The sequence below is a fragment of the Rhizobium sp. YS-1r genome (assembly GCF_000757525.1).
GTDB classification, from domain to species: domain Bacteria; phylum Pseudomonadota; class Alphaproteobacteria; order Rhizobiales; family Rhizobiaceae; genus Neorhizobium; species Neorhizobium petrolearium.
On the sequence record NZ_JPYQ01000006.1, the window covers coordinates 170661 to 632033 of the forward strand.

Annotated in this window: 429 protein-coding genes, 2 tRNA genes, 2 other RNA genes, 4 pseudogenes and 1 riboswitch (1 of these 438 cut by a window edge); of the genes and pseudogenes, 230 read left to right on the top strand and 207 right to left on the bottom strand. The window is 60.9% G+C overall.

Going from position 1 to position 461373, the window contains the following annotated elements; genetic code table 11:
• Positions 1–22 precede the first annotated feature (22 nt).
• Positions 23–1570 carry an SPOR domain-containing protein gene (locus tag JL39_RS05240; RefSeq protein WP_081952757.1) on the top strand — a complete coding sequence of 516 codons (1548 nt, stop codon included), beginning with the start codon at positions 23–25 and terminating at the stop codon, positions 1568–1570.
• A gap of 89 nt (positions 1571–1659) precedes the next feature.
• Positions 1660–1929 carry a hypothetical protein gene (locus JL39_RS05245; RefSeq protein WP_037147021.1) on the top strand — a complete coding sequence of 90 codons (270 nt, stop codon included), beginning with the start codon at positions 1660–1662 and terminating at the stop codon, positions 1927–1929.
• A gap of 79 nt (positions 1930–2008) precedes the next feature.
• On the opposite strand, the gene JL39_RS05250 is transcribed toward JL39_RS05245, so the two are convergent.
• Positions 2009–2446 carry a DUF1489 family protein gene (locus JL39_RS05250; RefSeq protein ID WP_037147024.1) on the bottom strand — a complete coding sequence of 146 codons (438 nt, stop codon included), beginning with the start codon at positions 2444–2446 and terminating at the stop codon, positions 2009–2011.
• A 70-nt stretch (positions 2447–2516) separates the two neighbouring features.
• Complete coding sequence (locus JL39_RS05255; protein ID WP_037147026.1) at positions 2517–3917, bottom strand: L-serine ammonia-lyase; 1401 nt, start codon at positions 3915–3917, stop codon at positions 2517–2519.
• 525 nt (positions 3918–4442) lie between these two features.
• Between JL39_RS05255 and JL39_RS05260 the strand changes: the two genes are divergently transcribed.
• Complete coding sequence (locus JL39_RS05260) at positions 4443–5141, top strand: DUF599 family protein (protein WP_037147029.1); 699 nt, start codon at positions 4443–4445, stop codon at positions 5139–5141.
• Between the two features lie 16 nt (positions 5142–5157).
• Positions 5158–6153, top strand: a complete 996-nt coding sequence (locus JL39_RS05265; protein ID WP_037147031.1) for a DUF1624 domain-containing protein — start codon at positions 5158–5160, stop codon at positions 6151–6153.
• Positions 6154–6156: 3 nt separating this feature from the next.
• Here JL39_RS05265 and JL39_RS05270 read toward each other — a convergent pair whose 3' ends face one another.
• Positions 6157–6543 carry a MerR family DNA-binding transcriptional regulator gene (locus JL39_RS05270; RefSeq protein ID WP_037147032.1) on the bottom strand — a complete coding sequence of 129 codons (387 nt, stop codon included), beginning with the start codon at positions 6541–6543 and terminating at the stop codon, positions 6157–6159.
• 62 nt (positions 6544–6605) lie between these two features.
• A complete protein-coding gene (gene mgtE / locus JL39_RS05275) occupies positions 6606–8021 on the bottom strand; it encodes a magnesium transporter (RefSeq protein WP_037147033.1) in 1416 nt (471 codons plus the stop codon).
• 186 nt (positions 8022–8207) lie between these two features.
• Here mgtE and JL39_RS05280 point away from each other — a divergent pair, with 186 nt between their 5' ends.
• The 3 genes from JL39_RS05280 (at position 8208) to JL39_RS05290 (ending at position 9585) form a co-directional block, all read left to right on the top strand.
• On the top strand, positions 8208–8699 hold the full coding sequence (locus JL39_RS05280) for a peptide deformylase (protein WP_037148463.1): 492 nt from the start codon (positions 8208–8210) through the stop codon (positions 8697–8699).
• A 65-nt stretch (positions 8700–8764) separates the two neighbouring features.
• Positions 8765–9022, top strand: a complete 258-nt coding sequence (locus JL39_RS05285; protein WP_052182684.1) for a BON domain-containing protein — start codon at positions 8765–8767, stop codon at positions 9020–9022.
• Between the two features lie 65 nt (positions 9023–9087).
• Positions 9088–9585, top strand: coding sequence for a BON domain-containing protein (locus tag JL39_RS05290; RefSeq protein WP_052182685.1), 498 nt, complete (start codon positions 9088–9090; stop codon positions 9583–9585).
• Here JL39_RS05290 and JL39_RS05295 read toward each other — a convergent pair.
• Both JL39_RS05295 and lipB read right to left on the bottom strand, forming a co-directional pair.
• Positions 9582–10004, bottom strand: a complete 423-nt coding sequence (locus JL39_RS05295; RefSeq protein WP_037147037.1) for an OsmC family protein — start codon at positions 10002–10004, stop codon at positions 9582–9584. The genes JL39_RS05290 and JL39_RS05295 overlap by 4 nt on opposite strands.
• 10 nt (positions 10005–10014) lie before the next feature.
• Complete coding sequence (lipB, locus tag JL39_RS05300) at positions 10015–10734, bottom strand: lipoyl(octanoyl) transferase LipB (RefSeq protein WP_037148467.1); 720 nt, start codon at positions 10732–10734, stop codon at positions 10015–10017.
• Between the two features lie 176 nt (positions 10735–10910).
• Here lipB and JL39_RS05305 point away from each other — a divergent pair.
• From JL39_RS05305 to JL39_RS05360, 12 genes are all read left to right on the top strand, one after another.
• Positions 10911–10995: transfer RNA gene (locus JL39_RS05305), tRNA-Leu, on the top strand.
• 119 nt (positions 10996–11114) lie between these two features.
• Positions 11115–12035: a DMT family transporter gene (locus tag JL39_RS05310; RefSeq protein ID WP_037147038.1), complete on the top strand. Its 921-nt coding sequence runs from the start codon at positions 11115–11117 to the stop codon at positions 12033–12035.
• Between the two features lie 100 nt (positions 12036–12135).
• Positions 12136–12846 carry a hypothetical protein gene (locus JL39_RS05315; RefSeq protein WP_037147040.1) on the top strand — a complete coding sequence of 237 codons (711 nt, stop codon included), beginning with the start codon at positions 12136–12138 and terminating at the stop codon, positions 12844–12846.
• An 87-nt stretch (positions 12847–12933) separates the two neighbouring features.
• The gene (locus tag JL39_RS05320) at positions 12934–13551 is read left to right on the top strand and encodes a GNAT family N-acetyltransferase (RefSeq protein ID WP_037147042.1); all 618 of its coding nucleotides are present in this window, start codon (positions 12934–12936) and stop codon (positions 13549–13551) included.
• 106 nt (positions 13552–13657) lie between these two features.
• Entirely contained in the window at positions 13658–14785 is a 1128-nt protein-coding gene (locus JL39_RS05325; protein WP_037147045.1) for an S-(hydroxymethyl)glutathione dehydrogenase/class III alcohol dehydrogenase, read from the top strand.
• A 113-nt stretch (positions 14786–14898) separates the two neighbouring features.
• The gene (locus tag JL39_RS05330) at positions 14899–15318 is read left to right on the top strand and encodes a YciI family protein (RefSeq protein WP_037147048.1); all 420 of its coding nucleotides are present in this window, start codon (positions 14899–14901) and stop codon (positions 15316–15318) included.
• A 199-nt stretch (positions 15319–15517) separates the two neighbouring features.
• Complete coding sequence (locus JL39_RS05335; RefSeq protein WP_037148469.1) at positions 15518–15706, top strand: YegP family protein; 189 nt, start codon at positions 15518–15520, stop codon at positions 15704–15706.
• Positions 15707–15758: 52 nt separating this feature from the next.
• The gene (locus JL39_RS05340; protein WP_037147050.1) at positions 15759–16205 is read left to right on the top strand and encodes a YaiI/YqxD family protein; all 447 of its coding nucleotides are present in this window, start codon (positions 15759–15761) and stop codon (positions 16203–16205) included.
• Between the two features lie 18 nt (positions 16206–16223).
• Complete coding sequence (locus JL39_RS05345) at positions 16224–16886, top strand: DUF1345 domain-containing protein (RefSeq protein ID WP_037147053.1); 663 nt, start codon at positions 16224–16226, stop codon at positions 16884–16886.
• Between the two features lie 20 nt (positions 16887–16906).
• Positions 16907–17740, top strand: coding sequence for an S-formylglutathione hydrolase (gene fghA, locus JL39_RS05350; protein WP_037147056.1), 834 nt, complete (start codon positions 16907–16909; stop codon positions 17738–17740).
• A 164-nt stretch (positions 17741–17904) separates the two neighbouring features.
• A complete protein-coding gene (locus tag JL39_RS32405; protein ID WP_227702909.1) occupies positions 17905–18060 on the top strand; it encodes a hypothetical protein in 156 nt (51 codons plus the stop codon).
• Positions 18057–18320, top strand: a complete 264-nt coding sequence (locus JL39_RS05360; protein WP_037147062.1) for a DNA-binding protein — start codon at positions 18057–18059, stop codon at positions 18318–18320. The genes JL39_RS32405 and JL39_RS05360 overlap by 4 nt, the downstream gene beginning before the upstream one ends.
• A 1-nt stretch (position 18321) precedes the next feature.
• On the opposite strand, the gene JL39_RS05365 is transcribed toward JL39_RS05360, so the two are convergent.
• The 5 genes from JL39_RS05365 to crcB are packed head-to-tail and all read right to left on the bottom strand — an operon-like array spanning position 18322 to position 21731.
• Positions 18322–18810, bottom strand: a complete 489-nt coding sequence (locus JL39_RS05365; RefSeq protein WP_037147064.1) for a hypothetical protein — start codon at positions 18808–18810, stop codon at positions 18322–18324.
• Positions 18811–18867: 57 nt separating this feature from the next.
• Complete coding sequence (locus tag JL39_RS05370) at positions 18868–19659, bottom strand: ATP12 family chaperone protein (RefSeq protein WP_037147067.1); 792 nt, start codon at positions 19657–19659, stop codon at positions 18868–18870.
• A 12-nt stretch (positions 19660–19671) separates the two neighbouring features.
• On the bottom strand, positions 19672–20325 hold the full coding sequence (locus tag JL39_RS05375) for an HAD-IA family hydrolase (RefSeq protein ID WP_037147070.1): 654 nt from the start codon (positions 20323–20325) through the stop codon (positions 19672–19674).
• Positions 20325–21314 (bottom strand): RluA family pseudouridine synthase, encoded by a 990-nt coding sequence (locus JL39_RS05380; protein ID WP_037147073.1) that lies wholly within the window; start codon positions 21312–21314, stop codon positions 20325–20327. The genes JL39_RS05375 and JL39_RS05380 overlap by 1 nt, the downstream gene beginning before the upstream one ends.
• Before the next feature lie 39 nt (positions 21315–21353).
• On the bottom strand, positions 21354–21731 hold the full coding sequence (crcB, locus tag JL39_RS05385) for a fluoride efflux transporter CrcB (protein ID WP_037147076.1): 378 nt from the start codon (positions 21729–21731) through the stop codon (positions 21354–21356).
• A gap of 122 nt (positions 21732–21853) precedes the next feature.
• On the opposite strand from crcB, the gene JL39_RS05390 reads away from it, so the two are divergent.
• A complete protein-coding gene (locus tag JL39_RS05390; RefSeq protein ID WP_152601052.1) occupies positions 21854–22132 on the top strand; it encodes a hypothetical protein in 279 nt (92 codons plus the stop codon).
• Positions 22133–22147: 15 nt separating this feature from the next.
• On the opposite strand, the gene JL39_RS05395 is transcribed toward JL39_RS05390, so the two are convergent.
• Entirely contained in the window at positions 22148–22627 is a 480-nt protein-coding gene (locus tag JL39_RS05395) for an Lrp/AsnC family transcriptional regulator (RefSeq protein ID WP_037147078.1), read from the bottom strand.
• Positions 22628–22767: 140 nt separating this feature from the next.
• Here JL39_RS05395 and JL39_RS05400 point away from each other — a divergent pair, with 140 nt between their 5' ends.
• On the top strand, positions 22768–23184 hold the full coding sequence (locus tag JL39_RS05400) for a DUF2000 domain-containing protein (protein ID WP_037147081.1): 417 nt from the start codon (positions 22768–22770) through the stop codon (positions 23182–23184).
• 55 nt (positions 23185–23239) lie between these two features.
• Here the strand turns inward: JL39_RS05400 and JL39_RS05405 are convergent, their stop codons facing one another.
• Together JL39_RS05405 and JL39_RS05410 are read right to left on the bottom strand one after the other, a co-directional pair.
• Positions 23240–24235, bottom strand: a complete 996-nt coding sequence (locus tag JL39_RS05405) for a copper chaperone PCu(A)C (RefSeq protein ID WP_037147084.1) — start codon at positions 24233–24235, stop codon at positions 23240–23242.
• 77 nt (positions 24236–24312) lie between these two features.
• Positions 24313–24711, bottom strand: a complete 399-nt coding sequence (locus tag JL39_RS05410) for a hypothetical protein (RefSeq protein ID WP_152601053.1) — start codon at positions 24709–24711, stop codon at positions 24313–24315.
• A 194-nt stretch (positions 24712–24905) separates the two neighbouring features.
• A riboswitch (glycine riboswitch) is annotated at positions 24906–24993 on the top strand.
• A gap of 154 nt (positions 24994–25147) precedes the next feature.
• Here JL39_RS05410 and gcvT point away from each other — a divergent pair.
• The 4 genes and pseudogenes from gcvT (at position 25148) to JL39_RS05430 (ending at position 30323) form a co-directional block, all read left to right on the top strand.
• Entirely contained in the window at positions 25148–26284 is a 1137-nt protein-coding gene (gcvT, locus tag JL39_RS05415) for a glycine cleavage system aminomethyltransferase GcvT (protein WP_037147088.1), read from the top strand.
• A gap of 168 nt (positions 26285–26452) precedes the next feature.
• Entirely contained in the window at positions 26453–26815 is a 363-nt protein-coding gene (gene gcvH / locus JL39_RS05420; protein WP_037147092.1) for a glycine cleavage system protein GcvH, read from the top strand.
• Positions 26812–29675: pseudogene (gcvP, locus tag JL39_RS05425) on the top strand (aminomethyl-transferring glycine dehydrogenase). Before gcvH ends, gcvP begins: the two are co-directional and overlap by 4 nt.
• A 204-nt stretch (positions 29676–29879) precedes the next feature.
• Positions 29880–30323, top strand: coding sequence for an SRPBCC family protein (locus JL39_RS05430; protein ID WP_037147095.1), 444 nt, complete (start codon positions 29880–29882; stop codon positions 30321–30323).
• 780 nt (positions 30324–31103) lie between these two features.
• On the opposite strand, the gene dusA is transcribed toward JL39_RS05430, so the two are convergent.
• Positions 31104–32150, bottom strand: coding sequence for a tRNA dihydrouridine(20/20a) synthase DusA (dusA, locus tag JL39_RS05435; RefSeq protein ID WP_037147098.1), 1047 nt, complete (start codon positions 32148–32150; stop codon positions 31104–31106).
• A 143-nt stretch (positions 32151–32293) separates the two neighbouring features.
• Between dusA and JL39_RS05440 the strand changes: the two genes are divergently transcribed.
• Both JL39_RS05440 and JL39_RS05445 read left to right on the top strand, forming a co-directional pair.
• On the top strand, positions 32294–32980 hold the full coding sequence (locus JL39_RS05440) for a fumarylacetoacetate hydrolase family protein (RefSeq protein ID WP_037147102.1): 687 nt from the start codon (positions 32294–32296) through the stop codon (positions 32978–32980).
• 36 nt (positions 32981–33016) lie between these two features.
• Complete coding sequence (locus JL39_RS05445; protein ID WP_037147105.1) at positions 33017–33544, top strand: gamma carbonic anhydrase family protein; 528 nt, start codon at positions 33017–33019, stop codon at positions 33542–33544.
• A gap of 12 nt (positions 33545–33556) precedes the next feature.
• Here the strand turns inward: JL39_RS05445 and JL39_RS05450 are convergent, their stop codons facing one another.
• From JL39_RS05450 to JL39_RS05460, 3 genes are read right to left on the bottom strand one after another with little or no spacing between them, the layout of a single operon-like run.
• Complete coding sequence (locus JL39_RS05450) at positions 33557–33994, bottom strand: Fur family transcriptional regulator (protein WP_037148474.1); 438 nt, start codon at positions 33992–33994, stop codon at positions 33557–33559.
• Positions 33994–34818: a metal ABC transporter permease gene (locus tag JL39_RS05455; RefSeq protein WP_037147109.1), complete on the bottom strand. Its 825-nt coding sequence runs from the start codon at positions 34816–34818 to the stop codon at positions 33994–33996. The genes JL39_RS05450 and JL39_RS05455 overlap by 1 nt, the downstream gene beginning before the upstream one ends.
• Positions 34811–35725, bottom strand: coding sequence for a metal ABC transporter ATP-binding protein (locus tag JL39_RS05460; RefSeq protein ID WP_052182688.1), 915 nt, complete (start codon positions 35723–35725; stop codon positions 34811–34813). Before JL39_RS05460 ends, JL39_RS05455 begins: the two co-directional genes overlap by 8 nt.
• Before the next feature lie 96 nt (positions 35726–35821).
• Between JL39_RS05460 and znuA the strand changes: the two genes are divergently transcribed.
• Positions 35822–36808, top strand: a complete 987-nt coding sequence (gene znuA, locus JL39_RS05465) for a zinc ABC transporter substrate-binding protein ZnuA (protein WP_037147112.1) — start codon at positions 35822–35824, stop codon at positions 36806–36808.
• A gap of 149 nt (positions 36809–36957) precedes the next feature.
• On the opposite strand, the gene JL39_RS05470 is transcribed toward znuA, so the two are convergent.
• The 10 genes from JL39_RS05470 to JL39_RS05515 all read right to left on the bottom strand — a co-directional run bounded on the left by JL39_RS05470 (position 36958) and on the right by JL39_RS05515 (position 48915).
• Complete coding sequence (locus JL39_RS05470) at positions 36958–37296, bottom strand: RcnB family protein (RefSeq protein ID WP_037147115.1); 339 nt, start codon at positions 37294–37296, stop codon at positions 36958–36960.
• 126 nt (positions 37297–37422) lie between these two features.
• Positions 37423–39033, bottom strand: a complete 1611-nt coding sequence (locus JL39_RS05475) for a glycoside hydrolase family 43 protein (RefSeq protein WP_037147119.1) — start codon at positions 39031–39033, stop codon at positions 37423–37425.
• A 56-nt stretch (positions 39034–39089) separates the two neighbouring features.
• Positions 39090–40133 (bottom strand): L-glyceraldehyde 3-phosphate reductase, encoded by a 1044-nt coding sequence (gene mgrA / locus JL39_RS05480; protein WP_037147122.1) that lies wholly within the window; start codon positions 40131–40133, stop codon positions 39090–39092.
• 62 nt (positions 40134–40195) lie between these two features.
• Positions 40196–41329 carry a Gfo/Idh/MocA family oxidoreductase gene (locus JL39_RS05485; RefSeq protein ID WP_037147125.1) on the bottom strand — a complete coding sequence of 378 codons (1134 nt, stop codon included), beginning with the start codon at positions 41327–41329 and terminating at the stop codon, positions 40196–40198.
• A 24-nt stretch (positions 41330–41353) separates the two neighbouring features.
• Entirely contained in the window at positions 41354–42115 is a 762-nt protein-coding gene (locus JL39_RS05490) for a sugar phosphate isomerase/epimerase (RefSeq protein WP_037147128.1), read from the bottom strand.
• Positions 42116–42138: 23 nt separating this feature from the next.
• Positions 42139–44571, bottom strand: coding sequence for a glycoside hydrolase family 2 protein (locus JL39_RS05495; RefSeq protein WP_037147130.1), 2433 nt, complete (start codon positions 44569–44571; stop codon positions 42139–42141).
• Positions 44572–44626: 55 nt separating this feature from the next.
• Entirely contained in the window at positions 44627–45739 is a 1113-nt protein-coding gene (locus JL39_RS05500; protein ID WP_037147133.1) for an ABC transporter ATP-binding protein, read from the bottom strand.
• Positions 45740–45745: 6 nt separating this feature from the next.
• Entirely contained in the window at positions 45746–46690 is a 945-nt protein-coding gene (locus JL39_RS05505; protein WP_037147138.1) for a carbohydrate ABC transporter permease, read from the bottom strand.
• Positions 46683–47585, bottom strand: a complete 903-nt coding sequence (locus JL39_RS05510; RefSeq protein ID WP_037147141.1) for a sugar ABC transporter permease — start codon at positions 47583–47585, stop codon at positions 46683–46685. Before JL39_RS05510 ends, JL39_RS05505 begins: the two co-directional genes overlap by 8 nt.
• A gap of 94 nt (positions 47586–47679) precedes the next feature.
• Positions 47680–48915, bottom strand: coding sequence for an ABC transporter substrate-binding protein (locus JL39_RS05515; RefSeq protein ID WP_037147144.1), 1236 nt, complete (start codon positions 48913–48915; stop codon positions 47680–47682).
• A 415-nt stretch (positions 48916–49330) separates the two neighbouring features.
• On the opposite strand from JL39_RS05515, the gene JL39_RS05520 reads away from it, so the two are divergent.
• On the top strand, positions 49331–50383 hold the full coding sequence (locus tag JL39_RS05520) for a LacI family transcriptional regulator (RefSeq protein ID WP_037147147.1): 1053 nt from the start codon (positions 49331–49333) through the stop codon (positions 50381–50383).
• A gap of 40 nt (positions 50384–50423) precedes the next feature.
• Here JL39_RS05520 and gndA read toward each other — a convergent pair whose 3' ends face one another.
• Positions 50424–51854, bottom strand: coding sequence for an NADP-dependent phosphogluconate dehydrogenase (gene gndA, locus JL39_RS05525; protein ID WP_037147152.1), 1431 nt, complete (start codon positions 51852–51854; stop codon positions 50424–50426).
• 220 nt (positions 51855–52074) lie between these two features.
• Here gndA and JL39_RS05530 point away from each other — a divergent pair, with 220 nt between their 5' ends.
• The 3 genes from JL39_RS05530 to JL39_RS05540 all read left to right on the top strand — a co-directional run bounded on the left by JL39_RS05530 (position 52075) and on the right by JL39_RS05540 (position 53678).
• Entirely contained in the window at positions 52075–52836 is a 762-nt protein-coding gene (locus JL39_RS05530) for a helix-turn-helix domain-containing protein (protein ID WP_037147155.1), read from the top strand.
• Between the two features lie 67 nt (positions 52837–52903).
• Positions 52904–53311 (top strand): polyketide cyclase, encoded by a 408-nt coding sequence (locus tag JL39_RS05535; protein ID WP_037147158.1) that lies wholly within the window; start codon positions 52904–52906, stop codon positions 53309–53311.
• Between the two features lie 10 nt (positions 53312–53321).
• Positions 53322–53678, top strand: a complete 357-nt coding sequence (locus tag JL39_RS05540; RefSeq protein WP_037147161.1) for a VOC family protein — start codon at positions 53322–53324, stop codon at positions 53676–53678.
• A 3-nt stretch (positions 53679–53681) separates the two neighbouring features.
• Here the strand turns inward: JL39_RS05540 and JL39_RS05545 are convergent, their stop codons facing one another.
• The 8 genes from JL39_RS05545 to JL39_RS05580 all read right to left on the bottom strand — a co-directional run bounded on the left by JL39_RS05545 (position 53682) and on the right by JL39_RS05580 (position 61084).
• Positions 53682–54389, bottom strand: a complete 708-nt coding sequence (locus JL39_RS05545) for a PAS domain-containing protein (protein ID WP_037147163.1) — start codon at positions 54387–54389, stop codon at positions 53682–53684.
• A gap of 186 nt (positions 54390–54575) precedes the next feature.
• Positions 54576–55505 (bottom strand): lipid A biosynthesis lauroyl acyltransferase, encoded by a 930-nt coding sequence (locus JL39_RS05550; protein WP_037148477.1) that lies wholly within the window; start codon positions 55503–55505, stop codon positions 54576–54578.
• Between the two features lie 6 nt (positions 55506–55511).
• Positions 55512–56540, bottom strand: a complete 1029-nt coding sequence (locus tag JL39_RS05555; protein WP_037147166.1) for a zinc-binding dehydrogenase — start codon at positions 56538–56540, stop codon at positions 55512–55514.
• Positions 56541–56599: 59 nt separating this feature from the next.
• A complete protein-coding gene (locus tag JL39_RS05560; RefSeq protein WP_037147169.1) occupies positions 56600–57886 on the bottom strand; it encodes a beta-ketoacyl-ACP synthase in 1287 nt (428 codons plus the stop codon).
• An 11-nt stretch (positions 57887–57897) separates the two neighbouring features.
• Entirely contained in the window at positions 57898–59100 is a 1203-nt protein-coding gene (locus JL39_RS05565; RefSeq protein ID WP_037148479.1) for a beta-ketoacyl-ACP synthase, read from the bottom strand.
• Positions 59101–59230: 130 nt separating this feature from the next.
• On the bottom strand, positions 59231–59704 hold the full coding sequence (locus JL39_RS05570) for a 3-hydroxyacyl-ACP dehydratase FabZ family protein (RefSeq protein ID WP_037147172.1): 474 nt from the start codon (positions 59702–59704) through the stop codon (positions 59231–59233).
• Between the two features lie 18 nt (positions 59705–59722).
• Positions 59723–60007, bottom strand: coding sequence for an acyl carrier protein (locus tag JL39_RS05575; protein ID WP_003495848.1), 285 nt, complete (start codon positions 60005–60007; stop codon positions 59723–59725).
• Positions 60008–60109: 102 nt separating this feature from the next.
• Positions 60110–61084 (bottom strand): nucleoside hydrolase, encoded by a 975-nt coding sequence (locus tag JL39_RS05580; RefSeq protein ID WP_037148481.1) that lies wholly within the window; start codon positions 61082–61084, stop codon positions 60110–60112.
• Between the two features lie 179 nt (positions 61085–61263).
• Here JL39_RS05580 and JL39_RS05585 point away from each other — a divergent pair, with 179 nt between their 5' ends.
• The gene (locus tag JL39_RS05585; RefSeq protein ID WP_037147175.1) at positions 61264–62049 is read left to right on the top strand and encodes a TSUP family transporter; all 786 of its coding nucleotides are present in this window, start codon (positions 61264–61266) and stop codon (positions 62047–62049) included.
• On the opposite strand, the gene cobU is transcribed toward JL39_RS05585, so the two are convergent.
• On the bottom strand, positions 62046–62567 hold the full coding sequence (cobU, locus tag JL39_RS05590) for a bifunctional adenosylcobinamide kinase/adenosylcobinamide-phosphate guanylyltransferase (protein ID WP_037147178.1): 522 nt from the start codon (positions 62565–62567) through the stop codon (positions 62046–62048). The two genes, JL39_RS05585 and cobU, sit on opposite strands and share 4 nt — an antisense overlap.
• Positions 62568–63365: 798 nt before the next feature.
• Between cobU and JL39_RS05600 the strand changes: the two genes are divergently transcribed.
• The 5 genes from JL39_RS05600 to JL39_RS05620 all read left to right on the top strand — a co-directional run bounded on the left by JL39_RS05600 (position 63366) and on the right by JL39_RS05620 (position 68001).
• Positions 63366–64361, top strand: a complete 996-nt coding sequence (locus JL39_RS05600) for an ABC transporter substrate-binding protein (protein WP_037147183.1) — start codon at positions 63366–63368, stop codon at positions 64359–64361.
• A gap of 210 nt (positions 64362–64571) precedes the next feature.
• Positions 64572–65480 (top strand): proline/glycine betaine ABC transporter permease, encoded by a 909-nt coding sequence (locus tag JL39_RS05605; protein ID WP_037147186.1) that lies wholly within the window; start codon positions 64572–64574, stop codon positions 65478–65480.
• Positions 65473–66567: a glycine betaine/L-proline ABC transporter ATP-binding protein gene (locus JL39_RS05610; RefSeq protein ID WP_052182690.1), complete on the top strand. Its 1095-nt coding sequence runs from the start codon at positions 65473–65475 to the stop codon at positions 66565–66567. The genes JL39_RS05605 and JL39_RS05610 overlap by 8 nt, the downstream gene beginning before the upstream one ends.
• Positions 66568–66620: 53 nt before the next feature.
• Entirely contained in the window at positions 66621–67634 is a 1014-nt protein-coding gene (bmt, locus tag JL39_RS05615; RefSeq protein WP_037147188.1) for a betaine--homocysteine S-methyltransferase, read from the top strand.
• Positions 67635–67650: 16 nt separating this feature from the next.
• On the top strand, positions 67651–68001 hold the full coding sequence (locus tag JL39_RS05620; protein WP_037147191.1) for a hypothetical protein: 351 nt from the start codon (positions 67651–67653) through the stop codon (positions 67999–68001).
• Here JL39_RS05620 and JL39_RS05625 read toward each other — a convergent pair.
• Positions 67998–68672 carry a 4Fe-4S dicluster domain-containing protein gene (locus JL39_RS05625; protein WP_037147194.1) on the bottom strand — a complete coding sequence of 225 codons (675 nt, stop codon included), beginning with the start codon at positions 68670–68672 and terminating at the stop codon, positions 67998–68000. The two genes, JL39_RS05620 and JL39_RS05625, sit on opposite strands and share 4 nt — an antisense overlap.
• A gap of 101 nt (positions 68673–68773) precedes the next feature.
• Complete coding sequence (locus tag JL39_RS05630; RefSeq protein WP_037148484.1) at positions 68774–70348, bottom strand: trimethylamine methyltransferase family protein; 1575 nt, start codon at positions 70346–70348, stop codon at positions 68774–68776.
• Between the two features lie 257 nt (positions 70349–70605).
• On the opposite strand from JL39_RS05630, the gene JL39_RS05635 reads away from it, so the two are divergent.
• Entirely contained in the window at positions 70606–71307 is a 702-nt protein-coding gene (locus JL39_RS05635) for a B12-binding domain-containing protein (protein WP_037147198.1), read from the top strand.
• A gap of 32 nt (positions 71308–71339) precedes the next feature.
• Here the strand turns inward: JL39_RS05635 and JL39_RS05640 are convergent, their stop codons facing one another.
• Positions 71340–71453, bottom strand: coding sequence for an entericidin (locus JL39_RS05640; protein ID WP_233470280.1), 114 nt, complete (start codon positions 71451–71453; stop codon positions 71340–71342).
• Between the two features lie 65 nt (positions 71454–71518).
• Here JL39_RS05640 and JL39_RS05645 point away from each other — a divergent pair, with 65 nt between their 5' ends.
• From JL39_RS05645 to JL39_RS05665, 5 genes are all read left to right on the top strand, one after another.
• Entirely contained in the window at positions 71519–72154 is a 636-nt protein-coding gene (locus JL39_RS05645) for a DUF1638 domain-containing protein (RefSeq protein WP_037148486.1), read from the top strand.
• 54 nt (positions 72155–72208) lie between these two features.
• The gene (locus JL39_RS05650; RefSeq protein ID WP_037147205.1) at positions 72209–72985 is read left to right on the top strand and encodes a formyl transferase; all 777 of its coding nucleotides are present in this window, start codon (positions 72209–72211) and stop codon (positions 72983–72985) included.
• 90 nt (positions 72986–73075) lie between these two features.
• Complete coding sequence (locus JL39_RS05655; protein ID WP_037148488.1) at positions 73076–73378, top strand: virulence factor; 303 nt, start codon at positions 73076–73078, stop codon at positions 73376–73378.
• A 53-nt stretch (positions 73379–73431) separates the two neighbouring features.
• The gene (locus tag JL39_RS05660) at positions 73432–74391 is read left to right on the top strand and encodes a methyltetrahydrofolate cobalamin methyltransferase (protein ID WP_037147208.1); all 960 of its coding nucleotides are present in this window, start codon (positions 73432–73434) and stop codon (positions 74389–74391) included.
• 33 nt (positions 74392–74424) lie between these two features.
• A complete protein-coding gene (locus JL39_RS05665) occupies positions 74425–76455 on the top strand; it encodes an ASKHA domain-containing protein (RefSeq protein ID WP_037147214.1) in 2031 nt (676 codons plus the stop codon).
• A 42-nt stretch (positions 76456–76497) separates the two neighbouring features.
• Here the strand turns inward: JL39_RS05665 and JL39_RS05670 are convergent, their stop codons facing one another.
• Positions 76498–77394, bottom strand: coding sequence for a LysR family transcriptional regulator (locus tag JL39_RS05670; protein ID WP_152601054.1), 897 nt, complete (start codon positions 77392–77394; stop codon positions 76498–76500).
• Positions 77395–77605: 211 nt separating this feature from the next.
• Here JL39_RS05670 and JL39_RS05675 point away from each other — a divergent pair, with 211 nt between their 5' ends.
• Positions 77606–77815 carry a hypothetical protein gene (locus JL39_RS05675; RefSeq protein ID WP_037147219.1) on the top strand — a complete coding sequence of 70 codons (210 nt, stop codon included), beginning with the start codon at positions 77606–77608 and terminating at the stop codon, positions 77813–77815.
• A 226-nt stretch (positions 77816–78041) separates the two neighbouring features.
• Positions 78042–79070: a GlxA family transcriptional regulator gene (locus JL39_RS05680; RefSeq protein ID WP_037147222.1), complete on the top strand. Its 1029-nt coding sequence runs from the start codon at positions 78042–78044 to the stop codon at positions 79068–79070.
• A gap of 18 nt (positions 79071–79088) precedes the next feature.
• Here JL39_RS05680 and JL39_RS05685 read toward each other — a convergent pair whose 3' ends face one another.
• The 4 genes from JL39_RS05685 to JL39_RS05700 form a co-directional block, all read right to left on the bottom strand.
• On the bottom strand, positions 79089–79697 hold the full coding sequence (locus tag JL39_RS05685) for a GGDEF domain-containing protein (RefSeq protein ID WP_052182692.1): 609 nt from the start codon (positions 79695–79697) through the stop codon (positions 79089–79091).
• Between the two features lie 14 nt (positions 79698–79711).
• On the bottom strand, positions 79712–80563 hold the full coding sequence (locus JL39_RS05690) for a response regulator (protein WP_037147225.1): 852 nt from the start codon (positions 80561–80563) through the stop codon (positions 79712–79714).
• Positions 80564–80717: 154 nt separating this feature from the next.
• Positions 80718–83231, bottom strand: coding sequence for an FAD-dependent oxidoreductase (locus JL39_RS05695; RefSeq protein WP_037147228.1), 2514 nt, complete (start codon positions 83229–83231; stop codon positions 80718–80720).
• 142 nt (positions 83232–83373) lie between these two features.
• Complete coding sequence (locus tag JL39_RS05700; RefSeq protein WP_052182693.1) at positions 83374–85872, bottom strand: mechanosensitive ion channel domain-containing protein; 2499 nt, start codon at positions 85870–85872, stop codon at positions 83374–83376.
• Positions 85873–86027: 155 nt separating this feature from the next.
• Here JL39_RS05700 and JL39_RS05705 point away from each other — a divergent pair, with 155 nt between their 5' ends.
• Complete coding sequence (locus JL39_RS05705) at positions 86028–86279, top strand: GlsB/YeaQ/YmgE family stress response membrane protein (protein ID WP_037147231.1); 252 nt, start codon at positions 86028–86030, stop codon at positions 86277–86279.
• A 92-nt stretch (positions 86280–86371) separates the two neighbouring features.
• On the opposite strand, the gene JL39_RS05710 is transcribed toward JL39_RS05705, so the two are convergent.
• The 3 genes from JL39_RS05710 to JL39_RS05720 form a co-directional block, all read right to left on the bottom strand.
• Positions 86372–86929, bottom strand: coding sequence for a DUF924 family protein (locus tag JL39_RS05710; RefSeq protein ID WP_037147234.1), 558 nt, complete (start codon positions 86927–86929; stop codon positions 86372–86374).
• A 12-nt stretch (positions 86930–86941) separates the two neighbouring features.
• On the bottom strand, positions 86942–87433 hold the full coding sequence (locus tag JL39_RS05715) for a heme-degrading domain-containing protein (RefSeq protein ID WP_037147236.1): 492 nt from the start codon (positions 87431–87433) through the stop codon (positions 86942–86944).
• A 166-nt stretch (positions 87434–87599) separates the two neighbouring features.
• The gene (locus JL39_RS05720; RefSeq protein ID WP_037147240.1) at positions 87600–87962 is read right to left on the bottom strand and encodes a response regulator; all 363 of its coding nucleotides are present in this window, start codon (positions 87960–87962) and stop codon (positions 87600–87602) included.
• A 183-nt stretch (positions 87963–88145) separates the two neighbouring features.
• Between JL39_RS05720 and JL39_RS31905 the strand changes: the two genes are divergently transcribed.
• The 8 genes from JL39_RS31905 to JL39_RS05755 all read left to right on the top strand — a co-directional run bounded on the left by JL39_RS31905 (position 88146) and on the right by JL39_RS05755 (position 96904).
• Positions 88146–88289 (top strand): hypothetical protein, encoded by a 144-nt coding sequence (locus JL39_RS31905; protein ID WP_161784738.1) that lies wholly within the window; start codon positions 88146–88148, stop codon positions 88287–88289.
• Positions 88290–88321: 32 nt separating this feature from the next.
• Complete coding sequence (locus JL39_RS05725) at positions 88322–89719, top strand: cytochrome c (RefSeq protein WP_037147243.1); 1398 nt, start codon at positions 88322–88324, stop codon at positions 89717–89719.
• A complete protein-coding gene (locus JL39_RS05730) occupies positions 89716–90216 on the top strand; it encodes a (2Fe-2S)-binding protein (RefSeq protein ID WP_037147246.1) in 501 nt (166 codons plus the stop codon). Before JL39_RS05725 ends, JL39_RS05730 begins: the two co-directional genes overlap by 4 nt.
• Positions 90216–92468: a molybdopterin cofactor-binding domain-containing protein gene (locus JL39_RS05735; RefSeq protein ID WP_037147249.1), complete on the top strand. Its 2253-nt coding sequence runs from the start codon at positions 90216–90218 to the stop codon at positions 92466–92468. The genes JL39_RS05730 and JL39_RS05735 overlap by 1 nt, the downstream gene beginning before the upstream one ends.
• Before the next feature lie 190 nt (positions 92469–92658).
• The gene (locus JL39_RS05740; RefSeq protein ID WP_037147252.1) at positions 92659–93159 is read left to right on the top strand and encodes a cupin domain-containing protein; all 501 of its coding nucleotides are present in this window, start codon (positions 92659–92661) and stop codon (positions 93157–93159) included.
• Between the two features lie 231 nt (positions 93160–93390).
• A complete protein-coding gene (locus JL39_RS05745; protein ID WP_152601055.1) occupies positions 93391–93771 on the top strand; it encodes a hypothetical protein in 381 nt (126 codons plus the stop codon).
• 88 nt (positions 93772–93859) lie between these two features.
• A complete protein-coding gene (gene secD, locus JL39_RS05750) occupies positions 93860–96400 on the top strand; it encodes a protein translocase subunit SecD (RefSeq protein ID WP_037147256.1) in 2541 nt (846 codons plus the stop codon).
• A gap of 66 nt (positions 96401–96466) precedes the next feature.
• Entirely contained in the window at positions 96467–96904 is a 438-nt protein-coding gene (locus JL39_RS05755; RefSeq protein ID WP_037147258.1) for a YqaA family protein, read from the top strand.
• Here the strand turns inward: JL39_RS05755 and JL39_RS05760 are convergent.
• The 3 genes from JL39_RS05760 to JL39_RS05770 form a co-directional block, all read right to left on the bottom strand.
• Positions 96891–97526: a TetR family transcriptional regulator gene (locus tag JL39_RS05760; RefSeq protein WP_037147260.1), complete on the bottom strand. Its 636-nt coding sequence runs from the start codon at positions 97524–97526 to the stop codon at positions 96891–96893. The genes JL39_RS05755 and JL39_RS05760 overlap by 14 nt on opposite strands.
• 10 nt (positions 97527–97536) lie before the next feature.
• Positions 97537–98205: a methyltransferase domain-containing protein gene (locus tag JL39_RS05765; protein WP_037147262.1), complete on the bottom strand. Its 669-nt coding sequence runs from the start codon at positions 98203–98205 to the stop codon at positions 97537–97539.
• Positions 98206–98426: 221 nt separating this feature from the next.
• A complete protein-coding gene (locus JL39_RS05770) occupies positions 98427–99110 on the bottom strand; it encodes an HAD-IA family hydrolase (RefSeq protein WP_280114083.1) in 684 nt (227 codons plus the stop codon).
• 170 nt (positions 99111–99280) lie between these two features.
• Here JL39_RS05770 and JL39_RS05775 point away from each other — a divergent pair, with 170 nt between their 5' ends.
• Positions 99281–100051: an SDR family oxidoreductase gene (locus tag JL39_RS05775; protein WP_037147264.1), complete on the top strand. Its 771-nt coding sequence runs from the start codon at positions 99281–99283 to the stop codon at positions 100049–100051.
• A gap of 64 nt (positions 100052–100115) precedes the next feature.
• Here JL39_RS05775 and JL39_RS05780 read toward each other — a convergent pair whose 3' ends face one another.
• The 3 genes from JL39_RS05780 to JL39_RS05790 form a co-directional block, all read right to left on the bottom strand.
• Positions 100116–103298 carry a multidrug efflux RND transporter permease subunit gene (locus tag JL39_RS05780; protein ID WP_037147266.1) on the bottom strand — a complete coding sequence of 1061 codons (3183 nt, stop codon included), beginning with the start codon at positions 103296–103298 and terminating at the stop codon, positions 100116–100118.
• A 125-nt stretch (positions 103299–103423) separates the two neighbouring features.
• Positions 103424–104608 carry an efflux RND transporter periplasmic adaptor subunit gene (locus JL39_RS05785; protein WP_037147268.1) on the bottom strand — a complete coding sequence of 395 codons (1185 nt, stop codon included), beginning with the start codon at positions 104606–104608 and terminating at the stop codon, positions 103424–103426.
• Between the two features lie 56 nt (positions 104609–104664).
• Positions 104665–105414, bottom strand: a complete 750-nt coding sequence (locus JL39_RS05790; RefSeq protein WP_052182694.1) for an alpha/beta hydrolase fold domain-containing protein — start codon at positions 105412–105414, stop codon at positions 104665–104667.
• 221 nt (positions 105415–105635) lie between these two features.
• Here JL39_RS05790 and JL39_RS05795 point away from each other — a divergent pair, with 221 nt between their 5' ends.
• Together JL39_RS05795 and JL39_RS05800 are read left to right on the top strand one after the other, a co-directional pair.
• Positions 105636–106571 (top strand): LysR family transcriptional regulator, encoded by a 936-nt coding sequence (locus JL39_RS05795; RefSeq protein WP_037147270.1) that lies wholly within the window; start codon positions 105636–105638, stop codon positions 106569–106571.
• A 116-nt stretch (positions 106572–106687) separates the two neighbouring features.
• A complete protein-coding gene (locus JL39_RS05800) occupies positions 106688–107884 on the top strand; it encodes an MFS transporter (RefSeq protein ID WP_052182695.1) in 1197 nt (398 codons plus the stop codon).
• Between the two features lie 47 nt (positions 107885–107931).
• Here the strand turns inward: JL39_RS05800 and JL39_RS05805 are convergent.
• From JL39_RS05805 to JL39_RS05840, 8 genes are all read right to left on the bottom strand, one after another.
• A tRNA-Lys gene (locus JL39_RS05805) sits at positions 107932–108007 on the bottom strand.
• Between the two features lie 234 nt (positions 108008–108241).
• Positions 108242–109159 (bottom strand): PhzF family phenazine biosynthesis protein, encoded by a 918-nt coding sequence (locus JL39_RS05810; RefSeq protein ID WP_037147272.1) that lies wholly within the window; start codon positions 109157–109159, stop codon positions 108242–108244.
• Positions 109160–109224: 65 nt separating this feature from the next.
• Positions 109225–109977, bottom strand: coding sequence for a DNA mismatch repair protein MutT (locus JL39_RS05815; RefSeq protein WP_037147275.1), 753 nt, complete (start codon positions 109975–109977; stop codon positions 109225–109227).
• Complete coding sequence (locus JL39_RS05820; RefSeq protein ID WP_037147277.1) at positions 109974–111083, bottom strand: endonuclease/exonuclease/phosphatase family protein; 1110 nt, start codon at positions 111081–111083, stop codon at positions 109974–109976. Before JL39_RS05820 ends, JL39_RS05815 begins: the two co-directional genes overlap by 4 nt.
• A gap of 51 nt (positions 111084–111134) precedes the next feature.
• Positions 111135–112175 (bottom strand): ABC transporter ATP-binding protein, encoded by a 1041-nt coding sequence (locus tag JL39_RS05825; RefSeq protein ID WP_037147281.1) that lies wholly within the window; start codon positions 112173–112175, stop codon positions 111135–111137.
• Positions 112163–113857 (bottom strand): iron ABC transporter permease, encoded by a 1695-nt coding sequence (locus JL39_RS05830; protein ID WP_037147284.1) that lies wholly within the window; start codon positions 113855–113857, stop codon positions 112163–112165. Before JL39_RS05830 ends, JL39_RS05825 begins: the two co-directional genes overlap by 13 nt.
• A 12-nt stretch (positions 113858–113869) precedes the next feature.
• Complete coding sequence (locus tag JL39_RS05835) at positions 113870–114853, bottom strand: ABC transporter substrate-binding protein (protein ID WP_037147287.1); 984 nt, start codon at positions 114851–114853, stop codon at positions 113870–113872.
• A 152-nt stretch (positions 114854–115005) separates the two neighbouring features.
• Positions 115006–116229 carry a PLP-dependent aminotransferase family protein gene (locus tag JL39_RS05840; protein WP_037147291.1) on the bottom strand — a complete coding sequence of 408 codons (1224 nt, stop codon included), beginning with the start codon at positions 116227–116229 and terminating at the stop codon, positions 115006–115008.
• Between the two features lie 181 nt (positions 116230–116410).
• Here JL39_RS05840 and JL39_RS05845 point away from each other — a divergent pair, with 181 nt between their 5' ends.
• Positions 116411–117094, top strand: coding sequence for a hypothetical protein (locus tag JL39_RS05845; RefSeq protein WP_037147294.1), 684 nt, complete (start codon positions 116411–116413; stop codon positions 117092–117094).
• A 62-nt stretch (positions 117095–117156) separates the two neighbouring features.
• Here JL39_RS05845 and ilvC read toward each other — a convergent pair whose 3' ends face one another.
• From ilvC to JL39_RS05860, 3 genes are all read right to left on the bottom strand, one after another.
• Positions 117157–118176 (bottom strand): ketol-acid reductoisomerase, encoded by a 1020-nt coding sequence (gene ilvC, locus JL39_RS05850; protein WP_037147297.1) that lies wholly within the window; start codon positions 118174–118176, stop codon positions 117157–117159.
• A gap of 39 nt (positions 118177–118215) precedes the next feature.
• Positions 118216–118854: a TetR/AcrR family transcriptional regulator gene (locus tag JL39_RS05855; RefSeq protein WP_037148499.1), complete on the bottom strand. Its 639-nt coding sequence runs from the start codon at positions 118852–118854 to the stop codon at positions 118216–118218.
• 132 nt (positions 118855–118986) lie between these two features.
• Entirely contained in the window at positions 118987–119895 is a 909-nt protein-coding gene (locus JL39_RS05860) for an AraC family transcriptional regulator (protein ID WP_037147300.1), read from the bottom strand.
• Positions 119896–120104: 209 nt separating this feature from the next.
• Here JL39_RS05860 and JL39_RS05865 point away from each other — a divergent pair, with 209 nt between their 5' ends.
• Positions 120105–121151, top strand: a complete 1047-nt coding sequence (locus JL39_RS05865) for an NAD(P)-dependent alcohol dehydrogenase (RefSeq protein WP_037148501.1) — start codon at positions 120105–120107, stop codon at positions 121149–121151.
• A 53-nt stretch (positions 121152–121204) separates the two neighbouring features.
• Here the strand turns inward: JL39_RS05865 and JL39_RS05870 are convergent, their stop codons facing one another.
• Positions 121205–121561, bottom strand: a complete 357-nt coding sequence (locus JL39_RS05870) for a helix-turn-helix domain-containing protein (RefSeq protein ID WP_227702977.1) — start codon at positions 121559–121561, stop codon at positions 121205–121207.
• A gap of 202 nt (positions 121562–121763) precedes the next feature.
• On the opposite strand from JL39_RS05870, the gene JL39_RS05875 reads away from it, so the two are divergent.
• From JL39_RS05875 to JL39_RS05885, 3 genes are all read left to right on the top strand, one after another.
• The gene (locus JL39_RS05875) at positions 121764–122648 is read left to right on the top strand and encodes an SDR family oxidoreductase (RefSeq protein WP_037147306.1); all 885 of its coding nucleotides are present in this window, start codon (positions 121764–121766) and stop codon (positions 122646–122648) included.
• An 85-nt stretch (positions 122649–122733) separates the two neighbouring features.
• Complete coding sequence (locus JL39_RS05880) at positions 122734–123450, top strand: aspartate/glutamate racemase family protein (RefSeq protein WP_037147309.1); 717 nt, start codon at positions 122734–122736, stop codon at positions 123448–123450.
• Positions 123451–123507: 57 nt separating this feature from the next.
• Positions 123508–124455 carry a helix-turn-helix domain-containing GNAT family N-acetyltransferase gene (locus tag JL39_RS05885; protein ID WP_037147312.1) on the top strand — a complete coding sequence of 316 codons (948 nt, stop codon included), beginning with the start codon at positions 123508–123510 and terminating at the stop codon, positions 124453–124455.
• A 58-nt stretch (positions 124456–124513) separates the two neighbouring features.
• On the opposite strand, the gene JL39_RS05890 is transcribed toward JL39_RS05885, so the two are convergent.
• A complete protein-coding gene (locus JL39_RS05890) occupies positions 124514–125266 on the bottom strand; it encodes a pyridoxine 5'-phosphate synthase (protein WP_037148503.1) in 753 nt (250 codons plus the stop codon).
• A 342-nt stretch (positions 125267–125608) separates the two neighbouring features.
• Between JL39_RS05890 and JL39_RS05895 the strand changes: the two genes are divergently transcribed.
• Positions 125609–126307, top strand: coding sequence for a MerR family transcriptional regulator (locus tag JL39_RS05895; RefSeq protein WP_037148505.1), 699 nt, complete (start codon positions 125609–125611; stop codon positions 126305–126307).
• Here JL39_RS05895 and JL39_RS05900 read toward each other — a convergent pair whose 3' ends face one another.
• The 3 genes from JL39_RS05900 to JL39_RS05910 all read right to left on the bottom strand — a co-directional run bounded on the left by JL39_RS05900 (position 126308) and on the right by JL39_RS05910 (position 128387).
• Positions 126308–127435, bottom strand: coding sequence for an ATP-dependent RecD-like DNA helicase (locus JL39_RS05900; RefSeq protein WP_037147314.1), 1128 nt, complete (start codon positions 127433–127435; stop codon positions 126308–126310).
• A 116-nt stretch (positions 127436–127551) separates the two neighbouring features.
• Positions 127552–128028 (bottom strand): SRPBCC family protein, encoded by a 477-nt coding sequence (locus JL39_RS05905; protein WP_037147317.1) that lies wholly within the window; start codon positions 128026–128028, stop codon positions 127552–127554.
• Positions 128025–128387, bottom strand: a complete 363-nt coding sequence (locus tag JL39_RS05910) for a metalloregulator ArsR/SmtB family transcription factor (protein WP_037147320.1) — start codon at positions 128385–128387, stop codon at positions 128025–128027. The genes JL39_RS05905 and JL39_RS05910 overlap by 4 nt, the downstream gene beginning before the upstream one ends.
• Before the next feature lie 148 nt (positions 128388–128535).
• Between JL39_RS05910 and JL39_RS05915 the strand changes: the two genes are divergently transcribed.
• Genes JL39_RS05915 through JL39_RS05925 form a run of 3 tightly spaced genes read left to right on the top strand, consistent with a single transcriptional unit; the run spans position 128536 to position 130242 of the window.
• On the top strand, positions 128536–128910 hold the full coding sequence (locus tag JL39_RS05915) for a lipoprotein (RefSeq protein ID WP_037147323.1): 375 nt from the start codon (positions 128536–128538) through the stop codon (positions 128908–128910).
• The gene (locus tag JL39_RS05920) at positions 128894–129460 is read left to right on the top strand and encodes an RNA polymerase sigma factor (protein WP_037147326.1); all 567 of its coding nucleotides are present in this window, start codon (positions 128894–128896) and stop codon (positions 129458–129460) included. Before JL39_RS05915 ends, JL39_RS05920 begins: the two co-directional genes overlap by 17 nt.
• Positions 129457–130242, top strand: a complete 786-nt coding sequence (locus JL39_RS05925) for an anti-sigma factor (RefSeq protein WP_037147328.1) — start codon at positions 129457–129459, stop codon at positions 130240–130242. The genes JL39_RS05920 and JL39_RS05925 overlap by 4 nt, the downstream gene beginning before the upstream one ends.
• An 11-nt stretch (positions 130243–130253) precedes the next feature.
• Here the strand turns inward: JL39_RS05925 and JL39_RS05930 are convergent, their stop codons facing one another.
• From JL39_RS05930 to JL39_RS05945, 4 genes are read right to left on the bottom strand one after another with little or no spacing between them, the layout of a single operon-like run.
• Entirely contained in the window at positions 130254–130625 is a 372-nt protein-coding gene (locus tag JL39_RS05930; RefSeq protein ID WP_037147331.1) for a nitrile hydratase accessory protein, read from the bottom strand.
• Positions 130612–131271 carry a nitrile hydratase subunit beta gene (gene nthB, locus JL39_RS05935; protein ID WP_037147333.1) on the bottom strand — a complete coding sequence of 220 codons (660 nt, stop codon included), beginning with the start codon at positions 131269–131271 and terminating at the stop codon, positions 130612–130614. Before nthB ends, JL39_RS05930 begins: the two co-directional genes overlap by 14 nt.
• A complete protein-coding gene (nthA, locus tag JL39_RS05940; RefSeq protein ID WP_037147336.1) occupies positions 131268–131891 on the bottom strand; it encodes a nitrile hydratase subunit alpha in 624 nt (207 codons plus the stop codon). Before nthA ends, nthB begins: the two co-directional genes overlap by 4 nt.
• Before the next feature lie 11 nt (positions 131892–131902).
• Entirely contained in the window at positions 131903–132496 is a 594-nt protein-coding gene (locus JL39_RS05945) for a LysE family translocator (protein WP_037147339.1), read from the bottom strand.
• Between the two features lie 171 nt (positions 132497–132667).
• Between JL39_RS05945 and JL39_RS05950 the strand changes: the two genes are divergently transcribed.
• Positions 132668–133510 carry an aldo/keto reductase gene (locus tag JL39_RS05950; RefSeq protein WP_037147342.1) on the top strand — a complete coding sequence of 281 codons (843 nt, stop codon included), beginning with the start codon at positions 132668–132670 and terminating at the stop codon, positions 133508–133510.
• Here JL39_RS05950 and JL39_RS05955 read toward each other — a convergent pair.
• From JL39_RS05955 to JL39_RS05965, 3 genes are read right to left on the bottom strand one after another with little or no spacing between them, the layout of a single operon-like run.
• Positions 133507–134514: a capsular biosynthesis protein gene (locus JL39_RS05955; protein ID WP_037147345.1), complete on the bottom strand. Its 1008-nt coding sequence runs from the start codon at positions 134512–134514 to the stop codon at positions 133507–133509. The genes JL39_RS05950 and JL39_RS05955 overlap by 4 nt on opposite strands.
• A 45-nt stretch (positions 134515–134559) precedes the next feature.
• Positions 134560–135132 carry an acetolactate synthase small subunit gene (gene ilvN / locus JL39_RS05960; RefSeq protein WP_037147347.1) on the bottom strand — a complete coding sequence of 191 codons (573 nt, stop codon included), beginning with the start codon at positions 135130–135132 and terminating at the stop codon, positions 134560–134562.
• A 48-nt stretch (positions 135133–135180) separates the two neighbouring features.
• Positions 135181–136974, bottom strand: coding sequence for an acetolactate synthase 3 large subunit (locus JL39_RS05965; RefSeq protein ID WP_037147350.1), 1794 nt, complete (start codon positions 136972–136974; stop codon positions 135181–135183).
• A gap of 397 nt (positions 136975–137371) precedes the next feature.
• On the opposite strand from JL39_RS05965, the gene JL39_RS05970 reads away from it, so the two are divergent.
• The gene (locus JL39_RS05970) at positions 137372–139474 is read left to right on the top strand and encodes an ATP-binding protein (protein ID WP_037147353.1); all 2103 of its coding nucleotides are present in this window, start codon (positions 137372–137374) and stop codon (positions 139472–139474) included.
• Here JL39_RS05970 and miaA read toward each other — a convergent pair whose 3' ends face one another.
• On the bottom strand, positions 139475–140368 hold the full coding sequence (gene miaA, locus JL39_RS05975; protein ID WP_037147357.1) for a tRNA (adenosine(37)-N6)-dimethylallyltransferase MiaA: 894 nt from the start codon (positions 140366–140368) through the stop codon (positions 139475–139477).
• On the opposite strand from miaA, the gene serB reads away from it, so the two are divergent.
• Together serB and JL39_RS05985 are read left to right on the top strand one after the other, a co-directional pair.
• Complete coding sequence (serB, locus tag JL39_RS05980) at positions 140369–141259, top strand: phosphoserine phosphatase SerB (protein WP_037147359.1); 891 nt, start codon at positions 140369–140371, stop codon at positions 141257–141259.
• The gene (locus JL39_RS05985) at positions 141256–141849 is read left to right on the top strand and encodes a GNAT family N-acetyltransferase (RefSeq protein ID WP_152601056.1); all 594 of its coding nucleotides are present in this window, start codon (positions 141256–141258) and stop codon (positions 141847–141849) included. The genes serB and JL39_RS05985 overlap by 4 nt, the downstream gene beginning before the upstream one ends.
• A gap of 2 nt (positions 141850–141851) precedes the next feature.
• Here the strand turns inward: JL39_RS05985 and JL39_RS05990 are convergent, their stop codons facing one another.
• The 4 genes from JL39_RS05990 to JL39_RS06005 all read right to left on the bottom strand — a co-directional run bounded on the left by JL39_RS05990 (position 141852) and on the right by JL39_RS06005 (position 146403).
• Positions 141852–143480, bottom strand: a complete 1629-nt coding sequence (locus JL39_RS05990; RefSeq protein ID WP_037147363.1) for a Do family serine endopeptidase — start codon at positions 143478–143480, stop codon at positions 141852–141854.
• Between the two features lie 220 nt (positions 143481–143700).
• Positions 143701–144639 (bottom strand): protease modulator HflC, encoded by a 939-nt coding sequence (locus JL39_RS05995; protein ID WP_037147366.1) that lies wholly within the window; start codon positions 144637–144639, stop codon positions 143701–143703.
• Positions 144636–145733, bottom strand: a complete 1098-nt coding sequence (hflK, locus tag JL39_RS06000) for an FtsH protease activity modulator HflK (protein WP_037147369.1) — start codon at positions 145731–145733, stop codon at positions 144636–144638. The genes JL39_RS05995 and hflK overlap by 4 nt, the downstream gene beginning before the upstream one ends.
• A gap of 139 nt (positions 145734–145872) precedes the next feature.
• Positions 145873–146403, bottom strand: a complete 531-nt coding sequence (locus JL39_RS06005; protein ID WP_037147371.1) for a dihydrofolate reductase — start codon at positions 146401–146403, stop codon at positions 145873–145875.
• 178 nt (positions 146404–146581) lie between these two features.
• Here JL39_RS06005 and JL39_RS06010 point away from each other — a divergent pair, with 178 nt between their 5' ends.
• Positions 146582–147346, top strand: a complete 765-nt coding sequence (locus tag JL39_RS06010) for a response regulator (RefSeq protein WP_052182696.1) — start codon at positions 146582–146584, stop codon at positions 147344–147346.
• Between the two features lie 178 nt (positions 147347–147524).
• The gene (adhP, locus tag JL39_RS06015) at positions 147525–148562 is read left to right on the top strand and encodes an alcohol dehydrogenase AdhP (RefSeq protein WP_037147373.1); all 1038 of its coding nucleotides are present in this window, start codon (positions 147525–147527) and stop codon (positions 148560–148562) included.
• A gap of 40 nt (positions 148563–148602) precedes the next feature.
• Here the strand turns inward: adhP and JL39_RS06020 are convergent, their stop codons facing one another.
• Positions 148603–150117, bottom strand: a complete 1515-nt coding sequence (locus JL39_RS06020) for a bifunctional aminoglycoside phosphotransferase/ATP-binding protein (RefSeq protein ID WP_037147377.1) — start codon at positions 150115–150117, stop codon at positions 148603–148605.
• A gap of 96 nt (positions 150118–150213) precedes the next feature.
• Positions 150214–151695: a pyruvate kinase gene (locus JL39_RS06025; protein ID WP_037147380.1), complete on the bottom strand. Its 1482-nt coding sequence runs from the start codon at positions 151693–151695 to the stop codon at positions 150214–150216.
• Positions 151696–151751: 56 nt separating this feature from the next.
• On the opposite strand from JL39_RS06025, the gene JL39_RS06030 reads away from it, so the two are divergent.
• The 4 genes from JL39_RS06030 to JL39_RS06045 all read left to right on the top strand — a co-directional run bounded on the left by JL39_RS06030 (position 151752) and on the right by JL39_RS06045 (position 159293).
• The gene (locus JL39_RS06030) at positions 151752–152813 is read left to right on the top strand and encodes a bifunctional enoyl-CoA hydratase/phosphate acetyltransferase (RefSeq protein WP_265105686.1); all 1062 of its coding nucleotides are present in this window, start codon (positions 151752–151754) and stop codon (positions 152811–152813) included.
• Positions 152810–154009: an acetate/propionate family kinase gene (locus JL39_RS06035; RefSeq protein WP_037147385.1), complete on the top strand. Its 1200-nt coding sequence runs from the start codon at positions 152810–152812 to the stop codon at positions 154007–154009. The genes JL39_RS06030 and JL39_RS06035 overlap by 4 nt, the downstream gene beginning before the upstream one ends.
• A 90-nt stretch (positions 154010–154099) precedes the next feature.
• Positions 154100–156490, top strand: a complete 2391-nt coding sequence (locus JL39_RS06040) for a phosphoketolase family protein (protein ID WP_037147388.1) — start codon at positions 154100–154102, stop codon at positions 156488–156490.
• A gap of 133 nt (positions 156491–156623) precedes the next feature.
• Complete coding sequence (locus JL39_RS06045) at positions 156624–159293, top strand: HAD-IC family P-type ATPase (protein ID WP_052182697.1); 2670 nt, start codon at positions 156624–156626, stop codon at positions 159291–159293.
• Between the two features lie 114 nt (positions 159294–159407).
• Here the strand turns inward: JL39_RS06045 and JL39_RS06050 are convergent, their stop codons facing one another.
• Positions 159408–160238 carry a universal stress protein gene (locus JL39_RS06050; RefSeq protein ID WP_037147393.1) on the bottom strand — a complete coding sequence of 277 codons (831 nt, stop codon included), beginning with the start codon at positions 160236–160238 and terminating at the stop codon, positions 159408–159410.
• A 161-nt stretch (positions 160239–160399) separates the two neighbouring features.
• On the opposite strand from JL39_RS06050, the gene JL39_RS06055 reads away from it, so the two are divergent.
• The 5 genes from JL39_RS06055 (at position 160400) to mgtA (ending at position 168579) form a co-directional block, all read left to right on the top strand.
• Complete coding sequence (locus JL39_RS06055; protein WP_037147396.1) at positions 160400–160873, top strand: NUDIX domain-containing protein; 474 nt, start codon at positions 160400–160402, stop codon at positions 160871–160873.
• Between the two features lie 216 nt (positions 160874–161089).
• Positions 161090–162103 carry an HlyD family efflux transporter periplasmic adaptor subunit gene (locus JL39_RS06060; RefSeq protein WP_348270561.1) on the top strand — a complete coding sequence of 338 codons (1014 nt, stop codon included), beginning with the start codon at positions 161090–161092 and terminating at the stop codon, positions 162101–162103.
• A 12-nt stretch (positions 162104–162115) separates the two neighbouring features.
• Entirely contained in the window at positions 162116–164860 is a 2745-nt protein-coding gene (gene rbbA / locus JL39_RS06065) for a ribosome-associated ATPase/putative transporter RbbA (RefSeq protein WP_037147399.1), read from the top strand.
• Between the two features lie 2 nt (positions 164861–164862).
• Complete coding sequence (locus JL39_RS06070; RefSeq protein ID WP_037147402.1) at positions 164863–165975, top strand: ABC transporter permease; 1113 nt, start codon at positions 164863–164865, stop codon at positions 165973–165975.
• Positions 165976–165990: 15 nt separating this feature from the next.
• Entirely contained in the window at positions 165991–168579 is a 2589-nt protein-coding gene (gene mgtA / locus JL39_RS06075; RefSeq protein WP_244446839.1) for a magnesium-translocating P-type ATPase, read from the top strand.
• Positions 168580–168605: 26 nt separating this feature from the next.
• Here mgtA and thyA read toward each other — a convergent pair whose 3' ends face one another.
• Both thyA and JL39_RS06085 read right to left on the bottom strand, forming a co-directional pair.
• Complete coding sequence (gene thyA / locus JL39_RS06080; RefSeq protein WP_037147405.1) at positions 168606–169523, bottom strand: thymidylate synthase; 918 nt, start codon at positions 169521–169523, stop codon at positions 168606–168608.
• Between the two features lie 153 nt (positions 169524–169676).
• Complete coding sequence (locus tag JL39_RS06085; protein ID WP_037147409.1) at positions 169677–170570, bottom strand: NAD(P)-dependent oxidoreductase; 894 nt, start codon at positions 170568–170570, stop codon at positions 169677–169679.
• A 133-nt stretch (positions 170571–170703) separates the two neighbouring features.
• Between JL39_RS06085 and ssrA the strand changes: the two genes are divergently transcribed.
• From ssrA to JL39_RS06100, 4 genes are all read left to right on the top strand, one after another.
• Positions 170704–171073, top strand: a transfer-messenger RNA (tmRNA) gene (gene ssrA, locus JL39_RS30840).
• Positions 171074–171192: 119 nt separating this feature from the next.
• Positions 171193–171705, top strand: coding sequence for an SspB family protein (locus tag JL39_RS06090; protein WP_037147413.1), 513 nt, complete (start codon positions 171193–171195; stop codon positions 171703–171705).
• Between the two features lie 17 nt (positions 171706–171722).
• The gene (locus JL39_RS06095) at positions 171723–171926 is read left to right on the top strand and encodes a DUF4169 family protein (protein WP_037147415.1); all 204 of its coding nucleotides are present in this window, start codon (positions 171723–171725) and stop codon (positions 171924–171926) included.
• Positions 171927–172041: 115 nt separating this feature from the next.
• Positions 172042–172257 (top strand): ribbon-helix-helix domain-containing protein, encoded by a 216-nt coding sequence (locus JL39_RS06100; RefSeq protein WP_037147418.1) that lies wholly within the window; start codon positions 172042–172044, stop codon positions 172255–172257.
• 12 nt (positions 172258–172269) lie between these two features.
• Here JL39_RS06100 and JL39_RS06105 read toward each other — a convergent pair whose 3' ends face one another.
• Together JL39_RS06105 and JL39_RS06110 are read right to left on the bottom strand one after the other, a co-directional pair.
• Entirely contained in the window at positions 172270–175971 is a 3702-nt protein-coding gene (locus JL39_RS06105; protein ID WP_037147420.1) for an AsmA family protein, read from the bottom strand.
• A 72-nt stretch (positions 175972–176043) separates the two neighbouring features.
• Positions 176044–177459 carry an FAD-linked oxidase C-terminal domain-containing protein gene (locus JL39_RS06110; RefSeq protein ID WP_037147423.1) on the bottom strand — a complete coding sequence of 472 codons (1416 nt, stop codon included), beginning with the start codon at positions 177457–177459 and terminating at the stop codon, positions 176044–176046.
• Positions 177460–178367: 908 nt separating this feature from the next.
• Here JL39_RS06110 and JL39_RS06115 point away from each other — a divergent pair.
• From JL39_RS06115 to JL39_RS06130, 3 genes are all read left to right on the top strand, one after another.
• Positions 178368–178886 (top strand): hypothetical protein, encoded by a 519-nt coding sequence (locus JL39_RS06115; RefSeq protein ID WP_052182698.1) that lies wholly within the window; start codon positions 178368–178370, stop codon positions 178884–178886.
• 798 nt (positions 178887–179684) lie between these two features.
• Positions 179685–180761 (top strand): D-alanine--D-alanine ligase family protein, encoded by a 1077-nt coding sequence (locus JL39_RS06125; protein WP_037147425.1) that lies wholly within the window; start codon positions 179685–179687, stop codon positions 180759–180761.
• Positions 180762–180865: 104 nt separating this feature from the next.
• Complete coding sequence (locus JL39_RS06130; protein WP_037147426.1) at positions 180866–181705, top strand: NAD(P)-dependent oxidoreductase; 840 nt, start codon at positions 180866–180868, stop codon at positions 181703–181705.
• Between the two features lie 12 nt (positions 181706–181717).
• Here JL39_RS06130 and JL39_RS06135 read toward each other — a convergent pair whose 3' ends face one another.
• Both JL39_RS06135 and JL39_RS06140 read right to left on the bottom strand, forming a co-directional pair.
• The gene (locus JL39_RS06135) at positions 181718–184912 is read right to left on the bottom strand and encodes an efflux RND transporter permease subunit (RefSeq protein ID WP_037147428.1); all 3195 of its coding nucleotides are present in this window, start codon (positions 184910–184912) and stop codon (positions 181718–181720) included.
• On the bottom strand, positions 184909–186117 hold the full coding sequence (locus JL39_RS06140) for an efflux RND transporter periplasmic adaptor subunit (protein ID WP_037147430.1): 1209 nt from the start codon (positions 186115–186117) through the stop codon (positions 184909–184911). Before JL39_RS06140 ends, JL39_RS06135 begins: the two co-directional genes overlap by 4 nt.
• Before the next feature lie 273 nt (positions 186118–186390).
• On the opposite strand from JL39_RS06140, the gene JL39_RS06145 reads away from it, so the two are divergent.
• The 4 genes from JL39_RS06145 (at position 186391) to JL39_RS06155 (ending at position 192169) form a co-directional block, all read left to right on the top strand.
• On the top strand, positions 186391–188880 hold the full coding sequence (locus tag JL39_RS06145) for a UvrD-helicase domain-containing protein (RefSeq protein ID WP_037147432.1): 2490 nt from the start codon (positions 186391–186393) through the stop codon (positions 188878–188880).
• Between the two features lie 4 nt (positions 188881–188884).
• Entirely contained in the window at positions 188885–189556 is a 672-nt protein-coding gene (locus JL39_RS31480; protein WP_152601057.1) for a hypothetical protein, read from the top strand.
• 386 nt (positions 189557–189942) lie between these two features.
• A complete protein-coding gene (locus tag JL39_RS06150; RefSeq protein ID WP_037147436.1) occupies positions 189943–190944 on the top strand; it encodes an NAD(P)-dependent alcohol dehydrogenase in 1002 nt (333 codons plus the stop codon).
• A gap of 79 nt (positions 190945–191023) precedes the next feature.
• On the top strand, positions 191024–192169 hold the full coding sequence (locus tag JL39_RS06155; protein ID WP_037147439.1) for an amidohydrolase: 1146 nt from the start codon (positions 191024–191026) through the stop codon (positions 192167–192169).
• Between the two features lie 21 nt (positions 192170–192190).
• Here JL39_RS06155 and JL39_RS06160 read toward each other — a convergent pair whose 3' ends face one another.
• Entirely contained in the window at positions 192191–193552 is a 1362-nt protein-coding gene (locus JL39_RS06160) for a DUF2778 domain-containing protein (RefSeq protein WP_052182700.1), read from the bottom strand.
• Positions 193553–194001: 449 nt separating this feature from the next.
• On the opposite strand from JL39_RS06160, the gene pncA reads away from it, so the two are divergent.
• From pncA to JL39_RS06180, 3 genes are all read left to right on the top strand, one after another.
• On the top strand, positions 194002–194628 hold the full coding sequence (pncA, locus tag JL39_RS06170; protein ID WP_037147445.1) for a bifunctional nicotinamidase/pyrazinamidase: 627 nt from the start codon (positions 194002–194004) through the stop codon (positions 194626–194628).
• A gap of 313 nt (positions 194629–194941) precedes the next feature.
• On the top strand, positions 194942–195661 hold the full coding sequence (locus JL39_RS06175) for an AzlC family ABC transporter permease (protein ID WP_037147448.1): 720 nt from the start codon (positions 194942–194944) through the stop codon (positions 195659–195661).
• A 1-nt stretch (position 195662) separates the two neighbouring features.
• Complete coding sequence (locus JL39_RS06180; protein ID WP_037147451.1) at positions 195663–195977, top strand: AzlD family protein; 315 nt, start codon at positions 195663–195665, stop codon at positions 195975–195977.
• Between the two features lie 3 nt (positions 195978–195980).
• Here the strand turns inward: JL39_RS06180 and JL39_RS06185 are convergent, their stop codons facing one another.
• Positions 195981–197813 carry an aminopeptidase P family protein gene (locus JL39_RS06185; protein ID WP_037147455.1) on the bottom strand — a complete coding sequence of 611 codons (1833 nt, stop codon included), beginning with the start codon at positions 197811–197813 and terminating at the stop codon, positions 195981–195983.
• A 259-nt stretch (positions 197814–198072) separates the two neighbouring features.
• On the opposite strand from JL39_RS06185, the gene JL39_RS32085 reads away from it, so the two are divergent.
• Entirely contained in the window at positions 198073–198246 is a 174-nt protein-coding gene (locus tag JL39_RS32085) for a hypothetical protein (protein WP_037147458.1), read from the top strand.
• 200 nt (positions 198247–198446) lie between these two features.
• Here JL39_RS32085 and JL39_RS06195 read toward each other — a convergent pair whose 3' ends face one another.
• The 3 genes from JL39_RS06195 to JL39_RS31910 form a co-directional block, all read right to left on the bottom strand.
• Positions 198447–199325 (bottom strand): 50S ribosomal protein L11 methyltransferase, encoded by an 879-nt coding sequence (locus tag JL39_RS06195; protein ID WP_037147461.1) that lies wholly within the window; start codon positions 199323–199325, stop codon positions 198447–198449.
• Positions 199326–199400: 75 nt separating this feature from the next.
• Positions 199401–200000, bottom strand: coding sequence for an SCO family protein (locus JL39_RS06200; protein ID WP_037148523.1), 600 nt, complete (start codon positions 199998–200000; stop codon positions 199401–199403).
• Between the two features lie 136 nt (positions 200001–200136).
• Positions 200137–200298 (bottom strand): hypothetical protein, encoded by a 162-nt coding sequence (locus JL39_RS31910; RefSeq protein WP_161784740.1) that lies wholly within the window; start codon positions 200296–200298, stop codon positions 200137–200139.
• 289 nt (positions 200299–200587) lie between these two features.
• On the opposite strand from JL39_RS31910, the gene JL39_RS06205 reads away from it, so the two are divergent.
• The 3 genes from JL39_RS06205 (at position 200588) to JL39_RS06215 (ending at position 203557) form a co-directional block, all read left to right on the top strand.
• Complete coding sequence (locus tag JL39_RS06205) at positions 200588–202549, top strand: methyl-accepting chemotaxis protein (protein WP_037147464.1); 1962 nt, start codon at positions 200588–200590, stop codon at positions 202547–202549.
• 1 nt (position 202550) lies between these two features.
• On the top strand, positions 202551–203018 hold the full coding sequence (locus tag JL39_RS06210; protein WP_037147467.1) for a chemotaxis protein CheW: 468 nt from the start codon (positions 202551–202553) through the stop codon (positions 203016–203018).
• 209 nt (positions 203019–203227) lie between these two features.
• Positions 203228–203557 (top strand): hypothetical protein, encoded by a 330-nt coding sequence (locus tag JL39_RS06215; protein ID WP_037147471.1) that lies wholly within the window; start codon positions 203228–203230, stop codon positions 203555–203557.
• A 56-nt stretch (positions 203558–203613) separates the two neighbouring features.
• On the opposite strand, the gene JL39_RS06220 is transcribed toward JL39_RS06215, so the two are convergent.
• Positions 203614–204111, bottom strand: coding sequence for a CreA family protein (locus JL39_RS06220; RefSeq protein WP_037147472.1), 498 nt, complete (start codon positions 204109–204111; stop codon positions 203614–203616).
• Between the two features lie 79 nt (positions 204112–204190).
• Complete coding sequence (locus tag JL39_RS06225) at positions 204191–204781, bottom strand: 3'-5' exonuclease (RefSeq protein WP_037147475.1); 591 nt, start codon at positions 204779–204781, stop codon at positions 204191–204193.
• A gap of 272 nt (positions 204782–205053) precedes the next feature.
• Here JL39_RS06225 and JL39_RS30845 point away from each other — a divergent pair.
• Positions 205054–205492, top strand: a pseudogene (locus tag JL39_RS30845) (GNAT family N-acetyltransferase).
• A 3-nt stretch (positions 205493–205495) separates the two neighbouring features.
• On the opposite strand, the gene ligA reads toward JL39_RS30845, so the two are convergent.
• From ligA to JL39_RS06365, 28 genes are all read right to left on the bottom strand, one after another.
• Positions 205496–207655: an NAD-dependent DNA ligase LigA gene (gene ligA, locus JL39_RS06235; RefSeq protein ID WP_037147478.1), complete on the bottom strand. Its 2160-nt coding sequence runs from the start codon at positions 207653–207655 to the stop codon at positions 205496–205498.
• Positions 207656–207737: 82 nt separating this feature from the next.
• On the bottom strand, positions 207738–208265 hold the full coding sequence (locus JL39_RS06240) for a DUF6886 family protein (RefSeq protein WP_037147480.1): 528 nt from the start codon (positions 208263–208265) through the stop codon (positions 207738–207740).
• Positions 208266–208271: 6 nt separating this feature from the next.
• Positions 208272–209945, bottom strand: a complete 1674-nt coding sequence (gene recN, locus JL39_RS06245; RefSeq protein WP_037147483.1) for a DNA repair protein RecN — start codon at positions 209943–209945, stop codon at positions 208272–208274.
• Between the two features lie 24 nt (positions 209946–209969).
• Positions 209970–210836, bottom strand: coding sequence for an outer membrane protein assembly factor BamD (locus JL39_RS06250; RefSeq protein WP_037147486.1), 867 nt, complete (start codon positions 210834–210836; stop codon positions 209970–209972).
• 184 nt (positions 210837–211020) lie between these two features.
• Entirely contained in the window at positions 211021–211977 is a 957-nt protein-coding gene (gene lpxC, locus JL39_RS06255; protein WP_037147489.1) for a UDP-3-O-acyl-N-acetylglucosamine deacetylase, read from the bottom strand.
• Positions 211978–212232: 255 nt separating this feature from the next.
• On the bottom strand, positions 212233–213993 hold the full coding sequence (gene ftsZ, locus JL39_RS06260) for a cell division protein FtsZ (protein WP_037148525.1): 1761 nt from the start codon (positions 213991–213993) through the stop codon (positions 212233–212235).
• Between the two features lie 87 nt (positions 213994–214080).
• Entirely contained in the window at positions 214081–215412 is a 1332-nt protein-coding gene (gene ftsA, locus JL39_RS06265; protein ID WP_037147492.1) for a cell division protein FtsA, read from the bottom strand.
• Positions 215409–216332, bottom strand: coding sequence for a cell division protein FtsQ/DivIB (locus tag JL39_RS06270; RefSeq protein ID WP_244446851.1), 924 nt, complete (start codon positions 216330–216332; stop codon positions 215409–215411). The genes ftsA and JL39_RS06270 overlap by 4 nt, the downstream gene beginning before the upstream one ends.
• Positions 216329–217255: a D-alanine--D-alanine ligase gene (locus JL39_RS06275; protein WP_037147499.1), complete on the bottom strand. Its 927-nt coding sequence runs from the start codon at positions 217253–217255 to the stop codon at positions 216329–216331. Before JL39_RS06275 ends, JL39_RS06270 begins: the two co-directional genes overlap by 4 nt.
• Positions 217256–217625: 370 nt before the next feature.
• A complete protein-coding gene (gene aqpZ, locus JL39_RS06280; RefSeq protein WP_037147502.1) occupies positions 217626–218312 on the bottom strand; it encodes an aquaporin Z in 687 nt (228 codons plus the stop codon).
• 242 nt (positions 218313–218554) lie between these two features.
• The gene (murB, locus tag JL39_RS06285; RefSeq protein ID WP_037147505.1) at positions 218555–219529 is read right to left on the bottom strand and encodes a UDP-N-acetylmuramate dehydrogenase; all 975 of its coding nucleotides are present in this window, start codon (positions 219527–219529) and stop codon (positions 218555–218557) included.
• The gene (gene murC / locus JL39_RS06290) at positions 219526–220941 is read right to left on the bottom strand and encodes a UDP-N-acetylmuramate--L-alanine ligase (protein ID WP_037147507.1); all 1416 of its coding nucleotides are present in this window, start codon (positions 220939–220941) and stop codon (positions 219526–219528) included. Before murC ends, murB begins: the two co-directional genes overlap by 4 nt.
• On the bottom strand, positions 220938–222095 hold the full coding sequence (gene murG / locus JL39_RS06295; RefSeq protein ID WP_052182703.1) for an undecaprenyldiphospho-muramoylpentapeptide beta-N-acetylglucosaminyltransferase: 1158 nt from the start codon (positions 222093–222095) through the stop codon (positions 220938–220940). Before murG ends, murC begins: the two co-directional genes overlap by 4 nt.
• A gap of 6 nt (positions 222096–222101) precedes the next feature.
• On the bottom strand, positions 222102–223256 hold the full coding sequence (gene ftsW / locus JL39_RS06300; RefSeq protein WP_037147510.1) for a putative lipid II flippase FtsW: 1155 nt from the start codon (positions 223254–223256) through the stop codon (positions 222102–222104).
• Between the two features lie 3 nt (positions 223257–223259).
• Positions 223260–224678, bottom strand: coding sequence for a UDP-N-acetylmuramoyl-L-alanine--D-glutamate ligase (murD, locus tag JL39_RS06305; RefSeq protein WP_037147513.1), 1419 nt, complete (start codon positions 224676–224678; stop codon positions 223260–223262).
• A gap of 7 nt (positions 224679–224685) precedes the next feature.
• Positions 224686–225789, bottom strand: a complete 1104-nt coding sequence (mraY, locus tag JL39_RS06310) for a phospho-N-acetylmuramoyl-pentapeptide-transferase (protein ID WP_037147516.1) — start codon at positions 225787–225789, stop codon at positions 224686–224688.
• Between the two features lie 28 nt (positions 225790–225817).
• Complete coding sequence (locus JL39_RS06315) at positions 225818–227251, bottom strand: UDP-N-acetylmuramoylalanyl-D-glutamyl-2,6-diaminopimelate--D-alanyl-D-alanine ligase (protein WP_037147519.1); 1434 nt, start codon at positions 227249–227251, stop codon at positions 225818–225820.
• A complete protein-coding gene (locus JL39_RS06320) occupies positions 227248–228708 on the bottom strand; it encodes a UDP-N-acetylmuramoyl-L-alanyl-D-glutamate--2,6-diaminopimelate ligase (RefSeq protein ID WP_037148529.1) in 1461 nt (486 codons plus the stop codon). Before JL39_RS06320 ends, JL39_RS06315 begins: the two co-directional genes overlap by 4 nt.
• A 58-nt stretch (positions 228709–228766) precedes the next feature.
• Complete coding sequence (locus JL39_RS06325; protein ID WP_037147522.1) at positions 228767–230512, bottom strand: penicillin-binding protein 2; 1746 nt, start codon at positions 230510–230512, stop codon at positions 228767–228769.
• Complete coding sequence (locus JL39_RS06330) at positions 230512–230973, bottom strand: hypothetical protein (RefSeq protein WP_037147525.1); 462 nt, start codon at positions 230971–230973, stop codon at positions 230512–230514. The genes JL39_RS06325 and JL39_RS06330 overlap by 1 nt, the downstream gene beginning before the upstream one ends.
• A 4-nt stretch (positions 230974–230977) precedes the next feature.
• Positions 230978–232003, bottom strand: coding sequence for a 16S rRNA (cytosine(1402)-N(4))-methyltransferase RsmH (gene rsmH / locus JL39_RS06335; RefSeq protein WP_037147528.1), 1026 nt, complete (start codon positions 232001–232003; stop codon positions 230978–230980).
• Positions 232004–232017: 14 nt separating this feature from the next.
• A complete protein-coding gene (mraZ, locus tag JL39_RS06340) occupies positions 232018–232452 on the bottom strand; it encodes a division/cell wall cluster transcriptional repressor MraZ (protein WP_037148531.1) in 435 nt (144 codons plus the stop codon).
• 473 nt (positions 232453–232925) lie between these two features.
• Positions 232926–234020, bottom strand: a complete 1095-nt coding sequence (locus JL39_RS06345) for an acyltransferase (protein ID WP_244446840.1) — start codon at positions 234018–234020, stop codon at positions 232926–232928.
• A gap of 155 nt (positions 234021–234175) precedes the next feature.
• Positions 234176–234612: RNase P RNA component class A (rnpB, locus tag JL39_RS30485), an RNA gene on the bottom strand.
• Positions 234613–234652: 40 nt separating this feature from the next.
• Positions 234653–235843: an FAD-dependent oxidoreductase gene (locus tag JL39_RS06350; RefSeq protein WP_037147533.1), complete on the bottom strand. Its 1191-nt coding sequence runs from the start codon at positions 235841–235843 to the stop codon at positions 234653–234655.
• A 70-nt stretch (positions 235844–235913) separates the two neighbouring features.
• Positions 235914–236501, bottom strand: coding sequence for a transglycosylase SLT domain-containing protein (locus JL39_RS06355; RefSeq protein WP_037147536.1), 588 nt, complete (start codon positions 236499–236501; stop codon positions 235914–235916).
• A 231-nt stretch (positions 236502–236732) separates the two neighbouring features.
• A complete protein-coding gene (locus JL39_RS06360; RefSeq protein ID WP_037147538.1) occupies positions 236733–237500 on the bottom strand; it encodes an N-acetylmuramoyl-L-alanine amidase in 768 nt (255 codons plus the stop codon).
• Positions 237497–238240, bottom strand: a complete 744-nt coding sequence (locus JL39_RS06365; RefSeq protein WP_037147541.1) for a DnaJ family molecular chaperone — start codon at positions 238238–238240, stop codon at positions 237497–237499. The genes JL39_RS06360 and JL39_RS06365 overlap by 4 nt, the downstream gene beginning before the upstream one ends.
• A gap of 323 nt (positions 238241–238563) precedes the next feature.
• On the opposite strand from JL39_RS06365, the gene JL39_RS06370 reads away from it, so the two are divergent.
• The 3 genes from JL39_RS06370 (at position 238564) to JL39_RS06380 (ending at position 241652) form a co-directional block, all read left to right on the top strand.
• Positions 238564–239775 carry a pyrophosphate--fructose-6-phosphate 1-phosphotransferase gene (locus tag JL39_RS06370; RefSeq protein WP_037147544.1) on the top strand — a complete coding sequence of 404 codons (1212 nt, stop codon included), beginning with the start codon at positions 238564–238566 and terminating at the stop codon, positions 239773–239775.
• A 39-nt stretch (positions 239776–239814) separates the two neighbouring features.
• Positions 239815–240450, top strand: coding sequence for a hypothetical protein (locus JL39_RS06375; protein WP_037147547.1), 636 nt, complete (start codon positions 239815–239817; stop codon positions 240448–240450).
• A gap of 101 nt (positions 240451–240551) precedes the next feature.
• A complete protein-coding gene (locus JL39_RS06380) occupies positions 240552–241652 on the top strand; it encodes a lytic transglycosylase domain-containing protein (protein ID WP_052182704.1) in 1101 nt (366 codons plus the stop codon).
• A 21-nt stretch (positions 241653–241673) separates the two neighbouring features.
• Here the strand turns inward: JL39_RS06380 and JL39_RS06385 are convergent, their stop codons facing one another.
• Positions 241674–243023: a serine hydrolase gene (locus JL39_RS06385; protein WP_037147550.1), complete on the bottom strand. Its 1350-nt coding sequence runs from the start codon at positions 243021–243023 to the stop codon at positions 241674–241676.
• A gap of 157 nt (positions 243024–243180) precedes the next feature.
• Here JL39_RS06385 and JL39_RS06390 point away from each other — a divergent pair, with 157 nt between their 5' ends.
• The 5 genes from JL39_RS06390 (at position 243181) to JL39_RS06410 (ending at position 248384) form a co-directional block, all read left to right on the top strand.
• The gene (locus tag JL39_RS06390; RefSeq protein ID WP_037148535.1) at positions 243181–244428 is read left to right on the top strand and encodes a DUF3419 family protein; all 1248 of its coding nucleotides are present in this window, start codon (positions 243181–243183) and stop codon (positions 244426–244428) included.
• Complete coding sequence (locus JL39_RS06395) at positions 244428–245096, top strand: class I SAM-dependent methyltransferase (RefSeq protein WP_052182705.1); 669 nt, start codon at positions 244428–244430, stop codon at positions 245094–245096. The genes JL39_RS06390 and JL39_RS06395 overlap by 1 nt, the downstream gene beginning before the upstream one ends.
• Positions 245097–245240: 144 nt before the next feature.
• Positions 245241–246050, top strand: coding sequence for a GH25 family lysozyme (locus JL39_RS06400; protein ID WP_037147554.1), 810 nt, complete (start codon positions 245241–245243; stop codon positions 246048–246050).
• A 116-nt stretch (positions 246051–246166) separates the two neighbouring features.
• Positions 246167–247369 (top strand): lytic murein transglycosylase, encoded by a 1203-nt coding sequence (locus JL39_RS06405; RefSeq protein ID WP_037147557.1) that lies wholly within the window; start codon positions 246167–246169, stop codon positions 247367–247369.
• An 85-nt stretch (positions 247370–247454) separates the two neighbouring features.
• Entirely contained in the window at positions 247455–248384 is a 930-nt protein-coding gene (locus tag JL39_RS06410) for a DMT family transporter (protein ID WP_037147560.1), read from the top strand.
• A gap of 413 nt (positions 248385–248797) precedes the next feature.
• Here the strand turns inward: JL39_RS06410 and metF are convergent, their stop codons facing one another.
• From metF to ettA, 4 genes are all read right to left on the bottom strand, one after another.
• A complete protein-coding gene (gene metF, locus JL39_RS06415; protein ID WP_037147563.1) occupies positions 248798–249685 on the bottom strand; it encodes a methylenetetrahydrofolate reductase [NAD(P)H] in 888 nt (295 codons plus the stop codon).
• Positions 249686–249698: 13 nt separating this feature from the next.
• On the bottom strand, positions 249699–250694 hold the full coding sequence (locus JL39_RS06420; protein WP_037147566.1) for a metalloregulator ArsR/SmtB family transcription factor: 996 nt from the start codon (positions 250692–250694) through the stop codon (positions 249699–249701).
• 172 nt (positions 250695–250866) lie between these two features.
• Complete coding sequence (locus tag JL39_RS06425) at positions 250867–253167, bottom strand: methyl-accepting chemotaxis protein (protein WP_052182706.1); 2301 nt, start codon at positions 253165–253167, stop codon at positions 250867–250869.
• 227 nt (positions 253168–253394) lie between these two features.
• Positions 253395–255044: an energy-dependent translational throttle protein EttA gene (gene ettA, locus JL39_RS06430; RefSeq protein WP_037147569.1), complete on the bottom strand. Its 1650-nt coding sequence runs from the start codon at positions 255042–255044 to the stop codon at positions 253395–253397.
• 141 nt (positions 255045–255185) lie between these two features.
• Here ettA and JL39_RS06435 point away from each other — a divergent pair, with 141 nt between their 5' ends.
• From JL39_RS06435 to JL39_RS06450, 4 genes are read left to right on the top strand one after another with little or no spacing between them, the layout of a single operon-like run.
• Positions 255186–256151, top strand: coding sequence for an alpha/beta hydrolase (locus JL39_RS06435; protein WP_037147570.1), 966 nt, complete (start codon positions 255186–255188; stop codon positions 256149–256151).
• 54 nt (positions 256152–256205) lie between these two features.
• Entirely contained in the window at positions 256206–257171 is a 966-nt protein-coding gene (locus tag JL39_RS06440; RefSeq protein WP_037147573.1) for a DMT family transporter, read from the top strand.
• Position 257172: 1 nt separating this feature from the next.
• Positions 257173–258375, top strand: coding sequence for a CaiB/BaiF CoA-transferase family protein (locus tag JL39_RS06445; RefSeq protein WP_037147577.1), 1203 nt, complete (start codon positions 257173–257175; stop codon positions 258373–258375).
• Positions 258372–260033, top strand: coding sequence for a thiamine pyrophosphate-binding protein (locus JL39_RS06450; RefSeq protein ID WP_037147581.1), 1662 nt, complete (start codon positions 258372–258374; stop codon positions 260031–260033). The genes JL39_RS06445 and JL39_RS06450 overlap by 4 nt, the downstream gene beginning before the upstream one ends.
• A 140-nt stretch (positions 260034–260173) precedes the next feature.
• Here the strand turns inward: JL39_RS06450 and JL39_RS06455 are convergent, their stop codons facing one another.
• The 3 genes from JL39_RS06455 to JL39_RS06465 form a co-directional block, all read right to left on the bottom strand.
• The gene (locus JL39_RS06455) at positions 260174–260515 is read right to left on the bottom strand and encodes a RidA family protein (RefSeq protein ID WP_037147585.1); all 342 of its coding nucleotides are present in this window, start codon (positions 260513–260515) and stop codon (positions 260174–260176) included.
• A 66-nt stretch (positions 260516–260581) separates the two neighbouring features.
• Positions 260582–260920: a TIGR01244 family sulfur transferase gene (locus JL39_RS06460; RefSeq protein ID WP_037147589.1), complete on the bottom strand. Its 339-nt coding sequence runs from the start codon at positions 260918–260920 to the stop codon at positions 260582–260584.
• 76 nt (positions 260921–260996) lie between these two features.
• Positions 260997–261836, bottom strand: coding sequence for a DUF4432 family protein (locus tag JL39_RS06465; RefSeq protein WP_037147591.1), 840 nt, complete (start codon positions 261834–261836; stop codon positions 260997–260999).
• A gap of 240 nt (positions 261837–262076) precedes the next feature.
• Between JL39_RS06465 and JL39_RS06470 the strand changes: the two genes are divergently transcribed.
• Entirely contained in the window at positions 262077–263420 is a 1344-nt protein-coding gene (locus tag JL39_RS06470; RefSeq protein WP_244446852.1) for a L,D-transpeptidase, read from the top strand.
• A 167-nt stretch (positions 263421–263587) separates the two neighbouring features.
• Here JL39_RS06470 and JL39_RS06475 read toward each other — a convergent pair whose 3' ends face one another.
• From JL39_RS06475 to JL39_RS06500, 6 genes are all read right to left on the bottom strand, one after another.
• On the bottom strand, positions 263588–264304 hold the full coding sequence (locus JL39_RS06475; protein WP_037147596.1) for a ParA family protein: 717 nt from the start codon (positions 264302–264304) through the stop codon (positions 263588–263590).
• Positions 264305–264520: 216 nt separating this feature from the next.
• Positions 264521–265666 (bottom strand): iron-containing alcohol dehydrogenase, encoded by a 1146-nt coding sequence (locus tag JL39_RS06480; RefSeq protein ID WP_037147598.1) that lies wholly within the window; start codon positions 265664–265666, stop codon positions 264521–264523.
• Positions 265663–267048, bottom strand: coding sequence for an aldehyde dehydrogenase family protein (locus JL39_RS06485; protein WP_037148540.1), 1386 nt, complete (start codon positions 267046–267048; stop codon positions 265663–265665). The genes JL39_RS06480 and JL39_RS06485 overlap by 4 nt, the downstream gene beginning before the upstream one ends.
• A 38-nt stretch (positions 267049–267086) precedes the next feature.
• Entirely contained in the window at positions 267087–268457 is a 1371-nt protein-coding gene (locus tag JL39_RS06490) for a glutamine synthetase family protein (RefSeq protein ID WP_037147601.1), read from the bottom strand.
• Between the two features lie 63 nt (positions 268458–268520).
• A complete protein-coding gene (locus JL39_RS06495; RefSeq protein ID WP_037147603.1) occupies positions 268521–270020 on the bottom strand; it encodes an amino acid permease in 1500 nt (499 codons plus the stop codon).
• Between the two features lie 131 nt (positions 270021–270151).
• Positions 270152–270931 (bottom strand): N-formylglutamate amidohydrolase, encoded by a 780-nt coding sequence (locus tag JL39_RS06500; RefSeq protein ID WP_037148543.1) that lies wholly within the window; start codon positions 270929–270931, stop codon positions 270152–270154.
• A 169-nt stretch (positions 270932–271100) separates the two neighbouring features.
• Between JL39_RS06500 and JL39_RS06505 the strand changes: the two genes are divergently transcribed.
• The 5 genes from JL39_RS06505 (at position 271101) to JL39_RS06525 (ending at position 276032) form a co-directional block, all read left to right on the top strand.
• Positions 271101–271991: a MurR/RpiR family transcriptional regulator gene (locus JL39_RS06505; RefSeq protein ID WP_037147606.1), complete on the top strand. Its 891-nt coding sequence runs from the start codon at positions 271101–271103 to the stop codon at positions 271989–271991.
• Between the two features lie 134 nt (positions 271992–272125).
• Positions 272126–273229 (top strand): ABC transporter substrate-binding protein, encoded by a 1104-nt coding sequence (locus JL39_RS06510; protein WP_037147608.1) that lies wholly within the window; start codon positions 272126–272128, stop codon positions 273227–273229.
• 68 nt (positions 273230–273297) lie between these two features.
• Positions 273298–274173, top strand: a complete 876-nt coding sequence (locus tag JL39_RS06515) for an ABC transporter permease subunit (protein ID WP_037147610.1) — start codon at positions 273298–273300, stop codon at positions 274171–274173.
• Complete coding sequence (locus JL39_RS06520; RefSeq protein WP_037147612.1) at positions 274170–274958, top strand: ABC transporter permease; 789 nt, start codon at positions 274170–274172, stop codon at positions 274956–274958. The genes JL39_RS06515 and JL39_RS06520 overlap by 4 nt, the downstream gene beginning before the upstream one ends.
• Positions 274959–274970: 12 nt before the next feature.
• Positions 274971–276032, top strand: coding sequence for an ABC transporter ATP-binding protein (locus JL39_RS06525; RefSeq protein ID WP_037147615.1), 1062 nt, complete (start codon positions 274971–274973; stop codon positions 276030–276032).
• Positions 276033–276206: 174 nt separating this feature from the next.
• Here the strand turns inward: JL39_RS06525 and metH are convergent, their stop codons facing one another.
• A complete protein-coding gene (gene metH / locus JL39_RS06530) occupies positions 276207–279980 on the bottom strand; it encodes a methionine synthase (RefSeq protein ID WP_037147617.1) in 3774 nt (1257 codons plus the stop codon).
• Positions 279981–280155: 175 nt separating this feature from the next.
• Here metH and JL39_RS06535 point away from each other — a divergent pair, with 175 nt between their 5' ends.
• The gene (locus tag JL39_RS06535) at positions 280156–281412 is read left to right on the top strand and encodes an AGE family epimerase/isomerase (protein ID WP_037147619.1); all 1257 of its coding nucleotides are present in this window, start codon (positions 280156–280158) and stop codon (positions 281410–281412) included.
• Positions 281413–281495: 83 nt separating this feature from the next.
• Positions 281496–281981: an MgtC/SapB family protein gene (locus JL39_RS06540; RefSeq protein WP_037147622.1), complete on the top strand. Its 486-nt coding sequence runs from the start codon at positions 281496–281498 to the stop codon at positions 281979–281981.
• A gap of 4 nt (positions 281982–281985) precedes the next feature.
• Here the strand turns inward: JL39_RS06540 and JL39_RS32410 are convergent, their stop codons facing one another.
• Both JL39_RS32410 and JL39_RS06550 read right to left on the bottom strand, forming a co-directional pair.
• A complete protein-coding gene (locus JL39_RS32410) occupies positions 281986–282399 on the bottom strand; it encodes a response regulator (RefSeq protein ID WP_227703099.1) in 414 nt (137 codons plus the stop codon).
• A 526-nt stretch (positions 282400–282925) separates the two neighbouring features.
• Positions 282926–284467, bottom strand: a complete 1542-nt coding sequence (locus tag JL39_RS06550; protein ID WP_037147626.1) for a UbiD family decarboxylase — start codon at positions 284465–284467, stop codon at positions 282926–282928.
• A gap of 156 nt (positions 284468–284623) precedes the next feature.
• On the opposite strand from JL39_RS06550, the gene JL39_RS06555 reads away from it, so the two are divergent.
• From JL39_RS06555 to JL39_RS06575, 5 genes are all read left to right on the top strand, one after another.
• On the top strand, positions 284624–285604 hold the full coding sequence (locus JL39_RS06555; RefSeq protein WP_037147629.1) for a tripartite tricarboxylate transporter substrate binding protein: 981 nt from the start codon (positions 284624–284626) through the stop codon (positions 285602–285604).
• Positions 285605–285875: 271 nt separating this feature from the next.
• Positions 285876–287393, top strand: a complete 1518-nt coding sequence (locus JL39_RS06560; RefSeq protein ID WP_037147631.1) for a PAS domain-containing sensor histidine kinase — start codon at positions 285876–285878, stop codon at positions 287391–287393.
• Positions 287380–288000 carry a response regulator FixJ gene (gene fixJ / locus JL39_RS06565; protein ID WP_037147634.1) on the top strand — a complete coding sequence of 207 codons (621 nt, stop codon included), beginning with the start codon at positions 287380–287382 and terminating at the stop codon, positions 287998–288000. Before JL39_RS06560 ends, fixJ begins: the two co-directional genes overlap by 14 nt.
• Positions 288001–288111: 111 nt before the next feature.
• The gene (locus JL39_RS06570) at positions 288112–288456 is read left to right on the top strand and encodes a hypothetical protein (RefSeq protein WP_052182707.1); all 345 of its coding nucleotides are present in this window, start codon (positions 288112–288114) and stop codon (positions 288454–288456) included.
• 184 nt (positions 288457–288640) lie between these two features.
• Positions 288641–289240 (top strand): helix-turn-helix domain-containing protein, encoded by a 600-nt coding sequence (locus JL39_RS06575; RefSeq protein ID WP_227705149.1) that lies wholly within the window; start codon positions 288641–288643, stop codon positions 289238–289240.
• Between the two features lie 63 nt (positions 289241–289303).
• On the opposite strand, the gene JL39_RS06580 is transcribed toward JL39_RS06575, so the two are convergent.
• The 5 genes from JL39_RS06580 to JL39_RS06600 all read right to left on the bottom strand — a co-directional run bounded on the left by JL39_RS06580 (position 289304) and on the right by JL39_RS06600 (position 294580).
• Positions 289304–290041, bottom strand: coding sequence for a copper homeostasis protein CutC (locus JL39_RS06580; protein ID WP_037147636.1), 738 nt, complete (start codon positions 290039–290041; stop codon positions 289304–289306).
• A gap of 1 nt (position 290042) precedes the next feature.
• Positions 290043–291017: an ROK family protein gene (locus tag JL39_RS06585; protein WP_052182708.1), complete on the bottom strand. Its 975-nt coding sequence runs from the start codon at positions 291015–291017 to the stop codon at positions 290043–290045.
• A complete protein-coding gene (locus JL39_RS06590; RefSeq protein ID WP_037147639.1) occupies positions 291014–291892 on the bottom strand; it encodes an ABC transporter permease in 879 nt (292 codons plus the stop codon). Before JL39_RS06590 ends, JL39_RS06585 begins: the two co-directional genes overlap by 4 nt.
• Positions 291892–292812 carry an ABC transporter permease gene (locus JL39_RS06595; RefSeq protein ID WP_037147642.1) on the bottom strand — a complete coding sequence of 307 codons (921 nt, stop codon included), beginning with the start codon at positions 292810–292812 and terminating at the stop codon, positions 291892–291894. The genes JL39_RS06590 and JL39_RS06595 overlap by 1 nt, the downstream gene beginning before the upstream one ends.
• Positions 292813–293044: 232 nt before the next feature.
• On the bottom strand, positions 293045–294580 hold the full coding sequence (locus JL39_RS06600) for an ABC transporter substrate-binding protein (protein ID WP_037147643.1): 1536 nt from the start codon (positions 294578–294580) through the stop codon (positions 293045–293047).
• A gap of 144 nt (positions 294581–294724) precedes the next feature.
• On the opposite strand from JL39_RS06600, the gene JL39_RS06605 reads away from it, so the two are divergent.
• A complete protein-coding gene (locus JL39_RS06605) occupies positions 294725–295858 on the top strand; it encodes an ROK family transcriptional regulator (RefSeq protein ID WP_037147645.1) in 1134 nt (377 codons plus the stop codon).
• Positions 295859–295881: 23 nt separating this feature from the next.
• Positions 295882–297324, top strand: a complete 1443-nt coding sequence (locus JL39_RS06610; RefSeq protein WP_037148551.1) for a M81 family metallopeptidase — start codon at positions 295882–295884, stop codon at positions 297322–297324.
• Between the two features lie 29 nt (positions 297325–297353).
• On the opposite strand, the gene JL39_RS06615 is transcribed toward JL39_RS06610, so the two are convergent.
• Positions 297354–298274, bottom strand: a complete 921-nt coding sequence (locus JL39_RS06615; RefSeq protein ID WP_037147648.1) for a LysR family transcriptional regulator — start codon at positions 298272–298274, stop codon at positions 297354–297356.
• A gap of 120 nt (positions 298275–298394) precedes the next feature.
• Here JL39_RS06615 and mdlC point away from each other — a divergent pair, with 120 nt between their 5' ends.
• Entirely contained in the window at positions 298395–301478 is a 3084-nt protein-coding gene (mdlC, locus tag JL39_RS32765; RefSeq protein WP_200883917.1) for a benzoylformate decarboxylase, read from the top strand.
• Positions 301479–301564: 86 nt separating this feature from the next.
• Here the strand turns inward: mdlC and JL39_RS06630 are convergent, their stop codons facing one another.
• The 4 genes from JL39_RS06630 to JL39_RS06645 all read right to left on the bottom strand — a co-directional run bounded on the left by JL39_RS06630 (position 301565) and on the right by JL39_RS06645 (position 304916).
• Positions 301565–302023, bottom strand: a complete 459-nt coding sequence (locus JL39_RS06630) for a DUF3237 domain-containing protein (protein ID WP_037147650.1) — start codon at positions 302021–302023, stop codon at positions 301565–301567.
• An 8-nt stretch (positions 302024–302031) separates the two neighbouring features.
• On the bottom strand, positions 302032–303327 hold the full coding sequence (locus tag JL39_RS06635; protein ID WP_037147652.1) for a TRAP transporter large permease: 1296 nt from the start codon (positions 303325–303327) through the stop codon (positions 302032–302034).
• Positions 303324–303824, bottom strand: coding sequence for a TRAP transporter small permease (locus JL39_RS06640; protein WP_037147655.1), 501 nt, complete (start codon positions 303822–303824; stop codon positions 303324–303326). The genes JL39_RS06635 and JL39_RS06640 overlap by 4 nt, the downstream gene beginning before the upstream one ends.
• A 72-nt stretch (positions 303825–303896) precedes the next feature.
• Positions 303897–304916, bottom strand: coding sequence for a TRAP transporter substrate-binding protein (locus tag JL39_RS06645; protein ID WP_037147657.1), 1020 nt, complete (start codon positions 304914–304916; stop codon positions 303897–303899).
• Positions 304917–305571: 655 nt separating this feature from the next.
• Between JL39_RS06645 and JL39_RS06650 the strand changes: the two genes are divergently transcribed.
• A complete protein-coding gene (locus JL39_RS06650) occupies positions 305572–306960 on the top strand; it encodes an FAD-linked oxidase C-terminal domain-containing protein (RefSeq protein ID WP_052182709.1) in 1389 nt (462 codons plus the stop codon).
• A 196-nt stretch (positions 306961–307156) separates the two neighbouring features.
• Here JL39_RS06650 and JL39_RS06655 read toward each other — a convergent pair whose 3' ends face one another.
• The 4 genes from JL39_RS06655 to JL39_RS06670 all read right to left on the bottom strand — a co-directional run bounded on the left by JL39_RS06655 (position 307157) and on the right by JL39_RS06670 (position 312848).
• Entirely contained in the window at positions 307157–308563 is a 1407-nt protein-coding gene (locus JL39_RS06655) for an aminomethyltransferase family protein (RefSeq protein ID WP_037147659.1), read from the bottom strand.
• 195 nt (positions 308564–308758) lie between these two features.
• On the bottom strand, positions 308759–309853 hold the full coding sequence (locus tag JL39_RS06660) for an ABC transporter ATP-binding protein (RefSeq protein ID WP_037147662.1): 1095 nt from the start codon (positions 309851–309853) through the stop codon (positions 308759–308761).
• Between the two features lie 82 nt (positions 309854–309935).
• Positions 309936–311702 (bottom strand): iron ABC transporter permease, encoded by a 1767-nt coding sequence (locus JL39_RS06665; RefSeq protein ID WP_037147664.1) that lies wholly within the window; start codon positions 311700–311702, stop codon positions 309936–309938.
• An 84-nt stretch (positions 311703–311786) separates the two neighbouring features.
• Entirely contained in the window at positions 311787–312848 is a 1062-nt protein-coding gene (locus tag JL39_RS06670) for an extracellular solute-binding protein (protein WP_052182710.1), read from the bottom strand.
• 534 nt (positions 312849–313382) lie between these two features.
• Here JL39_RS06670 and JL39_RS06675 point away from each other — a divergent pair.
• From JL39_RS06675 to JL39_RS06735, 13 genes are all read left to right on the top strand, one after another.
• Entirely contained in the window at positions 313383–314288 is a 906-nt protein-coding gene (locus tag JL39_RS06675) for a LysR family transcriptional regulator (protein WP_037148561.1), read from the top strand.
• 240 nt (positions 314289–314528) lie between these two features.
• On the top strand, positions 314529–315608 hold the full coding sequence (locus JL39_RS06680) for an amidohydrolase family protein (protein ID WP_081952733.1): 1080 nt from the start codon (positions 314529–314531) through the stop codon (positions 315606–315608).
• 3 nt (positions 315609–315611) lie between these two features.
• Complete coding sequence (locus tag JL39_RS06685) at positions 315612–316715, top strand: amidohydrolase family protein (protein WP_037147667.1); 1104 nt, start codon at positions 315612–315614, stop codon at positions 316713–316715.
• A gap of 14 nt (positions 316716–316729) precedes the next feature.
• Entirely contained in the window at positions 316730–317854 is a 1125-nt protein-coding gene (locus tag JL39_RS06690) for an amidohydrolase family protein (protein WP_052182711.1), read from the top strand.
• Positions 317851–318957, top strand: coding sequence for an amidohydrolase family protein (locus tag JL39_RS06695; RefSeq protein WP_037147669.1), 1107 nt, complete (start codon positions 317851–317853; stop codon positions 318955–318957). Before JL39_RS06690 ends, JL39_RS06695 begins: the two co-directional genes overlap by 4 nt.
• Positions 318958–318959: 2 nt before the next feature.
• Positions 318960–319373 (top strand): Rieske (2Fe-2S) protein, encoded by a 414-nt coding sequence (locus JL39_RS06700; protein ID WP_037147673.1) that lies wholly within the window; start codon positions 318960–318962, stop codon positions 319371–319373.
• A 39-nt stretch (positions 319374–319412) separates the two neighbouring features.
• Positions 319413–320432, top strand: coding sequence for an extracellular solute-binding protein (locus JL39_RS06705; protein ID WP_037147675.1), 1020 nt, complete (start codon positions 319413–319415; stop codon positions 320430–320432).
• 178 nt (positions 320433–320610) lie between these two features.
• A complete protein-coding gene (locus tag JL39_RS06710; RefSeq protein ID WP_037147677.1) occupies positions 320611–322221 on the top strand; it encodes an ABC transporter substrate-binding protein in 1611 nt (536 codons plus the stop codon).
• A gap of 43 nt (positions 322222–322264) precedes the next feature.
• On the top strand, positions 322265–323254 hold the full coding sequence (locus JL39_RS06715) for an ABC transporter permease (RefSeq protein WP_037147678.1): 990 nt from the start codon (positions 322265–322267) through the stop codon (positions 323252–323254).
• Complete coding sequence (locus tag JL39_RS06720) at positions 323251–324081, top strand: ABC transporter permease (RefSeq protein ID WP_037147681.1); 831 nt, start codon at positions 323251–323253, stop codon at positions 324079–324081. The genes JL39_RS06715 and JL39_RS06720 overlap by 4 nt, the downstream gene beginning before the upstream one ends.
• Complete coding sequence (locus JL39_RS06725; protein WP_037147684.1) at positions 324078–324860, top strand: ABC transporter ATP-binding protein; 783 nt, start codon at positions 324078–324080, stop codon at positions 324858–324860. The genes JL39_RS06720 and JL39_RS06725 overlap by 4 nt, the downstream gene beginning before the upstream one ends.
• Complete coding sequence (locus tag JL39_RS06730; protein WP_037147686.1) at positions 324857–325654, top strand: ATP-binding cassette domain-containing protein; 798 nt, start codon at positions 324857–324859, stop codon at positions 325652–325654. The genes JL39_RS06725 and JL39_RS06730 overlap by 4 nt, the downstream gene beginning before the upstream one ends.
• Positions 325644–326738, top strand: coding sequence for an aminotransferase class V-fold PLP-dependent enzyme (locus JL39_RS06735; protein ID WP_037147688.1), 1095 nt, complete (start codon positions 325644–325646; stop codon positions 326736–326738). The genes JL39_RS06730 and JL39_RS06735 overlap by 11 nt, the downstream gene beginning before the upstream one ends.
• Here JL39_RS06735 and JL39_RS06740 read toward each other — a convergent pair whose 3' ends face one another.
• Genes JL39_RS06740 through JL39_RS06750 form a run of 4 tightly spaced genes read right to left on the bottom strand, consistent with a single transcriptional unit; the run spans position 326739 to position 331331 of the window.
• A complete protein-coding gene (locus JL39_RS06740; RefSeq protein WP_037147691.1) occupies positions 326739–328295 on the bottom strand; it encodes a VOC family protein in 1557 nt (518 codons plus the stop codon).
• Complete coding sequence (locus JL39_RS32770) at positions 328292–328420, bottom strand: hypothetical protein (RefSeq protein ID WP_265105687.1); 129 nt, start codon at positions 328418–328420, stop codon at positions 328292–328294. The genes JL39_RS06740 and JL39_RS32770 overlap by 4 nt, the downstream gene beginning before the upstream one ends.
• Complete coding sequence (locus tag JL39_RS06745) at positions 328421–329419, bottom strand: TRAP transporter substrate-binding protein (protein ID WP_037147693.1); 999 nt, start codon at positions 329417–329419, stop codon at positions 328421–328423.
• Between the two features lie 16 nt (positions 329420–329435).
• Complete coding sequence (locus JL39_RS06750) at positions 329436–331331, bottom strand: TRAP transporter large permease subunit (RefSeq protein ID WP_081952734.1); 1896 nt, start codon at positions 331329–331331, stop codon at positions 329436–329438.
• Between the two features lie 259 nt (positions 331332–331590).
• Here JL39_RS06750 and JL39_RS06755 point away from each other — a divergent pair, with 259 nt between their 5' ends.
• Positions 331591–333444 (top strand): ABC transporter ATP-binding protein, encoded by a 1854-nt coding sequence (locus JL39_RS06755; protein ID WP_200883918.1) that lies wholly within the window; start codon positions 331591–331593, stop codon positions 333442–333444.
• Positions 333445–333455: 11 nt separating this feature from the next.
• Entirely contained in the window at positions 333456–335354 is a 1899-nt protein-coding gene (locus JL39_RS06760) for an ABC transporter ATP-binding protein (RefSeq protein WP_037147696.1), read from the top strand.
• An 80-nt stretch (positions 335355–335434) separates the two neighbouring features.
• Here JL39_RS06760 and mmsB read toward each other — a convergent pair whose 3' ends face one another.
• The 6 genes from mmsB to araD1 form a co-directional block, all read right to left on the bottom strand.
• Positions 335435–336625, bottom strand: a complete 1191-nt coding sequence (gene mmsB / locus JL39_RS06765; protein WP_037147698.1) for a multiple monosaccharide ABC transporter permease — start codon at positions 336623–336625, stop codon at positions 335435–335437.
• Positions 336625–338184 carry a multiple monosaccharide ABC transporter ATP-binding protein gene (gene mmsA, locus JL39_RS06770; RefSeq protein WP_037147700.1) on the bottom strand — a complete coding sequence of 520 codons (1560 nt, stop codon included), beginning with the start codon at positions 338182–338184 and terminating at the stop codon, positions 336625–336627. Before mmsA ends, mmsB begins: the two co-directional genes overlap by 1 nt.
• A 146-nt stretch (positions 338185–338330) precedes the next feature.
• On the bottom strand, positions 338331–339362 hold the full coding sequence (gene chvE / locus JL39_RS06775; RefSeq protein ID WP_244446853.1) for a multiple monosaccharide ABC transporter substrate-binding protein: 1032 nt from the start codon (positions 339360–339362) through the stop codon (positions 338331–338333).
• A 122-nt stretch (positions 339363–339484) separates the two neighbouring features.
• A complete protein-coding gene (locus JL39_RS06780; RefSeq protein WP_037148571.1) occupies positions 339485–341329 on the bottom strand; it encodes an IlvD/Edd family dehydratase in 1845 nt (614 codons plus the stop codon).
• A 2-nt stretch (positions 341330–341331) separates the two neighbouring features.
• A complete protein-coding gene (locus JL39_RS06785) occupies positions 341332–342258 on the bottom strand; it encodes a Gfo/Idh/MocA family oxidoreductase (protein WP_037147705.1) in 927 nt (308 codons plus the stop codon).
• A gap of 9 nt (positions 342259–342267) precedes the next feature.
• The gene (gene araD1 / locus JL39_RS06790) at positions 342268–343260 is read right to left on the bottom strand and encodes an AraD1 family protein (RefSeq protein ID WP_037147708.1); all 993 of its coding nucleotides are present in this window, start codon (positions 343258–343260) and stop codon (positions 342268–342270) included.
• Positions 343261–343591: 331 nt separating this feature from the next.
• On the opposite strand from araD1, the gene ytfQ reads away from it, so the two are divergent.
• From ytfQ to JL39_RS06815, 5 genes are all read left to right on the top strand, one after another.
• Positions 343592–344551 (top strand): galactofuranose ABC transporter, galactofuranose-binding protein YtfQ, encoded by a 960-nt coding sequence (gene ytfQ, locus JL39_RS06795; RefSeq protein WP_037147710.1) that lies wholly within the window; start codon positions 343592–343594, stop codon positions 344549–344551.
• A gap of 104 nt (positions 344552–344655) precedes the next feature.
• Positions 344656–346182: a sugar ABC transporter ATP-binding protein gene (locus JL39_RS06800; protein ID WP_037147712.1), complete on the top strand. Its 1527-nt coding sequence runs from the start codon at positions 344656–344658 to the stop codon at positions 346180–346182.
• Positions 346182–347216, top strand: a complete 1035-nt coding sequence (locus JL39_RS06805; protein ID WP_037147715.1) for an ABC transporter permease — start codon at positions 346182–346184, stop codon at positions 347214–347216. Before JL39_RS06800 ends, JL39_RS06805 begins: the two co-directional genes overlap by 1 nt.
• Positions 347213–348199, top strand: a complete 987-nt coding sequence (gene yjfF, locus JL39_RS06810; protein ID WP_081952735.1) for a galactofuranose ABC transporter, permease protein YjfF — start codon at positions 347213–347215, stop codon at positions 348197–348199. The genes JL39_RS06805 and yjfF overlap by 4 nt, the downstream gene beginning before the upstream one ends.
• A complete protein-coding gene (locus JL39_RS06815) occupies positions 348200–348943 on the top strand; it encodes a FadR/GntR family transcriptional regulator (RefSeq protein ID WP_037147717.1) in 744 nt (247 codons plus the stop codon).
• 2 nt (positions 348944–348945) lie between these two features.
• Here JL39_RS06815 and JL39_RS06820 read toward each other — a convergent pair whose 3' ends face one another.
• From JL39_RS06820 to JL39_RS06840, 5 genes are all read right to left on the bottom strand, one after another.
• Complete coding sequence (locus tag JL39_RS06820; protein WP_037147718.1) at positions 348946–350094, bottom strand: M20 family metallopeptidase; 1149 nt, start codon at positions 350092–350094, stop codon at positions 348946–348948.
• Between the two features lie 220 nt (positions 350095–350314).
• Complete coding sequence (locus JL39_RS06825; RefSeq protein ID WP_037147720.1) at positions 350315–351175, bottom strand: shikimate dehydrogenase; 861 nt, start codon at positions 351173–351175, stop codon at positions 350315–350317.
• Positions 351176–351237: 62 nt separating this feature from the next.
• Positions 351238–352248, bottom strand: a complete 1011-nt coding sequence (locus JL39_RS06830; protein WP_037147721.1) for a TRAP transporter substrate-binding protein — start codon at positions 352246–352248, stop codon at positions 351238–351240.
• Positions 352249–352318: 70 nt separating this feature from the next.
• Positions 352319–353599, bottom strand: a complete 1281-nt coding sequence (locus JL39_RS06835; protein ID WP_037147722.1) for a TRAP transporter large permease subunit — start codon at positions 353597–353599, stop codon at positions 352319–352321.
• An 11-nt stretch (positions 353600–353610) separates the two neighbouring features.
• On the bottom strand, positions 353611–354174 hold the full coding sequence (locus tag JL39_RS06840; protein WP_037147723.1) for a TRAP transporter small permease: 564 nt from the start codon (positions 354172–354174) through the stop codon (positions 353611–353613).
• Positions 354175–354467: 293 nt separating this feature from the next.
• On the opposite strand from JL39_RS06840, the gene JL39_RS06845 reads away from it, so the two are divergent.
• Positions 354468–355115: a TetR family transcriptional regulator gene (locus JL39_RS06845; RefSeq protein ID WP_037147725.1), complete on the top strand. Its 648-nt coding sequence runs from the start codon at positions 354468–354470 to the stop codon at positions 355113–355115.
• A 54-nt stretch (positions 355116–355169) separates the two neighbouring features.
• Here JL39_RS06845 and JL39_RS06850 read toward each other — a convergent pair whose 3' ends face one another.
• On the bottom strand, positions 355170–355931 hold the full coding sequence (locus JL39_RS06850) for a DUF922 domain-containing protein (protein ID WP_348270558.1): 762 nt from the start codon (positions 355929–355931) through the stop codon (positions 355170–355172).
• Between JL39_RS06850 and JL39_RS06855 the strand changes: the two genes are divergently transcribed.
• The 6 genes from JL39_RS06855 (at position 355915) to JL39_RS06880 (ending at position 361497) form a co-directional block, all read left to right on the top strand.
• Complete coding sequence (locus JL39_RS06855; protein WP_037147727.1) at positions 355915–356556, top strand: TetR family transcriptional regulator; 642 nt, start codon at positions 355915–355917, stop codon at positions 356554–356556. The genes JL39_RS06850 and JL39_RS06855 overlap by 17 nt on opposite strands.
• Positions 356557–356717: 161 nt before the next feature.
• Entirely contained in the window at positions 356718–357560 is an 843-nt protein-coding gene (locus JL39_RS06860) for a metallophosphoesterase (protein ID WP_037147728.1), read from the top strand.
• 22 nt (positions 357561–357582) lie between these two features.
• Positions 357583–358878 carry an ABC transporter substrate-binding protein gene (locus JL39_RS06865; RefSeq protein ID WP_037147729.1) on the top strand — a complete coding sequence of 432 codons (1296 nt, stop codon included), beginning with the start codon at positions 357583–357585 and terminating at the stop codon, positions 358876–358878.
• A gap of 76 nt (positions 358879–358954) precedes the next feature.
• Positions 358955–359905 (top strand): sugar ABC transporter permease, encoded by a 951-nt coding sequence (locus JL39_RS06870; RefSeq protein WP_037147730.1) that lies wholly within the window; start codon positions 358955–358957, stop codon positions 359903–359905.
• A complete protein-coding gene (locus JL39_RS06875) occupies positions 359895–360755 on the top strand; it encodes a carbohydrate ABC transporter permease (protein WP_037147732.1) in 861 nt (286 codons plus the stop codon). Before JL39_RS06870 ends, JL39_RS06875 begins: the two co-directional genes overlap by 11 nt.
• 1 nt (position 360756) lies before the next feature.
• Entirely contained in the window at positions 360757–361497 is a 741-nt protein-coding gene (locus JL39_RS06880; RefSeq protein WP_037147733.1) for a tyrosine-protein phosphatase, read from the top strand.
• A 10-nt stretch (positions 361498–361507) separates the two neighbouring features.
• Here the strand turns inward: JL39_RS06880 and JL39_RS06885 are convergent, their stop codons facing one another.
• Both JL39_RS06885 and JL39_RS06890 read right to left on the bottom strand, forming a co-directional pair.
• A complete protein-coding gene (locus JL39_RS06885) occupies positions 361508–362467 on the bottom strand; it encodes a trypsin-like peptidase domain-containing protein (protein WP_037147734.1) in 960 nt (319 codons plus the stop codon).
• A 100-nt stretch (positions 362468–362567) separates the two neighbouring features.
• The gene (locus JL39_RS06890; RefSeq protein WP_037147736.1) at positions 362568–363365 is read right to left on the bottom strand and encodes an NAD(P)-dependent oxidoreductase; all 798 of its coding nucleotides are present in this window, start codon (positions 363363–363365) and stop codon (positions 362568–362570) included.
• A gap of 185 nt (positions 363366–363550) precedes the next feature.
• Here JL39_RS06890 and JL39_RS06895 point away from each other — a divergent pair, with 185 nt between their 5' ends.
• The 8 genes from JL39_RS06895 (at position 363551) to JL39_RS06930 (ending at position 371717) form a co-directional block, all read left to right on the top strand.
• Positions 363551–364303 carry a FadR/GntR family transcriptional regulator gene (locus tag JL39_RS06895; RefSeq protein ID WP_037147737.1) on the top strand — a complete coding sequence of 251 codons (753 nt, stop codon included), beginning with the start codon at positions 363551–363553 and terminating at the stop codon, positions 364301–364303.
• Positions 364304–364377: 74 nt separating this feature from the next.
• A complete protein-coding gene (kdgD, locus tag JL39_RS06900) occupies positions 364378–365283 on the top strand; it encodes a 5-dehydro-4-deoxyglucarate dehydratase (RefSeq protein WP_037147738.1) in 906 nt (301 codons plus the stop codon).
• A gap of 4 nt (positions 365284–365287) precedes the next feature.
• The gene (locus tag JL39_RS06905) at positions 365288–366424 is read left to right on the top strand and encodes a mandelate racemase/muconate lactonizing enzyme family protein (protein ID WP_037147740.1); all 1137 of its coding nucleotides are present in this window, start codon (positions 365288–365290) and stop codon (positions 366422–366424) included.
• Positions 366424–367299, top strand: a complete 876-nt coding sequence (locus tag JL39_RS06910; RefSeq protein WP_037147741.1) for an amidohydrolase family protein — start codon at positions 366424–366426, stop codon at positions 367297–367299. Before JL39_RS06905 ends, JL39_RS06910 begins: the two co-directional genes overlap by 1 nt.
• A gap of 54 nt (positions 367300–367353) precedes the next feature.
• Positions 367354–368328: a TRAP transporter substrate-binding protein gene (locus JL39_RS06915; protein WP_037147742.1), complete on the top strand. Its 975-nt coding sequence runs from the start codon at positions 367354–367356 to the stop codon at positions 368326–368328.
• Positions 368329–368414: 86 nt separating this feature from the next.
• Positions 368415–368936, top strand: coding sequence for a TRAP transporter small permease (locus tag JL39_RS06920; RefSeq protein ID WP_037147744.1), 522 nt, complete (start codon positions 368415–368417; stop codon positions 368934–368936).
• Positions 368936–370216 (top strand): TRAP transporter large permease, encoded by a 1281-nt coding sequence (locus tag JL39_RS06925; RefSeq protein WP_037147746.1) that lies wholly within the window; start codon positions 368936–368938, stop codon positions 370214–370216. The genes JL39_RS06920 and JL39_RS06925 overlap by 1 nt, the downstream gene beginning before the upstream one ends.
• A gap of 67 nt (positions 370217–370283) precedes the next feature.
• A complete protein-coding gene (locus tag JL39_RS06930) occupies positions 370284–371717 on the top strand; it encodes an aldehyde dehydrogenase family protein (RefSeq protein ID WP_037147747.1) in 1434 nt (477 codons plus the stop codon).
• A gap of 72 nt (positions 371718–371789) precedes the next feature.
• Here JL39_RS06930 and msrA read toward each other — a convergent pair whose 3' ends face one another.
• The 9 genes from msrA to JL39_RS06975 form a co-directional block, all read right to left on the bottom strand.
• Entirely contained in the window at positions 371790–372314 is a 525-nt protein-coding gene (gene msrA, locus JL39_RS06935; protein ID WP_037147749.1) for a peptide-methionine (S)-S-oxide reductase MsrA, read from the bottom strand.
• 85 nt (positions 372315–372399) lie between these two features.
• Positions 372400–373581, bottom strand: coding sequence for a mandelate racemase/muconate lactonizing enzyme family protein (locus JL39_RS06940; protein ID WP_037147750.1), 1182 nt, complete (start codon positions 373579–373581; stop codon positions 372400–372402).
• A 9-nt stretch (positions 373582–373590) separates the two neighbouring features.
• Positions 373591–374502, bottom strand: a complete 912-nt coding sequence (locus tag JL39_RS06945; RefSeq protein ID WP_037147751.1) for a dihydrodipicolinate synthase family protein — start codon at positions 374500–374502, stop codon at positions 373591–373593.
• Positions 374499–375335, bottom strand: a complete 837-nt coding sequence (locus tag JL39_RS06950) for a carbohydrate ABC transporter permease (RefSeq protein ID WP_037147752.1) — start codon at positions 375333–375335, stop codon at positions 374499–374501. The genes JL39_RS06945 and JL39_RS06950 overlap by 4 nt, the downstream gene beginning before the upstream one ends.
• Before the next feature lies 1 nt (position 375336).
• Positions 375337–376269 (bottom strand): sugar ABC transporter permease, encoded by a 933-nt coding sequence (locus tag JL39_RS06955; protein WP_052182712.1) that lies wholly within the window; start codon positions 376267–376269, stop codon positions 375337–375339.
• A gap of 205 nt (positions 376270–376474) precedes the next feature.
• Positions 376475–377746 (bottom strand): sugar ABC transporter substrate-binding protein, encoded by a 1272-nt coding sequence (locus JL39_RS06960; RefSeq protein WP_037147753.1) that lies wholly within the window; start codon positions 377744–377746, stop codon positions 376475–376477.
• Between the two features lie 85 nt (positions 377747–377831).
• A complete protein-coding gene (locus JL39_RS06965) occupies positions 377832–378638 on the bottom strand; it encodes an SDR family oxidoreductase (RefSeq protein ID WP_052182713.1) in 807 nt (268 codons plus the stop codon).
• Positions 378635–379729, bottom strand: a complete 1095-nt coding sequence (ugpC, locus tag JL39_RS06970; protein ID WP_037147754.1) for a sn-glycerol-3-phosphate ABC transporter ATP-binding protein UgpC — start codon at positions 379727–379729, stop codon at positions 378635–378637. Before ugpC ends, JL39_RS06965 begins: the two co-directional genes overlap by 4 nt.
• 38 nt (positions 379730–379767) lie before the next feature.
• Positions 379768–381492: an SMP-30/gluconolactonase/LRE family protein gene (locus JL39_RS06975; RefSeq protein ID WP_052182714.1), complete on the bottom strand. Its 1725-nt coding sequence runs from the start codon at positions 381490–381492 to the stop codon at positions 379768–379770.
• A 142-nt stretch (positions 381493–381634) separates the two neighbouring features.
• Between JL39_RS06975 and JL39_RS31490 the strand changes: the two genes are divergently transcribed.
• The 5 genes from JL39_RS31490 (at position 381635) to JL39_RS07000 (ending at position 386055) form a co-directional block, all read left to right on the top strand.
• The gene (locus JL39_RS31490) at positions 381635–382786 is read left to right on the top strand and encodes a mandelate racemase/muconate lactonizing enzyme family protein (protein WP_161784741.1); all 1152 of its coding nucleotides are present in this window, start codon (positions 381635–381637) and stop codon (positions 382784–382786) included.
• 30 nt (positions 382787–382816) lie between these two features.
• Positions 382817–383740 (top strand): 2-dehydro-3-deoxygalactonokinase, encoded by a 924-nt coding sequence (locus JL39_RS06985; protein ID WP_052182715.1) that lies wholly within the window; start codon positions 382817–382819, stop codon positions 383738–383740.
• Between the two features lies 1 nt (position 383741).
• Positions 383742–384671, top strand: coding sequence for a 2-dehydro-3-deoxygalactonokinase (locus JL39_RS06990; protein ID WP_037147757.1), 930 nt, complete (start codon positions 383742–383744; stop codon positions 384669–384671).
• Between the two features lie 14 nt (positions 384672–384685).
• On the top strand, positions 384686–385306 hold the full coding sequence (locus tag JL39_RS06995) for a 2-dehydro-3-deoxy-6-phosphogalactonate aldolase (protein WP_037147758.1): 621 nt from the start codon (positions 384686–384688) through the stop codon (positions 385304–385306).
• Between the two features lie 98 nt (positions 385307–385404).
• On the top strand, positions 385405–386055 hold the full coding sequence (locus tag JL39_RS07000; protein ID WP_037147760.1) for a class I SAM-dependent methyltransferase: 651 nt from the start codon (positions 385405–385407) through the stop codon (positions 386053–386055).
• A gap of 110 nt (positions 386056–386165) precedes the next feature.
• On the opposite strand, the gene JL39_RS07005 is transcribed toward JL39_RS07000, so the two are convergent.
• Positions 386166–387017 (bottom strand): MurR/RpiR family transcriptional regulator, encoded by an 852-nt coding sequence (locus JL39_RS07005; protein WP_037147763.1) that lies wholly within the window; start codon positions 387015–387017, stop codon positions 386166–386168.
• Between the two features lie 233 nt (positions 387018–387250).
• On the opposite strand from JL39_RS07005, the gene murA reads away from it, so the two are divergent.
• From murA to JL39_RS07055, 10 genes are all read left to right on the top strand, one after another.
• Positions 387251–388507, top strand: coding sequence for a UDP-N-acetylglucosamine 1-carboxyvinyltransferase (murA, locus tag JL39_RS07010; protein ID WP_037147765.1), 1257 nt, complete (start codon positions 387251–387253; stop codon positions 388505–388507).
• Positions 388504–389385, top strand: coding sequence for an N-acetylglucosamine kinase (locus JL39_RS07015; RefSeq protein ID WP_037147768.1), 882 nt, complete (start codon positions 388504–388506; stop codon positions 389383–389385). Before murA ends, JL39_RS07015 begins: the two co-directional genes overlap by 4 nt.
• A 180-nt stretch (positions 389386–389565) precedes the next feature.
• Positions 389566–390489, top strand: a complete 924-nt coding sequence (murQ, locus tag JL39_RS07020) for an N-acetylmuramic acid 6-phosphate etherase (RefSeq protein ID WP_037147770.1) — start codon at positions 389566–389568, stop codon at positions 390487–390489.
• A gap of 73 nt (positions 390490–390562) precedes the next feature.
• Entirely contained in the window at positions 390563–392086 is a 1524-nt protein-coding gene (locus tag JL39_RS07025; protein ID WP_037147771.1) for an ABC transporter substrate-binding protein, read from the top strand.
• 34 nt (positions 392087–392120) lie between these two features.
• Positions 392121–393083, top strand: coding sequence for an ABC transporter permease (locus JL39_RS07030; protein ID WP_037147774.1), 963 nt, complete (start codon positions 392121–392123; stop codon positions 393081–393083).
• Positions 393083–393922, top strand: coding sequence for an ABC transporter permease (locus JL39_RS07035; RefSeq protein ID WP_200883919.1), 840 nt, complete (start codon positions 393083–393085; stop codon positions 393920–393922). Before JL39_RS07030 ends, JL39_RS07035 begins: the two co-directional genes overlap by 1 nt.
• Positions 393919–395658: an ABC transporter ATP-binding protein gene (locus JL39_RS07040; protein WP_037147777.1), complete on the top strand. Its 1740-nt coding sequence runs from the start codon at positions 393919–393921 to the stop codon at positions 395656–395658. Before JL39_RS07035 ends, JL39_RS07040 begins: the two co-directional genes overlap by 4 nt.
• 10 nt (positions 395659–395668) lie before the next feature.
• A complete protein-coding gene (locus JL39_RS07045) occupies positions 395669–396700 on the top strand; it encodes a serine hydrolase (protein WP_244446841.1) in 1032 nt (343 codons plus the stop codon).
• A 10-nt stretch (positions 396701–396710) separates the two neighbouring features.
• Complete coding sequence (locus JL39_RS07050; protein ID WP_037147779.1) at positions 396711–397826, top strand: anhydro-N-acetylmuramic acid kinase; 1116 nt, start codon at positions 396711–396713, stop codon at positions 397824–397826.
• Between the two features lie 47 nt (positions 397827–397873).
• Positions 397874–398794: an EamA family transporter gene (locus JL39_RS07055; RefSeq protein WP_037147781.1), complete on the top strand. Its 921-nt coding sequence runs from the start codon at positions 397874–397876 to the stop codon at positions 398792–398794.
• A 9-nt stretch (positions 398795–398803) separates the two neighbouring features.
• Here JL39_RS07055 and JL39_RS07060 read toward each other — a convergent pair whose 3' ends face one another.
• From JL39_RS07060 to JL39_RS07075, 4 genes are read right to left on the bottom strand one after another with little or no spacing between them, the layout of a single operon-like run.
• Positions 398804–399547 carry an ABC transporter permease gene (locus tag JL39_RS07060; protein ID WP_037147783.1) on the bottom strand — a complete coding sequence of 248 codons (744 nt, stop codon included), beginning with the start codon at positions 399545–399547 and terminating at the stop codon, positions 398804–398806.
• A complete protein-coding gene (locus JL39_RS07065; protein ID WP_037147785.1) occupies positions 399544–400482 on the bottom strand; it encodes an ABC transporter ATP-binding protein in 939 nt (312 codons plus the stop codon). The genes JL39_RS07060 and JL39_RS07065 overlap by 4 nt, the downstream gene beginning before the upstream one ends.
• Positions 400479–401690, bottom strand: a complete 1212-nt coding sequence (locus tag JL39_RS07070) for an ABC transporter permease (RefSeq protein WP_152601061.1) — start codon at positions 401688–401690, stop codon at positions 400479–400481. Before JL39_RS07070 ends, JL39_RS07065 begins: the two co-directional genes overlap by 4 nt.
• A gap of 28 nt (positions 401691–401718) precedes the next feature.
• Positions 401719–402630: an ABC transporter substrate-binding protein gene (locus JL39_RS07075; protein ID WP_037147788.1), complete on the bottom strand. Its 912-nt coding sequence runs from the start codon at positions 402628–402630 to the stop codon at positions 401719–401721.
• Positions 402631–402861: 231 nt separating this feature from the next.
• Here JL39_RS07075 and JL39_RS07080 point away from each other — a divergent pair, with 231 nt between their 5' ends.
• Positions 402862–403185: a DUF6665 family protein gene (locus JL39_RS07080; protein WP_037147790.1), complete on the top strand. Its 324-nt coding sequence runs from the start codon at positions 402862–402864 to the stop codon at positions 403183–403185.
• A 39-nt stretch (positions 403186–403224) separates the two neighbouring features.
• Here the strand turns inward: JL39_RS07080 and groL are convergent, their stop codons facing one another.
• From groL to JL39_RS07095, 3 genes are all read right to left on the bottom strand, one after another.
• Positions 403225–404853, bottom strand: a complete 1629-nt coding sequence (gene groL, locus JL39_RS07085; RefSeq protein WP_037147792.1) for a chaperonin GroEL — start codon at positions 404851–404853, stop codon at positions 403225–403227.
• A 44-nt stretch (positions 404854–404897) separates the two neighbouring features.
• Positions 404898–405212, bottom strand: coding sequence for a co-chaperone GroES (locus JL39_RS07090; protein WP_037147794.1), 315 nt, complete (start codon positions 405210–405212; stop codon positions 404898–404900).
• A 244-nt stretch (positions 405213–405456) separates the two neighbouring features.
• Positions 405457–405681, bottom strand: coding sequence for a hypothetical protein (locus JL39_RS07095; RefSeq protein WP_037147796.1), 225 nt, complete (start codon positions 405679–405681; stop codon positions 405457–405459).
• Positions 405682–406020: 339 nt separating this feature from the next.
• Between JL39_RS07095 and JL39_RS07100 the strand changes: the two genes are divergently transcribed.
• The 3 genes from JL39_RS07100 (at position 406021) to JL39_RS07110 (ending at position 411028) form a co-directional block, all read left to right on the top strand.
• On the top strand, positions 406021–407769 hold the full coding sequence (locus JL39_RS07100) for an ABC transporter ATP-binding protein (RefSeq protein WP_037147798.1): 1749 nt from the start codon (positions 406021–406023) through the stop codon (positions 407767–407769).
• Positions 407770–407811: 42 nt separating this feature from the next.
• Positions 407812–408696 (top strand): AraC family transcriptional regulator, encoded by an 885-nt coding sequence (locus tag JL39_RS07105; RefSeq protein ID WP_037147800.1) that lies wholly within the window; start codon positions 407812–407814, stop codon positions 408694–408696.
• 166 nt (positions 408697–408862) lie between these two features.
• Entirely contained in the window at positions 408863–411028 is a 2166-nt protein-coding gene (locus JL39_RS07110) for a TonB-dependent siderophore receptor (protein WP_037147802.1), read from the top strand.
• Between the two features lie 53 nt (positions 411029–411081).
• On the opposite strand, the gene JL39_RS07115 is transcribed toward JL39_RS07110, so the two are convergent.
• The 4 genes from JL39_RS07115 to JL39_RS07130 are packed head-to-tail and all read right to left on the bottom strand — an operon-like array spanning position 411082 to position 416457.
• Positions 411082–412731, bottom strand: a complete 1650-nt coding sequence (locus JL39_RS07115) for a urocanate hydratase (protein WP_037147804.1) — start codon at positions 412729–412731, stop codon at positions 411082–411084.
• Between the two features lie 10 nt (positions 412732–412741).
• A complete protein-coding gene (locus JL39_RS07120; protein WP_037147806.1) occupies positions 412742–413830 on the bottom strand; it encodes a DUF917 family protein in 1089 nt (362 codons plus the stop codon).
• A 12-nt stretch (positions 413831–413842) separates the two neighbouring features.
• On the bottom strand, positions 413843–415078 hold the full coding sequence (locus JL39_RS07125) for a Zn-dependent hydrolase (protein ID WP_037147808.1): 1236 nt from the start codon (positions 415076–415078) through the stop codon (positions 413843–413845).
• On the bottom strand, positions 415075–416457 hold the full coding sequence (locus JL39_RS07130) for an amidohydrolase family protein (protein ID WP_037147809.1): 1383 nt from the start codon (positions 416455–416457) through the stop codon (positions 415075–415077). The genes JL39_RS07125 and JL39_RS07130 overlap by 4 nt, the downstream gene beginning before the upstream one ends.
• Positions 416458–416610: 153 nt before the next feature.
• On the opposite strand from JL39_RS07130, the gene JL39_RS07135 reads away from it, so the two are divergent.
• Complete coding sequence (locus JL39_RS07135) at positions 416611–417813, top strand: LysR family transcriptional regulator (protein WP_037147812.1); 1203 nt, start codon at positions 416611–416613, stop codon at positions 417811–417813.
• Here JL39_RS07135 and JL39_RS07140 read toward each other — a convergent pair whose 3' ends face one another.
• Together JL39_RS07140 and hemN are read right to left on the bottom strand one after the other, a co-directional pair.
• Entirely contained in the window at positions 417814–418998 is a 1185-nt protein-coding gene (locus JL39_RS07140) for a cytochrome-c peroxidase (RefSeq protein ID WP_152601062.1), read from the bottom strand.
• A 192-nt stretch (positions 418999–419190) separates the two neighbouring features.
• Positions 419191–420543: an oxygen-independent coproporphyrinogen III oxidase gene (hemN, locus tag JL39_RS07145; RefSeq protein WP_037147814.1), complete on the bottom strand. Its 1353-nt coding sequence runs from the start codon at positions 420541–420543 to the stop codon at positions 419191–419193.
• 202 nt (positions 420544–420745) lie between these two features.
• Here hemN and JL39_RS07150 point away from each other — a divergent pair, with 202 nt between their 5' ends.
• The 4 genes from JL39_RS07150 to JL39_RS07165 are packed head-to-tail and all read left to right on the top strand — an operon-like array spanning position 420746 to position 423193.
• The gene (locus JL39_RS07150) at positions 420746–421015 is read left to right on the top strand and encodes a DUF2249 domain-containing protein (RefSeq protein WP_037147816.1); all 270 of its coding nucleotides are present in this window, start codon (positions 420746–420748) and stop codon (positions 421013–421015) included.
• Positions 421016–421027: 12 nt separating this feature from the next.
• Entirely contained in the window at positions 421028–422383 is a 1356-nt protein-coding gene (locus JL39_RS07155) for a hypothetical protein (protein WP_052182716.1), read from the top strand.
• The gene (locus JL39_RS07160) at positions 422383–422904 is read left to right on the top strand and encodes a DUF2249 domain-containing protein (protein WP_037147818.1); all 522 of its coding nucleotides are present in this window, start codon (positions 422383–422385) and stop codon (positions 422902–422904) included. The genes JL39_RS07155 and JL39_RS07160 overlap by 1 nt, the downstream gene beginning before the upstream one ends.
• A complete protein-coding gene (locus JL39_RS07165; RefSeq protein ID WP_037147820.1) occupies positions 422897–423193 on the top strand; it encodes a metal-sulfur cluster assembly factor in 297 nt (98 codons plus the stop codon). Before JL39_RS07160 ends, JL39_RS07165 begins: the two co-directional genes overlap by 8 nt.
• 32 nt (positions 423194–423225) lie before the next feature.
• Here JL39_RS07165 and JL39_RS07170 read toward each other — a convergent pair.
• From JL39_RS07170 to nirK, 5 genes and pseudogenes are all read right to left on the bottom strand, one after another.
• Positions 423226–423474, bottom strand: a pseudogene (locus JL39_RS07170) (ATP-binding protein); the annotation flags it as partial.
• A 295-nt stretch (positions 423475–423769) separates the two neighbouring features.
• Positions 423770–424216 (bottom strand): pseudoazurin, encoded by a 447-nt coding sequence (locus JL39_RS07175; protein WP_037147823.1) that lies wholly within the window; start codon positions 424214–424216, stop codon positions 423770–423772.
• 105 nt (positions 424217–424321) lie between these two features.
• A complete protein-coding gene (locus tag JL39_RS07180; RefSeq protein ID WP_037147826.1) occupies positions 424322–425017 on the bottom strand; it encodes a Crp/Fnr family transcriptional regulator in 696 nt (231 codons plus the stop codon).
• Positions 425018–425171: 154 nt separating this feature from the next.
• Positions 425172–426080, bottom strand: a complete 909-nt coding sequence (locus JL39_RS07185; RefSeq protein WP_037147827.1) for an SUMF1/EgtB/PvdO family nonheme iron enzyme — start codon at positions 426078–426080, stop codon at positions 425172–425174.
• Positions 426081–426174: 94 nt separating this feature from the next.
• Entirely contained in the window at positions 426175–427308 is a 1134-nt protein-coding gene (gene nirK, locus JL39_RS07190) for a copper-containing nitrite reductase (RefSeq protein ID WP_037147829.1), read from the bottom strand.
• Positions 427309–427489: 181 nt separating this feature from the next.
• Between nirK and JL39_RS07195 the strand changes: the two genes are divergently transcribed.
• The 4 genes from JL39_RS07195 to JL39_RS07210 all read left to right on the top strand — a co-directional run bounded on the left by JL39_RS07195 (position 427490) and on the right by JL39_RS07210 (position 433766).
• Positions 427490–428704, top strand: coding sequence for an NnrS family protein (locus tag JL39_RS07195; RefSeq protein WP_037147831.1), 1215 nt, complete (start codon positions 427490–427492; stop codon positions 428702–428704).
• Between the two features lie 123 nt (positions 428705–428827).
• Entirely contained in the window at positions 428828–429511 is a 684-nt protein-coding gene (locus tag JL39_RS07200; RefSeq protein WP_052182717.1) for an FkbM family methyltransferase, read from the top strand.
• Between the two features lie 1141 nt (positions 429512–430652).
• Positions 430653–431519, top strand: coding sequence for a hypothetical protein (locus JL39_RS30465; RefSeq protein WP_052182718.1), 867 nt, complete (start codon positions 430653–430655; stop codon positions 431517–431519).
• Positions 431520–431531: 12 nt separating this feature from the next.
• Entirely contained in the window at positions 431532–433766 is a 2235-nt protein-coding gene (locus JL39_RS07210; RefSeq protein ID WP_037147833.1) for a hypothetical protein, read from the top strand.
• Between the two features lie 22 nt (positions 433767–433788).
• Here the strand turns inward: JL39_RS07210 and JL39_RS07215 are convergent, their stop codons facing one another.
• The gene (locus JL39_RS07215; RefSeq protein WP_244446842.1) at positions 433789–434535 is read right to left on the bottom strand and encodes a S24 family peptidase; all 747 of its coding nucleotides are present in this window, start codon (positions 434533–434535) and stop codon (positions 433789–433791) included.
• A 70-nt stretch (positions 434536–434605) separates the two neighbouring features.
• Here JL39_RS07215 and JL39_RS07220 point away from each other — a divergent pair, with 70 nt between their 5' ends.
• Both JL39_RS07220 and JL39_RS32775 read left to right on the top strand, forming a co-directional pair.
• Positions 434606–434938 (top strand): helix-turn-helix domain-containing protein, encoded by a 333-nt coding sequence (locus JL39_RS07220; RefSeq protein ID WP_037147837.1) that lies wholly within the window; start codon positions 434606–434608, stop codon positions 434936–434938.
• 2 nt (positions 434939–434940) lie between these two features.
• Positions 434941–435069 (top strand): hypothetical protein, encoded by a 129-nt coding sequence (locus tag JL39_RS32775; RefSeq protein ID WP_280114085.1) that lies wholly within the window; start codon positions 434941–434943, stop codon positions 435067–435069.
• Positions 435070–435149: 80 nt separating this feature from the next.
• On the opposite strand, the gene JL39_RS32095 is transcribed toward JL39_RS32775, so the two are convergent.
• Positions 435150–435380: a hypothetical protein gene (locus tag JL39_RS32095; RefSeq protein ID WP_200883930.1), complete on the bottom strand. Its 231-nt coding sequence runs from the start codon at positions 435378–435380 to the stop codon at positions 435150–435152.
• Between JL39_RS32095 and JL39_RS07225 the strand changes: the two are divergent.
• The 29 genes and pseudogenes from JL39_RS07225 to JL39_RS07365 all read left to right on the top strand — a co-directional run.
• Positions 435286–436008, top strand: a pseudogene (locus JL39_RS07225) (AAA family ATPase); the annotation flags it as partial. The gene JL39_RS32095 and the pseudogene JL39_RS07225 overlap by 95 nt on opposite strands.
• Positions 436005–436301: a hypothetical protein gene (locus JL39_RS07230; protein WP_037147839.1), complete on the top strand. Its 297-nt coding sequence runs from the start codon at positions 436005–436007 to the stop codon at positions 436299–436301. The pseudogene JL39_RS07225 and the gene JL39_RS07230, both read left to right, overlap by 4 nt.
• Entirely contained in the window at positions 436298–436606 is a 309-nt protein-coding gene (locus JL39_RS07235; RefSeq protein WP_037147841.1) for a hypothetical protein, read from the top strand. Before JL39_RS07230 ends, JL39_RS07235 begins: the two co-directional genes overlap by 4 nt.
• 33 nt (positions 436607–436639) lie before the next feature.
• Positions 436640–437290, top strand: a complete 651-nt coding sequence (locus tag JL39_RS07240; RefSeq protein ID WP_037147843.1) for a DUF3164 family protein — start codon at positions 436640–436642, stop codon at positions 437288–437290.
• Positions 437291–437702: 412 nt separating this feature from the next.
• Positions 437703–438344 (top strand): regulatory protein GemA, encoded by a 642-nt coding sequence (locus JL39_RS07250; RefSeq protein ID WP_037147847.1) that lies wholly within the window; start codon positions 437703–437705, stop codon positions 438342–438344.
• Positions 438337–438735, top strand: a complete 399-nt coding sequence (locus JL39_RS30470; RefSeq protein ID WP_052182719.1) for a hypothetical protein — start codon at positions 438337–438339, stop codon at positions 438733–438735. The genes JL39_RS07250 and JL39_RS30470 overlap by 8 nt, the downstream gene beginning before the upstream one ends.
• 100 nt (positions 438736–438835) lie before the next feature.
• Positions 438836–439567, top strand: a complete 732-nt coding sequence (locus tag JL39_RS07260) for a TIGR02594 family protein (protein ID WP_037147848.1) — start codon at positions 438836–438838, stop codon at positions 439565–439567.
• Position 439568: 1 nt separating this feature from the next.
• Positions 439569–439856: a hypothetical protein gene (locus JL39_RS07265; protein WP_052182720.1), complete on the top strand. Its 288-nt coding sequence runs from the start codon at positions 439569–439571 to the stop codon at positions 439854–439856.
• Positions 439853–440242 carry a hypothetical protein gene (locus JL39_RS07270; protein ID WP_037147850.1) on the top strand — a complete coding sequence of 130 codons (390 nt, stop codon included), beginning with the start codon at positions 439853–439855 and terminating at the stop codon, positions 440240–440242. Before JL39_RS07265 ends, JL39_RS07270 begins: the two co-directional genes overlap by 4 nt.
• Before the next feature lie 16 nt (positions 440243–440258).
• Positions 440259–440447 carry a hypothetical protein gene (locus JL39_RS07275; protein WP_037147852.1) on the top strand — a complete coding sequence of 63 codons (189 nt, stop codon included), beginning with the start codon at positions 440259–440261 and terminating at the stop codon, positions 440445–440447.
• Positions 440444–440668, top strand: a complete 225-nt coding sequence (locus JL39_RS07280) for a TraR/DksA C4-type zinc finger protein (RefSeq protein ID WP_037147853.1) — start codon at positions 440444–440446, stop codon at positions 440666–440668. Before JL39_RS07275 ends, JL39_RS07280 begins: the two co-directional genes overlap by 4 nt.
• Complete coding sequence (locus tag JL39_RS07285; protein WP_037147855.1) at positions 440665–440991, top strand: DUF2730 family protein; 327 nt, start codon at positions 440665–440667, stop codon at positions 440989–440991. The genes JL39_RS07280 and JL39_RS07285 overlap by 4 nt, the downstream gene beginning before the upstream one ends.
• On the top strand, positions 440988–441296 hold the full coding sequence (locus JL39_RS07290; protein WP_037147857.1) for a hypothetical protein: 309 nt from the start codon (positions 440988–440990) through the stop codon (positions 441294–441296). Before JL39_RS07285 ends, JL39_RS07290 begins: the two co-directional genes overlap by 4 nt.
• 1 nt (position 441297) lies before the next feature.
• The gene (locus JL39_RS07295; RefSeq protein ID WP_037147859.1) at positions 441298–441888 is read left to right on the top strand and encodes a DUF3486 family protein; all 591 of its coding nucleotides are present in this window, start codon (positions 441298–441300) and stop codon (positions 441886–441888) included.
• Complete coding sequence (locus tag JL39_RS07300) at positions 441885–443549, top strand: hypothetical protein (protein ID WP_081952743.1); 1665 nt, start codon at positions 441885–441887, stop codon at positions 443547–443549. The genes JL39_RS07295 and JL39_RS07300 overlap by 4 nt, the downstream gene beginning before the upstream one ends.
• Before the next feature lies 1 nt (position 443550).
• Positions 443551–445041 carry a DUF935 family protein gene (locus JL39_RS07305; protein ID WP_037147861.1) on the top strand — a complete coding sequence of 497 codons (1491 nt, stop codon included), beginning with the start codon at positions 443551–443553 and terminating at the stop codon, positions 445039–445041.
• A complete protein-coding gene (locus tag JL39_RS07310; RefSeq protein WP_037147863.1) occupies positions 445034–446278 on the top strand; it encodes a PBECR2 nuclease fold domain-containing protein in 1245 nt (414 codons plus the stop codon). The genes JL39_RS07305 and JL39_RS07310 overlap by 8 nt, the downstream gene beginning before the upstream one ends.
• Before the next feature lie 94 nt (positions 446279–446372).
• Entirely contained in the window at positions 446373–446819 is a 447-nt protein-coding gene (locus JL39_RS07315; protein ID WP_037147865.1) for a hypothetical protein, read from the top strand.
• A gap of 143 nt (positions 446820–446962) precedes the next feature.
• A complete protein-coding gene (locus JL39_RS07320) occupies positions 446963–447475 on the top strand; it encodes a phage virion morphogenesis protein (protein WP_244446843.1) in 513 nt (170 codons plus the stop codon).
• Positions 447476–447705: 230 nt separating this feature from the next.
• Positions 447706–448824: a hypothetical protein gene (locus tag JL39_RS07325; protein WP_037147868.1), complete on the top strand. Its 1119-nt coding sequence runs from the start codon at positions 447706–447708 to the stop codon at positions 448822–448824.
• 11 nt (positions 448825–448835) lie between these two features.
• The gene (locus JL39_RS07330; RefSeq protein ID WP_037147869.1) at positions 448836–449213 is read left to right on the top strand and encodes a hypothetical protein; all 378 of its coding nucleotides are present in this window, start codon (positions 448836–448838) and stop codon (positions 449211–449213) included.
• A gap of 30 nt (positions 449214–449243) precedes the next feature.
• The gene (locus tag JL39_RS07335; protein WP_037147871.1) at positions 449244–450176 is read left to right on the top strand and encodes a major capsid protein; all 933 of its coding nucleotides are present in this window, start codon (positions 449244–449246) and stop codon (positions 450174–450176) included.
• A 99-nt stretch (positions 450177–450275) separates the two neighbouring features.
• On the top strand, positions 450276–450866 hold the full coding sequence (locus tag JL39_RS07340; protein WP_037147873.1) for a hypothetical protein: 591 nt from the start codon (positions 450276–450278) through the stop codon (positions 450864–450866).
• Positions 450867–450869: 3 nt separating this feature from the next.
• On the top strand, positions 450870–451298 hold the full coding sequence (locus JL39_RS07345) for a DUF1320 domain-containing protein (RefSeq protein WP_037147875.1): 429 nt from the start codon (positions 450870–450872) through the stop codon (positions 451296–451298).
• Entirely contained in the window at positions 451298–451729 is a 432-nt protein-coding gene (locus tag JL39_RS07350) for a hypothetical protein (RefSeq protein WP_037147877.1), read from the top strand. Before JL39_RS07345 ends, JL39_RS07350 begins: the two co-directional genes overlap by 1 nt.
• 1 nt (position 451730) lies before the next feature.
• Positions 451731–451895 (top strand): hypothetical protein, encoded by a 165-nt coding sequence (locus JL39_RS31915; RefSeq protein WP_161784742.1) that lies wholly within the window; start codon positions 451731–451733, stop codon positions 451893–451895.
• On the top strand, positions 451888–452817 hold the full coding sequence (locus JL39_RS07355; RefSeq protein WP_037147879.1) for a hypothetical protein: 930 nt from the start codon (positions 451888–451890) through the stop codon (positions 452815–452817). The genes JL39_RS31915 and JL39_RS07355 overlap by 8 nt, the downstream gene beginning before the upstream one ends.
• A gap of 29 nt (positions 452818–452846) precedes the next feature.
• Complete coding sequence (locus tag JL39_RS07360) at positions 452847–453299, top strand: hypothetical protein (RefSeq protein WP_037147881.1); 453 nt, start codon at positions 452847–452849, stop codon at positions 453297–453299.
• Positions 453300–453403: 104 nt separating this feature from the next.
• Positions 453404–453658: a DUF1799 domain-containing protein gene (locus JL39_RS07365; RefSeq protein ID WP_200883920.1), complete on the top strand. Its 255-nt coding sequence runs from the start codon at positions 453404–453406 to the stop codon at positions 453656–453658.
• Between the two features lie 13 nt (positions 453659–453671).
• Here the strand turns inward: JL39_RS07365 and JL39_RS32280 are convergent, their stop codons facing one another.
• Entirely contained in the window at positions 453672–453914 is a 243-nt protein-coding gene (locus tag JL39_RS32280; protein ID WP_210165742.1) for a hypothetical protein, read from the bottom strand.
• Positions 453915–454122: 208 nt separating this feature from the next.
• Here JL39_RS32280 and JL39_RS07370 point away from each other — a divergent pair, with 208 nt between their 5' ends.
• From JL39_RS07370 to JL39_RS07395, 6 genes are all read left to right on the top strand, one after another.
• Positions 454123–456255, top strand: coding sequence for a phage tail protein (locus JL39_RS07370; protein WP_210165743.1), 2133 nt, complete (start codon positions 454123–454125; stop codon positions 456253–456255).
• Positions 456255–456899 carry a hypothetical protein gene (locus tag JL39_RS07375; RefSeq protein WP_037147884.1) on the top strand — a complete coding sequence of 215 codons (645 nt, stop codon included), beginning with the start codon at positions 456255–456257 and terminating at the stop codon, positions 456897–456899. Before JL39_RS07370 ends, JL39_RS07375 begins: the two co-directional genes overlap by 1 nt.
• Positions 456899–457519 (top strand): hypothetical protein, encoded by a 621-nt coding sequence (locus tag JL39_RS07380; protein ID WP_037147886.1) that lies wholly within the window; start codon positions 456899–456901, stop codon positions 457517–457519. Before JL39_RS07375 ends, JL39_RS07380 begins: the two co-directional genes overlap by 1 nt.
• Positions 457520–457648: 129 nt before the next feature.
• A complete protein-coding gene (locus JL39_RS07385; protein WP_037147887.1) occupies positions 457649–458068 on the top strand; it encodes a hypothetical protein in 420 nt (139 codons plus the stop codon).
• 4 nt (positions 458069–458072) lie between these two features.
• Positions 458073–460880: a phage tail protein gene (locus JL39_RS07390; RefSeq protein WP_052182722.1), complete on the top strand. Its 2808-nt coding sequence runs from the start codon at positions 458073–458075 to the stop codon at positions 460878–460880.
• On the top strand, positions 460877–461373 hold the 5' portion of the coding sequence (locus JL39_RS07395; RefSeq protein ID WP_037147889.1) for a hypothetical protein. Its footprint extends 1015 nt past the window's final position; the window shows 497 of its 1512 coding nt (coding positions 1–497); its start codon is at positions 460877–460879; the stop codon falls past the right edge of the window. The genes JL39_RS07390 and JL39_RS07395 overlap by 4 nt, the downstream gene beginning before the upstream one ends.

Consider the following 461373-nt stretch of genomic DNA (forward strand, 5'->3'; position numbering starts at 1 on the left):
GCGTCCGGACGTGAATGGCGTGATGCAAGCGATGAGTGCGGCAGTGTCGAAAACTAAGTTCTCTGCCTCCTTTCCCAAGGATGGCGCAACGGTCCCGGGATATTTTCTCGGTTATCTCTTCACCCTGATTCTGGCGGTTTCGATCTTTGCTGCGCCTGCGGAAGCGGCGCCGAAATACGCCGGTATCGTCGTGGATGCCAAGACCGGCAAGGTTCTCTATTCGGAAGATCCGGACGGTCTGCGATATCCCGCGTCGCTCACCAAGATGATGACGCTCTATCTCACCTTTGAAGCGCTTGAGGCCGGTCGCCTCAGCCTTGACGCGAAAGTGCCTGTATCCGCCAACGCGGCTTCCGAGCCGCCCTCCAAGCTCGGTGTCCGTGCCGGCGGCTCCGTGACCGTCGATCAGGCGATCCGGGCTCTCGTCACGCGCTCCGCAAACGATATCGCGACCGCGCTGGGTGAGTTCCTCGGTGGCTCCGAGGATCGGTTCGCTCAGATGATGACAAGGAAGGCCCGCGCCCTCGGCATGACGCGCACCACCTATCGCAATGCCCATGGCCTGCCGAATACCGCGCAGATGACGACGGCCCGCGATCAGGCAAGGCTTGGCATCGCGCTCCGCCAGCATTTTCCGCAATATTACGGCTATTTCTCCATCCGCAGCTTTAATTTCGGCAAGCAGGTGATCGGTAACCATAACCGTTTGGTCGGCAACGTGAAGGGCGTCGATGGTATCAAGACCGGGTACACCCGCGCCGCCGGCAGCAATCTGGCGACTTCTGCTCAGCTCGACGGCCGTTCGATCGTCGCCGTCGTGCTCGGCGGCCGTTCGAGTGCTGCCCGCGACGCGACGATGCGCAAGCTCGTTGCCGAATATCTGCCGAAGGCTTCGAGTGGCGGCAACAGCAACCTGATCGCCCAGGCTGCTCCGTCGGCGCCTGTGCCGGTCGCCCCTGTGCGTTCGGCTCCCACCATCGCCGCCACGCAGTCGGAGGCGCGTCAGATGGCGGCCCTCGATCTGCCGAACAGTGGTCCGATGCCCGGTGCGCGCTACAAGGAACAGCCGGCTGCTGCGGAGACTTCGGCCGTCGCCTCGGCCTATGCCGCTGAGCCCAGTCAAAAGAAGGTGATCAGCCAGGCTATGAACACGGCAATGGCCGGCGTGGCAGCCGTCCCGACGCCCGCGCCGGAATATATACCGGCCCGCGCCGAGAATGTTGGTGCTTCCAGCACCGGTAGCGCCACCGTTGACGAAGTCACCACTGCCTCGACGAAGACATCAGCAAAGGCCACCAGGTCAAACGCCGCCGGCGAGACACCGAGCGGCTGGGTGATCCAGATCGGCGCTTCGCCCGATCAGAAAATGGCGGAGAATCTCCTGCAGAATGCGCAGGACAAGGGCGGCAAGGTACTGCGTTCCGCCAAACCCTTCACCGTCGCCTTCAACAGCAACAGCGGGCAGATCTATCGCGCCCGGTTTGGGGGCTTTGATGACCAGAAGACCGCTGTGGATGCCTGCAACGCTTTGAAGAAAAAGGGCATCAACTGCTGGGCTTCGCTCCAGTGAACTGCTGGCGATAGCCAGGCACCAAGAATGTCCGCGGCGGTTCGCCGCCGCGGCGGAATCTCGAAAGTAATGCGTAAACGGGGTTTCCGATGGGAATGAACGAAAACAGCGTGGAATTCGCCTTCAGGTCCTCGCCAAGGGCCAGAGCAAGGGGCGTTGCCCTCAATCCGCTTCATGAGGCGGCCATGCGGCTTGCGGGTATGGGGCTTAGCCGTTCAAAGGAAAAGACGCGCGATCTCGTCGCCATGTTGCTCAGCCATGGCGCCCGCGCCTGGCGCCAATCTCAGCCGGAGGCGCATATCCATCTTCATGTCGGTATGCGCTCCGGCCGGGCACCGGTGCGTCTCAAGCTTCGCTAGTGGATCGTTCTGGAATCTGCATCCAGATGTTGCGGACTCCAGATAGAATGTCGGGATCAATGGTCACTGGCTGCTGCAGTCAGAGAAGCCCGAGTTCGGCGAGTTCTCGTCTGAGCTCTTCCGGCAGCGCTGCAACGCCCTCGCCCATCTTGCCGAGATCGCGTGGCGCTTCCTCATCCTTCAGGTAGCGCCAGCCCTGGAAAGGCCGCTTCGGCTGCGGCGCCGTCTCGATCACTTCCGGACCGAGAACGAGATGACAGCGCTGGATGCCGTCGCCGCCGGTGAAGGTCTCGATATTCATGAGCTTTTGGCGGGCCAGCACCTGTCCCTTGATCACCCAGTAAAGGGAGCCGCCTTCGAGAAGTTCCTCGATGCGTTTCGGAACCATGCGTGTCGTATGAACGCTGTGCGGTTCAAGGCCGGCGGCCATCGCATTGAGCGAGCGCTCGGCTACCCACTCTCTGAGATCCTGGATTGAATCCGCGCCGACACAAAGTTTGATCAGATGAAGAGCCATGGATTTGTTGAAAACCTATTGGCATCGGAGGTCAAGTTTTTGCTCCGTTGCTCCACAGCGGCGAAATGAATCAACACTCGACGACGTTGACGGCAAGCCCGCCGGTCGAGGTCTCCTTGTATTTCTCGCTCATGTCGTTGCCGGTCTGCCGCATGGTTTCGATGCAGGCGTCGAGCGGCACGAAATGCGTGCCGTCGCCCTTGATGGCAAGTGACGCGGCCGTTACCGCCTTGACGGCGCCAAGCGCGTTGCGCTCGATACACGGAACCTGCACTAAGCCGGCGACAGGATCGCAGGTCATGCCGAGATGGTGCTCGAGTGCGATTTCCGCAGCATTCTCGATCTGCTCCGGCGAGCCGCCCATGACCGCGGCAAGGCCCGCAGCCGCCATCGCGGCCGCCGACCCCACCTCGCCCTGGCAGCCGACCTCCGCGCCCGAGATCGAGGCATTGTGCTTGATGATGCCGCCGACCGCCGCCGCCGTCAGCAGGAAGTTGCGGATATCCTCCGGCGTCGCATCCTCATGGAAATGCAGGTAGTAGCGGACGGTTGCCGGGATTACCCCCGCTGCACCATTGGTGGGGGCGGTGACGACACGCCCGCCGCCGGCATTCTCTTCATTGACCGCCATCGCATAGACGGAGAGCCAGTCGTTGGCGAGCAGCGGGTTCAGCCGGTTGCTGCGCCATTCCTCGTTGAGCTTGTCGTGAATCGCCTTCGCCCGGCGCTTCACCTTCAATCCGCCCGGCATGATGCCTTCGACCTTCAAGCCCCGGTCGATGCAGCTTTTCATCGCGTCCCAGATGCGGTCGAGGCCGGCATTCAGTTCGGCAGCGCTGATCTTTGTCTCTTCGTTCGCGCGTTTCATCTGGGCGATCGTCAGGCCTGAGCCGCGCGCCATTTCGAGCATCTGCTTTGCCGTCGAGAAGGGATAAGGCACCCGTGCATCGCCCGATGATTTCAGCGAGGTGCGCATGGCTTCCAGTTCGGTGTCCGTCACGACGAAGCCGCCGCCGATCGAATAGTAGATGCGCTTAAGGAGCAACCGTCCATCGCGATCCAGCGCGGAGAAACTCATGCCGTTGGCATGGCCGGGCAACGGCTGTTTCTTGTCGAAGATGAGATCGGTTTTCGGCTGGAACCGATAAGGCGGATGTCCGGGCGGCGTCACGCGTCCCGTCCGCTCCACCTCGGCAATGATCTCGTCCATCCTGTCCGGATCGACACTTGCCGGCTCTTCGCCCATCAGGCCGAGGATCACTGCCCTGCCCGTCCCGTGTCCGATGCCTGTAAAGGCGAGCGAGCCGTGCAGGCTCACCTTGAGGCTCGCGACCTGCGCACCGGCGGGGCGCGGCCATTCGTTCGACAGGATCAGCGCCAGGAAACGGTACGCCGCCGACATCGGTCCCATCGTGTGGGAACTGGACGGGCCGATACCGATCTTGAAGACGTCGAAGACGGAGAGGAACATGATAATCCGCGCGGAGATACGATGTTGGCAAAGTCTATGTCAGACAGCCGGAATGTTCCAGCGATTGCCCGACATCGGGTTTGATGCCCGCGACATGAGGCAAAAATAGAAACGGCGCGGTTTGAATACCACGCCGAAAGGCCAAAATCCCGCCCGAAAGATTAAGATGAGATCGCGTCTGCAGGTCAGAAGGCGCCGAACAGATAGGCAAGGGCCATCGCACCGGCAAATCCCACGAGGGCCTTGAATGTCACGCCCCAGCAGGATTTCTGAGCAGTCTCTTCCATGTTGTCTCCAGGTTCTTGCCGCATGAGATAACGTCCTCTCCGGATCGTTATGACTAACGGTCTATTAAATTCCCGCCGGCTTCGCAATGAGAAAAATGGCGGAAAAAAGACCGAAATCGCATACCTGCTATGAATTAACGTTTCAAGGTTGTTCGCCGTTCCGGACGCGTACTTGCCGTGACAACCGAAACAACGCATGACGAAAAGAGATGGACGATTCTTCTGCCTGGTGAGGCCCATGACGATCGCCGACTACATTGCTCTGGCTCTTTTCGCCCTTCTCTGGGCTGTCTATTCCTGGATAACGGCGGGATCGGGCGCCCGCTTCTTTCCGCGCGCCAGCCTGAACCGCGCGATGGCCGAACGCCGCAAGCGGTGGATCTACAATTCACTCCGGCGCGATCTGAAGATGATTGACACTCAGATTTTAGCAGGCTTGCAGAATGGCACGGCCTTCTTCGCTTCGACCTCGATTTTCGCGATCGGCGGCTGCTTTGCCCTGCTTGGCGCAACGGACCAGGTGGAAGCCGTCTTCAGCAATCTGCCCCTCGTCGCCTATAGCGGTCGCACCGCTTTCGAGATCAAGGTGGCCGGTCTCACCTTCCTGTTCGGTTACGCATTCTTCAAGTTTGGCTGGTCCTATCGTCTCTTCAATTATTGCACCATTCTCTTCGGTGCACTGCCGATGATGAGCGACACGAATATCGATCCGGCGGCGGCAGAGCGGGCCGCCGATCAGGTCGTGCGGATGAACACCATCGCGGCCAAGCACTTCAATGCGGGGCTCCGGGCGCTCTTTTTGTCGATCGGCTATCTGGGCTGGTTCGCCGGGCCCTATATGTTCATGGCGATGACCTTGTTCGTGATTTTCGTGCTCGCACGCCGGCAATATTTTTCCGAGGCCCGGCTGGCGATCATGGATCGCGACGTCCTCTAATGCGGAAAGACCGCCAGTGACCGTTGCAGAAAGCCAGAATCCCGCGCCTAAAATGCCCCGTATCACGCTGATCGACACGCTGCGCGGTTTGGCGCTGATCGCCATGGCGACCTATCACTTCACCTGGGATCTCGAGTTCTTCGGTTATCTCGATCCCGGCACGGCGACCCAGGGTTTCTTTCGGGTCTATGCCCGGTCGATTGCCAGTTCCTTTCTGTTCCTCGCCGGCGTCAGCCTGGTTCTGGCGCATTTTCCGACGATCCGCTGGTACTCCTTCTGGAAGCGCTTCGCCATCGTTGCCGGCGCGGCGATCGCGATCAGCATCGCGACGCTGGTCGCTTTCCCGAATGAGTGGATCTATTTCGGCATCCTGCACAATATCGCGCTGTCGAGCCTGATCGGTCTGGCCTTCCTGCGCCTGCCCGCGCTGGTCACGGGCGCAGTCGTCGTCCTGATCGCCGCCGCAATGATCATCGACTACAGCCTTGCGCCGGGGCTGCTCGATTCGGCGGCCTTCAACACCCGGTTCCTGAGCTGGCTCGGTTTTGCCGAAATCCCTCCGCGCTCCAACGACTACGTGCCGCTCTTTCCGTGGGTGGCAGCATTGCTGGCCGGTGTCGCTGTCGCCCGCTCGGCAATCTCCATGAACTGGCTGCCGCGGCTTGCCGCAATCCAAACGAAGCCGAATCTTCTTTCAAAAGCCGGACGCCACAGCCTGATCATCTATCTCGTGCACCAGCCGGTTCTGATCGCACTCGTCTATCTCGTCTCGCTCGTCCATCCCGCTCCACCGCCGGACCCCCGACAGAGCTATATGCTGAGCTGTGAAGCCGGTTGCAACAGGCAGGCGAACGATCGGGCGCTTTGCGAGCGCTTCTGCGGCTGCACGGCCGACCGTCTCATGGCACAGTCGCTCATCATCCCGCTGCAGACCGGCACGATCGCCCCTCAGGACGACCGTGTCCAGGCAATTGCCGAGGAATGCTCCATCGGCCTGCAGTTATCTGATTGAATATCACGTTCCGACGCCAATTTCGGCAAGCCGCGTCAGGCAGGCTTCCTCGACGTTGTTGAGTTCAGCGAGCGTATCATCGATGTCCTTGCGCTTTTGGCGCAGCTCCTCGCGTTTCTCGTCGACGCGCTTCATCAGGAGCTTGAGTTGCCCCATCTCGCCCGGCGGCTCCTTGTAGACCTGGATGATTTCGCGGATCTCGGCGATCGTGAAGCCGATCCTGCGGCCCCGCAGGATCTCCTGGATGAGCCTCCTGTCCGCCGCCCTGAAAAGTCGCGTGCGACCCCGGCGCTCCGGATGGATAAGGCCTTCATCCTCGTAGAAACGAAGCGTGCGGGTCGAGACCCCGAATTCGCGCGTCAGTTCCGTTATGCTATAATATTTGTTCACAACCGTATCCTGTTACCCATCCGCCCAAAATAATTGACTTTTACGTAACAGTCAATTTTCGCTCAGTTCAGCAGCCAGAGGGTTGCCAGTCCCAGGAACGAGAAGAAGCCGGTCGTGTCGGTAACGGCGGTGACGAAGACGGCGGACGACACCGCCGGGTCGGCGCCGGCCCGGTCCAGGACCAGCGGAATCATGATTCCGGCCATGGCGGCTGCGAACATGTTGATCAGCATGGCGGTGGCGATCAGCCCGCCGATATGCACGTTGTGGAACCAAAGACCCGCCACGATGCCGACGAGGCAGCCGATGACGATCCCGTTGATGAGGCCGACGCCTGCTTCCCGTCGCGCGACGCGCCAGGCGTTATGGATGTCGAGATTGCGGGTGGCGAGTGCCCGCACGGTGACGGTCATCGTCTGCGAACCGGCATTGCCCCCCATGCCGGCGACGATCGGCATCAGGATCGCAAGCGCCACGACCTGCTCGATCGTCGCCTCGAAAAGCGAGATCACCGAGGCCGAAATGAAGGCAGTGAAGAGGTTGACGAGCAGCCACGGCACGCGCGAGCGCGATGTGTCGGTGACCGAGTCGGAGAGTTCTTCGTCGCCGACGCCCGAGAGGCGCATGATGTCCTCTTCCGCCTCTTCCTGGATGACGTCGACCACGTCGTCGATGGTGAGCACGCCGACCAGCCGCCCGTTCTCGTCCACGACGGCGGCCGAAAGAAGGTCATACTGCTCGAAGATCTGCGCCGCCTCCTCCTGGTCCATGTCGGCGGGAATCGGATGATTGGTCTCGCGCATGATCGTCTCGATCTTGATCTGACGCTTGGTGCGCAGAATCCTGTCGAGATCGATGACGCCGAGCAGCTTGAATGTGGGATCGATGACGAAGATCTGCGTGAAACTCTCCGGCAGGTCCTCCTCATCGCGCATGTAGTCGATCGTCTGGCCGACGGTCCAGAACGGTGGCACGGCGACGAATTCCGTCTGCATGCGCCGGCCGGCGGACTGTTCCGGATAATCGAGCGCCCGCCTGAGCCTCACCCTTTCGGTGAACGGCAGCTGCGCAAGAATCTCTTCCCGATCCTCGTGGTCGAGGTCTTCGAGAATGTAGACGGCGTCGTCCGAATCGAGATCGCCGATCGCGGCCGCGATCTGGTCGTTCGGCATCTGGTCGACGATTTCGAGGCGGATCGCCTCGTCCACCTCGGTCAGCGCGGTGAGGTCGAAATCCTTGCCAAGCAGCCTGACCAGCGCCTGGCGCTGTTCGGGCAGGATCGCTTCGAGAAGATCGCCGAGCTCCGATTCGTGCAGGCGGGCAACGTGGCTCCGCAGGAAGAGCACGTCGCGGTCGGCGATCGCCGCCCCCACCATCGCTAGGAAATCGGCGCGGATCGAACCGTCTTCGGAATAGATATCGTCGCCGGCCTCGTCGGTATTTGTGCGCAGGCGGTCGTCTTCGCCGATATCGCTCATCTGCCGCCCTCGCTGCTCGTATCCGACAAAAGGAGAATGGCGGCTGAAAGCATATTGTCAACAACCGGATAGCTCTATCCGATGCTATTGCTCGTGCCACCGGTTTTCCTGCTAGAACAATTGGCGGCGCGGGTCCAGCCGGCACTGCAACGCACCGCATGGAAGATGCTCGAAGGGAGTGAAGACATGGCCGTCTGTCCGATCCTGAAATATCCCGATCCGGGCCTTGCCAGATCCTGCCAGCCGGTCCGTGTCTTCGATGAAAATCTCAAAGCCCTCGCCCATGATCTTCTCGATACGATGAGGGCGGCGCCTGGCGTCGGAATCACCGCCGCCCACATCGGCATCTTCACCCGCCTCGTGGTGCTGGAATTGTCGAAGGAGATCGGCCCCCGCTTCTATGCCAATCCGGAGATCCTGGCTCTTTCGGAGGAAACGATGCGACACATGGAAGGCAGCGTCTCCATGCCCGGCGTCACCGACGAGATCGAACGCCCGCGTAAAATCCGTTTCCGCTATCAGGATATCGACGGGGCCTTCCATGAGGAGGAAGCCGAAGGCTTCTACGCCGTCTGCATGCAGCACGAGATCGACCAGCTCGGCGGCATCTTCTGGCTGAAGCGGCTTTCTCGCCTGAAGCGGGAGCGTCTGATCCGCAAGTGGGGCAAAGGAAAATAACCCATCGAGGCGAACCAAAATCGCATCCACTCGTTTTCCGGTCGCAGCAAGCAGGAGCTACGGCCATGAATCCAACTGCAGACAAGACAGCAGCCGAACTGGAACGACAAGTCTCCGAAAGGCTGGCAAATCTTCCCGATGTCGACGCGTCCATGATCGAACCGCATGTCGAAGGAACAAGGGTGATCCTGGAGGGTTCCGTCGATACCGTGTTTTCAGCACGCAAGGCGGTGCTGAGTGCGGAAACCGTGGATGGCGTCCACGATGTCGAAAGCCATCTGACGCTCACGGGCAACAAGGATGGCGCGTCAGGGCGTCATTGATGCTATACTGTCCGGCGCACCAGGCAGTGCGCCGGGGCCGGGATTGCAGGCGACAGGAGATGACCATGCCGGGCAAGAAAAAGGCTGACGACATTTCCCGCGAAGAAGATTTTCGCGACTACGACGACCGAAATATCGATGAGGGCTGGCCCTATGACGATGACCCCGGCGCAGACGGCCGGCCGATCGACAACGCCGCCTATGGCCAGCCGGCTGCCAATTTCGATACCGAGCAGAATCGCGGCTATCGTGTCGACGAAGCGGATTTCGACGGTCTGGAGGAACGTGTCGTCGATAGCATCCATCCTGGCACCGAAGGCCTTGAAGATGCGGATGATATGGAAGAGCGCGTAACGGACGCGATCGAAAATCTCGACCTGATCGATATGGACTCGATCGACGTGCATGTCGACGAGGGCCGGGTGACGCTGGAAGGCGTGGTTGACGATGCGGCGACCTCCCACAGGATCGTTCGCACGGCACAGGGCGTTTCCGGCGTCCGTCACGTCGTCAATAATCTCCGGCTCGAGGGCGTCGACAGCCGCATTCCCGATGAAGACTAACCGATCTCGACGGAAAACTCGGGCGAGCTTTTCAGTGTATTGCTGACGGTGCAGATTTCTTCGGCCATGTGGATGATCTCTGCCTTCTGCTCGACGGCAAAATCCCCTTCGACACGGAAATCCACGATGAAGCGGGTAATCCGTGAAGGACCCTCATGGGCCTTTTCACCGGTCACATGCGCCCTCACCTCCGCAAGCTTGTCGAGAACGCCGAGCTTGCTTGCCGCGATCCGGCCGCTGAGCACGAGGCAGGCGGCAAGCGAGGAGAACATCAGGTCGAGCGGATTGAAGCCTGGTTCCGAAGCACCCGTCACGACCTCCACCTGGCCGTCCGTCTCGCTTGTCACCTGTGGGTGACCGGTGCGTCCGAGCACCGCCGTCGCGCCGATCGGGCGGGCCTTCACTTTCAGTTCCACCATTGCCTTCTCCTTACCGCTCCGAAATCGTCTGCCCGAAAATTTCCTCGAACGCCTCGCGCAGCCTCATGTCGACATCGGCCATCATCACCGGCAGGCCGAGATCGACGAGGCTCGTGACACCATAGGCGCTGATCCCACAGGGCACGATGCCGGAGAAGTGCGAAAGGTCCGGATCGACATTGAGGGACAGGCCGTGGAAGCTCACCCAGCGGCGAAGTCGGATGCCGAGCGCGGCGACCTTGTCCTCGGTCATCGAGCCGTCTGGCAGGCGCGGCTTTTCCGGTCGGCGTACCCAAACGCCGACGCGGTCCTCGCGCCGCTCGCCGCGCACGTTCATCATGTCGAGCGTGCGGATCACCAGCTCTTCCAGCGCCGCCACATAGGCGCGCACGTCCTGCCGCCGGCGCTTGAGGTCCAGCATCACATAAGCGACCCGCTGGCCGGGGCCATGATAGGTATATTCGCCGCCGCGGCCTGTGGAAAACACCGGGAATCGGTCAGGCTCGATGAGATCGGCGGAATTGGCGCTGGTGCCGGCGGTGTAGAGCGGTGGATGTTCGAGCAGCCAGACGAGTTCGTCTGCGCGCCCGTCGGCGATCGCAGCAACCTCCTGCTCCATTTCGGCCACCGCCTCCTCATAAGGCACGAGCCCATCGGAAATCCGCCAGCGTACGGGAGGAGAACCGGGCTTCGGCAGCATGGAAAGATCAAGGTCGGTGCGTGTCAGCATGGAGGTCTTCTGGCAAAAACGACGGGAGGCGGCAAGGGCCGGTTTCCCGGCCGCTTCCATATAGGCATTTCAACTGCCGATTTTTATCCTTCAAAAATCTGTCACGGCACACTTGTGCCCGCGAAATCGTTTTGCTACATGCTGCCCCGCCGGCGCAAGTCGGCACCTACCACGATGCGGTCGTGGCGGAATTGGTAGACGCGCAGCGTTGAGGTCGCTGTGGGGCAACCCGTGGAAGTTCGAGTCTTCTCGACCGCACCAGACAAACCCGCTTCGGCGGGTTTTTTGCTGTCCGGGCCTGTCTTTCGCCCCATGTGCCAGCCGCTTGAAGATCGTCACCCGCTGTGATTTGAAGAAGACTGTTCTTCGAAAGCGCCGGCATGCCCCCGTCCACATCCGAAAATCCCTTGAAGGGCATGGCCATCATGGCCACCTGCATGGTCATCCTGCCGACGATGGACGCGATCGCCAAATACATGGCGACGTTCGAGGCCATGTCGCCCGGCCAGGTGACGTTCTACCGATTCTTTTTCCAGCTCGTCTGCATCCTGCCGCTGGTTCTCCTCACCAGTACGGCCGTCTTCAGGGCGAAGCGCCCCTGGATGAATCTCTTCCGCGGCGTGCTGCATGCGGCGGCGAGCCTCATGTTCTTCGTCGCGGTCAAATACATGCCGCTCGCCGACGTCTTCGCCATCTATTTCGTCGAGCCCTTCATGCTCACCATGATGTCGGCGATCTTTTTGGGAGAAAAGGTCGGTTGGCGGCGCTGGTTGGCGATCGTCGTCGGTTTCGGCGGCGCCATGATCGTCATCCAGCCGAGCTATGCGATCTTCGGCTGGACGGCGCTTCTGCCGGTGATCTGTGCCTTCCTCTATACGCTTTACCTCTTCCTGAACCGGGCGATCGGCGAAGCCGATTCGCCGCTTGTCATGCAGACCATGGCGGGCGTCGGCGGCACGCTCTTCATGGCGGCAGCACTCGGCCTGGGCGACCGTATGGGCGGGGCGGATTTCACCCCTTCCCTTCCCGGCTCCTGGTTCGGACTTTTCCTGCTGATACTGCTCGGTTCGATCTCCGGTTATATGCACCTGCTGGTCGTTCGCGCCTTCCGCCTGGCGCCGCTTTCGCTGCTCGCACCCTTCCAGTATTTCGAGATCATCTCCGCAACGGTATTGGGATACGCCCTCTTCGGCGACTTTCCGACGGCCTCCAAATGGCTCGGAATAGCGATCATCGTCGCCTCCGGCCTCTTCATCATCTGGCGGGAACGGCTCAAATCGAAACAGGCCGAAGCCCTTTAACGGTTTCCTTGAACGCCGGTTAACTCCGCTCCTTTCAGCACTCTCAACTTCTTTTCCGTATGCTCCACATGCAGTTTCATGATGAAACGGGGAGAGGAAGATGAGCGGGTTCCGCTTTTCTTTTCCGGCATGCGTCATCGCCGGGAAGGGTCGGATCGTGGCCGACGATGTTTTGATGCTGCGCAAATACGCGTTTCCAGATGGCATCCGCTCCTCCAATGACGCGCTTGCGCTTTTTGCGCTGAACGAGGCTTGTCCCGAGTCGGGTCCTGAATGGACCGCCTACTTCATCGAGAGCCTGACGATGTTCCTCGTCTACGGAAGTACGCCAGAGGGTGTCATCGATGATGGCAAGGCGGCTTGGCTGATGCGCACGATCACCACTGACGGCGCCATCCATTCCGCTCTTGAACTGGAACTCCTGCTGCACACGATGGAAGTTGCATCCGAAGTGCCGGAAAGCCTTTCCGCCTTCGTGCTCGATCAGGTCCGCCTGGCTCTCGGACCGGATCCCCGCGGCGCTTATCACGCAGGCCGTCCTGCTGCTGAAGGCATCTCGGCTTACGATCTCGCCTATATCTGGCGCGTCCTGCGCGGTGCCCTGGAACGCGGCCGGCTGGTGCTTTCGCCACTTGAAGCACTGGTGCTGCGCGAAATCGATCGCCTTGCCGCCCCCTCCGATCACCATCCCGCCTGGCGCGAGATGATGGCGGCGGTTGTGATGGTCGAAAGGCCGAAGGAGATGCTGCGCGCGAAGCGGTGGCTGGCAATCGATGACCGACATCTTCTGGACGAACATGTTGCCGCATAAACTGCCCTGGGCTTGCCTTTCGGCCGGTCGATTGTCGCGCCAGAGCCACGCCATTGACATTCGAGCGTGAACTGGCTCCAAAGCGGCATGAAGACCGAAAATCCTCCGCTTCCTTCCGGCTATTCCGCCGTCCCGCCCGGCAAGCTCGCAAATGTCGAGACACGACTCGAAATGTTTGCGCGGCCCCCTGCAAAAGCCGCACCTGAGACTGATGCATCGCTTGTCCTCAAGCGCTGGCTATCTCCCGAGATAGAGGCTTACCGTGCGCTTTTCCGCGCGGTCGGCGAGGATTGGATGTGGGTTTCCCGCCTCGTCATGGCCGATGACAAACTTGCTGCCATCCTGAGGGATCCGCAAGTCGAAGTCTTCAGGCTGATGGACGGCGATCGCGCCATCGGCTTGCTGGAACTGGATTTCCGCGAAGAAAGCGAATGTGAACTGACCTTCTTCGGTCTCGTCGCGGACGCCATCGGCAAGGGTGCCGGCCGCTTCCTGATGGATCGTGCAATCGAAATCGCCTGGTCACGTCCCATTCGTCGCTTCTGGGTGCATACCTGCACTTTCGATCATCCCTCTGCGGTAAAATTCTACCAGCGTTCCGGCTTCCGGCCCTATGCCTTCATGGTCGAAGTCATCGACGATCCGCGCCTTGTGGGCCTGATGCCGAAAAATGCAGCAGCGCATGTGCCGCTGATTGAGTTCTAGTACGCTCACCAATTCCGACCGAGGGCGGTTCCTTACGGCTTGAGCCGCAGCACCTCCCCGTGCGAAGGTCCGCCCGGATTCGAAAAGTACCTAAGGGAGAGACAAGATGGATGTCCGTGCCGCCGTTGCCGTCCAGGCTGGAAAACCACTCGAAGTGATGACCGTTAAGCTCGAAGGCCCGAAGGCCGGCGAGGTGCTGGTGGAGGTCAAGGCGACCGGCATCTGCCACACCGACGATTTCACGCTCTCCGGTGCCGATCCGGAAGGTCTCTTCCCGGCCATCCTCGGCCATGAGGGCGCCGGCATCGTTGTCGACGTCGGCCCCGGCGTCACCTCGGTGAAAAAAGGCGACCACGTTATTCCGCTCTACACGCCGGAATGCCGCGAATGCCCTTCCTGCCTGTCACGGAAGACGAATCTCTGCACGGCGATCCGCTCCACCCAGGGCCAGGGCGTCATGCCGGACGGCACTTCGCGTTTCTCGATCGGCAAGGACAAGATCCATCATTATATGGGTTGTTCGACCTTCGCGAACTACACCGTCCTGCCGGAGATCGCTGTCGCCAAAGTCAATCCCGACGCTCCCTTCGACAAGATCTGCTATATCGGTTGCGGCGTCACGACCGGCATCGGCGCGGTCATCAATACTGCCAAGGTCGAGATCGGATCGACCGCGATCGTCTTCGGCCTTGGCGGCATCGGCTTGAACGTCATCCAGGGACTTCGCCTTGCCGGAGCCGACATGATTATCGGCGTGGACCTGAACAACGACAAGAAGGCCTGGGGCGAACGTTTCGGCATGACCCATTTCGTCAATCCGAAGGAGGTCGGCGACGATATCGTGCCTTACCTCGTCAACATGACGAAGCGCGGCGCGGACCAGATCGGCGGTGCCGACTACACGTTCGACTGCACCGGCAATACCAGGGCGATGCGCCAGGCGCTGGAAGCCTCGCATCGCGGTTGGGGCAAGTCGGTCGTCATCGGGGTTGCCGGCGCCGGCCAGGAAATCTCCACCCGTCCGTTCCAGCTTGTCACCGGCCGTAGCTGGATGGGAACCGCCTTCGGCGGTGCGCGCGGCCGCACCGACGTGCCGAAGATCGTCGACTGGTACATGGAAGGCAAGATCGAGATCGATCCGATGATCACCCACACCATGCCGCTCGAAGACATCAACAAGGGTTTTGAGCTGATGCATGGCGGAGAATCCATCCGCAGCGTCGTGATCTACTGACGGAAAAGCCGCGTTTCGGAAAAAATCGTGGCAGGAATGTCTGCTTAACCTCACCTCGTTCGTCATCGGTACAGAAGTCAATGAAGGCTTCTGTACCGAGAGGAGAGAAGACGATGCGCGTTATGGTTATAGTCAGAGCCACCAAGGACAGCGAGGCAGGGATCCTGCCTTCGACCGAACTCCTGGAGGCTATGGGGAAGTATAACGAGGAACTGGCTGCCGCGGGCATCATGCTTGCCGGCGAAGGTCTCAAACCGTCCTCGGCCGGCAAACGGGTCGCATTCGACGGCGTGAGCCGGATCGTCACGGACGGCCCCTTCACCGAAACCCGCGAAGTGATCGCCGGCTTCTGGCTGTGGCAGGTCAAGGACATGGCGGAGGCTGTCGAATGGGTCAAACGCTGCCCCAATCCCATGCCCGGTCCGAGCGAGATCGAAATACGGCCGCTCTACGAACTGGCCGACTTCGGCGAGACACTGACGCCGGAGGTGAGAGATCTGCACGAGCGTACTCGTACGAAAACCTCCGGCTGAACACGACAGCGCGGGCGACGGCCACCCGCGTCATGCTGCTCGAAGATATCAACAGGTTTTTTCGCCAATGCGTGGCGGCGAATCGATCCGCGGCGTAGTGATCTAGCAAGCGCGGCACTCATACCTTGTCAGAGCCGCGCTTGCCATCGCAGCGAACAAATCTATGATTCCGATTCCAATCAATGGAGACGAGCAGACGATGTACAAGTTCGAAATCTACAAGGATAAGGCCGGAGAGTTCCGTTTCCGCTTCAAGGCTCCAAACGGCCAGACCATGTTCTCGTCCGAGGGGTATTCGGCCAAGGCTTCTGCCGTCTCCGCGATCGAGTCCATCCAGAAGAATGCACCTGGCGCGGCGATCGACGACCAGACAACGGCAACCGCCTGAGTGATAGCTTCTTCCCTTCACGCTCAGCTTTATCGCCTGAGGGGATAGCGTCATGATCTACGTCGATGCTGATGCCTGTCCGGTGAAGCCGGAAATCCTCAAGGTCGCGGAACGCCACGGCCTTGAGGTGAGTTTTGTCGCCAATTCCGGCCTCCGCCCTTCGCGGGATCCGATGATCCATAACATCATCGTCTCCGGCGCCTTCGATGCCGCCGACGATTGGATTGCAGAACGCGCCGGCCAGGGCGATATCGTCATAACCGCCGATGTGCCGCTTGCCGGCCGTTGCGTCGCCAAAGGTGCCCATGTGACCGGCCCGACCGGTCGTATCTTCGACGCGACCAATATCGGCATGGCCTCCGCGATGCGCGATCTTGGGGCTCACTTGCGTGAAACCGGCGAGAGTAAAGGCTATAACGCTGCCTTCTCTGCCCGCGACCGGTCAAAATTCCTTGAAACGCTGGACAGGCTCTGCCGCCGCACCAGATCAGGCGCGTGAGACATCGGAAAGACCGCCATGCCGAGCTCCTGGCAAAGGTTGAAGCATCATCGGCATGGACCGTTCCTCATCGGCACTGTCACCGCACTTGCCTGCCTGCCCGTCCTGTTCGTTTACGTGCCGCATCTCGCGGCGGGCATCACGGTCATTGTCTTCTTCCTGATCTATCTCGGCATGATGGCTGCCCGTATCCCCAAGCTGGACGGCTCCGTATTGCGGCAGAAGGGGCAGAACAACGATGAGCCGGCGCCGGTCATCCTTGCCGTGACGCTGCTTGCGGTCCTGGCCGCCGTGGTCTCGCTCTTCGAAGCATTGAACCGGGGCCGGCCGACGGGCCTGACGGAAATATCATTGGCTTTCGCATCGGTCTTTCTGGGATGGTTGACGATCCACATGATGTTTGCCATGCACTACGCCCATCTTTACTGGCGGCCGGACGAGCAACGGCAGGAGAACGAAGCGAAGCGCGGCGGTCTTGATTTTCCCGAGACGGATGAGCCCGGCGCCTACGATTTCCTCTATTTTTCCTTCGTCATCGGCATGACGGCCCAGACGTCCGACACCGCCATCACCACCACCGCCATGCGTAAGATCAACCTTGCGCATGCGGTCATATCCTTTTTCTTCAATACCGTGCTGGTGGCTGCCGCGGTCAATGCCGTGGTCTCGCTTGCGGGTTGAGTTCTTCAGGAGAGAAACGCATGAAAATCCTGTCCCAGAACACCGCCTTTGGCGGCATGCAGGGTGTCTATTCGCATCAGTCCGACGCCTGCAACTGCGAGATGACCTTCGCCGTCTTCGTGCCGCCGAAAGCCATCCATGAGCCCTGCCCCGTCCTCTGGTATCTCTCCGGCCTCACCTGCACGCATGCGAATGTCATGGAGAAGGGCGAATACCGGCGCATGGCCTCCGAACTCGGCCTCATCGTCGTCTGCCCGGACACCAGCCCTCGCGGCAACGACGTGCCGGACGAACTCACCAACTGGCAGATGGGCAAGGGTGCCGGCTTCTATCTCGATGCGACTGAAAAGCCCTGGGCCGAAAACTACCGGATGTACACTTACAGTACCGAAGAACTTCCTGCTTTCGTGAGCCAGCATTTCCGCGTGGACATGGATCGTCAGGGCATTTTCGGCCACTCCATGGGCGGTCATGGCGCCATGACGATCGCTCTGAAGAATCCGGATCGCTTCAGAAGCTGCTCGGCCTTCGCGCCGATCGTCGAGCCCTCGACCGCCGACGGGTCGGTCCCCGCCTTCGAGAAATACCTCGGCCCGGACCGCGCCGCATGGCGCCGATATGATGCCTGCGCCTTGGTGGAAGACGGAGCGCGGTTCCCCGAATTCCTGATCGACCAGGGCAAGGCGGACGGGTTTCTCGAAAACGGCCTGCGTCCCTGGCTGTTCGAGGAAGCGGTCAAGGAAACCGGTATCGGCCTGACGCTCAGGATGCACGAGCGCTACGACCATTCCTACTATTTCATCTCGACCTTCATGGACGATCACCTCCGCTGGCACGCGGAGCGATTGAGATAGTCGCTTGAGTTCCATCAGGTCAAAATATATATTGTATATGTATGGACATTCAGTGGTCGGATGAAAAGAATGATCTGCTCAAACAGAAGTTCGGTTTCGGCTTCGAAAGGATCATCATCGCGTTAAGCGATGGTAAGCTCCCGGATGATCGTCAGCATGCGAATATGGAACGTTATCCCCATCAGCGACAATTGGTGGTCGAGATCGAAGCCTACGCATTTGTCGTGCCCTATGGGGAAACGGAAGACGGGATATTCCTGAAGACCTTTTTTCCGAGCAGGAAGGCGACCCGCATCTATCTGAAGGGTGAGAAGCCGTGAGCAAAAGCAAAGTCGTTGACCTGAGCGATGAAGAAATCATCGCCCTGTCGGAAACCGACGAGTGGGTACCGGTTGGTGACCTGGAAGAGCGCAGGCGCTTCTGGAGGGAGGCCGCGCGCAACATGATTGAAGGAAAGCGGCAGAGAATCTCGATCTCCATTCCGGAAAGAGATTTGGCACGTCTCAAGGCCAAGGCCTTGGAGATGGGAATGCCCTATCAGACACTGATCAATTCGATCCTGCACAAATGCGTTTCGTGATTCACGGAAACAGCGCGTTGGCGATTGTCGGCCGCTGGCCACCGTCCAGCTTGAATTCGCCGGCGATGCGCTCCGCGATCCTGCCGGCAAGTTCCCTATCTGCTTCGTTCGTATCGAAGAGGAAGATCGAGGTCTTGAAGCTGCCTTCGGCGATCGGCTCGCCGCTCGCAACGGAGATGGCCCGGACCGTCACCCTCGCCTCGTGCCGGCTGCCGATCAGGAGCGGAACATGCGACGCGGTATCGATGCGTACGGTGATGATGGTGCGCGGCAGGATGATGGACCGCACCGTCGCCCGGATCGCCTCGTCGATCAGCATGTCGGTGGCGATGACGAGGCCCTGCGGCACATCGGGACGCGCGGTGACGAATGCGCCGCGCACGTCGTAGAGTAGCTTTTCGCGCCTTTCGTCTTCGGCCGGCATGCGGAAGGCCATGAGTGGCAAGGCCGCTAATACGATGAGAGCGAAGCGAAGGGCGTGGCGGAGCATCGGGAGGTCCGAAAACGATCTGACCCGATCTTGTGCCCGATTACGGTTAGAGAACCCTTAAGCGACCGGCCTCAGCGCATGAAAAACTGCCGCCGCCGCCTGTATCTCCTCGAACCGTTTGGCGCGGCGATGCTCGGCCTCCGCATCCGCGCCCCAATGCTCGTTGGTCCAGTCCTCTTCGAGATGGGCAAGCGCCCAGGCCTCGTCGACGGTGATGCGGCCTTCCGCAAAGGCAAGCGCCAGGATTGCCGAACCGGTCAGCGTCGTGACGGTATGCAGCACCGCCAGTTCGATCGGCGTGGCATATTTCCTGAGCGTCACCCCGAATGCGGCTATCGCCTCCTTCGGCTGTTCCTGTGGCATGATGCCTTCGACCAGGATGAAGCGAGCCCCAAGCCCGTTCGCCGCCCAGTCGATGATCGGATCCCATTGCTCGTTCTGGCGGACGACGAGATTTTCCGGGCTGTCGGCGCGATAGCAGAGCATGTCGCTTGAAGAAAAGCGCAGGACATCCTCGAAGACGGGCTGCGTATCGGGCGCAATCCCGTCGATCGCCGTGTTGACGAGCCGCGTCACAGGCATCGTGCGCGGGTCGATGACATCCACCTGATCGGCCCATTCATCCCGCAGCAGTTCCGCCAGCCTTTCGGTCGGTGCGACGAGCGCGTTCTTGGCTGGCGTCTTCACCGGCCGGCCGTCGAGATGGAGCGCATGCCCGCCCTCGCCTTCAGACACCGAAACCTCTTTGTAGAAGCGTTTCGGCAGCGGTTTCTGCATCTGGATCTGCGCCCGCCGTGTCGGATCGGCATGGCTAAGCATGTCGGAAGGGTCCGGGAAAATGTCACGCATGGAAAACAAACCTCAGCCGATATGGGCGAGAATCTCGCTCGGGTGATGGATGACGGCGTCGGCTCCCGCCTCTTTCAATTCGCCCACCGAGGCATAACCCCAGGATACGCCGACCGCTTTGGCCCCGGCGGCTTTTGCCATCTGCATATCGTAAATGGCGTCGCCAATGACAAGAGTTTCCTCCGGTCGTATGCCCGTTTCATCGCAGCATTCTGTCACCATGGCCGGATGCGGTTTGGATGGGCAATCGTCGGCCGTCCGTCCCACGACGAAATATCTATCGAAACCATGCGTTTCCATCACGAGATTAAGGCCGCGTCGCGATTTGCCCGTCACCGCGCCAATCAGCAGGTTCTTGCGGGGGCCGATTTCGTCGATCAGTTCGCGGATGCCGGGAAACAGCGGCTCCTTGAAATTGAGATCCTGCCGGACGACGGAAAACAGCGACTTGTAATAGGCCGTCATGTCGACGTCTTCCTGATCCGCATGCTGTTTGCCCTGCATGCGGGCGATCGCGATGTCGAGCGTCAGGCCGATGATCGACTTGGTATCCGCCACCTTGGGCTCCGGCTTGCCGAACTGCGCGAAGGTGCGCCGCATGGTTTCGTGGATAAGGCCGGCGCTGTCGACCAGCGTCCCGTCGCAATCGAATAAAACAAGTCTCATCAGTCTTCTTCTTTTTCGCCGTCGACTTCGTTGAAGCCAAGCAGGTTCCAGCTTTGCACCATATGCGGCGGCAACGGCGCGGTCACCTTCAGCCGGCCGCCGGCAGGATGCGGAATATCGATATGCCGCGCATGCAGATGCAGCCGCTTCTGAATGCCGCCGGGAAAATCCCAGTTCGGATCGTCGATGAAATACTTCGGATCGCCGATGATCGGATGACCCATGTAAAGCGCATGGACGCGGAGCTGGTGGGTGCGGCCCGTATACGGCTCCATCTCCAGCCAGGCAAGGCGCTGTGCTGCGGTATCGATCACGCGGTAATAGGAAACCGCATGATCGGCGCCCTCCTCGCCGTGCTTGGCGATCCGCATCCGGTCGCCGTCGGGCGTCTGCTCCTTGACGAGCCAGGTGGAGATCTTGTCTTCATGCTTGCGCGGCACGCCCTTCACCAGCGCCCAATAGGTCTTCTTGGTGTCGCGTTCGCGGAAGGCGGCGGTCAGCTTCTGGGCCGCGCCGCGAGTGCGGGCGATCACCAGCACGCCGGATGTGTCGCGATCCAGCCGGTGCACGAGCCGCGGCTTCTCGCCTTTGGCGCTCACCCAGGCGTCAAGCATCTTGTCGATGTGCCGCGTCACGCCGGAACCGCCCTGTACCGCAAGACCGGCCGGCTTGTTCAGGACGAAGACCTTGTCGTCCTCGTGGAGCAGCATGCGTGAAAGAAGCTCGGCGTCGCCGGAATGCTTGAGCTCCTTGGACGCGATCGGCCCGGTCTTCTTCGCATCCACCTCGATCGGCGGAATGCGCACCATCTGGCCCGGCTGAACACGGGTATCGGATTTCACGCGCCCGCCATCGACGCGCACCTGTCCGGAGCGCAGAAGTTTCTGCAGTGGGCCAAAACCGAGGCCCGGATAACGGGTCTTGAACCAGCGGTCGAGACGCATGCCCGCCTCGTCCGCCTCGACACGGATATGCTCGATGCCTGCCATCAAAGCTCTTTCTAATTCTTCTTGGGTCTGTCCTGCCCTTTAGAGCATTGCCCGCCCGAGCGCCAGCCCGCCGAAGACGGCGCCGAGAGAGATCGCGACGCTGGCAACGAGATAGGCGGCCCCGGCGACGGTTGCTCCCCGCTCGAGGAGTGAGATCACGTCCAGCGAGAATGCGGAGAAGGTCGTAAAGCCTCCGAGAATTCCGGTGATGATGAACAGCCGCAGGTCCGTGGACATATCGAAGCGACGCATGATGAGTTCGGCCATGAAGCCGATCGCGAACGAGCCGACAACATTGACGGTGAGCGTACCCCACGGAAAGGCCGGGCCGAACTGGCGCAGGGCCCAGATCCCGACGAGATAGCGGCAGACTGAGCCGATCGCTCCGCCAAGGGCGACGAGAAGGATGTTGTTCATGAAAAGCTCTGTAGTCCGGAAAGAAAATCGATGATTGGATAAAATGCCGACATTTTGGTTAAATGGGAACAAATCCGATCTGCCTTATTTCCTTTTTATCTGGAAAGGCAGTGACAGGCGACATGACACTAGTGCTCAGCATATCGGCGAATACGGCCGCCATTGCGATCGAGGCCCTGAAGCCCGGACGGCGCATATCGCCGAAGGATCAGGCGGCCGACATCAAGGCTGATGCGGAACGTAACGCCCGGCGGGCAGAGAATGCCAGCGATCCCGGCGACATCCGGCTTATGGTTCCTGCCCCCACCGTATCCCTGGATATGTTGGACGCCGGCCAGCAACCGCGCCAGCAGGTTTCAATCAACCACGTGCAGTCGGCCTACCGCGATCTGGAAGACTGAGGATATCTGTTCGATTCACTTACCCGCGAAACGCAGCGGAAAGCCATCGAAAGGTTTGATCTCCTTCAGGACGAAGGTGGTCTGCATCTCCTTGATGCGCGGCAGACGCCTGAGTGTCGACATCGCGAAATCCGCGTAGGCGTCGAGATCGGGCGAGACCACCTGCAGCAGGAAATCCGCGTCGCCGGCAATGCTGTAGCAGGCGACCACCTCGTCGAGCCTCGACACTTCGGCTGCAAAGGCCTCTGCTTCGGCCGCGCTGTGGCTGTCGATTTTCACCCGGATGAAGGCGAGCACGCCAAGGCCGATCGCCCTTCGATCCAACACCGCCTTATAGCCTTGGATCACGCCCGTTTCCTCAAGCTGACGAACGCGCCGCCAGCTCGGCGAGGTGGAGAGGCCGACCTTTTCGGCAAGTGCCTGATTGGTCAACCGGCCATCCTCCTGCAAGGCCTCCAGGATTCGCACATCTGCCGGTTCGATCGTTGCGTCCATGAATGTCTACCTTATTTCAGGGTGATTGAGGTATATTCTACCCGATCGGGCTGAAATTCGAAAGCAATAGGTAGGATCGTCCCGCAAATTGAAGGTACTGTCCCCTGCATCTTTCCTGAGAGAATGCTTCCGATACCGCCATGATCGACGACATCCGCCTTGCCATCATCGTCAACCCTGCCCTGCCGCTCGGCCTCCTCAGCAATACTGTTGCAGCGATCTCGATCGGCCTCGGAGCCTCGATGCCGGCACTTGCGGCCCGCCGGCTCACCGACCGCGAGAATCGCACGATCGACATCAGCTCCAATCGGCCCGTGCCGATCCTGCAAGCGGACACCGAAGCGATCCGTTCGCTTCTGCTGCGTGCTCTGGCGCAGCCGGAAGAACGCGCCGTCGTGCCCTTCCCGGCCTTCGCCCGGGCGCTGCATGATTACAGGGACTACGAAGCCTCCTTCCCCGGACGCAACCTCGCGGAGGAGGCAATCGACGGTCTCGGCCTTGCCGGCCCGTCGAAATGGATCAGATCGCTGACCGGCAGCCTGAAACTCTTGCGATAGAAAAAGAAGAGGCCGCTTACAGGCGGCCTCCGGATCGGATTGCTGGATCTCTCGATCAGTTGTTCTGCACGCCCGAAGGAGCCGAGGGACCGACCGGGAGCTTGAGCTCCACCTTGCCTGCCTTCTCGAAGGTCAGCGTAACCGGCACTTCGCCGCCGGCCTTGAACGGCGCCGTCACCTTCATGAACATCATGTGCAGCCCGCCGGGCTTCAGCTCGACGGTCTTGCCGGCCGGAATTGCTATGCCGGTATCGAGCCTGCGCATCTTCATGACTTCGCCCTGCATGGCCATTTCATGCAGTTCCACGGTGCCGGCGATCGGCGAAGTGGCAGAAACCAGCACGTCGTCGGTCTGGCCGTTGTTCTTGACGGTGAAATATCCGCCGCCGACCGGCTGGCCGGGCAGCATGGCCTTTGTGAAAGCTCCGGTGATCTCCAGATCGCCGAGCTTCACGACCGCGGTGCTCGCAGGATTGGCTGCACCGTTGCCCGCCATCATCGCCATCGCGGCGTGATCATGCCCCGCCGGCATCTTCGGTGTTACGGTCAGGGCTGGAGCCGGGCTTTTCAGCGAATGCGGATCAACGCCTTCGGCCGCAACCTGGTCCCACGCAACCTTGCCGTCGGTGCTGCAAAGCTGGGTCGTCGGAAAAGCGAGCGTCTTGCCGGCTGCAATACCCGAGACCTTACCCTGGATGACGAAGGTGTCGTAAAAAGCGTCCGGCAGGTTGCCGTTCTTCCAGCGGATTTCCACGGGGCCGGCCGTTACGGGTTTGCCGTGGTTGTCATAGGTCTTGGCATAGTTGCCCTGGATGACTTCCAGCTCCCAGCCCGGCTTCGGCTGCGGCTTTGCGAAAACGAAACCCTCCGGCAGCTTGACCTGCACTTCGGTGGTCGCCTTGCCGTCGCAGCCATGCGGAACCTGCAGCGCGATGACGGAGGTGGCTTCTTCCGCCGCGGTAGGGTTGGCGAAGGTCGCATGCGCATGGGCGTTGGCCATGCTGACGGTGGCGAAAGCGCCCGAGAGAGCGAGTTTGGTGATGGTCTTCATGATATGTCCCCTTCCGGTGACGGCGCTCTTTGCCGCTCGACCGGGAATACGATTGATCTCTTGAACCGATAGAAGGATCAGATCGAAAGCGGCGGGGCGCGGGATTTCGGCCGGGCGACGGCAGTCGTACCGAGCAACTGGGAGAACTGGCGGAGCGGATTGATGAGAAAAGCTGGTTCGCTGGCCAGCCATGCCTCGTCGGTTGGCGGAGGAAGGATAATAGAGGATGCCAGCAGGCAGACTTCGCAGACCGGCCTTGCCGCCGGCTGGCGCTCGTGATGAACATCTTCCGCGCAGATATCGGCGAACGTGCCGTCCGGCAGCCGGTAAGCTTCGCTGTAAGAATCGAGCGGTGCGCCCGCCTGGACGGGCTGATGGGCAAATCCCAGCGAAAGCAGAACGACGGCGCAGAAGATGCGCAGAAAATTCGCCGCTGTCGGCAGAAAATTCGCCGGTGTCGAGGGCCTTGCCATCATTGTCCTGCCTGTCCGAATGGCATCGGAATAACCCAGATCGCGAAAAAGTGCAAAAGCACTTTCTGCCTCATACAACAGCGATCGATGCGGCTTCTTTGCATTAGATCAAATAGCGTTTGCTGCGCTGCGACAAAAATCATGTTGCCCGCGACACGAGGGGCTTGCCAAATGCCGGGCGAGGTCGATAATGACCGCCAGACTCGCTGGGAGAAGCCGCTTGAATGCGGTGCCGAAGGAGCAACCGCCCCGGAAACTCTCAGGCAAAAGGACCAGCGGGCGCCAACAGAACTCTGGAGAGAAGCCTTTCCGTTAGGCAAGGGCTCGCCGAAGGGATAACAATCTCAGGCGAAAGGGACAGAGGGGGCTCAAGAACCGGCGCGGCAACGCGCCTGATACTGAGCCGGCGCGACAAGTGCGCCAGACCTTGGAGGCGCCCTTGGACGATCAGACCCCTCTTAAGAAAACTCCGCTTCACGCGCTGCATCTGTCGCTTGGTGCGAAAATGGTGCCCTTTGCGGGCTACGACATGCCGGTGCAATATCCTGCCGGCGTCCTGAAGGAACACCTGCACACCCGCACAGCCGCGGGCCTTTTCGACGTCTCGCATATGGGCCAGGTGATCGTGAAGGCCAAAACCGCCGCCTTCGAGGATGCCGCGCGTCTACTCGAAAGCCTTGTCCCGGTCGATATCCTGGGCCTAAAGCCCGGCCGCCAGCGCTACGGCTTCTTCACCGACGAAAATGGCGGCATTCTCGACGACCTGATGATCACCAATCGCGGCGACCATCTTTTCGTCGTCGTCAACGCGGCCTGCAAGGAAGCGGATGTCGCGTATATGAAGGCGCATCTTTCCGGCTGCGATGTCACGCTTCTCGAAGATCGTGCACTTCTTGCTCTCCAGGGGCCACGCGCCGAGGCGGCGCTTGCCGAGCTTTGGCCGGAAGTCACTGCCATGAAGTTCATGGATGTCCGGGACGCTTCCTTGCATGACGCCGCCTGCATCATTTCGCGCTCCGGCTATTCCGGCGAGGACGGTTTCGAGATCTCCGTTCCCGCCGATAGGGCTGAAGGAATCGCCAAGGCGCTCCTTGAGCATCCGGATTGTCAGCCGATCGGCCTCGGCGCCCGTGATTCCCTGCGCCTGGAAGCTGGGCTTTGCCTCTACGGCAACGACATCGACACCACGACCAGCCCGATCGAAGCCTCGCTCGAGTGGGCGATCCAGAAGCCCCGCCGCATGGGTGGTGAGCGCGCCGGCGGCTTTCCGGGCGCTGACCGTATCCTCGACGAACTGACGAACGGCACCTCGCGTCGCCGCGTCGGCCTGAGGCCGGAAGGCAAGGCGCCGGTTCGCGGCCATTCAGGACTTTTCGCCGATGCAGAGGGCAAGACGGAGATCGGCGAGGTCACCTCCGGCGGTTTCGGTCCCACGGTCGAAAGCCCGGTCGCCATGGGTTATGTGCCGACGGAATATGCCGCCCCCGGCACGCAGATTTTCGCGGAGGTGCGCGGCAAATTCCTGCCTGTTACGGTATCCGCGCTCCCCTTCATCACCCCCACATATAAACGTTGAACCCATGGCCAAGATTGCCCCTCATCCGGCTGCCGCCACCTTCTCCCCGTTCAAACGGGGAGAAGGACGCATGCCGCCAACGCCTGCCTAGTCCCTCTCCCTGCATGCGGGGAGAGGGTTAGGGTGAGGGGCAAACGGCTCGCACCACATCACGAGAGGAACAAACTAATGCTGAAATTTACCGCCGAACATGAATGGCTGAAGCTCGAAGGCGATGTCGCCACCGTCGGCATCACCGCGCACGCCGCCGAACAGCTCGGCGACCTCGTTTTCGTCGAACTGCCGGAAGTGGGCAGCCAGCTTTCCAAGGACGGCAATGCCGCAACCGTCGAGAGCGTCAAGGCCGCCTCCGACGTCTATTGTCCGCTCGATGGCGAAGTGATTGAGGTCAACCAGACGATCGTCGACGATCCCTCGATCGTGAACTCCGATCCGCAAGGAGCCGCCTGGTTCTTCAAGCTGAAGCTGAAGAACCCCGCCGATGCCGATGCGCTGCTCGACGAGGCCGCCTATCAGGAGCTGATCGCATGAGCGACCGGACGGATTTCCATTTCACCGATTACCAGCCCTACGATTTCGCCAATCGCCGGCATATCGGCCCCTCGCCCGCCGAAATGACCGAGATGCTGAAGGTAATCGGCTACCCCTCGCTCGACGCGCTCATCGATGCGACGGTGCCTTCCTCCATCCGCCAGCAGACGCCGCTTGCCTGGGGTGCTGCCCTCACGGAACGCGAAGCGCTCGACCGCCTACGCGAGACGGCCAACCGCAACCAGGTGTTCGTCTCGCTGATCGGCCAAGGCTATTACGGCACGATCACGCCGCCCGTCATCCAGCGCAACATCCTCGAAAACCCTGCCTGGTACACGGCCTATACGCCCTATCAGCCGGAGATTTCCCAAGGCCGCCTCGAAGCGCTCCTCAATTTCCAGACGATGATCTGCGACCTGACCGGTCTCGATGTCGCCAACGCGTCGCTGCTTGATGAAGCGACCGCCGCTGCCGAAGCGATGGCACTTTGCCAGCGTCAGGCCAAGTCCAAGGCGACTGCCTTCTTCGTGGATTCTGCCTGCCATCCGCAGACGATCGCGCTCATCGAAACCCGCGCCGCACCGCTCGGCTGGACCGTCATCGTCGGCGATCCGATGACCGATCTCGATCCCGTCGACGTCTTCGGCGCGATCTTCCAGTATCCCGGCACCCACGGCCATGTTCGCGATTTTTCGGGCCTGATCGCTCGCCTGCACCAGACCGGCGCGCTTGCGGCGGTCGCCGCCGACCCGCTGGCGCTGACGCTTCTGAAATCCCCGGGCGAAATGGGTGCCGATATCGCCATCGGTTCCTCGCAGCGCTTCGGCGTGCCGGTCGGTTACGGCGGACCGCATGCGGCCTATATGGCGGTCAAGGATGCCCACAAGCGCGCCATGCCTGGCCGCCTCGTCGGCGTTTCGGTTGACAGTCGCGGCAACCGCGCCTACCGCCTCAGCCTGCAGACCCGCGAGCAGCATATCCGCCGCGAGAAGGCGACGTCGAACATCTGCACCGCCCAGGTTCTGCTCGCGGTCATGGCCTCCATGTACGGCGTCTTCCATGGCCCGGACGGGCTGAAGGCGATCGCCCAGCAGGTCCACAAGAAGGCCGTGCTGATGGCGAAGGGCCTCGAGAAGCTCGGCTACCGGATCGAGCCCGACACCTTCTTCGACACCATCACCGTTGAAGTGGGCCACATGCAGGGCCTTGTCCTGCGCGCCGCGGTCGCTGAAGGCGTCAATCTGCGCAAGGTCGGCGAAACGCGGATCGGCATGTCGCTCGACGAACGAACCCGTCCGGCAACGCTCGAAGCCGTCTGGCGGGCCTTCGGCGGCAATTTCAAGGTGTCCGACTTCTCGCCGGAATACCGTCTGCCGAACGCGCTTCTCCGGAAATCGGACTACATGACGCATCCGATCTTCCACATGAACCGCGCCGAAAGCGAGATGACCCGCTATATCCGCCGGCTCTCCGACCGGGATCTGGCGCTCGACCGGGCCATGATCCCGCTCGGCTCCTGCACCATGAAGCTCAATGCGACGGCGGAAATGCTGCCGATCACCTGGCCGGAATTTTCCGACATCCACCCCTTCGTCCCCGCCGATCAGGCTCTCGGCTACAGGGAGATGATCGACGACTTTCCCAGAAACTCTGCCAGATCACCGGCTACGACGCCTTCTCCATGCAGCCGAATTCCGGCGCGCAAGGGGAATATGCGGGTCTCCTCACCATCCGCAACTATCACATCGCGAACGGCGAGACCCGCCGCAATGTCTGCCTCATTCCCACCTCCGCGCACGGCACCAACCCGGCCTCGGCGCAGATGGCCGGCATGAAGGTCGTGCCGGTCAAGGCGAAGGAGAACGGCGACATCGACATGGACGACTTCCGCGCCAAGGCGGAGGAACACGCGGCAGACCTTTCCTGCTGCATGATCACCTATCCTTCCACCCACGGCGTTTTCGAGGAGACGGTGAAGGAGATCTGCGCGATCACCCACAAGTATGGTGGCCAGGTCTATCTGGACGGCGCCAACATGAACGCCATGGTCGGTCTGTCCCGCCCCGGTGACATCGGCTCGGACGTGTCGCACCTGAACCTGCACAAGACCTTCTGCATTCCGCATGGCGGCGGTGGTCCCGGCATGGGGCCGATCGGCGTCAAGGCGCATCTCGCGGCCCATCTTCCCGGCCATCCTCAGTCGGATGGCAGGGAAGGCGCGGTTTCGGCCGCCCCGTTCGGCTCGCCGTCGATCCTGCCGATCTCCTGGTCCTACTGCCTGATGATGGGCGGCGAAGGTCTGACGCAGGCGACCAAGGTGGCGATCCTCAACGCCAATTATATCGCCGCCCGGCTGAAGGGCGCCTATGACGTGCTCTACAAGTCGGAAGCCGGCCGTGTGGCGCATGAATGCATCATCGACACGCGCCCTCTCAGCACCTCGGCCGGCGTCACGGTGGACGACATCGCCAAGCGCCTGATCGATTGCGGTTTCCATGCCCCGACCATGAGCTGGCCGGTTGCCGGCACGCTGATGATCGAGCCGACCGAATCGGAGCCCAAAGCCGAACTCGATCGCTTCTGCGATGCGATGCTGGCGATCCGCGAGGAAGCCCGGGCTATCGAGGAAGGCAGGATGGATCGGGAAAACAACCCGCTCAAGAACGCCCCGCACACGGTGGAAGACCTCGTCGGCGAATGGGACCGGCCCTACTCCAGGGAGCAGGCCTGCTACCCGCCTGGCGCCTTCAGGGTCGACAAATACTGGTCGCCGGTCAACCGCGTCGACAACGTCTATGGAGACCGCAATCTCGTCTGCACCTGCCCGCCGATGGAGGCCTACGCGGAGGCGGCGGAATAGTTGGGACACCAAACCGGGGGCGGCGAATGCGGCGCCCCCGCTCTTCTCTTGCGAGGAAAGATGGACGCGGCCGCTGTTGTCAGCCGCAAGCCAGCAGTAGGATATCCTGAAAATTTTCAACTGCAGGCTTGGGTGTTGTCGGATTGCTCAAGCCTCGTCCGTCCTTGGAGTCGTACGTTCCATCAATTCGGAAGGATCACGACCATGCCCAGTACCATACGCCTGCACCGCGTCCTCGCCACCAGCCCGGAAAAGGTCTATCGCGCGTTCATCGAAGCGGATGCGCTCGCCAAATGGCTTCCCCCGAATGGTTTTACTTGCACCGTGCATCACTTTGAATCGACCGTCGGCGGCAAGTTCAAGATGTCCTTCCGCAACTTTACGACGGGCAACAGCCATTCGTTCGGCGGCGAATATCTCGAGCTCGTTCCGGGTGAGCGCGTTCGCTACACGGACAGGTTCGACGACCCCAACCTGCCTGGCGAGATGGACGTCACCGTGACGTTTAAGAAAGTCTCGGTCGGGACGGAAATGGATATTACTCAGGCTGGTGTGCCGGACGTCATTCCGGCCGAAGCTTGCTATCTCGGCTGGCAGGAGTCGCTGAAAAACCTGGCAAGGCTTGTCGAGCCGGAGATCAACGAATAGCGCGCCGGCTTCCCGAAACAACAAGCGCTGCTACTCGATCCATCGCCGGTTTGGCGGGAAGAACCTGCCGCTCGCGATCTCCCCTCTTGAGGGGGAGATGCCCGGCAGGGCAGAGGGGGGTATGGTGAGGCAAATCAAAGCCTTGCGAGAAATCGGCAGGAAAAATCGCCCTCGTTCATCCCCGCCCTCCCGCCTCATGCCTACAATTCCCCCGTCCCGCATCGGATACGCTGGCAGGCGTGCCAGTGAGGCGGGGCCGGCGCCGGGTGTCAGGAAACGACGTAAGTCCTTGCATTCGGGGTTCGCGGAAAATGGTCTCCCTCCGGCGACGTGGGGGCGGATGAGACGCTGTCGGGCCGACGTCTCGTTTCGCTTCCTTGCATTATGCGCCGGGCGTGCCTGTGAGGCATTGGAGGGTGACGGGACAGCGCCATGCGGCGTCCGGGGGTTTTCCTTGAAAGCCCGGCCGCGCGGCGCAGGTGGAAGACGGTGCCCCCGACGGCTCGCGAATGAGCAATCGGGACCGGTGGTCATGGCCGTAGCACCGTAAGTCTAAAGAGCGTGCATGACACCCTCCCGCTCAGGAGGGACACGCCACAGTTCCCACAAACCCCGTCATCGCAGAGGGACCGGAGTCGCGGGCATAAACCGCCGAACGGGGCGCTGAGAGGTGTCACCTAAAACTAAAACTTAAGAGGCAGCTTTCAGCGCCCCGTCCGAAACGAATTTTCGACCATCACCAAGGGATGAATGTGTCCTGTAGAAGGGCACTGCCCAGGCTCACCCCGCCAGCCTTTTCTCCTCGGGTTGAGCCCGAGGACCGCCATCGATATCCACCGCTGCAAATGCTGCCGCGATTACCTCAACCCCAGCACCGGGGCGGGTCGCTTCGGCGGAAAGGATCTGGCGGAAACGGCGTGCGCCGGCAAATCCCTGGAAAAGCCCGACCATATGCCGTGTGACGTGATGCAACCTTCCGCCGGATGCGATCACCTCGTCCGCATAGGCCATCATCGTATCGCGCAGCTTGAGCCAGTCGATATCGGCAGTTCGAGTCTTCTCGACCGCACCAAACTCCATCAATTCATCCACCCCGGCCAGCAGTCCGGCATTCTGGTAGGCGGCGCGGCCGAGCATCACCCCGTCCATCACGGCAAGGTGACCTGCCGCCTGGCCGAGATCGGCAATGCCGCCATTGATCCCGAGGAACACATCCGGGTTTTCGCGTTTCATCCGATGGACGAGCTCGTAATCGAGCGGCGGGATCTCGCGGTTCTCCTTCGGCGAAAGCCCCTGCAGCCAAGCCTTGCGGGCGTGGATCCAGATTGCATCCGCCCCTGCCCCGATCATCCGGTCGAGAAAACCCGGCAGAACCTCGGCCGGCTCCTGATCGTCGACGCCGATGCGGCATTTCACCGTCACCGGCACGGTCGAGACCTGCTTCATCGCTGCCACCAGATCGGCGACAAGCGCCGGATCGCGCATCAGGCAGGCGCCGAACGTGCCGGACTGCACCCGGTCCGACGGGCAGCCGACATTCAGGTTGATCTCGTCGTAGCCGTAGTCCGCGGCGATCCGCACCGCTTCGGAAAGCTTTCCCGCATCCGAGCCGCCGAGCTGCAGTGCCACCGGATGTTCGGCCGGCGAATAGGAGAGCAGCCTCTCCCGCGGCCCGTGGATGATCGCATCCGCCACGATCATCTCGGTATAGAGCATCGCATGCCTCGAAAGCTGCCGGTGCAGGAAACGGCAATGCCGGTCCGTCCAGTCGATCATCGGAGCGACTGCGAAGATCTTTCGGCCGTGCTTCAGCGCGTCTGCGTACATTCAAATTCCTTCTGTTTGCGGCTTCCATACAGCAAACAAAAATTCTTCGCCAGTTTTCCCCGCCGCTCCGAAAGGGGCTAGGATTGTGCAACGATTTGTAAGACAAAGACGTCCCCGTCTTTCTGTTTTCCAGGATGTCTGCCATGCGCGCCACCGTGATCCCCGCCCCGGAACCCGTTCTTCTCGACGTGGAGGGAGCGACGGAACAGTTCCCGGTGCGCAGGGTCTATTGCGTCGGCCGCAACTATGCCGACCACGCGATCGAGATGGGTCACGATCCGTCGCGCGAACCGCCCTTCTTCTTCCAGAAGAACGCCGACAACATCTATAACGCCGAGACCTTCCCCTACCCGGCGCTTTCCTCTGACGTGCATTACGAGGTCGAACTCATCATGGCGCTTTCCGGCGGCGGCGCGGATGTTTCGGTCGAGGACGCGCTTTCCAAGGTCTATGGTTATGCCGTCGGCATCGATTTCACCCGCCGCGACCTTCAGGACAAGGCGAAGAAGATGAGCCGCCCCTGGGAGGCGGCGAAAGCCTTCGAGAAATCGGCGCCGGTTTCAGCCATCGTTCCGGCGGCGAAGATCGGCCATCCGCAGATGGGGGCGATCTGGCTGGAGGTCAATGGCGGACGCAAACAGTCCGGCGATCTCAACCAGATGATCTGGAAGCTGCCGGAAATCATCGCCGAACTGTCGAAGCTCTTCGTGCTGGCGCCGGGCGATGTGATCATGACCGGCACGCCGGCCGGTGTCGGCCCGATCGTTCGCGGCGATCAGGTCGCCTGCGGCATCGATGGCGTCGGCAAGCTTTCGCTCACGGTCGCCTGACGGAACAAGGCCTGACGGAACAAGGGAGGAGAAACCATGCCGCTTTATGCTCTCGGAGAATTCGAGCCGAAACTCCCTGCCCCGGATCGCTATTGGGTGGCACCGGACGCCAATGTCATCGGCAAGGTGGAGCTCGGCGAAGATGTCGGCATCTGGTTCGGCACAGTCTTGCGCGGCGACAACGAGCCAATCGTGGTCGGCGCCGGCACCAACATCCAGGAAGGTGTGATGATCCATACGGATATGGGGTATCCGGTGACGATCGGCGCCGGCTGCACGATCGGCCACCACGCCATCATCCACGGCTGCACCATCGGGGAGAACGCGCTGGTCGGCATGGGAGCGACGATCCTGAACGGCGCGAAGATCGGCAACAACTGCCTCGTCGGCGCCAATGCGCTCGTCACCGAAGGCAAGGAATTCCCGGACAATTCATTGATCGTCGGTTCGCCGGCAAAAGTCATCCGCACCCTGGACGACACGGCCGTGGAGAGGCTCAAACTGTCGGCGATCAATTATATCGCCAACTGGAAGCGGTTCGGCCGCGATCTGCGACAGCTTTAGGCGGCGCCAAATTCAAGCGGCACAAGCCTCGCAGAGGCCGCGGATCTCGATGGTCGTCTTGGCGGGTTTGAACCCCTTCCCCTTCGCCCAGTCGCCGAGGCGATGGTCGACTTGGTGGTCGTGGAATTCGAAGACATGGCCGCAACTCTCGCAGATCGCAAACGCGACCGTGCCGTGGTGGCCATGACCTGTGCTGCAGCATTCGCTGTTCGGATGGGCGCAGGCGACGAAGGCGTTCAGGCTTTCCAGCCGGTGCACCATGCCGAATTCGGTGAGCTTGTCGAGCGCGCGATAGACCTGCAGCGGAGCGCGGAACCCATGGTCGCGGAGCTTGTCGAGAATGGTATAGGCGCTCATCGGCGCGTCGGAGCGGTTGAGCACCTCGAAGACGAGCGACTGGTTCTTGGTCAATGCCGGGGTTGAAGCCGGTGAAGATACCGGTGCGTTCATCATCGCACTCCTGTGTTGCCGGCCCTCTCGGCCGTGTTTTTCCCCGCTACGGGGATAAGGCTTAGAATGAAAAGTAAGAGTGCCGCCACCACAATGGAAGGCCCGGACGGCGTATCGTAAGTAAGTGAACCGAACAGTCCGCCGACGACCGCAACCGCGCCGATCAGCGAGGCCGCGACGGCCATCACTTCGGGGCTCGACGACAACCGCCGCGCCGTTGCGGCGGGGATGATCAGCAGTGCCGTGATCAGCATGATGCCGACGATCTTCATGGCGATGGCGATGACGAGCGCCATCAGAAGCATGAAGAGAAGCTTGGCCTGAGCCGGCTTCATGCCTTCCGCCTCGGCGATATCCTCGCTGACGGTGGAGGCGATCAGCGGCCGCCAGAGCGCGATGATCGCCGCGATCACCAGCACGCCGCCGCCCCAGATCAGCGCGATGTCGGCGCGCGTCACCGCCAGGATATCTCCGAACAGGAAAGCGACGAGGTCGATCCTGACCCAGCTCATGAAGGCGACGAGTACAAGGCCGATCGCCAGCGCCGAATGGGAAAGGATGCCGAGCAGTGCGTCGGCGGAGAGCGATTGCCGCCGCTGCAGCATGAGGAGCAGCAGAGACACGACGACTGCGACGCCGAACACCGAGACGAGCAGATTGACCTGGAAGAAAAGCGACAGGGCGACCCCAAGCAAGGCCGAATGAGCCATCGTATCCCCAAAATAGGCCATGCGCCGCCAGACCACGAAACAGCCGAGCGGACCGGCCGTCAAAGCTACGCCGATGCCGGCAACGAGGGCCCGCGTGAAGAAATCGTCAAACACGGTCGTCCTCCCTGCCCGTGGCCGGTGCAAGATGGCTATGCGTGCTGTGGTGATGAAGTTGATGGTCGTGAGAACCGTGGTCCTCGTTTTCGTGATGATGCCCGTCGCCCGGATGGCAATGATCGGTGATCGAGCCGTCGCCATGCAGCACCCGCCCGTCCGGCAGATGGGTATGGTCATGATGATGGCTGTAGACCGCCAGCGAACGGGAATTGCCGCCGAAGAGTTTCAGGTAATCGGCACTCTGGCCGACCACCTCCGGCGTGCCTCGGCAGCAGATATGGCCGTTGAGGCAGATCACGGTGTCGGTACCGGCCATCACCATGTGCAGGTCGTGCGAGATCATCAGGATGCCGCATCCGGTGGAATTGCGGATCGAACGGATCAGGTCGTAAAGCGCGCTTTCGCCGGCGAAATCGACACCCTGCACCGGTTCGTCGAGCACCATGAGGTCCGGCTTGCGGGCGATCGCACGGGCCAGCAGTGCGCGTTGGAATTCACCGCCGGAAAGATGCCGCACTTCCGCATCGACGAGATGTGGAATGCCGGTTGCTTCAAGCGCGGCCCGGAGTTCTGCGTCGTCGAGCGAACCGGTAAGCCGCATCAGGCGCCGGACCGAGAGCGGCATGGTCCAGTCGATCGCAAGCTTCTGCGGCACATAGCCGATCCGCAGGCCATGCATACGGGTGACCGTACCTTCGTCCGGGCGCAGCACGCCGATCGCAACTTTCGCCGTCGTGGATTTGCCGGCGCCGTTCGGGCCGATCAGCGTCACGACTTCGCCGCGGCGGATCGAAAAATCCACGCCGCGCACCAGCCATCGGCCATCCCGGCGGATGCCGGCATTGTCGAGCGATACAAGCCGGCTTTCGCCGGGAAGGGCCGCAGCCCCTGTGGTCGTCAGCATGTTTTTTCCGGATTCCCTGTTGTCAGTGGCTATGACACACGTTATAGCATAACGCAATTGATGTAATAACATTACAGAGCAATACAAGGACGTGAAATGAAACCGGTCCCCCTTTCCCTTCTCTCGGCTGCAACATTTTTCGCGAGTGCCGCGGCGAGCGCCGCCGCCCCGGATGTGGTGGTTTCGATCAAGCCGATCCACTCGCTGGTGGCGTCGATCATGAAAGGCGTCGCAGAACCGAAGCTGATCGTCCAGGGCGCCGCCTCGCCCCATACGTTTTCTCTCAAACCCTCCAATGCGGCCGCAATCGAAAGCGCCGACGTGATCTTCTGGGTCGGTCCCGGCATCGAGGCCTTCCTGGAAAAGCCGCTGAAGGCGCTGGCCTCCTCGGCCACGGTGGTCGAACTGGAGGATGCGCCGGGCCTCGAAAAGCTGCCCTTCCGTGAAGGCGGCGCGTTCGAAGCCCATGATCATGAACATGAAGGCGAGGAAGCACATGGGCATGATGACCATGACCACGACGAAGAGCAGCATGCCGGTCATGAGGATCACGATCACGGAGAATTCGACACGCATCTGTGGCTCGATCCGATGAATACCAAGGCCATTGCTGCCGAGATTGAAAAGACGCTGGTCGAAGCCGATCCCGCCAATGCGGCGACTTATCAGGCCAACGGAGCCTCGCTTTTGAAGCAGATCGATGCGCTGGATGCGGAACTGAAGGCCACCATCGCGCCGGTGAAGGACAAGCCCTTCATCGTTTTCCACGACGCCTATCAATATTTCGAACATCGTTACGGTGTCCGCGTCGCCGGTTCGATCACCGTCAGCCCGGAGACCATGCCGGGCGCTGAACGCGTCAACCAGATCCACAAGAAGGTGACGGAGCTTGGCGCGACCTGCGTCTTTGCCGAGCCGCAGTTCGAACCGAAGCTGGTGGCTGTGGTGACGGAAGGAACTCCGGCCCGTTCGGGGACGCTGGATCCGGAAGCGGCAACGCTGAAGGAGGGTCCTGATCTCTATTTCGAGCTGATGCGGGGATTGGCAAGCGCAATGAAGAACTGCCTCTCCCAAGGCATGTAGGGAATGGAAGCACGGTCGCTGATCGCATAGCGGCGACCTTTGCGGGGCCTGCGGGTGGGAAGGCAAAACGCCCGCAGGCCGTCCGCGATGCAGAGCATGTCGCGCAAAAGTGAGCAGCGGTTTTGCGGTAACGACATGCTTTGAAGGCGTCAACGCGCTGCGATGATGCTGGAGATCACGCCGGTGGCGATGCCGACCAGCAGAAAATCATTGTCGACCTTGACCCAGCGATAACCGCGCGGCGGAGCCGAAAGGCGATAGCGGCGGTAGTCGCGGATTTCGGCCATGTGCCGGCGCTCGGCGGGCGTCATGCGATGACCCTTGACCCAACGGGTCTTCTTGACGACCACCTTCTTCTTGACGACTACGTTCTTTTCGACGACCGGGCCGCGATGGCGATCCGGGCCATGACGCCAATCCTGTGCTTGAGCGGCAAACGGTGCCGCAAGCACAGTTGCGGAAAGAAGGATCGCAAAAAACTTTCTCATCGGTGTTTCCTCGTGTTGAACACGCCCGGAAACTAGGCCTCGGATGATGAACCATAAGTGAACCGAAAATTACATTTCAGTAATGAAATTATGGACTTCCGGTAATTTTTTGAAATTCAGAATTCACTATTTTAGTGCCTCATAAACAAAATGGCCGAAGTCCGCCGGCTTTGCCCGTCCCGACGTATCGAAGGCGAAGATGCCGGCAAAGGCGCCGGTGAACGAGCCGTGCTCGCCACGTCCGCCCTCGTCTGAGATGACGCCGGCATCGAGCACGGGGCCGAGAGCCACCCAGTCGTTCGAGCCGCCGCCCCGCCAGAAGAACTGCAGGTCGTTGTCACGGATTTCCATCGCAAGATGGATCGGGCCGTCCGGGACGGAGACGCCGCTTTCGGCCGGAAAGCTCATGCGCCCGTGCGGAAAGTCGCCGGCGCAGGAGAAGATCGTCGCGACACGGCCGAGCTTTTCGTGCAGCGTCACCACGACGGCATGGAACTTGTGGCGATTGTAGTAATGCGTCAGCCCCGCGACCTGCTGGTAGGTATCCGGCTCAAATTCGACCACGGTCTCGGCACGGAAGGAATGATGCTCCTGCCTGCGCGCGACCAGCGACTGCTCGAACCAGGAGCCGATGCTTTCCCGGCCGAAGAGGCGCAGATGGCCTGGCCGTTCGGCGAGGCTGAAAAGCCGCTCCGGATGGGGCGTTCTGAGCCACTGGAATTCCGGCGGCAGGCCCGGCTTGTCGAAAGTGCGTTCGATGCGCGTTGGCTTTTCAATCGACTCGGCATCGGTCGGCGCCGGCACGTCGACATCGGGAACGACGCCGCCCTGGACGAGATAGAGCCAATCATCTTCCCATATGCATTTCTGGATCGCGGTTTCGCGGCCGAGCGTGCACCGCCGGTGGGGCGGCAGCGGACGGCCGCAGAGATGCGTATGATAGGCCTCACCCTCCGGCGTCTCGACATATTGCCCGTGCCCGGCACGTTGCAGGACGGCATTCGGGTGATCCTTCGAGGTGATGAGATGCGTCTGCGGATGCATCTCGTACGGCCCTTCGATCGCTCGCGACCGCGCCATGGTGACCGCATGCTCGTAACCGGTGCCGCCTTCGGCGGTCGTCAGATAATACCAGCCGTTCCGCTTGAAGAGATGCGGACCTTCAACGAGCCCGAGCGGGCTGCCGGCAAAGATGTTTCTGACAGGACCTTTCAGCGCCCTCGCCTTTGGATCCCATTCCTGCAGAAGGATGCCGTCGAAGGCCGGATGTTTCGGTGCCCCGCCGTAGCTTTCGGTGCGATGGTTCCATTGCATGTTGAGAAACCACTTGCGGCCGTCATCGTCATGGAAAAGCGACGGGTCGAACCCCGAAGAATTGATATAGACGGGATCGGACCATTCCCCTTCGATGGTTGGCGAGGTGACGATATAGCTATGCGCGTCCTTGAAATTGCCGTCGAAACGCTTGACGTCGGTATAGACGAGCCAGAACAGGCCGTCGGCATGGGAAAGGCATGGCGCCCAGATGCCGCAACTGTCGGGATTGCCGCGCATGTCGAGCTGGCTGGCGCGTTCCAGCGGCCGGCGCACCAAGGTCCAGTTCACGAGATCGCGCGAATGGTGAATCTGCACGCCCGGATACCATTCGAAGGTCGAGGTGGCGATATAATAATCCTCGCCGACACGGCAGATGGACGGATCGGGATTGAAGCCCGGCAGGATCGGATTGCGGATCATGTCTCCTCCCAGTGACAGGTGAGAATGCCCGGCAGCGAGCTTGCCGGGCGGGATGGTCAGCGTTGCGGCCCCTTGCGCTCGGCCGAAGCAGCCCAGAGATTGATATCGGCGTCCTTTGCGTAAGTATCGATCTCCGCGAGCTCCGCAGCCGTGAAATCCGGCTTTTCGAGAGCCTGCACGCAATCCTCGACCTGCTCCGGCCGGCTGGCGCCGATCAGCGCCGTGGTGACACGACCACCGCGCAAAACCCAGGCAATCGCCATCTGCGCGAGTGTCTGGCCACGCCTTTCAGCGATCGCATTCAGCGCACGCAGGTTTGCAACGTTCCTCTCGTTGAGGAAGGCGGCGCGCAGCGACTTGCCTTGCGCCGCACGGCTTTCCTCCGGAATGCCGCCGAGATATTTCGACGTCAGCATGCCTTGTGCCAGCGGTGAAAAGACGATCGAGCCGATACCGAGGTCTTCCAGCGTGTCGAGCAGACCGTCTTCTTCCACCCACCGGTTGATCATCGAATAGCTCGGCTGGTGGATGAGGACCGGCGTGCCGAGCTCCTTCAGGATCGCCGTGGCTTCGCGGGTGCGCTTCGAATTGTAGGACGAGATGCCGACATAAAGCGCCCTGCCCGACCGGACGATGTGGTCGAGCGCACCACAGGTCTCTTCGAGCGGTGTTTCCGGGTCGAAGCGGTGCGAATAGAAAATGTCGACATAGTCGAGGCCCATGCGCTTCAGGCTCTGGTCGCAGGAGGCGATCAGGTATTTGCGGCTGCCCCACTCGCCGTAAGGCCCGGGCCACATGTTGTAGCCGGCTTTCGACGAGATGATCAGTTCGTCGCGATAGCCCCCGAAATCCTCCCGCAGGATCTGGCCGAAGGCGAGTTCCGCACTGCCGGGCTTCGGGCCGTAGTTGTTGGCAAGGTCGAAATGCGTGATGCCGAGATCGAAGGCCTTGCGGCAGATCGCAACCTTGCGCTCGTGCGGCGTGTCGTCCCCGAAATTGTGCCAGAGGCCGAGCGAGATCGCCGGAAGCTTGAGCCCCGAACGGCCGCAGCGGTTGTATTTCATGGTTTCGTAGCGGCCTGCCGCCGGTTGCCAGGACATGGCGCCCTCCTGTGTCGTGGATCAAAGCGGGCGCGAACGGCCCGCTTCAAACACATAGCGGATCAGCGAAGAAGCGCCAGTGCCTCGTCGATGCCGAGTGCGGCCGGCTGGGTGCAGGTCGTGGAGAGCTCGATGAACCGGCCCTCTTCCCCTGATTTCAGGATCGAGGTCATGACATCGACGCCGTGCAGCGTGCGCTCCAGCGAGCAGCGCGGGTCACGCCCTTCGATGAGCGCCATCGCCATGTCCGCAAGACCTGCGGTGCGGTAGTTCGCCCTTGGCCCCTGCGGATGTTCCTGATTATCGATGCCGAACGGATGATCCCACGGTTCCAGCGGCTGGATGTCCTTGTTGCGGCCGCTGGCCTCGACGATGCCGCCAAAAAAATTCGGGTCCGGCACGAAGATCGAACCCTCGGTGCCGTAAAGCTCCATGTTGGCGTGGCGGTGCGACCAGACATCCCAGCTTGCCGAGAGCGTGATCGTCGCGCCGCTGACGAATTCCAGAAGCGCTTGGATATTGGTCGGAGTCTCGACCGGGATGACCTGGCCTTTCAGCGGTTCGCTGGTGATGGTGCGGGTCTTGTTGGCCATCGAAGTCAAAGCACCCACCCGCTTCACCGGACCGATGAGGTTGATGAGATTGGCGATGTAATACGGCCCGAGATCGAGAATCGGCCCGCCGCCTTCCAGGAAGAAGAAGCCAGGATTGGGATGCCACATCTCCATGCCGGGGCTCATGACATGGCAGGTACCGGATGTGATACGGCCGACGCCGCCCTCGTCGATATATTTGCGGGCAAGCTGATGGGAGCCCCCGAGGAATGTGTCGGGCGCGCAGCCGACGGCAAGTCCCTTCTCCCTCGCGAAGGCCTGCAGCGCCTTGCCCTCCTCCAAGGTCACCGTCAGCGGCTTTTCAGAATAGACGTGCTTGCCCGCCTCAAGGATCGCCTTCGAGACGGAGAAATGCGCCGCCGGGATCGTCAGGTTGACGATCACGTCGAGTTCGTCATTGGCAAGCAGGTCGGAGATCGACTGCGCCTTGACGCCGTATTCGGCGGCGCGCATTTCGGCCGCATCGTCGCTGAGGTCGGCACAGGCAAGCACCTTCAATCCCCTGAAGAGCGGTGCAAGCTTGAAATAGGTGGTGGAAATATTGCCGCATCCCATGATGCCGACGCCAAGTTCCCTGGGCATGGAAAAACTCCGGAATCTCTGTGATCAATAGGTCTTGAACGAGGCGATCGAACGCGTGAGCAGCCGTTCGACATCCTTCGGATTGTCGTGTTCGAGAACGTAATGTTTCGCCGGCGTCTTCCTGAGCGCCGCCATCAGATCCTTCCACGGCACCGTACCGTAGCCGACATCGGCCCAACCGTCTTCGTCCGTGTTTTCACCGGCCGGCGCGATGTCCTTCACATGCACCGCAGTGATGCGCTTGCCATAGCTTTCGATCCACCCGTAGGGATCGGCGCCGCCGCGAATGAGCCAGGCTATATCCGCTTCCCAGGCGAGATCAGGACCGCCGGCGAGAATCTGTTCCTGCGGTGTCGAGCCATCGCCAAGCGTCTTGAACTCGAAGTCATGGTTATGCCAGCCGAATGTATAGCCGGCATCCTGATACCGCTTGCCCGCTTCCTGAAGGCGTTGACCGAAGGCAAACCAGCCGGCGGCGTCACGCGGCCGCTGATCGGGCATGAGGAAGGGGCAATAGATTGCCACCATGCCGAGCGTCTTGGCGATGAGCAGTGCCTGCGCCGGCTCCTTTTCAAGGAGATCGAGACCGAAATGGCCGGTCGGCATGGTAAGCCCGTTGGCGTCGAGATCGGCCCGCAATGCTTTCAGGCCGGCCTCATCGAGCGTCGCATAGAGGCCGCCATACCCTTCGACTTCCGAATATCCGGCCCTGGCGACCTGCTTCAGGATGTCGGAGAGCGGCGGAAAATTGCGGGCGCAATAAAGCTGAAAACCGAGTTTCGTCATGTGATCCTCCCTTGAAAAGAGCCTCAGCCTGCCGCCTGGCAGGAATAGAGATCGTAGATGCGGAATTGCGGAACCGCACCGACGGGCGCGGCGGGCGTGAAGGTGATGCGGCGGCTTTCGCCGGCAGCAAGATCGAAGGCATTGTCGGAATAACGGCCGGGCGTGGCGCTCTCGATCAGCACAAAAAGGGCAAGACCTCTGGCCTGGACGAGGAGATCAAACGCGCCATCACCGGCTGGAGACACGGAAAACTCAAGACCCGACGGCTCCAGCTCCAGCGCTTTGTAAGTGCCCAGGACATGATGCCCCTCCCCGCCCATGCCGTTGGAAACGGTAAAACTCCAGGCAAGGATTAAGCCTTCGGGAATGTCCGAAACAGGTAGGGTCAATGCGGTCACTGCAGCATCCGGCGTGCACACGGCCTCAATGCTCTGCAACGGGCTGCGCTCGCCGTTCAGGCTGAGAAGCGACAGATTGATGGTCACCGTCACATCCTCGGGCGTGTCATTGACCAGCGAGATGCGGATGCTCTTTCCGTCCTCCGATGGAATGGCCGCCACCGCGACCGGCTGGAAGAAGCGGCGGGCCATGTAGTGCAGCACCTTCCAGCTTCCGCCGTAATCGAGGCTCGACCAGGAGGCGACCGGCCAGGTGTCGTTGAGCTGCCAGTAGAGCGTGCCCATGCAATGGGGCTTCAGGGACCGCCAGTAATCGACAGCCGTCCTGATCGCGAGGCCCTGCTGTACCTGGCTCAGATAGACGAAATTGGCAAAATCCTTCGGGAAGCGGAAATTGCGGAACATCGTGCCGGCTATCCGCTCGTTGCCGCCGGCATTCTTCTGGTGGTGCTCCATGACCGGAGAGGCGATATTCATGTCCTTCTGAGCCGCATAGGTCTCGATCACCGGCAGCGACGTGTAGGACTGGAAACCGAATTCCGAGCAGAAGCGCGGCCGGACCGACCGATAATCGCTAAACGGCTTGTTCTCGTGCCAGACGGACCAGTAGTGCATGTCGCCGGAACCGTCCGCATGCCAGGCGTCGCCATAGTCGAGATAGCCCGACGCCGGGCTGGACGGCCACCAGATTGCGTCAGCCGCCACTCTTTTCAGCGTCTGCTCGACCGTCCGGTTCAAGCGGTCATAGGAGACGAGGTAGCGATCGCGATTGCCGCGCGATTCCGGGAACCAGGTCAGCGCGCCGACCAATTCGTTGTCGCCGCACCAGATGACGATCGAGGGATGCGAGATCAGCCGGCGAACCTGATAGTCCACCTCCGCTTCCACGTTTTCGAGGAAGTCGGGCGTCGAGGGGTAGAGGTTGCAGGCGAACTGGAAATCCTGCCAGATCATCAGGCCCAGCCGGTCGCAGAGATCGTAGAACCAGTCCTGTTCATAGAAACCGCCGCCCCAGACGCGGATCATGTTCATGTTGGCGTCCACTGCCGAACGCAGCAGGTCTCCGGTCTTTTCCGGGTTTGTCAGCGAAAAGAGCGCGTCCGCCGGAAGCCAGTTGGCGCCGCGGCAGAAGATTTCACGGCCGTTGACACGGAAGGCGAAGCGACTGCCGGCTTCGTCCGGATCGGTCAGCAGTTCGACCCTGCGAAGACCGATCTGCCGGACGACCGTTTCGGCCGGAACTTCGACGACGAGTTCGTAGAGCGCCTGTTCGCCGCTTCCCGCCGGCCACCAGAGCCTTGGGTTCTTGATTTCGAAGACGTGATGAATGGTGGTCGTACCCGCGTCGATGCCGCAATCGAGCCGTACCCGTTCTCCGTTGAGTGAAAAGTGGACGGGCAGTATCCCGGGCTCCCCGGCATAGAGCGTCAGCGCCACATACAGTTCGACCCCATCATTGTGATGTCTCTGTGTGGTGACGACGTGTTCGATGCGGGCCGTATCGAGCTTTCGCAAGGCAATCGCGCCATAAAGGCCAAGCGGTGCCAACGCGATATTCCAGTCCCAGCCGAAATGGCATTGCGGCTTGCGCAGCATGTTGCCGTTGGGGATCGGGCAATTGGCCGTGGAATAAGGAATGTAGAAAGGCTGATGCGCCTGCCGGTCGGCGCCTGCCGCGATATTCGAATGGAAATGGATGCGGATCGTGTTCTCGCCAGGTCGAAGTGCCGATGAAACATCGGGCCGGTAGCGGCGGAAGCAGTTGTCGGCCGAGAGCACCGGGACGTCGTTGACGAAGACGATCGCGACCGTATCGAGATAGGTGATGTCGAGATACCAGCTGCCGTCCGGATCATCGAGCACGAAGCGCCGCTCGATGATCCAGTCTGCATGAGCTACCCATTGGACAGCGTCTTCGTTCCGCCCGAAATACGGGTCCGGAATGATGTCTGCGGATTTCAACGCAGTGTGGACGTCTCCCGGTATCGGCATCATGGCCCGATGCTCTCCATCGGCAGACGCAAGCTGCCATGAACCCGAGAGGTCGATCACGGTCATGCCGCAACCTCTGAAATGTCATGCCGTGCCGATCCGGTCCTCCTCCAGCCAAACATCAGATGCGTTCTTCCGTTTCGGCATCGAAAAGCGACGCCATGCTCATGTCGAACCCGACGCGGACCTTGGTGCCGACCGCATAGCGCCGCGCTCCGCCGATGCGGGCGGTTACCGCATGGCCCGCATGCTTCAGCCAGAGAAGATTGTCGGCGCCCATCGGCTCCTCGATCTCGACCACGGCGTCATGCACTTCTCCGCCCTGGATGTCACCGTCCACCTTTATGTGCTCCGGCCGGACACCAAGAATGACCTTGCGGCCCGGGGTAAGCGGCTTGGAGGCCTCGTAGCCGTCGAGCGAGAAGCTGGTGCCGTCGGTTTTGAACACAACGCGGCCGCCCTCCTCCGAAAGCTCGCCTTTGAGAAAATTCATCGACGGCGAACCGATGAAACCGGCGACGAAACGGTTCCTCGGCCGATTGTAGATCGTCGTCGGGTCATCGAGCTGCTGGATGACGCCGTTTTTCATGATGGCAATGCGGTCGGCGAGCGTCAGCGCCTCGATCTGGTCGTGGGTGACGTAGATCATCGTGTTCTTGAGCGATTGGTGCAGTCGCTTGATCTCGACGCGAAGCTCCGAACGCAGCTTGGCGTCGAGGTTCGAAAGCGGCTCGTCGAACAGGAAGACGTCGACATCGCGCACCAATGCACGGCCGATCGCGACGCGTTGCCGCTGGCCGCCGGAAAGTTCCGCGGGCTTGCGTTTGAGAAGCGGCTCGATCTGCAGGATGCCGGCGGCACGCGCCACCCGCTTGGCGATCTCATCCTTCGGGAGGCCTGCGACACGCAGGCCGAAGGACAAATTCTTCTCGACAGTCATCTGCGGATAGAGCGCGTAGGACTGGAAGACCATGCCGATGCCGCGGTCTTTGGGTTCCTCCCAGGTGACGTTCTTGTCCTTGATGAAGATCTGGCCGTCGGTCGGCTCCAGCAGTCCGGCGATACAGTTCAGGAGTGTGGACTTGCCGCACCCAGACGAGCCGAGCAGCACCAGGAATTCGCCGTCGCGGATATCGAGGTTCAGGTTTTCCAGAACCTTCACCGAGCCGAAGGAAAGCGACAGATCCCGAATGGAAACGCTGTTCTGCTTTTTGATGGAAACGGTGTCATGCATCAGGCTTTACCCTTTGACTGCGCCGGCGGCGATGCCGCGGACGAAAAGCCGGCCGGAAACGAAATAGACGATCAGGGGAACAGCACCCGTCAGCAGCGTCGCCGCCATGTTGACGTTGTATTCCTTCACGCCCTGGACCGAGTTGACGATGTTGTTGAGCTGCACGGTCATCGGATAGGTATCCGGCCGGGTGAACACCACGCCGAACAGGAAGTCGTTCCAGATACCCGTCACCTGCAGGATCATCGCGACCACGAAGATCGGCAGCGACATCGGCAGCATGATTCGGAAATAGATCTGCCAGAAGCCTGCACCGTCGATGCGTGCCGCCTTGAACAGCTCGACCGGCAGCGATGCGAAGTAGTTGCGGAACAGCAGCGTCAGGATTGGCATTCCGAAGATCGTATGAACGATGACGAGGCCCGTCAGCGTACCGTATATGCCCAGTTCCCGAAGCACGATGACGATCGGATAGATCATCACCTGGTAAGGAATGAACGCACCGATGATGAGGATCGAGAAGAAAAGCTCGGCCCCCTTGAAGCGCCAATTGGCAAGCGCATAGCCGCTAACGGAAGCAACCGCGATCGACACCACCACCGACGGCACGAGGATGCGCACGGAGTTCCAGAAACCGCGCGAAAGCCCGTCGCAGTTGAGGCCGGTGCAGGCCTGCGCCCAGGCCTTTACCCAGGGTTCGAAGGTGATCTCCATCGGCGGAGCGAAGATATTGCCGAGCCGCACCTCCGGCATGCCCTTGAGCGAGGTCACGACCATCACATAGAGCGGAAGAAGATAATAGAGCGCCGCGACCGTAAGCGTTCCGTAGAGCACGATATTGCGCCGCGAGAGCACCCTTTTCGGCTTGCGACCGCGGGGACCGGAGGCGAGCCCCCGCGAAACCGCATCGATGCCGGCCACGGTCGTATTGAGAGTGGAAACGTCAGCCACGCTTGCGCCCTCCGAATTCGAGATAGGCCCAGGGAATGATGATGATCGCGATCGTCAGCAGCATCATGGTCGATGCAGCAAAGCCCTGGCCGAGATTCTGTGCCTGAAACATATAGTCGTAGACGTATTTGGCCGGCACTTCCGAGGCGTTTCCGGGGCCGCCGCTGGTCTGCGCCACGACGAGGTCGTAGACCTTGACGATGCCGCTGGCGATCAGAACGAGCGTGGTGATGAAGACCGGCCGCATCATCGGAATGACGACGAAGATATAGGTGCGCCACATCGGGATGCCATCGACGCGCGCCGCCTTCCAGATGTCCTCGTCGATACCGCGCAGACCAGCCAGCATGAGGCACATGACAAGTCCCGTGCCCTGCCAGAGTGCTGCAATCAGGATGCCGTAGATGACGATATCCGGATTGTAGAGCGGATCGAACGCGAAGCTTTCCCAGCCGAGCGACCGCACAATGCCCTGAATGCCGAATTCCGGGTTGAGAACCCATTGCCACACGAGACCGGTGACGATGAAGGACAGTGCGAAGGGATACAGGAAAATGGTGCGGAACGTGTTCTCGAAACGGATCTTCTGGTCCATCAGAGCCGCAAGCACGAAGCCGATGACGAGGCTGAAGATGAGCGACAGGATTCCGTATACCGCCAGGTTCTGGATGGAAATCATCCAGCGCGACGAAGCCCAGAGACGTTCGTACTGATCCAGGCCGACGAAATTGAACCGCGGCAGAAGCCTTGAATTGGTGAAGGAATAAACGACGGTCCACAGCGTGCCGCCGAGAAAGATCACCACCGCGATGAGGATCATCGGGATCGAGGCGATCTTCGAGTTGAGATTACGCAAGAGATGGTTGGGCCGACCTGATGGAACGGTTTTCGCCATGTTTCCTCCTCGATCGCGGTTGCAGTATTCCCGCACCGCTTTTCCCGGCCCCGCCTTTCGGGCGGAGCCGGTTACGACAGGCAATGAGACGGGATCAGTCCGCCGAGCCGATGATTTCCGCAAAGCGCTCCTGCGCCTGTTCCGGCGTGATCGATGTGCCGGCGAAGAATTCGGACATCAGGTCCTCCTTCTGCTTCTGCGTATCGGCGGAAACCAGCTGGTCGGTACTGGTGACGACATTGCCCTTCGAGATGATCTCGATGCCTTTCTTCATGCAGTCGTTGGCGGCTGCGAGATCGACGTCACCGCGGATCGGCACCGATCCCTTCTTCAGGTTGAACGCAACCTGGGTCTTCGGATCGACGATCGTTTCGGCCAGGATGTCCTGCGCCTTGGACTTTTCCTCATCGTCCAGAAGCGGGAAATAGAAGGCGTCGCCCCCGGTCGCCAGAACCTGGTTGAGACCGAGGCCCGGAAGGCAGGTGTAGTCCGTGCCGGCCTTCTTGCCGGCGATCTGGAATTCGCCCTGCGCCCAGTCGCCCATGATCTGTCCGCCGGCCTTGCCGGTAAGGACGAGATTGGTCGCCTGATTCCAGTCCTGGACGTTGGAGCCTTTCGCCAGCTGGCGCGCTTGATCGGCGGCGGCGAAAATCTTCGCCATCTCCGGTCCGGCGGCGACTTCCTCGTCCTTGTCCTTGTAGACTTTCTCGTAGAGTTCCTTGCCGCCGATGGCGATCACCAGCGTGTCGAACAAACCGTTGGCCTGCCACGGCTGCCCGCCGAGCGCGAGGGCCTGCAGGCCCGCCTTCTGCAGGGCCGGCGCCGCGGCCACGAACTCGTTCCAGTTCGTCGGCACCGGTACGCCCGCCTTCTGGAAGGCTTCATTCGAAAGCCACAGCCACTGCCAGGAATGGATATTGACAGGCGCGCAGTAGATCTTGCCGTCGATCGTGCAGGAATCGAGCAGGCTTACAGGCTTGATGACTTCCCTCCACTTGCCTTTCTCCGCAATGGCGGTGAGGTCGCGCATCAGGCCAGCCTGCACCAGTTCTTCGGCCTGACGACCATGGTTGAACTGCGTCGCGGCCATCGGATCGCCGCCGGTGATGCGGCTGATCATGATGGGGCGCGCCGTGCTGCCGGAACCTGCGATGGCACCATCCACCCACTTGTTGCCGGTGGCATCGAAAGCCTTGGCGAGTTCCGCGACCGCTGCGGCTTCGCCGCCGGATGTCCACCAGTGGGTGACTTCCAGATCGGTGGCGTGGGCCGCTCCGAGCGGCAGCACGACGGTTGCGGCCAGAATGGCTGTCATAGCACGAATATTCATGAGTCTCCTCCCTCACTGAAACGTTGCCGTGAAAACGTATGCCAATCAGATAAATCGCGCAACCGGTCTGGCTGGAAAAAAAACGGGATCCGAGAAAATACAATTTACAAGGGAAAACACCCTCATCCTCTCAGATCGCTGATCTCCCCGATTGGCCAAGAAATTCCCCGCAATCGCGAGGAATCTTGTCGATGCTCGCTCAATCCCATTTCGCGATTGCAAAAATCCTCTCGCATATGCGTTGTGCAACCGGAAGATATATGGTTCTGCGGACCTGCAAATTTTCCCTCGACATTTTACCTGTAACGTTTCAGTTTTATGCCTGACGTGGAGGAGAAAAGAAAGGGTCGCTCCGTTTTCAGGCAAGCTTGAACTCACTATAGTGATCGCCTGACTCGGGTAGTGACGGCGGATAATGGACGACAGCGGAAGACCAAGAACGCTCGGAGCGCGGGACGCGGTCCGCGAGCGCCCCACCTTGAAGACAATCGCCTATATGACAGGGCTGGGGATAACCACCGTCTCACGGGCGCTGAAGGATGCGCCTGATATCGGCGCAGAGACCAAGGAGCGGGTGCGCCTCGTCGCCAACCAGCTCGGTTATCAGCCGAACCGCGCGGGCGTCAGGCTGCGCACCGGCAAGACCAACGTGATCGCCCTCGTGCTCAGTATCGACGAGGAACTGCTGGGCTTCACCAGCCAGTTGGTGCACGGCATTTCCGAAGTGCTGGGCGGCACGCAATATCACCTCGTGGTGACGCCGCATTCCTTCGAGAAGGATCCGATGGTGCCGGTGCGCTACATTCTCGACACGGGTTCAGCCGACGGCGTGATCATTTCGCGTATCGAACCCGATGATGCGCGGGTGCGGTTGATGACGGAGCGCAACCTCCCCTTCGCAACGCATGGGCGCACGGATATGGGCATCGTGCATCCCTTTCACGACTACGACAACGAAACTTACGTTTATCAGGCTGTCCAGAAGCTCGTCCAAAAAGGCCGCAAACGTATTGCGCTTCTCGCGCCCCAGAGCCGTTTTTCCTTCTACACCCACAGCCGTATCGGCTTTGAACGCGGTTTGACGGATTTCGGTGCGACGGAAGTGCCCATGGGCCGCGTGACGAGTGAAACCCCGCTGGACGAAACTCGTGCCTACGCAGAACGGCTGATGCGTTCGGCCGGATCGCCGGACGGCATCATCTCGATCAGTGGATCGGCAACGATCGCCCTGGTCGCCGGCCTCGAAGCGGCCGGCAAGAAGCTCGGTATCGATGTCGATGTCGTCTCGAAACAGTCGGCGGAATTCCTGAACTGGATCCGGCCGGAAATCTATACCGTCAACGAGGACGTGCGGCAGGCCGGGCGCGAGCTCGCGAAGGCTCTGATGGCGCGTATTGACGGCGTGGCGCCCGAACTCCTGCAGAGCATCGCCCAGCCGGTCTGGTCGAAAATGGGCCCGAAGGAGTGAAAAGCCCGCCAATGAGGGCTTTTTCCATCGTCCAGGTGAATCAGGCGAATTCCTCAAGGCCGCTGCCCCAGGGGCCGTGATGCTTGTCGACGCCGTCGAGGCGGTCGAAGCCGTGGGCGCCGAAGAAGTCGCGTTGCGCCTGGATGAGGTTCGCCGTGCCCCGGCTGCGGCGGTAGGCATCGAAATAGGAAAGCGCCGACGAAAGCGCCGGGACCGGCAGGCCGGACAGCGCCGCGTAGGAGACGACCCGGCGCAGCGCGCCATCGGTTTCCTTGACCATCTTCGAGAAGGCCGGCGTGACGATGAGGTTCGCGACATGCGGGTCCTTGGTGAAGGCCGAAGTGATCTCGTCGAGGAACTGCGACCGGATGATGCAGCCGGCGCGCCAGATCCTGGCGATGGTCGGCATCGGCAGGTTCCAGTTGTATTCGGCGGATGCCGCGGCCATCACCGCGAACCCCTGGGCATAGGCACCGATCTTGGCGGCGAGCAGCGCATTCTCGAGATCGGCCAGGAAGGCCATGCCGTCCTTCGGCCTCTCGGCTTTCGGCAGACCGAAAATCCTCTCGGCCGCAACACGTTCCTCACGCTGTGACGACAGGATGCGGCCGGCGACGGCCGCCTCGATGGCGGTCGCCGCAACACCCATGTTCTGCGCCTCGATGACCGACCACTTGCCGGTGCCCTTCTGGCCGGCGCGGTCGACGATGACATCGACCATCGGCTTGCCGGTGATCGGGTCATTCGCCTTCAGCACCTTTTCGGATATCTCGATCAGGTAAGAGTTGAGGCGGCCGGTATTCCAGCGGCCGAAGACGTTGCCGATTTCCGACGCGCTCATGCCGAGGCCGTCGCGCAGGATGCCGTAGATCTCGGCGATCATCTGCATGTCGGCATATTCGATGCCGTTGTGGATCGTCTTGACGAAATGGCCCGCACCGTTTTCTCCGAGCCATGCGACGCAAGGCTCGCCGTTGAACTTGGCAGAGATCGAGGTGAACACCTTCTCGACGCGCTTCCAGCTTTCCTCCGTGCCGCCGACCATGATCGACGGGCCGTGGCGAGCCCCCTCCTCGCCGCCGGAAACGCCCATGCCGATGAAGGTGAGACCGCTGTCCTTCAGATTGTCGAAACGGCGCATCGTATCGCGGAAGTTCGCATTGCCCGCATCGATCATGATGTCGCCGGCCGAAAGATAGGGCTTCAGATGCTCCATCTGCTGGTCGACCGGATCGCCGGCCTTGATCATGATGATGATCGGCCGCGGCGGCCGGATGGCGGCAACGAATTCTTCCAGCGTCTCGCAGGGGACGATCTGGTTCTGCAATGCGCCGGCCTCGGCATGGAACTTGCGCGTCACTTCCGCAGTGCGGTTGAAGACGGCGATCTTGTTACCTTTTTCGGCGATGTTGAGGGAGAGGTTAGAGCCCATGACGCCGAGCCCGATAAGGCCGATTTCTGCCTGTTCCACGGATGTGCCTCCATTTGAAGATTCGGGGCTGTTGTCGCACTCAAATTATCAAACGGCAAGGCAAAGGCGGCATTAAACGATTAAATTTCGGTGACATTCCGTCTTCATCCGGGCGACGAAGTGGACCGGGAATGAGTATCTGTGGCCTATGCTCCTCAGCCACCTGCGGTGCCTTGCAAGTGCCGTTTTCCGGTGCGACAAGGACTTTGTGAGCCGAGTCATGAATGCCAGGAAAGAGACACCCTTGCTGGCCATGCGCGCCGGCATCTACAGCGAGCAGCCTGCGACCGGGGAGCTCGACAAGCTTTTCCGTTGCTCATGGTCCCATACGTTGCCGGATGACTTCCAGGGCCGCATGATCGTTGTGCCCGACGGCTGTTCGGATCTGATCTTTGCCGGTGGCCGGCTGATGATCGTCGGCCCGGATCGCACAGCCGCCTTCCCTGCCGTTGCTGCCGGAGAAACAATCCTCGGCTTGCGCTTCAGGCCGGGTGCCGCGCTGCGGTGGCTCGACGTTCCGCTCAACGAACTCGTCGGAAAGGCCATCCCCCTGTGGGACCTGAACCGTGACACGCAGGAAATCGAAGAACAGCTTGCCAATGAAAGCAGCCTCGCCGGAAGGCGCGCGCTCCTTCACGCATGGGCGCTCAGGAAGTCCGTGGCGACCGCTGACCCAAGGAGCGACATGGAAGCGCTCTTCAACAGCCTCAGCAATGGTACGCTTCATGATGTTTCTGTACAGGCAGCATTCGGCGAACGCACCCTGCGGCGGCAAAGCCGTGATCATTTCGGTTACGGCCCGAAGATGCTCCAGCGCATCCTTCGTTTCCAGCGCTTTCTCCGCCTGACCCGCAGGTGCTCCCCACAGAGTCTGGCTATCCTGGCGCTGGAGGCCGGTTATGCCGACCAGGCCCATATGACGCGCGACGTGAAGGAATTCACGACGCTGACCCCGCAAGATATCCGCCGACAGCTCGCCTGATTGTCCGTTTTGTTCAAGAAATTCCAGCTTCGTGTCGGTAGGTTTTCGGGAAATCGAGGAAACGATCATGACGACAATGCCCGCCCGTATCATCCATATCGGCATCGAAAGGCCCTGGCTGGAGGTCTATGACTTCGCAAGCAGACCTGAGAACATGCCGCTCTGGGCGTCCGGTCTGTCCTCCGGCCTGACCCGCGAAGGCGAGGACTGGATCGGCGACGGCGGACCGATCGGCAAAGTGCGCGTGCGGTTTGCCCCACCGAACCGGTTCGGTATCATTGACCATGTGGTGAGCATGGAGAACGGCCTTGTCGTGGAAAATCCGTTGCGGGTGGTGGCGAATGGCGATGGTGCGGAAGTCATGTTCACGCTGCTCCAGCGCCCGGACCTGGACGATGCGGCCTTCGAGGCGGACGCCGCGCATATACGGAAAGATCTGAAGGCGCTGAAAGACCTGCTGGAAGACAAGAAATAGGAGAGCACCCATGGGAGCCAAGGGCGCGGATCGCAAGATAGATTACATCGAATTCAACGTGCGCGACATAGGAAGAGCCAAGGCATTCTATGGCACTTCTTTTGGCTGGACCTTCACCGACTACGGTCCGGACTATTGTGAATTCCAGGACGGACGGCTGACCGGCGGCTTTGCGAAATCAGCCGATATCAACGCCAAGGGCGGTGCGCTGATCATCCTTTTCGCGGACGAGTTGGAGGACGCCCAGGCACGGATCGAGAAGGCCGGCGGCAAGATCGTCAAGCCGATCTTTTCCTTTCCCGGCGGACGGCGGTTCCATTTCGCCGATCCGGAAGGCTACGAACTGGCCGTCTGGTCCGACAGATAATCGCTATGCCGCCGAACGCCGTCGGCGATCGGCAGTTTCCTGCATGACCAGCAACGCGCCGACAGGCTGCGATGAGCCGGAGACGCAGGGCGACATGCGGCAGCGGATGACCACAGTCTGGCCGTCCACCTGGTCTGCATAAGTGAAGGAGACGCTTTCGCCCTTGAAGCACCGCTCGAGGCCTGGCTTGAATTCGTTCCTGAAACGGTGAATGCCCACGAATTCCGCGAAATGGCGGCCGATCAGTTCGTCCCGCGACACGTCAAGACGCCGCGCATTCGTTTCGTTGGTGTAGAATATCCGGTAGCTGGGCGCGATGACGACAATCCGGTCGGATATGCGGTTGAGAAGCGCATCGTCGAGAAATCCGTCTGCCGTTGCATCCGCAATGATCGACGTTTCGCCTGGCTCGGGCTGACGGTTGGCCGACTGGCCGGTTTGCGGAGCGACGTAACGCTCTACGAGCATCCGCAGCAGGTGCCCGTTGCGGCGGACGCAACTGCGGTCGTCGGCCTCTTCGTTCAGGAGATCGAGCGCGAACCGGAACTGCGCCTGAATACTGGCCGGATCTTTTCCCTGAGAAGAGAAAATTGCGAGCATGAGAGGATCAAGGTCGCGATCGAGCGCGACGGTTGCCAGCGTATCATTCCGTTCGACCGCCTGACGCAGATCGGTATATTTGGACCAGAAGAGATCGATCAGCGCTTGCAAAAATACCCCCTCGCCCCCTCTATCTGGAGACTGCCGCCAATCCTTCCCCTGCGACCGGCGCTTCGTCATCAAATCCGCCAGACATTAATTCTTCTCCTCAAGGACGGACCCAAATTTTGGTCGATGACTTAACGTAGAACGCTCGGCCATGCGGCTCCAAGTTGTATCCAGGGATCATCTGAAGATTTACAGATACCGCTTGATATGCCACCGGTCGTGGTACCAGAGCCATTGCTCGGGATACTCCCGCACCCAGCTCTCCACCTTGTCGTTGAGCATCTGGCCGGTGGCCTGGAGGTCGAGATTACCCTTCTCGTCGCGCGGCAGCTCGATCTTCGGCTCGATCTCCAGCCGGTAGCGGTTGTCGGGCAGACGGATGCAACGTGCCGGATAGACCTCCGCGTTGAACTGCCGGACGAGTTTGGCGAGCAGCGGATTGGTCTGTACCGGCCGGCCGAAGAACGTCGTCATAAGGCCCTTGCGGAACTTCTGATCGACCAGTACGCCGACCCCGCCGCCCTGTTCCAGCCGACGGGCGAGCGCAAAGGACGAACCCGCATGTGAAGGCACGAGCTGGCCCATGCGGCTGGCACGAAACGCAAAGACCTTTTCCGCGATATACGGATTGTTCGGCGGCCGGAAGAGCACCATGACCTCCAGGCCGAAGGCCTTTCCGGCGACGGGCAGAAGCTCGAAATTGCCGGTATGGGCAGTGAAGACGATGAAGGGTCGCGGATTGTCGCGCAGGTCGACGAAGATCGGAATGCCCGACACCTCCACCCTGCCCGGCTCCGTCCTCTCCGGATCGAAATCGAACAATCGGTCGAGGAAAACATATTCGGCCGCAAGCCGTCCCATATGGCCCCAGCTCGCGATCGCGATCTGCTCCAGTTCTTCGTCGGTCTTTTCCGGGTAAGCATTACGCAGGTTGACGAGCATCAGCTTGTGCCGGCCGAGCCTGGGGCCGATACGACGCGCCATGCGATCGGCAAATCGGATCGCGGGATCCGCAGGAAAAACCTTGAGAAGATTGAGGAAGCCGAACGCAACCAGCGCCACCAGCCATTGCTGGAAGTTTCTGAGCGCGATGACGATCCGTGTGAGGAAGAGCTTCAAGGGCATTCAGTCCATGCGGAGCACGATCTTGCCGAAGACCTGGCGGGTTTCCATGCGCTCCAGCGCCTTGTCGATCTCGTCGAAGGTGACTTCCGTGTCGATGACCGGGTAGACGATACCCTGGGCCATCTTCTGCATGGCGTCCGCCATGTTCTCCATGCGGCAGCCGAAGGAGCCGAGCAGTTTCAGCTGCTGCTGGAAGAGCATCATCAGGTTCATCTCGGTCGAGACGCCGGAGGTCGAGCCGCAGGTGACGAGCCGCCCACCACGTTTCATGGACAGCATAGAGCCGGCCCAGGTATCCTTGCCGACATGTTCGAAGACCACGTCGACGCCCTTCTTTCTGGTGAGCTTGCGCACCACGCCCTCGAACCGGTCGGTGCGATAGTTGATGACGTGATCGGCTCCGAGAGCCTTCGCCCTTTCGATCTTGTCGTCGGAGCCGACGGTGGTGATGACGGTGCAGCCCGTCTTCTTGGCGAGCTGGATCGCCGCGCTGCCGATACCGGAGCCGCCGGCATGCACGAGGATCGTCTCGCCGGGCTGGAGCCTAGCATTGTCGAAGAGCATGTGCTCCACCGTGCCGAAGGTGACCGGTGCAAGCGCTGCGCCCACAGCATCGACGCCCGGAGGTGCCGGCACGAGAAGGCGTGCAGGAAGATTGGCCTTCTCCTGCGCAAAACCGTCGAGATGGAAGCCGTGCACGCCGGAAACGTTTTCACAGAGATTGTCGCGCTTCTCACGGCAGGGCTTGCAAAGGCCGCAGGTGCGCGCGCCGTAGATCGAGACGAGCTGGCCCGGCAGGACATTCGAGACGCCCGGACCGATCGCCTCAACGACACCGGAGGCCTCCGCGCCGATCGTCAGCGGCATCTTGCGCTTGGCAAACGCCATGCCGCGCCAGCCCCAGACGTCGATGTGGTTAAGCGCCACGGCTTTGACCCGCAACGTGACCTCGCCCGGCCCGGGCGCTTCGGGTTCGCGGATGTCCACGGCCTCGAGCTTGCGGTCATCGATCAGTTGCAGAGCGCGCATAATAAATTTTCCTTCGCCCGAAGGCGTTCCAACTCGTCAAACGTGATTGGCGACGGTCTCTAAGCCGGTTCCAGCGTCATGACAAGGCTGGCGTTCTGTCCACCGAAGCCGAAGGAGTTCGAAAGCACGGCGTTGGCCTGAGCGTCCCGCTTCCTGTTCGGCACCACATCGAGCACGATCGTCGGATCGGGATTGGTGTAGTTGATGGTCGGCGGCAACGTGCCTGTAAGCATCGTCTGGATCGAGAAGACGGCTTCCACGGCGCCTGCAGCCGTCAGCGTATGCCCGATCATCGACTTGTTCGACGAGACGGGAATGTCCTTCAGCCCGTCGCCGAAGACAGCGAGCATGGCGCCATATTCCATCTTGTCGTTTTCCGGCGTCGAGGTGCCATGCGCGTTGATATAGCCGATCCCGGTTTCGTCCATGCCGGCATCAGCAAGTGCCGCGCGGATCGTGGCGATTGCCGGGCCGCCATCCGGAGAGGAACGCGTGCGATGGAAATGGTCCGCCTTTTCGCCGCAGCCCTTCATGATGCCGAGGATCTTGGCGCCGCGAGCGATGGCTGATGCCAGCGATTCGAGCACCAGGGTTGCAGCACCTTCGGCGATGACAAAACCGTCGCGATCCTTGCTGAATGGCTTCGACGCCTTTTCCGGCGGATCGTTCTGGGTGGAAAGCGCCGAGAGCAGCGAGAAGCGGATCAAAGCCTCGGCACTCACCGAGCCGTCGGTCGCGACCGTCAGCGCGCGATCGGTACGGCCCTGGCGGATCGCTTCCACGCCAAGCTGGATCGCGGTGGCGCCAGATGCACAGGCCGTCGAGAGCGTTACCGGAAGCCCGCGTGTGCCGAACGTATCGGAAAGACGCTCGGAGATTGAACCGAACTGCACGGCTTCGAGGAAGACGGGATCGGGACGCTCGCGCATGGCCGCCAGGAAGCGGTCATAGGCATCGCCTTCCGTCTTTGATGGCGGAGCGCGATCGGCAAGCGCGAAACGGTCGCTCCATTCCGGCTCGACCGGGGGGGCCGCGAAAAACAGCGGACCGTCGAAATCGCCTGAAAGACCCGCCTGTGCGAGCGCTTCCATAGTGGTTTCGCGCGCGAAGGCGAAGGAACGCTCGACGGAATTTTCAGCCGGAACGGGAATGAAATCGACCGTGCCGCTGATCCTGGTGGAAAGCTTGTCCGTCGGAAAACGAATGGTCTTGTGGATGCCGGACGTGCCGGAGGTCAGCGCTGCCCAGTTGTCCGCGAGCCCCTGGCCGAGCGAGGTCAGGACGCCCATGCCGGTGATGGCGACGATCGGGCGGCCGAGATGATCCTTGAAGCGATTGTCGCTCATCAAAATCTCCTTTACGCGGCCGAGAGGACAGCAAGTCCCTCGCCGCGCGTATAACCGACTGTCGTCACCACCGCATGCTTGGCGGGCGCCGTCATCGGCTGTTCGTTCTGGGCATCGAATGTAGGAATGCGCGCGGCGCCATCCAAGCTGAGTGCCGCAAGTGCAAGGCCAAGCGGGAACTGCGCTTCCATGCCGTGTCCGGTCACTCCGCCATAAGCGCGGATCGGCATTCCCGGAAACTCCTTCTCAAGCAGCAGCTTTTCACGGGCGGCAAGATCGACAAGCCCGCTCGTGCCGGACAAGACGACCGTATCGTCCTTCGAAAGACCGGAGGCATGGCTGGCGAGTCGCGTCAGGCGCTTTTCGAGCTTGCCTTCGTCGCGATTGCCGCGGTCGCCTTCGATCGCGTCGATGACGGCATAGATATGCGCGCCACGGGATTCGGCATGCGCGCGGGATTCGAGCACCAGGAAAGCGCCAACCGACCCCATGATCAAGCCACCGCCATTGTCCGGGGACCGTGACCAGATCGGATGCCAGTCCCCCGTCGCATGGGCGCGGATACCCTCGACAAGCAGGATGATATCGGCACGCTCGGCCACGAAGGCGCCGCCGACGAGGCTGTGGCTCGACTGGCCCGCCTTGATGCGGTGAAAAGCCGTTTCAACGGCAGAAATGCCAGCCGATTCCTCGCCCATGAAGGTGCGTGACGAGCCGGTGACCTTATGGACGATGGAAATATTGCCGGCGACGAGATTGGAAAGCTGGGCAAGGAACAGCGTCGGTCGAAGCTCGGTCGTCAGTTTCTCGTTGAGCAGCATCTCGCGGTCATTGCGCTTCAGCGCTTCGTCGACGATCAGGGAATCGACCTTGATATCGCGTTCGCCGCCGCCGGCGGCCACGATCATGTCCATCGAGGCACAGGCTTCCGCATCTGTCTTGAGACCGGCATCGTCGAGCGCAAGACCAGCGGAAAAGACGCCGAGCCGCTGCCAGTTCTCCATCTGGCGCTGGTCACCGCGCTTCGGGATCTGCGCCGACCAGTCGATTTCCGGCATGGGATGGACCGGATAGGGAGCGAAACGTTCCGTCTCGACCCTGGGCGCACCCGCGTCGGCGGAAGAGAGAAGCGCAACGTGCGGCTCCTTCCCGACGCCCTGGCAGGTAACGATCCCGATCCCGGTAATCACGACATCATTGTCAGACTTCATCATGTCCTCTTTGCCCATCGGCTGATGGATGAGCGTCCAGCAAATCCAGGAACATGGAAACCGGTTTTCCGTCCGGAATTGCGTCAAAATAAAAATTCGGGGCCAGTCGTCGTCCGTGAACGATGAATGGCTCTTATGCCTTTGCGGCGAGCGCGTCCATAAGGCCGACCTCTTCCGCGCGCTTGCGGACAATCGGCGCCAGCGGGATTTCGCTGAAGGGCATGGTGCGCAGCTTGAGCTGCGCGTCGCATACCTTCTTGCCGGCACTCGTAATCTTCGCCTTGGTGACGGCGTAGCCCGAACCCTCATGCTCCAGAAACGCCTCGATGTCGAGGACGGCATCCGGTTCGACGAACGTGCGCATCTTGGCGCCGTCGACCGACATCAGGAAAGGCATGGCGGCAAAATTCGTGGCGGCGAGCACCAGGAAACCCGAGGCCTGCGCCATGGTTTCGATCAGGAGGACGCCCGGAACCAGCGGCATTCCGGGAAAATGGCCCTCGAAGACCGGGCTTTTAGCCGGCACGACCGACCGCGCCTTGAGGAGTTTGGCGCCTAGATCGACCGCTTCGACGCGGTCGATCATCTGGAAGTATTCGAGCAGCATGAGATTGCCGGCGGGCGGTCAGCCCTTTGCCGCCCTCAGCTCGTCGATTTTGGCGCAGAGGTTCTTGAGGACGAAATATTCCTCGGTCGAAACCTTGCCTTCGTTCACTTCCTGCGTCCACTGTTCCAGCGGAATCTTGATGCCGAATTCCTTGTCGATGGCGAAGACGATATCCAGAAAGTCGAGGCTGTCGATGCCCAGGTCATCGATCGTATGGCTTTCCGGCGTGATCGTTTCGCGATCGATTTCGCTGGTCTCAGCGATGATGTCGGCAACTTTGTCGAATGTAGCAGTCACGCCCATGTCCTCTGAAGAATATCAAAATCAACGTCCCACATAGGGAAATCGATCTCAAATGCCAATGGCCTCGTTTTCGAGAGCGTCAATTTGCGCTGGAACTGTTGCCTAAACAGCAATCGAATGGCGACCTTCCACCAGCGCCGCACGGATGACTTCCAGCACCTCTTCAGATCGGACATCCGTGCAGACCCGCTGGCTCGGGTGGCCATCCCAAGGGCTTCCGGTGAATTTGCGGCCATGGTCCGGCGACTGGATCGTCGCTCCATCGGCAATGCCGCCGCAGACGACGCGCACGGCACCGCTGCGCAAGGTAAAAAGGTCCGGCCGAACCAGGTAAACACAGGCCGTGCTGTCATGCACGGCCATGCCGGCAATGCCGACGCGGCTCTTGTAGAAGTCGATGTAATACTGCGACAGGTCCGAGAGGAGCTGTACGGACTGATCGCCCGACTTGACCATCACGTCGAGATATTCGGCGGTCATGATCGTCTTCATCGTCACGTCGAGCCCGGCGATGGTCACTTTCCACGGTGCGGTGAAAAGAACGTCGGCCGCTTCCGGATCGCCGTGGATATTCGCCTCGGCAGCAGGCGTCACGTTGCCGATCACATCGAAGGCGCCGCCCATGACGACCACTTCCTTGACGAGGCCTGCGATGCCCGGATCAGCCCTCAGCGCCAATGCGAGGTTTGTCATGCGGCCAACGGCAACCAGCGTCACCTCGCCCGGATTGGCCCGCACGGTCTCGATGATGAACTGATAGGCGGGACGCGAATCAAGCGGCCAGTCGATCGTCTGCGGCACGCCGATATTGCCGAGGCCATCGGCACCGTGCACGACGGATGCCGCTCGATCATCGCGGCGCGAGGGATCGAGCGTGCTTTCGGCGCCAATCGAGATGGGTGCGGAGATATTCCATTCCCGATGCAGGAACTGCGCATTGCGGGTGGTCAGCTCCAGCGGCACATTGCCGAAGACCGTCGTCACGCCGAGAAGGTCGATCTCGGGATGCCGATGCAGGAAAAGCAGGGCCATGGCGTCATCAACGCCTGGATCCGTATCGAAAATGACCTTATGCATATGCTTCATCCCCATATTCGGCGGCTTTCAAGGCGGCGCACAATAGCGCCAAACATTTGCAGCGCAATCCCCGGCGGCATGGCGACTTCGAGCGAGATTGCCTTGCGTCAATCCACATTCGATGCGAGAAGCGCGCCGCGTCTTAGTTCGCGCATTTCGCCGCTTACCGAGTTTTTCCCTTGAACGACCTTGCCTCGCATCTCGTCCTGATGCTTTTCCTCGCCTCTTTTTTTGCCGGTTTTGTGGATTCGATCGCTGGTGGCGGCGGGCTCATTACCATTCCGGCCATGCTGATCGCCGGCATTCCGCCGCTGGAATCGATCGCAACGAACAAGCTGCAATCGCAATTCGGTTCTGCTTCGGCGACAATTGCCTACGCCCGGCGCGGTCATGTCAACTTAAGAAAACAGCTGCCGATGGCGGCCATGTCGCTTCTCGGCGGAGCCATAGGCGCCATACTCGCCTCCATGGTGCCGGCCAAGTGGCTCGCGGCAGCAATCCCCTTCCTGCTGATCGCGATCGCCGTCTTTTTCGCAGTCAAACCGAACCTCAACGACAGCGACAGCCACCAACGGGTGACTCCATTTGTTTTCGGGCTGACGGTTGTTCCCCTGGTGGGGCTTTACGACGGTGTGTTCGGTCCGGGTGCGGGCTCCTTCTATATGCTCGGCTTCGTTTTGCTCGCCGGGTTCGGCATGCTGAAGGCGACCGCCCATACCAAGCTCATCAATCTCGGATCGAACTTCGGCTCCTTCCTGGTCTTTGCCGCAACGGGTTCGGTGCTCTGGAAGATCGGCCTTCTGATGGGGATCGGCCAGTTCTTCGGCGCTCAGGTCGGCTCGCGGATGGCGATGAGGAGCGGCGCGAAGCTGATCAAGCCGCTGCTGGTTCTTTCTTGCCTTGCCCTGGCGCTCAAACTGCTCGCCGATCCGGCCCACCCGGTGCGGATCTGGGTCGGTTTCTAACCCTTCATCTTCAGCGGCAGACCGGCGGCGATGAAGAAGACCTCATCAGCCGCCGCGGCGATCTTCTGATGCAGGCGCCCGGCATGGTCTCGGAACTCTCTCGCCATTCTGTTCTCCGGCACGATGCCAAGCCCCACCTCGTTGGAAACGAGGATCAGACGGCCAGCAAGGGGAGCGAAGCTTCGGACGAGCATTTCGCCTGCCGCATCGATATCCCGATTTTCCATCATGAGGTTGGTGATCCAGAGCGTGAGACAATCGACAAGCGCTACCCTGCCCGGCGCATCGATTGCTTCGATGCGCGACACGAGATCGACCGGCACTTCATGTGTCACCCATCCGTCGCCCCGATCGGCTCGGTGACGGGCGATCCGCTGCCTCATTTCGTCATCATAGGCGCGGCCGGTCGCAATATAGTGGCGTTCAAAGCCGGTCTCCCGGGCGAGTTTTTCGGAAAAGCCGGATTTGCCCGAGCGGGCACCGCCGAGGACGAACGTGACGTGACCGGAGCGTGTCATGGAAGAAAGGAGCCTGTTCCAGAGGGGACCGGACGATTCGTAGACAAGAGAGGCGTCCGGCCCTGTTGGTGGTGATGACTCTGGATTTGCATTGCCTGGCAATGGTGAAGGCTTTGGAGATAAGTGTCAATCTCCGCTGCCGCAACGCCCGCTCGGATGCGGCGGCGGTGAATCTGACGACAATCGGAAGATGAAAATGCCCGCAGCCGAAAAGGTCAAGGCGCCGTCGGGAAGCAAGGGCAACCGGTACGCACTACCTGATCCGGTGCCAAAGGCAAGCTAACCGCCCGCATTGAAACCAATAGCGCGACATTCTTACCGGATGGTTATTACGGGCGGTAAGCTGCGTGAATTTCTTATTTTTCGTCTTTTTTCGAAAAATTTCGGACTGCTGGAAACGGCGCTAATCGACTACAAAACGTCAAATCTCGGGCGTGACTTTTTCGCCTACCATGTACCATCTCTCCCGCACGCTGGAATTGTCGCTGAGAACGATGGCAAATGATGATTTTTCGACCGGGAATCGAGCTCAGACAAAGGTTTGATATTTGCCCGCGCATTGCGCGCTTGCCCGGGACAGGTTGATTTCTGTTGGGGAAACCGTACCTTGCATTGGGCTGACATATAAATGCGCAGTATCTGTGACAGCATTCCGCAGATGCGAAAAGACGCATCGCCCCAGCAACGTCTGCGCGGCAGCATTCACCGGTTGTATGCGCTGCGCCCGCGCTAGCGGATGGCCTTGCCGGACATCCACCGAAGTGAACATTTGGAACGATAAGACTGGGAGGTCTTAAGATGAAAAAACTGCTTGCTTCCACTGTCTTCGCCGCCGGTCTTTATTCCTTTGCCGGTTCGGCGCAGGCCGATTGCGGCTCGATTTCGATTGCGGAGATGAACTGGGCCTCGGCGGGTGTCGCCGCCAATGTCGACAAGATCATTCTTGAAGAAGGGTATGATTGCACTGTCGAACTCGTCTCGGGCGACACGATGCCGACCTTCACCTCCATGAATGAGAAAAGTCAGCCGGATATCGCGCCGGAATTCTGGATCAATTCGGTGCGCACCCTGCTCGACCAGGCCGCTGCCGATGGCCGGCTGATCATCGCCGCGGAGATCCTTGCCGACGGCGCCGTGGAGGGCTGGTGGATTCCGAAATTCCTTGCCGACGCCCACCCGGACATCAAGACGGTTCAACAGGCGCTCGCGCATCCGGATCTGTTCCCGGCCCCCGAAGATCCGTCGAAGGGTGCGGTGACCAACTGTCCCTCGGGATGGAACTGCCAGGTTTCGACCGCCAATCTCTACAAGGCGCTCGCAGCACAGGACAAAGGCTTCGAACTGGTCGATACGGGTTCCGCAGCCGGCCTTGACGGGTCGATCGCCAGCGCTTTCGAAAAGAAGACCGGATGGCTCGGATATTATTGGGCGCCAACGGCCATCCTCGGCAAATACGAAATGGTGAAGCTCTCCTTCGACGTACCGCACGACAAAGCCGAGTGGGACGCCTGCACCGCGGTGCCGGACTGCGCAAACCCCAAGGTCAACTCCTATCCAACCTCGCAGGCCTTCACCGTTGTCACCAAGCAGTTTGCCGAGAAGGCGAACGTTGCGATGGACTACATCAAGAATCGCAAATGGAGCAACGCGACGGTCAACAGCATTCTCGCGTGGCAGACGGACAACCAGGGCACCAACGAGGATGCTGCCAAGCACTTCCTCGAGACCATGCCGGAGGTTTGGACCAAGTGGGTCTCGCCGGAAGTCGCCGATAAGATCAAAGCCTCCCTCTGACGGTAATGGATATGCCGAGGGCGACGCTCCGGGCGTCGCCCTCGGCAGCTGCATTTGTCGTGGACGTCGCTCGATGTCGTCTGCGGTGGTGCATGGGAGTGGTCGCCGGGCGATACTCCCGATGCGGAAACCTGCCGGAAATTGCCGCCGCACCCGGAAAGCCATGTCGGGTTGCGAAAGGCAAAATATAGAACAGACAAGGGGAAAAGCATGGCGAGCTGCGATTTCGTGCCGGGCATTCTCTGTAAATTCCCGGCCATCAGTGATCACTATATTCGTGATGCACGCAAGATAATCGACGACGGCTTCAAGGGGCTCGTAAGGGAATATGGTCACGTCATAGACGCCGTGACTGCGCCTCTGCAATGGTTCCTGAACTATCTGGAGCGGCTCTTCACCAATTCGCCCTGGATCGTCGTGCTGATGATCATGCTGGCGATCGTCTATCTCGGTAGTCGCAGCCTCCGCATCACCATCGGTACCGCGATCGGCATGCTGCTGATCGGCATGTCCGGACTGTGGGGCGATACGATGGTGACGCTCGCGATCGTCACGGTGGCCACCCTGATTGCTATCGTCATCGGTCTGCCGATCGGCATCCTGATGGCCCGCTCCGATCGGATCCAGGGCGTTATCAATCCAATCCTGGACGTGATGCAGACTATGCCGAGTTTCGTATATCTGATTCCCGTGGTCGTGATCTTCGGGATCGGCAAGGTGCCGGGGCTGATCGCGGTGGTGATCTATGCCGTACCGCCGATGATCCGGCTGACCAATCTCGGTATTCGCCTGGTCGACAAGGAAGTGCTGGAGGCGGCCGATGCCTTCGGCTCCTCGCCTGGCCAAAAGCTCTGGAACGTGCAGATGCCGCTCGCACTCCCCACCATAATGGCCGGCATCAACCAGACGATCATGATGTCGCTCGCCATGGTCGTCGTTGCCTCCATGGTCGGCGTCGGCGGGCTTGGCAGAAACACCCTGCAGGCCATCAACAACCAGTTCTTCACCTTCGGGTTCCTGAACGGTTTCGCGCTGGTGGCGATCGCGATCATCTTCGACCGGACCAGCCAGGCCTTCGGCAAGCGACTACAAAAGCACTCGGAGGTGGTTCATGGCTAGTCATGGCATCGAGATCAGAGGCCTCTACAAGATATTCGGGCCTTTCGGCCGCGACTATATAGAGGCCATCAAGGCCGGCATGACCAAGGCCGAACTCAACGAGAAGCACGGCCATGTGCTGGGTTTGAAGGACATCGGCATCTCCATGCCGGCGGGCGGCATCACCGTGGTGATGGGGCTTTCCGGCTCGGGCAAGTCGACCCTGATCCGCCATATCAACCGGCTGATCGAGCCGACCACGGGCGAGGTCGTCTATGACGGCATCGATATCTGCCGGATGAACGAAAAGGACCTGCGCGAATTCCGCCGCCACAAGACGGCGATGGTCTTCCAGAAATTCGCGCTCCTGCCGCATCGGACAGTCATCGAAAACACCGTCTACGGACTCGATATCCAGGGCATTCCACGCTCCGAAAGCCTCAAGCGCGGCCAGCACTGGATCGAACGCGTCGGGCTTGCCGGTTTTGAAAAGCACTATCCGAACCAGCTTTCCGGCGGCATGCAGCAGCGCGTCGGCCTGGCCCGGGCGCTCACCAACGATGCTGATATCCTGTTGATGGACGAGGCCTATTCGGCGCTCGATCCGTTGATCCGCGTCGACATGCAGACCGTGCTGCTCGACCTCCAGGCAGAGCTCAGGAAAACCGTCGTCTTCATCACTCACGATCTCGACGAGGCGCTCAGGCTTGGCGACAAGATCGCCATCCTGCGCGACGGGCAGGTAATACAACAGGGGACCGGCCAGGAGATCGTGCTGTCACCGGCCGATGATTACATCACCGCCTTCGTCAAGGAAGTGAACCGCGGCCGCGTCATCCGGGCTCGCACGGTCATGCGGCCGCTCGACGATACGCCGGATGGCCTGCGACTCGCAGCCGACGCGACACTGGAAGCCGCCGCCAGGCAAATGACCGAGGCGGGCCAGTCACGCGCGATCGTGGTGGACGGGAGCGGAACGCCAAGCGGCATGCTGGACCTTCAGACCATCATTGCCGCCATGGTCATGCCGGCCAGCCACGAGACGGAAAAAGGGAGCGACGGAATAAGAGACGCCAACGTCGCGAAGAGGCAGATGGCTGCGACTTGAACGCATATAAAGAAATCTTTATATGATCGATTTCCGATGCAAGGAGAGCCTGGATGCCGACTGCCAACGCGCTGACCGAACTTCTCAATGAAAAAGGCGTGCTGTTGGCCGATGGCGCGACCGGTACCAATCTCTTCGCCATGGGGCTCGAAGCGGGCGAGGCGCCGGAACTCTGGAATGAAACGGCGCCGGAGAAGATCGAAAAACTTCATCAGGATTTCGTCGACGCAGGTGCCGACATCATCCTGACCAACTCCTTTGGTGGCACCCGACACAGGCTGAAGCTTCATAAGGCCGATGACCGGGTCTATGACCTCAACAAACGAGCTGCGGAAATCGCGCGCTCGGTTGCCGAAAAGGCAGGCCGCAAGGTGATCGTCGCCGGCTCGGTCGGCCCGACCGGCGAACTCCTGATACCACTCGGCGCGCTTTCCTATGAAGACGCCGTATCAGCCTTCGCAGAGCAGATCGAAGGCCTGAAGGCTGGTGGTGCCGAAATCGCCTGGATCGAGACCATGTCCTCGCCGAAGGAAATCCGTGCCGCGGCAGAGGCCGCCGCGAAGGTCGGCCTGCCCTACACCTATACCGGGTCCTTCGACACGGCGGGCAAGACCATGATGGGCCTCGACCCCAAGGATATACACGGCGTCGCAAGGAGTGTCGGCGAAGGCCCGGTCGCTGTCGGCGCCAATTGCGGCGTCGGCGCTTCGGATATCCTTTCAAGCCTGCTCGACATCACTGCAGCCGCCCCGGAAGCCATCACCATCGTCAAGGGCAATTGCGGCATTCCGGAATATCGCGGTGCGGAGATATTCTATTCCGGCACGCCGCCGCTGATGGCCGAATACGCGAGACTCGCCCGCGATGCAGGCGCAAGGATCATCGGCGGATGCTGCGGCACGTCCTGTGAACATCTGGCGGCCATGCGCAAGGCCCTCGATGACTATACGCCACATCCACGGCCGACAATCGAGGAAATCGTCGACAAGATAGGCCCGCTGCGCAATAAGACCGCCAGTGAATCGGGCGGCGATTCCGGCCGGGAAAGACGTCGCCGCCGCGGCTAGCGCCGAGGAGCATCAGATGGCAAGCATATCCCCGATCGGCAGCCGGGAGACGGTGGCAGAAAGCCTCGCAGGGTTTTCGCCGGAGAACCAGTCGTGGCTCACGCTGCTGATGAACAACCCGACCTCCGACGACCTGCTGCTCGATGGCCTGCATCTCTATCTCGATCAGGCATCGGAGGCGCGCTTCCTGAATTCGCTCAAGCTGCAAAAATGTGGCGAATGGATCGGCAATACGGCCCCTGCCCGGCTGCAGATGCGATTGATGGAGTCCGCCAAGTCGAGCCAACACCCGGCCTACGCCGCCTTCCGCGAAGGACTGACCCGTTCCGGCGGATTGGAACGGGCTTATCCCAAGGCAGAAATCTAGATCAGCGCCTCCATGTGGAAGCGGAGCTGTTCGGGCGGGTAGCGGAATTGCGCGCCGATCGGGCAGGCGTTGCGCGCCAGACAGCCGTAAGTCATGCAGGCTTTCTTACCACTCTCGCTGGTGAGATGGGAGCGACAGGCCGCGATATCGAAGCCGGACAGGCCGATCGCCGCGACCGGACAGGCTGTAAGGCAAGGCTTGTCCCGGCAGGTATCGCAAGGATGGCCGGGCTTGGTGATGTTGGTTTCAATCTTGAACGGAAAACCGAGTGCGCCGCGATAGCCGTGCCACAGCCCGTATTGCGGATGGATCAGGATACCGAGCGGCGAAGGCTTCAGCCCTTCCGCCTTCATTGCCCATTGCTGAAACGGTTGCCAAGGCCGATCGGAGGGGAAATAAGCGGTTGCTCCGAGTTCTTCTGCCAATGGCCGGATCCGTTGTTTCGACCACGTATCGAGGGGATCGGGGCCATCATAACTCCGACGCCATCTGGCAAAGGCCGGCCACATCGACCCGCCCAGATTGCCGAGCAGCACGACCGATCGCGCCTTCGAGCCATCCGCCAGCAATGGCCCCTCGTCCGGTCCGAAACTAACAATGCCACGGGCGAAGATACCATGCGGCTCGAGCGCCTCCGAAATTCGGTCGAGAACCGCCGGGAGGCCGCTCATTGCGGCCCCTGATGCTTATAGTGCGGGCGCCAGACTCCTTCCTGGATGAAGTCGGCAACCAGCTTGGCGCCGCCTTGCTCCCTGGCGGCCTCGGGCTCTCTTCAAGTAAAGGCGTCAGGCATCGAATCCTTGCGATCCTTGATGAAGGCAAGCAGGGCTTCGTCGATGGCGGGATCGAGCGGCGGCGCCTCGTAGGAATCGAGCCATGCACGGCAGAGCGCATTGGCGCGCTGCTCGATCCGCTTCTCTCCCTCGATCTCCCACTGCTCGAACGAGTTGTTGTCAGCAAGCGCCGAGCGGTAGAAGGCTGTCTGGAAATGCGCCTGGGTATGCGTGCAGCCGAGATAATGGCTGCCCGGTCCGACTTCGCGGATCGCTGAGAGCGCCTGACCTTCTTCCGAAAGATCGATGCCTTGCGCCATCTTCTGCATCATGCCGAGCTGGTCCTGGTCGATCATGAATTTCTCATAGGAACTGACGAGGCCGCCCTCCAGCCAGCCGGCCGCATGCAGGACAAAGTTCGTGCCGGCAAGCAGCGTCGTGTTGAGCGTATTGGAGGATTCGTGCGCGGCTTGCGCATCCGGCACCTTGGAGCCGCAGAGCGAACCGCCGGTGCGGAACGGCAGGCCGAGGCGGCGGGCGAGCTGGGCCGCGCCATAGGAAACGAGCGATGGCTCCGGCGTACCGAAGGTCGGCGCGCCCGATTGCATGGAGATCGATGCCGCAAACGTGCCGAAAAGGACCGGCGAGCCCTTTCGGATAAGCTGCGAGAAAGACGCGCCCGCCAGGACTTCGGCGAGGATCTGCGTCAGCGTGCCGGCGACCGTGACCGGGCTCATGGCGCCCGACAGGATGAAGGGTGAAACGACGGAGGCCTGGTTGTGCCGCGCATAGACTTTCAGCGCGCCGAGCATGGTGCCGTCGAAGACCATCGGCGAATTGGCATTGATGAGGTTCAGCGTCACGCAATTGTTTTCGACGAATTCGTTGCCGAAAACGATCTTCGCCATGGCGACCGTATCCTCGGCACGTTCCGGGGCGGTGACCGAACCCATGAAGGGTTTGTCGGAATATCTGATATGGCTGTAGACCATGTCGAGATGGCGCTTGTTGACCGGAATATCGACCGGTTCGCAGACCGTCCCGCCCGAGGAATGCATGGACGGCGCCATATAGGACAGTTTCACGAAATTGCGGAAATCCTCGATCGTCGCATAACGGCGCTTGCCATCGAGGTCGCGCACGAAGGGCGGACCATAGACGGGTGCGAAGACGGTCGCATTGCCGCCGATTTGCACGCTACGTGCCGGATTGCGCGCGTGCCAGGTGAACTCTTTCGGCGCGGTCTTCAGCAGTTCGCGGCAAAGCCCTTTCGGGAAATGCACCCGGTGGCCCTGGACGTCGGCGCCGGCTTGTCTCCAGAGGTCGAGCGCTTCGTCGTCGTCGCGGAACTCGATGCCGATCTCTTCGAGGATCGTGTCGGCATTGCGCTCGATGAGCTGCAGACCCTCTTCGTCGAGCACGTCATAGACGCCGATCCTGCGGGTGATGTAGGGCAAGGACGGCCCCGGACCGCCGCCCGCGCGTGCTGCCCGGCGGCCCGCCGCGCCCCGTTCGCCGCGGCCGCGTCGTCCCGCGCCGCCTGCCGGTTCCGTTTGCTGGTTCAGATCGTCCATGATGTTCCTCGCCTTCGCGCCGCTCTTTGCGCATTCCTTCTGATGCGCCATGCTAGGCCTATGTGCAAGCTGAGCCCTGCCTTTCTGCGTCACGGGTTTGTGCAGGACAGACATTTCTTGACGTTCGTCATCCGTCGTTTTTCCGACGCACGGCTGTCGCATACGAAAGAAATTGCGAAACGATTTGAAGGTACAGATATTCGAAGACGGTGAGCGTCTGATTTGCCCGGCCCCGCGAACGTGAAGGGAAGAATCCCATGTCCGATGACGAAATCATCCTTTCGGAACTTTCCGACGAGGAACTCGTGCAGCAGATGCACGACGACCTTTACGATGGCCTCAGGGAGGAGATCGAGGAGGCCACGAATATCCTGCTGGAGCGCGGCTGGACGCCTTACGATGTCCTGACCAAGGCGCTGGTCGAGGGCATGCGCATCGTCGGTATCGATTTCCGCGACGGCATCCTCTTCGTGCCGGAGGTGCTGTTATCGGCCAATGCGATGAAGGCCGGAATGTCGATCCTGCGTCCGCTGCTCGCTGAGACCGGCGCGCCGAAGCTTGGCAAGATGGTCATAGGCACAGTCAAGGGCGATATCCACGATATCGGCAAGAACCTGGTCGGCATGATGATGGAAGGTGCCGGTTTCGACGTCATCGACCTCGGCATCAACAACCCGGTCGAGAACTATCTGGATGCGATCGAGCGGGAAAAGCCCGACATCATCGGCATGTCGGCGCTTTTGACCACGACCATGCCCTATATGAAGGTCGTTATCGACACGATGAAGGAAAAGGGGATCCGCGACGATTATATCGTGCTGGTGGGTGGCGCGCCGCTTAACGAGGAGTTCGGCAAGGCGGTGGGGGCTGACGCCTATTGCCGCGATGCCGCAGTCACCGTCGAGACGGCGAAGGAGTTCATCCGCCGCAGGCATAACAGCCTCGCCGCCGGCGTCTGAGACTGGCCAGCGGCTAAGGCGGTTCAGTCTAATCAGCGAGCAGCACGTTCGACGCGGCGGCCGGCATCCTGGGTGGCGTCGACAGCATTCGCCGTGTCCTGACCCACGCCGCGGATCGTATTGCCGCAGGAGGAAAGCGAAACCATCGTCGCGAAAAGCGCGGCGATCACCGTGACTGTTCTGGCCGTCATGATAGAATACTCCGATGGAAATGGATCGAATTGTTCCGGAAAGCGAATTTCCGGCGAAGGAACGTTCAAACCGCGAAAAGGTTCACGTGATCGCCTGCGGGGCCATCGCGCGGGAGATTCTCGCGGTCTGCGAACAGAGTGGACTCGACCATATCGATCTCAACTGCCTGCCGGCGATCTGGCATGCCTATCCCCAGAAAATCGTGCCGGGACTCGAAAAGGCGGTCGCGGAGGCGCGTCAGAACGGGTTCGAGAGGATTTTCTTCGCCTATGCGGATTGCGGCACTGGCGGCGCGATCGACCGGTTGTGCGAACGCGAGGGCATCGCGCGGATCGAAGGACCGCATTGCTACTCATTCTTCGCCGGCAACGAGGCCTTTGCGGCCAAGGCCGATGACGATCTGCTCTCTTTCTTCCTGACGGATTTCCTCGCTCGCCAGTTCGAAGCCTTCGTCGTCCAGCCACTTGGCCTCGACAGACACCCCGAACTGAAAGACATGTATTTCGGCAATTACCGCAAGCTCGTCTATCTCTCCCAGCAGGAAGATGAGACATTGCAGGAGAAAGCGCGTGCGGCGGCTGATTATCTCGGCCTCTCCTACGAATACCGCTTCACCGGCTACGGCGACCTCACGCAAGCGTTACGCTCGGCTTAACGGTTTCTTTCGGCTTCACGAGAAGAGTGCCGCTTTGTGGACAAGGGGCGGCAGATGCAGGAACAGGGCTCTTCTCGGATCGTGGTGATGACCGCCGGCGGGACCAATCCGCAGGTGATGATCAATGCGCTCGCCCGGCATTTTCCCGATTTGCATGTGATCGAGGAACAACCTGAAACGAAGGGCGCGCTGTTAAGACGCCGTGCCAGGCGCTTCGGCTGGGCGACCGCGATCGGGCAACCCGGCACCATGGTTGCCCCCAGACTCGGCAAGAACGTTGCTGCAAGACGATCGGCAGAGATCATCCGCGATTACGGCCTGTCCGCCGAGCCAAATCCCGCCATTCCGGTAACCTGTGTGCCGTCATTGAATGATCCTGCCTGTCACGCCATGGTGACAAAGCTGCAGCCGGCTGCGATCTTCACCATCTCCTGCCGTATCCTGTCGCCGCAGACACTCGCCGCTATCCCCTGCCCGGTCGTCAATTTTCACGCCGGAATCAATCCCAGGTATCGCGGCCAGATGGGCGGATACTGGTCGCTCGTCGAAGGCGACGAGAAGAACTTCGGCGCGACCGTGCATCTGGTGGACAAGGGCATCGACACCGGCGGAACGCTGTACGAGAAGCGGCTGACGCCCTCCCGTGCCGACAGCCTCGCCACCTACCCGCTGCTGATGACGGCGGCTTGCGTCGACATTAGCGTTCGCGCTCTACAGGAGGCGATCGGCGGTACGTTGAAGCCCTGTCAGCCGCAAGGGCCCTCCGTCCTGCGCTTTCCGCCGGCGATCTGGACATGGGTCTATCACGGTTTCACCAAGGGTATCTGGTAGCCGCGTCGCTTTTTGCTCTATGCGACGTCGTGGCAAGCGCAGTCCTCCGCGCCCTGCCCGTGCATGCTTGTTCTCGACACGGAGGAAATCATGGCCGACCGAATCATCGTCTACTGGCGGGACATTCCGGCCCAGGTGATCGTCAAAAAGGGCCGCCAGACCGCCAAGCGCGAACTGTCGCTTCGCTTCACAGAGGCGATCGACATGTGTGCCATGCGGACTGGAGCTTCGGAGACGGATGATTATCTTGCGGAATGGCGAAAGGCCGATCCTGTCGTCGTTTCCGATGATCTGGAGGCCGAAGCCGATAAGGCTGCGGCCGAGCTTGAAGCGGCCTATGACAAGGAACGGCTCGCGACACTGGTAAAGGCAGGCGGACGCGAAACGGTCTGACGTAGCAGAAGAACACTCATTTCGGCATCCAAGAGGAATGCCCGGAGGAATTAATGACCCGCACCATCGTTGCATCCGCAACCCGGGAAGTCGTGATCGGCTTCGACCAGCCCTTCTGCGTGATCGGCGAACGCATCAATCCGACCGGCCGCAAGAAGCTCGCGGCGGAAATGGTGGAAGGCAATTTCGACACCGTCATCAAGGATGCGCTGGAACAGGTTGCGGCTGGCGCCACCATGCTCGACGTCAATGCCGGCGTGACCGCCGTCAACCCGAACGAGACCGAGCCGCCGCTCCTCGTCCGGACCTTGGAAATCGTACAGGGCCTCGTCGACGTGCCGCTGTCGATCGATAGTTCCGTGACGGCCGCAATCGAGGCGGCGCTGAAGGTCGCGAAGGGGCGGCCGCTGGTCAACTCCGTGACGGGCGAAGAGGAAAAGCTCGAGGCCATCCTGCCGCTCTGCAGGAAATACGACGTGCCGGTCGTGGCGATCTCCAACGACGAGACCGGCATTTCCATGGACCCGGACGTGCGTTTCGCGGTCGCCAAGAAGATCGTCGAACGCGCCGCCGACCACGGCATCAAGGCGCACGACATCGTCGTCGATCCGCTGGTCATGCCGATCGGCGCACTGGGCTCGGCCGGGCTGCAGGTCTTTGCGCTGCTCAGGCGCCTGCGCGAGGAGCTGAAGGTCAACACGACCTGCGGTCTCTCCAACATCTCCTTCGGCCTGCCCCACCGCCACGGCATCAATGCCGGCTTCATCCCGATGGTGATCGGCGCAGGCATGACGTCGGCGATCATGAACCCCTGTCGTCCGCAGGAAATGGAAGCCGTCCGCGCCGCCAACGTCCTGAACGGCACCGACCAGAATTGCGGCAACTGGATCACGACCTATCGCGACTACAAGCCGGTGGAAGGCGGAGCCGCTGCGGCGGTGCCTGCCCCCGCATCTGCCGGTCGCCGCGGAGGCCGTGCCGCAAGAGCTGGTGTTGGTGCAAGAATGGAGTAGAACGCGCCTCGAAGCGCGTGAGACAATGACAAGATGAATGATACCGCCGCCCATCCCCTCGTCCTCTTTATGCCGTCCGGCAAGCGCGGTCGGTTTCCGGTCGGCACGCCGGTGCTCGAAGCCGCGCGCCAGCTCGGCGTCTACGTGGAGAGCGTCTGCGGCGGTCGGGCGACCTGCGGCCGCTGCCAGATCTCCGTGCAGGAGGGACATTTCGCCAAGCACGGCATCACTTCCTCTCACGACCATCTTTCCCGGATCGGGCCGAAAGAGGAGCGTTACGATCGCGTGCGCAGCCTGCCTGAAGGGCGCCGCCTTTCCTGCTCTGCACTGATTCTCGGCGACCTCGTCATCGACGTGCCGCAGGACACGGTGATCAATGCGCAGGTCGTGCGCAAGGCGGCCGACGAGCGCGTGTTCGACCGCAACGCAGCGCTTCGCATGTGTTACGTGGAAGTCGAAGAGCCGGATATGGAAAAGCCGCTCGGCGATCTCGACCGGCTGAAAGCCGCACTTGCGGCAGACTGGCATTTCGATGATCTCGATGTCGATTTCCATCTGATCCCGAAGGTTCAGTCCATTCTGCGCAAGGGCGAATGGAAGGTGACGGCCGCGATCCACAAGGATCGCGAGGACGAGCGGCCTCGCCTCGTCGCGCTCTATCCGGGTCTTAAAAACGAGGCCTATGGGATTGCCTGCGACATCGGCTCGACGACGATCGCGATGCATCTCTCCTCGCTGCTTTCAGGCCGCACGGTGGCGTCCGCCGGCACGTCGAACCCGCAGATCCGCTTCGGCGAAGACCTGATGAGCCGAGTCTCCTACGTGATGATGAACCCGGACGGCCGCGAGGCAATGACGCTTGCCGTGCGCGAAGCTTTGAACGGGCTGATCGACAAGGTGTGCGCGGAAGGCGGCGTATCACGCGGCGATATCCTCGACAGCGTCTTCGTCGGCAATCCGATCATGCACCATCTCTTTCTGGGCATCGATCCGACCGAGCTCGGCGGAGCACCGTTTGCGCTGGCGGTCTCCGGTGCGGTGCGGGTGAAATCGTCGGAAATCGGCCTGCCGATGAACGAGGGAACGCGCACCTATGTCATGCCCTGCATCGCAGGCCATGTCGGAGCCGACGCCGCGGGGGCAACGCTGTCGGAAGGCCCGCACCGGCAGGATGAGATGATGCTCCTGGTCGATATCGGCACGAATGCCGAAATCGTGCTCGGCAACTCAAGTCGCGTGGTCGCGGCCTCATCGCCAACCGGGCCGGCATTCGAAGGTGCGGAAATCTCCTCCGGCCAGCGGGCGGCCCCCGGTGCCATCGAGCGCGTCCGTATCGATCCGCTGACGCTGGAACCGCGATTTCGGGTGATCGGCGTTGATCTCTGGTCGAACGAGCCCGGTTTTGCCGAGGCGGCGGCTGCGACCGGCATCACCGGTATCTGTGGCTCAGGCATCATCGAGGTGATCGCCGAGATGTATCTCGCCGGCCTCATTTCGGAGGACGGCGTTGTGGACGGGACGCTTGCGGAGCGGTCGCCGCGAATCTTGCAGAACGGCCGGACATTCTCCTATCTGCTGCATGACGGAGAGCAGCGCCTCACCGTGACGCAGAATGACGTGCGCGCCATCCAACTTGCCAAGGCGGCACTCTACGCCGGTGTGAAACTGCTGATGGACAAGCAGGGCGTGACCCAAGTCGATCGGATCGGACTTGCGGGCGCTTTCGGCACTTTCATCGACCCGAAATACGCCATGGTGCTGGGTCTGATCCCGGACTGCGACCTGTCCAGGGTCAAGGCGGTCGGCAATGCCGCAGGCACGGGTGCGCGCATGTGCCTGCTCAATCGCGAGTATCGTCGTGAAATCGAGGAGACGGTGAGGAAAATCGACAAGATAGAAACCGCTCTTGAACCAAGATTTCAGGAGCATTTCGTCGCCGCCATGGCCTTGCCGAACAAGGTCGATGCCTTTCCGCATCTTGCAGCGGTCGTGACGCTGCCGGAGCGCAAAGTTCTGGCAGATGCCGGCGAAGGCGGCCGCAGGCGTCGTCGCGGCCGCGAGTGACAAGCGCGATCCGGCGAGACCGGACAGCAGCCGAGCGATAGATCAAGCTGCAGCAGCGATAAGGCTGCCAAAGGCCTCGCGGACGCTTTCCGCCACTGCCTTGGCAGGATGCGAGAGCTGCGGCGCGGTCAGCAGCCGGATGTCGAAGCTGAACAGCTCCGGCAAGCCTTCCTTCGGGCCGAGAACCTGCATGTCATCCGTCACATAGGACAGCGGGAACGGCGCGATCGCCAGATCGGAAACGACCGCCGCCCTTTGCGCCATCGTATGCGCACTGGCATAGGCGATACGATAAGGCCGCTTGTGCTTTTCGAGCTGCGAGACGGCATCCTGACGCCAGACGCAACCATCCTCCCAGACGGAGATCGGCAGAGGATCGCGCAGATAGGCAGTACCGCACTTGGCACCGGCCCAGACCAGTTTTTCGGTATGGATCACCTCGCCACTCGTGGGAAACGGCCGCGTGGCGCAATTGATCAGCGTCAGGTCGAGGCGCTGTTCCTCCATGCGCTTCCTGAGCTGTATGCTCATGTCGACCGTGACGTCCACCATGATGCCGGGAAAAGCCTCCCCGAAATTCTTGAGGACCTTCGGCAGGATACGCTCGGCTATATCATCCGGCGCGCCGAGCCGCACGACGCCTGAAAGCTCGGGCATGACGAAACGCGATACCGCTTCATTGGAGAGTGCCAGCATGCGTCGCGCGTAGGAGAGCAGCATTTCGCCGTGCTGGGTGAGCGTTACGGAGCGGGCATCACGCAGGAAGAGCGTCGTCTTAAGTTGCTCTTCGAGCTTCTTGATCTGCATCGATACCGCTGACGGTGTGCGCAATACGGCCTCCGCAGCGGTGGAGAAATTTCCTGTCTCTGCAATCGCCACAAAGGTTCGCAGCACATCGTTGTCGAGCAACGGGAGCGGCGGACGGAAAGGTACGGTCATGGCGGCCTCCATCAAAAAATCTGAACTTAAGAACGATATCATTTCGTTTGATTGAATGTCAAATGGCCGACATACTGCAAATCATCGGAAGCAAGCGTCCATGCAGAACAGAATTTCATGGGACGCATCACTTGCATCTGATTGATTGATGGATTGACGGCGCTCATTCTCCCAGTCTGCGCCGTCCATGAAATACCCAAGGAGAACTGCCATGACCATGATTACCTATCAGGAGAGCGATCGCTCCCGGTTTCGGCCGTCATCGTTCGCCTCGTTTCTACGCCCGGCTCTCTTTCTCATCCTGAAAGTCCGCAACGAACGCCGCCGCCGCCAGACGGAAAAGGTGCTTGAGGGCCTGCCCGCGGAGATCCGCAAGGATATCGGATGGCCGACGACCAATGCGGCAACCGATCGTAAATAACCTCCCGACGCACGGCCCGTACCGTTGATATGGCACGGGTCGTGCATTTCGGAGTGCCGTTCCGAAAGCCAATTCGGAAAGAGATCACGCCTGCGACCCGTCCGTGTCGCAAAAATATCATCGGCCTGTCGTCAAAAGCCCTTCTCCGCCTTATTTTTCCGTGTCAATGTCGCTTTTAAAGTATAAGCGGGCCGCAAAGTACGGCCATTGACAGGGGAATGAAAGCATGGATCTGACGAGCAAAAGCCCGATGAAGAAGCGTTCCCTGGTCTTCTTTCTCGTACCGCACTTTACGATGCTGCCTTTTTCGGCGGCTGTCGAAACCCTTCGCATTGCCAATCGCATGCTTGGTTATTCCGCCTATACTTGGCGGCTCTGTTCGGTCGATGGTGAGAAAGTCTATTCATCGAGCGGCATCGGCCTCGAAGTGAATTCGTCGCTCACCGACGAACGGCGCTACCTTTCCGGCGAAAACCGTCCGAACATGGTGATCGTCTGTTCTGGTATTTATGTCGAAGAATTCCGCAACAAGTCGGTGAATGCCTGGCTCCGGGAAACTTACAACCGCGGCATTGCGGTCGGCAGCCTCTGCACCGGCGCTCACGTGCTTGCACAGGCCGGCCTCCTGAACGGCAAGCGGTGCGCCATTCATTGGGAAAATCTCCCCGGTTTTGCCGAAGCCTTTCCGCAGGCGGAGGTCTATGCAGACCTCTACGAGGTCGATTCGAATCTCTATACCTGCGCCGGCGGCACGGCATCGCTCGACATGATGCTGAACCTGATCGGCCAGGATTTCGGCGAGAACCTCGTCAACCGGGTCTGCGAGCAGCAATTGACTGATCGGGTGCGCAATCCGCATGACCGCCAACGGCTTCCCCTGCGTGCCCGACTGGGCGTGCAGAATGCCAAAGTGCTGTCGATCATCGAACTGATGGAGAACAATCTCTCCGAGCCGTTGTCGCTGGTGGAGATCGCCGACGATGCGGGCCTTTCCCGTCGTCAGATCGAACGCCTCTTCCGCCAGGAGATGGGCCGGTCTCCGGCGCGCTACTATCTCGAAATCCGGCTCGATCGTGCCCGGCACCTGCTGGTTCAATCCTCGATGCCGGTCGTGGAAGTGGCGGTCGCCTGCGGCTTCGTTTCCGCCTCGCATTTCTCGAAATGCTATCGCGAGGTCTATAATCGCTCGCCGCAGCAGGAACGTGCCGAACGCAAGCTCAATACGAATACGTCACGCGCCGGCGTCGTGGTCTGAGCAATCGGGATCGGCCGGTTAGCTCGCGGCCTGCAATACAACCGTAAACTCCGAAAAGACCTGGTTGCGGCCAAGGCTCTTGGCCATAAACAGGAACTGCTCGGCGGCATTGAGATAGTTGTCAAATATCTCCGGGCCACAGACTTTCGCCAGGCCGATTGAAACGGTGACAGAGAAATCGCTGTCTCCGGCCACGAACCGCTTGGAAGCGATCCCCAGTCGTAGCTTCTCGCAAAAATCCATGGCAGCGGCGCCGTCGAGACCGATCAGGAACATGCCGAACTCCTCGTCGTCCAGGCGAGCATGCAGATGCCGGCTGCCCTGACAGGCAGCCTCGATCTTCGCGGCAATCGCCCTCAGCACCTGGCTGACGGTTTCCTCGCAGCAGGTCTCGTTCAGCCGTCGGAAATGATCGATATCGACAATGGCGACCGCGCAGGGAACCTCTTGCGACAGGCACGCCTCGACCAGAGGCCGACCGAGGCGATAAAACTCCTTCAGGGTCGGAAGTCCGGTCAAGGGATCGGTAGCCGGCTCCGTCGCTTCCAATTGCGCCCGAGATGGCGCAGCCCGACCATAGGTCAGATGCTCCGTTTCCCGGGTGTGATGGCTTTGATGATAGGGCATGCAAATCCTTGGGGTCAGGCTACGCTTTTGACTGCCGCCGGCTCCTTGAGCTTGGCCTGCATCGACCAAATCTGAACCAGCGTGTCCAGGTTCTGGTTGACGCGGCAGTAGAATTCCTCGTCGATGAAGGGCCGCAGCATGAAATCGTTACCTCCCGCCTTCAGGAAGCGGGCCGAAAGCAGCCGGTTGGAGGAAGACGAAACGCCGATGATCCTGAGTTCATGCGAACCGCGCACCGAGCGGATCCGGCGGGTGAGTTCGAAACCGTCGATATCCGGCATGTTGTAGTCGGTGACGACGAGACCGATATCCGGATTTTTCTTAAGGATTTCGAGCGCTTTGGCGCCGCTCTCGGCAACGCTGACCCGGAAATTGTAGCGTTTCAGGCGGCTCGACAGCAGCGCCCGGGCCGTCGGGCTGTCGTCGACGATCAGCACATGGTGGCGATGGTTGGTGAGGAAGCGGCAGACCGATTCCGCCAGCATTTCGACGGCAAAGACATTATCCTTCAGGATGTAGTCGACGATTTCCTTGGACAGCAGCTTGTCGCGGGTCGCTTCGTGGAACGTTCCGGTGAAGACGATGGTCGGGATCGACAGATCGATCAGGTATTCCAGCGCCTCGCCGTTTTCAGCACCCGGCAGATTGATGTTCGAGATCGCCAGCGTCACCGGCTCGGTGGAGCGGTCATAGGCAAGCTGCAGCTCTTCGAAATTGCGGCAGACCTCGACCTCGATGCCGAACAATTCCTTCAGCCGGGTACCGATCATCGAGGTAAAGACGTTGGAATCCTCCGCAAGCAGGATGCGGGAATTTGCCAGTGATTGGCCGGAATATTGCATCCCGGAAATGCCGAGGAATGTCATGACGCCCCTATCGATAAATACTGCCCCTCTGAGAACATTTGTACTGTGAACGGTTTGCAGAACCGTTAATCCGAGCACCGCTCCGGTCTCGAAAAGACAAGGGCGGCCCGGAGACCGCCCTTTAAAGTCAATGGTCTATTACTTTTAGCCCCTATCAGGCCCTGAGCGCCTCGTTCTCCGGATCGAACGGGCTTTCCGGGATGACGCTTGCATTATAGAGCGTGCCAAGGATCTTGATCTTCAGCTTCGTGCCAGCCACCGCATAGCCGGGCTTCACCATGGCAAGTGCCAGCGACTTGCCGACGCGCCAGCCATAGGCGCCGTTGGTGGCGCGGCCGATGAGTTCGCCTGTCTCGTCGTAGATCGCCTCGGAACCGCGGGCATCCACGTCGTTGGCGCCCTCGACCGCAAGCGCGCAGAAATTCCACCTGAGCCCCCTCTCCCTGTAGGAAAGCAGGCCTTGCTTGCCGAGAAAATCCTTGTCCGTCTTGATGAAGCGGTCGAGACCGGATTCGTAGGCATTGTACTCGATCGACATTTCGCGCGGGATCAGCCTATAGGATTTTTCGACCGACATGGAGAGCATGGCGCGGATGCCGAAGGGCTTGATGCCGAATTCGGCGCCCGCCTCCATCAGCTTGTCGAAGATGTAATTCTGCATCTCGATTGGATGATGCAGTTCCCAGCCTAGCTCGCCGACGAAATTGACGCGCAACGCATGGGCCGAGGCCGCCCCGACGGAAATCTCCCTGCCCGAAAGCCATGGGAAATCCTTGTTGTCCAGGCTCGTGCGGGTGAGTTTCTTCAGCACATCGCGGGATTTCGGACCGGCAAGCACCAGCACGCCGAACTTCTGGGTGATCTGCTGCAGGCGGACGGAACCGTCGCTCGGCGCGAGCTCGCGCAGATAATCGTGGTCATGCGCCTCGTAGGCGCCGGCCGAAACGAGATAGAAACGATCCGGCGCCCATTCATAGACGGTGAACTCCGAACGAACGCCGCCATCCCTCGTAAGCAGATGGCAAAGCGCGATACGGCCGCGTTTCTTCGGGATCGCATTGGCCAGGATCGCATCGAGCCATACACGCGCTCCGGGGCCTGAGACCTCCATCTTCGCGAAGGCCGACATGTCGAGCACGCCGACATTCTCATGTACGTTTTTAATCTCGTTGCCGACGTGATCGAAATAGTTCGAACGACGAAAGGACCATTTTTCGACGATCCTTCCATCGTCCAGCGGTGGCGCATGGTTGTGGCTGGTGATGACCTCGGCGCCGACTCCGAGTTCCTCCTTCGATACCTGGTAGCCTTCCGGTGCAAACCAGTTGGCACGCTCCCAACCATAGACGGAACCGAAAACAGCACCGAGTTTCTTGAGACGGTCGTAGACCGGCGTGGTTTTCAGGGGACGCGCGGCGGCACGCTCCTCATCGGGATAATGCATCGTGAAGACGTTGGCATAGGCCTCCTCGTTCTTCTCGATGAGGTAGCCTTCGGTGGCGTAAGGCCCGAAGCGGCGCGGGTCGACGCCCATCATGTCGACGGTCGGCTCGCCGTCGACGATCCATTCGGCAAGCTGCCAGCCGGCGCCGCCGGCCGCCGTGATGCCGAAGGAGTGGCCTTCGTTGAGCCAGAAATTTTTCAGTCCCGGCGCCGGGCCGACGATCGGCGAGCCGTCCGGCGTATAGGCGATCGCACCGTTATAAACCTTCTTGATGCCGACCTCTGCAAAAGCCGGAACACGCGCGATCGCGGTTTCGATATAGGGCATCAGCCGATCGAGATCCTCCTGGAAGAGCTCATATTCGCTGTCATCGGACGGGCCGTTGACGTAGCAGACCGGCGCGCCGACTTCATAGGGGCCAAGCAGCAGGCCGCCATTCTCCTCGCGCATGTACCAGGAGGAATCCGATTCGCGCAGGACCCCCATTTCCGGCAGGCCTTTCGCCTTGCGCTCCTGGATCGCCGGATGGGGTTCGGTAACGATATACTGGTGCTCGACGGGTATGACGGGAATGTTGATGCCCACCATCTCGCCCGTCTTGCGGGCGAAATTGCCGGTACAGGAGATGACGTGCTCGGCGGTGATTTCGCCCTTGTCGGTCGTCACCTTCCACAGGCCATCGGATTGCTGTTCGATCGCCGTGACGGTCGTATTGCGATAGATGGTGGCGCCGCGGTCGCGCGCGCCCTTGGCAAGCGCCTGCGTGAGATCGGCCGGCTGGATATAACCGTCGTCCGGATGCTGGATCGCGCCGAGGATGCCGTCGGTTTCGCAGAGCGGCCAGATCTCCTTGACCTCGTCCGGCGTCAGGATGTTGACTTTGACGCCGATCGTCTCGGCGATGCCGGCGTAATACATGTACTCGTCCCAGCGGTCCTTGGTACGGGCGAGACGGATGTTGCTGACATTCGCGAAACCGACATTCATGCCGGTTTCCTGCTGGAGTTCCTGGTAGAAGCGCACCGAATATTTATGGAGCTGGCCGACCGAATAGGACAGGTTGAAGAGCGGCAGGAGCCCGGCGGCATGCCAGGTCGAACCGGAGGTCAACTCCTTTCGCTCGATCAGGACCGCGTCGCTCCAGCCCTTTCTCGCCAGATGGTAGAGCGTCGAAACGCCGACCACGCCGCCGCCGATCACCACCGCCCGTGCATGTGTCTTCATGGAATGAACCCCTTTTCGGCCTCGTCCGGCCTTCACGATACTTTCGGGGACTATGCAATTCCAGCCGGCGGCCCAAACGCCTGATTACGACATTGCGACATCCAGCTCGCGACGATCGGTCGATGCCAGGTTTGAAGCCCTGTCAGATACCGCCACCGTCATCTATTTCCTCTAGTGAAACGGGCTTGGGACCATTCTTTGGTCGCGCAAGGATTGTGACATCCTGGCGGGGATAAGGTATCTCGATCCCCTCGGCGCGGAACCGTTTCAAGATGTTGGTGCGCACGGAATTTCGGATACGAATGCCATCCGACATGTCGGCAAGATGGAAGCGGAGCTCGAAATCGAGCGAGGAGCCGCCAAAAGCCATGAAATCCACGTGGGGACCGGGATTCTTCAAGACTTCGGGAATATCATCGACGATCTCCAGCAGTATCGCGATTACCTGTTCCGGATCGCTGTCGTAACTTACAGACACCGGGATCTCGGAACGCTGTATGCGGTTCTTGAGCGTCCAGTTACCGACCGGAGCATTGATCAGATCCGAGTTGGGAACGATGATCGCCTGTTGGCGGAAAGTCTCGATCTCGGTGGCGCGTACGGAAATGCGCTTCACAATGCCTTCGGTCGTTCCGGTGACGACAAAATCACCGACCTTGAACGGCCTCTCCACAAGCAGGATCAGGCCGGATACGAAGTTCGACACGATGTTCTGCAGACCAAAACCGATGCCGACTGAGAGCGCCGAGGCGACGAGCGCGAAGCTCGACAGGTCGATGCCGGCAGCCGAGACGCCGATGATGACCGCAAGCCCGACACCGAGATAACCGATGCCGGTCCTCACCGAATTGCGAACGCCGAGATCGACCTGGCTGCGGGCCAGCACATTGCCGTCGATCCATCTCTGCACCCAGCGCGTGACGACAAAGCCAACGCCGAAAAGCAGCAGGCCGCCCAGGATGCCGACGATCGAGATCGAGATATTACCGACGCGGATTTCGGTGAAGAAGCTGAATATCCAGGCTTCGATATCGGCAATCTGGAACCCCCACGTCAGCAGGATCAGCGGGATCCCCAAGAACAGGGCGAAGGCATAGACGCCAAGCCCCGCGACGAGTCCCGCCTGATCGAGCGCCACTTCGTTGAAGTGGAAGCGTTCGGCAAGCCTGCGCCCTGCGGCCGTCGCAGTAAACGAGCCCTGCTTCGAGATCGCCTTGCCGGAAAGAAGTCCGATATAGATGAGGACGATGACGGCGCCGGTCAGCACGATCTGGGTCGAGGCGAAACGTGCGAGCCCTATGTAGCCGGTCAAAACCGAAAGAATGAGCAAACCGCCCATCAGCCGGAGCAGTAGAGGAAAAAAACGTGGCCAATCATGCCCCGGCCCGTCCGGGTCCTCTCCCTCGACGAGCCTCGGCTTGACGAAGGAAATTGCGATCAGCATCAGACCGACGATGACCGAGGCAAGCAGGCTCTTGACGATGGTGAGCACAAGCGGCGAATTGAGCGCCTCGCTGATCGCGCCGAGCAGATAGTCGAGCCCGTTGACGATCGCCATGGCGAGCACCGCTATCGTCAGCCGTCGTGCGCCGCGATTGGTGAGGCGGACCAACCGCCATTGCGGCTCTCCGGGAGCCAGAACGCCATAGGTGAGCTTCGAGACGAAATAGACGAACCAGACGAATCCGAAGAAAGTAGCAATGATCGGTGAGACGTCCGGCCGAAGCACATTGAAGCCGTCCAGGAACAGGAAGGATGCGACGAGGAAGGACGCAAGCGATATCGTCTGAATGACGGTAGACCAGAAGGCGACTGACAGGCGTCGGATATAGGATGGCGCCTCCTGCCCGTCGCGGCGGATGAAGCGACCGAATATTCGATACCCGCCGGAGAGAAAGAGCATGCCCGCGCCGAGCGATAACGCGATGGCGCCGAGCAATTGCAGCTTCTTGTATTTCCAGACGAAGCTGATCCAGCTTCCGAAGGTGGAACCGAAATTCCGAACCTCGGCGACGAATGCCGATCCGGCATCCGCGAACAATTCGCCCGATAATTCGGTGTGGCGGAACAGCGTTTGGGCAAATAGCGTGCGACGCAGATTGGTGATCGAGTTGGCAAGCTGGGTCGCGCCGTTCGACAGGGTGCCGGCATCGTCGACGATGATGTTGAGTTCCGAACGCTCGTTGAGCAGCCGGCCGCGTTCTTCCGTGACAGCCGGTGCCTCCGAAGCCTGGCCGGCGGGCGGCGGGTCCCCCAGGCTCGCGAGACGCGACTGGATCTGCTCGATCCGCGTCCGCATCGCGTCGGAAATGACATTCATCTCTTCGACGATCTTTTCGGCCTGAACCCTGAGCTCCGCCAGGCGTGCGTCGTCGCTGGAATCTTCCTGCACACGGCTGCGGAAGGTATCGAGCTGCCGGCGTATCGCTTCGATCTTGGCCTTCATGTCCGCATTGATCGAGTCGATCGTGACAGCCGACTCGAGTTGTGGCTGAGGCTGCTGTAGCATTTGCGCGCCGGCAGACGACGGTAGACACAGCGCCGACGCGATGATCGTGAGCAGCAGAATTGTGACAATCGCGCGGGCCGCGCACGCGATTGTCGAAGGTCCGGTCGTGGAAGGTGCCAAATCGGTACTCATTGTCTTTCGATCAGATTCGTGCCGCGAAAATAGAGGGACTTCGCGGCGAAGAAAAGGAAGCCCGCCTTTCCCGCACCTGGAATTGGAACAATCACATGGAACCTGGAACATTTCCGTGCGTTACCTTTTGCCAATATCAAACAGGAGGGTAAAATATGGAAGGTGCAGGGGTAGGCTGGATCGCGGCCATCATCATCGGCGGCATTGCGGGCTGGCTCGCAGAACAGTTCATGAAGAGCAATATGGGCATCCTCATGAACGTCCTTCTCGGCATCGTCGGTGCTATTATCGCCAATGCCATCCTTGGCGTTTTCGGAGTCGTGCTCGGTGGTTGGATCGGGTATCTGATTGCCGGTTTCGTAGGCGCCTGCATCCTGATTGCGGTCGGGCGGGCAGTACGACGCTAGTATCCCGATTCCAAATCTATCGTTCGAAATAGATCAGGTATTGTATTTCATACCATCGGGCCTGAAAGTCATCCTCATTTAGCCTGCTGACATCAGAAACCGGCGCCGGGCCTGGAAAGATATTCGAGCTCGGCGGCGGTGGATTCCCGCCCCATGAGCGAATTGCGGTGCGGGAAACGGCCGAACTCACGGATCACCGACCGGTGACGTTCGGCGTAATCCAGGTATTCCTCATCCCCGAGCAGCGTGAACAGTTCGACCGAACGATCCTGTTCGGCAAGATTCTCGGCATGCTCGAAGGGCAGATAGAAGAAACCCCGCTGCTCCGGCGGCACCGCCATGTCGGCGCCGATTTCGATGGCTAGCTTCGCCTCCCTCAGCGCCAGCCAATCGGTCGCAAAGGCAAGCGGCGTGCCTCTGTAGATGTTGCGCGAAAACTGGTCGAGCGCGATGACGGCAGCAAGCCGGCTCTGCGGCGAGGCCCGCCACAGGTCGAATTCACCGCGGGCGAGCGAGAGATGCGTGGGCGCGAAATGCCTGCGCATGGCTTCGTCCAGCGCCTCGTTCTTCTCAAACCAGTCCTTGCGGGTCAGTTCCTTGAACCAGAACGAGAATACTTCCTCGGGCGTCTTGATGTCCGTCTTTGCCATGGAGCGATCTCCTCAGTCGAGGCGAAGCAGGGAAATATCCTTGCCGAGCATGCGGGCAAGCGCCTCGACGACCAGATTGTGGTCCTCCCGCTGCGGCAAACCGGAAACCGTCACCGCGCCCACGCAGCCGACGCCGGCGACCGTGATCGGAAAGCTGCCGCCATGGGCAGCATAGTCGGTGGAAGATAATCCGAATTTCTCTTGGAGCGTTGCCTCTTGCTGTGCCAGCTTCCGGCCGATCGCATAGCTCGACTGGAAGAAACGAAGCACAAGGTTGCGTTTGCGGCGAACCCAGCCCTCATTGTCCGCCGTGGATCCCGGTAGCGCTGCATAAAAGGCCGGCATGGAATGCAGCCGCACGTCGATTGCAATACCCAGCCCCCGTTCCGTCGCCATATGGCGAAGAAGCGATCCAAGGTCCCAGGCGGTGGAAAGGTCAAAGCGGTCGAAGACGAGTGCCCTCTCCTGTTCGGCGATCTTCGCGATATCCTCTTCGATGGCCATATCCGTCGTCCTCCGCTTCCGGCAGCGGGGGCATTGATGCCGCCAAAGCGGCCGAAAGTAAAGTTCTGCCGCCTCTTCCGCGGGGGCAGATTTCCGCACCATGGAGAAGGCGCCAAGGTTCGTAGACAGCGAAGCCGATCCCCGCTGACCGCCGGATCTCAGGGCATCAAGGCATGAGTTCGTGTATCGAGGAAAGCAGCTTTTCGTGCTGGTAGGGTTTCGGCAGGAAGAGCGTATTGGCCGGCAAAAGCATCGGATCAAGGTTGACCACGCCGGACGTGATGATGATGCCGACACTTGGACGAATGGCACGGACGCGTCGGGCAAGCTGAATGCCGTCCATGGAGCCGGCCATGTCAACGTCGGTGAAGACGATGTTGATGTCGGAACGGTTGCGGAAAAGCACCATTGCCTCGTCGGCATTGCCGGCTTCCAACACCGTGTGGCCGACGTCCTCCAATGCGTCGAGCGTGGTGAAGCGGATCAGCGGCTCGTCCTCGACGATGAGGACAACAGCTCTCTGCGGCATGGGGGTCTCCTTAAGATCCAGGCCCGGCGAAATCCGGAAGTGCCAGGGCCCCTGGACACGCTTCGGCCTGCGCTCCGAGCGCCATATAAGTGAGATGCCGATCGACGGCAAGCACTAGGACTGCCCGTAAAAAAGACTGCTTGAGACATCAAGGTTGCGGCTTCGGTGTCTTGTCGGGATTGAATGATGGATAATGGTGTTCGACAAAGTGTAATTTTCCGCTGGGACAACATGCTGATCCGCCAGTGCCGTTTGCGTGGGCAGGATTTCAAATTTGCGCCAAAAAAACTTGCTTTTGATCAAGAAAAGGAACTCAATACTGTCTGACTGTCATACGGCGGCCAACCCGAGGCTTCAGCATGCGATTCCTTCGTCTAATTTCATTACTGTTGACGGTGGCGGTGATTGCCGCCGTCGGATTTCTTATGATTGGATGGCGGTCGGAAATTCCTCCGGATGATAGGGCGGCAAGCACACCGTATCCTCCCGATCTCGTCGCCAAAGGCGCACAGCTTGCCGCAGTCGGAAACTGTATCGCCTGCCATACCAAGCCCGGTCAGGAGGCATTTGCGGGCGGACTTCCGATCCCCACGCCGTTCGGTACGCTTTATTCCACCAACATCACGTCGGATCCGGAGACCGGGATCGGCCGCTGGAGCGAAGCGGCCTTCGTCCGCGCCATGCGCGAAGGTGTCGATCGGCAAGGCAATCATCTTTATCCCGCCTTTCCCTATGACCATTTCACCTGGGTGACGGACGAGGACAACAAGGCGCTTTACGCCTTCCTGATGACCCGCAAGCCGGTGAAGGCAACCGCACCGGAAAACGACCTGAAGTTTCCGCTTCAATTCCGTCCGCTGCTCGTCGGCTGGAATATGCTCTTCTTCCGGGAAGGCGTGATGCAGCCGGATCCATCGCAAAGCGAGGAATGGAACCGCGGCCGCTATCTCGCCGAAGGACTCGGGCACTGCGGGGCCTGTCATACGCCCCGAAACGCATTCGGGGCCGAAGACAGAAATCATCATTTCGCAGGCGGAGAAGCGGAAGGCTGGCAGGCCTATGCGATCAACGCCGATTCGAAATCGCCCATTCCCTGGACGGTCGACAGCATCGCCTTCTACCTACGCAACGGCTGGCATGAGCTGCATGGCGTTTCGCGTGGCCCGATGGCGGAAGTCACCGGCAATCTCGGCCTCCTGCCCGACAGCGATATACGTGCCATTGCGACCTATATCGCTTCCGTCATGGGCGAGCCGTCGCCGGAGCGCAAAGAGAGGGGCGAGCAATTGGTCCGGAGTTTCGGCAAGGGGGGCGCCGACATTACGACTGCCTCGCTCGACGAAAACAAGGCTTCCGCCGATCTCGCCGGACATCCAGGAGCCGCAATCTACGGCGCGGCCTGCGCAACTTGTCATGAGAGCGGCAGGGCGCAGCCCTTCGGCGGCCTGAACTTCACGCTCAGCACGGCCGTCAATTCGCCGAATCCGCAGAATATTATCAACGTGACGCTGTTCGGCCTGCCGCCGGCAGATGGCCAACTGAGCGCTATCATGCCGGCCTTCGGCAATACGCTTGACGACCAGCAGGTTGCCGACCTCCTCGGTTATCTGCGTGAACGTTTCTCCGATCAGCCGGCGTGGTCCGGACTGACCGATCTCGTTGCAAAAACCCGCTCCGGCGAGCATCCAGTCACCGTACTGCCCTCCGACGGGATTGAAAGAGCGCCAAAGAATGTCGGCGCCAAGGAGCAAAAATGACCATCACAGTCAACGTTAATGGACAGAAGCATCAGGTCGATGCGGAGCCGGACACGCCGCTCCTTTACGTGCTGCGCAATGATCTCGAACTGAATGCAGCGAAATATGGCTGCGGGCTCGGGCAGTGCGGCGCCTGTACCGTCATGATCGACGGCAAGGCGGCACTTTCCTGCGTCACCCCGTTATTGGTCGCCGAGGGACGCGAGATCACCACAGTGGAAGGCCTCGGCACGATCGACAATCCCGGCCCGATTCAGCGAGCCTTCATCGAAAAACAGTCGGCACAATGCGGCTACTGCATTGCCGGTATGATGATGAGTGCGGCCGCACTTCTGAAGCAGAACCCGAAGCCGAGCGACGATGACATCCGCTCCGCCCTGCGCACCAATCTCTGTCGTTGCGGCACTCACATGCGCATCATGGCCGCCATCAGGCGGGCCAGCGAACTGATGGAAGAAGCAGCTCTTCCGGCTGCCACGAACAGGAGTGCCGGCTGATGGATACGTTCAACAAGGCCGAAATCACCCGCCGCGGCCTGCTTGCGGGCACCGGCGCCCTCGTCGTCAGCTTCTCGGTTGCCAATGCGCTCGCGCAAGAGCCGGCACAGCAGCCGGCTGCCCCTGCCCCGGCCAAGCCGCCGGCACTTCCGGGTAGTCTGAATACCAACCGGTTTCTCGATAGCTGGATCCGTATCGACGCTGATGGAGCGATCACTGTTTTCACCGGCAAGGCCGAACTCGGCCAGGGCATCCGTGCGCCGCTGATCCAGGTGGCTGCCGAAGAGCTCAACGTGGAACCGAAAGACATCACCCTCATTGGCCCCGATACCGCGCAGACCCCGGACGAAGGGTTCACTGCCGGCAGCCAGTCCATGCAGAACAGTGGGACGGCGATCCGCAACGCTTCCGCACAGGTGCGAGAGCTGCTGATCGCCCGGGCGGCAACACAATGGAACCTGCCGGCTGAACAGCTCAAGGCGGAAGGGAAAACCATCGTCGCGCCGGATGGCCGCTCGATCGGCTACGGTGCGCTGGTCGCGAACCAGTTTTTGCATGTGGAAGCACAGCCGCAATCCAGGTTGAAGTCACCGGACCAGTTCAGCGTCATCGGCCGCGACCTGCAGCGCCTCGACATTCCGGGCAAGGTGACGGGCGGCGTTGCCTATGTTCAGGATTTGAAGCTGGACGGCATGGTGCATGCCCGCGTCGTGCGTCCACCGAGCTACAGCGCCACGCTGAAGAGCCTGGATGCCGGGGCAGTCGAGGCGATGCCGGGCGTGATCTCCGTCGTCCGCGATGGCAATTTCCTCGCTGTCGTCGCTGAAAAGGAATACCAGGCGATCAAGGCCATGCGTGCGCTTCAGGCGGCGGCACAGTGGGATGAGCCGGCCAAGCTGCCGGATCAGGCGACCCTTCCGTCCGAACTCGTTGCGCTGGAGGGTGATGTCGGGACAGTTGCGGAGTCCGGAACATCCTCCTTCCCGAACGGCCCGACCTTCGAGGCGACCTTCACCCGTCCCTATATCATGCACGGCTCGATCGGCCCCTCCTGTGGCATTGCCCTTATGAAGGACGACGGCACGATGGACGTCTGGTCGCATACGCAGGGTGTCTTCCCGGATCGCGAGGCGATCGCCCAGATGCTTGGGCTTCCCGAAGACAAGGTGCGGGTCATCCATATGGAGGGCTCCGGCTGCTACGGCCATAACGGCGCCGACGATGCCGCAGCCGACGCGGCACTGATCGCCAGCAAAATACAGGGCCGTCCGATCCGTGTTCAATGGATGCGCGAGCAGGAGCACGCCTGGGAGCCCTATGGTCCCGGTATGGTGACCAAGATCAGGGCTTCGGTCGGGCCGGACGGCAAGATCGACAACTGGACCTACGACCTGTGGAGCAATTCGCACAGCACGCGTCCGGGTGATGCCGGTTCGCTTCTGGCCGGCCGGACCAAGAGCAATCCCACGCCGCTCAAACCACCGAAGCTCTCGATCAGTCCCAGCGGCAATGGCGACCGCAATGCCGACCCGCTCTATGCCATCCCGAACCGGAGGATCCTCTGGCATTTCCTGCCTGAGATGCCGCTTCGCGTTTCGGCGTTGCGCGGTCTTGGCGCCCAACCGAACGTCTTTTCGATCGAAAGCACAATCGATGAGCTGGCGATCGCGGCAAAGGCCGATCCGGTCGAATTCCGGCTGAGGCACCTGACAGACAATCGCGCTGCCGACGTCGTGAAGCTGGCCGCCGACAAGTTCGGCTGGGGCAAGAGCGAAGTGCCTCGCGACCGCGGCGTGGGCTTTGCCTTCGCACGCTACAAGAACCATGCGGCCTATCTGGCGGTCGCATTGGAACTCAGCGTTGAGCCGGAGACTGGACGCGTCCGGGTCATCCGTGCGGCCTCGGCGATCGACAGCGGCCAGGCGGTCAATCCGGATGGCATCAGGAACCAGACGGAAGGCGGCATCCTGCAATCGATCAGCTGGACGCTTTACGAGGCGGTCACCTTCGACCGGACGCGCATCACCAGCACCGACTGGTCGAACTATCCGATCATGCGCTTCGCAAGCGTGCCGGATAGCGTCGAAGTGCATGTCATCGATCGGCCCGGAGCGCCGTTCCTGGGAACCGGGGAAGCCGCCCAGGGTCCGACCTCCGCCGCCGTCGCGAATGCGATCCGCAACGCAACCGGCAAGCGGCTCGTCGACCTGCCGTTGACGCGGGAGCGGGTAAAGGCCGCGATCGGAGCCTGACGATGTGCTGAATTGAGGCGGCGAGGTCAGCTTTTCGTCACCAAGTCTTTGACTTTTGTCGCGTTCCCATTGAACATGTTCCCGAAGCAAAGCTACGTGGGCTCCCAGCCGGCATGACGCCGGTCAGGGGCTCGCGGACCCCCTTCTCGCGAGAGTTGGTGAGCCCCGTCCCAGTCACTGAGAGCAAGCCTTGAGCCACGATCACGACGATCATCATCAGCACGGTCATGACGACCATTCCCACGTCGACTGGCGCGAGAATGGCGTGAAGGTCATCCCCGGCAATTCGCTCGATCCGAACACGGCTCAGACGCCCGGCATGAATCGGGCGACGGCGATCAACAAGGCGCGCGCAGGCGCGGAGAAGATCTGGGCCGGCACAGTGACGATCCATGCCAACGCCAAGACCGGGGCTCATCATCATGGTGATCTCGAAAGCATCATCTATGTCCTAAAGGGCAAGGCTCGCATGCGCTGGGGCGACAATCTCGAATATGTTGCCGAAGCCGGCCCGGGCGATTTCATCTATGTTCCGCCCTACGTGCCCCATCAGGAGATCAACGCCAGCCGAGATGAAACGCTCGAATGCGTTCTGATGCGCTCGGGTCAGGAGCCGGTCGTCGTGAACCTGGACATCGAGCCGGTCGAAAAGCCGGAGGAGGTTCTGTGGAAGGACCCCATTCACAAATAGCAACGTTACGTTAGCGGGATGTATCCGCTCGAAGAGAGCGCAGATTTCCGACCCGAGATGGTTTGAGCATTGCTAAAGCCGCCGCAATCCTGGTTTACCGAAGCCTCACTGGAGATTGACCGCTTCGAGGCTGTCCTTTAGAAGGCGGCATTCCGTTCCGAAGCAGGCGCTTCGGGATCTTAGAACGCTCCGGAGCTGATACGGATGGCGCTGTTCCCGCCGGACAAGCGTATGAAACGCGGACGTGATGAGGATAGCCTCCTGTCGCGCTGGCCGGTCCTTGCCGCGGCGCTTCTGATCGCCGCGCTCTTCGGTCTGCTTTCGGGTGTTGTCAAGGACGCGCAATTTCCACGCGGCATCCAGTCCGCCGACAAGGGTACCGATGCTCCGCATCTTTCCAAGCGGGAGCCGCTCAGGTCGCTTGTCGCGACAGACCGGAAAGAGGGAACCAGCGCCCAGTCGACGAGCGCCGACGGTGCGCTCGTCCCGGGTTCCGCAGAAATAACATTCCCGTTCCATGCTTCGGCTATCACGCCAAATCCCTCGTCCGATCCGGCCGCTTTTGCATTTTGGCCGGGATCTCTACCGCGCGCGCCGCCTGTCCGCGCCTGAGGATATCGCGCCTCGGCGCATTTACGACATGAGCGTTCTCGCCCCTCACCGCCTGGAAGCGTGACACGGGCCTAGCAGGATTAAAAACATGAGAAATTCCCCATGGTTGGTGGCGAGCTATGCGCTCATCATCTTGATCGGCGTTCTGGTGGCGCTGCCGAATGTCATTCCGCAGTCCACGCTCGACCGCCTCCCTTCGTGGCTGCCGCATAGCCGTGTTTCGCTCGGCCTCGATCTGCGTGGCGGCTCGCATCTGGTCCTGGAAGTCGATCGCGCCGACTTGATCAACGAACGCGTCCAGAGCCTGTTGCAGGATGCCCGCCGTGTGCTGCGCGACAAGAACATCAACACCTCGGCGATCCGACGTTCAGGTGACACGATCACGGTCGCGCTCCGCGACCCCGCCCAGCGCGATGCAGCGGTGACCGAGTTGCAGACGCTTGCCAACCCCGTCGGCCTCGGGACGACCGTTGGCGGCAGCGACCTTTCAATCACCACGCCCTCCGACAACACGATCTCGATTGCGCAGACCGAAGCCGGCATCAATTCCCATATCAGCGCCGCCGTCGACCAGAGCCTCGAGATCATCCGCCAGCGCGTCGACCAGGTGGGTGTTGCCGAACCGACGATCCAGCGCGTCGGCTCCGACCGCGTCCTCGTCCAGCTTCCGGGTGAGCAGGATCCGTCGCGCCTTCGCCAGCTTCTCGGCTCGACCGCCAAGATGAGCTTCCATCTGCTTGGTCAGCAAGGCGAATCTGGGGTCACCATGCTTGCCGATGAGGAAGGCAATCAATATCCGGTGCTCGACCGCGTCGAGCTCTCCGGCGACCGCCTGACGGACGCCCGCGCCGCCTTCGACCAGCAAACCAACGAGCCGGTCGTCAATTTCCGCTTCGATTCGGCAGGCGCCAACCGCTTCGCCCAGATCACACAGCAGAATGTCGGCCGCCCCTTCGCGATCGTGCTCGACAACAAGGTGCTGAGCGCGCCAGTCATCCGCACGCCGATCACCGGTGGTTCCGGCCAGATTTCGGGCGGATTTACGGTCGAGGAAGCCAATACGCTCGCAGCTTTGTTGCGGGCCGGCGCCCTTCCGGCCAAGCTCACCGTCATCGAAGAGCGCACGGTCGGCGCTGACCTGGGTTCCGACGCCATCGAAATGGGCATCTTCACCGGCCTCATCGGCTTCGGCCTCGTCGTCGCCTTCATGCTGTTCCTCTACGGAACATGGGGCATCCTCGCCAATGTCGCGCTCTTCATCAACGTCATTCTCACCTTCGCGGGCCTGACATTGATCGGTTCGACGCTCACGCTTCCCGGTATCGCCGGTATCGTGCTCGGCATCGGTCTTGCGGTGGACGCCAACGTCCTCATCAACGAACGCATCAAGGAAGAGACCCGCAAGGGCCGCAGCGCGTTTGCGGCGATCGACGCGGGCTTCAAGCGCGCCTATTCGACCATCGTCGACAGTAACGTCACGAGCCTGATCGCAACCGTCCTTCTCTTCTGGTTCGGCTCCGGTCCGGTGCGCGGCTTCGCCGTCACCATGGGCCTCGGCATCATGATCTCGATGTTCACGGCCGTTTCCATCGTCCGTGTCGTGATGATCTTCATCGCCGCCCGCCGCAAGCTGAAGAAAATCGACATCAAGCCGCTGCTGCCGATCAAACTGGTTCCGGACGGCACGCATATCCACTTCATGAAGGGCCGCTTCGTCGGTATCGGCGTCTCAGCCTTTCTCTCGATTGCCTCGATCATTCTCTTCATCACGCCGGGCCTGAATTACGGCGTCGACTTTCGTGGCGGTATCCAGCTTGAGGTGACGACTCAGAACCAGACGGATCTGGCGGCCTTCCGCTCCGGTCTCGACGAACTCGGTCTCGGCGAGGTCGCGCTGCAGGAATTCGGCAGCAACAACCGCGTCCTCGTCCGCGTCGAGCGCCAGCCGGGCGGCGAACAGGCGCAGACCGAAGCCGTCGAGAAACTCAAGGCGGAAGTGGTCAAGATCGATCCCACTGCCAAGGTGGAGCGCACCGAAGTCGTCGGACCGAAGGTGAGCGGCGAACTCGCCACAGCCGGTGTCCTGGCTGTCGTGTTCGCCTCGCTCGCCATGCTGGTCTACATCTGGGCTCGGTTCGAATGGCCCTTCGCCGTCGGCGCAATCGCAACCCTCGTTTTGGACGTGACGAAGACGATCGGCTTCTTCGCGCTGACCGGTCTCGACTTCAACCTGACCGCCATCGCGGCTCTGCTGACACTCGTCGGTTACTCGGTCAACGATAAGGTCGTCGTCTATGACCGCATGCGCGAAAACATGCGGCTCTACAAGAAGATGCCGCTGCGCGAACTGATCGACCTATCCATCAACGAAACGCTTGCCCGAAGCCTGTATACCTCGGCGACAGCCTTCCTCGCCATGTTGCCTATGGCGATCTGGGGTGGCAGCGCGGTGGAAAGCTTCGCAATCCCGATGGTATTCGGCATCGTCGTTGCGGCCTCTTCGTCGGTCTTCATCGCGGCTCCGATCCTGCTGTTCCTCGGCGACTGGCGCACCCGCCGCAAGGCCCAGCAGGCCCAAGCTGCCGGTGAAACAGCTATCGAGGATGGCGAACGCGCCAAGCAGGCCTGATCTGCCGGGCTCAGAAAATGGCACGGGGCGGATCTCCATCCGCCCCCTTTTTATTGAAACTCTCCCATGTTTGATTTTGCCGCCTATGCCGGCCTTTTTTCCGCAGCTTTCGTCGCCGCCACCATCTTCCCGATGCAGTCGGAAGCGATCCTTGTCGGCCTGATCCTGTCTGACCGGTATTCACTCGCGGGATTGTTTCTCGCGGCTTCGGTGGGCAATACGCTCGGAGCAACTGTCAACTGGTTCATCGGCCGCGGCGTCGAGCAATTCCGAGACAGACGCTGGTTTCCCGTCACTCCCGAAAAGCTCGACCGGGCGCAGGTCTGGTATCGGAGATATGGAAAATGGTCGCTGCTTCTGAGCTGGCTGCCGATCGGTGGCGACGCGATCACGGTCGCGGCGGGCGTTCTGAAAGAACCCCTGCCGATCTTCCTGATCCTCGTCTTCATCGGCAAGTCCATACGGTATCTGGTGCTGACTGCAGCCACGCTCAGTCTGATCTGATCTGCAGTCCTTCGCTGCCGAAGTCGATGAGAGTCTTCCAGAAGTCGGCGAAGAACCGGTGCGCGAATGTTTCCAACGAGCCACCTGGAGGCTGCGCGGCCCACCGCTCGCTTGCCACCCGCAGCGCGCCGATCACCACGGCTGCCAGAAGCCGCAGGCGCTCGCTCTCTTCTTCGCTGCGGCTGCGGGCTTTCAGAGCTTCCGTAAGCTTCGCTTCGAGCTTGGCATATTTGAACTGATCGCGGGCATTGAGCACCGGCGTGCGCCGGATCAATTCGCCAAGCCTGAGCGCTCTCTCGTCGGCGGCTGAAACGATGGCGCTTGTCAAACCGTACTGCACGGCCTTGACCACCGGTTCGTCCACCGGACGGGAGGCGATTGCTCTCATCAGATGCTCCGCAAACCCGTCCTGCCAGGCGAAGACAACGTCTTCCTTCGAGGGGAAATAATCGAAGAAGCTGCGCTTGGAGACATCGGCGCGTTCGGTGATGTCCTCGACTGTCGTGACTTCGAAACCGCGCTCCAGGAACAGGCTGATTGCTGCCTGTTCGATACGCTCGCGGGTCTGCCGGCGTTTGCGTTCGCGTCTACCTTCCGTTTCCCTGCCAGTCGCCTTCGTCATTTCATCCGATTCAATCGTCGCTCGCCGGATCGGTATTCGTGGCCGGGCGTATCACCGTCTCGGAATGAGATTGAGGGCGCTCACGCGCGAGATCCAATGGCTTACGGCGAGAAATCCTGTAGACGCTCGCCGGCGGCAGGTTCCGCACGGTGGCGCCGAGATGCGTCGCCTTGAGGCCAAGCCGGTCGAGGATCGGACGCGGGACGGGACAGCGCGGTCCGTAGGTGAACTGGTAGAAGGCGCCGCCCGGACGAAGATAGGTGAAGGCGCCGCCGAGGATTGCCGTCACCTTGCGCGGCGACATCGAAAGAAGCGGCAACCCGCTGACGATAGCCCCGGCTATTGCGCCATCGAAAAGATCAGCATGCGCGAGCTTTGCCGCATCCATCTGCAGCACCCTCGCCTGCGGAAACCGCCGTTGCAGGCCAGGCACGAATTCGGGTCCGTATTCGATCAGCGTCAGATCGGACTCGGCAACGCCGCGCGCAAGCAGGGCGCGGGTGAAGACCCCAGTCCCCGGCCCGAGCTCGATCACCGGCCCGTCGAGCGGCGCTATCTCCTGGGTCATCAGCCGCGCGAGCGAGTCGCCGGAAGGTGCAACGGCTGCAACGCGCATGGGATTGCTGATCCAGGAACGGAAGAAATGCAGGAAATCGGAGAATGCGACGTCTGCTCTCATGGTCAGAGACTCACCGGTATGAAAATGCGATCGCGTATTCCGTCGACAATCACAGCCTGCATGGCAATTCCAAGGCATAGGAACCTCCGTCCTGAAAAAACAGTTTGCTGCGCACCGAATGACCCAGGTAACGCCGCAGCCAAAACGAAGTTAGTGAATTTTGCATCAAGTGCAATATTATCACGAGAAAGTGCAGTCCGATGCCTTGCCGGCTGAAACAATCAGCCCTTGAAGCGAACCAAAAGCCGCCCACCATCAGCAATATGTGTTGTCACATCGAGATAACCGGGAATCTTCCAATGTCCGGTCTCGATCTCATGGTTATGGGTGGCGGTGATGACCATGACATCGGCGCCGGCCGCCTCTCCTGCCCGGATGCCGGCAAGCACGTCCTCGAAGACCAGAGCCTCTGACGGGTTTACGCCGAGCCGTTCGGAGCCGAGGATATACCCTTGTGGATTGGGCTTGCCGACCGTCACATCCTCTGCTGTCACCATATGGCGCGGTTCGGGAATGCCGGCCGCTCGGAGCCTGCGCTTCGCCAGTTCGATCGGCGAGGATGTAACGATCGCCCAGCGCTCCGGCGGCAGGGCCGAAAGGAACTCCACCGCGCCCGGGATCGGCACGACGCCTTCCACGTCCTCGATCTCACCGCGCAGGATGAATTCCGCCTCGGCGACCGGATCGATGCCCGGCAGGTTCAGCGCACTGATCGTGTCGATGCCGCGCTTGCCATGCATGGTCGGCAGAAAACTTTCGACATCGAGCCCCATGGCCGCCGCCCATCGGCCCCAGACTCGTTCCGCCGCGGCAAGCGAATTCAGGATCGTTCCGTCCATGTCGAAAAGGAAGGCAGCGTAGGCCTTTTGGGGAAGCTTGATTTCCGGCGCGGCGGCAAAAGACAAGGGCAGATCCTTCAGGGGCAATCCGACGCAGAAATGGCCGGAATCGGTTTTGGTGTCAGCTCTACCATATGAAGATGCAAATCGATTGAAACAAGTATTGCCGCCGTCCTTGCCTTCCCTTTTCAGCACGGTAGAACTGTCTTCCTAGGTCGAACGCAAGGGAGGATGTCTTGGCCCAGGTTTCCGTGTCCCATCCGGATCTCGCCGATTGTGGCGTGCTGGTCACCGGCGGCGGTTCGGGCATCGGCGCGGCATTGGTGGAAGGCTTTGCCACTCAGGGGGCGCGGGTGGCCTTCATCGACATTGCCGACGATGTCAGCCGGAATCTCGCCGCGCGGCTGACAGAGAAATCCCGTCATCCGGTTTTCTACGTGAAAGCCGATCTCCGCAACATCGAAGAGGCCAAGGCTGCAGCGAACGAGGCTGCACACAGGCTCGGATCGATGTCCGTGCTCGTCAACAACGCCGGATGGGATGACCGGCATGAACTGGAAGCCGTAACGGAGGAATATTGGGACAATAGCCAGGCGATCAATCTGAAGCAGATGTTCTTTGTCTCGCAGGCCATCGTCCCGTATCTGCGGAAAGCCGGCGGCGGCGCGATCGTCAATTTCTCCTCGATCGCCTATCTGCTCAATATGGGTGAAATGCCCGCTTACACGACCGCCAAGGCCGGCATCATCGGATTGACCAAGAGCCTGGCGGGAAAGCTCGGACCGGAAAACATTCGTGTGAATGCGATCCTGCCCGGCATGATCGTAACGGAACGTCAGAAGGAGCTTTGGCTGAAGGAGGAGAATATTGCCGCGATGGTTGCCCGCCAGTGCTTGAAGCGGGTGCTTGTGGCGGAAGATCTTGTCGGCCCCTGCCTGTTCCTTGCCTCAACCGCCTCCGCCGCCATGACGGCCCAGACGATCGTCATCGACGGCGGAGCGCTTTGAACAGCGAAAAGGAAATTGCCGCGCGGGCTCCCGGTGGAAAGAGCCCGCGCGGCCGGAGGTGAGCTTACTCCGCTGGAGAGAGAGCGGGCGCCGCCTCCGTGCCGTGCTGCCGCAAGGGGCGGCTGCCGGTAAGCAAACGCACCAGCATGTAGAAGACAGGCGTCATGAAGATGCCGAAGAAGGTCACGCCGATCATGCCGGAGAAGACCGCGACACCCATGGCCGCGCGCATTTCTGCACCCGCGCCGGTCGAGACGACGAGCGGCACCACGCCCATGATGAAGGCCATGGAGGTCATCAGGATCGGCCGCAGGCGCAGCCGGCTCGCTTCGACTGCCGCCTGGAACGGCGTACGGCCTTCGAACTCCAGCTCGCGGGCGAATTCCACGATCAGGATCGCGTTCTTCGCCGAAAGTCCCACCAGCACCACGAGGCCGATCTGGGTGAAGATGTTATTGTCTCCACCAGTGAACCAGACGCCGGTCAGGGCGGCCAGAACACCCATCGGCACGATCATGATGATCGCAAGCGGCAGCGTCAGGCTCTCATACTGTGCGGCGAGCACGAGATAGACGAGCAGCAGTGCCAGCGGGAAGACGACAATGCTGGAATTGCCGGCCAGGATCTGCTGGTAGGTCAGGTCTGTCCATTCAAAGTCGATGCCCGAGGGCAGCGTCTCGTCGAGGATCTTCTCGATCGCCGCCTCTGCCTGTCCGGACGAATAGCCCGGAGCCGGACCGCCGTTGATGTCGGCCGACAGGAAGCCGTTGTAGCGTGTCGTGCGTTCAGGCCCGGTCTGCGCATCCACCTTGAGCAGAGCGGAAAGCGGGATCATCTGGCCGGACTGCGAACGAACCTTCAACTGGCCGATATCCTCGGCCTTGGCGCGGAATTTCGCATCCGCCTGCACCCGCACGCTGTAGGTACGGCCGAAGGCATTGAAGTCGTTCACATAGAGCGAGCCGAGGTAGATCTGCAGCGTTTCGAAGACATCACTCACCGAGACGCCGAGCTGTTCGGCCTTGGCGCGGTCGAGATCGGCATAGAGCTGCGGCACGTTGATCTGGAAGCTCGAGAAGATACCGGCGAGTTCCGGCGTCTGATAGGCCTTGGCGAGAACCGCCTTGGTCGCTTCGTCGAGCGCCTGGTTACCTAGACCGGCACGGTCCTCGATCTGCAGCTTGAAACCGCCCGTCTGACCGAGACCGTTGACCGGCGGCGGCGGGAACATGGCGATGAACGCATCCTGGATGCCGGCGTACTTCTGGTTCAGCGCCATGGCGATGGCGCCGCCCGAAAGCTCCGGCGTCTTGCGGTTCTCGAAGTCGTCTAGTACGGCGAAGACGATGCCGGCATTCGAGCCGATCGTGAAGCCGTTGATCGACAGGCCCGGGAAAGCGATAGCGTGTTCGACGCCTGGCTGCTCCATGGCGATATCGCTCATCCGCTTGATCACGTCTTCCGTGCGATCGAGCGTCGCACCATCCGGAAGCTGGGCAAAGCCGATCAGGTACTGCTTGTCCTGTGCCGGCACGAAACCGCCCGGCACGGCATTGAACATGCTGTAGGTCAGACCGACGAGCGCAAGATAGATGATCATCACCAGGCTCTTGCGCGAAAGCAGTCCGCCGACCGTCCGCCCGTAGCCGTTGGAGGCGGCTCCGAAGACGCGATTGAAGCCGCGGAAGAACCAGCCGAAGATCAGATCCATGAACCGCGTCAGTCCGTCCTTCGGGGCGTGATGGCCCTTTAGAAGAAGGGCTGCAAGCGCCGGCGACAACGTCAGCGAGTTGATTGCCGAAATCACGGTGGAGATCGCGATCGTCAGCGCGAACTGCCGGTAGAACTGGCCGGACAGGCCGCTGATGAAGGCGAGCGGTACAAAGACCGCGACCAGCACCAGCGCAATGGCGATGATCGGACCGGACACTTCCTTCATGGCGCGATACGTCGCGTCGCGCGGACTGAGGCCGTTCTCGATATTGCGCTCGACGTTCTCCACCACGACGATCGCGTCGTCGACGACGATGCCGATCGCCAGAACAAGTCCGAAGAGCGTCAGCGCGTTGATCGAGAAGCCGAAGGCATACATGACTGCGAACGTTCCGATGATCGAGACGGGAACGGCGATCAGCGGAATGATCGAAGCGCGCCAGGTTTGCAGGAAGAGGATGACCACGAGAACAACGAGCGCGATCGCTTCGAGCAAGGTCTCGATGACCTTTTCGATCGAGGCGCGCACGAACTTGGTCGTGTCATAGACGATCTCGTATTTGACGCCGGTCGGCATGGCGAGTTGCAGTTCGTCCATGGTGGCGCGAACATTGTCGGCGATTTCGATCGCGTTCGAGCCTGGAGCCTGCAGGACCGCCACGGCCACGGCCGGCTGGCCGTCCAGCAACGAGCGCAACGTGTAGTCGGCAGCGCCGAGTTCGATGCGGGCGACATCGCGCAGTCTGGTGATTTCGCCATTCTCGCCGCTCTTGACGATGATGTTGCCGAATTCCTCCGGCGTCTGGAGACGGCCCTGGGCGTTGACGTTGAGCTGCAGGTTGACACCCGGTACACTTGGCGATGCGCCGATGATGCCCGCTGCGGCCTGGACGTTCTGGGACCGGATCGCATTGCTGATGTCGCCTGCGGCCAGCGAATGTTCAGCCGCCTTCTGCGGATCGATCCAGACACGCATCGAATAGTCGCCGGCGCCGAAGACCTGCACCTGCCCGACGCCTTCGATCCGGGCGAGCCGGTCCTTGATGTTCAACGTCGCATAGTTGCGAAGATAGGTGATATCATAGTCGTCGCCGGTCGAGACCAGGTTGACGACCATGATGAAGTCGGGCGAGCTTTTCACCGTCGTGATGCCCAGCGCCCTCACCTCTGTCGGCAGGCGCGGTTCGGCCTGTGACACCCGGTTCTGCACGAGCTGCTGGGCCTTGTCCGGGTCCGTGCCGAGCTTGAAGGTGACGGTAAGTGTCAGCACGCCGTCGGAGGTTGCCTGGCTGGACATGTAGAGCATGTCTTCGACGCCGTTGATCTGCTCCTCGAGCGGGGTGGCGACGGTTTCGGCAATGACCGTCGGGTTGGCGCCGGGATAGGTAGCGCGCACGACGATCGATGGCGGCACGACTTCCGGATATTCGGAAATCGGAAGCGATCTGAGGCCAATGAGGCCGGCGACCACGATGAGGATCGACAACACGGCCGCAAAGACGGGCCTGTCGACGAAAAACCTGGAAATATTCATGTCAAAGCCCTCTCTCCGGGGTTGAACAAGAAACGGAAAGCGTCCGCCCTGCAGTCCATCGGGGCTGCAGGCTACAAACGCGAATGATGTCTTGGAGGCTGACCGGCCAACAGCCGGTCAGCGGATTACTTTGTAGCGACCTTGGCCTCGTCCTGCGGCTCGACCAGTGCGCCGGGACGGATACGCTGCAGGCCGTTGACGACGATCCGATCGCCGGGGTTGAGCCCCTTTTCGACAATCCTGAGGCCATCCACCGCCGAGCCCAGTTCCACCTGCCGGTAGGCGACGGTATTGTTGGCATCGACCACGAAGACGAATTTCTTGTCCTGATCGGTGCCGACGGCCTTTTCACTGACCATCAGGTGATCCTCCGACTTCGGCTGGCCCATGCGCACCCGCACGAACTGGCCCGGGATAAGGCGACCACCCGGATTGTCAAAGACGGCGCGCACACGGATCGTGCCGCTCAGAGCATTCACTTCGTTGTCGATAAGCTGCAACTTACCGCGGATCGGAGCACCGCCGTCGGCAAGCGTACTGACCTCCACCGGCACCTGCTCGATTGCTGGAGTGCCGTTCTGAGCCGGAAGCTGCGCCAGTATCCGGGTCACCAGCTCTTCGCTGGCGTCGAAACTCGCATAGATCGGATCGGCGGAAACAAGAGTGGTCAGCGGAGCGGACTCCGAACCCGATGCCACGAGATTGCCGACAGTGATCTCCAATCTGCCGACCCGGCCGGAAATCGGCGCCCGAATCTCGGTATAACCGAGATTGAGCTCAGCCACCCTCAGTTCCGCCTTCGCGGATTGGAGGTTGGCAAGCGCTTCGCCTTTGGTGCTCTGGCGCTGTGCAAGATCGCTTTGCGAGATCGTATTATTGGCTGCCAGGGTCTTGCCGCGTTCAAGTTCGGTCGTGGCTAGCTGAACCCTGGCTTCAGCAGAGGCCACCTGCCCTTCGGCCTGTGCGACCGCCGCTTCGTAAGGTTCCGGATCGATGGTGACGAGCAAGTCGCCCGCTTTCACCAGTCCGCCTTCGCGGAAATGCACCGCCTGGATCGTACCGGCGACGCGCGGACGGATCTGCACGCGGTCGACGGCTTCTAGCCGGCCGGAGAATTCCTGCCAGGTGGTGACGTTGCGCGGTTCGATGGTTGCGACGGTCACCGGAACGGCCGGTGCCGCCGCGGCGGCCGTCGCAGGAGCGGCATTCGCTCCTTGCGGTATGTCGAGATAGACGGAGGCCCCTGCAATCAGCGCGGCCGTACCCAGTCCGGTACCCCACAGGGCCCAGTTCTTGATCTTCGATGTCATTGCTACTCTCCTTACGGCCTAGGGAGCAGGCCGCGATCTTCCTTCAAATATATATGCTATGCACTCAATTCGTGGACGAAGCCGGTAAACTCGGAGCAAAGTGTCTCCATCCATTTTCCGCTGCCGCCCTTGTAAATACCCGTCCAGCCACAGCCGACCGGGAAAACCTTCTGCCTGACCGATACGCCCGACGCTGCCAGCCGCTCAGCATAACCGATCGCCTCGTCGTGCAGCGGATCATCCTCCGATGTCACGATCAGCGCCGGGGCGACACCCGAAAGCCGCGAACAGAGGCACGGTGCGGCATAGGGATGCTGGAAGCCGCATGCAGAACGCAGATAGTGGCTCCAACCTTCCGCCCAGCGCTGCCCCATGCCGATCTCGTCGGCCCGGTTGAACGAATTGCTCGCCATCATCGGGTCGATCATCGGCGACATCAGGATCTGCCCGCTCAGTTCGCCCGGCAGCACGTCGCGCGCTTTCAACGCCACGCCAGCTGCGATATTTCCGCCTGCCTCGTCCCCGGCCACGAATAGCTGGGACTTGCTCAAGCCGCCATACAGCTTCCGCTTTGTGCTCAGATACGCGAGCGCCATAAACGCATGTTCCATAGCCTGCGGAAACCGGCTGTCGGACCCCCTGGCGTAATCTGCTTCCAAAACGATCGCGCCGGCATCCACCAGCGCAGTGCCTGCCGGCCGCTCTGCCTCTTCCAGCCTCCCGCCCTGAAAGGCATCACCGCGAAAGTAGAGAACGATCGGCGCTCCCTTCACCTTCACCTTTGCCTTATCGCCGTAAAGGCGCATCGGGATCGGGGGTACGGGAGGACCTTCCAGCCCGATATTCTCCCAAATCCCACTGACGACCTTCTCACTCACAACGGACTCGCTTCGGCGCCCATAAGGGGGGCAGCTCTTGCCTTATCACTTGGAACATATATTATTGTTCGCAGCGTTGACCACAAGTCAGCCTAACGGACAACACTATTCCAAATTGATGGACAATACCGCATCGCAACAGGTGACATATGGATCAGCTTTCAGCAATGCGCGTTTTCGTCAGGGTCGTCGAAACCGGCAATTTTACGCGCGCCGCCGCAACGCTCAACATTCCGAAGACGACGGCGACCAACATGGTGCAAGCACTGGAATCGCATCTCAGCACCAAGCTTCTGAACCGCACGACGCGGCGAGTCATAGTGACCACCGACGGGGCGCTCTATTATGAGCGTGCGATCCAGATTCTCTCAGAAATCCAGGAGCTTGACGGCAGCATGTCGAACTCGCAGACGACGCCCTCCGGGCGGGTGCGGGTGGAGATGGCAGGCGCCTTCGCCGACCTTGTCGTCATTCCTGCGCTTTGCGACTTCTATACACGCTATCCGAATATCCGCCTGGACATCGGGGTCGGCGACCGGCTGGTGGACTACATCGCCGAAAACGTGGATTGCGCGCTTCGCGGCGGCACGCCGAAGGATCAGTCGCTAATCGCCCGCAAGGTGGGCGAACTCAGGATGAAGACCTACGCCTCGCCGGAATATATCCGCCGCTTCGGCCTTCCCTCTCATCCGAAGGAACTGGAGGACAAGCACATGTCCGTAGGCTATCTCAACGCTACTGCCGGGCGGACGATGCCTTTCGATTTCCGCCGCGGCGAGGAGGTGATCGAAGTAACCCCGCGCTATGTCGTCTCGGTCAACGACGCGCGCAGCTATCTCACTGCCGCAACCACCGGCATGGGCGTCGCCCAGGCGGCCCATTTCATGGCCCGCGATCCGGTCGCACGCGGCGAGCTGGTCGAAGTTCTTGCGGACTGGGAATGCGAATCCCTGCCTCTCTACATCGTCTATCCGCAGACGCGCCACCTCTCGAACAAGGTTCGGGTCTTCGTCGATTGGCTCGCCAAGCTGGTGCAGAACCTCAAGATCGAGGAAAACCGCGAGCAGATCCGGAAGGCGGGCTGAACGAGGCGTTCCTTCAACCATAAATCATGCTCTTCGCAAGGAATTTATGCTTCGGCACCTGTGAGGATGGTAAAGCCGTTCGAGAGTTTGCCTTTGATGATCGGAACAAGCAGAGCATGACACGTTGGGGACATGTCGCAATCGCCGTACTGGGCGGCATCGCAGCCGCACTGCATGTCGGCAAGGTACCGCCCGCGATCCCGATGCTGCGCTCGGAACTTGGCATGGATCTCGTCGCCGCCGGCTGGCTGATGGGGCTGGTCAGCGCGCTCGGCGCCGTCTGTGGCATCCTCATCGGCCGCTTCACCGACCATCTGACCCATCGACGCGCGATGATCCTCGGCCTGGCCCTGCTCGTCGCAGGCAGCCTGATCGGTGCCGCGACCCATTCCGAAGCGGTGATCTTCGCCAGCCGCGTGCTGGAAAGCGTCGGCCTGATCATGGTCTCCGTCGCGGCGCCCGGCCTGATCGCCTCATCGATCGATCCGCGCGATACGGGGCTCGCCTTCGCGCTCTGGGGCGTATGGATGCCCGTCGGCGTTTCCGTCATGATGATGATCTCGCCCTTCCTCCTGCCGAGCTTCGGCTGGCAGGGCTCCTGGGTTTTCGCAGCCATGCTGAGCCTCGTTCCGATGATTGCGTTGATGATGATGAAAACCGCGCAGCCGAGGGCCGCCGGGAAGGTTTCGACATCGCTGCCGGCGGCGGTCAGGCTCACCGCATCTCGGCCGATGTCCTGGATCCTTTCAGGAATCTTTGCCACCTACAGCGCAAGCTTCATGGCTGTCTTCGGCTTCCTGCCGACGCTGTTGATCGAGGATATGGGGATCGGCCTGGCGGCTGCATCCGTCATGACCGCGCTTGCCGTGCTCGCAAACGGCGTCGGAAATGTGCTTGGCGGCGTTTTCGCCCGATGGGGCGCGCCACGCTGGATATTGATCGCAGGCCCCTGCATCATGCTGACGATGACGGCCTTCATCGTCTTCGGCCACGCCTTTCCGCTGTGGATGAGGTATGGCGCGTCAGTGCTTTACGCCGTTTCAGGTGGCGTGCTGCCGGCGACGATCATGGGTTCTCTGCCGGTCTATGCCCCGCGCCGCGACCTCGTCGGCACATTCAGCGGCTTCGTCATGCAGGGGTCCAATATCGGCCAGGTATTCGGTCCGATGCTGCTCGCTTCGATCGTCGCGGCATCCGGCTGGCAGGCGGCGCCTTACTACATCTTCTCCACCACGACGCTCGGCTTCGCACTCGCTCTGTGCCTGCGCCAGACCGAGCGCCGCATTGCGGCGGCTCAACCCAAAGCCGCGTGAGAAGACGCTCGCCTCTGCCCGGAAATTTCTTTCGTCATGGAAGGAGATGGTGGGTGATGTAGGGCTCGAACCTACGACCCGCTGATTAAGAGTCAGCTGCTCTACCAACTGAGCTAATCACCCAAGACCGTCTGCGGCGAGGCGTCCTCGCCAGCGGTGTGAGGGGGCGTATAAAGGGGAACGCCGGCCTTGTCCAGCGGCTCTGCAAAAATTATTTGCCTCTTCGGGCAAAAAATCCAACCGGATTGAACTCCAGCGGATATGGAACGGGCCAAATTCGCACCAGATGCGCAAAGAGCTGAAGTTTCAACAATTTACCGCGTCACAATATCGCAATCTTCGACGCATGCCGAAAATTCACAGGTCAAGCATACCTTCCGCAAGCCTGACGGCTTGCCCGCCGATCCGTGCCTTGGCGATCTCGGCATCCTTCACGTCGATATGCAGGTAGATGAAGGACGGCCTGCCCATTTCGACGCCCTGCTCCACGAGGAGAGGATGATGCCCATCCGGCAGCGCATCGAAATGACGGATCGCACCAGAAAGCGCCGCGACCGCCGCGCCCGTCGCCGGGTCCTCGGAAATCCCCATGTCCGGCGAGAACATGCGTGCGTGGAATTTCGCCTGATGGTGGACGCCGCCACGACAATAGACATAAGCGGAAGCAAGCGCCCCTTCGACGAAGGGAGCAGCCCTTTCCCAAAGGAGCGGATCAAATTCCAGGTTCTGCACAATGGCAAGATTGTGCAGCGGAATCATCAGGAAAGGCACGCCGGCGCTCCAGATCGACGCCACGTGATTCTCGAACCCCATATCCGTCGATTTGACGCTGAGCGCATCGGAAAGCCCCTGATGGTCGAGCGGCAGGTCGATCCGTTGGGGCTTCCTCGGCAGGTCGAATTCCGCAAATCCGGCCTCACCGGCCCGAAGCCGCACGGCACAGCGCACCGGTCCGACATTTTCCTCCAGCACGCAGACGAGATCCATGTCCGCTCCACGGATGCCGTGATCACGTTCGGCAAGCGCTATTGCAGTCCCAACCGTCGGATGTCCGGCAAAGGGAAGTTCCCTCCCGGGTGTGAAGATCCGCAGCCGCGCGGCATAGGCGGGATTGGAGGAAGACTTCACGAAAACCGTTTCCGAGAGATTCATCTCCCTCGCAATTGCCTGCATGGCATCGTCGGCAAGACCGTCTGCGTCATAAATGACCGCCAAAGGATTGCCGGAAAGCTTCCTGTTGGTGAAGACGTCATAGATGCTGTAGCGACGGGCCAACAGCAGTTCCCTCCCTGCAATTTTCGATGGTGCCAAACTGCCCGAGCAGCCCATCCAGTGCAACCCTATTCGGCAACGTCTTGCCCTTGGCCGAAATACCAGTTCAGAACGGGCAACATGCCGACATGGTAAGGATGGACTGAAGGATCGGCCGAACGGATCGCCACCGCGCCCGCGATTTCCTTGTCTTCGGCAACATGCATATGCCGCTCGATCCGAGCGATCATCTGGTCCGCGGTCTCATCGAATCGGAAGAGCCGGAACAGGGTCACGGTCCGCCGGAAATGAGCGATGTAGTATCCGTCGCTTACAGTCGCATCATGCAGTTCGATCCCCGTCTCCTCCAGCACCTCGCGCCGCATATTGAGTTCGGGGTCACAATGACCGTCAACGACGTCATCGGGGTCGAAGGAGCCGCAGGCAAAATAAACCATGCCCGCATTCGCCGTATGCGCTCCCTTCCGGATGGCCACCAGGGCACCGTCCGAAGTTTCCAGAACCGGATAGGAATGGATATGCAGCGCACCATGCCGTTCCGGCTGCTTGCGCCACCATAAGAAGGTGGAAAAGGGCGCGATGTAGCCTTCACTGACAATGCCGCCCCGTACCAGGCCGATCCGCCTCTGAAGGATCATCCGGCCGTCGAACAGGGCAGGATTGGCGGCGATCTCCCGTTTCCAGTTCTCAGCGATCGCCTCCCGTTCGGCAAGGTGGAATGGATGGTCGCCCGTCATGATGCGCATCCTAACCCGGTCGACATGGAAAACGGTCCTTTCCGGCGGCAAGCCGGAAAGATCGTCGGAAAGTTCGATGGTCATTGGAGCTCCAGCGTCATGACGACAGGACAATGGTCCGACGCCTTCGGACGATCCCATCCGATGCGCGGAAATCGCTCGACTTCCTGTCCCGGAGGAAAGACGGTGCGATAGGGCTGCCCACCGCGGATGATCTCGGGAACACTGTCAGGATTGTACTCGGCGAGCGCCGGAGAAAGCCAGATATAGTCGAGCTGGCAGAGATGCTGTTCCTCAGGCCCGCGAGCGTGGTAAAGCGTCCAGCGATCCATCCCGTCACGGCGCTGCATCGGGTTCACCGCGAAGCCGTCATCGCTGAAGACGTCGAGCGCGCTCTTTTCTTCCCGCCTTGGTTCGAACCGGTAGCCCTCGCGCCGCGTGCCGATCACCTGCACCTTTTCCTGATAATCGTTCATGTCGCCGCAGATGGCGAAATTCCTGGTCCCGGTCCGCCCCATGCCGAAACGGCGTTCGATGATATGGCGCACCGCCCTCGCCTCAGCCGTGCGGATCGCCATGGTGCCGGTTCGTCCATCCAGGCCCTCGCGCGAATTGCTCATGGACTTGAAATGGACCACGTAAAGCGACAGGGGCTTTCCGCCGACCTTCAGTTCGACTTCGAGGCAATCCCGCTTGAATATCTTGTCATGCGGCTTGCTGGTCAGGGCCAGTTCCTCGTTGAACAGATCAAGGTCCTGATAGGTCAGCATGGCGTGACTGCGGATATCGATCACCTCGATCGGTTCGCCCGCCCGGGTCTCTTCGCGCATCAGCACCGCGACATCAATGCCGCGAGAATCATTGCCCTCGACGAGATATTTCTGGCGATAGCCGTTTCCGGCCATGCGGTAGAGATAGCCGTATTCGAAGGCCTGCAGCGCCGGCATGTTGTCGACCTCCTGCAGGCAGAGGATATCGGCATCCGCTTCCGCGATCGCCAGCGCCGAAAGCTGCCGCGTATCGTCGGTTTCGGCGATCAGGCGGGCCTGTTCCAGCTGCTGGTAGACAGCCTTGTCCTGCACGTCATAGAGTCTCAGCACGCGGTCCTGCCGAAGCTGGTTGCGCCAGCCGGAAAAATCGAAACGCGTCATCAGGTTTTCGATGTTGAACGTGCCGAGGCGCAGCGACATGCGGAGATTCCCTATTCTCGTCAGCACCATAACCACCAGAATGCCGCGTGGCTACAATCTCCAGGCCGAGCGGATGATAACCGTCAGGGTATCGCCAACCCTGAACGATCGACGGCTGAAGGCACGCAGGGTCTGGCCATCCGCAAGGGCAAGGCGCAGCGCATAACGCTCGCCTTCGAAGAGAACCGAAAGAACGCTGACCGCCACCCCTTCCGCCGCGATCTCCACATCCTGCGGGCGGACGAGGATATCCGCAACCGGATCATTCCCCCGCCCAATCTCCCGCGTCGATAGCAGCGACTGCATGGCCGGCCAGTCGAGAAGCCGCCTGTCACCATCCGGAGACGGAAGGGAAAGAATTGCGCCTTGCCCGATCAATCCACCGACCAGCCGGCCGTCCGGCCGCGCATAGATCTCCTCGGGGGCCGCCACTTGCAGGAGCCGGCCTTCCGACATCACCGCCACGTCCGTCGCCAGCGCCATCGCCTCCGCCTGGTCGTGTGTGACGTAGATCATCGTCGCTCCCGATCGCGCATGAAACTCGCGAAAGGTCTCCTCCATTTCCTGCCGCAGATGCCGGTCGAGATTGGCAAGCGGTTCGTCGAGCAGCACGACATCGGGTTCCGTCACGAGGCAGCGGGCGAGCGCGACGCGCTGGCGCTGGCCGCCGGACAGGTCGGCCGGTCGTCGATCGGCGTAGCTCTCGAGCCGGACGGCAGAAAGGGCATCCTTCACCTTCCGTTGTCTCTTCTCGCCGGGAACGCCGCGCACCTTGAGCGGATAACCGACGTTCTCCGCGACGCTCATATGCGGCCAGAGCGCATAGGACTGGAAGACCATCGCCATATTGCGGTTTTCCGGCGGCACCATCTCGCTCGCATCCGCCAGTGTCCGTTCGCCGAGCAGGATCGAACCGTCTGTCGGTTGCTCGAAACCGGCGATCATCCTGAGCACGGTCGTCTTGCCGCAGCCGGAAGGGCCGAGCAAAGCCAGAAAGCCGCCTTCCCTGACGGTGAGCGACACGCCGTTCACCGCGGGCCTGCCGCCCGTTTCAAACGACTTGGAAAGGCTGTTGAGGATCAGCTTCGCCATGGCACCACACCTTTCGGCAGTCGCTTCGCCATCAGTTCCAGCACCAGCATCATCACCACGACCATGATGACGACGAGGACCGAAAGAGCAGACGCGAGGTTGAAACTGCCGCTGTCGTCGAGATTGTAGATCGCCACGCCGAGCGTCTGCGTGCCGGCCGACCAGAGGAGCGCCGAGATGGTCAGCTCGTTGCATGCGATCAGGAAGACGAGGATCACCGAGGCGCCCGCCGCCGGCGCCACCAGCGGCACGAGGATATCGGCAAGCCGCCGTCCGAAACGCGCCCCCGAAAGCCGCGCCGCCTCTTCGAGCGAGGGATCGAGCTGCCGGAAGGCGCTCACCACCGGCTTCAGGCTGACGGCAAAGAAACTTGAGAAATAAGCGATCAGGATGATCCATATCGTCCCGTAGATCGAGATGCCGATCACCGGAACGGGTGCCGCAAAGACGAGGATAAAAGCCACTGCCAGCACGATGCCCGGCAGGGCATAGGGGATCTCGGCGAGAGCCGCAATGACCGGTGCGAACCGGCTCCTGCCGCGCACCAGGAAATAACCGGTCAGCACGGTCGCTGCCAGGAGACCAAATGCCGTCGTCAGCGCCAGAGTGACGGAGTTGGTGAATGCCGTGCGCGTCACCGTCTGGCGGAACAGGATTTCCTCATAGGCTTGGATGGTCGCGGTCGAAGAACTCAGCGGCACGCCGTAGGCGGGCGCCAGCGAGCTGGCAACCAGCGCCGTCAGCGGCATCACGAGAATGATCAGGATCGTCAGCCAAAGCGTGATCTCCGCAAACCACCGCCAGGCTCCCAGCCGAAACACCGCCACCTGCCCGGACAGGCCGATAACGCGATAATCACGTCCGCGCAGCACCCGTTCCTCCACGATGAGCCCGACAATCGACAGGATTGCGATCATGGCTGAAAGCAGCGAGACAGCCGCGAATGTGCCGGGTCCGAAACTCGCGAATTTCGAATAGATCAGCGTCGGCAGCGTATAGATCGAAGCGGGGATGCCGAGGATTGCCGGAATGCCGAAATTGCCGACGCAGGAGACGAAGGCGATCGCCGCACCGGCCGCAAAGCCGGGCAAGGAAAGCGGCAGGATCACATCCTTCAGAACCTGCCAGGACGATGCGCCCGCAAGTCTCGCCGCCTCCACCCCATCGCGCGGCAAGGCGAGCAGCCCCGCCCGGAGCGAGAGATAGACGAGCGCCGCATTCTGCACGCCGTAGAGCAATGCAATCCCACCGATGGAATAGAGCGGTTGCGGGCTTCCGAGCGGCGGCGCCAGCCCGAGCGCCTTCAGAAGCGTGCTCGAAGGTCCGGTCATGCCGATCCACGAAAGCGCCGTCACCTGCGGTGGGATCATCGTCGGCAGCATGAAAAGGAAGCCGAGCGCCGCCTTGCCGCGGATATCGAACAGCGTCAGCAGAAGCGCGAAACCGCCGCCGAGCACCACCGCGACAATCATGCCGAAGAAGGATGTCGTCAAGGTATCGTAGACCGCCTGCCAGAGAGCGGGATCGGAGAGAAGCTGATGCGCCCCGCCCTGCATGGCCGACACGATACCGGTCACCGCAAGCCGCCCAAGCGGCAGCACGCTCAGACAAAAGATTACCGTTACGACAAAGGGAAACAGCCAGCGCGGCTGGCTGTTTCCCTGATTCTTAGGTCGCGTCATCAGGCGTTTATATCAGCCTTTGGTGCCGAAGATATCCGAGAAGGTCTTGACGTCGTTCTCGGAATTCTTGAGAGCCTCCGAGGCGTTGATCGGCAGAACCTTGATCGTGTCGCGAGCCGGAAAGCCGGCCGGAACCGCCATGCCGGTGCGAGCCGGGATATAGCCGAGCTGCAGGAAACCCTCCTGCCCCTTCTCGGAAAGCACATAATCGATGAACTTCCTGGCGTTTTCGGCATGCTTGGTGGAAGCGAGGATCGCTGCGGGCTCAGTCACGGCAGACACGCCTTCCTTCGGGAAGACGAACTCGACCGGCGCGCCCTTGGCCTTTTCTCGGATCGGCATGTAATCGACCACGACGCCATAGGCCTTTTCGCCCGATGCGACCGACTTCAGCACGCCGCCATTGCCGCCTGCGGCGATCGCACCATTATCCTTGAGCTGCTTGTAATAGTCCCAGCCGAGATCGGGAACGGCAGTCAGCGTCTGGGCGTGAATGAGCGCGGCACCCGAGGCGAGCGGGCTCGGCATGGTGACAAGACCCTTGGCTTCCGGCTTTGCAAGGTCGGCCCAGCTTGCAGGCTTCATCGACGCCTGGGTATTGTACATGATGCCTGTGGTGATGAGCTTGGTGGAATAATAATAGCCGTCGGCGTCGTAGAGGGCCTTGTCGTAATTGGCGGCTTCCGGCGACTTGTAGGCCAGAAGCTGGCCGGCCTGCTTCATGCGCTCCAGCGTCACCGTGTCGGCAATCAGCAGGACATCGGCGACCGGGTTGCCGGCCTGGATCTCGGCATTCAGCTTCGCCATGATCTGCGGCGTCCCGTCGCGAACCCATTCGACCTCGATACCGGGATTGGCGGCCTTGAAACCGTCGACGGTGGCCTGCGCGTCTGCATTCGGCTGGCTGGTGTAAAGCACGAGGTCGGCGGCTTCGGCCGCTCCGGCGATCATGCCGAACGCCACGAGCGCGGAGAATGCGGAAAGAAGGTTCTTCATCGGAGGTCCTTTCGAGAACATATCACCCGCTTAAACACAGTCTTCTGACACGTATGTGACAATGGAAGCTCCCATACGAATACCCCTCCCGAAATACAGAAAGCCCCGTCTCCTTCCGGCGACAGGGGCTTCGAAATCACACCTCGTGATGATCAGGCGGCTGCAGGGATTGCATTGGTGATCAGACGCCCGAGCCGCTGGATGCCCTCGCTGATCATCGCCTCATCAGCGCAGGAGAAGGAGAGACGCAGCGTATTGGCGCCGGAGCGGTCGGCAAAGAACGCCTGCCCCGGCACGAAGGCCACCTTTTCCGTTTCGATCGACCGGGCGAGCAGGTCGGCGCCATCCAGACCCGCAGGCAGCGTCACCCAGACGAACATGCCGCCTTCCGGCTTCGTCCAGCTTGTACCCTTCGGCATGTATTTGGCGAGCGCTGAGAGCATCGCATCGCGGCGCTTGCTATAGGCAGCCCTGATCTTGGCAACTTGCTCATCGAAACCGCGCGAAGCGACATGTTCGATGGCGATCTGATTGATCGTCGAGGAATGCAGGTCGGCAGCCTGCTTCATCAGCACCAGCTTGCGGATGACCGGCATCGCGGCAACCACGAACCCGACGCGCAGGCCAGGCGCCAGCGTCTTGGAAAAGCTGCCGCAATAGATCGTGCGGGTGTTCTCGATGCCGCCCTTGCGGGCAATGTCGAGCGCCAGGATCGGCGGAATCGCCTCGCCGTCATAGCGTAGATGCTGATAGGCAGCGTCCTCGATGACGGCGACATTCAGTTCATCAGCAAGTTCAAGGATCTTATCGCGACCGGCCCGGTCGACCGTCTCACCGGTCGGGTTGGCGAAGTCGACCGAAAGATAGGCGAACTTCACGGCTCCGCCGGCCTTTGCCGCCGTCTCGCGATAGGCATCCGGCGTGCGGTTGCCGAAGGAGAGCTGGTCATAGTTCGGCTCATAGGCGTTGAAGGCCTGCAGCGCCCCCAGATAGGTCGGCCAGGTGACGAGTGCGGTGTCCTTCGGCGATAGGAAGAGCTTGCCGAGATAATCGAGCGCCTGCTGCGATCCGGAGGTGATGAAGACGTTCTCGACCTCGCACTGGACGCCGATCCGGGCCATTTCGCCGCGGATCCATTCGCGCAGCGGCTTGTAGCCTTCGCTCACCGAATATTGCAGCGCCGCATTCACCTGCGCGCCGGAGAAGATATCCGCATAGGCTTGCCTGAAGGCCTCGTCCGGGAAAAGCGCCGGATCGGGAATGCCGCCTGCGAACGAGATGATGTCCGGCCGCTCCAGGAGTTTCAGGAGTTCGCGGATTTCGGAGGCGCGCATGCGGCCGGAGCGCGTCGCAAAGATATGTTCCCAATCAAGCACGGAATGTTTCCTCTTATTTCAACTTTCTATGTCCGTTCTTTACACAAAGATCGATTGGTCAGCAATGCTGACCTATTGTGCTTCCGGTCGATTTTTGATCACATAATGTAACGCCCTCCAGATTCCACACGAAATACTTCCACCGTGATTGAAATCGGTGAGGAAATTGCGATGTTGGCATATGGCCAGCGAAAAACTCGAAAAGCTCCTTCAGCGAATAGTTGAGTGGACACCCATCTCCGACTTTCATCTCCTCTGCGATGAGTATTTTACCAGTAGCAGGCCCGAAGAGGAGATAAAAAATTTCCGGCTGGGTAAAAGCGATTTAAAAAAGTTGCGAGATGAGGTTGTTCCTGCTCTTCATTTTACGAAAGCGACCCGTGTATCCGGACAGATCAAGTTTGCGCTCTCCGATACCGTACCAGATTGTTGGATCGAGGGAATGGAAGCGCCGCAAACGGTCCGAGGAATCGAAATCACTCGCGCCCAAGCCGCGTCTCAGTATTGGCTAGCCACAGAGTTAAACGAGCACGGACACGGACGTGGCTTTTTAAATATTCCTGACGGGAGCGAGAATGCTCAATTTCGAGAGGCACTCGCTAAACCAGCAAGAGCGCATTCCACCGATGAAGCATTATCCGCTGCTTTTGACGGCGTCAAAAAATGCCTCGTAAACAAGAACCACAAAAAATACGCTGAACATCATTTGTTAATTGAAGCACCGATCGGAAACGAAACACTGCCTGCTCATTATTGGCAGTCGATTGTGCCAAGCTTGAAGAAACTAGCGAGATCATTGCCTTCACCTCAAATTCACCTCATTGGAAAAGACCCAGCGGAAACCCTGTATTTCAGATTGAAATAGCATCACAAAGAAGGCCGGTGCATATGCACCGGCCTTCAAAAGTCTTGCTGTCGCGACCGGGCTCAGTTTACCGACTTGTCGACCAGCTTGTTCTTGCCGATCCAGGGCATCATGCCGCGCAGCTTGGCGCCGACTTCCTCGATCTGGTGGCTGTCGTTCATGCGGCGGATGCCCTTGAAGCGGGCCATGCCTGAACGGTATTCCTGCATCCACTCGGAGGTGAACTTGCCGGTCTGGATATCCTTCAGCACGCGCTTCATCTCGGCCTTGGTCTCTTCGGTGATGATGCGCGGACCGGTGACGTATTCGCCCCATTCGGCCGTGTTGGAGATCGAGTAGTTCATGTTGGCGATGCCGCCTTCATAGATCAGGTCGACGATCAGCTTCACTTCGTGCAGGCATTCGAAATAGGCCATTTCCGGCGCATAACCGGCTTCCACCAGCGTCTCGAAACCAGCACGGATGAGCTCGACCAGACCGCCGCAGAGAACGACCTGTTCGCCGAACAGGTCGGTTTCGCACTCTTCCTTGAAATTGGTCTCGATAATGCCCGAACGGCCGCCGCCGACGCCGCAGGCGTAGGAGAGAGCGAGTTCAAGCGCATTGCCGGAAGCGTTCTGGTGAACGGCGACGAGGCAGGGCACGCCGCCGCCCTTCTGGTATTCGCCGCGAACCGTGTGGCCCGGGCCCTTCGGTGCGATCATCACGACGTCGACCGAGGCCTTCGGCTCGATCAGGCCGAAATGCACGTTGAGGCCGTGGGCGAAGGCGATTGCCGCGCCGTCGCGGATATTCGGGGCGATCTCGGCCTTATAGATGTCGGCCTGCAGTTCGTCCGGGGTCGCCATCATCATCAGGTCGGCCCACTTGGCAGCTTCGGCAACGGTCATCACTTTGAAGCCGTCGGCTTCCGCCTTCTTGGCGGTCGCCGAACCGGATTTCAGCGCGATCGCAACGTTCTTGGCGCCGGAATCCTTGAGGTTCAGCGCATGCGCGCGGCCCTGACTGCCATAGCCGATGATGGCCACGTTCTTTGCCTTGATGAGGTTGATATCGGCATCCCGATCATAATAAACGCGCATCGTTATTCCTTCCCTATGCGTGTGATTTGTTGATGTTCGTCATCGTCCCGCGAAGGCGCCGAGCGCATCCGCCGATTGCTTCTGCGTACCGTGCAGCGTCAGGAAGGCTTCGACCGCCCTCTCCGCCTGGCGCGCATTGTCCTTGAGGCCGGGTTCGCCGAGCAGCATGCGCACATGCAGGTCGGAGACGATCAGGCCGTAAAGCGTGTGGTAGGCTGAATCCGCGTTGTCGAAACGCAGAAGCCCTGCCCTCTTGCCCTGTTCGATGAGAGCCATGGCGCGCCGGTCGATTTGGCGACGGCCGTGCTCGAGCAGCAGCTTGCCGAGCTTGGAACCTTCACGGCTGGATTGGCCGATGGCGAGCCGGTTGAGCGCAAGCGATACGTCGCCGGCAAGCACTGCCAGCAGATCGCGGGCAAAAAGTTCGAGATGGTCGCGCAGCACATCCACCGTCAGCCGTTCACCGGGGCGTTCATGCGTGCGTACCTTGCTCGCCTGATAAGCGATCATCGCGGCCAGCAGGCCTTCGCGGTCGCCGAACCACTTGTAGAGGCTTTCCTTCGAGCAGTTGGCCGCCCGTGCAAGGCCCGAAGTCGTCAGCGCCTTCTCTCCGCCTTCCACAAGCAGCCGAAGCGCCTGTTCCAGAACGGCGTTCTGGCGCGGCGTAAATTCGGGCATGTCGGCGGCGTCGGGTTTCACTGCGATATCCTTTGCGTACCGTACGGTACGGTTCTTGATCCGCTTATGGCGCAGGCAAAGCCGTCCGTCAAGAGGGAGGGACCCGGATGTGTCGGCGAAAATGGCCGGAACTTATTCCGCGGCAACGGCCTCGCGCACCGCGTCCATATCCCTTGCCGGCGACACGCCGTAGAGCCGGCTGTATTCTCGGCTGAATTGCGATGGACTCAGGTAACCGACGCGATGACCGGCATTGCCGGCATCCAGCCCCTCGACCAGCATCAGCCGGCGGGCCTCGTGAAGCCGGAGGCGCTTCTGGTACTGCACCGGCGTCATGGCGGTGATCGTCTTGAAGTGATGATGGAAGGACGACACGCTCATGCTGACGTGTTCTGCCAGATCTTCGATGCGCAACGGTCGTGCGAAATTTTCTCGGAGCCATGCGATGGCGCGGGCTATCCTGTTGCCGTGATTGTCAGCAACAGCGATGTTGATCAATTGTCCGCCGGCCGGGCCGGTGAGAATGCGGTAGAGGATTTCCTGCTCGATCAGCGGTGCCATCGCCCCGATATCTCCTGGATTATCGAGCAAACGCATGAGCCGCACTGCGGCATCGAGAAGCTCCGGCGTCGCATGGTTGACGACGATGCCGCGCTGCCCGCTCGCCGGCACATTCGGCTGTCTTATACCCGCGCGGCTGAGCAGGTCGAGCAGTCGTTCGCCGTTGATGGCAAACGTCAGGCAGAAATGCGGGATCTCCGGGCTTGCTTCGACCACACGCCAGACGACCGGCAGGTCGAGCGACGTCAACAGATAGTGACCGGGACCGTAATTGATGGTATCCGCCCCAAGTTGCACGCTCTTTGCGCCCTGAATGACCATCGCGAAACAGGGACGGTAGCTGCCGTGGCAGGGCACGCTCGGCGTAGATCGGCGGCTGATCGCGAGGCCTTCGATGGTCGTCAGGTGCTCGCCGTCACCCGAGGCGAAGCGGTCTGAGATCGAGGCGATTTCCTGATAGGGGTTGAACGGCAGCGTCATGCGGTAAACCCCTCCTGGGCTGATGGAAACGCTGTCTGCGTTTGCCCCTATTTAGAATGCCTCTCCGCATCCGCAAATAGCCGCCCCGCTTACTTTTGCAGGATCGTGCAAGAAGCTTGCAGGATCGATCTAACGCTGTTGCGGTCGGCCGAGGCATAGTCCGCCCGTCCAATTCCCCTCCCAACTTCAAAAGATGAATGGAGCTTTCCATGGCTATTGCAAGAGGCTATGCCGCCACCGACGCGTCGAAACCCTTGACGCCCTTTACCTTCGAGCGCCGCGAACCCAATGCCGATGATGTGGTCATCTCGATCCAGTATTGCGGCGTCTGCCATTCCGACATCCACCAGGCCCGCAACGAATGGGGCAATTCCCATTATCCCATGGTGCCTGGCCACGAGATCGTCGGCACGGTGACCGCCGTCGGTTCGTCGGTCACGAAATTCAAGATCGGCGACCACGTTGGCGTCGGCTGCTTCGTCGATTCCTGCGTCGGCTGCGCCGCCCGCGATCTCGATAACGAGCAATACCTGCCCGGCCTCGTCCAGACCTATAACGATTTCGAAGCCGACGGCGAGACGCCGACCTATGGCGGCTATTCCGATTCGATCGTCGTCAAGGAAGGCTACGTCCTGTCGATTCCGGACAATCTGCCGCTCGACGCTGCAGCCCCCCTGCTCTGCGCCGGCATTACCCTTTACTCGCCGCTGCGCCACTGGAACGCCGGCCCCGGCAAGAAGGTTGCGATCTTGGGTATGGGTGGCCTCGGCCACATGGGCGTCAAGCTTGCTCATGCGATGGGCGCCGACGTGACGGTGCTCAGCCAGTCGCTGTCGAAAAAGGAAGACGGCTTGAGGCTCGGCGCGGATCACTATTATGCGACCAGCGATGCCGAGACGTTCAAGGCGCTCGCGGGCACGTTCGACCTCATCATCTGCACCGTCAGCGCCGAGATCGATTGGAACGCTTATCTCAACCTGCTCAAGATCAACGGCTCCATGGTCCTGGTCGGCGTTCCGGAACATGCCGTGCCCGTGCATGCCTTCTCATTGGTTCCAGGCCGCAGGAGCCTCGCCGGCTCGATGATCGGTTCGATCAAGGAAACCCAGGAAATGCTGGACTTCTGCGGCGAGCACAACATCGTCTCGGAGATCGAGAAGATCAATATCAGCGAGATCAACGAGGCCTATGAGCGCGTCCTGAAGAGCGACGTACGCTACCGCTTCGTCATCGACATCGCCTCGTTGAAGGCTTGATCGAAACGGTTTGATAAAAGAGGGCGGCTTTCGAGCCGCCTTTTTTCACGTCACTATACTTCGCTTTCATCGAACTTCGCACGTGCCGCCTTCACTGCAGGATGATTCTCTTCTGCCCATCGCAGCACCTTGGAAAGCGGCTCGAACAAGGAACGACCGAGTTCGGTCATCCGGTATTCGACACTCGGCGGCTTGGTCGGAAAAACCTGTCTGTCGACATAGCCATCGCGCTGCAGGTCACGCAGCGTCTGGGTCAGCATGCGCTGCGATATGTCCGGCACCAGCCGGCGCAGTTCACCGAAACGATATGGACGACGCGCCAGAGCCTCCAGCAACAATGTCGACCACTTGCCGGCGATGCGGTCGATGACATCGCGTACGGGACAATTGCCGGCATCCCAGCCGGACATATCACATTCCTGGCCGTCCAGGACGGGTTTGTGAGCTGACTTGAGCACCATGGGAGTGGTTCCCTCCAGGTAACGATCTCCCCGAAAACTGCCTCCTTTACACAACATAGTCAATTCCTATTCTAGTGTTAGTCTCTTTTCGAGACCAACATTCCATACCGCGCCGAAGGCGTCGGTTTGCTGCTAGGAAGGAAATTCTGAGATGACCAAACTCCTCGTTACCGGCGCCGCTGGAAAGCTTGGCCGCGCAGTCCTCCATCACCTTATGGAGACCGGCGGGATCACGCCGGGCGATATCGTCGCCGCAAGCCGAGATACAAAAAAGCTCGCCGATGTGGCGTCCAAAGGCATCGAGACACGCATGGCCGATTTCGACGACGAAGCAGGTCTCGTCAAGGCATTCACCGATGTCGATCGCGTGCTGATCATCTCGACCGATGAACTCGCGACACCCGGCAAGCGTATCGCTCAGCACAAGGCTGCCGTTTCTGCCGCAGCAAAGGCCGGCGTCAGGCACATCATCTACACGTCCATGCCGAACCCGGACAAGTCGCTCGTCAGCTTCGCGCCCGACCATCTCGGCACGGAAGAGGTGATCAAGGCAAGCGGCATTCCCTACACGATCCTGCGCAATTCCTGGTATGCCGACAATTATCTGATGGGCATGCCGCACAACCTGCAGGTCGGCACGTGGTACACCGCCATGGGCGCCGGCAAGGTTTCCAACATCGCGCGCGACGACTGCGCCCGCGCCGCCGCTGCGGTGCTCGCCAATCCGCCGGCCGGAAACAGGATCTTTACCCTGACCGGCCCGGAATCGCTGACCGCTGAGGAAATCGCCGCACGCGTCGCCAATGCGGCGGGGAAACCGCTCGAAGTCGCGAATGTCACCGACGAACAGCTCACCCATGGCCTGGCAGGTGCAGGTCTGCCGGGTTTCGTCGTTCAAATGCTCGTCTCGGCAGACGCCAATATCCGCGCAGGCAATTTCGACCTGGTGACGGACGACTTTGAAGAACTCACCGGTCGCAAGCCGCAGAACCTTACCGCCTATCTCGAAACGCAAAAGGCGGCGCTGACCGGCTGAGGCAATCGTCAGCTTGGATTGCAAATCTAAATTATCCGATGTAATTAGATGATCAATCTAATTTCTTCTTACTTTGGAGAAAATAATGCGGAGAATCGGCCTTATCGGTGGGATGAGTTTCGAAAGCACGGCCGTCTATTACCGGCTGATCAACGAAATGGTGCGCGACCGCCTCGGCGGCCTCGCATCCGCCGATCTTCTTCTCCATTCGGTCAATTTCGCCGACGTGGTCGAGATGCAGAAAGCCGGCCGCTGGGACCTGGCAGCCAGGCATCTCGCCAGAGGTGCCGCAAGCCTCGAAGCCGCCGGCGCCGAATGCGTGCTGATCTGCACCAACACCATGCATCTCGTCGCCTCCGAAGTCCAAGCCTCGGTCGATATTCCGCTTATCCATATCATCGATGAAACCGCCAAAGCGCTGAAATCGAATGGTCTCAAGCGCCCTCTCCTGCTTGCCACCCGTTACACGATGGAGCATGGCTTTTATACCGATCGTATGGCGGCACTCGGGGTCGATGTCCTGGTGCCGGATGCGGAAGATCGCACTGCTATCCATAGCATCATCTTCAACGAACTTTGCGCCGGAACCGTATTCGACGCATCCCGCGATTGCGCGATTGCGATGATTGAAAAGGCCAAGGCGACCGGCGCCGACAGCATTATCCTCGGCTGTACCGAAATCTGCCTTCTCCTCGATCCGAAAAACCTGCCACTTCCCTGCGCCGATTCCACCGCAATCCATGCCCAGGCGGCGGTCGATTTCGCGTTGGGCAACGGCGAGGCCAATCAGGTCGCTGCCTGATTTACTTGACTTAGTCAAATAAATATTGGACAGAGTCTCCAAAAGGAGATTCTGCCCATGATCGCGTCCGAAACCATCGAGACCATCCGCGCTTTCAACCGTTTCTACACGAACAAGATCGGTGTCCTCGCAAAGGATTATCTGGCAACGCCCTATACCCTCGTCGAGGGACGTATTCTCTATGAAATGGGCGCACGGGAACGTGTCTCGGCCACTGAGCTCAATCGCGATCTCGGTCTCGACCCCGCCTATCTCAGCCGCATCCTCAAGAAGTTCCGCGAAGCGGGTTTCATCGACAGCGAACCTGATCCGGCCGACAAACGCAGCCAGATCCTCAATATCACCGACAAGGGACGGGAAATCTACGAAACGCTCGGGGAGCGTTCCCGCCGCCAGATCGCTGATGACCTTCAGAACGTGGACGAAGCGAGCCAGGCAAGGCTGGTCGGCTCGATGCAGACAATCCGGGCGATCCTCGATCCCTCCTCGGCAACTCCGTCTCAAGCAGTCATCATGCGCCCCCATCGCATCGGCGACATGGGCTGGCTGATTGAGGCCCAGGCAACTGCCTATGCCCGAGAATACGGCCTGAACGAAAAGTTCGAAGCGCTGATTGCCGAAATCGCGGGCAAATTCGTTGCCAACTTCAATCCAGAACGGGAGCGCTGCTGGATCGCCGAGCGCGACGGCCGACGGGTCGGCTCGGTCATGGTGGCGGATGGCGGCGGCGATACGGCGAAGCTCCGCCTCCTCTACCTGGATCCGGCAGCCCGGGGTCTTGGCCTCGGCAGGACATTGATCGAGCAATGTATCAAATTCTCGACCTTAGCCGGCTATAAGAAACTGTCGCTATGGACCAATGACATTCTGACGGCGGCGATCCATATCTACAAGACCGCCGGCTTCCGGCTTGTCTCCGAGGAGAGACATGCGATGTTCGGCCCGGAATGCGTGGGCCAGACTTGGGAATTGGATCTCAGAGAGGCGAAGCTTTCAGTGGCCTAGCGCAATTCCAGGGACATGCGCTGCCGCTTTCCGTCGGGAATTGCGTAGGGAAAACCGGTCAAACCGCCTGACCACAGGCGCGGCGGAAGCGGTGCACGGTTTCCGCCATGCCGTATTCCAGCGCATCCGCCGTCAGGCCGTGGCCGATCGAAACCTCGGCGAGTTTCGGGATGCGCTTGATGAGCGCCGGCAGGTTGGCGACGGTGAGATCGTGACCTGCATTGACGCCAAGCCCTTCCGCCAAAGCGGCATCCGCCGTCCGGCCGAGATCATCGAGAATCTTCGCGCCCCGTTCAGGATCATCGAAGCAACCGCCATAAGGCCCGGTGTAAAGCTCGATACGGTCCGTGCCGGTCGCCCTGGCAAGCTTCACCGCCTCGACATCGCCGTCGCCATCGGCAAACAGGGATACCCTCATGCCCTTCTTCTTGAGCCGCGCCACGATCGGCTTCAGGAGTTCGCCGCTCGCCCGGAAATCGAAGCCGTGGTCGGAGGTCGCCTGGCTTGGATCGTCCGGCACCAGCGTCACCTGCTCCGGCTCCGTCTTTTCGCAAAGCGCCAGAAAATCCTCACTGGGATAGCCTTCGATATTGAACTCGGCATCTGGGAATTCGTCGTCGATCAGCGCGCGGATAACCGGCAGGTCGGAGAAGCGGATATGACGCTGATCCGGACGCGGATGCACGGTCAGCCCCGCCGCTCCCGCCTGAAGCGCAATGCGCCCGAGACCCTCGACGCTCGGCCAGGGCAGGTCGCGGCGGTTGCGCAGCATGGCGATGGCATTGAGGTTCACGGAAAGCTTGGTCGGCATGGCAAAATCCATTCTGCGAAAACTTCCCCGCTTTTAGGGCATGCCCTGCCGAAAGACCACGGGCTTCGATAAATTGCACCTATAAAGAGTTTTCATGGACGAAAATTCACGAGGCGGCCGGGACTATCATTTTCTAAAATTTTACGTAACCTATCTCTAACAGAATTCGCTGATCGGACCTCAGGCGGCGAAATGACGGTCGGAACGGCGAATTCTGTCATCCAATCACATCGGGTCCGCATTTTCAGTGCCGAGGATTTTGCCCGCGGGCTTGGCGCTCAAGCGCAGCCCTGGGACGTGGACTTGAACAAAGACGCCATTTCGCAGGATCGAGGGGACCCGATGCGGAGCGACGCCATACACACGATACATGGAGGCGGTGCGCCGCCTGCCCTTGGAACCGCCCCCGGGCACTTCAATTTCCTTCCGCAGGTCTCCCTGCCCTTCGATATGCCCGAGGGACCGGTGGCGATCGCCGAGATGGCGGATCTCTTCGGCGTCACCCATCGCACCCTGCATTTCTATGAGGAAAAGGGACTGATCACCGCAAAGCGCTCCGGCGCGATGCGCATCTATCACGGTGGGGATATACAGCGCATGGCGGTCATCAATGCCTGCCGGGAGATCGGCATGCCGGTGGCGGTGATCCAGGACCTGATGGAGGAACTGACCACCACGACATCGCAAGCCGAAGCCGACGAACTGTTCCACACTATGCTGGCGCGGCGCAAGCGCGAGCTTACCGCCGACATATCCAATATCCGTCGACAGATGCAGCAGATCGAAAGCCTGCTGAGCGGCGAGGATGAAGACGAGGTGAACGAGACTTGCCGCCCGGTCTCGCTGGCGCTCACCGATATGGAAGGAAGATGCCTGGCGCTCATGGCGGAAGGTTATTCCGCCCCGCGCATTGCCCGTGTCCTCAATCTCCAGTTCGAGGAACTGCGGCACATGGAAGATGGCATCATCCGCAAATTCGAGGCAACCAACCGCTTCCAGGCCGTCGCCAAGGCGCTACTGCTCGGTGTCGTGCCGAATTGATCAGCGCACGATCGTCAGCGTTTCGGCTGCGCGGGTAATCGCAGTATAAAGCCAGCGCTCGCGGGTATCGCGAAAGGCAAAGCTCTCGTCGAACAGCACGACATTGTTCCACTGCGAACCTTGAGCCTTGTGCACGGTCAGAGCATAGCCGTAATCGAACTCGTCATACCGCTTGCGGGTCGACCAGGGAATTTCCCCTTCGCCATCCTCGAAAGCGGCCTTCAGGAGCTTGATCTTGGCGGCCCCCCGGTCCATGTCATCATCTTCCGGCCGGATCATCAGGTTGATGCCGGGCTTCACCGTCTCGCGCGAAGAACTCATCACCTGCCAGAGCGAACCGTTGAGAAGTCCCTTCACCTGGTCGTTCCTGAGGCACACCAGCTTGTCGCCGGATTGCGGATACTCGGCCGTGAACCCCTTCAGCTCCCGGAGCCGCTGGTTGTAGCGCTTGCGGGTCCGGTTGGTGCCGACAAGCACCTGATCTGCCTCAAGGACCAGCGGCTGGGTTACTTCGTTGCGGGAAATCACCTGCGCGGTGCCGTAGTCCCCATACATGATCTCCTTGCCCTCGCGCACGTCCATGGCGAGCTGGATGATCGGGTTGTCGCGGGCCTGGCGATGGATTTCCGTGAGAAGATAATCCGGCTCCTGTTCGGTGAAGAAGCCGCCGCCCGTCACCGGCGGCAGTTGGCCGGGATCGCCGAGCACGAGAATGGGCGTGCCGAAACTCATCAGATCCTTGCCGAGCGCTTCGTCGACCATCGAGCATTCGTCGATGATGATCAGCGCCGCCTTGGCAACCGGGCTCTGGCGGTTGATGGAAAACATCGGGGATATGGAGGTCTTCCCGGTTTCCTCGTCTTCGACCGCCTCTTCGCCCCGCGGGCGGTAGATCAATGAATGGATGGTTTTCGCGTTCCGTGCCCCGCGCGAGCGCAGCACCTGCGCAGCCTTTCCCGTGAAGGCCGCGAAAAGCACATCGCCGTCGACATGCTCGGCGAAATATTTGGCCAGCGTCGTCTTGCCCGTGCCCGCATAACCGAACAGCCGAAAGATCTGGCTGCGTCCCTCTTTCAGCCATTGTGAAACGGCCTTGAGGGCCTCGTCCTGTTGCGGTGCAAATTGCATGCCGGGGACTTGGCAGGATTCGACGAAAAATCGCAACTAAAAAAGAACGAAAGAGGAATCAGAGGCACGGAATGACCTTGTTTTCCTCTATCTTTCGCGGACGGTCGCACGGAGGTTCACTGCGGCCGTTCAACGAGCTTCGCAAGTTGTTCGATGACGGTGCCCCAGCCATCGAAGAACCCCATCTCGTCATGCATCTTCCGGTCTTCAGGGCTCTTGTGCATCACATGCGCGAAGTATTCCGTACCGTCCGGATGATCCTTGAAGGTGATGATCGCCGTCATGAAGGGCTGTTCGGCCGGCCGCCAGCCGCCGGTCAGCGCATTGGTGAAGACGATCCGCCCCTGCTCTTCGCCCGCCAGGAAACAGGCGTTCAAGTGCGGGCCGAAATCCCCGCCGTTCTCGCTCATCTCCGTCTCGAAAGCGCCGCCCGGCCGGATATCCATGGCGACCACCCGGCAGAGCGCGGGTGCCGGAATCCACCACTGCTCGAAAGTGGCCTTGTCGGTCCAGGCATTCCAGACGGAAGCGCGCGGCGCCCTGATGATCCGCGAGATGGTGAGGTCGAGATCCGGATCGAAATTCTGCGTCATCTGCCCTTCTCCCTTTCTTTGGCCCGCAGGAATTCCTCCCTCGCCAGAACAAGCTGCTCCAGCCGGTCGGTGCGGGCTTCCCAGATCGCGCGCTGCTCGGAGAGCCAGTCCTCCAGCATCGAGAACTTTGCCCTTTCCAGCGCACAGGTGCGCACCCGGCCTTTCTTATGCGTGCGGATGAGGCCGCTCTCCTCCAGGAAACGGATGTGTTTCATGAAGGAGGGCAGCGCCATGTCGAAAGGCGCCGCAAGATCGCTGATGCTTGCCGGCCCTTGGCCGAGCCGTCCGAGCACGGCCCTTCTGGTCGGATCCGCGAGCGCCTGGAAGACACTGTCCAACTGGCTTGAATGGTTTTCCATAAGGATAAGTATCATTTCAGAACACTTAGCTCAAGAGATAAGTAATGATTTTTTCGAGAATCTTTACGGCCGACGGAATAAATCCGCTTCCTTCGGTGTCTTGGCATCGGTGGCCGATGGAAGCCGCCGTTCAACCAGGGAGACACCCATGAAGACCTTCATCCTTGTGCCTTTCGCATTGGCAGCGCTGACCACTGCCGCATTCGCTGCCGGCCCGTTCAAGACCGTCAAGACCGCCAAAGGCGACGTGCTTGCCGGCGACAACGGCATGACACTCTACACCTTTAAAAACGACAAGCCCGGCACGTCCAACTGCTATGACAAATGCGCCCAGAACTGGCCGCCGGCCATGGCTGCTTCCGATGCGAAGGCAGATGGTGCATATTCGCTCGTCACCCGCAAGGACGGGTCAAGGCAATGGGCCAGGGAAGGCATGCCGCTTTATTACTGGGTCAAGGACACCAAGGAAGGCGACACGACCGGCGATGGCGTGAACGGCGTTTGGGATGTCGCAAAACCCTGATCAATCCGGTTCCTCCTCGGCGGCGGCGCGCGAGGCACAGGCTCCTGCGCCGCTCTCGTTCGAGGCACAGATCCTCGCTCTCCTGCCACAGCTCCGGCGCTATTCACGCAGCCTGACGCGGTCGGATGCGGAGAGCGAGGATCTGCTGCAGGATTGCGTCGAAAAAGCGCTTATCAACCGGGCGCAATGGCGTGGCGCGAATTTCAAATCCTGGGCCTACAGGATCATGACCCATCTTCATCTGAACGCGCGCCGCTCGGCCGCGCGGCGGCCCGTAGTCGGCATCGAAGATGCGGAGACCGTCGCAGCAAGTTCAGGCTCAGATGATCCGCTGGAGAGGAACCGCCTTATCCAGGCGCTTGAAACGCTGCCGAAGGAGGCGCGCACCGTCCTGATGCTGGTGGTCGTGGAGGGGTATGCCTACCAGGAAGTCGCCGACATGCTGGAGATACCGATCGGCACGGTCATGTCGCGCCTGTCGCGGGCCCGCCAGAACCTGCGTGAGAAAATGCGGGAGGAGAACGTCATTCAATTGCGGAGACCGAAATGACCGAGGCCCGATCCGTATCCGAAGCGGACCTGCACGCCTATGCCGACGGCTTCCTCGATGAGGCCGGCCGCGCCCGCGTGGAGCGTTTTCTGGCTGAGAACCCGGAGGCGGCGGAAATGGTCGCCGACTGGCAGACACAGAACGAGGAACTGCGCTCCGCTTTCGCGACTCACGAAAAATCGAAGCCCACGGATATCCGGCTTCTGTCGATGGGGTTTGCCCGCCCGCCGGCGCAACCCCGGCGTCGATTTGCCTTGGCCGCCGCCGCGGTGGTCATTTTCGCCCTCGGCGCCGCTGGCGGCTACATCGGTCCCCGCCTGTTCGGCCACCCCGAAATCCGACTTGCCTATACGGAAATCCTGCCGCGCGAGGCCCGCAACGCCTTCCTGATCTATGCGAGCGAGGTGCGCCATCCCGTCGAGGTCTTTGCGGACGAGGAGGCGCATCTCGCCACTTGGCTCGGCAAGCGGCTCTCGATCGCCAACCTCAAGGTCCCGAACCTGCAATCCCTGGGCTTCAAGCTGGTCGGGGGCAGGCTCCTGCCGGTCGGCGGCAAGCCGGGCGCCCTGTTCATGTACGAAGACAACACTGGCCAGCGCGTAACGGTTCTGGTCGGGCGCAACAGGGAAAACCGGACGACGAGCTTCCGTTTTGCCTCCGCCAGCGATGTCGAGACCTTCTACTGGATCGACGGTGAACTCGGTTACGCGGTCACCGGCGAGATTTCCCGCGATCTGCTCCAGAAGATCGCCGAAGAATGTTACAGGCAGTTTCCGTCATGAGAGGAAGAACCTTACCGCAGCGGATCATTCTCCAGGACGATCCGCTTGCCATGCGGCGTTGCCTCCGCCGCCCTCTGCCAGCTTTGCTGTAACGCGAGAATCGTATCGGCGTCCGCGACGCCCTTCGCAACCAGCAGGCCCGAAAGCGCCGCCACCCAGCAGTCGAAATAATCGCTGCCGTCCTCGGCGCGACCTGGCTTGTGCACTTCGACGGAAAGCGCCTTAGCCCATTCGTTCCAGGTAAAGACACCTTTCTCGTGCAGATGCACGGTCAAGGCGAACGCCTCTGCCGCCCAGGGCTCCGGAAACACCGGATCACCTTCCGGTGACTTCGGAAGACCAGGGGACCGCGCGAGCGCGGACGGAACCTCACACGCGCTCAAGATAGCTCTCCCATGCGTCGATTGAGACGGTCAGCGTCGGATCTGCACCCTCGCCCCAGATCTCGCCGCCGTCGAAGACGACCGTATAGACCCATTGCGGGTTTTCGCCCCTTCCATGCGCGTTGTCGTCGGGAAAGACGTAGGAGCCCTGCACGGCCTCCACGACACCGGTCTTGGAACGGGCATAGCGCGGCAGCCGCGTATGGGTGGTGGGGTTGAAATTCTTTGTCCGCACTCTGTCGCCCGGCTGGAAAAGCGGCTCCGTATCCACCGGCCGGTCGCAGGGACCGCCCCGCGCGAGCACGCCCGGAACCATATCCGCGGTCAGGATACGCTTCGGTGTGGCCGGCACCGTCTGCTTGTGACCGGAATCGGTCTCGGCTCTTGTTGCAAATCCATGCCGTTCCAGCAGCACTTCCAGCGCCCGGGTCCAGATTTCGTAGTAGCTGGCGGCCAGATAGTCCGCCGGCGGAATGTTTTCGCGCGCATGCCGGCTTTCATCGATAGACCAGGCGCCGAAGGCTCCGCAGGACAGCGTGATGCCGAGAGCCCGCTTCTCCCACTCCGCGTGGAAATAGGGCTCGTCCTTTTCCGGCGCGACCGGCCCGAACCCCATCTGTCCGCCGAGATCATGAGGCCCGTTCATGGCTGCGTTCCCGCAATCGCAGTACCGATCATCGCGTCGCGGCTGACGAGTTTGGCAAGCGCCTCCTCGCTCATGCCGTCGGTACCTTCCGGCCGCTCGGGAATGACGAGATAGCGCAGCTCCGCGGTCGAATCCCATACCCGGATTTTCCTGGTCTCAGGCAATGTCAGGCCGAACTCCGCAAGCACGCCGCGCGGATCGATGACGGCGCGGGAGCGGTAGGCCGGCGCCTTGTACCAGACCGGCGGCAAACCGAGCACCGACCATGGATAGCAGGAGCAGAGCGTGCAGACGACGAGATTATGGGTGTCCGGCGTGTTGAAGACGGCACGCATGTGCTCACCCTGCCGGCCGGCATATCCCAGGCTTGCGATCGCCGCCGTCGCATCCCGCTTGAGCCACTCCGCAAATTCCGGATCACTCCAGGCCTTGGCCACCACGTGGGCGCCGTTGCGCGGCCCGATCTTCGTCTCGTAGGTCTCAACGATCGCATCGATCGCGCCTGGATCGATCAGTCCCTTTTCCGTCAGCACCGTTTCAAGCGCCCTCACTCGCGCCTGCATGTCGCTGTAGCGGTTGTCATGGTGATGCTGGTGATCGTGGTGATGATCTTCCGACATGTCACTCTCCTTTACTTCAGCATCGGCCAGAGGCTCATGACAAGCAGGACGGCCATGGTGATGTTGAACCATTTGAGCCGGGCGGGCACGGACAGCCATTCACGGAGTGCCGAACCAAAGCCGGCCCAGGTGGAAACGCTCGGTACGTTGACCGCCGCAAAAGCCAGGCCGACAAGCAGCACGGTCGGCAGGTAGTAGTCGGGATTGGTGTAGGTCGCCATGGCCGTCACCGCCATGACCCACGCCTTCGGATTGACCCATTGGAACATCGCCGCCCCGAAAAAGGTCATCGGCTGTGCGCCGGTCTTGCCGTCGGAAAGGCTGCGGGACATACCGATCTTCCAGGCGATCCAGACAAGATAGGCGCCGCCGGCAAATTTCAGGATCGTATAGACCACCGGAACCGTTTGCAGCAGCGCACCGAGCCCGAGGCCGATCGCGAGCAGCAGCGAGAAGAAGCCGGCGCCGATACCAAGCATATGCGGAATGGTGCGGGTGAAGCCGAAATTCACGCCCGATGCGAAGAGCATCATATTGTTCGGTCCCGGCGTGATCGAGGTCGTGAAGGCAAACAGGACGAGAGCCAGAAATGTTTCCAGCGGCATGTGATCTCCCAAGATGCCAAATGGCCCCGTTACATCAGCCGCCTCGTGTCGCGGGAGGCTTGTCCTCTGGTGTAGGATCGTTGTGGACGATCTTCAAGCAGAACTTGGAACCTTCGACAAAAGCCATATGTCTAAATCGCACCCTTCCCGATACGATGATCAAGGTCAAACATGCCCGATATCCCGACAGCTACCCTGCCCTCTGGCATTTCCGTGCCGGCGCTCGGCCTCGGCACCTGGAACATGGGCGAGGACAGCCGCAAGGCGAACATTGAGATCGACAGCCTGAAGCGCGGTCTCGATCTTGGCATGACCTTGATCGACACTGCGGAAATGTATGCCGAGGGCGGCGCTGAAAGAATCGTCGCCGAAGCGATCATAGGCCGCCGCGACGAGACCTTCCTGGTCAGCAAGGTCTATCCCTGGAATGCCAGCCGCAAGGGCGTGATTGATGCCTGCGAAAGAAGCTTGGCTCGGCTGGGGACCGATCGGCTAGACCTCTATCTCCTGCATTGGCGCGGCGAACATCCGCTTGCCGAAACCGTCGCCGGTTTCGAGGAATTGCGTCGGGCCGGCAAGATTGCAGCCTGGGGCGTATCCAATTTCGACCTCTCCGACATGGAGGAACTGATGGCAGTGCCGGAAGGAAGAAATTGCGCCGCCAACCAGGTGCTCTACAATCTTTCCCGCCGCGGCATCGAATATGACCTCCTGCCCTGGTGCCAGGAGCGCGGCATCCCGGTCATGGCCTATTCGCCGATCGAACAGGGCCGGCTTGCCCACAGCGTTGAACTTATCCATATCGCCAAAGCCTATCAGGCGACGCCGGCGCAGGTAGCACTTGCTTTTCTCCTGGAGCGGGATGGCGTCATCGCCATCCCGAAATCCGCCAATCCGGAACGCGTCGCGCAAAACGCCGAGGCAGCGGAACTGGAAATCAGCGAAGAGGATTGGGCCGCACTCGACGCCGCCTTCCCGCCCCCGGAACGCAAACGCCCGCTTGAGATGATCTAGTCGATTTCGAGTTTTCTACGCTCGGCAACGAGCGTCTCGATCGCACCGAAGACATCGATTTCCTGCCAGGTGACCGTGTCGCGATAGGAAGGATAGAGGCTGAATGTCGCCGCCACGAGGTGATCGACGCCCGGCCGCGCCAGCCTTCTATGCAAAGCCTCGCTCGACCTCTCGCTCAGCCGGTCCTCGGTCAGTCCCCAGCCCGAATAGAAAGGTGCTCCATAACAACGCACGGGGATGCCGCGCAGCATTGCATCGAGACCGAATTGGCTCGACACTGTCCAGATCTCGTCGACGACGTCCAAAATCGAGGCGACGGAAACCGCATCGTCCATCAGGATGACACCGGGTGTCCGTGCCGCCTTTTCGGTGAGGTAACCTTTGCGGAAACCGGCCATCACATCCGGATGTGTGCGCACCACGCATTGCGCGCCGCTGGCGACAGCGTCCCCGAGCATGCGCGCGAAACTTTCAGGCGAACCGCCCGACATTGGTACGGAAACATCACCCAGCACCTGGTCGACAAGAAGAATCCGCCGCCGTGTTGTGCGGTCGAGCTTCGGTTCGAGATGCGGCAGGTTGTTGTATTTCGAGAGTTTTTCACGGACGAGCATCTCTCGGATATTCGCCCCAAGCCCTGCAATGTCCCCATCCACGGAACTCGCGATCAGCCTCTCCAGCCTGGAAGCCTTCGAAGCGTCGACCGGCATGCCGAGATCATCGACAATGACGGAAATCGGCAGGGTGTTCTGCTTGCCGAGACCGACCGAACGCAGGTAACCATCCTCAAGATACCAATAAGGCAGCCGGCGAAACCATGCGATCCTGCGGGCTAGCCTGGCGGTAGAACGCCCACCCCAGAAAACGATCCCCTTAACCCCCGGCGCGAATGCCGACTCCAGTTCGCGAATCCCGAAATAGTGCTTCAACCAGGGTGCCGATCGCGTCACGTAGTGGGTGGCGCCAAGGCGCATGCCGGCGGGTGGATACCAATCCTTCGTCAACCTTGTCCTCACCTCGCCAACCGATGCGCCGTTCCCCGCGTGCCCTCACATTCCCTGCGGGCCGCGGTTCATGGCAGCAATCCCCGTGCGGCAGACCTCCATCAGCCCGAGCGGTTTCATGATCGCCACGAACTGGTCGATCTTGGAGGATTTCCCGGTGATTTCGAAGATGAAATGTTCGACCGTCGCATCGACTACCTTGGCCTGGAAGGCTTCCGCAAGCCGCAGCGTCTCGGCGCGGCGCTCCCCGTGGCCGACCACTTTCACCAGCGCCACTTCGCGCTCGATCGGGCGCTCCTGCCCGAGTTCGCGCGCCCGCACCGTAAGATCCAGGACCCGGTGGACCGGCACGATGCGCTCAAGCTGCGCCTTGATCTGCTCGAGCACGCTCGGCGTCCCATTGGTGACGATGGTGATGCGTGAAAGATGTGCCTCGTGCTCTGTCTCCGAAACCGTGAGACTTTCGATATTGTAGCCACGGCCCGAAAAAAGGCCGATCACGCGGGCGAGCACCCCCGGTTCGTTGCTGACGAGAACCGAGAGCGTATGACTTTCGGCTTTCGCCGTCTCCGGTGCGATGAAGTAGGCTGAGCCGGTCGGTTGCTGATGCGCATTCATGGTCTTGGGTCCGTTTCCTCAGAATTCTGTTGAAGCATACCAACTCGTTTATACGAGCTGGCGCCCCTTGGCGTCGATCGCATTGGCGACCGCTTCGTCGGTCGCCTCGTCCGGCAGCAGCATTTCGTTATGCGCCTTGCCTGACGGGATCATCGGGAAGCAGTTGGCGAGATTGGCGACGCGGCAATCGAAGATCACCGGCTTCTTGACGGCAATCATCTCCTCGATCTTCTGGTCGAGCTCCTTCGGATCGTCGCAATACATGCCGACGGCCCCATAGGCTTCCGCGAGTTTGACGAAGTCCGGCATCGCTTCCGTATAGGAGTTGGACAGGCGGTTGCCGTGCAGGAGCTGTTGCCACTGACGAACCATGCCCATGTACTGGTTGTTCAGGATGAAGATCTTGACCGGCAGATTGTACTGGATTGCCGTCGACATTTCCTGGATGCACATCTGGATCGAGGCATCACCGGCAACATCGATGACGAGCGCGCCTGGATGCGCGACCTGAACGCCGATCGCCGCCGGAAAGCCGTAACCCATCGTACCGAGACCACCGGACGTCATCCAGCGATTCGGCTCTTCGAACTCGATGAACTGCGCCGCCCACATCTGGTGCTGGCCGACTTCCGTGGTGATGTAGGTGTCGCGGCCCTTGGTCAGCTCATAGAGGCGTTGCAACGCATATTGCGGCATGATGATGTCGCTGGAATGCTTGTAGGAAAAGCTCTTGCGGGCACGCCAGCGGTTTATCTGCGCCCACCAGTCTTCCGTCTGTCCCTTGGCCGGCTTGTGCGGCAGCGCCCGCCACAGGCGGACCATGTCTTCCAGAACGCTCCCGACGTCGCCGAGGATCGGCACATCGACATGGACGTTCTTGTTGATCGACGAGGGATCGATATCGATATGAATTTTTCGCGAGTTCGGCGAGAACGCGTTGATACGGCCGGTGATGCGGTCGTCGAAACGCGCGCCGATGCAGACCATCACGTCGCAGTCATGCATGGCCATGTTGGATTCATAGGAACCGTGCATGCCCAGCATGCCGAGCCAGTTCTTGCCCGAGGCCGGATAGGCCCCCAACCCCATCAGCGTCGAGGTGATCGGGAAACCGGTGAGCTGAACCAGCTCGCGCAACAGCCGCGAAGCTTCCGGACCGGAATTCACGACGCCACCGCCGGTATAGAAGATCGGCCGGCGGGCAGACGCCATCAATTCGACGGCAGCCTCGATGGCCTTGAGATCCCCTTCCTTCTTCGGCTGGTAGCTGATATTCGCCGCAATCTCTGGCTTCGACGTATAGGTGCCAGTGGCGAACTGGACATCCTTCGGAATATCGACGACGACAGGACCTGGGCGACCGGTCTGGGCGATGCGGAAGGCTTCATGGATGACACCGGCGAGCTCGTTGACGTCCTTCACCAGCCAGTTGTGCTTGGTGCAAGGCCGGGTAATCCCCACGGTATCGCATTCCTGGAAGGCGTCGGAACCGATCAGCGTCGTCGGAACCTGGCCGGACAGGCAAACCAGCGGAATGCTGTCCATCAGCGCGTCCTGCAACGGGGTGACCGCATTCGTCGCGCCGGGACCGGATGTGACCAGCATGACGCCGACTTTGCCGGTGGAGCGGGCATAGCCTTCAGCCGCATGGCCGGCACCCTGCTCGTGGCGGACGAGAATATGCTGGATTTCGTCCTGCTGGAAAATCTCGTCATAGATCGGCAGGACGGCGCCGCCCGGATATCCGAAGATATGTTCGACGCCATTGTCCTTCAGCGCTCTCAGAACAATCTCCGCGCCAGTCATCTGGTTATCTGGCATCTGGTTATTGCTGTCCGTCATCGTCTTCTTCCATTTCGCTGCTGGATTTTTACCGGCGGCTCCTCCGAGCCGGATTGAAGGCATAAAAAAAGGCCCCTTTTGAGGAGCCTGTCTACCGCGCATGGGTGGCTGTCGCCGGATGGTTACACCATCCTGCCCATGCGCGTTCCCACCACAATAAGAGCGATCGAGATTTTCATGGCGCGAAGTGTTAGCCAGATAAATGCCATTCGTCAACGCCACCTTGCACCAAAAAAAGCCATTCGGCTGATTTTGCTGCGCCGTTTTCGTCTCCTCACTAAGGGCACACCTACACGAGTTGTTAAGTCGCGGGGCTTATGCTGCGATATTTGAAGGACAGCGCCCCGACGGATGAGCCTATGACCCGATCCGCCACCCCAATGACAGGGGGTCGATTTTGCTGAACAACGATCTCCATCGTTCCGCATCCGCGGGAGAGCAGGATCGCCGCGATCTCCAGAAGCCCGGCAACCGTATGCTGGGCCGTGTCGTGGCCTGCAACGGTTCCAATGCAACCATTTCCGCTGTCGCCCAAAACGGTGAGACCGACCTCACGGAACTCTGGTCCGTCGGCCGGCTGATCTCGATCAGCGTCGGCGAAAACCGCGTCGTGGCGCTCGCCTATGCGATGGGGACCAGCGATGAAAGCTGGCGCGACGGCGAGGACACCGGCTTTCATATCGAGGTCGAACTGCTCGGCGAAGTCCGCAAAGGGGGAGATGGCCGCGAGGAGTTTTCCCGTGGCATCTCTCGCTATCCTTATCTCGGCGCCGTAGCGCATCGCATCCGCGCCGCCGATCTCCTGCGCATCTATGATACGGGCAAGAGCGACACCTGCGTCATCGGCAAGCTGACCCAGGATGAGAGCATCGATGCGACGATCCATATTCCCTCGATGCTCTCGAAGCATTTTGCGGTCGTCGGCTCCACGGGGGTCGGCAAATCCACCGCGGTGTCTTTGCTCCTCAACAAGGCGATCGAGGCCGATCAGAAGCTGCGCGTGCTGATTCTCGATCCGCACAACGAGTTCGCAGCCGCTTTTCCGGAACGCGCGGTCGTCATCGATACCGACACGCTCGACCTGCCCTTCTGGCTGATGCGGCTGGAAGAATTTGCCGAAGTGGTTTTCCGGGGCCGGCCCGGGGTGCCGGAGGAGCTCGATATCCTGCGCGACCTGATACCGGAGGCGAAGCGCGCCTTCCGCGGCAGCGATTCCCCGCTCATGCGCCGCACGACCGAAAAGAGCTCGATCACGGCCGACACTCCCGTGCCCTACCGTATGGCGGACCTTCTCGCGCTGATCGATGAGCGTATCGGTCGTCTGGAAGGGCGCGGTGAAAAACCCTTCCTGCGGTCATTGAAGATGCGCATCATGTCGGCGATCAACGACCCGCGCTATCATTTCATGTTCTCCAACAACACGATCAACGACACGATCATGGAGACGATCGCACATATTTTCCGCATTCCGGGCGGAGACAGGCCCATCTCCACCTTCCAGCTCGCCGGCATCCCCTCGGAAGTCGTCAACTCCGTCGCCTCGATCCTCTGCCGCATGGCATTTGAACTGGCGCTCTGGAGCAATGGCGCGATCCATATGCTTGTCGTCTGCGAAGAAGCGCATCGTTACGTGCCGGCCGACCGCGATCTTGGTTTTCTCCCGACTCGTCACGCGATCTCGCGCATTGCCAAGGAAGGTCGCAAGTATGGTGTTTCGCTCGGCGTCATCACCCAGCGGCCAGGCGAACTTGATCAGACGATCCTGTCGCAATGCTCGACCCTGTTCGCCATGCGGCTTTCCAACGACCGCGACCAGGAGATCATCAAGTCGGCCATCCCGAACTCCTCCATCTCGACGACCAGCTTCCTCTCCTCGATCGGCAATGGCGAGGCGATCGCCTTTGGTGAAGCGATTACGGTGCCTATGCGCATGAAATTCGCCAGGGTTGAGGAAAGATACCTGCCAAAGGCCAATGGCATCGCCGACAAGGGGTCGGAAAACACGCCGGACACGATCGACCTGCGTACGGTCGTGGCGCGCATGCGGGCCGCCAGCGGGCCGGATATTTCTGCCTTCCAGCAGAGTTATGCCGCTGCCAATCTCGCTTTTGCGGACGACATACCTGCCGACAACGCAGACGTGGATGACGAATTCCCACCGGCAACCGACGCAGAACTCGAACGATGGAACCAGGAAATCCGTGCCAATGGACACGTGGTGATCAATCGTCCGCCCGCCATCGGCGATCCACAGCCTGAACCATACCATCCGGATATGCTGCCCCGTCCGCCGGTTTCCGAGCCTCCCGCACCCCTTCGACCGGACCGCTTCGCGGACCTGCGCCGAGAACGCTCGACCGACGGTTCACAGCCGGTTTTTCAGCGCCCTCCTGCACAGCAGGAAGGTGCCCCGCGCCCCAATCCGCTGCTTCGCCGCGAAGGCTCGCTGCGCGAAAGCCTGCTGAAGAAGCCGCTCAGCAGCCTCTACGACAAGGATTGATCAGCCGATCCGCTCCCAGCTTTCGTCCATCTGGTTGCGGAACCAGGTCATCTGCCGCTTGGCATATTGCCGCGTCAGCGCCGAGGCGCGCTCGATCACCTCCTCGCGGCTCATGCGTCCTTCCAGCATCCCGGCAATCTCCCGAACGCCGATCGCCTTCATGATCGGCAGATCGGGCGCCGGATGGAGCGCCAAAAGCGCCCTCACCTCGTCCACCGCTCCACCCTCCAGCATTTTTTCGAAACGCCGATTGATGCGCTCATGAAGAATTTTCCGGTCGGGCAGCACGACAAGCTTTTTCGCGCGGGCGGGATCGATCACCGTCGCCCCCTGCCGACCCTGGAAGTCGGCGATAGAGCGGCCGGTTTCCTCCAGCACTTCGAGCGCCCGGACGATCCGCTGACCGTCCTTCGGCTCGAGACTTTCGGCCACCACTGCATCCCGCCTTGAAAGCTCCGCATGCAGCGCTTCCGGCCCTTCCTCCTTCAGCCGCAGTCTCACCCTGCAGCGGACATCCTGGGAAATCTCGGGCATGTCGGACAAGCCACCCGTCAATGCCTTGAAATAGAGTCCCGTTCCTCCGACGAAGACCGGCAACCGCCCTTCCGCGCGAAGCTTCGGCATGAAGTCCTGGACGTCGCGCAGCCATTCGCCAGTCGAATAGGCGCACTTCGCCAGCACATGCCCGTAGAGGAGATGCTGCACGCCTTCCATTTCCGCTTCGGAAGGCCGCGCCGTCAGAACCCTGAGCGTGTCGTAGACCTGCATGCTGTCTGCATTGATGACCACACCGCCTGCCTCCCGTGCCAGATGCAGTGCAAGAGCCGACTTGCCGCTCGCCGTCGGTCCGGTTATCAGGATCGCGTCCATTTCATCATCAAGGTCGGTCGTCATATGGCTTTCGTTGCCACGCTCATTGCCCATCCGTCAAATCCTGTTCTCAATGCAAGGGTCGGAGAACAGGCGGCCGACGCCGTGAAGGCCTCCGGCCTCTATTGGCTGGCGGACGGCATCGCCTGCGATATCGTGCTTCGCGACGATACGGACACTCAGGCGGTCGAGGCCAATCTCCGCGCCGTCGTCGCGGCTGCGCCGATCGACGTTGTCGTGCAGAATGCTGAAACCCGGCGGAAGAAATTCCTGATCGCCGATATGGATTCCACCATGATCGGCCAGGAATGCATCGACGAGCTCGCCGATGTCGTGGGGCTGAAGGACAAGGTGGCGGCAATCACGGCGCGAGCGATGAACGGCGAGATCGCTTTCGAGCCGGCCCTCAGAGAGCGCGTGGCACTCCTGAAAGGTTTGCCGATCACCGTCGTCGACGACGTGATCGCCAAGCGCATCACGCTAACCTCAGGCGGACCGGCCCTGATCGCCACCATGAAGGCGAGAGGTTTTTATGCCGCCCTTGTCTCCGGCGGCTTTACGGTCTTCACGAACCGGATCGCCAAGACGCTCGGTTTCGACGAAAACCAGGCGAACATCCTGATCGAAAAGGACGGCATCCTCACCGGCGAAGTGGTCGAACCCATTCTCGGCAAACAGGCCAAGGTGGATGCGCTTCTGTCCATTACCGAAAAGCTCGGCATCTCCCCCGAGGATGCAATCGCCGTCGGCGACGGCGCCAATGATCTCGGCATGCTCGGCATAGCCGGCTCGGGCGTTGCACTGCATGCCAAGCCGACCGTCGCCGCCCAGGCAAAGATGCGTATTGACTATGGTGACCTCACTGCCCTTCTCTATGTTCAAGGCTATCGCAAGGCGGATTTCGTGACCCCGTGAAAGAGCCAAAGATCATTCTCGAAACCGAACGCCTGCGGCTCCGCAGCTGGCTTGACAGTGACCGCGACCTGTTTCGTGAGATCAATGCCGATCCGAAGGTGATGGAATTCTTCCCGTTCCGGCGCTCCCATGAGGAAGCAGATGCTTTCCTGACGCGGCTCAACGACACGATCACCGAGACCGGGCTCGGCTTCTACGCCTTGGAACTCAAGGAAACGCGGGAGCCCATGGGCTTCTGCGGCCTCTCGCTTGCCAATATGCCGGAAATCTTCCCGGCCGAAACGGTGGAGATCGGCTGGCGGCTTGCCACCCGTTTCTGGGGCCATGGCTACGTCACGGAGGCCGCCCGCGCCCTCCTCGATTTCGCTTTCGACAAGAAGCACCTCGACGCCATCGTCTCTTTCGCCGTGACGGACAATCATCGTTCGACGGCCGTCATGAAACGGCTCGGGCTTCACCGGGTTGCGAGCCTCGATTTCGACCACCCGCGCGTACCCGATACGCATCCGCATCTGAAGCCTCACGTCGTCTATGCCGTGACGCGGGATGAATGGCTGCTCCAGAGGCAGAAAGCCGGCCAGCCCCGCTAGTCTTACTCCAGCGGCAGCGCCACGAAGCGGAGGTTGCCGGCGGGATCCGAAATCATCACATGCGCGTTGCGGCGGCCTTCTGCCTTCAGCATCTTGATCCGCGTGGCCACGTCATCCGGGCTTTCGACGAAATCCTGCGCCACTTCGACGACCACCTCGCCGGCCTTCAACCCCTTCTGGGCGGCAGGCGAATTCGGTTCGACGGCTGTGATCACCACGCCCTCGACGCTCTCGGCGATGCTGAAGCTCTTGCGGCGCTCTTCATCGAGCACGGCGAGCGTCATGCCGAAGGTCACGGCAGGCCCCTGGTCCGCCTCACCCTTCTGGTCGTCCGGCGCTCCGTTGTCCGGCGACATGTCTTGGCCCTGGCCTTCCGGCAGAGACGGCTGTTCAGTGTCATCCTCCGCCTCGGCGCTGTCTTCGAGCCGGCCGAGCGGCACCTTCACTGTCTGCTCCTTGCCATCACGCAGGATCACGACATCGACATCCTTGCCGACCGGGCTTTCCGCCACGATGCGTGGCAGGTCGCGCATCTCGTTGACCGGTTGGCCGTCGAAGGTCAGGATCACGTCGCCGGCCTTGATTTCGCCGTTCTTGATCGGACCATCGCTGACGACGCCGGAAACCAGCGCACCGCGCGCACGATCGAGGCCGAGGCTCGATGCCACGTCATCGGTTACCGGCTGGATGCGAACACCGAGCCATCCGCGTCGCGTCTCGCCGAATTCGATGAGCTGATGCACAATGTTTTCGGCAAGTTCCGTCGGTACCGCAAACCCGATGCCGATCGAGCCGCCGGAGGGCGAGATGATCGCCGTGTTGATGCCGATGACCTCGCCGCGCATGTTGAACAGGGGGCCACCGGAATTGCCCTTGTTGATCGCTGCGTCCGTCTGGATGAAGTTGTCATAGGGACCGGCATTGATATTGCGGCCTCGCGCCGAGATGATGCCGAGTGTCACCGACCCGCCAAGGCCGAACGGGTTGCCGATAGCCATCACCCAGTCACCGATGCGCATCCTTCGGGAATCGCCGAAACGGACTGCTTTCAACGGCGTCTTCGGCTCAACCTTGAGCACCGAAAGGTCGGTCTTCGTATCGGTGCCGACCAACCTGGCCTTGAGCTTGGAGCCGTTCGGAAAAATCACCTCGATGTCGTCGGCGCCTTCGATCACGTGGTTGTTGGTCACCACGAAGCCGGCCGGATCGATCACAAAGCCGGAACCAAGCGAAGAGACCTTCTGATTGCCGTTCTGATTGTCGGGGCTGTCGAAAAAATCCTCGAAGAATTCCTGGAAGGGTGATCCTTCCTGGATCTGCGGCTGTGGGCCGGCACCTCCATCCTTGACGCTCTGGGAAGTGGAAATGTTCACCACCGCATCAAGCAGGCCTTCGGCGAGATCGGCGATCGAGGCCGGGCCTGCGGCAGCCGGACCGGGCGGCGGCGGCGGATTGATGGTTGGAGACGGTGTCGGCGGCGCCGGCAACATGGACCCCGGCGGATTGCCGTTCTGCCCGGGAGACGGGGGCACCGGTGTCTGGGCGATCGCCTGCAAGGGCCCCGCCAATACGGCAAAAGCCGCCGTCAGCATGACGGTGTGCTTGAAGGACGATCGAACCGAATGGGCCATATGGCATCCTCGCTATTGGACTTTCCGCATCCCGAGAAGCGGCGCTCACCCGGGCGGGCCTATTGGAGCCTTTGAATCGGGCGGAGTTTCGGCAGAGCATAAGGCGGAATAAGCACGGGGGAAATTACCTTTTCGTGAGGATTGCGCTCCCTCCACGTTTCGGTCGCGAATGCTCTCGCAGACAAACGGGGCGGTTTCTCACCGCCCCGATGCAATCCGGTCAGTTGGCCGGCGCGGCCGGCGGCGCTGGCGGAATTGAAGGCTGCGGCGCCGGCCCGTCGCCGTCGGAAGAATTGAAGAAACGAAAGAATTCCGAATCCGGCGAAAGCACCATGGTCGTGCCCTTGTCGGCGAACGAAGCGACATAGGCTCGCATGGAGCGGTAGAACTCGAAGAAGCCCGGATCGCGCTGAAAGGCCTCGCCGAAGATCTTGTTGCGCTCGGCATCACCTTCGCCGCGCAGGATTTCCGAATCCCGCTGCGCTTCGGAAACAAGCTCGACCACTTGGCGGTCGGCGATGGCCCTCCGCCGCTGGCCCTGCTCGTTGCCGCGGGCGCGGATCAGTTCGGCCTCGGCGAGACGCTCTGCCCGCATGCGCTGGAAAGTCTGTGCCGAGACCTCCTGCGTCAAATCCGTGCGGCGGATGCGCACGTCGCGGATCGTAAGGCCAAGCGTTTCGGCAGCAGTGTTCAGATCGGCATGAACTTCCTGCATCATTGACGCGCGTTCGTCGGAAAGCGCCGCATCGAAGTTGCGCAAACCGTAGACACGCCGAAGCGCCGCATCGAGCCGCGTACGCAGGCGCGATTCGGCGGACTCGCGATCGCCGGAAACAGTCTCACGGAAACGACGGGGATCGCTGATCGAATAGACCACGAACGCATCCACCTCGTAGAAGGCGCCGCCGCGGACCTGCACGCGGATATTGTCGAGATCGAAGCGCAGCGCCCGGTCTTCGACATATTGAACCCGATCGGCGTCCATGAAAGCGAAGGGCAATTTGAAATAGATGCCTGGGTCGCGCTTGACGTCCTGGATCTCACCGAAGCGGACGACGATCGCCTGCTCACGCTCGTTGACCACGAAGACAGAGGAATAGACAAGCAGCAGGACGACAGCGAGGCCGATGAGGACTGCGGGAAGTCGGTTGGAGTTCATCGGGCGGCTCCCTGCTGAGTCGGTTGCTGCTGCCGGTTGAGTTCGTTGAGCGGCAGATAGGGAACGACGCCCTGCTTGTCGTCCAGGACGATCGTGTTGGAATTCTTCAGCACGGCTTCCATGGTTTCGAGGAAGATGCGTCGGCGTGTGACTTCCGGCGCGTTGGCGTATTCCTGATAGATGGAGATGAAGCGCTGCGCCTCACCCTGAGCCTCATTGACGACCCGATCCTTGTAGGCGGATGCCTCTTCGCGGACCTGGGCGGCCTGACCGCGCGCCTGACCGAGTTTCTGGTTGGCGTATTGGTTGGCCTCTTCAACGAAGCGATCCTCGTCCTGTTCGGCCCGCTGCACTTCTTCGAAGGCATCGGCCACTTCACGCGGCGGCGCGGCGTCCTCGATCGGCACGGCGTTGATGGCAATACCGGAACCGTAAGTGTCCATCGTGCCCTGGATGATACCGCGCACTTCGGTCGAGATATCTTCGCGATTGTCTCGGAAGACATCCTGGGCCGGGCGGCGGCCGACAACCTCGCGCATGGCGCTTTCCGCGACCTGCTGCAGCGTTGACGCCGGGTTTTCCAGATTGAACAGGTAGGCCTTCGGATCGGTGACAGTAAAGAGCACCGAGAACTGCACGTTGACGATGTTCTGGTCGCCGGTCAGCATCCAGCCCGCATTGGAGTTCGAACCGCGCGCCGCGCCGATATTCTGCTGCTGCTCGGTAACTTTGACGATCTCGACTGTTTCGAGGGGCCAGAAATGGAAATGCAGGCCCGGCATCGAGATCTCATCCTTCGGGCGGCCGAAGCGCAATTCGACGCCGCGCTCGTCCGGCTGCACGGTATAGACGGACTGGAAAGCGAGGAAAGCGAGGATTACGATCACTACGATCGCAAGAGCCCCGCCGTTGAAGCCGCCGGGCATCACACCGCGCAACCGGTCCTGACTGCGCCGGATGATGTCTTCGAGATCAGGCGGGCCGCCGCTGCCGCCGCCGCGCGGGCGGTTCGGTCCCTGCCCCCAGGGACCCTGATTGTTACCGCCGCCACCGCCCCAAGGGCCGCCGCCGCCATTCTGATTGCTCCAGGGCATCAAAACCTCTTTGTCTGTGTCGCTCCCAGGCCGCGACCTTGCCGTGTGAAGGTCGTCCCGCCATTGCCCGTTATAGGTATGAGCCGGGTCGCTTTCAACGCGGACTCAATAACTTCCCGTTGTTTGGTAACGAAATGTTTCAGTTTGTCGCGTCTCGACGCCGATAGCTGACGAAACGGGTGGGATAATTGTCCTTCTCGCCCGCCGGAACAACGGTCTCCTCGATCTTCTCGAAGACATCCGGATCTATAGCCGGAAAAAAAGTGTCGCCGTCGGCAATCTCGGTTTCCACATGCGTGATGCGCAGCAAATCGGCGATCTTGATCGCCTCGGCATAGATTTCGCCGCCGCCGAGCACATAAATCTCTTCGGCACCCACCTCCGCCGCCTTCCGGCCGGCGATTTCGATGGCCTCATCGAGCGAGGTCGCGACATCGACACCTTCGCAATGGAAGTCACCGCGACGGGTGACGACGACATGCGGGCGCCCGGGCAGCGGCCTGCCGCCGAAGGAATCGAGTGTCTTGCGCCCGACGATCACCGGCTTGCCCAGCGTCATCGCCTTGAAGCGCTTGAGGTCGGTGGACAGCTTCCACGGCATGTCGCCATCGCGGCCGATGACGCCGTTCCTGGCGACGGCGGAGATAATGACAAGGCGAGGCTTCGTCACGTCGCCAACCTCAAAACCAGAACGTGTGGGCAATTTGTCTCATATGCAAAAGCTGCATTCCGCATATGGAGAGCACTCGAACAGTTCGTCAGAAACATGACCCCGCTTTCGTTCGATAGAGCCGGTCGCTCCGGCACAGGCAACAAACGAATCTAGCGGTATTGGAGACGGTTCGGTTATGCAACAGATTGTAGCGGATACGGCCTCCTTTCAGGCATCATCGCGCCAGTTTCAGGCAGCGCATATCCTCGTCGTCGACGATGACGAAAGAGTGCGCCAGATGCTCACCCGCTATTTCGACGGCGAGGGCTATGTGGTCAGCGCCGCTGCCAACGGCGCCGAGATGCAGGTGCACCTGAAGCACGGGAACGTCGACATCATTCTCCTCGATCTGTCACTGGGGGGCGGCGAGGACGGATTGGATCTTGCGCGCGAACTCCGGACATATTCGGATATTCCGATCATGATCGTCTCGGGGCGCGACGATGTAATCGACAGGATCATCGGTCTGGAGATCGGAGCGGACGACTATGTCGCCAAGCCCTTTCACCTGCGCGAGGTCCATGCCCGGTTAAGGTCCATCCTGCGGCGACGCCAGCCTGGGAACGCCCGGCAGAATGCCGGGGATGGCAGGATCGTCCGTTTCGAAAACTGGGCGCTGGACCTGGAAAGACGTGAGCTCTTCACCGCCGAAGGCACGAGCGTCGAGTTGACCACCGGCGAATTCGAAATGCTCGCGACATTCGTGCAGCATGCCGGGCGGGTGCTTTCCCGCGAATTCCTGATGGACGCGACGCGCGGGCGCCAGCTTGGGGCATTCGACCGGACGGTCGATGCGCAGATCGTCAGGCTCCGTCGCAAGATCGAAGCCGATGCCGGACGACCTCAGTTCATCAAGGCCGTGCGCGGCGTCGGCTACGTCTTCACCGCCAAGATCGCCTGATCCGAGTTTCGACGACGGCAAGATAGGTGATTTCGCCGTATTCTTGCAGGAACATTTGGGACCTGACTGCCCTTAGGGCCTGGCATCAATCCTCTCTAATTGCGCTGGATCAATGAAGCGGCGGTCCGGTTCGCGACAATCGGCGCCCATATTGCACCCTCACCTGAAGGAGACAAAGATGGCCAGAATGATGAAAGCTGCCGTGGTGCATCAATTCGGCAAACCTCTCGCGATTGAAAGCGTTCCCGTTCCAGTGCCCGGCCCGGGTGAAATCCTCGTGAAGGTGATGGCCTGCGGTGTCTGCCACACCGACCTTCATGCGGCGGACGGCGATTGGCCGGTCAAGCCGGCGCCGCCCTTCATTCCCGGCCACGAGGTGGCCGGCGTGGTCGTCGAACTCGGTCCGGGCGTCACGGATTTCAAGGAAGGCGATGCGGTCGGCGTCGCCTGGCTGCATGATGCCTGCCTGCGCTGCGAATATTGCGAGACGGGCTGGGAAACGCTCTGCGAACACCAGCACAATACCGGCTATAGCTGCGACGGCGGCTTTGCCGAATATGTCGTCGCGTCGGCGGCCTTTGCGGCGCGTCTGCCGCAGAACGTCGATTTCGCCGCGATCTCGCCGATCCTCTGCGCCGGCGTCACCACCTACAAGGGGCTCAAGGAGACCGAAGCCCGACCTGGTGAATGGGTGGCGATCTCCGGCATCGGCGGCCTTGGCCATGTCGCCATCCAGTATGCTAAGGCGATGGGTCTGAAGGTTGCGGCCCTGGATGTCGCCGCCGACAAGCTCGAACTCGCCCGCAGCGTCGGGGCGGATCTCGCCGTCGATGCCCGCGCCCTGACGGCCGTCGAAGAGGTCCGGGATGCCACCGGCGGCGGAGCCCACGGCGTTCTCGTGACCGCCGTGTCGCCACCGGCCTTCTCCCAGGCGATCCGGATGGTACGGCGCAGGGGCACTGTCAGCCTTGTCGGTCTGCCGCCAGGGGAATTCCCGACGCCCATCTTCGATGTCGTTCTGAAGCGCATCACCGTGCGCGGCTCGATCGTCGGGACGCGCCGCGACCTTGACGAGGCGATCGCCTTCGCGACCGACGGAAAGGTCAGGACCGAGATCCACAAGGCGCCGCTCGAAGACATCAACGATATCTTCGCCCGCCTCAAGGACGGCAAGATCGAGGGGCGCATGGTGCTGGATTTCTCATCCGCCACTTGATTGCAGCAGACCGCCGGGCAGCGATCGCCCGGCGCTCCTCTTAGCGGCGAGCGATGGCCGTCACGATCTCCTCCAATGGCATTGATGCATCGACATGCCGCCACGTAATGTCAGTCGGTTTGCGGGCCAGCTGGCCCGCAAGCACGTCCAAATCGGCATCCGAGGGCCCGCCGACGCGGTTGCGTACTCGCTGAAGGAGCAGCGCCGGGTCGGCATCGAGCCAGATACCTCGGAAATCGGCGTCGGCATTGGTTGCTGCGGCCTCGATGAGATGCCGATTGGCCGGATTGTCGAAAACGGCGTCTGCGACCACGCTGCCGCCCTCAGCCAGGATCAGCTCCGCGCGCCGGGCCATTTCCCGATAGACCGCCTTTGAAACATCCGGATTGTATGCGGCAGCCGGCAATCTCGTTTCGGCTGAAACTCCATGCAGGGCTTTTCGAACGCGGTCGCTTTCGATGATCCGGGCGCCGGGAGGCGCACCGATCTCTGAGGCAAGGCGCTCGGCAACCGTCGTCTTGCCCGAGCCGCTCAAGCCTCCGATGGCGATGAGACAAGCGGGCTTATCCTCCAGCAGCGCATGCGCAAGATCGAAATAGGACTTTGCCTCCTCCGCCAATCTGCTTCTGTCTTGCCCGGCTTCTTCGGCTTGCGTCGCGGTGACATGCGCCCGGACCTGCGCACGTATCGCCATGAAGAACGGCAGCAGGCAGAAGCCATCTTCGTCATCCGTCTCGTCCAGATATCGGTTCATCACCAGGTTGGCGAGGTCCGGAAAGCCACGATGCCACAGATCCATGAGCAGGAAGGCGAGATCGTAAAGCACGTCGACCGTGGCGATCTGCGCGTTGAATTCGATGCAGTCGAAGAGGCAGGGCCTGCCATCCAACAGGCATATGTTGCGAAGATGGAGGTCGCCATGGCAGCGGCGGACCCTGCCAGCCACCGCCCGGCGATCGAGCAGCGGCGCATGGCGGCGAAGCTTGGACCGGAACGCTTCACTGAGGCTTCCCACGGCCGCCGGGTCGAAGACTTGGCTAGTGGCGAAACCGGCGTCGTTGATATCGAGAACGGCACCGATATTCTCAGCGCCGCCGCCGGCGGAAACCGCGGGCGCCTTGCTGTGATAGACCGCAATCATGCGGGCGGTGGCGGTCATCAGTTCGGGCGTCAGCTTATCCGCAACCGCCATACGGTCGAAGAGTTGTTCCTGCTCGAATCGGGTCATCTCGACAACCGAATCCACCAGCGGTCCGTCACCGTCGAATTCAAGGGTCCCATCCGAAGCCCGCGTGATCCGCCGCACGCCGAGATAAAGTCCAGGCGCCGTCTCGCCGTTTAACGAGACTTCCTTGCGGCAGGCCTCCTCACGGATCGCGGCGGTGGAGAAATCCACGTAAGGGAGCTTCAGCGCCTTCTTCAGCTTAAAGGCTCTGTCTCCGGCCAATACGATCACCGAGATATGCGTCTCCATGACGTCGACCCCATTGGTCATGCCATGGGTAGCCGGATCGGCCAGGAAAGTGATCGTGCCGCTCTGATCGTCCGTCATCATCGTCCTTTTCCTCGCCGAACACCATGTAATGAACATGGTCACCCGATGCTCGGCATGACCTTGACGTGAGTCAACGGCTAAATCCGCCTCCCGCCTTCACCACGACTTCAGGGCCCGCAGGGTCGGGGTCTTCTTGAAGATATGCGCATCCATCCGGGCAAGCAGACTGTCGAGCAGGGTCACGGCTTCACTGACGGCGGGCCCTTTGTTGAGCATGACGCATTCCGCGCGGGCAGCCATGGCCGCATCGGTCATTTCGCCCCTGGACGGCAGGCCGGTTTTGACAAGATCCTCCAGAACCTGCGTCGCCCATACCGTCGGGACGAAAGCCGCCTCGCAGATCCAAAGGATTTCCTCCTGCATTTCCGCGACCCGCTCGAAGCCGATCTCGGCGGCGAGATCGCCGCGGGCGATCATCACTCCGAAAGGACGCCCCCGGGCAGCGGCCCGTGCGATCAGCGCCGGCAGGCTGGTGACGGCCTGCGGCTGCTCGATCTTGGCGATCAGCCCCAGAGCATGCTCGCGAGGCGGAAATTCGGCAAGCGCCTCTTCCAGAAGGTCGATATCGTCGGCGCGGCTGACGAAGGAGTAGCCGAGCATGTCCGCCTGACCGATGATCGTGGCAAGATCGCTATGGTCCTTGGCGGTCAAGGGGGAAAGGCCGAGAGCGGTGTCCGGCAGATTGAGACCCTTCTCCGGCTTCAGTTTGGCGCCTCCCGTCTTCGTACGCCCGACCCTTACGAGCGCCTCCCCTTCGGAAACGCTTTCGACCACGCCCTCCAGCTTGCCGTCATCATAGCGGATACGGTCGCCAACCGAGACGCGGGTGACGATCTCCGGCAATGAGACGGCGGCACAGAAGGCTGCCTCGGGTGTCACATAGGGAGCGCCCTTCGCCACCAGCCGCAGGAGATCGCCCGCCTTGAGCCTGGCGCCCTTTTCGCCCGCAACCGCCTCCGTGCGGATCTTCGGCCCCGCAATGTCCATGAGGATCGTCAGGCGGCGGTCGAGAGCAGCGCTTGCGGCACGGACATGCCTGGCCATTTCCGCCCAGGCTCGCTCATCGTCATGTGCGCAGTTGATCCGCGCCACGTCCATTCCGCGTTTGGCCAGGTCGAGGACGAAGTCCGGCTGAGCGGCGGCCTCGCTCGGCAGCGTCACCATGATGCGTCCGCGCCGATGGACGCGGGGCGGTCCGAAAAGCTCATCCGCCGCCTGCCTCAGAAGGTTTTCGCCCCGGAAGAACCGTTCCTCCGAAGGTGGCGGAAATGCCGGATCGGTGCCGCGAATGGCCGCCAGCGCCGCCAGAACCGCATCGATCGTCGGCAGGACCCGGCTTTCCAGCCGGCCGAGCGATGAGAGTCCCCGCCACATCAGCTTGCGTTGCAGAGGCCTCAGATCATGGTGCCGCAGCGCCAGATAATGGCAGAGGTTCTCCAGCCCTGCCCGCTTTTCTTCAACCATTTGCCCTGCACCCGCGAGCCCCCCGAGCATCGGCACCGCCTGCTCGATGATATCCTTGCGCAAGGCCAGCAGTTCATCGACCAGGTCGGAGGCATTCTCGACCGCATGCGGCATCGCTTCTCTCCTTCAGGTAAGATCATCGAAGACTGCTCCGCCAAGATCAATTCTTGATGACGAGGGTTCCCGCCTTGCGCTGTGTCAAGGAACCCTCCGCCCTTCCCGGCCAGAAAAGCTGCAAGCGGTGCGCGCCGCTCGGTTTCCTTTTCACGTACGAAAGGATCAGGACGGTGGAAAACATGCTGAGACATCACGGACGCTACGAGGCCTTCATCCGCGAAGCAATTTCTCTACCGCCCATGCGGACGGCGGTGGTCCATCCCTGCTCGACCGAAGCGCTGCGCTCGGCGGTCGAACTCAAGGAGCAAGGCCTTCTCGATCCGGTCCTCGTCGGACCCGAGCACAAGATCAGGGCGATCGCGGCCGCGGCCGAACTCTCGCTCGAAGGCATCGACATCGATCCCGTGGAGCACAGCCATGCTGCCGCGGATCGCGCCGTCGAGCTCGCCTCGACCGGCAAGGTCACGGCGCTGATGAAGGGCAGCCTCCATAGCGACGAACTGCTTTCGGCGGTGATGGCGCCATCCTCGCGATTGAAAACCGAGCGGCGCATGAGCCACGTCTACGTCATGGACATACCGGCCTATGACAAGCTTCTCGTGGTGACCGATGCGGCGATCAACATCCAGCCCGATCTCGATCAGAAGCGCGACATCTGCCAGAACGCCATCGATCTCATGCACCTGATCGGCATCGAAAAACCACTCGTCGCCGTGCTGGCGGCAGTCGAGACCGTCAACAGCAAGATGCCGGCGACGCTCGACGCCGCCGCACTCACTGTCATGGCGGCACGCGGTCAGATCACCGGCGCGGTGGTCGACGGACCGCTCGCCTTCGACAATGCGATCAGCATCGAGGCGGCGCAGGCCAAATGCATTGCCTCGCCCGTTGCCGGACAGGCGGATATCCTGCTGGTTCCTGATCTCGAAGCCGGTAATATGCTTGCCAAGCAGCTCATCTATTTTGCCGGTGCCGACGCGGCGGGACTGGTCCTCGGCGCCCGCGTCCCTATCATACTGACAAGCCGGGCCGATCCCGCCAAGGTTCGCACGGCCTCCGCCGCACTTGCCAAGCTGATGGCCGCCAGGCACCACGAGACAAGGGGCATCGCATGACAGACAAGCTTCTCCTGACCTTCAATGCCGGCTCCTCGACGGTGAAGATCGGCATTTTTGCACTGGACGGAGAAGGTCCGAAACGAGTCGGCAAGGCCGTCGTCGATTTCGGGAGCCGGCCGCTGATGCTGCATCTGAAGGAAGGACCGACGCAATTCGAGCTGCCCTTGAGGGCAGAATCCGGCGACGATCTCGCCGATCTCATGGACGAGGTGTTTTCCGAACTGGACAAGCATTTCGACCTCAGGGCCGTCACGGCCGCCGGCCACAGGATCGTCCATGGCGGCGACATCTTCGACGGACCGGTCGAACTGGACGCCGAAGCCCTGGAGAAAATCAGGACGCTGACGGAACTGGCGCCGCTTCATCAGCCGCAGGCACTGCGGCTGATCAGGGCCGTCCGGCATCTGCGCCCGCAGCTTTTTCAGACCGGCTCGTTCGACACGACCTTCCATGCGACCCAGCCGGACCTCGTCCGGCGGTTCGCCATCCCCCGCACCTGGCACGACCGGGGCGTCAAGCGTTACGGTTTCCACGGGCTCTCCTACGAATATGTGGCCGGCGCGCTTGCCCGGCAGGAGCCGAACATCGCCCGCGGCAAGGTCGTCATCGCCCATCTCGGCAGCGGCGCCAGCCTCTGTGCCATCGAAAACGGCTTGAGCCGCGATACCAGCATGGGTTTTTCCACGCTGGACGGCATCCCGATGGCGACGCGTCCCGGCTGGCTCGATCCCGGCGTCCTGCTGCATTTCCTGGGTCCGCTCGGCAAGCCCCTCGAAGAGGTCGAGGACATGCTCTATCATCAGTCGGGCCTGCTCGGCGTCTCGGGCCTCAGCGGCGACACCCGCGAACTCATCGAGGACGACAGCCGGCAGGCGAAGGAGGCGATCGACCTCTTCACGCTGAGAATTGCCGGAGAAGTCTGCCGTCTGGCCGCCACGCTGGGCGGGTTGGACGCACTGGTTTTCACGGCCGGCATTGGTGAGAACCAGCCGAAGATTCGCAAACGCGTGGCCGAGCGGCTGCGTTGGCTGGGCGTCGAGCTGGATGAGGACACAAACGCAAGGAATGCGGTGAAGATCAGCACATCGGCAAGCCGCATCGCCGTCTATGTCATTCCCACCGACGAGGAACAGATGATCGTTGAGGAATGCATGGCCATCCTCGAATCGATGGAGCAGATCTCTGCCCTCTGATCTAGCGAGGTGAACATGACCCGAACCATGTCGCGATCGGGTTTCCATTCTCCGATAGAAATGCACCAGACCATTCAAAGGAACAAACCGATGCAGCCAAGCGCCTCCTCATCCGCAGCACCTGTGATAGACCCGAAGGAACTGGTGCTGATGGATCGCTACTGGCGGGCCGCCAACTATCTTTCCGTCGGGCAGATCTATCTGCTCGACAATCCGCTCCTGCGCGAGCCCCTGAGGGCGAAGCATATCAAGCCGCGTCTGCTCGGCCATTGGGGCACGACGCCCGGCCTCAACTTCATCTACACCCATCTCAACCGCATCATCCGCAACCGCGATCTCGACATGATCTATATCTGCGGCCCCGGCCATGGCGGACCCGGCATGGTTGCCAGCACCTATCTCGAAGGCAGCTACAGCGAAATCTATCCGGATATTTCCGAAGATGCGGAAGGCATGCAGAAACTCTTCAGGCAGTTCTCCTTCCCGGGCGGTATCCCGAGCCACGCGGCACCGGAGACGCCCGGCTCCATCCATGAGGGGGGCGAGCTCGGCTATGCGCTGGTGCATGCTTTTGGCGCAGCCTTCGACAATCCGGATCTGGTCGTCGCCTGTGTCGTCGGTGACGGCGAGGCGGAGACCGGGCCGCTTTCGGCAAGCTGGCAGTCGAACAAGTTCATCAATCCGGCCCGCGACGGCGCCGTGCTGCCGATCCTGCATCTGAACGGCTACAAGATCGCCAACCCGACCGTGCTTTCCCGCGTGGGCGACGAAGACCTCGAACATCTGTTCCGGGGTTATGGCTACGAGCCCTTCTTCGTCGAAGGACATGAGCCGGAACGGATGCACCGGCAGATGGCGTCGGTGCTCGACGAGGTGTTCGACCGCATCCGCACGATCCAGAGGCAAGCCCGCGAAGGAAAGGCCGGTGACGGGTGCCCGCGTTGGCCCATGATCGTGCTCCGCAGCCCCAAGGGCTGGACGGGTCCGAAGGAAGTGGATGGCAAGAAGGTCGAGGGTTTCTGGCGGGCGCACCAGGTGCCGGTCGCCAATTGCCGCGAGGACGACGGCCACCGCAAGATCCTCGAAGACTGGATGCGGAGCTACGATCCGGAAGATCTCTTCGATGCAGACGGCCGGCTGAGGGAGGAATTGCGCGCCCTGTCACCGAAGGGTGACCGCCGCATGGGCGCCAATCCGCATGCCAATGGCGGTCTGCTGCGCAGGGAGCTCATCGTGCCGGATATCCGCGACTACGCCGTGCCGGTGACCGATCGCGGCGCAGCCATGGTCCAGACCACGGAAGTGCTCGGCAAATATCTGCGCGACGTCCTGAAGCTCAACGACACCCATTCCAATTTCCGCATCTTTGGTCCGGACGAAACGGAATCGAACCGTCTTGGTGCTGTCTTCGAGACGACGAATCGCGTCTGGATGGAGAAGATCGAGCCCTACGACGTGCATCTTTCGCGCGATGGGCGCGTCATGGAAGTGCTTTCCGAACATCTTTGCCAGGGCTGGCTGGAGGGCTACCTGCTGACCGGCCGGCACGGCTTCTTCTCCTGCTATGAAGCCTTCATCCATATCGTCGATTCGATGTTCAACCAGCATGCCAAGTGGCTGAAGGTCTCCCGCGAGCTGCCGTGGCGCAAATCAATTTCGTCGCTCAACTACCTGCTCACCTCACATGTCTGGCGGCAGGACCATAACGGCTTCTCGCACCAGGATCCCGGCTTCATCGATCTCGTCGCCAACAAGAAGGCCGATATCGTGCGCATTTACCTGCCACCGGACGCCAACACGCTTCTCTGGGTCGGTGACCATTGCCTGAAGACCTGGGACCGGATCAACGTGATCGTCGCCGGCAAGCAGCCGGAGCCGCAATGGCTGACGATGGACGAAGCGGTCGCTCATTGCGAAGCCGGCATCGGTGTATGGGACTGGGCAGGCAGCGAGGACGGCGCGTTGACGCCGGACGTCGTGATGGCCTGCGCCGGCGACGTGCCGACCATGGAAACGCTTGCCGCCGTCACCCTGCTCCGCGAAGCCGTCCCGGCACTGCGCATCCGTGTCGTCAACGTCGTCGACCTCATGGCACTGCAATCGAGGGAGCAGCATCCGCACGGGCTGGATGACGCCACATTCGACCGTCTTTTCACCACAGACCGGCCGGTGATCTTCGCCTATCACGGCTATCCCTACCTCATCCACCGGATGACCTATAGGCGCACTAATCACGAAAACATCCATGTCCGCGGCTTTATCGAGGAAGGCACGACCACGACCCCCTTTGACATGACGGTGCTGAACGAACTCGACCGCTTCCATCTTGCGATCGAGGTGATCGAACGGGTGCCGGGCCTGAAGGAAAAGGCCGCGCATGTGGTGGAAGCTCTCCGGGGCAAGCTTCAGGATCATCACCGCTACGTCAGGGAGTTCGGGGAGGACATGCCGGAAATCCGGAACTGGAAGTGGACAAGCTGACCGGCCCCCGCCCGAACTGATGGATGTCCCGAATTGATGGATGTCAATGGGCGGTGGCTTTCTGCCGATATTGTCGGGAGGATGATAATGGCCCCGAAGATCCATCGAGGGCAGTCCTGAACTGGAGCATTTCATGCCTGCCACGTCTTTGCGGTCCCGTGACATTCCCGAGGGCGAGAACAGGTCCCGGGGGTTAACGAGTGCCGAGGCTGCGGCGCGTCTTGCCGAATATGGCGAAAACCTGCTGCCGGCACCGGCGGCACCGTCCCTGATCGTCATCTTCCTGCGCCAGTTCCGCAGTCCGCTGATCTATATCCTGCTGCTTGCCGCGGCCGTATCGCTGATGGTGAGCGAGGCCGAAGACGCGATCTTTATCGGCGTCGTGCTCCTGGCGAACGGGATCATCGGCACCATGCAGGAATATTCCGCAGGCCGGGCGGCAACTGCGCTCCGCCAGCTCGAAGAGCCGCATGCAACCGTCATCCGCGATGGACAGGTGCAGGAAATCGAAGCGCGTTTGCTCGTTCCCGGCGATCTTGTTCTGCTTGATGCCGGCGGAAGGGTTCCCGCCGATCTCCTGCTTGTCGAGACCAATGACCTTCTCTGCGACGAGTCCTTGCTGACCGGCGAATCGCTGCCGGTACGCAAGAGGATTCCGCTCCCTGATGCATCGGCGGAGAATCTCACGGCCGGGAAGGCATTTGCCGGCACCCTCGTGACGCGCGGCCGGGCAAAGGGTATCGTGACAGCGACAGGGCTTTCGACCGGGATTGGCAAGATTGCCGCCGAGATCGGCAAGGAGTCGGTCTCCCAGCCGCCACTGATGATCCGGCTCGCCCGTTTCTCGAATGTGATCGCCTGGACCGTCGGCATTGCATCGCTCGTTCTCATCGCAGTCGGCCTCTCGCGCGGCCTAGCCTGGAGCGACCTGTTCCTCATGTCGGTCGGGCTTGCCGTCAGCGCCATCCCGGAAGGCTTGCCGATCGCCATATCGATCGCACTTGCCATCAGCATGCGACGCATGGCCAGACAGAACGTGATTGTACGGCGCATGCCGGCAGTGGAGTCGCTCGGCTCCTGTACGATGATCGCCACCGACAAGACGGGCACTTTGACCCTGAACGAATTGACGGTCACCGATATCCGCCTGCCCGATGGCACGGATCTGTTGCTGGACGCCGGCATGGATCTCGATGCCTGCGATATCCGGGGTTGCGACATGACCCTTGCTGAAGCCCGCAATCGGGCCGCGAGGCTCCTGAAGGCCGCATCGCTGCCCAATGAAGGCTCGCTCAAGCAGGATGCCGATGGCTGGAAAGGCGTTGGCGACACGGTCGATGTGGCGCTTCTCGCCGCTGCACGCAAGGCAGGGCTGAAGCAGGACGCCGTGGCAGACGACTACCCGCTGATTGCCCGCATCCCTTATGAGCCGGATCTCAAATACGCCGCGTCCTTCCACCGCAAGGGTGACCACGTGCGCGTATTCGTGAAGGGTTCGGCAGAAGTCCTGATCGATATGGCCGACCGGATGGATGTCGGCAAAGCGATTGTACCGATCGACCGCGAGACGCTTCTCCGGCAAAAGGAGGAAATGGCGGAACGCGGCCTGCGGGTGCTCGCCTTTGCGGAAGGGGAAGTCCGGGCAAACGCGGAGAATGAACTCCTGGGCAACAACCACCTTGTCGATCTGGTGTTTCTCGGTCTTGCCGGCATGCAGGACCCGATCCGTCCGGAAGTGCCGCAGGCGATCCATGATTGCTGTGCCGCCGGTGTCGAGGTTGCGATGGTGACCGGTGACGATCCGAAGACCGCGGCGGCAATCGCCGCTCAGGCCGGACTTCAATTCCGACCCGATCAGATCACGACCGGCGAAGACGTCCGCAAGGCCGAGGAGGCTGGATCGGACAGCCTCGATGAACTTACGAGACGCGCCCGCATCTATGCCCGTGTCGCGCCGGCGCAGAAGCTGGCTATCGTGCTCTCGCTTGCCCGTACCGGCCATTTCGTCGCTGTGACCGGGGACGGTGTCAACGACGCGCCGGCCCTGAAGCACGCGCATGTCGGCGTGGCGATGGGACGGAAAGGAACGGAGGTCGCCAAGGAAAGTGCCGACATCGTCGTCACCGACGACAATTTCGCCTCGATCGTCACCGGCATCCGCGAAGGCCGTACAGCCTATTCCAACATCCGCAAGGTCATCCTCATGCTGACCGCCACCGGCGCCGCGGAAATGCTGCTCTTCCTGCTGGCGATCCCGCTCGGCCTGCCCATGCCGCTGCTGCCCGTGCAGCTCCTCTGGCTCAATCTCGTCACCAACGGTATCCAGGACGTCGCACTCGCCGGCGAAAAACCGGAAGGAGACGAGCTCAAGCGGCCGCCGCGGCGCCCGAAAGAGCCGATTTTCGACCGGCCGATGATCCGCCGGATCATCCTCTCGACGCTCGTCATCGGCATCGGCGGCTTTGCCGTCTTCTACTGGCTCCTGCAGCAGGGATATGAGGTCTCTGAGGCGCGTAACATGCTCCTCCTGCTCTTCGTCATGTTCGAAAACGTCCAGACCTTCACCTGCCGCTCGGAACGTCGTTCGGTCTTCTCGCTCAGTTTCTTTGGCAATCCGTTGCTGATCCTGACCGTTATCATGGCGCAGGTCCTGCATATCTCGGCCATGTATATCCCCTGGTTCCGCGATACGCTCGACCTTGCCCCGATCTCGCTTGCCGAATGGGCAGTGATGCTGTTCGCGGCCTCCTCGATCCTCGTCGCTACCGAACTGGACAAATGGCGCTGCCGTAAAAACGCATGATGGCCGGGCGACCCGGAAAGCGGTATCCGAAAGCCGCCGGCGGCATCCTCATGGTATCAGACAAAAAGCCCCGGCTCCGCTGCTGACGGGACCGGGGCGGGTTGCTTTTGATGCCTATCGCGCCAGGAATATCGGGAACTTGGCATCCTTCAGCATCGACGCCGTGACCCCGCCGAGAATCCGCTCCCGCAACCGCGAATGACCGTAAGCGCCCATGACGATCACATCGGCATCGACGTCCAGCGCATGCTGTTCGAGGACCTGCTCGACCGGCCGGCCGCCGCCTGCAATCTGCTCGACGACCGCCTTGACCCCGTGCCGGGAAAGATAAGTGGCCACATCGGCGCCCGGCTCTTCGCCGTTGCGCCAGTAGCTGGTATCCGGATCGACCAGCACGACATGGACAGTATCGGCCGATACCAGCATGTCCATCGCTTCACGAGCGGCCCGCGCCGCCTCCCTCCGGGAATTCCATGCGAGCAGGACCGTTTTGGGCTTCAACGTCGCCTTGCCATCCTTCGGCACGAGCAAAAGCGGCTTATGGGCATCGAAGACGCCGCCGTCGACGATCGCCCGGGTCAGTTCGCTGTCGCGCCTGACACCGTCCGAGACGAGGATGACATCCGCATAAAGCGCCCGCTGCAGAATCTCGCCGGCAAGGAAAATGGATTCTGCGTAAATCTGCCCCACCTCGAAAGACAGCCCGTTCGCCTGGCATGCCGCCTCCGCCTGTTTCCGCACATCGTCCAGGACCTTCATGTCCTCATATCTCTGGTCGAGCCAGACTGTCCCGGTCGGGAATTCGGCGACGGAAGGCGGAAGGGCAAGCCCGGCGACGATCGCACAAAGATGCGCATCCAGCTCCAGGGCAAGTTCGACGGCTTTGCTGATGTCGGCAGTGGCATCGGAGGCTCCGATGACCGCGAGCACTGTTTTGAACGACATGACATGTCTCCTCTGAATCGGTCTTGATTGACCCGATGAATTGCAGCCTAGTCAGGCGCTTGCCCGGCAACGATGATCTTTATCAAATACCACGGGCGGAAATCTTCAACACGGAGCGGCCGGGCCGGTCTCAGCCGCTCTGTCACGGGGAGTTGGTCACCATGCCGAAACGCAGCGCCGGTCTCCTGATATTCCGGTATTCGGAGGGAGAACCTGAAATTCTTCTGGTGCATCCGGGCGGCCCGTTCTGGGCGCGCAAGGACGAAGGAGCCTGGTCTGTCCCCAAAGGCATGGTGGAGGAAGGTGAGGACGAACTCGCAGCAGCCATCCGGGAGACGGCCGAGGAAATCGGCGAGACCGTCGAAGGACCGTTCCAGTGGCTCGGTGAATACCGTCAGCCCGGTGGCAAGAAGGTTCTGGTCTGGTCGGTCGAGGCGAATCCTCCGATCGATCAAAGTCGCATCGTCAGCAATATGTTCTCGCTGGAATGGCCGCCGCATTCAGGACGCCTCCAACAATTCCCGGAGGTGGATCGGATCGCCTGGTTCCGCCTCGACCAGGCACGGCAGAAGATATTGAAAGGTCAGGCACCAATTCTGGACGACTTCTCCGGGCGGAGGAACAGGAGCGCGTGAGTTTCATATATCTTCTTGATCCTTATCAATGTTGCCGAACCCGTCCGGGGCAATCAAAAGCGAGCCGCCGGCAGACGGAGCAAAGGAGCGTTGGCAGATCGAAAGCCATGCACCAAAGTCCCCGAACAGAACGCAACCCATCCGAAATGGAGCCGCATCTTGAATCGCACCGGAAAAATCGCCGCGGTCCTCGCGGTCGTCGTAGCCACCGGCGCCCTGGGCTGGAAATATGTCCAGGACCGCAATGCCGCGCAGGCCATGCAGGGTATTGCAAGCGGCAACGGGCGCATCGAAGCGACCGAAATCGACATTGCGGCGCGCACGGCGGGACGCCTGACCGACGTGCTCGTCAAGGAGGGCGATTTCGTCGAGGTCGGCCAGGTCGTCGCCCGCATGGACATCGAACAGCTTGCCGCCGAGAAGCGCGAAGCGGAGGCGCAGCTCGCCAGGGCGAGGATCGGCATCGATACGGCGCGAAGCCTCGTTACCCAGCGGCAGGCCGAGAAGGAGGCGGCGGCCGCAACCGTCGCACAGAACGAAGTGGAGCTTCAATCAGCTCAGAAGAAGTTCGCTCGCAGCGAGCAGCTTTCGCGCAGCGGCACCGTTTCCGAACAGACCCTGGATGATGACCGCGCCCGCGTCGAGACCGCCAGGGCCGCCGTCGCCGCCGCCAGGGCGCAACTCGCCGCGACCGACGCCGCGATCGGCGCCGCGCAGTCCCAGGTGGTGGATGCGGAAGCCTCCGTCGAAGCCGCGCAGGCGACGATCGCGAGAATCGAGGCCGATCTGCGCGATTCCGAACTCAAGGCGCCAAGGAGCGGCCGGGTCCAGTATCTGGTTGCAAGACCCGGCGAGGTCGTCGCTGCCGGCGGCCGTGTCCTCAACATGCTGGACATCAGCGACGTCTACATGACCTTCTTCCTTTCGACCGCCGATGCCGGCCGCACGGCGATCGGCAGCGAGGCGCGCATCGTTCTCGATGCAGCCCCCCAGTATGTCATTCCCGCCCACATATCCTTCCTGTCCGATGTCGCCCAGTTCACGCCGAAGACGGTGGAAACCGAGGAAGAGCGCCAGAAGCTGATGTTCCGTATTCGGGCGCAGGTGCCGCAGGAACTGCTGCAGAAATATGTCGCACAGGTAAAGACGGGCCTCCCCGGCCGAGCCTATGTCAAGATCGATGCAAACGCCCAATGGCCTGTCGCTCTGTCCCAACCGCTTGCCCCATAGGAGCATCTTGCCATGGCTGATCCGGCGGAACCTGCTTATGTCGCGCGATTGAAGGATGTCATCCATACGTACGGCAACACGACCGCACTCGACGGCGTCTCGCTGGATATCCCCGAAGGCCGGATGGTCGGCTTCATCGGACCGGACGGGGTCGGCAAATCCACCCTTCTTTCCCTGGTGGCAGGCGCGCGCAAGATCCAGAAAGGCAGCGTGCTGGCCCTGGGCGGCGACATGCGCAGCGGCGGCCATCGCAGTCGCGTCTGCCCGGCAATCGCCTACATGCCCCAGGGGCTGGGCCGCAATCTTTATCCAACGCTGTCGGTGTTCGAAAACGCCGATTTCTTCGGAAGCCTTTTCGGGCAGCGAAAGGAGGAAAGGGAGTACCGCATCCGCACGCTCTTGAGGCGCACCGGTCTTGCCGGTTTCGAAGATCGGCCGGCCGGCAATCTCTCGGGTGGGATGAAGCAGAAGCTCAGTCTCTGCTGCTCCCTCCTTCATGATCCAGACCTCTTGATCCTGGACGAACCGACAACCGGCGTCGATCCGCTGTCGCGCCGGCAGTTCTGGAATCTCATCGACGACATCAGGGCCGAACGCCCGCAATTGAGCGTCATGGTCGCCACCGCCTATATGGAGGAGGCAGCGCGTTTCGACTGGCTGGCGGCCATGGATGCCGGAAAGGTGCTCGCCACCGGCGCTCCCGACGAAATCCTCGCCCATACCGGGGCCTCTTCGCTCGATGAGGCCTTCATCGCGCTGTTGCCCGAGGAGGTGCGGGCCGCACACCATTCGGTGGAACGTCTTCCGCCGTCCTTCGGCGACTCGGACTTCGCCATCGAGGCGGAAGGGCTCACCATGCGCTTCGGCGATTTCACCGCCGTCGACAATGTCAGCTTCCGAATTCGCCGCGGTGAAATCTTCGGCTTTCTCGGCTCCAACGGCTGCGGCAAGACCACGACGATGAAGATGCTGACCGGTCTGCTGCCGGCCAGTGAGGGAACAGCCAGACTGTTCGGCGGAGAAGTCGATCCGCGCGACATGGCTATCCGCAGGCGCGTCGGCTACATGTCGCAGGCCTTCTCGCTCTACACGGAACTCACCGTCCGGCAGAACCTCGATCTGCATGCGCGCCTCTTTCAACTGCCCCCTGGGACTATTCCCGCTCGCATCGAGGAAATGGGCCGGCGGTTCCAGTTGCTCGACGTCATGGATTCACTGCCCGATGCGCTGCCGCTCGGCATCCGGCAGCGGCTTTCGCTTGCCGTGGCCCTCGTCCACTCGCCCGAGGTGCTGATCCTCGACGAGCCGACATCCGGCGTCGATCCCGTCGCCAGAGACCAGCTATGGGAGATGCTGATCGAGCTGTCCCGCAAGGACCAGGTGACGATCTTCATCTCCACCCATTTCATGAACGAGGCAGAGCGCTGCGACCGCATATCGCTGATGCATGCCGGCAAGGTGCTCGTTAGCGATACGCCGGATGCGATCCGCGACAGCCGCAAGGCCGCAACGCTGGAAGAGGCTTTCATCAGCTATCTGGAGGATGCGATCGGCGAACCGGCGCCCCTCCCGGAGGAACCGCAGGCCGAGCCCAGGCAGACGCCCGCCTTCTCGAGCGCCGGGCATCGGCGGTTCTTCGATCTGCGCCGCATCCTGAGCTTTAGCCGGAGGGAAGCGCTCGAAGTGCGCCGCGATCCGATCCGCGCCACGCTGGCCCTGATCGGCAGCGTCATCCTGATGTTTGTCGTCGGCTACGGCATCAATATGGACGTGGAGAACCTGACATTCGCAGCCCTCGATCGCGATGACACCGTGACAAGCCGGGACTATGTCGCCGATATCGCCGGCTCACGCTACTTCATCGAGCAGCCGCCGCTGGAAGACTACAACGATCTCGACAGGCGCATGCGCGATGGTTCGCTGAAGCTCGCGATCGAGATACCGCCGGGCTTTGCCGAACACGTCGCCCGCGGCAATGACGTGGAAGTCGGCGCATGGATCGACGGCGCCATGCCGCAGCGGGCGGAGACGACCCGGGGCTATGTCCAGGGCATGCACGCGCTCTGGATCGCCCGGCATGCGCGCGAGATCTACGGCGACGCTTCGGCATCCGCCTTCTCCATCGAAACCCGCTTCCGCTACAATCCCGGAATAGAAAGCCTGATCGCCATGGTGCCGGCGGTGATCCCGCTGCTTCTGCTCCTGATCCCGGCCATGCTCGCCGCCCTTTCGGTCGTCAGGGAGAAGGAACTCGGCTCGATCGTCAATTTCTACGTGACGCCCGTCACGAAACTCGAATTCCTGCTGGGCAAGCAGCTCCCCTATCTGGCGCTCGGCATGGCCAATGCCGTGCTGCTCTGGCTCTTCGCCATCCTTGTCTTCCAGGTACCGTTTACGGGCAGCCTCGTGACGTTCGCGGTGGCCGCCTTCCTCTACGTCGCCTTCTCGACGGCCTTTGGCCTTTTGGTCTCCAGCTTCATCTCGAGCCAGATCGCCGCGATCTTCGGCACCACGCTGATGACCATCATTCCCGCCGTGCAGTTCTCGGGCATGATCGATCCCGTCTCGTCGCTTCAGGGGTTCGGCGCCTTCATCGGCCGGATCTATCCGACGACCTATTTCAACATCATCTCGCGCGGCACCTTTTCGAAGGGACTGGCCTTCGAAAGCCTCGGCAGCGCCTTCCTGCCGCTTATCATCGCGGGCCCGCTGCTCATCGCGGCGGCGGCCGTCCTCCTCAAGAAACAGGCGAAGTGACGATGCGGCCCGGCACCATCTTCCATCTCGGCATCAAGGAACTGCGCGGCCTGCTGCGCGACCCCATCCTCATCGGGTTGATCATCTATGCCTTCACCATCGCCGTCTATACCGAAGCGAAAGCGGTGCCGGAGACGCTGAACAATGCGCCAATCGCGATCGTCGACGAAGACAACTCACCGCTCTCGCGCCGCATCGCCGATTCCTTCCTGAGCCCCTATTTCAAGCAGCCGTCGATGATCACGGCGGAAGAGATGGACGCCCGGATGGATGCCGGCACCGACACGTTCGCGCTCGATATCCCGCCGAATTTCCAGAGCGACCTGATCGCCGGCAAGGCGCCGGTCATCCAGCTCAATGTCGACGCGACCCGCATGACCCAGGCATTTTCCGGTTCCGGCTACGTGCAGAGCATCGTGACCACGGAAGTCTCCGACTTCGTGCGATCGAACACGGTTTCGCAGACACCGGACGTTGCCCTGACGCTCCGGTCCCGGTTCAACCCGGAACTCAACCAGACATGGTTCGCCTCGGTCATGACCGTCATCGATCATGTCACCATGCTGTCGATCATCCTCACCGGCACGGCCCTCATCCGCGAACGTGAGCATGGAACCATCGAGCACCTCCTGGTGATGCCGGTAACGCCGCTGGAGATCATGCTGGCCAAGGTCTGGTCGATGGGCCTTGTCGTGTTCATCGCGACGCTGCTGTCGCTCGTGCTCGTCGTGCAACTCCTGCTGCAGGTCCCGATCGAAGGATCGCTGGCGCTCTTCATGGCGGGAGCCGCGCTGCATCTTCTCGCGACGACCGCGCTTGGCATCGCGCTTGCCACGGTCGCGGGATCGATGCCGCAGTTCGGGCTGCTTCTGATCCTCGTCCTCATTCCGCTGCAGATCCTGTCAGGCGCGACGACGCCGCGCGAAAGCATGCCGGAAGTGATCCAGACGATCATGCTCGCCGCTCCCAACACGCATTTCGTCCTGATGGCGCAGGCGATCCTCTATCGGGGCGCCGGCCTTTCGGTCGTCTGGCCGCAGCTTGTCTGGCTCACCGGGATCGCAACCGTTCTCTTCACATTTTCGCTCCGCGGCTTTCGACGGTCGCTCAAGTGACGGTAGTAGATGGCAATGTCCGCGAACGATGAATTGGGGACATACTGGTCGGCAGGCGAGGACGCGCTGCTGAACGCATTGGCCAGCTCGAAAGACGGCCTTTCCACGGCGGAAGCGTCCGCCAGGCTGAAGAGCTCAGGCCCGAATGCGCTCACCGAAAACGGGCACGATTCAGCGTTCAAGGTCTTCATCCGCCAGTTTCGCAGCCCGCTTGTGCTGATCCTGATCGGTGCGGCGGCGATTTCCGCAGCGGTCGGCGAAGCACATGAAGCAATCATCATCACGCTTATCGTTCTGGGAAGCTGCGTGCTCGGCTTTCTGCAGGAGTTTTCGGCATCCCGGGCAATGGAGACGCTCCGGCTACGCCTGACCCGCACGACGACGGCGCTCCGCGACGGTGCCGAAAGGACCATCAACGCAAGCGACGTGGTTCCCGGCGATATCCTTCGTCTTTCCGCCGGAAGCCTGATCCCCGCCGACGGCAGGATCCTCGAAGCGCGGGACTTCAATGTCAGCGAGGCCGTGCTGACCGGCGAGACGTTCCCGGTCGTCAAGATGCCGGGCCTTGCCGAGGCGGATGCGCCGCTCATCCGGCGCAACAATGCCGTCTTCGCCGGAACCTCGGTGCGCAGCGGCACCGCCTCCGTTCTGGTGACCCGCACCGGCGCCCGCACGGAGTTCGCCTCGATCGCCGCAAGCCTCGAACGGCAGGTTCCGGAGACGGAGTTCGCGAGAGGCATCCGCCGCTTCGGGGTGCTGGTGACCGAGATCATGTTCGTCATGGTCATCGTCGTCTTCTTCGCCAATGCCTCCCTCGGCAGGCCGCTCATCGATTCCGTCCTCTTCTCGCTGGCTCTCGCCGTCGGCCTGACACCGGAACTCCTGCCGGCGATCATCAGCGTGACGCTTGCCCGAGGCGCACGGCGGATGGCCGAAAACGGCGTCATCGTCCGCAGGTTGGAAGCGATCGAGAACCTCGGCAGCATCGACATCCTGTGCACCGACAAGACCGGTACGCTCACGGAGGGGCTGATCCATCTGGACGCCTGGATGGACACCGAGGGGCGTCCTTCGAGTGAGGTCCTCCGGCTGGCCCGTCTCAATGCCGCCTTCCAGAGCGGCATGGCCAACCCGCTGGATGAGGCGATTGTCGCGGCGCCGATGACGGAGGCGCCGGAGAAATCCTTCCGGAAATGCGACGAAGTCCCCTACGATTTCATCCGCAAGCGCCTTTCCGTCATCGTCAAATCGCCGGAAGAAGAAACGATACTGATCTGCAAGGGCGCGGTAGCCAATGTGCTTGAGATATGTAGCACGTTGCGGACAGCATACGGCGAAGAGCCGCTCATCGCGGAGCGGCGAGCCCCTCTCGAAGAGCGATTCCGCACCTGGGGCGAACAGGGTTACCGGGTGCTCGCCATCGCGACACGCCGGTTACCCTCTCAGCAACACTATGGCCGGGATGCTGAAACCGCACTGAGGCTGGAAGGCTTCCTCCTGTTTCTCGATCCGCCGAAACAGGGCGTCACGGAGTCCCTGAAAGATCTTCAGGCCCGTGGCATCACCGTCAAGATGATCACCGGCGACAACAGATATGTCGCTGCCCATCTCGCCGCATCGGTGGGGCTGAGATCGGATCGCATCCTGACCGGAGTCCAGGTCTCCCGTCTCACCGCCGCAGGTCTCGCAGCAAGGGCAAAGATCACGGACCTCTTCGTCGAAATCGATCCGAATCAGAAGGAGAGGATCGTCGCAGCCCTTCGCGCCCGCGGGCACGTCGTCGGCTATCTCGGAGATGGCATCAACGATGCCGCAGCCCTGCACGCGGCCGATATCGGCATTTCCGTAGACGGCGCCGTGGATGTCGCGCGTGAAGCCGCCGACATGGTCCTCCTGAAGCGCGATCTCGGCGTGCTCGTCCGCGGCGTCGACGACGGGCGCGCGACATTCGCCAACACGATGAAATACATATCGATTACCGCCAGCGCCAATTTCGGCAACATGATCAGCATGGCCCTCGCCTCGCTGGTCCTGCCCTTCCTGCCGCTGCTCGCCAAGCAGATCCTGCTCAACAACTTCCTTTCCGATATCCCCTCCTTCGCCATCGCTACCGACCATGTCGATATCGAAGACAAGCGCTCGCCGCGGCATTGGGACATCGGCTTCGTGCGGCGCTTCATGATCACCTTCGGACTGATCAGCTCGGTCTTCGATCTGGCGACCTTCGTCTTCCTGATGCTCGTCGCCCGCGCGGGCGAACAGGTTTTCCAGACGGCCTGGTTCGTGGAATCGCTGCTGACGGAACTGCTGATCGTCTTCGTCATCCGGACACGCAAACGCTTTTGGCGAAGCCGGCCGGCCGGCCTCCTGATGATATTGACCTTTGCCGTCGCGGTTGTCGCGATCGCTTTGCCCTTCCTGCCGCTACCCGACTGGTTCGGCTTCGTCCCGCCGCCCTTGCCGGTCATCCTGGGCATACTGCTGATAACGCTGTCGTATCTGGCTGTCTCGGAAGTCACCAAGCGCTGGTTCTTCCTTCGCGAGGACCGCAGATCAAAAGTCCGAGGACAGAGGGCTCGCAAGCCGCGGAGACGGCACGGCTGATCGGCAGTACAGGCTCGGCGATATCCTCAAACCGCCACCGGGGCCTCGATCGCGGGATGTGGATCGTAGCCGGTGACCTCGAAATCCTCGATCCTGTACCCGTCGATGCTGTCCGGCCGCCGGAGCAGCCGCAGTTTCGGAAACGGCCGCGGCTCCCGCTCCAGCACCGTTCTCGCGAGATCCTGGTGATCGAGGTAAAGGTGAACGTCGCCGCCGACCCAGACGAGCTCGCCCGGGGTCATGTCCACCTGCTGCGCCACCATGGCAAGCAGCGCCGCCTGCTGGCAGACGTTGAACGGATTGCCGAGCCCCATGTCGCTCGACCGCTGCAGCACGAGCAGGGAAACCTTCTGACGACGCCCTTCGCCGATATTGGAGACGTGGAACTGATAGGTCATATGGCAGGGATGCAGCGCCATCTGGTCGAGCTCGGGCACGTTCCAGGCGTGAAACAGCATGCGCCGGCTTGAAGGGTTCTTGCGCAGCGTCTCGATGACTTCCGCCAACTGGTCGTATTCCTTGCCGTCCGCACCCTTCCATCGCCGCCACTGCTTGCCATAGACGGGGCCGAGATCGCCCCATTCCTCGGCAAATGCGGCATCGGCGAGAATCCTGTCCTCGAAATCCTTCTGAGAAATGTCGGAGCCGGTCGCCTTGCGGTAGGCTGCGAGCGGCCAGTCCGTCCAGATGCGGACATTCTCGCTGAGGAGCGACCGGATATTCGTCTGCCCGGTCAGGAACCACAGCATCTCCTTGACGGCGGTCTTCCAGAAAACCTTCTTCGTCGAGTAGACGGGAAAGCTGCCGTCGGAAAGATCGAAGCGCATCATCACGCCGAACATCGAAAGCGTGCCCACGCCGGTGCGGTCTATCCTTCGGTCGCCCTTCTCCAGGAGGTAGCCCAGCGTATCGAGATATTGGTATTCCGGATGTCTCAGCGTCAAGGCGATGTCCCTCCGCGAAGTTCCGCCGCCATGCGCATTCGTGCGCGCAAGACAGACAGGACCGCCGATTCGTTTTTATGGATTTCAATAATAGCACACCACAGCCCGGCCAATCTCGCGGCAACGGCTTTCCCCGGCATTTTGCCGGGCAGCTTACCGGGACACGTAGTTCCGCCAGTTATGCTCCTCGGAAAAACCCAGCACCTCGCGGATCTTGCGGTTGCTGATCGGGGCTTCGAACTCACCGATCTCCCCGGTGATCGGCGTCCCCGGTGCCCATTTTTCGAGGAACGGCCGGGTCGGTTCGTAAGCCGTGATCGTGTCGTTGACGGCATTGAAGACCTGGAAGCCGAGCCCGTTCTTTTCGACGCCGAGATGCACGATCTGGCCGAGGTCGCGGGCGTCGATATAGCTCCACGCATTGCGCTTGCGCGATGGCGGGTCGGCAAGGAAGGCGGGAAAGCGTGCATAGTCTTCCGGCGAAATCACATTGCCGATCCTCAACGCATAGATATCGGCACCGAAGCGCATGGCGAAGGCGCGCGCCGTCTTCTCGTTGACCACCTTGGAAAGCCCGTAGCTGTCCATCGGGTCGACGTCGTAGTTCTCGGTCAGCGGGAATGAATGATAGTCCTTGTCCCCCTCGGCGAAGCAGACGCCATAGGTCGTCTCGCTGGAGGCGACGATCACCTTTCGGATGCCGAGTTTCATCGCCGCTTCGATAACGTTGTAGGTCGAGACCGTATTCGCGGCGAATGTTGTATTGTCAGGCCGCATGAGGATGCGCGGCACGGCGGCGAAATGCACCACCGCGTCGACCGGCGCCGGGCCCTTTCCGCTCGCAAGTCCCTGAAAGCCGAAATGCATGGAAAGCGCGTTGAACGCTTCACCGCTGTCGGTCAGGTCGGTGATCAGCGTGTTGACGCCGGGATGATCGAGCGGCACCAGATCGAGGTTGAGGACTTCATGCCCCTGGTCGAGAAGATAGGGCACGACATGCCGCCCAGCCTTGCCGCTGCCGCCGGTGAATACAATTCGCTTGCCCATGGCATTGCCTCCTCAGACATTGTCGCGCCACACAGATCTGATCGCGCTGTCTGCGCCTTCTAAAGACGCCTCGACTAAGTATCCCCCAGTCGGCCTCTTGGCCAGCCGGAAATAGCCGCAAGCTGTTGCGCGCCCCCTTTTCATGGACGAGGGAAATGCCTATATGGGGATTGCCGGACACCTGTCCGGCTATGGCAATAAACGGTCGGTGTAATAAACCTATTGGACCCGGGGGCGGTACCCGGCGCCTCCACCAAAAACCGGTCGGTCGAAGAAGACCGGCTTTTGATGGGGGCGAAATAGGATCGACAAGGGTGTAAAGATCGAACTTTTGCTCGGCATGATACCACCGTTATCGGGTCAAAAAGTGTAGTTGCAAACGACAACAACGCTAAGGAATATGCTCTCGCTGCCTAATGGCGGTGCGGGAATTCCGCTTTAAGTCCTTACGGTTAGCACCGTAAGGCGGGGTCCGAAGGCACCTGGCAACAGAAGCCTTCACCTTCCTGCCTCAGTCGAATACTATTGGTCTGACTCGGAGAGCGATGGGCTTCCCCGCGCCCGACCGGCATGGCATAACACGTCTGACTAAAAGACGAGACAAGTGGAAAGACAGGACCGCATGGGGCAGGATCACATCCGTTACGACATTCTGGCGCAAGACGCTCTGCGTGGCGTCATCCGTAAGGTCTTGTCCGAAGTCGCGGCCACCGGCCGGCTGCCGGGCGATCATCATTTCTTCATCACATTCCTGACCGGCGCGCCGGGTGTGCGCATTTCCCAGCACCTGAAGGCGAAATATCCCGAGCAGATGACCATCGTCATCCAGCATCAGTTCTGGGATCTCAAGATCACCGAAACCCAATTCGAGGTCGGCCTCTCCTTCTCCGACACGCCGGAACGCCTGGTCATCCCCTTCAACGCCATCCGCGGCTTCTATGATCCGTCGGTGAATTTCGAACTGGAATTCGAAGTACCGCTTGCCGATGAGGACGACAATTCCTCCGCCGAGATCACTGCCATTCCGGTCGAGGCCACCTCGAAACCTGCCGAAACCGAGGCCAAGAGCAAGACCGACGAAGAAAAGAAGCCCGGTTCGGTCGTGTCGCTCGATTCCTTCCGCAAGAAACAGTAGCGCGGAGGCGCCGCATCATGAGCGCCGAGATCGTCAATCTGCGCCAGTTCCGCAAGGGCAAGGGCCGGCTCGAAAAGGAGAAGGAAGCGGAGCAGAACCGCATCACCTTCGGCCGGACGAAAGCGGAAAAATCCCTGACAAGGGCACGCAACGAGAAGGCCGGAAAGGCACTCGACCAGGGCCGGCTGGAAAAGCCGCACGAGGGACGTCAGGACGATTGAACCTTTGGGATACAGTGTTAACGCGCGGTTAACCGACCCGCTACCGGGATGCTTGACGCCAAGGGCGTAACAGTTTGAATAAGCCCGACTTTTCTCACCTGTCCCGGAGAGTTTCGTGATCCGCAAACATTCCGCGACGCTTCACGGTCATCGCACCAGTTTTTCCCTCGAAGACGAATTCTGGCTCGAACTGAAGACGATCGCTGCCCAGCGCAAAATCAGCCTTGCGAGCCTGATTGCCGAAATCGACGACCTGCGCTCGCCCGACAGCAATCTGTCCTCGGCGCTGCGCGTGCATGTGCTCACCTGGCTCAAGAAGAAGATGGTATGAAACGCTGCGGGTTCAGCGCTGGACACCCGGAAGGCCAGGCACGTCCGCCGGCGGGATGACCGGTGGCTCCTGCCGGAGGATATTGTCGGTCGGGGGCACGATGAGCTGCGGCTGGCCGATCTGCCGCTGGCGTTCTTCTTCGGCGGCACGGGCTGCGGCAGCAGCGGCCTGAGCCTGACGCTGACGCTCGGCTTCTTCGGCTTCGCGGCGTGCCTTCTCCTCCGCTTCTGCCTTCTCGCGTGCCGCCTGCCGCTCGGCCGCCTGGAAATTGTAAAGCGCCACCTCGCGGCGCAGGCGCTGTTTTTCCAGCACGCTCGCCTGCAGCGCCTCGACCCGCCGCCGCTCCTGCTCGAAGGCCCGCTGCGACAGGAAATTGGTCATCGCCCCAACATCGATGTGTTGCGTGGGCTTGGCAAGGTCACCCGAATAGTCGAGCCGGACGGTCGGATCGCCGCCGGCAAGCCCTTCCTCGCCGGCATCGTAGGTGACGGCGAGATCAGCGGTCATGCCGTCCTCCAGAAGATCGAAGCGTCCCTCGCCGGAAAGTTTCGTCGTACCAACCGCAGCAGAGATATTCTGCGCCCGCGCCTCACCCGCCGTGATCGTGACGGGAATCGTCAGATCGCCGATCTCAGCTCGGCCCTGATGCACCAGACCGGCGACAAGCGGCCGGATCTTCTCCTCCGTCACCTCGCCGCCGAGTTTGTCCGCCGCCGCCATCAAGGGTTTGAGCGCGTCGGGATTGATCCCCGCGACCCCCAGTCCCTTGAGCCGCAACTCGGCCGAGCCGCTGACGGCATCGAGCAATTCGGCGACGGTCTTGCCGGTCGATTCGGCGGAAATGTCGAAATCGAGCTGACCACTGGCAACCGGTTTACCTCCGGCCTTCCAGACGAGCAGCGCAAGATCGGTATTTTCGGCTGCAAGCTGCACTTGCAGAAGCCCGTTACCGTCGCCGTTCGACATCATCATGCGACCGGCCAGTTTGCCGCCCTGCCAGTTTCCGACGCCGTTCTCGATGATGACACCGCCTGCGCGATGGGTAATTCTGGCCGAGAAGTCGGTGATGCTGCCGAAGCCATCCGTGCGGAACGCTTTCGCCCTGAGATCGAGCGCAGCATCCAGGTCACCGAAGATCGGCCGGCTCAGCGGCTTTGAGGAAAAGGCGCCATTCCGAGGATCGCTGACCGGACCGAAGACCGCCTCCCCAAGCCAGGCAAGATCCAGGGTATCGATGTCGAGCGACCCGGTCGCCGGCATGCCCGGCGCTTTCCGGTCAATGGCGATATCGCCTGTGAAATCGTTGCCCGCCGACGTGCCTCGAAGACCGGCGACCTGCAGCGCGTCCGGCGTCATGCTGACATCGGCTTCGAGCATGACCGGCAGGCCGGTTCCGAATTGCGGCAATCCGATGCCGTTCATCAAAAGATAGGGTTCCAGATCATCGCTTTTCAGCGTCACGTGACCGGCGCCTTCGCCGAAACCCTCGTTGTGGATATTTAGGTCCCCCCTCATCTCGAAGGTCGTCCTGCCGGTCCTGAACGACAGGTCCGCGTCCGCCCGGTCTGCCGAAATCTGCCGAAGGTTGAGGGCGAGCCGGCCCGCGCCGTCTCCGTCGAAAGGCAGAGGATCGAGGCCTGCCTGCCCCAGAAGAATCCGCGAGTCGGGGTTATCGAGCGACACGTTCAGCATCATGTCATCGCTGCCCGTCAGGTCGAACAGGCCCGGGAGCATCAGATCGGCATTCACCTCGCTGCCGTTCGATTTTCCCTTGAGGGCGATCTCCACTCCGGCGACATTTCCCCCGACCTTCAGGTCGGCGGAAAGATCCGCATTCGCGAACCAGGAGGCATTGCGCGCCAGCCGCTGCAAAGCCGGATGCGGTGGCAGCCGGTCGCGCAGCATGGTTAGAAATGCCGCCGGATCATCCGAGCGGAAGTTCAAGGTCCCGCTGCCGGCATAGGAAAGCAGCGAGCCTTCCACCTTACCGACGGCAGAAATCGTCGCGCCCTCGATGTTGCCGACCACCAGCCGTTCGAGCGAGAACACGCCGCCGGCCATGGTGAAAGCCGTATCGACCTTGTCGGCCGCAACGCCGAACGCCGTGAAGCGATCCGCCCGAAGCGTTGCCGCGATATGGTGGTCGAGCACGTCCTGGCCCGCATCGTCGCCGGTCAGCAGGGAAGCGAGCGCCCGCATGGCGTCGATGTCGATCTCGTTGCCGGCAAGGCTCACAGAAAGGTTGGGTGCCTGAGCCTGCGGCGACTGGCGCTCCAGCCGCCCCTTGAGCGTCGCCGCACCGATCGCAAGCTCGAGGTTGTCAAAACGCTGCATCTCGGGCGTCAGATTGACCCTTGCGGAAAAACCCGCCGACCGGAGCTGGCGGATTTCGGGCGCCACCCGCCCGGACAACCAGTCGGCAAGGCCGGATGGTTGGTTGGAGGCGACCAGCATGTCGCCGACGAAGGAAACCCGGTCGCGCAGGAGGAGGCTGCCCTTAGCTTCGAGCTGCGTGCGGCCCGGCAGGGTCGCCACCACGTTATCGACCGCCCAGCCCCGTCCGGCAGGACGGATGTCGAGCTTGATGTCGCGGATCGTCGTGTCGTTGGCGACGATAGCCGGCAGCCGGAGGCTCGCCCGGCCGGGCACCTGCGGAATGGGGATGGAGGCGGCCATGCGGATGAAATTGTTGATGCGTCGCTGCGCCGAAATAGCCGGATCGCGGCCGGTCTTGGCCCGCCCCCCCTCGCCCAGGCGGTTCACGTCGATCTGCTGGCCTTCGGCGGTCAGCAGGAATTCCGGCTTTTCGCCGGTATCGAGCGTTGCCTCGCCCGTCACGACATAAGGGTTATCGGTCGCGCCGATCTCCACCCGGTATTGCGGAATGCGGATGCGCTCGTTGGTCAGCTCGAAACCGCCCTTCACCCGCGGTCCGGGTGGCGGCGCTTCGACCGGCTCGGTGTCGTCTTCCTCCTGCAGCAGGTCGAGGGTGAAATTGCCGTTATAGTTCGGCTTGCCGTCGGCCAGCGAAAGTTCCCCGTCGAGATTGACCTCGACCGGCTGGGCATCCGGCCAGAGCCTCAACCGCAGCGGCAGCCGCCTGGCATCGGTGTCGGCCGCGCCGCTTGAAAGGTTGAACCTCGCCGCATATCCGTCGAGGATCGCATCGCCCTCTCCCCGCCAGGGCCCGCGGAGAGACGCGGCGGAAAAATCGCCCGAGAGGCCGGTAATCCGCCGTGACCGGCCGGACTGTTCATCGACGAGGTCGATCTCGCCGCCGGTGACATGCACGTCCTCGATCACGACGACGCGGGTGGGGATCGCCGCCTGGCTGCCGCGCATCCAGTCAAGCGTACCGTCCTTCAGGAGCCGGATGCGCGCCCTCGGTTCCTCGATGCGCATATCGAAGATGCGCGCTTCGCCGGAGAGGAAGGGCGCAAGCTCCATGTCCATGGAAAAGCGCGCCACCTGCACCAGCGGCTGACCATCCGTATCCATGCCGACCCGAACATCGTGCAGGGTGACGGATGGAAATGGCAGTATACGCGCGTCGACCGCCCCGTGGACGGAAACTTTTTTTCCAAGGATGCGGCTTGCCTGTTCCTCGAAACCGACGCGAAAGCTCGACCAGTCGACAAAAAACGGTGCAAGCAGTGCCGTGAACAGCGCCACCACCACCAATCCGCTCAAGGCCAACAGGATACGTCCAAACAACGCGGCTTCTCCGATCTCGCTATGAGACTAGTCTTATCGGGTGGGCAGACAAGTCAAGCTTGCGGGAAGAGTTCATTTGCCAGCACGGAAGATCTTGCCGGGATTGAAGATATTGTCGGGATCGAGGCTCTTCTTGATGGAGCGCATCAGGTCGACCGCACCGCCCAGCTCTTCTTCGAGAAAGGCCATCTTGCCCTGCCCGATGCCGTGTTCGCCGGTGCAGGTGCCATCCATGGCAAGCGCCCGGCGGTTGAGGCGCTCGATGAAACCCTCGACCTTCTCGACGGAGGTGGGGTCCTTGCCGTCGAAAAGCACAAGCACGTGGAAATTGCCGTCGCCCGCATGACCGACGATCGGCGCAAGCAGACCCTCGGCGACGATATCCGCCTGAGTCTCGGCCACGCATTCGGCAAGCCGCGAGATCGGCACGCAGACGTCGGTTGAGAGGCCGTCGAGCTCCGGCGCCAGCGCCCGGCTCGCCCAATAGGCATTGTGCCGCGCATTCCAGAGCTTTGCGCGCTCCTCCGCGTTCGCCGTCCAGCGGAACTCGTCGCCGCCACATTCCGTGGCGATTTCGGAAAACTGCGCCGACTGCAGCGCCACCGTCTCCTCGGTGCCGTGGAATTCCAAGAAGAGCGTCGGCTTTTCCGGATAGGAGAGCTTCGAATAGGCATTGCAGGCGCGCATCTGCACCTCGTCGAGCAGCTCGATGCGGGCGACCGGGATGCCCATCTGGATCGTCATGATGACCGCGTCGCAGGCGGCCGCAACGCTCGGGAAGGCGCAGACCCCGCCGCCGATCTTTTCCGGAATGCCCTGCAGGCGAAGCGTGATGGACGTGATGACGCCGAGCGTGCCTTCCGAGCCGACGAACAGCCGGGTCAGATCATAGCCCGCGGACGATTTCCTGGCCCGCCGCGCGGTGCGGATTTCCTCGCCATCGGCGGCGACGACCGTGAGCGACAGGACATTGTCCTTCATCGTGCCGTAGCGCACCGCATTGGTGCCTGACGCGCGGGTCGCCACCATGCCGCCGATCGTCGCGTTCGCACCCGGATCGATCGGGAAGAACAGGCCGGTATCGCGCAGTTCCCGGTTCAGCTCCTCGCGGGTGATGCCGGGCTCCACCGTCACGTCGAGATCGGCGGGGCTGACGCGAAGCACCCTGTTCATGCGGCTGAAATCGATCGAAATCCCGCCGGACGGCGCGTTGACCTGACCTTCCAGCGACGACCCGACCCCGAAGGGAATGACCGGCACGCGATGGGCGGCGCAGGTCTTCACCACCGTCTTCACATCCTCGGCGCTCTCGACGAAGACGACGCCATCCGGAAGCTGGGCCGGCAGATAGGTGGTCGTATGCGCATGCTGCTCGCGAAAGGACTGGCCGGTCTGGAACCGTTCGCCGAAGGATTGTTTCAGGATGCCGAGAACCGTGCCGATGCCTTCCTCGTTGCGAAAGCCCGCCTTCACGTCCCTGACTGCCATGACCATTCTCCTCGTCGTATCGGGGATTGGTTAGGCGACGGGTCGGGCTTTGTCCAGAAATAACGGTGCGGATCGGGAAGACAGAATCCTCCCTTGGTGATGGCGGGTTTTCAAAGTCGGACGGCGCGCTGAAAGCTGCCTCTTAAGTTAGTTTTTAGGTGACACCTCTCAGCGCCCCGTTCGGCGGTTTATGCCCGCGACTCCGGTCCCTCTGCGATGACGGGGTTTGTGGGAACGGTGGCGTGTCCCTCCTTGAAAGGAAGGCGTCATGCACGCCCTTGTACTTACAATGCCGCAGGCCATGACTACCCCAGGCACGTCTTCCACCTGCGCCGCGCGGCCGGGCTTTCAAGGAAAACCCCCGGACGCCGCATGGCGCTGTCCCGTCACCCTCCAATGCCTCACAGGCACGCCCGGCGCCTAATGCAAGGAAGCGAAACGAGACGTCGGCCCGACAGCGTCTCATCCGCCCCCACGTCGCCGGAGGGAGACCATTTTCCGCGAACCCCGAATGCAAGGACTTACGTCGTTTCCTGACACCCGGCGCCGGCCCCGCCTCACTGGCACGCCTGCCAGCGTATCCGATGCGGGACGGCAGGATTGTAGGCACAAGGCGTGAGGGCGGGGATGAAAAAAGCGCGCAGCCGACCTCTTTCCTTGCGGGTGAGGAAGAAAAATCAGCATCTTAGCTGAAAAGCCGGATGCCGGATTTTTCAGGATAGAGGCCAAGTCGTCCCCACCTTACACACCCCTCGTGTGGAATTTTCGACACATCGCTTCCCTCCCTGCCCCGGAGAAATGCGGAACTAGGGTACAAATGCCCACCACGCCAGAGGAGCATATCGGATGACAGCTTTGCGCCAATTGCGGGCATTGGATTGCTCGTTTGAAATGATTATGCTCGCCGCATGACGCACCGATACATCTATTTGCGACCGGTAATACTCAAAATCATCGTGGCTGTGATGCTGATGTGTAATTTAAGTCCGGCGGCAGCAGAACGGATCAATTTCCCCGGTGGCTTTCGGCTCGGCAGTTCACTTGATGAAGCCAAGCGGCATGCGGCCTCCCGAGGCTGGCAACTCGTCGCCATTTCACCTGAATTACCAGACTCATGGATCGTAAAGAACCAGAATATAGGCGTTCATGTTTGCAATGATACCGTAGCGAGCGTAACTCAGAGTTCACCGGGTGATCTGGATGACTTTGCGCAGATTGTCTCTAACCTGCAGATGGAACGAGGTAAGCCGACACTTCAGGTCGTGTCGTTCATGGCCGGATCGACACCGATATCAAGCATCGATGCACGCTTCGCAGAGGTGGAGGGTCTGGGTGTCGCGGTCCAGTTCAGCAGCACGGGGGGCAAGCTTGCCATATCCACAAACTACTTTTCCGATAAATGCGCACAGCACCCGAAAGACCGTTAAGGACGGAAGCCGCCTCGGCAGGATCGCGACATGAGCGGTCGTCAATGCAGGACACTATAGGGCCGACGCACATACCGTTGGCGGACTACTTCACCCTCTCTCCAGATGTCACCGGGAATGAAGCCGCAGCTCTCATACAGCTGCCTGGCGGCACCCGCTCCCGGACGACCTGCGACGAAGGTATCCACATGAACAGTAGACTCGGGAGGTGTGGTTGAAATGGCAGCCTCGACAAGTCTCTTACCAATGCCGAGCCGCCGAAAGTTGGAAGAGACCGCGAGCCAGCGGATGGCATACTCCCTACCGCTACCGCCTATGATAACGCCCCCCAAAAAGCAGCCATCTCCAGCATCGGTTCTTGCGCAGTAGGCCTGCCGCCGCGCGATCTTCCGGATAAGAACATCATCGAAACTGGGCATGGGACCGAACAACGGCACCACTTCCTCAGCCAGCCGAAGCCAAGGTGCTACATCATCATGTTGTGCCAAGCTGATCTGAACTTGCATCCACCGCCTCGCCATGTCCTGAACCAAACTTCCATAGCAGACAGATGTTGGCTTGTCCGCTTTGGGCCAACAGCGGAAGAGCTTCAATGGCTCCAATCCGTCATCCATTGACATGAACGCCTTAACTCAAGCTCAGTGCTCTGCAGGCTCCTGCCTCCAAAAAACCCCGCTCCCACGCGGCTTACGCGCCAAGGATAAAGTGGAACCGCCAAGTTAAACAAATTTCCACCCACAATGCGCCACTTTCAAGCGACAACTCTATCGACGCACGCCCAATCCTTCAGGAGATCCCATGAATTCGCCCGCGTCAAAACTGCGCATCGCCGTGCTCTTCGGTGGCCGTTCCAGCGAGCACGACGTTTCGATCATGTCGGCCACCAACGTGATGCGGGCGCTCGATCCGCAGAAATACGACGCGCTGCCTGTCTTCGTCACCCGTAATGGGCGATGGCTGAAAAGCCGCTTCGAGGGCGGCGAGCTCGACAGGCCTTCGACCGGTGTCGAAATCTGCCTCGTGCCCGGCGGACATGGCCGCATCCTGACGATCGGGCCCGACGGAAAGGCCGCCGAGGGCGACAGGATCGACATTGTCTTTCCGGTCCTGCACGGCCTGCACGGCGAGGACGGCGCGGTCCAGGGGCTTTCGGAGGTGGCGCGGGTGCCGCTCGCCGGCTGCGGCATCCTCGGCTCGGCGGCAGCACTCGACAAGGACATCGCCAAGCAGCTCCTGAAGGCGGCCGGAGTGCCGGTCGCCCGCTCGGTGACGATCGATCGGGACGAACCACCCGCCCTGGACGCACTCGAAGCCCGGCTCGGCCTTCCGCTCTTCATCAAGCCCGCCCGGCAGGGCTCGTCGGTCGGCGTCAGCAAGGTTTCGGGCAGCCAGGAATTCGCGCCGGCGCTTGCCGAGGCGTTGGGGCATGACCGCAAGCTGCTCGCCGAAGAGTTCATCGCCGGGCGCGAGATCGAATGCAGTGTGCTGGAAGATACCAAAGGCGGCCTCTTCGTCTCCCGTCCCGGCGAGATCGTGCCCGCCGAAAGCCATGGCTTCTACAGCTATAACGCCAAGTATATCGACGAGAATGGCGCGGCGCTGAAGGTGCCGGCTGAGCTTCCTCCGGAGGTCGAGAGCAGTATCCGCGAGATGGCGGCCCGCGCCTTCCGCGCACTCGGCTGCGACGGCATGGCGCGCGTCGATTTCTTCCTGATGGAGGACATGCGTTTCCTCGTCAACGAGGTGAACACCATTCCGGGCTTCACCGACATCAGCATGTATTCGAAGGCGATGGAGGCAAGCGGGATCAGCTATCCGGAAATCATCGACCGGCTGGTGGAACACGGCCTGGCGAGAGCGGCACAAGAGGGCTGACACCCGCAATGGGTCCGGAACTACTGCCGGGGTTTCTGCTACCGGATTGTGGAGAAATGCTCTAAACCGGATCCATCGTCCTTCATTCTCCGGGAGCTATGGCAATGGCAGTGATCGCGATCTTTGGCGCCGGTGCGATGGGAGCAGGGATCGGCCGGAGGCTGGTCGAAGGCGGCGCAACAGTGCTGACCTATCTCGAAGGCCGTTCGCCTGCGACCCGGGAACGGGCGGAAGCCGCCGGCATGCGGCCCGCCAGCCTCGAGGAAATGGTCGCGGCGGACATCATCCTCTCGATCGTGCCGCCGGCCGAAGCCGTCTCCGTCGCCGAGAAACTGGCAGCGGTGGCCGCAGGGCACGGGAAGCGGATCACATTCATGGACTGCAACGCCATTTCCCCGAAGACAATGGGCGAAGTCGCGAAGCGCTTCGATCCGCAGCATGCAGAGGTGCTGGACGGCTCGATCATCGGAATGCCGCCGAAACCGGGTTATGACGGCACGAAACTCTATGTGAGCGGCGATGCCGGAAACAGGAGCGGAATTCTCGCCGGACGCGGGCTCGACATACGCCGTATCGACGGACCGCTCGGCGCCGCTTCGGCGCTGAAAATGTGTTACGGAGGCATCAACAAGGGCGTCATCGGCCTCGGTACGGCGATGATGCTCGCCGCCATCCGCTCCGGCGCGGACCAGAGTCTGAAGGGCGAACTCGCAGACAGCGCGCCCGATCTCAACCGGAAACTCTCGCTCGGCATTCCCGACATGTATCCCAAGGCCTATCGCTGGGTGGCGGAAATGGAGGAGATCGCCGCCTTCCTCGGTGAAGACGACCCCGCCTCCCTCATCTTCAGGGGAATGGCCGGGCTTTACCGGAAGGTGACGGAGGACAGGAATGCAGGTGGGGAACTGGCGGCTCAACTGGATGGCTTGCTGGCTCGGGAGTGAAAGGATCGCTCCTCACTCGGCCGCCAGCAACGGCTCGTCCTTCTTCTCGTCTCCGGCCTCATCATCCTTGCGGCGCGCGGCATGCGCGAGTTCCTGGTGGAACCGCTCCTCCTCATGCATGTGCGGCTTGGCGAAGCGGGCGATCAGAAGATAGGCGACCGGCGTGATGAACAGCGTGATGAGCACGGCAAAGCCGAGGCCGCCGACGATGACCCAGCCGAGCGCGATACGCGCTTCGGCGCCGGCGCCCCTCGCAAGCACCAGCGGAACGCCGCCGATGATCGTCGCAATCATCGTCATCATCACCGGGCGCAGCCGAAGGGCGCAGGCCGTTTCGATCGCATCGCGGACATTCGCGCCGCGGTCCCGCAGCTGATTTGCAAACTCCACGATCAGGATGCCGTTCTTGGCCATCACCCCGACAAGCAGCACGAGGCCGATCTGGCTGTAGACATTGAGACTGGATCCCGTCAGCACCAAGGCGATCGCGGCGCAGGCAAGCCCGAGCGGAACCGTCGCCATGATGATCAGCGACGACAGCACGCTTTCGAACTGGGCGGCGAGCACCAGGAAGATGATGGCGATCGCAAAACCGAAGGTGAGCAGCATGGCGTTCGAATTCTCGCCGAGCGTCTTGGCTTCCGCCATCGGCATCAGCCGGACGCCCGACGGCAGGAGCGGCTGGGCGAGCGCGGTCATCTCCTTGACCGCATCGCCGAGCGCAACGCCGTCACGCAGGCCGGAAGAGATCGACACCGAGGCAAGCTGCTGCTCCCGGTTCAGCTGCGGCGCCACGGCCCCCTCCTTCAGGGACGCTATGGTCGACATGGGCACGATCTTGCCGTCACCGGTTTTCAGGAAAAGATTTTCAAGATCGGTCGGATCATCGAGCGGCCGGGTGGTGGAGGTGAGCTTGACCGGCAGCGCATCGCCGTTGACGAAGACATCGACCACGGACCGCCCTTCCAGGAGCGATTGCATGGCCGTCGACAGTCCGGTGATGTCGATGCCGAGGTCGGAGGCACGTTCACGGTCTATCGCGACGGAAAGCTGCGCCTGGGTCGGCTCGTTGGTGAGGCGCGGCGTGTCGAACAGGGGGCTCTGCTCCATCTGCGACACCAGTTTCAGCGCAGTCGAGGTGAGCAGATCATAGTCATTGCCGACCAGCGCCATCTGCAGGCCGTTGCCGGCACCGCGGATCTTGAGGCTGTTCGACTGCATCGTGAAACCGCGCAGCGCCGGGACGCGGAGCGCCGCAGCATTCACATCGGCGGCGATCTGGTCCTGGGTCCGGGCGCGCTCGTCCCAGGGGGCAAGCGTCAGCACCATGAAACCGCTGTTCTTGTTGTTGTTGAAGCCGGAGATCGAAAAAATATTGGCGATCTCGCCTGCGTCCAGCAGCGGCTTCAGGTTCTCCTCGACACGCTGCATCTGGTCGCGGGTGAAATCCAGGCTCACGCCCTGCGGCGCGGTCAGCCGCAGCATGATCGAAGCGCGGTCCTCGCGCGGTGTCAGCTCGCTCTTGACCTGGCCGAAGACGTGATAGGCGGCAAATGCAAAGATCGCCGAGACAAGAATGACGACCAGCGGCGCATTCAGGCAAAAACGAAGGGCGGAGGCATAGACGCGGGCAAACGCACTGCCGAACACGCCAAGCAGGCCGTGCTCCTCCTTCATCGGCCTTGTGAGCATGCGCGACGCCAGCATCGGGCAAAGGGTGAGAGCCGTGACCGAGGACAACGCGACCGAGAAGGCAAGCACGAAGCCGAATTCCTTGAACAGTCCGCCGATCTGACCGGGAAGGAAGGACAGCGGAATGAAGACGGCTGCAAGCGTCGCGGTCGTCGCAATGACCGCGAAGAACACTTCCTGCGTGCCGAGCACGGCGGCAGCCCGCGGTCCCATGCCTTCCATTCGTCGCCGGACGATATTCTCCAGCACCACGATCGCGTCGTCGACGACGAGACCTGTCGCAAGGACGATCGCCAGCAGCGTCAGGATGTTGATCGAGAAACCGACGAGATAGATCGCAACCAGCGTGCCGATCAGCGCCACCGGCATCGTCAGCGCCGGGATGAGCGTCGCACGCCAGTCGCGCAGGAAGAGATAGATCACCGCCACGACCACCGTCGCCGACAGGATGAGCGCGATCTCCACTTCGTGCAGCGCACCTTCGATGAAGAGCGCGTCGTCGCTGGTGATCGCGATGCGCGTCCCTTCCGGCAGCGTCTTCTGCAGTTCCGCCACGGCGCTCTTCACGCCGTCGGAAATATTGAGCGTATTCGACTGCGCCTGGCGGATGATGCCGAGGCCGATGCCTTGCACGCCGTTCGACCGCAGCACCGTGGAGCCGTCGTCCGGACCGAGCGAAACGGTCGCCACATCCGAAACCCGGATGTTCGGCGCAATCAGCACGTTTTCAAAATCCTTGGGCGTCGTGAGACTGGCCGTGGTGCGTACCACGATGTCCTGCGTCGTGCTCTTGAGGGAACCTGCCGGCACGTCGAGCGCCGCGCTTTCCAGAGCCTCGGAGACATCCGCAACGGTCAGCCCGCGCCCGGCGAGCGCCGCCTGGTTCACGTCCACGCGGAATACCTTGTCCTGATCGCCGTAAAGCTGGACGTCGGCAACGCCTTCGACCGCAGCCAGCCGGTCGACGATCTCGTTGTCAACCAACTGGGTCAGATCCTCCATCGACAGCTTGGACGAGGTGACCGCCAGACGCATGATCGCATCCGAATCGGCATCCGCCTTGACGATGCGCGGTTCGTCGGCGTCGTCCGGGAGCTGGTTCGCGATGCGACCGACCGCATCGCGCGCGTCGTTCGCCGCGTCCGAAAGATCGACGGAATCGTTAAACTCCATCGTCACCCGGCTCGAACCGAACTGCGACTGCGAGGAAAGCGCCTTGAGGCCGCTGACACGGGCGACGGCCCCCTCGATGACCTGGGTGACCTCCTGGTCCATGGTCTGCGGCGAGGCGCCGTCATAATTGGTCTGCACGGTGATGATCGGCCGGTCGACATCCGGCAGTTCGCGCACTTCGACGCCCGCGAGCGCCGCAAGGCCCGCGACGACGAGCAGCGTATTGAGGACCGCAGCCAGGATCGGCCGCCTCACAAAGAGCGCCGTAAACGTCTGGCTGGATTTGCCGTCGCCTGAATGCGCTTGCCTGTCGTGACCAAAGCTCGGGATTTCGATCTTCATTGGCGCGCCACCTCGGCCGTTTCCGGCGTGCCGAAGATGCGCACGGGCGCCCCTTCCCTCACGCGCTGCAGGCCTTCCGTCACGACCATGTCACCTTCGTTGAGCTGAGCTTCCACGAGAACCGCATCGGGATTGCGCTGCACGACGCGCACCCGGGTCTTGACCGACTTGCCGTCCTTGATCTGCCAGACGTAGGAGCCTTCACCGTCCCACTGGATGGCCAGCGGATCGACGGCCGGATAGGTCTCGCCTGCAAAACGCATGCTGACGCTGAAGGACATGCCGGCACGCAGCACGTCGCCCGGATTTTCGACGCGGGCGCGGATGCGCATCGTGCGGCTTGCAGGATCGACGCGGTTGTCGATTGCTTCCACTTTGCCGGAAAAGATCCGGCCCGGTCTGGCGATCGAGCTCGCCTCGACCGGCTGGTTCGGCTCGATGGCGATGGCGAAACGCTCGGGCGCCCAGAAATCGACGAGGATCGCCGACCGGTCGTCGATGGTGACGATATTGGTCTGCGTCGTGACGTTGTCGCCGATATTGACCGCGACGATGCCCGCAATCCCGTCGATCGGCGCTGCGATATCGCGACGCTTCAGATTGAGTTCAGCAGTGGAAAGGGCAAGCTTCGCCGCCTCTTCGGCGATCTGCGCATCGAACACGTCGAGGCGGGAGACCGACTGCAGGTTCTTGTAGGAGACGGATTTCTCCTGGGCGCTCCTGAGCGCCACCTCTGCCTTATCGCGCTCGATCGTCTGTTCGTCGTCGTCGAGGCGGGCAAGCACCTGGCCCTTCACGACCTTCTGGCCGGACGCGACCATGATCTCATGGATCGTACCGGAGGCCTGCGGCATGACGATGACGGACTGGATCGCCTCGCCGCTGCCGATCGCCGACAGGCGATCGTTGACGGTGCCGGTCGAAACCGGCTCGGCGACCACCATGGTCGGGCGGTTGCCGCCGCCCTGGCCGCGCTGTCCGCCGGCACCCTGGCCGCTCCGGCCCGGCTGCTGCGCTGCAGCATTACCGCCGCCTGCGCCCTGCGCCGCGGGTTTCGCCTGTTCGGGACGGATCGCAGCCACCACCTGCCCCGGGACACCCATCCTCGCAAGGGTCTCACCGGCGCTCGGGACCATGAATACCCATAGACACAAGGCTCCGGCCAGGATCACGATACTCAGCAGAAGCTGTTTCCAAATCCGCATTCAGGTCTCCGGGTGGCGCGCATTCCAATTTCCAGAGCAAGTATCCTTTTTTGCATGTGCACAGGCAATGGGAGATTCCGTACCTTACGGAAATGTAACCTCACGAAATCTCACGGGTTTGTTAGATCGGATGCATACATGACGCCCCTCATTGCGGTTTTCTGACGGAGCTGCGGTCCGCCATTCCACAATTTAGCCGGGACTTATGGAGAGACTAGGAATAAAAGAGGAACATTTTCTGGTCTTTCAGGTCCGAATCATTACATTGGCCGCATGAGTAACAGTTTCGACGACATCCCGTTTTTCGACGAGGAGCCCGAACCGGCGCCGCGCAAGGCGCCTGCCCCGCCGCCTGCGGGAAATGCCGGGCTCGGCATCGCAGCGCGCGCCATGGCCGCCCGGGATCAGCATCGCGCCCCCGATTATCTGTCAGGCCTCAACCCGGAGCAGCGCGAGGCGGTCGAGACGCTGGACGGCCCCGTCCTCGTGCTCGCGGGCGCCGGTACGGGCAAGACGCGGGTACTGACGACACGCATCGCGCATATCCTTGAGACCGGCCGGGCCTTCCCCTCGCAGATATTGGCCGTCACCTTCACCAACAAGGCGGCCCGCGAGATGAAGGAGCGCATCGGCGTGCTCGCCGGCGGCGCGGTGGAAGGCATGCCCTGGCTCGGCACCTTCCATTCGATCGGCGTGAAGCTCCTGCGCCGCCACGCGGAACTCGCAGGGCTCCGCTCCGACTTCACCATTCTCGACACGGACGACGTCATCCGCCTCATCAAGCAGCTCATCCAGGCGGAGGGGCTCGACGACAAGCGCTGGCCGGCCCGGCAGTTCGCCGGCATGATCGACACCTGGAAGAACAAGGGCCTGCTGCCCGCCGATATTCCCGAAGGCGATGCGCGGGCCTTCGCGAACGGCAAGGGCCGCGAGCTTTACGCCGCCTATCAGGCGCGGCTCAAAACGCTGAATGCCTGCGACTTCGGCGACCTTTTGCTGCATCCGATCGCGATCTTCCGCCAGAACCCGGATATCCTGAAAGATTACCACAACAGGTTCCGCTATATCCTGGTCGACGAGTACCAGGATACCAACACCGCGCAATACATGTGGCTGCGCCTGCTCGCGCAGCGACCGAAGGGCGTGCCGCAGAATGTCTGCTGTGTCGGCGACGACGACCAGTCGATCTATGGCTGGCGCGGCGCGGAAGTGGACAATATCCTGCGCTTCGAGAAGGATTTTCCGGGCGCCAGGGTGATCAAGCTGGAGCGCAACTACCGTTCCACCGAACATATTCTCGGCGCCGCCGGCCATCTGATCGCCCATAACGAAGGCCGCCTCGGCAAGACGCTGTTCACCGACCGGGTGAACCCCGACGACGAGAAGGTCATCGTGCATGCCGCCTGGGATTCCGAAGAGGAGGCCCGCGCCGTCGGCGAGGAGATCGAACGGCTGCAGCGCGGCGATTCCGACGGGAAAAAGCATGCGCTGAACGACATGGCGATCCTCGTGCGCGCCTCCTTCCAGATGCGCGAGTTCGAAGACCGGTTCGTGACGCTCGGCCTCAACTATCGCGTCATCGGCGGCCCGCGCTTCTACGAACGGATGGAAATCCGCGACGCGATGGCCTATTTCCGGCTTGTCTGCCAGCCGGCCGACGATCTCGCCTTCGAGCGCATCATCAACACGCCGAAACGGGGCCTGGGCGATACGACGGTGCGCTATCTGCACGACTATGCCCGCGCCCGCGATATCCCGATGCTCCAGGCTGCCGCGGATATCATCGAGACGGATGAGTTGAAGCCCAAGGCGCGCAAGGCCCTGTTCGACGTCGTGCAAAGCTTCAGGAACTGGAGCCAGAAGCTTGAGAACACGCCGCATATCGAACTTTCCGAGCAGATCCTCGAAGAGTCCGGCTATACGGACATGTGGAAGAACGACAAATCCGCCGAAGCGCCGGGCCGGCTCGAAAACCTCAAGGAACTGATCCGCTCGATGGAAGCCTTCGAGTCGATGCGCGGCTTTCTGGAACACGTGTCGCTGGTCATGGATGCCGAGCAGAACGAGGATATGGATGCGGTGTCGATCATGACGCTGCATTCCGCCAAGGGGCTCGAATTCGAAACGGTCTTCCTGCCCGGCTGGGAGGAAGGCCTCTTTCCCCATCAGCGGGCGCTCGACGAAGGCGGCCGCGCAGGGCTGGAGGAGGAACGCCGCCTCGCCTATGTGGGGATTACCCGCGCCAAGCGGCGCTGCCATATCTGGTTCGTCTCCAACCGCCGCATCCACGGACTGTGGCAATCCACCATGCCGTCACGCTTCCTCGACGAACTGCCGCAGATGCATGTGGACGTCGCCGTCGCCGATACGAATTACGGGGGATATGGCGGCGGACGCGGTGGTTATGGCCAATCGCGCTTCGACAAGGCCGATCCCTTCGCCAACACCTATTCGACGCCCGGCTGGAAACGCGCCCAGCAGAACAAGACCGACGCCACCCGCGACAACTGGGGCACCCGTTCCGGCCACGCGGTGGAACGCATCGGCTACGGCGAAAGCGGCCCGCGCGGCCGCACCATCGAGGGCGAACTGGTGGCGAAATCCACCACCGAAACCCCCTCGCAATTCTCCGTCGGCGACCGGGTGTTCCACATCAAGTTCGGCAACGGCAATATTGCGGCGATCGAGGGCAACAAGCTGACGATCGATTTTGATAGGGCGGGGCAGAAGCGGGTGCTTGAGGGGTTTGTGGAGCGGGTGTGAAGCTTTGACAAAAAATCTATCCCCAGGAGGACACAAAGACGATAAATACTTTTTGATCAGCCCCTTTATTGATTTTAGATGCCAATTAGAACTTACACATATCGAGTTTCAGAAGCTTTCCGCCTCACATGCAACAATCAAGAATAATATAATATTTGAAGAGAATTTACTTCAAGTTTTTTATTCAATGGCGGAATTTGAAAGCTTTATACTGGAATCGTCATTGAGGCACAGCCTATTTCCGATTTCAGATTTTGAGTTTGCTCAAGACAATCGAATTCGTGGAAATATTAAAGTAGCGTCTTTCCTCAATTCTGTCACAAGCTTCAAAGACCAATTTCCAAAATTTGACCACCTTTCGCCCGGAGTCGATTTAAAAGATGTATTCACTACACTTTGGACGAATTGTCGGAATAAATCTGTAGATTTCAGCTTTTTTGAGCGTCTCCGTAATTTTTCTCAGCACCAGACCCAACCAGTGTCTTCCTATACGATAGGAAGTAATTGGAATGAAGAGTTATCCTTACATGAGCACCGAGCCTCTCTCTTTGCCTCAGTTGAAGAGGTTTCGAGAAACAGATCAATAAAAAATGAAGAAAGAGAAAGATATTTTAAAAATTCGGTAATAAGGCGGACATTGGACTTATTTTCCGAGAAACACTGGGGAGTATTGTAGATATTTCGGAGGAAATAAGGTCTCTAGTCGAGAGAGACACTATATCAGCGATTGAAAATTTCGAGGAAATTTTGAAAGAAATGAAAGATACATCAGGGAGATTTAAAGTTGCTGACGTGTATATCCAATCCGGAAAAGAAATGACGAAGCAATTCTCTATATTCGAAGATTATATCAGGAGAGCAAAAAGCCTTAGAGGAAGATATCTGGTCAGGAACTACCAAAATGAAATTGTCTCAAATAGGGTCTTTGGGCATTCAAGAAAGTAGACTTTAGATAGGCTTCGCCGAAAACTATGGGCGATCCTCATTATCGGTAGCCGCTTGTCAGCCTCCCTGTCTTCCACTACCTCACCCCCAGTTTACGCAACTCCACGGGAGGCCACCATGAAAGCCATCGTCACAGCCCCAGGCGGCCTCGACGCCATCAAGCTTGTCGATCTGCCCGATCCCGGCAGGCCGGGGCCGGGGGAGATACGGGTGGCGCTGCATGGTAGCTCGCTGAATTTTCATGATCTTGGCGTCGTGAGCGGCAGGACGCCGACCGAGGGCCGGATATTGATGGCGGACGGCGCGGGCGTGGTCCAGGAGGTCGGCGAAGGGGTGACGGAGTTCAGGCCGGGCAACCATGTCGTCTCCTGCTTCTTTCCCGACTGGCAGGACGGTCCGCCGCTTCCGGGCGGCTTTTCACGCACGCCGGGCGACGGCATCGACGGCTTCGCGGTCGAATATGCGGTGCGGCCGGCAACCGCCTTCACGCTGGCGCCCAAAGGGTTCAGCCATGTGGAGGCGGCGACGATCACCACTGCCGGTTTGACCGCATGGCGGGCGCTGGTCGAGATCGGCAGGCTGAAGGCCGGCGACACGGTGCTCGCGCTCGGCACGGGCGGCGTCTCGATCTATGCCCTGCAGATCGCCCGCGCCATGGGCGCAAGGGTGGCGATCACGTCGTCTTCGGATGAAAAGCTGGAACGGGCGAAAGAACTCGGCGCCGAATTTACGGTGAACTACAAGGAGCATGCCGACTGGGGCAAAAAGGTCTTCGACTGGACCGATGGCCGCGGCGTCGACCACGTGGTGGAAGTGGGCGGGCCGGGCACGCTCGCGCAATCGATCCAGGCGGTCAGGATGGGCGGCAGCATCACCATGATCGGCGTCTTGACCGGCATACGCGGCGAGGTGCCGACCGCAGCACTCGCCGGCAGGCAGGCGACGCTTTCCGGCATCCTCGTCGGCAGCCGCCGCCAGCAGCAGGATTTTGTCCGCGCGCTCGACAGCGGCCTCTTCAAGCCGGTCATCGACAAGGTGTTTCCGCTAGAAAAGCTGGCCGATGCCTTCCGCTATGAGATGAGCGGCGGTCATTTCGGCAAGATCGGCGTGGAATGGTAGGCTGAAAGACAGAGGTTTTCCTTGCCGAAAGCCCCTGCCCCGTCTAGCTCTGGGCCGACACCGGATAAGGAGGCAGCTCATGTTTCTCACAAACCAGGACGTGATCGAGCTTGCCGCATGGCGGCAGAGGCTGCATGCCATGCCGGAGGTTTCCGGCGAGGAGATCGCCACCGCTGCCGAAGTGCAGCGCTTTCTGGGCGAGACGAAACCGGATGGGATCGTTGCCGGCCTCGGCGGCACGGGCGTCGCGGTGATCTACGACAGCGGCGCGCCCGGCCCGACGGTGATGTTCCGCGCCGAGCTCGACGCCCTGCCGATCGAGGAAGTGGGCCAGCCGGACCATCGTTCGAAAATTCCCGGCAAGGGCCATATGTGCGGCCATGACGGCCATATGGCGATGCTTGCGGCACTCGGGCGGCAGTTCGGGCGACAAAGGCCGAAGCGCGGCCGCGCCATCCTGCTCTTCCAGCCGGCCGAGGAGACGGGCGCCGGCGCTGCGGCCGTCATCGCGGACGAAAAGTTCCAGGCGCTGAAGCCGGATTACAGCTTTTCGCTGCACAACATGCCGGGCCTGCCGCTCGGCCATGCCTGGCTGAAGGACGGCATCGCCAATTGCGCATCGCGCGGCCTGAAGATCACGCTGTCGGGCAGAACCGCGCATGCCTCCATGCCCGAGACCGGCATTTCGCCGGTGCCCGCCGTGGCAAAGCTGATGCCGGCGCTGACGGGCTTGAGCAAGGGCGGCATCGCCACGGAGGACCTGGTGCTGGCGACGGTCACGCATGCGTCGATCGGCGAGCCGGCCTTCGGCATCGCGCCTGGCCATGCGGAGGTCTGGGTGACGCTCAGAACCATGACGGACGGCGAGATGGACGGCCTGATCGCCTCAGCCGAAACCCTGGTGCGGGAGGCCTCCGCGGAAGGCCGGCTCGGCTACGCGCTGGAGTACCACGACATTTTCGTGCATTCCGAAAACGATCCGGAGGCGGCCGCCCTGCTGCGCGCCGCCATGGATGCGGAAGGCGTCTCGCACGAACCGGGCGAGACGATGCGCGGCTCGGAGGATTTCGGACGCTTCGCGACCGTCTCGAAATCGGCGATGTTCTTTCTAGGCGCCGGCGAGGACATGCCGAACCTGCACAATCCGAACTACGATTTTCCGGACGACCTGATCCCCATCGGCACGCGGATCTTCACGCGCGTCGCACGGGATATTCTTGGATAAGCGTTTGCTGGCGACGCCCCGTCAGGCGTCGTTGCCGCCGAACAGCTTGGCAAGGAAGTTGTCGCCGCCCCTGCCGGGACGCTTTCCGTCCCACTTCGGCACGATCACCATATGGGTGATGTCGCCGCGCTGGAACGCCTTCAGGAATCGATCGTATTCGGCAAAGGCGACGCAGCCGTGCGAATCGCCGCGCACGCGCAGCAGATAGCTGTGGGCGAGCAGGCCGGTGCGGCCCTGCGGCGCCTTGCCGTCGACCGGCGTCAGGCGGATGGCGGCCACGCCATGGAACAGCTTCTCGCGCATGGAGAGCTTGTAGGTGCCGGGCGGCGTCGGCCCGCGCATCGTCACATGCGTGTATTTCGGATTGTCGCGCATGCTGCCGATGCCCGAATGGGCCTCCAGCTTCGTGCCGTTCGGCATGTGCACGACACCGTTGGTGATGTCGTAGATGGCGACCTTCGTGCCGATCCCCGGCCATTTTGGCGCAGGCGACGGGCGCGAGGGCTCCACGCGCATCGGATTGTCGGGCTTGGCGAAGGCGAGCACTGTGGGTTTGTCGTCGTCGGCATCGACCTTGCCCGGCTTTTGCGGGGCAACCGCGGCGATCGCAGCCAGCGCATTGGGCCTGGCCGGCTTTTCAGCCGTGGCGGACGATGGGCGGATGACCGGCAGCGGACCGGCCTTCGGCAGCGCGTAGGCCGGAGCCGGTGCTTCGACGATCGCGACGGTATCCTGTTCGTCGGCATCGTCCTCGAGCGCCGTCTGCTCCAGCGCCGCCATCTCGACCGGTTTCATGTCCTTGAGTTCGGCAACCGTCACCGCCGGCGCGGCATCCTGGATCAGATCCGGCATGACGTCGCCGCTCCGGGGCGCCACGACGACGAGGCTTTCCATGGCCTGGCCGAGGATCGTGCGAATGGCCTGCGCATCCGGGCGCTTCTCCTCAAGCGCCGCGAACTGCTGCTCTTGTTCGGCGCGCCGGGCCGCCTTGGCCATGGCGACATTGAGCATTTGCCTCACGCTCGACTGATCCGGCTTGCGGGCTTCAAGCGCTGCCACTTCGGCATCGGCAAGACGCCACCCTTTCGGATCGGCCGCAGAACTGCCGGGAAGGCGGGAGAATTTCGCAACGTCGATCTCACGCCCCGCAGCTTCCACGGGAGCAGCCAGGTCGACCGGCTTTGCCAGTGCGGTTTCGAACCCGACATCCGAGGCGGATCTGACCGCGGTCGCCACGGTGACCACCGAAGCGCCCATCAGGGCCGCGACGGTCAGACCGACACCGATCGCGACATTCGTCAGGAGAGAGCGGGATTTTTTGCGGCGTGGCGGCGCCTTGCGCGCCTGTTTGCCCTTCGTGGAAGCCTGTACCGAACGCACCATCACTCGTTACCCGAACCGTTACATACACCGGCGGGAACCGCTTGCGCGAAACCGCCAACACAATCCCGGCGATTTCCGAACAGAGAGGGAATCTGCTCACTGCCGCCAGACGACTGCAGGTGAGGATGAATGATTATGGTAACCAATGTCTTTACGCCGCCCCGATTTGATTTTCGGCGATGCACGTAAGAGCGCAAGCCGCCGGAAGTTTAGCCGAAATATGGCGTTCAGGTGTTTGTGGTATGCGAAAGAGAGACAGTCAATAGAGGAACGGTTGAGTGACGGCGAGGATTTCCTGCAGGTGTTGCCTCATCGCGACATCGCCGTTCGGCGGCAGGTGCAGATTCCGGCGAATATGAAGCGGCAGGAGAGCCGAGATTCGCTTCCGATCTTGATCGCTGCGGCCATGATTGGCATCTTGTTTCAGATGAAATCCGGAGGAGGTGGCGATGAAGGCGCTGTTGCTGATCGACATCCAGAATGGCTTCTGCCCGGGCGGCAATCTGCCCGTACCGCATGGCGACGAGGTGGTGCCGGTCGCGAATCGGCTGATCGAGGACGGTGGCTACAATGTGATCGTCGCCTCGCAGGACTGGCATCCGGAAAACCATGGCAGCTTTGCTTCACAGCATCCCGGCAAGAAACCGTTCGACATGGGCGAACTCTCCGGAAAGCCGCAGGTCATGTGGCCGGACCATTGCGTGCAGGAAACGCCGGACGCCGAATTCCACCCGGATCTCAATATCGAAGCGGTCGACTACATCCAGCAAAAGGGCGAGAACCCGGCGGTCGACAGCTATTCCGCCTTCCGCGACAATGACCAGGCGGCGTTGACGGGCCTTGCCGGCTATCTCAAGGCGCAACTGGTGAGCGAGCTCGATATCTGCGGCCTTGCGACCGACTATTGCGTCAAATATTCCGCTCTCGATGCCGTGGACATGCTTCCAGGCGTGAAGGTCTGCTTCATCGAGGATGCCAGCCGCGGCATCGATCCGGAAGGGGTCAAGGCGGCAATTGCGGAGATGAAGGCCAAGGGCATCGGGATCATCTCCAGCAAGGATGTGCTCGCCGATTGAACCTCGACAGTTCAGCGGAATCGATCGTTCCATCAGCGCAATTCAATTGCGCGCCGTGCTCCGACTCTTTAGGCAGCATCCGGCGTGATGTGGTCACGTGTGGTCGCCATCACCTTCCTTACGCAAGTGTCTTTCGCACGGTCGTCCTGATCGGAATCGGGCGTTCATGCCAGGCACTTTTCTTCAAGCCAAAAGGCCGGCAGACATTTAGGGAGGGACCGGAGAATGACATGTCGGAAGATAACCCATTCTTAGAAACCGTCACGTGCCGGATGCATAGAGGCTTTCCAACAATCCCGAGGCCCGACGATAGATGAATCGCAGCGAATTTTACGAGGGCCTCAAGGGCGGTATCATCATCGCCATCTCATCAGCCCCCTTTGCCGTGCTGTTCGGCGCAGTCGCCGCCGACAACGGCTTGTCCGTCATGGAAGCCGGGCTGATGAGCGCGACCGTCTATGCCGGCGCCAGCCAGCTCGTCGGCATCGAACTGTTCGGCCAACATGTCGCGCCGTGGCTGGTGGTGCTTTCCGTCTTCGCCGTCAATTTCCGGCATATCCTCTATTCGGCGGCGCTCGCGCGGTTCGTCAGCCATTTCAACCCGGTCCAGAAATTCTTCACGTTCTTTCTGTTGACCGACCCGCAATTCGCCGAAAGCGTAAGGCGGGGCGAGTCCGGCATCGGCATCAGCTTCCCGTGGTATCTGGGCTTCGGTGCCGCGATCTATTTCCCCTGGCTGTTCTTCAGCATGGTCGGCGCATTCTTCGGCCGGATGATGGGCGATCCGAGGACGCTCGCGATCGACGTCCTGCTGCCGATCTATTTCCTCGGTCTCGTGATCGGCTTCCGCCGCAGGCCGGGTTTCTATCCGGTTGTGGTGGCGAGCGCGCTCGGCTCCATGCTTGGATACCATTTCGTCGGCTCGCCCTGGCATGTGAGCATCGGGGCTGCCGTCGGCGTCGTCGTGGCGGCACTTTTGCCGCTGCCGAAGGAACGCATGCCGATGACCGCCGCCAGCGAGACGGAGACCTGACATGGCCGACCAGATTTCCATGGACATGGTTTTGCTGATTCTCGCCGCTGCGGTTGCGACCTTCCTCACCCGTATCGGCGGTTACGTGCTGATCACCCGGATGAAGACCATCCCGCCGCGGATGGAGCAGGCTCTGAATGCCGTGCCGGCGGCCGTCCTGACCACACTGGTCGCGCCTGCTTTCTTCAATGGCGGCTGGGACGTCAAGATCGCCATGCTCGTCGCGCTTGCCGCAGGGATCAGATATCCGGGCCTCATGATGCTTGGCGCCGGCTGGGCGGCGGCGATGGTCTGCCGCCACCTTCTCGGGTTCTAGCGGTCAGGCAACCGGTTCGGTTGCCTTCACGAGCCAACCCCGGACGGTCTCGCTGCTGATCAACGGCGTCAACTTTTCGCGCACTTGCACGTGATAGCTGTTGAGCCAGGAAAGCTCCTCCTCCGTCAACAGTGCCGGCAGCACCAGCCGCCGGTCGATCGGGCACCAGGTAAGCGTCTCGAAGGAGAGCATCGGCTGGTCGCCGCCCTCGATCTCCTCCGCGGCCTTCACAGAGATCAGGTTCTCGATGCGGATGCCGAACGAGCTGGGACGATAATAGCCGGGCTCGTTGGAAAGGATCATGCCGGGCAAAAGCTCCTGCGTCGCGAGCCGTGAAATGCGCTGCGGCCCCTCGTGCACCGAAAGATAGGAGCCGACGCCATGGCCCGTGCCGTGCGCATAATCGCCGCCGGCCTTCCAGAGCGCGATCCGGGCGAGCGGATCGAGGTCGCAGCCGCGCGTGCCCTTCGGGAAGCGCGCCGTGCTGATGGCGATCATGCCCTTCAGCACCAGGGTGAAGAAGCGCTTGCGGTCCTCCGGCACGGCACCGACCGCGACGGTGCGGGTGATATCGGTCGTGCCGTTGATGTATTGCGCGCCGGAATCGATCAGGAAGAGATCGCCGGCTTCCAGCCTGCGGTCTGTTTCGGTCGTCACACGGTAATGAATGACCGCACCATGCTCGCCGGCACCCGAGATCGTGTCGAAGGAGATATCCTTGAGCGGATTCTGCATGCTTTCGCCGACACGGGCGCGGGCCGCCTCCAGTGCCTTGACCGCATCGATTTCGGTGATCGTGCCCGCCGCCTGAGCATCGAGCCAGCAGAGGAATTCCACCATGGCGGCGCCATCCTGCAGATGCGCCTTCGCAGAACCGTCCAGCTCGGCCTCGTTCTTGCGGGCGCGGGGCAGCTTCGCCGGGTCGGCGGCTTCCACGATATCTCCGCCGGAAGCGGTAATCACCTTGGTAAGCGCGAGTGGCGTCAGCTCCGGATCGATCAGGATTTTCCCATCGCCCTTGGCGAAGGCGGAGAGCCGGTTCGGCAATTCCGACGGCGGACGCTGTATGGCGAGCTGGGCCAGATAGGCTTCCGCCTCTATCCCCGTCTTGCGTTTGTCGAGAAATATCTCAGCCTTGCCTTCCGCCGGAATGATTGCCCGGCTCAGGGGATGCGGCGTGTGCGGCACGTCATCGCCGCGAATGTTGAAGATCCAGGCGACGGAGGACGGATCGGTGACGAGGAGCGCGACTGCACCCTTTTCCTTTACCTGGCTTGCGATCTCGGCGATCTTTTCGCTGGCCAGCTTTCCTGCATGTTCGTGTCTCTGGATGGTCACCGCGCCAAGCGGTTCGCCCGGACGGTCGCTCCAGAGCGCATCGAGCGGATTGTTGTCGAGAAGCGCCAGCGAACCGCCGATCTCGGAAAGCGCCTTTTCGAGCCGCCGTACTTCCGCACCCGCATGCAGCCATGGATCAATGCCGAGGCGGAACCCTTTGGGCGCATGGTGCGGCAGCCAGACATGCGGCGGTTCGTTGACGAGATCGCCGCCGGTAAACACCGTGCCATCCACCTGCTCGGTAAGCTGGGTCACGTAACGTCCATCGACAAAAACGACTGCCTCACGCTGCGTGATGAGCGCCACCCCTGCCGAACCGGTAAAGCCGGTCAGCCAGGCAAGCCGTTCGGCCGATGCCGGGACATATTCGCCCTGGTATTCATCGGCGCGCGGAACGAGGAAACCATCGATCCCGAGCTCGGCAAATCTTGCCCTGAGCGCGTTGACGCGTTCACGGCCGAACTGCGGAGCGGATTTCACTTCGAAAGACTGAAACATGGGTATTGGGTTCCGGCTGTTTGATTCCGCGGGGAGATGACGACAATGTTAGCCGATCTTCGAGAGAGAACGCCAGCCAAAGCCGTCAATGACCAGCGATTGTGCAAATGCTAACAGGCATTGATCTCGATCAGGGCATCCTATGCAATGAACGCATAACACCATTGAGGGAAATCCCCTCACTCGACCTGAGAGAACGGCCTATATTGCAACCATCGATGGGCGCCGAACAAGGCCCGTCAGTCGAAGGGACACCTCCATGGCCACCTCTTTCTTCCGCAACGCCTTCAACCGCATCGTTGAGGCACGTGAGCGTCAGGCCGCCCGGTATGTCAACGGCGCGCTGCTCAACCTCGACGACGAAACATTGAAAGGCCTCGGCACAAGCCGGCAGGAACTGCGCCGCAAGGGCGCGATAGGCTCAGCATTCTGAGCAAAGAGCCAAGGCGGGGATTCTCCTCCCTCACCCGCCCCGGCTTTCAGAATGCGAGACCCGCTTGAGCATCTCCTCCTCCGGCTCGCGGGTAAGATCAGTCTCCGGACCGATCGCAAGGCGGCACCAAAAGTGCCGCCTTTTTGCTGCCCGGCATCCAGAGCCTTGCATCCAGTTCACTGCTGCACTGCAAAAATTTATCAACCGTGGCGCAGATGGATCGTGACCCAGCCGTTGCGCCAGATCGTGCGCACATGGCGAAGCTTCACGCCGTTATAGGCAGACAGCACCTTCCAGCGCTGCCCGGCCAGAATGCCCGAGAGGATAACCGAGCCGCCAGGCGCCAGATGCGTGGCGAGCTGCGGTGCCATCTTCATCAGCGGCCGCGCCAGAATATTGGCGATGATGAGATCAAATGGCCCTTCTTTCCTGAAAGCCGGTGAATGGAACCCCGGCGCCGTCTCCAGCCGGATACCCGAGGCAATACCGTTGCGGCGGACATTTTCCTTGGCGACACGCACGGCGACCGGATCGATGTCGGTGGCGAGCACCTTGATGTGGCGGAGCTTTCGCACGGCAATTGCCAACACTCCGCTTCCCGTCCCGAGATCGAGCGCATTGCGGACGGTTCGGGCTCGCATGACCCCTTCGATCATTTCCAGGCAGCCGGCCGTCGTGCCGTGATGGCCTGTCCCGAAAGCCTGGCCGGCGTCGATCTCGATCGCGATATCGTTGAGCTTCACCTTGTCGCGATCGTGCGATCCATGGACGAGGAAACGCCCTGCCCTCACCGGCTTCAGGCCCTCGAGCGATCTGGCGATCCAATCGACATCCGGGATCACCTCCCTCTCGATCACCGCATTCGGGAAGGCATGGCGGATGCCCTCGGCGATGCGCTCGCGCACCGCCTCTTCCTCATCCTTCATCAGATAGACCGAGGCTTCCCAGATATCCCGTCTCTCGTCCACTTCCGTGGTGGCGATGGCGAAATCCTCCTCGCCGAAGACTTCCGACAGAAGATCGAGGATCTCGGCGGCACCCTTTTCGGTGGACGTGACGTAAAGGCGGATTTCACTCAAGGAAATGATCTCTCAGCTATTCATGACAGCCGAGAGGATTGCCACAGAAGCATGGGACCGTTCAACTGCAAGGCTTCAGCCCTTGATCAGATTCTCGAGCTTCTTGATCGCCGTGTCGGGATTTTCCCCATAGGCGATCGTGCCGGCGAAGCGCCCGCCATTGCCGAGCAGGAAGACCGAAGCCGTATGGTCCATGGTGTAGTCGCCGTTCGGATCCTTCTCGTCGACCGGCACTTTCTTGGCATAGACCTTGAAGCCCTTGATCATCTCGTTGACCTTCTGCGGCGGGCCGGAGATGCCCTTCACCCGGTCGGTGACATTGGAAATGTACTGGCCGAGCAGTTCGGGCGTATCGCGTTCCGGATCGACGCTGACGAAGAAACCGTTGAGCTTGGTACCGTCCGGATCGACCTGATGCAGCCAGCCATTCAGTTCGAAAAGCGTCGTCGGGCAGACTTCGGGGCAATGGGTAAAGCCGAAGAAGAGCGCGGTCGGCTTGTCCTGGAACGCCTTTTCGGTGATCGGCTGGCCGTCCTGGGCGACGAGCTGGAACGGCACGCCGAACGGGCCTTCCGCCAGATCCTGCTTCGAGCGCGTCACCTCGAAAGTGAGCCATGCCAGAATGCCCGCAAGCGCCACGACGGCAATCCAGAGGACGGTGCGAAATGTCTTCATCGGCATTCTCTTCTTAAAGGTCCGAACCGAGTTCGTTCGTTTGCCGGATCGATAGCCCCGAGCCGGCCCGAGCGCAATTCAAGAAGATGTTTTCGGACACAATCGCGCTGATTTGTCCCAGACGCCATGGAAGGCATCAGAAACACCAGGAAAGGCCGGTCTCCCCGAGAGAGAGAATGATGGAAGAGCCGAACTGAAGCCAGCCGTAGAAGGCCGCTGCGGCGATGCCGAGCAACAGCAGGCCTGCTGCTGCGACGGCCGGAAAACGATGACTGTTGGTGACGGCATCTCGGTTCATGTCTCATCGTACATCGCCCGCGCGGTTAACGGAAGCCCGGCCCGATCCGGATAGGGTTAGCATAACATTAACGTCTCTCTGAGACTTTATGAGCGCGAAGGTGGTTCACCCGAGTCGAAGCGACGAATGAGAGTACCGGTGCTGCATGGACGCACCGGCTCATCGCATTCGGCAGACAGCAAGGTTCCGAACCACACCGACATGACGTCATCGAGACCAGCGCATCTCTCGCTCCGCATCGTTTCGAAGCCTGCCGGACAGATCCGGCTTTGGGAGGACGTCCATCTACATGACCGAAACGGCGACCCGTAAGACATTTTCGGTGAACCAGCGCCTCTGGACGCTGGCTGGAGCAGCCTTTGTCGGCATAGGCACCATGCTGATTGTCGGATGGTATGAAGGCAGGCAGGTCGACCAGGCGCTTGCCCGGTCAACCGAGGTCCGGCATCTGGTGGACGTCGCAAACGAACTGCGAATCGCCAACCTGCGCCTTGTCCTCGCCGCCATGGATACGATCATCGACGCGGACGAACGGCAGATTCACCCCGACCGGCTGCAGGCCATCAATGATGGGATCAGGCAACTGTCCGAAGGAGGAGCGGACCTGAAGGCGCTCGCCGGTGCGGTGGGCAATCCCGCAATGGTTTCGACCTACGATGCCGACCTGAAGGAGGTCGCCAAGGCGATCCAGGGCGACCTCAAGGCCCTCGTTGAAGGCGGTGCGCCCGAAGAGGAATACGCCAGGCTCGATGATACGATCGACGGCGCCGGCGAACGCCTCACCAATATTCTGGCCGACCTCGCCAATGGCGGCGACGCGCTTGTCAGTGCACGCGTCCAGGAAGCAAATGCGCTCTCGGCAACCTCGCTTTACGTGCAGATCGGCTGCGGGCTGCTTGCGCTCTTCACCATGGCAATACTTCAGACCGTCCATGGCGGCGCAATCCGGCGCGGCATCGACGGCGTCCGCGCCAGCATGCAGCGGATCATCGGCGGCGACTATACGACGACCGTGTCCGGCACCGACCGCGGCGACGAAATCGGCGAAATGGCGCGCGCGACGGACATCTTCCGCCTTGCAGCCGTCGAACGCCAAACGCTGGAGGCCAGTCTCGCGGACGAACGACACCAGAACGAGCTTCGCCGCCAATCCCGCGACGAGGAGCAGAAAGCCGACGCCCAGGCGCTTCACTTTGCCGTCGATTCGCTGGGCGAAGCACTGAACCGCCTCTCCGAAGGCGATCTTTCCGCAACGCTGAGCCGCCCGTTCCGCGACGACCTCGAACGCCTCCGGCAGGATTTCAATCGGGTCGTCGAGCGGCTGCGTCACGTCATGACGGAAGTCACGACCAGCGCCAGTTCCATCGGCGCGAATGCCAACCAGATGCGCTCCGCCGCCGACGATCTTGCCCGTCGCACCGAAAAGCAGGCGGCGTCTCTGGAAGAGACGTCATCGGCGCTCGAACAGATCACCGCGACCGTCCGCAGCACCACCCATCGCGCCGAGGAAGCAAGCGAGATGGTGGGCCACACCAAGGATTATACCGAACAATCCACCACGGTCGTTCGGGACGCAACGGCTGCCATGGAACGGATCGAGGATGCAACGGCCGAGATCGGCAAGATCATCAACGTCGTCGACGAGATCGCCTTCCAGACCAACCTTCTGGCGCTGAATGCCGGCGTCGAGGCGGCCCGCGCAGGCGAGGCCGGCAAGGGCTTTGCGGTCGTCGCCCAGGAGGTGCGCGAACTTGCCGGACGTGCGGCAGGTGCTGCCAAGGACATTAAAGCGCTGGTAACCCGCTCCAATCAGGAGGTCAAGACGGGCGTGGATCTGGTGAAGGCCACAGGCGAAGCCCTGACGCGGATTGGCGATGACGTGCTGAAAATCAATGATCACGTTCACGCGATCTTCACTTCTGCGCGCGAACAATCCACCGGACTGACAGAGATCAACAGCGCAATCGGCCAGATGGACCAAGCAACCCAGCAGAATGCCGCCATGGTGGAGCAGAGCACCGCCGCGAGCCATTCTTTGGCAAGTGATGCGGAAACCCTCAGCCGACTGATCAGCCAGTTCCAGATCCGTGGCGGCAATGGCCCGCACGCCGTCGATGTCGCGAGCGCCTCCACGCCAGCAAAACCCTCCCCCGCACTGAACTTGATGAACAAGCTCGCGGGAGCATTCAGCAATAGCCCGGCCTCCGCCAGGAAGGCTTCGGGCTCCTCAGACAAATGGGAAGAGTTCTGACATGACCAATGCCATCAAGCAGTCCGGCGCGTATCTCGAGATCGTCTCCTTCCATCTTGGAGACCAGGAATTCTGCATCGACATCATGGCGATCCGCGAAATCCGCGGCTGGGCACCGGTGACCCCGATGCCGCACACGCCGCCTTACGTTCTCGGCCTCATCAACCTGCGCGGCGCGGTGATCCCGGTCATCGACATGGCCTGCCGCCTCGGCATGAAGATGACCGAACCCTCCGAACGCTCCGCGATCATCGTGACGGACATCCGCGGCAAGCTGGTCGGCCTGCTGGTCGAACAGGTTTCCGACATGATGACCATCCGCGGCGAGGATCTGCAGCCGGCGCCGGAAATCATTCCGGAAGCCCAGCGCGCCTTCTGCCGCGGCATCGTGGCGCTCGAAAAGACCATGGTCTGCTTCCTGAACCTCGACACCGTCATCGCCGATGAACTGGAACGCGAAGCAGCCTGATTTTGCAGTGCAAACAGAGGCTTGGAGACTTCCGCCGCAAGCACCCGCGGCGGAAGGTTAACATATTGTAATCATTAATTTATTCATTACACAAATTTAAGAATAATATCCGGAACCGCTTTTGTGCACTGCGAGTTCTTCCGTCGCAAAACGCCCAACCGAACCGCTTCAAAACTCTTCGGCTGGTTTACGAAGACAGGAGAATGACCATGAACAAGGCTTTTGCACTCGCAGTCCTGATGTCCGTCGCCACGATGGGAAGCGCCTATGCCCGTGAGATGGGTTCGATGGCAGTCCCGGCCGGCAATAATGATGTCCGGATCATCTATACCGATCCGGGCGCAGACGACAGCGCCCGCTTCCTCAGCATTCCGGATACCTTTGCCCATCCCGACCAGTCGACGGTCAAGGCAGCCCAGAACGAGGTGAGAACCGATTCCAGGCTCCGCCAGACGCTCGTCAGCCAGAATGTCGAACTGAACAACGTGGTCGGCATCGAAAAGGCGGCGGATGGCAGCAGGATCGTCTACGTCCGCTGATCCATGATCCCGGCAACCGGGCGTACCCGCCCGGTTCCCGCAGACGGCAGGCCGGATCAGGGCTGCGGCTTGCCGTTCTTCCAGACGGCGTTCTGGTTGTAGAGCGGAACCGTCGAAATCGCCATCTTCGCCGATCCCTCGACGATCTGCCGCGAATGCGCGAGATAGACCAGGGTATCGTTCGCCTTGTCATAGATGCGCTTGACGAGAAGATCCTTCCAGATCAGCGAGCGGCCTTCGCGGAAGACTTCCTCACCGCCTCTGGACAGGTCGATATCGCCGATCTCGATCGGCCCGGTCTGCCGGCAGGCGATCGAGCTGTTCGACGGGTCTTCGAACCAGTTTCCCTGCTTCAGGCGGTCGATGATCGAGCGGTCGAAATAGGTGACGTGGCAGGTCACCCCCTTGATTTCCGGATCCGCAATCGCCTCCACGACGATGTCGTTGCCGATCCAGTCAACTCCGACCTTGCCGACCACTTCGGCGGAAGCTGGAATGGAGAGAAAGGCGACGGAAAGGGCAGCGGCGGATGCGAGGCGGTTCAGGCGTTTCATGGACAGGAACTCCGGTAAACAATCCGTGATCTGAGATAAGACGTGCCAGCGCCGTTACAAGCAGGCATGTCCGAATGTCTCACTTCAGACGACAGGTACAGGGATCATAGCCACCGGAGAAGAGGCGACCGACCTTCATGCCGATCGCAGCGGGAATATCGCGGACATGCGAAACCTGCAGGGAGCCGGCAATGGCAATCGTCGCTTCGGCACAGATCGCGGCATCCTCCGCCGCATTGTGATGCGTAAACCGCAGCCCAAGATGGTCGGCGAGAACATTCAGCTTGTGGGAGCCGAGATGAGGCCAGACCTTCTTGGCCATCTTCACGCTGCAGAGATAGGCAAGCTCGGGATAGCTCTGCCGATAGGCATCGAGGCAGGCGCGCCAGACGCTGAAATCGAAGGCGGCGTTGTGGGCGATCATCGTCGCCCCGTGGAAATCGTCGGCAAATTCGTCCATGACCTCGGGAAACTCACCCGCGTCTTCGACATGTTCCGGCCGGATGCCGTGAATGGCGATATTGAAGGACGAGAAGCGCATATCCTTGGGACGAATAAGCCGTTCCTCCACCCGCACGACCTCGCCGTCCTCGATCCATGCCAAACCTACCGAACAGGCGCTGCCGCGCTGTTCATTGGCGGTTTCGAAATCGATGGCTATGGTCTTCAAAGGCTGGTCCCGAATGGATGTCGACCGACTTCTACAGCCCGCGACCCGATTCGGCAAAGACGGGCGGTATGAACTCTTGACGCTTCGCACGCTCTCTGGCTTCATGCCGGTCATGACCAAGTTCGCCGCCCATATGCATCTTACCGTGACCATCCACCCCGCAGGGTGCGTGGCGGTTTTGGCGCGTTAGCCGGTCATCCGTCCACCAACCCTGCCGAAGCAAGGCAGGGTCGGTTCTCCCGCTCTGCTTCGGCGAAACGAAGGAGAGTATGATGAGTGAATTCGATACCCCTCCCCCGCTCGATCCGGATGCCCGATGGCCCACAGGCCTGTCGATCCGCGCACGCACGCCGGACGACGCTCCGGCGATCGCCGCCCTGATCAACCTGCCCGGCTACCGTTACGGCACGTTGCGCATACCCCACCACACGCCCGACGAGGTTCGCAAGAACATCGAGAATCAGTCCAGCAATTCCTTTGAACTCATCGCCGAGTTCGAAGATCGCTAGGGCGCTGCTCGGCGAAATCCTCGCCATCGCTGACCGCTGGCTGAACCTGAAACGGGTCGAGTTGACCGTCTATACCGACAACGACCGCGCCATCCGCCTCTACGAACGGAACGGCTTCGTCAAGGAAGGCCACCTCCGCTGCTTCGGTTTTCGCGATGGCGAATATGTGGATGCCTATACGATGGCCAGAATTCGGACGTGAGCGTCACCCGCCGATGAAGGCCAGCCATTCGTCCTCGTCCATCACCTGGACGCCGAACTCTCTCGCCTTGTCGAGCTTGGAGCCGGCGCCCGGGCCTGCCACGACGAAGTCGGTTTTCTTCGAGACCGAGCCCGCCACCTTGGCGCCGAGGCTTTCTGCCCTCGCCTTCGCCTCGTCGCGAGTGAATTTTTCGAGCGAACCGGTGAAGACGACCGTCTTGCCGGAGACCGGGCTGCCGCTTGCGGCAATCTGCTCGGCTTCCTGCGGCGTCACCTCCTCGAGAAGCCGCGTGATGACCTCGACATTGCGCGGCTCCTTGAAGAATTCCACGATGGCGCGCGCCACGACCTCGCCGATACCCTCGATATTGTTGAGGTCGTCCCAGGCGTCACCGGAAAGATCGGCGGCCTCCTTCATGGCCTTCTCAAAGGCTTCGTAAGTGCCGTAGGCGCGGGCGAGCAGCTTGGCGTTCGTCTCGCCGATATGACGGATGCCGAGCGCATAGATGAAACGATGAAGCGCGATCTCGCGTCGGCTGTCGATCGCATCAAAGAGCTTCTTGACGCTGACCTTGCCGAAACCCTCGATATTCTCGAGCTTCGTAAGCGGTGAATCCTCCTGCCGTTTCTTCAGCGTGAAGATATCGGGCGCAGTACGGACCTGCAGTGCCGGATCCTCGCTTTCGAAGAAGAAATCGATCTGCTTGGAACCAAGCCCCTCGATATCGAAGGCATTGCGTGACACGAAATGCTTGAGATGCTCAACGGCCTGGGCGCGGCAGACAAAGCCGCCGGTGCAGCGTGTCACCGAATCAAGCTTGCCCGTCTTCTCGTTCTTCTCGCGCACCGCATGGCTGCCGCAGACCGGACATTTCTTCGGAAACTCGTAAGGCACGGCGTCAGGAGGACGTTTTTCCATGACGACGTCGAGCACCTGCGGGATGACGTCGCCGGCCCGCTGCACGATGACCGTGTCTCCGATACGGATATCGTGCTCCTCCTCACGGATGCGCTCACCGGAATTGCCGATGCCCTTAATGTAATCCTCGTTGTGCAGCGTCGCGTTGGTGACCACCACGCCGCCGACAGTCACGGGCGTGAGACGCGCGACAGGCGTCAGCGCGCCGGTCCGCCCGACCTGGATATCGATCCTCTCCACACGGGTGAAAGCCTGTTCGGCCGGGAACTTGTGGGCCGTCGCCCAGCGCGGTGAACGGGAGCGGAAGCCGAGCCTTCCCTGCAGGTCGAGCCGGTCGACCTTGTAGACCACCCCATCGATCTCGTAATCGAGGTCCGGACGCTTCAGCCCGATCTGCTTGTAATGGTCGATAATGTCCTCGACCGAGTTTAACCGCTTCATCAGCGGGTTGACCGGAAACCCCCATTCCTTGAATTTCTCCACCATGCCCATCTGGGTGTCGGCCGGCATTTCCGACATCTCGCCCCAGGCGTAGGCGAAGAATTTCAGGTTTCGGCTGGCCGTCACTCTGGCGTCGAGCTGGCGAAGCGATCCGGCGGCGGTGTTGCGCGGGTTGACATAGGTCTGCTTGCCTTCCGCTTCCATCTGCGCGTTGAGCGCCAGAAAGTCGCTCTTGCGCATATAAACCTCGCCGCGCACCTCGATGACGTCCGGCACGCCGGCCGGCAGGCGGTTGGGGATTTCCTTGATGGTCCTGATGTTCTCGGTAACGTTTTCGCCGGTCGTGCCGTCTCCGCGCGTCGCTGCATTGACGAGCCGCCCGTGCTCGTAACGGATCGACATGGAGAGCCCGTCGATCTTGGGCTCCGCCGTAAACGCGATGGAACCATCCGGAAGCTGTCCGAGGAAACGGTAGACGGAGTTGACGAAGTCGCGCACGTCGTCGTCGGAAAACGTGTTGTCGAGCGACAACATCGGCCGCGAATGGGTGATCGGCGCAAATGTGGGCAACGGTGCGGCGCCGACACGAATTGAGGGGCTGTCGGCGCGGATCAACTTCGGAAACCGCTTTTCAACCGCGTCGTTGCGCCGCTTCAGGGCGTCATAGTCCGCATCCGAAATCTCAGGCGCATCGTGGCCGTGGTAAAGCTCGTCATGGCGGGCGATCTCGGCCGCCAGATAAGCCAGTTCGGCTGCAGCCTGTTCTTCGGTCAGATCTTCGACGGGCGTTTTTTCGACGGACATGTGGATGCACTCCTCGCGATCGCGGAGTCGTTTTTTAGAGCAAATTTCCGCAATGGGAAGAGAGCGATGCGGGAAGGTCGCCCTAGACCCAATCGAGCGCATTGCGAAGCCTGATGCCGCTGACATGCAGGCTGCTCTGCCAGAGAGGCTTGAGAGGCTTCAGGCTGTCGACGACGCGAAGCTCGACGCCCCGCGGCGCGAATTCCCGGTCCAGCCCGGACAGCGTGGCAACACCGATCGGCACGACAGGCCGGCGGGCGACCCACATGCCGGCGTCATCCAGATCCTCGAACCCTTCAACCGGCATTTCGTAACGACAGATCGTTTCCCCGCTCAAACGATCGAGCCACACGCGTTCGACATAGGCTACAGCGCGCCAATCGCCGAGCCAGGACCGACGGTCGTCCGCAATGGTGTCCGGCTTCGCCCAGATCAGAATCCGGGGGCAATCGCGCGGAAAGAGATACATGAACTCGTGTGCTTCATCGATCGCCCAGACGAGCGGACCGTTCAGCCATTCCTTGCCGGGTTGCCGCAGCGACGCAACCCGGACCGGCCGCGGCTCGAAGCGTTCGATCCCCGGATCGTCGCTGAAATGGTAAAGCCGCATCTGCGATCAGCCGCCGCCGGCAAGCAGCCGCTTTGCCGCAGCCCGCGCCTCGTCCGTCACAGAAGCCCCTGCCAGCATGCGGGCGATCTCCTCCGTGCGGTGCTCCGGTTCCATGGTGGCAACCTGAGTGGCGATCTTGTCCGAGCCTTGCCCTGCCGGTCCCTTGGATATCAGGAGATGGGTCGCCGCGCGCGCCGCCACCTGCGGTGCGTGCGTCACTGAAAGCACCTGCACCTTCTCGGAAAGCCGCTTCAGCCGCTGGCCGATCGCGTCTGCCACCGCACCGCCGACGCCGGTGTCGATTTCATCGAAGACCAGCGTCGGAGCCGAGCCGCGATCCGCAAGCGCCACCTTGAGCGCCAGCAGGAAACGCGACAACTCGCCGCCGGATGCAACCTTCATGATCGGGCCGGGACGCGTGCCGGGGTTGGTCTGCACGTGGAATTCGACCGTGTCTATGCCTTCGGCGGTCGCAGCCTCGGGATCGCTTGCCACCTCCACCATGAAGCGGGCGCGTTCCAGTTTCAGTGCCGGCAACTCGGTCATCACGGCCTCCGCCAACGCCTCGGCGCCCTGCCGGCGCTTCCCCGACAGGGCGACGGCCGCCCGATCGTATTCCGCCTTGGCGGCGCCCGTCAGCTTTTCGAGCTCGGCAAGCTTCTCCTCGCCGGCATCGAGGTCGGCAAGATCGGCGATCATCTTTTCGGTAAGCGCCGGCAGGTCGGCGACAGCAACGGAATATTTGCGGCCGGCAGCGCGCAATGCGAACAGCCGCTCCTCCACCCGCTCCAGTTCGCGCGGATCGAACTCGGTCTTCCGGAGCGCCGCCTCGATCTCCATCTGCGCGTTGGAGAGATGGTTGAGCGCCGTGTCGAGCAGTTCTACCGTTTCCTCCAGCAAGCCCGGCGCCTCATGGCTCTTGCGCTCAAGACGCCGCACCAGCGAACCAATCAGCGGAACGGGGGACGCGTTGCCGTTGAGGAATTCGGAGGCTTCGGAAATGTCGCCTGCGATCCGTTCGGCTTTCTGCATGCGTGACCGCTGCTCGGCAAGCTCGTCCTCCTCGCCGTCCTGAGGCGCCAGCGCTTCGAGCTCCTCGACCGAGGCGCGGATATAGTCAGCCTCGCGGGCGGCAGCCTCCACCCTGGCGCGATGCGTCCTGAAGGCGCGCTCGGCATCCTTCCAGGTCTTGTAGAAGCCGGAAAGCTGCTGGACCTCATCGCTCAAACCGGCAAAGGCATCGAGAAGCGTGCGATGCGCATCCGTATCGATCAATGCCCGGTCGTCGTGCTGCCCGTGGATTTCGACGAGAAGCTGCCCCGCCTGCCGCATGAGCTGCACGCTCACCGGCTGATCGTTGATGGAGGCACGGGTGCGGCCATCGGCGGACTGGATGCGGCGGAAGATCAGGTCGCCGTCGTCATCGATCCCATTCTCCCGCAGAAGCTGACGGGCGGCGTGAGCGCCGGACACGTCGAAGACGGCAGTCACCTGCCCTTTCTCTTCCCCGTGCCGCACAAGGCCACCGTCACCGCGGCCGCCGAGCGCCAGCGACAGACTGTCGAGAAGGATCGATTTGCCCGCGCCCGTTTCGCCGGTCAGCACCGAAAGGCCGGTCTCGAAGGCAAGATCCAGCCGCTCGATCAGAACGATATCGCGGATCGACAACTGGATCAGCATGTTTCCCCGATCTTGCGCTGTACCTTACGCGCCGATGAGCTTTGCTCCGGCGCGAGAAATCCACGAACCGCGATTCTCGCGAGGCTCGACGCCGCCGCTCTGCAACAGCTTGTAGGAATCGGCATACCACTGGCTGTCCGGATAGTTGCGTCCGAGAACGGCCGCGGCAGTCTGCGCCTCCTCGGCGATACCCATCGCATAATAGGCTTCCGTCAGCCGCGCCAGTGCCTCTTCCACCTGGTTGGTGTTGGAATACTGTTCGACCACGACGCGGAAGCGCTGGATCGCCGCGAGGTATTCCTTGCGCTCCAGATAATAGCGGCCGACCTGCATCTCCTTGCCGGCGAGCTGGTCACGCGCGAAGCGGATCTTGGCCTGCGCGTCCTCGACATATTCGGAATCGGGATAGTCCTTGATGACCTTGTTCATCGCTTCGATGGTGCGCATCGCAGCCTTCTGGTCCTGCGTCACGTCGGCAATCTGCTTCGAATAGGCAAGACCGACCAGATACTGCACATAAGCCGAATCCTGCGATTGGGGATACTGGCTCATATAGCGGTTGCCGGTGGTGATCGCCTCGTCGTTACGGCCCAGCCGGTATTTGGTGAAAGTGCTCATGACGAGCGCCTTGCGACCCCATTCGGTGAACGGGTTCTGCTTGTCGATCGCATCGAACTTGCGGCCTGCCTCGGCGAGGTTACCGGCCTTCATATTGGCGAGGCCCTGATTGTAGAGCGTTTCCGGCGGATCGGTCTCCATGCCGAGCTTTGTGATGTCGATATCGCGGTCCGATTGGCAAGCCGTCATGCCCAGACCGGCGCCAGCCAGCATCAGCGAGACAAGCGCCATTCTTGCCGTCTTACGCATTCCAACAGACCTTACATGGTTCATTCGACAGTTCCCGATCGTCCCGCGCATTGAAGCCCTGCCCCGAGCAGGCGGTTCTACCCATAAAAGCAAAGGGAGAGCAACGCAATGATGGCGCATTAATGCATTTTTGTGGCATTGCAGGTCGTCGCCCAAAAGAAAAGGCCGCCTCCGAGGAAGCGGCCAGGTGGACTGGATCATATTTTTTTCAGGCGAACCAAGGCGTCAGTTCCTGCATGCTGACCGGCACGAACTCCCCTGCCCGCACGCGAGCCGCACGCGACGACGGAGCCTCGACGACTTCGTAGGCCGTCGGATCGCTCATGAGCGCCTTCAGCGCATTCGCATTCATCTTGTGACCGCCGCGATAGGACCGGTAGCAGCCGATGAACTGTGCGCCGGCCAGCGCCAGATCGCCGACGGCGTCCAGCGCCTTGTGGCGAACGAACTCATCCTCGTAGCGCAGACCTTCGACATTCACGACCGTATCATCGTCGGAAATGACGACCGAATTCTCGAGCGAGGAGCCGAGCGCATAACCGGCGGCCCAAAGGCGTTCCACATCACGCATGAAGCCGAACGTGCGGGCGCGGGAAAGCTCCTGCTTGAAAGTCTCCGGCGTCAGATTGCCTTCCCACTTCTGCCGACCGATGAGCGGCGAGGAAAAGTCGATCTCGACTTCGAACCGGGTGCCGTCATGCGGACGGAACTCGGCCCAGGATGAACCCGAATCGATACGCACCGGTTTCACGACGCGAATATAACGGCGCTTGATGCCGAGATTGACGATGCCGACCTGCTCGATCGCCTCGATGAAGGGATAGGAACTGCCATCCATGATCGGCATTTCGCTGCCGTCGACATCGATCACGACATTGTCGATACCGAGAGCATAAAGAGCCGCCATGACATGCTCGATCGTGGCAATCCACCTTGCGGGCGAACTGCCGAGAACGGTGCACAGATCCGTCGGACCGACCTGAGAAGAGACGGCGCGGTATTCTACCGAACTGTCGTCTTCGAAAACGCGCGTGAACACGATGCCGGTACCGGCTTCGGCAGGCTGGAAGGTAATATCGACAGGCGCTCCGGAATGAACGCCTATCCCCGTCAAGGTTACCGGGGCGGCGATGGTGGTCTGGAAACCGAGCAATCCGATGGTCATTCCTACTGCCTTCTTTATCGTCGGACCACTAAGGCAAAGTGATCCGAAATTCCTAGCGTCCAGAGACCAATCACCTGAATCGGGAGGCCTCATTCCGCGTCTTTCATCGCACTACATACGCAGCCGTCCGGCGCATTCCAAATCACTGTTCGTTTCCGATTGTTACGTTGTTAACTCCGCGTACGGGTTAAGAAAACGAGCAAAGGCCCGGATGCGTGATCCGGGCCTCTTTCACATTTCGTGACCGTTGTTAACTCAGTTCGACTGGCGGCGCAGGAAGGCCGGAATTTCGAGCTGATCGTCCTCGTGATGAGCCTGCGGAACGGCGCGGCCATGGTCGTCGAGGTTGCCGCGGCGTGGCGCATAAAGGCTGGCTTCCGGCGACAGCGGACGACGCTGCTGGGGAGCAGGAGCAGGAGCCGTCATGTCGCTGACCGGTTCTTCCTCATCGCGGCGGCCGAGCGAATTGGTGATTCGCTTCAGGAGCCCCATCGGACCACGCTCTTCCTGCACATGCTGTACGGGTTGAGCGCGGCGGTCCATCTCGGCCTTCACGACCGGCGGAAAATCCTCGACCTTCGGCATGCGCACCGGTTCGACAACCGTCGAGACGGAAGGAGCGACCGGTTCATGGTGGACCGGCTGCGCCATGCGGGGCGCCGGCTGCGTCATTGCCGGAGCAGGTTGCGGGGCCGGAGCCGGACGGCTCGCAATCGGGGCAGGAGCGTCGACCGGGGCAGCACCGAAGATGCGGCTCTGCGGCCGGAATTCTTCATGATGCTGTTGTATAGCCGGCTGCGAAGCGACCGGCTGAGGCGCCGGGGCAGCCTGCGGCGGCTCGGGGATGGTGAGCTCGCGCTCCATCTCGGCCTCTGCCATGCGGATCGTCTCGGCGATCGGGTCGACAGCCGGCTTCGGAGCCGGGGCGGCCTGGGCAACCGGAGCCGGTTGAGCCGCAACGGACGGAGCCGACGACACAGCCGCAGACGGACGAATCACCGGCCTCTGAGCAGCGCGCATCTCAGCGGCCCGGATATCGACCGAGGCAGCGCCACGATCGATGCCGGTGGCGACGACCGACACGCGGATCAGGCCTTCAAGCGCCTCGTCGAAGGTCGCACCAAGGATGATGTTGGCATCCGGATCGACTTCCTCGCGGATGCGGGTCGCGGCCTCATCGACTTCGAAGAGGGTCAGGTCGCGGCCGCCGGTGATCGAGATCAGCAGCCCCTGAGCGCCCTTCATTGAGGTCTCATCGAGGAGCGGGTTGGCAATCGCCGCTTCCGCCGCCTGCATCGCGCGGCCCGGACCGGACGCTTCGCCCGTGCCCATCATCGCGCGGCCCATCTCGCGCATCACCGACCGGACGTCGGCAAAGTCGAGGTTGATCAGGCCTTCCTTGACCATAAGGTCGGTAATGCAGGCGACACCGGAATAGAGCACCTGGTCGGCCATCGCAAAAGCGTCTGCAAAGGTCGTCTTGTCGTTGGCAATGCGGAAAAGGTTCTGGTTCGGAATGACGATCAGGGTATCGACCGACTTCTGCAGCTCCTGAATTCCAGATTCGGCGAGCCGCATGCGACGCTGGCCTTCGAAGTGGAACGGCTTGGTGACAACACCAACGGTGAGGATGCCCTTCGAACGGGCGGCCTGTGCCACAACCGGAGCGGCGCCCGTGCCCGTGCCGCCGCCCATGCCGGCGGTAACGAAGCACATATGTGTGCCATTCAGATGGTCGACGATCTCGTCGAGGCACTCTTCAGCGGCGGCGCGACCAACTTCCGGCTGCGAGCCGGCGCCGAGACCTTCGGTGACCCGGACACCCATCTGGATGATCCGTTCAGCCTTGGTCATCGTGAGCGCCTGGGCATCGGTATTGGCGACAACGAAATCGACGCCTTCCAGCCCGGCCGTGATCATGTTGTTGACGGCGTTGCCGCCGCCGCCGCCGACGCCGAATACGGTGATGCGCGGCTTCAGCTCGTTAATTTCCGGCTTTTGCAGCTTGATGGTCATTGCAGCAGTTCCTTCTTCTTCAGGCCGCATCGCCGCCGGCCAATTCATTCCAACTATTCTCTGAGGCAGTGGGCAGAAGCCCCCGCATCAAAAACTCTCCTTCAGCCACTGGCCCACGCGCGCCAGCCGGCCGTTGCCGCTGCCAAGCGAAGCCATAAGCCCGCTCTGAGAGGCATGTGTTTCCATGTCCGCAACCTGCGGATAGATCATCAGACCGACGGCCGTCGAAAAGGCCGGGCCTTTGGCTGCCGCCGGCAAACCGGAGACGCCCATCGGACGGCCGATGCGGACGTTGCGCGCCAGGATGCGGCGGGCGGTCTCCGAAAGGCCGGTGAGCTGGCTTGCGCCGCCCGTCAGCACGACACGCTTGCCGACGATCGGGCTGAAGCCCGACTTCTGGATACGGTCGCGGATCAGTTCCAGGGTTTCCTCGATACGGGCCCGGACGATGCGGGTGACCAGCGAACGCGGCACCTGGGTCGGCTGGTCGCGGTCGTCCTCGCCGATCGGCGGCACCGAGATCACGTCGCGCTCGTCGCCGCTGTTCATCAGGGCCGAACCATGCACGACCTTCATGCGCTCCGCATCCTCGATGCGGGTCGACAGACCGCGCGCCAGATCGGTCGTAACGTGATGGCCTCCGAGGCTGATCGCATCCGTATGGACGAGCTTGCCTTCCGCAAAGACCGAGATCGTCGTCGTGCCGCCACCCATGTCGATTGCAGCGCAGCCAAGCTCGACCTCGTCGTCGACGAGGGCCGCGAGGCCGCTGGCATAGGGCGTGGCAACCATGCCCTCGACCGAAAGATGAGCCCGATTGACGCAGAGCTCGAGGTTCTTGAGCGTAGCGCGTTCGGCGGTGACCACGTGCATGTCGACGCCCAGCTCGTCGCCGAACATCGCCAGCGGATCACGGATTCCGCGCTCACCATCCAGCGAAAAGCCGGTCGGAAGCGAATGCAGGATTGCACGGTCCTGACGCAGCGACTGCTGGCTTGCCGCGACGAGAACCTTCTTGAGGTCTGCCGCCTCGACTTCCTGACCACCGAGATCGATCGTTGCCGTATAGACGTCGCTTGCCAGCCGGCCGGCGGAGACGTTGACGATCAGGCTGTCGACGGTAAGCCCCGCCATGCGCTCGGCCGCATCGACCGCAAGCCGCACCACGCTTTCGGCAGCATCAAGATCGGCAATCACGCCCGACTTCACGCCGCGCGAGCGCTGATGGCCGATGCCGATGATCTCGATGTTATGGGTGCGTCCCGGCAGGACCTGGCTTTCCTGGCGCGGAGTCAGCCGCGCGATCATGCAGACCACCTTGGTGGAGCCGATATCCAGAACCGAAACGACATGGCTGCGCTTGGAGGAAAGCGGCCTCATGCGCGGCAGACCGAAATGGGAAGAACCGAAGACGCTCAAATTTGCTCTCCCGCTTTCTTAAGAGCCTTGGCCCGCGCTTCCAGCGCCTGCCCGCGACGCTCGACAGCGCCGGCGGTAAGCTGAATGGTGGTCCGGTCTTCGAGACGAAGATCGACGGCCGCAATGTCACGCTCCAGCACGCCCTGTTCCTTTTCAAGGCGGGCAAGCACGGCAAGAGCCTTGGCGACATTGCTTTCCGGCAGCTTGAGTACGACACCGTTGTCGAGGTGCAGGTCCCAACGCCGACCCGCGACGCGGACATAGGCTTTCACGCGGTTTTTCAGCTCGGGCCAGCCCGACATCTCCTCTTCGAAGGAAAAGGCAGCCGTCTCGGCATCGCGACCGACGAAGAGCGGAAGCGAGGTGAACTTGTTGTCGCGCAACGGCGCGATCACGCTGCCATTCTTCTCGATCAGCGAAAGCTCGGTTCCGTGCTGCCAGATGCCGAATGCCTGACGCTCCTTGAGCATGACATCGATCGTCCTCGGGTAAACCTTGCGGACCTCCGCATATTCGACCCAGGGCAATTCCGAAAGCTTGCGGCGGGCCGCATCGATATCGAGCGCCACGAGCGATGTCGTGCCATCGAGACCGAGAAGCTGGAGAATATCGATCTCGGAGGTTTGCTCATTGCCCGAAACACGCACGTCTTCGATGGCGAAACCGACAGCCGCCGTCGTCGCCTGCGCGACCTCGTGACCGTGCCCACCGAGCGACATCCCGTAAAGACCGACGGCAGCAAAGAAACCGAATGCCGACACGGTGCCCGTGTGGGGAGGAATATGAATTCGGCCCGTTGCAAGGCTGACGCAAAAACGCACCATCCGGCGAAGCGGCCGCGGAAGCACGCGCCGCTCTTCGACACCGAGATAGAGAGCCTGAGAACGGCCGCGCGGTCCACCCGCTCTATTGCCGATCAACGCAAACACGTAGCATCCTCCACCATCCAACGGACCAGTTCACCAAAAGAGTGGCCGGCATGCGCGGCCATTTCGGGCACCAGCGATGTGGGGGTCATACCGGGCTGCGTATTGATTTCGAGCCAGATAACCTCACCATCCTCGGAGAAACGGTCGTCGTAGCGGAAGTCTGAGCGACTGACGCCCCGGCAGCCCATCGCCTGATGCGCCTTGAGCGCCAGTGTTTGAATCTTTTGGTAAACATTCGGTGAAATTTGTGCAGGAATGACGTGTTTCGACCCACCTTCGGCATATTTTGCATCGTAATCGTAAAAAGCGTGACTTACCGGCAGGATTTCCGTTACGCCAAGCGCCACATCGCCCATGACCCCACAGGTCAGCTCGCGGCCGTAAACGTAACGCTCGACGAGCACGTGATCCCCGTAACGCCATTCGGAGGAACCGATGACCTGAGGCGGATGCGGCTGATTCTCCTGGACAATGACGACGCCAAAGGATGACCCTTCGCGCACCGGCTTCACCACATAAGGCGGGGCCATCGGATGCGTGCTGGAAATATCGAAGCGGTTCATTGCCTTGGCTTCCGCAACGGGAATGCCGACCGACTGAGCGACCCGCTTGGCCTGATGCTTGTCCATGGCGAGCGCGGAAGCGAGAACGCCGGAATGGGTGTAGGGTATCTGCAGATATTCGAGAATGCCCTGGATCGTTCCGTCTTCGCCAAAAGGCCCATGCAACGCATTGAAGGCAACGTCCGGCCTGAGATCGGTGAGCACCGTCGCAATATCCCGCCCGACATCGACGCGAGTGACGCGATAGCCCTCACCCTCAAGAGCATAGGCACAGGCATTGCCCGAAGACAGGCTTACAGGCCGCTCGGAGGAAAGCCCTCCCATCAAAACAGCGACATGCTTGCCACTCATCGTTCACTCCCGAAAAAAGGACTTCACTCTATGCCACGGCGCTTGCGCCAAACTCGTTCCGGAGGCGATTCCCACCGGATATAAGATTTGACTGCATTAGTGCCTCAATATGGTTAACAAATCGTTTACTTTGATTAATGCCACCGGGCAAAGGCATGAAAATAAAGGAAAAATCGAGTGAGCGATTATTAACGCATTCCGTCATGACGCGAATGAGCGCCTGCATCGATACGGACTTCGAACTATTATTCTTGATGATTAAATCCGACCTGAATGACGTCGGGACGAGAAAAAGCCCGCGAGACCGACAATCTCGCGGGCTTTCTTTTAAGGCAGAATGCGGCTTACCTTCGGCCTGGATCGTTGCCGATCATTCCGAATCGTCCACAACCTTCCATGCCAGAGCGCCGAGGACCGCGCCGACGATAGGAGCCACCCAGAAGAGCCAAAGCTGCTCGAGCGCCCAGCCCCCGGCAATCACCGCCACGCCGGTGGAACGGGCCGGATTGACGGACGTATTGGTGATCGGGATCGAGATCAGATGGATGAGCGTCAACGCGAGACCAATCGCGATCGGAGCAAAGCCGGCCGGTGCCTTTGGCCCGGTCGCTCCCAGGATGATGAAGATGAAGAAGCCGGTAAGAACGATTTCCGCAAGCAACGCGGAGGTCAGTGAATAACCGCCGGGTGAGTGCTCGCCATAGCCGTTGGACGCAAAACCGCCGAGCTGGAAATCGGCCTTGCCGGAAGCGATGAGATAGAGAACCAACCCTGCAACAATACCTCCGAGCACCTGGGCAACGACATACTGAAGGAGATTGGAGGCCGGCAATCTGCCCGCCACCGTCAACCCGACCGATACCGCGGGATTGAAATGTCCGCCGGAAATGCCACCGACGGCAAAGGCCATGGTAAGGACCGTCAGACCAAATGCCAGCGCGACGCCTACGAAGCCGATTCCAAGATCAGGAAATGCGGCAGCCACAACCGCGCTGCCGCATCCACCGAAGACAAGCCAGAAAGTGCCGAGGAATTCGGCTGCAAATTTCTTGAACATGTTGTTACATCCCCCTAATCGCGCGCCTCCGGCACGTGCCGGCATCAGGCGCGACTCACTTGATGCACAATGATTATGCAACGGCTGTTCGTGAACGCCCAATGAATAAGAAATGGCTGAAATATATTGTCCATTATCATATGCCTGGCACGGAAAAACGAAACCAGAATATAAGAAAGATACCGCAAAATATTGATTTTACGGTATCTTACAAGGATACTAGGCAGTAGTTTGGGGTATGGTCACTCGGTCGTGACGCCCTGGAATGGTCTGACCTCGCGACCTGGCATGAAGATGCCGAGCCGCTTGATTTCCCATTCAAGCTTGATGCCGGAATGTTCAAAGACGCGCTGACGGATGGTCTCGCCAAGATATTCCAGGTCGTAACCGGTCGCATGACCGATATTGATCATGAAATTGCAATGGAGCGAGGACATCTGTGCCCCGCCGCTCATCAGGCCACGGCCGCCCGCTTCGTCGATCAGTTTCCAGGCCGAATGGCCTTCCGGATTCTTGAAGGTCGAGCCGCCGGTCTTTTCCTTGATCGGCTGCACCGTCTCGCGATGCTGACGGACTGCATCCATCTCGGCGCGGATCTTCGCCCTGTCCTCGGGATAACCTTCGAAGACAGCGTGCGTGAAGATCAGGTCTGCCGGCACCGATGAATGGCGGTAGCTGTAGCCCATCTCCTCCTTCGAGAACACATGCTTGTTGCCCTTGCGGTCGACCGCATGGACTTCGACCACCCGGTCCGCCGTCTCCGTGCCGTTGGCACCGGCATTCATGCGCAGCGCGCCGCCGATCGAACCCGGAATGCCGTAATAGAAGGCGAAACCACCGATCCCATTATCCATCGCCATGGCGGCGATATACTTATCCGGGCAAATGGCACCGGCCTGGATGCGGTTCTCGCCGACGAGATCGAGCCCGCCGAATCCCTTGGCGGAAAGGCGCAGGACGACGCCCGGAATGCCGCCGTCACGGACCAGCAGGTTGGAGCCGACGCCGACCACCGTCAGCGGCACGTCCTCCGGCAGGATCTTCAGGAAGGTGACGAGGTCATCGACGTCGTGAGGCTGGAACATAAGCTCGGCGAGACCGCCTGCCTGGAACCAGGTAACGCGATCCATCGGCGCATCCGGCGTCAGGCGCCCGCGCAGTTTGTTGACGTCATCCCCCAGCGACGCCAGCAGCTTTTCCCCATTCACCTGTTTCATTCCTTTTGTCCCGAAATATTTTCCAGTTCCTTCGGCAAGGCCGCCGCCCATTGTGTGATATTACCAGCCCCCAGAAGAACCACGAAATCACCTGGTTTCGCAATGCCCGATACAATCGAAGCAAGTTCGTCCGGCGATGCCATATAGCGCGCGTCGCGATGGCCGCCCGAGCGGATGCGGGCAACCAGTGCTTCGGAACTGGCACCTTCGATCGGCTCCTCGCCCGCGGCATAGACCGGCGCCAGGATAATGCTGTCGGCATCGTTGAAGCAGGTGGCGAAATCCTCAAAGAGGCTCGACAGCCGCGTGTAGCGGTGCGGCTGGTGAACGGCAATGATACGGCCCTGGCAGGCCTCGCGCGCCGCCCTCAGCACCGCCTTGATCTCAACCGGATGATGACCGTAGTCGTCGAAGATCTGCACACCATTCCAGGTGCCGGTGAGCGTGAAGCGGCGTTTCACACCCCCGAAATTCGCAAGCCCCTTGCGGATATTCTCTTCCGAAATGCCGAGCCGGTTGGCGACTGCAATCGCCGCGGTCGCGTTCGAAATGTTGTGCCGGCCGGGCATCGGCAATGCCAGATCCTTGAAATTGAAGACGCGACCGGTGCGGCGGCGGCGGATTTCCACATCGAAGATCGCGCGCGTGCCTTCCGTGCGAACGTTGGAGAAGCGCGCGTCAGCCTGAGGGTTCTCGCCGTAGGTGATGATCTTGCGATCCTCGATGCGCCCGACGAGCGCTTGCACTTCCGGATGGTCGAGGCAGAGCACGCCAAAGCCATAGAACGGTACATTCTCGACGAATTGCCGGAAAGCGGCACGCACCGCGTCGAAATTGCCGTAGTGGTCGAGGTGTTCCGGGTCGATATTGGTGACGACCGCAACATCAGCAGGAAGTTTCAGGAAGGTGCCGTCCGACTCGTCGGCCTCAACGACCATCCACTCGCCCTCACCCATCCGGGCATTGGTGCCATAAGCATTGATGATGCCGCCATTGATGACCGTCGGATCGAGCCCGCCAGCCTCCAGGAGTGTCGCAACCATCGAGGTCGTGGTGGTCTTGCCATGCGTGCCGCCGATCGCGATCGCATTGCGGAAGCGCATCAGTTCGGCGAGCATTTCGGCACGGCGCACGATCGGCAATGATTTTTCACGCGCAGCGATCAGCTCGGGATTGTTCTTCTTGATCGCGGTCGACACGACGACAACTTCCGCATCGCCCAGGTTTTCTTCCCTGTGGCCGACAAACACCGGAATGCCCTTGTCGCGCAGCCGTTGGACATTGGCGCCGTCGGCCTGATCCGAGCCTTGCACCTTGTGGCCGAGATTGTGCAGAACCTCGGCAATGCCGCTCATGCCGATCCCGCCGATGCCGATGAAATGAACAAGCCCTATGGCCTTCGGCATCTTCATGCCCGCACTCCCCAATCTTCTGATTTACCGAAGTCCTTCGACGTCCTGAATTCCGCAATCGACTTGCGTTCGGCTATAGCCACGACCATATCCGCGAGCAAGCTCGCCGCGTTCGGATGTCCTGCCGTCTTGGCGGCGGTGGCCATTTTTTCCAGGCGATCCGGTTCCTTCATCGCAGCCGAAATGAGCGATGCCAGCTTTTCCGGCGAAAGCTCCGATTGCGACACGACCTGCGCTCCTCCGGTCGCCACGAGTGCCGCTGCATTAGCAGCCTGGTCATGATCCAGAGCATGCGGGTAAGGCACGAGAATGGCGGGCCGTCCGATCACTGCGATCTCGGAAACCGTGGAAGCACCCGAACGGCAGATGACGAGATGTGCAGTCGCCAGACGTTCGGCCATGTCCGAGAAGAACGATGAGATATCGGCCGGTGCGTTCAGTTTGGCAAAGCAGGAGATCACGCGATCCTTATCTTCCGGCCGCGCCTGCTGGGTGACGACAAGGCGATCGCGCTCGGCCTTGTCGAGCAGGCTGAGCGCCGTCGGCACGACCGAGGAAAAATACTGAGCACCCTGACTGCCGCCGAAAACGACCAGCCGGAATGGATCGCTGCCGCGGGATGCAATGTAGGGAATATTAGAGGCAGCCAACACCGCCGGTCGCACCGGATTGCCGGTCGTGACGGTCTTGTCCGCATAGGGACCATCGTTCTCCGGCAGGAAGCCGCCGGCGATTGCCTGCACCTTGCCCGCCAACGCCTTGTTGGCGCGGCCCATCACGGCGTTCTGTTCGTGGATCATCGACGGCACGCCCATCGAGGTCGCCGCCATCAGCGGCGGCACGGTGGGGTAGCCGCCAAAGCCGACGACCGCGAGCGGCTTCAATTTGCCGACCAGGCGGCGGGCGGCGCGAAGCCCCGTCCAGAGCCTCCAGCCGGTACGGGCGACCGCAATCGGATTTTTCGAGCCCAGCGTGGCGGAAGGAACCACATGAATCTCGTCGGCCGGAAATGTGCCCGCGAAACGCTCCGCTCGGCTGTCGGTAACGAGATGGACGGAATAGCCACGCGCCTTCAGCTCATGCGCGAGCGCCTCCGCCGGAAATACGTGACCGCCGGTTCCCCCGGCGGCGAGAAGGATGATGCCCTTGGTCATCTATATTTACTCCGCCGGTACGCCTTGAGCGACACGGAACAGGCTCTTCTCCTTGGCCCGCTTTTCCGGGCGGTGACGCGTGAGCGCCAGAATGAACCCCGCCGTGATGCAGATAGCGATCATCGACGAGCCGCCATAGGAAATCAAAGGCAGCGTCATGCCTTTGGCCGGCATAAGTTCCAGATTGACGCCGATATTGATCAGCGATTGCATGCCAATCTGCAGCACGAGCCCCGCCACTGCAAAGCGGTTGAAGTCATTGCCTTCCTTGAAGGCATGATTGAGGCCCCGCAACACGACGAAGGCGAAGACCGCCACCAGCGCCATACAGAAGATAATGCCGAATTCTTCCGCTGCAACGGAGAAGATGAAGTCCGTATGGCTGTCCGGCAGGATGCGCTTGACAATCCCCTCGCCCGGTCCCTGGCCGAACCAGCCGCCCTGCAGGATCGCTTCGTGCGCCGTCTCGATCTGAAACCGGTCGCCTTCGCCCGTCAGGAACTTGTCGAAACGCGCGGTCACGTGGGGCAGCATGTAATAGGCCGCAAGAATGCCGCCTGTCCCGACACCGCCGAGCAGAACGATCCAGAGCCACGGCATGCCGGCCATGAAGAACATGCCGCCCCAGACGACGCTGGTGAGGATGGTCTGGCCGAGGTCCGGCTGGGCGACGAGCAGCGCCGCGACGATGCCGAACAGAATGATGGCAAAGAGATTGCCCGGAATTTCCGGCTGACGCGCATGCTCGGCAAAGAGCCAGGCGCAGACCACAACGAAGGCGGGCTTCATGAATTCGGAAGGTTGGATTGAGAAAGTGCCGACACCGATCCAGCGCCGGGACCCCTTGACCTCAACGCCGAAGAACAGCGCCAGCACCATCAGCGCCAGCGAAAGGACGAGGAGGATGATCGCCGTACGGCGCACCTGCCTCGGCGTCAGGAAGGAAAGACCGATCATCACCGCCAATGACGGAAGGATGAAGAGCGCATGCCGCTCGACGAAATGGAAGCTTGGCAGGCCGATTCGCTCGGCAACCGCCGGTGAGGCCGCAAAGGAGAGCATGAAGCCGATGCCCATCAAAAGCACGAAGGCGACGAGGAAGAAACGGTCGATCGTCCAGAACCAGTCTGCGAGCGGCCCTCGGTCTGCGCGGCTTACCATCTGTCAGCGTCCCTTTCCGGTCTCGATCAACATCGTGACTCCCTCGAGGGCCGCGACGTAGCCGACAAAGGCATCGCCGCGAACCTCGAAATTCTTGAACTGATCGAAGCTGGCGCAAGCAGGCGACAGCATCACCGCGGACGGCATCGCATCAGCCCCCGCATCCGCTGCGGCATGCGTCACGGCCTTTTCGAGCGTGCCGGAAATCTCATAGGGCACCGCCTCGCCGAGGGTTGCCGCAAACGCCGGCGCCGCCTCTCCGATCAGATAGGCCTTGACGATATGCGGAAAGAGTGGAGCGAGGCTTGCGATCCCGCCTTCCTTCGGCAGACCGCCGGCAATCCAGTAGATGCGGTCGTAGCTGGAAAGCGCCGGCGCTGCGGCCTCCGCGTTCGTTGCCTTCGAATCGTTGACGAACACCACCTGCCCGCCCCCATGGCGCAACTGGCCGACCGGCTGCATACGGTGCTTGAGGCCTGGAAAGGATTTCAGCCCCGCACGGATGTCATCCCTGGAAACGCCGACCGCCAGGCAGGCGGCGATTGCCGCGGCGGCGTTCTGGGCGTTGTGGCTGCCTTTAAGCGTCTGGACGCCGTCGAGATCGACAAGCACCGCAGAGGTGCCGCCCTGCGCCTCGATGATCCGTGTGCCTTCGGCATAAAGCCCATCGGCCACGACGTTGCGCTTGGATATGCGTCTCACCGACACTCCAGCCCGTTCGACGCGGTCGGCGATCAGGGCGCAATGGGAATCATCGATGCCGATGACCGCAGTCTCGCTGCCGGCAACCAGCCGTTCCTTGATATCGGCATAATGCTGCATCGTGCCGTGCCGATCGAGGTGGTCCGGCGTCAGGTTGAGCAGGATGCCGGCCGTCGGATCAAGTGTCGGCGCAAGGTCGATCTGGTAGGAGGAGCACTCGACGACAAAGTAGCGCTCGGCCTTCGGCGGATCGAGCGTCAGGATGGCCGTGCCGATATTGCCGCCGAGTTGTGTGTCGCGGCCGCTCGATTTCAGGATATGAGCGATCAGCGCAGTCGTCGTCGATTTGCCGTTTGTGCCGGTAATGGCAATGAAGGGGCAATCCGGCGCATGTGCCCGGCGCTCGCGGACGAAAAGTTCGACATCGCCGATGATCTCGACGCCTGCCGCACGGGCAAGATCGACGCTCCAATGCGGCTTCGGGTGGGTGAGCGGCACACCTGGCGACAGGACGAACGCGGCCTGGGCCGGCCAATCGATGGTGTGCAGATCAGCAGTGGTGATCCCCTCGCCCGCAGCCTTCCCGACACTATCCGGATTGTCGTCCCAGGCGACCACCTTCGCCCCGCCGGCGACAAGCGCCCTGGCGGTCGCAAGCCCGGATCCGCCGAGCCCGAAAAGCGCGACCTGCTTATCCCTGAATGTGGTGACCGGGATCATCTTGGTCTCACCTGAGCTTGAGCGTCGAAAGCCCGAGGAGCGCAAGCCCGACGGCGATGATCCAGAAGCGGATCACCACCTGGCTTTCCGTCCAGCCGAGCTTTTCGAAATGGTGATGGATCGGCGCCATCAGGAAGACACGCCGGCCGGTCATCTTGAAGAATCCGACCTGGATGATCACCGACAGCGTCTCCATGACGAAAAGGCCGCCGATGATCGCCATGACGATCTCGTGCTTGGTGGCGACGGCGACGGAGCCGATCAGGCCGCCGAGGGCCAGCGAACCGGTGTCGCCCATGAAGATTGCAGCCGGCGGCGCGTTGAACCAGAGGAAGCCGAGGCCCGCGCCGATCACCGCGCCAAGAATGACGGCAAGTTCACCCGTGCCGGGCACGAAATTGATCTGCAGGTAGTTCGCGAAGACCGCGTTGCCGGCGAGATAGGCGATCACGCCGAAGGAAGCCGCAGCGATCATGACGGGCACGATCGCGAGCCCATCGAGGCCGTCCGTCAGATTAACCGCATTGCCCGCCGCGACGATCACGAAGCCGCCGAACAGGATGAAGAAAAACCCGAGATTGAGGAGGAAATCCTTGAGGAAAGGAAAGGCGATCGACGTCCCGAGAACCGGATTGGTCGAAGAACCCGTCGCCAGCGCCACGCGCATCATGAAAAAGACGGCGATGCCGGCGATGACGAATTCGATGCCAAGCCGCGCCTTGCCGGAAAAGCCCTTCTCCGTCTGCTTCGTCACCTTCAGGTAGTCGTCATAGAAGCCGATCGCGCCGAAACCGAGCGTAACGAGCAGCGTGGCGACCACATAGATGTTGGAAAGATCGGCCCAGAGCAGCGAACCGCCGAGGATGCCCGCGAGAATCATCAGTCCGCCCATGGTCGGCGTACCGGCTTTCTTGAAATGCGTCTGCGGTCCGTCGGCACGGATCGGCTGGCCCTTGCCCTGCCGGACGCGTAGCGAAGCAATGATCCGCGGGCCAAACAGGAAGACTATAAAGGCAGAGGTGAAGAGGGCCGCACCCGTCCGGAAGGTGATGTATCGGAACAGGTTGAAGAATTGAATTCTATCCGCCAGTTCCACAAGCCAGATCAGCATTCAGGGCCCTTTCTCAAGCCGCGTCTAATTAAGAGTGGCGCTCCGTGTCGGGGAATGCCGGGTAGTTGTCAAGCAGGGCTGCGACGATCCTGCCGAAGCCAAGTCCAAGCGACGACTTCACCATGACGACATCGCCAGGCATCACCGCGCGCACCACGAAATCGGCCAGATCCGCCGTTTTCTCGCGGTATTCGACATGGACGCTTTCGGGGAGCGCGTCGCGCAGTGCGGCCATTTCCGGACCGGCGAGCCAGACATGCTCGACACCGGCGGCAAGCAGCGGGCCTGCCAGATCCTCGTGCACCTTTGCCGAGAACTCGCCCATCTCCAGCATGTCGCCGAGCACGGCGATTCGCCGGCCGGCAAGTTCCGGTGTCGCGGATGCCAGGAGCGCGATCGCCGCCCGCATGGAAGCCGGATTGGCGTTGTAGCTTTCGTCGATCAGCGTCAGATGTCCCTCGCCAATGCCGAGGAGATGGCGTTCGCCCCTGCCCTTGACGGCCCTCAAGGCGGCAAGCGCCTCCATGGCCTTCGGCATGTCCGCTCCCATGAGGAAACAGGCGCCGAGCGCCGCCATGGCGTTTTCGGCGATATGGCGGCCTGCCGCACCGATATGGATTTCCGAAGTTTCCCCGTTCAGCACGGCCCAGACGGTCGAGCCTTCCGCATTGCCTTCGAAATCCGCCAGCCGGAAATCCGCCTTCGCATGCTGGCCGAAGGTGTAGACGTGGGATACCCCGGACTCTTGCGCCTGCTTTTCCAGGAAGTCGAACTGCTTGTTGTCCCGGTTGAGGATCGCCGAGCCGCCGGGCTCAAGCCCCTCGAAAATCTCCGCCTTGGCAGCGGCGATCTCTTCGAGGCTCTTGAAGTGGCCGAGATGGGCGGCGGCGATCGTGGTGATGATCGCCACATGCGGACGCACCATCTTCACAAGCGGCCGGATCTCGCCCGGATGGTTCATGCCGATTTCGAAGACGCCGAAATCCGCATCCGCCGGCATGCGGGCGAGCGTCAGCGGCACGCCCCAATGATTGTTGAAGGAAGCGACGGCGGCATGCACCTTGCCGGAGGGCGCCAGCACCTGACGCAGCATCTCCTTCGTCGTCGTCTTGCCGACCGAACCGGTGACGGCGACGATACGCGCCCGGCTGCGGTCACGCGATGCAAGGGCAAGCCGGCCCATCGCGGCGAGCACGTCGTCGACGATGATCATCGGCACGATGAGCTTGCCCAATGCGGGAAGCTTCGCCTCGCTGACCACGATCAGCGGCGCGCCGTTCGCGACAGCCATGCTGGCGAAATCGTGGCCGTCCACGCGATCACCCTTGATGGCAAAAAAAGCCTCGCCATCGCCGATGGTGCGGCTATCGATCGAAATGCCCGTGATGCCCTCGGGCAGGGTGCCGATCGGCCGGCCGCCCATGGCGGCCATCATCTCCTCCGACGTCCACAGAAAGCTCATGACTTCAGCTCCTCCAGCGCCTTGCGTACCTCCACATGATCGGAAAACGGCAGGATCGTCGCGCCGATCGTCTGGCCCTCCTCATGGCCCTTGCCGGCAACGATCAGAGTGTCGCCGGAATTGAGCATGCACACGGCCTCTCGGATTGCTTGCGACCGGTCGCCGATCTCGATCGCGCCCGGCGCCGCGGCCATGATCTCGGAGCGGATCACTTCAGGAACCTCGGATCGCGGATTGTCGTCGGTGACGATGACGACGTCGGCAAGCCTTGTCGCCACCTCGCCCATGATCGGCCGCTTGCCCTTGTCGCGATCACCGCCGCAGCCGAAGACCACGATAACACGGCCTGTCGTAAAGGGGCGCACGGATGTCAGCACATTTTCCAATGCATCCGGCTTGTGGGCATAATCGACATAGGCGAGCGCGCCATCCCGTGTGTGACCGACCAGTTCGAGGCGGCCGGAAGCGCCAACCAGTTTTTCGAGTGCGGTTATGGCGACGGGAGCAGCCACGCCGGTCGACATGGCGAGACCCGCCGAGACCAATGCATTCGCAACCTGGAAGTCGCCGGCGAGCGGAATATCCACTTCGAAGATTTCGTCGCCGAAATGGACTTCGGCGGTCTGCTTGTGGCGGAAGTGCTCAACCCGCTTGAGGCACAAATAATTGCCCTTGCGGCCGACAGTGCGGACATCGAGGCCGGAGGCGGTGGCCACGCGGATCGCCTCCTCAGACCACGGGTCGTCGGCAAAGATCACCGCCGGCGAACCTTTCGGCATCAGCGTATCGAAAAGCCGCATCTTGGCGGCCATATAGCTTTCCACCGTCGGATGGTAATCCATGTGGTCGCGGCCGAGATTGGTGAACGCGGCAGCCGAGAGGCGCACACCGTCGAGGCGGCTCTGGTCGAGGCCGTGGCTGGACGCCTCCATGGCGGCATGGGTGACGCCTTCGGCGGCAAGTTCGGCAAGCAGCTTCTGGAGTTCGACCGGATCGGGCGTCGTCAGCGAGCCGTAGTCGTTGCGGGTTGGAGAAACCACACCGGTGGTACCGATCTGAGCTGCGGCAAAACCGGCATACGCCCATATCTGACGGGTGAAGGAGGCAACCGAGGTTTTGCCGGCCGTCCCCGTTACAGCAACCATGGTTTCCGGCTGCGCACCGTAGAATCGAGCCGCGGCAAGCGCCAGCAGCCGGCGCGGATTGGAAACCACCAGAACCGGAATTCCCGCATCCGCCGGATGGCCAGCGATGGCCGCAACGGCACCACGGGCTGCGGCATCGCCGATATAGGCCGAACCGTCGGCCTTTGAGCCGGCAAGCGCGGCAAACAGCATACCGGGAATCACCTTGCGGCTGTCCGAGGCAAGGCCCCTCACATCGAGTTCACCTGCCGGTCCGGCCATGAGCTCCGCTATTTCCGGAAAATCCCGTCCGGCAAGGTCCCGCAATTTCATCGGCTGAATCTTCATTCTGAGTATCGTCCCCACGAATCGTAAGCCGATTTGTTATCGCTCAATAAGACACGAGCAGGGCAGAACCGTCATTGCCGAATTTCGGCTTTACACCGAGAATGGGGGCAGCCCGGCTGATGATTTCCTTCACCATGGGCGCGGCCGACGTCGCCGACAGCGCCGCACCATTGCCCTTGTCGGTCTTCGGCTCGTCGGCAAAGCTCAAGACCACATATTGCGGATTGTCCATCGGAAAGGCCGCCAGGAAGGCGTTGAAGTTCTTGTCGTGCGCGTAGCGTCCGTTGACGACCTTGTCGGCGGTGCCCGTTTTTCCGCCGACGTTGAAGCCGGTGACACGGGCGTTCCTGCCGGACCCGTTGGCACCGTTCCACTCGAAAAGGAAGCGCATGTCCTTGCTGGTCGACGGCTTGAGCACTTGAGTTGCAACCTTGTCAGCCTCCTCGCGCGTGCGCGGCAGGAAGGTCGGCTCGATCAGCTTGCCGCCGTTGACGAGCGCCGCCCCTGCGACGGCCGTCTGCAGGGGCGTCGTCGAGACACCGTGGCCGAACGAGATCGTGATGGAGTTGATCTTCTTCCACGTGCGCGGCTGGCTGGGCTGGGCGACTTCCGGGAGCTCCGTCTTCATCTTGCTGAGCAGACCAAGCCTGGTCAGGAATTCCTTGTGCCCGTCGATGCCGACGGTATCGGCGATCTTCGCGGTCCCGATATTGGAAGAAAATTGGAAGATTTCGGGAACACTGAGCACTCGTCCCTGGCCATGAAAATCCTTGATGGTGAAACCGCCGATGCGAATCGGGAAGCGTGCATCAAACGTGCTCTGCAGGTTCACCTTGCCGGAATCGAGGCCCATCGCGATCGTGAAGGACTTGAAGGTCGAACCCATCTCGAACGTACCGTTCGACATGCGGTTGAACCATCCTTCCTCACCACCCACGGCGGGATTGTTGGGATCGAAATCCGGAGCGGAAGCCATGCCGAGGATTTCTCCGGTATGGACGTCGATGACGACAGCTCCGGCTCCGATCGCGCGATATTTGGCGATCGCTTCAACAACCACTTCGCGGACGATGGACTGCACGCGAAGGTCGATCGAAAGCTTCACCGGTTCGAGAGGCTGGTTCGACGTCATTCCGACGGCTGTAAGGTCAGCAAGCCCCTGACTGTCGACATAACGCTCCATGCCGGCGACGCCGCGGTTGTCGATATTGACGTAGCCGACGACATGCGCGGCCGTCGCTCCGCCGGGATAGAAGCGGCGCTTCTCCGGCCGGAAGCCGATCCCCGGAATGCCGAGCGCCAGGATCTGGCTCTGCTGTTTCGGCGTGAGCTGGCGCCGGAGCCACTGGAAGCGCGAACTGGATTTGAGCTTCGAATAGGTCGACTTGACGTCGAGATCGTGCAGCACGGTCGAGAGTTTCTCGATCACCTCGTCCGCATCAACGATCTTGTGCGGCTCGGCAAACAGCGAAACCGTCCGGATATCGGTCGCCAGTACCTCGCCATTGCGGTCGACGAGATCGGGGCGAGAAGCCATGAGCCGATCGGCCGGCAGGATACTGGACGTTGTGAGCGGCTGCGCCACGCCATATTGCACGAGACGCCCGCCGATGACGCAGTAGAAAACGGTGAAGCCGGCAATCAGCAGGCCGACACGATTCTTCGCCTGGTTGGATTTCCGCTTGCGGGTGCCCTCGAAGGAGGCGCCACCCGAAGAAGAGCAACCGCGACTGCCGGCGGAAAAATGCGCCCGGCTCTTCAACACCATGATGCGAGACAGGAAAGACATCAGCGGTTCACCGATCCAGTAGAGATGACTTCGACGGAGCCGCGCGGCAGCGGCACCGGGATTTTCTGGGCGGGCTTCGCCTTGGCGGCTGCAACCCCCTTGAGCGCGGCGGCAACCTCGCTGTTCTTGCCGGCGATGATATCCTCGATCGTCGTTTCCGGCTGCGGCAGCGCCGATCTGGGCATCGGCAGTTCTTTCGGCATGGCAAGCTGGGTCGGCTCGGTCGGAGCCAGACCGAGTTCCGAATTATAGACCTTGATCAGCCTGTGGAGACGGTTCGGCTGGGTGAGCAGCGCCCAATCCGCCTTCAGGAGATCGATCGTGTCCTTCTCCAGCTTGATTTCCGTCTCCAGCCGGCGGACCTCGGCAAGCTTCTCGTCGGCGCGATGTTTGATCGTGTAGGTAACGACCGCGGTCGCCGTCATGATGCCGATCAGAACGAGATCGAAGCTTCTGAGCATTCCGTTAGGCTCCCATCCTTGCAATGCTGGCGAGATCGGGCAGATCGAAAATCGACATGTCGACCGGGCGCGGCGCCGCGTCCGTACGAATGCCGGCGCGCAATTTGGCGGAACGGGCCCGCGGATTGGCTTCCGCCTCCTCATCGCTGGCGGCGACCACCGATCTGCCAAGCGCCTCAAAAACGGCAGGCTTCGCCTCGACCATCGGCAGATGTCGCGAACCGGAAACCTTGCCGGAGCGATCGGCGAAGAACTGCTTGACGATCCGGTCTTCGAGGGAATGAAACGTGACGACCACGAGCCGGCCACCAGGCTTCAAGGCACGCTCCGCAGCAAAAAGAGCCTGGGCGAGTTCACCGAGTTCATCATTGACGAAGACGCGCAGCGCCTGGAAGACGCGCGTCGCCGGATGGATCTTGTCCTTGGCCTTGCGGGGATTGACGCTTTCGATCAGGTTCGCAAGATCGCGTGTCGTGGTGAAAGGCTGGGATGCGCGGCGCTTTTCGATAGCCCGGGCAATACGGCCAGCCTGCCTCTCCTCGCCCAGAAAACCAAAGATGCGGGTGAGATCGCTAACCTTGGCGCGATTGACGACATCGGCGGCCGAGACGCCTTCAGCCGACATGCGCATATCGAGCGGGCCATTTCTCTGGAAGGAGAAGCCGCGCTCGGCTTCATCGATCTGCATCGAGGAAACGCCGATATCGAGAACGACGCCATCAAGCCCGCCCTGCGGCGCATGGTCTGCAAGCCGGGAAAACTGAGAATGAATGAGCGTGAGGTGATCTTGATTGGCATCGACAAGAGCCTGACCCGCGGCAATCGCAGTCGGATCCCGATCAAGGGCAATCACGTCGGCACCAGCGGCAAGGAGGGCGGACGTATACCCGCCCGCCCCGAATGTGCCGTCCAGGATAAGCTTGCCCGACCGGGGATCGAGAGCATCGAGGACTTGCTTCAGAAGAACCGGAATGTGGCGAACCGGTCCGCCGTCGGGCTCGGTTGTTCCCTTGCCTGGATTCGCCACCATTCCGCACCCCTGTCCTAGACGGGACGCGAACTCAGACGCCCCTCTCTTGCCGCCGCCTGCGCCGCATGGAACGCCTGCGGCTGCCAAAGCTGAAAATGATCCGAGCGCCCGACGAAGGTCACTTCCGAACTGATTCCCGTGAAGTCGCGGATGAAATCCGTGACCATCAGCCGGCCCTCCGCATCGAGCCTCATGAAGACGCCGCCACCGTGGACCAGCAGCGACATCCGGTTCGCTTCCGGCGAAAACGGATCCGCGGAAGCGATCTGCCGTTCGTAACGATCGAGCAGGTCCGGCCCTCCGACGCTGATCGCCGGATAGACGAAATCCTGGAGACAATAAAGCTCCTGAATTCCGCGCTCCGAAAGAACCGAGCGGAAACTCGCCGGAACGGAGACCCGCCCCTTCGCATCGATCCTGTTCGTCGCATTCGACAGGAAGCGGCTCATCACACCGAACATCCGCCCCATTCAAATCCAGGGCGAAAAACCGCCCGCCCGTACGCACCGCACCAGACACAGCTTCGCCACCCGAATGGACGATAAGCCATCCGGCCCGAAGACCGAAACTCTGGGATTTACGGGCGATCATCCGCCCTTGCACAGTGCAGCTTTGGGATACCATGGGACCATATGGGCGTCAATGGGAGAAGCCCCGCTAGCTGCTCCCAAACCGAATTTATTTATAAGCCGTTAAGTTTAACAAAGGGTTATTAAGGCGGATGGAGAAGCCGCCTTGAGCAAGTGCTGCAAGTCGATCTGGCACAACGGTTAAAGGACCGCAATCAAAAGAATTTTTTGAATCTCTAATGGAAGAAATCGGCCATCGGCAAACAGCCTTCGGCAGACGGTGAGCGTTGGCGCCCAACCTGTCCGTCGGGCCTGCACGGGCCGACGAGCCTCGGACGGAAATAATGGAGGCGTCAGGCCGCTTCGGGAACAATCGGTCTGGTATCGGTCTCCAACAATTTCGAGGCAACACGGCGACCGAGCGCAATCGACGGTTTTTCGACAAAACGGAAGACCAGATATGAGACGCCGATAGTTGCCATCAGGCAGACGAGCATGGTCGCGAGATCACGCCACCCTCCCGTCAGCGGCAGGAATCGGTAGATGGTGACATTGACGATCCAGTGGAAAAGATAGATCGAATAACTGATCCGGCCGATCCAGGCGAGAACCCGCGATTGCGGCGCGTTGAGCCGGACCGCACCGATGAATACGGCGACTGCAAGCAGATACCCTGTCATGATCGGCAGCGTGCCGATCAGGATGAAGCCGTCATTGCGCATCAGCGAGAATTCCGAGACGGCGAGAACGGCGAGCAGCTGGTACGCGATAAGATAGGCGGCGCAACTTGCCGCGCCCTTCTTGCGCTCGACGATTGCAAGCCGCAGCAGCAGGCCGGAAAACAGAAAGGAAAGATGCAGGCCGATATAGGACACCGGAAGCCCGATGCCGAGATAAAGGCGAACGAGAATCGGTCCCGCAGTCGAAGAGACCAGCGCCACCGCCAGAATGACGACGGCGAGCGGATTGCCGAGAAACCGCGTCGCGAAAAGCCCGGCCGCCAGGAAATAAAAGACCAGTTCGATGAACAATGTCCAGTATATGCCGGACATCCAGCCCTGCCCCAGAAATTGCGGAGCCATGGTGACATTGGCAAGCATCGTCATCATCGAGACCGGCGTACCGGCGGTCCAGTAGATGATGGCGAGGCAGGCGAGAGCGCCCCAGAAGGCCGGATAGAGCCTGAAGAAGCGCGAGATCGCAAAGCGCTTCAGCGGCGCTTCCCCGCGAATGCTGAAGGGAACGACGAAACCACTGATCAGGAAGAACAGCACGACGCCGAACCGCCCGAGATCAAGGGAATGTTCCGAAAAACTGAGCCAGGGATAGAGAACGCCGGCCGACACACCTTCCGCCCGGGAAGCGTCGCCGATGAAATGCTGGACGAAGACCGAAAGAGCGGCAATGGCGCGCAGGCCATCGATATTGGACAATCTTGCTGCAGACATCGGCTTGCTGCTCCGGGGAACGAGGGGCATGGAAATTGCGCCGATTTCTAGCACCAGGGCCTGATGGCGGGAACGTTGCGGAAGGCCCCGCAGCCCTTATCTTTTAAATCATTGTTAAGGATAAAATTGGATTAAAATCCGCACCAAAAGGAGACGATGCCAGTTGGCCTGTAAGCCGGGTTCTGTATGGCCCCGATGCGAACACCGGAACGTGGCAGCCATTCATCTGGGACGATGCTTGCACATCGCCTCGCGCAACCCACCCGGATGACTGGCCCGGAAACCGGTTGTGGCCACGCTTTCGCGTAGGCCCGCGTCATCCCTATTCGGTCTTGCTCCCGGTGGGGTTTACCGTGCCGCCCCTGTTACCAGAGGCGCGGTGGGCTCTTACCCCACCCTTTCACCCTTACCCCGCCGTCTCAGCCGCTTGCATTCCAAGCGGTTGAAAAGGCGGGGCGGTTTCCTTTCTGTGGCACTTTCCCTGGGGTCGCCCCCGCCGGATGTTATCCGGCACCGTGTTTCCGTGGAGCCCGGACTTTCCTCACCTCACCGCCTTTCGGCATTGGTAAAGCGCGGCTGCCCGGCCAACTGGCATGCGGTCCATAAACGAGATAGGGATGGAACACCAGAGTTTACAGATAATCCGCTGAAAAATCCGTTGAATAGGCGTCATCCACGATCCGCCCGTGGAAGATCAGCTCAGCTCCAAGCCGGCCGATCTCGTCGGAACTCTTGGCTGCCGCGCCGCAGCCGCCGCTCAGGATTCCGATACGGCCTGCCTCCGTCATGGCGATCGCCGGATAATCCGTCGGCGTGAAGGAGGTGACGCAGGCCGCCATTGAATTGCGGGAAAGGTCGAGCGAGGGCATCAGGCGTGCCATGACCTCCGTCAGATGGGCCCGGGTGCTTTCACGACCGCCGGAGCGAAACCAGGCGCGGATATCCGGTTCAGACGGCAGCAGCAGATCGTCCGGATCGCCGCCGATCTTGAGATAGATCCTGCCGTCCGGATAACGCACCGGCGGCAGGAGATAGATGCCGTCCTCCGCCTGGTTCCATTTCCAGATCAGTGACGGCACCTTGCCGAAAATGTCCATCGCCGCCTCGTCCACCTCGAAGAAGGCGACGGTGCGGGCATAAATCTTCAGATCAAGACGCCGCGGCAACAGATTCTCATTGATGGAAAATCCGCCGGCGGCGACGAGGACCTTTTCGGCTGAATAGCTGTTGCCCTCAACGGTGGTGACGGCAACCGCATCGCCCTCCTGGCGCACAGAGAAGACAGTCTCCGCGATAATCGCGGCGCCTTGCCTTTCGGCGAGCAGCGCCTGGGCCTTCACCAGCCGGCGCGGATTGATATGACCGGCATTCTTCGACTCCCAGACGCCCTCGCTCTCGCCCGGGAAGCAGAAGAACGGAAAACGGTTTGCGAGACCGGCGTCGGTCAAGGTCTCGGTCGCGACCTCCAGCCTGTCAGCCGCATCAAGGACATTGCTGACATAGGACGGCCCGTCGGCCCGCTTCGGCCCCACGATCAGGCAACCGGATTCGGAGTAAAAATCGATACCGCTCTCGGCGGCGATCTCGCCATAACGGGCGATGGAACGATTGGCGAGGTGCGCCCAGACAGGGTCGGGATCGATCGTCCGGGTAATGCGCGCCTCGTCGTAATGGCTGGCAAACACGCCTTCATGGCGCTCATGGTCGGCAGGTTCGCCCGGACCGATCAGCGCGACGCCGTTGGTCCATTTCGAGAGGTAACGGGCCGCAGCTGCCCCCATCATGCCTCTTCCGATGACGATGTATTTGAACCGCGCCGTCATGCCCTGCCCCTTTTTTCGATTCCACCGGCCGAAGTGCCCACTATCGAAGCACTTCTAGCCGTTTTCGGAATCAAAATGCCACAGGCGAAAGCGACGCAGTCTGTTGCTTCGTTTCCAGGATCGCCTCCACCCGGCTGCAATAACGCTTCGAGACGGGATTCATGCGCTTGGCTCCGTGGCCGGCATTGTATCTGAGAATGGTGCCGCAGGTTTTCCCATCGCCGAGCTCGTGAGCACCTGCGAGATATTTCATGCCGAAGCGGATATTGGTTTCCGGGTCGTAGAGGCCGTAGTCCGACCCTTCATATCCCATCAACCGCGCCGTCGCCGGCTTGAGCTGCATAAGGCCGATCTCACCGGCCTTTCCCTTGACCGTGGGGCGGTAATTGCTCTCGACCTGGATCACTGCATTGGCGAGCTCGACGGGGATGTCATATTCATCGGCATATTTCTCGATCAGCTTTGTATAATGCGTCTGCCGAACGAGGCGTTTGTCCGCATCCGTCGGCGCCGCCAAACCGGTTTCGCGCGTTTCCCAGGGAACTTTGGAAGTGTTGGTGGAGGTTTTGACTTCGCTGCCATCCTGAGCGCGCACGAATTCGGTTTCCGCGGCAAGCATGGCAAGGCCCGCCGCGGCAGCAATGATCAGTTTTTTCATCGAATAAGAATGTCTCCGAACCAACAGGTTCGCGGATATCATGACGCAGATACCCTCGCCGCGTCGCCGGACAGACGGCGCAGCGTTCTACGAAACCTGATCGTTTATCTCTGCAACCCCGTCCTACCTGGCGGCTGCGCTAACGGGTTCTTTAGAAAGTCTTAATAAGGAAATGATGTGGCAGCGCAAAATTTTTGCTGGAAACGCAGGATTTGAAGCCTCGTCCTGCAATCAGACATGACTGTATTTCGGCAGAGCCTTCAGCAAGCGATGCAGTGTATCGATCGTGGAAAAATCAGCGATACCGTCCACGAGCAAGGGCCGAAAATGTCGCTGGAAAGCTTCAACGACACCTTTCGTCCGCTCACAGAAGTTCCCTGTAATTTCAATGTCGTACCCATAGAGCGACAGCATGGACTGCAACGCTTCGATGGGTTGGCCACTTTCGCCGTACTGGAAGAAGCGTCCGCCGCTGATTTGTGTTGGATCGGTCCAGTGACCAACGCTGGCAAAGTGCAATTCCTGCCAGGGGAAATTTTCACCCGGATCGACCTTGCGTATCGGTGCAACATCCGAGTGTCCGAGCACCCTTTCGGCCGGAATTCCCCATCTTGAGCCGCAGTCCCGACACAATTCGACAACGGCGCTGATTTGCGTATCGGGAAAGCCGGGTAGGCCACCGGGATGTCCAAGATTGGCAATCTCGATCCCGATGGAACAGGAGTTGATGTCCGTTTCTCCCGCCCAGCAGCTTTTGCCCGCATGCCAGGCCCGGCGCGCCTCGGGCACGAGTTGCACGACACGCCCGTCCTCATGGACGAAATAATGGCTGGAAACCTGACTTTCCTCGCGGCAGAGCCAGTCGAGCGCGCCGTCGGCACTGCCCATGCCGGTATAGTGCAGAAGGATCATGTCGGGCTTGCGCCCGTTCGCGCGTTCACCGTGATTGGGAGAAGGCATGACCGAAGCGCCGGCATAATCGGCGGTGAACAACGTCATGCAGCGCGGCGCTCTTTCGCAATCGCCGCATAAGCCGCATTGAGCGCGGCCATCCGCTCGTTGGCGGCCGCATGCAGTGCAACCGGTACGCCGCGAGCGATCAGCCGGTCCGGATGATGCTCGGACACCAGCAATCGGTATTGCTTGCGGATATCTGCGAAATCGTCTTCCGGCGAAACACCGAGCACCAGATAGGGATCGGCGCCATCGAGGTGGACATGGCGCGCCATGATGCGGCGGAAATGAACCTCGTCGATCCGGAAGATCTCAGCAATCCGGGCCACGAAGGCGAGTTCCTTCTCATGGACAAGGCCATCTGCCTTGGCGATGTGGAACAGGCCGTCAATGACATTTTCCAGCATCGGGCAGTTTTCCGAGGCACCCGAGCTGCACAGACCTGCAAGCTTCGTCGCATAAGCCTCGTAGCCGGCCACGTCCTGACGCGCGAGATTGTAGAGCCGCGCCACGTTGCGCGCCTCCTCGTCCGGGAAGTCGAAAATCTGCTGGAAGGCCTTCACCTCCGCCTCGGTCACGATTCCGTCGGCTTTCGCCATCTTCGCGGACAGCGCAATGATCGCCACTGAAAAGGAAACCTTCCGGCGCGTTTCGGGATCGCCTTCGAACACCGTGCGGATCGCCTCGACCACGCGGCCGAGCACGCTGCCTGCCGCATCGCCGATCGCGCCAAGGAGCCGTTCCCAAAGGGAGGAGATCTGCAGACAGGAAAAATCGAAAATCATTACTGCAATGGACCAGATTATCCCTGCGATTGCAAGGAGGTGGGTGGTCCGTCTCGGATTAAACTATGTTCATGTTTTCCGAACAATCATCACCGATCACCGATCGGTTACCTTGCATCCCACGCTGCGGGCGATCGCCGGGCAACCGTTTTCCACAAGGGCGGCCGGCGCGCAGCGTGGTTGAATCGATTATATTCCATTCTCCGGGATCGCCGAACGGAAGCTTCGGTTTTTCTTGAGAAATTCACTTTACAGGGGGGCCATCTCTGGCGCATCCATTCCTTCGTTTTTTGAGCTGTACGCGAAAGCGTCAAGGAGGAACGATGGCCAAACAGAAAGTAGCAATGTTGACCGCCGGAGGCCTTGCGCCCTGCCTGTCTTCCGCCGTCGGCGGGCTGATCGAACGCTATAACGACATTGCGCCCGAGATCGAGATGGTCGCCTACCGCTCGGGATATCAGGGCGTGCTTTTGGGCGACCACATCGAAATCACCCAGGACATGCGCGAAAAGGCCTATCTCCTGCATCGCTACGGCGGCTCGCCGATCGGCAACAGCCGCGTGAAGCTCACCAATGCCGCCGACTGTGTCAAGCGCGGCCTCGTCAAAGAAGGTGAAAACCCGTTGCGCATCGCCGCCGACCGCCTCGCGCAGGACGGCGTCACCATCCTCCACACGATCGGCGGCGATGATACCAACACGACCGCAGCCGACCTTGCCGCCTATCTTGGCGCCAACGGCTACGACCTGACCGTCGTCGGCCTGCCGAAGACGGTCGACAACGACGTGGTGCCGATCCGGCAGTCGCTCGGCGCATGGACCGCGGCGGAAGTCGGCGCACATTTCTTCGACCACGTTTCCAACGAGCAGAGTGCCGCCCCTCGCACACTTGTGATTCACGAAGTGATGGGACGTCACTGCGGCTGGCTTACCGCCGCGACGGCCCGCGCCTATATTCAGAAGACCAGGAACAATGAATATGTCGAAGGCCTGATGATGAACACCCAGATGAAGAACATCGATGGGCTCTACCTGCCCGAGATGGCTTTCGACCTCGACAAGGAGGCCGCACGCCTCAAGGACGTTATGGACAAGCGCGGTTTCGTGACGCTCTTCGTCTCGGAAGGCGCCTGCCTTGACGCAATCGTCGCCGAGCGGGAAGCCGCCGGCGAGGCCGTCAAACGCGATGCCTTCGGCCATGTCAAGATCGATACCATCAATGTCGGAAACTGGTTCCAGAAGCAGTTCGCCGCGCTTCTCGGCGCCGAACGCTCCATGGTGCAAAAATCCGGCTATTTCGCACGCTCGGCCCCGGCGAATGCCGGCGATTTGATGCTGATCAAAGGCATGGTCGACCTTGCGGTGGAAAGTGCGCTGAACAAGGTTTCAGGCGTGACCGGCCATGACGAGGACCAGAACGGAAAATTGCGAACGATCGAATTCCCGAGAATCAAGGGTGGAAAACATTTCGATCTGACGGCAAAATGGTTCGGCGAAGTGATGGACTATATCGGCCAGCCTTTCGCCGAGGCTTGATATGTAAAGGACACCAACGGGTGTTCTGGAGGGAATGGAATGACGGCTGATACCTGGCTCGCTTTTGCCGCGACCGCGATCTTTCTCGTCCTTCTTCCGAGCCCCCTTGCCTGCCTTGCTGCCAGCTTCTCGCTTCAGCGCGGCCGCCGCACGGCGGTCGCCACGATCCCGGGCTTTGCCGTCGGATTATCAGCCGCCCTGATCATGGCCGTCATTCCGCTCGCAGTCGTCGCCCTCTATCTGCCTCGTCTGTTGGAGACGCTATCCTGGGCAGGTCTCGGCTATCTGATGCTTTACGTGCTCTGGTCCTATCAGGATCCGCGGATCTCGGGCCTCGTCGCCGATAACGACAACCTCCCCGAATACCGGGCCGCCCGGATTTTTGGTTGCCTGTTCAGCAAATCCGCCTTCGGCCCGCGTTACGCCATTGTCCTTGCCGCCGCGCTGGCGCAGTTCATCGACCCAGGTCGCCCGCTCCTGCCGCAATTCCTCGAAATGCAGGCGACATTCCTCGTCTGTGCGGTGTTCGGAGCCGGAATCCACGTGCTTTTCCCGCGCCGCGTGATCGGCCGCAAGCGCCGCATCCCTTCCCTCAATTCAGCCTCACGCAAGCCGCAGATGCGATTCATCTCACGGCGCGCGGTTACTGCGGGTTACCGCAGGATTGCCGCATAGCGGGCCTGTCTTGCCGGCCGCCGCCCAATAGGTTAATGGAAATGCTCTTTCGGTGGCATTTGGGCGGACTGGGGTAACCAATTCTTCATGAAGGCGACTCAATGGCGATAATCCGATTGCTCGGCCGCGGGACGGCGGTGGCGTGCGCCATATCTTCAGCTCTTGCCGGATGTTCCAGCGTCGAACGAGAGCCCCGGCTGGCGGCGACTCAGACGACGACCCCGGCGAACGGCCAGCCAGCCGGATCGGTGCAAACGGCATCCGCCGACGGGGGAGCGGTCATCCAATACAGGTCCGACCTTCCGGTTGGCCAACAGCCCCAGACAGCCGCCGCAGCACAACTCGCCGGCGGCCAGCCGACAATCGCACTTGCCAAGTCAGGCAGGCTTGCTGTTCCCGTCCCGCCTGCAGTCGAAGCGGCATCGGTTCAGACGGCTGCGATGGCGTCTCCGACCATGGCTCCGCTCGTCGCCTTCGCGCCCGCAGCGCTTCCGGTGCAGCCGGCGACATCCACCGCCGTAGCATCTGTTGCGGCTGCCCCCGCACCTGTTCCCGCGACGTCCACCATTCTTGCGGCTTCCAAAAGTGGTCGTATCACCTCTCCTCTGGTCGCACCCGCCGTTACTGAAGGCAGGATCCAACCGGCCGCCGCTCAGGCGATCGCGCTCGACGAGCCGGAGCTCACGCCGGACATGGTGGCGCTGCAGTCGGTCGTCCCCACGCCACGCCCGCAGCGGCCGGATACCACGACGCTCGCCTACGCCGCCCAGCCAAAGGCTGTTGCTGCGCTCTCTGCCATGGAATTCCCGCCCGCTCCCGGCGATCCGCTGCCGGCAACCGCTTCCGACGCGCCGCCGCAGCTGAACATGCTCATCAAGCGTTATGCCGGCATATATGGCGTGCCGGAATCGCTCGTTCATCGCGTCGTGCATCGTGAGAGCCGCTACGACCCCAAGGCCTATCACAAGAACGGCTATTGGGGCCTCATGCAGATCAAGTATTCGACCGCAAAATCGATGGGCTATGAAGGTCCGCCGGAAGGCCTGCTCGACGCCGAGACCAATCTCAAATACGCCATCAAATATCTGCGCGGCGCCTGGCTCGTCGCCGACAATAAGAACGACAATGCCATCAGGCTCTATGCGCGAGGCTACTATTACGACGCCAAGCGCAAGGACATGCTGCACGTCCTTCAAAAATAAGGATCCGCGGACAACGGCGCCTCAGGGCGCCGTCACTGTTCTGGTGATTTCCGCGACAAGCGGCAAGGGACTGTAAGGTTCCCAGCCCGGTGTCAGTCCGAGCCGCACGACGACAAGATCAAGCGACGGAATGACCACCACATTCTGGCCATCGTGCCCGTCGAGGAAAAACGCGTCGGCGGGGAGTCCGCTGCTACTGGCGGGCAGCCAGGTCTGCATCTTCGAATAGCGGCCATTCGAAGTCCGGTTCGGCTCATGCATCTCACCGACGAAACCTTCCGGCAGGATACGATTGCCGTTCCACATGCCATCATTCGCAAGGAGCAATCCCAGCCGCGCCCAATCACGCGCCGTGGCGTACATATAGGAACTGCCGACAAACGTGCCGGCCTCATCCGTTTCCATCACCGCACTTGTCATGCCGAGCGGATCGAACAATGCCTTGCTCGGATAGGCGAGCGCAGCCGCCTTGTCGCCGAGCCTGTCCATCCAGACCCTCGACAATATCACGCCCACGCCGGAGGAATAGTTGAAGCGAGAGCCTGGATCGGCTTCGAGGGGCTTAACGATAGCGAAATTCGCCATATCCGGCTCAAGGTAGAGCATGCGTGTGACATCCGCGACCGTGCCGTAATTTTCGTTGAAGGCAAGACCGCTTTCCATCGCCAGCAGATCGGCGAGCCGGATATCGGCACGCTTATCGTCCTGCCATTGCGGGAAAAGGCTCCTGTCCTCCAGCGAAAGCCTGCCGTCGCGGATCAGCGTGCCGATGATCGTGGCGGTGACCGTCTTGGTCATCGACCAGCCGAGCAGTGGCGTATCCTTCGAAAAACCGGTCCCGTAAGCCTCGCCGACAATCCGCCCGTTCTTTACGACCACCACCGCCCGCATATTCGGCCCAACGAGATCGGTATCTGAAAGAAGTTCCGCAACCTTCTGGTCGGATTCAATTTTCCCGCCTTCCGGCCAGAGACCATTTTCATCAGCCGGCCGCGGCGCGGCATGACTCAATCTCGATGCAGCAGACGGATTGCCGTCCGGTGTGACGGCGCAGCCCAGGCCTTCGCGGTAGACCGCGTCATTGCCGGCGATGAAGCCAAGAAGGGCCGCACGCACGCGCTTGTCCGCCGGGTCGACGGAAACCCGCATAAGCTTGAGAAGCGGATGCCCCGGCGCCTGGACATCGACGGCCAGGACCTCATCGCTATCACGTCCTGCAAGGAACACATTGGAGCACACGATCTTCGCCGCGTAGCCGCTGCCGACGCGGAACAATTCCGGCGGCACTGTGTAAAGCCCGATTCCGAGGCCGATGAGACCGACGACGACAACGCTCAAAACGATCTTCACAATCCGGATCAACAACCGCATGCTCGTCTCCCGTTGCGCACGCCGCATGCAATCAGGATTCTCCCTATCGTGGAAGGGCCTTTCGGACATCCGCAACCAACCGGCCACAGGCTGCGTCATCAATCTGTTGCACGACGGGTTTACACGCGCTGAAACCTTGAACAGGCGGGATTCGACCATGGCGGATATTGCACAGGAAGCCGGTTTTCGGAAAAACCAGAAGCTGAAGGACGCGCTTCTGCAGCATAAGGCTCTTTCGCGGCAGGGTTTTTCGGAGAGGCTTTTCGGGCTGCTTTTCTCCGGCCTCGTCTATCCGCAGATCTGGGAAGACCCGGACGTCGATATGGCGGCGATGGAGCTTGGCGAGGGACACACGATCGTGACCATCGGCTCCGGCGGCTGCAATATGCTCGCCTATCTCTCCCGCTCTCCGAAGAAGATCGACGTGGTCGACCTCAACCCGCATCACGTGGCGCTGAACCGGCTGAAGCTTGCCGCCTTCCGCCATCTGCCCGGACATAGCGATGTGGTGCGCCATTTCGGCCTGGACGGCGTGCGCTCCAACAGCAAGAGCTACGATGCCTTCATCGCTCCGAACCTTGATATTGCCACCCGCGCCTATTGGGACAAGCGGTCACTCTCGGGCCGCCGCCGCATCGAAGTCTTCGACCGCAATATCTACAAGACGGGCCTGCTCGGCCGTTTCATCGGCGCCGGCCACGCCATCGCCCGCCTGCACGGCATCAATCTCAAGGAAATGGCGAACGCGCGCTCGCTACGCGAACAGCGCCAGTTCTTCGACGACCGCGTGGCCCCCCTCTTCGACAAGCCGCTGATCCGCTGGGTCACGAGCCGCAAGAGTTCGCTGTTCGGCCTCGGCATTCCGCCGCAGCAATATGACGAGCTGGCGAGCCTGGCATCGGATGGCTCGATCGCGCCGGTCCTTCGCCAGCGCCTCGAAAAGCTCGCCTGCCATTTCCCGCTCCGTGACAACTATTTCGCCTGGCAGGCCTTCGTCCGCCGCTATCCGAAGCCGGAGGAAGGCACGCTGCCGACCTATCTCAAGGCCGAGAATTATCGCGCCATCCGCGGCAACGCAGAGCGTGTCACCGTCCATCACGCCAGCTTCACGGAGCTTCTGGCGCAGAAGGCGGCCGCAACCGTCGATCGCTACGTGCTGCTCGACGCGCAGGACTGGATGAACGATCAGCAGCTGAACGACCTATGGTCGGAAATCACCCGAACGGCCGCTCCGGGCGCTCGGGTGATCTTCCGCACGGCCGCGGAAAAGAGCGTGCTCGATGGCCGCCTTTCCCCCGCTTTGCTCGATCAGTGGCTGTATCTGGATGAGCGTTCCCACGAGCTCAACCTTCAGGACCGCTCGGCAATCTACGGCGGCTTCCACATCTATGTGAAGAGAGCCTGATGGCGACGGATATGGCGAGCGCTTCCTTGTTCCACGATCATGCCGAACGCATGGACCGGATGTACCGGTATCAGCGCCATATCTACGACCTTACCCGCAAGTATTATCTCTTCGGGCGGGATCGGGCGATCGGCGGGCTGCATGTTCCGCCCGGCGCGACGCTGCTCGAAGTCGGCTGCGGCACGGGCCGTAACCTCCTGCTCGCTCACCGGCACTATCCGACCGCCAAGCTCTACGGTCTCGATATTTCCGCCGAAATGCTGGAGAGTGCCCAAGCCAATTTCCACAGGAAGCCGGTCGTGCCGGAATTCCGCGTCGCCGACGCCACCAGTTTCAAGGCTGGGGATTTCGGCGTTGCAGGGTTCGACCGCATCCTGATCTCCTATGCGCTGTCGATGATTCCCGACTGGGAAAAGGCAATCGATGCCGCCCTTGCGGCGCTGGCGCCGAGCGGCTCGCTACATATCGTCGATTTCGGCCAGCAGGAACAGCTGCCCGGCTGGTTCGGGCGGCTGCTCAAAGCCTGGCTCACACGCTTCCACGTGACACCTCGCGCCAACCTGCACGCGGTGCTCGAAAGCAGGCTGTCCGCGGCAGACGCCGATATGATCTTCGAGGAGATCGGCTGGGGTTATGCCTGGCATGCGGTCATCCGCCGGCGCGGCTGACCGGGCACGCCATCGTGCTGGCGGCACGAATCCCTCTTGCCCTAACCGACTTTTTACGACGATATGGCGAATATGGGCTTTGCGCTTCCCGTGTGTTGCTTCGCGGGCAAGTGGCTTCCTGCACAGCATCAACACGGGACATCCATGCCTCGGCTCCTTCTCGCCCTTATTGCGACCGCGATCCTCGGGACGGGCTGCACGTCCACCGACTATGATTTCGTCGAGACTGCATCGGTCAAGAAACTGCCGTTCAAGGACAGCGATCCGCAGGACTTCGGCAAGAATCATCCCGGCCGGCACGAAGTCCACGGAATCGATCTGTCCAAATGGAACGGCGACGGCATCGATTGGGCGACCGTGAAGAAGTCCGGTATAGCCTTCGTCTTCATCAAGGCGACCGAGGGCAAGGATCGCATCGATCCGACGTTCGAAAAGAACTGGCGCGGTGCCGCGGCTGCCGGAATCCCTCACGCGCCCTATCATTTCTATTATTTCTGCTCGACACCCGACGAACAGGCCGACTGGTTCATCGCCAACGTGCCGAGGGGAGCCGTCACCCTGCCGCCGGTGCTTGACGCCGAATGGAACCACGCCTCCCCGACCTGCAAGCTTCGGCCCGATTCAGCGACCGTGCGCGACGTCTTGCAGCGTTTCATGGACCGTCTCGAAGCCCATTACGGCAAGCGTCCGATCATCTATACATCGGTCGACTTCCACCGGGACAATCTGGTCGGCAGCTTCAACGACTATCAATTCTGGTTGCGGTCAGTTGCCGCCCATCCGGGCGAAATCTATGCCGGCCGCCGGTGGGCCTTCTGGCAATATACCTCGACCGGCGTTGTGCCGGGCATCAAGGGCGAGACAGATATCAACGTTTTTGCAGGCACGGCCAAGAACTGGAACAGCTGGGTTGCGACCGTCAGCGACAACAAGACCGTCGCCTCTGCGGAATAGCCATCTGGCGCTGTACGATGCGTTGCGGTAATAACTGCGGCAGCCGCACCAATGCCCACGTTTCGGTCACAAATCTTTCGGAAACGGGCGGTGCTCATTCACTCTGGGAACCCCGAATGTCCTCCGTATTTGTCCGCCGCCTTGCCTTCGCCTCCGTCATCACCGGTTGTCTTGCTTCAAACGCGCTCGCCCAGACGCCCGCGCCAGGCTGCGGCGGCGATCTCGGAGCCTTCCTCGAAGGTGTGAAGGCGGAAGCCGTTGCCAAGGGCATTCCGGCGAGGGCCGCCGATGAGGCGCTTGCCGGCGCGCAGATCGACCAGAAGGTGCTCTCCCGCGATCGCGCCCAGGGCGTTTTCCGCCAGACCTTTCTCGAATTCTCGCAGCGCACCGTCAGCCAGGCCCGCCTCGACATCGGCCGTCAGAAACTGAAGCAATATGCCGATGTGTTTGCCCGTGCGGAACGCGAATTCGGCGTAGCCCCCGGCGTCATTACCGCCTTCTGGGCCATGGAAACCGATTTCGGCGCGGTCCAAGGTGATTTCAATACGCGCAATGCACTGGTGACACTGTCGCATGACTGCCGCAGACCCGAACTCTTTCGCCCGCAACTCATCGCCCTGATTGAAATGGTGCAGCATGGCGACCTGAACCCTGCCACCAATACCGGCGCCTGGGCGGGCGAGGTCGGACAGGTCCAGATGCTGCCTGAGGACATTATCGCCTATGGCATCGACGGTGATGGCGACGGCCATGTCAACGTCAAGGGCAGCGCGCCGGACGCCATCCTGACGGCAGCAAAATTCATCCAGAGTCTCGGCTTCAAGGCCGGTCAGCCCTGGATCCAGGAGGTAACACTTCCGGAAAGCCTCCCTTGGGAAAAGTCCGGGCTTGGCAACGAGATTCCGGCAAGCGAATGGTTCAAGCTGGGCGTGACCCCGCGCGACAATGAGACGAGCTTCGGTGACCTACCGGCGGCGCTTATCCTGCCCCAGGGCCGCAAGGGACCCGCCTTCCTCACATACCCGAATTTCGGCATCTACCTCGAGTGGAACCAATCCTTCATCTACACAACTTCCGCCGCCTATTTTGCGACCCGGCTTTCCGGCGCCCCGCCCTATCTGAAAGGCACGCCCGACCTCGGCCTGGACGATACCGGCATGAAGGCGCTGCAGGCCAGGCTCGAAGCGCTCGGGCACGATGTCGGCAAGGTGGACGGCATCCTGGGCTCGGGCACGCGCACCGCGGTCCAGAAGGAACAGGCACGGCTTGGCATGCCTGCGGACGGTTGGCCGACCCAGGCGCTTCTGTCGGCCCTGTGAGCAAGCGGTATCCTATCATTCAAGATTCGGGTGGCGACTCCGTGATTTGACGGCTATTCCTCGCTTCAATGAGAGGGAGAACCGCATGACGAGCGCCACCAATCCGAAGCCCAGTGCCTCCGCCTGGGCGCTTATCCTGTTGCTCGGACTGATCTGGGGCGGCTCATTCTTCTTTGCACGCGTCGCGGTCCTGGAAGTACCGCCCTTCACTCTGGTATTCCTGCGCCTCTTCCTCGCGGCGCTCGCCCTGCATATCTATCTCCATGGCCGTTTCGGCCTCTATGAGACGCTTGCAACCCATTGGCGCGCGTTCCTCGTCATGGGATTCGTCAACAATGCCCTGCCCCACACGCTGATCTTCTTCGGTCAGACCGAGATCGGCGCAGGCCTTGCCTCTATCCTCAATGCCACCACACCGATCTGGACGGTGCTGATCGCCAATCGCTGGACGACGGATGAAAAATTGACGACGGCAAAACTGGCAGGCTGTCTGACCGGCCTGGCCGGCACGGCGGTGTTGATCGGTCCGAGCGTGACGGATGCCGCCTCTGCTCCCCTCTGGGCGCTGGTGCTGCCGGTGCTTGCGGCAGTCTCCTATGGCGTCGCCGGCACCTATGGCAAGCGCTTCCGCAGCCTGCCGGCACCGGTATCCGCAACGGGACAACTGACTGCCTCGACACTGATCATGCTGCCCGTCTCGCTCATCGCCGACAAGCCATGGATGTTGCCCGTGCCATCCGCCCATGCAGTGCTGGCGATCCTGGCTCTGGCGCTTCTTTCAACCGCTTTCGCCTACCTGCTCTTCTTCCGGATTCTGAGCATGGCGGGTGCCACCAATGCCTCTCTCGTGACGCTCGTCGTTCCTCCGAGCGCCATCCTGCTGGGAGCGCTTTTCCTCGGCGAGCGGTTGGGGATGACTGATCTGATCGGCATGCTGCTGATCGGCCTCGGCCTCGTTTTGCTCGACGGAAGGCTTCTTCGCTATCGCAGCAATCAGCCGGAGAAAGTCTCGTAAGAGGACGAACCCCTCACGAAATATGACGGATATTAACAGTCGTGTACCGGTTTTTAACTTTTGCCGCACGAATCTTCGTGGGAAATTTAGGCAATATAATCAGTTATATATAGAAAGAAGCAGTGAAACTTGTTTCGTTCCCGACGGCAGTGCAGCATAGAATCTGCTTTCCAAGCGCCACGAAAACGACATAAAATTTAATGGTCAACGCAAGGAGGCAGACATGGGACGTACATACTCTCTGAATGTCCTGATAGTCGGTGCAGCGTTCGTGTTCGTGGTATCCATGCTCTTCATCTGAGCCGCCACGAGGTTCCCACTAACAGGTCATATATCTCGCATCCATGACCGTTTGATATCAGCACTTCCAATGAAACGCATGCTCCTCGCAAAGGAGCATGCGTTTTTCATTTTCAGGCAGCGGCAATACGAGGGCTGCTGATCTGTCGACGCCCGAGGCGTTGCAACACGGCGGAGACGAGCGGCGCACGGTTCATCGTATAGATGTGGAAATCGCGGATACCGCGACGGCCCAGATCCTCCATCTGTTCGGCGGCGATATCGGCGGCAACCTTTTCACGTTCCTCGGGCTTCTCGTCCAATCCCTCGAATCGGGCGTCGAGAAAAGCCGGCACGGAGGAGCCGCAGCGCCTGGCGAAGCGCTTGAGCTGCGTCAGGTTCTGGATCGGCATGATACCCGGGACGACGGGAATGCCGATTCCGGCCGCCCGAACCTTTTCGAGGTAGCGCTCGAAGATATCATTGTCGAAAAAGAACTGGCTGAGCGCCCGCGCAGCACCCGCATCCGCCTTGCGCTTCAGGGTATCGATATCTGCCGCGAGATCGGCACTTTCCGGATGCTTTTCGGGATAGGCGGATACCGACACATCGAAATCCCCATATTCCACTAGGGCGCGCACCAGATCGGCCGTCTCGGCAAAGCCTTCGGGATGAGGAGCATAGGCCGTGCCGATCCCGCTGGTCGGATCACCGCGCAACGCCACGATGCGCCGAACTCCGGCGACGCGGTAATCCTCGATGACGGAGCGGATTTCGTCACGCGAAGCATCGACACAGGTCAGATGCGCCGCCGTCGGAAGCTTTTCCTCGCCGATCATCCGCGTCACCGCCGCGAGCGTCGGCTCCTTGGTGGAACCGCCCGCGCCGTAAGTCACGGAGACGAAATCCGGGTCCCAGCCGGAGAGCTGTTCGACGGTTTCCCAAAGCTGGATTTCCATCTCATCCGACTTCGGCGGAAAGAATTCGAAGGAGACGCTGAAAGATTCGCGGTGTGCGGTCATGGATTCAGCTCCCTTAAAGCGCGGTTTGGGTTTCAGCGGGTGCATGCGAAGCGATGAGCAGCCTGCGGTCGCGGGCGAGCCAGACGGTGGCAGTCAGCGCACCTTCCTTGCCGGAACCGAGATCGATCGCCTCTTCGACTTCGAGGCCGACCTTCTCAAGCCATTCCGCCATCACCTGATGGGAAAAGCCGAGACGCACATGGGCGTGGTCATCGCGCAGATATTCGAGCGCATGCGGCGCAAGGTCGACGATCAGCAGCCGCCCGCCCGGCCGCAGCACGCGGGCGGCTTCCGCGATCGCCAGTTCCGGCTGATCGAGGAAGTGCAGCACCTGATGAATGGTGATGAGGTCGAAATCCTGCCCTTCGAGCGGCAGGTTGAGGATGTCGCCGTGTCGGACCGAAGCCTTGACGATGCCGGCCTTATCGAGATTGGCGCGCGCCACTGCGAGCATATCGCGGCTCGCATCAATGCCGATGGCGCGGCGATAAAGCTTCGATAGTAGCTGCAGGATCCAGCCCGTGCCGGTACCGAGGTCGAGAAGCGAGTCTACCGGCGTCGTGCCGACAAGCTTTAGCAGTGTCGCTTCGACGGCGGCGTCGCTGACATGCAGCCGGCGAAGTTCATCCCATTCGGATGCGTTGCGGCTGAAATAGGCCTGGGCATGTTCTGATCTCAGGCGTTTGACGGTCGCAAGCCGCTCGCTGTCGCGCAGAAGCACCGGATCCTCCTCGGAGGAGGCGGCCAGCAGGGTCCTGACGAGCGTTGCCGCCTTCCCGTCCTGCTTCAGCCGGAAATAGGCCCATGCCCCCTCCTGGTAACGGTCGATCAAAGCCTCTTCGGCCAAAAGCTTCAGATGCCGCGAAATGCGCGGCTGCGACTGTCCCAGGATTTCCGTGAGATCGGTAACGGTAAGGTCTCCGGCTGCAAGCAACGCCAGCAGGCGGAAGCGCGTGGGCTCGCCTGCAGTCTTCAGGACATCCACCAGCGTATCCAGCGCCATACCCATTCCGACACATCTCCAGCCAATCAACATATAAAGATATGTTTATGTGATTTTGCGACTTTATGCAAGCACTAAACGATCCATGCGGCAAGGGATCGGCAGAACGAGGAAAGGCGGCCCGAAGACCGCCCTTCCCAATCCGCCTGATCGATCTCTCCGATGATCTCTGTCGCGATCAGAACTCTTCCCACTCCTCCGCGGACTGCGCCACAGCGACATTGCCGTGAGAGACTGGCGCGCGCGAAGAGGCCTGGCGGGTGGGTGTGGTAGGCCGAGGAGCAGATACAGTCGCCGCCGGAGCACGCATGCGAGCGGCGGCATCGCGAAGCGGAGAGGTTGCGCTGCTGCCCCCGAGCTGGAAGTGCGACAGCAGATCGCTAAGCTTGGCGCTTTCCTGTGCGAGACCAGCGCCAGCGGCATTCATCTCTTCCACCATCGCCGCATTCTGCTGAGTCGACTGGTCCATGTGGTTGACGGCAGTGTTGACCTGCGCCAGCCCTGCCGATTGCTCCTGGGCCGCAGTCGCGATCGCGTCCATATGGGCGGTGACGGTCTGGACCAGATGCTCGATCACGCCAAGGCCTTCGCCCGTATCGCTGACCAGCTTGACGCCCTCGCCCACGGCAACCGCCGAGTTGGAGATAAGCGCCTTGATTTCTTTCGCGGCATTCGCGGAGCGTTGCGCGAGTTCGCGCACTTCCTGGGCGACGACGGCAAAGCCCTTGCCGGCATCGCCGGCGCGCGCCGCCTCGACACCCGCATTGAGCGCCAGGAGATTGGTCTGGAAGGCGATCTCGTCGATGACGCCGATGATCTGGCCGATCTGATGCGACGACTTCTCGATCCGCTCCATCGCTGCGACCGCATTGCGAACGACGTGCCCCGATTGGTCAGCGCGTGCGCGGGCATCGCGGACGACATCACGAGCCTCGGAGGTACGCTTTGACGTCGCCACCACATTGGCAGTGATCTCTTCAAGAGCTGCTGCTGTCTCCTCCAGCGAGGCGGCCTGCTGTTCGGTGCGCTTGGACAAGTTATCCGAGGCATCCGAGATTTCCTTCGAGCCGCTGGTAACGGTCGAAACCGAGTTGCCGACACTCAAAAGTGCATCGCGGAGCTGACGGACTGACGTATTGAAGTCGTGCCGCAGACCTTCGAACTGCGGCGCGAAGGCTTCGTTCACCTCACAGAGCATGTCCCCGTTTGCGAGGCGTCGCAAGTGCGCGGCAAGCGCACCGGTCGCCTGGTTGAGACGGGCCTCGGCTTCGGCCTCCGTCTGCCGCTGCATTTCGACACGCTCGGCCTCCGAACGGCGGCGGCTGGCATCGGCCTCTGCTTCGAGTTCATTGTTGCGGATGGCAGCTTCGCGGAAGACCTCGACCGAGCGCGCCATGTCACCGATCTCGTCCTTGCGATCCGCATAGGGAATGGCTTCCTCGGTATTGCCTGCAGCAAGGCTCGCCATCCGGCCACTGATACGGCGGATCGAACCGGACAGGCTGGAGGCAACAAGGAAACTGAAGCAGGCGACGACGGCGATCAAGGCAACGAGCACGCCACTGATCGTCAATAGCCTGTTGGAAGCGCCCATCGTCAGGTCGTCGGCGAGACGTACCAGCTCTCCCGAAGCCTCCTCGACCAGATCGGCCGAGAGCAACCTGCGCTGTTCCATCGCGACAGTCCATCGGTCGTAGTCCGTGGCAGCGGGCGTATGAAGTTTCAGTGCATCGAAGGTCTTCAGGAGGTCAATTGCGAACGCACCGTCGGGCGCGTTCCAGAAAGCGTCAAGCTTGGCCAGCACCGTTGGCGCCAGTGCAGCACGCATATGCTTTTCGTAGATGCGCACCTGCTGGCGACCCTGAACATAACGGGCCACTTCCTCGGACGTCAGCGTACCATTCTTGGCGAATTGCTGGCCCATCCGGGTCACAATCGCATAGCCATTATTGACCTGCACCAATGCATGAATGCCATCGATGGCGCGCGCCAGCGCGCGATCCTCGGTCAGGTTGGCAACACGAGCCACAGTATCGAGCGTCTGCTGCGACAAGGGCGTGAGATATTGTGCGGTAAGAAGCGGGTTCTTGTCGCCGGCATCGATCTTGGCGCGGAATTCGCCCATGCGGGCGTAACGATCCTCCAGGGCGGTAATCGTCTCCTCAAGTCCGCGGTCGGCCATGCCCTGCGACTTGATGCGAGCATAGTTGTCGACCAGAGCCTTCTCGATCGTATCCGCGTTCTTGCGCGCTGCATCGCGCTCAGCAGGTCCCGCATAGCTTTCAGCGGAGATCGCATTCATCATGCTACCGGCCGGCCCTACAAGTTTGGTAAGCGTCCGCGTCCTGTCGAACTGCCTGTAATTCTCATAGGCACTCAGCCCCAAAGCCGCACCGAGCACGATCGCAGCAGCGGTTGGTATAACAGCGACAAGTGCCAGAGAAGTCCGAAAAGACAGACGTTCAATGAAACGGGCCATGGCGATCAATCACTCCCCAGTCTCCCATCCTCATGATGGCGCCAAGGACCGAACGGGCATGGTCCTGCTATCGTTGACAACCTAGGAGGAGAGTCTTTGCGTTTTCTTGCGGCCCCACTATCAAATAGTTGGAGTAATTTCTCGCATTTATAAGGTGCGACTTAAATGAGAAGCATGAAAAAGCCCCGCCGAAACGGGGCTCAACAATTCGTCGAAGTGCCTTTTGCTCAGCGCGTCAGACGCTTGTAGGTGACGCGTTTGGGATTGACCGCGTCGGCACCGAGACGACGGATCTTGTCGGCTTCGTAATCCTCGAAATTGCCTTCGAACCATTCGACATGGCTGTCGCCTTCAAAAGCAAGGATATGGGTGGCCAGACGGTCGAGGAACATGCGGTCGTGGCTGATGATGACCGCGCAGCCGGCAAAACTTTCGAGCGCATCTTCGAGCGCCGAGAGGGTTTCCGTATCGAGGTCGTTGGTCGGCTCATCGAGAAGCAGCACGTTGCCGCCGGCTTTCAGCATCTTGGCGAGATGCACGCGGTTGCGCTGGCCGCCGGAAAGCGTGCCGACCTTCTGCTGCTGATCGCCGCCCTTGAAATTGAAGGCGCCGCAATAGGCACGGGAGTTCATCTCGTGCTTGCCGAGCTTGATGATATCGTTGCCGCCCGAAATCTCCTCCCAGACGGTCTTCTTGCCGTCGAGCGAATCGCGGCTCTGGTCAACGTAACCGAGATGGACGGTGTCGCCGACGCGGATATCGCCGCTGTCCGGTTTTTCCTGACCGGTGATCAGGCGGAACAGCGTGGTCTTGCCGGCGCCGTTCGGGCCGATGACGCCGACGATACCGCCGGGCGGCAGCTTGAAGGAGAGATTTTCGAAGAGCACGCGGTCGCCATAGGACTTGGAGATGTTCTCCGCCTCGATGACCACCTGTCCGAGCCGCTCGCCGACCGGAATGATGATCTGCGCTTCGCCGGGACGACGATCCTCCGCCGCCTTGACCAGTTCGTCATAGGCGCGGATACGGGCCTTGGACTTCGCCTGGCGGGCCTTGGGAGAGGATGCGATCCACTCCTGCTCGCGGGCAAGCGCCTTCTGGCGGGCGCCCTCTTCGCGCTCTTCCTGTGACATGCGCTTCGCCTTGGCCTGCAAATAGGCGGAATAGTTGCCCTCGTAGGGAATGCCGCGGCCGCGGTCGAGCTCGAGGATCCAGCCGGTGACGTTGTCGAGGAAGTAGCGGTCGGGGGTGACCATCAGGATGGCACCGGGATATTCCCGCAGATGCTTTTCGAGCCAGGCGATCGTCTCGGCGTCGAGGTGATTGGTCGGTTCGTCGAGCAGCAGCAGGTCGGGCTGGCGCAGCAGCAGTTGGCAGAGCGCGACGCGGCGCTTTTCACCGCCGGAGAGATTGTCGATGGTCGCGTCGCCCGGCGGGCAGCGGAGCGCCTCCATCGCCATCTCCACCTGGCTTTCGAGATCCCAGAGGTTCTGGCTGTCGATGATGTCCTGGAGCTTGGCGCCCTCTTCCGCCGTCTCGTCGGAATAGTTCATCATCAGTTCGTTGTAGCGGTCGAGGATCGCCTTCTTGTCGGCAACGCCTTCCATCACGTTGCCGAGCACGTTCAGGCTCTCGTCGAGCTGCGGCTCCTGAGCGAGATAGCCGAGTGTCGCGCCATCCGCGAGCCATGCCTCGCCGGTATATTCCGTATCGAGGCCGGCCATGATCTTGAGCACGGTCGACTTGCCGGCGCCGTTCGGGCCGAGGATGCCGATCTTCGCATCGGGATAGAAGGACAGATGGATATTCTCCAAAACCTTCTTGTTGCCGTAGGCCTTGTTAAGGCCGGCCATGTGGTAAATGAACTGACGTGCCATCGGATAAATTGCTCCACGGGGGAATTTTGTTTGCCGCTATGTAGTGCATCGGACCGAAAAGTGTGAAGCGCTTTTCGGAAAAAACCGATGCATAAGCAAGAAAATCACGCATAAACGGCGCAGAGCGATGGGAGGACGGGGATGTTCGACGAAACGAGGCGGCTTTCGAGCCCGACGGGGGCAAGTCTTGCCTATCACTATCAGCCGGCTGCAGGACCGGTCAGCGGCATCTTGCTGATCTCCCACGGCCTGGCTGAACATTCCAAACGCTACCGACCGTTTGCCGAGATCATGGCTTCGCACGGCTTCCACGTCTATGCCTTCGATCACCGCGGCCATGGCGAGACGACGGCGTCCGATGCTCCAATCGGTCGTTTTGCGGGGAGCAAAGGCGCACGGCTGGTTCTGGAAGACGTGAAGGCCATACGCGACATGGCGGCAGATGCCCATCCCGGCTTGCCGGTCCTGCTCTTCGGTCACTCCATGGGAGGGTTGATCGCATTCAACGCCGCCATCGACTTTCCCGGAAGTTTTGGTGCTGTCGCCGTCTGGAATTCGAACTTCCACCCAGGCATGGCCGGCCGCGCGGCGCAGGCAATCCTCCTCACCGAAAAAGCCCTGAAGGGCTCCGACGTGCCGAGCGGCCTTCTGCCGAAACTCACTTTCGGAGCCTGGGGCAGATCCATCCCCGGCCACCGCACCGAATTCGACTGGCTGAGCCACGACCGGGATATCGTCGATGCCTATATCGCAGACCCGCTTTGCGGTTTCGGCGCCAGCGTTTCGCTCTGGCTCGACCTTTTCGAGATGACGTTCCGCGCGCCGGCGCTGATCGGCCGCCTGCAAAAGGATCTGCCCATCCATCTGGTCGGCGGCGCGGAGGATCCGGCCACCAACGGCGGCCGCGAAATTCTCTGGCTCTCAGAACATCTCAAGAAGAATGGTCTTTTGAACGTGACCACGAAGATCTGGCCGGGCACGCGACATGAAACGCTGAACGACACGGTCCGCACCCGCGCCATTGCTGAATTCGCATCCTGGGCGAAAGCCGCGCTGCCGCCTGCAGCACCTGTCGTCAAAACCGGCTCGTCATCTAAAATGGAATGAGTTCATGACATTTATTCAAGTGCTTCCGCTGTCATGCGCGGCTATAGGAGGTTCATGAGTTCGTCGTCTGCAAGCCTTGCTGCCTCGACACCCGAGACCCGAATCGTCCATGGTCTCGGACTGATGATCCTTGCCATGCTGGTGGCGCCCTTCATCGACATATTCTCCAAGCTTGCCACCGACTCGGCTTCGCCGACTTTCATCACTGCTGCCCGCTTCCTTTTCCAGGCGCTCTGCATGCTGCCATTCGTTTTGTGGAACGGCTCGTGGCGCACCTTTTCATGGCAGCTCAGCATCTACCATGCGATCCGCGCAACGGTGATTACGCTCTCCATGATCTGCTTCGTCGCGACGCTTGCGGTGATGGAGGTTGCGGACGCGGTCGCCATTTTCTTTGTCGAGCCGATCATCCTGACGGTGCTCTCCAGCATCTTTCTCAAGGAAACCATCGGCTGGCGTCGCTACACAGCCTGCGGGATCGGTTTTCTCGGGGCATTGATCGTTATCCGTCCGAGCTTTCAGGAAATCGGCTTCGTCGCCCTGCTGCCGATCGTCACCGCCCTCGGCGTGGCGATCTTTGCGCTCCTGACCCGGGCACTGGCGCATCGCGAAAATCCATGGTCGATGCAGTTCCAGATGGCACTCTGGGGCATTCCGATCTCCGGCCTGCTGCTTTTCGTTGGCGACCGGACCGGCATCGCGTTCCTCGCGCCGTCCCTGCCGGACTGGTTGACCTTCACCTGGCTCGCCGGTGTTGGTGCTTTCGCCGCCCTTTCCGGCATTCTCGCCGTCTATGCCTATCGGGCGGCCCCTGCCTCCGTCATCGCCCCTCTTCAGTATTTCGAGATCGTCTCGGCGACGTTGCTCGGTTGGCTGGTCTTCGGCGATTTCCCCGATCCGATGAAATGGCTCGGCATATCGATCATCATCGGCTCCGGCCTTTACATCATCTGGCGGGAAAGGCGCGTGGCTTCCGTGAAGCCGATCACCGGCGCCGCCAAGTCAACCGTGACCCCATGATATGAACCAGACAAACAAGAAACCGCCACTTTCAGGCATCCGCGTTATCGAACTTGCCCGCATTCTCGCCGGGCCCTGGGCCGGACAGGTGCTGGCCGATATGGGCGCCGACGTGATCAAGGTGGAAAATCCGGACGGCGGCGACGATACACGCGCCTGGGGTCCGCCTTTCGTCGAAGGGAAGAACGGCGAAAATCTTTCGGCAGCGTATTATCACTCGACCAACCGCGGCAAGCGGTCCATCACCGTCGATTTCAAAACGGAGGAAGGCCGGGAAATCGTTCGCCGACTTGTTGCCACGGCGGACGTGCTGATCGAGAATTTCAAGCTCGGCGGGTTGATGAAATACGGCCTCGACTACGAGAGCCTCAGGAAGATAAACCCGAAACTGATCTACTGCTCGATCACCGGCTTTGGCCAGAACGGCCCCTATGCCAGTCTCGCCGGTTACGACTATATCGTCCAGGGCATGTCCGGCTTCATGTCGATTACCGGAGAGCCGGACGGCGAACCGATGAAGGCGGGCGTCGCCATAGCCGACATCTTCACCGGCGTCTATGCCGTAACGGCAATTCAGGCAGCGCTGATTCATGCCCTCAAAACGGGCGAAGGTCAGCATATCGACATGGCGCTGCTCGACGTCCAGGCGGGCGTGCTCGCCAACCAGAACATGAACTACCTCATCTCCGGCAAGGCACCGGTACGGCTTGGCAATGCGCATCCGAACATCTCGCCTTACGAAGTCGTGCCGACGGAAGACGGCCACCTGATCCTTGCGGTCGGCAATGACGGCCAGTTCCGCCGCTTCTGCCGCCTCCTGGGGATCGAACAGGTTGCCGAGGACGAGCGTTTTGCGACCAACAAGGCCCGTGTCGCCAATCGCGGCGAGGTACGGCGGCTGGTCGTTGCCGAGACGACTAAGTGGAAGAAGGCACATCTGCTTGCCGCCTGCGGCGAGAATGCCGTACCGGCCGGCCCGATCAACTCGATCGCGGAAATGTTCGACGACCCGCAGGTGAAGGCGCGCGGGCTCCGGATCGATCTCGAAGCGCCGGACGGTACCGTGATTGCCGGCGTGCGCAACCCGATCGTGCTGTCCGAGACACCACTTGCCTACCATCGGCCGAGCCCGGCGCTCGGCGAACATACCGCAGACGTGCTGGCCGAACTGGAAGACATGGAAAGGAGGGGGGAACAGAAATGAAGACCGCCACGAAAACCGGGGGCCAGCTCATCGTCGAAGCCCTCAAGGCGAACGGAGTAAAGCGCATCTCCTGCGTTCCCGGCGAAAGCTATCTCGCCGTGCTCGACGCGCTTTACGAAAGCGGCATCGACGTCATCGTCTGCCGCCAGGAAGGCGGCGCGGCGATGATGGCCGACAGCTGGGGCCGGCTGACGGGCGAGCCGGGCATCTGCATGGTGACCCGCGGGCCAGGCGCCACCAACGCATCGGCCGGCCTGCATATCGCCCGGCAGGATTCGATCCCGATGATCCTCTTTATCGGCCAGGTCGCCCGCGACATGCGCGAGCGTGAGGCCTTCCAGGAGGTCGAATACCGGCGCGCCTTCACGGAATTTGCCAAATGGGTGGGTGAGATCGACGATGCCCGCCGCATTCCGGAATTCGTCACCCGCGCCTTCGCGGTCGCAACCTCCGGCCGCCCCGGCCCGGTCGTGCTGACCCTGCCGGAAGACATGCTGGTCGAGGAGGTCGAAGCAGCGGAGGCCCGCGCCTACATGCCGGTCGAAAGCCATCCGGGCAAAAGCCAGATCGCGGCATTTGAAACGGCGTTGAAAGAGGCGAAGCGGCCGATGTTCATCCTCGGCGGCACGCGCTGGAGCGAAGAGGCGCATGCCGATTTCACCGACTTCGCCACCCGCTTCAAGGTGCCGGTCTCCTGTTCGTTCCGGCGCCAGATGCTTTTCGACCATCTTCATCCCTGCTACGCAGGTGATGCCGGCATCGGCATCAACCCGGCACTCGCCAAGGAAATCAAGGATGCCGATCTTCTTGTCCTGCTCGGCAGCCGCATGTCGGAAATGCCCTCCTCCAGCTACACGCTGATCGACATTCCCTATCCGAAGCAGAAGCTGGTCCACATCTTTCCCGATCCGGAAGAACTCGGCCGCATCTACCGCCCGGATCTGGCGATCTGCGCCGCACCCGCGGAATTTGTCGCCGCCCTGAAAGAGCTTGAAGCCCCCGCCTCGCCCGCATGGGCGGATCGCACGGCGTCCATGCACGCATCCTATCTCAAATGGTCGACGCCGCCGGAAGCAGGACCGGGACCGGTGAGGATGGGACCGATCATGCAATGGATCGAAGAGAACGTGCCGGATGACGCGATCTTCACCAATGGCGCCGGCAACTATGCGACCTGGCTGCACCGGTTCCACCGCTTCCGCAAATATAACACGCAGTCCGCCCCGACGTCCGGTTCGATGGGCTATGGCCTGCCGGCTGCCGTCGCGGCAAAACAGCTGTTTCCCCAGCGCGAAGTCGTATGCTTTGCCGGTGACGGCTGCTTCATGATGCACGGCCAGGAATTCATAACCGCCGTGCGTTACGGCTTGCCGATCATCACGGTGCTCGTCAACAACGGCATCTATGGCACGATCCGCATGCACCAGGAGCGGGAATATCCGGGGCGCGTCAGCGCCACCGACCTCGTCAATCCGGATTTCGTGGCTTACGCGAGAGCGTTCGGTGGATATGGCGAACTGGTCGAAAGGACGGAGGATTTCGGCCCGGCCTATCTGCGCGCCCGCGCCAGCGGCAAGCCGGCGATCATCGAGGTGAAGCTCGATCCGGAAGCCATCACGCCTGCACGGACACTGACCCAGATAAGGGAAAAGGCATAAGGGGGTTTGCCCTCATCCGCCTGCCGACACCTTCTCCCCGCAAGCGGGGCGGAGGAAACATGCCGCACCGTTTTCCACGACCTCGGAGATCACATAGGGAAATCCCCTCTCCCCGCAAGCCGGAGAGAGGGTCAGGGTCGTTAGATCGCAGCCGTAACGATGAACTCGACCTTGTATTTCGGCGCAGCGAGCTTGGCTTCGCTGGTGGCGCGGGCCGGCGGGTTTGCCGGATCAATCCAGGCTTCCCATACAGCATTCATCTCGCCGAAATAGGCGATATCAGAGAGATAGATAATCGTCTGCAGGATCTTCGACTTGTCGGAGCCGGCAGCTGCCAGCAGGCGGTCCACTTCAGCGAGCGCCGACTTGCACTGATCGGTGACGCTTTCGCCCTCACCCACCTGGCCGGCCAGATAGGCTGTGTTGCCGTGGATGACGACGCCGCTCATGCGGGCGCCGGGCTCGATGCGCTTGATGCTCATGGAAATGCTCCTGGATTTTGAGCTGCGGGAGGAAGCCTCGTGCGTCGGGCACGAGGCGCGAAAATCTCAGCCGCGGATATGCTGGCTCTTCTCGTAGATCGCCGTCGACCGGGAACCGGAACGGCAGAAGCCGAGCATCGGGCGCGGGAATTCATCGAGCGCGTCGACCATGGCCTTCACGCCTTCCGCATCGACACCCATGCGGCCGACAGGGATGTGGCGGATGTCGAGGCCGAGCTCCTTGGCGCGTGCGGCAATGTCGGCGAACTTCGGCTGGCCGGGCTCCTCGTCGTCGGGGCGATTGCAGACGACCGACTTGAATCCCATCGCCTTGATCCGGTCGAGGTCCTCGACGGTGATCTGACCCGTGACGGAATACTCGTCGTTGATCTGTCGGATATCCATGGCGCAATCTCCGTTTTATGGCGGCGCCAGCATTACGACGGTGTCGCGGGGGCGTCAATCGCAGATGAAACACCTGTCAGCCGAAGCTGAACCGCAATCCGTAGTCAATGCTCTCACCCGGCTTCAGCAGCGCCAGCTCCCCCTTTTCCGCGAGTTCGTAGCGGCTCGCCAGCCGATGCGAAACCGGCTCAATTCCAAGAACATGCGCGGGCGATTTCTGGTTCCGCCAGATCTGCAGATGCGGCAGTGTGTCAGTCCTGAATTTCACCTTCAGCGTCAATCCGTCGATTGCAGCAATCGGACCGAGTGCGATTTCCGCCCATTGCTCGCCTTGCTGTAGTGCCGGCACACAGAAGACGCCACCGGGATCATTGCCAAACGTCCAGGGAAAGCCGCCTCCCTCCAACATCTTTCCGGTGAGCCGCACATGCTCGTCAAATAGCCAGGCACCGATATTCATGTGGTACATATGTACGGGGTAGAACGGTTTCGGGCCTGTATTGGTCACCCTGTCCGAGAGGCTTACCTCGCCCGTCTGCCCGTCGATCCGCCAATGGCGCTCCAGGAGGGCTGGTTCGCCCGTCGCCATCTTCACGACAACCCGCGCATGACATTCGGCATCCTCCCCCTGGGCATCCCAGAAAAGGATTTCGGCCGGGTGCGACGAGAAGGAGCCATGCAGCGGATACTTTTTGCCGTTACCCGTTCCTTCGATCGGCTCCGGGTGACGAATGTGATCCGGTCCGCAGGTGAAGAGAAAACCTTCGAGCGAGTGATCGATTCGTGGATCGCCGTCATCGGGAATCGCTCGACCGGGCGAAAGGTCGGTTTCGCCGATGAAACAGCCGCCGATATCGAGCATGGAGGTTTCGTCGAGGAAAAGCTTCGGGCCTTTGGCCGCAAAAAACGCCTTCATAATCATTCCCTTCACGGATTCGCAAAAGTCTCTAACCGATCGCGACGAGAATTTAACGCCACGTTCATCACGAATTCACTTTTTTCACACTACCGTCAAAATTACCTTGTCTGTGGCGATAGGGTATGGAGCGGGAACGAACGGCCGATTTCCCGATTACGTGTAGAGAGCAAACAGGAACTCGGTGACATCGTGAAGCGGTTATTTTTCGCAAGCGCCAGCCTCGTCGTTTTGACCGCGATCCAGGGGATCCCTTCGGCCGAGGCACAAAGCCGGTACGATCGGTATCCGGCCGATACGATCCTGGTCGCCCCTGATGGTGCGATCCTCGACTACGTGCCCGATCGCGGCGACGTCGTCATCAGCCGCGATGGCATGGGCCGTCGCGTGTTCATCGACCGCTACGGCAATGTTCTGGCGACCGAGATACGTCAGGAGACATATCGGCCCGCCCGCGCCGAAGAATATCCGCCAGCTCCCGGCGGCTATCGTCGCTTCCGCGATCTCGGCGGCTATCAGGACGGTTATGGTTATCAGGATTACCGCGACTACCGACCAGGTGAACCGGGCAGCGTTACCGGCGCAATACCGGGCTCAGGTTCGGTCACTCGCATGCCTCTGGACGAGCAGCAGATGCCTGGCGCAGACGACAGCTATCCCCAGGAAGCGTCGATCGAGCCGGACCAGCAGGCCATAGAAAGTCTGCATCCGCAAAAGCCGATCATTGCAGTGACTAAAAAGCCGCAGGCAGAGATTGCTGCTCTTCAGGTTTTCCTGGATCGGGAAGGCATTTCACCCGGCGTCATCGACGGTCATCTCGGAGAGAATGTCAACAAGGCGATCGCCGCCTGGCAGGAAATGACCGGCGAGACGCTCGATCCGAACAATTCAGAGGACATCATGCAGCGCCTGACCTATTCGGGCGGCCTGCCTATCATCGACTATACGATTACCGCCGCCGATGCGGCTGGTCCCTATGTTGCGGCGATCCCGGAAGACTATGCCCACAAGGCCCAATTGCCCGCCATGTCCTATACCTCGGTGACCGAGAAGCTCGCCGAACAATTCCACATGGACGAAAACTATCTGAAGGCATTGAATCCGGGCGTGGACTTCACAATTCCGGGCACAATCATCAAGGTCGTCAATCCGGGTCAGCCGAAGGCCGGCCAGGTAACCCGCATCGTCGCCGACAAAGGCAGGAAACAGGTCTTCGCCTACGGCGCCGACAATCAGCTCATTGCGGCCTATCCGGCCACGATCGGCTCGACCGATACACCCTCCCCGACCGGCACGCACACGGTCCAGCGTGTCGCGTTGGATCCAGGCTACACCTACAATCCCAAGATCAACTTCAAGCAGGGCAACAATGACCAGATCCTGCAGATTCCGCCTGGCCCGAACGGCCCGGTCGGCAAGGTCTGGATTGCACTCTCCAAGCCCACCTACGGCATTCATGGCACGCCGGAACCCTCCAAGATCGGCAAGACCAACAGCCACGGCTGCGTGCGCCTGACCAACTGGGATGCAACCGAGCTTGCCAAGATGGTGAAAACCGGAGCAATCGTGGAATTCGTGGAATAGGTCTCGGTTATTCTCCTTTAGTCGCTGCAAAGCCCTTCAGCACCATCTGAGTTTCTTGCCCGCCTGGCATCGGGAATCATGTTCAAAATGCAGCGCGGCCGGCTCTTTCGAACCGACCGCGCCACAAGCAAGCCCCGGGCTGAACAGGACCTGGGCATTGATCCGCGTCAGGCAGCGCTGCGCCTGAAGCCGAAGATACGCGGCGCACCGGTCCGGATTACCTTCGCCGGCATCAGGCGCATGACTTCCTCCGCGAACGCCCGGGCATTTTCCTTGGCTTTATCGACATTGCTGACCTTCGCAGGGTCGAGCGTGTGGAGCGTGCCGCCGATCTCGAAAAGCTCCTTGAAGGCGATGCGCTCACCGATGGGCGTGTCGAGAACGTGAACGCCGCGGGCCGCCAGCAAGCCCTTGATCATGAGCAGCGCCTTGGTGGTGACCATGGAGGTCACGCGGGTGAGCACGACCGAATGGGCGATGTCGAGATTGGCCTTCTCCTTCAGGAAGGACAGGAGATCGAGAATCTGTGCCGCACCCCTGGCATCCATGGCCGAGCCCTGGACCGGGATCATCACGTGATCCGAAAGGCCGATCGTGGTGGTGACCAGCGCGTCACGGGCGCCGGCAAGGTCGATGATGAAATAGTCGGTCCGTGGTCCCATCTCGCGCAGATGACATTGCAGAGAGGCGATGGTGACCTCGGATATGACCTCGATGTTGCGAACGTGGCCGGAAGTCTCGAACCACTGGCTGATCCAGCGTTGCGGATCGCCATCGATAACCGTGACGCGAAACCCCTGGTGGGCAAGTTCGGTGGCAAGCAGCAACGCCGCAGTCGTCTTTCCGGCACCGCCCTTGGCATTGGCAAAGGAAATTACAGGCATTTTCGGTCCTCGAAGAAGTCTTGAGCCCCATCGCTCACGAGGACACCGGTAAACATGGTGTCTTGGGGATCATCCTTGCGAAACATGGTTAATGAATTGTAAATTTAGCAGTCATTAATATCACTCAGGAAATTTAGCTTTCGGCCCTAAAATGTGGAAAACTCGGAGGTTTTGCGCCTCCGGGGTTCAGTTAACGACCATCCGTGGACAGCCGGATCAAAAGCACTCGAGGAAAAGAGCTTTGGTATTCTCGAGTGTCATCGGCACCGGATTGCCGCCGCAGCTCGGATCTTCGATCGCCATCGCCGTGAGTTCATCGACCCGATCGGGCGCAATACCCATGGCCGTGAGATTTTCCGGCACGCCGAGATCCGAACGCAGGGAGAGGACATAGTCGTAGAAGCCGTCAAAGCCGCCGGAAATGCCGAGATAGGCGGCGGCGCGAGCTATCTTCTCCTCGATCGCCGTCCGATTGAAGCGCAACACCGGCGGCATGACGACAGCGTTCGTCATGCCGTGATGGGTGTTGTAGATCGCACCGATTGGATGCGAGAGCGAGTGGATTGCGCCAAGCCCTTTCTGGAAGGCGACGGCTCCCATGGCAGCCGCGGACATCATGTTGGTGCGGGCTTCGATATCCGAGCCATCCTTGTAGGCGCGCGGCAGGAACTCCTTCACAAGCCGCATGCCTTCAAGCGCGATGCCAGCCGACATGGGATGATAAAAGGGCGAGCAATAGGCTTCCAGGCAATGGGCGAAAGCATCCATGCCGGTACCCGCGGTGATCACCCCGGGCATGCCAACCGTCAGCTCCGGATCGCATATCACCACGCCCGGCAACATCCTCGGATGGAAGATGATTTTCTTCACATGCGTCGCAGAGTTGGTGAGCACCCCTGCCCGCCCGACTTCGGACCCCGTGCCCGCCGTGGTCGGGACGGCAACGATCGGCGCGATCTTCGACGCGTCGGCGCGTGTCCACCAGTCGCCGATGTCCTCGAAATCCCAGACCGGCCGCGTCTGACCGGCCATGAAGGCGATCAGTTTACCGAGGTCGAGGCCCGAACCGCCGCCAAACGCGACAACACCGTCATGACCGCCATCCTTGTATGCCTTGATGCCTGCTTCGAGGTTCTTCTCGTTCGGGTTGGGATCGACCTCAGAGAAAACCGTACGACCGAGGCCGGCTTCGTCGAGCACGTCGAGCGCATGGGCGGTGATCGCCATTGACGCCAGTCCCCGATCGGTGACAAGCAGCGGTTTCTTCAAGCCCAGTGCCTTGCAGGCGTCCGCCAATTCCTTGATCCGCCCGCGCCCCAGCTTGATGGCGGTCGGATAGCTCCAGTTCGCGACGATATTCATTTCGTGGCCTTTTTCAGGTGATAGGATTTCGGGCGGGTCAGGTTGTGGAAGCCGAGCAGGGAAAGCGAGCCGCCCCGACCCGTCTCCTTGACACCGGTCCAGACGAGTGCCGGATCGAGATAGTCGCAGCGGTTCATGAACACGGTGCCGGTTTCGAGTTCGCGACCGATCCTGCCGGCGCGGTCCGCATCTTCCGTCCACAGCGAAGCGGTCAGGCCATACCGACTGTCGTTCATCAGGGCGATTGCTTCGTCGTCAGTCTTCACCTTCATGATCCCGACGGCAGGACCAAAGGTCTCTTCGCGCATAAAGGGCATGGAATGGTCGACATCGACAAGCACCTGCGGCGCGAGATAGGCGCCGCCGTCATCGGCCGGAAAAAGCTTCGGATCGACCAGGGCCTTGGCCCCCTTCGAAACCGCATCGGCGATCTGCTCGCGCACCACCTTGGCAAACCGCTTGTTGGCCATCGGCCCGAGCGTCGTTTCCTTGTCGAGCGGGTTGCCGAGCTTGTAGTTAGACACCCAGGCAACCGACTTTTCGACGAACCGATCGTAAAGCGATTCGTGCACGTAGATGCGCTCGATGCCGCAGCAGCACTGGCCGGAATTGTAGGTGGCGCCGTCCATCAGCGTATCGACGGCCGCATCGAGATCGGCATCCTCCATCACATAACCCGGGTCCTTGCCGCCGAGTTCGAGGCCGATCCCCGTGAAGGTTCCAGCCGCCGACCGCTCGATCGAACGGCCGCCTTCGACGGAGCCGGTAAAATTGATAAAATTGAAAAGCCCTTGGGAAATGAGCTTCGCCGTCGTCTCATGATCGAGGAAAAGGTTCTGGAAGACGTCTTCCGGTACACCCGCCTCCACGAAGGCACGCACCATGCGCTCGCCGACCAGCAATGTCTGGGCCGCGTGTTTCAGGACCACCGTATTGCCAGCCATGAGCGCCGGCGCAACCGTGTTGATCGCCGTCATATAGGGATAGTTCCAGGGCGCGATCACGAAGACGACACCATGCGGTTCACGCTCGATGCGGCGCTCGAAGCTGGCGCTGTCCTCGACCACCATTGGCGCCAGCGCGTCCGCCGCAATGGACGCGACATAGTTGGAACGCTCGTTGAAGCCCTTGAACTCACCGCCGTAGCGGACCGGTCGTCCCATCATCCAGGCCAGTTCCGGCACCACTTCATCGGCCATCTCGTTGAGCCGCGCGACACCCTTCAACACGAGTTGTACGCGTTCCTCAAGCGGTCGTTTCGCCCACGCCTTCTGCGCCCTGTGGGCCTGGCCCACCGCCTCCACCGCGTCTTCGAGCGACATCGCCGGACGTTCGGCATAGACCGAACCGTCGACCGGCGAGATACATTGGATCATGGTCATGATCAGCATTCCTGTTTCTGATTTCGTGGTGGAGAGATTTACGCTCTCTCGAAGCCGCGGGCCACTTCCCAGTCCGTAACCCGGCGGTCGTATTCCTCCTGCTCCCAGCGAGCGGCCCGGACATAGTGGTCGATGACGTCATGACCAAACGCGGTTCGAAGGAGTTCGGACGAGGACATCAGCTCGGTCGCATCGCGCAACGTTTTCGGGATTTCCCGCACGTCCGTGCCGTGATAGGCGTCGCCGACAAAGGCGGGTTTCAATTCCATCTTCCTTTCAATCCCGTCAATGCCCGCTGCGATCAATGCAGCCATCGCGAGATAGGGATTGAGGTCGGAGCCGCCGACGCGGCATTCCACGCGGATTGCCTTGGTTTCCTCGCCACAGAGGCGGTAGCCGGCCGTGCGGTTGTCCTTGGACCAGACGGCCTTGGTCGGCGCGAACGTGCCTGCCATGAAGCGCTTGTAGGAATTGATATAGGGTGCCAGGAAATAGGTGATCTCGCTGGCGTGCGCGAGCAGCCCGGCCACGTAGTGCTTCATGGTATCCGACATGCCATGTTTGCCATCCTTGTCGAAAAAGAGTGGCGTGGTGCCGTCCGAGTTCCAGAGCGACTGGTGGATATGGGATGAACTGCCGGCGGCACCGTAGTTCCACTTGGCGAGGAAAGTGATGGCTTTCCCCTTCGACCACGCGATCTCCTTGCAGGCGTTCTTGATGATCACATGCCGATCGGCCATGGTCAGCGCATCGGCATAACGAACATTGATCTCCTCCTGGCCGGCGGACGCCTCTCCCTTGGAATTCTCGACCGGAATGCCGGCACCCTGCAGGCCGGTGCGGATCGCCCGCATCACCTCCTCTTCCTTGGTCGTCTGGAAGATGTGGTAGTCCTCGTTGTAGGCGCTGGCGAGCTTGAGGTTGCGATAGCCGCCTTCGCGGGCGCTGTCATAGGGTTGGTCGAACAGGAAGAATTCGAGCTCGGTCGCCATGAAGGCGGTCATGCCCATCGCCTCCAGGCGCTTCACCTGCTTCTTCAGGATCGCACGAGGTGAGTGCGGCACTTCCTCATGAGTGTGATGGTCGAGCACATCGCAGATGACCAGGGCGGTCCCCTCAAGCCACGGAAGTCTCCGCAGCGTCGAAAGGTCCGGCTTCATCGTATAGTCGCCGTAGCCCTGCTCCCAGCTCGACGCCTTGTAACCGGGAACGGTTTCCATCTCGATGTCGGTCGCCAGCAGATAGTTGCAGCTATGGGTTTCCTTCCAGGCACCCTCGATGAAATATTCTGCCTGAAACCGCTTGCCCATCAGCCGCCCCTGCATATCCACCTGGGCGGCGATGACGGTATCGATGCGCCCCGCGGCGACGTCGAGCTTCAGATCGTCGAAGGAGTAACTTGCGGCCATGCGTTTCATCCACTGCTTGAAAAATGGGAGGCGCGACCCGGCGGCCGCGCCTATTCAATGCAATCAGGCGAGCGAAGCCGCCTCCTTGTGCTCCATCGCGAATTCCTCTTCCGGCGAGAGGATCAGGCGATGCCTGCCGACGGCCGCGAAGTAGGCGATCGCGATGGCAAACCAGACCACGACCCAGAGCACGCCCTTGGTGAAGTTCGGATCCTGGATTTGGTAGAGCAGCGTGACGACGGCGATGATGATCGTCAAGGTGGCCCCCGGAATGCCAAGCGGCGAACGATAGGGTCGCTCGATATTGGGCAATTTCCTGCGCAGGATGATGAAGGAAATCGCCTGCATGATGTAGGAGAACATCGCGCCGAAGACCGCCATGTTGAGCAATACGCTGCCGATGATGCTGCCGCCCTGCTCCGCGCCGAGCGAGAACCAGATCACCAGCATGACCGCAAGACCGATAACCGAGCCGGCGACCATCGCAACGTACGGCGTCTTGTAGATCGGATGGGTCACGGACAACGCGGTTGGGAAATAGCCGGCACGAGACAGAGAATAAACCTGACGCCCCTGCGCATACAGGATCGTATGGAAACTGGCGATAAGGCCCGTCAGCGCCACGAGACCAAGGACCACCACGCCGCTATCGCCGTAGACCGCCTTGAACCCGTCGAGCAGCGGCTCAAGCGACGACCCAAGATGGAAGGAACCAACACCCGGTACCGACGGATTGAGCAGGACGATCATGAAGGCCGAGACCATCAGCGTTATCATTCCGAGAATGATACCTCTCGGCATGTCGCGCTTCGGATCAACGGATTCTTCCGCCGCCAGCGGAAGCTGCTCGATCGCGAGGAAGAGCCAGACGGCAAAAGGAAGTGTCGCAAGCACGCCGGAAAAGCCGAAGGGGAACCAGGAACCGTTACCCTCGGGCAGTTCGACCGCGGCGCCATCCGGGCCGACACCGATGTTCAGGGCCCAGCGGGAGAAATCCATGCTCGGGATTGCGCTGATCCAGAAGAACACCAAAACCGCCAGCGACAGGACCGTGATGACCAAGGTCACCTTGAAGGACAGTTCCAGGCCGAAGACGTTCAGCGCCAGGAAGATCGCGTAGAAGACTATCCATATAAGCGGCGAATAGGCGGGATCGAAACCGAAGATCTGGTTCACGTAAGCGGTGATAAAGGTAACGATGACTGCCGGCGTGAGAACGTATTCGACGTTTTCACAAAGTCCGGTGACAAATCCGCCCCAAGGGCCCATGGCCGTCCGAGCGAAGGAATAGGCCGCCCCCGTATGCGGCAGGGCCGGGCTCATCTCTGCAATAGAGAAGGTGAGGCCGACATACATGATGGCGATGATGATGCCGGCGACCAGCATGCCGCCCCAGCCGCCGGTCGAAAAGCCAAAATTCCAGCCGGAAAAGTGACCGGAAATGACGGCTCCGACGCCGAGCGCCCAAAGCGACCAGACCCCTGCATAACGGGAAAGCCCGCGTTTTTCGAAATAGGATGCGTCGGCCTTCTTGTAGCTGACACCTGCAGATGAACTTTCCATGCCCTTCTCTCCTGATCAAAGAAACGGGCGGCTGGCCGCCATGGCCAGCCCCACCCCAGTCGACATGCCATGGCGCCGCCCGCTTTTGTCGGTGTCGGCGCGCCCGCAGCTTTCGCTGCTCCCCCGGGGTCTTATTCCTGGATGTCTGCGAGGCTTTCCCGCAGCAATCCAGTCAGAAAATCGGCCGTGACCCCCTGGCCGATTTCGTCTGCTATCAGGTCGTTCCTGATCTCGATCATCACGTTCAGAAGCCCGGCCGGCAAGGCCTGGACTTCCAGAGTATGGGTGACGCCGTCCGCAGGGCCGTAAGGTTCGTTGCGCTCGACACGGTAGAGATGCGTGTCTGACGCCGCTTTCAGCATCCGGTCGGCAAGCCGGCTATCGGTATCGTGCAGGATGCCGATCTCGACCGACCGCTCCCTGCCGAAATAGACCGGGGTGAAACTGTGGATGGTGACGAGCACCGTCGGCTGTCCTCTTTCCCGTCGCGCTGCGATCTCCTCGCGGATACGGCCGTGGAAGGGCATATAAAGCGCGGCAGTGCGGCGCGAGCGCTCGTCCTCCGTCAGGTTTTCATTGCCGGGGATCCGGAAGACTTCGGAGACGCTCGGCATCGCCGCGGGTGACTCCGGCGGTCTGTTGCAGTCATAGATAAGGCGGGAAAAACGCTGATAGACGAGGGTCCCATCGAGGCTTTTTGACATGCGTCGCGCGACCGCAAGCGCACCCGGATCCCAGGCGATATGAGACGACAGGGCCTCGTCGGAAAGCCCCAGATTGCCATAGCGTTGCGGCAGGCGCTGCGAGGCGTGCTCGCAGATCAGCACCACCTCTCCCCTGCCGTTGGGATTTTCCACGGCAACGGGCTCGCCATCCATTTCGCCGAGAACTTCCGACTGCACCAGCATCAATGCGTCCCGCACAATCTGATCAAAATGGGAATAAGAAGAGAATTCTTCACTTTCCTGTCGCCGTCAATGAGATTCTGAAAATTTCTCTTCAAAAGCACCGTTGACTTCTCCTCGGAAACGATTGTTAATTCCGTCAGGAAACCGGCGCAGACCGGAGGGAACAGCTTTCGTGCCACCAACAGCACGCACCGTATCGGATGTCATTCGTGTTCGCTACGACAGCCTGACGCGCGCGGAAAAACAGTTGTCGGACATCCTATTGGAGAACTATCCCGTGTCGGGGCTTGGCAGCATCACGACGATCGCGGACAATGCAGGCGTTTCGACGCCGACGGTCGCGCGCATGGTGCAGAAGCTCGGCTACAAGGGATACCCGGAGTTCCAGTCGCATTTGCACCAGGAGCTCGAAGCGACGATCTCCAACCCGATAGCGAAACACGACCGCTGGGCCTCCAACGCGCCCGGCACACATATCCTCAACCGTTTTGCCGATGCTATCACTGCCAACTTGCGTGATACTTTGTCTGATCTGGACACGACGACCTTCGAGCACGCGGCTGCACTTTTGCGTGACCGCGATCGCAGCATCTATTTCGTCGGCGGCCGTATCACCGGCGCTCTGGCAGAATATTTCTTCACCCATATGCAGGTCATCCGTCCGAAGACGACGCTGATTTCCAACAATTCCAGCTCCTGGCCGCAGCACGTGCTCAATATGAGCGCCGGTGATGTGCTGGTGATTTTCGATATCCGCCGCTACGAGCAGGAGATGGCGACGCTAGCGGAGGCCGCGAAGGCAAACGGCGTCGTCATCATCTTGTTCACGGATGTCTGGTCGTCCCCCGTTGCGAAATACGCGCAACACGTCTTCAAAATACGGATCGAAGCGCCGTCCGCCTGGGATTCTTCCGTTATCACTCTCTTCGTTGTGGAGGCGCTGATCGAGGCGGTACAGAGCGCCACATGGGAGGAGACACGCGAACGCATGAACTCTCTGGAAGGCCTGTTCGAGCGGTCAAGACTTTTCCGCCGCCCCAACCGTCAGACCCGCTCCGACTGACATCGGAGGCAAATGGAATATGCCGGCAAATCCGGGTTTTATGAGCAAATGCTCACGCTCCGGGCTGTCATATACGATACATAAACTGGCTCTACGAGTCGCGCCCGACGCGACCTGAACCCTAGGAGGATACCGTGCTCAACAGGACCCAACGTCTTCTTTCGATGACGACTGCCATCGTCATCGCTTCGGCGAGCCTCGCCGCCGCCGAGCCGAGCGCCGAGCTGATTGCTGCCGCCAAGAAGGAGGGCACGTTGACCACGATCGCCCTGCCCCATAACTGGTGCGGCTATGGCGACGTGATCGCAGCCTTCAAGGCCAAGTACGGCATCGAAGTGAACGAACTGAACCCGGATGCCGGCTCGGGCGACGAGATCGAAGCCATCAAGGCCAACAAGGGCAACAAGGGGCCTCAGGCTCCGGACGTGATTGACGTCGGTCTCTCCTTCGGCCCTTCCGCCAAGGCAGAGGGCCTGCTGATGCCGTACAAGGTCTCCACCTGGGATACTATTCCGGATAGCGCCAAGGATGCCGAAGGCTACTGGTATGGCGACTATTACGGCGTTCTCTCCTTCGTCGTGAACACCGACATCGTGAAGGACGCGCCAAAGGACTGGGCCGACCTGAAGAAGCCGGAGCTCGCGAACTCCGTCGCTCTCGCCGGCGATCCGCGCGCGTCGAACCAGGCTGTCCAGGCCGTCTATGCCGCTGGCCTGGCTGCCGGTGAAAAGGATGCAGCCAAGGCGGGCGCCGCCGGTCTTTCGTTCTTCTCCGAGGTCAACAAGGCCGGCAATTTCGTCCCGGTCATCGGCAAATCCGCCTCGCTTGCCCAGGGGTCTACTCCGATCGTCATCGCCTGGGACTATAACGGCCTCTCCTGGCGCGACAGCCTCAAGGGCAACCCGCCCGTCGAAGTCGTCGTTCCGGCTTCCGGCGTCGTCGCCGGCGTCTACGTCCAGGCGATCTCCGCCTTCGCCCCGCATCCGAACGCCGCCAAGCTCTGGATGGAATTCCTCTATTCGGACGAAGGTCAGCTCGGCTGGCTGAAGGGCTATTGCCACCCGATCCGCTTCAATGATCTTGCCAAGAACAACAAGATCCCGAAGGAACTCCTCGACGCCCTGCCGCCGGCCGCAGCCTATGAAAAGGCCGTTTTCCCGACGCTTGCCGAGCAGGAAGCCGGCAAGACCGCGATCACCACGAAGTGGGATGCGACTGTCGGCGCCAACGTGCAGTAACGTGACGCAATCAGTCTCCCCGCGACTTGCGGGGAGACCTTCTTCTTTCTCGGGCGAAACCGGAACGCATGAGCACCGCCACCACGTCCTTCATCGACCGCCGCATTGTCGTCGATTGGCTCGGCATCGCGCCGTTCATGATCTTCGCGCTGATGTTCCTGATCATCCCGACGCTCTATCTGGTGACGGGCGCCTTTTTCACGCCGGACGGTGAGTTCACCTTCAAGAACATCGTCGACCTCTTCACGCCGTCGATCATGAGCGCCTACTGGATCAGCATCAGGGTCTCGGTCGCATCATCCATCGGCGGCGCGGTGATCGGTTTCTTTCTCGCCTGGGCGATCGTGCTCGGCGGCGTACCCTCCTGGGTCCGCTCGGGGCTGCTGACGTTTTCCGGCGTCGCGTCCAACTTCGCCGGCGTACCGCTTGCCTTCGCCTTCCTCGCCACGCTCGGCCGCACGGGTCTCATCACCGTTCTGCTGCGCGACTGGCTTGGCTTCAACCTCTACTCGACCGGCTTCAACATCCTCTCCTTCTTCGGCCTGACCATCACCTACATGTTCTTCCAGATTCCGCTGATGGTGCTGATCCTGACACCGGCACTCGACGGCATGAAGAGGGAATGGCGCGAGGCCTCGGAAATTCTCGGCGCTTCGACCTGGCAATATTGGCGCATGGTGGCGCTTCCGATCCTCTGGCCAAGCCTGATGGGCACGACGCTGCTTCTCTTCGCCAATGCCTTCGGCGCAATCGCAACGGCCTATGCGCTGACCGGCTCCTCGCTCAACATCGTGCCGATCCTGCTCTACGCCCAGATTCGCGGCGATGTGCTGCACAACGCCAATCTCGGCTATGCGCTGGCACTCGGCATGATCGTCATCACCGGCATCTCCAACATCCTCTACATCTGGCTGCGCACCCGCGCTGAACGGTGGCAGAAATGAAGACGAGCAAGATCCTGGCCTGGATCGCCATCGCCATCGGCCTGATCTACTTCTTCGTGCCGCTGATCGGCACCTTCGAGTTCTCGCTGCGCATGCGGCGCGGCGAATATTCCTTCGACGCCTATCAATCCGTCTTCTCGGATATGCAGTTTCGCGAGACCTTCGGCTTCTCCATGCTGATGGCGCTCTTCACCATCATCTTCGGCATGCTGCTGGTCGTGCCGACCGCCTACTGGGTGCGGCTGCGCCTGCCGCAGATGCGCCCGGTCGTCGAATTCATCACCCTGATGCCGCTCGTCATCCCGGCCATCGTCATCGTCTTCGGCTACCTGCGCCTCTACAACTCCTCGTCCTGGCTGCCCTTCACCGGCTCGACCCAGGGCACGAACGCGCTGCTCGTGCTTTCCTACATCACGCTTTCACTGCCCTACATGTATCGTTCCGTCGATACGGCGATGCGGGCGATCGATGTGAGAACGCTGACGGAGGCCGCCGAGATCCTGGGCGCCAAATGGCCGACCATCATGTTCCGCTGCATCTTTCCGAACGTCATGTCGGGCGTTCTGTCCGGCGCCTTCATTACCTTTGCGATCGTCATGGGCGAATTCACCATGGCAGCGCTTCTCAACCGCCCTGCCTTCGGCCCCTACCTGCAACTCGTCGGCGCCAACAAGGCCTACGAGCCGTCCGCGCTCGCCATCATCGCGTTTGCCGTCACCTGGCTTTCGATGGGGCTCATCCAGCTCGTGTCCCGTTTCAGCAAACTGGCGCCTTCGCGTCCTTGAGGAATTTCCTGCATGTCGTTCTTGGTACTCGAAAACATCAAGAAGAGTTTCGGACAGGTTCAGGTCGTGAAGGACTTCAGCATGGCGATCGAAAAGGGAGAGTTCGTCTCCTTTCTCGGCCCCTCCGGCTGCGGCAAGACCACCGTGCTGCGGATGATCGCCGGCTTCGAGACGCCGAGCGACGGAACGGTTGTTATCAACGGCAAGAACCAGAACCGGCTCAAGACCAACCAACGCAATATCGGCATGGTCTTCCAGGCCTATGCGCTTTTCCCGAATATGAACGTCTTCGACAATGTCGCCTTCGGCCTCAAGGTTGCCGGCAAGCCGAAGAGCGAGATCGAGACGCGCGTGAAGGAGATGCTGGAACTCATCCATCTGGAACATCTCGCCGACCGCTACCCCTACCAGCTGTCCGGCGGTCAGCAGCAGCGCGTGGCGCTGGCGAGAGCACTTGCCCCGAAACCGCAAGTCCTGCTGCTCGACGAACCGCTTTCGGCGCTCGACGCCAAGATCCGCGTGTCGCTGCGCGAGGAGATCCGCCAGATCCAGAGCCGGCTCGGCATCACCACGGTCTTCGTGACCCACGACCAGGAAGAGGCGTTGTCGATTTCCGACCGCATCGTCGTCATGAATGCCGGCCGGGCCGACCAGATCGGCACGCCATCGGAAATCTACAACCGTCCTGCCACCCGCTTCGTTGCCTCCTTCGTCGGCACGCTCAACATAATCGACGCGGTCGTCGTCGATCCTGCGGCCAACACGATCAAGGTCGGCGAGAATGTGGTGAAGTTGCGGGAACCCATAGGTGCGCTAAAAGGCGGCGACAAACTGTCCATCGCACTTCGCCCGGAAGCCGGCTCGCTTTCCGACAACGCCAAAGGCGATACGTCGCTGACCGGCAAGGTCACCTCCTCGCACTTCCTTGGCTCGGTGATACGCACCAAGATCGACGTCGGCGGCGACCAGATTTCCTTCGACATGTTCAATGCGCCGGACGCCGTCATGCCGCAGGCGGGCGAGACCGTGACGCTGTGCTTCAACGCCAGCGACTTCCTGATCGTCCGCGAGTGATGTGATCCGGCAAACCTGATAACTCTCGACGTCACCCTCGGCCTTGTGCCGAGAATCTGCAGACGTCAGCGGTTTGCAGATGCTCGGGACAGGCCCGAGCATGATGGATCAAAGGTTTTCGAATCTTTGCGAGCAGGCTGAAGGGGCACCATCCCGCGCCCTTTCGGGCTCCACCTATGCTGCGTCGTCGACTGCATCCCGGCCGGACGACGGTACATAGTTGAGAACCGGGCCGAGCCAGCGCTCGACCTCCTCGATCGCCATGCCCTTGCGCCTGGCGTAGTCCTCGACCTGGTCCCGCTCGACCTTCGCGACGCCGAAATAATAGGATGCGGGGTGACCGATATAGAGGCCGGAAACGGACGAGCCCGGCCACATGGCGTAGCTTTCCGTGAGCTCGACACCGGTCGCGTTTTCCGCGTCGAGCAGCCGGAACAGCGTCGCCTTTTCGGTATGGTCAGGCTGGGCCGGATAACCGGGGGCCGGCCGGATACCGGCATAGGCTTCCGCGATCAGATCGTCGGAGGAAAGTGTCTCGTCCGCCGCATAGCCCCAGAATTCCCTGCGGACACGCGTGTGCATGCATTCCGCAAAGGCTTCTGCAAAACGGTCTGCCAGCGCCTTGACGAGGATCGACGAATAATCGTCGTTCGCCCGTTCGAAGCGCTCGGCGATCGCCACTTCCTCGATGCCTGCCGTCACCACGAAACCGCCGACGTAATCCTGAAGGCCCGTCGCAACCGGCGCAACGAAATCCGAAAGCGCCACGTTCGGCCGGCCGTCCCGCTTCGAAAGCTGTTGGCGCAGCGTGAAGAATGTCGCCAGTTCCCGGTTGCGGCCCTCGTCCGTGAAGAGGCGGATGTCGTCGCCAACCGCATTGGCCGGCCAGAAACCGATGACTGCGCGCGGCCGGAACCACTTTTCGGCGATGATCTTTTCCAGCATCTCCTGAGCATCGGCATAGAGCTGACGGGCTGCCTCGCCCTGCTTCTCATCCTCGAGGATCGCCGGGAAACGTCCTTTCAGTTCCCAGGTCTGGAAGAATGGCGTCCAGTCGATGTATTTCGCCAATTCCGCCAGATCGTAGGTCTCGAAGACCTTCGTGCCGGTAAACTGCGGCTTCGTCGGCCTGTAGTCCGACCAGTCGAGCTTTTCGGCATTGTCGCGGGCGCGCGCGATCGAAAGGCGCGTCTTCTCGGCCTCAGAACGGGCATGGGCCGCGGCCACCTTGGCATATTCCGCCTGCACGGTGCTGATATAGCCGGACCTCGCTTCGGGCGAGAGCAACGAGGAGACGACGCCGACGGCGCGGCTCGCATCGTTGACATAGACCGCCTGGCCGCGATCATAGCGCGGATGGATTTTCACGGCCGTATGGACACGGCTCGTGGTGGCTCCGCCGATCAGCAACGGGATATCGAAACCCTGCCGCTCCATTTCGGAGGCGACATGCACCATCTCGTCGAGCGACGGCGTGATGAGGCCCGAAAGCCCGATGATATCGACCTTCTCATTGATGGCCGTCTCGAGAATCTTCGTGGCCGGCACCATGACGCCGAGGTCGATGATCTCGTAATTGTTGCAGGCAAGCACGACGCCGACGATGTTCTTACCGATGTCGTGGACGTCGCCCTTGACGGTCGCCATCAGCACCTTGCCGGCGGACTTCTTCTGGTCGCCGCCATTGAGGCGCTTCTCCTCTTCCATATAGGGCAGGAGCACGGCCACCGCCTGCTTCATGACGCGAGCGGATTTCACCACCTGCGGCAGGAACATCTTTCCCGAGCCGAACAGGTCGCCGACCACGTTCATGCCGGCCATCAGCGGCCCCTCGATCACATGCAGCGGCCGCTCGGCCGACTGGCGTGCCTCTTCCGTATCCGCCTCGATATATTCGGTAATGCCGTTGACGAGCGCATGCGAAAGCCGCTTCTCGACCGGCCATTCACGCCAGGCGATATCCTGAGCCTTTGCTTCCTTGGTTCCGGCGCCGCGATAGCGCTCGGCGATTTCGAGCATCCGTTCGGTCGCATCGTCGCGGCGGTTGAGCACGACATCCTCACAGGCCTCGCGCAGTTCCGGATCGATGTTCTCGTAGATCGCGAGCTGGCCAGCATTGACGATGCCCATGTCCATACCCGCCTGGATGGCGTGGTAGAGGAACACGGCATGCATTGCCTCGCGCACCGGCTCGTTACCGCGGAAGGAGAAGGAGAGGTTCGAGACACCGCCCGAGACATGCACCAGCGGCATCTTCTCGCGGATCGTCCGGGTCGCCTCGATAAAGGCAACGCCATAATTGTTGTGCTCCTCGATACCGGTTGCGACCGCAAAGATGTTCGGGTCGAAGATGATGTCTTCCGGCGGGAAATCCGCCTCTTCGGTCAGGAGCTTGTAAGCCCGTTCGGCAATCGACACCTTGCGCTCGTAGGTATCCGCCTGCCCCTGCTCGTCAAAAGCCATGACGACGACCGCCGCGCCATAATTGCGCAGGAGCCGCGCCTGGGCGAGGAACTTCTCCTCGCCTTCCTTCATCGAGATCGAGTTGACGACCGGCTTGCCCTGCACGCACTTCAGGCCGGCCTCCATGATCTCGAATTTGGAGGAGTCGAGCATCAGTGGCACGCGCGCAATATCCGGCTCGGCGGCGATGAGGTTGACGAATTCGACCATCGCCTTTTCGGAATCGATCAGGCCCTCGTCCATGTTGATGTCGATGACCGCGGCGCCGTTCTCCACCTGGTCGCGGGCGACCGCGAGTGCTGCGGTAAAGTCGCCGGCGGTGATTAGCTTGCGGAACTTGGCCGAACCGGTGACATTGGTGCGCTCGCCGACGTTGACGAAAGGCACGTCCTTGGTGAACACGAAGGGTTCGAGGCCGGCAAGCGCCATGAACGGCTTGTGCTCCGGCACTTCGCGCGGACCATGCGCCGCGACCGCCTCGGCAATGGCGCGGATGTGCTCGGGCGTCGAACCGCAGCAGCCGCCGACGACATTGACCAGCCCCTCCTCGGCAAAGCCGCGGATCTGGCGCGCCATGTCGTCCGGCGTCTCGTCATAGCGGCCGAATTCGTTCGGCAGGCCGGCATTCGGATAGGCCGATATGAAGGTATCGGCAACCGACGAAAGCTCCTGCAGATGCGGGCGCATGGCATCGGCGCCGAGCGCGCAGTTGAGGCCGATCGTGAACGGCTTGGCATGGCGCACGGAATACCAGAAGGCGGACGGCGTCTGGCCGGAGAGCGTGCGGCCGGAAAGGTCGGTGATCGTGCCGGAGATCATTACCGGCAGATGGACACCCTTCTCGGCGAAACGCTCGGCGCAGGCGAAGATCGCCGCCTTGGCGTTCAGCGTATCGAAGATCGTCTCGATGAGGATGATGTCGGCGCCGCCGTCGATAAGGCCATCGAGCTGCTCGCCATAGGCAAGCCGCAGGTCGTCGAATGTCACCGCGCGGTAACCGGGGTTGTTGACATCCGGGGAAATGGAGGCGGTGCGATTGGTCGGCCCGATGGCGCCGGCGACGAAGCGGCGGCGCCCGTCCTCCTTCTCGGCCCTCAGCGCTGCACGGCGCGCCAGGCGCGCACCGTCACGGTTCAGGTCGTAGACCGCATTCTCCATCTGGTAGTCGGCCTGGGCAATGCGGGTCGACGAGAAGGTGTTGGTCTCGAGGATATCCGCCCCTGCCTTTGCATAACGATAATGGATTTCCTCGATCGCCTGCGGCTGCGAGAGGATCAGAAGATCGTTGTTGCCCTGCTGATGGCAGGCGCAGCCGGCGAAACGCTCGCCTCGGAACTGTTGCTCGTCGAGGCCGAGGCCTTGGATCTGAGTGCCCATGGCGCCGTCGATGACCAGGATGCGCTCCCGCGCTGCGGCCTGAAGTGCCGCGAGAATTTCCGCGCCGTCGCGCCGAGAGGCTTCGGGGCCGAAAAGTTCATCGAACATGACATATCCTTATCATCTTTGGATCACTCAATAACCGCATAAACATATCTTTATGTCAATATATAACTTGGATCGGATTTGATATGACCAGGTCGAGGATTCAGCGATGACAGGAAACCGACCTGGCGTTATAGGCGTTGAGCTACGTACCCCACCAGAGATTCCGAGGTATCCCATGAGCGACAACAGTCAGATAGCCGCCAACTGGGCGAGCCTTCCCTATCATCGGCGCTGGCTGCTGGATCAGGCGGACGGGCTTTTCGATTTCTTCCAATACCGGGCCGTGAACCCGAAAGGAGGTTTCTTCGATTTCGATGACCGGGGAGCACCGCTCGGCGGCGCCAATCCGACCCGGGGCATCCATGCTTCCGCGCGGATGGTCCACTGCTTCTCGATCGGCTACCTGCTCGGCCGCCCCGGCTCCGGTGACGTGATCGACCACGGCATGCGTTATCTCTGGGAACGCCATCGCGACACGCAGCATGGCGGCTATTTCTGGCAGGTCAATGATGACGGCGCGGCCGATTCCGCCAAGCAGGGCTATGGCCACGCCTTCGTACTGCTGGCCGCCTCCTCCGCCAAGGTTGCCGGCCATCCGCTCGCCGACAGAATGTTGGCCGACATCACCGAGGTTCTCAAAACCAAATTCTGGGAAACCCGCCACGGCGCAATCGCGGAGGAATTCAATCGCGACTGGTCACCGGTCGATGGCGGAACCTATCGCGGCCAGAACTCCAACATGCACCTGACAGAGGCGCTGATGGCCGCTTTCGAGGCGACCGGCGAGAAAGCCTATCTCGACAAGGCCGAAAGCATTGCCGATCTCGTCATCCGCCGGTGTGCCGGCAGCGTCGGCTTCCGGGTTGCCGAGCATTTCGATGCGGAATGGACGATCGACAAGGATTATTACCATCCCGACGAGATGTTCCGCCCGGCCGGCACGACGCCCGGCCACTGGCTGGAATGGGCGCGCCTCGTATTGCAGCTCTGGACCCTCGGCGGCAAGAAGCACGCCTGGATGCCCGAGGCCGCGAAATCGCTCTTCGTACAGTCCATGTCACTCGGTTGGGACAAGGAGAAAGGCGGTTTCTTCTACACGCTCGACTGGCAGGACAGGCCGGCCAAGGTGAGCAAGCTCTGGTGGCCGATGTGTGAGGCAGTGGGGGCGGCACATTTCCTAAATGAGCTTCTGCCGGCGGATCGCTTCTATGAGGATAGCTATCGGCTGATCTGGGGAACGATTGCGAACCGGTTCATCGACCATGAAAACGGCGGCTGGCACGAGGAACTGACGGAAGACCTCGTCCCGGCCCATACCCTCTTTCCTGGCAAGGGTGACATCTATCACGCCCTGCAGGCCTGCCTCATCCCACTCTTTCCGGCAGCCGGCAGCCTGACCAGGGTCATCGTTGAGGCCGGCGGGCACATCTGAAAGCATCAACGACAGCGACGGAACCATAAGAGCCTGGATCAGTTCCGCTGTCACTGAAACGTGACATCGGAACTCGACCACTCATGCTGAACAGTCTCGCCCAGGAATTTTCACACGAAGCGCCGGTGACAATTGACGTGTTGCTGGCAAGATTGATTGGCGCCACAATTTTCTGCGGCCTCATCGGCCTCGAACGGGAATTCCGCAGGAACCCGGCGGGTTTGCGCACCAATATGCTGATCGGGCTTGCCGCCGCAGTGTTCACACTCGTCGGCCTTCAAATCATGCACGAGTTCGGCGATCTGCCGAATACCATCCGGATCGATCCCATCCGCCTTATCGAGGCGGTCACGGCCGGCATCGCCTTCCTGGCCACCGGAGTGATCATCTACACGCGCGGCGACGTGAAGGGGCTAACCACCGGCGCCAGCATGTGGCTATCGGGTGCCATCGGGCTTTGCGTCGGATTCGGCATGTGGGTCGTTGCGTTCGCGGCAACGATGATCGGCATCATCATCCTCTGGCTGCTGCGCAAGACCGAAGTGGCTACCGGCATGAAGGAGGATTAGCGGCTCAGCCGCCGGCTCGCGACGGGACCATAGCGTGGATATGGGTGACGAGTATTTCATATTCGTACGGCTTGACGATCACCGCGGAATGTTCGAGCTCCTCCATCCCCGGCACGTTATTGTCGCCCGTCGCGAAGATAACCGGCAGGTGCGGCAGCGTTTCCCTTATCTTCAGGATGAGCTGCGGACCGCTCATCTCCGGCAAATTCACATCGGTGACGAGGATGTCGACCGGATGGTCTCCCATGGCGGCAAGCGCTTCATCGGCCGAGCCTGCTTCCACGACACTCATGCCGGAATCCTGCAGGAGGTCCGCCGTCGATATGCGGATCAGGGCTTCGTCTTCGACCAGCAGCACGGTAATCGGCACGTTGGAGCTCTCGATAATGGCGTCGTCCTCGCCTATGAAATGGGGCAAATAGATGCGAATGATCGTCCCGTTGCCGGGCTTGCTTCGCGAAACGCATCGCACACACGACGCGGGAGAGGCTCTTTGCGGCTGCGCCCGATAGCCGCGAGAGAGGCATCGTCTGTCCTCACGAACCGCAATTCCCGGTCGAGAAGGACATAGGGATTGGGCGAGAGGTGGAACAGCTGATCCAAGTCGATGTCGGAAAACTCCGTCAATCGGAACATGCGCCGTCCCCGATGCCAATGCGGTATCAGGTTATAGAATTTCCGCGACTATTGACAATTGAATTCAAGCGAGTGCTGAAAAACTCCCACAGCATCATCGCAATGCACTAAAAAATACCTAAAGTCGCAATCCTGGTTCCAGTTCTGATACGCGGGAGTTGCACGTGCCGCACCTGTGCCACGTCGTGGAGAAACTGCACAAAGCCTCAGGGACTGAACGAGCCGATATCACCTCGACATGGAAACCTTCCGGACCATTTGCCGGAAGGCCCCATCAGCAAGCACAACGTGCCGATATGTAATCCAGCTTACTTCGGAAGGTAATAACGGCCGCGCTCGTCGCGCTCCAGCCCACTCGACCGGAAGGTGTCGAGTTCGCGCACCACTTCCCGGCCATCACGGCTGCCGACGGCAGCCATCAATTCCTCGAAATGTTTCGGGCCCGCCTTCAGCGCCGCTTCGAGTGAAGGATAACGTTCGCCGGGATAGGAAGGAGCCTGTGGCGTCACCAGTTCCCAGTTCTGCGCATGCTGCACCGGCCAGGTCAGATCGTAACCGGCTTTCGCGCCGGAACGGGCGCCGTGCAGCGACGGATCGAGAGGCGACAGCCGCACGCCTGTGGCGATCACGAGATCGCGGTCCGCCTGGAAACGCGTGCCGAACGCCCATTCCATCTGACTGTCGTCGAAGATGTCGATGTCTGGATCGACGACGAAGACGTTCTTGACGCCGACCGCGCCAAGGACCGCATAGAGCGCAGAACGCGCCTCGCCCGGATAGGTCTGGCGGATGGAGAAGCGCATGCTCATCGAGCCGCCGGCGGCGACCGGCGCATAGACGGCAACCGGCTGGCGCACCACCTCGCCAAGGATCTTCCAGACGTTCATCTCCATACGGAGCGCCTCAAGATTGGACGTATCGGTATAGTCCATGCGATTGCCGCTGATGGTGGCGGTCTGGAACAGCGCATCCTTGCGGTGAGTGATCGCCGTGACGTGGAAAACCGGATTAGTCTTCACGACGCCGTAATAGCCGAGATACTCGCCATAGGGACCTTCCTTTTCGACATAGCCACGCTCGTCGAAATAGCCTTCGATGACCATTTCGGCATCGGCCGGCACCATGATGTCGTTCGTAACGCATTTGACGACCGGCAGCGGCGCAGCCCTCAGCGAGGAAATGAGCTCGAGCTCATCGACGGGCTCTTTCATCGTCGCGGAAACCATGTCGATCGGATGGCACCCGACCACATAGGCGACGTTAAGGCGCTCGCCGCGTTCGGCAGAGGCCATATACATGACGCGAAGATCACTGGGCGCGATCAGGTCGACACCGGCTTCCTGCGGGCCACGCAGCATCAGGCGTCGCATGCCGCAGTTGTAGCGGCCGTTCTTGGGGTCGATCGTGTAATCGATCGTTGCCGATATATAGGGCGCACCGTCGAGCGCGTGCTGCACGTGGACCGGCAATTTGAGCAGATCCGCATCCGCACCGGTCAAAACGACCTGCTGCACCGGAGCCTCATCCTTCGAAAGTTTGACCAGTTCGGGCTTCAGCGACAGGCGGCGGCGCATTTCGAGAGCAACCTCGCCCGCCGGCACGCCGAAAGCCTTGGCAAGACGCGACCGGCTGCCGACAACGTTGCCGACCAGTTCCTGCCCCTCCGGGCCGACATTCCTGAACCAGACAGCCTTCGGATTGTTCTGCAGGATGGCCGCGACATCGGCGAGATCGACTTTTTCCTCCCGGACATCCAACTCATCGGCATTCAAGCCCTCGACAAAATTCCTGAGCCGAAAGCGGTCTAGGTCGAGCGCGGCAGCGGATCTGGTTGTCGTGTTGATGGTCATTCTGTCCTCTCCCGGAAGCAGTTTCGCGTGCGTCGTTTTCTATCCGCAACAGTTGATTAAATCAAATATAATTATACAATGTTGCATTAAGTCGCATTGGGAGACGCGGCTGACCGGCTTTGATGCAACGCCGGGTCGTTCATTGGGAGGAACTTTATGCAGAAGATCGCTCGTCGTTTCATGCTTGCAGCCTCGCTCGCATTCGGAGGCTCCGTCCTCGGGTTGTCGCCAGCCGCTGCCCAGGCGGATTTTCCAAGCCAGACTATCAGCATGATCTGTGCGTTTCCGGCCGGCAGCGGCGCAGACGTCATCGTCCGCTACTTTGCGGAAAAGATCGCAAAGCTCTCGGGTGCGACGATTATCGTAGAGAACAAACCGGGTGCCGGCGGCAATATCGCTGCCGAATATGTCGCCCGCGCAAAGCCGGACGGCTACACCATCTTCTTCCACACCGGCAGCGCCGTCGCCGGCAATATGCACATGTTCAAGAAGCCGCCGATCGATGTCGTAAAGGACCTTCAGATCGCCGCAACGATCAACAAGCAGCCGCACATGATCGCCGTACCGGTTTCCAGCCCGATCAAGAATATGAAGGAACTCACCGAATACCTGAAAAAAGAAGGTTCGAACGCAAGCTACGCCGTCAACAACACTTCCGGCAAGGTTCTGGCCGCTATCTACAAGGAGAAGGCCGGCCTGGAGACGGTTGAGGTCTCCTACAAGAGCAGCGCCGATTCGATGAACGATATCATGAGCGGCGCGATGACTTTCGCAGCCCAGGATCCGGTTTTCTCGCTCTCCCAGCTTCGCGAGGGCCGCTATCGCCTGCTGGCCGTCAGCTCTGCCAAGCGCATTCCAGGCGCACCCGACGTTCCGACGATGACAGAGGAAGGATATCCGATGGATCAGGTCGGCTGGTTTGCCATGATGGTTCCCTCCGAAACGCCGAAGGACATCATCGACAAGATCAATGGCTGGACCAAGGAAGTCCTCAGCCAGGACGACGTCAGGAAGTTCGTGACCGATCAGGGCGGCGATATCTTCATCAGCACGCCGGAAGAAGGCCAGGAATATCTGAAGAAAGAAGTCGCGGCCTGGGCAGACTACGTCAAAATCGCCAACATCCCGCAGCAATAATGTGGCCCAATTCGCCACAATCAGTTCAGAAGACCGCCCACCACCGGCGAAAAGCGGCGTCAGCGCCGCTTTTCTTTTTTGAGAACCGGACCATCTCCCTTTATCCGAGCAAACACGAAAAAAGCATATGCAATGCCGAGAGTGTGATCACCGCCACCATTGGACGTTGTGTCATACATCATGCTAAAAGCCGTTCCGGGAGAGGCAGCTGGGTTTCGTATGCACAGATGGAAGGGATTTTTCTTCGAGCAGTCGGCGGCGGGTGAGCATCATGGATATGCGCACGGTCGCCGATAGAACGGATGATTTCATCCAATCTTTCTTAAGTCGTCGGTTTTCTGCCGCCGAAGGTTACTTCATCGCGGCAGCGAGCGTGCTGATCGCCTTTGTGCTGCGCCTTGCCTTTTACGGCGTGTCTGTCGAGGGGCCGATATTCGTCTTCTTCGTCCCGCCAATTCTGATCGCCGCGGTTATCGGCGGCATGCGCTTTTCTCTTTTCGCCGTCGCCCTTTCGCTTCTGTCAGTCTATGCGATCAGGGATTTTTCGCCACGAGGTGCCACATCTTCGGAAATGGTATCCATCGGCATTGTCGGCGTGATCATAGCCCTGATCGGACAAATGCTCCATTCCGCCCGCAAGGCAATCGAAAGAGCTCAGGTCAAGGCGGATTCCCGTGAGGCCCAGCTTCGTTCCGTGCTCGACACCGTGCTTGATGCCAGCATCGTCGCCACCAAGGACGGAACGATCGTCTCCTTCAACGCGGCGGCGGTCCGTCAGTTTGGATATTCGGAAGACGAGGTGATCGGGCAGAATCTCCGCATACTGATGCCGGAGCCTTATCGTCGGGAGCATGACGGCTACATGGAGAGATATCTGAGGACCGGCGAAAAGCGGATCATCGGCATCGATCGCGTCGTCTTCGGACGCCGCAAGGATGGCTCGACTTTTCCAATGAAGCTCGCTGTCGGCGAAACTCATACAGATGGAGAAATCTTCTTCACAGGCTTCGTCCGAGACCTGACGGAACGGGAGGAATCGGCCGCGCGCCTGCAGGAAATGCAGGGAGAGCTGGCTCGGCTCGCGCGCCTCAATGAAATGGGCGAAATGGCCTCCACCCTTGCCCATGAGCTTAACCAGCCGCTCTCCGCTATCGCCAACTATGTCCACGGATGTGCACGTCTTTTGCGCGACATGGACGAACCGGTTGCGGTTCGCATGCGCGAGGCTTTGGAGGAGACCGCCAATCAATCGCTCCGCGCCGGGCAGATCATCAAGCAGTTGCGTGAATTCGTCATCAAAGGTGAAACGGAAAAATCGCCTCAAAACATTCGCCGGCTGATCGAAGACGCCGGCGCTTTGGCGCTTGTCGGTTCGCGCGAGAAAGGTGTCCAGACGATTTTCGAGTTCACGCCTGGCACGGAAACAGTCGTAGCGGATCGCATACAGATACAGCAGGTTCTGACAAATCTGATGCGCAACGCCATCGAAGCCATGCAAGGCAGCCCGCGGCGCGAGCTCGCAATCCGGACCGTCCAGGAAAACGATGACATGATGGCCGTGATCGTCCAGGATACCGGGCCGGGCATCTCTGGCGAGATTACCGACCAGCTTTTCAAACCATTCGTCACCACCAAGGCAGGCGGCATGGGGATAGGCCTTTCGATTTCCAAACGCATCATTGAAGCTCACGGCGGGGAGATGACGGTGTCGCGCAATCCGGCTGGAGGGGCGACGTTCCGTTTCACGCTTCCGATCGACATGGGGGAACGTGAGAATGCAGACAGGTGACTATACGGTCCATATCGTCGATGACGAGGAGGCGGTCAGGAAGTCCCTTGCCTTCATGCTGACCATGAACGGCTTTGCCGTGCGCGTCCATGAAACGGCCTCATCCTTCCTGCAATTCGCGCCCAGCATCCGCAATGGCATACTGGTGACGGACCTGCGCATGCCTGACATGACGGGTGTCGAGCTGATCCGCAGATTGACTTTAACCCGTGCGAAGATCCCGGCAGTTGTCATCACCGGTCATGGCGATGTTCCGATGGCCGTGGAGGCGATGAAGGCGGGCGCTGTCGATTTCATCGAAAAACCCTTCGAAGACATCATCATCATCGAAGCGATCCGGCGTGCCGCCGGACAGATACCGGACAAACCGCTCGATGTCGACAGCACAACGGAAGTGCTGACGCGCCTTGAAAGCCTAAGCGACCGGGAGCGGCAGGTGCTGGCTGCCGTCGTTGCCGGTCTTCCGAACAAGTCCATTGCCTATGATCTCGATATCAGCCCTCGAACGGTCGAGGTACATCGAGCAAACGTCATGGCCAAGATGAAGGCGAGGAGCTTGCCTCAGCTCGTCCGCATGGCGATAGCCGTGGGCTTCTCCTGGCAATGAGCTCCGTAAATTATTTCGGATTTCTTGATCTAACGCAAAGCGCATAACTCCGATAGGCTCTAGAGGCCTGATGCAAGCGGTAGTTCGACCGTCCCATCCGCGGGAAGTTCTGTGCTGGCATCATCGGGGATAATCATCGTTATCGCTCCGGATCTTGGTCTCCGGCAATCGCTGACATTCGCGCTCGAGGTGGAGGGATATCAGGTCGAAGCCTATGATTCCTGGGGCAAGGGCCGGGTTCCCGTCACGCCAGTGCGTTGTATGATCGTCGATGATCAGATACTGCGTGGCCATCACGACCTCCGGCAGGAACTCCTCGCTTCGGGCCATGCGATTATCCTGCTCACCGACGGCATGTCTCCGCCTATGGAGAACAATCCATGGCTCACCCTCACAAAGCCTTTTGATGGCGCCGATCTGGTGGATCTCGTGAAACACGTCGCACGAGCAACCTGACAATTTGTCCGAACCGCTTCCTCCCCCTCCACTACGTAAATACCCCTAGTGATACAACCGAATTTATCCCTGCTCCGTCGTGAGGCATCCTGAGATCGCAAAGGGGAGAATCGACGATATGCAGGACGATATGCAGACCGCAGCCGCTCATGCTATGCGACGGGAACTTGCACCGGGCCGGCCCATGTCGATCGTATCTCCGACAGCGGGTTTCCCGTCGACATATTCCGTCGTCACCTTCAATGCAGGAGCGGAAATCTATGCTCCCGGCGACAAGGCCGGCACATTTTACCAGGTCGAATTCGGCGCGGTGCGCGTGCATCGCCTGCTGTCGGATGGAAGGAGGCAGGTCATTGCCTTCCATCTGGCCGGGGAGACCTTTGGGTTCGAGGCGGACCGGACCCATAGTTTCTTCGCCGAAGCCATTACCCAAACAGGGCTGCGTGCCATCAGCCGCCCTGCAAACGGCGAAGCCTCTCCGGAGCTTCTCACGCTGGCGCTGCGCGGCATGCTGCGCGCCCACGAGCATATCATGATGATCGGCCGCCAGACGGCGGTGGAGCGGATCTCCGGATTCCTGGTCGACATGGCGGATCGCCAGGGCGGGATCGAATATTTCGACCTGCCGATGAGCCGTTTGGATATCGCCGACTATTTAGGCCTGACAATCGAAACGGTGTCGCGCGTTTTCGCAAAACTCCGTTCGGCCGGTCTGATCAAGCTGCGCAGCATTCGTTGCGTCGAACTTAAGAAGCTCGAAACGCTCCGCAGTCTCTGTGCATGAACTGAAGTAGCAATATCCGGCGTCATGCGGAAAAAGCACCGCAGATCGCCTCGCCTATGCCGATCAGATTCCCGTTGAACATAGCTTGTCGAGCAGGCTCCGCATTTTGCGCACAATCTCGCCACTCGTCTCGTGGGAGACAGGCGCCTGAAATCCGAAGGCAATCGCGCGTTCGTCCCTGCATTCGACCGGCTGGCGGCAGGAGCTGTGAACTTCATGCACCCCGGTTTCGCGCACGACCCGCTCGACATTGGAAAGGTTGATACCGCCGCCGGGCATGATCGAGATGCGCCCTCCCGCCTGCTCCATCAACTGACGGATAAGGTCGACCCCCTCCGGACCACTCACCTTGAGACCCGATGTCAGGACGCGCTCGGCCCCGAGCTCGATTGCCTGTTCTAAAGCTTCAAAAGGGTCGGGAACCAGGTCGAAAGCCCGGTGCAGCGTCACACCCAGGCCTTCGGCGCATGCCATCAGACGCTTGAGCATTGGCAGGTCGAGGGTCATGTCCGGGCAGCTCGCACCGATCACTACACCAGCCAGGCCCGCCGCCCGCACGGCCTCTATATCGGTCATCATCGCCGCTTCGTTGTCGGCATCGAAAATGAAATTGCCCGCACGCGGTCGAATGATCGCATAGACCGGTATCGGTACCCTTGCGGCAAGCGCCATCATGCCGGGCGGTGCAGTCAGGCCTCCGACATCGAGCGCGGCACAGAGTTCAACACGGTTCGCTCCGCCGGTGACGGCGGCGGCAAGCCCCTCGGGGCTATCGACACAGACTTCGAGAAGCACCGGCAAATCAGCCTCCCTGGTGGCCGAGCACGGCAGCACCGACCAATCCGCCGTCTTCCTGGCGGAGTGCGGGTGTCACCAGCGGATGATCGAAACGGTTGAGGATGCGTTTGCGCACCGCCTTGTCGAGCGCATCGATCAGCGGCCTCACGGAAGCAAGCCCGCCCCCCACCGGCACGATCGAAGCGCCAGTGACATTGACCGCGAGCGCCAACGGGTCGGCGATCAGTTCAAGCCAGACGGCAACGGTCTTCACCGCCCTCGCCCCGCCGATCTGCCAGTCTTCGAGGATGCGGTAGCTCGTCTCCTCCTGGCTGTGCAGAAAGTGGTGCAGCCGCTCGATGCCACGTGCGCCGCCAATCGTGTCGACGCAGCCAGACTGGCCGCAACCGCAGGAAAACCTTGGTATATGCAGCGTCTCACCGTTGAGTTCGACGGTCGTGTTCAAGATCGGGCCATGCCCCCATTCGCCGGTGACGCCGCCGGCGCCGCGCACCAGCCGCCCGTCGATTGCCAACCCTCCGCCAATGCCCGTGCCCATGATGGCGCAGAAGACGACCGAGTGACCACGGCCAACGCCCTCGTTCGCCTCTGCAAGTGTCAGGCAATCGGCATCATTGGCGGCAAGCACGGGCCGGCCGAGAATTTCCGCAAGCTCGTCGCCAATACGCCGCCCCGTAATGCAGGGAATGTTGGCCGATGTCGCAACACCGTCGCGCGGATCGATGAGGCCCGCGATCGACAGCGCGAGCGGAGATGCCGGATCGCCTTCATGGGCGTTGCGCGCGACCAGCGACGCCAGCAAAGACGAGAGCCGGCCCCAATCCGCGGCAGGTGTCGCCACCTTTCCGAGCTGCATCAGCGCACCGGGCACGGGCGAGACGGCAAACTTCATGAAAGACCCGCCGATATCGACGCAGAAGACCGGTCCGGCCGGCCCGGTCCGGCCTGTGGTGTGAGACGTGGCGGTCGCGATCGTCATTTACGCGGATCCAGAAGGTCGCGCAGCCCATCACCCAGGATGTTGAACCCGAGCACGGTGATCATGATTGCGAGGCCCGGAAACAGGGACATCCAGATATTCAGGCCGAGATAATTGCGTCCGTCGCTCATCATGGCGCCCCATTCCGGCAACGGCGGCTGGGCGCCGAGACCGAGGAAGGACAGGCTCGCGGCGGACAAGATGACGGTCCCTGCCGTCAGCGTCGACTGCACGATGATCGGCCCGATCGCATTGCGGAGGATATAGTGCGTCATAATGCGGCGACGCGAAACGCCAAGCGAGATTGCGGCTTCGACATAGTCCATGCTCTTCAGGCCAAGCGTGAGATTTCGGCTGAGACGCGCGTAGACCGGCACCGAGAAAATGGCAATGGCGATCAGAAGGTTGACGAGGCTGGTGCCGAGCACGCTGACGATCAGGATGGCGAGCACAATGCCCGGAAAGGCGAAGAGAATGTCCATCGTCCACATGATCGCCTGATCAACGTAACGGCCGCTCATGCCGGAAAGGATGCCGAGTGGCACACCAACGGCGACCGCCAACCCGACGCTCAAGACCACTTCGATCAGCGAGATGCGTGCGCCGTAGATGACGCGGGCAAGGATATCGCGGCCATTGTCATCCGTGCCGAAGGGATGCGCCCAGGACGGCGGCTCCATGGTCGCGAGCAGATCTTGCACATAAGGATCGGCGGGCGCGATCAGTGGCGCGAAGATCGCGGCCAGCACGATGATGCCGATCAGGAAGCCGCCGAGCGCGATACTGCGATGGTTCGCGACCCAGCGAAAGGCCCTGATCAAGACCGGCCGGCGCGACGCCTCGGGAATATCATTGCCGGTTTCGATCGTCGCCATCAGTCGAACCTTATCTTCGGGTTGAGGAGGGCGATCAGCAACTCCGCCAGGAAATTCATGACGACGACACCGGCGACTGCAACCAGTGTCACGCCCTGGATAACCGGATAGTCGCGATAGCGCACGGCATCGACAAGAAACCGTCCGATGCCCGGCCAGTTGAAGACAGATTCGGTGACGACCGCGCCCCCCATCAGGCTGCCGAAATTGAGGCCGACGATGGTGATGATCGGGATCAGCGCGTTGCGCAGCGCGTGGCTCCAGTAGATCGTCCGCGGCGCCACCCCTTTAGCATAGGCAGTGCGAATATAATCCTGCGACATCACTTCGATCATGCTGGACCGCGTCATGCGGGCGATCACTGCGGTCGGCAGCACGGCAAGCGTGATCGACGGCAGGATAAAACTCTTCCAGGACGCGGCGCCGAGCAACGGCAGCCAGCCGAGCTGGACGGAAAACGTATTCATCGCCATCAACGCCAGCCAGAAATTGGCGATCGAGGCACCGGCAATGGCAAGGATCATGACGATCTGGTCGGGCCAGCCATGCCGGTAGATCGCCGCGATCATGCCGGCTGGCACGCCGATGCCGATGGCGATCAGATAGGCGGTGATCGCAAGCCCGATCGTGAACGGCAGGCGCTCGGCGATCTCGTCGACGACGGGCAGCTTGGATTTGATCGAAACACCGAGATCGCCCCTCACAGCCCCATAGGCGAAGGAGGCGTATTGCGCCGGCAGGCTGCGGTCGAGACCGAGCCGTGCCGTCATGTTATCGACCGCTTCCTGCGTCGCTTCGGGTCCTGCCATCAGCCGCGCCGGATCGCCCGGCAGCGCGCGGATCGCCACGAAGACCAGCAGCGACACGCCGATCAGGATCAGCGGCAGGGCCAGCAATTTCCTGGTTATATAGGCTTTCATCCGCCTTCTACATTTTCATTTCAGGCTCTCCCATACCGGAAAGCTTCACGATCTATCGACATGGCCACACCACCCGACGTCATCCTCGGGCTTGTCCCGAGCATCTAACCACGTCCAATGTGGATAGATGCTCGGGACAAGCCCGAGCATGACGAACAGTAGGGCCGACACCTTCCAATTGACCGGAGCAGATGGCGGACGGGACAGACCCACCCGCCGCATACTCCTCGTATTACTTCCTGGCTTCCTTGACGACAATCAGGCCGCCCGGGATCACCCACGCGCCCTTGACGCCGGCGCGCGTCGCAAAAAGGTCCTGCTTCGTATAGAGCAGCACATGGGGCGCCTGCTCGTTCACGACCTTCTGGGCATCGACATAGATCGCGTTGCGGGCCTTATCGTCGAGCGTCGAGGCAGCCTTGTCGATCAGTTCGTCGAGCTTTGGATCGGAGAAGAAGCCAAGATTGGCGCCGGCCGGCGAGGCGCTCTTCGAATAATAAAGTGGACGGAACTGCAGGTCGGCGCCGTTGACGCCGGACGACCAGGACGCGATCGAGGAGCCTATATTGTCCTTCTCCTTGCCTGCCGGGTCGAGGAAAGCCGCCTTCGACCAGACGCCACCTTCCATCTTGCGCACTTCGAGCTTGACGCCTGCCTTGGCCCACATGGCCTGCAGGAGTTCACCGATGCGGGCTTCCTGCTCCTGCACGATGGTGGTCATCGCGAAGCCGTCCGGATAACCGGCCTCCTTCAGGAGCTGCTTCGCCTTCTCGACATCATAGGTATAAGGCGCGAGCGACTTGTCATAGCCTGGCGTCACCGGCGCCAATGGCGAATTGGCCGGCGTCGCATATCCCTGCATGAAAGCCTTGACGATGCCTTCGCGGTCTGTCGCGTAATTCAGCGCCTGACGGACACGCACATCGTCGAGCGGCTTCATCCTGGTGTTGAGCGAGACCCAGAAAACGGCCGAGCCATCCGTTGTGCTGAGCTGCATTTCGGGGTTGGCCTTGACCTGCTGGGCGAAGGCGGAAGGGAACGGGTTGATGACGTCGGCATCGCCTGTCTGCAGCGCCATGTTCATGACGGACGGTTCGGGCGTCCAGGTCCACTTGACCCCGTCCTCGCCTTTCGGGGCGCCGCCCCACCATTCGGTGTTCTTGACCTGCAGAACATATTCGCCGGACTTGTATTCCTGCAGCTTGTAAGGGCCGGTGCCGACCGCCTTGGCGCCGATCGTACCGGCAGCGTCAGCAGTCGGGCTCACGATCAGGCAAGGGCCAGTGGTCAACAGCGCCAGAAACGCCGGATACTGGGTCTTCAGCTTGAACTGAACCGTCATCGGATCGACTGCGGTGACGGCTTCGAGGAACGTGCGCAGGCGGCCGCTGGCGGCGAGACCGCGCTTGGTGTCGAGATGACGGGCGAAGTTCTTGACCACAGCATCGGCATCGAAGGGCGTGCCGTCATGGAACTTGACGTCAGTGCGCAACTTGAACGTCCAGACGAGTCCTGAGGCATCGGCCGACCATTCTGTAGCAAGCGCCGGCTTCAACGACAGATCGGGATCGCGCTTGACGAGGCCTTCATACATCGGATCAAGCAGAGCGGCTGTATAGGTCGCGGTCTGATCGCCCGGATCCATGGAGCGCGGAGCTTCGGTCTGCATCACGTTGAGCGTGCCGGCGCTAGCCGCAATCGGAAAAACGAGGCCCGCCGCCACTGCGGAAGCAAGCGCAAAACGACGGCTTTTCAGAAACATGGTCATGATTGTTCACCCTTGGTTTTGTTGATTTATGGGGCGGATTTTACCACCTTAGATCATTTTTATAATTTATTGGCGTTGATTTGTTCATTTTCTGAACTTAGTGTCAAGCCACTATCACCGAGAACCTACAGTCCCTTGAACGCCATGCTCACCTCATCCCAGCGCCAGTTGCTGCGCGTCATCAGTGAAGCCGGTCCGCTCAGTCGCACCGAGATGGCAAGCATGCTGGGCTTGAGCAAAGCGGCAATGAGCGGCATCGCCCGCGACCTCATCGATCTCGGAGTGCTCCATGAGACGGAGACGGTCTACGGCCAGGGCCGGCCGTCGATCCTGCTCGATCTGCATCCGGAATGCGCCTTCTTCGTCGGCATATCGTTGCTCGAAGATCCCGCGCCGATGATCCTGAGCGATCTGAACGGCAGGATCATTGCAAGGCAGGCGATACCTCTGTCGCGCGATCCGAAGGTCATCGCCGAAGCGATCACCGAAGGCCTGCCAAGACTTCTCGAATCCCATCCGGAGGCCGTAGAAAAACTCTCCGGCATCGGCGTGGCGCTTTCCGGCTTCGTCGACGAGACTCAGGCGAATTGCGTGCAGTCCACGCTGCTCAACTGGCAAGACGTGCCGCTGGCCAGGATCATCCGCGAGCGATCCGGCGTCGAGACCTTCATCGAGAATGACGCGAAGGCCGTTGCCGTCAGCGAAAAACTGTTCGGCAGCGCCCGAGAGATACAGAATTTCAGCGTCGTCTCGTTGGGCGACGGCATCGGCTGCGCCCACTTTATCGACGGCAAGCTCTATCGTGGCAATCACGGCGGCGCCGGCGAAATCGCTCACTGCACCATCGAGCCCGGCGGCGTGCCCTGCCGCTGCGGCAAGCGCGGTTGCCTCGATACCGTCGCGTCCATGAAGGCGATCAAGGAAATGTCGCGCGCCGAGGGGCTCGAATGCACATCGCTCTCCGATATCGAGAATGAGGCATCGACCGGCAACGCGGCAGCGATCCGCATCCTGCATCGTGCCGGCTCGGCACTGGGGCTTGCAATCGCCAACCTCATCCAGATAAACGATCCCGGCCTCATCCTGATCACCCATGTCGAAGGCTCGTTCGACGGCCTGTTTGGCACGGTGGTCAACCAGGCGGTCGAAACCAACGTGCTGCCCCGCTACGCCGGCCAGACGCCCATCCGCATCAAGCGCGTCGATGGCGACGTCTGGGCACAGGGTGCTGCGAGCATCGCAGCCCATAATTTCCTGATCGGCCCCAACTCCAACTGAGGTTTCCCTCCATGCCCAGGCCCTTGCGCATCGCTGTCGGCGGCATCCATATCGAATGCAGCACCTACAATCCGGTTCTGAACAAGGAGAAGGATTTTCGCGTCGTGCGCGGCGGAGAACTGACGGCGGCGCCCTATTTCGCCTTCCTCAAGGATTATGACGCCGAATTCCTGCCGACTATCCATGCCCGTGCGATTGCCGGCGGCCCGGTCGCCCGCGGAACCTACGAAAAGTTCAAGTCGGAATTCCTGGAGCGCCTGAAGCCGCTCTTGCCGCTTGACGGCCTCTACCTCGCCATGCACGGCGCGATGTATGTCGAGGGCATGGAAGATGCCGAGGGTGACTGGATCACCGCCGCCCGCGATCTGGTCGGCCCGGACTGCACGGTCTCGGCGAGCTACGACCTGCACGGCAACGTCACCCAGCGGATCATCGACGCGCTCGACATGTATTCCACCTATCGCACCGCGCCGCATATCGATGTCGAGGAAACCATGCGCCGCGCGGTGACGATGCTGGTCAAAAGCCTGACGACCGGAGTGAAGCCGACGCTTCTCTGGGCACCCATTCCGGTCGTACTGCCCGGAGAGCGTACATCGACGGTCGACGAGCCGGCGAAGAGCCTCTACGCCTTGATGCCGGAAATCGACGCCATTGAAGGCGTCTGGGACGCCTCGCTGATGGTGGGTTATGTCTGGGCCGACGAACCGCGCGCCACCGCCGCGGCGATCATGACCGGCACCGATCGCGCCGTGCTGGAACGGGAAGCCAAACGCGTCGCAAAGGCCTATTGGGATGCGCGTGAACAATTTGTATTCGGCTGCGAGACAGGTTCGATCGAGGAATGCGTCGACAAGGCAATCGCCTCGAAGACAGCCCCGGTCGTGCTCGCCGAGTCCGGCGACAACCCGACCGGCGGCGGCGTTGGCGACCGCGCCGAGGTGCTGGCCCGACTGATCGCCAGAGGTGCCACCGGCGTCGTCTTCGCCGGCATCGCCGACAAGCCTGCAACCGATGCCTGCTATGCAGCGGGTGTTGGTACCGAACTGGAACTCTCGATCGGGGCTTCGCTCGATGCGATCAACAGCAAACCGATCGAAGCCAAGGTAAAGGTCAAGTTCCTCCACGAGACGGCAGACCTCGCCGACCGCCAGGCCGTTGTCGTCATCGATGACGTCGAACTCGTGCTCTCGGCCAAGCGCCGGCCCTATCACAATATCCTGGATTTCACCCGGCTCGGCCTCGATCCGCACAAAGCGAAGATCATCGTCGTGAAATCGGGTTATCTCTCGCCGGAACTGGCGCCTATCGCCAACCCGAACCTCATGGCTCTGTCGCCCGGTGTTGTCGACCAGTTCGTCGAACGGCTGGAGTGCGCCCGCAGAAAGCGGCCGATCTATCCTTTCGACAAGGATTTTTCCTACGAGCCGCAGGTCTTCCTTTCGGCACGATCGAAAGATCGCTGACCCGCCGCCGCGGTTATCCGAGCGGCCGCTCAGGCCACCTGCCCTCTCCACGTCTCGCTGATGCGGCGGATGGCCTGCAGAAGATTGGCAGTCGGCGGCGTCATCAGACCCTTCTTGCGGCGGTAGACTCGGAATGTCCGCTGCCAGTCGAGCTCGGGCACGTTGACGCGCGCCATCTCGCCCCGTTCAACCTCCTCGCGCACCAGCGGCAACGGCATCCAGCAGAACAGCGACTCCGATAAAACCGCCGCCTTCAGCACCGGCACGGAGCGCGAGATGATCGATGGGGCATTCGGTTCCAGCGCGTTGTCGTGGAATCGGCGCTGCCATTCCCGCACCGTCGGAGTACCCGGCGGGGGCAAGGCCCAGTCGAAATCCGCCGCCTCTGCAAGCGTCACATGGTCCCGCCTGACGATGGGGTGGTCGCAACGCGCGAAGACAGACACCGTATCGTGCAGGATGTCCGGCGTGGCGATGACGATATCGTCGTCGAGGTAGGGTTCGGGTGAAATCGCGATGTCGACCGTCCCCCCCTTCAGCGCCTCCAGCACCCGGTCTTCGAGATCCTCGATGATCTGATATTGCACTTCGGGATGCTGTTTGCGCATCTCGCGGATGACGGTGATGATGAACCCGCTGACGACGCTCGCCACGCCGCCGATCCGCACGACGCCGCGGCTGGCTCCCTGCATCTGCTGTATGACATCGGAGGCATTGCCAATCTCCGACACGACCAGCTTGGCATAAGGCAGCAGCGCATCTCCGAATACGGTAGGCACCACGCCGCGGGTCGTCCGCTCGAACAGCGGTACACCATAACCGTCCTCAAGACGCTTCAGCATGCGGGTGATGGCCGGCTGCGTCATGTTCAATGCAGTCGCGGCCGCGCCCAGGCTCCCGCGTCGGGCACATTCCAGCATGATCTGGGCAGAACGCACATCCAAAGTCATGCCTTGGTGTAATGGATTCTTGGATATTCTTCAATTCCAAGACAGGGCGCTATCTGCGACACTGATAAGGATATAGTGCACGCGCGGGCTATGGGCTCGCGGGCCGGGAGGAGGCTCTGCATGAACAGGATGACGCGGGATTTTCTATCCGGCAGCACGAAATTGCGCGGCCAGACGGTCAGCGAAGCGGTCTTTGATTTTCTCAGGCAAAAAGGCATTGACCGGATTTTCGGCAATCCCGGCTCGACCGAACTGCCGATGTTCATGAACATCCCGGAAGACTTCTCCTATGTGCTCGGCCTGCAGGAATCGATCGTCGTCGCCATGGCGGATGCCTACGCGCAGGTGAGCCGCAAGCCCGCCTTCGTCAACCTGCATTCCGCCGCCGGTCTCGGCCATGCGCTCGGAAACATCTATACGGCCTACCGCAACCGTGCGCCGCTGATCATCACGACAGGCCAGCAAAGCCGTGAGCTCCTGCCGCACGATCCGTTCCTCTTTGCCGAGAGCCCGACGGAGTTCCCGAAACCTTACATGAAATGGGCCTGCGAGCCGGGCCGGGCCGAGGACGTGCCGGCGGCGATTGCGCGGGCCTATTACATGGCGATGCAGGCACCGCGCGGCCCCGTCATGGTCTCCGTTCCCTTGAGCGATTGGCAGGCAGAGGCAAAACCGATCGCCATCCGTGATGTCGAGACGATGATCAGCGCCCCTGCCGCAGCGCTGGATGCGCTTGCCCGCGAACTCAATGATGCGGCGGAACCCGTGCTCGTCGTCGGCCCCGGGGTCGACATCGACAATGCCTGGGATTCGACTGTACGGCTGGCGGAAATCCTGCAGGCAAGGGTCTGGGTGAGCCCGCTTTCCTCGCGCTGCAGCTTTCCGGAGCGGCATCCGCTCTTCGCGGGTTTCTTGCCGGCTTTTCAGCCGAAGCTGTCGCAATGCCTCGGCGATACGGACCTCGTACTGGTCCTCGGCGCGCCCGCCTTCACCTATCACTTCGCCGGATCCGGTCCCGATATCCCGGAAGGCGCGGAACTCCGGCTCATCACCGATGACCCGGCGCAGGCTGCAAGCGCGATCGCCGGCAATGCGATGATCTCCAATCTGCGCGCAGCAACCGAAGGCCTCGTTTATCGCCTGCGCTGCCGGCCGCAGCGTACCGATGGTCCCGCCCGCATCATTCCGCGGCTCAAAGCACCGAAGGGCATCGGGCAGGAATTCTTCTATCAGACGCTCGCCGACGTCCGCTCGCCGGACAGCATCGTCTTCGAAGAAGCGCCGGGCGGCCGCGACGCGCTGCACGATTTCTTTCCGATCGAACGGCCGGGCGGCTTCTTTGCCACGGCGAGCGGTGGCCTCGGTTACGCCCTGCCCGGCTCTGTCGGCGCCGCCTTGACGAAGCCGGAACAGCCGGTGATCGCCGTCATAGGCGATGGGTCGAGCCTCTATTCCATCCAATCGATCTGGTCTGCCGTGGAATACGATGCGAACCTGTTGATCGTCATCCTGAACAACGGCGGTTACAAGGTGCTGAAGGCGATCGCCGAAAGGAGCGGTTCAGGCCGCATCGACGGCGTCGACATCGGCCACATGGATTTTGTGAAGATCGCGGAAGCGCAGGGCTGCAAGGCGGTGCGCTGCGAAAAGGTAGAAGAACTGGCATCGTGCCTGCGGTACCTTCTCAGCATGAAAGGACCGCGTCTTTTGGAAGTCATTCTATCAGAGGAGGAGACTGAAATGAATGTCGCTGTCAGAAACGAGACGATACTGAAGACGCCCGAGAAATTCTTCATCAACGGCGAATGGGTGACCCCGTCCGGAACCGGAAAGCTCGACGTCATCTCGCCGGTGACCGAGGAACTGCTGCTCAGTTATCCGGAAGCGAGCAATGCCGATATCGACAAGGCCGTCACCGCCGCCCGCGACGCTTTCGACAACGGACCCTGGCCACGCATGAGCTTCAAGGAGCGCGCAGGCTACTTGCGCAAGGTGGCCGAACTGCTGACAGCTCGCCTTGATGACATTGCCAACGCATGGACGACCCAAGTCGGGGCGCCCATCTTCCTGACGAAGAAGCTCGTCGGCCAGAATCCAGGTCTCTTCACCTACTATGCGGACCTGATCGAAAAGGACGATTTCGTCAGCCATCGAAAGCGGGCCGACGGCGGCGAAGTCCGCGTCGTCCGCGAGCCGGTCGGCGTCTGCGCGGCGATTACGCCATGGAACGCACCGATGGTTCTGCTGAACTACAAGGTCTCCGCCGCTCTTGCCGCGGGCTGCACGGTGGTTGCCAAGCCCTCGCCGGAAACGCCGCTGGAAGCCTATATCCTTGCCGAATGCATCGAACAGGCGGGATTGCCGAAAGGCGTCTTCAACCTCGTGCCGGCCGGCCGCGAAGGCGGGGATTATCTCGTCCGCCACAAGGGCATCGACAAGGTCTCCTTCACCGGCTCGACGATCGCCGGCCGGGCGATCGCCTCGGCCTGCTCCGAACGCCTCGCCCGCTACAGCCTGGAACTCGGCGGCAAGTCTGCGGCAGTGCTTCTCGATGACGCCGATTTCGGGAAGGCCTTGCCGAGCCTGATGGTCTATTCCATGCCGATCACCGGCCAGGTCTGCTTCTCGCTCACCCGCATCCTGGTGCCGGAATCTCGCAAGCAGGAATTCACTGACATGTTCGTCGGCGCGGTGAAGAACATCAAGGTCGGCGATCCGGCCGATCCGACGACGCAAATGGGACCGCTCACGATGGCCCGGCAGCTTGCACGAGTCGAAGGCTATATCGCCGCAGGTCGGGAAGGTGGTGCCAAGATCGCCTGCGGCGGCGGCCGTCCGGCAGGCCTTGGCAAGGGCTACTTCATCGAGCCGACGGTCTTTACCGACGTGACGATGGATATGAAGATCGCCCAGGAGGAAATCTTCGGGCCGGTCGTGTCGATCATCAGCTACAAGGATGAGGACGAAGCGGCGAAGATCGCCAACGATACCATGTACGGCCTTTCCGGCGCGGTCTTCACCTCCGATCCGGAACGGGGTTACGCATTTGCGCGCCGCATGCGCACTGGTAGCGTGACGGTCAACGGCATGATTGTCGACATCCACCATCCATTCGGCGGCTTCAAGCAGTCCGGCATCGGCCGCGAAGGCGGTCCTGAAGGGCTTGAAAACTATTTCGAGGTCAAGACGATCCACATGGCCTGAACGTCATCCGTCTGATCGCCACGATAAAAGGCCGCCGGGTGAAAACCCGGCGGCCTTTTTCTCTCCGCACTCTGGTGGATCGTAGATCAGAGCACTTCGAAAACTGATACCCGAACGGAATTCGCCATGCGTTCACCTGTGCCGATAAACATGGTATGGTTGAGCCACCGGTAACGTGGATCGCCCGTCTGGAAACGCGGATTGGTGCGCATGTAGTAGAGCGCCGGATCGACCGCCTCCCCCGCAGCAAGCCTTGCGAGAACCTCCGGCGGACCATGCCGGAAGCCGAAGTTGCGGATGTCGATCATCGCGCCGTCATGGGTCTCGATAACGTAACGCGTATCGAGCTCTGCATAGCCGGCATCATAGATGCTCTGCCAATCCGCGCCGAGATTGAGGATGCGCCCCGAGAAGCGCTCCCCCTCCACGGTGCCGCCGATGATCGGAATGATCCGCCAGCAGCCGCCCGGGCCACCTCCCTTTTCGATCGGCGGACCGAGTTCGGCGCGGATTTCGCAAAACGGTAGAAGTGCGGGAGCCCTCATGACCCCTCCTATCTCATCGTCATCGGCAGCCAGAGCGCAATTATCGGGAATGCGACGAGCAGGATCAGCCGGATGATATCTGTCAGGATAAAGGGCATCACGCCCCCGTAGATCGTCGTTATCTTGACGTCTTTGGCGATGGAATTGATGACGAAGACGTTGATGCCCACCGGCGGCATGATCATGCCGAGCTCGCAGGCAACGACAATGATGACACCGAACCAGATCGGATCGAAGCCGAGGTGGATGACGACCGGAAACACGATCGGCACCAGAAGGATGATCATTGCCATCTCATCCATCAACGCGCCGGCCACCAGGAAGATAACGAGAATGAGGGCGAGCGTGCCGTAGGGACCGAAGTCCAGACCAACCAGGAACGCCGTCAGCTTCTGCGGCGATTGGGTGATCGCCAGGAAATAGCCGAACAGGATCGCGCCGATCAGTACGCTGAACAGCGAGACCGAGGTTCGGAGCGATTCCACGAGGCTTGACATGATGAGCTTGGTGTTCAGCCGGCCGCGCAGAATGCCGATGACCATGGTGAGCAGCGCGCCGACTGCAGCAGCTTCGGTCGCCGTCGCAATCCCGAGATAGATGACCCCTATCACGGCAATGAACAGAAGCAACACCGCCCAGACATCGCGAAGCGAGGTGATCGCTTCCTTGAAATCGAATGTCTTGCCGGACGGCAGGTGCTTGCCGTGGGCAATCAGCACGGTCGCCATATACATCAGCGTCGCAAGAATACCAGGAACCACGCCCGCCATCAGGAGCTGCCCGACATCGGTCTCGGTCAGGAAGGCGTAGACCACCATCATGACGGAGGGCGGGATCAGGATCCCCAGCGTGCCGCCTGCCGCAATAACGCCGGTCGAGGTCGCGTCGGCGTAACCGGCCTTGCGCATCTCGGGCAATGCGATGCGGCTCATGGTCGCCGCTGTCGCAATCGAACTGCCGCAGATCGCCGCAAATCCGGCGCAGGCAGCAATCGTGGACAGCGCCAGCCCGCCGCGAAATTGCCCGAGCCAGGCATTGCCGGTTCGGAATAATTCCCGCGACATCCCGGAATTGGTCGCAAACACCCCCATGAGGATGAAGAACGGCACCAGAGTCAGGTTGAAATCGGTGATGACGCGAATCGGCGACGTGGTCAAAAGGTTAAGGGCCGGCGTAATGCCGCGCATAGCGGCAAAACCAAAAACCCCGACAAGGCCCATGGCGACACCGAGCGGCACACGCAGGCCCATGAGCACAAACATGGCGACGAAGCCGCCGATGGCAACGAGATCAGCGGTGTTCATACGCCATGGCCTTCAAGCGGATTGGTTTCTTCGTGCTTGCCACACACGAAGGGTGCCACAGCTGTAGTAACGACGGCCGAGGCACAACCGAACCAGATCAGGCCGACGAGAGGCCAGACGGGAATGCGCAAGTCGAATGTCGCTTCGTTGCTGCGATATGCGCCTGTCAGGCGAAAGAACATCATGTACGCGAGCATTGCCGTGAAGGCGAGCAGCAGTGCCCAGGCGATGAAATCGAGAACGCGTCGGCCCCATGGCCCCAAGGGCTCGTAGAGCAGATCCACCGCGATATGGCCGCCGCGATAACCGAGCGATGCGAAACCCCACATCATGCAGGCGCCGATCAGGTAGCGGGAGAGGTCGAAGGAATCCGGGATCGCCCAGGAGAAGACGTAACGGCCGACCGTCGAGACGACGATCAGAAGCGTGCAGAGGCCCAACAACAGGCCCGCGATCACATCGACAGCGTCGCTGAAGCGTTCGAGATATCGGTGCATGGCGTAACTCGATCTCGGGATGATAGGAAGGCAGGCGAAGGCTAGGCGCCTGCCCATCGATCAGGCTGCCGATCATTTTACGTTGGCGTCATATTTCTTCAGCGTCTCTGCCAGACTTGCCCAGGCTGATTTGGCATCGATACCGGCCTTGGTGGCAGCCGCCGCCCATTCACCCTCCAGGGATGCCGTCGCCTGTTTCCACAGGTTCACCTCATCGGGTGTTGGTTTGTAGAAGGTATGCCCACCGGCATCGATCATCTTCTGGCGGCCCGCGGCTTCGGCATCCGCCCACTTGCTCGCCATTTTTTCCGCCCATTCGGATGTGCAATGATCGTCGATCACCTTGCGATCCTGCGGCTCCAGACCATCGATCTTGGCCTTGTTCATGACGAAGGCGAAGGTCGTAACGTAAAAGGGCATGTCGAGATGATGCTTCGTTACGTCCTGAAGGCCGAATGTGTAGATCGAATTCCAGGGAGATGCGGTCATGTCGGCCGCCCCCTTTGAGATCAGCTCGCGCATCTCGCCGGCCGGCACCTGCACTGAGGCCGCACCAAGCGAACTCACCAGCCGCGCCATGGTCGCATGCGCCGGCCGGATGTTCTTGCCCTTGAGATCAGCCGGGACCTGGATCGGTCCCTTGGTGCCGTGCAGCGTGCCCGGATCATGGACATGCACCATGCAGACATAGACGTCGCTCATCTCCTTGGCCGAATACTGGCGGTACCACTCATCGAGCGCCCGCGAACCACTCTTGGCATCGGAAATCAGGAACGGAATCTCGCCTGCTGCGAGTATCGGGAAACGGCCCGGCTGATAACCTGGATTGATGAAACCGATATCGACGATACCATCGCGCGCCATGTCGTAGTGATCAGGCGCCGCGCCCAGCTGCGAGGCCGGATAAATTGTGATGTTGATGCGCCCGCCGGACGCCTCGTTGATCGATTTCGCCCAGGGCTCCATGCCACCCGCCTGCAGCATATGGGTCGCGGGAACCCAGTGCGACAAGGTCAACTCCACCTCGGCCGCCTGAGCCGATGCGCCCACTACCATAAGGCAGGCCGAAGCGAACAATGCCTTCAGTTTCATGCTTTTCTCCTCCCGTTGAATGAAAGGCCGGCGAAGCTCCCTCCCCGTCCGGCCGAACGTCTTTGCTAGACCTGCATTGCAGGCAGAACCCGCAACATCGTCGGTCAGCCAATGCAAAAATCGCGGCAGGGAGCTATTGCCGGCGTCCGAAGAGCGGCTGGGGAAAGATGCTCCATAGGACCTGCGGAGACGGAGGCGTTCTCCGCCTCCGCAGTCGAAATCGAGCCCGCCGAGTCAAAGGCAGACGCAACTGTCTTGAACAGCCGTGTATACACCGATTTCCTCCCAACTCGGTCTCCCAAGACGAATCCCACTGCCCTGAATATCGTCTACCCGAGTAGGCGAAGTTCAACACATCCACGCAGAAACGACAAGTTGTCATTTCAATTTGCATACAAAAAAATCAGGCGACCTGAGATTCTTTTGACGGGCTCTTCACCCGAATCTCAAACAGCTTAGAATAAGACCAACCGGTTCTTGCATACACGTGCAGCGGAATTCGCCGGTTGGACGGGTCAAGACCAGTCGAAGGGTGGAGGTGGTCCGGCTGCGGAAAGTCGGCAGTCGACTGGATTGGATATATCTATCAGCATCCCGGATCAGAGTATCGGGACGCTTGTTTCGTCATTGCAGACATCAGGGAGGAACAGAACATATGGACGATCTCGCTATACCGGCCGGCAAGGCGATTGCGGAGCTCAAGACCGTTCTCGGTGACCGGCTGGCAACATCGGTCTCGGTCCGGGACCACCACAGCCACGACACGTCGCGGCTGAAGCCTCATCTCCCCGATGCCGTCGCCTTTCCGCGCACCGAAGAGGAAGTCCAGGCGATCATTTCGGCCTGTGCCGCTCATGGCGTACCGGTCGTCCCCTTCGGTGCGGGCTCGTCCATGGAGGGCCATACCATCCCGGTTCGCGGTGGCATCACGCTCGACACCCGGGAGATGAACAAGGTCCTCGAAATCCGCCCGGAGGACCTGCTCGCCGTCGTCCAGCCGGGCGTCACCCGCAAGCAACTCAATGTGGAACTGCGCGAGACCGGATTGATGTTCTCTGTTGATCCAGGCGCCGATGCCTCGCTCGGCGGCATGGCCTCGACCCGCGGCAGCGGCACGACTGCAGTGCGTTACGGCACCATGCGGGAAAACGTGCTGGCCCTGAGAGTGGTGACACCGGACGGTACCGCGATCCGGACAGGTTCGCGGGCACGGAAATCATCGACCGGTTACGATCTGACGCATCTTTTCGTCGGCGCGGAAGGCACGCTCGGCGTCATCACCGAACTTACCGTCCGCCTCCATCCCATCCCGGAGGCAGTATCCTCAGCAATCTGCGCTTTTCCCACGGTTGCCGAAGCTGTGGAAGCGGTCATTGAAGCGGTGCAATACGGCATTCCGGTTGCCCGCGTCGAGTTTCTGGACGAGGTGGCGATCGCTGGCGTCAACAGTTATTCCAAGCTCGACCTGCCGGTCGCCCCTACCCTCTTCTTCGAATTCCACGGGACGCCCGCCTGGGTGGAGGAGCAAGCTCGTCTCGCCGAGGACATTACCAGGAGCCATGGAGCGATCGGCTTCCGCTGGACGACCGACGCGGACGAACGGGCAAAGCTGTGGCAGGCCCGCCACGATCTCTTCTGGGCCACGAAAGCGATCATTCCGGGCTATGATCTCTATACCGGTGACATCTGCGTGCCGATCTCGCGGCTGGCGGAGAGCATCGTCGCCGCGCGCGCCGACATCGACGCATCATCGCTGAAAGGCCAGATCATCGGCCATGTCGGCGACGGCAACTTTCACACTGCCTACCTGATTGACCCAAACAATCCCGAACATCTGAGAGAGGCCGAGGAACTGGCCGATCGTCTTGTGGAACGCGCCCTGGTCGTCGGCGGCACGGCAAGCGGCGAGCACGGCATCGGCATGGCGAAACTGAAATTCATGCGCCGGGAGCACGGCAAGGCCGTTGATGTGATGAAGCGCATCAAGACCGCCCTCGACCCGCTGGGCATCATGAATCCCGGCAAAATGGGTGATGCCGGGTGAGGAACGTGAGGCACATTCCGAGCGAGCGACCGGGAGCCGGCACAGCATAATCTACCGTCATCCCTGTGCTTGTCACAGGTATGACGAGAGGGCAGATTTGCACTTCGCAAAGGCAAAACCTCTCTTTTCCGCCTACATGACTCAACGAAAAACGGCGCCCTTGGGCACCGTTTCCGCGTTGGCCTTGGGAGTGGAATCAGGCGTGCTTGGTGCGCCAGCTTTCGGCGTAGTTCTCGCGCGCTTCGCGGGCATAGGGCGTCGGTGAAACGCGGACGCGGATTTCGGCCTGCTTGTGACCCTTTTCGATCGACGTCTTGTCGGTGCCGCCATTCGGCTCACCCCAGATCAGCGTCAGAACGTCGCCTTCCTGGACGTCGTGATCGACGACGCCGAGTGAGAGCATGCACCGCTCATTGTAGCTGTAACCGTTGAACATCGACATGCCGACGACCTTGCTGCCGTGCATGATCCTGTCGGCGCTGGAGGACGCATAGTTCGGCTGCGGCAGGTCGATCCACTTGTAGGCCTCGCCACCGGGCACAAAGTTCGACGCGATGACCTTCATCACGTCTTCCGCATTCCACTCGAAAGTGACCTTCTTGCGCTGCGGCTTGCCCTTCATCGCTTCGAGAGCGGCACGGCCCACGAAGTCATGGTCAAACTTGATATAGATGCCGTAGCCGAGTTCATAAGGATTGACGTAATAGTCCTCGATATTATCGGAGACGAGGCTGCCGCCGATTGAGCCGGTCGCCTCATAGCTGTCTTCCGTAAGCCAGTCGCGATAGCCCTTGAGTTCCTCGCCGGTATAGATCGCCGGAAGAGGTGACGGAATCCAACCTGATTCCAGCGTATTGGTCGAATAGGCGCGGGCCCCGACGAGATAGAGATCGACGCCCGCATCCTTCGCAGCCTTGGCGATGATGTCGCGAACCTCGTCCTTCTCCGCATAAGGCCCCCAGATTTCGAGACCGGGAGCGCCGGCCATGCCATGACGCAAAGCCTGAACTTTCTTGTTGCCGACATTGATCCAGTCGACATGGAAGAACTTGATGTCCGGGATCGGACCGCCGTTCATCTTTTCGAAGATTTTAGGCGCATCAGGCCCCTGGATCTGGAAGCGATAGTGAACACGGGTCACCTGCTTCCCGTCCGGGCGCGAGGGCGAGCGTGGATCATGGGTGAGCTTCACGTTGTGCTTGCCGAGCGCAGCGTTGTAGCGCAGCCAGTTGGCGGTCGGCGCGCGGCCGACGAGCACGAATTTCTGCTCCGTCTCGCGGAAGATGATCATGTCGCCGATGACATGACCGGCCGGAGTGACCGGAACGTAGTGCTTGGCGCGGTTGGTGTCGAAATTCGCAAAGCTGTTGATCGCCAGGCCTTCGAGGAACTTTGCCGCATCCGGCCCCTCGACGATCAACTCGTCCATGTGGTGCGACTGGTCGAAGAGAACGGCCGATTCACGCCAGGCGACCTGTTCGGTGCGCCAGTTCGAGAACTCCGGGGCGACGACCGGATAGATGTACATGCCGATGCGCGAATTGCGCAGCATCTCGACGGTATTGCCCTTTTCCTTCAGGATCTGGGTCAGATTCTTGGCCATTTCTCCTCCTCACTCGATCGAGCCAGCACTCCCGAGCCCACATTAAACGAAGCCCGGAGCATTATATCGAGACCATCTATGTATACATAAATTGGCTGACAGCCAATTAGAAATGGATGCAGGCCATAACTTCCCTGCAATCCGGAAAGAAATCGAGAAACATCAGCCTCGGACGTGTACACATCGGCAAGGTTGTTAATTGCGGACGGCCCAGGCGGCGTCAGAGGGTGCCGCGACCGTCACCGGACGGCCGATGCCGATCTCTGCAAGCGACGGCGTTTCCACATGCAGCGTCTGCGCAGGCGTCTTGACCATGATCGAGCGGTGCGGGCCGCGGAAGATCGCCTGAGAGATTTCACCCGACCAGGAGAGCCCCTCCTCGATGGCGCCTGCTTCGCGAATCTGCAGGTTCTCGGGGCGCACCATGACGGTGACATCCGTGCCCCTCGGCATTTCGGTCGCCGCATGACATTCGCCGGACCAGCCCTGCCCTTCGACATCCAGTTTGTAATACTGACCACCGTTCGGGCGACAATCCTTGACCTTCGCATTCAGCAAGTTGGGCGTGCCGAAGAACGCGGCGACCTGCCGGTTTTCCGGTCGCCGATAGATCTCTTCAGACGCGCCGACCTGCAGGATCTTTCCGCCATGCATCACGACGACGCGGTCGGAAAGCGCCATGGCTTCCGACTGGTCGTGGGTGACATAAAGCGCGGTGATCTTCAGCCGTTGTTGTAGCGCCCGGAACTCGTCGCCCATCTGGGTGCGCAACCGCGCATCGAGATTTGAGAGCGGCTCGTCGAGCAGCAACACTTCCGGCTCGAACACCAGCGCGCGGGCAATCGCGACACGCTGCTGCTGACCGCCCGAGAGTGCCGGCGACGGACGCTCGGCATATTGCTCCATCTCGACCAGACGTAACGCGTTCATCACCCGATCGCGGATTTCCTTGTCCGACTTGCGGCGGATACGCAACGGATAGGCGACATTGTCGAACACCGTCATATGCGGCCAGATCGCATAGGACTGAAAGACCATGCCGAGACGGCGGCGTTCCGACGGCACGAAATAACCCTTGTCCGCATCCGAAACGACATTGTCGCCGATCGAGATGCGCCCGCCGGTATTCTTTTCCAGCCCTGCCACCATGCGCAGCGTCGTCGTCTTGCCGCAACCGGAGGGTCCGAGCAGCGTCACGAACTCCCCGCTCTTGATCTTCAGGTTCACCTGGTCCACGGCCGTGATCGCACCATACATCCGCGTCACGTTTTCGAGCGTCACCGAAGCCATATTTCTCTTCCTTGTCGAGTGCGAATCCCGGGACCCGCTTCTTGAAAAAAACGATAGAGGGCGGCGGCCGGAGCCGCCGTGCCTAAAGTTTGCTGATGCGCGCCTTGATGAAACGGAGCTGCACCCATCGGAACAGGATAACGAGCAACATCATCAGGAGCCCGATGACGCTCACCTGCTCGGCATTGCCGTTCGCCCAGAGCTTCAGGAGCACGACGGCAAGCGTTTCCGAACCGACCGAATAGAGAAGGATCGATGCTGAAAGCTCGCGCATGATGCCGAAGAAGGTGAGCACCCAGCCGACCGCGAAAGCCGGCCAGGCGAGCGCCACCAGGATGCGCCACATCGTCTGAACCCAGCTTGCGCCGTGGACGCGCGAACACTCTTCGAGGTCATAGGAAAGCTGGTGATAGGAGCCTGTCATGACGCGGACAGCAACCGGCGTACCCAGCGCGATATAGGCAAGCAGCAGCGCCCAGACCGTGCCATAGATCGGGATTGGCCCAGGCAGCATCGCGAACGCCCAAAGGAAGCCGACGCCGAGAACCATACCCGGCATCATCCAGGGCAACCAGGCCATGCCGTCGATCAGGCTGCGGCCCTTCCATTTGGTGCGCACGGAAATGTAGGCCACCACGGCGCCGAGCGCCATTGTGGCGGTCGCGCCGAGCAAGCCGAGCATCATCGTGTTACGCACCGCCCGCCAGAATTCCGAATTGGAGAAGACAGACTTGTAATGCTCCAGCGTCAGCATGTCGTAGGTGTAGAACCCGAAGAACCGGAAGAATGAGCCGAGCGCCAGCTGGCCGACCGGCAGCAGGAAGGTGATGAAAAAGAAGAGCAGACAGAAGGCGAAGGTTACCCAGCGCCAGGGGCCGAGTTCCATCACATTGGGACGAAATCCCTTGCCTGTGACGGTCTGGAAACTCTTGCCGCGCAGGATCGCCCATTGCGCGATGACGAGCAGGAACATCAGGCCCATGATCGCGAAGGAAAGCGAGGTCGCGTATTGGTAATCCGGCGTGGCGCGGTGGTTGATCGACTCGTAGATATCCGTGGTGATGACTTTGATCCCGGCCGGAAGGCCGAAGAACAGAGCCGACTCGAAGGTCTCGATACCTTTGATGAAGCTCAGCATGAAGGAACTGGTCAGCACCGGCAGCATCAGGAGCAGCGTAATCTTGCGGAAGGTCGTCCAGCGCGAGGCGCCGCACATGCGGCTCGACTCTTCGAGCGAGGGGTCCATCGCCCGAAACGCATCGACCATGAACAGGAAGAGGAACGGAATCGAATACTGACACATGTGCCAGATGACGCCGCCATAGGAGTAGATGTTGACCAGCGGATCCTGCGCGCCGGTCAGCCATCGCCAAACCATGTTGATAACGCCGACTTGCGGATTGCCGAGCATGCCCCAGGCCATAGCCGTCAAAATCGGCGGGATGAAGAATGGCAATGTGATCAGCACTTCCAGCGTGCCGCGGAACGGCGTGTCGGTGCGCGCGACGATCCAGGCGAGAAAAACCGCGATCACCAGCGACGGAATGGTCTTGGCGAGCGAAATGCCGACGGTATTGGCCAGAATCATGAGGTTCTGGGTGGTCATGATCGAACGATAGCCGTTCAGATTGAATTCGCCGGCCATGCCCGGAGGCGTGGAATGCAGGCTGCCGTAAAGCAGCATGGAGAGCGGATAGATCGTCAGGAAGCCGAGGATGAGGATCAGGACCAGCATGCCGATCAGCCGCGGCAGGGAACCGCCCGAAAAAGCACGTGTAAAGGCATTGCCACCGAGAACAGGTGCTTTATCGGTGATATCGTCTAGGGAGCGATTATGGATAATCGTCATGGGATCCTCGCTGCTCCGATGTCATGAAAAAAGCGCCGGCATCGGCCCGGAGTTGAAACCCCAGGCCGACGACGGCGCGTCACGTCACTTGAAAATTTCTTTCGACTTGGCGAGCATCTCGTTCTGGCGCGTCGTATCCGTCGTTCCGTAGAGCTTGGCTTCGGAAATCGCCTTGACGTCGGCCGGCAGGCCTTCTGTCATGCCGTCCAGCACCGGACCGTAGCCGAGACCCGCGTAGATTTTCTGCACGGTGGGGCTCTGCATGAAGTCGAGATAGAGCTTGGCGGCGTTCGGGTGCGGAGCCTTCTTGAGCAGGACGTTGCCATAAAGCACGTAGGGAACGCCTTCCTCGGGAATGATGAACTTGACCGGCAGGCCCTTCAGATCCGAGAAGTCGGTCAGGATGACCGGCATGTAGATCGAATATTCGCCACGCGCGGTGCGGCGCTGGGATTCTCGCTGGTCGCGGGTGAAGACGAGCTTCTGTCCGGCGACCTTCTTAACGTAATCCTCTCCAATCCGGTCATGGGTCGAGAAGAACCAGAGATAGCCGGCGCCGATGGCGCGCGGATCGTCGGAAAGGATCTTGCCCTGCCATTTCGGATCAGCGAGGTCTTTCCAGCTCTTCGGCTCATCCTCCGGCTTGACGAGGCTGGTATTGATCATGATGCCGTAGGGAATGGTCATGACCGAAGCCATCGGAACCTTGAGCTTGAACCTGTCGTTGATCTTGCCGGAGTTCGGCGTCACGGGCAGCGGATCGACCGACTTGTCCTGCGTATTGTAGAGCATGGTCTGCCCTTCGCTGGTGAACATCACGTCGGCAGCAAAACGGCCTGCAGCTTGCTCGACGCGAACGCGCTCGCGAATCTCGCTGGCGCGGGCTTCGAGGATTTCGACCTCGATGCCATACTCTTCTGTGAAGGCCTCCGCGATCGCCTTCGTACTCGGCTGGCCGACCAGCGCCGTATAGAGGACGAGCGTGCCCTCCTTCTTGCCCGCCTCGATCACCTTCTGCCATTCGGCGTCCTGTGCCTGAACCGGCAGGCCCACCGCCGACGCCATGATCAGGCCGCCTGCGACTGTCAGAAAAAATCGCCGCGACCATTTCCTCATGGCCGAAGTCACGAATATCGTTTTCGTCACGTATCTCTCCTCCCTGGAACTTGACGATTTGGTGTTTGGTCCGGGTCTTTCCCGGCATCCGACACCGAACTCTCTGCGGCCGTCCCGCCGCGATCTCCTTTCGACCAAGCCGTTTTCCCGAACGGCTTCGCCACCTTTCTCCCGTCCCGGCCCGAAAGGCCGCGGCAGTGCCCTAGACTCTCACTCGCCGTTCAATTCGATATCGGCTGGAAATGATCTGGCACGTACTCCACATTTGACAAGGTCCCTGATATGCACCCGGCGGCGCGGCGAAACTTCCCTTCCGACAACGCCGCCCGATATCAATTGAAACTCCCTGTTTACGAATTCCGGTCGATTACCCTCCTCTTCCCAAGAGGCCAGAACGGCATCACACGGAGAACCGGAATTCCCTCTTCTGTTACATTGACCTTTTCCCATGCAGTCGAAAAGCACCATTTTTTTACATTCACTTTTCTCGAAAACAGAAAGATAAACTGTGTTAAGGTTCAAACGGAGGACCGTCTTTCGAAGGCGGATCGGGAGGCTAAGGCATTGGACACGCTCGTAAATATCCGTACATTCATCGCAGTTTCCCGCTCAGGCAGCTTCTCTGCCGCCGGCCGTCACCTCGGTGTTGCCCCGTCCGTGGTGACGAAGCGCATCAGCCGGCTGGAAGATCAGATGCGGGTGAAACTCTTCGTCCGTTCGACACGCCAGCTCATCCTGACAGAGGTCGGCGAACGTTACCTGCCTCGCTACCAGGCGCTGGTGAAAGAAGTCGACGATGCGATCAGCGGTGCTGCCGCAGTCGCTCAGCGTATTGAAGGACATCTCCGGATAAAGGCGCCGACGACGGTGACGATCGCCTTCCTTGCCCGTATCCTCAGCGATTTCCAGCAGGAGAATCCAAATGTCACCATGGATCTTGCGCTGGTCGATCGATCCGTCAATCCGGCCGAGGAGGGCTATGACATCGCGCTCGGGGCGTTGCCTGCCTCCTATTCCAACGTTATCGACGAGCCGCTTTGCCCCTACCCGAGAAAACTGTGCGCCGCCCCCTCCTATCTCGAAACGAGAGGTATTCCGAAACATCCGCGTGATCTCGTCAATCACATCTGTCTGACCTTCCACGCGACGGGTTCGACATGGTCCTTCATGAGCCCCGGCGGACCCATCGATGTGGAGGTGCGTTCCGCCTTCAGCGCCAACGACACGCAGATCCTGCATGATCTGGCGTTGCGGGGTCGCGGCGTTGCCATGGTGGCGAGCTATGTGGCCGAAGACTCGATCAGGACAGGCAAGCTCATGGAACTTCTGCCGGACTATCCCGTCGCGGAACTCTGGCTGAAGGCGCTGATCCCCCAGACGCAGGCCCGAAAGCCAAGTGTGAAGGCGCTGATGGATTGGCTGAAGATCCATATGCATGCGTCACTGGTACACGGCGAAAGAGCCGCATAGCCAGCCGCATCTTTGCCGCGGAAGAAAAGCCGAATGCCTTTCGGCTTTCTCGTTTTGCGAAAGCCGCTACGACAAAAAAGAGTATTCTCACGCGCTTCGGCGCCCCTTACCTTTCACATCGAGGAAACGCATCACGGATACGATGGGCGGTAGCCGCGTTAAAACGCACCGTCCCGGGAGTGAGATGCGGGCGGGCCACTGGACAGAGAGCTGGCCGCCGAGAAAAGGGAGGTTTGCGCGGTGGATACTGCTGTGGTCCAGCGGAGCCCGGTTTTGTCGCAATTGGGCGCGATTGACTGTGACGTTCACCCGGATGCGCCCCAGCGCGCCGATCTGCTGCCATATTTGGACGATTACTGGCAGGAGATCGTGGTTTCGCGCGATGTCGATCGCCTTGAACTCACCAATTTCCCGACACGCACCAGGCCATTTTTCCGCGAGGACTGGAAGGCTGCCGAAGGCAGGGGCGTCGAAAAATTGCGCAAGAACCTGCTCGATCCGTTCGGCCTCAAATATGCGATCCTGAACTGCGTGACCGGCGTGCACGCAATCTACGACCCTTATCTCGCCACCGCGATCTGCCGCGCCACCAACGACTGGCTGAAGGCGGAATGGTTGGACAAGGACCCGCGGCTGCGCGCCTCGCTCGTCCTGCCGATGCAGAATCCTGAAGCCGCCGTCGAGGAGATCGAGCGTTTTGCCGACGACAAGCGTTTCGTGCAGGTGCTGGCGCTCTGCCAGGGCGAAATGCCGCTCGGCCGTCGCTACTATTGGCCGATCTACGAGGCTGCCCAGCGCCACGGTTTCACACTGGGCGTGCATGCCGGCAGCGCCTATCGCCATGCACCCAGCCAAAGCGGTTTCCTCTCCTATCTTGCCGAAGATTACGTCCACCAGATCCAGGGTTTTGCAGCCCAGGTCGGCAGTTTCGTCGCCGAAGGTGTGCTCGGCAAATTTCCCGACATGAAGATCGTGCTGATCGAATCCGGTGTCTCCTGGCTGCCCGGCCAGATGTGGCGCATGAGCAAGGACTGGCGCGGCGCCCGCATCGAGATACCGTGGGTGAAGGAACCGCCAGCCGCGATGGTCCGCCGCCAGATTCGCATGACGACGCAACCCTTCGACGCGCCACGTGATCCAAAGGAGCTGGAGCGCATCATCGAACATCTCGACGCCGACGACATGCTGCTCTTCTCGACCGACTATCCGCATCCGCAGTTCGAAGGTGATGCCGCCATTCCCGCGGGCTTCCCGGAACGCCTGATCGACCGCCTGGTCCGGGACAACGCGCTCGCCACCTACCCGCGACTGGAGGGTTAACCCATGAATCAAGCCGTTCTGGAAAAGGACGCCAAGGCCGAGGCTAAGCTCGGCGTCATCGATTGCGATATCCACCCGGCCCTCAGCACGCCGAGCGAGCTCTCGAAATTCCTGCCCGCGCGCTGGCGCGACCATCTGGCGGACTACGGACCGCGCAGCGCCAATCCGGTCGTCGGCACCCTGCCCTACCCGCGCATGACGCCCGGCAACGGCATGCGGCGCGACTCCTGGCCACCGAATGGCGGGCCGCCTGCCTCCGATCTCGCCTATCTGCAGGAACAACTCCTCGATCCGCTCGGCATCGAATACGGCATCCTGCAGCCGCTCGCGGCCGGTTCCTCGACGCTGAACCAGGAGCTCGGCGCGGCCATGTGCGCTGCCGCCAACGACTGGCAGATCGACAAATGGATGGCTCCCGAACCGCGCCTGAAGGGCTCGATCTGCGTCACCCAGGAAGATACTCCGTCCGCGCTGGCCGAAATCGACGCGCGGATCGGCGATAGCCGCTTCGTGCAGATTGCCATCCCGCCGCGCACCATCGAACCGGCGGGACGCCGCCGCTATTGGCCGATCTATGAAGCAGCCGAGCACTACAATATGCCGATCGGCATGCATTCGGCCGCCTACGGCTGGCACACCAACAGTGGCGCAGGATGGCTTTCATTCTACATCGAGGAACACTACGCCTTCTCGCACAGCCTGCAGAGCGTCGTCACAAGCATGGTCTTTGAAGGCGTCTTCGAGCGATTCCCGAAGCTGAAGCTCGTGGTTGTCGAGGGGGGCTTCGCCTGGGCGGCACCCCTTGCCTGGCGGCTCGACAAGCAATGGGAGCGGATGCGTTCCGAAGTCCCGCATGTGAAACGGCCGCCGTCCGAATATATCCGCGAGAACGTCTGGTTCACCACCCAGCCGATCGAGGAGCCGGAAAACAACCGCCACCTTCTCGACACGCTCCGCTGGGTCGGCACCGACCGGCTGATGTTCTCGACCGATTATCCGCATTGGGATTTCGACGATCCGCGTTTTGCCTTCAAGGTGCCGCTGTCGCCGACGGAACGCGCGCAGATATTCCGCGACAACGCAAAGCACGTCTACCGTCTGGCCTGACCCGGAGTAATCGCATGAATGAAATGGTCAGATCATTGGGCAAGGAGACGGGCCTCTCGACGGTCGGGGGGATCGATTGCGATCTCCACCCAGCCTCACCGGCGACCAGGACGCTGCTTCCCTATCTGGACGACTACTGGCGCGAGACCTTTGTCATGCGCGGCGTCGATCGGCTGAGCCTTGCCATGACGTCCTCACCGGCACGTGCGCCAATCAATGTCCGTTCGGACTGGACGGCGACAAGCGGCTTTGCGGGTGACACCCTGGAGACGGTGCGCTCCCAGGCGCTCGATCCGTTCGGCACACGGTTCGCCATCTGCAATGTGCTGCATGGCTCGATGATCATGCATTCCGACGATATGGCGGCGGCGCTTTGCGGCGCGGTCAACGAATGGCTGGCACGGGAATGGCTGGACAAGGAGCAACGCCTGCGGGGTTCCATCATCGTCTCCGCCCAGAATGCCGAACTCGCCGTCGCGGAAATCGAGAAACGCGCCGCCGACAAACGTTTTGTTCAGGTACTGATCCTCGCCCAGAACGACGAGCCTCTCGGCCGCCGGCGATACTGGCCGATCTACGAGGCCGCCGCGCGAAACGGGCTACCACTCTGTATTCATGCCGGTGGAAGCAATCGCCATGCGCCAACCGCCACCGGCTGGCCAAGTTATTTCGTCGAGGCCCATGTGGCTCAGGCATCGATCTTCGAAAGCCAGCTCCTGAGCCTCATTTCCGAAGGTGTCTTCCACAAGGTTCCCGACCTGAAGGTGGTCTTCGCTGAAAGCGGTTTCACCTGGCTGCCATCCTTCTTCTGGCGGGCCGACAAGACCTGGCGCGGCGTGCGCGCCGAGACGCCCTGGGTGACGGAACAACCGAGCGATATCGTGAAAAGGCATGTGCGCTTCACGCTGCAGCCTGTCGAAGCCCCGATTGGAACGGACGCACTCGCGCGCACGCTCGAGCATATCGATTGCGACGACATCCTGCTCTTTTCGACGGATTATCCGCATACGCAATTCGAGGGTCTGAACGCGCTTTCCGCAAGTTTCGGCGAAACGCTGGCGAGGAAAATTCTGATCGACAATCCGCTCGCCACCTATTCGCGGATCGCCGCGGATTTCGGAAAGGAGGTCGCGAAATGACGGAAACCCAAACGCTGGAGCGCCCGGTCGAGGCAAAGGCCAAATATAACCTCATAGACTGCGACATTCATCCGTCTATGAAGACGCCGGCCGAACTGCATCCCTATCTCGCGCAGCGGTGGAAGGATCATCTGGCGACCTATGGCGGCCATACCCGGCAGGGGCTTGCTGAAACGCTCTCCCATCCGCGCATGGTGCCGGAAGTCTCGCGCGTCGATTCCTGGCCGCCGACCGGCGGTCCGCCGGGTTCCGATTTGCCCTTCCTGCGTGAACAGCATCTCGACGGGCTGGGCATCGATATCGGCGTGCTTGTGCCGCTGCGCTTCAATGCCAGCGGCCAGCGCCATCCGGACTTCGCCGTGGCGCTCGCGACCGCGCTGAACGACTGGCAGCTCGGCAAATTCCTGGAACCGGAACCGCGACTGCGCGGCTCGATCATCATCACTCAGGAAGACCCGGCGAGCGCTGTTGCGGAGATCAATCGACGCGCATCCGACAAGCGGTTCGCACAGGTTCTCCTGCCGCCGCGCTCCATCGAACCGCTGGGAAAACGCCGTCACTGGTCTATCTTCGAAGCCGCCGTGGGCCACGGCCTGCCGATATCGCTGCATGTCGGCGGCGTCGGCGGGCATCCGGCGACCGGCGCCGGCTGGCCATCCTACTATATCGAAGAACACCATAGTCAGGTGCAGACGATGCAGGCGGGGATTGCCAGCCTGATTTTCGAAGGGGTCTTCGAGAGCTTTCCGGAGCTCAAAGTCTCGTTCGTTGAAGGCGGCTTTTCCTGGGTGCCCGCTTTCGGTTGGCGCATGGACAAGGCCTGGAGCACGATGCGCGACGAAGTCCCGCATGTGAAGCGGCCACCGTCTGAATACCTGCGCCGCAATATCTGGTTCACCACCCAGCCGATGGAAGAACCGAACCCGGCGAAAAACCTCACCGACACGCTGAAATGGATCGGGACCGATCGGCTGATGTTCTCGACCGACTATCCGCATTGGGACTTCGACGATCCTCGTTACGCTTTCAAGATACCGCTCACCGCGGCCGAGAAAGCGGCGATCTTCGCCGGAAATGCTGTCAACTTCTATGGATTGAACTGAGAATGGCTCGTCACGTCGTCGCAAGGGTCGATGAACTCGATATCGGCAAATCCAAACTGGTGAAGGTCGCAGGCCGCGACATCGCCCTCTTCAACGTCAAGGGCGAATTCTTCGCCATCGCCAACCGCTGTCCGCACGAGGGCGCCGATCTCTGCCGCGGCCAGATGGTGGGGCTGGCTGAATCCGATGAGCCTGGCCAGTACCGCATGACGCGGCACGGCGAGCTGGTACGCTGCCCCTGGCACGGCTGGGAGTTCGACATCCGCACCGGGAAATCCTGGTGCGATCCGGCGCGCACCCGTGTGAAAAGTTTCGACGTCACCGTCGCCAAAGGCGGAGCGCTCACGGAAGGCCCTTATCAGGCCGAGGTCTTTCCGGTCTCCATCGACGAGGACTACGTCGTCGTGGAGATCTGATGACGCCCGAAATCACAGCGAATATTCCAGGGAGGAGAAATGTCGCTTATCAAGAAATTCACTGTATTGGCGCTCGGCGCAATACTCGCAGGACCTGCGCTGGCGCAGGATGCCGACTGGGACAAGGTGGTGGAAGCCGCCAAGAAAGAAGGCACCGTCACCGTCTATAACTCGCAACTCGGCGCGCCGAACTTCGTCGCCGTCGTTGAATCCTTTCAGGAAAAATACGGCATCAAGGTCGAATCGCTCGATGTGCGCGCCAGCGAACTGACCGAACGCCTGCGCTCCGAACAGGCTGCCGGCCGCTACATCGCCGATATCCAGATGCATTCGGCAAACTCGATTGAAACGGGAAAAAACCAAGGCATCCAAATCGAGCCGCTCGGTGAGATTCCGAACGTCGCCAAGATTCGCGACGACATGAAAAAAGAAGTCGCCGACGATCACGTGCCCGGCTTTTTGCAAGCCTATGGCATCCTGGTGAACACCGGCCTCGTGAAACCGGAGGATGAGCCGAAGAGCTGGAAGGACCTCGCCGATCCGAAGTGGAAGGGCAAGATCCTCTCCGACGACATGCGTCCGCTCGGTTCCGGCGGCACCATGTTCGTGGTCTTCAACAAGACTTTCGGCCAGGAGTTCAACGAAAAGCTGGCTGAAAACAAGCCTGTTTTCAGTCGGGATCTCCGCAATGATGCCCGTCGCGTCGCCCGCGGCGAATATCCGGTCTACATCCCGCAGATGTTCGCCTTCGCCAATGACTTGAAGGGGCTGCCGATCAAGGTGATCGTGCCGCCGGAAGGCGTTCCCTATGTGTCGATCCATTTCGCCGTCATGAAGAACGCGCCGCATCCCAACGCGGCAAAACTCTTCATCAACCATTTCCTCGAAATGGAATCGCAGGTGACCTACGCGAAGGCCTGGATGCTGCCTGTGATCAAAGGCGTCGAAGACCAGCTCGATCCGGAGTCGAAGCGTTTCGCCAGCGCCAAACTGCTCGGCACCCGCGAGTTGGACGAATATGGTCCGATGATGGACCTTGCCAAGAAAATCTATCCGTAAAGGTCCTCCCGGCCTTGAGGGGTCTGGCGGGACGTCCTGCCGGACCCTTTTTTTATCGATACGACCCGGTTTCGACCGGGAATTTGTTCACGAAAGCGGCTCGGCGAAATTTCCTGCCTGTGCGGCTGGCGATTTCGCTGGCAATATCCGTCGAAAATGTTGGACGCAGGAGAGAGCAATGTCGATCGCAAGCCTTTCAAGACGAACCCTTTTTCAGGCTGGCGCCGCGCTGCTCGCTTCGACCGCCCTGCCGAGATTTGCGCGCGCACAGAACGCACCGTCCGGTGGTCGGCTGATCGTCGCGGCCGACTCGGAGCCTAAAAATCTGAACCCCGCGATCGTTGCCTCGAACGGCGTGTTCTTCGTCGCCAGCAAAGTGATCGAACCGCTCGCGGAAGCCTCGTTCGAGGGCAAGGACGGGCTGTCTCCCCGGCTTGCAACCTCCTGGGAAGGTTCTCCGGACGGCAAGTCCGTTACGTTCAAGCTGCGCGAGGGCGTCAAGTGGCACGACGGCAGGCCTTTCACCTCCGCCGATGTCGCTTTCTCCGCGCTCAACATCTGGAAGCCGCTACAGAATCTCGGTCGCCTCGTCTTCGCCAATCTGGAGACCGTCGATACGCCGGACGAGACGACTGCCATCTTCCGGTTTTCGAAGCCGACGCCGGTGCAGCTCATCCGCAACGCGCTGCCGGTCGTCAGCAGCGTCGTGCCGAAGCACGTTTATGAGGGCACGGACATTGCGACCAATCCGGCGAATACGAAGCTCATCGGCACCGGTCCGTTCAAGTTTGCGGAATACAAGCCCGGCGAATACTACCGTCTGACCAAGAACGAGAACTACTGGGCAAAGGGCGAACCAAAGCTCGACGAAGTGATCTTCCGTGTGCTGCCGGACCGCGCCGGCGCCGGCGCGGCGCTGGAGGCGGAGGAAATCCAACTCGCCGCCTTCTCCGCCGTTCCACTGACCGATCTCGACCGCATTTCCAAAGTGCCGGGCCTCAAGGTCATCTCCAAGGGCTATGAGGCATTGACCTATCAGCTCGTGGTGGAGATCAACCATCGCCGCAAGGAGCTCGCCGACCTCAAGGTGCGCCAGGCGATCGCGCATGCGATCGACAGGAAATTCGTCGTCGACACGATCTTCCTTGGATATGCCGTCGCCTCGACCGGGCCGGTGCCGAAGAACGCGCCGGAATTTTATGACGCCGACGTGCCGACCTACGATTTCGACGTCGCCAGGGCCAATGTCCTGCTCGATGAGGCCGGGTATCCGAAAGGCGCCAATGGTACGCGCTTCTCGCTGAAACTCCGGCCCGCTCCCTATTTCAACGAGACGAGGCAGTTCGGCGATTACCTGCGCCAGGCGCTCGCCGCGATCGGTATCGATGCACAGCTTGTCAATGCGGATTCCGCCGCCCACCAGAAGGCTGTCTATACGGATCACGATTTCGACCTGGCCGTCGCCCCGCCCGTCTTTCGTGGCGATCCGGCGATTTCCACCACCATCCTCGTTCAGTCCGGCATTCCGGCGGGCGTGCCCTTCTCCAACCAGGGCGGTTATGCCAGCAAGGAGCTCGATGGCATTATCTCCAAGGCGGCGGAGACGATCGATACGGCGGCGCGGACGGAGCTCTACAAACAGTTCCAGAAGATCGTCGCCGCCGACCTGCCGCTGATCAACGTCGCCGAATGGGGCTTCATCACAGTCGCGCGCGACACGGTACTCAACGTCTCCAACAATCCGCGCTGGGCAGTATCGAACTGGGCGGATACGGCGCTGCAATCGTGATAGGCTTGGCCTTGGAAATCCGAGTCCCGAGGTTTCAAGCAGCGTGAACCGTGCCCTTCGATTGATCAGGCGCCGCGCGATCAGCAGCATTCCCGTGCTGCTTATCGTCGTCGCATTGACCTTCCTGCTGCTCGAATCCGCATCCGGAGATGCCGTCGATGCCTATCTCCTGTCGATCGGCGGCGGAGATGCCACGGTCGCGCAAGCGCTGCGCCAAGCCTATGGTCTCGACCAGTCCATGTTCGCCCGCCTCTGGCTCTATGCCTCTTCGCTGGCGCGGCTCGATCTCGGCTGGTCGGTCGCCTTCGGCCGGCCGGTGCTCGACCTGATCCTCGAACGCCTGCCGAACACGCTGTTCCTGATGGGCAGTGCCACGGTGCTCTCCTTCGGGTTAGGTTCTGCACTTGGCATCGTCGCCGGTGCAAAGCCGGAAAGCCTCGCAGATCGAACGCTCTCGACCGTCTCCCTTGTTCTATACGCAATCCCGAGCTTCTGGCTCGGCCTGGTGCTGAGCATCATATTTGCCGTGCAGCTCCGCTGGTTGCCGACCTCCGGCATAGAGACGATCGCCTCCGGCAGGACCGGACTTGACCGAGCCGGTGACATCGCCACGCACCTCGTTCTGCCTGTCGGCACGTTGGCGCTCATCTACATGGCACTCTTCCTGCGAGTCATGCGGGCCGGCATGGCAGAGGCCTGGACGCTGGATTTCGTGCTCTTCGCCCGCTCCAAGGGCCTTTCTCGCACCCGCATCGTGCTGCGCCATGTGGCGCGCAACGCGCTCCTGCCGCTCGTCACCATGCTCGGTCTGCAATCGGCCGCCATGCTCGGCGGCAGCGTCGTGATCGAGAGCATCTTTGCCATTCCGGGCTTTGGACGACTGGCCCAGGAAGCGGTGAGCGGCCGCGACGCGCCCCTGCTCATGGGCATCATCGTCGTCAGTGCCGTGCTGGTTATCTGCGTCAACCTGGTGATCGACATCATCTATGCCGCACTCGACCCTCGGGTCGGTGCCTCGGAGCGGGGCCCATGAAGCTCATCCGAAATCTTAGCAGAACGCCGGAAGGTGCCGTTGGACTGTGCATTTTGGTTATCCTTGCGCTAATCGCAATTCTCGCCCCCCTGCTGTCTCCCGGTGATCCGCTGCATATCGCCGGACGCGCCCTTCTGCCCCCCTTTAGCGACCCGAATTTCCCGCTCGGCACCGACCGGCTCGGCCGCGATGTCGTGGCTGGCATCATCCATGGCACGCGCACCTCGCTCCTGGTCGGCATCGCCGCCGCGTTAGCCGCCATTACCATCGGCCTTTGCGTCGGATTGACAGCGGGGTTTGCAGGTGGCCTCTTCGATGAAGCGCTGATGCGTGTAGTCGATGCCTTCCAGATCGTGCCGGGCTTCCTGTTGGCCCTGGCTTTCGTCAGCGTTGTCGGCGCCTCCGTGCCCATTGTCGTGCTGGCGATTGCGCTTGGCGCCTGGCCAAACCCGGCGCGGCTCACGCGCGCGCAGGTTCTGTCGATCAAGGAACGGGATTACGTCGCCTCTGCAGGGGTGATTGGCATGCACCCGGTGGAGATTGCATTGAAGGAAATTCTGCCGAATGCGCTGCCGCCGGTTCTGGCGCTTTCGGCCATCATCGTCGCTGCGGCGATCTTGACCGAAGCAGCCCTCTCCTTTCTCGGCCTTGGAGACCCGAACACGGTGACCTGGGGATCCATGATTGCCGAGGGGCGCAATATCCTGCGCTCCTCGCCGTTTCTGTCGATCTTCCCCGGCATCGCGCTGGTCATTACGGTCGTCGGCGTCTATCTCTTCAGCGAGGGGCTGACCAAGGCTCTTGCCGGGCGGAGGATCGAAGCATGACCGTGCTTTGCAGGATCAGCGGCCTTTCGGTTGTCTATGCCAGTCAGCCGGCGCCGGCCCTGGACGCGGTTGATCTCGACATCCTTGCCGGCGAACGGCTGGCGATCATCGGCGAAAGCGGCTCCGGCAAGAGCACGCTGGCGCGCGCCATCGCCGGGCTCCTGCCGTCCGGCGCGCGCGTGACTGGCGAAATGGAATGGTCAGCCGGCCATCCACCACATCCGGGCCGCGAGCTCGGCTTCGTCTTCCAGGACCCGTCTTCCAGCCTCAACCCCGTTCTGACCATCGGCGAACAGGTGGCTGAGGGCGCTCGCCGGCATCTTGGCCTTCCGTGGTCGGCCGCCTATGCCCAGGCGCTGAAGATTCTGGAAAAAGTTGGTATCCCGCAACCGGAAAAGGCATTGAGAGCTTTCCCGCATCAACTTTCCGGCGGTCAACGCCAGCGCGTCGCGATCGCTGCGGCGCTAGTTGCAAAGCCGAGCTTTCTCATTGCCGACGAAGCGACCAGCGCGCTCGATATGGTGGTGCAGGCGGAGATCGTGGCGCTGCTCGGCGATCTGGTCAAAGAAGCCGATATGACGCTCCTGTTCATCACCCATGACATCGCTCTGGCTTCAGGTTTCGCGGATCGCGTCGCAATCTTCAAGGATGGCCACCTGGTCGAAGCCGGACCGACCCTTGCGGTCCTTTCCTCCCCGCGGGAGATCTATACGCAAACGCTGATCGCCAGCCATCGCGACCTCTCCACACCACCCCTGATCAAAGAGCCTGCCTCATGACCTTGCTCTCGATCGAAAACCTCTCGAAACGCTTTTCGTCCGGCGGCCGCGACATCGCGGCGCTCAAGGACGTGTCGCTGACAATTGCCGACGGAAAGACGCTCGGACTCGCTGGCGCTTCCGGCAGCGGGAAATCGACGCTGGCGCGCATCCTCATGCGGTTGATCCCACCGGATGCGGGCACGGTCCGCTTCGAGGATGAGGACTGGTTGACACTTTCGGGCTCCGGACTCCGCCGTCGTCGCGCGAAAATTCAGATGGTCTTCCAGGATGTGCTCGGCGCGTTCAATCCACGCGCCACGGTCGCCTCCGTGCTCGACGATCCGCTGCGCATCCACGCCATCGTGCCGAAAGCCGAAAGGCCGAAGGAGATCGCTGCATTGCTTGACCGCGTCGGCCTGCCTGCAAGTTACGTTGCGCGCTCGATCCGCGAAGTGTCTGGTGGTCAGCGGCAGCGGATAGCGATTGCCCGCGCCATTGCCACCCGACCGTCGCTGATCGTTTTCGACGAGGCGGTCTCGGCGCTCGACGTTTCCATTCGCGGCAAGATTCTGGAATTGCTGGTCGAGTTGCAGGAAGAGCGGGGCATCGCTTATCTCTTCGTTTCCCACGATCTCGCCGTGCTGCGCGCCGTCTCCCACCGGATTGCCATCATGGATGCCGGACGGCTGGTAGAAAGCGGTCCGGCGGACCAGATGATCGGGAATCCGCAATCTCAGGCGGCAAGAGCCTTGATTGCGGCAGTGCCACGCCTCGTCATCGAACCAACGAGAGACTCCGCCCATGACGTCTGAAACCTGGAATCCATTGAGCAATGCGCCGCCGTTCCCGGCCGTGCGCTATGCCTCGATTGCCGATCGCATCGCAAAGGTCCTCGGGACGCGCAACGACGTGCTCCTTATTCAGGCAGAAGCCGTCGTTGCGCTGGAAGCGGTCGCGACGAGCCTTGCGCGCCCCGGCTTGAAAGTGCTCAACATCGTCACCAGTCCTTATGGCCTCTGGTTCGGCAACTGGCTGAGACGTGGCGGGGCCGACGTCATTGAGCTGGCGGCAGAGCCGGCCCGTCCGATCGACGTGGAAGCCGTGGAACGGGCCTTGAATGCCCATCCGGACACGAAGGTTCTTGCGCTCTGCCATGCGGAATCAGCAAGCTGCATCCTCAATCCAATGGAGGATATCCTCGCTCTCGCCCGCGCCCGCGGCATCGTGACGATCGTTGATGCGGTAGCCTCTGTCGGCGGCCACGCCCTGAATGTCGATGAACTGGGCGTAGATATCGCCATCATCGGTCCGCAGAAATCGCTGGCCGGCCCGGCCGGGCTTTCGGCACTCTCCGTCAGTTCCGCCGCCTGGCAATTGATCTCCCGGGACGGCGGTCCGACGAGCTCGATCCTTTCACTTCTCGACCAGAAGGCCTGGCTCGACGCCGGCCGGGGCACACTTCCCGGCACGACGGCGCCTTTGGAATTTTTCGCGCTTGACGCTGCTCTGGATCGGCTCGAAGCGGAAGGTCTGGCTTCTGTCATTGCACGACATGGCCGCGCTGCAAGGGCGGCGCATGCTGGACTGATTGCGCTGGGCGCCGAGCCTTGGGTGAAGCCGGAAAAAGGTTCGCATCTCGTCACCGCGGTCGAGCTTTCGGAGGCCGCCGACCCCAAAGCGCTGCTTGCCGCAGCCGCTCCGCTCGGTATGGAGTTTTCGATCGGCGTCGGACCGGGAGCAAACCGCCTGATCCGGCTCAACCACACCGGCTTGCGGGCCCGTTTCGACATCGTGCTTGGCAATGTCACTGCGTATGGAATTGGTCTCAGGCGATTGGGATTCAAGGCGGATATCGCCGCAGCCGTCGAGGCGATCGCTCTCCACTACGGCGACTGATCAGACGCCTTTTTCGGCCAGCCAGTTGCGGACAATCTCCTCGTCCTCGCGACCGAGCCCATGATTTGCGTCGAGTTTTTTCGCCGCCACCTCTGCCCCCGCCGCGCGAAGCCGGTTTTCCAGCTCCGGCGTAAGCGGTCCGTAAAAATCGTCGGTCGCGCTGAGCGAAAGGACCTGTGCCCCCGAGAGGTCGACCACCGGCTTTTCCTCGAGCACGTTCATCGACCGCAGCAAGACCGCCTTGCGGATCAGGGTCGGATGAAGCTGCATGACCGCTCCGATCATATTGCCGCCATTGGAATAGCCGACGAAAGCAGTTCGGGAAGGATCCACCCCGTAAGCCGGAGCCAGTTCCTCAACGAAAGCGACGAAGGCTTCCGTTTCGGAAAAGATCTCCTTCTGGTCGAACGTCACCTGGTCGAAACGGCGGAAGAAGCGCGGATAGCCCTCGTCCGTCGAGCGTCCGCGAATGCCGATCAGCATGGCATTCGGCGCAACCTTGCGTCCGAAAGGCAGCATGCTGGTTTCGTTGGCACCGGTTCCGTGCAGCAGAACCAGCGTCGAGCCATCCCATCTTTCCGGCATATGGATGCGGTGCACGAAAGGCAGGTCGCGATAAATAACCCGCTCCTCCCCGGGCAGGCCGAATTGCGGCAGCATGACCCGAAGTGCATCGTGATCCGCGTTGAAATGCTTCGGGATGAAGAGCCGCGTGCCAAGCGTTTCGACTGTCTCGTCGGTCGTAAAACCGGGTCCATCGCTTGCAAGCTCGATCAGAGTGCCACCCGGCTCACGCACATAGAGCGAATAGAAATAGTGCCGGTCATGCATGTTCATCTCACCGTCGCCTTCAGCCCGGAGGGCGGCATGCGCAGCCTCGACATGCGCTTTGTCGGACGCACGAAAAGCGATGTGGTCGATCGTGCCCGCGCCCGGCGCAGCGGTCCAGAAACCATGGGCATCACGGACATCGACAATGTCCTGCGCATCCGAAACCAGCCGCTGGATATTGCCCTCCTTCGGTCCGAACCTCAGCCCCATATGCCGGATCAGGAATTCCGCAGTCTCCACCGGCTTTTCGGAGAGGATCGTCGCACCGCGTAGCCCGCGAATTGCATCCGTCTCGGAGATACCGCCGCCTTTCCACCAGATCCAGGGTGATGTCTCTTCCACGCCGACCAGCTTGACGATGATTCCGTCCGGGTCGGCGAGCCTGAGCACCGGTTCGCCGAATTCCTGTGCCGGCCCGCTGAGCTTGACGTTGAATTGCAGCGCCCGCGTCAGCCAGAAACCGATTGCCTCCGGCGCGATCACAAAACTGATCTCGCTCGGCGCGCCATGGCCGACGCGTCCCAGCGAACCATCTTCCCAGGCAAGGAATGTTACGAGCGAACCCGGCGATGCCGCCCCGTCACCATAGAACAGGTGAAGCTGTTGCGCGTCCTCGAAACCTGCCGTGCGTTTCACCAATCTGAGACCCAGGAAGCCCACGTAGAAATCGACATTCGCCTGGATCTTGCGGGTAATGGCCGTGATGTGATGCAAGCCGCTGGTCATACGCTGATGAAATCCTTCTGTTGACGGACGAAGACCGTTTTGATGCCAATCAGATAACGGTACTCGTCGCGCGCCTGCAATTCGTCAAGCGTCTCGATTGCCGGTGCAGATATAGGAGTCCGCATTCAGGCCGCCTGGACAGCCTTGATCCGGTCCAGGCCGCCGACGATGCCGGCAAAATCCTGCCACACCCCTTGAGCGCCCTTCTGCCATTCCTCGAAGGCTTCCGGCTTCAAGAGCTTGCCGCCGTTCTTGAGCGACTGTTCGACGGAAGCCGTCTCATCTTCGACGATGAGTTGGTTGAAATAAACTGCTCCTTCTTGCGACGCAGCCAGAAAGACCGCCTTCTGCTCGTCATCGAGACGGTTCCAGAAGCTTGCAGCGTAGAAAATCACGCCGGAAGCCCAGATGTGACCGGTCTCGGTCATATAAGGCACGACCTCGTAAAGCTTGAAGCCGGCATAGGCAGACTTGGTCAGGTCCATGGCATCGGCCACCCCGGTCGAGAGCGCGTTGTAGGTCTCGGTGATCGGAATGCCGACGGGCGTCGTACCGAAAGCACGCCAGAGCCTGGTGTGGAGCGGGCTCTGGATGACGCGGATCGTCTTGCCCTTGAGCTGCTCAGGACGCGTGACCGGCTCCTTGGTGAGCAGATGCCGGGCACCGTAGTTTATGAAGCCGCCGATCACGAAATTCTGGCTCGCGAGCTTTTGTTTCAAATCTGCACCGACCCTTCCATCCACCGTTCTGCGAACGTGGTCGCTGTCACGGAACAGAAAAGGCAGATCGAGGATCTGCAACTCCGGCACCCAGCCGGAGAGCGACGAGACCGTTGAAAGGCTTGCCTGTACCGAGCCGAGACGCGCACCTTCGGCCACTTCCTTCTCGCCACCGAGCGCGCCGTTCTTGACGACGTTGAATTTGAATTGTCCCGGCAGCTTGGCCTCCACAAGCTCGCCGATCCTCACCCAAATCTTGGTTTCCGGCTTGTCGTCGCCGAGAAGCGAAGCGACCGTGATCGTCGTGGTGCGGGCTGCCGCGGTGCGAACGTAAACAGGCGCGGCAAGCGCGGCACCGGTTGCGGCTGCGGTCTTCAAAAGCGTACGGCGGTTGAATTTTTCCATGGCAGGAATTCCCGAGTTAGAAGATGGTGGCCCAAGCGCACAGGATCGCCAGGGAAGTAAGCAGAGCGACGAGATAAGGCAACACGGCGCGGAACAGCGCGGATGCCGGAACGCGCGTGACACCGCTGACCACAAAGATCAGCATGCCGAGCGGCGGTGTCAGGCCGTGGATCATCAGATTCACGACGATAATGACGCCGAATTGGATGGGATCGATACCGGCAGAAACGGCAGCAGGCAGCAGGATCGGGCCGAAAAGAAGAATAGCGGCACCGATATCCAGCACGAGCCCGACCGCCAGCAGGATGACGTTCGACAGGATGATGACCGCCAGCGCGCTGCCCCCGAGAATGGTCACGAAATCGGAGAGCAAGCCGGAAACATCGTCCACCGCCAGCAGGAACGCGAAAGGACCGGCCGTGCCGATCAGAAGGCCGATCGCTGCAGCTTCCGTCGCCGCCTGGCGAAAAGCCGAGAAGAGCGTGCCTAAAGCGATCCGTCCCCAGAGCCCCAGCAAGAGCGCGTAGAACGCAGCCAAGGCCGCGGCCTCCGTCGTCGTCACGATACCGACGCGGATACCGACCACGACGATGATGCCGAGCCCGAAGGCGGGAATGGCGGAAGCCGCTGCCTGCCAGCGCGCAGAGGCAGTCGCGCGCGGCCGCGTGACCTGCTCGCGCACCGTCAGGTGGATGGCGACAGCAAGGCAGATCGCCATCAGCGCGCCAGCGAAAAAGCCGCCGACCAGCAGCGAACCGACCGAAAGATTGGTAGCGGCAGCAAGGATGAGGAATGCGATCGAAGGCGGGATGACGTTATCGAGCACCGAGGTCGCGGCGATGATCGCTCCCGCCTGCGCCGGTGGATAACCGTGCTTGACCAATTCCGGCTGGAAGATCGAAGCGCCGAAAGCAGCATTGGCGACGGAAGAACCCGAAGCACCGGAAAAGAGCACGCTGGTCAAAAGCGTCGTCTGCGCCAGTCCCGCCCGGCGATGCCCGACCATCGAAGCAGCGAAGCGCACAAGCTGATTGGCGGCGCCAGATGCGGTCAGCAACCCACCCACAAGCAGGAAGAAAGGGATGGCAAGCAGCAGGAATTTCGACATGCCGGTAACGGTCGTCGAAACGATAGCCGGCTCCGGCAAACTGCTTCCGAAAGCGATCGCCACATAAGCTGCCGCGAGAAAGGCGTGCGCCAACGGGGCCGCCAGCACCAGTCCAAGCCCGGCGACCAGCGCGAGAAACAGGCTCGGCGGCAGAACCGTATCGAAGAGAACTTCCGGCACGCCGAAATAGAGCGCCGTACCCAGTGCGAGAGAAATCAATACGGCAATCGCCTTGCCGTCCATGGCCCTCTGAAGCAGAAGCATGAGCAGGACCAGCCCGCCGCCCGCCCCCAGGAAACCGAACCGGATCCATTCAGGCAGACCCAAGGTCGGCGAAACGCCGCCGAGCATGACCACGATCTCCGCACCACCGAAAATCAGGATCAACGCAGCCAGCACGGTGAAGACGTCTGCAAGCACCTCGGCGACCGGCGCCAGACGCTCTGGCAGTAGCCGGACGAAGGCATCGAGCCGCATGGCAAGCGCACTTTTCAGACTGAGTGGCGCGCCGAGCGAAATCAGCGCCACATGCATCCAGATACCCGCGTCCTCGGCCCCGATAAGGCCCGTACTGAAGAAATAGCGCAGGCATACGCTGGTCAGCACGACGAGAAGCAATCCCGCGAGGACGGTAGCGGCAAGCATACCGAGAATGGCCTCGATCGCCTTCAGCGCCAGGGCGGCTACGCCAGCCTGTCGCAGCGGTTCGGCGATTTCGGACTGATTGGTTGTCACCTTTTCCCATTCCAGCGAGAGGGCCGGATGCCGATCATGGCAAACCGAGACCGGAAAATGTGCCAGCATCACGCGATAGATGGCACGCTGTCAGGCCTTTTCGCGCATACGGCTATCCTTCTCAAGCAACGATATGTCGAAACTCATTCGATCCGGAAAATTCATGCGCAACATCGGCCGAAAATCCTTCGCCAGGAGCATGCTTTTCGGTGCAAATCTGTTGACTGATCACCATGGTTATGCTGCCTAGATAAGCGGAGAATCCCCGTCTCAGAATGGCCGTATCGAGTATTTGTCCGGCCGATTGATTCATTTTTGGAATAATACCGTGAGCAGCGATGCAACAGTTCGCGTTGCGAAGCCGTCGGCTTCGTTGGCGCTGGTGAAGGCGGCAGGCTGGGGCAAAGGCCTCTCGATCCTCACCCGCATCACCGTCATGGCCTTCCGCCATCCCTGGCAAGCGGGTTTTGCGATCGTCGCAACCCTGATCGCTTCAACCTTCCAGCTGATGATTCCGCAACTTCTTGGGCAGGCCGTGGACCACACGCAGGTGGTGCTGACGGGAGGCGACGCCGGACAACAGGCACAGGATGCGCTCCTGACGACCGCTCTCTTCCTGCTCGGTGCGAGCGTGCTTCGCGGCATCTTCACGCTGATCCAGAATTATTATAGCGAGGCCGTCGGGCACCATATGGGCTATCGGCTGCGCCTTGCGTGTTACGAAAAGATCCAGCGCCTCTCCTTCAGCTTCCACGACAGCATGCATTCGGGCGATCTGATCACGGTCGGTCTCCTCGATCTTGAAGGCGTGCGCATGTACTTCTCGACGGCCTTGGTACGCATGGTCCTGCTCACCATTCTGATTGGCATCGGCGCCTATCTGCTTATCTCGACCGATATTGTGCTCGGCCTTCTGGCTTTGAGCTTCGTGCCTTTCGTCGGCTGGCGGTCGTCCGTCACACAGCTTAGGCTGCGTGCCACCTGGCTCGACCTGCAGGAGCGGCTTTCGGTGCTCACCCGCGTGATGGAGGAAAATCTCGGCGGCATCCGCGTCGTTCGTGCCTTCGCCGCCCAACAGCATGAACTCGACAAGTTCGAGACAGCGTCGAAGAGCGCGGTGTCACTGGCGCATCAGCGCGTCGGCATCCGGGTGGCGAATACCAGCGCCATGACGCTCTCCTTCTTCGCCTCTATGGGCCTCGTTCTCTGGGTCGGCGGCACCAAGGTGATGGCCGGCGAGATGACCGTCGGCACCCTCACCTCCTTCCTCACCTTCATGACCATCCTGCAGATGCCGGTGCGCCAGCTCGGCCTGATGGTCAACGCCTTTGCCCGTGCCTCCACCTGCGGCGCCCGCCTCTTCGAACTGCTCGACCTCGACATCGCCATCAAGGACGAAAAGGGCGCCAGGGACCTTGAAGCCACGGATGGCACGCTCCGCTTCGAGCATGTGAATTTCGCCTATCCCGGCGCCGAAAAGCATCAGGTCCTCACCGATGTGACCTTCGAAGCAAAGCGCGGCGAAACAATTGGCATCGTTGGCCCGCCGGGCAGCGGCAAATCCACCCTCGCCCATCTGATCCCGCGCTTCTACGACGTCACCGACGGCCGGATCACCATCGACGGCCAGGATATCCGCAAGGTTACGCTGCAATCGCTGCGCCGCGCGGTGGCGGTCGTGCAGCAGGATAGTTTCCTGTTCACCACGACCATCGAAAACAACATCGCCTATGGCGATCCCTGGGCGAAAGAGAGCCGCATTGAACGGGCCAGCGAGAGCGCCCAGCTCCACAATTACGTGCTCGGCCTGCCGACCGGTTACGGCACCGTCGTCGGCGAACGGGGCGTCTCGCTCTCCGGCGGCCAGCGGCAGCGCTTGTCGATTGCCCGTGCCCTGATGTTGCGCCCGGCGGTGATGGTCTTCGACGATTCCACCGCCGCCATCGACGCAGGGACCGAACAGCGCATCCGCAGCGCCATGCGCAGATATGCCGCCGACCGGGTGACCATCATCGTTGCGCATCGCCTGAGCTCGCTGATGCATGCCAACCGCATCCTGTTCATGGAAAACGGCAGGCTTGTCGAGAGTGGCACGCACGAAGAACTTCTCGCCTTGGGCGGACGCTACAAAGCGCTCTACGATCTGCAGGTGCGTCCCGGCGACGAAGCGCTGACGGCCTGAGGGAGGGATTGATGGCCGAAGAACTGGAAACTGAACGCGCCGACATTCGCGACGACGGCAGGCGCCCGCCCCGCGCGGTCGTCGGCTCGCACCGCATCGAAGAGGAGATCTTCGGCAAGGTCTTCGACGGCAATATCATCAAGCGCATATGGGCCTTCGTGCGCCCGTATCAGGTGAAGATCTATTGGGCCGTTGCCGCCGTCCTCACGTTCACGGCGATGCAGCTCCTGATCCCGCTGATCATCCGCTATGCGATCGACCACGGCATGCATCCCGGCAGCATCGACCATAGCGTGCTCATCTGGTTGATTGTCGTGTTTCTTGCAGCGATCCTGATCAATTTCGGCGCCAGCTACGCACAGGAAATGCTGGTCGGCAATGTGGCCGAAGATGTGCTTTTCGACATCCGCAAGGCAATGTTCACCCATCTGCAGCGCGTTTCGCTCTCCTGGATGGACAAGACGGAGGTCGGCCGGCTCATGTCCCGCCTGCAGGGCGATGTAAACTCCATGCAGGAATTTCTAGAAACCTCGGTGCTTTCGGTTGGCGATATCGTCCTGCTCTTCGGTATTGTCTTCGTCATGCTCTATCTCGATTTCAAGCTTGGCCTGCTCACGCTCTCCGCCCTTCCCGTCCTCTTCATTGTCCGCATCTTCTGGCTGCCGCGCGCACGGAAATCCTTCATGGCGGCGCATGAGACGAATTCAGTGGCGAACGGTGCTTTGGCCGAAGCGATCCACGGCGTCCGTGCTGTACAGAGCATGGACCGCGAGCGGGTCAATTTCATGCTTTACGACGACAAGGCCCGCGCCAACCTCAAGACCCATCTGACGGCAGCGAAATATGCTCAGGTCATGGTGCCGATCGTGGATTCACTCACCGGCCTCGCCATGGCGCTCGTCGTCGTGGTCGGTGGCGCCCGCGTGCTGAACCAGGCGCTCGATGTCGGCGTGATGGTCGCATTCCTGTTCTACATCCAGCGCTTCTTCGACCCGATCCGTTCACTCACCCTGCAGTATTCGGTCATGCAGCGCGCCATGGCTTCGGGTCAGCGCCTGACGGACGTGCTGGACGTGCCGGTCGATATCAAGGATGCGCCGAACGCCAAGGTTCTGTCGCCGGATATGGACGGCTCCGTGGAATTCCGCGATGTCGTTTTCGGTTACAACCCCAAACATCCGGTATTGAAACACGTAAGTTTCAAGGTAAATCCGGGCGAAACGGTCGCGCTCGTCGGCCCGACGGGCTCCGGCAAGTCGAGCTGCATGTCGCTCATCCATCGCTTCTACGAGGTGCAGGGTGGCCAGGTTCTGGTGGGCGGCCACGACGTGCGCGAATTGACGCAGGATTCGCTCGGTCGACAGATCGCCATGGTGCTCCAGGAACCTTTCCTGTTCACCGGAACGGTGTTCGACAACATCCGCTATCACAAGACGGATGCGACACGCGAAGAGGTGATTGAGGCGGCCAAGGCCGTTGGCGCCCACGACTTCGTCATGCGCCTGCCCGATGGATATGACAGCCTGCTCGGCCAGCGTGGCGGCAATCTGTCGCTCGGCCAGCGGCAGCTGATCAGCTTCGCCCGCGCCCTGGTGGCAGATGCCAAGATCCTGGTGCTCGACGAGGCGACTGCCAATATCGACAGCTATACGGAAATGCTGATCCAGAAGGCATTAGTGAAGCTGCTCGAAGGGCGCACCGGCCTGGTCATCGCCCATCGCCTTGCCACGATCCGCGAGGCCGACCGGATCATCGTGCTACAGAACGGCGAATTGATCGAAAGCGGCAATCACCGCGAGCTGATGAAAAACGGCAAGCTCTATTCGAAACTCTACAATCTCAACTATTCCTCATTCGACGACATCCCCGAAGACATCATCGAAGAAGCGGTTACCGATTCGGCGACCTGAAAGATCTATCGCCCGGAAGCGGTCAGCTGCCGGGCGATAGATCGAATACACGCGAGGGAAACATTGTTTCCCCAGGAGCCTTATCGACGCTGGTTGTAGACGTCGACGCAGACGGCGCCGAGAAGCACGAGGCCCTTGATGACCTGCTGATAGTCGATGCCGATGCCGAGGATCGACATGCCGTTGTTCATCACGCCCATCAGAAATGCGCCGATCACCGCGCCCGTCACCTTGCCGACGCCGCCATAGGCAGATGCCCCGCCGATGAAACATGCCGCGATGACGTCGAGCTCGAAGCCGGTGCCGGCTTTCGGTGTGGCGCTGTTGAGGCGCGCAGCGACCACGAGGCCGCCGAGAGCCGCAAGCATGCCCATGTTGACGAAGGTAAGGAAAACCAGCCGCGTTGTCTTGATACCGGAAAGCTCGGCCGCGCGGGCATTGCCGCCGACTGCATAGATCTGCCGGCCAACCACGGTGCGCGTGGTCAGGAAGCTATAGGCGGCAATCAGCACCGCCATGATGATCAGCACGTTCGGCATCCCGCGATGCGACGAGATCAGAAAGGCAATGTAACCGACGCCGGCAAGGATCAGCAGGTTCTTGGCGACGAAGAAGCCGAACGGCTCTGTCTCGACGCCATGCGAAATGCGCCGCTTGCGGCTCGCGACATTCTGCACGATGAGGATGATTGCAAGGATGAGGCCAAGCACGAACGAAGTGATGTAGAGGCCACCGGCCGAGGAGATCAGCTCGACAACATAACCGGACGAAAGCTTCTGAAATATCGGCGGGAACGGGCCGATTGCCTGGCTGCCGAGGATGGCGATCATCAGACCACGGAAGACCAGCATGCCCGCGAGTGTCACGATGAAGGACGGTATCTTGAGATAGGCGACAAAATAGCCCTGGGCCGCGCCGATCAGGCCGCCGACCGCAAGGCAGGCAACGATGACGACAGCGAAATTGATCCCCCACGAGACCATCATGAGCCCGGCAAGGCCACCGATAAAGCCTGCGACCGAACCGACCGACAGGTCGATATGGCCGGTGACGATCACCATCAGCATGCCAAGCGCCATGATGACGATATAGCTATTTTGCAGCACGATATTGGTGACGTTGAGCGGCTTCAGGAGAACACCGTCGGTGGCGATCTGGAAGAAGATGACGATCACCACCAGCGAGATCAGCATGCCGAAGTCGCGGAGATTGTCCTTCAGAAAACTGGTCGCCTTCGGCGGCGCCGTGATTGCTTCCTGGGGCGTACTCATTATTCTCTCCCTTTGCGCCGCATGATGGCGCGCATGATATTTTCCTGCGTGGCTTCCTCGCCGGACACTTCGCCGACAAACGCACCTTCGTGCATGACCACGATACGGTCGCAAATGCCGATCAGTTCGGGCATTTCCGACGATATGACGACCACCGCCTTGCCGGCGTCGGCGAGCTCATTGATGATCGTGTAGATTTCATATTTCGCGCCGACATCGATGCCGCGTGTCGGCTCGTCCAGGATCAGCACTTCAGGCCCCGTGAAGAGCCATTTCGACAATACCACCTTTTGCTGATTGCCGCCTGAGAGCTTGCCGGTTTCCTGGTAGACGTTGTGGCTGCGGATGCGCATGCGAGCGCGGAATTCCTGCGCCACCTTCATCTCTGCGATATCGTCGATGACACCGCGCGAAGACACGCCGCCGAGATGGGCGAGAGAGACGTTCTTGCGGATATCCTCCGGCAGAATGAGGCCGAGCTGCTTGCGGTCTTCGGTCACATAGGCGAGACCCGCCTTGATGGCCTTGTGGACGTCGGAAAGGTCGAGTTCCTTGCCGTGCATCTTGGCGGTGCCCGTGACATGACGTCCCCAGGACCGGCCGAACAGGCTCATGGCAAATTCGGTGCGCCCTGCGCCCATCAGCCCGGAAATGCCGACGATCTCGCCGGCCCTGACCTTCAGCGAAACATTCTTGACCACCTGCCGGTCGGAATGCTGCGGATGGTAGGCGGACCAGTTCTCGACCTCGAAGATGACATCACCGATCTTCGGATCGCGCTTCGGGTAACGGCTCTCAAGATCGCGGTCGACCATGCGCCGGACGATCTCGTCCTCATCGACCGGGCCGGCATGGCAATCCATCGTGCCGACCGTGCGGCCGTCGCGAAGCACCGTGATACGGTCAGCGACTTCCGTGATCTCGTTGAGCTTATGGGAGATCATGATCGAGGTAATGCCGTTGCGGCGGAATTCCTTGAGAAGTTCCAGCAAAGCCGCGCTGTCCGTCTCGTTGAGCGATGCAGTCGGCTCATCGAGGATCAGCAGCCGTACGTCCTTCGACAGCGCCTTGGCGATCTCGACGAGCTGCTGTTTGCCGACACCGATATTGGTGATCAGCGTGTCCGGCTGTTCGGTGAGCCCCACCTTGGCGAGCAACGCCTGAGTGCGCTTGTGCCTCTCGCTGCGGTCGATCACGCCATGCCGTGCCGGCGGATTGGTCAGGAAGATGTTTTCCGCGATCGACATCAGCGGAATGAGCGCAAGCTCCTGGTGAATGATGATGATGCCGAGCTTTTCAGAATCGTTGATGTCGCGGAAATGACGCTCCTCCCCCGCGAACAGAATCGAGCCTTCGTAGGAGCCGTGCGGATAGACGCCGGAAAGCACCTTCATCAGCGTCGACTTGCCGGCGCCGTTTTCGCCGACGAGCGCGTGGATCTCACCTTCCTGAACGGTGAAGCTGACATCGGAAAGCGCCTTTACGGCGCCAAAGCTTTTCGAAATGCCTCGCATTTCGAGAATGGGCGGCCTTTCGGCCGGCGGAACGGGATCGAGCATGATCACTCCGAAAATTAGAGCGTTTCCTGCGGGAAACGCTCCATATCCTTGTCTTGCGCAATTCCGGACGGAAAATCGCTGCGCACTTTTCCCGGATTTGCTTGGGTCCACGCGGCAGATTTCCACCGCGCGGAGCAAAAAGCCTACTACTTGAGCTGCGATTCCTTGTAGTAACCGCCGTCAACCAGAACCTGCTTCCAGTTCGTCTTATCAACGACAACCGGCTTCAGAAGATAGGACGGTACGACCTTCTTGCCATTGTCATAGGTCTCGGTGTCGTTGACCTGAGGCTCCTTGCCGCTCATGACCGCGTCGACCATGTCGACGGTGACCTTGGCGAGATCACGGGTATCCTTGAAAATCGTCGAATACTGTTCGCCGGCGATGATCGACTTGACGGACGGGACTTCTGCGTCCTGACCGGTGACGACCGGCATCGGCATGTCGCCGCTGCCATAACCGACGCCCTTCACGGAAGAAAGGATACCGATCGAGAGGCCGTCATAGGGAGACAGCACGCCGTTCAGCTTCTTGTCGGAATAGGTGGAGGAAAGGATCGCGTCCATGCGGGCCTGGGCCGTTGCGGGGTCCCAGCGCAGCGTCGCAACCTTGTCCATGCCGGTCTGGCCGCTGCCAACCACCAGCGTTCCCTTGTCGATCAGCGGCTGCAGCACGCTCATCGCACCATTGTAGAAGAAGAAGGCGTTGTTGTCGTCAGGCGAGCCACCGAAGAGTTCGATGTTGAACGGACCCTTTTCGGTGTCGGCCTTGAGGCCCGTGACGAGCGAAGTCGCTTGCTGGACGCCGACCTGGAAGTTGTCGAAGGTGGCGTAGTAGTCGACATTCGGCGTGTCGCGGATCAGGCGGTCATAGGCGATGACCTTGATGCCCTGCTCATGAGCCTGCGCCAGTACGTCCGACAGGGTGGTCCCATCGATCGAAGCAACGACGAGCACCTTGGCGCCCTTGGTTACCATATTCTCGATCTGCGCGAGCTGGTTCGGAATGTCGTCTTCCGCATACTGCAGGTCGACGTCATAGCCGCGTTCCTTGAGAACCTTCACCATGTTGTCGCCGTCGGCGATCCAGCGGGCCGAAGACTTGGTCGGCATGGCGACGCCCACAAGGCCCTTGTCCTGGGCTCCGGCCGGTGCGGCGAAAGCCAGGCCCGTCAGCATCGCTGCCGTGGTCAGATATTTTAGGATGCTCATGTACTGCTCCTCCTTCAGGCCGGCTTCTCTTGAGCCGCCTTGGTTCGGGATGAGGGCGGCCCCCCGCCGCCCCTGGGGATCGTTACCGATCAATGATTATCGCGCGGCAGTCCGGCTGTCTGGGCAATACGCTGGTACTTGACCGCCGGCTCGAGCACCGCACCGGTTTCCATCTGCCCGACGATGCCCCGCTGGATTTCCTGCCAGGGTGTCTGGTGCTTGGGATAATGATAGCCGCCACTGGCTTCCAAGGCCTTGCGGCGCTCGGCGAGTTCCTCGTCCGAAATAAGGATGTCGGCGGTACCGCGACCGAGATCGATCCGGACCCGGTCACCCGTCTTCAAAAGTGCGAGACCGCCGCCTGCCGCCGCTTCCGGCGAGGCATTGAGGATCGACGGACTGCCCGAAGTACCGGACTGCCGGCCGTCACCGATGCAGGCGAGCGAGGTGACGCCCTTCTTCAGCAGGTAATCCGGCGCACGCATGTTGACGACTTCTGCAGCCCCCGGATAGCCGATCGGCCCGGCGCCGCGCATGAAGAGGATCGTGTGTTCGTCGATTTCGAGCGACGGATCGTCGATGCGGTGATGATAGTCTTCCGGGCCGTCGAAAACGACTGCCTTGCCCTCGAACGCTTCCGGATCGTCGGGGTTCGACAGATAACGGTCGCGGAACTCCTTGGAGATGACGCTGGTCTTCATGATCGCCGACGAGAACAGGTTGCCGCGCAGGACCCGGAAGCCGGCGGCGGCCTTCAAGGGCTCCTCATAGCGACGGATGACCTTCTCATCCTCGATGATCGCTCCGCGGCAATTCTCGCCGATCGTCTTGCCGTTCACCGTCATGGCGTCCTCATGAATGAGGCCCTGTTCCATGAGCTGGTTGACGACCGCCGGCACGCCACCCGCGTGATAATAGTCCTCGCCGAGATATTCGCCGGCCGGCTGCAGGTTGACGAGCAGCGGCACTTCTTCACCATAAGTCTGCCAATCGTCGACAGAGAGTTCCACGCCGATATGGCGCGCGAGAGCGTTCAAATGGATCGGTGCGTTGGTGGAACCGCCGATCGCCGAATTGACGCGGATTGCATTGATGAAGGCCTCCTTGGTCAGAATGTCGGAGGGCTTCAGATCCTCCTTGACCATCTCGACGATCCGAAGGCCGGTGAGATAGGCGACTTCCTGACGGTCGCGATAGGGTGCCGGAATGGCAGCCGAACCGGGAAGCTGCATGCCGAGCGCTTCGGCAAGCGAATTCATCGTCGTCGCCGTTCCCATCGTGTTGCAATAGCCTGTCGATGGCGCCGAGGATGCGACGAGCTTCACGAACCCCGCATAGTCGATCTCGCCCTTGGCGAGCAGCTCGCGCGCCTTCCAGACGATGGTGCCGGAGCCGGTGCGTTCCCCACGGAACCAGCCATTCAGCATCGGCCCGACCGACAGCGCGATCGCCGGAATGTTGACGGTGGCCGCCGCCATGAGACAGGCCGGCGTCGTCTTGTCGCAGCCGATCGTCAGCACAACACCGTCGAGCGGATAGCCATAGAGCACTTCGACGAGGCCAAGATAGGCAAGATTGCGGTCGAGGCCGGCAGTCGGGCGCTTGCCCGTCTCCTGGATCGGATGGACCGGGAATTCGATGGCGATGCCGCCCGCCTCGCGGATGCCTTCGCGAAGACGGTGGGCAAGCTCCAGATGATGGCGGTTGCAGGGAGAGAGATCGGAACCGGTCTGAGCGATGCCGATGATCGGCCGATCCGACTGCAATTCGGCCTGGCTCAGGCCAAAATTCATGTAGCGCTCAAGATAAAGCGCCGTCATGTCCACGTTAGCCGGATTGTCGAACCAGGCACGCGAACGGAGTTTCTTCACCTCCTGGCGGCGTTGGTCGGTTTCGGCGATCTCGGTGGAGGGTGTATTTTCGGTGTTGCTCATCATTAATCCTCAAAGGCGGCTGTTTGGATCCGCCGGCCCAGCATAAAGGCATCGGCGACATGCACCAGCGGCGAGAAATCGGTATCGATTGCGCCTTTCATGACAAGCGCCACGAAATCGCGATAGAGATTGCGGTATTCCTTGTCCTCTTCGACAATCACGCTTTCGCCATTGACGAAAAGCCGGCTGCCGCCATGGGTCAGCACCACCGAACCCTCGTCGGTCTCGACGCGGATGTCCCAGGTCTGCGGACCGGTCTGACGCCAGTCGAATTCCGCCGAGACGGGCACGCCGCTATCCGTCTCGAAGACAAGGCTTGCGGCGATCGGTGCAGCGCGATTGGCAGGGAAAGTCAGTTCAGAGCGGGTCAGATGGAATTCTTCCGGCAGGATGCGGGTGACGATAGACAATGCGTTGATGCCGGGATCAAAGACACCGAGACCGCCGGGCTCCCATATCCACGCCTGCCCCGGATGCCAGTGGCGGACATCTTCCTTCCATTCGACCGCCACGCTGCGGATTTTCCGCTTCGCCAGCAGCGCTCGCGCTGGCTCGACTGCGGCGGCAGCCCGCGAATGCCAGGTGGAGAAGAGTGTTAAACCCTTCCTCCTGGCGAGAGCCTCGAGCGCGTAAACCTCCGAGAGCGTGGCGCCCGGCGGCTTTTCAAGCATTACATGTTTGCCGGCATCAAGCGCGGCCTTTGCCTGGCTGCAACGCCCCTGCGGCGGCGTACAGAGCGAAACGGCGTCGATTTCCACATCGGAATCAAGCAGATCGCCGATTTCGTGAAAACATGCAACGCCATCGAGCCTGGCGTGGCGGCTGGCGACAGCCACAAGTTCGATGCCGTCGGTGGCCTCGATCGCGCCCAGATGCTGGTCCCTGGCGATCTTTCCAAGCCCGACAATAGCAAGACGGATGGGAGCCATGGCCGCCTCTCAGAGCTTCTTAACTGTGACGGGCTTATCCGCGGCGACGGTCAGCCGATTGACGAGGGGCAGCTTGAAAGGGGCCGCCGAAATCTCGAATATGTCGCCGGCTTCCGTCTTGACGCCTTCGGAGAAGGAAAGCGTCGCCGTGCCGAAGAAATGCACATGCAGGTCGCCCGGCTGGCGGAACAACTCATATTTGAAGTTATGATACTCTAGATTGGCGATGGTATGGGACATGTTCGCCTCGCCGGAGAGGAACGGCTTTTCGAAGATCACCCGATCACCACGGCGCACCCGCGAGGTCCCCTCCACGTGATCCGGCAGATCGCCAACCAGAAGTTCCGGCCCCAGCGCAGCCTGGCGCAGCTTGGAATGGGCAAGCCAGAGATAGTTGCCCTTCTCGGTCACATGGTCGGAAAATTCATTGGCAAGACAGAAACCCAGCCGGAAGGGCGTGCCGTCCGGACCGATCAGATAGATCGCCGCAAGCTCGGGCTCCTCGCCGCCGTCGAGGGCGAAGGACGGCGAAACAAGTTCCTCGCCAGTCGCCCGAAGCTGTGATCCGTTACCTTTATAGAACCATTCCGGCTGGACGCCGACCTGGCCCGGCCCGGGCTTGCCGCCTTCGACGCCCATCAGGAACATGCGCATGGAATCGGTTGGCTTCTCTGCCGATTGCGCCGCCTTGTGCATCTTGTCGCGACCGTCGGCAGAGCCGAGATGGGTGAGGCCTGTGCCTGCAACGACGAAATGCGCCGGATCCGGATGCGTGATCGGCAAAGCGAGACGCCCCTCGTCCGCGGCCCTTTTCAGATCGATTGTTTCGCCAAGCCCGACTGCATCGATTCGCTGTGAAAGCGTCTGGCCGGCCGCGATCGCCTGCATCGCGAGCTCATAGGTGGACGAAACGCCCGTGACGACACGGGCCGGACCTTCGCCTTCCCATGCAACAACCTGCAACTGGCCGGCGCCATTACGAACCTGAAGAACACGCAACATCGATTTCGTCACCCAAATGCTTCCATAACCCGCACGTCGCTTCCAAAGCCATGCGGTTCCTCCCGTCGGAATACCTGAGTTCCGATACGGTCATTAATACGACTATTGGATTGCGCTCCTGCTTGTCAAGAATGCGAAAGCAGGCACCTGATGCGCGCAGCCGCCCTCTGTGATTGAAAATAAATAATTGATTTTCAATGAAAACTCGCAAGATAGCCCTACTCACCTCGGGCATTTTTGAAAATTATCAAAATTATCGCTTGAAAAAGTAATATTATATGCCAATCCTTGCCGCCGTCAGTTTGCTTTCTCATCTCTGGGAGGATTTAAGATGAAAAGAGCACTTGCGGCGGTCACCGTCGCCCTCAGCATGTCCCTGGCTTCGGGCGTTTCCGCTCAATCGCTTACGGTCGGCTTCTCGCAGATCGGTTCCGAATCCGGCTGGCGTGCCGCCGAAACCACCGTCACCAAACAGGAAGCGGAAAAGCGTGGCGTCAACCTGAAATTTGCTGATGCTCAGCAGAAGCAGGAAAATCAGATCAAGGCGATCCGTGGCTTCATCGCGCAAGGTGTTGACGCCATCTTCGTCGCTCCCGTCGTTGCCACCGGCTGGGATGCGGTTCTCAAGGAAGCCAAGGAGGAAGATATCCCGGTGATCCTGCTCGATCGCGAGATCGATGCACCGAAGGACCTTTACCTGACCGCCGTTACATCTGACACCGTTTTCGAAGGCAAAGTCGCCGGCGACTGGCTGGTGAAGGAAATCGGCAGCAAGGACTGCAAGGTGATGGAGCTCCAGGGTACCACCGGTTCCTCGCCCGCCATCAACCGCAAGAAAGGTTTTGAGCAGGCGATCGCAGCGCATCCGAACATCAAAATCGCCCGCTCCCAGACTGGAGACTTCACCCGCACCAAGGGCAAGGAAGTCATGGAAAGCTTCATCAAGGCCGAAGGCGGCGGCAAGGACATCTGCGCAGTCTATGCCCACAACGACGACATGGCCGTCGGCGCCATCCAGGCAATCAAGGAAGCTGGCCTGAAACCCGGCACCGACATCAAGGTCCTTTCGATCGATGCCGTGCCGGATATCTTTCAGGCCATGGCAAAGGGTGAAGCCAATGCCACAGTTGAGCTGACCCCGAACATGGCCGGCCCCGCTTTCGACGCGCTCGAAGCCTATCTCAAGGACAAGAAGGAGCCGCCGAAGTGGATCCAGACGGAATCGAAGCTCTACACCGCGGCTGACGATCCGATGAAGGTCTACGAAGCAAAGAAGGGTCTCGGCTACTGATCTCCCGCCGCCCGCCCCGCTCCTTCTTCAGGGGCGGGCGCCAACAGCAACCGGAGCGGAGCCCCCTTGCCGCTCCGGTTCTTCGATAGACCCGGGACGTGAACATGTCGGATTCGAATACACTTCTGGAAGCCAGAAGTATCGGCAAGGCCTTCCTCGGCAATGTGGCGCTCGATGGTGTCGATTTCACGCTGGAACAGGGTGAGATCCATGCGTTGCTCGGCGAAAACGGCGCCGGCAAGTCGACACTGATCAAGATTCTGACCGGGGTCTATAGCCGTGACCGCGGGACTATCCATCTCGATGGCGTTGAAGTCTCACCTGCCAATGTAGCGGAAGCCCAGACACTCGGCATCGGCACCGTCTACCAGGAAGTCAACCTTCTCGAAAATCTCACCGTGGCGGAAACCCTCTTTCTTGGCCGCCAACCCCGCCGGCTCGGACTGATCGACCGCCCTGAGATGCGCCGCCAGTCGAAGGCCTTGCTTGCCCGCTACGGGCTCGACATCGACGTCGATGCCCTGCTTTCCTCCTATTCCGTTGCGGTCCGCCAGATTGTCGCGATCGCCCGCGCCGTCGATCTTTCCGGCAAGGTCCTGGTGCTCGACGAACCGACCGCCAGCCTCGATGCCCATGAGGTCGAGATGCTGTTTTCCGTGTTGCGCAAGCTTCGCGAAGACGGCCTCGGCATCATCATCATTACCCACTTCCTCAACCAGGTTTATGCCGTCGCCGATCGGGTCACCGTGCTTCGCAATGGCCGGCTCGTCGGTACGCGCAAGTTGGCGGAACTGCCGCAACTTGAGCTGATCTCCATGATGCTCGGTCGTGAACTGCAGCACATCACCCGTGATCATCAGGCACAGGACGAAACGGTGAAGGACGCAGCCGAGGCTACGATCCGCTTTGAGGGTTACGGCAAGCGCGGCAGCGTCGCGCCATTCGACCTCGATATCCGTCCCGGGGAGGTGGTCGGTATCGCCGGCCTGCTCGGATCCGGCCGCACTGAAACCGCCTTCCTGCTCTTCGGCATCGACCGCGCCGACAGCGGCACGGCGATCATCGACCGGGAAAAGATCGCCCTCTCTTCCCCCGAGGCGGCGATTGCCGCCGGTTTCGGCTTTTGTCCTGAGGAGCGCAAAACGGACGGCATTATCGGCGATTTCTCTGTCGCCGATAACATCGCGCTCGCAATGCAGGCTCGTCAAGGCTGGGCCAAGCCAATCTCATCCCGCGAAAAACGGACGATCGCCGAAAACTTCATCAAGTCGCTGGACATTCGTCCCGCCGATGCAGAACGGCCGATCAAGTTTCTCTCTGGCGGCAATCAGCAGAAGGCGATCCTCGCCCGTTGGCTCGCAACCGAACCGCGTCTCCTGATTCTCGATGAACCGACGCGCGGCATCGACATCGGAGCACATGCGGAAATCCTGAAGATGATCGAGCGGCTCTGCGCCCAAGGCATGTCGCTCGTCGTGATCTCCTCCGAGCTGGAGGAACTGACGGCCGTCGCCCATCGCATCATCGTGCTCTCCGATCGGCGCCACATCGCCGAACTCGCCGGCGATCAGCTGACCGCCGACAACATCATGCAGGCGATCGCCGCATCCGCCCGCACGGAGGCCGCCTGATGTATCGCGTAACCCGCCGCCTGCGCCGTCTCGCTCCTCAGCTCATCGCGCTCGCCATCATCCTCGCACTGATCACCGCAATCGCACCGGGCTTCCTGACGATATCCGTCCAGAACGGCCGCCTTTACGGCAGCCTGATCGACATCCTCGTGCGCGCCGCGCCAGTCGCATTGCTGACAATCGGCATGACACTCGTTATCGCCACGCGCGGTATCGACCTTTCGATCGGTGCGGTCATTGCCATCTGCGGTGCGGTCGCGGCGACACTCATCAGCAAGGACTATCCGCTGCCGGCCGTCATCCTGATCTCGCTGGGTGTCGGCCTCCTTTGCGGGCTTTGGAATGGCGTCCTGGTGGCGATACTTGATATCCAGCCGATCATTGCCACTCTGATCCTGATGGTCGCCGGTCGTGGCGTCGCTCAACTCATTACAGAAGGCGTTATTCTCACCTTCAACAACGATACCTTTGCTGCCCTCGGATCCGGCTCCTTCGCAGGTATTCCGATCCCCATCTATCTCTGGGTGGGTGCCGGCCTGCTCATCGGCCTGCTGGTGCGCCGCTCGGCACTCGGCTTCCTGATCGAAGCGACCGGCATCAACCGTCGCGCTGCCACTCTCGCCGGGGTACGCGCCCGCTTCCTGCTCTTCTTCGTTTACGCGGTTTCGGGCATATGCGCTGCCGTTGCAGGCCTCATCGTCACCGCCGATATCCGGGGTGCCGACGCCAACAATGCCGGCCTCTGGCTGGAACTCGACGCCATTCTCGCCGTCGTCATCGGCGGCACCTCACTGAACGGCGGGCGATTCTCGATCACCGCTTCGCTGATCGGCGCGCTGATCATCCAGTCGATCAATACCGGCATCCTCGTCTCTGGCTTCCCGCCGGAGTTCAACCTGATCATCAAGGCCGGCATCATCATCGTTGTGCTGACGTTGCAGTCGCCGACGATACTGAGTTTACTTCACTTCGTGAAGCCTGCCGGACGGCAACCGGAGGCCGCAACCAACGAGGCCGAAGGAACGGCGCGATGATCCACACCCGCAACCTCCCTTTTGTTGCCACGCTCGGCATTTTCGTCATCGCCTATGCGCTCTGCGTCCTGCAATTCCCAAACATGCTGTCGACGCGCGTGATCGGCAATCTGCTTACCGATAACGCCTTTCTCGGGATCGCCGCTGTCGGCATGACCTTCGTAATCCTGTCCGGAGGGATCGACTTGTCGATCGGTTCGGTCATCGCCTTCACCAGCGTATTCGTGGCAGTCATGGTCGGCACGCTGGGAGTTCATCCGCTTACCGCCTTCGCGGCCGTCCTGGTCATCTCGACGCTCTTCGGCAGTCTGATGGGCGCCATGATCCGCTATCTCAGCATACCGCCCTTTGTCGTGACGCTCGCAGGTATGTTTCTCGCGCGCGGTGCCGCCTACCTGATTTCGACCGAATCCGTGCCGATCTCGCACCCCTTTATCGACACCATCCAGAGCTTCTATTACCGGTTTCCGGGAGGCGGCCGGTTGACCGCGCTTGCCATGCTGATGCTGCTGGTTTTCATCGTCGGCACTTTCGTCGCCGGACGCACCCGTTTCGGCGCCAATGTCTATGCGATCGGCGGGAACCAGCAATCGGCGGAGCTGATGGGCGTGCCGGTGGGTTCAACGACCGTCGGCATCTATGCACTTTCGGGCTTTCTTTCCGGCCTCGCCGGCATTGCCTACACGCTCTACACTTCGTCCGGCTATTCCTTGGCGACAGTCGGCGTCGAGCTCGATGCGATCGCAGCCGTCGTGATCGGCGGTACGCTGCTGACGGGCGGCGTCGGCCTTGTTGCAGGCACGTTCGTGGGTATCTTGATCCAGGGACTGATCCAAACCTACATTGTCTTTGATGGCACCTTGTCGTCCTGGTGGACGAAAATCGTCATCGGCTTCCTGCTCTTCGTCTTCATCGTCTTGCAGCGTGCGATCATCTGGTATTCAAACAGGAAGCTGGCCGAGGGCCGGCTGAAGGGGGTTTGATTGGGTCTTCTGGAAACCACGATCAGTGGGCGAAAGCGCCGCAGCAACCACGCGCATGTGGTGGCGGAACTCGGCCGCGGCATCGTATCCGGCAAGATACCGGAAGGTTCATTGCTGCCAGGTGATGCGGAACTTTCCGCCCGCTTTGGTGTCTCCCGCACGGTGTTGCGCGAATCCATGAAGACGCTCGCCGCAAAACGCCTGGTAGAGCCCAAAGCCAAGGTCGGCACCCGCGTGCTGGACAAGGCGAGCTGGAATTTCTTCGATTCGGACGTGCTCGGCTGGCGCTTCGAATCAGGTCTCGATTTCGAGTTCATCGAACATCTTGCGGAAATGCGTATGGCTCTGGAGCCAGCCGCCGCCGCTGCGGCGGCAACACGCGCCACGAGTGACGATATCGTCGCACTTTATGCGATTGCAGCGAAGTTCGACAATCTCTCGCATACGCCGGAAACCATCGCCAAGGTGGACCTGGAATTCCACCTCGCCATTGCCCGCATGTCCGGCAATCCGTTCATGCGTTCGGCAAGCGCGCTGATCGAGGCGGCGCTGGCAATATCCTTCCAGCTCTCGTCACCGGCATCCTCACCCGAGATGATCGATGAGGTCGCCTCCAATCATCTCAGGATCGCGCACGCCATCGCCTCACGCGACCCGCAAAAGGCAATCATCGCGATGCGGCACGTCATCGAGATCGGCAAAGGCCGCATTCGCAACTCGCTTGACGTCAAGCTGCCGGCATAGATCTACTTCGCTTCGAGTGAGATCATCAGATTGGCAAGCAGCGCCGTGCGCGGCGCAACGCTGCTCACGAAAATATGCTCGGTGAACGTATGCGGTCCGGCACCGTCCGCCCCCAAGCCGTCGAGGGTCGGCACGCCGAGTGCCGCCGTGAAATTGCCGTCCGACCCACCACCCGTCGCCATGCCTTCCAGAGCAATGCCGAGGTCGCTCGCAATCTTGGCCGCCGCTTCGAACAAACGCTTCCCCTCTTCCGATTGAGCAAAGGGCGGCCTGTTCATCTTGCCGGCAATCTCGAAGGTGATATCCGGATCGACAGGTTTCATGGCTTCGATCTTGCCGGTGATCTCCTCGGCGACCTGATCGTTCGGCACACGGACGTCGACCTGCAGCCGGCATTCGGCCGGCACTGTATTGCGGCCCGTGCCGCCCTGGATCGTGCCGACCGTGACCGTGACGCCACGGTCTGTGTCGTTGAGCGCCTCGAGTTCCAGCACCAGCCGTGCAGCGGCGCGGATCGCGCTGCGTCCATCCTGCGGCCTCGCGCCCGCATGCGCCGCACGTCCCTGCACGGTGATATCATACATGGCAACTCCCTTTCGGGCGACGACGACCTTGCCGCCATCGCGCGCAGGCTCGACTACCAGAGTATAGCCTGCATTCTTCGCCGCGGTTTCCATGAAGGTACGAGAAGACAGGCTTCCCATTTCCTCGTCCGGCACGAAGATCAGGTCGATCGGCATTTTGCTTCCCTTCCTGACCGCAAGTTTCATGGCTTCGAGCGCCATCAGCGCCCCCGACTTCATGTCATAGATGCCGGGGCCATAGAGCTTGTCGCCCTCCTGCCGCAGCGGAAGCTGATTGTTGATGACGCCGACGGCATGAACCGTATCGAGATGCGCGAGAATGAGCACCGTCTTTTCGTTGCTGCCGGCCGGACGCGGCGAGCGCACCGCGAGGATGTCGCCGAAGCCGAGCGTGCCCGGCAGCCGTTCCGTATCAAGACCGGCTTCCCTTCCCAGGGTCTCGACGCGATCGACAAGCCGATTGACAGCCTCAGCATTGGAGGTCGGGGTCTCGATCTCGACCCAGCGTTTCAGCTCCTCGATCAGGGCCTCGTCGTCTATGTCCTGGGCGGAAGTGGCAAGCGTCATGGGAAATTACCTTGGGCGTTTCTGGCGAGCGGAGGATGATGCCGCTGAAGCGTAGCCCGGCCACTATAGTGAGCCGGACAAGGATCGCTAGATCCTATGCCCGAACAATCGCGAAAAGTCTCTGCGCGGGCATCTCTCGGTGCCGGGGGAAGCCAACCTCGCCCAGCTCGGCGATGTCATGCGCGATTACGTGGCCGGCAAGGCTTGAAACATATCGCCGTCAAATCGTCATGCTACGAAAATGTTCGAGCATGCGAGCCGCATCCGGCTCGATACCGGTGAACAGGCGAAACGCCCCGACGGCTTGGAACACAGCCATGCCGCCGCCGTCCAGTATGCGGCATCCGCGCTTTTTCGCCTCCCGCAGAAGCTCCGTTTCAAGCGGAAAATAAACGATCTCGGCGATCCAATGACGGGGCTGAAGAAGGTCCGGCGACAGTGGAATACCGGGATATTTTGCCATGCCGGTCGGTGTAGCGTGAATGAGACCCGCTGAGTTTCGCATGGCGTCGCTGATATCATCCGAAGCCCGGATTGTCGCCTCCGGGAAAAGCAACGACATGTTCTGAGCCAGTTGCAGGGCGCGTTCCGGTTCACGATCGAACACCGTGAGGGCCTTAAGGCCGAGTGAAAGAATGGCAAAAGCTGTCGCGACACCGGCGCCGCCCGCGCCGATCTGGAGCGCGGCGTCGAGATCGGCTCCCGGCAGGCCGCGACGAAAACTCTCGGCAAAACCCCACCAGTCCGTGTTGTGACCGAAGCGTTTGCCGTTCCTCAGCACCACCGTGTTCACGGCACCGAGCGCGTGCGCCTCGTCGGAAAGCTCATCGAGATAAGGAATGATCACCTGTTTACAGGGATGGGTGATATTGAGGCCGCAGAGTCCCCTCGCCTCGGCATCGTTCAGCAGTTGCGGCAAGGCAGCCGGCGTCAGGCCGAGCTGGGCAAGATCGATCAACTCGTACTCGTATCGAAGGCCCTGAGCCGCCCCCTCCTTGACATGCATCGCCGGCGTCAATGAAGCCTGGATGCCGGAACCGATCAGCCCGGCCTTCAAAGATTTCAGCAGTGTCTCAGCCATAGCACTCAAGCCTCATGTGGATGAATGAGCCGGCTCGCCGCGAAACGAGCCGGCGGATCGCGTTACTTGCGGGCGGCTTCGAGTTCCTTGAAGAGCAGGGAAACGCTATCCGCCCCGATATCGGCGCTGAACTTGTCGATCAGCGGTTTCACCGCATCACGCAGCTTCTGCGTCTCTTCGGGGCTGAGCTCGGTGACCTGCATGCCCGTCGCCTTGATTTCATCGAGTGCCTTGGCATCGGCCTCACGGGAAACCTTGCGTTGGAAATCGCGCGCCTCCACAGCGGCGGACTGGAGGACCGCTTTCTCTTCGTCATTGAGGCCATCCCAGAACTTCTTGCTGACCAGCACGATCTGCGGATTGTACTGATGGCGGGTGACGGTCAGGTACTTCTGCACCTCATAGAATTTGGCATTGAGAATGTTCGCGAACGGATTTTCCTGCCCGTCCACGGTACCGGTTTCGAGTGCCGTATAAAGTTCGGTGTAAGGCAGCGGCACGGCGTTCGCGCCGAGGCTGTTGAACAGTTCGATCGGGATCGGCGACTGTAGCGTGCGGATCTTCAGCCCTTTGATATCCTCAAGCTTGGCAACCGCATGGCGGTTGTTGGTGAGGTTGCGGAAACCAAGCTCCCAATAGGCAAGCCCGACAAGGCCGGTCGGTGGCAGCTTGTCGATCAGGCTCTTGCCGAAAGGGCCATCCATGACTTTGTCAGCCTCTTCGCCACTGTTGAACAGGAACGGCAGGTCGACTGCGCCGAAGTCCTTCACATTGCTTGCCAGAATGCCGGCATTCAGCACCAGCATCTCAACCACGCCGCCCTGCAGCGCCGACACGGTCTGTACATCGCCGCCGAGCACGCCGCCGGGAAACAATTTGACCTCGATCTTTCCGCCACTCTTCTCCTTGACGATCTCGGCGAACTTTTCCATGCCGGTGACCTGTGGATGGCCCTTGCTGTTGGCCGCGGCGAATTTCAGCGTATGCGAGCGGATTTCGGCAGAAGCCGTGCCGGTGAACAGAAGCACCGGAATGGTGATTCCGAGCGCCAGTTTCATCATCTTGTTGAACATGCTTTCCTCCCACTATTGGCCGGGACCTCCCCACGGCCGGTTGACATGCACTTTGAAAAAATCGCTCGCCTCAATGCCCGAACCAGGTGACGGGCACGGTCACCAGTTCCGGAAACAGGACGAGCAGAAAAAGCACGATGAGTTCCGCGATCATGAAGGGCATGACGCCTTTCACGAGCTTTTCCATGGAAAGTTTCGACACGCCGCAGATGACGTTGAGCACCGTGCCGACCGGCGGCGTAATAAGACCTATCGAATTGTTGATGATGAACAATACGCCGAAATAAACCGGGTCGATGCCCGCCTGCTTGATGATCGGCATCAGAACAGGCGTCATGACGAGAATGGTCGGCGTCATGTCCATAGCCGTGCCGACGAGGACGACCATCACCATGATGGCAATCAAGAGTAGTGTCTGATTATCCATCAACGGGTCGAGCAGCCTGACGAGATCACCCGGCACGTCAGCGACGGTGATGAGCCAGGCGGAAACCGCCGCGCAGGCGACCAGGAACATCACCACGGCGGTGATCTTGGACGCCGAGACAAACACATGGAAAAGCTGCGACGGCTTGAGCTCGCGATAGACGACCATCGAAACGAACAGCGAATAGACGGCCGCAATCACTCCTGCTTCGGTCGGCGTAAAGACGCCGAACTTCAGGCCTACGATAATGAAAACGGGCAGCAGCAGCGCCCAGATGCTGTCGACGAAGGCTTTGATCCGCACGTCGCGGCTCTGCCTGGGCGGCAGTTCGAACTGCTCCTTGCGGGCGACGATCAGCCACGTGACACAAAGCGAAAGCCCGATCAGAAGCCCCGGAACGATACCGGCGAGAAAGAGCTTCGTGATCGACACGCCGCCGATGACGCCGAAGAGGATGAAGCCGATCGATGGCGGAATGATCGGGCCGATGATCGAAGCCGATGCCAGAAGCCCCCCTGCGCGGGCAGGATCATGGCCGGATTTCAGCATCATAGGGAAAAGCAACGCGCCGAGCGCTGCGGCATCCGCCACCGCGGAACCGGACAGGCTTGCGAGTATGCAAGCCGCAAAGATCGCCACGAAACCAAGACCGCCGCGCACATGGCCGACCATTGCCATGGCGAGATTGACGATGCGCTTCGAGAGACCGCCGGTGTTCATGACCTCGCCAGCCAGCAGAAAGAACGGGACTGCCATCAACGGGAAGCTATCGGCACCGTTCAGCACGTTCTGTGCGACGATCTGAGCGTCGAAAATATCCATATACATCATCAGCGCCACGCCACTGAGGATGAGAGCGAAGGCAATCGGCACGCCAAGCGCCATGGGGCCGAGAAGCGCGCCGAGGAAAATCGTGAGCGTCATCAATCCTCTCCTCAGGCCTTGGTCCCGCTACCGGCAACGGCAGTTTCCGGATGACTGTCGAGAGCGATCTCGTCCTCGCTGTCGCGCACGAGCTGCGCAGTCGCGATATCGATGCGGCCGGTCGCCACCTGAAACGCATCCCAGAGGATGAGGAGGAAGGTCGGGACACCGAAGGCGATGCCTGCGCCGTAGAACCAGCCCATGGATATGCCGGTTGCGGGCATGGTCGTGGGCAGGTTGATCAGCGTCTGCGTCCAGCTTCCGCTGATCATCAGCCAGGTCGCCACGAGCATCAGTCCCTGCCCCAGAAGCATTGCAATTCTCGCAGACGCCGGCGGCAGGCGCTTCAGGAGTGAATCGACGCCGAGATGGCCGTGCTCGCGCATGGCAACGACGCCACCCAGGAACGTCAGCCAGAGAAAGAAGACACGCGACAGCTCCTCAGAGACGGTAATGCCTTGGTTGAAGGCGTAGCGCAGGACAACATTGCCGAAGACCAGTACGACCATGCCCGCCAGAAGCAGAGCGATGACGACCTTCAGCGCAAAAAAGTAGAAATCGATGATCCGTGTCATTTCCAATCCTCCCAAGGCCTTGTCGCGACGGGCATCGGGGAAACCGACATAGCAGTTACCCGATCGTTGAGCTTGGCAAGAGCCTTTGCCAGAACCGCCTCCTCAGGGGTCACTGACACGATCGCTAAAATGTACGAACTAGTGAGTATGTCAAGTTCGATCTATTGAAAGTGGCGAACAAGCTCGCTATGACTTTGGAAAAATACGGAAATCCGGTGTGGACAACCTAGACCCTTGGAATGCGCTTCGCATGGAGAGGCGGTACAGAAGGGTAATGAAAGCGACTTTTTGGGATGGCGTCGAAACACGAAAACCGTAGGAAGAACGATCCGCAACGAACTCAGGAAGATATCCTGGAGGTCGCGACGGAGGAATTTTCAACCCACGGCCTCGCTGGCGGACGTGTCGATGCGATCGCGGAAAAGATGCGCACCTCGAAGCGGATGATCTACTACTATTTCGGCAGCAAGGAAGGTCTCTATCTCGCGGTGCTGGAACGGGCCTATCGCAAGATCCGCACGCTGGAGGCCGATCTCGAACTTGCCAACCTGCCGCCGGAACAGGCTCTGCGGGTGCTGATCTCAACGACATTCGATCATGACGAGGCCAATCCGGATTTCGTGCGCCTCGTCAGCATCGAGAATATTCACCACGCCGCCCATATGCTGCGTTCGGAAGCGATCCGCGACCTGAACGTCTCGGTTATCGAGACCATCGCCGCAATCCTGGAGCGCGGCATTGCCGAAGGCGTATTCACCCGCAAGGCTGATCCGATCGACATTCACATGCTGATCAGCGCCTTCTGTTTTTTTCGGGTTTCAAACCGCTACACGTTCGGCACCATCTTCCGCCGCGACCTTTCGGAACGTGCGACGATGGAACGCCATAAGACGCTGATCGCCGACGCGGTCATCAATTACCTGCAGAACAAAGTCGCCTGACCTCTTTGCGTACAGGCCGTCAACCCGATGCGAAAAGAGCCCGCCGCGACCGCCTCAGCGCCCGTTCACCAGGTTGAGGATGAGCTGGTGAACATTGCCGCCCTCGCTCATCTCCATTCGGTCGAAATCGCTGCTGCGCTTTCGTTGCGCCTTGGAAATCTCGCCGAGTTTCGCCTGCAGATCAGCCCTCACCTTGGAACATTTTGGATCATTGGCGGCGCTCAGGCCGACGCTAACCCGCTCGATCTCCCTCACCATGTCGACGATGGTGACACCGTGTACCTGTTCGTGTTTGCGGACACCGGTGATGAAGATATCCCATTTCCGCTTGAGATCCGGCGAAAGCGGCGAAGCAGGCTTGGGCAATACATAAGTAATGATCAGCTTCGGCTTTGCTGAAACCAGGGTGCAGGCGCCGCCAGGTTGCGGTTCGTATTTTCGCGTCCAGGTGAGTTTGAAATTGGTATGCGCGATGGCACGAACCTCTCTGCCCACTTTGGGGCCACGCTGTCCGATCGAGGCATAAAGGTCGATTCCGGAATCGCCGGTGATCGGATAGGTCTGGATCTGTTCGATCGGTTGCCAGGTGGTTTGCGCCAAAGCGGATAGCGGCGCCAACACCAGATAACCGACCAGCCAATGAAGTCGAATGCTTGATTTCACAAGATCCTCGAAAGCTCTTGTCAGAATGAATAGCGGCGGAGAGCTAAAGTTCCACTTCAGATACCAGCATGACGCTTCGCTGTCATCGACCCTACACAAACCATGCCTAAGCTGGCGTAGTCGAGGGTGATCGTTCATGCACGGCCGCGCCAATCTTACCGCCATGAGGCTGATGGATGCCTGCGAGCATCTGCTTTGCGAAGCCGAAGCCCTGGAGGATCTGACTGCGCGGCGCATTGCCATCGAGGCGAACGCAACGCCCTCTGCCATTGCCTATCATTTCGGTTCGCAGGAGGAGCTGGTTGCCGCCGTCGCGGAACGGGTCTATCGCCGGCTGAATGCCGAGCGGCTCAGACTGCTTCAGAAGGCGATTGACCGCAGGGCGCCCGATCCGCCCAATCTCGAAGAAGTCATCGCGGCGCTTGTCGGCCCTTCTATCCGGTGGAGCCTCGACCCGACCTCCAGCTATCCGGTCCTGTCTCATTTCACCTCGATGGCGAAGACACATCGGGAGCAGGCTCCGCATTATCGCCGTATTATCGACAATGTGGAGCATCATCGGGCTTTCATTCCGCATCTGAAGCGGATCGCGCCCTGGCTTGACGAAGTGGATATCGGCTGGCGGCTCAATTGCGCCCTTGGAATTCGTTCGCAGGTCACCCGCAGCCGCTCGCGCACCGAGGTGCTGACCAACTACCGGATGAACCTCGACGATCCCGAAATCGTCATCACCCGCATGGTCGAGGTGATCGCCCCGATGTTTCGCCGGATAGCCTGAAGTTTCGAGCCTACCGCCGCCGCGCCTCCTGTTCCCGTTTCGAACGGCATTCGAATTCCGTCACTCCTGCGAAACAAAGTCCTTCTATCGGTCCTCCCACAGGCGGAAACGATCGGGCATTCCCTCGTCCGCTGCCGAGACGTCATCCATGGAGGCATCCGATGCGCCGCGAAACCACATTCATTCACCTGACCGATCTGCATATCGGCACCGCCGACGACGACCACCTGCACAGCGACACGATGGAAACGCTCAACCAGATCCTCGACCTCGTCGTGACCGTGACACCGAAACCGCAATTCGTGATCGCCAGCGGCGATCTCACCAATCGCGGCGATGCGGAAAGCTACCGCCGGATGAAGGAGATCATCGCCGCGAAACTCGACATGCCGGTCATCTATGCACTCGGCAATCACGATACCCGACCGGGTTTCTACGAAGGCATGGGCATCGAGACCGACGATCCGGATGCACCTTACGATCACGATGCCGTCGTCGATGGCATCCATATCGTTACGATCGACTCGTCCACGCCGGGCCTCATCGGCGGAACGATCGATCCGGAACAGTTCGACTGGCTCGCCTCGACGCTCGACAGCCATCCTGACCTGCCGAAGCTGATCGTCGTCCACCATCCTCCCTCTCTGGGTGAGGAACCAGACGCAACACATTGGCGCACAATCCACTTCCCGCAATCGGAACGCTTCCGGAAACTGCTGCAAGGACGCAATATCATCGGCATCCTGAGCGGCCATATCCATCACGACCGCGTTTCCTTCTGGCATGGCATACCGGTCGTGGTGGGCACCGGCCAACATGCTGCAACCGATATCCTGCGCACGGACATCCTGCGCATGGTGCGCGGCGCCTCCTTCGGCATCGGCACGATCCGGTCGTCCGGCCTCACCATGGCCTTCGTGCCGCTGCCGTCCGACCGCGCCGAACTCAACACCTATCCGCTCGAAATGCTGATGGCGCGGGCAACACCCGTCGCCGCGGAATAACCCTCACCCGGGAGAAACCCAAATGCTGCGCAGAACCACACTCAAGCTCATGGCGACGCTCGCAAGCGTTGCCATGACGCCGCTCGGCGCCTTGGCCGAGATGCCGGCCGCGATCGACAGGCCTGTGACGATCAGCTTCTACAACTACAACCTTGCTTCGGCGAGCGCCGGTGCCGATGCCACCAAGGAACTCCTTGCCACGTTCGAGAAGAAGTTCCCGAACATCAAGGTCGAGACGATCGCCGTTCCCTCGAACGAGATCATGTCCCGCGTGCAGGCCGATATCGTCGCCGGCCGCCAGCCGGACGTCGCCCAGCTCGTTTTCCGCGACCTGATCTACATCGCCAGCGATCTCGGCGCCAATGCGCTCGAAGACATGGTGAGCTCCGAAGAACTGAAGGCCCACCTCGCCGGCATGATCCCGAAAGGCCTGGAACTCGGCAAGGTCGACGGCAAGACCTATGGTCTCGCTTATACTTTCTCGACGCCGATCCTTTATTACAATGCCGGCCTCTTCAAACAGGCAGGCCTCGATCCGGATAATCCGCCGAAGACCTGGACCGACGTCGATGCGGCCGGGCGTGCCATCAAGGAGAAGACCGGCAAGAACGGCTTCTTCCCGGGCGCCTACGGCCCGGTCGACGGCACTTTCGTCTATCAGGCGATCGTCATGTCGAACGGCGGCAAGGTGCGCGACGGCAACAAGCTCACCTTCGCGGATACGAATGCCGCCGATGCCGTGAAGATGCTGCGCGGCATGGTCGAAAGCGGTGCGCACGCCAAGATCGACGTCGCAAGCCCCTCCGACACCTTCGCCGCCGGCAATCTCGGCATGTTCCTTTATACCAGCGCGGTCTATGGCAGCTACAAGAAGGCGGCCAAGGACAAGTTCGACCTGCGCATGGCGCCGATGCCCTCCTTCGGCGACAAGCCGACCGCACCCACCAATTCCGGCAGCGCGCTTTACGTCTTCAGCAAGGATCCGGAGAAACAGCGTGCTGCCTATGAACTCCTGAAATTCCTGACGAGCAAGGAGGCCTATACGGTTATCACCAGCAAGATCGGCTATCTGCCGCTGCGCCTCGATATCGTCGACGACCCGAACTATCTCGCCTCCTGGGTCAAGGAAAACCCGATGTTCCGCGCCAACCTGAAACAGCTCGATCACCTGACGGCGAATATCGCTTTCCCCGGCCCGAATTACCGGCAGGTCGAGAAGATGATGATGGACTCGGTGCGCGAAGCCGTGTTCGGCACCGGCGATCCTTCAGCCGTGCTTACAGCCGCACAGGACGAAGGCCAGAGCCTGATGCCCTGACAGCAGGCGAATACCAGGAGATGCCGGGCGGTTCTCACGCCTGCCCGGCACCACAAACTGCATACGGACACGTGTCATGACCGATATCCAGGCCGATCTCGCAAGGCCGCTCGCCCTTGCGCCCAGTTCTCCGACGAAGCGCGAGCAAAACGTCTTCACCGTTCTACCCTGGCTTTACCTGGCACCGGCACTGATCCTCCTGATGATGTGGACCTATGTGCCGCTGGTCGAGGCCTTCCAGCTTTCCTTCTACCAGTGGAACATGCTGCCGACCGCGCCGCAGCGCTATGTCGGCCTCGCCAACTATCAACGCCTGCTGGCGCTTCCGGAAATGCGCGCGGCACTCTGGAATACGCTCTTCTATATCCTCGGCCTCTTCCCCATGTCGGTGGTCATCCCGCTCTTTGTGGCGATCTGGACGCAGGATCTCACCGGCCGCGCCCGGACGGTCTACCGCGCATTGATCTTCGTGCCGATGATCGTAGCCCCGGTGGTCGCCGCCGTGCTCTGGCGCTGGCTGCTCAACGAGGACCAGGGGCTCGTCACGCTTGGCCTCGAACAGCTCGGTTTCGGCCGCATCGGCTTCCTGACCGATCCGAAATACGCGCTGGCGACCCTCACCTGGATCACCGGCTGGAAGCTGATCGGTTTCTCGACACTGCTCTTTTCCGCAGCGAATGCCGGCATCAACCCCTCCTATATCGAGGCGGCCCGTATCGATGGCGCCACCGGCTGGGGGATCATCCGTGATATCCGCCTGCCGCTTCTGTCGCCGACCATCCTGCTCCTCTCGATGATGACGATCCTCTTCGGCGCGCAATGGAGCTTCGCCTATATCAACGTCTTGACCAATGGCGGCCCGCTCAAAACGACCACCAACATCTTCTATCTGCTCTGGGAATACGGCTTCCAGACCCTGTCGGCCGGCTGGAGTTCGGCGGCCGGCATGATCGCCTTTGCCGGTTTCGCAGTCATCGCGGCGGGCTGCCTGTGGCTCATGAAGAGGTTTGCGGTCTATGACAATTGACGCTCGCGACAACCAGCCTCCTATGCCCCTTTCGCCGAATGAAGGGACCACGCGCAGGATCGCCGTGCATGGCATCATGATCCTGCTGTCGGCCCTGTCGATCTTCCCGATCTACTGGATGATCGTCACTTCGCTCCGGCCTGAGAACGAGATTTTCTCAACCCTGCCCTGGCCGTCGAACCCGTCTCTCGAAAACTACGTCTTCGTGCTGACCCGCATTCCGATGCTCCAGATGCTCGCCAACACCACGATCGTCGCGGCGGCGACGGCGGCGCTGCAGGTGCTCACCGGCCTGCTGACGGCCTATGCGCTGGTGCGTTGGCGCATGCGGCTTGCCGGTCTCGTACATGGCCTCATCGCGCTCTCCTGGCTCGTGCCCTTTCAGGTGACGATGATCCCGAACTACGTGCTTGCCTCACGGCTTGGCCTGCTCGACACGCTGACCGGCCTCGTCGTGCCCAATGCCGTGGCGGCCTTCGCGATCCTTCTGCTCTACCATTCCATGCGCTCCTTCCCGACCGAGATCCTGGAGGCGGCACGGATCGATGGGGCGAAGAGTTGGCGCATCCTCTGGCAGATCGTCACGCCGAACATGGGGGCGCCGATCGCCTCGCTTGCGATCATCGCCTTCATCTCGGCCTGGAACGAATATTTCTGGCCGCTGCTTCTCTCGCGCAAACCGGAAAACTCGGTCGTCCAGATCGGCCTGCAGATGTTCATGACCCAGGAAGGCAATCTCTGGGGGCCGCTGATGGCGGCCGCAGCACTCGCCAGCCTGCCGATCCTGGTCATCTACCTCATCCTGCAGCGTCACGTCATCGAATCCTTCATGAAATCCGGAATCCGCTGATATGCTTGCTTGCGAACGCCTGATCGCGCTGGAAGGCGCCCACAATGTCCGCGACCTCGGCGGCTATCCGACGGTGACCGGCAGCCTGACCCGCTGGCGCTCCATCCTGCGCGGCGACGCGCTGCATCGCCTGGGCCCTGCGGACATCGGAATTCTGCTGGACCACGGCCTGACGACGGTCATCGACCTGCGCAACGCCCATGAACTCGCAACAGAGATCAATCCCTTCGCCCGACATGCCCAAGTGCGCTACCACAACACGCCGCTGTTTTCCGCGCTGGCGCCGGTGGAAATGATGGCGGATACCGCATCGGGCTTCGACATGGGCGACCGTTACTGCCAGGCGATCGACGAATGCCGGCCGGCGATCGCCGAAGTGCTCGGGACGATCGCCAATGCGCCGGAAGGCACCGTGCTTTTCCATTGCAGCGCCGGCAAGGACCGCACCGGCGTTATCTCCGCCCTGCTGCTCGCCAATGCCGGTGTCGACGAGGCAACCATCATCGAGGATTATGCATTGACGGCGACCATATCCGGCCCGCTCATCGGCCGGCTTCGGGAGCGCGCGCTCGGCCACGGCGCGGCACCTGCCCTGCTCGATATCGTGCTGGCCTCGGAGCCGCGCAGCATGCGCCGGACTCTCGACCATATTCACACGAACTATGGCGGCATCCAGGGTTATATGAGCGCACTTGGCTTCGATCCGACCATGACGGAGCGGCTCAGGAATCGCCTGTCCTGAACCGGAGGCATCAGTTCTTGGGCCGCGCCGCGGGGACCAGCACCCGGCCGACGATCTGCGAATCGAGATCGTAGACGGAGATCGGCATCTCCTGGCCAATCCGCGTTCCGTCGAGCAAACGGATCAGGTCGTCTGCGCCCGCGACGGGTTGGCCGTCGATCGCCAGGATGAAATCGCCCTCCTTCAGACCCGCCCGATCGGCCGGACTGCCGGGATCGATACGACGGATACGCACCGTCGTTTCCTGCGTCATGCCCGCCTTCAATGCGACCCGACGCGGCAGCATGATCGTATCGACGACGATGCCGATGAAAGCGCGCCGCACATGGCCGAAGCGCAGGATTTCGGACACCACGAAGTTGGCGGTGTTGGACGCGACGGCAAAAGCGATGCCCTGCGCGCCGCGAATTACCGCCGTATTGACGCCCACGACCTCGCCCGAAGCCGAAACCAGCGGCCCGCCGGAATTGCCGGGGTTGAGCGCCGCATCGGTCTGCACCACGTCTTCGATCAGCCTGCCGGTCGAGGCACGCATCGACCGGCCGAGCGCCGAAACCACGCCGCTGGTAACCGACCAGTCGAAGCCGAGCGGGTTGCCGATTGCGATCGCGATATGGCCGCGCCGCAATTTCTGGGAATCGCCAAGCCGTGCCCAGGCCTGCACGTCCATGTCGGCGCGCACCAGCGCGATATCGGTGTCCGGATCGCGGCCGAGTACGCTGCCCTGCCCGACTGCACCATTCGCACTGCGGATGCGCACGGCCTTTGCATCGGCTACGACGTGATGATTGGTGATGATCAGGCCGTCCGGCGAAATGGCGAAACCCGATCCATGTCCCTGATCGCCAAGCCGCTCGATGCGGCTGACGGCGGGACCGACGCGGTCGACCGCACCGGCGACAGTCTCCGAATAGGCGTCGAGCAAGGCACCATCCTCAGGGACTGGAGGATTGATATCGATAAATCCCATGACAAGAACTCCGGAAAACACCCTCTCGGAAAGGAGAAGGTCGTAGAAGGAGCTGATGTGGTGGGTTCAGAGGCCGGAAACAAGAACCGGCAAGACCGGCTCAGTCCTCGGCAAAAATCGGATCCTCGACGAACTTGCCACCCTGGTAGACCGCCATGGCGGAAGTCGGCGCCGGCCGCTCTATGGTCGCTTCGAGTTCGGCGCGATAGATCTCGGCATTGTCCTTCGGCTTCCAGCCGAGATAGGCCGCATGGGAATTATCCCACCACTTGCTGTCATTGTTCGAAATGCCCCAGATGACAGGGCAGCCGAGCATCGGGGCTCGGAAGACGCAGCCGATCAGCGACACAAAATCGTCATAGGACATCCAGCCGGACAGCATACGGTGGTTGACCGGCTTTTCGAAGCAGCTGCCTATCCTGACAACTGCTGTTTCCTGGCCGAATTTTTCGAAATACATGCGGGCCAGCGCCTCCCCGAAGCATTTCGAAACGCCGTAGAGACCGTCCGGCTTCATCGGAGCCTTGACATCGATATGTTCGTCCTGCCGGTAGAAGCCGACCACGTGATTGGAACTCGCAAACAGAATGCGCGGATGGCCGTGGACGCGTGCGGCCTCGTAGAGGTTGTAAAGGCCGAGCAGATTGGCATTGAGGATTTTTGAGAACTTGTCTTCGACGGAAATGCCACCGAGATGAAGGATGCCGTCACAGCCCTCGACCAGCTTCATGACCGCAGCCGCATCGCCGAGATCGCAGGTGACGAGCTCCTCATGCGAGGCCGCAGTGCCGAGATCGGCGATATCCGACAGGCGAAGCGTTTCGGCGAAACCGGCAAGACGGCTGCGCATGGCGCGGCCGAGTCCGCCGGCTGCACCGGTGATCAAAAGTCTCTTCAAGAATCAATCCTCCGAAAGCGGCAGGTCGACCGCTGCGATTCAACTTGTTCGTGACAAGTCGCATCGCTTATCATACATGTCGATGAATACCGGTCAACAAGTCCGACACGGTTCGCCCTCTATGCCCAACTTGACATAGGAGCCAGTGCCATTGTGTCATGCGCCGCAGAGCAAGGAGAAGGCAGATGAGCGTTGAAACGAAACCCGATACCGGCAAGGGATCGAAGACGCTGGTCTCCAAGCTCGGGGATGTGTTGCGCCAGGCAATCACCGCCGGCCAGTTTCCACCGGGCTCGCGCCTGCCAAGCGAAGCGCAGCTGACAGAAGCCCACGGCGTCAGCCGCACGGTCGTGCGCGAAGCGATCGCGGCGCTGCGCGCCGACCGTCTCGTCGAAGCGCGTCAGGGCGCAGGCGTCTTCGTGCTGGAACCGCCCACCTCCGCCAAGGCGCCCATGCTGTCTTTGTCGAACATCGACCTTGCGCGCGTTTCCTCCATGATCGAGCTTCTGGAGCTGAGAACAGCCGTGGAAGTCGAGGCCGCCGGGCTTGCGGCCCTCCGCCGCTCTCCAGCCCAGGAAGAGGTCATCCTCGACCGTCACTACGCCGTCCGAGCCTGCTTGGAAGCCTCGCAGCCAACCAGCGAGGCCGACTTTGCACTGCACCTCGCCATTGCCGAGGCGACCAACAACCCCCGCTTCCGCGAATTTCTGACCATGATCGGTCGCAACCTCATTCCCCGCGCAGCCCTTCGCCCCGACGATTCGGAAACCGATCAAGCCGCCTATATCAAGCTGCTCGACGACGAGCACAACGCCATCGTTGCTGCGATTTCCAATGGCGACGAGGAAGGCGCGCGCGAGGCCATGCGGCGGCACCTGCGCGGCTCGCAACTGCGCTATCGGGCACTCCTCAGAGAGCTCAGGAAATCTGTAAGATGACTTGTTGACACAAGTCCGCACAATCTGTACGACAATTTTGTCTGGAGGAGACACTTACAGAGGAAATCCGCACTATGACGCCCGAAGAAATCAAGACGGTGCTCGGCACCGGCCTTCTGTCCTTTCCCGTGACCCATTTCGATAAGGAAGGCCAGTTCCAGCCGGAAAGCTATCAACGCCATATCGAATGGCTGTCGGGTTTCGAGGCGCCGGTCCTGTTTGCCGCGGGCGGCACGGGCGAATTCTTCTCGCTCTCACCCGGCGAAATTCCCGGAATCGTCAAGGCGGCCAAGGAGGCTTCCGGCAAGACGGCAATCGTGTCCGGTTGCGGTTTCGGCACGCATGTGGGTATCGAGCTTGCCAAGGCCGTCGAGAAGGCCGGCGCCGATGGCATTCTGCTCCTGCCGCACTACCTGATCGACGCACCGCAGGAAGGTCTCTACGAGCATGTGAAGCGCATCTGCCAGTCGGTCGGCATCGGCGTCATGGTCTATAACCGCGACAATTCGGTGCTTCAGGTCGACACGTTGAAGCGGCTCTGCGACGAGTGCCCGAACCTCGTCGGCTTCAAGGACGGCACCGGCGATATCGGGCTCGTCCGGCAGATCACCGCTACCATGGGCGACCGGCTGATGTATCTCGGCGGCATGCCGACCGCCGAACTTTTCGCGGAAGCCTATCTCGGCGCCGGCTTCACCACCTATTCGTCCGCCGTCTTCAACTTTGTGCCAGGACTTGCGGTCGAGTTCTACAAGGCCTTGCGCGCCGGCAACCGCACACGCTGCGAGGAAATTCTGATAGACTTCTTCTATCCCTTCATGGCGCTCCGCAGCCGCCGCAAGGGTTATGCTGTCGCCGCCATCAAGGCCGGCGTGCGCCTGCAGGGCTTCGATGCCGGCAAGGTCCGCCCCCCACTCGACGACCTGACGGCTGAAGAGGAGCAGATGCTCCTGAAGCTTATCGGCTCTCACAAGCGGTGACCCCATGAAGATCGCGTCGGTTCGCACTCATCTTCTCGAACATAAGCTCGATGTCGCCTTCGAGAGCGCCTCCATGCGCTTTGATCGCCGCGCGCATGTGCTCGTCGAAGTCGAGTGCGACGACGGCACGGTCGGCTGGGGCGAATGCTTAGGCCCTGCCCGGCCGAATGCCGCGATTGTTGCGACCTACGCAAACTGGTTGATCGGCGAGAATCCGCTCGAAACAGAGAAGATCTGGGCGCGGCTTTACAATGCGTTGCGCGACCAGGGCCAGCGCGGTCTAGCCGTGACCGCTCTTTCCGGCGTCGACATTGCGCTCTGGGACATCAAGGGCAAGCATTTCGGCGTGCCGGTATCGATCCTGCTCGGCGGTCGTTTCCGCGAGAGCGTCAGGGCTTACGCGACAGGTAGCTTCAAGCGTGACGGCGTCGACCGTGTGGAGGACAATGCCTCGGACGTCGCCCGTTATCGGGATGAGGGTTTTCACGCCACCAAGATCAAGATCGGCTTCGGTGTCGAGGAAGACTTGCGCGTCATCCGTGCCGTACGCAATGCGGCCGGGTCCGATATGCGGCTGATGATCGACGCTAACCATGGCTATGACGCAGTCGAGGCGATCAAGCTCGGCAACGCGGCCGCTAAATATGGCATCGACTGGTTTGAAGAACCTGTCGTGCCGGAACAGCTCGCCGCCTATCGCGAAGTCCGGGCCAGGCAGCCGATCCCGGTTGCCGGCGGCGAAACGTGGCATAGCCGCTGGGGCATGCGCGAACCGGTGGAGACCCGTGCCGTCGACATCCTCCAGCCCGATCTCGCCGGGGTTGGTGGCTTTACGGAGGCCAAGCGGGTCGCCGACCTCGCGGCGCTTCACGGCGTTCGCGTCGTGCCGCACGTCTGGGGTACAGCCGTCCATATCGCCGCCGCGCTGCAATTCATGGCGGCAATGATCCCGAGCCCGGTTCGCGTCAACCCGATCGAACCGATCCTCGAATTCGACCGGACCCACAATCCATTCCGTCAGGCGGTGATCAAAACGCCGATCGAACACGAGCGCGGCGTGGTCGACATTCCGAACGGCCCAGGCCTCGGGATCGAGATCAATCGCGACGCGCTCGCAGAATTCCGCATGGGAGACATCTGATGCTCGTCCGCACCCTTTCCGGCAATCCTCCCAAGACCAGGCTGCCGAAGGGCGCGGTCGATACACAGATGCATGCCTATTTGCCGGGCTTTCCCTCCCTGCCCGGCGGCCCGGGTCTTCCGGCGGGAGAACTGCCGACGCCTGCTCAATATCTCGAACTGATGCGCTGGCTCGGTATCGAGCGGGTCATTGTCACCCAGGGCGATGCCCAGCAGCGCGATAATTCCAATCTCAACGCCTGCCTTGCAGAATTCGGTTCGATCGCCCGCGGCGTTTGTGTCATCGATAGCACAACGTCGGAAGAGGAACTCGACCGCCTCTCTGCCGCCGGCAATGTCGGCGCGCGCATCATGGATTTGCCGGGTGGCGCCGTAGATTTGAGCGAGCTCGAAGCGGTCGATGCCAAGGCCGCCTCGCGGAATTGGATGATAGCGGTCCAGTTCGACGGCAGCCACATCCTCGATCATGAGGAGCGCCTCGGGAGACTGAAATCCCGCTGGGTCTTCGACCATCACGGCAAGTTCTTCTCCGGCGTAACGCCCGACAGTCCGCAGATCGACGCCGTCAAGCGTCTGATCGACGGCGGCAACTGCTGGTTCAAGTTCGCCGGCGTCTATGAATCTTCGAAGGCTGGCGGCCCGGATTATGCCGATGTCGCAGCCGTTGCCCGCGAAATCGCCAAATACGCACCGGACCGCATCGTCTGGGGCACCAACTGGCCGCACAATCTTGCCCGCGAACAGGCAGATTACCCGGATGACGCGGCACTGACCGACACGGTGCTTGGCTGGCTTCCGGACGAAGCGGCACGCTATCGAGCCCTCGTGGAAAACCCGCAAGAGCTTTACGGCCTTCCCGGCTGGAAGCCGGAATAGCCGAACCTTACCGGAGCAGAGCGCTTCGGAATCTTTTTATCAGAGGAGGAAGACATGAAACTCACCAAAATGCTGGGCTTGGCGTTTGGCCTTGCGCTGGCTGCGACCACCGTCCATGCACAGGAGATCACGCTGCGCTCGGCCGATATCCATCCGGATGGCTATCCGACCGTGGATGCAGTGAAATATATGGGTGAGTTGGTTTCTCAACGCACCAACGGCCGCATCCAGATCCAGGTCATGAACAACGCCGTCCTCGGTCAGGAAAAGGATACGATCGAACAGACCCGCTTCGGCGTCATCGACATGAACCGCGTCAACGCTGCGCCGTTCAACAACCTCGTACCGGAAACGACCGTCCTCGGTCTTCCTTTCCTGTTCCGCTCCACCGAGCATATGCACAATGTCGTGGACGGCCCGATCGGCGACGAAATCCTCAAGGCTTTCGAGCCGCATGGCCTGATCGGTCTTGCCTATTACGACTCCGGGGCGCGTTCGTTCTACACGACCAAGAAGCCGATCGAGAAGCTTGCCGATCTCAAGGGCATGAAGATCCGCGTCCAGCAGTCCGATCTCTGGATTGCCATGATGGAGGCTTTCGGCGCCAACCCGACCCCGATGCCGATGGGCGAAGTCTATTCCTCTTTGGAAACCGGAGTTGTCGACGGCGCTGAAAATAACTGGCCGTCTTATGAATCGGCGCGTCACTACGAGGTGGCCAAGAATTACACGCTGACCGAACATTCGCTGAACCCGGAAATCCTGGTCATCTCGAAGCTCTCCTGGGACAAGCTTTCGCCGGAAGATCAGCAGATTGTCCGCCAGGCCGCCAAGGATTCCGTCGGCAAGATGCGTGAATTGTGGACGGCCCGCGAAAAGTCGTCCGAAGAAAAGGTCCGCGCCGGTGGCGCAAATGTCATCAAGGTGAACAAGGACGAGTTCGCCGCGGCAATGAAGCCGGTCTACGACCGCTTCGTGACAGATCCGAAAATGAAGGATCTTCTGCAGCGCATCCAGGACGTGAAGTAATCCAGAACTGAAGGCCGGCTCTCAACATGAGGGCCGGCCTTTTTGCATGCCGGCGGTCAGCGGACAGCTGGCAAGGAGGAAGGACCATGAGGAATTTCATGCTGACTATCCGACCCGTTCTGGGCGTGCTCAGCCGTTTATCGCTTTACATCGCCGGTCTCGGCATCGTCGCAATGACTCTCATCGTCGGTTGGCAGGTCTTTGGCCGCTACGTCCTGAACGACTCGCCAAGTTGGTCTGAACCGCTCTCGCTCTACCTCATGTCGTGGTTCATTATGCTGGGTGCCGCTGTCGGTGTGCGGGAAAGCGTGCACCTTGGGCTCGATATCGTGCGCTATGCCATGCCGCCGGCGATTCAGAAGACCATGGACCTCATAAGCCTCGGCCTGATCGTGTTGTTTGGCATTGGCATGACCTATTATTCGGCGCTGCTTGCAATCGGCACCTGGTCCGCCACGATTCCGGTCCTCGGCTGGCCGGGTGGCACCGATTTCTTCCCCATGATCGTCGGCGGCGCGATGATCGCCCTCTTTTCCCTCGAACGTTTCGTCGACATCGCGATCGGCGAAGAAATCCCGGCTGATATCGTTGTTCAGGAGGCCGTGTGATGGCCTATGCTATTCTTTTCGGGTCCTTCACGGCCCTCATGCTGATCGGCATGCCGATCGCCTTTTGCCTCGGCATCGCTTCGTTCGCAACCGTGCTCTACCTGGGTCTGCCGCCGATCGTCGTCTTTCAGCAACTGAATTCCGGCATGAATGTCTTTGCGATGATGGCGATCCCGTTCTTCATCTTCGCCGGCGACCTGATGGTGCGCGGTGGCATCGCCAACCGGCTCATCCGCTTTGCGGCGGGCCTCGTCGGCCACCTTCGAGGAGGCTTGGGCCAGGTCAACATCGTCGCCTCGACGCTGTTCGGCGGGATCTCCGGCTCTGCCGTCGCGGATGCTTCCGCCGTCGGCGGACTGATGGTTCCGCAGATGGCAGCACGCGGCTATGACAGGGATTACGCGGTAAACGTGACGGTAAATGCCGCGATCATCGCGCTGATGATCCCGCCATCCCACAACATGATCCTTTACTCCATCGCAGCGGGCGGCAATGTTTCTGTTGCCGATCTCTTCACGGCCGGAATTGTACCGGGCCTGCTGCTTGCGGCCGCGCTGATGGTGACCGCCTATATCGTGGCACGCCGCAAGGGGTATCCATCCGAACCCTTTCCGGGTATCGCGCGTCTGGGCTACTATCTCCTCGCGTCCTTTCCCGGCATCCTCCTGATCGGCATCATTTTCGGAGGAGTCCGCTCCGGCGTTTTCACGGCGACGGAAAGTTCCTGCATTGCGGTCCTTTACGCCTTTCTCGTCGCCATGCTTGTCTACCGGGAGCTCGATTGGGCAGGATTCATCGAAGCGGTGATGGGCGCAGTGCGCACCACTGCCATGGTCCTGCTCGTTATCGGTACCGCCGCCTCTTTCGCCTGGCTGATGGCCTTCCTGCAGGTGCAGACGCTGATGATCGGCACGATCCGCGCCATATCGGACAATCCCATCATCGTGCTTCTCGTCATCAACATCGCACTTCTGATTCTCGGCACCTTCATGGATATGGCGCCGCTGGTCATCATCTCGACACCTGTCCTGCTGCCGGTCGTCAAGGCGTTCGGCGTGGACCCGGTGCATTTCGGCGTCGTCATGATCCTGAATGCCGGCATCGGTTTGAATACGCCGCCTGTCGGAACGGTGCTGTTCGTCGGCTGCGCTGTCGGCGGCATTACGATCCGTGAAGCAATGCGAACGATCTGGCCTTTCTTCGGCGCCAGCATCGCTGTACTGATGGCAGTGACTTACATCCCGGCTCTTTCGCTCTGGCTGCCGAGCCTGTTCAGATAAGCGCGAAGCATATCATTTCCTGCCGGTCCCGCCCCAGGCGGGGCCTTTCACATGAAAGGAGAGGTCCATGACCATCTACCAGAACTTGATCGCCGGCGAATGGGTCGGCTCCGAGGCATCGAAGAACATCAGCCCGTCGGACACCAATGACGTGGTGGGTATGTATGCCCAGGGCAGCGCGGAAGACGCGAAACAAGCGATCGCCGCGGCCAAGGCTGCTTTCCCGGCCTGGTCGCGCTCCGGCATTCTCGAGCGCCACGCGATCCTCAGAAAGGCCTCCGACGAAATCCTCGCCCGCAAGGACGAACTCGGAACCCTGCTCGCCCGTGAAGAAGGCAAGACGCTTCCCGAAGCCACCGGCGAAGTCATCCGCGCCGCCCAGATCTTCGATTTCTTCGCCGGCGAAACGCTGCGCCTGACCGGCGAAGTGGTTCCCTCCGCCCGTCCGAACATCGGCGTCGAGATCACCCGTGAGCCCCTCGGTGTCATCGGCATCATCACGCCCTGGAATTTTCCGATCGCCATTCCGGCCTGGAAGATCGCGCCGGCACTCTGCTATGGCAACACCGTCGTCTTCAAGCCGGCCGATCTCGTGCCCGGCTGCGCCTGGGCGATCGTCGACATCCTGCACCGCGCCGGCCTGCCGAAGGGTGTGCTCAACCTCGTCATGGGCCGCGGCTCGGTCGTCGGGCAGGCGATGCTCGACAGCCCGGACCTCGCCGGCATCACGTTTACCGGCTCGACCGGCACGGGCAAGCGCGTCGCCATGGCCTCGATCGAACATAACCGCAAGTTCCAGCTCGAAATGGGCGGCAAGAACCCGATGGTTGTTCTCGATGACGCCGATTTGAACGTCGCCGTCGAAGCCGCCGCCAATTCCGGCTTCTTCTCAACCGGCCAGCGCTGCACCGCCTCCTCGCGTCTCATCGTCACCGAAGGTATCCATGACAAGTTCGTGGCGGCTCTGACGGAAAAACTGAAGACGCTGAACGTCGACAACGCGCTGAAGGCCGGTACCCATATCGGCCCGGTCGTCGACGACAAGCAGCTGAAGCAGGACACCGATTACATCGAGATCGGCAAGCAGGAAGGCGCCAGGCTCGCCTATGGCGGCGAGGTCATCAAGCGCGACACGCCCGGCTTCTATCTGCAGCCGACCCTCTTTACCGAGGCCACCAATCAGATGCGCATCTCGCGCGAGGAGATTTTTGGACCGGTCGCATCGGTCATCCGGGTGAAAAACTATGAAGAGGCCTTGGCCGTCGCCAATGACACGCCGTTCGGCCTCTCGGCCGGCATCGCTACGACGAGCCTGAAATACGCGACCCATTTCAAGCGCAACTCGGAAGCCGGCATGGTGATGGTCAATCTGCCGACGGCCGGTGTCGATTTCCACGTGCCGTTCGGCGGCCGCAAGGCTTCCTCCTTCGGTCCGCGCGAGCAGGGCAAATATGCGGCCGAGTTCTTCACCGTCGTGAAAACTGCATACACGCTCGCCTGATAGAATCGGCTCAAACAAAAAGGCGCTGCCGTCGCGAAACGGCAGCGCCTTTTCTTGTTCGGATATGACCGGCTATTCAGCGGCAGCGACACTGGAGCGCTTGGGCAGCTTCCAGTTCGGGCGCGGGAAATGACAGGTATAGCCGTTGGGATAGCGCTCCAGATAGTCCTGATGCTCCGGTTCCGCCTCCCAGAAATCGCCGACCGGCTCTACTTCCGTCACCACCTTGCCCGGCCACAGACCGGAGGCGTTCACATCGGCGATCGTGTCTTCTGCGATACGCTTCTGTTCATCACTGACATAGAAGATTGCCGAACGATAGCTCGTTCCGATGTCATTGCCCTGGCGGTTCCTGGTAGTCGGATCATGGATCTGGAAGAAGAACTCCAGGAGATCGCGATAGTTCGTCTTGGCCGGATCGAAGATGATCTCGATCGCCTCGGCATGGGTTCCGTGATTACGGTAGGTCGCGTTCGGCACGTCGCCGCCGCTATAACCGACGCGCGTCGAGATCACGCCCGGCATACGTCGGATCAGGTCCTGCATGCCCCAGAAACAACCGCCTGCCAGGACGGCCCGTTCGGTAGTCGTCGTCATGCTTTCCTCCTTCGGTTTGGGATTTGCCCCTAAAATGGCGCTCCGCAGGCGGGAATTCAATGTCGTCTTGCCAGTGAAGAGGCCGTCACCGTCGGATGGCGAACTCGAACACGTCTTCCTTCGGCTCGACGCCGAGGCCGGCGCCGGTCGGCACGATATAGGTGCCCTCGCCTGACGCCATGTCGCCCTTCGTATAGGTGAGGTTCCGGTCGAAGATCGAGTGCTGGTACTCGTGATAGGGCACGCTCTGCAGCGCCGACGAGGCCTGCAGGCTGGCGGCCATGAAAATGCCGACGCTGATCGAGGCATGCGGCATGATGTTCATGTGGAAAGCCTGCGCCATCTGGCCGATGCGGGTGAATTCCGTGATGCCCGTATGGCCCATTTCCGGCTGCACGATGCTCATGGCACGCGCCTCGAAGCGCGGCCGGTATTCATAGGTGGTGCGCAGCTCCTCGCCGAGTGCCAGCGGCACGCCGATGCCGGCCGCAACCCGCGCCTGGCCCTCGAGATTTTCCGGCTGCACCGGCGCTTCCGCGAAATAGAGATTATAGGGCTCCAGACGGCGGATGATGCGGATCGCCTCGCCCGCCTCGAATTTCCAGTGCAGGTCGACCATCAGGTCGATATCCGGGCCGACGGCCTCGCGCAACGCCGCCATCTCCTTGACGAGATCCTCTTCGGAAACCACCGCCGCGAACTTGATGCCCTTGTAACCCTTGCCGACCCAATAGGCAGCAAGATCGCAACGCTCCTTCAGCGTCGCCTTCGGCAGGCCGGAGACATAGGCGCGGATCGTGTCGTATCGCCTGCCGCCGAGCAGCGTGGAAACCGGCACACCAAGATTCTTGCCGGCAAGGTCCCAGAGTGCAATGTCAACGCCCGCCAGCGCATCGAGATAGTAACCGCCGAAGAAACCCCTCACCCGCATCAGATCGTAGAGATCTTCGTGGATGACCGCCGCATCGCCCGGATCGCGGCCGATGATGACCGGCCCGAGCACGTCGTCGATGATCGCCTTGGTCGCCTCGGGCGTCACGATGCCGTAGCACTCGCCCCAGCCGACCTTGCCGCTTTCGCCGATCACCTTGATGAGCAGCGTCATATCGGTCGAGGGATAGATGGTGCGGTTGCCCTTTCGGATCAGATAGCCACGCTCGTTGATCGCCTCGCCTTCCTTCAGCGGTCCCAGATAGGGCACTTCGCGCGGAATGGAGATGATGAAGGTCTCGACTGAGACAATCGCATCGACGACGTTTTTCGGCATGGTCCCGGCTCAGTTCGGCTTGTGATTGGTATAGGGCAGATCGGCCTCGGCCAGAAGCAGCGCCAGTTCCTTCGCGTCGCCCTCGTCGAATTTCGGCCCCTTGCCGCGCACGAACGTGTGTCTGATGACGCCGCGGCGGCGCAGCACTTCCTTGGTCATGTGCATGCGGAAGATCGCCTGGAAATTCAGGAGCGGCAGCGAGACATTGTAGAGCTTTCGCGTCGTCGCGACGTCGCCCTTTTGCCACGCATGGATCATCTGCGCATGGATATCGGCAAGCTCGGCAGCCGGCATGGTTCCCGCCGCTCCGCGCGCAAGCTCGTCGGTGATGTAGCGCCCGCCGGCCCCGCCGAAGATCGCATCCAGCGAACCGTTGGCGGCCGCCTTGATGCGGGTGAGATGCTGGCCGCAGGGGGCGGTCTCTTCCTTCACGTAGCGGATTTCCGGAACGGCGTGGGCGATCGCCGCCACCTCTTCCGGCGTCAGGCCCGCCCCGATCGGCTTCGGCTGGTTCTGCAGCATGATCGGCACGCCGGCGTTGGCTGCGACTTCTCTGAAATACGCGATCTGCGCGGCGATGTCATTGCCAAGCGACAGCGGTGCCATCACCATGGCTGCCCCTGCCCCGATCTCGGCCGCCTGCGCCACATGCTTCGCCGCCGCCTTCGGATCCGGATCGCTGGCACCGATGATGATCGGAATGCGCCCGCCGATCCGTTCCGCCAGCAGTTCTACCTGCCGCTTGCGTTCCTCGGGCGTCAGCGTATCCACCTCGCTCGCAACACCCGGATAAACGACGCCGTCGACATCGCTTTCGAGCGCGAAGTCGATGATCGCCAGAAAGTCCTGTTCATCGATCGAACCGTCATCGCGGAATAACGTGGGAAGAACGGGGAAAGCTCCGGCTAAAGGTTTGGTCATTTGACTGCTCCGGCGGTGACGCCTTGAATGAAGTAACGTTGGAGGAACATGAAGGCCGCTACAATGGGTGCGGATGCGATCAGCGATGCCGCCATGGCGCCGCCCCAGTCGGAATTGACCTCGTTGAGATAGGTGAGAAGCAGGCCCGGCCCGATCGTGCGCTTGTCCTCCGAGACGATCAGCGTCATCGAATAGAGAAGGTCGTTCCAGGACCACATGAAGGAATAGAGGAAAACGGTGACGATCGGCGGGATCGAGATCGGAATGACGATCGTGTGGAAGATACGGAGATCGCTTGCGCCGTCGGCCCGAGCGGCGTCGATCAGCTCGTCCGGCACCTGGGAGAAATAGCTGTAGAGCATATACGTCGAGACCGGCAGCGCAAAGACGATGTAGCTCAGGATCAGCCCCGGTCGCGTATCAAGCAGGTTCAGTTCGCTCATCAGCGGATAGATGGAGATCAGCAGCAGACCGAAGGGAAACATCTGCGCCGACAGCATGAACAGCATCACCGGCTGCCGGCCGATATAGCGGTATTTGGCAAAGCTGAACCCGGCATAAAGCGCCAGAAGCGTGACCAGCGCGGCGCTGCAGGTCGAGGTGATCAGGCTGTTCATCAGGTACATCGGCAGCCTGCCGGTGGTCAGCGCCCGGATGAAATGTTCGAGACTTGGCACGGTCGGGAACGGCGTCGGCACGACCTGATAGAGTTCGGCATTCGCCTTCAGCGACGAGATCACCAGCCAATAGAGCGGGAAAAACAGGAAGAAGCCGATCACCGCGAGAGCAGCGAAGAAGACGATCCTTGCGGAGCGTGAGGAGAGGTCGAACATATCAGTTTCCCTTCACCAGCATGCGCAGATAGAGGAAGGCCGGCGGCAGCAGAGAAGCGACCCAGAGCACGCCGACGGCGGAGGCATAACCGATGTCCCATTGCTCGAAGGCCCGGCGATAGACCTCGACGGAAAGCACCGTCGTCGCACGCACAGGACCGCCGCCGGTCAGCGCGTAGACGGTGTCGAACTGCTGCAGATTGCCGATCACCCCGAGCACCACGACGATGATCAGCACCGGGCGCAGATGCGGCAGGATATGGTCGCGCAGAACTGCAAAGTTTCCGGCGCCGTCGACCCTGGCCGCATCGATCTGCTCCTTGTCGAGGTTCTGCAGCCCGGCAAGGAAGAAGGACATGAAGAGGGGGATGGAGAGCCAGACCTTGGTCAGCACCACCGCGAGCATGGCGCCTTGCGGCGTAGAGAGCCAGGCCTGCGGGAAATCGATGAGGCCGAGTTCCATCAGGAAGGCGTTCAGCACACCGTAGCGTGCGTTGAAAATCCAGCCCCAGACGAAGGCGCTGACCGTCGAGGGCAGAACCCAGGGCAACAGCGACAGCGACCGCAACACGCCACGACCGGCAAAGGGCTGGTTCATGATCAGCGCCCAGCCGAGTCCGGCAACCAGCGTGCCGAGCGTCGTCAGCGTCACGTAGATCGCCGTCGTCCAGAAGGCCGCCCATACGTCCGGATCGCTCGCGATTTTCGCGAAGTTCTCGAAGCCGATATAGCGCGGCTCCATCATCTCGACGGTGAATTCGAAGAGCGACAGGCCGAGCGCGGAAAGGAACGGATAGAGGATAACCACCGAGAAGGCCATCGCCGCCGGCAGGAGCAAAAGGAGACCCATCCGGCTCTGCCCGGCTTTCAAGCCTCCCCGGTTCGCATGCGGCGAGACCGGATAGGCTTCGAGATTGTTTTCGATCACGGCCATGAGGTCATTTCCTGTTGGTCTTGTATCTGGCTGCCAGCGGGTTGCGCATGAAGCGCCCCTCATCCGGCGGCCGCCACCTTCTCCCCGCTCGCGGGGACAAGGACATATGCCGCACTGTTTCCATCGTTCTCCAGCGCCGCTCGGAGCACGTCCCCTCTCCCCGTAGGCGGGGAGAGGGTTAGGGTGAGGGACAAACCCCGGGCAACTATTCCGACTTTTTGGCCTTTTCCATGCTGGTGGTCAGACGCGCCTGCATTGACTTGACGGCATCGTCGGTGGACTTCTGGCCAAGCAGCGCGCCCTGCACTTCCTCTCCGATGATCTGCGTAAGCTCCGCCGCATTCGACCAGATGCCGACCTCGTTGCGACGGGCATCCCCCGTCGCCGCCGACCAGTTCTTGAGATAGGCGTCACTGGCAACCGCCTCGCGTGCGGACTTGGTGACCGGCAGCGCGCTCATCTTCAGCGGAAGGTCCGTCTGTACCTTGTCCGAAAGGAGGTACGTCAGGAACTTGTCGGCCGGATCATCCGCCTTGGCTTTGCCGCCGGCCGCGAACTGCACCAGGAGATGGCCCCATTGAACAGACACCGGCTTGTCGCCCGCCTTCAGAACCGGCGTCGGCATAGGCAGGACATTGGCGTCGAATGCTTCCCCTTTACCGGAGAAATCGCGAAGGAAGGTGCGGGTCTGCGGCGCGTCGAGATAGAAGGCGGAGGCGCCCTGCGCCATCAGGCGGCGAGAATCCGGGCGATCGATTTCCGGAGCGGCCAAGCGATCCTTCATCAGGCTGACCATGAAGTTCAGCGCGTCGCGGCCCTGCTGGCTGTCGACCACGACCTTGCCGGCGTCATCGATAATGCGGCCACCGTGGACCCAGTTCCAGACCATGAAGTCGATCAGGATCGAACCATTGTTCTTGGTCGCCATCGTGTAAGGGACCGAGTTCGGCACCTTGTCTCGCACCGCAACGAGCGCCTTTTTGAAGTCGTCGATGGTCTTCGGCGCTTCGTTGATGCCGGCTTTGGCGAGCACTTCCTTGTTGGCGACCATGCCGATCGAACCGGACAGAAGCGGCACTGCCAACTGCTTGCCGTTGATATTGCCCATGGCGAGCGCATCCGGAGCGAAGGCGGCTTCGAGCTTGTCCTTGCCGTAGACAGTGTTCAGGTCGACCAGATTGTCGAGGCTCGCGAAGGTCGGCAGCCAACGTTCGGAGAGCTGGGCGATATCGGGTAACGTCTTGGAGCGGGCGCGCAAAAAGATGTTCTTCTGCATGTCGCCCCAGGCGAAGCCGAGCGGCTCGACCGTCAGCTTGTCCGTCTTCTGGAAATCATCCAGGACGCCCTGCACGATCGCCTTGTTGGCCTCCTCCGCATAGGTAAAGCTCATGAAGCTCAGATCGGCTGCCTTGACGGCACCGGTACCGAGCGCAAGTGCGATTGCCGCAGTACCGATCAGTCTGGTTATGCTGTTCATCAGATCCTCCCAATGAAACGATGATGGAACTCTGTTTCAACTCAAAAAAGGTCAAGCGGCGAGCGCCGGCAACCGCGTGGCTCCCCTATACGACGCCCCCGTCCACAATGAATGTCTGCCCTGTGATGAGGCGGGAATCGTCCGCCGCAAGAAAGAGCGCCATACGGGCGATATCCGGCGGCAGCAGATGCTCCTTGAGGCACTGAACCTCGAGGTATTCGGAAAACTTACCCTGATAGACACGCTTGGCGCGCTCCACCTGGCGCTCGGTCAGCACCCAGCCGGGCGCGATTGAATTGACGCGGATGTTGCGGGTGCCGAGCTCGCGGGCGAGCGATTTGGTCATGCCCATGACGGCGGATTTGGCCGTCGTGTAGAAGATCAGACCTGCTGCACCGCGCATCCAGGAGATCGAGCCCATGTTGATGATCGACCCGCCCCCGGTTTCCGCCATCTCAGGCACGACGGCCTGCGCCGCAAAAAACTGATGGCGTAGATTGGTCTGGAATCGCTCATCCCAATATTCCGGCGTCACCTCTTCCAGCGGCCTGCGGTCGTCATTGCCGGCATTGTTGATGAGAGCCCGGATCGGCCCGATCCCGGACCGCAGCACTTCGACGCCCGCTTTCAGCGCATCGATGTCGCGCAGATCCGCCGCACGATAGAGCGGTTCATTGCCGATCTTCCCGCCGATCTTTTCCGCCGTCTCGGCTGCCACATCGGCGTTCAGTTCGAGGAAGCCGACCTTGCAGCCCTGGGCGCAGAAATGCTCGACCAGCGAGGCGCCGATGCCCGAGCCGCCGCCGGTGATCAGCACGCCCTTGCCCCTGAGGCTCGGATAGGTCGCGGCCTCGACATGAACCTTTTCGATGAGTTCGGGGTGGACGGTCATGCGGCCTCCAGGGCGACGGGACGTGCAGACGCAAGCGACAGGCCATCGGCGGAAAAGACATGGACCATCGCCGGATCGACATGAACGCCGATCGGCTCGTTGCGGTTGACGGCCCGGTCGCCGGAAAGCCGCACCACGACCATCTCTTCCGAACCTTCCAGCGCCACATAGGCGTAGGTATCGCTGCCGAGATGTTCGGTGATGGTGACCGTGCCGGCCAGCGAATCCGGTGCACCGCGGCTCACGAGTTCCACATGCTCCGGCCGGATGCCGATTTCGGTGGGCGCAGCATTGAGATTGCGCGGCAAACGCACGTCGCCCCCTGGCACGCTGAAGATGCCCTCGGCTTTTCTGGCTTCGAGTTTCAGAAAATTCATCTTCGGACTGCCGATGAAGCCCGCCACGAAGCGATTGACCGGTTTGTTGTAGAGGTTAAGCGGCGAACCGATCTGCTCGACACGTCCGGCATTCAGGACGACGATCTTGTCGGCGAGCGTCATCGCCTCGATCTGGTCATGAGTGACGTAGACCATGGTCGTGCCGAGGGTTTCCTTCATCCGGGCGATCTCGATGCGCATCTCGACGCGCAGCGCCGCATCGAGGTTCGACAGCGGCTCGTCGAACAGGAAGATGCGCGGCTCGCGTACGATCGCGCGGCCGATCGCGACGCGCTGGCGCTGACCGCCGGAAAGCTGGCGTGGCTTGCGCTCCAGATAAGGGTCGATACGCAGCTTTTGAGCCGCCTTGGCGACGCGGGTGGCAATCTCCTCTTTCGAAATGCCGGCAAGCCGCAGCGCATACCCCATATTCTCTGCCACCGTCATGTGCGGATAAAGCGCATAGGATTGGAAAACCATGGCGATGCCGCGCTTGGCTGGCGGCACATCGTTTACCAGCTCGCCGTCGATCGCCATCTGGCCGGACGTGATCTCGTCAAGGCCGCAGATGAGACGCAACAGCGTCGATTTTCCGCAGCCGGACGGGCCAACGAAGGCAACGAATTCGCCATCCTCGACCGTCAGGTCGATGCCCTTCAGCACCTCGGCCGAGCCGAAGGACTTGCGGATATTCTTCAATTCAAGCTTGGCCATGGGTTCCTCTTTCCTAATCTCTTCCCATGTCGTCCTGTTCAGCCTGCAAACATCTGCGCAGGCTGGCCCTTAATGCCGGTATCGATGGCAAACACGCTGCCGGAAAGCGGCGCCTCGCCGAGTTGCGCAGCCGAAAGCCGGATGCGCGCCGAGGTGACGAACAGGGTCTGCATGTCCGGTCCGCCGAAAACGCAGCTCGTCGGGCGCGGCACGGGCAGATTGACGACCCGCTCCACCTTGCCCTCGGGATCGTAGCGAGTGACGCACCACCCGTCCCAATGGGCAATCCAGAGAAAACCTTCGGCATCGACGGTCATGCCGTCCGGCTTGCCTTCGGCTTCCGGCACGGTGATGAACACCCGCCGGTTGGCGATTTCCCCGCTTTCGATATCGAAATCATAGGCATAGATGGTCTGGCGGTTGGTGTCCGTGAAATAGAAGATGCGGTCGTCCGGGCTCCACCCGAGCCCGTTCGAGACATGGAAACCGCGATCCATCTCACGCGCCCGGCCGTCCGGATCGATGCGCCAGAGCCGGCCCTGATCCGGCGTCGTATCGATCGCCAAGGTGCCCGCCCAAAGTCGCCCGCGACGATCGCATTTGCCGTCGTTGAACCGGTTACCGGGGCGATCCGCCTCCGGACGCGCGATCGTCGTGATGTCCCCGGTTGAAAGATCGATACCTCGGATCTCGCCATGCATCGCAGCGACAAATCCGCCCCGCGAGCGTGGGATCACGAAGCCGATCAGTTCCGGCACCTGCATGGAGGTATAGGTGCCTTTAGCCGGATCGCCGATATGGATCGCAGGCGCCAGGATATCGACGAAATAGAGCTTCTTGTGCTCCGGCGACCAATGCGGACCTTCGCCGAGGAACGTGCTTGCCGGAATGACGCAGCGCACATCGGCGCGATCGGGACCGAGAGGGCGCGGCTTGACCGCAAGCGACATGGGGAATTCTCCAAAATTGCCGGAGGTGCGGCGTGCCGCCTCGATGACGTCGCGGCCGAAGGCGTGCAGTCGGTCGACGGGAAGGCGGAACGAGGGCCCGATGATGCCGATCGCGCCGATCGGCTCACCGCGATGGTTGAGGACAGGAGCCGCGACCGAGGAAATGCCGATATGCTGCTCGTCCACCGAAACCGCGTAGCCGCGTGCCTTGGTGAGATCGAGCTGTCGGCTGAGTTCCTCCGGATTGACGATCGTGTTCGGCGTCAAGCGTTCGAGCTCAATACCGTCGAGCAGCGCCCGGCGCTTTTCAAGCGACAAATGTGCCAGGATCGCCTTGCCGAGGCCGCTCGCATGAGGCGCGGCACGCGAACCGACGCCGTTGTTGAGGCGGAGCGGCTGCGGCACCTCCCGCTGGTCGATATAGAGAATGCTATCGCCATCCAGCACCCCGAGGCGGATCGCCTCGCCGGTAAGATCGCGAAGCCGCGCCAGCTCCGGTTCGGCCGCGCCGCGCAGATCGAAATTGTCCCATACCTTATGCGCCCACTGAAAAAGCCGCGGGGCCAATCTGTAGACCTGGTCGCGCGCGTCGAAAGCGAGCAGCCGCTCATCGACAAGCGCCTGAAGCAGCCGGTGCAGAGTGCCCTTCGGCAACTGGGTCTGGTCGAGCAGTTCGGTGAAGCGCAGCCCGCGGGTTTCAGCCGCCACCGCATCGACGATCTGGATGCCACGCGTCAACGCCTGGACGCCAGGTACGCCCTGCGTATCGTTCGCAACATCCTTCTCGATCGTCTCCAATTGTACCTTGGCCATGTCCTCTCCCAAGCAGCGCCGTCGCTCGCCTGTACGCACAGCATGCCGCCTCGCTCTTGCCAAGAGAGTTATCTTGGAACTAAGTTCCATGTCAATAACGAAACTGAAGCGGCCGCTGAAGAGGCCCGGACGGGAGGATATTGTGCGTATTACCAAAGTGGACCATTGGCTGGTCCGTATGCCTTTCACCGAGGATATCCTCTGGGGTTCGGGCCGGCGGTTCGGCACGACCCGGTTGATCTGCCGAATCGAGACAGACACAGGGATCATCGGCTGGGGTGAAACGATTTCGCTGATAGCCAATGTGCCAGCCGTTTTCGCCGATATCGTCGCGCCTCTGGCAATCGGCTATCCGATCGCCGATGCCGAGCGATTCCACCGGCATGTGCTGGGCGCCGGCTTCTATCATCACAAGCGTGCCGCAGTGATGGCGATCTGCGCCATGGAAATGGCCATGTGGGATGCGCTCGGCAAGCAGGCCGGTCTTCCCCTGTATGGCCTATGGGGCGGTCGCTGGCGCCAGGATGTCGAGGCTGCGGCCTATCTCTTCACCAACGACCCGCAAGGCCTGTCGGAACGGCTGAAGCGCTTCCTCGATCTCGGCTATACGACTTTCAAGGTAAAGATTGGCTTCGACGAGAAAAGCGACATCACACTCGCGGAAACCGCGCGAAGGGTGATCGGCGACCATCCGCTGCGGCTCGACGTCAACGGCGCCTGGAATCCCGCGACCGCCAAGCGCCAGCTTGAAAAACTGAAGGCCTTCGATCCCGCCTATGTGGAACAGCCGCTGGAACTCGACGACCTCGCCGGCCATGCGGCACTGGTGGCCCGATCTGCCGTGCCGATTGCGCTGGATGAGAGCGCCTATACGCTCTCCGATGTCGGCAACATCGTCCGGGCGAACGCGGCCGATGTGGTACTGCTCGACCCGCACGAGGCGGGCGGCCTCTGGCAGACGATCAAAGCGGCGGCAATCTGTGAATCGGTCGGCATTCCCGTGACGCTGCATTCCGGCGCCGAACTCGCGCTCTCCCAATCGGCCTATATCCATTTAGCCGCCTCGCTGCCGAATATGTCGATCGCCATCGACACGGAACGCGCCTATCTCGGCGGGGATATCTCCCCCAATCCGCCGGCCTTGAAGAATGGTCGCTTTCAGGTACCGGAAGGTCCAGGGCTCGGCGTCGAAGTGGATGTCGGTGAGCTCGAAAAATACCGTGTCACCGGTATTGCCGGCGCCTACCTCGATACGGAACGCAGGGACTGGTTCCCGGTGAAACCCGCCTACTGACCTCAAGCTCGCCTATAGGATCATTCCCCCATGTATATTGCCATCGAATGGACTTCCGCCGCCTTTCGCGCGCTGCTTCTCAACGACAAGACCGTGCTCGGCGAAAAGAAGAGCGCGCGCGGTACGAACAGGGTTAAAAACGGCGCTTTCGAAGCGGCACTCCGTGAAGAACTCGGCGACTGGGTCGAAAAGGCGGAAATGATCCTGTTTTCGGGTATGGTCACCAGCCGCAACGGCTGGATCGAAAGCCCCTTCGCACCGGTTCCGGCCGGGCCTGCCGATCTCTCCGTTCAGGCCGTCACACATCACGTGGAGGGCCTGCCGCCGCTCGTCTTTCTGCCCGGCATCGCCCAGACGAAACCCTTGCCCGACGTCATGCGCGGCGAGGAAATGTCGCTCTTCGGGCTCACGGAAACGGACGGCCTCTTCGTGCTGCCAGGCCCGCATGCCAAATGGGTGACGATGGAAGGCGGCCTTATCAGTGCAATTACGACCTATATGTCCGGCGAAATCCTTGATCTGCTGAAAAAGGATTCGCTTGTCTCGCGGCTCATCCCTGCGACCTATGAGGAACAGCCGGACGCTTTCCGTCGCGGCGTTCAGACCGCCTGTGAACAAGGCGCCCTACCCGGCCGTATTCTCGCCCGTATTTTCTCTGCCCGCAGCCTCGTGCTCTTCGACGAGCTTGGACCTGAAGAGATCGCAGACTACCTCGCAGGCCTCATGATCGGCGCGGAAATCGCCGAAGCGCTGGGCGAAGACGAATCCGGAAAGATCAGCATTGTCGGCCACACGCCGCTCGCCGGACGCTATAAGACTGCGCTTGAACTTTTCGGTGCTGAAGCGACTCTCGTAACACCCGACATTGCTGCCGGTTTTCGCCGCATCGCCTCTCGACAGGGTGATGCGGCACAGGCTATCGAGGAGGCGAAAATCGCTTCCGGAGGAATCTGATATGCCTACACCGACCTCGATCATCCTCGATTGGGGAACGAGTTCGCTGCGCGCCATGCTGGTCTCGGAAACCGGTGAAACGCTCGATACTCGGGAATCGTCGAGTGGCGGCATCCAGTTCGTCAAAGACGGCGCATTCGAGGCGGCGCTGATGCAGGCGGTCGGCGAATGGTTCTCCGCCCACGGCCCGTTGCCGGTACTGGCAACCGGCATGATCACCAGCCGCAACGGCTGGGTCGAGGTGCCCTATGTCGACACGCCGGGCGGCGTCGCCGAACTCGCCGCTGGCACGCGCAAGCTGACATTGCAGAACGGCGCTGTCATCACCTTTCTACCGGGGATGCGCGATCCGGCGGCGAAGCCTTTTCCGGATGTCATGCGCGGCGAGGAAACCCAGATCGTCGGTTTCGGCCTAGATCGCGATCGGACGCTCGTGCTTCCAGGCACTCACAGCAAATGGGCGCGGATCAAGGCGGGCCGTATCGACAGTTTCCAGACCTATGCGACCGGCGAGGTCTTCGCATTGCTGACAAAGCACTCCTTCATTGCCAAGGCGCAGGATCCCGTGCCCGGCGCTGAGCCCGACTGGCAGAGCTTCGGGCGCGGCGTGGAATTCGCAGCGAGCAACAGTGCTGCTGCCGACGCCTTCCTCTCGGCGATCTTCAGCGCCCGCACCGGCGTCCTCGACGGTAGGCTGAAGCCCGAAAACATTCTCGATTACGTCTCCGGCCTTATCATCGGCTCGGAGTTCCGCCAGGCCCGCGCCGCCGGCTGGTTCAAGGCCGGCGAGACGATCGGCATCGTCGGCAACAATGTGTTGAACAGTCGTTACGGCCGCGTCGCGCCGCTCTTCGATCTCACCGTCGAACCTGGCCCCGATAATGCCGCCAAGCGCGGTATCCTGCTGATTGCGGCCGAAGCCGCCAAGTGACAAGGAGTCCCGACATGACCTTCGAAGAGGCGCTCAAGGCCTGCAATCTCGTTGCCATCCTGCGCGGCATCAAGCCGGAAGAGGCTGAAAGCATCGGCGAAGTCCTGATCGAGGCCGGTTGGCGGATCATCGAAGTGCCGCTCAACTCTCCCGAACCGCTGAAGAGCATCGAAAGGCTCGTCAAGCGTTTCGGCGACAAGGCGCTGATCGGTGCCGGCACGGTATTGACCCCCACTCAGGTTACTGATGTCGCAGCAACCGGTGCGAAGGTGATCATTTCTCCGAACGCGAACCCGGCCGTCATCAAGGCCTCGCGTGCGGCCGGCATGGTGAGCCTCCCTGGAGTCGCAACGCCGACAGAAGCCTTCGCGGCAATTGAAGCCGGTGCGACCGGCATCAAAGCCTTCCCGGCTGAAGCGATCCCGCCGCTGATCATCAAGGCCTGGAAGGCCGTGCTGCCGAAAGAGATTCCCGTGCTTGCCGTCGGCGGCGTGACGCCGGAAAACATGCCCGCCTACGTTCAGGCAGGTGCGGCCGGTTTCGGCATCGGATCGTCCCTTTACAAACCCGGTACAGACATCGCATCCGTCGCAGAAAAGGCGAGGAAATTCATCGAGGCCATGCGCGCCGAATGATGCAGACAGTCGCGGATACCAGCGCGGGGCCCGCGGCGCGGAACTATCGTTCTCCTCCTGAGTTTACCCGAAATAGGGGCTATCGGGAGGGGACGATCTTGGGTGCAATCCGCAACAGTGCCGAACATCAGCAGAAAGTGTATGAACGTTGGGCTCCGGTTTATGACCGGGTCTATCGAGGGCTATTGAGGGACGGACATCGAACGGTCGCAAAACTTGCGGGCGAAGCCGGACGCGATATTCTCGAAGTGGGCGTCGGCACCGGACTTGCCCTGTCCTACTATCCGCAACAGTGCAACGTCACCGGCATCGATCTGTCCGAACACATGATCGCCAAGGCACGCGAAAAGGTTGCCCGTCGCCGGCTCTTCCATGTCCGTGCATTGTATGTGATGGACGCGCACCGGCTGCAGTTTGCGGACCAGTCCTTCGATGTCGTCTGCCTGCCTTTCGTCATCACGCTGATCCCGGATCCGGAACGGGCACTCGATGAGTGCGCCCGCGTGCTGAGGCCCGGCGGAGAGATCATTATAGCCAGCAAGCTCGGCGACGGGCGCGGCCTTCAAGGAGCGATCGAGGAAGCGGTTGCTCCGCTCGTTCACCGGGTCGGCTGGAGCTCTGCCTTCCGCATTGGCCGGATTTGCAAATGGGCTGAACGCCGTGGCGATTTCGAAGTGGCGGAAATCCGTCGCGTCTTCCCGAACGGCTTCTTCAAGGTCATGCGCGTGAAGCATCGACTCAATGCCTAAAGCATGTCGCGCAAAAGTGTGCAGCGGTTTTCCGATAACGACATGCGTGAAAACAAGAATTTAAAGCGGGTCAAGCGAATCTGAAAGATTGCGACACGCTTTAAGAACCGTTAGCGAGCTTTCAGAACCGAGACCGCGAGTTCGCTGTTGTGGACATATTCGTTGGCATCCGGCTGACGCTGGACGAGCAGGATGAATAGAAGGTCCGTCAGCATGAGTTGCGCGTCGCGCACTGTGATCGACGACGAGCGGACGCGCTCCTCGTCCGCGACGGTATAGAGCCGGATATTGGCCACCTGCGTGAGCGGGCCGCCGTCGAGACCGGTGACCGCGATGACGGTCGCTCCCCGCTCTCTCGCCAGTTCGGCGATCCGCAACGTCTCGATGCTCGTGCCCGAATAGGAGAGCGCGAAGAGCACATCTTCCTTGCCGAGCGTTGAGGCATTGGCCATCTGCACGTGACTATCGCTGTCATGCAACACGTTGCGGCCGAGCTTCATCAGCTTATAGGAGAAATCGCGCGCAACCAGCGAGGATGCGCCAACGCCCGCCATATGGATGCGACGCGCCTTGTCGAGTGCCGTCAATGCCCGCTCGATCTCTGGCTCGCTGTTGACGGCGAGTGTCTGCTGCATCGACAGCATCTTGCTGCCAATCAACTTCTGCAGGATGGTGAGATAGCTGTCGCCGACCTCGATCGTGCCGTGGATCATGCCGGGCGGCGCATGCCACTCCTGGGCCTTTGCCTCGCTGACGGCGAGCTTCAGCTCCTGATATCCGGCAAAACCCAGCTTCTGGCTGAACTTCACCACGCTCGACTGGCTGCGGCCGGTCTCGGCGGCAAGTGCTGCGGAAGAGAGCCTCAGCATCTGGTCCGGATTGTCGAGAATGAACTGGCCGATCTGCCGGTCTGCCGGCGCCATGGCATCAAGCTGCGCGTTGATCTTCTTTAAGATTGACATGCGTTCTTCGAAAGCCTCGCGATACCGACCCTGTCCATCAGGCCGCGAAAGATAACACCGCAGCATCCCGCTGCAACACCCTTTCTGCCACCGACGGCATCATGAATTACCACAGATTACATCATACTTGGGAATAAAAAATTCCAAATGATTGACAGAAGCGCCCGGAGGTTTAGTTTCGGAAACTGGATAGGATCACTCAGGCTCTACGCGCCTTTTCGGCAGGTTTCGTCATGGACAGATTGCGGATTGTGGGGGGGCATCGACTGGAAGGCGCCGTCAGCATTGCGGGTGCCAAGAATGCCGCGTTGCCGCAGATAGCGGCCACCTTGCTCAGCCCCTATCCCGTTGAACTTACCAACCTTCCTTTGGTGAGCGACGTGGAAAACATGCTGGGCGTCGTCAGCCTGCATGGCGCCGAGATAACCCGATCCCCCCATTTCACTATTATCGACCCGAAGGCAATTGTCTCGAAGGAGACCTCCTACGATACCGTGCGCAAGATGCGAGCCACTGTGCTCGTCCTTGCGCCGTTACTCGCCCGCTTCGGCCATGCTCGCGTGTCGATGCCGGGCGGCTGCGCCATCGGCGCTCGGCCAGTCGACATGCATATCAAGGCACTGGCAGCGCTCGGTGCGGATATCGACGTAGAAAGCGGCTTGATCGTCGCTTCGGCACCAGGCGGGCTCAAGGGAGCGCGCATCGTGCTCGCCTCGCCTTCCGTCGGCGCCACCGAAACCGCAATGATGGCGGCGACCTCTGCAAAGGGTGAAACGGAGATCCTGAATGCCGCGCGGGAGCCGGAAGTCGCCGACCTCGCCGCCTGTCTCATCGCCATGGGTGCACGTATTGAGGGTGCCGGCACTCATCGCATACTCGTCGAAGGCTCGACGAGCTGGCAGCCAGCCAAGCATCACAGCATCCCGGATCGCATCGAAGCGGGCACCTATGCGGTGGCGGCAGCAATCACCGGCGGCATGCTGGAGCTCATCAACGCCCGGCTGGAGAACATGGCCTCGGTCGTGCAGGTGCTGGAGGCCATGGGCGTCAGCGTCTGGCCGAGCGACCGCGGTCTCGTCGTCTCGCGCGACGGACCTTTGAGAGCGACCGACATCACCACGGAACCCTATCCGGGCTTCCCGACCGACCTGCAGGCACAATTCATGGCGTTGGCTGCCTGCGCGGAAGGCGCTTCGCTGATCCGCGAAACCGTGTTCGAAAGCCGGTTCATGCACGTGCCTGAACTGATGCGGCTTGGCGCCAATATAGCACTGCAGGGCACGACGGCGCTGGTGCGCGGTGGCGCACCGCTGAAAGGTGCCCAGGTCATGGCGACAGACCTGCGCGCCTCCGTTTCTCTCGTTCTCGCTGGGCTCGTGTCCAAGGGGGAAACCGTCGTCAACCGCGTTTATCATCTCGATCGTGGTTACGAACAGCTCGATCGCAAACTCCGCCTTTGCGGCGCCGACATCGAGCGGCTGAGCGAATGACGGGTACTCCGCACTATTTCCTGGGAGTCGACGGCGGCGGCACCGGCTGCCGAGCCCGCGTCGAGGACGGTTCCGGCGCGGTTTTGGGTCAAGGTCTCTCAGGCCCCGCCACCACGCGGCTCGGCATCGAGGAGGCCTGGGCATCGATATCTCGCGCCTTCAACGCCGCCCTTGATGAGGCCGGGTTCGGCCAGGATGAGATCGCCTATACCCATGTCGGCATAGGCCTGGCGGGAGCGAGCCGCAGGGATATATTCGAGGCCCTGAAGGCGATCCCTCACCCCTTCGCCAGTCTGGATTTCGTCAACGACGGCATGAGCGCCTGCCTCGGCGCGCATTCGGGCCGCGACGGCGCGATCGTGATCGCCGGTACCGGCTCGATCGGCCTGGGCTTTGTGGAAGGACGCAACCTGCGCATCGGCGGCTACGGCTTTCCGATCTCCGACGAGGGTAGCGGCGCGGATCTGGGACTGAAGGCAATCCAGCTTGCGCTTCGTGCCAATGACGGTCGGATCGAGAAGACTGCCCTTCTAATGGAGATCATGCAACGCTTCCATGACGATCCCATGGAGACCGTTGCCTGGATGGATCGCGCCACCGCGACGGACTATGCAGCACTCGCTCCCATGGTCATGCGCCATGCGGACCAGGGGGATTCCGTCGGCCGCCGGATCGTCCAGAGTGCGGCGGAACAGATCGACACGCTGGTACGCACCCTCTTCGATCTCGGTGCCCCGCGCGTGACCTTGCTTGGCGGCCTTTCGACCCCGCTCGAACCCTGGCTGGCGCCCGACGTCCGCCGCCGCCTGAAGCCTGCCGATGGCGATGCCGTATCAGGCGCCATCATCCTCGCCCGCAAGGCCGCCGAAGCGCTCTGAGCGATCCGTTGCCGATCTGAAATTTATCGCCCAGAATGGAATAATATATTCCATTCTTCGATTGACTCCAGGAATGGATAATCCTAACCGTTTACGAAACGTAACGAAGGGCGACGAGGAGACGGCAGGACGCAGATATTGCGGAATGCAAAACCTCGGCCGGATCTCGAAAGCAGGGTCATGACGGACGCACGACTGATATCCGAACTGGAGAGACTCGTTTCGGAAGGCCGCAACCCCCGTTCCATGGATATTGATCTCCTGCCGACGATCGACGTGCTTCGGGAGATCAACGAGGAAGACAAGGGCGTCCCTGCCGCAGTCGAAAAAGTAATCCCCGAGATTGCCGAGGCCGTGGATGAGATCGTCAAAGCGTTCCAGAAAGGCGCGCGGCTCGTCTATATCGGCGCCGGCACCAGCGGACGTCTGGGTGTCCTCGATGCATCGGAATGCCCGCCCACTTTCAGCGTGCCGGAGGGCATGGTCGTCGGCCTGATTGCCGGCGGCACGCATGCCCTTCAGCACGCCGTCGAAGGAGCAGAAGATGACCCCGATCAGGGCCGTCGGGACCTTGTCGACATCGGGCTGACTGCGGACGACGTCGTGGTCGGCATCGCTGTGAGCGGTCGTACCCCCTATGTCATCGGTGCCTTGAACTATGCCAGGGAAATTGGAGCCAAGACCGTTGCCCTGTCCTGCAATCCGGTGTCGGTGATCGCGGCAATCGCCGATATCGCCATCTCGCCGGTGGTCGGGCCTGAAATCCTGACCGGCTCCACGCGGCTGAAATCCGGTACGGCGCAGAAGCTCGTGCTCAACATGCTGACGACGGCGAGCATGATCCGCATCGGCAAGACCTACCAGAACCTGATGGTCGATGTGCACGCGAGCAACCAGAAGCTCGTCGCGCGCGCCGCGCGTATCGTCATGCAGGCGACCGGCTGTGAACCGGAAGAGGCGCGGCGCGTCCTCGACCTGACCGGCAATGACGTCAAGCTGGCGATCCTGATCCAGCTTACGGGAATGGATGTCGATGCGGCTCGCACAGCGCTTAACAATGCCGGAGGCTTCCTTCGGAAAGCAATAAATGGGAAGACAGCGTAAAGCTGCTGAATGAAGGCCGCGATCGCTTGCAGCGGGTCGGCGGAAGGCAACAATATCGAGAGGGAGAATTGAAATGGGAAGGTTTTTTTCGACAAGACTGGTTTCCGGCCTGGCACTCGCTGCGGCACTGGGGACCGCGATCGTAACCACTCCTGCTTCGGCGGCCACACTGCGCATGGCCTGGTCGCAGGACGCGACGGGCCTCGATCCGCACAAGCAGACTGCATTTTCTTCGATCCGCCTGCTTGAACTGATCTACGAGCCGCTGGTGCGCTTCGACAAGGATCTGCAGCTCGTTCCTGCGGTTGCAGCCTCGTGGCAGTTTTCCGCCGACGGCAAGGAACTGACCTTCAAGCTCGACCCGAATGCCAAATTCCAGGACGGCAACCCCGTCACCCCCGCGGACGTGAAGGCTTCCTTCGAGCGTGTCCTCGACGAGAAAACGGCCGCCGCGGCACGCGCCAACTTCCGGTCCATCGCCAGTATTGAGACGCCCGATGACAAGACGGTCGTCTTCAAGCTCTCGCAGCCGGATGTGCCGCTTCTGACCGCAATGGCCAGCATCAACGCGGCCATCGTTCCTGCAGCCGAGATCGCTGCCGGTTCGATCGGCACGAAAGCGCTCGGTTCCGGCCCCTTCAAGCTGGAAAAGTGGGACCCCAACTCCAAGGAAATGCTCACCGCCAACAAGGATTGGGCCGGCGGGAAAGTGGCAGTCGACGGCATCGACATCAGCGTCCTGCCGGACGAAACGGCAATTCTTGCTTCCCTGCGCACCAAGCAGATCGATTTCGCGCTTCTGAACGATCCGCTTGTCGCCACCCTCGTGCCGAAGGAAGCAAACCTGACGCTCAACCGCACCCCGGTGCTGGCCTATCACGTTCTCCAACTGAACCCGTCCCGCAAGCCGATGAACGAACTTGCCGTCCGGCAGGCAATTTCCTGCGCGATCGACCGCCAGGACGTCCTCGACACGGCCTCCGTCGGCGAAGGCAAAGTGACCGGCCCGCTGACCATGCCGGGCTACACGACCGACGCCAGCCAGCTCTTCTGCTACAAGCGCGACGTTGAAAAGGCCAAGAAGCTGATGGCCGACGCGGGTTTTGCGGAGGGCTTCTCGGCAACCGTCATCGCCGCCAATGGCGAACCCGCGACGGCGGCTGCCGAAGCGCAGGTCATCCAGTCGCAGCTCGCAGAGATCGGCGTCAAGCTCGACATCAAGATGATGGAACTGAACGTCTATGTCGACGCCTGGCTGAAGGGCGATTTCGATATGGCCGTCGCTCTGAACGGCGGGCGTGCCGATCCCTACTCCATGTACAACCGCTACTGGACCAAGGCCGGCAATCTGCAGAAAGTCGCCAACTATATCGATGACACGCTGGACAGCCTGATGCAGAAAGGACGCGAGGAAACCGATCCCGCCAAGCGCAAGGCAATCTTCGCAGAATTTGAGAAGCACCTCGTTGAGGTATCGCCCTGGGTCTGGCTCTACACGTCCTACAGCTATACGGCGCAACAGAAGAACGTTCAGGGCTTCGTTCCGACGCCGGAGGGCTCGCTGTTCGGCCTGAGCAAGGTCAGCATCCAGCCCTGATGCCTGCAACGACGAATACGAGGTTGGCCCACCCATGAGTTACCTGACGCGACGGCTGCTTACCTTTCCGCTCGTCATGCTCGGAGTTTCCATCCTCGTCTTTGTGGCGATCCGTCTGGTGCCGGGCGATGCGATTACCGCCATGCTCGGCACGGAGGCCGGCCTTCTCACACCGGCTCAAAGAGACGCCCTGGCGAGCTATTTCGGCATCGATCAGCCGATCCTGGTGCAATATTGGCACTGGCTGCTCGGCGTTTTCCAGGGCGATCTCGGCATTTCCGTCACCTATGGCAAGCCGGTGCTCGGCGTCATCCTGGAGCGTTTTCCGCTGACGCTGCAGCTCGCCTTGATGTCCATGTGCATCGCGTTGGCCGTCGGCCTGCCGGCCGGCGTGTTCGCAGCCACTCGCAATGAGAAGCTGTCCGATCTCGGCGTTCGCATCTTTGCTATGATCGGCCAGTCGACACCCAATTTCGTCGTCGGCCTGTTGATCATCTATGCGCTGTCGGCCGGCTTCGGCATCCTGCCGACCATGGGAGAGTTCACACCGCTTTTCACGGATCCGCTGCGCAATCTCGGCCAGATGATCCTGCCGGCCGTGACGCTCGGTTTTGCCTTCGCGGCCTCCGTCACTCGCATTTCCCGTTCAGCCATGCTGGATGTGCTGAGCGACGACTATGTGCGCACGGCCCGCAGCAAGGGCGTACCGAAGCGCAGCGTCATCTGGCGCCATGCACTGCCGAACGCCCTGATCCCGGTTGTCACGCTGAGTGGCGTCGAATTCGGCTACCTGCTCGGCGGCGCCGTGCTTGTCGAACAGATCTATGCCCTGCCCGGCCTCGGTCGCCTCGTTCTCGACGCGATTCTGCAGCGAGACTACGCGCTGGTGCAGGGCTGCGTGCTCTTCATTGCCTTCAATTTCATGGTGATCAACCTGCTCGTCGATCTTCTTTATGCCACGCTCGATCCCCGCATCCGTCTCGGAGAAGGCGGCTGATGGCGATGCTGCGTGCAATATTCTCTCATGCAAGCGGCAGGATCGGCGGCACCATCGTCGTGATCTACATCGTCGTCGCACTGCTCGGCATGTTCGATGTCACTCCGCACAATCCCCTGCAGCAATTCCGCATCGACCGGCTGCATGCACCGAACGCGGTCTACTGGATGGGTACCGATCTCTTCGGCCGCGACGTCGCGAGCCGGCTGATGAAAGGCGTCGGCCAGTCCTTCCTCGTCGGTTTCTGCTCGGTGACGCTTGCGACGCTTGCCGGCACCGTGCTCGGCCTTACCGCAGCATGGTTCGGCAAGGCCTGGGATGGTCTCGTCATGCGCGTCATGGACGTGCTGCTCGCCTTTCCGGCGATTCTGCTGGCGCTCCTGATCATCGCTATCGTCGGCCCCGGCACCTGGACGAGCATCGCGGCGATCGCGATCGTCTATACGCCGATCTTTACCCGCGTGGTGCGTGGCCCGGCGCTCTCCATCAAGTCGCGCGAATTCGTCGATGCCGCCCGCACCTTCGGCTCGAGCCGATACTATATCCTGACCCGCCACCTTCTCCTGAACCTCGTCGCGCCACTGACAGTGCAAGTCACGCTGGCGCTCGCCTGGTCGCTGCTGACGGAAGCCGGCCTGTCCTTCCTCGGTCTCGGCACCCAGCCGCCCGCCTCCTCGCTCGGCCTGATGCTGGCCGACAGCCGCAATCTCATGGAGACGGCCCCCTGGCTGCTGATCTTCCCGGCGCTGGCGATCATGGTGAGCATTCTCGGCTTCAACCTGCTCGGCGACGCGCTGCGCGACATCCTCGACCCCAAGACGCGGAGCAGGCCTGCATGACACCGCTTCTCTCCGTCTCGGCCTTGCGCGTCGGCTTCGGGCGGGACCCGATGAAAAACGAAATCGTCAAGGGCGTCAGCTTCAACCTCGATGCCGGAGAAACGCTGGCGATCGTCGGCGAAAGCGGCTCGGGCAAATCGGTAACGGCCCTTTCCATCAACCGTCTCGTCGATTTCGGAGGCGGCCGCATCATCGACGGCTCGATCAACCTCAGACGGCGTGACGGCAGCGTCCTCGATCTCGCTCAGGCCGGCGAACCCGCGCTGGAAAAGATCAGAGGCTCAGAGATCGGCATGATCTTCCAGGAGCCGATGACCTCGCTCAATCCCGTGCTGACCATCGGCACGCAGATCGAGGAATCGTTTCGCCTTCATCACGGCCTGACCGGTAGGCAGGCGACGGCCGCCGCCAAGGACGCGCTCGACCGGGTCCGCATTCCCGACGCGGCCCGGCGCCTGAAATATTGCCCGAACCAGCTCTCGGGCGGCATGCTCCAGCGCGTGATGATCGCGACCGCGCTCGCCTGCAATCCGCGCCTCTTGATCGCCGACGAGCCGACCACCGCGCTCGACGTGACCGTGCAGGCGCAGATCATGGCGCTGCTCGGCGAATTGAAGCGCGAGACCGGCATGGCGATGATCTTCATCACCCACGACATCGGTCTCGTTGCCGGCATTGCCGACAAGATCATGGTCATGCAGGCTGGCAAAGCGGTTGAGCAAGGCTCCCTGAATGATGTTCTCGACCGGCCACAGCATCCCTATACGCAGCATCTCTTGAGTGCCGTGCCGCATTTTGAATCCGGCCGGGCCGTCCGGTCCGATTTTCACCGAGAGGAGGCCAGTTCCCCTGCCCTGACAGTGGATGGCCTCACGGTGCGCTTCAAGGTCACGGGCGGCCTGCTCAATCGCTCGCCGGGCTCGGTCCACGCGGTGGAAAACGTCGGCTTCGACCTGATGCCCGGCGAAACGCTGGCGATTGTCGGCGAAAGCGGTTCGGGCAAGTCCACCACGGCGCGCGCCATTCTCGGCCTCGTCAGGCCGACCCGCGGCAGCTTCGCGAGCAACACGGGCAGCATCGCCGATGCGACCGATCCGAGCGTCCAGATGGTGTTCCAGAATCCCTATGCCTCGCTCAATCCGCGGCTGAGGATCGACAGCATTCTCGCCGAACCAGTGATCGCCGCCGGCGGCCGCGTCGATGCCGAAACGCGTGACAAGATGAAAGCGCTCCTGAAGCGCGTCGGTCTTCCGGAAGACAGTCTTGAGCGCTATCCGCACCAGTTCTCCGGCGGCCAGCGGCAGCGGCTCTGCATCGCCCGCGCGTTGATGCTCAATCCCTCCGTGGTGGTACTGGATGAAGCTGTCTCGGCGCTCGACGTTTCGGTGCAGGCGAAGGTTCTCGAACTGCTGGTCGATCTCCAGCGCGAATATGGGCTTGCCTATCTCTTCGTCTCGCACGACATGGCGGTGGTGGAACGCATCGCACATCGGATTGCGGTCCTCTATGCCGGTGAGATCGTCGAGATCGGCGATGCCGCTTCGGTGCTTTCAAATCCCAGGCATTCCTATACAAAGCGGCTGATTTCCGCCGTGCCGAGCATCGATCACCGCAACCAGCATTTCGAGATCGACACGCGCCAGGTCCCCTCGCTTGTCCGGCCGCCGGGCTTCGAGCCGCCGCCTGCCGAATGGCGCAGTTTCGGGCCGGACCACAGCGCACGGGCGGAAGCGTGAGGAGAGGGTCATGGACGACCGGATGGGTACCACAGCCAATGCAAAGCTGATCGCCACCTTCGAGCGTGCCTTCGCGCCGCTGGAAAAGTCAGTCGCGGAGAAACGCATCCCGGGCGGAGTGCTCGGCGTCGTTGACCTGAAACACGGCCGCGTGACGCGCGCGGTCGGCTCGGCGCAGATCGTTCCGGCCGTCCGGCCAATGACGCTCGACACCTGGTTTGACCTCGCTTCGCTCACCAAAGTGATCTTCACCACGCCGCGTATCCTGAAACTTGCCGATGAAGGCGTGATCGATCTCGACGCGCAGCTCACCGCGCTGCTGCCGGATTTCCGCCAGTACAATGCCGATGCCTGGGAACGGAAAGTGACCTTCCGCCAATGCCTCGGCCACCAGACGCCCTTCCCCGGCGTCGAGCCGATCTACACCTATGGCCGCGATCCCGATCTCCTCCGCGCCTTCGTCCTGCAGCGGGAGTGGCGGGCCGGTCCACCACTCTATTCGGACATCAACTTTATCCTGCTCGGCTTCGTGCTGGAGCGGCTGGCAGGCAAGACAATCCGCAACCTCGACCCCGGTCAGGGCTTTGCATGGTCCGGCAACCCGGAGAATACGGCCGCGACAGAGGACTGCCAGTTCCGGCATCGCGTGCTTTGCGGCGAGGTACATGACGAGAACTGCTTTGCCCTGCAAGGCTCCGGCCATGCGGGCCTGTTCGGCACCGTCTCTTCCGTCCTCGATTTTGCCGAGAGCCTGTTGAATGGAACCGGCGCTTCCGCAAACGCCATCGCCCTCATGCGCACGCCTCTCTCCAGTCGCCGCACCCATGGTTGGGAACACCCCTATCCCGACTGGTCGGGCGGCAATGCCTGCAGCCCCGCGACGATCGGGCATACAGGCTTCACCGGCACCGGCCTCTGGATCGACTTCGAAAAGGGTCGCGCCTGGACACTGCTCACCAATCGCGTCCACCCGACCCGCCATTCCGATAGCGGCATACTGGCGCTTCGCCAGACTGTCAGCGATCTCATTAATCAAGCGTGAGGATTCTGCCATGGAACCAATCTGGGCTGTAGGCCTGATGACCGGAACCGTTCTCGATGGCAATATCGACGTCGCACTCTTAAACACCGACGGCGAAGCGATCGACACCTTTGGCGCCTACACGCTCGCCCCCTACCCGCCGGAAATCCGTTCGCTGCTCGAAGAGACCTTGCAACAGGCCCGTGCCTGGAATTTCGAAGGTCCGGAGCCAGCGATTTTCAGCAAGGCCGAAGAGGCTCTGACCCGCGCCCAATCGCAGGCCGTCAAAGACCTTGTGACAAGCGCCGGACTGACCATGGCAGATATCGGCATCGTCGGGTTCCATGGCCAGAGCGTGCTGCACCGTGCGCCGACCAGGGAGCGGATCGGCGCCACCCGCCAACTTGGCGATGGCGAACTCATGGCCTCGATCCTCGGCACCAAGGTCGCCTATGATTTCCGCACGGCGGATGTGCGGGCCGGCGGCCAGGGCGCGCCGCTCGCCGCCGCCTATCACGCAGCCCTGCTGCGCAGTCTGGATACGTCGGGCGATACGGCCGTGCTCAATCTCGGCGGTGTCGCCAACATTACCTGGTGGGACGGCAAGGATCTGGTGATTGCCTTCGACACCGGCCCGGCCAACGCGCCGCTCAACGATTTCATGAAGATGCGCGGTTTGGGCGAGATGGACCGCGACGGCGCACTGGGCGCTTCCGGCAAGGTGGATGAAGAACGCCTCGCAAAGCTGCTGGAGCACCCGTATCTCACGGCACCTTATCCGAAGTCGCTCGACCGGTTCGATTTCACGGCCGCCATGGCGGAGGGACTCGACGACGCGACGGGGGCCGCGACACTTTCAGCCTTTACGGCATCCGCCGTCGGCAAGGCCCTCGACCTTTTGCCGCACCGCCCGAAACGGCTGATCGTCAGCGGCGGCGGCCGCCGCAACCCGACGATCATGGCGATGCTCGAAAGCCGCGCGGGCGTGACCGCCGTTTCCGCCGACCAGTTCGGCTGGCGCGGCGATGCGGTCGAGGCGGAATGCTTCGCATTTCTTGCAGTCCGTGTCCTGCGGGGTCTGCCGATCAGCTTTCCGACCACGACCGGCGCTCCAAGCCCCTTGCAGGGAGGCCGACTCGCGGGATAAGCGACAATTAGTATTACAGCTTAGAATCGAAGGGGCGCTCGGATATCATGGAAAAGAGAGTTCCTTCTGCTTTGGGCGTTAATGTGGTGCTCGTCGGCGTGCTGCTGATGCTGCTTGGGGACTTCATGTTCTCGCTGAACGACGCCATGGGCAAGTGGCTGGTTGCAAGCTTCTCGGTCGGCCAGGTCCTGGTCATCCGTTCGCTCGGCGCGTTCTTCGTGCTCGGCCCGATGTTCGCCCGCCAGCCGATATCGGCGCTCTATTGTGTGGAGCGTCCAACACTCCAGGTAATGCGGGTCGTCTTCGCTACCGGCGATCTCGCGCTCTTTTATGCCGCTGTCGTCTATCTGCCGCTTGCCGATGTCATGACCTTCTATATGGCCGGGCCGATCTATGTTGCCGCGCTTTCGCATTTCCTGCTCGGAGAGCGGATCGGCTGGCGGCGCTGGCTTGCTGTTCTCATAGGCTTTGTCGGTGTTGTCATCGCTTTGCGCCCCTCCTCCGCGATGCTGTCCTGGCCGTCGATCTTTGGACTGATCGGCAGTTTCTCCTTTGCCCTGACGCTTGTCTTGAACCGCCGGCTGCGCGCGACCTCGGATGCTACGCTCGTGACGTGGCAAACGATCGCGGCGCTAATCGCCGGTATTTTTCTGAGCATTGGCCACTGGAGCCCGTTCGACTTCGGCCAACTGCTCGCGCTGTTGCTGCTCGGTATCGTTGCCTGCATCGCCCATCTGCTGATCACCCGTTCGCTGAAGCTTGCGCCAGCCTCGGTGCTTGCACCGCTGCAATATACGCTGCTTCTTTGGGCCGTGGTGCTCGGCTGGCTGTTCTTCGATGATCTGCCTGACGTGCAGACCTGGATCGGCGCGGGCATCATTGTGCTCGCCGGCCTGTTCATCTTCCATCGCGGCAACCTGAAACAGGATGCGGAAGCGATCGTGCCGACAGATTCAAGCCACGGCTGAGAGCGCAGATCAGGTGGAGCCCGCCCGACGCGTCAGCATGACCTCCGCCGCTGAAAGCCCGTCGTAGATCAGGACCGCCAGGGCGCCGACAATCAATCCCCCTTGCAATATGAAAGCAAGATTGTTCGACTGCAGTCCGGCGATGATGACTTCGCCAAGCGTTTTTGCCGCCACAGTCGAACCGATCGTCGCGGTGGAAAGGCTGATGACCACCGAAAGCCGGATACCCGCGACGATGACAGGCAAGGACAGCGGCAATTCGATCTGAAGAAGCCGCTGGAAATCGGTCATGCCGGCGCCGCGTGCCGCTTCCATCACCGAACGCGGCAGGTTGGTGAGCCCCGTCAGCGTGTTCTCGAAGATCGGCAGCAGGCCATAGAGGAAGAGCGCGATCAGTGTCGGCTTTTCACCGAATCCGACCGCGGGCACGGCGAGCGCCAGCACCGCAACCGGCGGAAAGGTCTGGCCGATATTCACGAGGCTACGGGAAAGGGCCAAGAACTCCGCCCCGAACGGCCGGGTGACGAGGATCGCAAGCAGCACCGCAATGACGGTCGCCACCAATGTCGCGATGAAGACGGTCCTCAGGTGCAGGAGCGTGAGATCGAGCAGGCTGCCCTGATTGTAGATCGCTGGCGCGTTCGGCTGCACCAGCGGCCTCAGGAGCGGTTCGAAGCTTGCCGGCGTCACCAGGAAGGCGACCAGAACGAGGAGCAGCAGCCCTCGGAGGATCGTCGGAAGCCAGACTTTCATTGCGGCCTCGCGGCGCACTTCAGAAGGGCGTCAAGCGTGACCCGCCCCATCGGCGCTCCACTTACGGAGACGACGGGCAGAGCCTTCCTGCCGGACCAGAGCAGATCTGCAAGCGCTTCCTGCTGGGTCCGGTCCTCGGCAATCGGCTCGCCATCGGCCTCGCCCGGCTCCACCGCCGTGCCGATCTTGGCGACCGACAGCAGACGGAACGGCCGCTCGGCGTCACCGATCAACGTCTCGACGAAGGGAGCCGCGGGCGCGCGCACGAGTTCTGCCGGCGGCCCGTACTGCAGCACCCTGCCCTTGTCCATGACGGCGATCTTGTCCGCCAGATAAAAGGCTTCGTCCATGTCGTGCGTGACGAGTACGATAGTCGTGCCGAAATGTTTCTGGATGGCCAGAAGGTCGTCCTGCGCCTTGGCGCGGATGATCGGATCGAGCGCCCCGAAGGGTTCGTCCATCAGGAGGACTTTGGGTTCAGCCGCGAGCGCCCGGGCAACCCCGACGCGCTGCTGCTGGCCGCCGGAGAGCTCGTGCGGATAGCGGGACCCGAACATTTTCGGGTCAAGCTGGAAGAGCGTCAGCAATTCCTCGACCTTGGCATCGATCCGCGATTTCTCCCAGCCAAGCAGGCCCGGCACGGTCGCGATGTTCTCTGCCACAGTGCGATGGGGAAAAAGACCGTGGCCCTGGATGGCGTAGCCGATCCGGCGGCGCAGTTCATGGCCAGGGATGGAGCGGTTGTCCTCACCATCCAGCCAGATCGCACCCGAACTCGGCTCGACGAGGCGGTTGATCATCCTCAGAAGCGTCGTCTTGCCGGAACCGGACGTGCCCACCACGACCGTGACGGTGCGCGGTTCGATCACCATCGAGACGTCATCGACCACGGCAACATCGTCATAAAGCTTGGTGATGGCATCGATCTCGATCATGCTGACCTTGCTCCGATCAGAACACGGGAATTCATTTCGATCAGCGCATCGAGGATGACGGCTGCGGCGAAGGCGAGCGCCACGGTCGGCACGGCACCGAGCAGCACGAGGTCCATGGCCGTCTGTCCGATGCCCTGGAAGACGAAGACGCCGAAACCGCCCCCGCCGATCAGCGCCGCAATCGTGGCAAGCCCAATATTCTGGACAAGCACGATGCGGATGCCGGTCAGGATCACCGGCAGCGCCAGCGGAAACTCGATCTGGAAGAGCCGCTGCCGATCCGTCATGCCGATGCCGCGGGCCGCGTCATTGGCCTCGCGCGGCACGCCGGCAAGCCCGACGACCGTGTTGGCAACCACCGGCAGCAGCGAATAGAGAAAGAGCGCGACGAAGGCCGGCGCGGTTCCTATGCCTCGAATGCCGATTTCCGCGGCACCCGGCACCGTCGCTGCAATCCATGCCAGGGGGCCGATGAGGATGCCGAACAGTGCAATCGACGGTATCGTCTGGATGAGGTTCAAGGTGTTGAGCACGCCGGCCCGAAGAGCTGCCACCCGGTGACACAGGATGCCGAGCGGCAGGCCCACCGCGGCGGCCACGATGAGCGAACCAAGCGCCAGCCTCACATGCTGGCCAGCCTCGCTCCAGAAGACATCGGCGCGGCCGGCATATTCCTTCATGATCGATAGTCCGTTCCAGCTCCCTGACAACAGAATGGCGCCAACGCCACCGGCCGTAAGGACAAGGAACAAGACCCGCATCCACGGCGGTGGCTTCAGTCGCGTGATCGCATCGGCCGCCAGAAGCATGAAGGCGAACAGGAGTAACCAGAAGCCGGAGGCCGGCGAGACGCGGGCATAGGCATTGCCGGCCGGTGTGAGGAAACTCGCAGCAGATCCGATCGCAAGCGCCAGGGCCACAAGCGCCGCAAACGCGGCAACCAGCTTGAGCCACGGCGACGTCCGGAACAGAGAAGCAGCGGCAGCAAGGAACAATGCGACAATCAACCCCCATCCCGCCCAGGCCGGCAGAGCGGCAAGGATCATCTTTGCTTCCCCCTGCATGATACGGTTGGGCTTGAGCACCGCGAAGGATGCGCCCAATGCTCCATAAGCAACAAGAAGAGCAATAACGATGCCGAGCTTGTCGAACCGAATCTTCAAACCGCTCCCCTGCCTCGCGACTGATAAGAGCCGTGCCCGGCCCATGTTGGTACGAAATCCGGCCGAAAAGGAACTACTTGAGGAAACCGTTCTTCTTCAGGAAGTCCTCGGCAACCGCCTTGGCGGGCTCGCCACCCACCTGCACGCGGCCATTGAGGTCCTGCAGGGTGACCAGGTCGAGCTTTTCGAAGACGGGTTTCAGCAGGGTCTCGATATCGGGATGCTGCTTCAGCACCGTTTCTCGGATGATCGGTGCCGGCTGGTAAACGGGCTGCACACCCTTGTCGTCTTCGAGGACCACAAGGCCGGACGGCGCAATGCCGCCATCGGTGCCATAGACCATGGCGGCATTCGCGCCGTTGGTCTGGTTCGCCGCCGCCGCGATCGTCGCGGCCGTATCACCTCCCGAAAGGGTGATGAGCTGTTCCGGCTTCAGCTGGAATCCATAGGTCGTCTGGAATGCCGGCAGCGCCGCGGCCGAATTGACGAATTCAGAAGAGGCGGCGAGCACGATCTTGCCGCCATCTGCGACATACTTGCCGAAATCCGTGAGGGTCTTCAGGTTATTGGCCGCGGCGACATCCTCACGGATCGCGATCGCCCAGGTGTTGTTGGCCGAAGACGGCGTCAGCCAGACGATCTTGTTGGCATCGTAATCCAGCTTCTTGACCGCTTCATAAGCCTTCTGGGGATCTTTCCAGACTGGATCGTCGCTCTTTTCGAAGAAAAAGGCGCCATTGCCCGTATATTCGGGATAGATGTCGATCTCGCCAGCCGCAATCGCCTTGCGAACGACGGGCGTGGCGCCAAGCTGGATACGATCGGTAGTCTCGATGTTGTTGGCCTTCAGCACGGCAAGGATGATATTGCCGAGCACACCGCCTTCCGTATCGATCTTCGAGGAAACGACAACCTGCGCCTGAGCCAGGCTGGCCGAAATACCAAGCGCAAGGGCAATACCCAAAAGTTGCTTTTTCAGGGACATGACAAATTTCCTCCAGATCGCGAACCTATGCTCGCATCGAATTTAGATACAGAAAAGAGTTCAAGTCGTCCCTATGTAGGGTCGACTTGGCAATCTGCGAGTTTCGGATCGTGGGGAAAAGCGATTTTTTCCACTATACGCTGAACGGCAGAAACCGAAGTGCGGTTACCCAAACTGGATACGGCGCGCTCCGGAAGCTGGCAGTGTCCGCCAACAAAAAGGGGGCCAATCTTGAGTTTTCGTCCGCCGCACTCGTTTAAAGCATCACCCGAGACCGGTTTCAACGTGCTGGAATACGAGCTGGCATCCGAGCGGGCTGACGCGCTTGGCCGCCACGGGCGCAAGGTGGAGGCAGCCCTTGCGGCGCTGGCAGCCTGGAAATCCGAACAGCCAAGGGGTATCGACCGGGAGGCTCTGGTGGACGAAGCCTCCGATGCGGTCTGGGCCTTCTTCATTCAGCGGGAAATCTGCGGCCTGCGGAACAACAGGGAAGTCATCTCCAAGTACGGAATCCCGAATGAAGTCCTCGCGCGGCTCGGCGCCGTCCGCAAGTGAGCGAGCGGCGCCGGAAAGGACGGGCCTCGATTTAATGGCCTAGAAGTCCATTCCGCCGGGGGGCATTGCAGGAGCGGTAGTTTCCTTCCTCGGCTTCTCGGCGATCATGGCTTCGGTCGTCACCAGCAGACCGGCGACGGACGCGGCGTCCTGGAGCGCTGCCCGGACGACTTTGACCGGATCGATGACCCCCATGGCATAGAGATCGCCATATTCGTTGGTCTGAGCATTCCAGCCATAGGAGAATTCGGTCTTCTCCCTGAGCTTGCCGACGACGATGGAACCTTCGGCGCCTGCGTTTTCGGCAATCTGACGAACCGGAGACTCGATCGCCCTGCGAACAATATCGATGCCCACCCGCTGGTCGTCATTGGCCGTCTTGATACTGTCGAGAGACTTGATCGCGCGCAGCAAGGCAACACCACCGCCGGGCAGGATGCCTTCCTCGACGGCGGCGCGAGTTGCATGCAGCGCGTCGTCGACGCGGTCCTTCCTTTCCTTCACCTCGACTTCCGTCGAACCGCCGACGCGGATGACGGCAACGCCGCCAGCGAGCTTGGCAAGGCGTTCCTGCAGCTTCTCGCGGTCGTAGTCGGAGGTGGTTTCCTCGATCTGGGCCTTGATCTGGCCGACGCGGCCTTCGATATCGGCCTTCTTGCCGGCGCCATCGATGATGGTCGTATTCTCCTTCTCGATCGTGATTCTCTTGGCGCGGCCGAGCATGTCGAGCGTCACGTTTTCGAGCTTGATGCCGAGGTCTTCGGAGATGACGGTACCGCCGGTCAGGATGGCGATGTCTTCCAGTATGGCCTTGCGGCGGTCGCCGAAGCCTGGAGCCTTGACGGCAGCGATCTTGAGGCCGCCGCGCAGCTTGTTGACGACGAGCGTGGCGAGCGCTTCGCCTTCGACGTCCTCGGCGATGATGAGGAGCGGCTTGCCGGACTGAACCACGGACTCAAGAACAGGAAGCATGCTCTGCAGGTTCGAGAGTTTCTTCTCGTGGATCAGGATATAGGGGTCCTCAAGCTCGACCCGCATCTTGTCCTGGTTGGTGACGAAATATGGTGAAAGATACCCGCGGTCGAACTGCATGCCTTCGACGACTTCGAGTTCTGTTTCGGCGGTCTTGGCCTCTTCAACCGTGATGACGCCTTCGTTGCCGACCCTGTTCATGGCTTCCGCCAGATACTGGCCGATCTCCGTGTCGCCATTGGCGGAAATGGTGCCGACCTGGGCAATTTCGGAATTGTTGGAAATCTTGCGGGCATTGCTCTTCAGCTCGGCGACGACCGCTTCCACCGCGAGGTCGATACCGCGCTTGAGGTCCATCGGGTTCATGCCCGAAGCCACCGCCTTGGCCCCTTCCCGGACGATCGCCTGGGCGAGAACCGTGGCGGTCGTGGTACCATCGCCGGCGACGTCGCTCGTCTTCGACGCGACTTCGCGCAACATCTGGGCACCCATGTTCTCGAACTTGTCCTCCAGTTCGATTTCCTTGGCAACGGACACGCCGTCCTTGGTGATGCGCGGCGCGCCAAAGGACTTGTCGATCACGACGTTGCGCCCCTTCGGGCCCAGTGTGACCTTCACTGCATTGGCGAGAATATCGACGCCGCGCAGCATGCGTTCACGGGCATCGGTATGAAATTTGACTTCCTTCGCAGCCATTTTCCTCACTCCTAATAGGCAGCCACTGACTGACTTGAACCGGATCAGGCGGCCTTCTGGCCGGCAACCGGGGCCTCGATAATGCCCATGACGTCGCTTTCCTTCATGATCAGAAGGTCTTCGCCGTCGATCTTGATCTCGGTCCCCGACCACTTGCCGAACAGGATCCGGTCACCCACTTTGACATCGAGCGGCTGGATCTGGCCCTGGTCGTTGCGCGCACCGGGACCGGCGGCAATGACCTCGCCTTCCTGCGGTTTTTCCCTGGCAGTGTCGGGAATGATAATGCCGCCCCTGGTCTTCTCCTCGGATTCGACCCGGCGGACGAGAATGCGGTCGTGAAGCGGTCGGAACGTCATGTCTTCCTCCTGGACAAGCGATGATGATCAAAGCTCCCTCCCGGACCGGCTGACCAGTCCGGACAAGCGCCACCCCCCTCTCAAACGAACGATTGGTGAGATCGATTTGGTTTGAGAAATTCCAGTTTCAAGGGGAAACGCTAAAAAATTGGCACTCTGCCCAAGCGACTGCTAACACGCAGGAAAAAGAAAGCATTTCCCGCAGCTGTCCAACCAGCATCGGGCTCGCCTTTCGTGCAAGATTTTATTCTTCCCAATCTTCCTCCTGGGAGGACAGGAGGTCGACAAGCTCAGCCACTTTTCCGGTCGGGGGCCGCCGGCCTTCGCTGACCAGCGCCTCTTCGCTGTTGATCCAGGCCCAGGCTTCGGCGAGTTCTCCCGCCGTCGCGCCGGTCGCGATGACATCGGCGATCATCGTCTCGTCGATAGGCCCAAGCACGGCGACGACATCCTCTGAAGTCATTGTCATGTCTTACTCCTCTCCTGTTAGCATCCAGCCACCGGCTTGGACCGATATAGGAGACCGCCGCGCAAAGTCGATTCCGGAAAGCTCCCGACGCCGTAGCCGATCGGCGCGATGCATTCGCCTGGGACAAGATCGAGAGTAAGCGGAGAACGGAGGCCGCCGGTCGCAAAAAACGGAAGCGGAACATTCCCATCCGCACGTTTTCGCTCGTTTGCATTCAGCGGTATAAAGCACTATCCGTCCGGGCTCGTTTTCTAATATGGAGTAAGCGGATCATGTTTCGTCAGTTTCGTTTTTTCTGGTCAGCCACGCTCTGATATCGATTTTACCCCGAGAACTTGAATGTTACGCCGCTTCTTCTCCTACTATCGGCCTTACCGAGGCCTTTTCATCCTCGATTTCGCGTGTGCGATCCTCTCCGGAGTCCTTGAACTCGGCTTTCCCATGGCCGTGAAACTGTTCGTGGACAGACTGCTGCTCAGCCAGGAATGGCTGCTGATCCTGGCCGCCTCCGCAGCGCTTTTCATCGTCTATGCAATCAACACCGGCCTGATGGCGATCATCACCTACTGGGGACACATGCTCGGCATCAATATCGAGACGGATATGCGCCGCGCCGCCTTCAACCATTTACAGAAACTTTCGTTCAGCTATTTCGACAGCCAGAAGACCGGTCATATCGTTGGTCGCCTCACAAAGGATTTGGAAGAGATCGGCGAAGTCGCCCATCACGGGCCGGAGGATCTGTTCATCGCGCTGATGACTTTTGCCGGCGCGTTGGCATTGATGTTCTCGGTCAACTGGCAGCTCGCCCTGATCACCGCAGTCATCGTACCGCTGACAGCCTGGGTCACCAGCCATTTCGGCAGCCGGATGACCCAGAATTTCCGTCGCCTGTTCGATCGGGTCGGCGACTTCAACACCCGTATCGAAGAGAATGTCGGCGGCATCCGCGTGGTTCAGGCTTTCGCCAACGAACAGCATGAGCGGGCACTCTTCGAAGAGGACAACCAGAACTACCGGCGCGTCAAGCTTGAAGCCTACAAGCTGATGGCGGCCAGCAGTTCGCTCAGCTACATGAGCATGCGATTGACCCAGATGGTGGTGATGATTGCCGGTGCCTATTTCGTCCTGTCGGGCGAGCTCACCGCCGGCGGCTTCATCGGCTTCCTGTTGCTCGTGGGTGTCTTCTTCCGGCCGGTCGAGAAGATCAACTCGGTCATCGAGACCTATCCCAAGGGCATTGCCGGTTTCCGTCGCTTCACCGAACTCATCGACACGGAGCCGGATATCGCTGACGCGCCGGATGCGGTTAAGGTCGACCATCTCAGGGGCGAGATCGCCTACGAGAACGTCTCCTTCGGCTACAGCCTCGAAAAGCCGGTGCTGAAGGACGTCAACCTGACGATCCACGCCGGCGAGACGATTGCCTTCGTCGGTCCCTCGGGTGCCGGCAAGACGACCATCTGTTCGCTGTTGCCGCGTTTCTACGAGATTGGCGGCGGCAGCATCACCATCGACGGCATCGATATCCGCAAGATGACGAGGGTATCGCTGCGCCAGCAGATCGGCATCGTGCAGCAGGACGTCTTCCTGTTCGGCGGCACGATTCGTGAAAACATCGCCTATGGACGGCTCCGCGCCGGGGAGAAGGAGATCGTCGAGGCGGCACGGCGGGCGCGGCTTGAGGAAATGCTGGCGAACCTGCCGGACGGGCTCGATACGATGATCGGAGAACGCGGCGTCAAACTCTCCGGCGGTCAGAAGCAGCGCGTCGCGATTGCCCGGATGTTTTTGAAGAATCCGCCGATCCTGATCCTCGACGAGGCCACCTCGGCACTCGACACGGAGACCGAACGCGCCATTCAGCGCTCGCTTGCGGAACTTTCAGAAGGCCGCACGACGCTGATCATCGCCCACCGGCTCGCCACCATCCAGGGCGCGGACCGGATCGTGGTCATCGACGGCAACGGCATCGTTGAACAGGGGACACACCAGGACCTGATCGCCCGGCGCGGTACCTATAACAGGCTGCACGAGGCGCAGATCGGTGAACGCCGACAAAACATGCCGATTGATGGCCTTTCATAAACTTGATAAACAGATACAAGTTTATATTTGCGGGAAATCAGGATGACGTTTCAGCCGCGGATGCAGAATAAGATCGAAGGCTTCTCGGTCATCGGAGGGCTTCGCCGCCGCAACTGGAACGGTATTGCTGCCGATCTCTGGGACGTGGAATGCGCAGCCTATGCAGGTGGACATTATGTAGCGCGCGATCCGCGCCTCTTCATCCTGCTCGACCACCGCGGTCGGGGCCGGCCGAACGTCAAGCTTTCTCCCAGGGGGCGCGGAGCGCCGCAGGACAGGCGTGACAGTCCGATTTCCTATATTCCCGCGGACATGGACCTCTGGGTCGATATCACCGAGGTGCAGTATGTGCGCCATCTCGATATCCATTTCGATGCGGATGTCGTCAGCCGGCGGCTGATGGAGGAGATCGATCCTAAGAAGCTCAGCGATCCGCAACTCCTCTTCTTCGACCAGCGCGTTGTGGCGCTTGCCGAGCTGATCGCCACCGAAATCGCCAATCCTGACCCGTTGCACGACCTTTACGGGGACGGGCTGGCACTGGCACTCGTCATCGACGTGCTCAAGATGATGAAGGCGCCGTCACGCAAACGCGGCTCCCTTGCCTCCTGGCAGCTCCGGCGCGCCACCGATTTCATCGCTGAGAATTGCATGCGCAATATCCGCCTGCAGGAGCTCGCCGACCTGACAAGTCTGTCGCAATCGCATTTCAGCCATTCCTTCAAGGCGTCGACGGGCATGGCGCCACACGAATGGCAGATGAACGCGCGCCTCGACCGCGCCAAGGAATTGCTCCTGGCCGACGACCAGCCCCTGACATCCATTGCCGCCGAGACGGGTTTTTCCGACCAGGCACACTTCACCCGGGTTTTCCGCAAGCATGTCGGCACGACTCCGGCACGCTGGAAAAAGGTAAGACGAGCCTAACGGCTGTCGCAGAGATTTGCTCATAGCCGTGAAAATTGCCCAAAATCATTCAATTGCTGCGGATCGGGCCAAGCCGAATGATTTAAATTGAGTTAATCACTCACCTTATCGCAGAGCCGCATCCAAGGGGGAGCGGCTGCTTGGACAAGTGAGTAGGGGTCTACGGATGGGGAAGCGGAAAGGGTTTTTCAGGATACGGTTGGGATTGGGCGCGAGCGCCGCGCTGATCGGCATTTGCGCGGGTTGGGCGGCTGAGGCGCAAAACGCCGACACGACCCTCGCCCCGATCGTGCTTCAGGGCGAAGGCGAAGGTGAAAGCGCGACCGGGCCGGTGAAAGGCTACGTCGCGAAGAAATCCGCCACCGGCTCCAAGACCGACACGCCGCTCAACGAAATTCCGCAATCCGTCTCGGTCGTCGGCAAGCAAGAGATGAACGATCGCGGCGTCGTCAACAAGATCGACGAAGCGCTGCGTTACACCCCAGGCGTCACCGCCGAGCCCTTCGGCACCGATCCGGATACCGATTGGGTTTACATTCGTGGATTTGACGCTACCCAGACCGGTGTGTTCTACGATGGCCTGAACCTTTTCTCCTACGGTTTCGGTGGCTTTCAGGTCGATCCCTTCATGCTGGAGCGGGTCGATGTCCTGAAGGGGCCTGCTTCGGTGCTCTACGGCGGCGGCAACGCCGGCGGCATCCTGAATTATATCCGCAAGCGCCCGACGGATGAGCCGTACTACTACACCGAAATTGGCATCAACAGTAATGGCAACGCTTTCGGCGGCTTCGATATTTCCGACAAGGTCGGCGACAGTGACACGATGACCTATCGCCTGACCGGCAAGGTTGCCGGCGGCGACAACTATTCGGATTATTCCGAAGACCTGCGCGGATTCATCATGCCGCAGCTGACCATATCGCCGGATGAGGCCACGAAGCTGACAGTCTGGGGTTCCGTCTCGGGTCTCGATCAGGTGCATACCGGAAACGGCTTCTTCCCCTATGTCGGCACGGTCGTCGACGCCCCGTTCGGCAAGATCGACCGCGATGCCTTCTATGGCGAACCGGACATCGATGAAGGCAAATATACCCAGCAGATGGTGGGCTACGAGTTCGAGCATGAATTCGACAGCGGCTGGAAGTTCTCATCGAACTTCCGCTATGGTCACCTCTGGAAGCACGAGGAAGGGCCGTATCTCTATGGGTATGTGGGCGGAACACCGACCGCACCCGACTACGAGCTTTACCGTATCGGCTTCGAAGCGACGTCGAAGGTCGATACCGTCGCCATCGACAATCGCGCCGAGACCGAATTCGATCTTGGTGCCACGCATCATGACCTCATGGTGGGCATCGACTACAAATACTATCGGCTGGATCACATCCAGGCCTGCTGCGGCGCGACCCCGATCAGCGCCACCGATCCTGTTTACGGCGTTCCGCAGGGAGCCAACTTCGTCTACATCGACCAAGTGGTGACGCAGCAGCAAATTGGCGGTTACGTGCAGGACCAGATCCGGTTCGGCGATGGCTGGCTCGTCACGCTCAACGGTCGCTATGATTTCGTCCATACGGACACTGACGATCGACTCACCTCGTCAAGCTACAGCTACGACAAATCCGCCGCCAGCGGCCGCGCCGGCCTGGCTTACGAGTTCGACAACGGCCTGACGCCCTATGCCAGTGTCGGAACCTTCTTCAACCCGACGGTTGCCGTCAGCACCACTCCCAACAACAAACCGGAAGAAGGTGAACAGTATGAAGTCGGCCTGAAATACGATCCGACACTCATCGACGGAACATTCACCGCATCCCTGTTCCACCTCACCAAGCGGAACGTCGCCGTCACTGACCCCGCCACCTCCCTTTCGGAGCAGATCGGCGAAGTGGAGTCGCGCGGCATCGAACTGGAAGGCAAGGTCAACCTGAACGAAAACTGGAAGCTTCTCGGCTCGTTTTCCTACACCGACCTTGAAGTCACGGAAGACCTCAACCCGGCCTATATCGGCAAGAAGCCCTATCTCGTGCCGGATATGACTGCCTCGCTCTGGTTGGATTACACCGTAAGGCAAGGCGCGCTTGAAGGCTTGAGCCTCGGCGGCGGCGTCCGTTATCAGGGCGAAAGCTGGGCGGATCGCGAGAACACGCTGAAGGTTCCGGATGCGGCGGTCTTCGATGCGGCGATCCGCTACAGGAAGGATGGGTGGGAAGGCTCCATCAACGTCACCAACGTCTTCGACAAGGAGTATGTGAGAGGCTGCGGCGGCGCGTACACCTGCGGCTATGGCGATGCCCGCACCGTTACCTTCAAGCTCAGCAAGGTCTGGTAGGCAGGCGTTCGCGGCGGCTCCAATCAGGCGCCGCCCCGCAACGCAGCGCTCGGTTAGAGCAGAAGCCCTGCGGCTTCCGCCGCGTTGATCGCCTCCTCGTAACCGGCATCGGCGTAACGGATGATCCCGAGCGAGGTATCGTTGGTGATGGCATGCGAAATGCGTTCCGCGGCAGCGTCGGTCCCATCCGCAACGATCGTGACGCCGGCACTGGTCATGTAGCCGGCGTAACCGCCGCCTCCGGAATGGATGACGACGAGATCGGCCATGGAAGAGCAGAGCGTCATCGCATTGATCAGCGGCCAGTCGGCGATCGCATCCGAACCATCCCTCATCCGCTCTGTCATGATATTCGGGTGCGTCATCGCGCCGGCATCGAGATGATCGCGCGAAAACGCGATCGGCCCGGCAAGTTCGCCGTTCCGGACGAGGTCGTTCACCCTCAGCGCAAGTTGCGTGCGCTCCCCATGACCGAGCCAGGCAATACGCGCCGGCAGGCCCTCGAACGGGACATTTTCCCGCGCCAGCCGTATCCAGTTGGTGACGATCCGGTTTTCGGGAAGGAGCTCCAGCACAAGATCGTCGATCCGGGCGATATCGGCCTCCTCGCCCGACAAGGCCATCCAGCGGAACGGACCGATCGCCTTGCAGAAGAGCGGCCTGAGATAGGCTTCGGTGAAGATTGGAATATCGAAGGCGTTTTCGACGCCGCCCTGCTTTGCCTGGGTACGGATCAGGTTGCCGTTGTCGAAGACTTCCGAGCCTCGTTTCTGGAAATCCAGCATGGCGCGCACGTGATCGGCGATCGAGGCCCGGCTTGCCGCCATCAGCTGCCCCTGCCCGTCCCTGCGCAACCGGCGTACCTCTTCGAGACTCATGCCCTTCGGCACGTAGCCGTAAACGAGGTCATGGGCGGAGGTCTGGTCCGAGACGACATCCGGCACGACGCCGCGCTTGACGATCTGCGGATAGATATCGGCCGCGTTGCCGACAAGGCCGACCGAGACGGCGCGCTTTTCCTTCACCGCCGCATCGATCATGGCAAGCGCCGTGTCGAGGTCGGGCGCCACCTCGTCCAGAAACCCGATCGATCTGCGCTTGGCGACCCGCTCTGGATCGATGTCGACGACGAGGATCGCAGCACCCGCCATGCGGCCGGCAAGCGGCTGGGCGCCACCCATGCCGCCGAGGCCGGCGGTCAGGACGAACCGGCCGGCAAGCGTGCCGCCGAACCGCTTCTCGGCAATCCGCATGAAAATCTCGTAGGTGCCCTGGATGACGCCCTGGCTGCCGATATATTGCCAGGCGCCGGCCGTCAGCCCGCCCCAGCAGATCAGCCCCTTCTCCTGCAGTTCATAAAAGTATTCGGCCTTTGCCCACTGACCGACGATGTTGCAATTCGCCATGATGACCAGAGGCGCCTTGTCATGGGTCTTCAGCAATCCCACCGGCTTGCCTGACTGGATGATCAGCGTCTGATCTTCCTCCATGATCTTGAGCGTCCGGACGATCGCATCATGCGCCGGCCAGTTGCGCGCCGCCTTGCCAAGCGCCGCATAGACCACGAGATTGTCCGGGTCCTCTCCGACCGAGAGCACGTTTTCGAGCAGCCTCAGAAGCGCCTCCTGCCGCCAGCCCTTGGCGCGCAATTCAGGACCGCCGGGGATCGGGAATTTCGGGTGACGCGGATTGGGCTTCGGCATGGTCCTCTCCTCAGGCGAGCGCGTAGTCGGCTATGTTGATGCCGAGCGCCGTTTCGGCAATCGGATAGACCGACGGGTCTTTCACGCTGGAGGAAAGCGGAATGATTGTCTTCGGCACGTGCAACAGGAAGACCCGCATGCCGGGCTGAAGCTGCCCGACACTCATCGGCTCACCGTCCGGTGACAAGGTACTGATGATGTCCGGGAAAGTCGCCAGCCGGTGACCGCCGGCATCCTCGACCGCCATGTATTCGTTCATCACATGCATGGTGATCGCCTTGTCGTCCTTGCCGAGCGTAAGCGTCCCCACATCGAAGGCCTCGTTCGTATAGACGACCGATTTGTCAGTCACCTCTGCCTCGATGAGGATCGAGCCGCCAGTCGTCCTGACGATCGCGTCGATGATCGCATGCCCGCCTTTGCCGTCTGCAGCGATGATCGCCTCGCCGAGCGTGAGCGCCAGGCTGATGCCGCCGAGCGCCGCATTCTTGCGCACATAGGACGCGCGCAAGGGATTGCGGCAGGAGGCGATGAAGCCGCCTGACTGGTCGGAGGCGGTACGCAGGACTGGCGAAACCTTTGCCGTCGCCCCGCGGATCACGAGCTCCATATAACGATTTTCGGCGCGGTTGCCGCCGACCGCCGTCTGGATCATCTGCTCCGGCGAATTCGCCATGCCGATCGAGCCCATGTCACCGGTCGGATGCGCCCGGACATCGCCGACGGCGTCGAGGACCTTGGTGCCGAGAATGGCCGACGGCAGCCAGCCGTTCAGCGTCGAGGATTTGCCGTTCTGGCCGATCATCAGCGCCTTGAGCGGCTCGCCGAGTGCCTCCTGCAGGAGTTCTACGGCCTTCACATAGTCGATGCCCTGCATCTCCCAATTGGTGGTGGAGGCCGGCGCGCCGATCGCCGCGGCCGTGGCCACCCAATCGTCGTCATCGAGCTCATCGATGGAGACGAGTTCCGGTTTGCCGATGCTGACAGCCGCATAGCCCAGCATCCGCCCGTGATCGGCCCAGCCGCCGCCACCGGCCGCATAAACGGAGCCGCCACGGACCGCCGCCTCGACATCCTTTTCTGTCAGAATCCGCCCCATGCCCTTGCTCCTTTATTGCCTGTCCAGCTTGAGGACCGTTTCGTAGAGAACCGCCGCGCCGAGCGCGATATCGTCGTTGTCCGCCCATTCTTCCGGCGCGTGGCTGCGCCCGTCGCGGCAGGCAATGAAGACCATCGCCGCCGGTGCCACCTTGGCCAGAAATGCCGCGTCATGTCCCGCACCGGAGACCATGCGCCGGCTCGACGCATCGAGGCCAGCTGCACTTTCCTCCAGCAATGCAACAACCGAAGCCGCCATCGGCGTCGCCGGGTTGTTCGAGATCCGGCGCGGCGGCGTGATGGTCACCCCGCTCCTTTTCGCTGTCTGCTCGGTCAATGCGGAAACCGCCTCCGAAAAGCTCTCCATCACCGCCGGATCTTCCGCCCGTGCATCGATCAGCATGCGGACATGGGATGGAACGACATTGGCGGCATTCGGCTCCATCGAAAATTCGCCGACCGTGGCCGCGAAATGGCTCGGTCCTTGGGCGAGTTCAGAGGCAATCCGCTCGATGCCGAGCACGACGCGGGAAGCCGCCGTCAGCGCGTCGCGCCGCGCGCCCATCGGCGTCGTACCGGCGTGGTCCGCCCGCCCCTCGACGACGATCTCGATCCGGGTAATGCCGGCAATCGCGGTCACCACGCCGATGTCGATTCTTTCCTTCTCCAGTACCGGCCCCTGCTCGATATGCAGCTCCAGAAAGGTTTTGATGTCCCCTCGCCCGCCGCCAATCGCCGGATCGCCGCCGACCATGCGAATTCCTTCGGCAAGGCTCATGCCGTCCGTTTCCCGTTCCAGCCATTCCGCCGGACGCAGACCGAGCATGCCACGGCTGCCGATGCAGGAAACACCGAAGATCGACACTTCCTCTGCCAGGAAATCGGCGATCTCCAGATCATGCTCCAAAGCGATACCCGCCTCATCGAGCGATCGAGCGACTTCCAGAGCCGCAACGACACCCGCAATCCCGTCGAAGCGGCCGCCATTCGGCACGGTATCGGAATGCGAGCCCAGCATGATCGTGCCTTTGGAACCCGCACCTTTGCGGAAACCAATCAGATTACCTGCCGCATCGATGCGTGTCGCAAGCCCGGCCTCCTTGAAGCGACGCTCCAGATAGGCTCGGCCCTTCAGGAACATCGGCGTGAAGGCGCGCCGCGTCCAGGGCCGGTCCGGCTCGGTGATCGCTGCCAAGGCATCGATATCCGCCGCAATCCGGTCTGCCTTGACAGGAAGATTGCGCGTCATACTGAAAGCCCCTGAAGCGGCAGGCTCGCCAGCGGCCGCACGAAATTGCCATTGCCCGGCTCGGCGAGAACCTTCGAACCATCGTAGGCAAGCTTGCCACGCAGATAGGTCGCCGCCACCTTGTAGGGTAGCGTCATGCCGTCATAGGGCGACCAGCCGACCACGTTGTTGCCGGTCCTGGAAGCGTCGAAGACATGGCGTTCCGGCGTCAGAACGGCGATATCCGCATGCTTGCCGACTTCCAGAGCGCCCTTGATGTGGTCGATGCGGAAATGCCTCGCCGGGTTGAGCGCCATCAGCCGTGCTGCCCAGGTGAGCGGCACACCGCGCTCGAGCGCGCCCTTGACGAAGAGAGGCACCATGGCTTCCAGCCCCGGCAGACCGGAGGCATTCGCCAGCATGTCAGGATTGGTCTTGCGGTCGAGCGACCAGCTCACATGGTCGGTCGAAAGCAGCGTCACGTTGCCGGCCGCGATATGCCGCCAGAGCCTTTCCACTTCGGCTCGCGGCCGGATCGGCGGATTGCATTTGGAGCGGCCTCCAAGCCTTTTCGCATCCGTCTCGCTGTCGAGCGTCAGATAGTGGATCAGGCATTCCACCGTTGCCCGATGACCCTGTGCGCGATAGGCCGCGGCGATCTCGTAGCCGCGGCCGAGCGAGCAATGCACCACATGCGCCGGGCAGCCTGTCGCGGCGCCGATCTCGTAGATTTCCACCATGGCGAGCAGTTCGGTGAGCGGCGGGCGGGACATTTCATGCGCCCGGTAGTCGGTGATGCCGGAAGCCTTCACCTTCTCCATTGCGGCCCGCACATATTCGTCGTTCTCGTTGTGAACGCCGGCCGTCAAGCCAGTCGGTGCGATAGAGGCAAAGCATTCCGCCATCAGCGGTGCGGGAATGCGCGGAAAACGCTTCGGATCGGTGCCGAAGGTGGAGAATTTGAAAGCGGCAACGCCGGCTTCCACCTGTTCGGGAATGCGCTTGGCGCCCTCCGCCGGATCGATCGTGCCGTAGAGCGCGAAATCGACGCGTGCCTGGCTTTCCCCATGCGCCGCCTTGCCGCGCACGGCCTCCGCGGAACAAATGAGATTGCCCTCGTCATAGGGCATGTCGACGATGGTCGTAACGCCGCCGGCCGCCGCCGCGCGCGTCGACCAGATGAAATCCTCCTGGTTCTTCTGCGAAAGCGAATGGACCTGCGCATCAATCGCGCCCGGCAGGATCAGCGCTTTACCAAGATCGTGGCGCTCTTTCGCAGCCGGCATATCACCCTGCCCAACGGCCGCCACCAATCCGTCGCGAATGGCGACATGCCCCTCCGGAACCAGGCTATCCGGCAGCACCAGCGTGCCCTTCAGAACAAGATCGAAATCCGCCATGGATCATGTCTCCCCGGTTGATGCACTGCCCGCCGTTCGGCCTGCGATGGATGTCACGATAGGGGAATTTGCAGAGCCGAGGGATATCCCATATCGTGAACGAATTATACCGAGCCTGCCCATCTCACAGAGTAGCTGCGGAAAGTTTGAGCAATGGACATCGCCACTCTTCTGATGGCTCACTACGCGCTTTCGTTGGGCAGCCTGAGGGGCGCTGCCCGCGCCTTGGGGCGACCGGTCGCCAGCGTCTCTGCCGCCTTGGCCCGTTTACAGTCACATATAGCAACGCCGCTGACGACGACCACCGGCAACCGCATCCTGCCGACACTGGAAGGCCGCCGCCTTGCCCCTGACCTCCGCCACGCCGCCGATCTCATTCTGGATCTGGCAACACTTTCCAAAATGCCGGACGAGGCGCCGGTCGAGCAGCATGCCGCCCGCATGTCGGTCTCGCTGTTGGCGCTGTCGCGCCTCCTCGTCGTTGCCCGGACAGGCAGCATCCGCAGTGCCGCCATGGAGATCGGCATTGGCCAGCCGCAATTGACGCGTCAGTTGAAGAGCCTTGAGCAGGATATAGGCGCCGCACTCCTCGATCGCACCGCGTCGGGCGCCGTACCGACGGAGGCAGGCAAAGGAATTCTGATCCTCGCCGAAGAGTTGGAAACGATCTGGCTGAGGATTTCCGACCATGCCGGAGAGCGTTTCCGCCGAACGAGCCGGATGATCAATCTCGGTTCCGTCGCTCCGTTGGGTCGCGAAAGCCGGATCGCAAAAATCCTGGCTTTCCTTGCTGCCGGATGGCCGCTGCGCCAGCCGCATAATCCGCTCTATATCTCCAGCACCAACGCCGAGGAGCTTCTGTCCGGCCTCAACAGTCGGCAATACGACATCGTCTTTCTGGATACTGTCGATGTGCCGGCAGGCATCGACCACCGCGTGGTCTCGCGTTCAGGTCTTTCCGTCGTTGGCTCGGCGAAGGCGATCGAGGCTCAGCGGCACGATCTGAAACGTCTTCTGATCAACACGCCGCTTGCTCTTCCCAGTCTCAAGAGCGGTCTGCGCCAGAAATTCGTATCGCTGAGCGAGGATATACTGCGGCCCGAGGAGCGGTCGCGCCTGTCCTTCGTGGAGATCGATTCCATCCCCGTCATCGCAAATCTCGTGATCGAGCACGGCTACATCGCGCTCCTGCCGCAATGGGCGATCTCCGGCCTTGATGACAAGATGGAAGCGATCCCCCTTCCCCAAACCTACGATATGCAGCTCTCGCTTGCCTGGAAGAAAAACGCGCGATCGGAAAATGTCGCCAGCCTCGTTCAGCGGATCCTGGCTGATGGTGGCCTCATGGAAGCCTGATCATTGTTTAAGCTTCTCTTGTGTGAGGAGAGGCTCATACCGCCGGTCCGTCAATGTCTTCAGAAATGCGACGATCGCATCGACCCGCTTGTCGTCCAGCGCCGGACCGGCCGTCAATTGCTCCATGGCCAGATTGTCCGGCACTTCGGGCGCATCCCATTCCTGCCCCGTCTCGGGATTGATCTGGCGGCTCTTCTTGATGCTGTTGTATTTTACGTAAAAGAGGACGACGCTCCGCAGATCCCTGAAGACGCCATTGTGCATATAGGGTCCCGTCACCGCCACGTTCCGCAAGCTCGGGACCTTGAATTTTCCGCGAGCGATCGGCTCTCCCGCAACCAGCGGGTTCTCGGCGAGACCGAGGTCGGGTTTGGCCGCCCCTGCTGTACCGGCAGCAAGACGAGGATTGGCGGGAACGCCGATATTGAAATACTTGTGGTTCGTGAAGACTGCGTCCTTCAGGCCGTTCGGCCCACGCACCTCATGGCAGATGCTGCAATTGGTGAACTGCTGCGAGAAGAAAAGGACCCTCCCCAGTTCCTCCTGGTCCGTCAGTTTTTCTTCGCCTCCGAGATAACGATCATATCTGGAATCGAAAGAGCTGAACTCCGGCCCGCGTTCATATTCGGCCAGCGCGTTGACCATCGCCGAATAGGCGGTCTCGTCATCCTGAAACACGTTCCGGCCGTAGAGGACACGAAACGACCGGTCGTATGAAGGGTCCTCGCGAAGCCGCGAAATGACGGCGGCCTTGTCGGGCATTCCCATCTCGACGGGATTCAGCGGCGGACCGCCCGCCTGATCCTCGAGCGTCCGTGCACGACCATCCCAGAAGAATCCTCCGCGATATTCGCCGTCGCTCCCCTTTGAGAATGGAGGTGTCAGCGCAGCATATCCGGCAGTCGGTGCGTTACGACCTCCGAGTGACTGCCCGTCATCCCCAAGCGAGACATCGCTGCCCACAAGATCCGTCTGCCGCGCATCCACAAAGCCCGCACCCGGCGCATGGCATGTAGAGCACGACTGGCTCCTGTTTTTCGAGAGATTGGGGTCGTGGAACAAGGCCTCGCCGAGCGCGATCTTGCCGGGATATGCCTCGCCGCCATCCGCAAGAGAGCCTCCCGAAGGCGCCAAAAGCAAACCGAGCCCTGCCAGAACAGCCATAAGAAGAAGAGGATGACGCATCAGGAAACTCGTATCAGAATTCTATCCATCCCGTCGGCGATGACTGCCGGTCGGCCGATGGCAGGCTCGTCCTTGATACAATGCAACGGGACGAACAATGCCGTGGTAAAATGCCGCGATTAAGATGATCCCGTGCATCAACTTTGCAAGCGAGCAAGGGGACAGCCTATGGCGCCTCGACAAGAAGGCAGTTCAGGCCGCCTTGCTGAACGACCGACCGCTCTTGTTCAGATAGGCATCGAATGCGGAAGCCGCGGCCCGCACGATGAAACGGTGCTCTTCCGAGACCCTGACAAATCCACCTTCACGCTCGATCAACCCGTCTCGCTCCAGTTCGTTGAGCCGATCGTTGCCGCTTAAGAGGAGATCTGCGTCAAATCCGTGCGCCGTCGCGAGCGCAGCCACGTCCACCGCAAAGTCACACATCAGCCTTTCGATGATTTCACCGCGCAGTCGGTCCTCCGGCGTGAGGTGGTAACCCTTGGCGACGGGCAATTCACCCTTTGACACGCGGGTTGCGTAAAGGCCCGGCGGCACCTCGTTCTGAATATATCCCTGGGGCAGCTTGCCGATCGAAGACGCTCCCAATCCTATCAGGGCCTCGCAGGCGTCTGTCGTATACCCCTGGAAGTTCCTGTGCAGCCGGCCCTCGGTCTGCGCCAGCGCGAGGTCGTCGCCCGGCAGCGCGAAATGGTCGAGGCCGATCCGGACATATCCCGCCGCCACCAGAGCCTCGGCAATCGCTTCCGCCTGCAATGCTCGCTCCCGCACGTCGGGAAGTGTCGCCTCATCGATCAGACGCTGATGCTTCTTGAAGCTTGGAATATGTGCATATCCGAAAACGGCAAGACGATCCGGCCGCATGCGGATGGCTGCCTCGACGGTACTGACGCAGGATTCGACCGTCTGATGGGGAAGACCATAGATGAGGTCGAAATTGATGGCATTGATGCCGTTGTGCCGAAGGTGCTCCACCGTCGCCATCGTCGTTTCCACGCTTTGAATACGATTGATCGCCTTCTGGACCTTCGGATCGAAACTCTGCACGCCAAGACTCGCCCGGGTGACACCGGACGCTCCGAGCGCCACCGCCATTTCACCGGTCAATGTTCGCGGATCGATTTCGACGGCGGCATTGACCGCCTCTGCAAAACCAAGTCGGTCGCGAAACGCATCCATCAGCGCGATGAACTCATCCGGCTTGATAATGGTAGGCGTGCCGCCGCCAAAGTGAATTTCCCCGACACTGAAGCAGCCGTTTCTGGCGGATCCCAGAAGTTCGATCTCCCGGTGCAATGTCTCGATATAGTCGAGAATTGGCCTGTCGCGTTCGGTGATCGTCGTATGACAGCCGCAGTACCAGCACATGGACCGACAGAAAGGGATGTGGATGTAGAGCGACGTAGACTGTCTTTCGGGCAACGCCTTGAGCCAGGAAGGGTAGGCAACGGCGTCGAAATCCGCAGTGAAGTTGGGAGCCGTCGGATAGCTCGTATAACGCGGAAGTCGCGCATCGCCATATTTTTCAATGATCGCTTCTGACATGTCTGGCACCTTTCCAAGTCATTCGTGGAAGCGTTTACCGGACCGATGCCGCTCGCTCTTTGTGCGAAATCAAGGCTCTTTTCGATTTTTGTAAAATGTTTGTCCCGCCACAAATTTCCCTGTCCGCGCCGCTGCTAAATCTTGAACGCGGCCGGGATCGGCCAGGCCGCCACGACAGTTTTGAAAGGCCAAGGACAACGCAATGTCGGATATTGAGATACCCTCCATCGACGTCAGGACGCTCGCCCCTGCCGAACGCCACCCGAAAATCTTCGGCGTGCTCACCTCGCTCGCCCCTGGCGGCATCATGCATGTCATGAGCGACCATGACCCGCGGCCTTTGCATTATCAGATCGAGAGCCGGTATCCAGAACAGTTCGACTGGCAATACCTTGAACAGGGGCCGGATGTCTGGCGCGTCGAGATTCAAAGAGCCAAAGGCTCCGGCTGCGACTGCTGCTGTGGTCATTGAGAGATCAAAGCCATGCCCGGCGCCACCATTTCCCGCTGGACGATGTCTTATTTCGCAGCGGCATTGATCTGTCTGGTCGCCGAGCTGGCCTTGACCGCCTCGGGCTTCGGCTATCCGTCAGTCCCTATCGAGGCTCCGGAATCACTGGTGATTATTCATCTCATCGCGATTGGCTGGCTTGGTCTCCTGTTTGCCGGATCGCTGCTTCAATTCGTGCCGGTGCTTGCCTCCCGGCAATTGCAGTCGCCCCAACTCGCCCTGCCCACCTTGCTTTTGACCATCGGCGGGCTTCTTCTGCTGCTGACCGGATTTCTCGGGCTGGCCGACATCCTACCCTTCCGGGCATGGGCGCTCCCGCTTGGAGGTGTCCTTCTGACGTTTGCTTTCGCAAGCCTCTGCTGGATGGTGATCGGCACGCTCGTCACAAACCGACCGCTCTCCCTGCCGGCAAAGTTCGTCGCGCTTGGCTGCGCGCCGCTGATCGGCGTCGCTGTTATGGGATTGCTCTTCACCCTTCCGCTTTCGGGCTTGTCCGATAATCCATATCTCGTCCGGCTGGTGCTGAAAGCCCCACCGGCCCACGCCTATCTTGGCCTCATGGGCTGGATGACCGTCACCGCTGTCGGGGTCAGCTACCGTCTCCTGGCGATGTTCCTGCTGTCGCCCGAGAAGGTCCGCAACACAAGTCGCGCGGCCGCCTGGTTGATGGTCGCGGCTCTTTCGGCGGTGATGTATGATATCGTCGTCGTGGGAGCCGGAGCGGGGGGAAAGTGGCCGTCCGATGTGGCCGTGGCGATCGGAGGAATAGCTATCCTGCTCTACGCGATAGATATCTATTCCATTTTCAAGGAACGGAAGCGAAAGTCCGCGGAACTGAACGTGCTTTCGAGCCTGGTGGCCGTCGCCATGCTGGTTATTTCCTTCATTCTCTTCGGTGTCTCGATTGTGCTCGGCAACTCGGCGGATATGGCGATCCCGGCTGCCTATCTGTTCACCTTCGGCTGGCTGACGGGCCTGGGCCTTGGGCAGCTCTACAAGATCGTCGCGTTCATGACCTGGCTGGAGTTCTACGGTCCCGTCCTCGGCCGGACCGCCGTGCCGCGCGTTCAGGACCTCGTCAACGAACGACGCGCATCGGTATGGTTCCTGCTCTACTTCGGCGCGACAACCATAGCGACCATCGCTTTGATTCATGATGTGCCGGACGTTTTCAGATGGGTTACAATTGCCCAATTGATGGCCGTCTGCGCTCTTGCATTTGAATTCATCCAGGCCCGCCGCCTTGCCTTGGTCCCGGCCTCAACCAAACTGCCGACCGGTAACGCCCTATCTCGGCTGTTTTTACCAAGCTTCAACGGGAGGTCATAATGCCCCATGAATTCCAAGAACTCGATGTGAGATCGATCCTGCAGAACGGCGGCGAGCCGTTCGAAGAAATCATGCGCGCCGTCGGCGCATTGCACCCGGGTCAAGGCCTCAGGCTATTTGCCCCGTTCAGACCACAGCCGCTCTTTCGTGTCATGGACAGCAAGGGTTTCGACCATGAAGTTGTCGAGCTCGACAACGGAGATTTCGAGGTCCGCTTTGTCCCGCGCATGGGAGAGGAGGTGGCAATCTCCGAGAACGCGGTCTCGCCGGAACTCTGGGCGGAACCCTCCGTTGATCTGGATCTGTCCGATCTCGATCCTCCCGAGCCGATGCAGCGGATTCTCTCGGAGGCCGAAGCGCTGAACCCGGGTGAAGTCATCTTCGCCGTGCTCTCACGGGAGCCGGTCTTCCTGTTTCCGGAGCTTACGCGCCGGGGCCACCAATGGGTGGGCAATTTCGATCGGGACGGCAGCGCCTACCGGATCATGATCCGCATAGGCACTGGAGCGACCAATGCGTGAGGCATTTCAGCAGGCGGAGGTGATCGAGCGGATCAGGCAACAGCTCTCATCGGTCATCGATCCGGAGATTGGGCGTGGTATCGTCGAAATGGGCCTGATCTACCTGATTGAGGCAGGCCCTGCCGGCGATGTTCACATCATGATGACCACCACGACAAAAGGCTGCCCAGCTTCCGCCTTTTTGGCCGATGCCGTCCGCGCTTGCGCCGGATCGGTCATCGGCGTGACGAACGTCGACGTGGAGTTGACCTATGATCCTCCGTGGAATCCTTCGATGATGGCGCCATGACGCTCCCGAGCCCGACGCACGGACATCGTGTTTCATCCGTCCGTATCATGATATTCGCCGGCAAGCATGGGAAGAGTGAACCGGAAGCTTGCTCCTCCGGCGGCGTTTCTCGCAACCGATATCTCGCCACCATCCGCCTCGATGATCCTCCTGGATATCGACAGGCCTATTCCCATCCCTCCTGCCTTGGTCGTGACGAAAGGACTGAAGAGTTGCGAGGCGATTTCATCTGAAATTCCCAGTCCCGTATCGTCAATCTGAACGACGATCTCATCCGCACCGGTGGATACCCTGTAATGCAGGGCGCAGAGCAAAGTCTATGGACACCGCCATGACCGCCAGAGCATAGCCATGCCGGTCGGAAAGCGGATGCTTGATGAACGCATGCAGGGTTCGACCCAAGCACTCCGAAAAATTCGCTCGCAGGCATGAGATGAGCCCGCCTGATTGCCTGTGAAGCGGGTTCAGCTTACCGACTGCGTATCCGACAGGCCCGGACATTTTACGCACGCACCGTAAGCTTTCACCGACGACGGCTGAGGAGGAGAGCGCAGCCGCCGTCGGTACGCTGCCGGCTTACACACCAGCTGCAGCGATGTCCGCGTCCAGACGCTCACGTGCCTTTTTCGGCAGCTTGGCCGCCTTGATCGCATCGAGATTGGCCGGTGTGTCGCCCACGACGATCAGACCGATCATTCCCATGCCGACATGCGGGGAGCATTTAACGGCATAGGCGCCTTCGACATCGAAGGTGACTTTGACACTCTCGTTCATCTTGCCCTTGAAGGGCGTTGCACCATCCGGAATGAGACCATTGATGGTCTCGGCATTATGGGATTTGTCCGTCGGGACGAAGGTCACGGTATCGCCCTTGGCAATCTTCAGCGAGCTCGGCTCGAACACCATCACGCCGTCCTTGCCCTTGTTGAGCATGTGGACCTCAAAATCGGCGGCGGAAGCGAGGGTTCCGCACCCTGCGGCGATGATCGTCGCACCGATCAGAGAAACTAAAATATTCTTCATTGTCTTGCTCCTTTCGAGAGGCCTCGTGCCTCTGTTGGAGCCACTCTATCGCGTAGACGGAAGCGTTCTTTGACGCACCGCAAATTTCATACCGACTCCCTCACGCTATTCTTTGGCGCTTTCTGCCAGTGCGAGCAGACCCTCGGCATCCTTTACCAGAAGCTTCTGGCGTCCGCCTTCGACAAGGCCCTTCGCCTCCCATGCACTCATGATCCGGGATACGGTGTGGAGCGTGGTGCCCGTCATCTCGGCGATATCCTGCCGGGAGATGGGAAAGTCGATTCGCACGGCGCCCCCTTCCTTCCTGCCTGCCTGCTTGACGAGCCTCAGAACTGCATGAGCCACCCGCCGTTCGACCTCCTGGGTGGATATCTCCCGAATGCGGGCATGGGCCTCCTCTAGGCGCTGCCCGATCGTCTGCATCGCAGTGACGGCAAGGCGCGGATTCCGATCGACGAACTGGGGCCATAGCTCCGTGGGCCAGGAAAGCGCAATACTTTCGGCGACGGCGGTCGCAGTACCCGGGTAATCGGTGCGCAGAAGCGCTTTGGCAAAGCCGAAAAGGTCGCCGGGATGGACGACGCGAACGATGATCTGCTGGCCGTCCTCGGTGACCTGCGTGACTTTCAGCCGACCGTGCAGAAGAAGATAGAAATGCATCGCAGCCGCTCCCTGTTCGAAGACGGCTTCACCGGCCGGCACCCTGCGGGGGACCGCATGAGCCAGAAGGGCTTCCGTGTCGGCATCCTCCATCTTCTCGAATAGGGGGAAGGTTCGGACGAGGCTTTTGTCGATCTTCAACGGCGTGCGCTCCTGTAGCGGACCCTTGTTTCCGACATTTGCTCAGGAGCCGCGGCATCTGGATGCAAATATCGGAATCGGACCACTCGTTTCGGAGCGACCTTAGCACAACCCAGGGCGAGATCGAAGGCACGGCATTGCCGCGCATGCGCATTCAGGCGATCCAACCTGTATCGCGCAGCTTCCGCAGCAAAGGCGCATACCACCGAGTCGATTTGACAAGACGGAAGCCGAGATTGTCGGGCGGAGTTCCGACCGAGCATCCCCCGCCTTTCGGATCGCGGATGAAGGAACTCACCGGTGAACGATGGCCGGCGACCGTGACATACACGCCGCATATCGCCTCCGAGGCGCGGACCGACCCGTTTTTGTAGAGATGCACGCGTCGGTGGCAGGTGGATGTCCACTCCCAAACATTCCCGCCGAAATCGGCCAGACCGAATTCGTTTTCCCCGAAACTGCCGATCGGACGCGGCACGGGATCGCGCTTGGATCTTTCCCGCGCCTCGCGTTCGTAGTCGGCGAGCCAGCGGATCGCGGGATTCTTGTTGTCGGGATCCAGCCCCAGTGCATCATCGGGAAAGCGCTTGCCGGCGGCCTGCGCAAGCTGCTCATCGGTGGGAAGTGTCCAGTAATCGCCGGTCTTGTCGGATAACCAGCGGGCATAGGCCACTGCATCGTCGAAGCTGACGCCGGTCACGGGGATCTCGACACCGGTGGCCGGCGGCGCATCGGCTGGGGCACAGCCGCCATCGAGCACGCAGGCGGCATATTGCGATGCTGTGACCTGATATTTCGTGATGGTGAGGTTATCAGCAGCAACCACGGCCTTCATCGGCGCATCGACCGGCGCCGTACCCTTCACGAATTCGCCGTCGCTTCTGTATTTATAGGCGCGCGGCGGCACGACAACCGTTTGCGGCTCAAAGTCCGCGCTCGTTGGGGGGGATGGTTCGAAGAACCCCGCCTGCTGGAATATACCCACGGACAAAGCGGCGATCAGCGTGATCGGAAGAGCGGTACGGAAGAGCGAGTTTTTTGGCTTTTGGTTCGTGCATGACATGTTCGCCTCCTCGGGCGAAACTGTCGCTTCCGGAGGAAGCGCGTCTGTTTGAGGGACATGCGGGGGAGGCATCACCCTGCCCCGCATGTCGAAATCAGCTTCCGGTCGGAGCGACGACCGAAGTCATCAGATCGTCGTTCCAGTCGCCGGTGACCTTGAAGTGTGCCGCCGCGCCCAGCTCGAAGGCCTCGATCAGGTTATGGTTGACATAGGCATAGATGCCGGGCTGTTCGAAGGTGTAGAACGCCGCACCGGCCGTGCCGCCCGGAATGAACCAGGTTTCCTGATCCCGATCGGGGATATTGTTGAACTTGCCGGTTGCCCAGACATAGTCGCCGTGTCCGCCGATGAGGTGCGGGCGGGTATCGCGATTGGCCTGCGAATGGACGATCAGCACTTTTTCCCCGACCGCAGCGGTCAGAGCATTTTCACCGGTCAGGGCGCCGACCGCACCGTTGAAGACGATATGGGTCGGCGTGAGGCTCCGCATGACCTTGAGCGTATCCTCAAAGGCTTCGCCGGCGCTGTCGTATTTCTTGAAGTTACCGGCTTCGTCGCGCGGGACGTAGAAGTCCTGTTCGCCGACGTAGTAGACCTTGTCGTAGACGAGCTCCTTGCCGTGGCCGTCGGTCAGGCCCTCGCGGGGCAGGACCATGATCGCGCCGTTCATGCCCGATGTGACATGCCACGGCACCATTCCGGGAGGTGCGCAATGGTAGACGAAGACGCCGGCCTTGGTCGCCTTGAAACGCAGGACTGCCTTTTCACCGGGGTTGACGATGGTCAGCGCGCCGCCGCCCAGGGCACCCGTCGCCGAATGGAAGTCGATGTTGTGTTGCAGTTCGTTCGTTTCAGGATTGATCAGCGTCACCTCGACATAGTCGCCCTGATGCACCACCATCAACGGTCCCGGAACCGATCCGTCGAAGGTCATGGCATTGATCTCCGCGCCTTCCTTGTCGATCACCATCTTCTTCTCCTGGATCGTCAGGGTGAATTCGACGATCTTCGGCGGGCCATCTGCCTTCTGGGTGTGGGCGTGCACGAACGGCGGCTTGACGAGATCGACCTTCACCCGGCGCAGCGCCGAAAGGTCGGTCGGGTTCATCTTGGCCGGCGGGGTCTCATCCGCATTCGCGAAAGAAGCCTGTACGATCGGAGTCATGGCCCCCACGAAGGCGGCCCCTGCCAAAATCGAGCGTCTGGTCATCTGCAATTTGTCAGTCATGGTGCCTCTCCTTTGAAGCAAAGGACGGGGTTGATCGCCGTCCTGTTGAAAGAGAGGCTAAGATGGGTCCTGCATCTCTTCTTTGATGTGCAACAAACTTTCCCTTGTTTGCTTGCGTCTTCGCAAAGACCGGAAAACAAAGGTGGGAGATAGATCAGGCATCGATTGAAGGAATTTCGCCATGACTGATCTTTCCTCCCAGCAAGCTCGCCGCGGAGGTATCCCGCGCGGCCTGTCGCCGACCGCCCCCGTGATTTTCTCCTATGGCTTCAGGCCGTTCTTCCTCTCGGCGGCGCTCTGGGCGGTCGCAGCGATGTTCTTATGGATAGCAAGCCTGGGTGGGGTGATCGAGGTGGCGTCGTCCTATGGCACTGTCCATTGGCACGCGCATGAGATGCTGTTCGGCTATGCAAGCGCCGTGCTTGCCGGTTTCCTGTTGACGGCGGTTCCCAATTGGACCGGCAGGCTGCCCGTCTCCGGCTGGCCGCTTGTCTTTCTCTTTCTCGTCTGGGTCGCCGGCAGGTTGGGCTTCCTGCTCGCCGACACCGTTGGCGTTATGGCAGCCATCCTGGCCGATGGTGCCTTCCTGCCTCTCCTCCTCTTCATCTGCGTGCGTGAAGTTGTCGCCGGGAAGAAATGGAAGGATCTGAAGGTTATCGGTGGTTTGCTGGCACTCTCCACTGCAAACATCCTGTTCCATCTCGACGCAGCGGCCGGACAGCACCCTTCCGTCGGAATCAAGCTTGCACTATCGGCCTATGTCTCGATGATCCTCGTCGTGGGCGGGCGAATCATCCCCAGTTTCACCCGCAACTGGATCAACAAGACGGGTCGGACGGATTTCCCCGTCGCCTACAATCACTTCGATACTGCTGCAATCTTGTGCGGAGTGGCCGCGTTGGCGAGTTGGGTGGTTCTGGGCGATGGTCCGGTTGTCGCAGCAGCCGCGGGGTTTGCGGCGGTGATGCACGCGGCAAGGCTTGGACGCTGGCGGGGATGGACGACGACCGCGGAAATGCTGGTGGCGATCCTTCACATCGCCTATCTCTTCGTGCCGCTGGGGTTCGCCGCCATCGCGATCGCCGCCCTCGGTCTCTTCGACGAGACTTCCGCAATTCACGTGCTGAGCGTCGGAACCGTGGCAACCATGATGCTGGCCGTCATGACCAGGGCGAGCCGGGGCCATACCGGGCGGGTATTGACGGCCTCGCGGACGACCATCGCATCCTACGGAGCAATCGTGCTAAGCGCGCTTTTGAGACCGAGTGCTGCGTTTTTCCCGGAACACCTTAGCACGGTCTACGCACTGGCCGGCCTGGCCTGGTTGATCTCGTTCGGCCTGTTCGTTCTTGAATACGCGCCGATGCTGGCCCGGGTCCGCCGGAAACCGTTATAGGCCGCCACATTCATCACCTCTCCACCTGTCCATCTTCTCATCCGATCGGTTGGTGTATGCCCCTGTTGCGCTCACATCGCGCATAAGGTAGCGGTTGGAAACTCCAAGCTGGAAGGTGAAGACGTGGGAATTCGTACGTGGCTAGGCCTGAAGAAGCGCGCTCATATTGAGCGCCCTCATTTCTGGAATGAGCACAGTTTCTCCCAGATCCAACAAGATCGTTGGGTGATTGACGAACTCAAAGGCAAGCGCAACGGATTTTTCGTCGAGATCGGCGCTTATGATGGCCAGCACTTCAGCAACACATTTATGCTGGAAGGAGAATATGGTTGGAGCGGTATTTTGGCTGAGCCGAACCCGCTGCTCAGCCACTCTATCCGAGAACTCAGATCGAATCCGCTTTGTACGTCTCCTGTTGATGCTATCACCGGGCGCAGCGTAAAGATGCGGTTTGTGGCGGCCGCACCGGCGCTGTCCTGCATGGCTGAACTCGCCGATAAAGACCTGCACGCCGAGGCGCGAAGCAAGGAAAGCGTGGAGATCGTGCAAACTACGATCAGCCTCAATGATCTGCTTGATACTTACAATGCGCCAAAAATGATCGACTTCATCAGCATCGACACCGAAGGAAACGAGCCGGATATTTTATCGACCTTCGATTTCAACCGGTATGAGGTCAGTTTATTTTGCATCGAACATAATAATACAGATTCCAACATAAAGCTTGACGAAATCATGTTACCCAGGGGGTATGAGCGCGTCTATCGCGAATGGTCGCGATTTGACGCCTGGTATAGGAAGCACTAAATTAGTGTTTCAACATATTACACTTATCGATGATCCCGCCTTGAAGGCTGAAGATTAGGCTCAAGCTGTCAAAGTCTCCTACTATGATGTCAGCGGAGATATTGAGCACTGCGGCAATCATCATACAGTCTGGAAACCAACCCGATCGTATGCGGCTCCCCCAGCGCTCGCTGACAGGTAATCCTCAACAAAAAGCCGCGGCATAAACTCGACGAAAAGGTCGGCTGCAGGCGGCATAAAAAGCCGCTGAAGACAAGGCATTCAATTTTTTTTGAGAAGAATCAATAGACGGCGGTGCAAACAGCCTGACGAAAAAATCACGTCTATGTAGGAAGACGATGAGTTCCGGAATTGGCGGGAATCTCCGGGAAAAGGCGGGAAATAGCGGGAAGCCTTGAAATTGAAGGCCTCTGGACCTGCTGCGACGGTGGTCGGCGATCCGTTCGCGCCAGCATAAATCCGGGAAATCGTCAGCACCGCGCCAATGTTTAGGCCAGACCACCGGGTGACTTCAAAAGGCCCTCAAATCGTCCGCGAAGGCTCTTCGCGCCCTTCGAAAACCCTTTCAAATCAAGGGATTTCCTGAAAGCAGCGAATTGCCCCCTACCCTGCGGTTCGAATCCTTTTCCGGCGCACGAAATCAAACCAGAATTCCTCTCAGGAGCGCAGGGCCAAGATCAGAGAAATTCACCTTTAGAATCAAAGCCTTGCATCACGCTCTACAAAGTGACATTTCCGAGCCCACCATCGCCTTCGGAAACGATGAAACACATTCTTGAACCGTTTCCACAACCTCTGAGGCAAAAGCCTCCCGAAATGACAACTAAAGTATTGCTTGCGTCCTGCAGGTGCGCTCTCATTATTAGCGAGTCGTTGGGGGGGCAGTGGCAAGCTATCAATGCTGGAACGTTTATTTGGTGCGGGCAGTCCGCTAACTACTATTTCTCCACTACATAACGACAACGACGCAAAGGCAACTGTCGTCTTCATTCACGGTCTTAATGGAGATGGGCTCTCCACCTGGGGCTTTAACCGGAACCAAGGTGAAATATGGTCCGATTGGCTGCTGGAGTGTGAACCAAAACTGCAAATATTGACGATTACCTATAGGATTGCCTCCTCTCTATGGAGAGGAGGCTCGATGAGCATCTATGATCGCTCCATAAACATAATGGCATCGCTCGAGCCCTATCTGATCCCTGACCGACCCATCATATTTATCTGCCACAGCTACGGCGGGTTGCTTGTGAAACAAATGTTGCGAAGCGCCCGCGACGCTCCCGAATATCTCGATATTTGCAATCGAACCAAGGCGATTGTGTTTGCTGGAACTCCGCATGCAGGATCAAGCCTTGCGAGCTTTGTCGACGCCATCAGTCTCATTTACCGGTCGGCTCCTGCAGTCAAAGAGCTAAAGGCCAACTCACCTGCTCTGCTTGATCTCAATCGATGGTTTCGTGCCCACTTCTCAGAGCTGAACCTAAGCTTGCTGGTTTTCGCCGAAGATCAAAAGACAAAGGGGGTATTGGTTGTCGACGCAGTCTCATCAGATCCCGGCATTGCTGGTGTCACGCCAGTTAAAATTGACTGCAATCACATTGAGTTATCGAAACCGGCCGAGCGCTCGGATGTACGTGTCTTTCGCGTCAACCGTCTGGTCAAGTCAATCGTAGATGCTACTAATGACACTCGCTCTCCTACAGGCTCCGATCAGGTCCAAGTGATAGTATATTTTATCGAGCGATGCGTGCGGGAGATGGCATCGGGTTCACCAGCAGAAAATTGGGCTCCGCCATATTACGCTCTCGAAGAGACGGCCGCCGCTCAAATGCTCACCGAAGGAAAAGTCACGGAGATAAGAAACTTCCTTAGGCTTTCGGACGAGTATGCGGCCATTCCATCGGGTTTGGGGCAAGCCGTTGAGCGCCGAAGATGGGCGCGAGATAGAAAGACAGTACAAATCGGCCAAGCTCTCGTCCGAGAGCTTCACGAACTAATGGTTTATTAGAAAGCCCTCAGTATGCTTGAGAAATTGCGTGAGCTAGCAAATCCTTATGACTTCGCAAATCCTGTTTCTGAGGAGCGCTCTTTTTATGGACGGAGCACTGAGACAGCGGACGTTATTTATTACCTGAATCATGCAAAAAACACCCAAAAGCCGATCCACATTGCGTTAGTGGGTGCACGAGCGTCGGGCAAAACCAGCTTTCTCAACATGGCAGAGATTGAAGCGAGACGGCGGGACTTCTGCTGCGTTCGCATTAACTTGAATGAAGGTGACGTGCAAACGGACCTCAATTTCTTCCGGAAGCTATTCAACGCGATAGTGATGGCAGCTTTCTCGGCGGGCGCATATGGAGGCAGAAAGGGAAAGACATTCTTCAGTTATCTTGATCTCTATGCCCGCGGCGAAGTTGAGGACATTGAACAGATCCCCTTCATGTGCGCCATACTCATTGCACGCGCAGTCAAAGGCGGAAATGTCAATTTTAACGTTCCCGATGAGACGTTGTCGGAAGATTTGACCGCCATTTATGCGGAAATTAAAAAGCCGATACTAATTCTTGTTGATGAATGTAATGTGTTGAGAGAAAATCGAATTATTCTCGAAAAATTACGAAATATATTTATGAACATGTCCGGTTACATGCTCATGTTCGCTGCAACAGAGGACTTTTTTCCCGTAATGGATGAGGTCTTTTCGCCTATAATGCGCCAATTTAAGAGAATCGATATCGGTCCCTTCAAAGGACACGATGACGTCCGACAATGTATTCGGAAGCCATTAGAGCGACTATCTCTGCCCGAAAAGGATGTGCGAGATCTCGCACCCTCAGCTTTCATGATGGAGGTCGAAGCGCTCTCCGGTAGAAAGCCGTACGAAATTCAGCTTATTTGCCACGAGCTTTACAAACGATGCCAGGAAGGACGATCACGGCGCTTTAGCCTAAACCTCAACACCCTTGAAAGCATACAGGAGGTAATAGCGCGGGGCCAGAACATCGACGACAGGCCGCTCCTCAAAGCGGCAAAGAGAATGAAAAGCAATCTTTTCCTGATCTTGGACGCAGCGTGCGGAGGTACAGAAAATCTTTCCCTCGAGGACACCTGGCGCGTGGAGTTTCTATTCAACGGCAATGAGCGGTGGAATAGAGAGCAATACATTAGACACTGCCAAGAACTTCAAGACATGGGGATTATTCGAATTGAACCAAACGGCGTAGTATTTTGCGGAGATCAATTCGACCGCATCTACATGAAGTATTTGGCGAGAAGTAAAGGGGCAAGGATCCTTCTCGCAGGCCTGTCCATAGACGGCCACATGCTGACACGTTTTGCTGATATTTCCCAGCAATATGAAGGCTTTCAACCAATCTCAGCCGCAACCTCCGAACTAGGGGCACAGGACGTAAGCCCAGTCATCAACCTTATTGAAGGAGGCAAGCTAGATTCCGGATGGGACTTCAATCCTTTGGTCGAAAGCATACTGATGAATATCATGTACCAAGACGCCGGCAGTCGCGTGCGCTTAATCGAGATTCGCTTCCGAAGCGATATCGTGAATGGGCAAGCTTGGTTCCTTTGGCAGCAACCGGAGCACGCCGCCGGGCTGCGGAAACTGCGAAAAGACATTGATGGATTGCGAAGAAGGGCAGAGCAAGTTGACTTTGAGATAGCAACCTCCCATTGGGATCTATCCGTCCTCTCGCCCGACGAAATTTGCGACCGCGTTCAAAGTATCGGCGACGAGCACATTGCCACTCGAGTAGCAAATGAGCTCATGGAGATGGTCCAGCACTACTATATCCAAAGAAAAGATAAGCAACACGCTATGGATGTAGCCAAGGCGGCATATAGGCTTCAGCAGAGTCGCTTACATTCAAACGCTAACAACGTCGGCTATCTCTACATGGACCACGGTGATTATCCGGAAGCACGTCTTTGGCTTCAGGCAGCCATACAGTATGGCGATGAAACCGATATGCAGCTAGTTTTGTACAACAGCGGGATATTGCATAGCATCGTTGGCGAATATGAAGCTGCCAACTTTGATTTCCAGCGGGCAAAGCAGGAGAAGGAATGCTCAGCAGCATGTGCCTATAGACTCGCGGTAGATGCTCAAGGATACCTCGTGACGTCCGAAGTCCTTGAGCCCACTTCGCTTCTCAATCTAATCGACGAAGCTATCGAAGCACTCGGACAACGCGCCCCGATCCCTCGACCTGTCCACTCGGGACAACGCCTTCTTCACTGAGCAAGGTGCGGGAACAAAGGTTCTAACGCAATGGCATCGGTGCGTGGCCGGTGAACATGATCCGGCCACCGACCGAGAGTTCATGCACGCGATCAGCCGTGAAGACCTCGGGCTGATATCCGGCCGCCTGGTTGTCCGAGGTCAGATAGAGCTTTCCGTCCATCGCCCATCGGGCGCGCTTCACCAGCACCTTATCAGTGACGTTGAAATGATAGATGCGGCCGTCATCGACCTCTCTCTTTGAGGCGTCGGCGATCAGCAACGCGCCATCGGGAATGGTCGGCCACATCGAATCCCCCCTCGCCTCCAAAACATAGCAGTATTCCGGATTTGCCCCGAGGTTGCGTAGAAACTCACGCGCGAAGGCGACGTCACCGACCGGCATCTGGTTCACAGCCACAAGCCCATTGCCCGCAGAGGCCCTCGCATCGAATCGGGGAAGACGTACGATGCTATCGTTCGATTTCCTGGCGAGATCCTTGCCAGCACCCTCCTGAGGCTCCCCCTCCCCTGTAAATAGCCAATTGAGGTTTACTCCTCGCTTGGCTTTCAATATTTCCAGGAAGTTCCAGTCGGGCCAACGATCCCCACGTTCGTAATTTCCGAGCGTGCTGTCCGGAACGCCGAGTTCTTCAGCAAATTCCTTCCGATTCAAGGGTTCGCGAAGCTGCGCGAGCCGGGAACCCACCCCTTCGTCGATCTTAGCAGGTCTAGCCATAACAGACCACGTTTGGGGTTTACAAAACCACGAACGTGTTTTAATCTCCATAAATACGGACCAAATACCCCATGAAAAGGGAGGCCGGCCAGGGCCTCCCTCATCACCACGAGGACCCACTATGCACCGGCGCCAGCAGGCCGACAAGCAGACCCATAAATCCGACCCCAAGATTGCCGAGATGACCGCCATCAAGAGCAAGCTCTTTGCGGCGGGCCTCACCCTCCTCAAGATCGATCGTGACTACAGCCTCCCACGCGGGACGTCCGGAACGACGCTCCGGGAGCCCAACGTGAAAGGTGAGCGGGCGATCGCTGCAGCTCTCGGCACACGGCCAGAATTTCTCTGGCGGACGCGTTACCACGCCTCCGGTCTGCGGAAATCGCCTCAACCCGCTGAAAACTATGTCCGGCCGGCCACCATGGCGCAACGCCAAAACCGCGAGGCGGCCTAGACATGAAAAACCCCTTCATCCCCTCGCATTCGCCGATCTGCCGCATGGCAGATCTCATCATGATTTTTGGCATTGCCGCAGCCGGCCTGGTGGCCGCGATCGTGGCCGTTCTTGTCCAGGTGTCGGCATGATCAACAAGTTCGATCAGAAGGCGCTCTACGAAGCGCACCTTCACGCCTGCTTCGCAGCGACCCGTGAAGGTTTCCCGCATCTAGCCATCCGCGACATCGTCGACCCGCCGCATCAGTGGTTCGACGCCGCCCTCGCCCGCCAGATCGTCATGCACCTGATGGTGCGCGAGTTCAAATGGCCGAAGCGCCGTCCTGGAAGCTGCCGCAATGCCGGCCCTGCCCAGCTCTCCGTCATTCGTGAGGACCCGGATCGCGGTCGAGATCGGCCAGACGCTGCAATGGGCACAGATGACCGCCGATCTCGTGATCATCACGGTCGGCGCCGGAAACGGCAAGACCGTCGCCTGCCGTCATTACAAGGCTACCCATCCGCATGTCTATCACGCGACGATCAGCCCGCACACGAGGACCGTCCACGGCATGCTGGTCGAACTTGCAGCCGAGTTGGACGTCTACGAGGCCAATCCGGCTCGCCTCACCCGCGCCATCGGCAACAAGCTTTCCCGCAGCGGCGGCGGAACGTTGCTGGTGGTCGACGAGGCGCAGAACCTGGTCGACGACGCGATCAACCAGCTGCGCCATTTCTCCGATATCTATCAGTGCGGCATCGCGCTCGTCGGGAACGAGGAAGTCTATTCTCGCTTCGTCGCGCAGGTGAAGGGCCGGTCCTACGCGCAGCTTAAGCGCCGGGTCGGCAAGCATTTGAAGCGGCAGAAGCCTTATGCCGAAGACATAGCCGCCTTCATTGCGGCCTGGGGCGTGACGGAAACCGACAGCGTCCGGTTGCTGACCGGCATCGGCATGAAAGGCGGAGCGCTCGGCCAGATCGACAAGACGATGAAGCTCGCCAGCATGATTGCGATCGGCGAGGAGCGCGAGGTGACGGTCAAGGATATCGAGGCCGCCTGGAAGAACCGCGACGTGGAGGACATCGCATGAAGTCCCACGCCACGCTCAGCCAAGAGATCACTATCCTCGAGAGCGAGTTCGCGCCTCACGAACAGTCCGGCCTCTCCCTGTCTGGTGGAGATGTCGTCCGCATTCGAAAACGCCTCACTTTGCTCGGCAAGCTCGCCCGGAATTTCGAGCAGGAACTGGCGATCTATCGCCTTATCGACGCCGGCCGCATTCAAGCGAGCACCATCGAACGCACCACACTCGACATCGCCGCCGATCTCATCCTCGCCGCCGAGGGCAACGTCATCCGCCCTGATTTTGGAAAGAAGAAATGAGCAAGACAACAGTTCCCGTCTCCGAACAGCTCCGCCGCGTCCGCCGGGAGTTCCAGGAGTTCCGTCATGGCGGCGTCGTGCTTTCCAGCGAGGACGCCGAGGGCCTGGTGCATCGCCTCGATGAGATCATCACGGACGCCTTGAATCTCGAAACGATCGCTCATTGGCGCACCTGGGACAGCCAGGCGGCGGAACAGCGTCAGGCGCTCGTCGCTCCGGCAAGCGTCATCGTGCTCGATGCCTTCCGCCCGCACAGCAATGTCGTGCGGTTCCCGCCCCGCCCGACGCCTTCACACCAGCGATGAACTACTCCCGCTAACATATTAGGATTTCAGCAAATGAACGCAGTCATCATCGAAGAGCGCCCCGACGGCATCACCGTCATCAACGGCAAGGAATTCATGACCGACGTCAAGGGCGGTTACATACCGCTCGCCATGGTGAAGCCCCAGGACAAGCTACAGGACGAAACTGTCCGCAAGATCATGACCTTCGCGCTCGATCTCAACGCGCAGATTGCCCGTTTCCGCGGGCATTCCATGACAGACCTTGGCGACCTCGACGCACTGCTTGCCCAGGAATACGGGGCCAAGATTGGTGGCGCCAAGGGCAATCGCACCTATCAGACCGTTGACGGATTGATGAAGGTCCAGGTGCAGGTCGCCGAACTGATCGATTTCGGGCCGGAGCTGCAGATCGCCAAAAGCCTGATCGACGAATGCCTCAACGAATGGTCGGCCGACAGCCGGCCGGAAATCCAGGCGATCGTCACCCGCGCCTTCAACACTGACAAGGAAGGCAAGATCAACCGCGCCGAAATTTTCATGTTGCTGCGCCACCAGATCGAGGACGAGCGTTGGCAACGGGCCATGGACGCAATCCGCGACGCGATGCGGGTCACCGGCTCAAAAGAATACTTGCGCTTCTATCGCCGCTCCACGGGCACCGACCAGTGGCAGGCCGTGACGATCGATCTCGCCAAGGCTTGAGGGAGGCGGAAATCATGAAGTTGGCCCTCACGCCCCAACAGCCAACGCTTTGCCCTCGCAAACGTTACCACCGCCCGGATGTGTTCAGTCAGGCGGATTGCGTAGCTTCAGGCGAATGCAGATGCGATGCCAGGACATCCGAGCGGCATTTGGTGAGCAATCTACAACTGCTTAATGAAATAGACTGCACTGCCTCCGATGGCGGAGAAAGCCAAGATAAACAGGATCGCGCGGACGGTCCCCGTGATCATATTCGCCTCGTAGATGAAGTCGAAGAAGCTCCGTCTCCGGTTGGACATGCGGCACCTTTGTCTGCGTCGATTCACAATGCCGTGGCTAACGGTGCAGTCGAACTTAGTCAATCAAGTTTCCGTACTGCCACCCCCGCGCCGCTGACGAGGGAGGCAGCCTAATGGCCTCGACGATCGCAGCTATCCACGCTGGATGCCGACAGCTCGGCATCGACGAAGACGGCCGCCGCGCGCTTTATGCCCGCGTCGCCCGCAAAGACCGTCTCACGCTGATGTCATCGGCCGAAAAAGACGCCGTGGTCGACGAACTTCGGCGGCTCGGCTTCAAACCTGCCTCAAAGCGCCGGAACGGCAAACGCAAACTCTCCGGCCGGTATGCGGCCAAGCTGCAGGCGCTTTGGATCGCTGCCTGGAACCTTGGTCTTGTTCGCGATCGGGAGGATGCGGCGCTGGAGGCATTCGTCCGGCGCCAGACCGGTCTATCGGCCGAGCGGTTCCTCCGGTTCCCCGACGATGCAGCAAGGGTCATCGAGGCGCTCAAGAGCTGGATGGCACGCGAGGCCGGAGTCGAATGGCGCCGGGCATCACTCGACTGGCTTGCAGCTGACGGCGCCAAGATCGCCTGGGCGCAGTGGAAGATCCTGCACCCGGAAGCGAACCTCGTCGTCAGGCTGGGGTTTGACCAGGTCGCGCTTGCGGCAGCAGCCCGCACCGACTGGCTTGGCGCAATGACGCCTCAGGACTGGATCCGCGTCATGAATGAGCTCGGGAAGCGCATTCGCGCCGCGAAAAAGCATGGCTGATCTTCCCGATCGCGCCTGGTTCACGCCGCTCCTCAACCGGATCGCCGACGCGGCCGGTGAGAGAGCGGCGATGATCCTCGGCACCGAGAAGGCCTGTCAGGAGTTCTATGTCCCCGCCAAGGTGAAGCCGGACCACTGGCTGGCGCGACTGGTGGGGCTTGACGAGGCCCGGGCGATCGCAGAAGTATTCGGGGGGCAGAACATAACCCTGCCCCCTTCGATCGGCGGCCAAAAGCGCAAGCGCGCCAGCATCCTGGCGGAAATGATCGACAAGGGGCATACGGTCAACAAGATCACAGCCGCCACCGGCGTTGCTCGATCGACGGTTTATGACCATAGGGCGAAGCGCAAGGCATCGCCCAAGGACGATCCCCAAGGCTCCCTTTTCTAGGACCACCGCAGTTTCAGCCCCGTCCGATTTCGGACGCTGCCCGGCTCACTCAGCAAGAGCCACTGTGCCCCCAGACGGTTACCGATTTGTGGGGCTTCTAATGACCTTTGAAGAATGGCTGATCAGCCGGCTGCGTGCCTGGGGCTGTTATGCGGGCTCCATGGACGGTGTCCATGGCCGCGCCGTCATCGAGGCGCTTCGCCTTTTCCAGGCCTCCGAAAAACTGCCGGTGACCGGTGTTGCCGACGAGGCGACGGTCGCAGCGTTGCGGCGTGATCCCGGCGTCCGGCCAGGCGCGCTTGCCATCTACGAAAAACAGGTCCCGATCCCGGCAGAACCCGTGTGGATGCGTGAGGCGCGCCGCTTCATGGGCTTACGGGAGATCGTCGGAACGAAGTCGAACAGCACGATCATGAGCTGGGCGAAGAAGCTCGGCGGTTGGATAGCCTCCTTCTATACCGATGATGATATCCCCTGGTGCGGCCTCTTCATCGGCAACATCATCGCGACCACCCTGCCCCGCGAATTGCTGCCCAAGAACCCGCTGGGAGCGCTCGAATGGGGAAAGTTCGGCAAGCGGCTAGAGGCACCCGTCCGCGGCGCGATCATGACCTTTGTGCGCCCAGGCGGCGGGCATGTCGGCCTCTATGTCGGCGAGGATCGGAGGCATTACCACATCCTGGGCGGCAACCAGTCGAACAGCGTATCGATCACCCGTATCGAGAAGAACCGCATGGCCGCTATCCGCTGGCCCAAAACCGGCGAGCCTCCGAAGGGTGGCAAGGTGCAGCTTACGGCCGCGGGCGTGCCGGCCTCGAAAAACGAGGCCTGATATGCGCAAACCCGGATACCGGCTCACCCGCCAAGCGTTCTGGCTGTCCTTTCTGTTCGCCTGGGGCGTGATCGGCGCCATCGTCTATCACGGCGTGCGTGGCTCGGAGCAGGCGGTGGCGCTCGCCAACATCGTCGTCCCGTCGATGATCGTCCTGATCGCCGCGTTGCTGGGGATCCATCGGTTTTCTGGGGCGATGGATTTCCGGGCGATGACCGATCGCACCTTCGACCCGCCTTCCCTTCCTCCCTACCTGCCGCGCGACCAGCCGGAGGAAGGCTCGCCATGATTTCGGCGTGGTTATCGAAGGCGGCCACGCCGCTGATCAAGATCGGGATCGTCTTTGCGGTTGCCGCCCTGCTCGCTCTCGGTGCTGCGTATTTCGCATACCGTGCCGCCGACAAGCTCGGCGAGATCATCGTCGATCGGGTCAAGGCAGCAGTCACCGAGCGGGACACCTACTGGAAAGACCAGATCGCCGAAGCGAACGTCAAAGTGGCGCTGGCCGAAGCCGCCCAAGCCAATACCGCGATGCGGCTGAATAACGAATTGGCGGCAGCGCGCGAGGATGCCCGTCAAGCCCAAGAGGATCTGGAGAAAGCAAATGCGGCTTTGCCTGATGGCGATCGCAATGGCCTCGACATTGGCCGGGTGCGCCTCCTCAACCGTCGTTGAGGAGAAGCCGACCGTGATGTTGACCGATGCGAAAAAGACGGTTCCGGCGGAGGTCGAAAAGCCTTGTGCCGACCCAACCACATTGCCGGACCGGGCGATCTCGGCCGCTGAGGCGACCACTCTTTGGGGCGCCGATCGGAGCGCGCTGCGCGTATGCGAGCAACGCCGGGCCGCGGCCGTCAAGGCGATTGGCGGTGCCCCATGAATTTCGGGAGCAATGCCAGCCTCGATCTGGCCGCACTGCGCGAAAGCCAGGAGCGCGATGCGATGATCGCCCAGGCGATAGCAGCTGTCGCGACGGAAGGCGCAGCCAATTGCACCAGCTGCGGCTTTCCGATTCCGGAAGATCGCCGGGCGGCAGCGCCGTTTGCGCGCCGCTGCATCGAATGCCAGACCTTCTTGGAGCAGGAAAAGTTTCACCGATGAGCCTTGCAGAAATCTCCCAATATCTCGGGCTCGTGCTCGCGGTCATCGCCATCCTCGGTCATGCCAAGGGCTATTTCTCATCGGGAGAAAAGACGCTCACAGCCAGGATGGACAAGGCGGAAAAGACCTTGGTCGACCACGACCGTCGCATCCAGGCCGTTGAAGGCGAGATGAAACATCTGCCCAGCAAGGATTCGGTCAACGAACTGAAGCTCGCTCTGACCGAGCTTAAAGGCGACTTCAAAACGCTGACCGAGACGCTCGGCAGCGTGTCCCGCACCGTCCACCGAATTGACGACTATCTGAGAGAGGAAGCGAAATGAGCAGCGGCATCAGCTTCGAGGAACACGCCGCGCGGGACGCGCGGCTTGTCATCCTGAAGGGCCTCAACGAGCAGACGGACGGCCGCCTGAACGAGGTGTTGCTGACCGGCCTTCTCGAAACATTTGGACATAACCGTTCCCGTGAGTGGGTTCGCACACAGCTCCTGAAGCTCAAGGAACTTGGCGCTGTCACCCTCGTCGAAGCGGGATCGGTGTTCGTTGCCTCGATCACGCGCGCTGGCGTTGATCACGTCCAGCGGCGGTCGATCATTGAAGGCATCAACCGCCCGTCGCCGGAGATTTGACATGGCGGAGGGGCGCGGCCGGCTCAACCTGATCGAACTTCTGCCGGAGCCATGTGCTCCGGTTGTCGCCTGGGCTGCGGACGAGCTGCAGAAGCGCGATCGAACCCAGACGGATATTTATGAGGAGTTCTACGCCAAACTCGCAGCAATCCAGCAGGAATATCGCGGCGAGCTGGAGTTCACGATCCCATCGTTCTCATCCTTCAATCGCTATTCGATCAAGCTCGCTACGCTCACCCAGCGGCTCAACCAGACCCGCGAGATTGCCTCGACCCTTGCCGCGAAGTTCGATGCCGGTGATTCCGACAACCTCACACTGATCGCTGCCGAAGCCATCAAGACACTGGTGTTCGAGCTGGTCACGAATGCAGGCGAAGCGGGCTTTGTGCCCAAGGATGCGATGTCCCTTGCAAACGCGCTGCGGGCTGCGACACAGGCCCAAGGCGTCTCTACATCGCGCCGCCAGAAGGTCGAGAAGGAATTCGCCGAAAAGGTCGAAAGCGCGGTCGAGACTGTCGCCACAGCAAAAGGCCTCACCCGGCAGACCGTCGCCGAGATCAAAGCGCAGATCCTCGGAGTGCGTAGCTTATGAGCCTGCACGTCAATCCTGCCGAGATCGACACCAGCCAGCTCGTCACCGAGGAGGATTGGGCGCGCCACCGTCGTGTGATGCAGCTTTCACTCCCGCCGGAGCTGGAAGGCAAGGAACTGCCGGACGTCCTCCTGGAGCATCAGAAGGAACTGCTCGCGGCGACCGCGATGTATCGCCTGGTCGTCACCGACAAGAGCCGGCGCGTCGGTGCCACCTGGGGCGTCGGCGCCGACGCGGTCCTGACGGCTGGATCCGCCCGCACCGAAGGCGGCATGGACGTCCTTTATATCGGCTACAATTTCGACATGGCGCGGGAGTTCATCGACTGCTGCGCGATGTGGGCCAAGGCTTTCATGCCGGCATGCTCTGAAGTTGCCGAGTTCCTGTTTGTCGAGGAAGGCGAAAAAGGTGCCGAAAAGGCCATCAAGGCGTTCCGCATCACGTTTGCCAGCGGCTTCGAAGTCGTCGCGCTATCCTCGAAGCCGCGTTCGCTACGCGGCCGCCAGGGCTATGTCATCATCGACGAGTACGCTTTCCATGACGATCCGGCCGAGCTGCTGAAGGCGGCCATGGCGCTGTTGATCTGGGGCGGCAAGGTGCTGGTCATCTCCACCCATAACGGCGTCGATAATCCGTTCAACGAGCTGATCCAGGAGATCCGGGGCGGCAAACGGCCGGGCAAGGTTGTTCGCGTCACCTTCGACGATGCGCTGGAATACGGTCTTTATCAGCGCGTCTGCCTGAAAACCGGTGAGACCTGGACGCCGGAAGGCGAAGCCGCATGGCGCGCCGATATCTACAAGTCCTATGGCACCGGCGCCGATGAGGAGCTGCGCTGCATACCCTCCCAGGGCGGTGGGGCTTATCTGCCGAGGACACTGATCGTTGCCCGGATGCACGAGCACATTCCCGTCATCCGGTATAAATCACCTCCAGGCTTTGTCGATTGGCCGGCCGAGCTACGCGACGCCGAGATCGAGGAGTTTTGCGAAGAGCAGCTCCTGCCGCACCTGAAGGCCCTCGATCCAACGTTGCGGTCCTGTTACGGCCAGGACTTCGGTCGCTCGGGCGACCTTTCCGTCATTCACCCGCTGCAGATCCGCGCCGACCTGTCTCTGGCAACGCCGTTTCTCCTGGAGTTGCGCGACGTTCCGTTTGAGAGCCAAAAGCAAATCGCCTTCTACATCATCCGCCGGTTGCCCCGCTTCTGCCATGGCGCATTCGATGCGACGGGCAACGGCGCCTTTCTGGCGGAAGTCTGCCGGCAGGAATTCGGCATCTCATTGATCAGCGAGATCAAGCTTAGCGCGACCTGGTATCTGCTCAATATGCCGAAGCTTAAAGCCGCCTTTGAAGACGGCACATTTGAGCTTCCGAAGGACGATGATGTCCTTTCGGACTATCGCGCGCTCAAAATGGAGAAGGGCATCGCCAAGGTTCCCGATGGCGCCCACGCCATGGGCGCGGATGGTTTCGAGCGCCACGGTGACTCGGCGATCGCCGGCGCCCTGGCGATTTTCGCCTCCGAACAGGACACCGGTGAAGTGGGTGCAGGCACCACTGAGACGCCGCGAGAGAGCGGCCGGATCACCGAAGAATACGGCGGCAGCTTTGGTGATGTCGAGGCGCGCTCCGACCTCTCCACCTTTCTGAGGATGTAAGATGGCAAACCCGACCCTTCCCGAAATCGCAACCACCTCCAGCGACCCTTACGTCCCAAACTTCACCGGCTTGCTTCAGCCAACCGACGACGTGCTTGCTTCTCGTGGAGGTGCCTCGGCGATCAAAATCTACGATGAGATTCGCCGTGATCCGCATGCCTTCGCGATCCTGCAGAAGCTCAAGCTTGAGGTCGTCTCACGCGAATGGTTGGTGCAGCCGGCATCTGAAAGCCGTCTCGACAAGAAGGCCGCCGCCGAAGTCGAGCGCCAGTTGAAGGCGATCAACTTCGATCGGCTCACCAAGGGCTTGCTCGGGGCCGTCCTGAAGGGCTTCGCGGTCGCCGAGGTGCTGTGGTCATCAACGGCCCTTGGCTGGGAGGCCGTGGCCGTCAAGGTCAAGAAGCAGCGTCGCTTCCGCTTCACCGTCGAGGGGGAGCTGCGGCTTCTCACCCGCTCGAACACGATCGACGGTGAGCCGGTTCCCGACCGAAAATTCATCGTTCACCGTCATTCGATCGACGATGACGACGACGATCCCTATGGCGTCGGTCTTGGCTCGGTCCTGTTCTGGCCCGCCTGGTTCAAGCGCCAGGTGCTGGCGCATTGGCTGCGTGGCTCGGAAAAGCATGCCACGCCGACGACCGTCCTTTCCTATGATGGTGCCTACGACAAGAAGCGCCAGGAGGAACTGGTCGGTGTCCTGCGGCAAATGGCCAATGACACCGGCCTCGTCATCCCAAAAAGCGTTGAGGCTGATCTGCTCGAAGCGGCGAACGGTGGTGGTGGCGAGATCTACGAGAAGCTTGCCCGTTACCTGGACGAGCTGATGAGCGAGGCTGTGTCGGGCGAAACGCTGACCACAAATTCCGGCGAGCGCGGCGCCCGATCGCTTGGCGAAATCCATAACGAGATCCGCATCGCGATCGCAAAAGCGGCCTCGGACCTGATCAGTTCCACGATCAAGAACACGCTGGTCCGCTGGATCGTCGAGCTGAATTATCCGGGCGCTGGCCTGCCGGACGTCTGGCGCGACTTCTCCGAGGCCGAGGATCTCGACCAGAAGGTCAAGCGCGACCAGACGATCCACGGCATGGGCTACAAGCCGAAGAGCGTCGACTACATCAACGAGACCTATGGCGGCGATTGGGTGGAAAAGGAGCCGGAGACGCCCGAGGAAGAAACGCAGCCAGGCGCTCCGGCCGCGACCGCCAATCTCGACTTCGCAGATGCGCCTGCGACGGCCGCCGACAAGAGTGCCGAGACGGTCAAGCATCTCTCCGACCAGCTTGAAGGTTTCGCGCAGCCGGCGATCGACGCCATGATCGAGCAGATCCGCACCGAGTTCACCGAAGCGCGCGACTATGACGATCTGATCCGCCGGCTCACAGGCCTGTCGGCGAAGTTGGCGATCGACGATCTGGCCGGCATCCTCGAACAGGGCGTCACGCTTGCCCGCCTCGAAGGCCATGACAGCGTGGGCGCCAATGGCTGATGGACTGCCATTCCAGGAGGCGATCGACTTCCTTGCCGGCAAGGTGAACCTGCCGACCCGGCGCTGGGACGATCTAAAGCATGCCGCGCATGTGCGCGCCTTCTCGGTTGCCGGTGTTACCCGCGAGGACATGCTTGCCGATTTCCGGGTCGCGATCGAGAAGGCCCGCCGCGACGGAACCGGTTTCAAGGAGTTTCAAAGCGACTTTAACGCCATCGTCGAGCGGACCGGCTGGAAGTATTTCTCGCACGGCAAAACCGAGGAAGAGCGTCGCGCCTGGCGCGCCAGGATCATCTACACGACCAACATGCGGACGAGCTACATGGCCGGCCGCTATGCGCAGCTCACCGATCCCGACGTCCTGAAATATCGCCCGTACTGGCAATATATCCATTCCGGCGCGGAGCACCCGCGGCTTCTGCACCTGTCCTGGAACGGCAGGGTTTGGCGGGCCGACGATCCGGTATGGCTGCGCATCTATCCGCCGAACGGCTGGGGCTGCGGCTGCGACGTCGAAGCCCTTTCCGAACGCGAGATGCGGGCGCTTGGCAAGTCCGGTCCCGATCCGACGCCCGACCTCAAGCCCTATGAGGACACTGACCCTCGCACTGGTCAGACCGAGATCCGCATTCCGGGGATCGATCGCGGGTGGGAGTACAACGTCGGACACGAATGGATGCACGGCATCGTGCCGGCCGAGCTCCGCAAGCCATTGCCGGCCTTCGGCGAGATGCCGGCCGTTGCGGATCTGCCGCCCATGCCGCCGGCGACGCGCGCCAGGGCGAGCGACCTTCTCTCAGAAGAGCTGAGGCCGGAGCAATATGTCGAGGCCTTCCTCAAGCCATTCGACGTCAAGCCCGGCGGCTACGGCTATTTCCGCGACGTTTCCGGCGGGATCATCTCTGTCAGCCAGGCGCTGTTCGAGCAGCGCACGGCCGAGGGCACTGTGATCGGCCTAAAGAGCGGCAAGCGTGACCGCGGCCAATATGCACGACTGCTGGCGAACACGATCATTGCGCCCGACGAGATTTGGGCGGACTGGGCGCAGGTGAAGAGCGGCGTAGTATTGCGCAGGGCCTATCTGAAGCGCGTCACGCTTGCCGGCGGCCGCAGTCTGTTCATCCGCTTCGAATGGACATCGAAAGGCTGGACGGCGATCACCGGCTTCGACGCGACGGAAAACTACCTGGAGAAGTTTCGGCGCGGGGCATTGCTCTATCAACGTGATGCGAATTGAGGGGAAATTCAAACCACCTGGTTCGAGCGCAGTGCCGTTCACACCGGATCGGAGTGCCCTTTGCCTGCGTGCCTGATGCGGTTAAGTTGGTAAAATGAAGTTCGGCAAATTGAAATCTATCGGGCATAACATCGCCGACTCGCTCGCGAGCGGGATCGGGTTGATGATCGGCGTCTATGAGACCGATGTGTTTGGCGAGTCAGCAAAAAGCCCTGAAGGTTACATATTGGTCGACTTCATCGCTGGGACTTCATCTGGTGCGCAGCCCTCGGCTTCACTGGCCCGAGCCATCGATCTTTACGCGCAGGCGTTGGATGACCTCTGTCAACGACATGGAGTGAGAGCTGACGCGTTCCGCGTATTGACCGCACGCTACTCAGTCGACAGGCACGGCTGCCGCTTTGTTGTGACGGTCGTAGATCACAATGGGCGTAGTTCGACCGATGAATATCTTGGCACACCGGGTAGACGCGTCACGGTGCGCGATGAGTTCGGCCGAGTTCGGCCCAAGCGGCATCAAACATCGCAGAATGCCGAATGAGCCTAGAGTTCACTCCGAAAATGACAAAGGCGCGTCTCCGTTCGACGCGCCCAAGTCACTGGCCTACGGAGGGCGAACGGGCCTCGGCCGGTGACAGACGCAATATAACACCGCGCACTTGACGCGGCAACGGAGAGACCATTGTGGCAGCATCCATCACACTCGACAGCATAGATGTCGACGCCGCGCTTGCCCGCCTTTATGACGCCGCCGGCGATGTGACGCCGGCACTAAAGAACATCGGCGAATACGGCGCCAAGTCTACCCGAGCCCGTTTCCTTTCAGAGACAGATCCTGAGGGCAATCCCTGGCCAGACCTCAACCCGCTCTATGCCAAGACGAAGAAAGGCCCCGGCAAACTTCGCGGCGAAACGCGAGCGCTCTCGCAGATCGTCTGGCAGCTCGTCGAGGATAGCGGCGTCGAGTGGGGCTCCAACGAGGTCTATGCGCGGATACACAACGAGGGCGGCACGATCGTTCCGAAGAACGCGGCCGCCCTCGTCTTCTCGATGGGCGGCCAAACCTTTCATGTGAAATCCGTCACCATCCCGAGGCGCCAGTTCCTCGGTACGAATGGACACGACATCGAGGAGATCCTCGGCATCGTCCTCGACCATTTCGCCGACGCGGTGGAGCACCAAAAGCCAACCCCATGAAATTCGCCTCAGGAGCGCTGTGGAAACGTTCCGACGCCCCGACCCACGGGCGAGACCCGGAATGCGCGCCCACGGGCTTCAAAACCGCTTCAAAATTCCAAGACGGACATGGTTGCTCCCGCTCACGTCCGCGTTTATGGTCGCAACCAGCCCCTCCCCCTCAAATTGGTTCTGTGACCGTCCGATTTCGGACGGCGGATTAATGTGCTGTGTCCGCCTTAGATGCGGGCATGAAACCGTTCGAGATTTTCCGCACCGGAACCCACACGACTGCCAAAGGCGCGACGCTCAGCTTTTCAGAGGCTGACGTTGCTGCAATCGCCTCGGCCTATGATCCGACGCTGCACGAGGCGCCAGTCGTGGTTGGGCATCCCAAGCAGAACCTGCCGGCCTACGGCTGGGTAAAAAGCCTTTCTGTAAAGGACGGCCGTCTGATCGCCGAAGCCGATCAGGTCGAGCCGACCTTCTCCGAGCTGGTCCGCGAAGGCCGGTTCAAGAAGCGGTCCGCCGCGCTCTATGGACCGAACGACAAGGGCAATCCGACGCCGGGCCAGTATTACCTCCGCCACGTTGGTTTTCTCGGAGCCGAGCCGCCGGCGGTGAAGGGTTTAAAGCCAGTCGAGTTCTCGGATGGGGATGAGCTGGTCGAGATCGAATTCTCCGAGTGGCGAAATTCCTGGGCCTTTGAAAACGTCTCCCGGATGTTCCGTCGCCTGCGCGACTGGCTGATCGAGGAAAATGACCTTGAAACAGCCGACCGGCTGATCCCGGTCTATGACCTGGAGCAACTCACCCAGGCTGCGATCGAGAGCCGCATCGAAGCGCGCGCTGAAGATAACCGCACTCTTTTCTCCGAAACCTCACCGAAGGAACCAGACATGACCAAGACCGCCGAGGAGCGGCTGGCGGAGCTTGATGCTCGCGAAGCCGTTCTTAACTCCCGCGAGACCGCGATCACCGGTCGGGAAACCACCTTCTCCGAAAATGAGAAGAAGGCACGCGCCAAGGAAGATGCAGATTTCGTTGCCGCGATCATCGAGGACGGCCGCCTGCCGATCGGCCTTCAGGCGACCGCCACCGCGCTCTTCTCCGAAATGGATGACGGCGCACTGGAGTTCTCCGAAGGCGACCAGATCGTGAAGACCACCGGCCGCGCTGCCCTCCGCGATCTCCTCTCCAAGCTGCCGAAGCCGGTAACCGAGGGTGAGCTTGGCACCGGCGATGGTCATGACTTCTCCGACCCGGCCTATGTCACGGCCGCCATCGAAACCGAGATCCGCACGGCCAAGGAAAAGGGAGAGACGATCTCGCCCGCCCAGGCCGCCATGCGCCTCCAGAACCGCCGGTAAAGGAACCGCCCATGAACCCCTTCACCAAGACCCTCGTCGCGTCGGGCGCCATCGGCCACCGTCGCCTTGTGAAGTTCACTGCCAATGACGGTGAAGTCGCACTGGCAACTGCCCCAACGGACATCATTGCCGGCGTGACCGACTTCCCCTCCGGCGCCGCCGACGGCGAGCGCATCGACGTCATTCTCTTCGGTCCCGCCGAAGTGGTCGCCGGCGGCACGATCGCGCCGGGTGCGGCCATCACGGCGGGCGCGGCTGGTGTTGCCGTCGCGGCTGCGCCTGCCGCCGGCATTAACAACGTCACGGCCGGCTTCGTGCTTGCCGGAGCCGCGGCAGGAGATTTCGTGCGCGCCTTCATTCAGCGCGGCAGCATCCAGGGCGCCGCTTAAAACGCGCCCATAACCCTTTAGGAGCCCTCAATGGCAGGTCAGCCCTTTCCCGTCGATCCGGTGCTTGTCGGCATCGTCCAGGCCTACCGCAACAACGCATTGATCGCGGACCTCGTGTTGCCGCGCCTCAACCCGCTTTTGCCGCGCGAACAATTCAAGTGGTGGCGCTTTGATTTCGGGCAGTTCATCACCCGTCATGACACCAAGGTCGGCCGTAAATCCGAGCCGAACACTGTCGAGTTCAATGCCGAAGAGATCGAGGATCGCACTGACGATTACGGTCTCGACGATGTTGTCCCCGTTGCCGACAGCCAAAATGCTCCGGCCGGTTACGACCCGCGTGCATTCGCGGCGCAGAAGCTTATCGATCTGGTGCTGCTCGATCGCGAGGTCCGCGTCTCCAGTCGCGTGTTCGATCCCGCCACCTATGGTGCGGACAACAAGGAGACGCTGGTCGGTGCCTCGAAATGGAGCGACGCCGACAGCAAACCGATCGTTGCGGTTGCCGAAGCTGCCGACAGCATGGTCATGCGTCCGAATTATGCCGCCATGGGACGCTCAGCCTGGACGACGCTGCGCACCAACCCGAGCGTGCTGCGTGCGCTGACGCCTTCGGGCGCCGGCGACGGTTATGCCAACAAGCGAGCGGTCGCCGACCTCCTGGAACTCGACGATATCTATATCGGCGAAGGCTGGGCCAACAGCGCAAAGCCGGGCCAGCCAGTCGCTCGCCAGCGCGCCTGGGGCGATAACTGCCTGCTCTTCCATAAGGCGCAGCTCGCCGACAGCGTCTCGGCGACACCGACCTTCGGCTGGACGGCGCAGTTTGGCACCCGCGTTTCCGGCTCTATTCCTGAACCGAAGATCGGACTGCGCGGCTCCGACCGCGTCCGCTCGGGCGAGAGCGTGAAGGAAGTCATCTCCGCTCCCGAGCTGGGCTACCTCATCTCCGACATCACCTGATCCACTGCCGTGTGAACTACGCCCGGCGCGAACGCCGGGCGGATTTTTCGAAGGGGGATCGACCGCGATCCTTTTCGCAAGATCCGAAAGGAGGGCCAGATGGCCAAGAAGCCCATGAAATCCAACGCCCCGGCCGAAGAGGTCACTGAGACCACGGTCACTCCGGGGCAGGATGCCGCCACTGATCCTCGGGTCGCGCCCGAGGAGCCGCGTGATCCGGCATCCACCCCGTCAGGCGAGAACGGGCCTGACGGGAGTAATACCCCCAGCGATAGCGGCGATGCTGCTGGCGAAGCTTCGGCCGAGCTGGTGAAACCGCAGGTGAACGCCACTCCGACCGAAGCCATCCTGGCGGAGGCGGAAAAGGCAAAGCCGGCCCCGGAAGCGGAAGCATCGGCTTCCGGGGACGCCACGGATGAAAAATTCGACCTGGCCACCATCATGGCCGCAAGCGGAATCATAGAGCCGGCCGATCTGTCGGCCGAGGACCGCAGCCACCTCGTTAACCTGCTCTTCGGCAACAGTGCCCCGGTGGAACGGCGCGAGGTCCATGTTATCGGCGGCCCGATCCGCCACAACAACGTCAAGTTCAAGCTGGGCAAGCCCATTGTCCTCACCGAAGCAGAACACGCTCCGCTACGCGAGAGGCGCTTGGTCACCTCGTGGGAAACCGGCAAGGTGGTGGACTGACCCATGCCCTATGCGAGCCTCGAAGATCTGATCGAGCGTGCCGGCGAGGATGAAATCCTTCAGGTCGCCGATCGCGATGGTGACGGTACGCCTGATCCCGACGTCGTCGAGGCTGCTTTGGTGCATGCCGACAATATCGCCAACGGCTATGTCGCCGTCCGCTACGCATTGCCGCTGACAGCCGTGCCCGATCTGCTGCGCACCTGGTGCGTCTCGATCGCCCGCTATCAGCTGCATCGCGACGGCGCTCCGGACTATGTGGTGCGCGATTACAAGGATGCGCTCACGGCTTTGAAGGATCTGGCCCGCGGCGTTCTGGACTTGCCGATCGGCGTCGATGATCCGCAGCCGGCACCATCCGACAGCGGTCGCGTCAGCATCGTCGGGCCGGAACCCGTGTTCACCGCCGACAAGCTCAAGGGATGGCTTTGATGATCCAGGACGTCATCGACCGCCTGAAAGCCATGGCACCATCGCTCTCGGACGTTTCGGCCGCCGAGGATCTGGCCGCATTGGCGGAGGGCACCGCGCCGAAGAGCGGCGCGACCTTCGTCATCCCGTACCGCGAGCTGGGCAGCCCGAACAGCCGGGCCTCCGGTGGCTTCCGCCAGGAGGTCGGCGTCCAGATCCTGGTCGCCTTCGTCGTCCGCCGGCATGACGATTCCAAGGGCGGCAAGCGCGTCTCGCAGTTCGACACCTATAGCGGCGAGATCGAAGCCGCACTTGCCGGTTGGGCAACCGAGCCCGGAAACGAACTCTTCTGGCTGGCGGCGGGGAAATCCGCACCGCTCGGCCGCGGCAACGGCGCCACCGTTTACGTCCAGACCTGGCAGACAAGCCGGTTCATCAGAAAAGGAAACTGACATGAAGGGTCAAGGCGGATCCTACCTGCGCCAGGCAGACGGCTCTCTCAAACTGGTCAGCCGCACCGTGCAGGCGAAACCAAAGATCGAACCGGCCGCATCCGTGGAGTCGGCTGCGGAGACCAAGCCCGCGGGCAAATCGAAGAGGGAGAGCCAGGGTGACTGAGCGCTACGTCGACAATCTCGCCATCCTGGCAAAAATGGAAACAATCTACGCGACCGATCCCGTGCCGACCGGCGCGGCAAATGCCATGATCGGCACGAATGTCAGCTACGAACCGTTCGTCGGCAACGATCTCACCCGCGACCTGATCAAGCCCTATATGGGCCATCAGGGCGTGATCTTCGACGGCAATTACTGCCGCCTCTCGATGGAAATCGAGATTGCCGGTTCCGGCGATCCCGGCACGCCGCCGGGCTGCTCGCCGCTTCTGCGTTCTTCCGGCCTTGCCGAGGTCATCACGGCCGACACCGACGTCCAGTATCATCCGGTCTCGAAGCTCTTCGAGAGCTGCACGATCTATTTCAACGACGACGGCGTGAACCACATCATGGTCGGTTGCCGCGGCACGGTGACCGGCCAGCTCACCCCCGGCCAGATGCCGCGCTTCGTCTTCACCATGACCGGCCTGCTCGGTACCTTTTCCGACACGGCCCTGCCGACGATCGACGATTCGAAGTTCATCGATCCTGTGCCGGTCAATTTCGAGAACACGACGGTCTCGCTGCATGGGTTTGCCGGCGCCTGCGAAGGCTGGAGCTTCGACCTCGCCAACGCAATCGAACCGCGGCTGTTGATCAACCAGCGCTCGATCCGCCAGACCGGCCGCCAGATGGTCGGCCAGGCAATCTTCGAGGCGGCGCTGCTGGCCGAGAAGAACTGGCTGCAGACGATGCAGTCGCACACGGTGGGCGTGATGGCCGCCCAGCACGGCACCGTGGCCGGCAACATCGTCGAATTCGACGCGCCGAAGGTGCAGATCGGCCGCCTGACTTACGGCGCGACCCAGCGGATCCGCAACAACACCTTGCCACTGATGTACAAGCCTGACGCCGGCAACGACGAATTCGTCATCACCTTCCGCTGATTTCCAAACCTCTTTGAAAGCCCGGTGAAATGACCTTCAAGCTGTTTTCCGAACTGACCTTTCCGTGGCCCGTCAAGGTCATGGAGCCCGATCCGGCAAAGCCCGGCAGGCACATACTCCGCGAATTCGAGGTGACCTTCGCAATCCTTCCGCCGGAACGCATCCAGGCGTCCCGCGATGCCCGCCTCGCCATCCTGAAGAAGATGGACCGCAAGATTGTCGGTGAGGATGGTGCCGAGGAGCCGCTCGGCCTCGACGAGCTGAAGCTGATCCAGGCGGAACTGGAGGAGCATGACAAGGGGGCCGTCCAGGATGTGGTCCGCGGCTGGAGCAAGATCGTCGACGCGGATGACGGAGACAAGCCGATCCCGTTCACGGACGCCACGTTTCGAGCACTCTACGCGATCGAGCGGGTCAAGGTGGGCCTGCTGAACGCCTATGAAGAAGCGATCAGCCAGGATCGGGCGCGCCTAAAAAACTGAAGGCGGCGGCGGAGCGCTGGGCGCGCATCCGCTCCGGCCGCCGCGATCGAACGAAGCCCGTGGGGGTGCCCGACAAGGTTCGGGAACAGTTTCAAAGGATGGGCGTGCAACTTGCCGCTCGCCCGAAGCAAGACGATGAGATGGAGATCATGCCGGCAAACTGGGATTCACTGATGGCTTTCCTGGAATGCCAGACCCAGTGGCGCGTCGCGGCCGGCATGGCAGGGCTTGTGTGGTTCGGGCTTGATTACGTCGCATGCAAGCTCGTCCTGGATTCAATCGACGCTGATACAGAGGTCTTCGCCGACCTCCGCGTCATGGAGGCCGCAGCACTTCCGGTCCTGAATGAGGCCGACTGATGGCACCCTCTCCCTATCGCATCTCGATCGGCGTCAACATCGATTCCTCCGGAGCAAAGAGTGGCAGCGCCGATGCCCGGCAGGCCGTCGCCGCGATCGGCGCGGAAGCCGAAAAGGGCGTACCGAAGATCGACAACGTCGCCACTTCGGTCGAGAGGACTGTCAACGCGGGCGGTTCGAACAAGGCGGTTACCGGGATTGCCGCGATCGGCAACGAAGCCGAACGTACCCGCACGAAGATCCAGCAGCTGATCAATGCCAGCCTCGGGATCCACGATGGCCCGGCCAATGAGAACGCGCGCAGATGGGCTGGCGTCCTGGCAGACGAGGCTCTGTCGGCCGACCGGCTTCGGGCCAAATACAATCCGCTGTTCGCGACCATCCAGCAGTACAAGCAGGCGCAGATCGAGATCCGCACGGCACATGCCATGGGTGCTCTTTCGACAGAGGAGTTTACGGCGGCTATGACCCGAGAGCGCCAGGCCGCGCTTGCCTCGATCGACGCGATCAAAAGCCGGAATGTAGCCCTTGCCGACACGCCAGCGCAGCGATCGGGCACCCGTGCGTTCAATACCTCCAACTTGGCAGCTCAGGGTTTTGATATCGCAGCAACGGCGCCGTTCATGCCCTGGTATACGGTCGCCCTGCAGCAAGGTCCGCAGGTCAGTCAGGTATTCAACGACATCAGGGCCAGCGGCGAGAAGATAGGCCCCGCTGTTGCCGGAGCCTTCATGCAGCTGGCCAACCCGATCTCGCTTGTGACGATCGGCACCATCGGCGCGGCCGCGGCCGCTGTATCTTACTTCTCCGGCATACTCTCCGATAGCGCTGATGCATCTGCAAAGCTCGATGAACAGGCACGGATCATCGGTTCAATAGCAGACAGATGGGGAGATGCCGTCCCAGCGCTGCGCGAATACGCCGATCAGGTGACCCGTGCCCAGAACGTAGCGGACGCCAGGCAGGGACTTACTCTTATCAATGAGAAGGCCCTCGAAGAGGTCAAAAGGCAGCTTGTAGATGCGCGTATCTCTATTTCGGCGCTGGTCCAAGATCTGCGGGCGGCCGGCGAGGAAGATGAAGTTATCAAACGCCTGCAGTCGACATTCGGCCAATTTGCGAAATCTGCCAACGAAGGGAAGCTGAAGACCGAGGAAGTCAAGAGCGTTCAGGACGCACTTGCTGTATCCATAAACAGTACCGGAATCCCGGCATTAAAGGACTTCGCCACTTTCTTCGACACCCTGTCATCATCCGCCCTTTTGGCATCGGAAAACGTCCAGAAGGCCAGTGATGCCGTTTCCCGGATGCAAGATGTTACCACTTGGCGCTCTTACAATCCGAGCACAGGTAAACTCGAAACAAACGCGCAGCCTTGGGATGAGAACATTCAGAACCCAGGGTTCACAACGCCGGAGCTTGGTCCCGTTCCCGGCCGCCGCCCCCTCAGAGAATTGGAGGCGGACCCCAGCCAAAAGAAAACTGAAACGGCCGCCCGGTCCGCCGCGAACGCCTATCGTGACCTGATTAAATCGGCCGACGATCGAATCGGACAGATGAAGCTGGAAGCGCAGCTTTCCGGGCAGACCGGTGTCGCTGCCGACACATTACGCTTCAAACTCGACCTGCTGCAGCAGTCCGAGGACAAGGGCCGGTCGCTGACGCCGAAACAAGTCGAGGCGATCAACGCCCGTGTCGAGGCATTCAAGAAATATGCCGAAGAGGCGGCCAAGGCCCAGCTCGCCTCCGATCTCCTGTTCGAGCGCGAGCAGCTCGGCCGATCGGCGATGGACCAGCAGATTGCCGCCCAGCTGAAAGGCGCCGGCCTCCCGGTCGATTTCGACAGCTATGAGGCCGGGCTGATCCGGGCGAACCTTCAGCTGCAATATGCGCGTGACCTGACGGGCGACTTCGCCAGCACCCTCACCAGTAGTCTCCAGCAGGGCAAGGACTTCTGGGATGCACTTGGCGACGCAGGAGTGAGCGCCCTGAAGCGAATCTCCGACACGCTGGTGAACGATCTGCTGAACAGCCTGTTCCAGGTCAACAGTGCGGCTGCCGGCGGCAGCTCGGGCGGCGGATTGTTGGGTCTTATCACCGGCGGGATCGGCAGCCTGTTCGGCGGCTCGTCAAGCTCCTCAGCCTCATCCAGCGCGTGGTCGCTCGGCCTTGATGACTGGCAGTTCGCGCGCGGCGGCTATACCGGCCCTGGCGGCATCCACGAGCCCCGTGGTGTCGTGCATGCCGGCGAAGTCGTCTGGTCGCAGCGTGACGTCGCTCGTGCCGGCGGCGTGGCGACGGTCGAGGCCATGCGTCTCGGACGCCGCGGCTATGCTGACGGCGGTGTCGTGGACGTTGCGCCGCTGATGTCATCGCGCATGGCGGAGCGGCAGTCGGCGGCGGCCGCCGATCGCGGCATGGGTACGCTCAAGCTGTTGCTCGGTCTGTCGGCCGACGAGAACGGCAACATCCTGCCAGCCATCCGCAAGGCGATCGCCGACAATGTGCCGGAATATGTGCAGCTTGCCTTCGACGATTACGACCAGGCCCTGCCCGATCGCGTCGCCGCGATCCAGTCCGAGCCCTGGAGGCGCTGATGGCCGCACCGCTTTCGCTCTCCGCGCTGTTCGACAAGCTGCCGATCTCGTCGGTCCGATGGTCGATCCAGCGCAATGACGAACTTGCCGGCAATGGCGACGGCGATGTCTGGTCGGCCGAACTGGCAGATCCGCTCTGGACCGGCGACGTGACGCTCGATCGCGGCCTGCACGACGAGCTGAAGCAGGCGGCTGCATTGATCCGTTCCCTGGATGGCTCAAGACAGGCCTTCATGTGCTGCGATCCGCTTTCGCTCTTCCCGCAGTCCGATCCGGACGGCTCGATCCTCGGTGCGTCCGTCGTCCGGGTGCGCGCGGTCAATCCCGATCGGCGGCTCCTGCAAGTGTCCGACCTGCCGGCCGGCTATCAGATGACCACCGGCGATAAGCTGCAGATCACGCAAGGCACGATGATCCGCTTCCACGAGGTCGGCGCCGACGCTTCTGCCACCTTCGCCGGCAATCTCGATCTGTCGGTCTTCCCGCGGCTGCCGCTGACGCTTGCCGTCAACGCCGTCGTCACACTGATCAAGCCGGCATGCCCGGTCATCATCGCGCCCGGCAGCCACGATCCGGGCACCGGCCGCAGCTCGGTCACCGAAGGCGCAGCGTTCAAGGTGCTCCAGAAAAAGAGGACGAGCTGATGCGCAACCAGCCTTCTGCCCTGACGGCCGCTCTTGCCAACGTACCGGCAACCGGAGTTTCGAGCCGCAAGGCCGTGTGGATCGTTGCCAAGAACCGGGAAACCGGCGCACCGGAGGAAGTCGGCCTGTGGACCGGCGACGACGATGCCAACCTCACTGTCATCCGCGGCGCCGACAATGTGACCGTCACCCGCCCCTATCTCGGCGGCGGCAACTTGCTGAAGGTCAGCGATATCCCGCGCGTCTCGGACCTGACGGCACAGACGGTCACAATCGACCTGTCGCAGATCGCCGACGCGGTGCAGTTGCTCTTGCGTACCTATGACGTCCACCGGGCGCAGGTCGAGATCCACGAAATCGTGCTGTCGCCCGAAACCGGCCAGCCCGTCGCTCCGGATCTTCCGATCTTCCTCGGCATGGTCGATGGCGCGCCGATCAAGACGCCGCGGGTGGGCGAACAGGGCCGCGCCACGCTCAAATGCGTCTCGGAAATGATGATGATGCTACGGCGGACCAATCCGGAAAAAGCATCCTACGAGGCGCAGCTGCTGCGCGACGGCGACGAGTGGAACCTCTATGCCGGCGTGGTCGAGACCTGGGAGCTGTCCTGGGGACAATAGCCTGAGCGGCGGCCTTGCCTCGGCAAGTTCCGATCGCCAACTTGCCGCCATCCCCTCAGATCAATGCGGCCAACTGACCGTCCGAAACCGGACGGCTGATACGCGCGCGCGATCGGCCCTAGATGGGCCATGCTGACCCGACTTCCCAATTGGCGCCGGCGCTATGAAGCGGCGATCGACGAGATCAAGTCGCGGCCGTTTACGTGGTACGACCACGATTGCGGCCGCGGCCTTGCCGTGCGCCTGGTCCTCGCGCTGACGGGGGTCGATCTCGGCGCGCATTATCCGGATCGTTATGACGACGCCCTGGGGGCCGCCCGCGTCCTCCGCGCTTACGGATTCCCAAACCTCGGCGAGCTGGTCGCCACGCTGCTGCCGGTCATACACCCGAGCCGCGCCGAGATTGGCGACATCGCCGCGATCGTCGTAGATAGCCCGGTCGGCCATGCGCTTGGCGTCGTCAACGGCGAGCGGATATTCGTGCTGACGGAAACCGGCATCGGCACCGTCGACCTGCTCGATGCCGCCATGTGCTTCAAGGTGGGTTGAAGCCATGTTGAAGGCCGCCTTCATTACCCTTTCAATCTTGCTTCTGACGGCTGCCGGTGCCAGCGCCGATCCGATCTCGGGCGCGATCGCCGCCTTCAGCGCGTTCCTGTCGAGCGGCGGCATTGTTGCGGGCATCGTCAAGATCGCGATCGTCGCGGCGGCAAATTTCGGGATGAGCCTGATCCAGCAGGCGCAGGCCCGTCGCCAGGCGCGCAAGAACCAGCGGCCGTCGGGAGTGACCCTCTCAGTCCAGATGGGCGATGCTGTTCCGCGCTCCTATCTGATCGGCACCCGTGCTACGGCCGGAAGGCGTGTCTATATCGGCACCTGGGGCGAGGTCGACAAGACGCCGAACGCTTATCTAACCGACGTCATCGAGCTGTCCTGCCTGCCGAATCATGCCGGCCCGCAAGGGCTCGATCGCGTCTGGATCGGCGACAAGGAGGTGACGATCCTTTGGAACCTGCCCGCGGCTGACGGTCGGGGTTATCCGGTCCAGGAATATCGCGTCGGCGGCACGGACTTTCTCTGGATCAAGTTCCTGGACGGATCGCAGACGGTCGCCGATCCCTTCCTCGTCGCCAAGTTCGGCACCCTTGCCGAGCGGCCGTTCAAGTCGACGATGATCGCCCGCGGTTGCCAGGCCGTCATCCTGACGGCACGGATCAACCAGGATCTCTTCAAGTCCGGCCTTCCGCAGGGCATCTACCAGCCAAAGCCGATGCGGCTTTATGATCTCCGCAAGGACTCCACCAATGGCGGCACCGGCACGCATCGTTGGTCCGACCCGTCGACCTGGGAAGCCTCCGATAATCTGCCGCTGCAGATCTATAATGTCAGCCGCGGCATCTATTACGATGGGCGCTGGCTGCATGGAGGGCGCAATTTTGCGCAGCACCGTCTGCCGGCATCATCCTGGATCGCAGCGCTCAATGAAGCCGATCGGCTGCTCTCCGGCCGTAAGCAATACCGCGGCGGGCTCGAGGTCTTCGTCGACCAGGATCCGCTTGAGGTGATCGAGGATCTGAGGATCGGCTGTGCTGCCCGGCTGGCGGAAGTGGGCGGCATCCTCAAAATACTCGTCGGTGCGCCGGCAGCAGCGGTCTACAGCTTCACTGACGCCCAGATCGTCGTCACCAGCGACCAGGACTTCGAGCCGTTCCCGACAGTCTCAGCCACCCACAACACGATCACCGCCGTCTATCCAGAGCCGGAGCAGCGATGGGCCGACAAGGATGCGCCTGAGAAAAGCTCGGCGACCCTGCTTGCCCGCGATGATGGCGAGCGGCTTCCGGTTGCTACGCGCTTCGACGCCGTCTCGATCGTCGACCAGGTGCAATGCCTGATGTCGACGATGATCGAGGAAGAGCAGCGCTGGCGCACCCATGAACTTGTGCTGCCGCCGGATGCGTCGGCGCTGGAGCCCAACGACGTGGTCTCGTGGTCGAGCGACCGCAACGCCTATTCCAACAAGAAATTCCTTGTCGTTCGGGCGATCTCGCTTTCCGGCCTGTTGCAGCGACTGCTCCTGAAGGAGATCGACCCGGCCGACTATGATCCGCCGGAAATCCTCTTGCCGCCGGTCGTCGGCCCGACCGGTCCGATCGCGCCACCTGCGCAGCCGCTATACGGCTGGCAAGCCGTGCCGGCGACCATCTATGACACGGACGGCAATGCCCGCCGTCCCTCGATCAAGGTGATCTGCGCTCCGGACCAGGACGATGTCGCCAAGGTCTGGGTGCAGGTTCGCCTGAAATCGACGGCCGCCGGGGTATTCGATAGCGACTCCACGCCCTATGCCGATCCTTATGAGTGGGTGCTCAACGGCACGTTCCTGCCGGCGACGCTCTACCAAGCGCGCGGCAAGTTCGTGCCGTACAGCCGACGGGAGACTGAGTGGTCGGACTGGATCGACGTCATGACGCCGAATGTCCGTCTGACGTCGGGGCTGGATTTTGATCCGTATGACGGCACGATCGGCTTCGACAACCTCGCCGACGATCTGAAGGATTACCAGGACTGGCTCGGTTCTGGCCGGCGGGAGATCCTCGAAAAGCTGGAGGAGATCAGCCTCATCGTAGCTGATCAGGACCTCGGAAACGCGGTCGAGCGCCAGAAGCTCCGCGAGCAGTTGACGGCGACGCGGGACAAGATCACCGCGGAATATACGCGCGAGGTGCAGGTCCTGGTGGCTGCCGATACGGCGCTCGCCAGTTCGATCACCAGCCTGACGACAAGCTTCAGCGGTTTTCAGTCGAGCGTCACGCAATCCCTTGCATCTCTCTCGTCTGCCGATCAGGCCCTGGCGCTGAGTGTTGAGGAACTGGAGGCGTCGGTCTTCGATCCGGCGACCGGCCTGCCGTCCGTCGCATCGGCCGTCTCTGCCCTGCAGGTGCAGGTCAACGGCCAGGGCGACGACATCGAGGCGATGGCCGATCAGATCGCCAGCCTCGAAACGCAGGTCGGCGACGTGTCGTCCTCGGTGAATGTTCGGGCGACGGCGGTGGCCGGCGGCTCCGGCGGGTTTTCCCGATGGGCCGTGCAGGTGAAAACCTCCACCAGCGATTGGTCGGCACAGGCCGGGCTTTATGTCGAAACCCATGCGACGCTTCCGTCGCGCATCCTCCTCGATGCCCAGCAGCTCTTTTTCGGGGACCTTTCCTCCGGCGCCGCGCCGATCAACCCGCTGGTCTATTCCGGCGGACGCTGGCGGTCGGAAGCGCAGGACATCGGCACGGTCTATGCCGGCACGATCAACTTCGGGAATGGGCGCGTCATCATCGACGAGAACGGAATTGTGGTTACGTCATGATCAGGACCCGCATCGGTATCGACTATGAAGGCGTCTCCTGCGTCAAAATCACCAAGGGTGAGCGCGATCCAATGATCGTGCCGGACGCGGAGAAGAGCGCATTCCATTACAACTCCAAATTCTCTGCAGACGTGAAACTGACGGCATTCGAGAGCACTCCGCCGGGAGGAACGCAGTATTGGCCCGCCGGAGCCAACGACAGCAATTACACAAAGAAACGGGCGAATATTACCGCCGGCGCGGACAACATCACCGTTTTGATCCGGAACTCTCATTTTCCGGGTCTTCCATACGCCATGCCTCTCTATGATCTGAAAATAAAGCGCAGATCAGACAGCCGATATCTCGACAACACTCGGGTTTACACACAGGGGAGCGAGGATCCGTCCGGCCGGGAACCTGGCTATCGAACCCTCATGAACTGGTACAATCAAGGTTGGCTTCGAAATGGCGGAGATAACAGCTGGGGATCTCCGACGCTCGGCAACGGGCT

Coding starts and splice junctions, on each gene's coding strand:
- JL39_RS06735 (WP_037147688.1), top strand. CDS start 325,644: ATGACGTCTGAAACCTGGAATCCATTGAGCAATGCGCCGCCGTTCCCG.
- rbbA (WP_037147399.1), top strand. CDS start 162,116: ATGGCTGATCCGGCGGAACCTGCTTATGTCGCGCGATTGAAGGATGTC.
- JL39_RS06380 (WP_052182704.1), top strand. CDS start 240,552: ATGGCGATAATCCGATTGCTCGGCCGCGGGACGGCGGTGGCGTGCGCC.
- JL39_RS06590 (WP_037147639.1), bottom strand. CDS start 291,892: ATGGCGACGATCGAAACCGGCAATGATATTCCCGAGGCGTCGCGCCGG.
- nthB (WP_037147333.1), bottom strand. CDS start 131,271: ATGAACGGGCCTCATGATCTCGGCGGACAGATGGGGTTCGGGCCGGTC.
- JL39_RS07060 (WP_037147783.1), bottom strand. CDS start 399,547: ATGAAAGTCTGGCTTCCGACGATCCTCCGAGGGCTGCTGCTCCTCGTT.
- JL39_RS06370 (WP_037147544.1), top strand. CDS start 238,564: ATGGCCAAACAGAAAGTAGCAATGTTGACCGCCGGAGGCCTTGCGCCC.
- JL39_RS05965 (WP_037147350.1), bottom strand. CDS start 136,974: ATGACGGACAGCAATAACCAGATGCCAGATAACCAGATGACTGGCGCG.
- JL39_RS05915 (WP_037147323.1), top strand. CDS start 128,536: ATGAAGACCTTCATCCTTGTGCCTTTCGCATTGGCAGCGCTGACCACT.
- nirK (WP_037147829.1), bottom strand. CDS start 427,308: ATGACTGACAAATTGCAGATGACCAGACGCTCGATTTTGGCAGGGGCC.
- JL39_RS05535 (WP_037147158.1), top strand. CDS start 52,904: ATGACGACAATGCCCGCCCGTATCATCCATATCGGCATCGAAAGGCCC.
- JL39_RS06010 (WP_052182696.1), top strand. CDS start 146,582: ATGCAACAGATTGTAGCGGATACGGCCTCCTTTCAGGCATCATCGCGC.
- chvE (WP_244446853.1), bottom strand. CDS start 339,362: ATGCTGACGGGCCTGGCTTTCGCCGCACCGGCCGGAGCCCAGGACAAG.
- JL39_RS05725 (WP_037147243.1), top strand. CDS start 88,322: ATGCGATTCCTTCGTCTAATTTCATTACTGTTGACGGTGGCGGTGATT.
- rsmH (WP_037147528.1), bottom strand. CDS start 232,003: ATGGTGGCGAATCCAGGCAAGGGAACAACCGAGCCCGACGGCGGACCG.
- JL39_RS06960 (WP_037147753.1), bottom strand. CDS start 377,746: ATGAACAGCATAACCAGACTGATCGGTACTGCGGCAATCGCACTTGCG.
- JL39_RS07015 (WP_037147768.1), top strand. CDS start 388,504: ATGACGGGTACTCCGCACTATTTCCTGGGAGTCGACGGCGGCGGCACC.
- ligA (WP_037147478.1), bottom strand. CDS start 207,655: ATGTCCGTCGAAAAAACGCCCGTCGAAGATCTGACCGAAGAACAGGCT.
- JL39_RS05625 (WP_037147194.1), bottom strand. CDS start 68,672: ATGAGCGGCCTCCCGGCGGTTCTCGACCGAATTTCGGAGGCGCTCGAG.
- mgrA (WP_037147122.1), bottom strand. CDS start 40,133: ATGTCCTGGCAACCGGCGGCAGGCCGCTACGAAACCATGAAATACAAC.
- JL39_RS06020 (WP_037147377.1), bottom strand. CDS start 150,117: ATGATGACGGACGATCAGAGCGGCACGATCACTTTCCTGGCCGATCCG.
- JL39_RS07325 (WP_037147868.1), top strand. CDS start 447,706: ATGAAACCGTTCGAGATTTTCCGCACCGGAACCCACACGACTGCCAAA.
- JL39_RS06085 (WP_037147409.1), bottom strand. CDS start 170,570: ATGGGCAAGCGAATTGTATTCACCGGCGGCAGCGGCAAGGCTGGGCGG.
- bmt (WP_037147188.1), top strand. CDS start 66,621: ATGCCGACTGCCAACGCGCTGACCGAACTTCTCAATGAAAAAGGCGTG.
- JL39_RS06940 (WP_037147750.1), bottom strand. CDS start 373,581: ATGCCGAAAAACGTCGTCGATGCGATTGTCTCAGTCGAGACCTTCATC.
- JL39_RS07135 (WP_037147812.1), top strand. CDS start 416,611: ATGGACATCGCCACTCTTCTGATGGCTCACTACGCGCTTTCGTTGGGC.
- JL39_RS05785 (WP_037147268.1), bottom strand. CDS start 104,608: ATGACATCGAAGATCAAGAACTGGGCCCTGTGGGGTACCGGACTGGGT.
- JL39_RS06905 (WP_037147740.1), top strand. CDS start 365,288: ATGAAGATCGCGTCGGTTCGCACTCATCTTCTCGAACATAAGCTCGAT.
- JL39_RS06150 (WP_037147436.1), top strand. CDS start 189,943: ATGAAAGCCATCGTCACAGCCCCAGGCGGCCTCGACGCCATCAAGCTT.
- JL39_RS05745 (WP_152601055.1), top strand. CDS start 93,391: ATGAAACGCGGACGTGATGAGGATAGCCTCCTGTCGCGCTGGCCGGTC.
- fghA (WP_037147056.1), top strand. CDS start 16,907: ATGAAAATCCTGTCCCAGAACACCGCCTTTGGCGGCATGCAGGGTGTC.
- JL39_RS06690 (WP_052182711.1), top strand. CDS start 316,730: ATGAATGAAATGGTCAGATCATTGGGCAAGGAGACGGGCCTCTCGACG.
- JL39_RS05815 (WP_037147275.1), bottom strand. CDS start 109,977: ATGACCATCGAACTTTCCGACGATCTTTCCGGCTTGCCGCCGGAAAGG.
- crcB (WP_037147076.1), bottom strand. CDS start 21,731: ATGAACAACATCCTTCTCGTCGCCCTTGGCGGAGCGATCGGCTCAGTC.
- JL39_RS05515 (WP_037147144.1), bottom strand. CDS start 48,915: ATGAATATTCGTGCTATGACAGCCATTCTGGCCGCAACCGTCGTGCTG.
- JL39_RS06315 (WP_037147519.1), bottom strand. CDS start 227,251: ATGAGCTTTCTGTGGACGTCGGAGGAGATGATGGCCGCCATGGGCGGC.
- JL39_RS07220 (WP_037147837.1), top strand. CDS start 434,606: ATGCACCGGCGCCAGCAGGCCGACAAGCAGACCCATAAATCCGACCCC.
- JL39_RS07155 (WP_052182716.1), top strand. CDS start 421,028: ATGCCCGGCGCCACCATTTCCCGCTGGACGATGTCTTATTTCGCAGCG.
- JL39_RS07315 (WP_037147865.1), top strand. CDS start 446,373: ATGAAGTTCGGCAAATTGAAATCTATCGGGCATAACATCGCCGACTCG.
- gcvH (WP_037147092.1), top strand. CDS start 26,453: ATGCTGAAATTTACCGCCGAACATGAATGGCTGAAGCTCGAAGGCGAT.
- JL39_RS06350 (WP_037147533.1), bottom strand. CDS start 235,843: ATGACGGCGCGGTTCAAATACATCGTCATCGGAAGAGGCATGATGGGG.
- JL39_RS06975 (WP_052182714.1), bottom strand. CDS start 381,492: ATGGCCAAGGTACAATTGGAGACGATCGAGAAGGATGTTGCGAACGAT.
- JL39_RS07090 (WP_037147794.1), bottom strand. CDS start 405,212: ATGACGTTCCGACCGCTTCACGACCGCATTCTCGTCCGCCGGGTCGAA.
- JL39_RS06140 (WP_037147430.1), bottom strand. CDS start 186,117: ATGCGGATTTGGAAACAGCTTCTGCTGAGTATCGTGATCCTGGCCGGA.
- JL39_RS07175 (WP_037147823.1), bottom strand. CDS start 424,216: ATGAAGAATATTTTAGTTTCTCTGATCGGTGCGACGATCATCGCCGCA.
- JL39_RS05790 (WP_052182694.1), bottom strand. CDS start 105,414: ATGCGCCTTTACGGCGATAAGGCAAAGGTGAAGGTGAAGGGAGCGCCG.
- JL39_RS06740 (WP_037147691.1), bottom strand. CDS start 328,295: ATGACCAGCGGCTTGCATCACATCACGGCCATTACCCGCAAGATCCAG.
- JL39_RS07070 (WP_152601061.1), bottom strand. CDS start 401,690: ATGGGCCGGGCACGGCTCTTATCAGTCGCGAGGCAGGGGAGCGGTTTG.
- JL39_RS07295 (WP_037147859.1), top strand. CDS start 441,298: ATGGCGGAGGGGCGCGGCCGGCTCAACCTGATCGAACTTCTGCCGGAG.
- JL39_RS07115 (WP_037147804.1), bottom strand. CDS start 412,731: ATGCCGAAGCCCAATCCGCGTCACCCGAAATTCCCGATCCCCGGCGGT.
- JL39_RS06525 (WP_037147615.1), top strand. CDS start 274,971: ATGTCGTTCTTGGTACTCGAAAACATCAAGAAGAGTTTCGGACAGGTT.
- JL39_RS06205 (WP_037147464.1), top strand. CDS start 200,588: ATGACCGAAACGGCGACCCGTAAGACATTTTCGGTGAACCAGCGCCTC.
- JL39_RS06070 (WP_037147402.1), top strand. CDS start 164,863: ATGCGGCCCGGCACCATCTTCCATCTCGGCATCAAGGAACTGCGCGGC.
- JL39_RS06125 (WP_037147425.1), top strand. CDS start 179,685: ATGAATTCGCCCGCGTCAAAACTGCGCATCGCCGTGCTCTTCGGTGGC.
- JL39_RS07260 (WP_037147848.1), top strand. CDS start 438,836: ATGACCTTTGAAGAATGGCTGATCAGCCGGCTGCGTGCCTGGGGCTGT.
- JL39_RS06420 (WP_037147566.1), bottom strand. CDS start 250,694: ATGGGTATGGCGCTGGATACGCTGGTGGATGTCCTGAAGACTGCAGGC.
- JL39_RS05260 (WP_037147029.1), top strand. CDS start 4,443: ATGACGATCGCCGACTACATTGCTCTGGCTCTTTTCGCCCTTCTCTGG.
- adhP (WP_037147373.1), top strand. CDS start 147,525: ATGGCCAGAATGATGAAAGCTGCCGTGGTGCATCAATTCGGCAAACCT.
- JL39_RS07075 (WP_037147788.1), bottom strand. CDS start 402,630: ATGTCCCTGAAAAAGCAACTTTTGGGTATTGCCCTTGCGCTTGGTATT.
- JL39_RS05715 (WP_037147236.1), bottom strand. CDS start 87,433: ATGGCCATCGAAGAGGATATCGCGAAGATCGCCGAACAGGAGAGGGCA.
- JL39_RS05430 (WP_037147095.1), top strand. CDS start 29,880: ATGCCCAGTACCATACGCCTGCACCGCGTCCTCGCCACCAGCCCGGAA.
- JL39_RS07370 (WP_210165743.1), top strand. CDS start 454,123: ATGACCCGAGAGCGCCAGGCCGCGCTTGCCTCGATCGACGCGATCAAA.
- JL39_RS06345 (WP_244446840.1), bottom strand. CDS start 234,020: ATGTCTGCAGCAAGATTGTCCAATATCGATGGCCTGCGCGCCATTGCC.
- JL39_RS05925 (WP_037147328.1), top strand. CDS start 129,457: ATGACCGAGGCCCGATCCGTATCCGAAGCGGACCTGCACGCCTATGCC.
- JL39_RS06855 (WP_037147727.1), top strand. CDS start 355,915: ATGCACGGCCGCGCCAATCTTACCGCCATGAGGCTGATGGATGCCTGC.
- JL39_RS05320 (WP_037147042.1), top strand. CDS start 12,934: ATGAAGACCGAAAATCCTCCGCTTCCTTCCGGCTATTCCGCCGTCCCG.
- JL39_RS07165 (WP_037147820.1), top strand. CDS start 422,897: ATGCGTGAGGCATTTCAGCAGGCGGAGGTGATCGAGCGGATCAGGCAA.
- JL39_RS06220 (WP_037147472.1), bottom strand. CDS start 204,111: ATGAAACGCCTGAACCGCCTCGCATCCGCCGCTGCCCTTTCCGTCGCC.
- JL39_RS06895 (WP_037147737.1), top strand. CDS start 363,551: ATGAGCGTTGAAACGAAACCCGATACCGGCAAGGGATCGAAGACGCTG.
- JL39_RS05795 (WP_037147270.1), top strand. CDS start 105,636: ATGGATCAGCTTTCAGCAATGCGCGTTTTCGTCAGGGTCGTCGAAACC.
- JL39_RS06490 (WP_037147601.1), bottom strand. CDS start 268,457: ATGGCCGCAAGTTACTCCTTCGACGATCTGAAGCTCGACGTCGCCGCG.
- mmsA (WP_037147700.1), bottom strand. CDS start 338,184: ATGCTCGATCCCGTTCCGCCGGCCGAAAGGCCGCCCATTCTCGAAATG.
- JL39_RS06175 (WP_037147448.1), top strand. CDS start 194,942: ATGAATCGCAGCGAATTTTACGAGGGCCTCAAGGGCGGTATCATCATC.
- JL39_RS05820 (WP_037147277.1), bottom strand. CDS start 111,083: ATGTCGCTGCGCCTCGGCACGTTCAACATCGAAAACCTGATGACGCGT.
- murQ (WP_037147770.1), top strand. CDS start 389,566: ATGACGGACGCACGACTGATATCCGAACTGGAGAGACTCGTTTCGGAA.
- JL39_RS07045 (WP_244446841.1), top strand. CDS start 395,669: ATGGACGACCGGATGGGTACCACAGCCAATGCAAAGCTGATCGCCACC.
- mgtE (WP_037147033.1), bottom strand. CDS start 8,021: ATGAGCGATATCGGCGAAGACGACCGCCTGCGCACAAATACCGACGAG.
- JL39_RS07230 (WP_037147839.1), top strand. CDS start 436,005: ATGAAGTCCCACGCCACGCTCAGCCAAGAGATCACTATCCTCGAGAGC.
- JL39_RS06450 (WP_037147581.1), top strand. CDS start 258,372: ATGAAGACCGCCACGAAAACCGGGGGCCAGCTCATCGTCGAAGCCCTC.
- JL39_RS05720 (WP_037147240.1), bottom strand. CDS start 87,962: ATGCCGCAGAGAGCTGTTGTCCTCATCGTCGAGGACGAGCCGCTGATC.
- JL39_RS07285 (WP_037147855.1), top strand. CDS start 440,665: ATGAGCCTTGCAGAAATCTCCCAATATCTCGGGCTCGTGCTCGCGGTC.
- JL39_RS06995 (WP_037147758.1), top strand. CDS start 384,686: ATGACCTTCGAAGAGGCGCTCAAGGCCTGCAATCTCGTTGCCATCCTG.
- JL39_RS05345 (WP_037147053.1), top strand. CDS start 16,224: ATGCCGAGCTCCTGGCAAAGGTTGAAGCATCATCGGCATGGACCGTTC.
- JL39_RS07030 (WP_037147774.1), top strand. CDS start 392,121: ATGAGTTACCTGACGCGACGGCTGCTTACCTTTCCGCTCGTCATGCTC.
- JL39_RS06925 (WP_037147746.1), top strand. CDS start 368,936: ATGGCCTATGCTATTCTTTTCGGGTCCTTCACGGCCCTCATGCTGATC.
- JL39_RS06325 (WP_037147522.1), bottom strand. CDS start 230,512: ATGTCTTTCCTGTCTCGCATCATGGTGTTGAAGAGCCGGGCGCATTTT.
- JL39_RS32085 (WP_037147458.1), top strand. CDS start 198,073: ATGGCCACCTCTTTCTTCCGCAACGCCTTCAACCGCATCGTTGAGGCA.
- JL39_RS32770 (WP_265105687.1), bottom strand. CDS start 328,420: ATGCGGACTCCTATATCTGCACCGGCAATCGAGACGCTTGACGAATTG.
- JL39_RS06915 (WP_037147742.1), top strand. CDS start 367,354: ATGAAACTCACCAAAATGCTGGGCTTGGCGTTTGGCCTTGCGCTGGCT.
- JL39_RS06320 (WP_037148529.1), bottom strand. CDS start 228,708: ATGAAATTGCGGGACCTTGCCGGACGGGATTTTCCGGAAATAGCGGAG.
- JL39_RS06110 (WP_037147423.1), bottom strand. CDS start 177,459: ATGGCAGTCAGGGACGTGAAGGCGGGCTTTCGCAACGAGGAAGGCATC.
- serB (WP_037147359.1), top strand. CDS start 140,369: ATGGCTTTCGTTGCCACGCTCATTGCCCATCCGTCAAATCCTGTTCTC.
- murA (WP_037147765.1), top strand. CDS start 387,251: ATGGACAGATTGCGGATTGTGGGGGGGCATCGACTGGAAGGCGCCGTC.
- JL39_RS05370 (WP_037147067.1), bottom strand. CDS start 19,659: ATGCGTGACATTTTCCCGGACCCTTCCGACATGCTTAGCCATGCCGAT.
- JL39_RS07350 (WP_037147877.1), top strand. CDS start 451,298: ATGATCCAGGACGTCATCGACCGCCTGAAAGCCATGGCACCATCGCTC.
- JL39_RS05680 (WP_037147222.1), top strand. CDS start 78,042: ATGGATCTGACGAGCAAAAGCCCGATGAAGAAGCGTTCCCTGGTCTTC.
- JL39_RS05410 (WP_152601053.1), bottom strand. CDS start 24,711: ATGATGGCAAGGCCCTCGACACCGGCGAATTTTCTGCCGACAGCGGCG.
- JL39_RS06095 (WP_037147415.1), top strand. CDS start 171,723: ATGAGCGCCGAGATCGTCAATCTGCGCCAGTTCCGCAAGGGCAAGGGC.
- JL39_RS05405 (WP_037147084.1), bottom strand. CDS start 24,235: ATGAAGACCATCACCAAACTCGCTCTCTCGGGCGCTTTCGCCACCGTC.
- JL39_RS07040 (WP_037147777.1), top strand. CDS start 393,919: ATGACACCGCTTCTCTCCGTCTCGGCCTTGCGCGTCGGCTTCGGGCGG.
- JL39_RS06720 (WP_037147681.1), top strand. CDS start 323,251: ATGAAGCTCATCCGAAATCTTAGCAGAACGCCGGAAGGTGCCGTTGGA.
- JL39_RS06885 (WP_037147734.1), bottom strand. CDS start 362,467: ATGGGATTTATCGATATCAATCCTCCAGTCCCTGAGGATGGTGCCTTG.
- JL39_RS07100 (WP_037147798.1), top strand. CDS start 406,021: ATGTTACGCCGCTTCTTCTCCTACTATCGGCCTTACCGAGGCCTTTTC.
- JL39_RS05780 (WP_037147266.1), bottom strand. CDS start 103,298: ATGAATATTTCCAGGTTTTTCGTCGACAGGCCCGTCTTTGCGGCCGTG.
- JL39_RS06115 (WP_052182698.1), top strand. CDS start 178,368: ATGACGCACCGATACATCTATTTGCGACCGGTAATACTCAAAATCATC.
- JL39_RS06485 (WP_037148540.1), bottom strand. CDS start 267,048: ATGACCATGATCCAATGTATCTCGCCGGTCGACGGTTCGGTCTATGCC.
- JL39_RS05335 (WP_037148469.1), top strand. CDS start 15,518: ATGTACAAGTTCGAAATCTACAAGGATAAGGCCGGAGAGTTCCGTTTC.
- JL39_RS06155 (WP_037147439.1), top strand. CDS start 191,024: ATGTTTCTCACAAACCAGGACGTGATCGAGCTTGCCGCATGGCGGCAG.
- JL39_RS06615 (WP_037147648.1), bottom strand. CDS start 298,274: ATGACTTTGGATGTGCGTTCTGCCCAGATCATGCTGGAATGTGCCCGA.
- mmsB (WP_037147698.1), bottom strand. CDS start 336,625: ATGAGTACGCCCCAGGAAGCAATCACGGCGCCGCCGAAGGCGACCAGT.
- JL39_RS06435 (WP_037147570.1), top strand. CDS start 255,186: ATGTTCGACGAAACGAGGCGGCTTTCGAGCCCGACGGGGGCAAGTCTT.
- JL39_RS06215 (WP_037147471.1), top strand. CDS start 203,228: ATGAACAAGGCTTTTGCACTCGCAGTCCTGATGTCCGTCGCCACGATG.
- JL39_RS05600 (WP_037147183.1), top strand. CDS start 63,366: ATGAAAAAACTGCTTGCTTCCACTGTCTTCGCCGCCGGTCTTTATTCC.
- nthA (WP_037147336.1), bottom strand. CDS start 131,891: ATGTCGGAAGATCATCACCACGATCACCAGCATCACCATGACAACCGC.
- JL39_RS05640 (WP_233470280.1), bottom strand. CDS start 71,453: ATGGTTTCGCTTTCCTCCTGCGGCAATACGATCCGCGGCGTGGGTCAG.
- JL39_RS06645 (WP_037147657.1), bottom strand. CDS start 304,916: ATGAAACTGAAGGCATTGTTCGCTTCGGCCTGCCTTATGGTAGTGGGC.
- JL39_RS05635 (WP_037147198.1), top strand. CDS start 70,606: ATGTCCGATGACGAAATCATCCTTTCGGAACTTTCCGACGAGGAACTC.
- JL39_RS05255 (WP_037147026.1), bottom strand. CDS start 3,917: ATGTTCCTCTCCGTCTTCGACGTCTTCAAGATCGGTATCGGCCCGTCC.
- JL39_RS05945 (WP_037147339.1), bottom strand. CDS start 132,496: ATGCCGCTGGAAACATTTCTGGCTCTCGTCCTGTTTGCCTTCACGACC.
- JL39_RS05290 (WP_052182685.1), top strand. CDS start 9,088: ATGCCGGGCAAGAAAAAGGCTGACGACATTTCCCGCGAAGAAGATTTT.
- JL39_RS05905 (WP_037147317.1), bottom strand. CDS start 128,028: ATGACGCAGAATTTCGATCCGGATCTCGACCTCACCATCTCGCGGATC.
- kdgD (WP_037147738.1), top strand. CDS start 364,378: ATGACGCCCGAAGAAATCAAGACGGTGCTCGGCACCGGCCTTCTGTCC.
- JL39_RS05765 (WP_037147262.1), bottom strand. CDS start 98,205: ATGAGAGCAGACGTCGCATTCTCCGATTTCCTGCATTTCTTCCGTTCC.
- JL39_RS07335 (WP_037147871.1), top strand. CDS start 449,244: ATGGCAGGTCAGCCCTTTCCCGTCGATCCGGTGCTTGTCGGCATCGTC.
- JL39_RS05920 (WP_037147326.1), top strand. CDS start 128,894: ATGTCGCAAAACCCTGATCAATCCGGTTCCTCCTCGGCGGCGGCGCGC.
- JL39_RS07305 (WP_037147861.1), top strand. CDS start 443,551: ATGGCAAACCCGACCCTTCCCGAAATCGCAACCACCTCCAGCGACCCT.
- JL39_RS05610 (WP_052182690.1), top strand. CDS start 65,473: ATGGCTAGTCATGGCATCGAGATCAGAGGCCTCTACAAGATATTCGGG.
- JL39_RS06965 (WP_052182713.1), bottom strand. CDS start 378,638: ATGACCGTCCACCCCGAACTCATCGAAAAGGTTCATGTCGAGGCCGCG.
- JL39_RS06055 (WP_037147396.1), top strand. CDS start 160,400: ATGCCGAAACGCAGCGCCGGTCTCCTGATATTCCGGTATTCGGAGGGA.
- JL39_RS06840 (WP_037147723.1), bottom strand. CDS start 354,174: ATGACACGGATCATCGATTTCTACTTTTTTGCGCTGAAGGTCGTCATC.
- JL39_RS07035 (WP_200883919.1), top strand. CDS start 393,083: ATGGCGATGCTGCGTGCAATATTCTCTCATGCAAGCGGCAGGATCGGC.
- ftsW (WP_037147510.1), bottom strand. CDS start 223,256: ATGGTAAGCCGCGCAGACCGAGGGCCGCTCGCAGACTGGTTCTGGACG.
- JL39_RS06550 (WP_037147626.1), bottom strand. CDS start 284,467: ATGACCATCAACACGACAACCAGATCCGCTGCCGCGCTCGACCTAGAC.
- JL39_RS06730 (WP_037147686.1), top strand. CDS start 324,857: ATGACCTTGCTCTCGATCGAAAACCTCTCGAAACGCTTTTCGTCCGGC.
- JL39_RS32405 (WP_227702909.1), top strand. CDS start 17,905: ATGGAACGTTATCCCCATCAGCGACAATTGGTGGTCGAGATCGAAGCC.
- JL39_RS06945 (WP_037147751.1), bottom strand. CDS start 374,502: ATGACCAAACCTTTAGCCGGAGCTTTCCCCGTTCTTCCCACGTTATTC.
- JL39_RS06930 (WP_037147747.1), top strand. CDS start 370,284: ATGACCATCTACCAGAACTTGATCGCCGGCGAATGGGTCGGCTCCGAG.
- recN (WP_037147483.1), bottom strand. CDS start 209,945: ATGCTGATCCAGTTGTCGATCCGCGATATCGTTCTGATCGAGCGGCTG.
- JL39_RS05440 (WP_037147102.1), top strand. CDS start 32,294: ATGCGCGCCACCGTGATCCCCGCCCCGGAACCCGTTCTTCTCGACGTG.
- JL39_RS06685 (WP_037147667.1), top strand. CDS start 315,612: ATGAATCAAGCCGTTCTGGAAAAGGACGCCAAGGCCGAGGCTAAGCTC.
- JL39_RS06725 (WP_037147684.1), top strand. CDS start 324,078: ATGACCGTGCTTTGCAGGATCAGCGGCCTTTCGGTTGTCTATGCCAGT.
- JL39_RS05500 (WP_037147133.1), bottom strand. CDS start 45,739: ATGCATGACACCGTTTCCATCAAAAAGCAGAACAGCGTTTCCATTCGG.
- JL39_RS07375 (WP_037147884.1), top strand. CDS start 456,255: ATGGCCGCACCGCTTTCGCTCTCCGCGCTGTTCGACAAGCTGCCGATC.
- JL39_RS06635 (WP_037147652.1), bottom strand. CDS start 303,327: ATGAACACCGCTGATCTCGTTGCCATCGGCGGCTTCGTCGCCATGTTT.
- JL39_RS07300 (WP_081952743.1), top strand. CDS start 441,885: ATGAGCCTGCACGTCAATCCTGCCGAGATCGACACCAGCCAGCTCGTC.
- JL39_RS06180 (WP_037147451.1), top strand. CDS start 195,663: ATGGCCGACCAGATTTCCATGGACATGGTTTTGCTGATTCTCGCCGCT.
- JL39_RS06700 (WP_037147673.1), top strand. CDS start 318,960: ATGGCTCGTCACGTCGTCGCAAGGGTCGATGAACTCGATATCGGCAAA.
- JL39_RS07185 (WP_037147827.1), bottom strand. CDS start 426,080: ATGTCATGCACGAACCAAAAGCCAAAAAACTCGCTCTTCCGTACCGCT.
- JL39_RS07065 (WP_037147785.1), bottom strand. CDS start 400,482: ATGATCGAGATCGATGCCATCACCAAGCTTTATGACGATGTTGCCGTG.
- JL39_RS07235 (WP_037147841.1), top strand. CDS start 436,298: ATGAGCAAGACAACAGTTCCCGTCTCCGAACAGCTCCGCCGCGTCCGC.
- JL39_RS06710 (WP_037147677.1), top strand. CDS start 320,611: ATGTCGATCGCAAGCCTTTCAAGACGAACCCTTTTTCAGGCTGGCGCC.
- JL39_RS06520 (WP_037147612.1), top strand. CDS start 274,170: ATGAAGACGAGCAAGATCCTGGCCTGGATCGCCATCGCCATCGGCCTG.
- JL39_RS05540 (WP_037147161.1), top strand. CDS start 53,322: ATGGGAGCCAAGGGCGCGGATCGCAAGATAGATTACATCGAATTCAAC.
- JL39_RS06600 (WP_037147643.1), bottom strand. CDS start 294,580: ATGACCATGTTTCTGAAAAGCCGTCGTTTTGCGCTTGCTTCCGCAGTG.
- JL39_RS06705 (WP_037147675.1), top strand. CDS start 319,413: ATGTCGCTTATCAAGAAATTCACTGTATTGGCGCTCGGCGCAATACTC.
- JL39_RS06950 (WP_037147752.1), bottom strand. CDS start 375,335: ATGTTCGACCTCTCCTCACGCTCCGCAAGGATCGTCTTCTTCGCTGCT.
- JL39_RS06240 (WP_037147480.1), bottom strand. CDS start 208,265: ATGCGGCTTTACCATTTCAGCGACGATCCGGGGATCGAACGCTTCGAG.
- hflK (WP_037147369.1), bottom strand. CDS start 145,733: ATGCCCTGGAGCAATCAGAATGGCGGCGGCGGCCCTTGGGGCGGTGGC.
- JL39_RS05580 (WP_037148481.1), bottom strand. CDS start 61,084: ATGCATAAGGTCATTTTCGATACGGATCCAGGCGTTGATGACGCCATG.
- JL39_RS06160 (WP_052182700.1), bottom strand. CDS start 193,552: ATGGTGCGTTCGGTACAGGCTTCCACGAAGGGCAAACAGGCGCGCAAG.
- JL39_RS05460 (WP_052182688.1), bottom strand. CDS start 35,725: ATGCTGACGACCACAGGGGCTGCGGCCCTTCCCGGCGAAAGCCGGCTT.
- ytfQ (WP_037147710.1), top strand. CDS start 343,592: ATGAAAAGAGCACTTGCGGCGGTCACCGTCGCCCTCAGCATGTCCCTG.
- ilvN (WP_037147347.1), bottom strand. CDS start 135,132: ATGAATGCGCATCAGCAACCGACCGGCTCAGCCTACTTCATCGCACCG.
- JL39_RS06090 (WP_037147413.1), top strand. CDS start 171,193: ATGGGGCAGGATCACATCCGTTACGACATTCTGGCGCAAGACGCTCTG.
- JL39_RS07265 (WP_052182720.1), top strand. CDS start 439,569: ATGCGCAAACCCGGATACCGGCTCACCCGCCAAGCGTTCTGGCTGTCC.
- JL39_RS07150 (WP_037147816.1), top strand. CDS start 420,746: ATGTCGGATATTGAGATACCCTCCATCGACGTCAGGACGCTCGCCCCT.
- JL39_RS06990 (WP_037147757.1), top strand. CDS start 383,742: ATGCCTACACCGACCTCGATCATCCTCGATTGGGGAACGAGTTCGCTG.
- murG (WP_052182703.1), bottom strand. CDS start 222,095: ATGACCAAGGGCATCATCCTTCTCGCCGCCGGGGGAACCGGCGGTCAC.
- JL39_RS07250 (WP_037147847.1), top strand. CDS start 437,703: ATGGCCTCGACGATCGCAGCTATCCACGCTGGATGCCGACAGCTCGGC.
- JL39_RS06440 (WP_037147573.1), top strand. CDS start 256,206: ATGAGTTCGTCGTCTGCAAGCCTTGCTGCCTCGACACCCGAGACCCGA.
- JL39_RS07110 (WP_037147802.1), top strand. CDS start 408,863: ATGGGGAAGCGGAAAGGGTTTTTCAGGATACGGTTGGGATTGGGCGCG.
- JL39_RS06920 (WP_037147744.1), top strand. CDS start 368,415: ATGAGGAATTTCATGCTGACTATCCGACCCGTTCTGGGCGTGCTCAGC.
- JL39_RS06355 (WP_037147536.1), bottom strand. CDS start 236,501: ATGAAAAAACTGATCATTGCTGCCGCGGCGGGCCTTGCCATGCTTGCC.
- cobU (WP_037147178.1), bottom strand. CDS start 62,567: ATGACACGCTCCGGTCACGTCACGTTCGTCCTCGGCGGTGCCCGCTCG.
- JL39_RS05825 (WP_037147281.1), bottom strand. CDS start 112,175: ATGGCGAAGCTGATCCTCAACAGCCTTTCCAAGTCGTTTGAAACGGGC.
- JL39_RS05865 (WP_037148501.1), top strand. CDS start 120,105: ATGGCTATTGCAAGAGGCTATGCCGCCACCGACGCGTCGAAACCCTTG.
- lpxC (WP_037147489.1), bottom strand. CDS start 211,977: ATGACCATCGGATTGCTCGGTTTCCAGACCACCATCGCCGCCCCGGTA.
- JL39_RS06985 (WP_052182715.1), top strand. CDS start 382,817: ATGTATATTGCCATCGAATGGACTTCCGCCGCCTTTCGCGCGCTGCTT.
- mraZ (WP_037148531.1), bottom strand. CDS start 232,452: ATGAGCCGCTTCCTGTCGAATGCGACGAACAGGATCGATGCGAAGGGG.
- JL39_RS06860 (WP_037147728.1), top strand. CDS start 356,718: ATGCGCCGCGAAACCACATTCATTCACCTGACCGATCTGCATATCGGC.
- JL39_RS05315 (WP_037147040.1), top strand. CDS start 12,136: ATGAGCGGGTTCCGCTTTTCTTTTCCGGCATGCGTCATCGCCGGGAAG.
- metF (WP_037147563.1), bottom strand. CDS start 249,685: ATGACCGCACACCGCGAATCTTTCAGCGTCTCCTTCGAATTCTTTCCG.
- JL39_RS07120 (WP_037147806.1), bottom strand. CDS start 413,830: ATGGGGCGGATTCTGACAGAAAAGGATGTCGAGGCGGCGGTCCGTGGC.
- JL39_RS05475 (WP_037147119.1), bottom strand. CDS start 39,033: ATGATCCGCAATCCGATCCTGCCGGGCTTCAATCCCGATCCGTCCATC.
- JL39_RS05690 (WP_037147225.1), bottom strand. CDS start 80,563: ATGACATTCCTCGGCATTTCCGGGATGCAATATTCCGGCCAATCACTG.
- ilvC (WP_037147297.1), bottom strand. CDS start 118,176: ATGCGCGTTTATTATGATCGGGATGCCGATATCAACCTCATCAAGGCA.
- JL39_RS07160 (WP_037147818.1), top strand. CDS start 422,383: ATGCCCCATGAATTCCAAGAACTCGATGTGAGATCGATCCTGCAGAAC.
- JL39_RS06805 (WP_037147715.1), top strand. CDS start 346,182: ATGTATCGCGTAACCCGCCGCCTGCGCCGTCTCGCTCCTCAGCTCATC.
- JL39_RS05990 (WP_037147363.1), bottom strand. CDS start 143,480: ATGGCCCATTCGGTTCGATCGTCCTTCAAGCACACCGTCATGCTGACG.
- JL39_RS06210 (WP_037147467.1), top strand. CDS start 202,551: ATGACCAATGCCATCAAGCAGTCCGGCGCGTATCTCGAGATCGTCTCC.
- JL39_RS05620 (WP_037147191.1), top strand. CDS start 67,651: ATGGCAAGCATATCCCCGATCGGCAGCCGGGAGACGGTGGCAGAAAGC.
- JL39_RS05755 (WP_037147258.1), top strand. CDS start 96,467: ATGTTTGATTTTGCCGCCTATGCCGGCCTTTTTTCCGCAGCTTTCGTC.
- JL39_RS06130 (WP_037147426.1), top strand. CDS start 180,866: ATGGCAGTGATCGCGATCTTTGGCGCCGGTGCGATGGGAGCAGGGATC.
- JL39_RS06535 (WP_037147619.1), top strand. CDS start 280,156: ATGAGCGACAACAGTCAGATAGCCGCCAACTGGGCGAGCCTTCCCTAT.
- JL39_RS06910 (WP_037147741.1), top strand. CDS start 366,424: ATGCTCGTCCGCACCCTTTCCGGCAATCCTCCCAAGACCAGGCTGCCG.
- JL39_RS06025 (WP_037147380.1), bottom strand. CDS start 151,695: ATGCCGCATGCGGTCGAGAATGCCTCCGACCTGGTCGATGAACTGCTG.
- JL39_RS05395 (WP_037147078.1), bottom strand. CDS start 22,627: ATGGACGCAACGATCGAACCGGCAGATGTGCGAATCCTGGAGGCCTTG.
- JL39_RS07280 (WP_037147853.1), top strand. CDS start 440,444: ATGAATTTCGGGAGCAATGCCAGCCTCGATCTGGCCGCACTGCGCGAA.
- JL39_RS05885 (WP_037147312.1), top strand. CDS start 123,508: ATGATCGCGTCCGAAACCATCGAGACCATCCGCGCTTTCAACCGTTTC.
- JL39_RS07310 (WP_037147863.1), top strand. CDS start 445,034: ATGGCTGATGGACTGCCATTCCAGGAGGCGATCGACTTCCTTGCCGGC.
- JL39_RS05890 (WP_037148503.1), bottom strand. CDS start 125,266: ATGCCGACCAAGCTTTCCGTGAACCTCAATGCCATCGCCATGCTGCGC.
- JL39_RS07275 (WP_037147852.1), top strand. CDS start 440,259: ATGTTGACCGATGCGAAAAAGACGGTTCCGGCGGAGGTCGAAAAGCCT.
- JL39_RS07105 (WP_037147800.1), top strand. CDS start 407,812: ATGACGTTTCAGCCGCGGATGCAGAATAAGATCGAAGGCTTCTCGGTC.
- JL39_RS05560 (WP_037147169.1), bottom strand. CDS start 57,886: ATGAGCGACAATCGCTTCAAGGATCATCTCGGCCGCCCGATCGTCGCC.
- JL39_RS05280 (WP_037148463.1), top strand. CDS start 8,208: ATGGCCGTCTGTCCGATCCTGAAATATCCCGATCCGGGCCTTGCCAGA.
- JL39_RS05870 (WP_227702977.1), bottom strand. CDS start 121,561: ATGTCCGGCTGGGATGCCGGCAATTGTCCCGTACGCGATGTCATCGAC.
- dusA (WP_037147098.1), bottom strand. CDS start 32,150: ATGTACGCAGACGCGCTGAAGCACGGCCGAAAGATCTTCGCAGTCGCT.
- JL39_RS06780 (WP_037148571.1), bottom strand. CDS start 341,329: ATGAGCAACACCGAAAATACACCCTCCACCGAGATCGCCGAAACCGAC.
- JL39_RS06825 (WP_037147720.1), bottom strand. CDS start 351,175: ATGGCTGAGACACTGCTGAAATCTTTGAAGGCCGGGCTGATCGGTTCC.
- JL39_RS07195 (WP_037147831.1), top strand. CDS start 427,490: ATGACTGATCTTTCCTCCCAGCAAGCTCGCCGCGGAGGTATCCCGCGC.
- JL39_RS05245 (WP_037147021.1), top strand. CDS start 1,660: ATGGGAATGAACGAAAACAGCGTGGAATTCGCCTTCAGGTCCTCGCCA.
- JL39_RS06750 (WP_081952734.1), bottom strand. CDS start 331,331: ATGCTGGCACATTTTCCGGTCTCGGTTTGCCATGATCGGCATCCGGCC.
- JL39_RS05800 (WP_052182695.1), top strand. CDS start 106,688: ATGACACGTTGGGGACATGTCGCAATCGCCGTACTGGGCGGCATCGCA.
- JL39_RS05490 (WP_037147128.1), bottom strand. CDS start 42,115: ATGACGAAACTCGGTTTTCAGCTTTATTGCGCCCGCAATTTTCCGCCG.
- fixJ (WP_037147634.1), top strand. CDS start 287,380: ATGCAGACAGGTGACTATACGGTCCATATCGTCGATGACGAGGAGGCG.
- JL39_RS05665 (WP_037147214.1), top strand. CDS start 74,425: ATGAATGATACCGCCGCCCATCCCCTCGTCCTCTTTATGCCGTCCGGC.
- JL39_RS05450 (WP_037148474.1), bottom strand. CDS start 33,994: ATGAACGCACCGGTATCTTCACCGGCTTCAACCCCGGCATTGACCAAG.
- ugpC (WP_037147754.1), bottom strand. CDS start 379,729: ATGGCCAAGCTTGAATTGAAGAATATCCGCAAGTCCTTCGGCTCGGCC.
- JL39_RS06665 (WP_037147664.1), bottom strand. CDS start 311,702: ATGACGATTATCCATAATCGCTCCCTAGACGATATCACCGATAAAGCA.
- murB (WP_037147505.1), bottom strand. CDS start 219,529: ATGAAACAGGTGAATGGGGAAAAGCTGCTGGCGTCGCTGGGGGATGAC.
- JL39_RS06445 (WP_037147577.1), top strand. CDS start 257,173: ATGAACCAGACAAACAAGAAACCGCCACTTTCAGGCATCCGCGTTATC.
- JL39_RS05695 (WP_037147228.1), bottom strand. CDS start 83,231: ATGAAGACACATGCACGGGCGGTGGTGATCGGCGGCGGCGTGGTCGGC.
- JL39_RS31905 (WP_161784738.1), top strand. CDS start 88,146: ATGATGGATAATGGTGTTCGACAAAGTGTAATTTTCCGCTGGGACAAC.
- metH (WP_037147617.1), bottom strand. CDS start 279,980: ATGTTCGATGAACTTTTCGGCCCCGAAGCCTCTCGGCGCGACGGCGCG.
- JL39_RS06870 (WP_037147730.1), top strand. CDS start 358,955: ATGACCGATATCCAGGCCGATCTCGCAAGGCCGCTCGCCCTTGCGCCC.
- JL39_RS05995 (WP_037147366.1), bottom strand. CDS start 144,639: ATGAACTCCAACCGACTTCCCGCAGTCCTCATCGGCCTCGCTGTCGTC.
- groL (WP_037147792.1), bottom strand. CDS start 404,853: ATGGCTGCGAAGGAAGTCAAATTTCATACCGATGCCCGTGAACGCATG.
- yjfF (WP_081952735.1), top strand. CDS start 347,213: ATGATCCACACCCGCAACCTCCCTTTTGTTGCCACGCTCGGCATTTTC.
- JL39_RS06050 (WP_037147393.1), bottom strand. CDS start 160,238: ATGTCGTTCAAAACAGTGCTCGCGGTCATCGGAGCCTCCGATGCCACT.
- JL39_RS05660 (WP_037147208.1), top strand. CDS start 73,432: ATGACCCGCACCATCGTTGCATCCGCAACCCGGGAAGTCGTGATCGGC.
- JL39_RS06875 (WP_037147732.1), top strand. CDS start 359,895: ATGACAATTGACGCTCGCGACAACCAGCCTCCTATGCCCCTTTCGCCG.
- JL39_RS07095 (WP_037147796.1), bottom strand. CDS start 405,681: ATGACAATGACTTCAGAGGATGTCGTCGCCGTGCTTGGGCCTATCGAC.
- JL39_RS07215 (WP_244446842.1), bottom strand. CDS start 434,535: ATGGAGATTAAAACACGTTCGTGGTTTTGTAAACCCCAAACGTGGTCT.
- JL39_RS05570 (WP_037147172.1), bottom strand. CDS start 59,704: ATGCTGCTCGAATACTTCCAGATGATCGACCGCGTCGAAGCGGTCGAT.
- JL39_RS07210 (WP_037147833.1), top strand. CDS start 431,532: ATGCTTGAGAAATTGCGTGAGCTAGCAAATCCTTATGACTTCGCAAAT.
- JL39_RS07290 (WP_037147857.1), top strand. CDS start 440,988: ATGAGCAGCGGCATCAGCTTCGAGGAACACGCCGCGCGGGACGCGCGG.
- JL39_RS06585 (WP_052182708.1), bottom strand. CDS start 291,017: ATGACGATCGCGACCGCCACGTCTCACACCACAGGCCGGACCGGGCCG.
- JL39_RS06555 (WP_037147629.1), top strand. CDS start 284,624: ATGCAGAAGATCGCTCGTCGTTTCATGCTTGCAGCCTCGCTCGCATTC.
- JL39_RS07130 (WP_037147809.1), bottom strand. CDS start 416,457: ATGGCGGATTTCGATCTTGTTCTGAAGGGCACGCTGGTGCTGCCGGAT.
- JL39_RS05655 (WP_037148488.1), top strand. CDS start 73,076: ATGGCCGACCGAATCATCGTCTACTGGCGGGACATTCCGGCCCAGGTG.
- JL39_RS05330 (WP_037147048.1), top strand. CDS start 14,899: ATGCGCGTTATGGTTATAGTCAGAGCCACCAAGGACAGCGAGGCAGGG.
- JL39_RS06035 (WP_037147385.1), top strand. CDS start 152,810: ATGACAGACAAGCTTCTCCTGACCTTCAATGCCGGCTCCTCGACGGTG.
- ftsZ (WP_037148525.1), bottom strand. CDS start 213,993: ATGACCATCAAGCTGCAAAAGCCGGAAATTAACGAGCTGAAGCCGCGC.
- JL39_RS07270 (WP_037147850.1), top strand. CDS start 439,853: ATGATTTCGGCGTGGTTATCGAAGGCGGCCACGCCGCTGATCAAGATC.
- JL39_RS05365 (WP_037147064.1), bottom strand. CDS start 18,810: ATGCTCCGCCACGCCCTTCGCTTCGCTCTCATCGTATTAGCGGCCTTG.
- msrA (WP_037147749.1), bottom strand. CDS start 372,314: ATGACGACGACTACCGAACGGGCCGTCCTGGCAGGCGGTTGTTTCTGG.
- JL39_RS07240 (WP_037147843.1), top strand. CDS start 436,640: ATGAACGCAGTCATCATCGAAGAGCGCCCCGACGGCATCACCGTCATC.
- JL39_RS06040 (WP_037147388.1), top strand. CDS start 154,100: ATGCAGCCAAGCGCCTCCTCATCCGCAGCACCTGTGATAGACCCGAAG.
- miaA (WP_037147357.1), bottom strand. CDS start 140,368: ATGACGACCGACCTTGATGATGAAATGGACGCGATCCTGATAACCGGA.
- JL39_RS05700 (WP_052182693.1), bottom strand. CDS start 85,872: ATGAGTACCGATTTGGCACCTTCCACGACCGGACCTTCGACAATCGCG.
- JL39_RS05895 (WP_037148505.1), top strand. CDS start 125,609: ATGCGGAGCGACGCCATACACACGATACATGGAGGCGGTGCGCCGCCT.
- JL39_RS06630 (WP_037147650.1), bottom strand. CDS start 302,023: ATGAGGGCTCCCGCACTTCTACCGTTTTGCGAAATCCGCGCCGAACTC.
- JL39_RS30470 (WP_052182719.1), top strand. CDS start 438,337: ATGGCTGATCTTCCCGATCGCGCCTGGTTCACGCCGCTCCTCAACCGG.
- JL39_RS05240 (WP_081952757.1), top strand. CDS start 23: ATGCAAGCGATGAGTGCGGCAGTGTCGAAAACTAAGTTCTCTGCCTCC.
- JL39_RS06560 (WP_037147631.1), top strand. CDS start 285,876: ATGGATATGCGCACGGTCGCCGATAGAACGGATGATTTCATCCAATCT.
- JL39_RS05470 (WP_037147115.1), bottom strand. CDS start 37,296: ATGAGAAAGTTTTTTGCGATCCTTCTTTCCGCAACTGTGCTTGCGGCA.
- JL39_RS06455 (WP_037147585.1), bottom strand. CDS start 260,515: ATGAGCATCAAGCGCATCGAGCCCGGCGCCCGCATGAGCGGCGTCGTC.
- JL39_RS06760 (WP_037147696.1), top strand. CDS start 333,456: ATGGCCGAAGAACTGGAAACTGAACGCGCCGACATTCGCGACGACGGC.
- JL39_RS05650 (WP_037147205.1), top strand. CDS start 72,209: ATGCAGGAACAGGGCTCTTCTCGGATCGTGGTGATGACCGCCGGCGGG.
- JL39_RS06200 (WP_037148523.1), bottom strand. CDS start 200,000: ATGAAGACATTTCGCACCGTCCTCTGGATTGCCGTCGTGGCGCTTGCG.
- JL39_RS31915 (WP_161784742.1), top strand. CDS start 451,731: ATGAAGGGTCAAGGCGGATCCTACCTGCGCCAGGCAGACGGCTCTCTC.
- JL39_RS31910 (WP_161784740.1), bottom strand. CDS start 200,298: ATGAACCGAGATGCCGTCACCAACAGTCATCGTTTTCCGGCCGTCGCA.
- JL39_RS05710 (WP_037147234.1), bottom strand. CDS start 86,929: ATGGCAAAGACGGACATCAAGACGCCCGAGGAAGTATTCTCGTTCTGG.
- JL39_RS07340 (WP_037147873.1), top strand. CDS start 450,276: ATGGCCAAGAAGCCCATGAAATCCAACGCCCCGGCCGAAGAGGTCACT.
- JL39_RS06135 (WP_037147428.1), bottom strand. CDS start 184,912: ATGAAGATCGAAATCCCGAGCTTTGGTCACGACAGGCAAGCGCATTCA.
- JL39_RS06360 (WP_037147538.1), bottom strand. CDS start 237,500: ATGACGTTGTTCACCGCCGATTATGCCGGCGCTTCGGTCATGCCTTCT.
- JL39_RS05285 (WP_052182684.1), top strand. CDS start 8,765: ATGAATCCAACTGCAGACAAGACAGCAGCCGAACTGGAACGACAAGTC.
- JL39_RS06410 (WP_037147560.1), top strand. CDS start 247,455: ATGACGAGCGCCACCAATCCGAAGCCCAGTGCCTCCGCCTGGGCGCTT.
- JL39_RS06820 (WP_037147718.1), bottom strand. CDS start 350,094: ATGACGCTTGCCACTTCCGCCCAGGACATAGACGACGAGGCCCTGATC.
- aqpZ (WP_037147502.1), bottom strand. CDS start 218,312: ATGTTCAAGAAATTTGCAGCCGAATTCCTCGGCACTTTCTGGCTTGTC.
- araD1 (WP_037147708.1), bottom strand. CDS start 343,260: ATGTTGCGTGTTCTTCAGGTTCGTAATGGCGCCGGCCAGTTGCAGGTT.
- JL39_RS05485 (WP_037147125.1), bottom strand. CDS start 41,329: ATGCCCAGGGAACTTGGCGTCGGCATCATGGGATGCGGCAATATTTCC.
- JL39_RS05575 (WP_003495848.1), bottom strand. CDS start 60,007: ATGGGCGTGACTGCTACATTCGACAAAGTTGCCGACATCATCGCTGAG.
- JL39_RS06955 (WP_052182712.1), bottom strand. CDS start 376,269: ATGGCCGTGATCGAAAACAATCTCGAAGCCTATCCGGTCTCGCCGCAT.
- JL39_RS06845 (WP_037147725.1), top strand. CDS start 354,468: ATGGCGTCGAAACACGAAAACCGTAGGAAGAACGATCCGCAACGAACT.
- JL39_RS07005 (WP_037147763.1), bottom strand. CDS start 387,017: ATGTCAATCTTAAAGAAGATCAACGCGCAGCTTGATGCCATGGCGCCG.
- JL39_RS06395 (WP_052182705.1), top strand. CDS start 244,428: ATGGCGACGGATATGGCGAGCGCTTCCTTGTTCCACGATCATGCCGAA.
- JL39_RS05250 (WP_037147024.1), bottom strand. CDS start 2,446: ATGGCTCTTCATCTGATCAAACTTTGTGTCGGCGCGGATTCAATCCAG.
- JL39_RS05495 (WP_037147130.1), bottom strand. CDS start 44,571: ATGACCGTGATCGACCTCTCGGGTTCATGGCAGCTTGCGTCTGCCGAT.
- JL39_RS05730 (WP_037147246.1), top strand. CDS start 89,716: ATGACCATCACAGTCAACGTTAATGGACAGAAGCATCAGGTCGATGCG.
- JL39_RS05630 (WP_037148484.1), bottom strand. CDS start 70,348: ATGGACGATCTGAACCAGCAAACGGAACCGGCAGGCGGCGCGGGACGA.
- JL39_RS06785 (WP_037147705.1), bottom strand. CDS start 342,258: ATGGCTCCCATCCGTCTTGCTATTGTCGGGCTTGGAAAGATCGCCAGG.
- JL39_RS32095 (WP_200883930.1), bottom strand. CDS start 435,380: ATGATCACGAGATCGGCGGTCATCTGTGCCCATTGCAGCGTCTGGCCG.
- JL39_RS06045 (WP_052182697.1), top strand. CDS start 156,624: ATGCCTGCCACGTCTTTGCGGTCCCGTGACATTCCCGAGGGCGAGAAC.
- JL39_RS06830 (WP_037147721.1), bottom strand. CDS start 352,248: ATGTTCAACAAGATGATGAAACTGGCGCTCGGAATCACCATTCCGGTG.
- JL39_RS06185 (WP_037147455.1), bottom strand. CDS start 197,813: ATGTTTCAGTCTTTCGAAGTGAAATCCGCTCCGCAGTTCGGCCGTGAA.
- mdlC (WP_200883917.1), top strand. CDS start 298,395: ATGAACAGGATGACGCGGGATTTTCTATCCGGCAGCACGAAATTGCGC.
- JL39_RS06640 (WP_037147655.1), bottom strand. CDS start 303,824: ATGCACCGATATCTCGAACGCTTCAGCGACGCTGTCGATGTGATCGCG.
- JL39_RS07140 (WP_152601062.1), bottom strand. CDS start 418,998: ATGCGTCATCCTCTTCTTCTTATGGCTGTTCTGGCAGGGCTCGGTTTG.
- JL39_RS06515 (WP_037147610.1), top strand. CDS start 273,298: ATGAGCACCGCCACCACGTCCTTCATCGACCGCCGCATTGTCGTCGAT.
- JL39_RS05380 (WP_037147073.1), bottom strand. CDS start 21,314: ATGGCAGGCATCGAGCATATCCGTGTCGAGGCGGACGAGGCGGGCATG.
- JL39_RS06880 (WP_037147733.1), top strand. CDS start 360,757: ATGCTTGCTTGCGAACGCCTGATCGCGCTGGAAGGCGCCCACAATGTC.
- JL39_RS06650 (WP_052182709.1), top strand. CDS start 305,572: ATGGACGATCTCGCTATACCGGCCGGCAAGGCGATTGCGGAGCTCAAG.
- JL39_RS05530 (WP_037147155.1), top strand. CDS start 52,075: ATGAATGCCAGGAAAGAGACACCCTTGCTGGCCATGCGCGCCGGCATC.
- mgtA (WP_244446839.1), top strand. CDS start 165,991: ATGTCCGCGAACGATGAATTGGGGACATACTGGTCGGCAGGCGAGGAC.
- JL39_RS06595 (WP_037147642.1), bottom strand. CDS start 292,812: ATGAAAGCCTATATAACCAGGAAATTGCTGGCCCTGCCGCTGATCCTG.
- JL39_RS05880 (WP_037147309.1), top strand. CDS start 122,734: ATGCGGAGAATCGGCCTTATCGGTGGGATGAGTTTCGAAAGCACGGCC.
- JL39_RS06250 (WP_037147486.1), bottom strand. CDS start 210,836: ATGAACCATGTAAGGTCTGTTGGAATGCGTAAGACGGCAAGAATGGCG.
- JL39_RS05510 (WP_037147141.1), bottom strand. CDS start 47,585: ATGGCGAAAACCGTTCCATCAGGTCGGCCCAACCATCTCTTGCGTAAT.
- JL39_RS06365 (WP_037147541.1), bottom strand. CDS start 238,240: ATGATTTTCGATTTTTCCTGTCTGCAGATCTCCTCCCTTTGGGAACGG.
- JL39_RS05760 (WP_037147260.1), bottom strand. CDS start 97,526: ATGACGAAGGCGACTGGCAGGGAAACGGAAGGTAGACGCGAACGCAAA.
- JL39_RS06400 (WP_037147554.1), top strand. CDS start 245,241: ATGCCTCGGCTCCTTCTCGCCCTTATTGCGACCGCGATCCTCGGGACG.
- JL39_RS05295 (WP_037147037.1), bottom strand. CDS start 10,004: ATGGTGGAACTGAAAGTGAAGGCCCGCCCGATCGGCGCGACGGCGGTG.
- JL39_RS06800 (WP_037147712.1), top strand. CDS start 344,656: ATGTCGGATTCGAATACACTTCTGGAAGCCAGAAGTATCGGCAAGGCC.
- JL39_RS06540 (WP_037147622.1), top strand. CDS start 281,496: ATGCTGAACAGTCTCGCCCAGGAATTTTCACACGAAGCGCCGGTGACA.
- JL39_RS06695 (WP_037147669.1), top strand. CDS start 317,851: ATGACGGAAACCCAAACGCTGGAGCGCCCGGTCGAGGCAAAGGCCAAA.
- JL39_RS05400 (WP_037147081.1), top strand. CDS start 22,768: ATGATCGACGACATCCGCCTTGCCATCATCGTCAACCCTGCCCTGCCG.
- JL39_RS05670 (WP_152601054.1), bottom strand. CDS start 77,394: ATGACCGTACCTTTCCGTCCGCCGCTCCCGTTGCTCGACAACGATGTG.
- JL39_RS06330 (WP_037147525.1), bottom strand. CDS start 230,973: ATGCTCAGAAGCTTCGATCTCGTTCTGATCGGCATCATGACGGCGACC.
- JL39_RS07055 (WP_037147781.1), top strand. CDS start 397,874: ATGGAAAAGAGAGTTCCTTCTGCTTTGGGCGTTAATGTGGTGCTCGTC.
- JL39_RS05375 (WP_037147070.1), bottom strand. CDS start 20,325: ATGAGACTTGTTTTATTCGATTGCGACGGGACGCTGGTCGACAGCGCC.
- JL39_RS05950 (WP_037147342.1), top strand. CDS start 132,668: ATGCCCGATATCCCGACAGCTACCCTGCCCTCTGGCATTTCCGTGCCG.
- JL39_RS07360 (WP_037147881.1), top strand. CDS start 452,847: ATGACCTTCAAGCTGTTTTCCGAACTGACCTTTCCGTGGCCCGTCAAG.
- JL39_RS05340 (WP_037147050.1), top strand. CDS start 15,759: ATGATCTACGTCGATGCTGATGCCTGTCCGGTGAAGCCGGAAATCCTC.
- JL39_RS05675 (WP_037147219.1), top strand. CDS start 77,606: ATGACCATGATTACCTATCAGGAGAGCGATCGCTCCCGGTTTCGGCCG.
- JL39_RS07050 (WP_037147779.1), top strand. CDS start 396,711: ATGGAACCAATCTGGGCTGTAGGCCTGATGACCGGAACCGTTCTCGAT.
- JL39_RS07125 (WP_037147808.1), bottom strand. CDS start 415,078: ATGACGCGCAATCTTCCTGTCAAGGCAGACCGGATTGCGGCGGATATC.
- JL39_RS06495 (WP_037147603.1), bottom strand. CDS start 270,020: ATGGAAAGTTCATCTGCAGGTGTCAGCTACAAGAAGGCCGACGCATCC.
- JL39_RS07330 (WP_037147869.1), top strand. CDS start 448,836: ATGAACCCCTTCACCAAGACCCTCGTCGCGTCGGGCGCCATCGGCCAC.
- JL39_RS05685 (WP_052182692.1), bottom strand. CDS start 79,697: ATGCCCTATCATCAAAGCCATCACACCCGGGAAACGGAGCATCTGACC.
- JL39_RS06390 (WP_037148535.1), top strand. CDS start 243,181: ATGGCGGATATTGCACAGGAAGCCGGTTTTCGGAAAAACCAGAAGCTG.
- pncA (WP_037147445.1), top strand. CDS start 194,002: ATGAAGGCGCTGTTGCTGATCGACATCCAGAATGGCTTCTGCCCGGGC.
- JL39_RS07345 (WP_037147875.1), top strand. CDS start 450,870: ATGCCCTATGCGAGCCTCGAAGATCTGATCGAGCGTGCCGGCGAGGAT.
- JL39_RS06835 (WP_037147722.1), bottom strand. CDS start 353,599: ATGACGCTCACGATTTTCCTCGGCGCGCTTCTCGGCCCCATGGCGCTT.
- JL39_RS06275 (WP_037147499.1), bottom strand. CDS start 217,255: ATGAGTGGCAAGCATGTCGCTGTTTTGATGGGAGGGCTTTCCTCCGAG.
- JL39_RS06660 (WP_037147662.1), bottom strand. CDS start 309,853: ATGGCTTCGGTGACGCTCGAAAACGTGACGCGGATGTATGGTGCGATC.
- JL39_RS07390 (WP_052182722.1), top strand. CDS start 458,073: ATGTTGAAGGCCGCCTTCATTACCCTTTCAATCTTGCTTCTGACGGCT.
- JL39_RS06745 (WP_037147693.1), bottom strand. CDS start 329,419: ATGGAAAAATTCAACCGCCGTACGCTTTTGAAGACCGCAGCCGCAACC.
- JL39_RS05565 (WP_037148479.1), bottom strand. CDS start 59,100: ATGATGAAGTCTGACAATGATGTCGTGATTACCGGGATCGGGATCGTT.
- JL39_RS05445 (WP_037147105.1), top strand. CDS start 33,017: ATGCCGCTTTATGCTCTCGGAGAATTCGAGCCGAAACTCCCTGCCCCG.
- JL39_RS05855 (WP_037148499.1), bottom strand. CDS start 118,854: ATGCCCGAATTTACGCCGCGCCAGAACGCCGTTCTGGAACAGGCGCTT.
- JL39_RS06375 (WP_037147547.1), top strand. CDS start 239,815: ATGACGGCTGATACCTGGCTCGCTTTTGCCGCGACCGCGATCTTTCTC.
- JL39_RS05555 (WP_037147166.1), bottom strand. CDS start 56,540: ATGCGCGCTCTGCAACTGATCGATGACCGCAAGCTCGAGGCCGTGGAC.
- mraY (WP_037147516.1), bottom strand. CDS start 225,789: ATGCTGATCTGGCTTGTGGAACTGGCGGATAGAATTCAATTCTTCAAC.
- JL39_RS07025 (WP_037147771.1), top strand. CDS start 390,563: ATGGGAAGGTTTTTTTCGACAAGACTGGTTTCCGGCCTGGCACTCGCT.
- JL39_RS06030 (WP_265105686.1), top strand. CDS start 151,752: ATGACGAGGGTTCCCGCCTTGCGCTGTGTCAAGGAACCCTCCGCCCTT.
- JL39_RS05645 (WP_037148486.1), top strand. CDS start 71,519: ATGGATCGAATTGTTCCGGAAAGCGAATTTCCGGCGAAGGAACGTTCA.
- JL39_RS05605 (WP_037147186.1), top strand. CDS start 64,572: ATGGCGAGCTGCGATTTCGTGCCGGGCATTCTCTGTAAATTCCCGGCC.
- JL39_RS06655 (WP_037147659.1), bottom strand. CDS start 308,563: ATGGCCAAGAATCTGACCCAGATCCTGAAGGAAAAGGGCAATACCGTC.
- JL39_RS06405 (WP_037147557.1), top strand. CDS start 246,167: ATGTCCTCCGTATTTGTCCGCCGCCTTGCCTTCGCCTCCGTCATCACC.
- JL39_RS07380 (WP_037147886.1), top strand. CDS start 456,899: ATGCGCAACCAGCCTTCTGCCCTGACGGCCGCTCTTGCCAACGTACCG.
- JL39_RS06480 (WP_037147598.1), bottom strand. CDS start 265,666: ATGAATATCGTCGCGAACTGGAGCTATCCGACCGCCATCAAGCTGGGG.
- JL39_RS05735 (WP_037147249.1), top strand. CDS start 90,216: ATGGATACGTTCAACAAGGCCGAAATCACCCGCCGCGGCCTGCTTGCG.
- JL39_RS05835 (WP_037147287.1), bottom strand. CDS start 114,853: ATGAAGAACCTTCTTTCCGCATTCTCCGCGCTCGTGGCGTTCGGCATG.
- JL39_RS07385 (WP_037147887.1), top strand. CDS start 457,649: ATGCTGACCCGACTTCCCAATTGGCGCCGGCGCTATGAAGCGGCGATC.
- JL39_RS06425 (WP_052182706.1), bottom strand. CDS start 253,167: ATGGCCCGTTTCATTGAACGTCTGTCTTTTCGGACTTCTCTGGCACTT.
- JL39_RS30465 (WP_052182718.1), top strand. CDS start 430,653: ATGAGCATCTATGATCGCTCCATAAACATAATGGCATCGCTCGAGCCC.
- JL39_RS05310 (WP_037147038.1), top strand. CDS start 11,115: ATGCCCCCGTCCACATCCGAAAATCCCTTGAAGGGCATGGCCATCATG.
- JL39_RS06575 (WP_227705149.1), top strand. CDS start 288,641: ATGTCGATCGTATCTCCGACAGCGGGTTTCCCGTCGACATATTCCGTC.
- JL39_RS05830 (WP_037147284.1), bottom strand. CDS start 113,857: ATGACGCGACCTAAGAATCAGGGAAACAGCCAGCCGCGCTGGCTGTTT.
- JL39_RS05520 (WP_037147147.1), top strand. CDS start 49,331: ATGGACGACAGCGGAAGACCAAGAACGCTCGGAGCGCGGGACGCGGTC.
- JL39_RS05390 (WP_152601052.1), top strand. CDS start 21,854: ATGACACTAGTGCTCAGCATATCGGCGAATACGGCCGCCATTGCGATC.
- znuA (WP_037147112.1), top strand. CDS start 35,822: ATGAAACCGGTCCCCCTTTCCCTTCTCTCGGCTGCAACATTTTTCGCG.
- JL39_RS05910 (WP_037147320.1), bottom strand. CDS start 128,387: ATGGAAAACCATTCAAGCCAGTTGGACAGTGTCTTCCAGGCGCTCGCG.
- JL39_RS06605 (WP_037147645.1), top strand. CDS start 294,725: ATGCTCACCTCATCCCAGCGCCAGTTGCTGCGCGTCATCAGTGAAGCC.
- JL39_RS06475 (WP_037147596.1), bottom strand. CDS start 264,304: ATGCCTGTAATTTCCTTTGCCAATGCCAAGGGCGGTGCCGGAAAGACG.
- hemN (WP_037147814.1), bottom strand. CDS start 420,543: ATGTCAGAAGCGATCATTGAAAAATATGGCGATGCGCGACTTCCGCGT.
- JL39_RS05860 (WP_037147300.1), bottom strand. CDS start 119,895: ATGACGCTGCCGTTCAACCCCTATCAGGAAATCGCCTCGATCTCAGAC.
- lipB (WP_037148467.1), bottom strand. CDS start 10,734: ATGCTGACACGCACCGACCTTGATCTTTCCATGCTGCCGAAGCCCGGT.
- JL39_RS05875 (WP_037147306.1), top strand. CDS start 121,764: ATGACCAAACTCCTCGTTACCGGCGCCGCTGGAAAGCTTGGCCGCGCA.
- JL39_RS32775 (WP_280114085.1), top strand. CDS start 434,941: ATGAAAAACCCCTTCATCCCCTCGCATTCGCCGATCTGCCGCATGGCA.
- JL39_RS05705 (WP_037147231.1), top strand. CDS start 86,028: ATGGAAGGTGCAGGGGTAGGCTGGATCGCGGCCATCATCATCGGCGGC.
- JL39_RS06385 (WP_037147550.1), bottom strand. CDS start 243,023: ATGCGGTTGTTGATCCGGATTGTGAAGATCGTTTTGAGCGTTGTCGTC.
- secD (WP_037147256.1), top strand. CDS start 93,860: ATGAGAAATTCCCCATGGTTGGTGGCGAGCTATGCGCTCATCATCTTG.
- murD (WP_037147513.1), bottom strand. CDS start 224,678: ATGATCCCGGTCACCACATTCAGGGATAAGCAGGTCGCGCTTTTCGGG.
- ettA (WP_037147569.1), bottom strand. CDS start 255,044: ATGGCACGTCAGTTCATTTACCACATGGCCGGCCTTAACAAGGCCTAC.
- JL39_RS06145 (WP_037147432.1), top strand. CDS start 186,391: ATGAGTAACAGTTTCGACGACATCCCGTTTTTCGACGAGGAGCCCGAA.
- murC (WP_037147507.1), bottom strand. CDS start 220,941: ATGAAGATGCCGAAGGCCATAGGGCTTGTTCATTTCATCGGCATCGGC.
- JL39_RS06460 (WP_037147589.1), bottom strand. CDS start 260,920: ATGGATATCCGACAGATCAACGACGAGTATTCCGTCACGGGTCAGATC.
- JL39_RS05845 (WP_037147294.1), top strand. CDS start 116,411: ATGGCCAGCGAAAAACTCGAAAAGCTCCTTCAGCGAATAGTTGAGTGG.
- JL39_RS05900 (WP_037147314.1), bottom strand. CDS start 127,435: ATGCAATTTGCACCGCAACAGGACGAGGCCCTCAAGGCCGTTTCACAA.
- JL39_RS06465 (WP_037147591.1), bottom strand. CDS start 261,836: ATGAAGGCGTTTTTTGCGGCCAAAGGCCCGAAGCTTTTCCTCGACGAA.
- JL39_RS05325 (WP_037147045.1), top strand. CDS start 13,658: ATGGATGTCCGTGCCGCCGTTGCCGTCCAGGCTGGAAAACCACTCGAA.
- JL39_RS06865 (WP_037147729.1), top strand. CDS start 357,583: ATGCTGCGCAGAACCACACTCAAGCTCATGGCGACGCTCGCAAGCGTT.